A 461,373-nucleotide genomic window follows, 5' to 3' on the forward strand; every position below is an offset into this window, starting at 1 on the left:
TGCAACGCTCGATGTGATGGAGCAAGAGGGCATTGTCACACATGCTGATAACGTCGGTAACAGCGTTCTAGGGCCGCTCCTACTGAGCCTTCAAGAGTTGCACCCTATGATTGGTGATGTGCGCGGTAAAGGGATGTTCTGGGCGGTTGAGCTGGTGGAAGATCGTGAAAGTAAAACACCTTTAAGCAATGAAAAAATGGGGCAATTGAAAGCGCAATTGACCAAGCGAGGCCTGTTGACCTTCATTGTGAATAACCGCATTCACGTTGCGCCACCTTTGGTTATTCAGCCAAGCGATATAAAGAAAGGCGTTAAGATCATTGATGAAGTGTTGTTTGAACTCGCTTCTTAATTCTTCAAAATATAGCTGACACAGAAACACAGGCACTTTGGTAAAGAATTCCCCGTTCTTTTCAACGTGCCAAACCTAACCTTCAGAAACGACAAAAGAGCATCGATTGATGCTCTTTTTACGTTCTTTCACTAAATCAGTCTGGTCAAACTGCTCTTAAGTGATGCTAGATCTTCATCACCTCTGACAGCTCTTTGATACCGGGTGCGATCAGATCTTTGTCGATGGCGTGAAAGCCCAATCGAAAATAGGAATTGGGGTCATATTCTGACAATGCTTCACAGCCCGATTCCGTTTCGGTATTCGTCATAAAGTGTGAATAGCCTGTCTCAATCAATATGCCCTTTTGGGCGGCTCGTGAAGCTAAACGCTGGCTATTGATGTGGCTGGGCGTTTGTAGCCACAGAGAGTTGGCCTGCTCGCTTTGAGCCAGTCGCTTGCAGTCAGGTAAGTACTTCAAGACAGCATCGTTGATCAGCTTCCAGCGCTGGCGAGTGTTTTCCCTAAAGCGCCTCACAAAGCTGTCGTAGTAGCCTTGTTCAATAAAGTGAGCCACTTCCATCTGAACGCGGCTTGGTGCGTGTCGATACATCAAGCGACGCAGTATTCTAAGATCGTAGATCAACTCTTCAGGTGCCACGATGTAGCCTAATCTCAAGCCGGGTGCTAATAGCTTAGAGAAGCTGCTGACGTAGATGACACGTCCTTCTTTGTCACTGGCTTTTAGCGCGGGTTTAGGATTCCACTCCACGTTGCACTCGGCGTCATAGTCATCTTCGATAATTACCGCGTCATTGGCTTTGGCCATTTCAAGTAACTGAGTTCGACGCTCATCACTCATGGTGACGCCGGTTGGAGCTTGATGGCTAGGCGTGACATAGAAGTGATCACACAGTGAAGAGTGCTCATTGAATCTCAATCCTTGTTCATCCACTTGATGCGGGTGTAACTGCGCGCCAGAGAGATTGAAGATGTGATTCGCTTCTTTGTAGCCGGGGTTCTCGACTCCGACTCGACTCTGATGGTTCATGAGCAAAGTCGAAATCAAATACAGCGCATTCTGCGAACCTAAGGTTATGAGGATCTCATCACTTTGGGCATGAATACCGCGCTGTGGGAGCACCCTTGTGCGTATCTGTTCGACCAGCATGTCGACGTCTTTATCGACCTTGTCGCAAAGCCAGCGGTGATCATGTGGGTCTGAGGTGACCTTTCTTGTCGCTTCTCGCCATTGAGCTAATGGGAAGTCATTGATAGAGGGTTGGCCAAAAATAAATGGGTATTGGTAACAACTCCAATGCGAGGGTTTGACGATGCGTGGGTATTGGCCCAATTGCAGCTTAACGCGTTTGCTCCAATCCGGTGCATTGTCGCTGTCGGCTGATTCAAAATGATCCAAACTCGCGTCGATAGTATCACTCGGGTTTTCATACTTTTCTGAAAGGTAATAACCACTGCGAGGCTTACTGATGAGGTAGCCATCGTCGAGCAAACTGTCGTACACCAACGAGACAGTATTGCGTGAAACACCCAATTGGCTAGACAGCTTACGACAAGACGGAAGCGCTTGTTCAGCCGGAAAAATACCATTCAATATCGCCGTCACCAAATAGCTACGTACTTGTTCTTGCAGGCTTCTTTTGGAATCAAACTCGATGAAACAATTGTGATTTATCGCCATGAGATACAGTCCTTATTCTCAGTGAACCTCAGTCCAATTTGTATAAAAGAGCAAGAAATGCGCCAGAGTTCATATTGATGTTTTAAGAGTGTGTTTTGCTCTCTCTCAACCCCGAAAATTACGTTGTCCCAAACTAGAAAATCGTTCTGTCCCAACCTGAAAATTAAATTGGCTCTACGTCTCCGATGCATTCCGTTCATAAAGTAAAGGCAGGCAAATAATCTCGATAAGGAAAGCGTATGAAACAGGGAATGACGATGAAGGCATGGGTTTCAACAGCGGCAGCGACAGTTGTACTGGGTTGTTTTGGAGTCGCACAAGCATCGGAGCTTGCAGCCATCGAAAAGCAAGGCTTCATGAAAGTGGCGACAGAAGACAACTACTCTCCATTCAACTATATCGACCGCGGTAAGCCTGCGGGGATTAACAAAGATTTGCTTGATGAGTTACGTGAATATTCGAAGTTCGATATCGAACAAGAGATCTTACCTTGGACAGGACTACTCGCTTCGGTATCTGCGGGTCAATATGATGTGGCGTTAACTGGCGCGATCATTACCGATGCTCGCTTGAAGGCCTTTGATTTCACTCCACCTATCGCTTCAGCGCAGCATTACTTCTTAACCAGAGCTGACGCGGAAGATATTAATACGGTAGCCGATTTAGATGGAAAAACAGTGGGCTTACAAGCGGGCAGTGCTTTGCTAGAAAGGCTTCCAGAGCTCGAAGTGATGCTCGAAGCACAAGGCAAATCTTTGGGTAAAGTGGTGCAGTATCAATCCTACCCAGAAGCGTATTCCGACTTGGCAATCGGCCGAATAGACTATGTGATCAACAGTGTGGTTTCAGTTAACGAGGTAGTGAAGTCGAAGTCAAAGGTATTCAAAAAAGGCGAAGCAGTCTCTGGCCCAGGTTTCGTTAGCTGGCCAGTTCCTAAAGATAATCCTGAGCTTTTGGCTTACCTAACGGAATTCTTCCTACACCTTGAGCAAACAGGAAAAATGGCAGAGTTGCAGAAGAAGTGGTTCGGTGAATCGTTCGACCAACTCCCTTCAGAAGCCATCACTTCGGTTGAGCAGTATCACAAGCTAACAGCCGTTCAATAGATGAATAAGCATGCGCCGACACAAACAGTTAGCGGCTGTTTGTGTCCATGCCAATGGGTTCAAAGCGGTTTAACCCATGAGTCTTTGGCGCACAATCTATCGAAAGAAGTCGCTGATCAAAGAGGTCGTTTATGGATTATTACGCTTGGGAACAGTTACTACAGGGCGCGTGGGCAACGGCATGGATATCGGCAGTATCGATTGTATTAGGTGTCGTCATCGGCCTAATGATTGCCTTAGTTAGAATGATGAAAATCCCGTTTGTGGATCAAATGTTGGGTATCTATGTCAGCTGGGCACGAGCAACGCCTTTGGTGACACTGGCTCTGTTTATTTTCCTTTCTTTTCCGTCATTTGGCATCAATTTAGATAAACACGTTTCTGCTATTTTAGCTCTCACACTCAATACATCGGCATTCAATGCAGAGATTTGGCGCAATGCCTTTCTTAACTTTTCAAAAGGACAAATGGAAGCGGCAGAAGCCATTGGTATGAGACGTATCACTTATTTTCGCCGCATCATGTTCCCGCAAATGGTGATCATGAGCCTACCAGCGCTAGTCAATGAGATGTCGTTCTTAATCAAAGGCAGCCCAGCGATTGCGGTGATCGGCATCGTCGACCTAACTCGTGTCACCAATCGAATCTCTGCGGTTACCTATGAACCACTTGGGCCGATTCTATGTGCCGGTGCCATTTACATGTTGATTATTGGCGTGTTGGTGAAGTTGCAAGCGGTGGCTGAAAACCGAGCTACTTATCTGCAGTAGTAAGTGTGGCTATCAGAAATCTACCTCAGTCACAGCTATCAACAACAACCACAGTTTAGCCGTCATGGCTACTTGGTCAGAAACACCATTTACCTGCTTGTGATGCGTTATTGAGCGGGTAAGTTTAAGGAGTAAATATGGAAGAATGGAATATTATCTGGCAACAAAAAGAGCTGTTTGCTTCAGGGTTTGTGACCACATTTTATCTTTTTGTTTCGTCTTCAATCTTGAGTTTCATCATTGGCATCGGTTTGTTGTATTGCCTCGAAAACTCAAAACTTGGTGTGAAGTACACCATCAATAGTTTGATAGGCATGATGCGCACCTTGCCGTTTCTTATCTTAGCGTACCTGCTCTATTACGGGTTGCCGCAGGTTGGTATTCGACTCGATGCGATTACAGCGGGAATCATCGCGCTAAGTCTCTATCACGGTACCTATTTTTGTGAGATTTTCCGAGGTGTTCGTAAAGGATTAGAGCCAGGTTACATCGAAGCGGCGCACGCTTATGGCTTCTCTAAATTCAAAACATTTACCCGAGTTATTACCCCAAATGTGTTGTTTAAGTCGGTTCCACTGATCACGAACCAACTCATCATCTGCTTAAAAGACACTGCGTTTCTTAGCATCATCACCGTCGCAGAAATTACCGCGGCCGCCAACAGCATTCAATCAACGTACTTCATCCCATTGAATGCGTTCATCATTGCTATCGCGCTCTACTGGGCCGTGAGTATTGCACTTGAAACCATCACCAAACGAATCCAAACCAAAGTTGAACTTAGAGGACTTAGCCATGCTTAAACAATCAGAGATTATTGAAACGGAAGCACCGATTAACCCTTCTTTGGGCGTGAATTTGGAAGTGATTGAGTGCGAGCCACTATTGGAAGAACGAGAGACGATCATCAAGGTTGAAAACCTGTCGAAACAGTTTGATGGCATCGAAGTACTGCGAGACATCAACCTCAACATCAACAAAGGCGATGTGGTGAGTATTCTCGGCTCGTCAGGTTCGGGGAAATCGACGCTACTGCGTTGCATGAACTGGTTAGAGCAGCCAGAGCGCGGCACGATTTTTATGGGTGATGAGCGTATTGGTATCAACTCTGAAACGGGTAAGCCACTCAAATACAAAGAGTTGGCGAAACTTCGAGAGCGTCTTGGAATGGTTTTCCAAAGCTTCAACTTGTGGCCGCATTTAACCGTGTTGCAAAACGTTATGGAAGCGCTCGTTCACGTTAAGAAGATAGCGAAATCAGACGCCGAAGAGATGGCACGTAAGCAACTCGATAAGGTTGGGATGTCGCACAAACTAGAGAACTACCCAAGCATGTTATCGGGTGGGCAAAAGCAACGTGTCGCTATTGCCAGAGCTCTCGCGATGGAGCCGGATGTGTTGCTGTTTGATGAACCAACGTCAGCACTCGATCCTGAATTGGTCGAAGAGGTGTTGTTGGTGATGAAGAAACTGTCGCAAGAGGGCTACACCATGGTGGTTGTGACACATGAGATGGAGTTTGCGCGTCAGGTATCGGATCAGGTGGTGTTTCTTGAAAAAGGCATATTGATTGAAAAATCCAACCCAGAGAAGTTTTTCACTAACCCAGATTCATCAAGGGTAAGACAGTTCCTCAAGCTTGATTCATGAGTTAGATAGCTTGCACAGCTTCAAGGTTCGATCGTTAAAAAACTCCGTCAGAATTTGTCGGAGTTTTTGTATGTTAGCTTTTTCTTCCCAAACCTAAACTTAAGCCTAAAACTATACAAATGGCCATGTGGCGCTAACCAATACTATCAATATGAATCACCACAGAATCGGGTCGCCAGTATTCCAACTCGCAATCCATTAGTTCACCGTCCTGTTTGTAGTTCACCCGGCAGATCTTCAGCACCGGTTGACCCTCAGCCAAATTTAGCGCCTTAGCGACATAGGCTGGGGCTGAAGTGGGAATTACATCAAAACGCGAGCGTTGGGTCTCGTAGCCGTATTTTTCTCGGTAGATGCCTGTTAGTGACATGGTGAGGTTTTCCGACAAGACACCATCAAATAAGGGCGCTTTCAGTACATTTTCAACAAACAGCACTGCTCTACCATCAATAAAACGCAAGCGCTCAATCACGTGTATTGGCGTTATCTGCTCTATCTCTAATGCTTTGGCGTAATCGCCTGTCGCCATCTCTGTACGGGTGCTGAGCAGTCTGGTTTCTGCTATGCGGTGTTGTTCGCGAATCATTTGATGAAAGTGAGAACGTGACAATGGGTTATAGCGAACACGTTCGGGTGACACATACCAGCCACGGCGCTCTTCTCGGTATATCAAACCTTCGGTTTCCAGAGACACCAACGCATCTTTGAGCGTGATTCGTGTGGTGGAAAACAGTTCGCTAAGGTTTCTTTCTGATGGCAGTTTTTGCCCTTCAATGAAGATACCTGATTGAAGCTGCTCTCGAATACTCGCCTTAATTCTTCCTAACTGTGTCCCTGATTGCCCGGTGCCCAATGTTCTCATTACTGATCTAGTCCATAAGTTCGTGTGCTTAATAAGGTAAACCATGGAGTTAACAGGAATGTGACAGTAAACAATGGCTTATTGTCATATGAGTGAAATATAACTGCCACGTAAATGCACTCGAACTGTCAAATAACTTACGGCAAACCGTCACATTCCGGCTATAGCATACAAAACGAACTTACTGACCTAGTCCAGAAGGATAGAGACAATGAAAACTTTGCTTAGCCGTTCAACTGTATCGCCAGCTAAATTAATCGGTTCACCTGCAAAATTGATAGGCACAACCGCTAAATTGATTGGTGTAACAGGACTTACGGCAACACTTTCAATGCCAGCGATGGCGAAGGATGCTGATCTTGAGTCACTGATTGAAGCCGCTCAAAAAGAGGGTGCAGTTTACAGTGTGGGTATGCCAGACAGTTGGGCAAACTGGAAAGGCACATGGACTGACCTGAAAGCAAACTACGGTTTGAAGCATCAGGATACCGATATGAGCTCGGCGCAAGAGATCTCGAAATTTGAAGCAGAGAAGAAAAACGCAACCGCTGATATTGGTGATGTGGGTTTCGCATTCGCACGTGTGGCCGTAAAGAAAAACGTCACTCAGCCATACAAACCAACCACTTGGAATGACATTCCAGACTGGGCAAAAGACAAAGATGGTCACTGGGCTCTGGCTTACACAGGTACTATCTCGTTCATTTCAAACAACAACCTTGTTGAAGATGCGCCGAAAACTTGGAGTGACCTACTAGAAGGCGACTACAAAGTCACAGTGGGCGATGTCGGCGTAGCCGCGCAAGCAAACAACGCGATTTTAGCGGCAGCATTTGCTAATGGCGGTGACGAGTCGAACCTGAAACCAGCGATTAAATTCTTTGGTGAACTAGCGAAGCAAGGCCGTCTATCTTACACAGATCCAAGCATTGCGAACCTTGAAAAAGGCGAAGTGGAAGTAGCAATCATGTGGGACTTCAACGCATTGAACTACCGCGACAAGATCGACCGTGAGCGCTTTACGGTAAGCATTCCACAAGATGGCTCAGTGATTTCTGGTTACACCACCATCATTAACAAATACGCACAAAACCCGAACGCGGCGAAGTTGGCTCGTGAATACATCTTCAGCGACCAAGGCCAAATCAACCTAGCAGAAGGTTACGCACGCCCAATCCGCAGCAACATTACGCTACCTCAATCAGTACAAGACAAGCTGATCTCAAACGATGAATACAGCAATGTTCACCCAGTGACTGACTTCTCAGCATGGGAAAAATCAGCACGTCGCCTGCCACGTCAATGGCAAGAAAGCGTATTGATTCACCAGCAATAACCCCGCTTAACACACCACCTGTAACGGGTGGCTTATAGAAACAAGCAATAGAGATTAGACCATGAGCAATAAGGTTATCCTTGTTGTTCTAGATGGACTGAACTATCAGGTAGCCCGTGATTGCATGGGCTACCTGAACGGTCTTCTAGAACTAAGTGATATGCAGATAAAACAGGGCGATTCGCACAATAAACAGAGCACTTCGCAGAGCACGCAAAAAAACAAGCTGCGCGCCACGCTTTACCCTGTGCAATGTGAGCTGCCATCTATGTCACGCCCGCTGTATGAGTGCATTTTAACTGGGGTTCGCCCTGTCGAAAGTGGCATCGTTAACAACCAAATCGTGCGTTTATCGAATCACGAGTCGATCTTTAGCTTGGCTAAATCGCAGGGCAAAGTGACGGCTGCTGCGGCATATCATTGGGTGAGTGAGCTGTATAACCGAGCGCCGTTTGACGCTGTGCGTGACCGTTTTACCAACGATGAAAGCATGAACATTCAACACGGCTGTTTCTACCATTGGGACCACTACCCAGATGAAGCCTTGTTCTTGGATGCAGAGCACTTGCGCGTGACTCATCAGCCTGATTTTTTACTGATTCACCCAATGAACATTGACGACATGGGACACAAGCATGGGCTGGATTCTCGCCAGTACCGTAATAGTGCTCGTGGCGCGGATATTTACCTATCAAACTATCTTGAGAAATGGGTAGACGATGGTTATCAAGTGATCATCACCAGTGACCACGGCATGAACAATGACTTGTCTCACGGTGGCATTCTGCCTGAAGAGCGTGAAGTGCCATTCTTTGTGATTGGCGATAAGTTCACACACCAAGCCTGTTCAGTGAAACAGACCGATATCTGCGGCAGCGTCTGTCAGTTACTCAACCTTGAACACGATAAATCTTACACTCAGGAATTGTTGGCCTTATGAGCTGTTCTGTAATTACGCAGAGCGATGGCTCTGCGCTTCAACCCAAAACCAAATCTTTGTTTCAACGCTTCAAGCCCGCTTTGTGGCTTGCGCCTTTCGCGCTGTTTTTCTATCTGTTCCAACTGGCACCTATGGTTTGGGTGCTGATCAACAGCTTCTTCTACGACGATGAGCTCTCTCTCGAAAACTATTCTGAAATATTCGACTCTGCCTTCATGATGCAGGCCTTCGGTAACAGTTTATGGCTGTCGATTTGGTCGAGCATTGTTGGCTTAGCGATTGCGACTCTGCTCGTTTCTTCATTGCGCCGCGTTGATTCTAAAATCCGCGATGCGGTGATTGCGTTTACCAACATGAGCAGCAACTTCTCTGGTGTGCCTTTGTCGTTCGCCTTCATCATCATCTTGGGCACTAATGGTGCGATCACCTTATTGCTCAAGCAGTATGGATTGCTGGGTGATTTTGACTTGTACGGTAAGTGGGGTTTGCTAGCGATTTACATCTACTTCCAGATCCCGTTAGCGGTTTTATTGCTGTATCCAGCGTTTGATGCCTTGAGTGACAATTGGCAAGCAGCTTCGGCATTGCTTGGCGCGAAAACTTGGCAATACTGGACCAAAATAGCGCTGCCTGTGTTATCTCCGGCTTTGTTCGGCACCTTCATCATCTTGATTGCCAATGCGATTGGCGCCTATGCGAGCGTGTATGCCTTGACCTCGGGCAACTACAACGTGATTACGATTCGAATCGCGAGCTTGGTATCGGGCGACTTGTTCTTAGAACCAAACCTAGCCGCCGCAATTTCTGTGATTCTGATGGCGATGCTGGCCTTCATCACCGTGATTAACCAATGGCTGATCAGCAAAAGCTACGCAGGGAAGAGAAAGTAATGAATACCGTAAATACTCGCTTTCATAAAACGGTTGTCTATTCGATTGTCGGCATCATGGTGATCCCGATCTTAGCGACCTTTATCTACTCGATCTCTTCTCGATGGGGCGCGACGATCCTGCCGGATGGCTTCACGTTAGATTGGTATATCAACCTGCTGACCGATCCTCGCTTCTTACAAGCCTTTGGTCGTTCGCTATTTATCTGTGTGGCGGCGCTGTCATTGAGTGTGGTGTTGGTTCTGCCTGCGATTTTCGTGGTGTTTTACTATTTTCCGAAGCTCGACAAGGTGATGAATATCCTGATCTTATTGCCATTTGCTGTGCCACCTGTGGTGTCGTCGGTTGGCTTGCTTCAGTTGTATGCCGATAGCGAAATATCACTGATTGGCACACCGTGGATCTTGATTGGTACTTATTTCACCATCGCGCTGCCATTCATGTACCGCGCGATTGCCAACAGCTTTGAAGCGATCAACCTGCAAGACTTGATGGACGCGGCACACCTGCTCGGCGCGAGTACTACTAAAGCATTCTTGTTGATTATTCTGCCAAACCTTAAGAAAGGCTTAATGGCGTCACTGTTCTTGTCGTTCTCGTTCCTATTGGGCGAGTTCGTGTTTGCCAATATCTTGGTGGGTACACGTTACGAGACACTGCAAATCTACCTATACAACATGCGTCAAACCAGCGGCCACTTCACGTCAGCCCTTGTGATGACGTACTTCCTGTTTATTTTCTTACTGACTTGGTTGGCAAGTCGTTTCAGCCAGGGAACAAAATAATGAGCTATGTAAATGCAAAAAACCTCACCAAGAGCTTTGGTGACAACACGGTGTTTGAAGATATTGAATTTTCCATCGAGAAGGGCGAATTCATTACTCTGCTTGGCCCGAGTGGCTGTGGTAAGTCGACTCTTCTGCGTAGCTTGGCAGGCCTGAATCCTGTTGATGGTGGCGAGATCTGGGTCAACGGTGAAGAGATTACTCACCAAGTGCCACAACAGCGTGGCATCGGCATGGTGTTTCAATCTTATGCGCTGTTCCCAAACATGACGGTTGAAGGCAACATTGCGTTTGGCCTTAAGATGAAAAAGCTTGCTGCCGATGAAATTAAACACGAAGTCGCGAAAGTGATTGGGCTGGTGGACTTAACGGGCAAAGAGAAGTTCTACCCGCATCAGCTATCGGGCGGTCAACGCCAGCGTGTTGCCTTGGCAAGAGCTTTGGTGGTCAAGCCGCGTATTTTGTTGTTGGATGAGCCGCTTTCGGCGTTGGATGCGAAGATCCGAAAGCACCTGCGCCAACAGATCCGAGATATTCAAAAAGAGATGAATCTGACCACGATCTTCGTGACTCATGATCAGGAAGAAGCGATGATCATGTCTGACCGTATCTTCTTGATGAACAAAGGCGAGATCGTACAAGCGGGGACACCCGAAGAGATCTACACTCAACCTGCCAATGAATTTGTGGCTGGGTTCATGGGACACTACAATCTGGTGCAAGCGAACAAAGCCAAGCAACTTTTCAATATTGAAACAGAATGGAAAGTGGCGATTCGACCTGAATCTATCTACGTGAAAGAGCAAGGTCGACAATATGGCGAGCATATCTCCGCGCCGAAAACGGGCACCATTCGTAACCACCAGCTCTTGGGTAACGTGATTCGCTACCAAGTGGACGTTGATGAGTGTGAATTAACGGTCGACCTACTCAACCGCTCCTCTGAACGACTGTTGGCAAACGGCAGCCAACTTGAACTCCTGTTTAACCTTAACGAAATTCAACCTGTGAGAGCCTAAGATGTTCAAACCTTTGTATGTATTTGATATGGACGAAACGCTGATCAATGCCGATGCAGCGATGCTCTGGAATGAGTTCTTGGTTGAAAAGGGCATTGCCACAGCGCCCAACTTTATTGAAGAAGATAAGCGCTTAATGGGCTTGTATTCGGAAGGCAAATTGAACATGGAAGATTACCTCACGTTTTCCATGCAGCCTTTAGCCGATATGCCAACAGAGCAAGTCAGCGCTTTGGTGGAAGAGTGTGTCGAGCAGCATATTTTGCCTAAACAGTTCAAGCAGTCGAAACCTTTGATTGAACAGCTAGAAAATGACGACATCGATATGCTGATCATCTCTGCCAGCGTGACCTTCTTAGTGGAAGCTGTGGGGCGTAAGATTGGCATCGAGAATGCACTTGGTATCAATTTGATTGAAAACCAAGGCCGCTTTACGTCTCAGATCTCAGGTGTACCAAGCTACCGTGAAGGCAAAGTGACGCGTTTAAAAGAGTGGTTAGACAATCAAGAAACCAACTATTCAGATATCCACTTTTATACCGATTCAATCAACGACTTACCTTTGTGTGAACACGCCGATTTTGCTTATTTGGTGAACCCGTGTCCGCGTTTGAAAGCGTTAGCAGATCAACCGAATTGGTCGATTCTCAACTGGGATTAACGCTGATCCCATCTTTGAATTATGTTCGCTTTAGAACGAAAAAAGCCGCTGATGAAAGCGGCTTTTTGATTCGTATTATTCTATTTCTAGTTTGTAACCTATCCCGTAAATGGATTTGATGTAGTCACATTTTTCATTTATCGAGACCATTTTTTTGCGTAAGTTTTTGATATGGCTATCGATAGTGCGATCACTGACCACTCTTCTATCGTCGTAGATTTTATCAATCAATTGATCGCGACTATAAATGCGGCCAACATTTTGATAAAGAAGGTGCAAAAGCCGAAACTCAGCTGGCGTTAAACTTAGCTTAATACCACATAGGACGGCGGTCATACTCAATTCATCAATATCAATGGCGTTCGTTGCTGACGTGGCTTGGGGCTTGTTGGAACGGCGCAAAATATTTTTCACCCTCACAACCACTTCTCTCGGGCTGTACGGCTTACATATATAATCATCTGCACCCAGTTCAAGCCCAACGAGTCGATCAATCTCTTCGACCTTGGCTGTCGCCATAACCACTGGGATGTCACTGAACGTTCTCAGCTCTCGATAAATATCCAACCCGTCTCGATTGGGTAGCATGAGGTCGAGAATAATGAGTTTAGGCGATGCTTGCTTTACCCAGTCAATGACAAGGTTACCATCGATAATATGATGACTTTCAAGGCCAGAGTGCTCTAAGTACTCACACAGTACACTTGCTAATGCAGGCTCATCTTCGACGACTAAAATCACGATTTTATTTCCTTTGGTAACGCTATGATGATTCGTAGTCCACCCAATTCTGAGTGGTCGGCAGTAATGTGTCCTTGGTGCGCTTCAACGATATTTTTACAGATAGATAAGCCAAGCCCAGAACCGCCACTTGAGCGACTGCGCGATTTATCAACGCGGTAAAGCCTCTCAAACAAACGCGGAAGTGATGCATCAGGTACACCTGGATCACTGTCTTCAACGTTGATAATAATACTATCACTAATGTCGGTAACATCTATCGATACATGACCATTATCGCTAGTGTATCGTGCGCTATTTTCCAACAGATTCACAAACAGTTGTGTCAGTAATCTCTCATCACACGAGGTAAACAGTGGCGCCGAATGGTCATAGTGCTTTGTTAATGTGATGTTTTTTTGTTCTAAACGGATCGAGTTTTGAACGATCACAGAATCAATCAGTTTATGTATATCAACGTTGTTTTTAACATTGAGGTTAAATCCGATGTCATACAGGGAGAGTTGGTGAAGATCCTCAACGAGTTGACCCAGTGTGATGATTTGTTGATGTAACGAGTCGATGTATTTTGGTTCAGGTGATCGGATACCGTCTTGTAGCGCCTCTAGTTCACTTCTAAGCACGGTGATAGGCGTTCTAAGTTCATGTGAAATATCTGATAACCACTGTTCTCTAAGTGTTTTCTGTTTTCTTAGTGTCTCGACAACACCGTTGAATATTCCGATGAGATCGGACAATTCATCATTGCCGCTTTTTTTAATGTAGAAATCGAGATCGCCATTTTCGATAGATTTGGCACCTTTCGACAAAGCACGCAATGGTTTCAAAAATCGCCTAACAAGAAACAAAGAGATAAGGAATGAAAGCAACACGGTAATCGATGCGATAGTGCTTACATGCGTCGTTTGTTGTTTGAAAAAGCTTTCTGCTAAAGGCCCTGATATTTCATCCATCTGGACGATGGAGATATACCCAATAACTTGATCATCCAGTGTTATTTCGACTAGCGCTTGATGCTGACCATCTTCAAGGTGATGTAGGTTTTCAGGCGGTCCAATTATGGCTCGCCCGTCTTGATCTAAAATGTTGAGTCGTTGCCAAATAGGTTGAAGGCCTGGCGCTTCCGGCTCTCTTAATGGTGGTGGCGATGGGTGTCTGTCACGAGCATGTGGTCGTGAGGGGCCGCCAATGCTACTGGCGATTAAATGTGGTTCACGCTCTAGCCGCCTCCATTTTTCGGAAGGTGAGTAATATTGCTTTAAGTTATTGGCGAGTTCTTGAGCTAGGGCAATCTCATTATTATTTGTGAAATCTTGGAGCCCTCTTTGAAAACTGGAGTTAATAAAATAGGTCAGTACAAAGAGCATGGTCACGCACACCATTAGTATTGAAACAAACAGTTTGGTGAAAATTGATATGCGCACGTTCTCTCCAGAAATTAAAGTGAATTAAGACGATAGAGTGAGTTAAGACAATAAAATGAGATAAACCAATATTAGCCCTCGATCGTGTGGGAAATATGGACATTGATTTCTTTATTCATCTTAGGCCATGTATAAGCATCTTTTTGTTAGAAACGAATAGCGAGCTGACAGGGTGCTATACCCCATCAGCTCGCATTGAATTATCACTATTTTAGGATAACCCTCTAACCATTATTGACGTCTTGGTGGTGGTGGCGGAACTTCCTCTTCCGATAGACCACCGCTTCCATCTGCGTCTAGTTTATCAAAGTCATCGGCGAGTGGACCTCTGAGCTCTTCTAATTGTAATTCGCCATCACCGTTTGCATCCATTTCTTCAAAGCTTGGCATTTCTCTTGGGCCTTCACGGCTTTCAGCACACGCTTGAAGCGCGAATGTCGATGTCAGTAAAAGTAATGCTGTCGTGATTTTGTTCATAATTTAATTCCTATTCGTAACCAAATATAAGTGTATTTCTTTGACGCAAATAGGTTAGCGATCAAATTAGCAGAGAAAATGGATAAATCTAGGAGATGAAAGTTAGCGTTTAACTTTAATAGGGCATCAGTTCATCAGCCCATCAAGTCAGGTTGTTTAAACCTCCATTGTTTCTACATAGTTTCCACATTTTCTATTTTTATCCTAGTCCATTATTGAACTCATGAATTTAATGCCTTTAGCAATAAAGGCAGAAAGCTATCGTTGGTATTGAAATGGATTATTTTTTAGGAGCCGTAGAATGAAGGCAATGGTAAAAAAATCAGTCGTTGTCTCTTCTACGTTGTTGGTTGCTTCTTATAGTAACGCTGCGCTTTATAGGGTGGTTTTGGAGGAATCACCAGTAGAAACGGAATCGGTGTATGGGGTTGCAGTTGAACCAGAGCTTGGTACAACGGATTGCTTTAGTACCAGTTGTGGTGACACCGACTACGCATTCGCAGGGGAAGCTCAAAATGCAGAACCAGGTTTTTCCTTTAAAGAGGAGGTCCCCTTTGGTATCGATAACACGTTCTACTATTTGGATTATGACGATATCTATAGCTACTGCACAAGTGAACTTGGCTACGCGACTTGTGAAGCTTGGAGTTCTTTGTTGTGGTATGGCGATGAGGATGCAGGCATTGGAGGCTTGAGAAATGAGCGTGATGCATATTACGAGCTGAGCTATCAGACCAATTCCACGGCTTTCTATGACTCTTATTCGTTAAGTGATATCCCTGATGTTGGCAGTAATCCACCTGATGTGAGCAGTTATAGTTATTCCTTTGTTGATGGAACAGAGGAGAAGGTGATCACTAAAGTTGACGAGAATGGTTTTGTTCTTGGTAACACCAGCAGCGGTTATTACAGCTATAACAACCAATATATTCAGTTGTATAGGCAGCGTGGTTACTACGATACAGGCACTGAATTTACGGTTCTCCAACCTGAAGCCGATACCAGCATTACGATCAGCGATGCTGACGGCGAAGCGAATATAATCTCCCAAATGGGAAGAACGATGGCTTTTGATTCTTTCAGTTATGGAGGAGAAAGCTATGTGGTCGGAAGTGCGTCCGTTGCGACTTTTTATTACAGTGATGAGTATAAAGATTATGATTCTCCGTACACATCCGACAGTGATGCAGAGGATCTAGATAATTGTATCGATGAAGATATTGAGCCTGCTTTATATCCAGAGTGTCAGAACTTTGCTTTTGCTAATCGAGCTTTTGTCTGGAATATAACCGATGCGAATGGCCCCAATGATGATGGAAACCGTTTCTCAGTATCTGATTGGGAAACCAGTTCGACCTATTACTCTTACAACGATGATGAAGCTTCAGCACAGGCGAGTGTGAGGGCTGCAACGATTTCATCTAGAGGGACATATAGCTCTTATCCTGTTTTAGTTGGTTACAATACAGAGCTAGATGATTCTGATAACTTTCTTATGCAGGCTGCTGTGTTTAGGCCAAGCAGTACGTCAAATTTCAGCGTTTCGGAAAATGCTTGGACGACTACATTTATCGCTAATGCGACGGTAGAAGTGAGTGATTCATACATTCACAGTAATTCTGTCGCAACAGACATTAATGAAAACATGATGGTTATTGGTTATGCAAAACGAGATGGTGATTATCCGTCGGATCGTGTGTCTGACAATCGTATGTTTGTCGCTGATGCGAATGACACAACGCCAACAGCTACATTCTTCGCAAGTTTAGGTGAAGACATTTTCTTTGATAGTGCAGAAGGAAAAGCAAGTGAGATCAATAATTACAATGAAATTGTTGGCTATGTTGACGCAGAAACTCACTCTGAAGTAGACGGCCATGAAAGGAGGCATCGCGGCTTCATTTTCCCTTACAACGACATTGGTACCGATGCTGATAGACGTGCAAGATATAATGATCAAGCTTGGTGGTTAGACGACCTAACTAACGGTGGTGACTACAGTGATGCCAACAACCACTTTAGAATATTGGACGCAACCGACATTAATGATGCGGGTGTTATCTCAGGGACGGCAATACAATGTTTTGCGAGTGAAAGTAGCTCCTCTTCTATGGCTTATGATTCAACCGCGCACTTTGCATATTGTAATGATGGAGTAGGTGACGAGAGGGTGGTGGCTGTGAAACTTATCCCGATATCTGGAGCAACAAGTGAAGACATTGCTGAAAGAAGTGATGATAGCGCTGAAGATGTTGAACGTAGTGGTGCCGGTACCGGGTTATTGGTGCTTATCAGTTTGATGTCCGTGCTTTCAGTTCGCTTGAAAAAATCTCGTTCTGTGATTACCTAAATTGATGACGTGCTCACGAGAGAAACAACCTCTATTTGACCATCAACCATCAACCATCAATCATCAACCATTAAAGTAATGGGTTAGAGTTGATGGCTCACCCTATGAGAATACCATTGGGATATGAAGCTTTTTAAAAGAGCATCACCTGTTTTGTGATGCTCTTTTTACGTTCAACATACACTTATCTCTTTCTGCTTTAGCCCATAAAGCTCAAATGTAACAATTCAATAACATTCCTTCTTCTTCTGTAAATCAAACCACCCTCTTTCAATCCCTTGATAGCACTCATTTTCTTGTTGTGAGGTTTTGTGTGTAACAAATATTTTACAACTTGACGAGTTTTCAGCGTTACTGCCCATTTCCTTCCATCCATTCCAATCTTTCCGCTTGTGGGCCAAATTTAATCAAGGACAAAAATCACTTAACACAAAACCAGTAGGTACAAGGAGAAAGTTCATGGTGGAGTCATACAACCCGCTTGGCACAGATGGATTCGAGTTTGTTGAATACACGGCCGTTGACCACAAGGGAATAGAGCAACTTAAAGCGCTGTTTGTGTCACTTGGTTTTGCTGAGATAGCCAAGCACCGCTCAAAAGAAGCTTGGCTGTATCGACAAGGTGATATCAATTTTATCGTCAATGAACAGCCTCACAGCCAAGCGGAAGCGTTCGCTAAAGTCCACGGCCCATCGGTGTGTGGCATGGCGTTTCGTGTCAACGAAGCAACAGCTGCAATGGAGCAAGCGTTTAAGGGTGGCGGTGAAGAGTACAAGACAGAAATAGGGCCGATGGAGCTTAGCATTCCTGCCATTTACGGCATCGGTGAAAGCCTGCTCTATTTTGTGGATCGCTACGGCAAGCAGAGCATCTACGACGTCGATTTCCGATTCTATGATGACGCGCAAGAGCGCATGGCGAAAGCCGACGTAGGCCTTTATGAGATCGATCACCTCACGCACAACGTGAAACAAGGCAATATGGATCTGTGGTCTGGTTTTTATGAGCGTATCGGTAACTTTCGTGAGATTCGCTACTTCGACATTGAAGGTAAGCTGACAGGCCTTGTGAGCCGTGCCATGACCTCACCATGTGGCAAGATCCGTATTCCAATCAATGAGTCTTCAGATGACAAATCACAAATTGAAGAGTTCATTCGTGAATACAACGGCGAAGGTATCCAACACATCGCGCTTGCTACGGATGACATCTACAAAACGGTGAAAACCCTGCGTGATCGCGGCATGGACTTTATGCCAACCCCAGATACCTACTATGAGAAAGTTGACGATCGTGTAAAAGGCCACCGGGAAGATACCGATCTGTTGCGTGACCTACGCGTTCTGATTGATGGTGCGCCGACCAAAGACGGCATCTTGCTGCAAATTTTCACACAGACGGTAATCGGGCCTGTGTTCTTTGAAATCATTCAGCGTAAAGGCAACGAAGGTTTTGGCGAAGGCAACTTCAAGGCGCTGTTTGAATCGATTGAAGAGGACCAGATTCGTCGAGGAGTATTAGACGATGCATAAATGGATCTCGTTTCCTCATCGGGAGGGGGTGTGTTCTAAACAAGCGCATGCCGACTTCCCTGAAGAGGCAATCTATGAGCGAGAGGCGGGTCGAAGTGGTTTCTTCGGCCCTGCCGCTCACTTCCATCACCAACATGCCCCAACAGGTTGGTCGGAGTGGGAAGGTGATTTACGCCCTCGCGCTTTTGATTTTACGCTGGTGGAAAAAGCCAGCCAGATAACCCCTTGGGCGGTGCCTCATCTTTTGCACAACGCTGACTGCAAAATCCGAGTGTGGCGCATGGACGAGAAGATGGATTTCTTGGTGCGTAATTCCGATGGTGATGAGCTGTTGTTTATTCACCAAGGCAGTGCAAATCTCTATTGCGACTATGGTCATTTAGAAGTGAGTGAAGGGGATTACGTGATGATCCCGCGCTCAACCAACTGGCGCTTGGAGCCAAGCGAGCCGATGTTTATCTTGATGATTGAGAACACAGACGCCGCTTACTCATTGCCAGAGAAAGGCATGGTCGGCAATCACGCGGTGTTTGATCCTGCTGTGCTCGACATCCCTTCTATCAATGATCAATTTCGCGCTCAGTATTCAGAAAACCAGACTCAGGTTCAGGTAAAACGTCACGACAAAGTCAGCGTGATCACCTATCCGTTCAATCCATTGGATGCGATTGGCTGGCATGGCGACTTAGCGGTGGTGAAAGTGAATTGGCGCGATATCAGACCGCTGATGTCACATCGCTACCACTTGCCCCCTTCTGCGCACACCACCTTTGTGGGTGCAGGCTTTGTGGTGTGTACCTTTGTGCCGCGTCCGATTGAGAGCGACCCCGGTGCATTGAAAGTGCCTTTCTACCACAACAATGATGATTACGACGAAGTGTTGTTCTATCACGCTGGTGACTTTTTTAGCCGCGACAACATTGAAGCGGGCATGGTGACCTTTCACCCGGCGGGGTTTACGCACGGGCCTCATCCAAAGGCTTTTAAAACGGGTCAGGCGCATAAGAAGAAATTCACCGACGAAGTGGCGGTGATGATTGATACTCGCCACGCGCTGCAGTTCTCTGATGAACTCGATAACGTTGAGAACAAAGAATATGTCTACAGTTGGCAAGAGAAGTAAGGGGCAAGGATGAAATTAGCAACCAAGAAAAATGGCACTCGCGACGGTCTATTGATGGTCGTAAGTAAAGATCTTAAACAATGTGTAGCTGCCACCGAAATTTTCCATGCGATGCATCTAGCGCCAACCATGCAGGTAGCATTGGATAACTGGGACAGCGTTGCACCTCAGTTAGAAGAGTTATACACCTCGTTAAACAACGGACATGTCACAGGCAGTGAAGTGTTTGCACCTCAGTATTGTGAATCGCCTCTTCCACGCGCTTATCAATGGGCAGACGGCAGCGCTTATGTAAACCACGTTGAACTGGTGCGTAAGGCTCGTGGTGCTGAAATGCCAGAAAGCTTCTGGGTTGATCCACTCATGTACCAAGGCGGCTCAGATGCGTTTATCGGGCCGCGTGACAATATTGAGTTTGCCAGCGACGAATGGGGTATTGATTTCGAGGGTGAAGTTGCGGTTGTTACCGGAGATGTGCCAATGGGAGCCAGCGCCAAGCAAGCGCATGATTCGATTCGTTTACTGATGTTGGTGAACGATGTGTCACTGCGTGGCTTGATTCCAGCAGAGCTCGCGAAAGGCTTTGGCTTTTTCCAGTCTAAGCCTTCTTCGGCGTTCTCCCCGGTCGCAGTCACACCTGACGAGCTTGGCGAACAGTGGAAAGGCAGCAAGGTACATTTACCGCTGATATCGACCTACAACGACCAGCCTTTTGGTTGTCCGAATGCCGGTATAGATATGACTTTCAATTTTGCAGAGTTGGTTGTGCATGCAGCTAAAACTCGACCATTATCGGCGGGCGCGATCATAGGTTCAGGCACGGTTTCTAATAAACAAGGCACTGACCATGGCACCTCGATTTCTGAAGGTGGTGTGGGATATTCATGTATTGCTGAAGTACGCATGATAGAGACGATTCGTGATGGTAAACCGTCGACTCAATTCATGTCGTTTGGTGACTCGATCAAGCTTGAGATGCTTGATGCGGCGGGTGATTCCATTTTTGGCGCGATAGACCAAAAAGTGAGCCAGTATCGAGCGGTATAATCCACGTAATAGGGTTTCAGTATGAGCGAGAGCATCGTGAACAAGAACATTATACTTTACGGTTACTGGCGCTCTTCTGCTGCCTATCGGGTGCGTATTGGGTTGAACCTAAAACAGCTCAACTATGAGTCTAAATCGGTCCATTTGGTGCGTAATGGCGGCGAGCAGCATGATCCACAATATCGCGAACTCAATGCCAGTGAATTAGTGCCGGTGCTGGTGGATGGTGAAGTTAAACTCAATCAGTCGCTGACTATTTTGCAATACTTGGATGAAAGATATTTATGTGAGAGCAGCCCAGACTCCTTGTTGATTCCCGAGCAAACACCATTGCGCTATCAAGCGTTGGCAATGGCTCAGGATATTGCGATAGAAATTCACCCTCTGAACAACCTGCGCGTGTTGCAGTATTTGGAGCGGGAATTGTCGTGCGAGCAAGAGGCGAGAATGGACTGGCTTCATCATTGGATGAACCAAGGTTTCCGTGCTCTAGAAGAGAAACTGGCAAAGCACAGAAAAGCACACGGTGATTCGGTGTATAGCCTCACCGATTCACCATGCATTGTCGATATTTGCTTGGTGCCACAGGTGTATAATGCGCTGCGCTTTGGCGTTGATATGTCGCCTTATCCGCTGATTAACTCAATTGTCGAAGCGTGTAATCAGTTACCCGCTTTTATCGACGCGATGCCAGAGAACCAAGCGGATGCGAATGAGTCCATGTAGATTCACTGATGTAAATGCAAATACTCTTCCCTTGCGCTGCCAAAACCGCTTCTTGAAAGAAGCGGTTTCCAACATTAAATATATTAAATACAGTTAGTGTGTGAATATTTATCTCGTTTAGAACTAATATGGATTTAATAAAAAGCCTTGTTATTAATTAAAAGGCTTTACCCCAAGGTTTTATATTAGTGGTTTTTATCACTCGATAATATTAGTAATAAACAACACCTTCGCCTTTCGTTATCAGAGTGCCAGCTTCATTGGTGATTATTTTATCTAAATCAAATAATGAACCAATCGCCGCATTACCCAAGCCAGCTTCAACGAATTTACAAACGGCATCAATTTTTGGCCCCATAGAACCAGCAGGGAATGAAAACTCTGCTAAACCAGCAGGCGTTGCTTGCTTCATTTCTGCTTGGTCTTCTTTACCATAGTTACGGAAAATCGAACCATCGGTTAAGATAATAAACAAGTCGGCATGGATTTTTTCAGCCAGTAATTCAGCCGTAAGATCTTTGTCAATTACGCACTCTACGCCAGTACTCTTACCCTGTTCAATACTCACGGGAACGCCGCCGCCGCCACAAGCAATAACAAGGTTTTCTGTATCTAGAAGAGTTTCAATTTGCTGAATTTCAACAATGCTTTTTGGCATAGGAGAAGGCACAACGCGACGGTAGTACTCGCCATCAGCTTTAAATTGCATTGTGCTTTGAGCCATTAACTCTTTAGCTCGTTGCTCTGTATATACAGGGCCAACAAATTTAGTCGGGTTAGCAAACGCAGGGTCTTTTTTGCATACTTCAGTTTGCGTGACTAGCGTCGCTACGTCTAATTCAGGGTCAATGTTTCTTAGCTCTTGTTGTAACATGTAGCCCACCATGCCACAGGTTTGAGAGCCGAGTACATCCATTGGGTATGGGGTAGTCTCTGGCGAATATTCGCTATAAGCCGCGTTTTGTTCCATCAACAAACCTACTTGTGGGCCATTACCATGAACGATAACAATCTCATGCTCGCGTGCGATTGCAGCAATACTCGCCGCTGATTTGATTATATTTTCACGTTGGTTCTCAGCCGTTAATGCTTGGCCTCTTGCTAAAAGAGCGTTACCGCCTAAAGCTAATACTATGCGCATGATAATGTCTCCGATCATTTAATAATGATTTTATTTTACGTAGGGATTAACCGCTTGTTTCTAATTAAATTCAAGCTTATTAATAACAGTGACTAAGTTTTTAATTACTCTTAAGTAATTAACATGCCGAGATAGTATGGGAAAATAACCGTCCTAAATGTGATAGCTATCAAATTATTATTTAACTAGAAATGGAGCTGTGGAAACAGGAGTTATTGCAATTCGATTAAATATCCATAATCTTGGATACAATCTAGCGGTGGAGTCTTTTGGGGTATAAATGATTCGCGTTTAGTGAATATTATCTCTGGCTATAAAATGATTAATTTTCTATTTTTGTTTTAAATATGATGAGCAGATCGCATTAAGGACTTTAGAAAAGGTACGGGGCTAAACAGATGAGAGGGGTCATGAGTTCAAATAGTCGTTTAGATTCGGTTTTCAATCGGCTGCCTTTACTCCAGATGTTATCTGACAGCCAAATGAAAATCGGAGATAGTTAGCCACTTTCTAAGGCTCAACACTAAAGCGAAACAACACTCTTTATCTCTTCCAAAACCTCGGCGTTAGCGATAGCCCCGAGGTTTTCTACATTTTTGCCATTGATCACCTGTTTCACAGCCAACTCCACCAGTTTGCCAGAGCGTGTTTTTGGCACGTCGCTGATCGCAAATATCTGGCTTGGCACGTGTCTTGGCGAACAAGAGGATTTGAGTTTGCTTTTGATGGCTGTCAGTAACTTTTCATCTAAACTCACACCTTGCTGCAGCTGAACAAACAACCATACCTGTTCATTGCGGTCGATGTTTTTACCGACTGCTATCGAATCGATGATGCCGTCAATGGTGTTCACTTGCTGATAGATTTCGGCCGTACCAATTCGCACGCCACCGGGGTTGAGTGTGGTGTCGCCTCGCCCATAGAACAGATAGCCCCCATGAACGCTCTGTGCGACTTCATCACCGTGATGCCACACATTGTCGAATCTATCCCAATAGGTGCTGTGATAGCGCTCTCCGGTGTCATTCCAAAAGCCAGCGGGGAAGTTGGGTAGGGAGTTGGTGCATACTAATTCGCCACGTTCGTGATCGACCTTTTGACCAGACGAATTGAACACCTTGATGTCGACGCCGAGCCCGGCCTGTTGGCACTCACCGCGATACACAGGCGAGATTGGGTTACCCAAAACAAAGCAGCCACAAATATCCGTGCCGCCAGAAATCGACGCTAAATGCAGGTCTTGCTTGATGTGCTTGTAAACGTAATCGAACTGCTCTGGGTAAAGCACAGAACCCGTCGAGCACAGTGTTCTTAATTGAGGCAGAGAGTGGCTGTCGATTGGTGAGAGTTCGGCTTTCTCAATCGCTTCTATGTACTTGGCTGAGGTGCCAAATGTCGATACGTCAGCACGCTGCGCTAAATCCCATAGAACGTTAGGTTGCGGGTAAACCGGGCTACCATCAAAGATAACCAAACAAGCACCGCTGGCGAGCGCAGATACGTGCCAGTTCCACATCATCCAACCACAAGTGGTGTAGTAGAACACGCGATCTCTTGGTTTAATATCGCAATGAAGCTGATGCTCTTTTAGGTGGTTGATGGTAGTGCCACCGACAGAATGCACTATACATTTGGGTTTGCCTGTGGTGCCTGAAGAGTAGAGTACAAACAACGGTTCATTGAAGCCGACACGAGTAAATCGAAGAGGTTTTGTCTGATAGTGATTAATGATGCTGTGCCAGCTTAGAATCGACACATCATGTTCAACTTTTTTCTTCTCTAAATCGCTCTTCTCTAAGTCATTACTCGGTTTCAAATAACCGATCTCACACACCTGTTTTAATTCGTTTAAGTGTTCGATGATTTCACGGTTCTTGCCCGCCATATCGAACGTTTTGCCATTGAAGGTGTAACCGTCACAGGTGAACAGCACCTTAGGTTTCACCTGTCCGAATCGCTCAATCACACTCTCTACTCCAAAATCAGGCGAGGTCGATGTCCAAATCGCGCCTAAGCTGGTGGCGGCTAGCATGGCTATCACGGTTTGTGGCAGATAGGGAGTATACGCAGCAACTATATCACCTTGTTTCACTCCGCTATCGACAAGCCATTGCTGAACACTAGAGACAGCTTCACACAGGGTTTCCCATGTATAACTCTGTTGTTCGCCACGTTCATTCTCAAACCAAATCGCAAGCTCATCAGGCATGGTGTGTGCCAAACGCAGCAAGTTCTCGGCGTAGTTTACTTGTGCATTGGGAAACCAAACCGCATCACGGTTCGATTTAGGCTGCTGCCAGCGGCTCCCACCTTGAGCTTTGATGGTCTCGCTTTCTGCCTTGTTAATAGAGTCTTGTGAGCCGACTACTCCACAAAACTGCCATACGTTTTGCCAAAATGATTCCGGATGTTCCACAGACCATTGATGGAGTTCGGTGTAGCTTTTTACGTCCCTATCTAGGTTTAACCCAGACTGTTCAAGGCTATCGATAAATCGGGTTAAGTTGGCATCGGCGATACGCTGCTCGCTTGGCTGCCAAATGGGCTTATTGCTTTCGTGCATTCCTTTACCTTTAACAAAAAGTTAACGTTTTCAGTCTGGTATTTAGGTTTTACAAAGTCAAAAGTTCAGCAAAATAAGTGTCTGGCGGAATTGTGTAAATAAAATGTTACACGATCGCTTGTTTCGAAAAATCGCGCAAATTGGCGCTTATAAGGAGTGGAGATAGGCTTAAAGTGAGACATTCGAAAGGAGGTGTGTAATGACTCAATATCATTCTAAGCCCGTGAGCCAAGAGGGATGGGTTGAGTGGAGCCTCGAAGAAGACGCTATTTGGCACGACTTAGTGAAAAGGCAACTGGACGTGATTAATGACCGCGCATGCGATGCTTATTTGCACGGTTTGACCTTGCTGGATCTACCATTAGACAGAGTTCCCCAGCTGCCAGAGATAAATAAAGTGCTAATGGAAACAACCGGTTGGCAAGTTCAGCCTGTGCCTGCATTGATCGATTTCGACCGATTCTTTGATTTGCTCGCCAATAAGAAATTCCCAGTTGCGACATTTCTGAGAACGCGAGACGAGTTCGATTACTTACAAGAACCTGATTTCTTTCATGAAATTTTCGGCCATTGTGCCATGCTCACTAATGCCGATTTCGCGGCTTTCACTGAGCATTATGGAAAACTAGGCCAAGCCGCCACATCTAAACAGCGCGCTTATCTTGCCCGTTTGTATTGGTTTACGGTTGAGTTCGGTTTAGTAAAAGAAGGCCAACAACTGAAAATCTATGGCGGTGGCATTCTTTCGTCTCCAGCGGAAACTATGTATGCGTTGGGAGGGGATTTGGCCGTTCGCGAGCGGTTCGATCTGCAAACGGTTTTAAGAACGCCTTATCGTATCGACATCATGCAGCCGAAATATTACGTGATCGACGAGCTATCTGAGCTCTTTAAAATCAGTCAGGAAAACCTATTACAGCAAGCTGATCTCGCCATCGATGCGGGGTTACTACCACCACTTTTTGAACCCAAGGAACCAACACATGTTGAATGAACAAAAATGCGAAGCCTGCAGTATCGACGCGATTGCCCTAAGTGAAGATGAACAACAATCTTTACTGTTGGAGTTGTCAGACTGGCAGATCATCGAAAGAGACGGCATCCCGCAGCTTGAGAAGGTGTTCAAGTTTAAGAACTACAAGCAAGCATGGGCATTCAGCAACATAGTGTCAGAACTGGCAGAAGAAGAGTTCCACCATCCTTCGATCTTATTGGAGTGGGGCAAAGTCACCGTCACTTGGTGGAGCCACTCAATCAAAGGCCTGCACAAAAATGACTTCATCTGCGCCTCACGCTGCGATGTGTTCGCGGTGAGTGAATAGTTTTGTAGGTTAGGAGTTACTCTTGCAACCTCTGTGATGCGATTAACTCATTATTCGGCTCATAATGTGAGTTGAATAATTGCCTTAAACAGCTCATAGTATGAGTTGAATAAGTGATACTTTCGCATCATGGGGTGTAATATGTGGATTTGGCAGCAAGATAATTGGCCAAACTTTGTTTGGGATAATCAGAAAATAGGCGTGAGGTTAAGAGAAGTACGGCTTAATCAGGGCATTCTATTGGGCAAGATTACCTCACAGTCGGCAGATCAATCCCAAACCATGCTCGACACCTTATTAGCGAACATAGTCCATTCCAGTGCGATTGAGGGAGAAAAGCTTAATGCTTTCTCGGTCCGGTCTTCTTTAGCCAATAAACTCGGTGTCAGTGAAGATCGACCTTTTCCAACGACAGAACAAACCGATGGCCTAGCTGAAATTATGTTGGATGCGGTGCAGAACCTAACAGAGCCACTAGCGCTTGATAGGATCTTACATTGGCACGATAGACTGTTTCCTCAAGGCTACACCATGTTTAACCCTGTAGTTGGAGGTCAGCTACGAGGTGACGCTCCGATGCAAGTGGTATCAGGAAGAATTGACCGCCCAACCGTGCACTTTGAAGCGCCTAGCCGAGACATTCTTGATGCTGAGCTAGATACATTTATCAAATGGTTTAATGATTCACTTACCGACGCCACACTCGATCCTCTATTGCGAGCCGCAATCACTCACCTTTGGTTTATCACCTTACACCCGTTAGATGATGGTAATGGTCGTATTACTCGATTGTTGACCGACTTGGCATTAGCACAGGCCGAGCAGCAGTCGGTACGCTTCTATGCGATGTCGGTGGGAATTCTCGCTAACCGCAAGCATTACTACGAGATATTGGAGCGAACCCAGAAAGGGGGACTCGATATTAGCGAATGGTTGATGTGGTTCTTAGATACGTTAGACGAGACGTTTACAGGGGTTTTCGTTGAGGTCGACCAAACTGTATATAAGACCAACTATTGGCGCAGCATCGACCAAACCAAGCTTACAGCAGAGCAAGTAAAAGTGCTGAATAGGATGCTCGATGGTGATTTTTCAGAAGGTATCAATGCCAGCCAATATCAGAAAGTAGCAAAGGTGAGTAGTGCCACAGCAACACGTCATTTGAACGCTTTGATTGAGCATGGCTGCTTAGTTAAATCTGGTTCTGGTGGTAGAAGCACGCGCTATCTGTTGCCTGAGTAGGGTTTATACACCCATATTCATTTCTATACTTAAAAGCTGCTAACGTTCAGAGTGAATGTTGACAGCTTTTTAGGTTTCCAATTTCATAATTTTATACAGTGAGTCATAGAGGTAATTAGACTTAACCATTAACCCAATAGAGGTGATGTTTAACTAATTGATTTTATTTAACTTGCTTTGAATGTTTCATCAATCACTTTAATATGTAGGCTGTATTTTGATTTTATGTCTTACATCAGAGGTCACATGCTCTATAAGTTCTTACCCTATGACAGAGTAGATGTTATAAGCGATTTAAGAATCCGATTTTCGCCGTTAGACTCTCTAAATGATCCATATGAAGCATTACCATCAATCGATTTGTCTAGTTTGAGAGAGCAAGAAGTATTGAAGGTGAATGATCGTTTAGACTCATTATGGGAGCGGACTGCCGATGAAGAAAAAACTGAAGATAATTGGCAAATATTATCAAATGGTAGACAAGAATTAGTGGCGCATATTACGAATCGATTAGGTTCTTCAGAAGTAAGGACTGAGTTGATGGGCTTATTCGGAGACAAGTTTGGTATCTTGTCTTTGTCTCGCACTAAACAAAATCTTTTGATGTGGTCACATTATTCCAGTGCCATGACTGGTTACGTCATTGGTTTTGATGAAAGCCACGAATTTTTCCACAGGCCAACTTTATTTGGAGAGCCGACTAAGCCATCACCTGTAAAATACTCGGAATCTCGAATGCAATTTAATGTTCACAGTGGTGATAAACTTGACCTTCTATGCCATAAGCCATTGGATTGGGCGTATGAGCAGGAAGAAAGGTTGTTCCTTTCACTAATGGATGATGAGTTCAAGACAGAACATAAAGACAATTTTGGTAATAGCGTCTACCTCTACCCAATCCCCCCTGAGGCAATTCATAGCGTTTATATAGGAGCTAGAGCATCTTCCGAAATTAAGAGAAAAATTCAACTCGCAATCAGAACAAATAATTTAGATTGCAAAATTTATTTAGGTGATTTGTCTGAAACTGAATACAAAGTAGATTTTTCGGAAGTTGAGCTTAAAGATTTGATAAATTGATACAGTATTTAAAATGTTCCGGGGCTTACTGTGAGCCTTTTATTGGCAAATAACTCGCGGTAACACTTTTCCCAACTCCCCTTAGCTTGACCTGCATCAGTGACTTGCTTGGTTTCGGGTCTCATAAACCCTTTCTGTTACTCATAGTATTGGTTTTATGAGGCTGCTCTATGATATATTTCTCGGCCAAGTGTATTACAGACGAAGGCTAGCAATGTCTATCAACCTTTCACTCCTTCCACCCAGCGAGAAAAATAAAATCGAACTGGATAAGCAAGCATCGTTTCTTGTATGGAAACTGAAGCAAGCGAAATGTGGCCCTGAAGCCATTGTTGAAGAAGCAATGAAGCTAGGTGACCCAGATGAAAAGGTGTGGTTTGAACAGTCTGTAGAAAAATACAAACGGGTAATGGGTGTCGCATAAACGCAGACAAACCTTGCCCAGCAGTGCTGTAGAATTGAAATGACACAGTAATTTGCTAGAATTTGCACCGTTAATTGAATCAGAGAGAAGATCCCGATGGGAAGAAGTTTTGAAGTGCGCAAGGCCTCAATGGCGAAAACTGCAGGCGCAAAAATTAAAGTTTATTCTAAATACGGTAAAGAGATTTACGTACTGGCTAAGAACGGCAGCTCTGACCCAGACATGAACCTACCTCTTAAGCACCTGATTGCTAAAGCGAAGAAAGACCAAGTACCAGCACACGTTATCGAAAAAGCGATCGATAAAGCGAATGGCGGCGGCGGTGAAGACTTCCAACCAGCTCGTTACGAAGGTTTTGGCCCAGGTGGCACAAGTGTAATCGTTGACTGTCTAACTGATAACGGCAACCGTACTTTCCAAGACGTTCGTCAATGTTTCGTTAAGACTGGCGCGAAAATCGGTGTTGAAGGTACTGTGTCTCACATGTTCGCTCACCAAGCTGTATTCCAGTTCAAAGGCGAAGATGACGAGATCATCCTAGAAACGCTTATGATGGAAGACGTAGACGTGACTGACGTTGAGCTAGAAGACGGTGTAATCACTGTATTCGCTCCAACGACTGAGTTCTTCAAAACGAAGACTGCACTAAACACAGCGTTCCCAGAGCTAACGCTAGACGTTGAGGAAATCACTTTCGTTCCTCAAACGACTACACCAGTAGCTGAAGAAGATTCTGAGAAGTTCCAGAAGTTCTTAGACATGCTTGACGACTGTGATGACGTTCAGCAGGTTTACCACAACGCTGAGCTGTAATCTTTACAGTAACAACAGTTATTAAAAAACCGAGCCTAGTGCTCGGTTTTTTTATGAACGTTATACCTGATTTTCCTTGATCATCGTTCCATAATGTACGGCTGACAAAGCGTTCTCTGGTCGCGATTTATCGCTGAACTTCATTATATTGTTCGTCTTATCCCGACATGAATCTGATTTAAGTACTCCCTGAGTATCATCGGGGTGATCGCCAAGCGTATTTAGTGTACAAAGAAAGAAAATATCAGCCAAAGGCTTTGACCCTGCTTATTGATGCATTGATTGAGAGTGTTCGATCTTTTCATAGCGATGGTTTGGTCAAATAAAAGGAGAAAGAAATGAAAGTAAGTTTTATCGGGCTAGGCGTTATGGGTTTCCCAATGGCAGGCCATCTAGTCAAAGCCGGTTTTGAAGTAACGGTATTTAACCGCACTCACAGCAAAGCGCTAGGCTGGGCTGATAAACACCAAGGTAAAGCGGCTGAATCTGTGGCTGAGTGTGTAGCGGAAGCTGACGTGGTATTGGTTTGTGTGGGTAACGATGACGACGTACGCAGCATGACAACCAGCGAAACAGGCGCATTGGCAGCGATGAAGCCAAACGCGATTCTTGTCGATCACACTACAACGTCTGCAGTTCTGTCTGAAGAGCTTGAAGTGGCAGCGAAGCAAGCCGGTATTCGCTTTATGGATGCACCTGTATCTGGTGGCCAAGCGGGCGCAGAAAATGGCGTGCTAACCATCATGTGTGGTGGCGAACAAGCGCTTTTCAACGACCTTCAACCTGTGTTCGAAGCTTACGGTAAGTCGTCAGTTCTTATGGGTAAAGTCGGCCAAGGCCAACGCGCGAAAATGGTTAACCAGATCTGCATTGCAGGAGTGTTGAATGGCTTATCTGAAGGCTTAGTGCTTGCTGAAAAATCAGGTTTGGATATCCCAACTCTGGTTGATTGCCTTAAAAACGGCGCTGCTGGCTCATGGCAGATGGAAAACCGTGCTACCACAATGGCACAAGACAAGTTCGATTTTGGCTTTGCAATTGATTGGATGATCAAAGACTTAGGTTTCTGTCTAGATGAAGCTGAGCGCCAAGGCATCCAGCTTCCACTGACTGAAAAGACCAACAACGCCTACAAGGCACTGTCTGCCGAAGGACAAGGCCGCATGGATACATCAGTATTGATGAAAGCCGTGGTTGAAGAGACAAAGAAGTAGAAAGATCGAAGTAATAGGAACTTCGTTTAGATAACTAAAAATAGCCGCGGATTAGCGGCTATTTTTTTGGTTTGAGCTCTGCCGAGTGCGTTAATCCAAAATAAATCCCCTCCTAGCCTCCCCTTGATTCATATGTAGATCCCTTGCTGATCGTGGAGAGGGGAGGAATAGAACATCGATCGTTAAAAGTGTCGATATATGTTCAGTGCTAAAGAAAGTTCTCCCCCTCTGCTAAAGATCTAGAGATATTGATGAACCCAGATTGAGGGGGAGTTAGAGGGGGAGGTAACTATGGCTAATTATGCGAATAGTGTTCGTCTAGTTCCTATAAGGTTGAGACCCCACTCACACCGCCTCTCAACCATTCACTCCTTATAATTACCATTCGTCGCATTGGTAAAACTGCACGACAAATTCTAGTTAACCTTTCAACGTCAACATTTGAAAGGGATTAGAAATCATGACTACTTCACACTCATTTAATTCAGGCTCTACAACTTCTGTGCTTAAGCGTTCATTGCTGATTGCTCTTGTTTCGTTTGCACCGTCGTTAGCTTTAGCGAACCCGAGTTCAGACGTGCTCGATATCTACAACCAAGCGGCGCAAGGCAATGAAGACTTGGTTGAGGTGGCTTATGAACGCCTTAATGACACGCTGCAACAAGACGGCGCTACGCCACTGACTTTAGTTTATTTAGGAAGCACAGAAACCCTGATGGGGCGTGATGCGTTCTTACCTTGGAACAAGATGAAGTATGTGGAGAGAGGCTTATCAACCATTGATAAATCACTGGTGCTGCTGAAAGACGAAGACCAACCAATTCATGAACAACCCCGTGTTCAAGGGCTGCCAGATTCTTACCTAACTCGCGCAATGGCCGCCGTTACTTACACCTCTCTGCCAGACATGTTTAATCATTTCGATCGTGGTTATGACCTGTTCCTCTCGCTATTGGCTGAAGATGCTTTCCAGCAACAGCATTTCGCTGTGACATCGTGGATTTACCGTTATGCGATTGAGGCATCGATTCGTGCTGAAGACCTAACGCAAGCACAAGCGTGGCTAGAGCAAATGGAAACGGCCGATGCCGACAACATCGAAACGATGACTGCGAAGGCCCTAATAGCGAAAGCGAAATAAAGGGCATGGAAGCTAAACAGTTGGTTAGTAATCAGAGGAAAACGGGATGATTGAATTTAAAGATATCGGCAAAGCATATGTCACAGGCGGTCAACGTGTTGATGCATTAAACGGGGTCGATGGCCATATCCAGCGCGGTGAAATGGTGGCGTTGTGTGGCCCGTCGGGTTCTGGAAAAAGCACACTTTTGAATATTCTTGGTTTGTTGGATATGAGCTATCGAGGACAGATCAATATTGATGGCCAACCGTATCCGACAGAGCAAATCGCCGCTGCACGCTTTCGCCGTCAGTCGTTGGGTTTTGTATTTCAGCGCTTCAATCTGGTTCCAGTGATGACGGCACTTGAGAACGTGGCCTACCCATTGATGTTGAACCAATGTTCGAAACAAGAACAGCAGACCAGAGCACAAGAGATGTTGGAGCGTGTTGGGCTAGGCGAATATGTACATCATCGCCCAGACAATCTTTCAGGTGGCCAGCAACAACGTGTCGCGATAGCCAGAGCGCTGATCCACAACCCAAGCTTAGTGATTGCTGATGAGCCGACTGCAAGCCTAGACAGTCACACCGCCAACCTGGTGATCGACATTATGAAAGAGCTTGGCCACGAAATGGGCACGACTTTTATTGTCGCAACGCACGACCCAAGAATGGCGCAGCGTTGTGACCGAGTGATTGAACTTATCGATGGACAACTGGCGCCACAAGCTGCAACTACGGAGGCGATCTCATGGGCAAGTTAACACAAAGAATGAGCACTTTTTTGCTTCCTACCTCGGTGCGTTTGGCGTGGCTTAATTTATTGAGAAATGGTCGACGCAGTCTGCTCTCGGTATTGATCATCGCAATTGCCGTATTTGCGATGACCTCGGCCGGAGGTTATGGGCTTTACACCTATGAATCTTTGCGTGAATCGACCGCGCGCGATACTGGTCATCTTACTTTGAGTACGCCGGGATATTTTGAACAAGACGAAGACATGCCGCTGAGCAATGGTCTGGATAACGTTCAAGCGCTCACAAAGAGCATTATTGGCGACAGCGACGTGCGTGGTGTGCAGCCGCGAGTCTACTTTAGTGGCTTGGTGTCTAATGGCAGTAAGTCGACCATTTTTATGGGAACGGGCGTTAATGAGCGTGAGTTCGACATGAAAGGACCTTTCCTTGATGTGCGCAGTGGTCAAACCCTATCGGATGTGAAATCACCAAGATACGACAACCAAGAGCCACAAGTGATGCTGGGAACCGACCTTGCTCGTAACCTCAAAGTTGCGGTTGGTGATTGGGTTACACTGCTTGCGACTACTAGTGATGGCGCTTTGAATGCCTTTGATTTTAAGGTGCAGGGCATCTACTCGACAGGGGTGCCTGAGCTGGATAAGCGTCAGCTTTACGTACACATCACCACTGCTCAAGAGCTTTTGGCCTCAGACAAAGTGAGCACCTTGTCGGTATTCCTTTTTGAAACCAGCAAGACCTCGACCGTTCAACCGCGTATCCAAACTGCTTTAGATCGAAATAGCGCTAGCCAAAACGATCAAGGCACAGAGATCGAGATCACCCCATGGCAAGATCGCGCGTTTTTCTACACCAAGGTTAAAGAGCTTTACGACCGTATCTTCGGCATCATGGGTGCTGTGATGGCATTGGTGGTGTTCGTGTCGCTGTTTAACACCATGACCATGTCGGTGACCGAACGCACTCGTGAAATCGGCACCTTGTCAGCACTCGGCAGTTACCCCTCTGAAATCGTCGCGGGCTTCTTAAAAGAAGCGGGATTACTGGCGATGATTGGCAGTGCAATAGGCGCGTTAGTGAGTGGTTTGGTGTCGCTGTTATTGCTGGTGGTTGATATACAAATGCCGCCACCTCCGGGTCGAACCGAGGGCTACCCACTCAACATTTACTTCTCATTGGAATTGGTTGGTTACGCCACTTTGGGTGTGCTGACGATATGTTTGCTGGCTGCTTATTTCTCTGCTCGCAAAGGCGTAAATAAGCCAATCACGGAGGCGCTGGTTTATGTGTAAATTAACTCGTTCACTCACTGTTTTAGGTTCTGTATTGGTTTTGGTTCTAGCATCGACACCAAGCTGGGCAGTCGATTCACAACAAGTCACAGAGATGATCGCCAAGGCGGATAGCTATCGCTTGAACAGCGAACAGGCGTCTAAAGTGGTTTCTCTGGTGGCGCTATATCAAGACGAGCAACTAGACAAAACCCGCGAATACAACGTCTACACAAGACCAAACCGAGAGTCGCTGGTCGTGTTCAAGTCGGCGGTCGAGGCGGGTCAAAAGATGCTGATGATAGAGGACAACTATTGGTTACTGATGCCGAAATCGCGCCGACCTATCCGAATCACACCAATGCAGAAACTCTTGGGTGAAGCTTCGGTAGGGGACATTTCCACGCTCACTTGGAGCGAAGATTACCAAGGTAAGTGGGTTGCCGAGCAACAGGTTGAGAGGTCGACTGGCGAGACACTCGATACTTATCATCTAAAGCTAACGGCGAAAACCAAGGGTGCCAGCTATCAATCGATTGATCTGTGGTTAACGGCAGACCGAGCGTTTCCTGTTAAAGCGGATCTGTATCTGCGTTCAGGTAAGTTAGCCAAGCAAGCTTGGTTTACTGAAGGCGTGCGAGATGGCTTGCCAAGTGTAGTTTCGATGACTTTGCTCGATAAGATTCAACCAAGTAAGAAAACCGTGATTGAGTACCGCGGGGTAAGCGAACAAGCTTTAGCGGACAAATACTACAACCCTGCTTACTTATCACGTAATAGCGTGTCTGGGCTTTAGGTGGGTGCCATGAAAGCTTCTAGTCGTCGATTCCACATTAAGCCTTTAATCGCTAGCTTTCTTGCATTGTCTTGTGTGAGTAACACGACTCAAGCGGACGATCTGAGCCTAGCGTGGGACTGGCAACTGAGTGCTGAAGCCGTTGAATCGCGAGAGTCGCCATTTAGCCCTTTTGCATCTGATAATCGTCAGTCACTCAATGGTTTGTTGGATCTTGAAGTTGGATATGGCAATTGGCTTGGCCTGTTTGCCGTGAAAGCCAATGATATTTTGACTAATACTCCTCAAGACCAAGACGCGAGCTTTGAATCGGAATTCATTGCGCGCGAGCTGTTTTGGCAAGGTGGTGTTGAACTGTCTAATTCAGCGTTCGGTGATCACTACCTTGATGTGACACTCGGTAAGGTTCGCCTAGATTGGGGTGTTGGTTATGGCTACCGACCGTTAGACATTATCAAGCCTTACCGACAAAACCCTGTTGGCATTGTCGCAGAAGAGGGCGCCGGTGTGGCTTCAGCGTCACTGTTCGATATGACGGGCGAATGGACACTGCTTTACAGCGATTCGTCATGGACTTCCCAAGACGTAAATGAATTCGAAAAGCAGAATCAGCAACAAGGCTTTGGGATACGTCGTTACAATCTGGTTGGCGACCACGAATATCAGTGGGTCGCTTATTACGACGATGTACGCCATGGCTTACTTGGGGCGAGTTTAGTGTCGGTGTTGAATCTCGCTTGGGAGTTTCATGGCTCGGTGGTTTATCAGCGACAAAGCCTTGGCTACAGTCAGCCGGATTCAATGCTTAAACCGGTTTATCTTGAAGAGCAGGGCGAGGCTTATCAAGCGTTAGCAGGATTAACATGGGCCAATGACACGGGCCATAATGTGGTGCTGGAATACTGGTTTGATAGCCGTGCTTGGAGTCATTCTGAGTGGCAAAGCGCGATAGAAAGTGCAGAGTCTTTGTCGGTTAATCCGATGACATCTTCGTTGGTAGGTTCTTATGCTCAAGGTTATCAGCACGCCAATTTGGTTCAACACAACATCATGTTTCATTGGTCTCTGGATTCGACACATGGCTGGCTTGAAGATATCACGCCAACATTCGATGTCATGTTGTCTCCTCAAGATGGCGGTTTTATTGCGACTCAGTGGCTCAATTATCAGGCTTTAGATAATGGCAATTCATCGTTGGATTTGGAACTTGCTGCACGCTTTCTAGGTGGTAAAAGTGATTCTGCTTACGCCAGTTTACCCGATAGTCATATGATTCTCTTAAATATCAAAGGACGATTTTAATGGACACTTCTTCAAACAGTCGCTTTTCATGGATTAAAAGCTTCGCGTTCACTACGCTATTTTGCGTTCTTATTGCAATTACAACCAATACGATTTGGGGAGGCGGGTTTACGCTTAACTTGGCCATCAGCTTCGGCTTTGGCTACAGCGCAGTTGGCTCTTCGTTTGTGTTGGTTGAACTATTCAAAAGGAAATCAAAGGCATTTGATGTAGGGGTATCAATGGTGATTGCAATGACCCTTGGTACCTTGAATGCACACTATTGGTTGAACGGCTTTTTCGGCTCTAACCTTTCCGATCTTAAGTCTGTGATTCTGCTTGGTGTGATCTTTTGTTCGGTTTGCTATTACTATTTCTATACTCGGGAGCAGCAGTTACGTGCCGATAACGAATTGGAAGTGGCCAAGCGTCGTCAGGCCGACCAAGAAAAGGTGGTGGTGCTAAGCCAGCTTAAACAACTGCAAAGCCAAATTGAACCGCACTTCTTGTTCAACACGCTTGCGACCATCAATGTATTGATTGAGAGTGACAGCGCGAAAGCCAAGTTGATGCTCGAAAAACTGACTGACTTATTACGTGTAACTCTGAAAAACAGCCGCACCGAGCAATCGACCATCGCACAAGAGGTCGACTTGTTAGACGCTTATCTTAATATCCAAAAGATACGCTTGGGTGAGCGCTTAACGTTCTCGATTGAAATACACGAGATTAGCGATTTGCAGGTGATTCCACCGTTCTTGATTCAACCTTTGGTCGAGAACGCACTCACGCACGGCATCGAGCCCAAAGCCGCTGGTGGCCAAGTGAATATTCGTATTACTCAACAAGCACAGCAGCTAAAAATTGAAGTGGCTGATAATGGCGCTGGGTTGAAAACGCCTTCTGCGAATACGGGTCACGGTGTTGGGTTAAGCAATATTCGTCAAAGAATCGAAACCCTGTATGGTGATAAGGCGAGCCTAACGATTACTGAACACGCTGAAGGCGGGGTAGTCTCGACGATCTTGTTACCGTTGACTGAGGCAGCCGCCTAGAATTACAGATCAGAAAACACCGAACAGTGACGCAAAATAGACGATTTACAGTGTGAATTTAAAGGACTAACCATGAACAACCCAACAGTACAGCCGAGCGTAACGGCGATAATCGCAGACGATGAAGCACTGTTAAGGCACCACTTAGACAAGAGCCTTGCTGAGGTTTGGCCGGAGTTAGAAATCGTCAGTAAAGCACAAAACGGTTTGGAGGCGATGCAGAGTATTCAGCAGCTTAAGCCCGACGTGGCTTTTCTCGATATTCGTATGCCGGAACTGGATGGTATCTCTCTGGCGAAACAACTCAACAAGTTAGATTCACCGCCATTGATTGTGTTTATCACGGCTTATGACGAATACGCGGTCAAAGCTTTTGATCACAATGCGATGGACTACCTGCTTAAGCCAATCAATGAAGAGCGTTTACTGGCCACATGTCAGAAAGTGCAAGCGCGTCTGTCGAGCAATCAAACACAAACAGGTACCACGCCAGAACAGCCCTATATCACGGCGTTAATGGCTCAGCTTCAACAACTATCCCAGTCGACGTCACAGCAAACGCAGCCTCCTTATCTATCGCAGAAAAAGTATCTCACATGGCTCAAAGCCAGTGTAGGGGAAGACATTCACCTAATCGCCGTCGATGATGTCGCTTACTTCAAAGCAGAAGACAAGTACGTGTCTATATTTAAGAAGGGTCAAGGGGGATCGCTAGAGGAGTATATTCTTCGCGTGTCACTAAAAGAGTTGATAGCGCAACTCAATCCTGATGAGTTTTGGCAAATCCACCGTTCAGTGGTAGTGAAAGTTTCCGCCATTGATAAGGTGAAGAAAGGGCTCTCAGGTCAGATGTCGGCGTATGTGTCAGGGGAAAAGCTACCGATCAGCCGTGCCTCGCAAGCGTTGTTTAAGGGTATGTAGCGTACGAGCAAAAGGCGCGACATATCACCTTTATAATTGATTCATGTAATTTATAAATTAAACACTTTCATATTTATATCGAGTGACTCTAAAATTTTAGTCGTTTGATTTAATGGCGAATTATTACACTTTGGCGATCGGATATATTGAAGCAAAGCCCTTCAAAGAGATCGTTATGAAAGCATACTATTTAGTCGTCGTATTGAGCTCCACATTGCTAGGTTGCAGTTCTACTCCTCATCAACAAACGTTATTGAAATCCGATCCATATTGGGTCACAGGTGAATTAGATAACGGTTTAACCTACCACGTTTACCCTGACCGAGAACAACCAGTATCGGTACGCTTACTTGTGCATGCCGGCTCTTTTCAAGAGAGCGATCAACAAAAAGGTTATGCCCATTTTGTTGAGCACATGGCGTTTAATGGCAGCAACAATTTTTCAGGGAATGATGTAGTAGAGTTATTTGAGCAATCTGGTGCTAGCTTTGGCGCTGACTTAAATGCTTATACCTCTTATCAAGAAACCCTCTATAAGTTAGATCTACCCGACAACAAGAATCTAGATAAAGCGTTGGCATGGTTTAGAGATATTGGCGATGGTTTACTGCTGTCCGGCGCTGAGATCGAAAAAGAGAAAGGGGTGATATTAGGAGAATTTCGACACACACGAGTTGAAAATAAGCCTCTCTCATTTAAATTCTACGATCATATGGTTGAAGGCACGAATTACCAAACCAACGATCCCATTGGCAATAAAGAATCCGTTTCTAATGCGAATGTTCAAGAGTTAAATAACTATTACCAAACCTGGTATCAACCTCAGTTAGCCGAGGTGATTGTCTCTGGTGATATCACTCTGGCAGAAGTGATCCCTTTGATTGAAGAAACTTTCTCTGATTGGCAAAGAGGCACAACACCGGTTCCCGTGAAGAACACGTCAGCGGATTACAATACTCAAGATTTTGTGGCGTATGGAGCTGGGAGCGAGCCACCGAGCATCGGGATAGTGATTGAGCGTGGGCAAAGAGTGACACAGAGCCATGAGCAACAACATCAGCTTTGGCTAGATGATATTGCTCAACAACTCATCCAACAAAGGTTGAATTCAGATTTTGTTGACGCTGCATTGCCAGTGCAATGGGTTGCTTCGACTCCCTATTTCTTAGAGTACCAAAGGTATTCCATTACTACGGTTGGCTTTCCTATCGATAGTCGAGAGCAAAGCCAGCAGCAGTTTATTTCTACTCTCGCCTCATTGCGTGATTATGGTGTGAGCGAATATGAATTCACGAGTGTGATACAGCAATACCAAGCTAACCTTGATGACATTCAAGCTAACTGGGAGAGAATGGACGCAGTAGCTCATGCTGACGGTAAGTCGACGGCGCTGGTGATTAACCAAACGGTTCAATCACAGCTTGATTATAAGTCGAGCTTGAAAGAGTTTCTTTCGAGTACGGATCTAGAAGCCGTAAATGATAATTTAGATGATTTACTTTCTAGTCCATATATTTTGGGATTAGGTTTATCGTCTAAAGAAGACTTGCAGGCAATGAATAACGAGCTAAAAGATGTCAGAAAAGCCTATAAAAAGACAGGTAACAGACCATTGCTCGTTACTGCAAGCTCGGCGTTTAGTGTACCAGCGTCTCAAGGTGAAATTGTAAAACAAGTTCAGGTGAGTGACGATCCTAATTTGAAGCAATGGACACTAAGCAACGGCATTGAAGTTTTGTATCTCCGTAACTCTGAGGCTGGTAATAGTGTTGGGGTTTACTATGCAAGTGAGGGGGGGAAAGCGGCGCTGAGTCCTTCGCTGTTTCCTGCTGTAGAGATTGCTCTGCCAGCTTCGATTCGCAGTGGTGTTGGTAAATTTAGTGGTTCGGAGTTCACCGCTCACTTGAGACGCGAAGACATTGAAATCTACCCCTTTATCAACTTTACTCATCATGGTTTAGAAATAAGCGCCAAGAAAAAGACGCTTGCAGAGGGTTTAGCTGCGCTCCATACCATTGTAACCGAACCTAAAATAGACAGTGCCCAGCTTGAGGCTGTGAAGTCTGAATTTGCTCAAGATCGTACAGCATATTTAGAAACACCAGTTGGTCAGTTTATTCAGATGGTTAATCGCAATAGCTATCAAACAAGCAGCCGTCACATGATGCTTGAAAGTGACGATATTAAAGATGTCACGTCGCAAGATATACTAGACGTACAGCATCAACTCTTTCAAAAATTAAGAGACAATACATTGGTTATTGTTGCTGATATTAACCCCGCTGAAATTAAGCCTCTTGTGCGTCAATACGTTGCATCGTTGCCATTAGAAGCCGCTGTGTCTCCTGATTATCAGGTGGCTTATAGTCCTGATTCGAAAGAACGAATGGATATATCCGTCAATAATGAAGACAGCAGTCAGTATTTATTGCGTGTGATTTCCCAGCAAGCTCGGGATCAAACCGCAAAAGATGTGTTTATGGACGATATGCTTCAGCGCGTGTTGTCCAGCCGTTTAACGGCTTATGTTCGTGAAGAGTTAGGTTTGGATTATGCGCCTTATGTGTACTCGGTTGCACAAGACAGTGAGCCGAGTTATGACTGGTTAATCGGCTCTTTAACGGCTCCAGAAAACTCAGATAAAATTGAACAGGCGATTGATAAGGTCATTGCTGAAGCGGCAAAAGGGATTTCTGAAGATGAGACTCGGACGGCCGCTAAGCAGCTTGTAGCGGACCTTACTCCACTTAAATATAAGCCTACCGAACAAGCTTGGTTTATTTCTCGTTATTTGATTCATGACTATGGTTTTGAGGTGTTGTTCGACCTGCAGGGGACGGCAGACTCAATTTCTAGTCAAGACATGACAGAGTATGCGAAAGAAATTTTTGGTGATAACAGCTATCAGCTGAAGAATTTGTTAAGCCCACAAGGTTAGGTCTAGTTAGGTGAGTGGTTTTCTTGAAAGCCGCTTCTACTTTTTATATGTGGATTCACTTACAAGCCAAATGTTCAAGCATTTGGCTTTTTTTTATTGCACTGACAAGCGAGTCTAAAATCGATGTATTAGGCTCTTATCAAAACACCACTTTAAATGAGCACAGCGATCTTACATAACGATTGGTGATTTATAAAATAAAGATCCAGATCACAAAGATACTCATCAGGTTCAATATTAAATAATAATCGTTAGCTCAATCTGTATATTGTCGATGAATGACATTAAGAGGTTGTTATGAAAACATATTATTTAGCGACGGCTCTATGCCTCACCTTAGTTGGCTGTAGCTCAACATCAAAAACTACCGAAACGCCAATCCAGCCGGATCCTGCATGGACTTCAGGCCAACTAGAAAATGGCCTTACTTATCATGTTTATCCAGATCATGAAGAATCCGTATCTGTTCGTTTAGTCGTGCACGCCGGTTCGATTCAAGAGACTTCTCAACAAGAAGGCTACGCGCACTTCTTGGAACACATGGCATTCAATGGCAGTAAAAACTTCTCTCAGAACGATGTGATTCGTCTATTCGAAGACGCAGGCGCTAGCTTTGGTGCTGATATTAATGCCTACACTTCTTATGAAGAGACGGTCTACCAGTTAGATTTGCCAGATAACATCCAATTGCAGTCTGCTTTGACGTGGATGCGTGACATTGGTGATGGCCTGGATCTATCAAGTTCAGAAGTCGAAAAAGAAAAAGGCGTGGTTCTTGGTGAGTTCCGTATGGCTCGCCTCGATGATAAGTCATTCGGAGATATATATTATGATTACTTCGTTGAAGGCGGCCCGTACGAATCGCAAGATGCATTAGGGACTAAATCGTCGATCGTGAATGCTACTCCTCAAGGCATCACCAACTTTTATCAGACTTGGTATCAACCTCAAATAGTTGAGCTGGTCGTTTCTGGTGATGTGGACATCAAAACTGTGATTCCACTTATTGAAGAAAAGTTTTCTAGCTGGGAGCGTGGCGATACGCCGAGACCAGAGAAACAGAAAACGACCTCATTCAATGAAGATGATTATGTTGAGTACGCAGGAAGAGAAGCGCCAAGCATCACTCTGACGTTTAACCGCGGTTCAAATATAGTTGAAAATCATGCTCAGCAGAATCAACGCAGGTTAGATGAAACCGCTCAGCAATTGATTCAACGACGATTAGAAGCGGTGTTCAATGATGCCGCGTTCCCGACTCAATGGATTGCATCTGATAGTTATCGAATGGGCGCTTTTTACTATTCGTCAATAAGTGTTGGGTTTCCGGCTGGAGACCGTGAAGTTATCCAACAAGATCTGCTTTCTACATTGGCATCATTGCGTGATTTTGGTGTTTCGGAAACGGATATTGCTGGCGAACTGTACTACTACCAAGACTTGCTGGATAACATCGAGCATAACTGGGATAAAATGGACAGTGTTGAACACGCGAATTACAAAGTGAGTGCGTTAGTCAATGATCGAATAGTCCAATCACAGAAAGATTATCAAGCAAGCTTGGAAGCTTTCATCGCTAACTTGAGCCTTGAAGTGATTAACGACAACATCAAGAATCTACTTTCTGATGATTACTTTATTGTTATTGGGATGGATGACTCCGAAGACAGAACCGCGATCATCAACTCTCTCGATAGTTTAAAAGCCACGTATAGCGAGGCGGGAGTTGCGCCGCTTGCGATTGGAACAGCCAGCGCTTTTGCTGTACCTAGCTCGCAAGGCGAGGTTGTACTTGCTGAACAAATGTCTATTGACCCATACATCCAAAAGTGGACGTTAAGCAATGGCATCGACATGTGGTACCTGCGTGATTATGAGGCAGGTGATGATGTTGGGGTGATGTACATGAGCCTCGGCGGAAAAGCCGCTTTGGATCCGAGCTTGTACCCAGCTGTTGAGGTTGCGTTACCTACCTTCGCTCGAAGTGGTGTCGGTGAGTTTACGGGCTCTGAGCTTTTAGCGTACTTTGATCGTGAAAATATTAGCGCCGATTCTTTCATTGGTAATACTCGTCATGGTATTGAATTTAATATCAATAAAGACGGACTTAAAGATACGTTTGCTGCGCTTTATACCTTCATAACTGCGCCTAAAATTGTTCCCGAGCAGTTAGAGGCAGTGAAACAGGAGTTTGTACAAGGTCAAGAATCTTTCTTGAGCAGCCCTGTCGGTCAGTTTGAGCGCGCAAGAAACCAGAATATCTATCGTCAAGACAGTGGCCACCTCTTTGTTGATAAAGAACGTGTTGAAGCGGTTTCTGTGGAAGACGTCGCTAATCTTCATCAGCAATTGTTTGGTCAAATGAGGCATAACCAATTGGTGATCGTGGGTGACATCGACCCAAGTGAATTAAAGCCTTTGGTTGAGCAATACTTGGCTTCGATTCCATTAGAAAAAGCTGAGGTTCCTGAATTTAAGGTGGCTTACAAGCAGCCATCTGAATCACGCATTGATTTAGCGATCAACAATGTGAATAGTGCAGAGTACATCTTACGAGTCATCTCTGAACCTGAAGCCGAAACCGACCAAGGCGTAACGGCAAAAGATATCTTCACGGAAAACTTGCTAGAACGACTGCTGGCGGCTCGTTTAGATGCTTATATTCGTGAAGAGTTGAGCTTAGATTACTCGCCATATACGTATTCATCATCCGCAGATAGTGAGCTGAGTGGTGAGTGGGTTATCGGGGCGATGGTAGCGCCGGAGAACGTTGACCAAGTCGAAGTGGCGATCGATAAAGTGATTGCAGACCTTTTACAAGGAGTCTCTGAAAAGGAAATGCACGCAGTCGTGAAACAGTTTGAAGCGGACTTCACGCCTCTCGAGATGAGCTCTATTGACCAAGCATGGTACCTGTCTCGTTATTTACTTCATGGTTACGATATCGAAGCTTTGTCTCAAGTTGAGCGAGTGGCGAGGTCGATTACTGCGGAAGACATGAATCAACTTGTCCAACGCATCTTTGGTGAAGATAGCCGTAAGGTTAAGAACATCATGCGTCCTAAAGCCTAAAGCCTAAAGCCTAAAGCTTGAAACCAACAGAAAGAGACAACTCAAAGCCAAGCGAGCACCGTTTGGCTTTCTTGTTTTCCCACCATTCATAACGTCTATGCCTCACCTGTTGTTAAGCCGTTTTAGATCTATGTAAATCTAAATTGCGAGGGTGCTTAATCGGTTGCATCGAATCATTTTCTAAAAAAATGTTTTAAATCAAGACAGCGTTTCATTTGTATTGTAGATTGACGATCTACGAGAATGTTGTTTGGATATTAGATTGCTTAAACTGGGTACCCGATTAGTCTTAATGTTGTTTTTACTGAGCTTTGGCTTTGTGAATTCTAACGGCTATTCGTTGCCTTCTAAGCCATTTCAAATATACTCGGCTCAAGAGCAATCTTCACAAAATGATCTTTGTAAACAAGCTGATACAGATAATCCGTCGAGCTACTTAGAGTGCGATAAGGCTCAGTTTGGCACAGTACCTTCTGGTGACAGTTCCAACTATCACGACACCGAATCAAGCCTTCAAGCAGCAAACTTCAGACGTATGCTCAGTAATGAGCAAGAAAGCGTGGCCGATCTTGAGCCTGCTTATCACCTACTGATCGACTTCTCTCCCCCTTCATTACTGGCTTCTCTGCTTTTCAACACACCATTGTTGGATTCCAAGCAGCACTGGACCAGCATTGTGAGTTCTCCGTCCTCCCGGCTTGCTGGGTGGAAAGAGGGCAACATCCAATACTCGCATTTCCGAGAACTTCTTAGCTAATCGTTTGACCCTAAATTGGTCGTATCGATGGTCACTTGTGCCCGTTGAACTCGCCAGTTAATCAAAAAAAACATAGCGACATCAGCTTTAGCATCACTATCTTTCAATCAGCTTGTTCTGGTCGTGATTAGCCATCGCTCGTGTTCGCAAAATATTAGACATACCAATCGTAGTAAATAACTGGTCACCCTAGCTGGTTAAAATGCTCGATCACTGCTTTTTTCTGGTGCTATTTTTGAGCACGTATTTACGGTGATTGGTAGAAAGAAGAGATCTTGACTGTGAAAAAACGCATTCAAAGAAAACAAATTAACCACTACTCAAAGTGGAAATACGTGGTGCTTATCGCCACCATCATCATCATGGTTCTGAGTGCTTTACCTTCTTGGTATGGCGAAAATGCATCGGTTCAAATTAACAATCGTTCCGAACAGACCATCGATGCGAGTCAAATTACCCAATACCTTGCGAGCGAAGGCATCCAAGCTAAATCGGCATTTCAAAAAGACCAACGTTTAGTCGTGATCTTGGAAGACGCAGAACAACAAGCGAAGGCTAAAGAGGTGCTGAATGAGCGCCTATTGGATAACGCGACGGTTGCGCTAGCGATGGAGCCAGCAGCACCGAAATGGTTGACTGACATGGGCTTCGCACCGATTCAGCTAGGCCTTGACTTACGTGGTGGTGTGCAGTTCCTGTTAGAAGTGGACATGGAACCGGTTTACCACGCCCAAGCGCAATCTGTGGTCGATGAAATCACCAGCCAAGTGCGTTATGCACGCGGTAAAGTGGTGAATAACCAAGTTGAATTTAACTTCCGTACTGATGCCGATTTCGAGAAAGCACAAAAACTGATTCGTGAAGAGTTCCCACAATGGCAACGTGACCGTTCAGATAAATCGCTAACGTTAACTCAGTCTGAAGAAGAACAAAGAACGCTACGCAACCTAACGGTTCAACAAAACCTACAGATCATGCGCAGCCGTATTGAAGAGCTAGGCATCACTGAGGCATCGATTCAACGCCAAGGAGAAAGCCGTATCCGTATCGAATTACCGGGTGTACAAGACCCTGCAGCTGCGAAAGACGTGATTGGTGCTACGGCTTCATTAGCGTTCTACTCTGTGTACGACAACGCAACGCACAATACTCAAACTCTGAAAGATTCAGATGGTAATCGTGTCGTGGTTGCTCGCAAAGCAGTGCTGAGCGGTGAACACATTATCGATGCACGCAGTGGCATTGGTGAGATGGGCAGTGCAGAAGTAAACATTACGCTGGATTCTTCTGGTGGTAAGAAAATGTCTGAGTTTTCTCGCCATAACATCGGCAAGCCAATGGCGACCGTTTACAGCGAATACAGCCGTGATAGAGCCGGTAACAGCGAAAAAACCAGTGAAGTGATCAGTGTGGCGAACATCCAATCTCAACTGGGTAGCCGTTTCAGAATCACAGGTGCAGGCAGCATGGCAGAAGCACAAGAGCTTGCTCTACTGTTACGTGCAGGTTCATTAACAGCGCCTGTTACCATCATTGAAGAGCGCACCATTGGCCCATCTCTGGGGGCTGAAAACGTAACGAATGGCTTTGCTGCTTTGGCTCTTGGCCTTGGTCTTACTCTAACGTTTATGGCGCTATGGTACCGCCGCCTTGGTTGGGTCGCGAACTGTGCATTGGTGGTTAACATGACCACATTATTTGGTTTGATTGCGCTGCTACCGGGTGCGGTGTTAACTCTGCCGGGTATTGCGGGTCTAGTACTGACCGTTGGTATGGCGGTGGACACCAACGTGCTTATCTTCGAGCGTATTCGAGACAAGATGAAAGAAGGGCGCAGCTTTGCTAGCTCTATCGACCGTGGTTTCGATAGCGCATTCTCGTCAATTTTCGATGCTAACGTCACTACCATGATCGTTGCTGTGGCTCTATATACCATTGGTAATGGACCGATTCAGGGCTTCGCTCTGACACTGGGCTTAGGTCTTCTAACCAGTATGTTTACGGGCATTTTTGCTTCACGAGCGATCATCAATTTGGTTTGGGGGCGAGACCAACGCCACGATGTAAGGATTTAAGCATGAGTACTTCAAAAATGACTATTTCAGACCGCTATTTTTCAAATAGCTATATTTCGGATAAGAATATGACTCGCCTTCGTAAGGTGATGTCTGCGATATCTATTGTGCTGTTCATGAGCTCTGTGATGCTGGTGGCGGTGAAAGGTTTTAACTGGGGCTTGGACTTCACAGGTGGTGTGGTTGCCGAGGTTCAGCTCTCTGATCAAGTCACCAAAGATGCGTTAAAAACAAAACTTGATACAGCTTTCCAACAAGACGTGCAAGTGGTTGGTATGGCAGAACAGGATCGCTGGACAATCCGTTATAGCCAACTGACAGACGCTCCACAGCCAAACCTAGTGGATGCTTTGTCTTCTGTTAGCGACCAAGTAAAAGTGCTTAACAGCAGCGTGGTTGGCCCTCAAGTTGGTCAAGACATGGTTGACCAAGGTGGCTTAGCGGTATTGGTGTGTTTCCTAATGATCATGCTGTACCTGAGTGTACGTTTTGAATGGCGTTTAGCACTCGGCGCCCTAGCCGCAATCATCTATGACGTGACGCTTATCTTGGGTCTGTTCGCTTTTACTCAGTTCGAGTTCAACCTGACTGTGTTAGCGGCTGTGTTGGCGATTTTAGGTTATTCATTGAATGACTCGATCATCATTGCCGACCGTGTTCGTGAAATGCTGCGTGGTAATCCAAATGGTGACACTGATAACCTGCTTAACGAATCGGTTAAAGCGACCTTCTCACGCACCATGGTGACCTCAGGTACAACCCTAATCACCGTATCTGCGCTTTGGCTACTTGGTGGCGCTGCGCTGCAAGGTTTCGCGATTGCACTGGTTGTAGGTATTGTCAGCGGTACGTGGTCTTCAGTTTCAGTAGGTATCACACTGCCTAAGTTACTTGGTCTACAGCCTTGTCACTACCAAGTGAAAGCGCCGGTAGAAGTTGAGGGTGAGTACCCTTAGTCAAGCTAAGCTAGCTTATGCACGGTAGGCCGATTTACTTACGCTATTAACCGAAACCAATAATGAAAGCCCCTGAACTCACTTAGCCCCCTAAGTAAGCTCAGGGGCTTTATTTTTTTATAAGAGTCAACTGGTTAGAGAAAAGTGAGCCTATTTCAAAAAACGATGGATTGAGCAGGCAAGCCCTCATGATATGAAGTATGTTTAGATGACGTTAGTAGAAATGAGGCAAGGGAATGAAATATCGACATCAATGTCATGTAGGCGACCATGGTGATGCACTGAAGCATCCAGTATTGAGTGCACTTGTTCAGTCATTAATGCAGCAGCATTCACGCCTCAATGTTATCGACACGCACTCAGGTACAGGGTGTTATGACCTCACCACCGCACCAAGTAATCACGCCGGTGAGTTTGCTGAAGGGGTCGGGTACTTGTGGCGCAATAAGGCTTATCTTCCTCCGGCATTCGCTTCTTTTATGTCGGTACTGGAATACTACAATCCGAATCAACTTATCTCTTTGTATCCGGGTTCTGCCGCCATCACTTACCAACAAGGTCGCAGCCAAGATAGTTTCTATTTTTCAGACATTCAGCAAGATGAAGCTGATTTACTGCAAACCAATATTGAGAAGTTACAATGTAACCTAGATATTTCAAGCAAGCTTACGATTAGCGCAGGTGATGGGCTTAAAGCGTTACCTGATGACGTTGCTAAACATGACAACCACCATCTGATTGTTATCGACCCACCCTATGAAACCGATTCAGAATATCTCGCGGTGATTGATGCCTTGGTTAAGGCGTATCAGCAATCTGAGAAGGTATCTGCACTAATTTGGTACCCGCTCTACACGGATGACAAGAGCTCACTGATTTTGAACCATTGTGTGACCGCAGTGAAAGATGGTTTGCTGCCAAGTCCGATTAAGTCGGAGCTTCGCCTTCGAGATCCTAAGGGTGATGATCGCCTGATCGGTAGTGGTTTACTGTTGTTCAATCCTCCCCAAGGCATTGCGGGAACGGTCGCGGATACGCTTGATTATTTACACAGCCAACTCGCGACTAATGGTGAAGGGTATTGGCAAATGAGAAGTCTATAAATATGATTTCTATGGATTTTATGATGATTTTCTAGACGTCGTTCACTAAATCACTGTTATTTATGTGGTTTAAATTGACCAAACGCTAACTTTTATCGATTGATTAATTGCAGTGAATCATTTAAAAATAGAATATCAATGCGCACAAGTGCATAATGGCTCATAAGTTAAATAATTAATCTTAAGATTAAACTAGATTGTGGTTTACCCCCTAAACTGCATAAGGCTCGCACTAGTCATGCGAGCCTTTCTTTTGCCTGAAGGAAATGTTTCTAGTGGTTAGAAACCATCACCTCCTCCAAATTCACTACAACGCTGGATAATCGATGTAGCCTTTTTCGTTGCCGCCGAACAGAGTGGCGCCATCGAGATCGGATAGTTCGCTGCCGTTTTGTAGGCGTGAAACTAGATCTGGGTTAGCAACGAATGGGCGACCAAATGCGACGAGATCGGCGTAGCCTTTGCTTAGTACTTCTTCGGCGCGTTGTGGTGTGTAGCTGCCGGCAACGATGATGGTGTTGGAGAATTGCTCCCTTAGCTCTATTCGGAAGCTTTCAGGGATAACCGGTGCATCATCCCAGTCGGCTTCTGATAGGTGCAGGTAAGCGATGTCTCGATCTTGAAGTGCCTTCGATGCCTCTAAAATCGTTGGTACGATATCTGGGCAGTTCATGTCTTTGAAGGTGATGAATGGGGCTAAACGTACGCCCACTTTGTCAGCACCAATCGCTTCAATTACCGCATCCACGACTTCAATTAGAAAGCGAAGTCGGTTCTCACGACTGCCACCATAGTTGTCGGTGCGCTTATTTGAATTGGTTCTTAGGAATTGATCGATGAGGTAGCCATTACCACCGTGGATTTCCACTCCGTTGAACCCTGCCTCGACAGCTTTTTTCGCTGAGTTAGCAAAATCTTGAACAACACGATCGATGTCTGCTTGGGTCATCTCTCTTGGTTGGATGCAATCCACCATGTTGCCGTTACCATTCTCATCAGAGATCCAAACCTGCGTTTCTATTGGAGCTAATGCAGAAGGTGCAATCGGTAACTCGCCTTTTTGAAAGGTAGGGTGTGATACTCGGCCTACATGCCATAGCTGGCAGAATATCGCGGCACCTTGTGCTTTTGCTGCTGTTGTTACTGACTTCCAACCTTCGATTTGTGCATCGGTATAAACGCCGGGTGTGAATGAGTAACCTTGAGAGTCATCAGAGATCTGCGTTGCTTCCGTGATGATCAGCCCTGCACTTGCGCGTTGTTGGTAATAGGTTGCCATCATGTCGTTTGGCACGTTTCCAGGTTGGCTAGTACGAGCGCGTGTCATGGGTGCCATAACCACGCGGTTTTGTAGTGCTAGGCCTTTCAGTTCTGATGCTTCGAATAATTTGTTCATGGTTTCTACCTTGTTTTAATGCTGTGATCTTTCGTTTTTTATTGGGGCGATAAGTCGCGTTATTTGCTTTCTGCTGGGCTGAAAATAGAGTTGCTCTGTGGCTTTTCAGATCGGTTGGCTTTTGCAATAAGCAACAAACCAATCACTGGGACAACAACGGCTGCGAACGGAATCATTCCTGCGCCTAGTTGGCTGTCGAGTACCATGCCGCCAAGGAATCCACCAAAGGCATTGGCTAAGTTAAACGCTGAGATATTCGCAGTTGCTGCTAGCTCTTGCCCTTCGCCACCGTGGTTCATTACTCGAAGTTGCATGGCAGGGACGTTCGCAAATGATGCAATACCAAAGATAAATGCAGCTGCAACGAATAGGATTTTGTTGTCTACCACAAGGCCAACCACCACCAATGACACGATCATTGCGACAGCCCAAAACATTGAAGCTTTGCCTAGGTTTTTATCTGAAGAGCGTCCGCCCAAGGTGTTACCGATGATTAAGCCAACACCTACAATCACTAAGATCCAAGTCACTGATTCTTGACTGTAACCCGTGATGTGCATGGCGATTGGCGCAAGGTAACCGTAAAGCGTCATGAAGCCAGACCAAGCAAAAGCGGTGATTGCTAAGCTGATCAGTAACATTGGATTTTTGAACGCTAGAAGCTGAGTTTTGATGTCTTTCGCTTCACTGTGACCTGTCGATTTAATCGATATCAAAATGGCAAGCATCGCGATAGTGCCAAGTGCTGCCACGGTAAAGAAAGTAGTGTGCCAGCCGAATTGCAAGCTGACCCATGTACCAGCTGGAACGCCAAGAACGTTAGCGAGTGTTAAGCCTGCGAACATTTGGCCAACGGCACGACCTGCCATTTTTTCAGACACTAAGTTGGTTGCAACAACCGCACCGATACCATAAAAAGGGCCTTGCACTAAGCCTGCGATAACACGGCTGGCAAGTAGAAGTGGGTAGCTAGGAGCAAGGGCTGATAAGACATTACCGATGATGAACAGTGCCATTAAGCCAATCAGTACCATCTTCTTGTTAAAACGTGCGAGGTAGATGGTTAAGATCGGGCCACCAATAACGATAGCCAATGCGTAAGCACTGATTAGGTATCCGGCTTGACCTTCGGTGATCGAAAGGGATGTGGCAATTTGTGGAAGGATGCCTGCAATAACAAACTCAGCGGTGCCGATGGCAAAAGCTGCGAGTGTCAGTATCCAAACTTGGAATGGGATCTTTTCTTTATGGATCGCTTCTGATTTCATAGTGAAGTACCTGTGTTAATTCTTGTTTGTTAGGACGTGAGATACACGCCCTAACGATTGTTCTTTATGTCTTTGCTTCTTTGCTTCTTTGCGGAGTGTTAGCCGAGTAGAGCGCCGCCATCGATATCGATGATTGACCCTGTGACGTATGGGTTATTAATTACGAACAGGTAACCCATGGCTATCTCTGAAGGCTCGCCAACCTTGCCTGCGGGTAGGTTGTTTTTGGCGTTGTCGTACATGCTTGTACGAGCGGAATCGTCCATGTTTTTGTAGGCTTCCGTCATGGTTAAACCCGGGCTAACGGCATTGACTCGAATAGGTGATAGCTCTTTCGCCAGTATTTTGGTTACGCTTTCTAGTGCGGCGTTGATGGCGGTTTTTACGTAAGTACCAGCAACAACTTTGCGTGACAACATGCCAGTTGTGAACGTGATAGACCCGTTTGGTGTCATGTAACGAGCGGCATGTTTGGCTACGTTTAAGCTGCCCCAAAACTTAGTGTCAAAAGCTGTCTTGGCGTCTGCGGTTGCTACGTCTGTTACTTTTCCTGCGGGAGCGGATGAGCCAGCCGTTACGATTAAGTGGTCAAACACGCCAATCGATTCAAAGTATTCACAAATTGATTTTTCATTGCTGATATCAAGTCCTGTATGTCGGCTAGCGATGTGCACTGTGTTGTTTTCGTTTCTCAATTTCATCGCGAGTGCCTTGCCGATACCTGATGTGCCACCAATGATGACGAAAGTGTGTTTCTCTTGTTTAGTCGATTCGTTAGTCATGCTCTGAATTCCTGCGTTGTTCTGTTGATGTTTGCCATTATATTTATTCGACTAAATTTGATAATTGGTTAAAATATAAATTCATTATTCGGTTAACCTGAATAGTGTGACTGAGTATTCAAATCGAGCATTAAGATCGAGAAGTAAGACAAAGAGGTGGAAGCGAGAATCGTATGGATAAGTTTTCAGATATGGCGATGTTCGTCAGTATTGTTAAGCATCACGGGTTAGCGGCGGCGGGGCGAGAGTTAGGGCTTTCTCCTGCGACCATGACAGCAAGGCTGCAGGCGCTTGAAGAACGATATGGTGTGAAGTTGTTGAATCGAAGCACGCGTCATGTGTCTTTGACCGACTCAGGGGAGCTGTATCACAAGGCATGTTTGGAGATTTTAGACAACGTCAGTGAGGCCGAAAACCTGATTCAAAATGGCGTAAAAGAAGTCAAAGGCTCGCTAAAAATCGCCGCGCCGAAAGACATCGGAAAGCAGTACATTCTTCCGATTCTCTCTGAGTTCTGTCAGCAATATCCCGACGTGATCCCTTACCTCTACTTGAACGATAACCTCTCGAACATTGCTGAATCTGGCATGGATATCGTGGTCCGTTATGGTGAATTGGTCGACAGCAGTTTGATATCCAGACGCTTGTCACCAAGCCGACGTGTGCTGTGTGCTTCTCCTGAATATCTTGCCAAGCATGGAACACCGTTAACACCACAAGATTTGGTTGATCACGATTGTTTAGCCATGCTGCGCAGCAATGAAGAGCTCAAGATATGGCACTTCCAAGATCATGATATGAAGAAGGCTGTGACGGTTGTGCCAAAGCGATTTTCAGACGATGGCGAAGTTATTCGCTACTGGGCATTAAAAGGCGAGGGCATTGCTCTTAAATCGGTACTGGATGTGCAAGGCGACATCAATAACCAGCGCCTTGTGACGCTGCTTAATGGCTACATGAAGAACTTCAACACCGCGATGTCGGTGTCGAGTGCCGATTTGAATGTGGTGTACATCAGCAAGAAATATCAGCCCAAGCGTATCCGGTTGTTTCTTGATTTCTTGTTTGAGCGGTTTGGCGATTTGGTTGAAAAGTCTAGTTAGATTAGCCGAGAAGCAGCGCATGACAGATCTCTCGAACTCAACACCCGGGTACGGACAGAGAACATTGAACTGGTTATGATACGACCAACATAAGGATGTGATTGGAGAGAAAAATGAAAGTCGTCGGAGATACGGTTATCCAACCTTTTCACAAGGCAACCTGCCATTGCGGTGCGGTTGAACTAGAGCTCAGTTTACCTAACGGGATAGAAAAACCACGCCGCTGTGATTGCTCGATCTGTCGTCGCAGGGGAGCGATTGTGGGCTCTGTTGCGCTGGATGGCATCAAGATCCTTAAAGGTGCAGAGCATCTCAAGCTTTACCAATTCAATACCAATACCGCGAAGCATTACTTCTGCTCAAACTGCGGTATCTATACCCATCATCAGCGCCGTTCTAGCCCAAACGAATACGGTTTTAACATCGGCTGTTTGGAAGGGGTGAATCCTTTTGATATTGGTGATGTGGTGACCAACGATGGTGTCAATCATCCAGCTGATCGTTAATTTATTGAGCTTTAAAAAGGGAAGAAATTATGTCTGAATACGGAGCGATCATTCGCTGGAAAAAAGCAGAAGATGAAGTCTTTAGCGACAATCAATACAGTCGAGGTCATACGTGGGAGTTCGATGGTGGTGTCACTGTGCCTGCTTCGTCCTCTCCACATGTTGTGCCACTGCCGTTTTCGGTGGAAGCGAATGTTGATCCAGAAGAAGCGTTTATCGCGGCACTTTCTAGCTGCCATATGCTGACGTTTTTGGGCATTGCCGCAAAGCAGAAGTACGTGATCGACTCCTATGTCGATGATGCGATTGGTGTGCTGGAAGAAGATGAATCTGGCCGCTCATCGGTCACTAAGGTGACTCTGCGCCCTAAAATTGTGTTTTTAGGTACCAAAAAGCCCACCGCCAAGCAGCTCGACAAACTGCACCACTTGGCGCACAAAAACTGCTTTATCGCGAACTCGGTAAAAACGGACATTGTGGTAGAAACTAAAGCGTAAACCACACACGTTAACATCCAAAAACCGCGAGGTTGCTTAGTGCATCACTGGCGGTTTTTTTGTGTCTGTGTAATCCTACGTACGGTTTTAATTGAGTGACAGTTAGAAAGTTTTGAGAGATAGGTAGAGAGCTCTTGAATGGTAGGAATAGATTGATTAGCAGAGAGTTATGTTTAGCGTCCCATTGAATAGTTTTGTACATCGTGTGAGTGATAAAAGCCAAGTGATGGTGAATGCTGCGGAATGTGGATGTCAGTTGAAACGAGTTCGTCGTTCGCGTAATTGGCTGTTGGTCGCTCAAGAGTATCAACTCGTTGAATTTAAAACGATGTTAACCCATGAAAAAGACGGTTGGATAGCAATTGCAATCGACAAAGTGCTGCCTAAACCCGTGGTGTGTTTGGCATCTCTGTTGGCCGCTACACCTTCAATGACTGTGGCTCAGCTGGTGATGGAATCTGGATGTTCAATGGCCGAAGCAAGACGTGCTATTGATGAACATGAAGGTCTGTAGGCGTATTTAAATCGTGTGAAAAGAGAATTGCGAGCAGCAAAAAGCCCGTAACGATATTGCGCTGGAAAACGTCATATCGTTACGGGCTTTATCATCTGTGCTGCTGTTAAGCTAAGCCATGCGGCTGATGAAGCATTGAATCGATTAAGAGTTCGCTACTTTTACACGAATCGTGTTTTTGCCAAGCTTTGACAAGTTCAGCTTGTTTAGTGCCGCTTTAGCTTCTTCTTGCTCTGGCATTTCAACAAAAGCGAAGCCTTTTGAGTCGCCAGTTTCTTGGTCTAAAACTAGGCTGCACTCTTTTACTGAGCCAAACTCAGAAAATAGCACACGGATGTCTTGCTCAGAGGTAGAGCGCGATAGGTTACGAACTAGAAGTTTCATAATAAACCTTGAATATGAATTTACGCCGAGCATTGTCGCACACTTTCATGCTCACCCTCACAAATAATTACTCTAATCATTTCTTTGGTAATGTGTCGCTCTATTTACCGATTAAGCGAGCTGTTTACCTGCTAGCCGCGGTTTATCGTGATATCTGACACGAATCCATGCTCTGTGCTGGTCAACGCCTGTTGTAGCATCTGAGCGGCTTCTTGCGCGGTCATAAAGCTCGAGGTATCCATGCCTTTACCGCTTGTATTCCAAAACTCGGTCGCCATTCCTCCAGGGTAAACCGCCACGATTTTCATCGGGTGACCTTTTAGCTCTAACCTTACCGATTCGATAAAGCCTTTCACGGCCCATTTTGCCGCGCAGTAGGTGGACTCTTCCGCTTTAGCACCTTGTGCCGCCGTCGACATCACCACAGCGATGGTGACCGATTGATCTTTGTAGCGCTGTACAAGCTCGCGAATCAAAAAGATCGAAGACTCAATATTGTTCTTCAGCATGTCGCTGATGATGGTTGGATCTTGCTGTTCTATCTTACCGAAGTACCCACTGCCAGCGCTGTGGATCACCAGCTTCGGCATTTCAGGTAACGCATCCAATAACTCGCTCACTGAGTGCGGGTCACAGAGATCACACGCTTGGCTAATGGTATTCGCAGGTAGGCCTTGCGCCACTTCTGCTAAACGTTGTGCATTGCGACCTGTAATGGCTACGCGCTGAGCGTCGGCGTTAGCATATTGTTTCGCGAGAGCTGCGCCTAAACCGCTGCTTGATCCGGTAATTAAAATCATACTGTCTTCAATTTGTAGAGTTGATTCGAGATAGTAAGGGGCTAGGCTAAGATTTTCTGAGATCTATGGCTAAAGTTGATCGATAGCCTGGTTGATAGGTTGATAGGTTGATAGGTTGATAGCTTGGGTGATCGGTCGAGCGGTAAGGCTGAGCTAAGAAAGTGGGGGAAAGCCGTTAAGAATCGACGGGTTTAGCAAGAAATAACAGCGTTAAAAAACAACGAACTAACAAGTAAAAGCGCCGGCATAGAGCCAGCGCTTTTGAGTAATCATAAGTGATTATTCGTCGTCGAACTGTTTGATCGTGAACGCGTCTTCGATTCGGTTAAGCTCTTCTTGTTCTTTCACTCGCTTCTCTTCTTGCAGAGTCGCTCTCGTTTCGTTGAAACGTTTTTTCTCTGACTTAGTCAGGAATTTTACAGCTTTTTTGTTGGTCAGTGCGTAAGCAACTACGTCTTCACCTTTTTCTCTGCGGTCGTTTACGCGTTGTGAGAAACGTTCATTGTCGCGAGCTTTACGCTCCGCTGAGGTCAACTTGCTCATGCTTTAAAGCCTTTTCAATTATTCATGGTAGGGAATCTACGCTTAGCGAAACAAATGGGGACTGCTTAGTGTCAGTCTAGTCCATTTGTATGCTGGTGGCGCATCTTAGCACAATGGCTTGAGCATGCAGGTATGCTATTCGAGGGATCAAACAAAACAGCCCACAATTTTCGTTGTGGGCTGTTTTGTTACGTACTGGAGATGTAGTCATCGTTTTAAAACTAAGAATCAGAAACGGCAGTTACATCAAATCTTCTCGATGTATAAGATGACCTCTCCGACTTTAAAGCCAAACTTAGACATCTCAGTCTTGTTGAACAAGCGTTTATCGTCCATTAAGAACATCCAATCATCGAGCACCACTTCATAGGTGCTGCCGTCTACTTCAATCTCTAAGTCATATTTCCAATACAGCGCAGAACCTTGGGTTTCACCATAAGCGGTTCCAACGACATCGTTGGCAGTCCCAGAATAGGTGTTTTCGCCCGTTTTGATTAGATTCCAAACGCGAGTTGAGCGCTCGCCATCAGCAAAAGAGAACCACTCTTTTATTTTTCCGTTGTCACCGTCCCAAGTCGCGATCAGTTTGGCATCAAAGCGGCGCAGTAAGTTACCAGAGCGGTCTAGCACCATGCCGTAGGCCATTAGCTCGCCATTAAAAAAGGTTTCAAGCTTGAGCTCTGGCGTAGTGTCGACATGGTCTTCTAAACTTGCAGAGCCACAGCCCACTAGCCAAGTGAGTGAAAAAAATGCCAGAGCAAATTTTATTATTGTTGTTTTTGGATTCATTTGTTCAAACCTAAAAGTTGTTTACGAAGACCGGGTTCAGAGGTGTTTTCAGACAACCAAATCGCTAGAAAGGCTTCACCAAATTGCTTGTCTTGGATGGTGCCGATCGGTTGTTCATCGAAATAAAAACGACTTACGTTATCTTCAGCGACACGAATCGTGAGTGTGCTTCCTTCTTCCACGTTCGGCCACATCGCGTACAAGGGTTTCAACCAACGTTGAATGTTGCTGTCAGAGTAGCCAAGCTTGTTCCACTGATCTTCGGTAGCGTCTACGAGGTCTTTGCTATCGATAGAGCGGTAATACTCAAGCTTCAAAGCTCGTTCGGAGTTGGTTGGAGTCGCGTAGAATTCTGCCGAGTAGAGAGTCCAAAACAGGTAACTCATTTCACCCTCACCACGTTTGTTCAGATCATCGACAGCAGAGGCTCTAGCGTGTCCGGCAAATAACAGCGCAGCAAAGATTAACGGGAGAGTAATAAAGCTTAGAAGTGTGTTTTTTGCTTGCTGATGAGCGCGAACAATACCTCGCTCAGGTTTGAACGTTTGTGTCGGGTTGCGTGGATAAGCCATAAGTCACCTCGTTATTGCCATTTTAGGTTGTATTAAGTTGGAGTAGGCGGCCACCAGTAAGGGCAACAAAATCCCCCAACTTATTGCAAGGGCAGCAACTACCGATGCATCTGGCCAAGTAGTAAGAAGAGCACCTGCTTTGATGCCTCCCCAATAACTACTAGTACCTGCTACGAACCCTATGACAAACAAGATCACTTTCGAGCATTTTAAAAGCCAATTTAGGCTGTGGTTAAAACTGATTAAGAACATGATCCACAGGCAGACAAGCCACACCGGGAACCACGATTGATTCGCAATTTCAGAGTCGACGGCAAACACGCCGAAGTGGAGTAAGAGGCTATCAAGCAATAGCCCCAATGGTAATAAAATGAGTATCTTCAAATCGCTACTGCGAGTCGGTGATAGAAGGAAGTGAACCACTACAATCAGTGGTGTGACGAACGGGGCTTGCGCGGTAAAGAAAGCACTGCAAACCCAGGTCGCTTGAAACAGTACGAGATTAATAATCCAAAACCGCTTCATCTTTTGCTCCAAAGTAACGAGGTTTTCTTGCGACTACATGGTGAGTGCTGATCACGCGCTCTTTGAATGCGCCTTCACAGTAGCAGAAGTAGAAGGTCCATAAGCGTTTAAACTCTTCTGAATAGCCGAGAGACTCTAGCTCTTCCCAACTATTTTCAAAGGCGATGTTCCAATCATTCAGCGTTCGAGCGTAGTGCAGGCCAATGTCATCAATTTCTTGAACCACAAGGTCGGTGCTGGTCGCAAGGTGTTGGGTCATCACTGAAACAGAAGGTAGGCAACCGCCGGGGAAGATGTACTTCTGAATAAAGTCGACACCTTTGCGGTATTTGTCGTAACGGCTGTCAGCAATAGTAATTGCTTGAATCAGCATCTTGCCTGAGGGCTTAAGTAGCGAGGAACATTTTTCAAAGAAGGTTTGTAGATACTCATGTCCGACCGCCTCTATCATCTCGATCGAAACCAACTTGTCATACTCACCAGTGAGATTGCGATAATCCTCTTTGAGCAGGGTGATTTTGTCGGTTAAACCAAGCGCTTTTACTCTCTGTTCAGCTAGTGCATGTTGGGCATCTGAGATCGTGGTAGTGGTGACGTGGCAACCGTAGTGTTGCGCCATGAAGATGGCTAAGCCGCCCCACCCTGTGCCTATCTCGACCACGCTATCTTTCTCAGACAGTTCTAGTCGCTCACAGATGGTTTTCATTTTGTTTTGTTGAGCCTTCGACAAGGTTTCTGCGTCTTCGCTGTAGATTGCGGAAGAGTACTGCATCGAGCTATCTAAGAAGCGCTCATACAGTTCGTTGCCAATGTCGTAGTGGGCGAGAATATTTCGCTTAGAGCCTTGCTCGGTGTTGGCATTCTTACGGCGCAGCAATAGGTTTTTGATGCGAGAAATCCATTGTGTCTTGTCATCAAGCTCATCCAATTGGGCTTGGTTACGAGCCATGATTTGAATCACACGCGTTAGATTTGGGCTGGTCCATTTACCATCGATGTACGCTTCAGATGCGCCGATACTGCCGTTGATGACCACATCTCTAAAAAAGGTCGCATCATGAATCACGATTCGACCTTTCAAGTCTGCTTCTCGATCACCGAACACCGAATGCTGGTCGCGCTCAATGATCTCGAGCGTCGCGAATTGCAGGCTTTCTAACACCTTGAAGATTAAAGCTCGATATTTACAGTTGCTTGAAACAGCAACGGCTTTAGCTTGTTGTTCAATATTGTTGTTTTGTTTGGCAAGCTGTTCCATGTAAACCTCGCTGATAACTCATTCTAATATTTTGTGCCAACTAAGCTGAGTTCTGCTCCTTGATTGGAGCGAACCCAAGCTTCAATTGAGTTCTTTCATGTGCGCTTAAGACGTTGAGTCTGGATGCGCCACAAACGGTACTTTTTTCAGGAATAATTTGAGAGCCTGATAATAAATTCCCATCACGACTTTTATCGTCATCGCCGGAATCTTGAATACCGTTCGTCTAATGTTTGTCTTGGTTACTGACTGTTTCGTCAAGGCCAGTGTCGCATCGAAAAGCTTGTCGTCTCGGCGGCTTTCGATATGAACTAACGTGCGTTTCGCTGGTGGCTTAATCTTCCAAAAATAAGTCATATTCAAATCCATGAACGGCGAAACGTGAAACTCTTTCTTAACCTTTAATTCTTGGTGCATGTCGATCAGGTAGTAGTGTCTTTCTCGCCAAGGCGTGTTACTCACTTCAGCCAACATGTACTTACAATCCCCTGTTTCGTCGTAACAGAAGAAACAGTTGATTGGGCTGAAGTAGATGCCTAAACAGCGGCACTGAGCCAGCATCGTCACACGGTTTGAATCAGACCAAACCCCACCAAGTTGTTGCACTTTGGAAGCTATACGTTGCTTAAGTGATTTTGGTTCATCCGTGGTGACATTTTCTTTTTTTTCAGCGAGATAATCCGATTCGACAAAGCGAATCGGGTTGTACCAACGAGTTCCGAACAGCGCACTGCGCGCTGTGGTTTGGGGCAGCTCATCAAGATCTAACCCCATCATATACAGCTGATAGCTGAACTCATGAGTGATGTCGCCAAAGCGGCGATGTCTGACGTTACCCCAATAGATACCGCTGAGCTCTTCACTCTTTTCGGATGCGATCCCCATCTCGGGTGTCAGGGTTTGACTGTTCATAGCGCGGAACTCGTACTCAAATCTAAACCGAAGCGTTTGGTCACATCGAGTGCACTGTGGACACCGTCTTCATGGAAGCCGTTATACCAATAAGCGCCAGCAAAGTGCGTCTGGTTTTTGCCACAGATTTGCTCACGCTTGTGCTGAGCTTCGACCGTGTTCGAATTAAGTACCGGGTGATGATAAACAAAGCTGCGAATAATTTTTTCTGGGTCGATGGCTTCGCTTTGATTCAAGGTGACACAGAAGGTGTCTTGGCTTTCGATGCCTTGCAGAATGTTCATGTTGTACGTGACACAGGCAGGTCGTTTACTGTCGCCATCCAACATGTAGTTCCAGCTTGCCCAAGCCAGTTTTCTGTCTGGTAACAAGCGAGTATCGGTGTGCAGAACCACTTCATTGCGGCTGTATGGGATCTCGCCCAGTACCTGTTGCTCTTGTTCTGTTGCATCACCAAGCAAGCGTAAGGCTTGGTCTGAGTGGCAAGCAAAGATTACTTCGTCGAAACCTTGTGCGCTGCCATCTTCAAATTCAATCGTGACGCCTGTTTCTTGGCGAGTCACTTGTTTAATCGATGTATTCAGTGCAACAGTCTTACTTAGGCGTGAAAGGATGATTTCAACATAAGAACGCGATCCCTTTGGTATCACATACCACTGAGGACGGTTCGCGATATCGAGCAATCCATGGTTGTAGAAAAACTGAATGAAGAACTTGAGCTCAAACTCTTCCATTTCTTCCAAGCTTGTCGACCAAATCGCCGCGCCCATCGGTAAGATGTAGTGCTGGCTGAAAAAGTCGGAAAATTGATTATCTCGTAGGAAACTGCCAAGGGTAACGTCTGGTGTGAATTCATTGCTTTCAAACTGAGCCTTACACAGCTTGTTGAACTTGAGAATGTCAGACACTAAAGACCAGAACTGAGGTTTGAAGATGTTGCTCCTCTGCGCGAATAACGAATTAATGCTGTGGCCGTTGTATTCAAACTTGGTCGTCGTGTTGTGGACGCTGAAGCTCATCTCAGTCGGTTGCCTTTCGACATCGAGTTGTTCTAGAAGCTGATTGAAATTCGGGTAGGTTCGATCGTTGAATACGATGAAACCTGTATCTATCGAAAACGCCGAGCCTTGATGTTCAATATCAACGGTCGCGGTGTGCCCCCCAACGTAATCATTCTTTTCGAATACTGTTACGTCGTGGTGCTTATCTAATATATGCGCGCAAGTGAGTCCAGAGATACCTGAACCAATAATGGCGATTTTCTTCATTGTTATACCATCCTTGAAGCGAGTTTTTGCCAAACTGGAGTTGGAAGCATTCTTAGTAGCTTCATCAACATGATGAATCGTCTTGGGAAATCAATTTCACTCTTTCCTTGAGCGATACCATTTACGATTCGCTGAGTTGCGGCCTCACTACTAATAATCATAGGCATAGAGAACGTATTTCGCTCGGTTAATGGCGTTTCAGCAAAGCCAGGGTGCACAATTGAGACATGAATGTTGTGCGTTGCCAGATCAACCGAAAGTGTTCTGCCTAAGTAGGTGAGAGCTGCCTTTGAAGCGCCATAAGCCTCGGCTCTTGGCAAAGGTAAAAAGCTGGCGCTGGAGCTGACTAAAACCAAACGGCCGCCGGGCTTGATGTTTTTTAACCAAGCTTTAAGGGCGTAGCCAATTGAAATTAGGTTTATGTTGATGACGCGCTCGAATAGCTCGGCATCAAAGTTCACTGGGTCGTCGATGTACTCACAATCACCTGCATTTAAAATCAGCAGGTCGAGCGGCTTGTCTTGGTCGAGTTCTGGAAAGTTGTGGTAATCAGTCAGATCGAAACAGAGCGGTGTAATTGATGAATGCGCGATGTCTGTATCGTGAGAATCAACTAAGGCTTGCAGTTTGTCTGGATTGCGGCCACAAGCAATCACCTGATGCCCTTGCTGAGCGTAATCTTTAGCTAGGGATTGGCCGATACCTGAGGTCGCGCCTGTAATCATAATATGCATTATCGACTCGCTCTCTTTTTGATGGATTTGATCGCGCAGCCCAGTACTGGAATGTGTTCGTACAACATAGAGCCGACGTCGAGGTAGTCTCTGTGGTAGACCACTTGACCGTCGAGCATCTTAAGGTGGCTGTGCCCTTGTACTTCGATTGGCTTTTGCCCATTTAATTGCTTGTGAGCAAACTGCATCGTCCAGTAAACGGAAGCTTCGTCGTTCGCTTCGAAAGTGTGTTCGATATGAAAGTAACAGCTGGTTACTTGGGTGTAGAGGTTCTCGAAGTAGTGCGTAAGCGCCGAAATACCGCTGACATGATGCAGCGGATCTTGGAATTCAATATCAGGGTGATAAACAGTCTTAAGCACGTCGAAATTGTCGGTTCCGAGTTCTCGATACATGTTGAGAAAGTTATCAAGCCATAGAGAGTTATCCATAATATACACTCTAATTATTTGAAGAAGGCTAAGGCTCTCAATCGTGCTTCTTTATGCTCAACGATGGGTTGCCAGTATTCGCTGTCTATTCCATTTTTAGCGATAAAGTCATGTGGGAAATGTACATGCTTATCTGGGATATTTTGCAGCTCTGGTATGTACTTACGAATAAAAATTCCTTTTGGATCAAACTTTTCACTCTGAGTGATTGGATTGAAAATTCGGAAGTAAGGTTGAGCATCACAGCCAGTACTTGAAGCCCACTGCCAGCCACCATTGTTGGCACTAAAGTCTCCGTCGATAAGGTGCGACATAAAGAAACGCTCGCCCCAACGCCAGTCAATAAGCAGGTGCTTGGTTAGGAAGCTTGCCACCACCATTCTTAGTCTGTTGTGCATCCAGCCCGTTTCAACCAGTTGACGCATTGCGGCATCAACCAATGGATATCCTGTTTTTCCTTCGCACCAAGCTTTGAAGCTAGGATGATCGTGATACCAATCTAAACCATTGTATTTTTGCTGAAAGTTAGCACCTTTGACCAGTTTAGGGTGGTGGAACATCAAATGCTTATAAAAATCTCGCCAAATCAATTCATTGAGCCAACAAAAGGCCGGTAATTGCGTATCAAATAACAGATCGGGTTGCTGCTGAATCAATTGAATCGCTAACCAACGTGGGCTCACGGCGCCAATCGCTAAATAAGGTGATAGCCCCGATGTTCCTTTAACTGAGGGGATATCTCTCAGACGTGCGTAGTCGTTGACTTTATTGCCTAAGAAATTGGGGATCACATTGCCCAATACATCTTGGCTTAATGGCCAGCGACTCGAATCAACACGCGGAAAATCGAAATCATAGTCAGCAGAGATGGTTAAGGCTTGTAAGTCGTCAGGAAGCTGTGTTTGTGAACGTTCAGCTGACTCGACAGGAGCTGGACTGCAGATGATGCCTTTCACCTGAACTTCTTTTAACCAAGCGTTCTTAAAGGGCGTAAAGACTTTGAACATCTCGCCTTGTTTGTTGAGAACGCTACCGAGTGGCAGCATAACGTCACAATCGCTGATCTTCAGGTTTAGGCCGCTTGAAATCAGCTTTTTATCGCGAGCTTGTTCATCGACCTCTGGTTCAGAGTTAGCGTAGACGCACTTGGCATCAAGCTGCTGGCACAAATCGATGAGCTGTTTGGATTGGTCGTCAAAGTCGCTAGCTTTCAGGTGAAGCAACGTTATCCCGAATTCAGCGAGCTGGGAATCGAGTTGTTTTAGATGACGATAGATGAAATCAGCTTTGATCGGCGCAAGGTGGTGTTGCCGCCACGTTTGAGGCGTTGAAATGAAAACGGCGGTCGTTACGCCGTTTTCAACTGCCGCGACGAGCGCTGGGTTATCGTGAATCCGCAGGTCTCGTCGTATCCATAGTATGTCGCTCAATATCCGTATCTCAGTTTAAGTTCTTGAGGGTGCGGGTTTAGGTAAACCTGTGATTCTAGGTATTCGTTCGGGTATTCCATCAGGTAGTGATTGATCAGTGTCAGTGGCACTAGCAGTGGAACAACGCCCTCTCTGAATGATGCGATCTGGTTGGTCAGCTCTTGCTTGTGAGCGCTACTCAGTTGTTTTTTAAAGTAACCCTGCAAATGATGCAGCGTATTGGCGTGACTGCCTCGATTCGCGTGATGAGACAACGCCGTCATCAAGCCTTCGATGTATTGAGCCGCTAGTTCGTCGATATCTAAATCATTACCCGCTAGCAGTTTGCCTAAGCTTTTGTAACCCTCAACGTGGTGACACATGACTAGATATTTGTGGGCGCTGTGGAACTGAATCAGTTTGTGCTTGGTCACACCTTCATCCACAAGATCGAGCCATTTTTGGTAAGTGAACACTCGAGTCATGAAGTTTTCACGCAAAATGGGATCGTTAAGGCGGCCGTTTTCTTCAACGGGAAGTAACGGGTTGCCGTCCATAATTTGTTGGGTGAACATGCCTATGCCTGTCGATTCAGAGCCGCGACCATGGTGGTGGTACACCTTCACGCGCTCCATGCCGCAGGTTGGGCTTTTTTGACACACAATAAAGCCAGCAATGTGTTGGTTTTTCTTTGAGTAGTTTTGACCGAACTCGATCAGTTCGTTGGTCACATCACCTGAGCCATCAGGGCGAGAAACATGGATGATGTCATCTAGCATTCTTGTTTGACGAATGGTTGGACGAGGGGTTGGAAGACCAACAGCCATCTCTGGGCAAACAGGTTCCAATTCCACGTAGTCTGCTAGGTCGTCTGTACAAAAACGAGAGCGTTTATGACCTGTGTCGAAACGTACTTTATGTCCAGCAACACATGCACTGATACCGATTTTGATTTTCTTTTCCATTGGCCAACTCCTTTGCTCTTGCTCTGAGCTTTTTCTTATAGTTCAACATTGCTAATCGTATTTACAGAGCTGGGTGTGTTTTTACTTTGACACCGTAGTTGTTTTTATTCAGATGTATTGACGATATACAGGATAGCTTTATGCCATCCTGTATATTTATAGCCTGCAACTGGGTTAATAGATATATTTTCCAAGTGGATTGAATAGTTGGCTCACACCTTTTGTGAAGTAAAGCGCATCACTTGAAACGGTTAAACAGACACAACCTTCTTTTGTTGCCGGTTGATGAGTGTGATTGCCATCCAACCAGATGAAGTCACCTTTGTTGTAAACGCCCATTTCGTCTTCGAAACTGCCCTCTAGAAGAAGCGTGATCTCGAAGCCTTTGTGGGTGTGGCAAGGCACTTGTCCATCTTTGTCGATGTGCAACAAGCTGGTGTGGTGTGCTTCGTCAGCAAAATCGAGTCTTGCTCGTGAAATTTTGCCTAGGTTCATCCAGTCCTTTCTCGCTACTGAGTTTAGAGCGCGAGGGATTGTGAATGTCGTGTCAGCAACAGTTACTTTCTGAACCTCTGGAGTCACTTCAACAGACTGAGAAGTATCAGCTGTGATTTGCTCTATCGCGTCAAAATCAAAGTCCATGTCGTCCATTGAGAAGCTGTCTAGATCTTCATTTGAGAATACTGGCTCTGCGTCAAAAGCATTATTCGCTGCTACAGCTGTAAGCTGCTTGACTTGTTGTTGGCAGTGTTCACACAGCTCTACATGGCTAGAAACAATCAAAGAAACTGAATCAGCCAACGTGCCATCGACGAAGTCTTTCAAGATTGCCGCGTTTGGGTGATGTTTAATCATGGTCTTGTTCCCCCATGTGAACTTTTAATTTGGCTAAAGCGAGTCTCAGACGTGATTTCACTGTTCCAAGTGGGACGCCAAGTTGCTGAGCGAGTTGCTCTTGAGAGAGCTCTTGAAAGTAAACGCCTTTGACGATGGTTTTCTGAGCGAGAGGCAACTTTTCTATTTGAGTCATTACGTGTCGGCTCATCAAATGGTCACCGAATGGCAAATCTTCGCTTTGAGACTCGGCTACCATCGCATCGATTGGCCAGATATCGTCGGCTATCGTTTGTTCGGCTTTCGCTTTCACTTTGCGCAACATGTCGAATGCTGCATTACGCATTACCGTGTAGACCCAAGTGGTCGCAGCGCCTTTATCTACATTGTAGAGATGTGCTTTCTTCCAAACATTAGTCATCGTGTCTTGAACTAGCTCGTTTGCAGCAGCTTCGCCACCCAACTTACTGATACCAAAACGCTTGATCTTAGGAGCGAAGAACTTGAACAAACAGGTGAACGCCTGCTTGTCTCGGTCTGTACCAACCAACACCAGCCAGCTCGAGAGCTCTGTCGGTACTTTGTTGTCTGTAGGTACTTTGTTATCGGGAATAATGACATGCTCCTTGCCGTTCCCTGAACTTCTGCTTTCCACTTGCATAGTAACTAACCATCATGCGAATTTGATGGGCACTACGTGAAAGGAGAAAGTCGGGATCACTTTAATTTAAATTAATTTCTACTATACAAAATTATAGTGAAGAAAAGTGCTTATTGCCCCGTAATGATTTGATTCAAAAAAGGAACTAGAGACGGAAAACTGGCTGGCTCAGTAAATTCTGTTTTCTTTTCCAGTGGGATAGGCATCATTTCGAGCAATCGCGCACAGATCCATTGTGGGCTCTCAAAATCAGGAGTGGGATAGAGTGTTCTTATCGAATCGTGGTCGCGAAACAACTGAACCAAAAAAGCGGTAAACACGTTAGGCACTTTATATTCATCGGTAGGCCAGTGAGGCAACAAGCTGAACTTACTTTTAATCAGGTCATCATCGTCTCGAAACGACCCATGCAATTGCACCAACTTTTCGCCTTCGACATCAATTTCTAATATCTGGTCGTCCGACATATTGAAGTCGACGATGGTCACCTTTGTTCCCCAAGAGCTGAGATGATCAGAGTTAGATTTGTCTTGAGTGGCGATAATGAAACCATCGCCCTGCGCTGCGTGAGCGACCATCGCGAGATACTTTGGCTCAAAAATGCGCAGTCTTTGTCTGCCTCCCGGTAAAAGGAAGATGGGGAGGGGAAACACAGCGAGCTCCAGAGAAGACTCTACGGGTGTTTCTGGTTCGGCGTCTGTCCGCGTGGTCTTCCTAGGTGAATTCGGCACATAGTACTCCTTAGTTCAAATGTGATTTGAGAAGATATACGCGGGGAGGGTGGTGTTCGATCAATTCGCTTCGGCTTATGTTCGTAAAGGGGTAGGTATTTTGTTGCACCTGTTCATAAATTCACTGTTTTTACCTTTTTTCATACGCGTCATTATGTAATATATGTACAAATAGTAAGCGAATGGGTAGTCGCCAGACGATGCTTATATCTGACGTTCTTCTATACCTAACATCGCATCAAAGGAATGGTCATGATTGTTATTTATGGTATCAAAGAGTGCTTAAATCCAATTAAGTTGCAGCTCTCTAATGTGTTGCAGCAGTGCTTGAATAGTGAAATGGGTTTACCCGATGACAAGCGAGCACATCGATTTGTGCCATTGGAACGGGATGACTTCTTTTACCCAGAAGGAAGAACAGAAGCCTATACCGTCATTGAGATCAACATGATGGAAGGTCGAGCGGTAAACACCAAAAAGCGCTTAATTAAGAAGATATTTTCTGAGATAGAGAAGCAGTTAGCTATCTCTCCGATTGATATTGAAATCACCATTAAAGAGCAGCCTTCACATTGTTGGGGTTTTCGAGGGATGACGGGCGATGAAGCACAAGATCTGAAGTACAAAGTGAACGTCTAGGGTTTAAGCTCTTAACTCTTAACTCTTAACTCTTAACTCTTAACTCTTAACTCTTAACACGTAAGACTTAAGCCAATCTATCGAGTGACGGCTTTGGAATTTGATGCCAAAGCCGTTTTCCTAGTTCTCGACACTAACCTTTAAGCATCTAAGCATCGTCACTCTTTTTTAAATACTGATGCCAATTTTCATTGATCACGTCAAAGTGCTCAACGCAGAACTCTTTTCTGTCTTTCAAATAGTCGTTTTCCACTTCATCGAGCAAGTTCTTATAGGCATCGGGATCGCTGCCATACACCAAGCATAACGTGGAGAAGTAACGCTGCAGGTCGAAACTGTGCTCGTCGATGTATTCCCCCAAGTCGTAATACTCTGGGCGGTCTTCTGACTCGAAAGCGAACATGTCTGCAGCGCTGATAGCAGCGTCGGCCCCATGCTCTACGTAGTTAAGCAGTAGCATGGTTGCTAGGTTATCAACCGCATCTTCTTCTTTACCCAATATGGCAATGTTCTGATCTTCGATATACGCATGCCCAGTCTCGTGTAGCAGGGTGTGCAGCAAGGTATCAATAGCGCCGGTTTGCGCAGATTTCCCATACTCTTTTTCGTATTGGTTCTTCTCAAAGTAATTGAGTGACTCAGCGTAAAAACTGTAAGGGATCAGTACTTGATGGGTTTGTGGATCGTAGAGTGGTCCTTCTTCCCCGCCATATTGAATGGTTAATGGCTTCTCAAACATGAAGAGTTGGTTTGATAGGTCGACCACGGTGTCATTAACGCCACTGCTTTGAATCTCTCGTTTGAGCTGCTCTTCTTCGGTATTTTGCGGTGTAGAGTACTCGACGATTAGGTTACTTTGGGTGGCTTGTTCACTAGATGCATAAGTTGTGGCAAACATTGCACTCAGGGCTAGGCTGCAGGTCAATGTTCGTTTCAATAATGTCATCGGCTATCCTTGTGATTACGTTGCGATTCAGAGTCGTGCTGGGGGTAACAACTCCAAGCTGTGTACCCTGATTTAGTTATTGCGTTAGAGTATAAGTTTAGACGGAATTTTGATGCATCGAGGACTGCAATTTTTGAAGTAGGCGCTATCCTATCAATGAATAATCCGCTTAGAGATTCGCCACAAAGAATAAGTAAGCTGAATGAGCGGTGTCGATGTGATTCGTTTCTATTGGTAATTAACAGATAAATTTCGGTTCAACACAACCCTTGTGCTATACTCCGCGCCCCAATCCGAATTGGCTTGTTTAATCTTAGGAAATTATTATGAGTGTTAAAAACGAACTTCAACAAATTAACAACCGTCTAGACAAGTGTCGCCACAAGTTAGATGCTGCTAAAACTCGTAATGATCGTCCTGTTGTTCGTCAGTTCGAGGAAGAGATTAAGAAGCTAACTAAGAAAATTGCCCAGCTTAAACACAAAGAAAGCTATGATGTGAACCAAGAGCGTAAGTCTCTGGTTGATATGCCATTTAGCCGTGAGATCACTAAGGCTGAGCAAGCGGATATGGGTAAACTTAAAAAGTCTGTTAAAGGACTCGTAATTGTTCACCCAATGACGAAGATCGGTAAAGAACTTCGCATTGAGGTTATGACTGGTTACGCACCGAAAAAATTCTAATTACCAGCGATGGTGATGAAAGAGGAGCTAGAAATAGCTCCTTTTTGCTTTTTTAGGTATTAAGAAAGCAGAGTCAGCGGCATAGATACTCACGCCGTTTTCAACTTTTAGGAGGTGATTGTTGTCACAAATCCTTTTATCTCCTATAAAAGTTAACGTGCTACTAACATGGTACTAAGCGATCGCAGTAATGTGTTCGCTTTTCGAATCCACACTTTCTCTCCAGTTTGTATAAATATAGGTAGAGCAGCACAAATAATTACAGATAAAACTAGACTCATTAGGGAAGATGAGAACGTAAAAAAATAGAGGTTATATGAATCAATTAATTTCAATTGGACCACTAGAATCCTTCCTAATCGCGATTAGTGTTTTGTTTCTAGGTCATTTCGTCAATGCAAAGCTTCCGATTCTCAAAAAGTACAACATTCCAGAGCCCATTGTCGGCGGCTTGATTGTCGCTTTTGCTATTACAGCCCTGCACTTTAACGGCCTTGATCTTGAGTTTTCCTTGCCCCTGCAGAACACGTTTATGTTGATGTTCTTTGCAACGGTCGGTCTTGCGGCGAACTACACGCAGCTGATAAAAGGTGGTGCTAAGGTATTCCTATTCTTAGGGGTAGCGTCGGTTTACATCATTATCCAAAACGGTGTAGGCGTAACCTTAGCTACGGCACTAGGCCTTGAACCCTTGATGGGTTTGATTGCTGGCTCTATCACCCTTTCGGGCGGTCACGGCACAGGCGCGGCTTGGTCTCAAACTTTTGCAGACACGTTTGGCATTGCAAATACGCTAGAAATCGCGATGGCTTCAGCGACCTTTGGTTTGATCATCGGTGGTATTATCGGTAGCCCAGTGGCGCAAAAGCTGATTGATAAAAACCAGCTTGAATCTGAGTACGGCACTGGCACGCAAACACATGAACGCTTCCCTGAACTTGTTACTTACAACGAGTATGAAGAAGACAAAGTGACGGCGAAGAAGGTGATTGAAGTGTTGTTCATCCTTCTTATCTGTATCACGGGTGCGAAGTACCTAGAGCAGTGGGTGGCGACTTTTGAAATTTCTTGGTTGATGATTCCTGACTTCGTTTACGCGTTGTTTATCGGTGTGTTCATCACTAACGTGTTTGAAGTGACTAAGCTGCATAAGACTGACAGCGAAACGGTCGATATTCTTGGTACGGTGTCATTGTCACTGTTCCTAGCAATGGCGCTAATGAGCCTTAAGCTTTGGAACATATTTGACCTTGCGATTCCGTTCTTGGTTATCCTGGCGGTTCAGGCGGTTGTGTTAGGTATCTTCTCTTACTTTGTGACGTTCAAAGTAATGGGTTCTAACTACGACGCAGCGGTTATGGCAGGTGGTCACTGTGGTTTCGGCCTAGGTGCAACACCAACAGCGGTAATGAACATGGGCTCTTTGGTGAACCGTTTTGGTCCTTCACCACAGGCGTTCATGGTGGTGCCAATTGTTGGTGCCTTCTTTATCGATATCGTTAACCTGATTATCCTTCAGGGTTACATCTCGTTTATCGGTTAATGTTCGCCTTTACTTAAACGCAATGTGCTTATCGCACTAAGATGAATACAAGAAAGCCAGTCTGTTGACTGGCTTTTTTTGTTCTTGTTTATCGAGGTTTTCTTGCCTGATACCCCTGCGGTTAGGGCTCTGTCACATCAATAACTAGGGCGTGTTGATCTTTCGAGCTGATTTTTGCAGTGAGTTGCTGGGTATTTATACAAGACAGAGGCATCGATGTGTAGCTAGCCTACATGAGAAGCCGATAACGCAGTAGAAATGACCAGCAAACGCTGCCCGAAGGGTTCGAGCTGGGCGCCCCCGCAAAAAGCGTTTTACTCTTTGTTGAGGGAGGTTTGCTTAGAATGACTAGGCTACTTCTCCCTCACCGCGATTAAAACGCTTTTGACTAGGCGTCCCCATCCGAACAAAATTTAACCACGAAAGGTCAACACGCCCTAAAGTGTTGTAACGACTTCATCAAGAGTTAGGCGCGCTTTTGGTTTGCCGTAGTTGTAGTCTTCGCCGTCTTTGTGGTAGCCGATAGCTAGAGCTACATCAACAACGTGACCTTCTAGTTCGTCAGCAAACTCTTCGCTGATCATAGCTGCATCTACACCTTCCATAGGTGTTGAAGCGATACCTAGACGAGCTAGTGTGTGCAGTGTGTTACCTAGTGCGATGTAAACTTGAGACTTAGTCCAGTTACCGTTGAAACCTGTTTCGTCTGTGTTCATTTCTGCGAATGCGTAAGCACCTAAGAATTGCTCGTACATTTCAGCTGGTAAGTGACCAGAGCTTACTTCTGTATCAGCACGCTTCGCGAATTTCTCTTTAGTGTACTTAGGATCGTGAGCAAACAGGATCGTGTGTGACGCTTCTTTCGCATGTGGTTGGTTAAACTGGAACATGTTTTCGAAAGTATTGTGGAAGCGTTGTTTTGCTGCGTCACTCTCAATGATGATGAATTTCCAAGGCTGAGAGTTGATAGAAGAAGCTGACAAGCGAAGTGCTTCTTTGATTACTTCCATGTCTTCCGCAGAGATGCGCTTTTCTGCATCGTATTTTTTAGCTGTGTAACGAGTGTTTAGATCAGTAATGATTGGATGAGTCATGTTGAATCCTAATATCTATCAATAATAAATGTTGTAGGGTTTTATGTTCAGTTACGTCAACAATAAACGGATAACCAATTTAAACGAATCTCAATAGATTGAACGTCTAAATAGTTATCGAACATGCCCCAATAAATCGAGTATCTGCGGTAGCTCAAGTCGATGGGTGTAAGATAATAGAAGAATGACTCGGGAAAAATAGCGAACATATCAAATCACTATGGTTAATAATGTCCATAATGATTCAATAAGTGTGATCTTAATGGAGGTGGAATCTCTAGATTCAGTAGCTTAGTACGCTTTGATACCATATTGGCGCAATAATGGCGGAAGTACGCTGTCTAGGTTGGGGATATCTTCTGGCGTGATTTCGATTATACCAAAACCATGCTCTTCATAGATTTTTCTCGTAGCTTCACGTTTATTTTCGGCGATTGGCGCAGAATCAGTTCCCCAGAACTGGATGTATACTTTGCCACTTGGTAGATAAAAATCGCTGATCACTTCTTTTGATATCGGAAGCGGACGCTCGTACGCATGGACCACTCCTGCCATATAAAGCCAGTTATCAATGATCAGCTCTCCCTTTGATCGAACATAATGCCCGTCTAAGCTTCGGTGCTTCGCCTTAAATTTCTGACGAAAACTGGAGAATGACACATCGGTCGAGTGGCTTTCAGCATCATGCCCTAGGAATTCAACAACAGACTGCTTTAAACGTTTATTGCGAACCAATGAGTCGTGCCATACCACGAATAAGTTTTGAGTCGCTTTGTCTTCTCTTTGTTCACCTCCGGCTTTTAAGCCTGTAGAGGTGACATGCCAACCGTCTTCTTCTTTTGTTATCCAACCAAGCTCGTTGAGCAGTAAGTTGATTTTCTTTGCGCTGAGTTGAAAGGCACTGCCAAGCTGGGTGGCGGTGAGTGTTTTTCCTGAGAATGAGTCCAAATCGATAAGCAGTTTCTCTGGCCAGACAATAAAGACACCAAACTTCTTGTGTTCGACATATTCCCCACCAAAGCTTTCTCCCCGTTCTGTGAGAATCCAACGCTCTTGTGAACGCACTATATAGCCCGCTGTTTTTAGATCGCTAAATAAAGCTTTAGCTTCTATGCCTTTTTGTTTAGCGAGTGCGGATGTGGAAATTTTGTCTGACATAGTCTTTTCTCAAATAGCGGAGTGATCAGCTGATGGGTGTTGGATATATATATGATGCGATAGCGTTGGTAAATACCATATCACATCTATCAATGCTAACTGCAGTTCAGTGGTCTATGTTTTTAGTAGAGCGTTAGGTCTCGTTTTGTATGTTTAGCAAAATGTAGCTCAACCTGTAATTAAATTACAGGTATCGCGATTTTGCTCATCTGGGTGCATATTTTATATACGTGACACGATGTTCTTTTATACGGTTTATATAGATCTTAGATGCTATATTCTATTAAATGTGACTTTAATCACTATTTATTTTTAAGTATTACAAAATAAAATGTGATCTATATCGTGTGTTGATGATATCTATTCTCATTAATTTGGCTTTGTAATTTAAATTCATGGTGTTTTTGTGATCTAAGGTGTGCTTGTTAACCCGAAAGTGTTTTTTGTGTGTGATGGCTATCACGAAAGTTGGGCTAAGGTGCATTTTGGAAATGTTGTGATACATTTTAATCGACTTTTGAGTACACACTTTCGGTCATTTGACCAACCAATACATTACGGGGTTCTACCTATGTTATCACCAGAAGCAAAGATTAAGGTTCAAAACTTTGGTCGTTTCTTATCCAATATGGTAATGCCAAACATCGGCGCATTTATTGCGTGGGGTTTCATTACTGCACTATTCATCCCAACGGGTTGGTGGCCTAACGAAACGTTAGCATCAATGGTTGGTCCTATGATTACATACCTACTGCCACTATTGATTGGTTACACCGGTGGTAAAATGGTTGGTGGTGACCGCGGTGCGGTAGTGGGCGCTATCACAACAATGGGTGTTATCGTTGGTACTGATATCCCAATGTTCATGGGTGCAATGATTGTAGGTCCACTAGGTGGTATCGCAATTAAGAAATTCGATGAAGCTGTTCACGGTAAAGTGAAGAGTGGTTTCGAAATGCTAGTGAACAACTTCTCTGCGGGTATCATCGGCATGATCTGTGCGATCATCGCGTTCATCGTGATTGGTCCTGCGGTTAAGATTCTGTCTGGCGGACTTGCGGCTGGCGTAAACGCAATGGTAGAAGCGGGTGCACTACCTCTAGCATCTATCTTTGTTGAACCTGCGAAAATCCTATTCCTAAATAACGCAATCAACCACGGTATCTTCTCTCCACTAGGTATCCAGCAATCTGAAGAGATGGGTCGCTCTATCTTCTTCCTAATCGAAGCAAACCCAGGTCCTGGTTTTGGTCTTCTACTTGCTTACATGGTGTTTGGTAAAGGTAGCGCGAAGCAATCTGCTGCTGGTGCATCTATCATCCACTTCCTAGGGGGTATCCACGAAATTTACTTCCCTTACGTTCTAATGAACCCACGTCTAATTCTTGCGGTAATCGCAGGTGGTATGGCGGGTGTATTCACTAACGTAATGTTCGATTCTGGCCTTATCTCTCCAGCATCTCCAGGTTCTATCTTCGCAGTCTTACTGATGACGCCAAAAGGCTCTTACATCGGCGTGATTCTATCTGTTATCGCAGCAACGGCAGTATCGTTTGTTGTAGCGTCAATCCTTCTTAAAACATCAGCGCAAGATGATGAGGAAGATTCACTAGAGAAAGCTTCTGCACAAATGAAAGACATGAAAGCGTCTTCTAAAGGTGCAGCAGCAGAAGCAAACGTAAACCTAGCGGATGTAAAAGCAGTTTATGTAGCGTGTGATGCGGGTATGGGTTCAAGTGCAATGGGTGCAGGTCTACTACGTAAGAAAGTAGCAACAGCTGGCCTAGACATTGAAGTAACCAACTACGCAATCAACAACCTACCGGCTGATTCGCAAATCGTTATTACGCATAAAGACCTAACAGACCGTGCTCGTAGCACTGTGCCAGGTGCGATGCATATGTCTCTAAGCAACTTCCTAGACGGCGGCGTATACGACCAACTAGTTGCTGAGCTTGTCGATGCTCAAAGTGGTGAAGCGAAAGTAGAAGCTCCGGCACCTGCAGCAGCTCCAGCGCAAGAAAGCAACAAGCTTGCACTCACTGACGACAGCATCTTCCTTGGCCTTAAAGCGACTCAAAAAGAAGACGCAATTAAGTTTGCTGGCGAACAATTAGTAAAACTTGGCAACGTATCACCAGAATATGTAGATGGCATGTTTGCTCGTGAAGAGCTTGTGTCTACTTACCTAGGTGAGTCTATCGCAGTACCACACGGCACAATCGAAGCGAAACAGTACGTACAAAAAACCGGCATCGTTTTCTGTCAGTACCCTGAAGGTATTCAGTGGGGCGAAGATGAAGATGATATCGCGAAGATGGTTATCGGTATTGCCGCACAAGGCGATGAGCACAACATGGTGCTGATGGCGATTACCAATTCACTCGATGATGAAGAAGCTGTGGAATGCCTACAGAACACAACAAACCCTGCTGATGTTCTACGTATTCTCAACGGAAACTAAAAAGCTCTAGTCAAGCTCCTGAGTGAAGGAGGCCGGTATCCCCCTACTGGCCTCATTTTCGGTCTTAATCTTTCTAACAAGATTCAGTCTGAATAGCTTACTGCTTAATGCCTAGGGCACATCGTCAAGGCATGTTGTTGAGCAGTTAGCTATCTAGATTCAAATATTTATAAGGTCAAAATTATGAAAGCGTTACATTTTGGTGCAGGTAATATCGGTCGTGGTTTCATTGGTAAGCTTCTTTCTGATGCTGGTATGAAGGTTACGTTTGCTGACGTAAATGAAACGGTTGTAAATGCGTTAATTGAACGCCAAGAATACCCAGTTAAGATTGTTGGCGAAGAGTGTGTTGTCGAAGTTGTTAAGAACGTGACAGCAGTAAACTCAGCGACAAGCGCAGTAGTAGATTGCATTGCTGAGTCTGATCTTGTGACGACTGCAGTGGGCCCTACGGTTCTTAAAATCATCTCTAAGTCTATCGCTCAAGGCATTGAAAAGCGTGCAGCAGCAAACAACACTGCACCAATGAACATCATCGCGGCAGAGAACATGGTTCGCGGTACTAGCCAGTTAAAAGTAGCCGTGTTAGAGCACCTTTCTGATGAAATGAAAGCGTTCACTGAAGAGCACATTGGTTTTGTTGATTCTGCGGTTGACCGTATTGTTCCACCGGCAGAAGCGGGCGAAACAGATCCTCTAGCGGTAACGGTTGAAACGTTCAGCGAGTGGATCGTAGACCAAACACAATTCAAAGGTGAGATTCCAAACATCCCAGGTATGGAATGCACTGACAACCTAATGGCTTTCGTTGAGCGTAAACTGTTCACGCTAAACACAGGTCACTTGGTAACGGCATACCTTGGTGTCCTTGCAGGTCACGAGACAATCAAAGACTCTATCGAAGATGACGTAATCCGTGCTGAAGTAACGGCAACGATGGAAGAGAGTGGTGCAGTTCTGATTAAGCGTTACGGCTTTGATCCTGAAGCTCACGCTGCATACATCCAAAAAATCCTTGGTCGTTTTGCAAACCCATTCCTACGTGATGAAGTAGATCGTGTTGGTCGTCAACCAATTCGTAAGCTGAGCCCACAAGATCGCTTGGTTAAGCCACTGAACGGCACATTAGAATACGGCCTTCCAAACGCTCACCTAGTAAAAGCGATTGCGGCAGCGTTCCATTATAAGAACGAAGATGACCCTCAAGCGGTTGAACTTCAGGCAATGTTTGCAGAAAAAGGCTTTGCAGAGACATTAGCATATTATTCTGAGCTGAATAGTGACTCAGAAGTTGTTAAACTAGCGGAACAAGCTTATCTAGCATTGAAATGATAAACCACCAAAGTGCCACTCCTGTGGCACTTTCTTATTGCCGAGCCGTTATGCCAATACAAACTAATCATGAAACAGAATTACTCGAAGCACTTTCCGAGGCTGAGAGTGCTGGCGCTTGCCTGATGGCCGCTTATGATGCATTGGATGATACGGTAGATTCGGTTTTAAAAAATATTTTCAAGAAAGACGATACTGCGATTAAGTTCGTTGTAGAACCTCTTCTCAATAGTGGCGGGCCGCTAGGGGAAATAATGATACGTGGAAAGTTGCTTCTGGGGCTTGGCGTGATCAGTAAAGAGCTTTATGACGACTTAGAGATTTTCGTGACCTTAAAAGAATGGGCGAAAATACAGGGTGATGACACCAGTTTTACTGAAGTGGATATCATCTTTGAGCTAAACAAAGTACATGCTATTCAGCGTATTATGCCTATTGAATACGACCCTGAGATGGTGAAAACCATGTCTGGTCCAATGTTAGAAATGTTCTTGGGTCGACATAACCAGAAAGTGAAATCCACGATCGTTTTGGCTATTACAGACATCATTAACACCTTGTGCCGAGATAACGCGCTGAGTTCTTAGTTTTTGCTATTGAGTTCATAGCTTGAAGCTTTCGCTTGAGCTTACACCTAAAGTGCTTATTTAGCTTATTTAGCTTATCTAGCTTTAATTCGTTTTATCCATCTTAGAATATACCGTCATTGCGGTTTCTCTTGTTTGAGAAATCGCTTTTTTGTTTTTGTGCTTCTAAAAAATATCCGAAATATCTTCCCATTAAATACAAAAGCAGCAGGCACAAAAAAAGCCACATTCAGTGGCTTTTTCTATTCAAGACGCTCTCTTTATAAAAACGCCCTGCTATTCAAGACTATAGGAATTATAGGTCTTGGATGTTCTCAGCTTCTAGCTCTTGGAAGTAGCGTAGAGTCTTAACTTTTAGCTCTTGTTGAGCTGGCTCATCAGCAACGATGATAGCTTTACGGTGCATCTGTAGAGCTGTAACAGTCCACATGTGGTTTACAGAACCTTCGATAGCCATTTGAAGCGCTTGAGCTTTGTTGTGGCCTAGAGAAAGGATCATCACTTCTTCTGCATCTAGAAGAGTCGCAACACCGATAGTTAGTGCGTATTTAGGAACTTGGTTGATGTCGCCATCGAAGAAACGAGAGTTCGCGATACGAGTGTCTTCAGTCAACGTTTTGATACGAGTGCGTGAAGATAGAGAAGAACCTGGTTCGTTGAATGCGATGTGACCGTCGATGCCTACGCCGCCCATGAACAGGTTGATTTTGCCGTATGAACGGATTTTCTCTTCGTATGCTGCACAGTGAGCATCGATATCTTCAGCTTTGCCGTCTAGCAGGTTGATGTTTTCTGCTTGGATATCAACGTGGTTGAAGAAGTTCTCGTGCATGAATGTGCGGTAAGACTCTGGGTGGTTAGGGTCGATGCCAACGTACTCATCCATGTTGAATGTTACAACGTGCTTGAAGCTAACTTCGCCAGCTTTGTAAAGTTCAATTAGCTCAGCGTAAGTAGTTAGAGGTGTGCTACCAGTAGGAAGACCTAGTACAAATGGACGCTCAGCCGTTGGAGCGAACTTGTTGATTGAATCTGCGATATGACGAGCAGCCCATTTACCTACTTTAGCTTTGTTGCTTAATGGAATAAGTCTCATTGATTTTGCCCCTAGAAATAAAATTTTATAGTGTTCTGAAACATTAATTCGCATTATAAAATAAGTTATCCAGTTCCGCTATTGTTTTAGGTCAAGTTTTTGCTTTTTTCGTCGTAACTGTGACTGGAACTCTCAAAATTGCACAATTATTGTATGGATATTTGGTGGCGTTAAACAAGATTAATACGTTTGTCATATACAGCAATGTTGATCTAATTCAGCACCTGAAAGGGTTGGTGTGTTTCTATGCCTTGATACGATTATTGCAATAATGGCATCGCTCGAACCATTGACGAATTTTGGTGCATTAACGTGTTTCGAGTATAAACAAGCGTTGAGCGTATAGTTGAAACTAGAAAAATAATGATGGCAATGGAGCGCTATCGTGATAAAAGACAGGGGCAGGATGAAGAACGATGAATCTCAGTGGGATGAATACCCATAAGATTGAACGAGAGCTGTGTTTTAGTCACGCTATCGCTATGAATTGTATATAAATATTGGTAAAAATGGATAGGTTGGCTAAACTTACCAATTACAAAGAAGATGTGTGTTTGAAGGCAAAAAAAAGCCCAAAGTGATGAGGTATCACTTTGAGCGATTTTACTAATCTTCTAACACTAACTCACTTTCGTATTCTTCCCTAGATACGTCGCCGCGTTTGCAGCCGTTTAGGGTGTGAAAGCGACGGCGTCCACGAGCCAGTTGAATGTACTTCAACCAAACACGCTCTAACTTGGACTTTGCCTTATGAGGGTGAGACAACACTTTAATGAAGTGTTTTTCTTCTGCATTGATTGGTGCTAGTTCACCAGTTTCAAGTGCAAGCATAGTGTCACCAAACAAGGTTAGGATTTCCTCTTCTGAAAGAGTAAAATCACCCGACTTAGCGAACCCTCTCGGGAATTTAATGGTGTCATAAAAACGTTTTTTTCCGTGTCGGAATTCGGTCTCAGACATATCAGCCTCAGTAATGTGGTTAGATAGAAATTAGTGTTTATTGCTCACGCGAAAATATTGTTAAAAGGCTAAAATAGGAAACAAAATGTTTTTGCCTTTACGATAAACAATCCTAGATCGGCTAGTTAGCAGATTTATTACAGAGATGTATTTGATGGATGTGAAAGTATTTAGAACCTTTCTTGAGGTTGCAAGGGTGCGCCATTTTGGGCGTGCAGCTGAAAACTTGTATTTAACACAAGCGGCGGTGAGTGCGCGGATCAAACAGCTTGAAGGCTATTTTGATACTCAGCTCTTCATTCGTGACCGCAATAACATCAAACTCACATCTTCCGGTGAACGTTTGATTGGTTATGCCGAAGTGATGGTGTCCACCCTACAACAAGCCAAATTTGAGCTGTCGTTAGAGAGTGGTAAAGCCTTGCAGTTAACGCTGGGCGGCACGCCGAATATTTGGGATGCGTATCTGCAAAACTGTTTAAGTGTGGTAACCGACTCTTTTGGTGGTTACGGCTTTATGGCAGAGGTGATGGGGCGCGAGCAACTGAACCGTAATTTGTTAGAACGAACCTTAGATATGGCTTTCGCGTTCGATCAGATCAAAGCAGAAGAGCTGAACTGTAAAAAAGTCGCTGACTTGGTTTTGGTGTTGGTATCAACGCAGCAAGATGATCTGGAATCTGTATTTCAACATAAGTATGTTTATGTGGATTGGGGAACGCGCTTTGGTTCTGAACACGCAGAACGTCACCCTAAAGTGCCAGCACCGTACCTACGTACCTCTACAGCCCGTATCGCCCTCGATTTCATTTTAGAGAAAGGCGGCAGTGCGTATCTTCCGGTGTCTCTAGTCGAACCTTTTATCGATTCGGGTCAGCTGCACAAGGTGAAAGGGGTTGAAGACTGGTATCTCCCAATTTATCTGAGCTACCGTAAAAGCAGTACCTCGGTTGATGCGATCATGCAGGTTGAGAAGTTGGTTAATGAGATTGACCCATCGACGGCTTACACATTGCAGCAAGCCGCTGAACAAGCACCTGAGTAACGGCATTCGCGGTAAGCAGTAGCTTTGCTGATTAGATTCAATAAAAAATGGCTCCCAACTAATTGTATAGTTGGGAGCCATTTTTGTTTTAAACCAGAAATGTACTTCTTTTCGGAACTAGAGATCGTTTCTAATTCCATAAATATCGTTTAAGCCTGGTATGTGTAGCCTTTATTAAAAGCCCTATAGGTTCATTAGATTCTCAATAGACTCTTCAAGAGAGTGTGACATGTACGAATGGATTTGATTGCCATCCGTTGCGTCAATCTCGATCATAGAAATCCCGTTGTCCGCTTTGTCTTCAAGAAAGCTTAGAGACTGCTCGACTGATTGACTGGTGAGAACCTGTTGATTTGATAAAACAATACGACATGTGTGTAGAACCATAGCCTTTTCCTTTTTATATTCGATAGGTCTCTGCATCTTGGCGTGCTAAGTACCGATCGTTGACGTTGTGAGAAGAATGTCCTCTCTAGGTTAAATTTAGTCGAATTGAATAAAATTAAAACCCTTTTTTGTGATTTATCTGACCTTCGCTTCCGAAAGTGGCTAGCGACAATGGTGGTTCACGGTAAACTTTTAGGTATCGGATCAAACGCTATGGTAAGTGGGAAGAGTACGGCATGTCGAAAAAGATCAATCACAACAGCAGCTTAACCAGTGAGCAGTGCCATTTGGCTCGATATGCACGAGATGCTCGCTTTGATGGGATGTTTTTTACAGCGGTGAAAACGACAGGAATTTTTTGTCGCCCGATTTGCCCAGCCACACCACCCAAAGAAGAAAACGTCGAATATTTTTCCCATCAAGCTCAAGCATTGAAAGCGGGATATCGTCCTTGTTTACGTTGTCGACCAGACAGCGCACCTTTTTCGCCGGCTTGGAAGGGCGTCGAAACCACTTTCTTACGTGCGATGCAGTTGATTGATAATGGCGCTCTGAATTCAGGATCTATCGTCGACCTTGCAACGCGGTTAGGTATTTCAGATCGTTATTTACGAACCTTATTCGACAATTACATCGGCGTGTCACCCAAGCAATATAGTCTGTACAGTCAATTGATGTTTGCCAAGCAGTTGCTGCACACCAGTAGCATGAGCATTACTGATGTCGGCTTTGCTAGTGGCTTCAATAGTACGCGCCGTTTTAATGATGCCTTTCAAAAAGAGCTGCAGCTTTCGCCAAGCCAAATTAGGCGAGCGAAGCCAAGTGACACTCAGAGTAATCATATTCAGCTTGGTTTTCATGGACCCTTAGATTGGAACCACTTGTTGAGGTTTTATCGACGAAGAATGATTGAGGGCTTAGAAGGCGTTGGCGAAGATTATTATAAGCGCACGGTAAATGTGAACGGGTCAAAGGGTTGGTTCAAGGCGACTTTAGCCAAAGATAACCGCTTGGATATTGAATTTGAGTTGGATGATATAAGCCAATTAAGAAGCTTGATTGCGAATATCCGCCGTATGTTTGATCTTGATGTCGATATTGCCAAGGTTGAGACGTTCTTTACGACTATCGATCCTAACTTGGTGGCTAAGAGTGGTATCCGTATTCCTGGCGTGTGGAGTGCTTGGGAGGCAGGCGTGAGAGCGATTCTCGGGCAGCAAGTTTCGGTAACCGCGGCGATTGGTCAGCTTAACTTATTGGTCAAAGAGCTTTCTGATGAACATGAGAAAGCCAGCTTCCCAACACCAAAACAGATAGCGGACGCTGATGTTAGCTTCTTGAGAATGCCGGGAAGCCGCAAAGAGACCCTAAAGCGTTTTGCCGAATACATGGTCGACAATGAAGCTGAGCATCCTTCCAAATGGATTGAGCTAAAAGGGATTGGGCCTTGGACTATTCAATATGCACTGCTTCGCGGGTTAAGCGAACCTAATCATCTGTTGGTTGGTGACTTGGTGGTGAAGAAGTTTATTGAGCATCGCCCCGCCATCAACACGGAGAGTGTTTCGCCTTGGGGTAGTTACGCCACGTTCCACTGTTGGAATCAGTCTTAATCGGAATACTAAGCTAGGAGATATCATGGACAACCGTTTTACTTACTATGAGAGCCCATTGGGAACCGTGACGTTACAGGCGAACGATGAAGGCTTGCTCGGCCTTTGGTTCGAGACACATACCACCAAGCCGGAACCGTTGGGTGTTCAAGATGATAGCTTTCCGATCTTTGCATTGGCTATCGAGCAGCTTAATCGCTATTTCTCGGGCGAAGCTATTCAGTTTTCTGTGCCGATTGCAGCCAAGGGCACGCCATTTCAGCAGTCGGTTTGGCAGGCGCTGACGACCATTCCTTATGGAGAGACTTGGAGCTATGCACAACTGGCCGATGCGATAGGCAATCCGAAAGCCGTTCGTGCTGTGGGTTTGGCGAATGGCAAAAATCCGGTTTCAGTGATTGTGCCGTGTCACCGTGTGATTGGTAAAAACGGCAAACTGACGGGTTATGCAGGTGGCGTAGAACGTAAACAGCACTTATTGGTGATAGAGGGAAGAGAGCAAGACTAGCAAGCGATTTAGCCATGAGCCTGTCGAGATGCTGGCTGAATATCTCGTACTACTTAATGGTGAAGGCGAGTGGTTCTTAAAATATGACTTTGCATTAAAATCAACGCTTTCTGGGAAATATCGATTTGGTTGCATATCCTTTAACCATGTTCTCTAGGCAAGGATGCCCAAATGAATAGCCATCATTCACTTATACTCTGCTGCAGTAGCGCACTATTGCTGACGGGCTGTTTAACCGACACCAGTCGACCCTTCGAAGTACCACAACTTGCTCTGTTCAAAGGTATGTATGAGAACGCAGATAATGACAGTTATCTACTTTTTGAATCCGGGCAAGTGACTTATCAAACAACGGATAATTCCGTTACTCGAACCTATCGTGTTGATGATGACTTGATCACCATTGAGTTCAATTCTGGAAGCAGTCGAACTGACTCTAGACTAGTGATGCGCATTCAACAACAGGGCGAGATGCTAACTTGCAACCAATGCCCAGCGATACAATTGAGTAACGTCTGGACACTTATTGAGAAGCCTTTGAAAGACAGTTCGAATTAGAAAAGATCTCCATTCAGCCATAGGTGAGCGGCGATACTGACGGCATAGCCAATCATGATCACTGGCATCCATTTTAGGTGTCCAAAGAAGGTGTATTTTCCATGCGCCGCCCCCATCAATGCCACACCTGCTGCACTGCCTATAGATAGCAAGCTACCACCGACACCTGCGGTTAAGGTGATCAGTAGCCAGTTGCCCATCGACATTTGGGGTTCCATGGATAACACGGCAAACATCACCGGAATGTTATCGACAATAGCCGATAAGATCCCCACCATGACGTTGGCCCAAATTGGATCCCATTGGCTATACATCACGCCCGAGGCTAATTCCAAGTATCCAAGTAAACTCAAGCCACCGACACACATTACGACGCCGTAGAAGAACAGCAACGTGTCCCATTCGGCATGCGAAACTCTTCGAAATACATCGAATGGCACAACAGAACCGAGTCGTTTCAGGGCGCCTTCATCGTTATTGGCGATCGCCACCGCTTTTTTCTTCGCGAGTGAGTTGGGTAAAGTCTTACGTAAGTAATAACCAAAGAACTGCAGGTAGGCGAGTCCCATCATCATCCCCATCACAGGAGGGAAGTGGAGTACGGCATGGAAAGCAACCGCGGTCGCTATTGTCATGATGAACAAGAATACGATTCGTCTTGCACCACGTTTTAATTCAACGTGTTGATGAACCGTGTCGGGCTGAGTCGTAGGTACAAAATAAGACATGATCAACGCAGGGACGAGGTAATTCATCACCGAAGGGATAAACAAAGGAATGAACTCACTAAAACTCACATAACCAGCCTGCCACACCATTAGCGTTGTGATGTCACCGAATGGACTGAACGCGCCGCCAGCATTGGCGGCTATCACGATATTCACACAAGCGAGATTAACGAATTTAGGGTTAGAGCCTGCAACCTTGAGAACAACGGCACACATCAATAGAGCTGTCGTAAGGTTGTCGGCAATAGGCGAGATAAAGAAGGCCAGAATACCGGTTATCCAGAACAGAGAGCGGAAATTGAAGCCTTTGCCTACCATCCACGCTTGCAGCGCATCAAACAGTCTTCTCTCTTCCATGGCGCTAATGTATGTCATGGCGACGAGCAGAAAGAGTAATAGCTCGGCGTATTCCAGAAGGTTGTGTTCGAGCGCTTGTTTGGCGACTTCAACAAGGTTGTGTTCTTGGTAGGTAAAACCAATGATTATCCAGATCAGGCCCGCTGCAAGTAGAACCGGCTTGGATTTTCGGAGTTTTAGGTATTCTTCCATCATCACCACGATGTAGGCGACAACGAAAATAGTCAGCGATAGGTAGCCAGCAAATGAACTGGTTAGCTTAAGTGGCTCTCCCAACTGAGAAGTGGCAGCGCCTGCTACCGAAGAAAAGAGTAACAAAGAGAGAACAGCAGAAAGCTGGATACCTAACATGGATTACGCTCCGAAGTTAATAAGTTATTAACACGGGTAAAAGAGTAGACCTAAATAACCATGTGGGGTGTGATAGATATCTTAATAATTCAATAGATTATAGTGAAAAAGAAAGACGGTGGCGAAAGTATTAGCTTTGATGGATACTCCTGGCAACTCAGGCTTAGCATTGATTGCGTCGCTTCAAAGTACTGATGCTGGCGCGGGGCGATCGTTAACTTCTTCTCTTCAGGTACAGTACTGTTCACCCTTCCAGTTATGGATGGTTCTTTGGCGGTAACTTCGTCAATTGGCCTAGCGGTTGCTGTGATGTTTATCTTCAAGTTTGTTGGTGCAATACATGGGACGTATCATGGGACCAATTGGTATTGAAGGTCGCTATATTCCAGTGATGATCGCGATTTCGGTATTGAATGCCTTTGGTGCAATGTTCTTGATGAACATTATTTTGTAACGTGACTTTTAACGGTTAGCTACTATTAACGGTCAGCTACTAACAGCTTTTAGACGTTACAAAAAAGGAAACCCCGTTTGGCTTTCACCAAACGGGGTCTATTCTTTTCGTAGCCATCCTGCTACTGCGCGTTACTTATCTTTCAATAGGTAACTGGTGCTCCCTGCATCGTTCCTTGACGTGGCTAAATCCTTTAACCTATCCAATTCATCGCCTTCCTAGCGGTGTCCTTGCTAACTCATCATCCTGACAAGCGACTCTATCCTAGAGCAAAACTTCCTTGCTGATAACTCATCCTAAGTCATCAAATCTTCATCCTGAAGATACCTAATCCGTTAGGCTTTTTCCTGTTCCTGCCAACTCCCTGTCGACATGTGTATTAAACACTGCAGAGGCTTTACTCACAATCCACCTCAAGAAATAAATGTACTCACTAGCCGAAAGAAATATGCGTGGATTCATACAAAACAAGGGGTTGGGTTTGTATTTTAGGAATTTTCTGCGAAGCTTGATTGTGATCTCTTACGTTCGGTGTGAGAGATCTCTTACAAGTGCTCGGGCGTGATTATCATTTTATCTTGGCGGTTAATGTCGAAAAGATAGAAAAGAACACTGAGTTAAGACAAAACAATAGGGAAATATGATGGTTACAGCACTTTACGCAGCTCTGCTGACAGTCGTAATGATTTGGTTGGCGATTGAAGTTATTAAGCAAAGACGAATCAATCTTGTTGCTCATGCCGATGGCGGTGTTGAGTCGTTACAGATAGCACGTTCGGCACAAAGTAACGCGATGGATTACATCCCAATCACGGTGATTTTGATGGGGTTGCTAGAGATGAATGGGGCTGGTGTGTGGCTTATTCATGTCATTGGTGTGGCGTTTATTCTGGGGCGAGTGATTCACGCTAAAGGGATCTTAGCGAAGAATTTCAAAGGCAGAAAAGTGGGTATGGTGTTAACGCTTATCTGCATGATCTCCTTGATTGTCCTAAACTTAGCTTACCTACCTTTTGATAAAATGTTCTAGGGAGCATTATGGCATTGCGCCTTCCTCCTGCTTGGGCTATTGTCCTTGCAGGGCTAATACTCAACATCATGGCGATTGTCATGTCGAGCTTGGTGTTGGACAAAATTGAAGCGGAGAAATCGGAATACAACGATCGTAAATACGGCAATGTGTATTCTATACAACTGTCCTGGAATACGATCGAAACCTTAGAGCGTAAGCGTGAAGCGATTCTGATTCACCTTGATAAGCTATCCCCAGAAATCGCTCAACCTGCCACTGTTCTTGATGAAGCGCTTCGCGGACAACTTCGGAGTTGGGTGAGTGACGAGGTGCCGGCCATCTCGTTGGCTAATTTACCTAAGCTTATGATGCTGATAAACAATGCCCAAGAATCGCAACGATCACGAATTGATGACTACTATTTGGATAATCTGACCTTGGTTGAGTTAATCCAAAGGCTTGATGAGAAAATGGCTTTCTATAAGAACATCGCCCTGTTTCTTCAGGTGTTTGGTTTAGCGCTTATCTTAGCTCGCGACCTAGCAAGAAGACCTTAGTCTTTAACCTTATTGACCTATTTACTTGTACCGCTAACGAGACTCACTTGGCAGGTTGGGGTGCTGCTGGCCTTGGTATTTTGGTAGCTGTTCTTTCAGCCCCTTAAACGTGCTCAGCGCACTGCCTATCGATAACTTATTCATCAACCAATTGGGCAAAATACCCCCTGCGTTCGCATATGCGGTGTAGGTGATGTAAGTATTGCCATTAGTGAGCGGTTGCAGCGTCCAAAGTGCGTCCACATCGTAAATTCGAATATACCCCGACTCTTTCGCCAAATAGTTAGATGCATCTTTAATCGACAAGACAAACTGCCCATCCTCGATGCTGTACTTTGAGTAGGTCACCATATCGCGATCTCTAGCAGGCCAAGGCGCTTTGAATTGGGTATAGACGATGTTTTCTGCCTCAGATATCTGCATCAAGACACGGCTTTGCGACACATTGTCTATCCAGTTTGGCACGTTCTCGCTGTCTTCCAGCAACAGTAAAAAACCGGAGTAAGTGGTGGGCGTTTGCATTTGTGCTCGTATCTCTACTAAGCCTTCACTGTGAGGTCTCTTATCAATGATGATGCCGTCTTCACTTTTGACGAACTGCCATGGAGCTGCATAAGTCAGTGTTGATAAGGCGCAGAGCCCAAGTGCAAAAATCCTAGGTAATATCATTATTCTTCCATAAAAAGAAAAGCTTATCTTCTAGGAGTATAGAATAGAAATGGGTTTGATTCGTGCTAAAGGCTGACGGGTTTTCCTGATTTGAGCAACGCATCGCCATTTATTGTGGTGATACCAATAGCTGGAGGCTTATTAAGATTTGGAACGTCGAAATGAAAACGGAAGCGTTCGGTCGCTTCCGTTTTTATTAATGGGCAATGGATAAAGGTTAAAGTTACTAGGCTAAAACTTGTAGGTTAAAGCTTATAGACTAAAGCTTATAGGCTTCTACGGTTTTGATTGTCGTCCAGTTGCTGTTGGCGTCTTGGATGAACTCTTGCGTATCTTCCAACCATCGTTTTTGTACAGATTTGTCTAAGTTCAGATACAGCTTTCCATCTTCGACTTTCCATGCGTTAGGGTCGGTCTCAAATTTCTTACCCATAGCCACACCAAAGGCACAATAGCCACCGTATTTAGGCGCATAAGCTTCAGGATTGGTGCGGAACTGATCTCGGTTGTCACTGTTTGCGAACTGATAAATAGCGTTCTTATAAGTAGCAGTGAATTCTGATGAACCTTGAACGGCACCAGCATCAGTAAAGTAAGCCACTGGGTCATAGCCTTTGATCGCTATGTCATTGCTATCAACGCTCATGTCGATGTCTGCTGCCATCAGTGAAAAGCTGGTTCCTAGTAACGCGGCCAATAGAGTGATTTTTTGACTGGTCGATTTCATGTGTGACATATCAAGTTCCTTGTCAGTGTTGGTTATCTTGTTTGAAGTAATTTAGCCCACTTGTCCGGTCTATAGAGGGACAAAAGAACTTAAAAGTAAGCGAATCGTTCGGAGGATGCATGGATCTGCTTTCACAACTAATGGAACACTTCTCGATACGCACTGGCGTTTTCTATTCTGGAAACCTGTGTGGAGTATCGTCATTTAACGCGCAACAAGGTAAAGAGGGCCACCTTCATGTATTGAGCGCGGAGGAGTTGAGCTTGTCTAGCGCTCACACGGAACACAGGCATTTGTCGCAGCCTTGCATTGTTTATTTGCCGAAATGGCGTCACTGGCCGCGATGTCTCGCACTCAGTTTATTGAAGCATTCAAGCGCGAGGTGGGCGAAACTCCGGGTGATTATGTCCAAAAGTGGCGTGTGTCTGTGGCTCAGTCTTTGCTGTTACAAAACAAGCCATCAATTGGGTGGCGGACGAAGTGGGGTACAACAGTTATTCTGGATTCTCGCGTGCTTTTCAGCATGTCGCGGGAATGTCGCCACGTTTATGGCTAAAGCAAAATGCGTCGTGAAGCGCTGGCCATCCCTACCTGCAATATGGCTATTGGCATCAGGCTGGCCTATGTTTTAGCGGAAATTGAGCGTAGTTTGTTCATTTCTCGAATGACGGTGTAAAAAGGTGGACTTTATTAGCTCGTTGTAACATCCTGCCCGTCCTATTTTATCAGACATCAATGAGACGAAGTGCCTGCTGAGCATTATTCAGCCTCCCGTATCTCATTAAAGTATTAAGGAGTTCAACTTGAACCTATTTGTAAGAGACCTTACCGTTATCGATTCTTCATACATCTGTGAACACAGAGGGGTCGTAGGAGATAGTTGGATTTTAGATGTCACCATGTCTGGTGAACTTAATGAAATGAGCATGGTGCTGGATTTTAGCAAGGTCAAAAAGCAGATCAAACAGCTTGTCGATGAGCATGTTGATCACCGTTTGCTGCTGCCAATGCAGAGCGCTGCAATTGTTCTTCAAGCGAGCAAAGCGGGCTACTCTAAGGTTGATGTGTTGCGTGGTGACAAGAGTCTTCATCTACATTGCCCTGATGAAGCATATTGCCTCATTGATGCAGAAGCGATCACCATCGAGAGTGTGACCGCACACGTTTACAATATTCTTCGCGATAACCTACCAAGTAACGTCACAGGGTTAGAGATCACCCTACGTCATGAGAACATTAATGGCGCGTTCTACCACTACACCCATGGTTTAAAAAAGCATGATGGCAACTGCCAGCGCATCGCGCATGGTCACCGTTCTCCAGTTGAAATTTTGGTTGATGGTCAGCGTGACGGGCAACGTGAACAAGCATTTGCTCAGCGTTGGGAAGACATTTATTTAGGTTCTAAAGAAGACCAAGTTTCAGTTTCATCACTTAACCTGAGTGAAAACGCGAACAGTGTTAATGATGAAAGTCACTATGGCTTCCGCTACACCGCGCCACAAGGCGAATTTGAGCTAGCGATTGCTAAGAGTGAGACGGAAATTTTACCGACAGATACCACGGTGGAATTACTTGCTGGCTATATCGCGGATCAAGTTGAACCGAGCCTAGCAGAGAACCAATCACTACAAATCGTCGCTTATGAAGGTGTTGGCAAGGGCGCAATGGCGTTCCGATAACACTCCAGCGAGTGACACAGTCTCATTACTGACATGATGAAATAAAGGCAAGATAATCCGTTATCTTGCCTTTATTTTTTGTGACTCTTTAAAACTGATTTAGCTGATGATGTTAGGCACAAACACTAACGAAGCAGCACACGTCGCAGTGGTGTTTTTTCGATTCCAACAACCAACCCGAAGCTCAACAATACGGTGCCAAAAAATACCGTAACGTCTTTTGCCAATTCCGTAATGCCTAAAACTCCACAGACATTGAACAGCACGATAATGATCAGCAAATGGCAAACGTAGATGCCTAACATACGATTCGAGATCGCGCGAACCCACGCATAGTCGCCGATGTTTGGATTAGCCAAAAGCCACATAAATACGCCCATTCCCCATAGTGCCGTACCAAACAAGAAATCATTCATGTTGAATCCGACGTCGAACGTGGTGAGCCACGCCGCCTCAGCAAAGTGAATCAACATGCCTAACGCTAATAACGCCAGCGCTTTAGTGGATGACACCTTCCATTGATTCTGACGAATGAGGAAACCTAAGGTCACCATTAACGTGCTAAAGAACGGGCCGTTACGAGTAAAGAAAGGTGCGCAGAGTTCGGTCAAGTTCGCGTAGCTGCCCGCTAAAACACCATAGACGTAAAGTGCAATTGCCGTTGGTAATAGCAGTTTTTCGAGTTTCATTTCGACTATCAAAGCGATGATCAAAACGGCACAAACCAGAGCGGGAATAAACCATAAATGAACCAATCCACCCTCTAAGAAAGAGTTGAGCGGGGTGTTCATTAAAAAGCCCCAATAGTCTTGGCGTTCGCCTAAGTAACCGAACTCTTCCACCTTCGCGAGGTTGAATGGCATGACTAGGCAAATGATGCTCCAAACCACCCAAACCTTGAGGAGTGGTTTCGAGTAGTTGACCACGGTTGTCCAAGGTAAGGCAGTGAGCTTAGGTTGAATCAGATAACCTGAGATAAGGAAGAAAAGAGGCACAGCGAAGCGAGCGGCTTGGTTAAGCACATAGCCAATCCAAGGCACTTCATCGATTTGCCAATAAGTAAGTGCCACTTGGCCATGTAAGCCAATGATCGCCAAGATAGCAATCACTCGACCCAACTCAATACTGGCGATGTGTTGTGAAGGCGTATGTTGAACGGAAGACATATCAGATCTCTAAGAAAATTTTCGTAGAATCTAACAGCCTTTTTATTGAATCAGTTAGCGCTAAATCAAGGGTTGCGACCTTTGTTTTAAGGCTTGTATTGATTATTTGAAGCCTGTCGCAGCTATATTAAATCCATTGCAGTAAGTACAAAAATACCGAGAGTACAAGTGATAAGAGAAACAACAGTAGTAAGCGCGATGATGTTAGCCGCCAGTGTTGAGTTTCCTCCCATCGCACGAGCCATAACGTAGCTTGCCGCTGCTGTTGGTGCTGCGCTCATCAAGAAGATAAGCCCGAGATCGAGCCCTTCAAATCCTAAGTACCCAGCCGCCAGTGTAATCAGTAACGGTGAGGCAATTAACTTGTAGCTAGAGGCGAACCACGTCGATAACTTTTCTTGTTTGAGCGAGCTGATGTCCAGCGACCCACCGGTACACAGCAGTGCCAAAGGTAACGTCATGTTGGCAAAGTACTGACCAGCATCAGTGACCATTTTGGGGATAGGAATCGAAAGCGCATAGAAGACGACCGCTAAGAAAATAGCGATGATCAATGGGTTCTTGGTAATCGACTTAGCGATCACTTTAATCGCTTTCGCACCAGTGTCTTCGCCTTTGGGTGTCAGTGCAATCACGGCTTGAATGTTATACAACACGGTTAGAGATGCGACATAGATAGCCGCCAATGCCACGCCTTGGTTGCCATAGATATTAGCCACATAGGCGAGGCCGATGATCGCGGTATTAGCGCGGAATCCACCTTGGACAATCACACCTTGATCTTTCGAACCTTTGAATACCAACTTGGTTGAGAAAATCGTGAACAAGAAAAAGATAAAGTTAGCGATGACGCCAAACGCCACTAACGCGCTACTGGCTGAAAAGTTGTGATTTGATTGAACAATACTAAGAAATAGCATTGCTGGTAAGGTGACTTGAAATACGACCTTAGATGCGACATCAATGAAATTGTCATTGATCAAGCCGATTCGCTTGAGCATCACACCAAGAAACAGCATTAAACAGATAGGGCCTGTTACTGACGCCGAAAACGCAAACTGTTCCCAAAGTGTGTTCATTCTTTTTCCTTTGTTAGTCGATTTCAATTTCCTTTGAATACTGTCGCATTTTTCCACAATTCTTTGATAATACAAAATGAATACCAAGGGTTAAGTAAAAAACTTGAAAAAAAGTACGAACGTGCTAAAAATAAAGCATCAGATTTATTATTGGTGAATAATGAGCAAAGGAAAGATAACCAAAGAGTATATTTTGAGCCATGCATTCGCGCTTGCAAGTGAGAATGGGCTTGAGAGTTTGACGATTGGCGAGTTAGCCAAGCAGTGTGGCATGTCTAAGAGTGGCTTGTTTGCACACTTCAACTCTAAAGAAAACCTGCAACTCTCTGTACTCGAGTATTCCAACGCCATATTCACCGAAAGAGTCATCATTCCCGCAAGAGAGCTGGGAGATGGTGATATTGAAGCGAAATTGAAACAGCTGCTCGACAATTGGTTGGGCTGGAACCATTCATTCCAAGGCAGTTGCATGTTTATTGATGCATGGAAAGATGCGGGCAGTGAAACGTCTGTGATTCAGAAAGCACTGCAGAAAACCATTTCAGTGTGGATTGATTACTTGACGATTCAGGTAGCAAAAGCGGTTGAGAGCAAACAGTTCAGAGCCGATTTAGATCCTAAACAGGCAACCTTTGAGTTATACGGCCTCTACTTGAGTGCCAACTTGTTCTACTCGTTACGAGGCCAACAAGCGAGCCACACCCACTTTTGGAGTGGTGTACAGCGCTTAATCGCTAGCTGGAAAGAGGTTTAGCTCGCAAAGCATCTGAGTTTTGTTTAACTAAGGCTTATAAGAAATTTTAAGAGAAGTGGCGGCAAGCAGCCATAAAAAGCGCTATCGCCATTTTTTACACTAACAAATAGCACGGTCGTTCGATTTTTAGGGCCGAGCTCGATCCGCCAATGATGATGGCGATACAAGGAACGGTCATGAGTGACAAAATCTACTTTAATACATCGAACAAATTCAGCTTCAAGCGCAGCTTAATTGGCGCAACAACCAACCTGCATTACATTCTAGCGCCGAGTCATGCGAAGAAAACCGCACGTAAGCTGCTGCTCACGCCAATGCGTACCGAGCAAAAAAATGCCGATCCCCAAGGGCTTATCAAGAGTGAAATCAAAGGTCGTGATGGCGTTATAAAAACCTATTCTTTAGGTACCGGACCTGTTTGGGTGCTGACTCATGGTTGGTCTGGCACTGCGAGTCAGTTTTTCCCTCTGATGGAACATATTGCTGCTAAAGGTTTTACGGCTCTGGCTTACGATCATCCTGCTCATGGTGGCAGCGATGGTGTACATGGTCATATTCCTGCGTTTGTGAACGGTCTTGAAGCGATTCTAGATTCGGTAGGTGAGGTAGCTGGTTTGGTCGGCCACAGCATGGGTACGGCTTCTGCGTTGGAATGTAAGCACGTTAAATTGGAAAACAAGCCACTATTGCTGATTGCACCTGTACTGGATTATCTAGAAAACCTATTTGGCAGCGTCGCACGTTCTGGTTACTCAATGAAACTGTTTGAAGCGGTAGTCGGAGAAGTCGAAGAGCAGTTTAACTATCCAATTCAGTCTGTTGATCCCTATGGAAAGCTAGCGCTTCGTGAGTCTCAAACGATCATCGTTCATGATGAGCAAGACAAGTTTACTAAGTTTGATGTGTCTCAGCGTGCTGCTAATGAAATGGGTCGCGTTACTTTAATTGCGACTCAAGGACAGGGCCACGGGCGAGTAATGAAGTGCCCACAAGTGTTCGAGAGCTTTGATAACTTAATTGGCTAAGCACAACGAGCGCAAGTCAGTAGGACGCCAGTAAAAAGATCGTAAGCTCAAAGCTAAGAAAACAAACATTAAAAAGGCCAACCAGACATTATCTGGTTGGCCTTGCTTTTAGGTGCTTAGTTGGTGTTTAGCTCAACCCTATTTTTAGTTAACAGCTTGCAGGACCAATCTCTTTCCACACGCCCCATTGGCCTGTCGTTGTTGGATCTTCACCGGTTGTCCACCATTTCGCTTCCCAAACCTTACCGCCTTGAGTTACTTGGTCGCCGCCAGTGTAGACCGCACTTGAATCCCAAGCGTTAGTACACGTACCGCCGCCTGTGGTTTTCTTAAGAACGTTCACTGAAGTAGCCGCTACCGATGTATCAGTGCCATCGCTGACCGTTACAGAGAAGTTCAGCGTTGTATCTTGCGTGTATTCCGCCGCGACAAAGCTCACTGAAGAACCTTGAACCGTTGCATCAATACCAGCAGGTACATCCCATGTGAAGGTTAATGTGTCTTGGTCTGCATCGCTTGAAGCCGAAGCATCAACCACGACTACGTCACCCGCATTAACTTCAGCTGGAGCTGAAACAATCGCAACTGGTGCTGTGTTTACTGGGCCTGTATCTTTAGGGCTTACTGTTACAACAACGGTGTCAGTAGAAGTAGCACCTTCGTTGTCCGTTACCGTTAGGCTGAAGGTTAGTGTTTCTTGCTGAGCGACTTCAACAACATCGAAGCTCGCAACCGCAGCATTAGCGTTCGCCAGTGTTACTGCTGTACCGCCGACTTGAGACCAAGCGTAGCTCGCGATTGTACCGTCGCTGTCTTTTGAAGCGCTGCCATCTAGAGAAACAGAGGCTGGGCCTTCAACTGATTGGTCTGCGCCTGCAGCTGCCGTTGGTTTACGGTTTACAGGATCTGTTGTACCGCCAGCAAGGCCTTCATGCATTGCGTTGAGGATGTCGCCGTTGTCTGCATCAATTTCCCAAGAGAATAGACCCGCAAGGCCAAGGCTACGAACGTACGCGCCTTTTGCTTTTACTGAGCGGTCATCATCAAATGTGATGAGCTGGCCTGAAGTACGGTTCCAAACGTAAGGCGCTTCTGCCATTTCGTCGTAGCCATATTCGAAGCCGTTGATGCCTTGGTTATTCGCGCCAAGCATGTTTTCTTTAATGCCTTTGTAATCAATAACGCCATCTTCCCATATGCCTTGCGCAGAGCTACCTTTCAGTTTGCCGTTACCCACCCCTGTCATAGGGTCGCTAGGATCGGTGAGTGATGATGGTAATACGCCTTCCCAGCCACGACCGTACATCGCTGTACCAACCACAAGTTTGTTCACTGGAACGCCTTGTTCAAGTAGCAATTGGATGCCGTTGTCTGTGGTGTAAGCTGGGCCTGTGTACTGTTCGCCATTTTCATCAAGGCCTGTGCCATCACATTGACCAGGACGCATGAAGTTACCGCAGTTTAGTGCTGTTTGGTGACCTAACACGTTGTTCCAACCGCCGTAGAAGTCGTAAGTCATTGCGAAGATGTAATCCATGTATTGGATAGCATCGCCGTAGTTCACGTCTTCAATCTTATCGTGACCAACACCGATCGCAGAAGTGAGCTCGTAAGTACGACCGTTTTCCGCTTCTAGCTCATCTAGCATCACGCGAAGTTCTGCCATCAGTGCAATGTAAGCTGGGCCGTCATTTACAGGATCACCAAGGTCTGGAGCAGCACCGCCACCACCAGGGAATTCCCAATCGATATCCACACCGTCGTAGAATTTCCATGTGTTAAGGAATTTCTTAACAGACGCTACAAAGGTGTCACGGTTGGCTTTAGTTGTGAAATCAAAGAACGGGTCAGACAGCGTCCAGCCACCAATCGATGGGATGATCTTCAAATCAGGATTACGCTGTTTGAGCGCCATCATCATTGCGTAGTTACCCTTGATCGGTGAGCTGTATTCGTGTCCCGCTTGAGGGAAGCTTTTCTGGAAAGCCGCCCAAGGGTCATGAATCACCACTTCGTAATCGTTAACACCCTGACAAGCTGTCATGAGTGCGTTGTAGCTGTTACCGCCTACTGATTTAACTGATTCGTTCGGACCACAAATTGGGATGAAGCCATAAAGGATATGGGTTAAGTTGTCAGCGGGTAGGTTATCAACGGTGTAATCACGGCCGTAAATACCCCACTCTACAAAGTAAGTACCGACTACCGTATTTGGATCTGTGTTGTATGACTTGTTGTTCGGATCCACATTCATCGCAAGTGGCGCTAAGTGTGAGCCATCGGTATCAGCGATCGTGATTTGAGCAGGTGCGCTCTTGCTACAACCTGTTTCATCACACGCTTCGATTTCCATCTCAAATAAGCCGCCTTGGCCATATTCGAATGAAGCTGTGGTTTGGCTGCCAGTGATTGGGCCGGTGGCCACTTTAACGCCATCAAAGTAGATGTTGTACGTGTTTCCTGACGTTCCGCTCCATTGGTTGAACTTAACGTCGACCTTCGCTTGGTCGTGATATTTCACCATCTGGTTGTAGCCAGAGGTGGTTTCCATCGCGAGTTCAATTTTAGAAAATTGCAGGTTGTTGGAACCGTACATGTCGATGCTAGGTGCTGTTGGAGCAGCTAATGCTGTACCAGATAGCGCTAGAGCAATGCTTGCAGCACAGGTATTTATACGAATCATACTATTTCTCTCATTCCTTGAAGATTACGAGAACCCAATGGCCCCATAAACGGCTCCAATCAGTTTTGAAGGAGCTTCCCAGTCAGTATTCGAGGGAGTTTTAATTTCATAACTGAAAATAAATCCGTTTTCGATGGACAACTAAAAAATTGTATCTTGTTACAATTCTGTTGCTTAATGAATGAGAGGCTGAGTCCATGTTTTATAAAATAAAACATCCTTTAGTAGGAAAATCTCACAAGTGAAAATTCACGACATGAAGTTATGAAAAGGTGCGACAAACTATAAGAAAATACTGTGGATTGAAGCTGAATCACAAAGTGAAGTATGTTGAGCGAGCGGGGTCGATCGACGGGTAAACTTGAAGACGAATGCTTATGGCAGTATGGATAAGAGGGTTATCTTTTGAATTGCTCAGCTAAGGAAGCGCGTCGTTGTTGCATGACACTATGGGTATCACCAGTCGCAGTATCTTCGTAGCCTTCTTTAATAAATTGCTGAGATGGTACGCTTGGCTCTAATCGCTTTAAGCGAGGCGAATCGTAAGTACCACTGATGGTGTAAACGGTGGTTCCAGAGCCAGTGTTGATCGTGACGATCTTCCCGTCAAAATCGAATGAGGTAGTGATAAGACGATGATTCATCATCACACCGTTTTCTGAAAGTGTCAGGATGTCGGTGTTGTAAGGTGGCGCCGCAATCTCTATCCATGTGCCATAGACGTTGTTTGGGCTGACAGATTGCTGGTGGGCTTGGTAAGCAAAATAGCCGGCGGTGAGGGCAACCATAAAGCCAGCTAATAGGAAGCCGTAGAGTAACGAGTTGGCAAATAGAACTCTGCTTTTAGTCGGCTTTTTTGCCATTATCTCTTCATTTTTCGACTGATATTGTTTTAGATTCTATTAATTAAAACCTTAGTTTGCAAAAATTGTTCTAAGAGTTAGAAGCAGGATCGAATGTTCTAATAAATGTGGTTGCGTTAGTGGTTTTTAGCCTTGCTCCTCAGTATTTACGCTATCAATGAAAGCGAACTCCAGAAATGCTTAAGCTATGCGTATTTATTTCTTGTAGGAAAGTCTCGAATTGGTTAAAACAATTATCACCTAAATTTACGCATAGGCTTACTCGGTGAGCTCAATAATTGCAATTTGAAGATAATAAGGAAGTACAATGATTAAAGAAAACACATACTTTGAAGGTGGCGTTAAGTCGTTAGCGTTTAACCAGTCTGGTGCTGATGTGAGTGTTGGTGTAATGGCGGCTGGTGAGTACACGTTCGGTACTGCGGCTCCAGAAAAGATGACCGTTGTTAAAGGTGCTTTGATTGTAAAGCGTGTTGGTGATGATGACTGGACGACATACCAATCTGGTGAGTCTTTTGACGTTGCGGGTGACTCTTCATTCGACCTACAGGTAAAAGAAGCGACTGCTTACCTATGTGAGTATTTGTAATCAGGTCTAAATTTGTTCAATCAGGCATCGTTTGTCTCTGATTTAATAGAAAAAAACCACGCTCTAGGAGCGTGGTTAAATAAGTGATAGTAACCGGCAGTGGATAGTGTCACTTGTTTTTGTAGTCATCAAATGGATGACCAAATCGTTGTTCGTTGCAAAATCTCTTCAATCTTCAATCTTCAATCTTCAAAGCTCAAAGCTCAAAGCTCAAAGCCAAGACATCAGTAAGTCTCAAACACACCGTTGTTGTAGTCTTGAATTGTCTGTTCAATCTCTTCCATCGAGTTCATGACAAACGGACCATAGTGCACGACAGGTTCATTAATCGGCTGACCAGAAAAAATCAGTACACCTGAATCTTCTAGGCTTTCTAAAGACAACAATTCAGCTTTGGTGAGCAGGGCAAGTTGACTTTGGTTGATGACTTTGTCGCCGATCTTAATACTGCCTCGGTACACATAAGTCATGGCATTGTGATTAACATTAGTCCCTAACGTGACTTTTTGCCCAGAATGAGAGCGCCAATCCGCAACGCTTAATGGCACACCTGTTTTCTGTAATGGACCCTGCGCTCGTAAAGCCTCTGAATCCTTGTCAGTTTGGTTGTGCAGTTCAAACCCTCCGGCAATCACTCTTAACAAACCACTTTGTTCACTTTGATGCTCCGCGATGCTTTCACTTTGGAAATCGTGATACTGAGCTGGCTGCATTTTGTGTGTCGCAGGTTGGTTTATCCAAATCTGAAAACCATGCAGCGCACCTTCTTCCATCATTGGCATTTCGCTGTGAATGACACCACGGCCTGCGGCCATCCATTGAGCGCCACCGCTGCGTAGCTCTCCAACATTCCCCATATGGTCTTTGTGTTGGAAGTGACCTTGGAGCATGTAAGTGAGCGTTTCTATCCCACGGTGAGGATGTGGAGGAAAGCCGCCAACATAGTCTTTGCTTTCATCCGACTTCAGTTCATCAATCATTAAAAATGGAGAGAAACGTGCGTTATTAAAACCTGCGAGTCGTTGGATTTTGACGCCATCACCATCTGAGGTGGCATGTGCTGTAATCACATGATCTACTGCTCTTACATTCGTCATTTTGAAACCCTCATAAACTTGAATAGCTGTAGTTTATGTAATTTGATTTAAAAAGAAGATGGCACAGCGTTGAGTGACTTATTCGAAAATCTTGAACAGGTAACAATATGAAATTATGTCTATACTCAATAGAGAGTATATCGCCAAGGAGGCCGCTATGGCAGTTCAGCAAAAACATGGCGAAAGGCATGGTCGGATAGGTTTTGATAACGACTTTACAACGGAGCAAAGCCAGCGCTTTACAGAGGTTGCAAACAGCGCAGTTAAACGCCGCGTGAAAAAACGTGAGATAGAAGCGCCGTTTATTCAGTCAGCTAAGCAAGCCGCTTTTAAAACCGTGGTGAGGCGACCTAAAGGGAATAACCCAAACCGAACACGTCAAGTCATATGGATTATTATGATCGGGTTAGTGAGTCTTTGGCTTATGTACCTTGCAGGTTAGCAGCGCCGCTCCGTTATAGGAATGGCTAGCGTTGGCGCGTTTTTAATAGCGTAACATTGTTCCCTTCGATCTTCGCTTCAAAGCAATCTTCAAGTTCAGATGAATCCGGTGCTGAGCTAACAAGGCTCGTTGGTAGTTCTTCTATCAGGGTCGATACTGGGTTGTCGTGATAATAAGCATATCGGTTTTTTCCTGAATGCTTGGCAACATACATCGCTTTATCAGCACATCTCGTCAGCTCATGTAATTCTTGGGCATCTTGCGGATACAAAGCAACCCCAACACTTAACGTCAATTCCTTGATTCTCTCGTTTGTTTGGCAGCCGCTTTCGAACAGCCCGCAGATCCTATCTAGAATGCCGTCTAGATCTTTACGAGTTGGCACATCGTAGAGCATCAGAACAAACTCGTCTCCAGCAAAGCGCGCGATGGAATAATCGTATTCATGGCTTTTTCTGTCTCTGGTTCGAATGTTGTTGCTCAAGCGATTGGCAAAATGCTGTAAGACACTGTCTCCCACATCGTGCCCGTAGCTGTCGTTAATGCCTTTAAAGTCATCTATATCCAAAAAGACCAATGCCGTAAGTGATCGCTCACTATCCACGGTGGCTAGTTTTTCTGTCGCCCAGCGTTCAAAGCTCCAACGGTTTGCCAAGCCGGTTAACTGATCTCTGTAAGCGAGATCTTCAATGCCTTCTTTATACAGGCGTTGAATATAACTGACGGCTTTTGTGTAGTAATAGGCGGATGTGTGGCACACCAAGCTCATGGTAAACAGGCTAAGAATAAACCGATGTGTGCTGTTAAATGGCAGAGAAAAGTTATTGGGCATTGCCGTAATCAAGGTGCTGATAAACAAACAAAATGAGGTGCTAAAGATGATTCCAATTCTGAAGTCATTGATAAAAATCACCGCCGCCAGAATAGGGTAGAGCCAAAGAATTCGGTCAGGAATGGCGTGACTGTACAAAAATAGGATGACCCCTTGAACCAGTAAAACACCGCTCAGGATCAATTCTGAATACTCAGGGTTAATGACTTTTCTTACGTAAAATGCATTGGAGATAGCGATAAGTGCAAAACACAGTTCGAAAACCGACAGCGTGTAATGTTGGCCTTGGAAGTAAGCCCAAGTGTAGAAAATGAATAACGCAGCGGCAGTCAGTGAAAAGGAGTGAACAATTTTTTGCTTGCGGGTGGATCGTATGTCCGCCATTTCTTCTAGGTGCCTGCCGACGAGCCTTTTCATGTGATCTGTGCCAAAGTTTTTGATAATGGTGTTAATAGTAGATTAAATAACAAGCTATGCAGAGGCTTAGATGTCTATTTAGTGTGACTACTATCAAGGTTTCATATGAAAGGCTGTTCAATCAATTCCAAATAGTGATGTATATCACCGATGGTGCTGGTCATCTCTAGAAGATTAGATTTAAGCATCAAACTTGTAACCGTTGTTTGATGTTTATCTACTTGCTTTCCAGAGAGTTACTCCACATAGTTTGTAAACGACCAAAATTAAGAAAGGCTCATTATGTTAATTACCTTTAGTTGTAAAGCTCATGCTAGTGTCACGATGTTTGGTGAAGTCGGCCTCCAGTTCATCAAGATGCTTGGGCATAGCGGCTCCATCCCAGGTGCTATGGATGCTTCAGAGGTTCCTCAAGCTCTGGATAATCTACGTGCTGCTATTGCAGCAGAGCAGAGCAAGTCCGTAGAGCATGAAAATACTGATGACGACAATGAAGAAGAGGTGGTTGAAGCGCCTGTTAATATCGGTAGTCGAGCGTTCCCACTGGTTGAATTATTAAAAGCTGCCATCAAAGATGAATGTGAAGTAATGTGGGAAGACGGTAGCGGCAAGCGACTGTAGTACGATTCACGCGAAACGTAACAAGCCTATTGAATCTATTTTAATCAGAATGAATGCTGAACCAGTATCGGACACACCATGACCATGGAGTTTTATGGTGATGAACCGATACTGGTGTTTTTTTAGTGAAGTAATCCACTCGTTTCTGTTTATTTACAAGGTTCGTCAGCCCTGAAATGAGTGACTTTTGTTATCGTAATATCAATCCATAACAGACCGTAAACAAAGTGATGCTGTTCACGCTTTCTTGACTCCCAATTCTGAACTAAGAATTTTTCCTAGTTATTCTAAGACCCTCTCTCATGCGGTCGATTTTTAGACTCCTTATTATTTCACGGTCAACTAACAAACAATGTATGGCCGCAATTATGCCGTGCAGACCTCACAAAAAATAAGAGAGTTCACAATGTTAAAGTTCCTAGATCAGGTTCGAAAACCGACGCTGGATCTTCCGGTCGAAACTAGAAGAAAAATGTGGTTTAAACCATTCCTACAATCTTACCTCGTCGTGTTCATTGGTTATCTAACCATGTATTTGATCCGTAAGAACTTCAATGTCGCGCAAAACGACATGATTTCTACTTATGGATTATCGATGACGGATCTAGGTCTTATCGGTCTGGGTTTCTCTATCACTTACGGTATCGGTAAAACCGTCGTTTCCTATTATGCCGATGGTAAAAACACCAAGCAGTTCCTGCCATTCATGCTTGTCCTTTCTGGTATCGCTATGTTGGGCTTCAGCTTCAGTATGGGCGGTGGCAGTGCTAGCTTATTCTTGATGGTTGCCTTCTATGCGTTGAGTGGTTTCTTCCAAAGTACCGGCGGTCCTTCAAGCTACTCGACCATCACTAAATGGACGCCTCGTAACAAGCGTGGTTCTTATTTAGGCCTTTGGAATATGTCGCACAACGTGGGTGGCGCAGGTGCCGCTGGTGTTGCTCTGTTCGGTGCTAACTACCTTTTTGATGGCAACGTGATCGGTATGTTCGTGTTCCCATCAATCATTGCGATTGTGGTTGGCTTTATTGGTATGCGCTTTGGTAATGACTCTCCAGAAGCCTATGGTCTAGGTACGGTTGAAGAGTTGTTTGATGAAGAAGTCAGCGAAGAAGATACGGCTGCTGAAGAAAATCAAATGACTAAGAAAGAGATCTTTGTTGAATACATCCTGAAAAACAAAGTGATCTGGTTGCTCTGCTTCGCGAATATCTTCTTATACATTGTTCGTATCGGTATCGATCAATGGTCTACCGTTTATGCGTATCAAGAGCTAGGTCTATCAAAAGAAACCGCGATTTCAGGCTTCACTCTGTTTGAGGTTGGTGCACTGGTCGGTACGTTAATGTGGGGTTATCTGTCAGACCTTGCGAACGGACGCCGTGCTTTGGTTGCTTGTGTATCGCTTGGCCTGATTATCGTTTCGCTAGAGTTCTACCAGCATGCAACCAGTGAGTTCATGTACCTAGCATCACTGTTTGTGCTTGGTTTCCTAGTATTTGGTCCTCAGTTGCTGATTGGTGTTGCTGCAGTAGGTTTCGTGCCTAAGAAAGCAATCAGCGTTGCGGATGGCGTGAAAGGTACATTTGCTTACTTAATTGGTGACAGCTTTGCCAAACTTGGCCTAGGTATGATTGCAGACGGCACACCTATTTTTGGCTTAACGGGTTGGAAAGGCACGTTCGCAGCGCTTGATACGTCAGCTGCCATTTGTATCGTGTTACTGCTATTCGTTGCGGTTGCGGAAGAGAAGAAAATTCGTCACGCGAAGAAGATGCACCTAGCGGCTCAAAACGCGTAATTATTATCACGTGCTTTATTTGATTAAAGCACGTGAGATCATACCAATCGCTAGTTCGATTCAGTATCATCTCTATCAATAAACTTAATATTAAATAGCTCCTGTCGGGGCTATTTTTCTTTCTTACTCTTAATTCTGGTTAATATCATGATTAATGTTGCGCTTGTTGATGACCACGTCATTGTTCGTTCGGGCTTTGCTCAATTACTCAGTCTTGAAACTGATATTACGGTCGTGGGTGAATTTAACTCTGCGGCAGAAGCGCGCCTCGGATTGCCAAGTTGTCACCCTGATGTCGTTATCTTGGATATTTCAATGCAGGATGAAAGTGGCTTGAGCTTATTGGAAGAAATTCCATCAGGCATTGCCAGTATCATGCTGAGCGTACATGACTCTCCGGCGATGGTTGAGAAGTCATTAGAGTTAGGAGCCAAAGGTTATCTCAGCAAGCGCTGTAGCCCTGATGAGTTAATCCAAGCCGTACACACGAGCGCAAATGGTGGCTGTTATCTCACGCCCGATATCGCCATAAAGCTTGCGACGCCCATGAAGAATAAAGCCTCTTTAAATCAGCTCACCCGCAGAGAAAGCGAAGTGTGTCAGTTATTGGCGACAGGGCTCGATGTAAAATCTATTGCCGTAGAGCTAGGGGTTAGCCATAAAACGGTGCATGTACACCGTGCCAATGCGATGGACAAACTCAATGTTAAGAATAATGTCGAGTTAGCGAAACTGTTTACACAAGACCAGTACTAATGCGTTCTTACCTAGCCACCTCCCTGTGTGGGGTTTTTATGGCTGGCTGTGCATGGTTCTGTTTATGGGTTATTGCCTTCTATTTCATTAATGACCCTGAGTTAGCCATTCTGCTTTTCCCGTTTTCACTTCGACTGGGAATGACGCTGCACACTCGTACCCACTATTGGCCTGCCATCTATATTGCAGAGTGGGGACTTGCGATCGCTTTAGCTCTGCTGCTTGATGAACCCCAATGGCTGACGATACTCATCGCCAGTGGATTGAGTATTCCTGCCACGCTAATTGCCAAGCGTTATTATTCTGGTGACCAGAATCGTCACTTGTTAGTGATGGCGAGCTTAATCATGGTCACAGCATTTATTAATGTTGCCGTGGTGGGCTCTCATGTACCAGCCGTTTACATGGTGTGGTTAGCGAGTATCACGGGTGGACTGATGCTGGTGCCGATGTGTTATCTGGTCTGGAACTATCTATTCCAAAATAAGTGGGCGCCACTGAGCTCTTATTTAATCAACAATGTTGTTGAGTTCAAAATCCGTCATATTGCTTTATATAGCGTGTTGTTGGTCGCCAGTATTTTGATACAAACCAGTTTGCCTGATGAGCTAAGGCGCTTTGCCCCGTTCTGTATGGCGATCCCTATTATCTTGCTCGCCGTTCGTTACGGATGGCAAGGCGCTCTGCTTGCAACAATGCTAAATAGTGTCGCGTTGATTGCAGCCCACAGCGGAACATCCAAACTCGAAATTACCGACTTACTCTTGTCTCTATCTGCTCAAACCATCACAGGTATACTGCTTGGTTTAGCGGTTCAAAAGCAGAAAGATCTCAACTCGAAATTACGCAGTGAGCTCTCCAGAAATCAAAATCTTTCACGTCAGTTAGTTACCGCTGAAGAGTCGGTTCGTCGTGATATTGCGCGTGAACTGCATGATGAAATCGGCCAAAACATCACGGCAATTCGTACTCAGGCAAGCATTATTAAACGTGTCGACGCGGCTGAGATGAGCGTTCGCTGTGCGGGTACCATTGAATCATTATCTTTGAATGTTTATGACACCACCAAACGTCTACTTACAAAATTAAGACCTAAGATGCTGGACGATCTGGACCTAAAAGATTCCGTGGAACAGCTTATTCGAGAGATGGAGTTTTCGGATCACGGCGTTGATATTCAGTTAAATTGGCAAGGTGATTACTCGTGTTTGAGTGACACGCTTAAGGTCACTATCTTCAGGCTGTGCCAAGAATCTCTAAACAATGCCTCTAAATACGCCAACGCGAGCGAAATCAGAATTGAACTGCTTTTAGGTGACCAGGCTTATCTTCAGATATCAGATAATGGCATTGGTTTTACAGCGCAAGATCTTCTCAAAGGAATGGGTGTTCGCGGTATGCAAGAGCGTGTTCAGGCGCTCGGCGGCAAGATGACAATCAACGCTAATGGCTCATCTTCGGGTACCAATATCAGCGTTACATTACCTAAAGTGTGAGAACGAATATGTTTGGATTTCTGCGCTCAACAACGTCAGAGAGTGATGCTCTAACTGATGATGAGGTCAATCAGAGTTATCGCTATTGGCGCCTTCACATCATGATAGGAATGTATGTCGGCTATGCGGGTTTTTACTTCACTCGTAAAACCTTTAATTACGCCGCGCCTGCAATGATCACCGATCTAGGTTTGGACAAAGGCGATATCGGCTTAATTGGCACGCTCTTTTATCTTTCTTATGGCTTATCGAAATTTATCTCAGGCACGATATCGGATCGGTCGAACCCTCGTTACTTCATGGGGCTTGGCCTAATCGCGACTGGTCTGATAAACATCGCGTTTGGCTTTTCGAGTTCGTTAGCGGCTTTTATCTCGCTATGGGTACTGAATGCATGGTTCCAAGGTTGGGGCTGGCCATCGTGTTCCAAGTTATTGACGACTTGGTATTCTCGCTCCGAAAGAGGCTTTCGCTGGGCAATCTGGAATACAGCGCACAACGTTGGTGGAGCGCTTATCCCTATTCTTGTGGGTTATCTAACGCTGCAGTTCAGTTGGCGAGCTGGGTTTATCTGGCCTGGTGTGATTGGTGTTTTTATCGGTCTTATTGTCTGCTGGCGCTTACGTGACAAGCCCACCACCATGGGACTTCCGACGGTAGGGAAGTGGCGCAGTGATCACCTGGAATTAGCGCAAGAGAGCCATGGGCAAGGGTTAAGCTATCGAGAGATCCTGAAAACCTATGTGTTCAGCAATAAGTACATTTGGTTGCTCGCCTTTAGTTATGTGTTGGTTTACATCGTAAGAACGGCAGTTAACGACTGGGGCAATTTATACCTCACCGAAGAACACGATTACAGTTTGATCAACGCCAACGCTGCCTTGTCTCTGTTCGAGATTGGCGGTTTCGTTGGTTCACTTGTTGCTGGGTGGGGATCGGATAGGTTGTTTGGTGGCAACCGAGGCCCGATGAACATCTTGTTTGCGATTGGCATCTTCCTTTCGGTTTCGGCTTTATGGCTTATGCCTTTAACCAACTTTGTGTTTCAAGCGGCTGGGCTATTCTGCATTGGCTTTTTTGTTTTTGGCCCTCAAATGCTTATTGGCATGGCGGCGGCGGAATGTTCACATAAAGACTCTGCCGGGGCGGCGACAGGTTTTGTTGGCTTGTTTGCTTATATGGGAGCAGCACTTTCTGGTTACCCATTAGCGCTCGTTCTAGAAGCTTACGGCTGGAGTGGGTTCTTCATTACCATCTCGACTTGTGCGGCCGTTATTGGCTTGCTGTTACTGCCTTTCTTACAAGCTCAATCACCTCAGAAAAGTGCAGAAGCTCGCTCTAGCTTTTAAGGAACGATAACAAGATAGTCACTAGTGTTTGTATTCAGATGCTTGTATCGCTGCTGTAACCAGTGCGATACAAGCCGCTATCTTATTTTCGGCGCTTTCTATACGTGATATTCAAATGTGACTATTTTCACGCTTTTCATCGGTCTCACCTGTTTCTAAGAATTTTTCCTATTGCGTCTAAGACCTCATCTCATGTGGGTTCTAGCCGAGCTCTGTAGTCTTTCTAATTATTTACGTTATTAGAAATCAGCTCTCTGAATTGTGTTCAAAGGGCTCACTACGGAAAACGCCATGTCACTCAGCCACTTCTCAGAACACTCATTTTTCCCAATGGAAAACACCATCCAAAATTATGCATGGGGGAGCATTTCTTCGATACGTGAACTGTTTGGCTTTCAGAATGAGTCACAAGAGCCGCAAGCGGAAGTTTGGATGGGAGCGCATCCAAAAGGTTGCTCAATGGTTAAGCTTGACCAGCACTTGGTGCCTCTCTCTGAGCTGATTAACAAGAATAAACCGGCCTATCTATCAAGCGATATTGCGCAGGAGTTCGGTGAATTGCCGTTCTTGTTTAAGATCTTGGCAGCAGAAAAGGCACTATCGGTTCAGGTTCATCCAAACAAGCGTCAAGCCGAAATTGGCTTTGCGAGAGAAGAGCAAGCAAGCATTCCTCTGACCGCAGGACATCGTAATTACAAAGACTCTAACCACAAACCTGAATTGGTTTACGCGATCACTGAATATCAAGCAATGAATGGCTTTCGAGAATTCGATGAAATATTAGGGTTGTTCAGAAAGTTGAATTCGAGCGAGCTGGCTGGTTTAGTTGAAGAGTTTGGCAACCACCTTGATTCTCTAGGTTTAGAGGCGTTTTTCCGTGATTTATTAACGTTGAATGAACAACGTAAACATCAAGCATTAGAGCAACTTCTGACTTACGCGGCTGCTCATCAAGACCAAGCGGAGTTTGCTTTGGTTATTGAGCTTAGTCATCAGTATCCAAACGATATTGGTCTATTTTGTGTTCTGCTTCTTAACTTGATCACATTGAACCCGGGTGAAGCGATGTATTTGAATGCGAATACTCCGCATGCTTACATTAAGGGAACTGGGCTCGAGATCATGGCAAATTCAGACAACGTTTTGCGAGCAGGTTTAACGCCAAAGCACATTGATGTCGCCGAGTTGGTTGCCTGTACAGAGTTCAAACCGATCCCGTTTGAACGCTTGTTGTTAGCGCCCTCAAAACTGGGTCAATGTGATAGTTATGATATTCCTGTCAGTGATTTTGATTTCAATATCTTTCATCGCCCTCAGCAAGAAGAAGTGATCACAAGCGGTGCTGAAATTTTAATGGCGATAGATGATGATTTAACGTTAATGAGTCAGAAAGGTGAACACCTAACACTCACCAAAGGGCAATCGGTATTTATCCCAGCTTATATTGGTCATTATGTACTGAGCAGTAATGGGCGAGTGGCTAGGGCGTTTAATTAGAGATGGTGTTTGTGGTATAGATTGAGCTCCATCCCCACAAAATCATCATCTCCTTCATCAACAACGTGATAGCCAAGCGATTGATAAAAGTTAATAGCACGAGCATTACTTTTAAAACTCGATAGAGTGACTTGACTAAGTTGCTCTGCCATAGCTTTTTTATGTATGAGAGTCATGACTTGCTTGCCAAGCGAACGACCTTGGTACTGGGGGAAAATGATCAGCAAATGAATATGGTATGCGTTGTCATAAGGTTTAAAGCAGGCGAGCCCCACTCTTTTATTTTCGCGATATACCCAATGAAACCAAGATGGATGGTATTCGTTTAAAAGTCGTTGACGTTGAAAGTCGTCATCCCAGCCGAAAACGCTATCTACGTGTATGAAGATACCTTGTTTAACACACGCAAACAGTTCATCGAATTCAGAATTTGAAGCGAGTTGGAGTTGTATGTTCTCTTCTTTCATTGCCACTTTTACCGCTTCCTTATCAAACGCCTTTGAATAAGCAAACAGTAACATAATTGAAGAAGCCGAATTAGCTTAGATTTGCGAAGTGATGAAACCAAAAAGCCATGCGTAATGCATGGCTTAAAATCTGGCAGTAAGAACGTTGTGATTTAAACGATCTTAAGCGCGTGATGTCGAGTAAGTTGCTTATGTAGCGAGTCTTTTAATGCCATGCGTTCTACTTTGAGGTTGTGCATGCTGTCGTCATCGATTGGGCTGCCAGAGATTTCTAGTTGGCGGATGTCGTAGTCGAGTTGGTGGTATTTCTGCATGTCTGCTTTGAATTTTTCGTCGTCGTGGTTGAGCTGAACAATGTCTAATTTAAGATCTGGGAAATCTAAGATAAAGGCATGGTTTTCATTGAGCATTGGCACTTCCTCTCTAGTCGAATTATTAACAGTATAGAAGTAATTTTTCGAAAGAAATGTGGTTCAAAACACAAAGCCGTAAAGCGATCAAAAAAGGGCGTAAACTCGTAGAATTATCCTCGAAATTGCGCCCTTTTGTATGTATATAGCTAACTATTTATAGTTATATGTTTAGAACTATAAGAGTTTAAAGCAGAAAGTTTACTTTGCTTTCTTACCAGAGCGTTGCTGCTCTTTGTGTGCAAGCTTCTCTTTTTTGCGTTGCTCGATAAGGTGAGCAGCTTCGCCGCCTACGTGGGTTTCGCCACGAGCATTCGACAGTTGAACTTGCTTTTCACGTTCACGGAAACGGGCTTTCTGCTCGTCGCTGTGCTTATCAATACACTTAGGGCAGCTTACGCCTTTCTCGAAGTGTTTAGAGGCTTTGTCTTCGTCAGTGATTGGCAGGCGACACGCGTTACACACATCGTAACCGCTCTTTTCTAGCTGGTGGTTTACTGCAACTCGACCATCAAATACGTAGCAGTCGCCTTCCCACATACTCTCTTCTTCAGGTACCTCTTCTAGGTACTTAAGAATGCCGCCTTCAAGGTGATAAACCTCATCAAAGCCTTGCTCTTTCATGTAGGCTGTTGATTTTTCGCAACGAATACCGCCAGTACAGAACATCGCAACTTTCTTGTGCTTCTTAGGATCAAGGTTGTCTTCAACGTATTGAGGGAATTCACGGAAGGTTTCTGTGTTTGGGTTTACAGCATTTTTGAATGTACCGATATCGACTTCGTAGTCGTTGCGAGTATCAACCAGAATTACATCAGGATCAGAAATCAGAGCGTTCCATTCGTTTGGTTTCACGTAAGTGCCGACAACGTGGCGTGGGTCGATACCCTCAATGCCCATGGTTACGATCTCTTTCTTAAGCTTAACCTTGGTGCGGTTGAATGGTTGTTCTTCGTTGAACGACTCTTTGTAAACAACATCAGCCAAACGAGAATCTTGTTTGAACCATTGAAGAAGAGCGTCGATAGATTCGCGCTTACCTGCAACGGTGCCGTTGATACCTTCACTCGCAAGTAGCAAAGTACCGCGGATTTGGTTGGCTTCTAACACGTCAGTGAGTGGCTGGCGAATTTCTTGGTAATCATCAAGTGCTACGAATTTATACAGAGCACATACAACATATTGAGACATGGTTTTTCCTTTCTGCGAGCTGGAACGTAAATCCAGAGCGGTTGCCTTTTATGATACATACTGAGTTTGATTTACTCAGGTTTGCCCATATTGGCTTATTAAAATCCGCCGCAGTATAACCAAGCCAAGGAAGGACAAAAACCAACCAAAAGTAGGGCTATTTAGCATTGTTATTAGTGTGGCTTTTGGACTAAGAAATGCAATGAAACCGTTTTATCTGGTTCGAATTACAACACGTATTCCCAAACCAAAAAGGCCCTGCTGTAAAAATACATCAGGGCCTTGGTATTGAATCTGTCTGACTTAATCAGCGATTACGCTTGGTTAAGTACTTCCGCTAAGCGTTTCACCGCTTCTGTTAATTCTTCTGGGTTGGCGTTAGTGAAGTTTAAGCGCAGTGCGGCTTTTGCTTCATCGGCCTTTGGATAAAATACTGGGCTTGGTACAACCGCCACACCATTCGATAGCAAAGTCTTAGCTAATTCGAAGGTATCGCACTCTGGGATTTCTACCCAAATGAACATCCCGCCATCTACGGCTTTTAACACGCAATCTGCAGGCAGTTGTTTTTTTAGCTCTGAGAACAACACTTCATAACGAGACTTGTACAGTGTGCGAATGTTTTCCATGTGTACGTTGAAGTCTTCATGTTTTAGAAGACCAACAAGCAGTGCTTGCATAGGTACACTTGAGTGTAAATCCGCGCCTTGTTTGACTTTGATCAGTGGCTCAAGGTAGCTGCGTTTACCTGTTACCGCGCCAATGCGTAAGCCTGGCGATGCAATCTTAGAGAATGAACGAAGAACGATAGAGTTGTCAGGGCAGAACGAAGAAACCAATGGCAGTTCCGTACCTGTGAAACGTAGCTCACGGTATGGCGCATCTTCAATGAAGGCTACGTTGTACTTGATACACAGCTCAGCCACTTTTTGACGAGTTTCTGTTGCCCAACATACACCTGTTGGGTTGTGGAAATCAGGCACGGCATAGAACATCTTCGGTGATTGCTGTGCAAAGCACGTTTCCAGTTCGTCTAGGTTCGGGCCAAATTCAGTTTGAGACACGGTCGCAATGTTTGCTTGAACTAGGCCAAACACCTGCATCGCACCTAAGTAGCTTGGCGCTTCCATCACAACCACATCACCCGGGTCAACATACGCACGTGCAATCAAATCCAAACCTTGCTGAGAGCCAGTACAAATCATTGCCGTGTGTGATTCTGGCAATTGGTAGCTTTGTGTTAGGTGGTCAAGCAACGGGCCGTAACCGGCAGTAGAACCGTATTGGAAAACTTCAGGCATGTTCGCTAGGTTTTCTAGCGTTGGCTTCATTAAATCGATAGGGAATGTTTTCTCGTCCGGTAAACCACCGGCCAATGAGATGACATTTGGATCACTTGCGGCTGCGAGGATCTCTCGAATGTATGAAGATTGAATCTGTTGTAATGACTGTGCGATTTCCATGTGTTGTGTCTCGTCGTTTATCGTTTTTATTCTATCGCTTGATATTACACGGCAATTGTAAAAACAAGCGTGTCCGTTTATGCTCTTAAACATGTCCATTTATGCTATTTAAACGATGTCACGTCAACACATATCGCGAATCAATGATGTCCTGTTCCATATTCACCAAGACATCAGTCAGCCTTTGTCTGCCAAAGAGTTATCTGAGATAGCGGCCTATTCAGAACAGCACTTTCATCGCACCTTCAAAAGTGTGGTCGGGGAATCGTTGCATCAATACATCCGACGCACTCGAATGGAGTATGCAGCCAACCAATTGATGTTTGATACCAGTTCGTCTGTGGTTGAGATCGCCCATAAATGTGGCTTTAGTTCGGTGTCTTCGTTTAGTCGAGCATTTAAAGCGACCTTTAATATGTCGCCCGGAGAATGGCGTAAGCATGATTTACAAGTAGCAGAAAAGCCCTATTTGAAAGATCCTGAAGTGGCGGCGGGCTATTTGAATGTGGCGCAGCGAGTGTTGCCTGAACCTAAGATTATCGAAGTGCCTGAACGGATGGCGGCCTATGTTCGACATACGGGATATAACCGATCCATTCGCAATGCGTGGTTGATATTGAAAGCGTGGGCGAATTCAGAACAGCGTGATTTTTCAAGTCAATTTGGTTTGCATCACTCAAACCCTGCTTGGGTTGAGATGGATCAGTGCCGCTATGTGGCGTGTATCGCGATTGATGAGCCGATTAAGTATCGTAGCGTAGTTAATCAGATGGTGATTCCGGGCGGCTTACACGCTGTGTTTCGACTAAATGGCCGCTATGGAGAACTGCTACCACAGATCAGTATGGTGTTAGAAAAGTGGCTACCCACATCTGGTTTCAAACAGCGCTCGACTCCCGCGTATGTGCATTATCATCAGAATCATTTTCTCAACACCGATGAAGTGTTCGAACTCGATTTCTACCTTCCCGTGAGCTTTTACTGAGCCTTTACTAGGTTAACCATTGAGTTGGCTCAGTAATTGGTTTTGTTGTGTTTTGTCGAGCGTGATTTTACTCATTTGTTGTGGCTAATTTGCTCGCTCAATGACAGAAAGGCCTCTTATGTTGATGGTGCGATAGGAGAGAAGCTTGTTGATAAACGACTCTAAGTAAATGATGACAACGTACGGATTAAACGATAGCATCCCGCTCTAATTGCAAATAGTTCTTAATATCACCCGCTAGAATATATGACCATTACCCACAAAGATTATCTGAAAATTGCCTTCCCTTTCATCATCTCAACGGTGACACAGCCTCTACTAGGTGCTGTGGATACCGCTGTTATCGGCCAACTTGGTATTGCTGAACTGATTGGCGGCGTGGCGATCGGCACCATCATTATGAACACCATGTATTGGTTGTTTGGTTTTTTCCGTGTCAGTACCACGGGCCAAAGTGCGATGGCACTGGGTAAGGGAAACCGCACTGATTTGGCGGGTAGCTTGATGCGTCCGTTTGTGCTGTCTGGTTTAGTGGGTTTGATCTTTATCTTGATACAACCACTCATCTGGCAAGGCGCAATGTGGGTGATAGAGCCTGAAGCCAATGTAGCCGAGCACGCGCATATCTACTTCAGTATTTTGATTTATGGCGCGCCTTTCGTGTTGCTTAACTACACCATTATTGGTTGGTTAATGGGACAGGCGAAAGCCAAAGACGTTCTTTATACACAAGTGTTTGGTAATGTGTTGAACATTGTCTTGGATGCGGTGTTTGTACTTTATTTCGATTTGGGTGTCGCAGGTGTGGCTTACGCAAGTTTGATTGCACAAGTTACCACCTTTGCGATTGGTGTGACCTTGGTGATGAAGACCAGCAATATTTCGATCTCTGAGTTCTTGCAAGGCTCGAAGATGACCAAGAAAGACCTATCGACAATCATCTCTTCGAATACCGATCTATTGCTTCGCACCATTTGTATCTTGGTGTTCTTCAACATGATGGCGCGTACTGGCTCTAAACTGGGTACCGATGTTCTAGCGGCTAACGCGATCTTGATGCAGGTGACCTTCATTGTCAGCTATATGTTTGATGGTATTGCCAACGCATCGAGTGTGTTTGCAGGTAAGGCGGTAGGACAGAAGAACCCTTCAATGCTTGATCGTGTTTTAAGGCTTAACTTCCAATGGACGGCAGGTTTCATTGCCGCGCTGACGCTTTTAACTTTGATTTTTAAAGATATGATTGTTTTCTTGTTTACCGATATTCCAGCGCTGGTCACGCTGTACCAAGAGATGGCTCCGTGGTTAATTGTGTTCCCGCTAGTGGCTGGCTTTGGCTTAACGGTTTACGGCATCTTTACCGGAACGGGAACCACGCGTCCGGTTAGGGACTCTAGCATAGCTACTTTGTTGGTTTTCTTAGCGGTACAGGCATTATCAATCGATATGTGGGGCAATCATGGCTTGTGGTTGGCGTTTACCTTGTTTTATCTTGGACGTATTGCCTTCTTGTATCCGTTCATCGCACAAGTTAAGCAGAAGTGCCTTCCAACAGAAGGTGCATCCGCGGCGTGTCATTAGGTTAGAAACACAATCGTTATTGCCAGTACTTTTGAAAGCGCCTGACAGCATTATGCTAAGGGCGCTTTTTCTATCTAATGACCTAGTAAAAATGGTCAATCAAACAACAAATAAAATGCGATACGGTTCAATGTTCGCTTTTCATCATGTAGGCTTAATGATAGAGTTGTTATGTTATAACATCTATTTATGAGTATCTGCGTGAACGCCTCACTTCTGTCTGTTGACCAATTAACGATCAAAACCTCTTCGAGAACACTTTTTCAAGATATTCATTTCGATGTATATCGAGGTGAGCTGTTGGCGATCATGGGTCCATCAGGCATTGGTAAGTCGATGCTTTCACGTGCGATTGCGGGTTTTCTGCCAGAAACGGTCGAGGTTGAAGGTCATATTTCTCTGTCTGGTGAAGCGGTATGTGGTTTGCCTATGCTGCAAAGAACCGCAGCACAACGACCTGCGGTTATCTTCCAAGATGCCCTTCAAGCATTAAATCCTCTGGTTTCAATCGAAGGTCAACTTAGTTTGGCATTGACGGGGACTCGCACTAAGCTTAAATCAAAAGAAAAAATTCAAATTACCGAGTTGCTGAATCAACTTGGTTTTCCTAATCCAGAAACTATCTTGCCGTTGTACCCGAGCCAAATTTCGGGTGGGCAACGCCAACGTGTGTGTATTGCGATTGGCTTGCTGAGTAACGCCGATATTATCATCGCCGATGAACCAACCAGTGCGTTAGATCCCGTGACAGAGCAAGAGATACTTAAGCTGATTCGACACAATGTTAAACAGCGTCAAATTGGTGGTTTACTCATCACCCATGACCTGCATAGCGCGTTGACGTGTGACAAGTTGTTGGTCATCGATGATGGCGGTGTGGTGGCTTATGGTGCTCCGAAACATGCACTTGAGTCGAGCTCTCACGCTTTCTGCTGTTCATTGAGAGACTTAATCGAATGAGCTCGACCTTACCACTAAACTCAGAAGCCTCGTCATTAATGCCAGTGACTGATTCAGAAACACAAGCATCGACAGAGATTACGTTCGACAATGTGAGTGTTCACTACTATTCCGTACCAAGTTGGTTGGGTGGAAAGGCGTTTAAAGCGCTACAGAACATTGACCTTAAGGTTGAAGACAAAAGCTTAGCGATTGTTGGGCGTTCTGGTGCGGGGAAATCAACGTTGATTGAACTGCTATTTGGCCTTAAAGCGCCAACCGTTGGTCAAATAAACTTGTTCGGTTATTCGCTCCCAATTCGCGATAGCAAAGCGCAAGCAACGGTGTGTCGCTTGATTCAATTGGTGCCTCAAGAGCCCCACACTAGCCTCAACCCTTACTATACCGTTCGACAGATCTTAGCCGAACCTCTAAGTAACTTAGATGTTTCGGGTAATCATGAAGCCATCATTGAAGAGGCGCTTTCAGACGTTGGATTGCCTGCCACTTTGTTATCACTGAAACCGAATCAGCTTTCTACAGGTCAAGCTCAACGTGTGGCTATTGCTCGGGCTCTTGTCGTTAGACCCGCAGTGCTGGTGGCCGATGAACCTACTGCCAGCCTTGACCCAGTGAATCGCCAAAGGTTGTTGGACTTGGTTAATTCATTAAAAAAGAAGCGCGATATGCGCCTTATTTTGGTTACTCACGATTTAGGTGCCGCAAAAGCCCTTTGTGAAGAAATACTGGTACTCGACCATGGTGAAATGGTGGAGCACGGACCGACCGATCAAGTGATGAGTAAACCTGCTCATCCTGCGACTCAGATGCTGATCGAGTCTCAGCCTCTTTCGAAATCTACTTGTTAAACACAACCTTATTTATTAAAAAAATACAGCTACAGAGAAAAAATAATTATGCGTTTTAATTCAATCAAACTGGCTTGCACGCTTGCGTTGGCTCTGCCTTTGACGGGCTGTTTTGACTCTCAACCAGGGTCTAGCGATGCCGCAGTAAAATCTGAAATTCGAGTTGCGATGATGCAACCACCAAGAACGGGTTTATCGCCACTTTCTGATGACGCTTTTAAGTTATCTCGTTGGAGCACAGCAGAAACTCTGGTTAACCTGAGCCCAACCTCAGAAGCAGAACCTATGCTAGCAACGGATTGGAAACATCTTGATCCTCTGACTTGGCAGTTCACGATTCGCCAAGGCGTTAAATTCCATGACGGTTCGACATTAACGGCAAACTCTGTAGTGAACTCTCTACAAAAAGCGCTTGAAGCAGCACCTAAGCCGCGCATCCTAGATGGAGTAGAGCTAGAAGTGAAAGCGATGGACAACTACCGTGTAGAGATTAAAACCAGCTTTGATGACCCTCTTCTACCAAGCCGTTTATCAAGCCCTCAATTAGCGATCCTAGCAGCAAGTGCTTATCAAGAAGATGGTCGTGTTAGTCCAATTGGCGCAGGTACTGGCCCGTTTGAGCTGACTGAAATCAACGGCACAACCAGCGCGAAACTGAAACGTTTTGACGGCTATTGGGGTCAAAAAGCACAGGTTGAATCTGTGATTGCAGAATACGTTCCTAATGGTTTTGCTCGTGCTGCAGCACTGAGAACCGGCACGGCTGACGTCGTTGAAGCGGTACCCGTTTCACAAATCGCGACCATTGATCCGAACCTACTTTACGAAGTGGCAATGCCTCGTACTAATACGCTTTACCTGAACAACAAGTCAGGCGTATTTAGCGATATTGAACTGCGTAAGGTAGCGGCAGCTGCAGTAGACCGTGAGCAGATCGTGAATACTGTTTATGAAAACCACGCGGATATCGCGCAAGGCCTATTAGGTCCAGCACTTGCTTGGGCTGAACCAATTCGACCTGAAGGTCAGGCAGTTGACAAAACGCTAAAAGCGAACGGCGAAAGCATTGTTATTGGTACCTTTACCGACCGTGCAGAGCTTCCAGAAGTGGCAGCGCTACTGAAGCAACAACTTGAAGCGGCTGGTTTCAAGGTTGAGCTGGATATTCGTGAATATGCTCAGATCGAGAACGATGCGCTATCTGGTAAGTTTGACGCGTTTATCCTTTCTCGTGCAACGGTTCTAGATTCGGGTGACCCAGTGGCTTACATGATGAGCGACTTTGGTTGTAAGGGTTCATTCAACCTTGGCCAGTTCTGTTCTCAAGAGGTAGATAAAGCACTGAATCACGCTGACCTACAACCGCTAGGTGCGCTGCGTCACCAAGCGATCATCGAAGCTGAACAAAAAATCCTTAACGATTTTGCTGCGATTCCACTGCTTCACGAACGTGTGATTCAAGGTGAGAGCGAGCGTGTAAGCAATGTAGTTCGTGACCCAAGTGAACGTCGCTTGGTTGACCAAACTACACAGGTCAAAAAAGCGACACAAGTTAACCCGGCAACACAGGCTAACTAAATAAATGTTATCTGCTGAGACTCTGCGTCGAACTCTATTTATCTTGACGCCTTGGCTATCAAGAATCGCCTCACTGATTGTGGTGGTGATTCTTGTTGGTTTGATGCCTGACATTGCAGGCATCGATCCAAGCCAATCTATTCTGCGGGCTAGGGCGGGGCAACAACACCTGCTTACGCCTGAAGCTTTAGCGGCGGTACGCGCTGATCTTCAGCTTGACCGTTCAGCCATTGAGCGCCTGCTCGACTGGGTAGGAAGTGCTTTTTCAGGTGATCTAGGTGAATCATGGATTGATGGTTCCTCGGTTGCATTAAGCATTCAAAAAACAGCATCTACGTCTCTGTTCTTGATGTCTAGCGCACTTGTGATGACTTTCGTACTGTGTGGTGCAGGCTTACTTGCTACCTTACGCAGTTGGAAGAAGGGCAAACTAGGGCAGAGTTACAGCAGTTTAAGCACCGTATTAATATCGTTACCAGAGTATGTGGTGGCCTCGGTATTAATATTGGTGTTCTCTATCTGGTTAGGTTGGCTACCACCGTATGGTTGGCAAGGTTGGCAAGATATCTGGCTACCGAGTTTAGCGCTCGCACTGCCTGCAAGTGGCTTGTTTAGTCGTCTACTCAGAGACAGTTTACAACGCGTTCTCAATGAACCTTGGGTGATCACTTGGCTCAGTGCCAACGTTCATTCCAATCAAATTATTCGCTTTGCGCTGAAAAGAGCGCTGAGCAGTCTGATCCCGCAAATCGCGATGATCGTGATTGGCTTAACTGGTGGCGCAGTCGCGGTTGAGCTTATCTTCTCGATCCCTGGTATCGGGCGCATGATTCTTGGTGCAGCCAAGGCGCAAGACTTACCAACGCTGCAAGGCGGCTTATTGGTGTTGCTGCTATTTTCAATTGCCGTGAGCAGCATGAGCTTGTTTGTTCAGCAATTGATTCTTGGCCACAGCCTGAAAAGCGGCAAGCTCATCAGTAGCCACTCTTCGTTTCGTTTTACCCAGAACCGCGCAAAGCGTGTCACTGCTTTTGCGATCTTCTCTTTCCTAATTGCTATCGTTGTATGGGCTGCATTCCGAGACCCATACACTAGCCAATTCGCACGCTTGGCATCACCGAGTTGGCAAGCACCTTTGGGCGCAGATGGCATTGGTCGAGACCTACTGGCGAGAATTGGTTCTGGTATGATTGCGACCTTCCAAGCCGGCATATTGGCAACGTTCTTGAGCTTGGTGACGGGCATCATCATGGGTTTCAACACCCGCTTTAGCCAAGGCCTTATCGAGATCACTAAGGGTATCCCATACATCATTGCAGGCTTGCTTGTTGCAGGCTTAACGGGGATGAATCCGAACAGCGCATTAATCGCGATTGTATTGGTGTCGTGGGCGCCGCTAGCTGCACACTGCTCAAGCTTGATCGTAGAAGCCAAGGCTCAACCTTATACACACCTCGCGCCACTATGGGGCACCAGTAAGCTTAGAATCTTCCGTTTCTACTTGCTTCCGTATGTGTTGCCACCGTTGTTAAGACACGCGATGTTGAGGCTACCAGTCATCACTCTAAGTCTGACCTCGCTGAGCTTCATCGGATTAGGGGCAAAGCCACCAACACCTGAATGGGGTTTGATGATCGCAGAGAACCTTCCATACATTGAGCGCGCGCCATTAGCAGTCATGGGGCCAATTGTTGGGCTGATCCTGTTAGGTGCTGCAATTAACATGATGTTTGATGATTAGCGAAAAAGAACAGGCTGCTTAAGTTTTCGACGTGCTATTCGATTGAGTGTTCGATTTGGCATTTATGTTGTAACCTTGAGCCTGTTTTTTTGAATTGGCTTTCGGATCGGTTGTCGATCGGTTTTTAGCTTAGTTAAGTGTTCAGCGTTAAGGATTCAACATGTATCTCGTTTTGTATTGCCACAACATTGGTATGACTGATTTTTCTTTCTTTGAGACGGAAGGTTTCGACAAAGAAGATGGCTATATCGTGCGAGGAAAATGGCCGAATGAAAAAGCGTTTCGTGATTACTTGACCAAAGAATTTGGTGATATGAGCGACTTCCAAGTGATTGATCTGATCGCCAAAGGCGCAGAAGCAGAACACTACTCGCCAGAAGAGTTGATGAGCTTAGCTCCGTAACCGCTAGCTCAGCAATATCTAGCTCGGTAATACGGTTTAAATTGAACAAACAAATGGCAGCCTGATTGGGCTGCCATTTTTCGTTTCAAGCTAGAGCTCGTTGCTATGAACTTTGAATAAAGCTACTGCGCCACTTCGTCCACCAAGTACAAGATTGATTGATACGGAATGCCACTGTGGTGTGATAAACCGATCTCACAGGTTCGGCTGTTACTAAAGCCACGAGTGCAGTTGCTCGGCACTTGTTCCTTGAGTGGGTGTACCGCCGCCTCATTCAGCTCTGGTGTAGTGAAGCCTTTGTCACCTGCCCAACCACAACATTGAATATGCTCTGGAACAATCACCTCTTCGGTACACGCTTTAGCAAGGTTTAACATCGCGCCTTCTAAGCCCATTCGACGAGAGCTACACGTGACATGCAGCATCACGGTTTCTTGTAGCGGCTCAAGCGTCAGATGTTCAAGCAAATATTGATTCACAAACCCTGTTGGCTCTAACACCTCTAATGGCTTGGTGAACTGTTCAATACTGCGTTTAGCACATGGGCTGGTATCCATCAATATTGGGTATTCACCCTGACGACTGGCTTGCCATAGCACTTCTTCCAACTGCTGAGCCTTCGACTGTGCTAAGTCGGTCATTCCTTTGCTGTCGTAAGGCATGCCACAGCATTGGTCATCTAGCTTCTTCGGTAGAATTACCTCGAATCCTGCCTTGTTGAGCAAAGACATGGTCACTTCAGTAAGAGGACGTTGGTCGCCCGCATCACTTTGTTGCCCCATGGTTCGACTGGCACACGAAGGGAGGTAAACCACTTTCTTCGCGTTGTTCGATGTTTCGGCTGTCATTGGTGAAGCCGTGAGGGAGTGATTGTTGGATTGCGGCATCTCTGGCATCCAAATCGGTGTCGCGCCTTTGGTCACTGAGCGTAGGCCATTGGTAAGCTTGCCGACCGTGTTGGCGCCCAGAACCTTACTCGCCACTTGGTTGGTTTTGAGGCCAGCCTTGGTCAGCTTAGTGGTGGTCGAGAAATGATCCGCTGTCCACTTAGCGATTGGCGTAAATTTCTCGTACTTGGCAATACGAAGCTTTTTAATCAAATCACCGGTGTTGATTCCCACTGGACAACGTTCGGCACACAGGCCGGTTGCGGCGCAGGTATCAATGCCTTGGTATTCAAAGGTTTTCTCTAGTTCGCTTGCTTCTATCTCTTCACCCGCAGCTCGGCGGCGTTGTAACTCGCGGTACAGCACGATACGTTGGCGTGGCGATAGAGTTAAGGTACGAGACGGACAAACAGGCTCACAGAAGCCACACTCGATACAGCGGTCGACAAGGTCATCGGCAGCAGGCATTGGCTTCAAATTGGTGATGTGTGAATTCGGGTTGTCGTTGATGATAACGCCGGGGTTGAGCAGTCTTTCTGGATCAAACAGCGCTTTGATCTGTTGCATCAAGGCATAGCCGTCTTTGCCCCATTCCAATTCCACATAAGGCGCCATGTTACGACCAGTACCATGCTCTGCTTTTAGAGAACCTTGGTATTTCACCGCAACCAGCTCGGCAACATCGTCCATGAAACCGCCGTAGCGATCGATTTCTGTTTGACTGTCGAAGCCTTGAGTAAATACAAAGTGCAGGTTGCCTTCGAGGGCGTGACCAAAAATGATCGCTTCGTTGTAGTCGTATTTGTCGAACAGCTCTTGTAGCTCTCGAATACCGTTAGCGAGGTTTTCGACAGGGAAAGCCACGTCTTCGATGATAACGGTTGTGCCAACTTCACGAACGGCTCCAACTGCTGGGAACATGCCTTTTCGGATGCCCCACAGAGTCGCGACTGTCTTCGGATCGGACGTGAAAGGGACTGATTCAACAATTGTGTATTCAGTCAATGCATCCAAAATTGATTTACATTGTAAATCTAAGTCCTGCTGGGAGCTGGCGTGTGATTCAACCAAAATAGCCGCGGCTTCTAAATCCAAGCTAGGCATAAAGGCGGGCATACCCGGTTTATCAGCCACTGAACGCAGTGCTCTGCCATCCATCAATTCAACGGCAGCAACTGGTGTTTTTGATAGCGTAGTCACAGCTTTACTTGCTTGTTCGATGTCAGCAAACACCAACAGAGCCGAAGCTTTGTTCGGGTGTTCGATAACGGTGTTGTAGGTGATCTCTGCGATGAAGCCTAGCGTGCCTTCTGAGCCAATCATCAGGTGTTTTATGATCTCAATTGGGTCGTGGTAATCGACCAATGCATTGAGCGCGTAGCCGGTGGTGTTTTTAAGACGGTACTTGTGGCGGATTCTGTCTGCCAGTTCTTGATTTGAGCTAGTCTGTCTGTGTAAATCAATAATGCCTTCAAACAACGTTTTGTGTGATTGCTTGAAAGCTTCAACGCTGGCGTTATCTGCCGTATCAAGCAGGGAACCATCACTCAATACGATTTTCATGCTCTCAACGGTGCGATACGAGTTTTGCGCAGTACCACAACACATGCCGCTGGCGTTATTCGCCGCGATGCCACCGATTTTACAGGTATTGATTGAAGCTGGATCTGGGCCGATTTTACGTTGGAAAGGGGCGAGGTATTTGTTGGCATCAGCACCAATCACACCGGGCTGAAGAATGATCTGATTGCCGTTATCGACAATCTCATGGCCGCGCCAGTCGTCGGTTAGAGTGATGAGTACCGAGTCTGAAACCGCTTGTCCTGATAGGCTGGTACCCGCAGCGCGAAAGGTAAAATGAATGCCCAGTTCGCGACAGCTTTGAATGGTGAATATCACTTCATCTAAGTTTTTCAGCCTTAGAACCATTTTCGGTACCAAGCGATAGAAACTCGCATCGGTGCCGTAAGCCAAGCGCTTTGCCTCTTGCGTGACAATGCGTTCTGTTTCTATTCTTTGAGCCAGTATCGCTTCAAGCTGCTGATAAGCTTGTGCGTCTATTACTCGCTCATGGGATGTGTTTGTCTCCATCTTTGCTTCCTTGTGCTTCTTATTTGGCACTGTTCAGGGCGTGTTGAACTTTCGCGGTTAAATTTTGTTCGAGATAAAAGCGTTTTAATCGCGGCGAAGGGGAAGTAGCCTAGTCACTCTAAGCAAATCCCCCTCAACAAAGAGTAAAACGCTTTTTGCGGGGGCGCCCAGCTCGAACCCTTCGGGCAGCGTTTGCTGACCATTTCTACTACGTTATCGGCTTCTCATGTAGGCTAGCTACACATCGACGCCTCTGCCTTGTATAAATACCCAGCAACTCGCTGCAAAAATCAGCTCGAAAGATCAACACGCCCTAGCTTTTTATTTTATTTTCCAGTGCTTAAACGGTGTCACAACGGCAGTGGAATTGCTGTGACACCGATTGAACTTCGGTCTAAGTAGACCAAAGCATTACAGTGAATCAACGGACTTAATCTAGCCCCACCAAAGATTCATGGGTTAAGTCTTTGATTGTCTTGGCGCCAGTTAGAGTCATCGCAACGCGCATCTCTTTGTCGTACAGGTCGAGTAGGTTCTCAACACCTGCTTGTCCTTGCGCTGCTAACGCGTAAACGAAAGAGCGGCCAAGCAAGGTGCAGTCTGCGCCCATCGCCATCATGCGAACTACATCTAAGCCAGTACGAATACCAGAGTCGACCAGAATCTTGGTGTCGCCTTTTACCGCATCTGCAATCGCAGGCAGTGCTTTAGCACTTGATAGAACACCATCTAGCTGACGACCGCCGTGGTTTGAAACTACGATACCGTCTGCGCCAAATCTCACGGCGTCTTTTGCATCTTCTTCATCAAGAATGCCTTTGATAACCATTGGGCCATCCCAGAAGTCACGGATCCACTCTAGGTCTTTCCATGAAATAGACGGGTCGAAGTTATCACCTAACCAACCGATGTAGTCTTCCAGTTTGGTTGGAGAACCTCGGTAAGTAGATATATTGCCAAGGTCGTGCGGTTTACCAAGTAGGCCAACATCAACTGCCCAGCTAGGATGACGCATAGATTGGAATACACGACGTATTGCTGCATTTGGGCCACTCATTCCTGAGTGCATGTCACGGTAGCGAGCGCCAGGTACCGGCATGTCTACAGTAAATACCAGAGTAGTTACGCCAGCCGCTTTTGCACGCTCCAATACGTTCTTCATGAAGCCACGATCTTTTAGTACGTAAAGTTGGAACCACATTGGGCGTTCAATCTTAGGTGCGACCTCTTCTATTGGACATACCGACACCGTCGACATCGTAAAAGGAATACCTTTGTTGTCCGCGGCTTTTGCTGCTTGTACTTCACCGCGTCTTGCGTACATACCCGTTAAACCAACAGGCGCCAGTGCGATTGGCATCGCTAGCTTCTCGCCAAATAGTTCGGTTTCCAAATTTAGGTCCGACATGTCGTTGAGTACGCGTTGTTTTAGCGCAATCTCAGCTAGGTCAGCCGTGTTGCGACGTAGGGTATGTTCTCCGTAAGAGCCACCATCAATGTAGTGGAAAAGAAACGGTGGTAATTTCGCTTTTGCTGCGGCGCGGTAATCAGTCGATGCGGATATGATCATAATTTCAGTCCTAAATTCTTGGGATGTTGCTCTTCTTTGAGAGCTTGGTTTGGGCTGCTTTAATTCGGGAAAATGGCGTTAATACCCATGGGTGTTGATGTGCTCTAGTATCCATCCCGGAACTCATCAACTGTCTTATTAGACGGTGTCGCTGTCGGGGAATTGAGTATTAACGCCAAGTGCTTTTGAACGACTTATGGTTTACATAAGTGCGTCGGTCATTTTGAATCCGTAGATAACCACTAGGCCGATGATGCCTGTCATCACCAAGTAGTAGAACGTTGGAATGATTGTCTTACGTAGGGTTGCACCTTCGCGTCCTAGCAAGCCAACAGTTGCTGATGCCGCTACCACGTTGTGAATCGCAATCATGTTACCTGCTGCTGCACCAACGGCTTGTAGAGCAACAACCACCGCACTAGAGATAGTCAGAGTCTGCGCTACTTCGAATTGGAACTGGCTGAACATCATGTTTGAAACGGTGTTCGAACCTGCAATGAAGGCACCTAACGCACCAACCGTTGCACTCAATGCTGGGAATGCGCTACCAACGAGGTCAGCTGCAAAGTTTGCAGTGGTTACTGGCATACTTGCTAAATCTGCGCCGTTCACACCAGAGTTAATGAAGATACGAACCATTGGGATGGTGAACACCAACACAAAGCCTGCGCCAATCAGAGTCTTGCTCGATTCACCGAAGGCTTTAGCCAGTGGCGTTGCGCTGCGAGATTGCATGAGAACAGCAACCAGCGCGACGAAGACCAAGATACCGCCCGGTAGATACAGAGGCTGAATCGCAGTGCTCACACCGGTTTCACCAAGGATGTTGCTGAACGATAGGCTAACGCTCTTCAGTAGGCCTTTGAATTCAGGGTTCACGCGGCTCGCAACCAAGGTCACCGCTAGCAGCACGTATGGTGCCCATGCCATCGCCATGCTCATCTTCTTATGGCCTTGATTGTTGTCGTCAAGGTCGATTTTCAGAGAACCTAGCCATTCTGCAGGCCACTTGTCTTCGCTCTCAAAATCCCATTTTGATTTAGGTACTAGGAAGCCGCGTTTTGCTGCTGTTACAACAATCGCAAGGCCAACCAAACCACCAATCAGTGATGGGAACTCAGCACCTAGGAAAACACCCGTTAGTGCGTAAGGAATGGTGAAAGCAGCACCTGCGAACAGTGCGAATGGCAGGATATCAAGACCTTCAGTCCAGCTTTTGTTCTTACCGAAGAAGCGAGTCAGCATCATCGCCATCAATACAGGAATCATCACACCAACGCAGGCGTGGATGATCGCAACACTTGATGTGATCTGTTGTAGGTAAGCATCCCATGTTGAACCATTGGCAATCAGGCTTTCACCGATGTTGTGCGTATCCAAACCTTTGTTTACGCCAACAATGATAGGTGTACCAACCGCGCCGAATGATACTGGCGTAGATTGGATCATCATGCCCATCAGTACCGCAGCCAGCGCAGGGAAGCCGATAGCAACCAGCAGTGGTGCAGCGATGGCAGCTGGTGTGCCGAAGCCAGATGCGCCCTCAATGAATGAACCGAAACACCAAGCAATGATGATTGCTTGAACACGACGGTCAGCGGATATATCAGTGAATCCGTTGCGGATGGTGGTGATAGCTCCGGTGTGTTTCAAAGTGTTTAATAAGAAGATGGCGCCGAACACAATCCAGAGAACCGACACTGTAATGCCGAAGCCTTGGAATACAGAAGCCAGCACGCGAGTGCCAGACATGTCCCAAGCAAGTAGGGCGATAGCAACGGTTAAGGCAAATGCCACAGGCATCGCTTTTTTTGCAGGCCAGTTAAGGCCAACCAGCAGAATCGCTGCAACAACTATTGGTGAAAATGCCAATAGGGCTAGTAGAGTTTCACTCATGGGTACTTCCTCGTACTGTTTTCAAACGTTCATGTTTGAAGTAAAGATCACGTTATGGTTTGTCATTATTTGAATCGCTTTGGCCTCTAAACGGGAACCTTCTTTAGGCGAATCTTGTAATTGGAATGACTGTTTTTGTAATTGTTTTGTTAATTTGGCGTGAATTTACCCCTTTATTTTTTATTGATATAGGGAAATAATGAAAATAATTAATTCCAAAATTGGCATAATCAGATGCGAGCAGACGATTTGATCCTGTTTTCACAGGTGGTAGAACTAGGCAGCTTCAGTAAGGTGGCAGAGCAAAATAACCTTACAAATTCGGTAGTTAGTAAAAGAATTGCGCGTTTAGAGGAAGAGATTGGCGTGCAATTATTATATCGAACCACGCGTAAATTGACCTTGACTGAGGCGGGCAAGGCAATGTTACACGGGGCCAAAAATGTGAAGCAGGCAGCTCAAGAGGCTATGGACGCAGTTTCAGGCTTTGGTGAAAATGTCAGTGGTCATATCAAAATGTCAGTGCCTACTATCTCCGGAGATTTGATTCTCGCAGACGCTGTGGCCGAGTTTTGTAATATGCACCCAGGTTTAACGGTCGATATGTCTCTGAATAATCGCTTTGTCGACTTGGTTGAGGATGGTCTCGATTTGGTGATTCGAACCGGCTACTTGGAAGATTCAAGCCTCATTGCTCGTCATATATTGGATTCACAATGGGTGGTGTGCGCTTCGCCGTCTTATATTGCTAAGAACGGTAAGCCGATGCTGCCTAAAGATTTAGTGCAGCACAATTGCTTGCAATACGCCTATCAAACAACGGGTGCTAGCGAATGGCAGTTTCTGCATAGTAAAGATGGCTGTACCGACAATGACAAATATATCGTGCGTGTTGCGGGCTCTTTTTCGACTGACAATGCGACCGCGTTAAGAAAAGCGGCGCTGGGTGGGCATGGTGTGGCGTACGTACCACGTTGTCTGGTTTATCACGACATTCGCAATGGTCAGCTTGTGGATATCTTCCCTGATTTGGTAGGCAAAAAGTTGGGAATTTATGCGGTGTACCCTTTTACTCGCCAGCCACCAAACAAGATTAAGTTATTGATTGAACATATCAGAACGCGCTACTTGACGATTTCTCACTATTTTTAATAAGGATCACGATGAGCTATTTAAAAGAGTATCCATATCCAATCACCAATAAACAGATCGTCAGCGATGACTACTTTGGTCAGATAATCGAAGACCCATATCGTTGGCTAGAAGACGACAGAAGTGACGAGACCGCGAAGTGGGTGGCGAGTCAAAACGCAATCACGTTTGATTACCTCGCTCAAATCCCGTATCGCGCGGATCTGAGAGAGCGACTGGCAAAAGCACAAGACTACAAAAAGAGCTCGCAGCCGTTTGTGCGAGGTGAGTACACCTATTTCTATAAGAACGATGGCCTGCAGAATCACAGCATTCTCTATCGTCACAAAGAAGGGCAACAAGAAGAAATTTTCCTAGATCCGAATACTTTCTCGGAAGATGGCACTACATCACTGGGTGCGGTGTCGTTTTCTAAAGATTACAGCCTAGTGGCGTACAGTATTTCAGAGGGTGGTAGCGACTGGCGCAAGATCTTTGTGATTGATACCGAGACTAAACAGCAGCTTGAAGCCGAAATCACAGACGCTAAATTTACCGGTATTTCTTGGTTAGGTAATCGCGGCTTTTATTACTCTAGTTACGACAAGCCAGACGGCAGCCAGCTTTCTGCACGTACCGAACAGCACAAACTTTACTTCCATGAGTTGGGTACAGAGCAAGCTAGCGACAAAGTTATCTTTGGTGAGAACAACGCTGAGCAGCACCGCTATGTATCAGGCTATACCACCGAAGACGACCGTTACTTGATCATTCTAGGGCGAGAGTCGACATCGGGTAACAGACTGTTCTATATCGATTTAGGTTCAGAGGAACAATCGCTGAACACGCTGATTGATCATGTGGATAGCGACACTTATCTCATCGATAACCAAGATGAGACCTTCATTCTATACACCAATCTCGATGCGCCTAATGGCAAGGTGGTGAGCTTTGATACTAGCAGTCAACAGTGGCTCGATATCATTCCTGAAAAGCCACAGCCGTTAGATATCAGCACTGGTGGTGGTTACTTGTTTGCTCATTACATGGTGGATGTGGTGTCTAAGATTGAGCAGCTGGATTACCAAGGTAGCCTAGTTCGTGAAATTCATTTACCCGGGCTAGGAACGGCTAGTGGTTTGGGTGGTAAAAAAGAGCAAACCCAGCTTCATTACACCTTTACCAACTATGTAACGTCGCCAACGATTTTCTCTTTTGATGTTGAATCTGGAAGCTCTGAAATCTACCAACGCTCTGAGTCTCCGTTTGAGTCGGATCAATTTGAGTCTAAACAAGTCTTCTATACCTCGAAGGATGGCACCAAGGTTCCGATGCTTATCTCTTACAAGAAGGGATTAGTGTTAGACGGCAATAATCCAACCATGTTGTACGCCTATGGTGGCTTTAACGTTAGCCTAACGCCTTCTTTCTCGGGCACTGTGGGCAGTTGGCTAGAACTGGGTGGCGTATATGCGGTGCCAAACCTGCGTGGCGGTGGTGAGTATGGTAAGGCGTGGCACAAAGCGGGAACTCAGCAGAAAAAGCAGAATGTCTTTGACGACTTCATTGCTGCTGCCGAGTTCTTAATTGAAGAAAACTACACCAGTAGCGATAAGTTGGCGATTCGCGGCGGTTCTAACGGAGGCTTGCTGGTAGGAGCTTGTATGACACAAAAGCCTGAGCTGTTCCAAGTGGCTCTGCCTGCTGTTGGGGTGTTGGACATGTTGCGTTACCACACATTCACGTCTGGCGAAGGGTGGGCGTACGACTATGGCACATCCGCGCAGAACAGAGAGATGTTCGAATATCTGCTTGGCTATTCTCCGGTTCATAATGTGGTGCGTGGCACGGATTATCCAGCAACATTGGTGACGACCGCTGATCACGATGACCGCGTAGTGCCTGCTCACTCTTATAAGTTCATCTCAGAGCTGCAAGATAAGCATGAAGGTAGTGCGCCCGTGATGATTCGTATTGATGTTAATGCGGGCCATGGCGCCGGAATGCCGCTCAGCAAAGCGATCGATCTCACCGCCGATATCTACGCATTTACTCTGTTCAATATGGGGGTTGCGTCTCTAGATTCACTTTAACGAATGCTTGATTCTAGATAACTGGGTATTTTACTCAGACCAAGAAGCCTCAAAATCTACCTTAGATTTTGAGGCTTTTCATATATATGAAAACCAATCAAAACTGCGTCATATTTCCTTCACTTTCACACACTGTTTTCCGTGATAGCCGCCACCAATACTGATGAAATGAAAGCGATTTCAAGCTGATATCTCACGCAATATCAACCGTAACCTGTTGATCTTAAATCAGTAGTTTTCGTCATGGATATTCTAAAAGTTTCATGGCATTTAGGCTGATTTATCAGTGTGAACAGCAACCAACTTTTCAACGCTTTCATTGCTTAATATTTCCCTGCTCGATGAAAACTCAAAAAAATAATAGGGAATTACAATGCAAAAATTTAAGCTTTTGCCAATAACAGTCGCAGTGGCGGCCTCGCTTGCTTCACTCTCTTCTTTTGCTGCTGATACAGATATCGAAGCATTAGAAAAACGAATTCAAGAGTTAGAATCTAGGGTTCACTTCTCCGCCTTGTTTACTGCTAACGACCAAACCGCTTACGGGGCGATTAAGGCGCTACACGATCACGGTTATAAAGTGCCAGAAGATGTGTCATTGATTGGGTTTGATGACTTACCAACGTCGAAGTATTTCACACCCGCGTTAACAACATTAAGGCAGCCAATTGAAGAGATTGGTGAAGTGTGTGCTCAGTCGATCTTGAACTTGTTATCTGGCGAGCGACATGAAGCAAGGTTGCCTCCGATTGATTTAATTGTGAGAGAGTCGACCAAATCTTTGTATCGTTAATTTCAAGACAAGCATCAAGGTGGTGCGCCTGTGATGATTCGTACTGATGTCAATGCGAACCATGGTGCAGGAATACCGCTGAGTAAAGCTATCGATCTCACCGCTTATATTTGCGCGTTCATATTGTTCAATACGGGGCAGGTAAGCTAAAACACTTTTGCCCCAAAGTTTGCTACAACAATGGAAAAAGGACTGACGAGTCAGCCATCTTTAATGGTTCGTTTTGGGGCTGTTTTCCGAGGAGAGCTTTGTATGAATCACACACCTCAGGGTTTTAGAAACTTAACCAAGACTTATTCGCATGGAATGGGGTCACTGAATTTCGACTTATTAAATTTCCATTTAAGATTTTCGGTTCATATGGAACAGCTTCATCGCGTAGCTTTAGCGCTAACTTAACAGCATTCTGTGCCATGAGTTCAATCGGTAAGTCTATGGTCGTTAATTCTGGGGTTGAAAACTCACCAAAAGGATCATTATCTATACCAATAACAGATACTTGACTTGGAACGTGAACCCCTTCTTCTGACAAAGCTTTAATCGCTCCTAAAGCCATATTATCGTTAAATGCGAGAATCGCCGTAAACTTCACATTTAACTTCAAGAGGTTGGTACACAGATCATATCCACTTCTTATATGGTAATCACCGGATAACACTAAAGATGGATTATAAGGCAATCTAGATGATTCTAAAGCTCGCTTATAACCTTCGATACGAGCTTTTCCTGTTGGGTTGTCTATTGGACCAGTTATGCATGCGATGCTCTTATGACCGCATGAAATCAAATGTTCCATTGCGGTCACGATAAGACTAGATTGATCAATGGATACTGAATGGTAATTCCCTGCCATAGAGGCACGGTTTAACACAACAAAAGGCACGGACAGTTGTGATTCTAACGTTTGTATATGCTCATCAGATAGGGTTCGGCTATAAAGCAAAATGGCATCAAATTGCCCTTCTAGTTGTCTAATTACTTCATATTCATGTTGAGGGTCATTCTTACCATCGATTACTGTTAGTGTTTTGCCTTCTGATTGAAGTTGAATTGAGATTTGCTGTAATAGTACACCCCACCTAGTACTGTCATAGTTAGACAGTACCAATGCCACTGTATCAGTTTTATTTGTCGCTAAAGCTTGAGCGGTCCGGTTTGGACGGTAACCTAACTGTTCCATCGCGGCGAAGACACTATCTTTTGTCGATTGTTTAACCTGACCTGTGCCGTTGATCACACGCGAGACTGTTGCTTTGGAGACTCCAGCAAGTTTGCTGACATCAACAATGGTACTCATTCTATTCCTTTCATCACTTACCCACGTTACGTTTGGATATTATTATAAGTTATTGTTTATATGGACCAATTATCAAAAAATAAAGTTATCTTACTGTCTACTAGAACATAGTAACCCCTAAATTCGAACCCGATTTCTTACCTAATGTGATGCCCGTCATCAATTGTAGCATTGAGTAACGATATTTTATGACATTTCTCACACAAGTGAAACCGGTTTCTGTAACCGGTTTCTGTAACCGGTTACATTTTTCTCGTACTCTACAACGCTTACTAGATTAAGTGATAAATTAATAAGAAAAGGAACTAAATCATGATCAACATTTTATTGTGCTGTGCTGCTGGTATGTCTACTAGCATGGTCGTAAACAAAATGAAGCAATCTGCGGCAGCGAAAGGGATTGAAGCGCATATTGAAGCTGTGGGATTAGATGAATTCGAGTCGAACCTTCCAAACTTCGATTGCGTTTTACTAGGTCCACAAATTAAATACAAACTCAATGATTTCAAAGAGATTGCTGATGCTGCTAACAAACCAATTTCTGTAATGAATCAAATGGATTACGGCATGATGAAAGGCGAAAAAATCCTTAACGATGCAATCACAATGCTAAATCAATAAGAGGGATATCACGATGAAAGCATTATTCGATTTTCTAGAAAACACCTTAACACCGATAGCAGGCCGACTGGCAACTCAAAAGCACGTGTGTGCAATTCGTGACGGCTTCATTGGCGCAATGCCCTTCATGATCGTGGGTTCTTTCTTGCTTGTGTTTGCTTTTCCTCCTTTTTCGGAAGATACCGCGTTTGCCTTAGGTCAATGGTGGATTTCAATGTCATCCACCTATTTTGATGAAATCATGACCCCTTTTAATATGAGTATGGGGATTATGTCATGTTATATCTCTGCTTGTATCGCGTATAACCTAGCAAATAGCTACAAGTTAGATGCCCTACCAACGGCAATGCTTTCATTGATGTCATTTCTTTTGATAGCAGCACCGATGAAAGATGGTGCTCTGTCTGCAACGTACCTTGGTGGCACTGGTATCTTTACTGCAATCATTGTTGCGATCTTTGTTACTGAACTGACTCGTTTCTTAAAAGTTCATAATATTGGCATTAAAATGCCGGAGCAGGTGCCTGATAAAATTCGTCAGTCATTTAACCTGCTGATCCCAACAATGATCGTGATAGTTACGATTTATCCACTAAACCTTCTAATTCAAAACAATTTCGATATGCTAATTCCAGGTGCAATTATGGCTCTATTCCAGCCATTGGTATCAGCATCTGACACATTGCCGGCGATTTTACTTGCTGTACTTGTTGCACATACTCTATGGTTTGCTGGTATTCATGGTTCAGCAATCGTTTCTGGCATCATGGCACCCTTCTGGCTTTACAACCTAGGTGTAAACCAAGAAGCTCTTGCTGCAGGAATGGAACTGCCTCAAGTGTTTATTGAACCATTCTGGTCGTTCTTTATTGTATTAGGCGGCTCTGGTGCAACATTCTCATTAGTTCTACTTTACCTGAGAAGTAAATCTGCTCACCTTAAAACAATCGGTCGTCTTGGTGTAGTTCCTGCAATGTTCAACATCAATGAACCTGTAATCTTTGGTTCACCAATCGTTATGAACCCTATTATGTTCATTCCATTTGTCGGCGCTCCAATGATCAACGCTATCATCGCTTACTTCGCGACGAGTATGGACTGGATTGGCAAAATGGTTTCACTGGTTCCTTGGACGGCACCAGCACCAATAGGTGCAGCTTGGGGAGCTGGATGGCAGCTAAACAATGCTGTATTGGTGTTCATTCTAATTGGTGTAAATCTGGTTGTTTACTACCCATTCTTCAAAATTTACGAAAAACAGTTGCTTGCAGAAGAGCAGCCTCAAGACACAAATTCTACTCAAGATAACAAATCTAGTGAACAAAGCTTCGCGTAACATTCATCCAACTCAATAGAGTGGGTACTACCACTCTATTCATCAAAAATATTGAGGATATCCACATGGAACTAGAATCAACCGTAATGGAATTGATCATCAATGCTGGCGAGTCAAAAAGCCTAGCAATGCAAGCGCTACAGAATGCAAAGAAAGGTGAATGGGCAGAAGTTGACTCATTACTAACACAATCTACTGAGGCATCAAAGCGTGCTCACAAGGTTCAAACTGAGCTCATTGGAATGGATGAAGGTGAAGGAAAAGTGCCAGTGAACCTAATCATGGTTCACGCTCAAGACCACATTATGACTGCAATGCTTGCTCGTGAGTTGATTGAAGAGCTAATCAACCTACACCGTAAAATTCAATAAAATAACAACAGATTAAAATAAAGAGATAAACATGAAACCTAAGAATCTAACTCCTTTCCCTACCGATTTCTTTTGGGGCGCGTCAACCTCAGCTTACCAAGTTGAAGGCGCTTGGAACGAAGACGGTAAAGGACCATCAGTTATCGATATGGCTCCAATTGTCGAGGGTACAACAGATTTTAAAGTTACCAGTGACCACTACCACCACTACAAAGAAGACGTAACACTATTTGCAGAGCTAGGCTTGAAAGCATACCGCTTCTCTGTGGCTTGGACGCGTATCTTCCCTAATGGTGACGGTGAAATTAACCAGAAAGGCGTGGAGTTTTACAGCAACTTAATCGACGAACTGATCAAGCACAATATTGAGCCTATCCTAACGATTTATCACTTTGATTTACCATACGCTTTACAACAAAAAGGCGGGTGGTCAAATCGTGACACTGTTGATGCGTTTGCACTGTACTCTAAAACACTATTCGAGCTGTACGGTGACCGTGTTAAGTACTGGCTAACAATTAATGAACAAAATATGATGATCTTGCACGGTGATGCCATTGGTACCAAGAGTGTTAGCGGTGAGAACCCGGTGAAAGATCTATACCAACAAAACCACCACATGTTGCTAGCACAAGCCAAAGCAATGGTACTTTGTCACGATATGCTTCCTCAAGCTAAAATTGGTCCTGCGCCAAATATTTCAACGATTTACCCTGCATCTTCAAAACCAGAAGATGTTCTTGCAGCGAACACGTTCTCGGCAATTCGTAACTGGCTATACCTAGATATGGCAGTTTATGGTCGCTACAACCCAACAGCGATGCGATTCTTAAAAGAACGTGATGCAACACCAGAGATTGCAGACGGCGATATGGACATTATGGCTCAAGCTAAGCCTGACTTTATCGCCTTTAACTACTACAACTCGCAAACCGTTGCTGAAAGTACTGGTGATGAGAGCGACATCAACTCAACTGGCGACCAACAAATCACGATTGGTGAAGTCGGTGCTTACCGTGGTACTGAGAACCCGAACCTAGTGAAAAACGAGTTTGGTTGGGAGATTGACCCTGTTGGTTTCCGTACCACAATGCGTGAAATTTACGAGCGTTATGCTCTACCTCTTATTGTGACTGAGAACGGTCTAGGTGCTTTTGATACCGTCGAAGCTGACGGTTCAATTGATGATAGCTACCGCATCGAATATCTACAGCAACATATTGACCAAGTTCAGCTTGCTATCACTGATGGTGTTGAGGTCTTCGGTTACAGTCCTTGGTCTGCAATTGACCTAGTCAGTACTCACCAAGGTTGTGCTAAACGTTATGGTTTTATTCATGTTGACCGTGAAGAGTTTGACCTAAAAGAGATGAAACGTTCTAAAAAGGCAAGCTTCCATTGGTACAACGCTCTTATCTCTAAACACACTGCATAACCAGTCTGAATGCTTGGAGCCTACGCTCCAAGCATTCAATTAAACTAGGAAAAGACTATGAAATTCTCCAACAGTTTTCTGTTTGGCGCAGCCACTGCCGCTTATCAAATAGAAGGCGCAATCGATAAAGACGGTAAGGGCCCGAGTAACTGGGATGAATTCGTTAAAATCTCAGGCAAAACCTTTGAAAATACAACGGGTGAATTAGCTGTAGATCACTACCACCGTTATAAAGAAGACATTAGACTCATGGCAGAAATGGGGCTAGAGTCATACCGTTTTTCTATCGCTTGGCCTCGAATTATTCCTAACGGTACTGGTGAGGTGAATCAAAAAGGCATCGATTTCTACAACAACATTATTGATGAATGCTTACATTACGGCATTGTACCATTTGTGACTTTATACCATTGGGATTTACCATTGGAGCTAGAGAAACAAGGCGGCTGGACGAATAAAGCAACCATTGATGCGTTTGTTAACTATGCCAAAGTTTGTTTTGAAGCATTTGGGGACCGTGTTAAACACTTCATAACCTTCAATGAAACCGTTGTTTTCTGTGGTCATGGTTACCTTGCTGGCGCCCATCCACCAGGTATTAAGGATGAGCCTAAGCTCTACTTTCAAGCCACTCATAATGTATTTTCAGCACATGCGAAAGCAGTACTCGCATACAAAGAGCTAAATCAATATGGTGATATCGGCTTAAGCCACGTATTCTCTCCTGCTTTTTCAGTGGACGATAGCATCGACAACAAATGGGCAGAGCGTCACGCAAATCAATTCGGCATCAACTGGTACTATGACCCTATCTTGAAAGGTCACTACCCTGACTATGTTTTGAAGATTCTTGAAGAGCGTGGCTGGATGCCTGAAATACTTGAGGAAGAAAGACTCGCATTAACCCAAGCTGCTCCACTCAACGATTTTATTGGTTTGAACTACTATCAACCCGTACGAGTAGTAAGAATTCTAGGCCAAGCAGAACACGTTGAGCATTCACGAGAAAATGCCACAGGTGCTCCTGGCAACCCAAGCTTTGATGGTGAATACCGCAGCGTATCAATGAAAGATAAGCGTTACACCAAGTGGGGTTGGGAGATTTCACCGGAAGGCTTTGTTGATGGTTTGAGACTACTCAAAGACTATTATGGTGATGTCACTATATACATCACTGAAAATGGCCTCGGTGATGAAGACCCAATCATTGAGGGAGAGATATGCGACATTCCTCGAATTAACTTCATTAATGACCATTTAGTGGCTGTAAAAAAAGCCATTGATGAAGGTGTGAACATTCAAGGTTATTATGCATGGTCTGCAATTGACTTACTCAGTTGGCTGAATGGCTATAAAAAGCAATATGGCTTCATTTATGTAGACCATCAAAACAACCTAGACAGAAAGAAAAAAGCTTCTTTCCATTGGTATAAGGACATTATAGCGAGTCGAGGGGAAAGCCTTAAATACCCCGCTTAAAATCAAGCGAGCTATTGCAAAAAATGTCAATAGCTCGTTTTTGACCAAAAAGTAAAATCATTAATATTATGACTTCGAGCGCTTTCATAAAAGCAAAGAATAAAAAAAGACTGAACGTAAGAAAGTGTTGGCCGGTGAACTCTATAACCCGGTAGATGATGAGTTAAGTAAAAAGACGTCGTAGGTGCAGAAAAATAGAACGTCAACTTAACAACACAATGATAGGTGCTCCAGAGTAGAGGAATTCAATTGATGAACTTAGTCATCTTTGTGGCTTTTTAGCTAACTTATTGATTGCTAGGTTAACAATGTTACTAAAACACTTCTGTCCAAAAACGAGTTGAACGAAGCCGCTCTGCGACCCGACTACCAGTTAACCCTGTTTAAAGTCCGTTAATTTTAGTAAACCTTCATAATCACTGAGTTGATTTTTCATATACGTCAGAAACGAAAAATGCCGCATCCATGCGACATTTTTCTTTTGGCGGCCAAACCAGTTTTGCTATATCCATTCTAGATTTCAATCCATTAGGAGATTATTCAGAATGTACTTATAAGACGCTGTTAATCTTGATTAGTTCCCTTTACGCGGCATTTTTTTTCGATTTATTTTCTAAGTCGAATGACGCTGCGATTAATTTCTTGGTGTAGTCATTTTTCGGTGCATTGAAAATCTCTTCTGCAGACCCTTCTTCCATCACTTCACCTTTCTGCATCACCAATACACGATCCGATAAGGCTTTGACTACCGAAAGGTCGTGGCTGATGAATAGGAAGCCGATATTGTGCTTGGCTTGAATGTCTTTTAGCAGGTCAATCACCGTCAGTTGTACAGAGCGATCGAGTGCTGAAGTCGGTTCATCCAATAGAATGAAAGATGGTTCAAGAATCAACGCGCGAGCAATCGCAATACGTTGTCTTTGTCCGCCCGAGAACTCATGTGGATAGCGGTTAATTGAATTTGGTTCTAAGCGAACCTCAATCAATGCTTTGCGAGCTCGTTCTAATCTTTCTTTCTTGGATAGATGAGGTTGATGTACCGTTAAACCTTCAGTGATGATTTCCCCAACGGTCATGCGTGGTGATAAAGAACCATAAGGGTCTTGGAATACCATCTGGACATCTTTCTTGAGCTTGTGACGTTCTTTATCGGTTAACAAACTCACATCTTGGCCTTTGTAAACAATACGTCCGGTACTCGGCAGCAAGCCGATTAATGCACGTCCAAGGGTCGATTTACCTGACCCTGATTCACCCACAATGCCTAGCGTTTCGCCTTGTTTAAGATTCAACGAAATGCCTTTTACGGCTTCGAAATACTGACTTTTACTCTTGATGAAATGTGATTTAACCAAGAATTGAACTCGGATATCGTCAGCACATAATAGTTCTGGAGCTGACGCCTCAACAGGAACCTTAGCGCCTTTAGGAATCGAGTTAATCAGCATGCGTGTGTAATCGTGTCTTGGATTCTCGAATAAGGCTTGAGTCATCCCTTCTTCAACTAGCTCACCTTTGCACATCACCAGAACACGGTCGGCAAAATGTTTTACTACGCCAAGGTCATGGGTGATGAACAAAATTGCCATGCCCATTTTGTTTTGGATTTCTTTGATAAGAGAAAGCACTTCCGCTTGTACGGTCACATCCAATGCGGTGGTGGGTTCGTCGGCAATCAAAATATCGGGCTCGTTGATTAAAGCCATCGCAATCATGATGCGCTGCAACTGACCGCCTGAAAACTCATGCGGATACTTGTTGTAAGCCTGCTCTGGCATTGGTAAATGCACAAGATTGAAGAGCTCTAGCACACGCTGTTTTGCTTTTGATTTCGATACATTGCGGTGACACATAATGGCTTCAGCCACTTGTGTGCCCACGCGCAGGTATGGGTTGAGAGAGGTCATCGGTTCCTGAAAGATCATGCCGATTCTATCGCCACGAATCGACTGCATTTCTCGTTCAGTCTTGCCAAGTATTGATTGCCCCTCAAATTCTATTTCAGATTGAGCATCAATGATGGCGTTATCAGGAAGCAAACGCATAAGCGCGTTGGAAGAGACGGATTTACCTGAACCTGATTCACCAACAATGGCCAAGGTTTCGCTTGAGTTAAGGGTAAAGTTAACCTTTTTGACCGCATCAATGATTCCATCATTGGTTGTGAAGCTAACGGAGAGGTTATTGACTTTAAGTATGGCCCGGTCCGACATGATATATCCTTATCAATTTAAGACATTAGGTGAAGATTTCACTTCTGACGTGGTTTTAAGTTGCCCAAAATGGTGATGAGCACGTTGAATTTGTTCTAGTTCGAGCATCCAATACGAACTGCGCTGAGCGCTGCAAAAAGCGATCAGGTGATTGAGCAAACCTTCGCTCTGCTTTTCCAATAATCCAAAGGTACGTTGAATCAGCTCAGTGTTCTCCAGAGATATAAATTGCATCAGAGCGTAAGATTGATTCAAGGTATCGAAGGCTTGTTGGTGCTGACCTAATCGGTTGAGTATCTCTGATTGAGCGACGCTCGCGTCTCTTAACCCGGCAAGCAAGCAGGCAAATTGGCAAGGCTTGATATCGCTTTGGTATGCTGCATCTTGGATGTGGTGAGGAAGTGAGGTTAGAACATCACCATATAGGCGCTGTGCTTCAGGCCAGTGACCTTGTTCCATTAACTGTTCAGCTTTTAGGTAGTGCATCCAGCATCGTTCAATTTCCATATCCACATCCTCAATTTATAATATCAGAAAATGTTAATGATATTTATTATCAATTGCAAATTAAAATCATTCACATGTTAAGTTGGTGAATTAAATGACGAGCTATTCCTAAAAATGGCTTAAATTGTGTGTTATTTGTTCAGTTGAACAGCTGTGTAGCGTAAGTCACTAAATTTGTAGGAAATTACATCTACACTGATTTTATCTACACCCAAGTAATGAAGGACTAAGGAGGCGGCGATGGCGATGCAAAGACTCAATACAGAACAGCTGTATCAGGTAGCGGATTTAGATAAGCTACCATGTAAGTCGACCAAAGAACTGGCTCCAATTGACGAAATCGTCGGGCAGGAACGGGCACAAAAAGCCGTTGAGTTCGCGATGTCAATCAAGGAAAAGGGTTACAACATTTATGCGATAGGGCGAAATGGTCTGGGTAAACGCACCATGATCTTGCGCTATCTGAACCGTCACCCTCAAGAAGTGCAGGAGCTTTTTGATTGGTGTTATATCGCGAATTTCGAAGATATTCGTACACCTAAGGTACTGAAATTGCCTCGTGGCGTTGGCAGCAGCTTAAAGCAAGATATTGAAAAATTGATGCGTAAACTGCTGAAAGGTATGCCTCTAGCATTTGATAACGAGATGTACTTTAGCCGTGCTGACAGGCTTAAAAACCAATTAGCAGCTAAGCAACAAGCCGCGTTAGAAAGCATTAGCCAAGAAGCGAAAGACAAGGGCATTAACCTGACGATCACCACTCAGGGTGATTACCAGTTTGTGGCCATGAATGGTGATGATCTTCATACCGAAGAGAGCTTTGATCTGCTTTCGTCGGAAGAGCAAGACCAGTTCGATAAAACCATTGATGGATTGGAAGTCGGTCTGCGAACCATTTCTCGTGAGTTGACGGAACTTGAAGAAACGTACACTGAGAAAATTCAAAAGCTGAATGATGATACGGCGCGAGACGTGATCACGCACTTCATCAAGCAATTGAAGAAGGATTACAGCCAATATCCAGACATCAAAAAGTACCTAACGGCACTGCGTAAAGACATTGTCGACAACGCTGACATCTTCTTAGAAGAGAGCACGGAGCAAGCAGAAGTTGCAACGGCCTCTTTGGATAAGAAAATGCCGCGTCGCTACAAGGTTAATGTGATTGTGAGCCAAAAGGAGGAGACTCTGCCGATCGTGGTGGAAGAGAATCCAAATTATCACTCTCTGTTTGGCTATGTAGAAACGGCGACGTTCAAGGGTACTGTCTTTACTGACTTCTCATTGATTCGCGCAGGTAGCTTACACAGAGCCAACGGTGGCGTATTACTGATGGATGCGGTGAAGGTACTTGAGCAGCCGTACGTTTGGGAAGGCTTGAAACGAGCACTGCGTTCACGTCAATTGAGCTTCACTTCATTAGAAAAAGAGGTGACCTTAACGGGGGCGGTATCGCTTGATCCAGAACCGATTCCATTGGATGTTAAGATCATCCTGTTTGGCGATTACCGAACTTACCAACTGCTGCAACACTACGATGCAGAGTTTGGTGAACTGTTCCGTGTAACGGCCGATTTTGAAGATGAGATGAAGCGTACTCCCGATTCTGAAATGCATTACGCGCGCTTTATTTCGAGCATCGTGCACGACAACAACATGCTGCATTGTGACCGTAAAGCGATCGCTCGCATCATTGAGCACAGCTCTCGTCAGGCCGGTGACCAAGGTAAATTGTCTCTGCACTCTGCTCACATTGCTAATCTGCTTCGTGAATCAAACTACGTGGCGAGAGGTTCAAAGTCGAACCTGATTCGAGCAACACACGTCGACCAAGCGTTATCTAACCAACAGATGCGTGTCGGACGACTGCAAGACAGTGTGATGGAGACGTTTACCAACGGCACAACACTGATCCATGTTGATGGTCAGGCGGTTGGGCAAGTGAATGCTCTGTCTGTATTAAGCACCACCGATCACATGTTCGGTGCGCCAAACCGAATTACTGCCACCACGGCTTACGGCGATGGTGAAGTGATTGATATCGAAAGAAACGTAGACTTAGGTGGCAGCATTCACTCAAAAGGCGTGATGATCTTGTCGGCTTACCTTTCTTCCGTATTTGGCAAGACAGCCAAAGTCCCGCTCACCACTAACATCACCTTCGAGCAATCGTATGGTGGCGTCGATGGTGACAGTGCGAGTATGGCTGAGTTCTGTGCGGTGGTGTCAGCGTTTTCTAAGCAGCCAAACCGTCAAGACATCGCGATTACAGGCTCGATGAACCAGTTTGGTGAGTCTCAGCCTATTGGTGGTGTGAACGAGAAAATTGAAGGTTTCTTTGATGTGTGTGAAATCAAAGGGCGTTCAAACGAACAAGGGGTGATCATCCCGCGTTCAAATGTTCACAACCTGATGCTACGCAGCGATATCGTGAAAGCGGTTGAAAAGGGTGAGTTTAATATCTGGGCGATTGACCATGTAACAGAAGCGATTGAACTGTTCACAGGCAAAGCCGCAGGTGAGGCGAGTGATGAGGGTAGTTATCCAATTGATACTATCTTTGGTATCGCCCAAGCTAAACTGAACGCACTGCGCAAATAGTTTGAATATCTAGATAGCTAAACAAATAAACAAACAGCCAAAACGCAAAAGCCATCGATTCTAGAGTCGATGGCTTTTTTGTTGGTTGAGGTTTAGTTTGCCAGTGAACTAATTGTAGTTGGTCAGCTTGCTGTATTCGGTGAAAGTCGCGTGTTAAAAGGCGTTACCCATTTCGTAAGCAAAGCTTGGTGCCATCGAACTTCAGTTTTGCCAACAAGTGTTTGGCGTTAGCTCGGCCAATATCATCAAATTCGACACCGTATCGAGCGTAGTGTGTCGATTTCTGTAGATTGCAGACGATGCCTCGCAATGGCGGAATCAGTGGTCCGTTGTAGTTCTCAGGGGTTATCTCAATAGACACGCGATCGGCAATCTGAATCGCACGAGAGGTTGGTGAGGTAACGAAACGACAACCACTTTTCGATAAATCTCGTATCTCACAGTTTGCTCGCTGGTCGTTGAAGATGATTCTTGAAGCCAGATTCACTTCATAGCGTGTTTCTTTACGTAGCTGTGTCACTTGCATCGTGCTTGGTGTAGACAGCACTAGAATAGGGAAGGGTTCACCAATCTTATGGTGAATTTGGCTTCTAAAGTGGATAAGCGCGCCTTCACCTCGTAGAGAATACGCACGAGCGGTCATCCAAAAACCTTCTTGAAAGAAAAAGTTCAGATCTTCATTGGATACCTCGGGAACCTCAACCACAATACAGTTATCACTGTGCGTTCCGATAAACCTGGTGGTGGCGAGAAACTTCGTGCCAACGGGAGTCGAGACATTTAATGTCAGCTCACTGCCGTGCTCAATCATGGCCAGTGCATCAGTGCTATTGATAGTGGAAACGGTGCGATTACGAGGGTCTTGAAGTGCCTGATTATGCTCCAAAGGCTTCTTCAGGGGTGCGTTCATTATATGTTCTCCATGCGCCAACATGCGTCTGTTAGTTATACTGGTAACTTGCTAACAAGGGGTTATTACGTGCTAGATTTAGTGGACGTACTCACATAGATTTATAGAGTGCCTTTTATCATTTCTGATTTTATATTAAGCCGATTGCACTGAATTATTTGCTGTGTTTGTAAGTACTTAGTTTTATTTATATGCACTTGCGCTAGTCTATTACAAGGAACTCATACTTCAAACTTTTATTGTTTGTCGTATCAATTATTTGCAGGAGTTGAGAATGCAGGCAGTAAAATGGGATCAAGAAGTGAACCAGATCACGGTAGAGTTAGAACCCAACCAGTTCGCGGTCGTTAAGTATCAAAAGGACGGAGATGTACTACATATCACGTCGACACGCATTCCTGATGAACTGCAAGGTAAGGGCTTTGGGAAGGTGATGATGGAGTCGGTATTACCTGAAATTGAACAGGCGGGCTTCAAAATTGTGCCGGTTTGTAGCTATGTGGTTCACTACATGAATAGGCAGCCACAGTGGTCACATCTTCTATCCGAAAAAGCATAGCAACGAGTTATATGTCTCAATCAATACCGTCAAACAATCTTGCTCAATCACAAGTGAGTACGAGTCCAAACCAACCTGAGCTTTATCAACAAGAGTTTTATCAAAATGAGCTTTATCAAAAAATAGCGACCTCGCTGGGTTGTCATGAAGGGTTTGATGTCCAAGTGATTCAACGCCTATGGGGTGGATATGGCGAGTTAGTTCGCTTAGTCTTTTCTCAAGAAAGCAGTGCGGAACTCAAGAGTGTGATTGTTAAACATGTCGCGTTGCCAGATAAAGCTGAACACCCAAAGGGTTGGAATACCAAACTCTCTCACCAACGAAAGGTACACTCTTACCAAGTGGAAACAGCTTGGTATCAGTCATTCACCCAACAATGGGATGAGCGTTGCCCTGTGCCTGTTGGGCTGCAATGTGAACTAGAAGAGAATGAGTGGCTGATTGTGATGCAAGACTTAGCGGATATAGGTTTTCCGTTAACCTCTCATTTTGATGTTCTTGCTGCTTCTGACTATCAGGCACCTAGTTACACACGAGAAGAGCAAAAACAACGCGATGCTTGCCTTAAATGGCTCGCTAACTTTCACGCAAAGCATATCAATATCAATCAAGAGCAGTTGTCATCATTGTGGCAAGTCGGTACTTATTGGCATCTAGATACACGTCCTGATGAGCTCAATGCCTTGGCTGATTTACCATTGAAGAACCAAGCCAAGCACATCGACCGTTTACTAAAAGAATGTCCATATCAAACCTTGGTACATGGCGATGCCAAGCTCGCCAATTTTTGTTTTGATTCTGAAAGCGAGCGAGCAGCTGCGGTCGATTTCCAATATGTGGGTTACGGCTGTGCGATGAAAGACGTCGCCTTGTTCATGAGCAGCGCGATTAGGCCACAAGATTGCGCAGAGCTTGAATCAGAAGTACTAGATGCTTACTTCCACTACTTGAAAGAGGCATTGGCGTACTATCAGCCACACCTTTCATTTGATGAGGTAGAAGCAGCATGGCGACCAATGTTTTACGTGGCGTGGGCCGATTTCCAACGTTTCGTAAAAGGCTGGAGCCCAGAGCATTGGAAGATTAACCCTTATACTGAGCAGTTGACCTTACGAGTGCTCACTCAATTAGACGAACAGGAGTCCGTCAATGTTCGATAGAACCGCGAGCTGGAAAACGCCGCAAAACTTTTTATTACTGATTTCGATTGTTGTACCGATCGCGTTTTCGAGCTGGATGGCTTTACTTAATAACTTCGTGATTGAGAAGGCGAACTTTGATGGTGCGGATATTGGCTTGCTGCAAAGTGTGCGTGAGATCCCGGGTTTCTTAGCGTTTACCGTAGTGTTTGTGTTGGCATTCATTCGTGAGCAACGCTTCATGTTGATATCGCTGGCGATGCTCACTGTAGGCACCGCGATTACGGGTCTGTTCCCCTCACTCACTGGATTGTTGCTGACTACCATTTTAATGTCGACGGGCTTTCACTATTTTGAAACGCTGAAGCAGTCTTTGTCACTGCAATGGTTGAGTAAAGAAGAAGCGCCAGAGATGCTAGGTAAGATGATCTCCGTTGGCGCGTTGGCATCTTTAATCACTTATGGCTCTATTTGGGTGATGTTAGAGCAACTCAAACTCGACTTTGCTTGGGTGTATGGCATCACTGGCGGAATTGGTTTTGTTTTAGTTTTGGTGATGACCTTTGGCTTCCCTGAGTTTCAAACCAAGACGCCACAGAATAAGAAGTTGGTACTGCGGAAGCGTTACTGGCTCTACTACGCGCTAACGTTTATGAGCGGTGCGAGAAGACAAATCTTCACTGTGTTTGCAGGCTTCTTGATGGTAGAGAAGTTTGGTTACTCGGCTGCCGACGTCACATTGTTGTTCTTGGTTAATTACCTATTTAACTTCTTGTTTGCGAAGCGCATTGGTCGATTTATCGGTGTGGTTGGCGAGCGTAAAGCGTTGATCTTCGAGTATGTTGGCTTGATTGGTGTGTTTGTCGGTTATGGTTTGGTGCAAAGCGCGGAATGGGCGGCGGCACTTTACGTGATCGATCACCTGTTCTTTGCATTGGCGCTGGCGATCAAAACTTACTTCCAGAAAATCGCAGACCCGGCAGACATGGCATCAACTGCTGGTGTCTCTTTCACCATCAATCATATTGCAGCGGTCGTTATTCCAGTGGTGTTTGGTGTGATTTGGTTGTCTTCTCCTGCAACGGTTTTCTATATTGGTGCTGCGATGGCGGCGGTTTCTTTGGCGTTGTCTTTAAACATTCCTAAGACACCTGAAGAAGGTAATGAAGTGCGAATGTTTAGCTGGCGTTAATGTTGGTCTCGATATTATGAAATAAGCAAAAAGCTCCAATAGTGATATTGGAGCTTTTTGTTTATGTGGGATATGTATATCTAATCCGCAAAATAGGTTTCACGCGGATCAGTTTCTTACGGTTTTTAATTCGGTACGCAGCTTGAAGATTCCCTTTGGTGCTTTGGTTAGCAGGATGCCGCAAAGTAGAGGAATCATCATTACAAGTGACTGTTCAGATAGAACCTCACCATTGATGTAACAAGAGATCAGTAGTGCAACCACAGGGAAAATTAGGAAGCAGATAGATGCTTGGAAAGGTGTCGAAACCTGACCTAATTTAAAGTAAGCAACAATGCCGCCAACACTCGCCACAAAGCCTAGGTAAACCACAGCAGAGATTGAATCCCAAGTGAAAGATTCAATATTCACGTTTTCACCTATAGCTGAAACAGCGAACAAGAATAGAGCTGCAATTAGGCTCGGTACGGCGTTGTAGGTTAGTACTTCAATGCCTTTGCAGTGCTTTTGAACCAGCACATACATCACTGCGTGAATCGCAACAGCAAGGCCTAAGCAAACCGTGCCAATTAGGTAGTCATCGCCACCCATCTGCATTTCATTACCAAGGATTAGACATAGGCTCACAACAGCAGCGATCAACCCGAATATCTGGTGCTTCGCTAGTCGTAGACCTAAGAATAAGCCAGACATCAACATCACAGCCACAGGCATGTTGGCGAAGATGATCGACGCTAAACCTGAAGAGATGTATTGCTCGCCATAGATCATCAACGTAAACGGAATCGCGAAATACATCAACGCAACAATAAGCAGCCATTGGCGCTTACCTTTAGGGAACAGCAGTGGTTGGTTGAAGACTTTCGCCAATACTGCAAGCAGAGGTGCTGCAAGTAAAAAGCGCAACGCAGTAGCAAAAATAGGTGGGATAGAATGCAATGCTACTTCCATAGCGAACCAAGTGGTTCCCCAAATTAAGCAAACAGAGACAAACAGCAAAATAGTTAGCGACTTCGAATTCATGGTGACTACTCATTAATAATTATTTTAAATCATAGGCTTGTAGCGCCTTAATGACGTGGCACAGTATAGAAAGGTAGTCGGAGAAAAGTTTTGTCTTTTTATCTCTAATTTGAGTTTTTTGTGGAAATTAAATCTCTAGTATGATTATTTTATAGAAAATAAATTCGCTTTAGATAGTTAAAGTAAAGTCATTGTTCTTTGTGAGGTTTAATTTAACTTAAGGAATGGTCAACTCAACGAGTATGGCTGTTGGGTTATTGCTGTTAGCGTAGCAACAAAAAACGCGCCCTCAATGAGGCGCGTTTTTGAACAATACGTTTAAGAGGCTGCGTCTACTGCGTAACAGGCTTGACTTGTTTGGATTGTCTTACCGCAAGGATAAGTTGTGGTAGCAGTGACATCACTATCATGCCGGTCATTAGTGAGTATTGTACTGCAGTGAATGATTCACCCATCAACACCATACCGGTCACGATGCCAGCTACTGGGTTTGCGATGCCACCGAAGGTGAAATCAACCACCGACATACGTTGTAGCAACCACACATACATGCCGTAACCCAGCGCTGTGTTTAGGCCAATCACCCACACGAGTCCCATAGCATTACGAGTATCGAAATGAGTCACGGCATTAACATAAGGCTGCGGGTCGATGAATGCATGAACGCCAGACGCGACAGACAAAATCGTACCACCCAGAATCAACTGCCACGTTAATACCTTCCACCAGTGCATGCGGTTACCCAGTGACTTGGTAATGCTGCTGCCGATGACAATACACATTATTGCGGCGAACATTGCGCCTAAACCGATTGGGTTCAGAGCAATTTGGCTTGGGTTAAACAGTATCCACGCTAAGGTGATCAAGCCAATACCCGAAAGGGCCTGAATCAGATGCGGGCGCTGTTTTTTCACTACCCAGTGGAAGATCATCGCGAACACTGGCACAGAGATCATACCCACGCCAGAGATTGCCGAAGGCAGCGTTAGCGCCATCACGAAGATCAAGCCAAAGAAGGTCGCGATATTGATAAGGCCCAGTGTGAAAATGATTTGCCACTCGCCTTTTTTAGGCAGTGTTGGTTTTACTGCTAGCAATAACAAACCAGCAGGTAACGCACGCAAAGCACCCAATAATAATGGTGGCCACTCCTGTAGCGTAAATTGCGTCACTGCATAGGTTGTTCCCCAAAAGAACGCGGGGATCATTGCTAATAATATGTTCATTTAAAATATCTTTACGTTAAGATAACTATTGTGTGAACTGTATACTGAGAACTAGTGGTTGTAAAGTATCTTTATGTTAAACTAGTTTGAAGTAATCAGACTAACAACGGAGCGAGATTGCAAATGGATGCTATCGACCGCGTAGTAGAGCAATGGGCAAAGGAAAAGCCCGAACTAGATACTGAGCCTATGGCAATGATGGGTCGGATTATGCGTATTGCCAAGTATATGGAGACGCAAGTTGCCGAGCTTCATAAAAAATACGACATGAAGCTGGGTGAGTTTGATGTGCTGGCGACGTTGCGACGTTCTGGGAAGCCTTACCGACTGACGCCATCTGAACTGATTGGATCCATGATGCTGACATCTGGCGCGATGACCAATCGCCTTGATAAGCTAGAAGCCAAAGGGCTGATCAGTCGTGAACACAGCAAAGAAGACAGACGCAGCGTGAGTGTCCAGTTAACTAAAGATGGTCTTATTCTGATTGACCAAATGATGACTGAACATGTCGAAATGCAGAAAAAACTGGTTAAATCATTGTCTGCGAGTCAGAAGAAGAACACCAACCAACTTCTGAAAACATGGTTGAGCGCGTACGAGTAGTTTTTCTGATCTTCCTTTAGATTCAATAAAAAACCGAAGCCTAATCGCTTCGGTTTTTTTGTTCCTGTCTAAGAATTTCAAGTACAGAGAGTTAGCGAGTTAAGCTTGCAGCATCTCATCACTGAACAGTTCTGCGCAGCCAATACCATTAATGGCGCAGCTTTCATCAATGTCTGAAATGTCACCGCTCACGCCGATAGCACCCAATACCGTTTTATCCTTGTCTCGAATCAGTAGCCCCCCAGGAACTGGCACCATGTTTCCGTGTGCGAGCACGTTTACGGCGGAGATAAATGCTGGTCGGTTGTCAGCATCTTGGGCGAGTTTTCTAGAGGAACAACCCAATGCGAGTGCCCCCCACGCTTTAGCAATCGCGATGTCTGGTCGCATCATGCTAGAGCCGTCTTGACGTTGCAGAGAAATCAGTTTGCCACCGCTGTCTAAAACGGCGACCGTCAAAGGTTCTGTGTGGATCTTGTTTCCTGCTTGTAAGGTACCATCAATAATGGTTAACGCTTGTTGTAGAGTCAAACTTCCCATGTTATCTCCTAGTTTTTCAAGGGGCCGTGTACCAAGCTAAGTCAGCCAATCATTACTCTTGTTATGAATATCATCGACTGATTCAGCTCGGTACAAGAGTCCTAACTGGACTCTTGTAACAGCCCATAGCTGGGTAAAGTTAGGAAGGCAGCGAACTCATCGGCTGTAGAAAGTTGATAGAAAAGCTCGGCTGTTTCTTCAAATCGACCTGCTGCATAGCGCGAGTCTCCGACTTCATGTTTTATTGTGTCTAGCTCTTGGTAAAGCCAAGAGTGGAATAGTGATTTGGTAAAGGTTTGGCCATCATCGAGTGTTACCCCGTGTTGGATCCATTGCCAGATATTGGCTCTCGAGATCTCAGCGGTGGCGGCATCTTCCATTAGTCCGTAGATAGGCACACAACCGTAGCCTTGAATCCAAGCTTCGATGTAATACAGCGCGATGCGTATATTCTTACGTACTCCTACTTCGTCGCGACTGCCCTCACAAGGCTTTAGCAACGAGTCTGCATTGATCACATGCTCTGGGCTTTGGAAATCCATTTGGTTTACTTTGCCATCTAAGTGCTTATCAAAGATCGACATTGCCAAATCAACCAGTGCAGGGTGTGCGACCCATGTGCCATCATGTCCGTTCTGAGATTCTCTTTGTTTATCTTCGATAACCTTGGCGGTTACACGTGCCATTTCTTGCGGGTCTTTTGCTGGAATAAAGGCTGACATCCCACCCATTGCTAATGCGCCACGAGCGTGACAAGTGCGCACCAACAGTTGGCTATAGGCGTTGAGGAATTCTTGATCCATGCCGATCCCGTGGCGGTCTGGCAAGATGCGGTCTTTATGGTTTTTCAGCGTTTTGATGTAGCTGAAGATGTAATCCCAACGGCCACAGTTCATCGCTACGATATGATCACGCATGGCGTATAAGATCTCTTCCATTTGGAATACGGCTGGCAGAGTTTCAATCAACACGGTCGCACGAATAGTGCCTTTGGGTACGTGGAAATAGTTTTCGGTGAAGCTGAAAATATCGTCCCACCACTGTGCTTCTTCCATGCTCTCAAGCTTGGGAATGTAGTAGTAAACACCTAAGCCTTGTTTTGCACGTGACTGATAGTTATGGAAAAAGTACAAAGCGAAGTCCATCAAGCAACCGCCGATAGGCTGATTGTTGAATTGAATGGACTGCTCTGGCAAGTGAATGCCTCGTGGGCGGGCAATCAGCAGTGCAGGATCGTTGTTTAACTGGTAACTCTTCTGCTTTTTCTCATCGAAGTAACTAATGGTTCCAAGGTTGGCATCTCTTAGGTTGATTTGCCCTTCGACCATATTGGCCCAAGTCGGGGAAGACGCATCCTCAAAGCAACACATGAAGACTTTCGCGCCTGAGTTTAGCGCGTTGATCACCATCTTTCTTTCGATAGGGCCGGTGATCTCTACGCGGCGATCGAGTAGCTCTGTTGGAGGTGTTGCCACTTTCCACTCTTTATTCTGACGAATGGAAATGGTGTCTTTTCTGAAATTGGGTAGCTCACCCTCGTCATATTGAGCTTGTTTTATGTCGCGGTCATTTAGCAGGGTATGACGGCGATCTCCAAACTTATTAACAAGGGCTTCTAAGAACTTTAATGCATCTTTAGACAAGATCTCTTTGTACTCGGAGTTGTCCATATTCCCGAGTACCTGCATACACTGTACTTCTTCTCTCTCTTTTACGTCATTCATCATTGTTGTCTCCTTTGAACAATACGATGTAACTTTGTATACAAAATGCTCTTTTTAAGGATATTTATATTGTAGAAATTGTAAACAAGCAAACGGTATTTAACATTTATTTATCATTTGGTCTTTTTGTAATTTATTTTTACGTAAAGATATTTTATGTAAAGCAATGAATTGTAAGCTTTTCAGGATGAGTGCGTACTTAATGTGATGGGTTGATGTAACAAAATTGTTTCATTTTGGGGTTGATAAATAGCGAGGATGGTTCATAGTACACAAAAGTTAGTTTAATTGTATACAATCTGAACTGGAGGTTCGAATGGCAATTATGAAAGCGATTGAAGCAGCGGTAGAAGTGCTTAAACGTGAAGGTGTAGACATCGCATTTGGTGTTCCCGGCGCAGCAATAAACCCTATGTATGCGGCTATGAAAAAGCTCGGAGGAATCGACCACGTCTTAGCTCGTCACGTAGAGGGTGCATCCCATATGGCTGAAGGGTACACACGTACCAATCAAGGCAATATAGGTGTGTGTATTGGTACTTCTGGTCCTGCGGGAACGGACATGATCACGGGTCTTTATTCTGCGTCTGCTGATTCGATTCCAATTCTATGTATCACAGGCCAAGCGCCCCGTGCTCGTCTTCATAAAGAAGATTTCCAAGCGGTCGATATTGAATCTATCGCTAAACCAGTCACTAAATGGGCAACCACGGTGCTGGAACCTGCACAAGTGCCACGCGCATTTCAAAAAGCCTTTCATTTGATGCGTTCGGGTCGCCCGGGGCCAATCCTGATAGATCTACCGATTGATGTTCAGCTGGCTGAGATTGAGTTTGATATCGATACCTATGAACCGCTAGAACCTTACAAACCGCAAGCAACTCGCGCGCAGGTTGAGAAAGCATTAACCATGATGTCTCAATCGGAGAAACCGCTGATTGTATCGGGCGGTGGCGTGATTAATGCTGGTGCGTCTGAATTGTTGCAACAGTTTGCCGAGATCACTGGAGTTCCTGTGATTCCAACCTTGATGGGTTGGGGCTCGATCCCAGATGATCATGAATTAATGGCAGGCATGGTAGGGCTACAAACGTCTCACCGTTACGGCAACGAAACCATGCTCAACTCTGACTTTGTGTTTGGTGTCGGTAACCGATGGGCAAACCGTCATACCGGCTCTGTCGATGTTTACACTGAAGGCCGAAAGTTTGTTCACGTTGATATTGAACCAACCCAAATCGGCCGCGTGTTCTGCCCAGATTTAGGCATAGTCTCTGATGCCAAGGCAGCGCTAGAGCTAATGGTTGAAGTGGCACAAGAGTGGCGTGACGCTGGCAAACTGCTGAACCGAAATGCATGGGCAAGTGAGTGTCAGGAACGCAAGTCGACCATGCTGCGTAAAACCAATTTCGATGAAGCGCCAATGAAACCGATGCGTGTTTATGAAGAGATGAACAAGGCATTTGGTCGTGACACTTGTTATGTGAGCACCATTGGTTTGTCGCAAATTGCTGCCGCTCAGTTCCTACATGTTTATAAGCCGCGTAATTGGATCAACTGTGGTCAAGCTGGCCCATTGGGTTGGACAACACCAGCCGCATTGGGTGTACGAGCGGCCGATCCAAATCGCGACATTGTCGCTATCTCTGGTGACTATGATTTCCAATTCATGATTGAAGAACTGGCCGTCGGCGCGCAATTCAATCTGCCATACATTCATGTGTTGGTGAACAACTCGTATCTAGGTTTGATTCGCCAAGCACAGCGCCAATTTGATATCGACTATTGTGTACAACTGGCGTTCGATAACCAGAATGCACCAGAGCTTGAAGGCTACGGTGTTGACCATGTTGCCGTTGTTGAAGGCCTAGGTTGTAAGGCAATTCGAGTTCGTGAACCAGAGCAAATTGCGGCAGCGTTTGAGCAAGCCAAAGAGCTGATGAACAAGCACAAGGTGCCAGTGGTCGTTGAGCTGATTCTTGAGCGAGTAACCAACATTGCGATGGGCGTAGAGATCAATGCCATCAACGAATTTGAGCCACTTGCCGAAAGCCGCGGCGATGCCCCAACAGCGTTAGCGTACAAGTAATCATTAAGTCATGTGTATACGTAGAGCTGAGGTTTAGCTCTACGGAAAGTCTCCAAGAAATCGGAGCCTTACTAAGCAACCGTAGCTCCATCAAATAACCGTTGCTTCACTAAACAGTCATAGTTTCACCAAATAAAGAATAAGGACAGAGTCATGGCAAAATTTGCAGCAAACTTGTCAATGTTATTCACGGAAGTTGATTTTATGGATCGCTTTGAAGCTGCCGCAGAAGCGGGCTTTCAAGGTGTCGAATACCTTTTCCCATATGCCTTTGATGCGGATGAGATTAAACAAAAGCTCGAGGCTAACAACCTAGAGCAAGTGCTATTTAACTTGCCTGCGGGTGATTGGGACGCTGGCGACCGCGGTATCGCGGTAGACCCAGCAAGAGTTGAAGAGTTTCAAGCGGGTGTACCTAAAGCCATCGCTTACGCAAAATCGCTCGGCTGTGCTCAAGTGAATTGCTTGGCCGGGATTGTTCCACAAGGTGTGACCCAACAAGACGCGCAATCAGCGTTTGTGATTAACCTGCATTACGCGGCGAACGCGCTAGCAGCAGAAGGCATCAGCTTAGTGATAGAAGCGATCAATACCCGCGATATTCCGGGCTTCTTCTTGAATACCACAGAGCAAGCTAAAGCGATCATCAAAGAGGTAGGGAGCGATAACCTTTCTATCCAATACGATATTTATCATATGCAAATTATGGAAGGCGATCTTACGCCGACCATGCAACAGAACATTGGTCAAATTGCACACGTGCAACTGGCGGATAACCCAGGCCGACACGAACCGGGTACTGGCGAAATCAACTACCCATTCGTGCTCAACTATCTTGATGAGCTTGGTTATCAAGGCTGGGTGGGCTGCGAATATAAACCTAAAACGACAACGACAGAAGGCCTTGGTTGGCTGCACCAGTACCGTTAATTGCGTCTGGTAACCCTCAAACGTTAAGGAGAACAACATGTCTAAAATTGCATTTATCGGAACTGGCATCATGGGTAAACCTATGGCGAGTAACCTTCAAAAAGCAGGTCACGATTTGATTCTGTCTGATCACTTTAATGCAGCACCTGCTGATCTTGTGGCAGCGGGCGCAACGGTCTGTCATTCACCCGCGGAAGCGGCTGAAGCAGCAGATATCATTATCTTAATGGTGCCGAATACCCCTCAAGTAGAAGACGTCCTGTTTGGTGACAATGGCGTCGAGCAAGGCCTTACCGCCGGTGGCGCTGCTGGAAAACTGGTTATCGATATGAGCTCCATCTCGCCTATCGCCACCAAAGCAATTGCAGCGCGAATCAATGAAGGTGGTGCTTCATACCTTGATGCACCGGTATCAGGTGGCGAAGTAGGCGCTATTAATGCAGCGCTGACTATCATGGTGGGCGGTGAGCAAGACGCCTTTGACAAAGCACGTCCGCTATTTGAAATCATGGGTAAGAATATTACGCTGGTGGGCGACAACGGTGCGGGTCAAACCTGTAAGGTGGCGAACCAGATCATTGTTGCTCTGAATATCGAAGCCGTGTCTGAAGCGTTAGTTTTTGCTTCAAAAGCCGGTGCCGATCCAGCACGCGTACGTCAGGCTTTATTGGGCGGCTTTGCTAACTCTAAGATCTTGGAAGTACACGGCGAGCGCATGGTTGAAGGCACCTTTGACCCTGGCTTTAGAATCTCACTTCACCAGAAAGACTTGAATCTGGCGCTAACGGGCGCACAAGAGTTGGGTGTCGCACTGCCGAATACGGCTAATGCTCAGGAGTTGTTTGGCGAGTGTGCCGAAATGGGCGGTGAAGGTTGGGACCATTCTGCGCTTATCCAAGCGATTGAGAAACGTTCTGACCACTCGATTCGTTAATCTAGATAACGGTTTGTCCGTTTAGTGGTTAATCAATCAACCGATTATCCGTTAATTAATTAGGGCTGCTATCGATTCGTAGCTCAATAGTTTGTTTATAAATCGCGTAGTTTCGTCTCCTTTTATACGCGTTCCTGATACGAGGCCGAGGTTGAAGTTGTTCCTTTCCAACTTGATCTTAGCAGGCACCCTTTGGCTTTGTATCGGGGTTCTTTTTTTCTCCGTCAACTAAGGAGTGGCTGATGGATATTGATGCTAAGCAGTTTCTACAAACCCTTTTCTCAAGTGCTGTTAATCAGGCGCTACCTAAAAATCACATCGAACCTTTTCTTCCTAAAGACATTTTTTATCGCTCTGCTAATCAAGCCGGGCGTACTGTGGTGATAGGAGCAGGAAAAGCAGCCGCGTCGATGGCCGTAGAGCTTGAAGCGGTTTGGCAGGCAAAGAAACAACAAGATCTCGCACTGCGTGATCTTGAAGGCTTAGTCGTGACCCGCTACGAACACACCGCACCTTGCGAACACATTGAGGTGATTGAAGCAGCGCACCCCGTGCCAGATGCGATGGGCTTAGAAGTGAGCCAACGTATGCTGCAATTGGTGAGTGGCTTGAGCGCTGACGACACGGTTATTTGCCTACTGTCGGGTGGCGGTTCCGCTTTGCTAAGTCTGCCCGGTGGCGACATCAGCTTGGCAGAGAAGCAACAAATCAATAAGGCGCTGCTTAAATCAGGCGCCGCCATTGATGAGATGAATTGTGTTCGCAAACATCTATCTTCGATAAAAGGCGGTCGACTCGCCAAAGCGGCGTATCCTGCAAGGGTTGTGTCACTGGCGATTTCTGATGTGCCGGGCGATGACATTAGTGTGATTGCATCGGGCCCAACTGTACCCGACACCACCACGCGTTTTGATGCGATGGCAATTTTAGAACGTTACCAAATAGAAACACCATGCTCGGCATTTGAATGGCTAAATAATCCAGAGTCAGAGACGGTGAAACCAGATGACGTATGTTGGAAGAACGCGGAGCACCATATTATCGCGACACCAATGTCGGCATTGGAATCCGCTGCTGCAGAAGCTGAAGGCTTGGGTATTCCCGCTTATGTGTTGAGTGATTGCATAGAGGGAGAAGCGCGAGATGTCGCTAAGGTGCATGCTGCGCTAGCCAAACAAGTCGCTAATAACAAGCACCCATTTGAGACGCCTTGCGTGATACTTTCCGGCGGTGAAACCACGGTAACCGTTAAAGGCAATGGTCGCGGTGGGCGTAACTGTGAGTTCTTGTTGAGCTTGTATAACGAGCTTAAGGGACAAGACAACATATTTGCATTAGCTGCCGATACCGACGGGATTGATGGTGTTGAAGACAATGCGGGCGCATGGATAACCCCTCAAACATGGCAACAAGGTTCGAGCCTGTCGCTTAAAGCGCAAGACTACCTCGATGCCAACAATAGCTACGACTTTTTCAAGCAAGTCGATGTGCTTCTTACCACGGGACCAACGCTGACCAATGTGAATGACTTCAGAGCAATATTGATTCTTTAACTTGAACAGTTCAAAAACATGGTATGGAATGGTCGTTTCTTAACAAATAGAGCGGCCATTTTATTGTTATCAATGCGGTGACCTTGAGTTCTGAGATTATCTTCTGGACTAATGAAGCACGTTGATTACTATGATTTTAGTAACGAGCTGTAAAGGATGCAATATGTCTAGGATCAGACAAAAGAATCAAGATTTAATCATTGAGGTCGCGTGTGAACAATTCGCTACTCATGGTTATGCCGCAACAAAAATGGCCGATATCGCGAAAGCGGCCGACATTCCCAAACCCAACGTCTTCTACTATTTCAGCTCTAAAGATAAGCTCTACAATGCTGTGCTTGAAACCGTCACTCAACCATTACTTGAAGCGTCTCGTCCGATTGAAGAGCTCAGCGATCCTGTTGAAGCCTTGTCTCAATATATTCAAACCAAGCTGATCATTTCTCGCGATCATCCGCACGCCTCTAAGGTATTTGCTAACGAAGTGATGTCTGGCGCTAAAGTATTGCCGAAAGAGATTGGTGACGAACTGTATAAGCAATCCCAGATGATCCTCGATAAGTTCTCAACTTGGTCGGCACAAGGTCTAATGGACGATGTTCCTGCACATCATTTAATGTTTACCATTTGGGCGGCGACTCAAACTTACGCCGATTTTGGCTGGCAGATTTGCAGCGTGATGCAGAAAGATAAGCTCGATGACAAAGACTATGAAGATGCCGCTGAATTTATCACCCAGCTAGTGATTAAAGGATGTGGTGTGAAAAGCTAACGTTATTTGAATGTTTTTTTTGGTCTGCGATTGCAGGCCTTTTTTGTTTGTGCATGTGAGTGAGCATATGTGCAAAGCTACTTTTGTGACTTGTTGTGCAATAACTCATTTATCTTGAATTCGGTTCGATTAGGTATGCCATTTTATTTAAATGACAGGTTATAGTATCGCGAAAATTGGCGGCACTTACTCTTCTGAAAAGCGAAAAGCGAAAAGCGAAAAGCGAAAAGCGAAAAGCGAAAAGCTGGAAACTTATAGATGAAGCCGCTAACAATATTACACGCACAACATTAAGGTTTAGCAATGACGCTTAAAAGTTTGGCATGCACCATCAGCGCAGTTCTACTGGCAGGTTGCGGTTCAACGGTCGCGACGCAAACATACAACGCTGATCTGATCATCACCAACGGACAGGTTCTCACCATCAACTCTGAAATGGATGTGATTGAAGATGGTGTGGTAGTGGTGAAAGACGACCAGATTATCGCAGTTGGTAACGAGGATTTGATCACTCAATATCGCGCTGAAAAGGTGATTGACGCCCAAGACGGGATAGTTATGCCGGGTATGGTGAATGCACACAACCATTTACCGATGATTGCGTTTCGTGGCTTAGGGGAAGAGGGCATCTCGAACCGCTTGTTCGCTTACTTCTTCCCTCTAGAAGCCGAAAAGCTAAGCCGTGAACTGATTTACAACGCAACCAAGCTTGGTTCTATCGAATTGGCACAGAGCGGTGTAACCACTTATGCCGATATGTATTACCACATGGATGAAATGGCAAAAGCGACCAAAGAAGTCGGCTTACGCGCCGTGCTCGGCGAAACCGTGATTAAGTTCCCGGTGGTCGATGCTAAAGAACCTTACGGTGGGATTGAGTATGCCAAAGGCTTTATTGAGCAGTACAAAAACGACGAGTTAATCACACCTGCTTATGCACCACACGCGGTGTACACCGTGAGTAAAGATAAGCTGCAAGAAATCAACAAGCTGTCTGCTCAATACGATGTGCCGGTGCTGATTCACGTTGCTGAATTCCCGAATGAAGAAAAGCGCATCAAAGACGAAACCAAAGCGACATCGCCAGTTGAATACATGGATGAAATCGGTGTGCTTGATGAGCGTGTAGTGATTGCTCACGGCATCCACCTTTCAGAAAATGACCAAAAGCTTCTCAAGCAAGCTGACGTGGGTATCTCATACAACCCAATGGCGAATGCCAAAGGCGCGACAGGCATTGCACCTGCTTGGGAGATGTATCGTGCCGACATGCGCATTGGCTTAGGAACAGACGGCCCAATGAGCTCCAATCAAGTCGATATCATGCGCACCCTAAGTTACGCAGCTAATATGCAGCGCTTAAAGCATTCTGACCGCACTATCATGATTCCTGAACAAGTCATTGAAATGGCAACATTAGGTGGTGCAAAAGCCCTACACATGGAAGATCAAATTGGTTCTCTTGAAGTGGGTAAGAAGGCGGATGTCGTGATTGTAGAGACACAATCGGCGAACATGATGCCTAATTACGACCCATACGCGACTTTGGTTTACCAAGCGAACCCAAGCAATATCGACACGACCATCGTTAACGGCCAAATCGTAATGGAAAACCGAGTGATGCAGACGGTTCAACTGGACGAAATCCGCCAAAGCGTCGATGAGTTTGAAACTGACATCAAAGCGTTTGCCAAAGAGCTTTCTAAGAAGGCGATTAAGTCGAAGAGCTTGATGGATTAAGATGTAAATCGGTTTCTAAAAATCGAACTGAATGAACAAGGCCGACATCACGTCGGCCTTTTTTCGCTTTTCTAGTTAGAGAGTATTTAATTATTCATCGCCAGTTTACCTAGCTTCATTGCAGCTGCATGGTGGCGGTGCATTAGTTGTTCCATGTCTACGCCAATCACAGCGCCATCGTTCACTCGCCACTTACCTGCAACCATCACTTTATCTGCTTGTTGAGCGCCGCAGAGTAGTAGTGCTGCAAGTGGATCGTGGCTGCCAGAGAAGCGAATGTCATCAAGTTTGAACATCGCGATGTCGGCTTGTTTGCCGACCTCTAGCGTACCAATGTCGGTTCTGCCCATTGCTGCTGCAGAGCCGGATGTTGCCCAGCGCAATGCATCAAAGTGTGAAACATTTGCAGAGCCATATTGCAGGCGCTGTAGATACATCGCCATGCGCACTTCGGCAATCATATTAGAGCCGTCGTTTGAGGCCGAACCATCCACACCTAGCCCGACTTTTACGCCTGCTGCTTCTAGATCGTTGTTTTTACAAATACCGGAAGCCAACATCATATTGGAAGTTGGGCAGTGACTGATACCAATGCCTGCTTTACCCAAACGTTTGATCTCTTCTGGATTGAAGTGAATACCATGAGCGAGCCAAGTGCGCTCGTTCAGCCAACCCACATCTTCTAGGTAATCAACTGGGCGCAAGCCAAACTTCTCTATACAGAAGTCTTCTTCATCGAGCGTTTCGCATAGGTGCGTGTGCATCATGACGTTTTCACGCTCACTGATCTTGGCGGTCTCTTTCATCAGGTCGGTAGTGACTGAGAACGGCGAACAAGGCGCGAGTGCGATTTGAATCATCGCGCCTTCATCACGCTGGTGGTAATCGCGAATCAAGCGTTGGCTGTCATCTATAATGGTTTGTTCGGTTTGAATGGTGTGTCGTGGAGGTAGCCCACCTTCATCTTCCCCAAGGCTCATGGAACCTCGGGTAAATATCGCTCTAACGCCCAGTTTCTCTGCGGCCTCGACTTGCAAATCAATAGCGTGCTCAAGCCCGTCTGGTAGCAAGTAATGGTGATCGGAAGCAGTGGTACAGCCCGACATCATCAGCTCAACCAGAGCAAGCTCTGTTGCGAGGCTCATCATCTCCGAATCGAGGTTGGCCCAAACTGGGTAGAGGCTTTGTAGCCAATGGAAGAGTTCTTTATTCAGTGCGCCGGGGTAGGCTCGCGTTAGGGTTTGATAGAAGTGGTGGTGCGCATTGATAAGCCCAGGAGTCACAACATGACGAGAGGCGTCGACGCTGTAATCTACGGGTAAGGTCGGCTCTTTGTGTTTGCCAACCAGTTCAATGATTTTATTACCTTTTATGACGATTCCGCCTTCTGCATCAGCCTGCGAGCCAGTGTAGATTGCGAGAGGATTCTTAATCCAGATGGTTTCCATTCATAGTAGTCCTTAGCCATCTCAGCCTTTTCAGGGAAGAGGGTCTTTATTTGGTATTTGTTGTTGAAAGATAAATTCAAATCAAGGGCGATGAGACATTCACTGTTATCGTTACGCCCGTGATTCTACGGAAATCGGTTTTACGCTCGTTAGCGATTTATCTAGTTCGTTTTTGGCTCAGGGTTATCTGATGCCGTTTGAACTTCAGTTTCTGTTGTTGCTTGTTGAATTTCTAATTGCTCGTTTGAGTGTAGTTCTTCTTCTGCTTGTTCTTTCATTTCTAGCTCAACTTGCGCTTGGCTTTCGGCTAACGCTTCTTGTTCTTCTGCGCGTGAAGATTTCGGCAACACAAGGTTAAGAACAACCGTCATGATGGTGCCAGTCGTAATGCCAGAGTGAAGGAAATTGGCCAAATCGTGTGGCAAATGTTGAAGCAATCTTGGTTCGAAGGTGACGGCTAAGCCAGACGCTAAACCTACACAGATTACTAAGGCATTTCGCTTGGTGTCTGCGGCCTTGATCAACATGCGGATACCCGCGTAAGCAATCATCCCGAACATCACAAAGCCCACACCACCCAAAACAGGTTTCGGAATCGTGACGGCAATAGCGGCTAATTTCGGGAATAAACCGCCTAAAATTAGCAAACCACCGGTTGCAGCCACTACATAACGACTTGCTACACCTGTGATACCCACAATACCGACGTTTTGACTGAATGACGCCAATGGCATTGCCGTTAAAATCGAAGATAAGGTACTACCAAGGCCATCGCCTAGCAGTCCACGTTTTAGATCTTTACCACTGACTTGGGTTTGGCAGTTGTTGCCTAGTGCCATGAAGTCACCCGTTGCTTCGGCGATAACCACGATGTACACCAAACTCATACTGATGATGGCACTCGCAGAAAAGGTAAAGCCATACTTGAAAGGTTCAGGACCACCGACCCAAGCCGCAGAGCTGATTTGCTCAAGGTCGACCATGCCGAGAGATAGCGCCACAATATAGCCGCCCGCTAAACCAATCACGATGGCCGAAGCGGCAACCGCGCCTTTACAGTAAACAGATACGCCAACCACAATCCCCAAAGAGACCAGTGCTAGAAACAGCTTTGGTAGTGTAGCGAATTGTTCCGTATTGGCAGGGGAGTCTCCGACCCAATTCATGGCAACCGGTAAAATGGTTAAGCCGATTAGGGTAACCACAACACCACTTACCACGGTTGGGAACAGCTTCCTAACCTTGTCCATGTAGAAGCTGGCACCAATTACCACAAACGAGCCGATAAGTGCAGAGCCCATGATAGCGGCGACGCCACCTTCGTTACCGATTGAGATAGCGACACCTAAAAAGGCAAAGCTCGAACCCATAACCACGGGCAGTCGAATGCCAACAGGGCCAAAGCCGAGACATTGAGCGACGGTTACAATACCTGACGCTAGTAATGCAGCATTGATCAGTGAGACGATCTCTGTGTTAGGTAGGCCGATAGAAGCACCAACAATAAGGGGTACAGCAACAATGCCACCAATCGAGGCGAGCATGTGTTGCAATGCGAGTAGGAAGGTTAAGCCGTGAGGCGGTCTTTCATTTAGGGTGTACAGAAGTTTCATTTGATATTCCTCTGCCTGCGTTTCCGTTTCCGTTTCCGTTTCCAGGCGATTGGCGGTCAAATAATGACTTCTACAAACTGCGTAGGGTCATAAAAAAGTGCACTGAATCGGTAGGGTTTCTGCTCTCTCGTCATCAATGCAATTAGCTTTCTTAAAAATCATGTTGTTGCTTGGCTTGCGAACCAGCCAAGCAACGTTGTGAGCAATCAAGAAATGACTGCTCAGGAGCTTTAGGGTTAACCGATGAACACTAGCTTGGCGATGAAGATAGCCGCTAGGAAGTACATCGAGATAGACACATCTTTGGTTTTACCTGTCGCCAACTTAAGCACTGTGTAGGTAATGAAACCCAATGCGATACCGTTCGCGATAGAGAAGGTCAGTGGCATCATTAGTGCGGTAATCGCGGCTGGAGCACCGTTAGTGAAGTCTTTCCAATCGACGTGCTGCATGCTGCTCATCATCACGAATGCGACGTAAATAAGAGCACCAGACGTTGCGTAAGCGGGGATCATGCCTGCAAGCGGTGATAGGAAAATTGCCGCTAAGAACAACACACCAACCACGATTGCTGAAAGACCTGTACGTGCGCCTGCTGCAACACCGGCTGCACTCTCTACATAACTGGTTACTGGCGGACAGCCTACACACGCACCTGCCACGCTTGAAATACTGTCGGCTTTCAGTGCTTTGCTTAGGCCTTCAATCTTGCCCGTTTCAGGGTTGGTCAGGTTTGCACGCTCAGCTACGCCCATCAAGGTACCCGCGGTATCGAACATGTTTACAAAAAGGAAAGCCAAGATAACGCTGATCATTGAAACATCGAGAGCGCCCATAATGTCCATTTTTAGGAACGTAGGCGCTAAGCTTGGTGGTGCAGCGAAGAAGCCATCGTAGTGAACTAAGCCAAGCATCATGCCGACCAGAGTGACACTCAAAATACCGATAAGTACCGCACCAAACACTTTACGTTCACTCAGAACCGCAATGATCAAGAATGCAATCGCAGCAAGTAGAGCTTCTGGTTTGGTGAAGTCACCCAATGAAACCAAAGTTGCTGGGTTTTCGACGACGATACCCGCTGTTTTTAAGCCAATTAGACCTAAGAACAAACCAACACCTGCAGTCATTGAATAGCGCAAGCTCTCTGGAATACTCTCGATGATCCATTGGCGGACTTTGTAAAAACTCATCCCGACAAACAAGATACCGGAGATAAACACCGCACCCAGTGCCACCTCCCAGCTGTAACCCATTTCGCTCACAACCGTGAAAGAGAAGAAGGCGTTCAAGCCCATGCCCGGTGCAAGGCCGACAGGCCAGTTCGCGAATAAGCCCATTAACAAACAACCAATCGCGGCACCAATACAGGTAGCGACAAATACAGCCCCTGCATCCATACCTGAAGCGGCCATGATTTGTGGGTTAACGAAGATGATATAAGCCATGGTTGCGAAGGTGGTGACACCGCCGACTAACTCATTTTTTACGCTGCTTCCGTGTGCCTTAATCTTAAAGAGTTTCTCTAAAATTCCGTTGTTCGCATCTTGGTTGAGTATTTCTGTTTTACTCTCACTCATGTCTGCAAGTCCTTTTATGTTGTGATCCATTTATTGAATACAGCGAGATTTCAATATTAAGTTTTAAGGTTTTTCCTAGCTCTAACTCGTTATGAATAAGCTTTTCGTGGCTCATTTTTTAACTGTTAACGTTGTTAGTATTTTTATGTGAGCGTGTTGAGGGTCTGTTGACCTTTCGCGGTTAAATTTTGTTCGAGATAGAATCGTTTTAGGCGCGGCAAGGAGTATGTAGCCTAGCCACTCTAAGTAAATACTTCTTAACAAAGCATAAAACGATTCTAGCCGAACCCTTCGGGCAGCCTTTGTGGTTCATTTCTACTGCGTTATCGGCTTCTCATGTAGGCTAGCTACACATCAAAGCCTCTGCCTTGTAGAAATTTTCCACAAAGCGCTGCAAAAATCAGCTCGAAAGGTCAACAGACCCTACTGAGCGCGCATCTTTTTAAATGCACGCATGAATCTGTTTATTATTGGGTGATAGAGCCTAGTTAGAAGTTCTAGGTCACGAGACTAACTGCCCCGATAGGTTGAGAAACTGTAAGGGGAGACGAGAAGAGGAACGTGATAATGCGCTTCTGGGTCATCTAAGCCGAAACGAATAACCACATCGTCTAGGAAAGGCACGCTATCCAATTCCACGCCTTTACTTCTGTAGTAATCGGCTACGTAAAACACCAATTGATATTTCCCCGGTCGGAAATCATTCCCTGCCAGAATTGGCGCATCGGTTCGGCCATCGGAGTTAGTGATTACCGTCGCCAACTTTTCTGTTGAGTCTTCATTGACCTTATAAAGCTCTACCTTGATCTCTGCACCCGGTAAGCCGTGAGTCGTGTCTAATACGTGTGTTGTTAATCTTCCCATAGTCCTTTAATAGCGCTTTTGGCGCTCCTCTGTTCCGTGGTTTATCTGTCTATTTCGACCTTGCAAAGAATGCAACTGGTCACTTTGTTATCACTAACTATGTACGAACTGTACACAATTAGTAAAGCTAATTGTTGGGAAAATGTTAACTATTGTGTCGTTTTTTCTGACTTTATAGATCTTGATTATCGTTTTTTGGTGAGTTTTTGTTTTATTAAGTTGTTGTTTTTAATTGGTAATAGTGCGTAAATTTAACTTGAATAACAAAATCTTTACATTGAGATAAATAATTGTATACAATAAATGTACAGGGGTAAGGTTGCTCTGTTTATCGAGAATCCATTTGGTTGAATCATTTGGTGACTCACTTAAAGAGCGGCTAAGCCAACCACTTATGTTAGGAGTACTTGGATGAATAAGGATTATTCAAGAAATTTGATCGGTTACGGAGCTAACCCTCCAAACCCTCAATGGCCAGGTAATGCGCGCGTCGCGGTTTCTTTTGTATTGAACTATGAAGAGGGCGGTGAGCGTTGTTTGTTACATGGAGATGACGAATCTGAAGCCTTTCTTTCAGAGATCCCGTCAGCACAGCCGATCAAAGGCGAACGTCACATGAGCATGGAGTCCATCTATGAATATGGTAGCCGTGCGGGTGTATGGCGTGTTCTTCGCTTGTTCGATGAATATGAAATCCCACTGACCGTCTTTGCGGTTGCAATGGCGATTGAGCGTCACCCAGACGTTGCCAAAGCCATGGTCGAAGCGGGTCACGAAATCTGTAGCCACGGTTACCGCTGGATAGACTATCAATACATTGATGAATCTGAAGAGCGCGACCATATGACCAAAGCGATCGAGATCATCCAACAAGTGACGGGTCAACGCCCACAAGGTTGGTACACAGGTCGAACAGGTCCAAATACGCGTCGCTTAGTCGCAGAAGAAGGCGGCTTTCTTTACGACTCAGATGCCTATGATGATGACCTGCCTTATTGGCACACCGAGACTGGTCATCCTCAGCTAGTGATCCCTTATACACTCGATGTGAACGACATGCGTTTTTCAACGGCGCAAGGCTTTAACTCTGGTGAGCAGTTGTTCCAATATCTGAAAGACACGTTTGACACCCTTTATATGGAAGGCGAAACCGCACCGAAAATGATGTCGGTTGGGCTGCATTGTCGTCTGATTGGTCGCCCCGGTCGTATTGCTGCATTAAGACGTTTCTTAGATTACGTAAAACAGCACGACAGCGTGTGGTTATGTCGTCGAATCGATATCGCCAACCACTGGCACCAACATCATCCATATCAACCAAATAACGCTAATCATCAACAGCAAAAGTAACAGTGAAGCAAGGAGGCTTAACGTGACTGAATTTCGATCATGCCAACCAACAACCATGGACCGCGATACCTTTGTAGCTCACTTCGCTGATGTTTACGAGCACAGCCCATGGGTTGCGGAAGTGGTGTATGACCAAGGTTTGAATGCCGAAGATGACCATATCGAGAATCTTCACCTGAAAATGGCATCGACCTTGTTAAGTGCAGACCAAGGCAAACAGTTGGCTTTGATCAACGCTCACCCGGATTTAGCCGGTCGAGCAGCAGTAAACGGCGAACTCACCGAGTCGTCGACCAAAGAACAAGCGGGGGCGGGCATCGACCAGTGCAACGCCGAAGAATTTGAAAAATTCACTTCTTACAACAACAGCTACAAAAGTCGCTTCAATTTCCCTTTTATCATGGCGGTGAAGGGAGCCAATCGTTACCAAATTCTTGAGTCGTTCGAGATGCGATTAGGAAATGATAGTGAAACTGAGTTTGCTACGGCGATTCAAGAGATCAACAAGATCGCGATGTTTCGTCTCTGGGATATGTAAGTTAACGGAGTTAACAGCTATCTCAGCCCAGTCTTAGTGCGCTAAGAGCACGCTTTATAAGCGAATAAGCCACTAAGTTCTCATTTTATTATTACTTGATTAATTGGATAGGATTACACGGACATGACCCAAACATTTGAACAATACATAAACCTTGCAGACGAAAAACTCGGCGCAGAAGCTATCTTCGCAACAGACGATTTTTTCGCGGATAAAAGCCGTCTACTCAGCCATGCAGCGCCAGAGTGGAAAGACGACTTATACGACGATAACGGCAAGTGGATGGACGGCTGGGAAAGCAGACGCAAACGCGGCGAAGGTTACGACTACTGTGTCGTTCGCCTTGGCCTAGCTGGCACTATTGCTGGCGTTGATATTGATACCTCATTCTTCACAGGTAACTTCCCACCTTCGGCATCAATTGACGCGTGTTATTCACCACAAGGTGAGCCAACAGACGCAACAGAGTGGCAAGAAATTCTGCCTTCAATGGCACTACAAGGTGATCATCATCATCTTGAAGCGATTGAAAGCGACCAAGTATTTACTCATCTACGTTTGAACATCTACCCAGATGGCGGTGTAGCGCGCTTACGTGTTTATGGCCGACCAAGTGTGGATTGGGAAGCAATTGATTCTCAGCAACAGGTCGACCTAGCATCGGTTGAACACGGTGGTCGAGCATTGGCATGTAGCGATGAGCACTACGGCAACAAAGCCAACATCTTAGGTCCTGGCCGCGGTGAAAACATGGGTGATGGCTGGGAAACAGCACGTCGTCGTACACCGGGTAATGACTGGGTTATAGTGGCACTAGGTCATCCAGGTAACATCGAACGTATCGTTGTTGATACGGCTCATTTCAAAGGTAACTACCCAGACAGCTGCTCAATTCAAGCCGCTTACGTGAAAGGTGGTACCGACGACCAAGTAGAAACACAAAGCCTATTCTGGCGTGAACTGTTGCCTGCACAAAAGCTGCAAGCGCACGAGATTCACGAATTCATTTCTGAGGTAAACGACCTTGGTGCGATTACCCACGTACGTGCAAACATATTCCCAGATGGTGGTATCAGCCGTTTGCGTCTATTTGGTACGAAGGCGAAATAGGTAAGGAAATCAGATATGAGTAATGGAATACGTCGTTTATCCATCGAACCGTTAACCAAGCAGGCTTTTGCAGAGTTTGGCGATGTTATCGAGTCCGATAATAGTGATTTCTTCATGATCAACAGTGGATCAACACGTCGCTACCACAAGCTAGCGACAACGGATGTGCAAGACCAAGACGGAGAAGCGATCATTAGCATCTTCCAAGCCACACCGTTGAGCTACCCACTGACCATCAAAATGTTAGAGCGTCATCCACTTGGCTCTCAGGCATTCATTCCATTACTTGGTCAACCCTATTTAATTGTTGTTGCGCCAAAAGGCGATGATCCAACATTAGCCAAGAGCCGAGCTTTCTTGAGCAACGGCCGTCAAGGAGTGAACTATCACAAAGGGGTGTGGCATCACCCAGTTCTCGCGCTTACTGATCAAGACCAGTTCTTGATCGTCGATAGAGGCGGCGAAGGGCACAACTGTGATGAAGTTTATTTCGACAGCGACCGAGTGGCATTGCATTTGGACGACTTGCCAACGGACGACAATAAGGAAGAGCAACGCTTAGCTAAAGCGTTGTGATACAGGAGTTTATTATGGATCCGCATATTACAGAATGGTTGAATTTAGCAATACGCTGGGCTCACATGATTGTTGGTGTTGCGTGGATAGGCGCATCATTTTACTTTGTTTGGTTAGAGAACAACCTTAACCGAGTAAACCCAAAAACGGGCCTTTCAGGCGACTTATGGGCGATTCACGGTGGTGGTATTTATCACCTAGAGAAGTACAAACTTGCGCCACCAGAGATGCCAGAGCACCTGCACTGGTTCAAATGGGAAGCTTATTTCACGTGGATCACCGGTGTGTGTTTACTGGGTGTGGTTTACTACCTCAACGCTGAAATCTACCTGATTGCACCAGGCTCTGGCCTTGATTCAACAACGGCAATCGCGATTGGTATTGGTTCATTCGTTGCCGGTTGGTTTATCTACGACTTACTGTGTGACTCGCCATTAGGTAAAACCCCCGTGTTGCTTGGCGTTGTGCTGTTTGTACTACTAGTCGCTGCAACATATGGCCTAACTCAAGTGTTCAGTGGCCGTGGTGCTTACATCCACGTAGGGGCGATTATTGGTACCATTATGGTGGGTAACGTATTCCGCGTTATCATGCCTGCACAGCGCAACTTGGTGAAAGCGATTGAAGAGAAGCGCGAACCGGATCCTGCATTGCCAGCGAAAGGTCTACTGCGTTCTCGTCACAACAACTACATGACCCTGCCAGTGCTGTTCATCATGATCAGTAACCACTTCCCAAGCACTTACGGCTCGGAATACAACTGGTTGATCCTTGCTGGTTTAGCGATCTTCAGTATCTTGGTGCGTCACTACTTCAACACCCGTCATGGCAGTCAGAAGTTTGCATGGACAATACCAGTAGCAGCATTGGGTATGATCACGCTTGCGTTTGTTACCTCACCTTACGCGAAAAAACAGATGACTCCGGTTGTGCAAGCACCAGTGGTTCAAGAAGTGCAAGTCAGCGCGACTGAATCAGCGACAGAAGAGGCTGCTTCGAACGCCACCGCTTCAACGACGGCCAGTTCTCAAGCTGTTCCTGCAGACCACGCAATGCAAACGGCTAGCGCAGGTGTAAGCTTTGAAACCATCAACAAAGTCATTCAAGAGCGCTGTTCTGTGTGTCACTCATCAACCCCGAGCCACGCCGCTTTTGCTGCTGCGCCAGGTGGTGTGATGTTTGATACGCCAGAAGAGATCAAAGCCAACGTCCCAAGGATTGTTGCTCAAACCGTAACAACCAAGGTGATGCCGCTCGGCAACATGACTCAAATGACCGATGCAGAACGTGCACTCATCGGCACTTGGGTAGAGCAAGGCGCTACGCTTCAATAATGATGTGAATCCTTTACCTAAGAGCATGAGTCTTAGGTGAGGCTTGGGGAGAGTTTGGTTTCGGGCACGCACCAAACTCATCCCACCCTGTTTCCCCGGTTCCTATAACCGGGGCTTTTTGTTTTTGGACAAAGGTAATGCAGAAATACTATTTAGTTAATGGCATATGTGTATATATGTCACTTAGAGTGTTTTCAGTGTTTGAGTAATAATATGCCAAGCTATATTATATGCAGTTAATTGCTTTTTTAAGGTGTGTTTTCAATGAGAAAACCAAGAATATTTATAGCGTCTTCAGTAGAAAGTTTGGATGTGGCAGAAGCTATTAATGTCAATCTAGATCATGAGTTTGAGGTTACTATTTGGAAAAATGGAACTTTTAAGCTTTCTTCCACTAGTGTTGATGACTTGGTTGCAAAGTCATCTTCTGTTGATTTCGCGTTGTTTATTTTTGCTCCAGATGACATTGCTATGATAAGAAGCCGAGAGCAACATGTCGTGCGAGATAATGTGCTTTTTGAGATGGGGTTATTTGTAGGAGCTATCGGGAAAGAGCGTACATTTTTTATTAAACCTCGAAATCAAGAAATGCACTTACCCACAGATCTTCTTGGCTTAATGCCAGCAGATTATGAAGCTAATCGAAGTGATGGTGATCTTGTTTCTGCAACAAATAGAGCTTGCTCATTAGTTAAGGCTGAAGTTAAAAGGTTAGGTTTATTGAATAGAGAATCTTTGAAAGCTAACACGGTGTTGGAAGTTAACTCTAAAAATTATCCTATTTCTACAGTAGATCTAAAGTTCTTATCGGTTGTTCTTTCATCACACACATCTCGCCCTGATGGCTTGGATTTTTTTCAAATTTGTAATGATGTTCACGAGTCAGATAGTTTAATCAGTTTGGCTGCAATTAAATTGGAACGTCTTGGTTATATTGAAAAAACCATCGAGCATGATAGTTGGGGGAACGGCGTGTATCAGTACTCAATCAATGAAGCAGGGATTGATTTGTTATTGGGTTCAGATTTAGCGTCATGATGTTTTAGTTAAGTCATCGTATAAAACACCCAATATAACCGCTTTGAAGGGGATTTTACCGTTATAGGCATAGTAAATAAATTTGATATGAATCTCTACCCATGGCATTTTTAGTCCAAATTGACTTTACTTAGGACAAAAAATGGAAGACTTGATAGTCGCGTATTTTAGGGCATTGAGCTCATTCTTTAGGTATCTGTTTCAGTCGATCTTGATTGAGTTCATTGGTTACGGAGCTGGCTGGATAGTCTGTAAAGTATTCACACTAGGGCGCTTTCCCCCATTGATTCCAACTGAAAAAGAGCGAACCAGAATTTCTTATGTCGGGGCGATTAGCATCGTATTGTTTCTGTTAGCAATTGGTGTGTTCAATAGTTTTTAGGCGACGGAATAGAGTGTGGCCATGGATAGTATTCAAAATAATACGGACAAAAAAGACATGCTTGAGAAAGTTCAGAATATTGCTTCGATTAACGGGTTGGAATATGAAGTGAGCGGAAATGTCCTTAACCTTAAGCTAGGCAGAGCTGGTGGAAAGGTAAAAATTAAATACGACTACGCGACGAATTCATACGTCTACAACTGTAATGAATATGCTATTGGTTTTTCCAGTCTCATCTTCTTCGTTCTTTCGTTCAATACTCTGTATCAAGTTACTCACCAAGCATGGTCTGGCTACGTCGCGGGTTTGATGTTTGCGGTGGCAGTATTTAATTTGATCCAATTAATATTGTCTCACGTCCAAATGCTAGACATTAAAGCACAGCTAAGAGAAGTCGGTATTTATCTCAAGTCTGGCGCGTGAGAACCTTTAGCATCTTGTCTATCGTGAACAACTGAGCATTCGCTGAGTAATGAGTGGTTGAGCCTTGCCATCGGTAGCTATACGCTCAAATAAACAGCACTAACGCCAATTCTTAATGCTGTTTTTACTTTCCTCTTACACTCTTTTCAAATATCGAACCTAGTATCAAATTTCTCTTTGTTATACAGGCAAGTCTCTCATTATGAAGAACTTCTTTGATAGCGAACTCATGCTCTCTAGCTCTTTGAATTTCGTTTTGCTATCGCTTGGGCTAACGCTCCTTTTTCATCTTCCGATTTGGTGTGGGTTCAACTTGAGCCGACGAAAGTGGAAGCTCATGGATTATTTATGGCCGTTTCTAGCGGGTATCGGGATGCTGGGTGCAGTGTCTGAGATTCGTGCGAAAGTAGCGGGTGATTGGGTTGAAACAGAACAAACCAGAGCGGTGGCGATTTTAGAATCGGTTCAGCAGTTTTCTTTGGATAAGCTGAGAAGTGATACCTGCACCGGTCAACCATCTTTAGATAATCACGCTCAGCACCATGAAGCGTGTTTGTGGTATTTGAATACGGCGATCACGTTCAAAGATGTCGATTTCACCTTGTTACCCAACGCATCGGATTTTACGGTTCCTGCGCCTAACGTATCGCTGGTGGAAAGTGATGCCGTGTGGGTGGATGGTATGCTGAGTCAGTATGAGATGCAGAAAAACCAATACATAAAAACCAGAGAAGCGCAGGTGAAGCAGCCATTAGAAAGCCTCTTCTGGTATGTGAGTCCTTACTTAGTCTGTTTCGCTATTGCTCTGCGCCTTACTAAAGTGACGGCAGAGCTTAAACTGGATAAGTGCGTAAACAATTAACTCGACATAGACAGCGCGAACGACAGTAAAATAGGCAAGGTAACCACACTTAGGAAGTTGCCGAACAACACCATAGACGCGACTTTAGGCGGCTCGACATTGAACCTTTCTGCGAACAGGTAGTTCATCACGGCGGGTGGCAGCATGGTGAACAGCACCATCATCTGAAGATGCAGCGTAGGCAGCGGGATAAAGAAATAGATGATGGCAAAGGCGATGGCTCCTGTGAATAGCGATTGAGCCGTACACAGCAAGCCAACTTTGAGTCCGCTTAGCTTCAAGTTCACCATTTGCGAACCCAACGACAACAGCATGATGGACACGGCTGCTTGGCCGAGTAGCGATGTTGCTTCGTAGATTGGATTCCATACTGCAATTCCAGACAGGTTGAGCGTCATCGCTAATGCTGCGGCTAAGAATATCGGCATCTTGAGGATCTGTTTGATCGGATTACCTTCACTCAACAGCGCCAAGCCAACACTAATGTGCACGCAAGCCGACACCACAAACAGCAGTACTGCAGGGGCTAATGCGCTCTCACCAAAGGTATACGTGAACAGAGGAATCGCGAGGTTGCCACTGTTGCGGAACATGTGTGGCGGCGCCCAAGCTTTGAAGTTGAGCTTAAAGATCTTACAGATTGGTATCATCAATAAAGCGGGCACCAACACCGCGACCAAAGAAGCGGTGATGAGTGGCAGTTGTTCGGTGTCGAGAGGCATGGTGGTCAGCGAGGCAAACACTAGCGCAGGAATACACACATCCATGTTGATGCGATTGATCGGTTTGAAATCGGGCTTGAGCCAACGACCGACCGCAAAGCCAGCACTGGCTAAAGCAAAAACGGGAAACAGAATGCTGACGACCTGTTCGAACATAGAATTCCTTTCTAGATTTAGTGCTTCCATTTAGCTGAGAAACGAATGTTTTAGAGAGACGCTAAAGTGAAGTATGAAGTCGAAATGTATAAACATTAACCTATCAATATAATGACTTGGCGTCACCGAAGATCGTTGTCTGTGAGCGGTTAATTTATATTTCTTTGAATGAAGCACAAAAAAGACCAGTGGCATCAGCAACTGGTCTTTCAAGGCTAGATAAATCTGGACGGATTTTTAATTAACGACGGCTGTCGCTGTCTAGCGATTGTTACTCGGTTTTCAGTCTAGCTAACGAGCTTTTGATAATCTTTGAAATTCACATCGTAGGCTTTCTCGCCGTAGATGTAAGTCTCGCTGACGGTTCTGTCGTCACCCAGGCTCATCAATACAAATAGCTTCTCTTCAAGCTTGGTCGCTTGTTCCATTCTAAAGCGCATCAATTGTGTGGCGTGTAAGTCCAACACCACGAAATCGGCTTCTTTTCCTACTTCCAAGTTGCCAATCTTGTCTTCTAAATGCAGTGAACGTGCACCACCTAATGTGGCTAAGAATAGCGACTTAGCTGGGTGCAATTTCTTATGTTGAAGCTGCATGATCTTATAGGCTTCACTCATGGTTTGTAGGATTGAGAAGCTAGTGCCTGCGCCGACATCAGTCCCCATACCAACACGAATGCCGTGCTCTTCCATTTCTGGTAATCGGAATAAACCTGAGCCTAAGAACAGGTTAGAGGTCGGGCAGAAAGCAATGGCAGATTCCGTGTCGGCTAGGCGCTTACATTCGCAATCAGACAAGTGAATGCCATGGGCGAAAACCGAACGTTTGTGCAGTAGGCCATAGTGGTCATACACATCCAAATAGCTGTCGCGCTCTGGGAACAGTTCTTTTACCCATTCAATCTCTTTCTCGTTTTCAGAAAGGTGCGTGTGCATATACACATCTGGGTACTCTTCTAGCAATTTACCAACGGTAGCCAATTGTTCTGGTGTACTGGTTGGCGCGAAACGAGGTGTCACGGCATAAAGCAAACGGCTGCGGTTGTGCCATTTCTCAATCAGTTCTTTGGAGTCGGTGTAGCCAGATTCTGGCGTGTCGGTGAGGTAATCAGGCGCATTGCGATCCATCAAAACCTTACCCGCAATCATACGTAGGTTGCGCTTCTCAGCTTCTTCAAAGAAAACGTTAACCGACTCTTTGTGTACCGTGCCGAACACGAGTGCCGTGGTTGTGCCGTTGCTTGCTAGTTCGTCTAGGAATAGCTTCGCCACTTTGTGTGCGTAGACTGGGTTTTTGAAGCGCTTTTCTTCTGGGAAGGTGTAGTTCTCTAACCAATCAAGAAGTTGCTCACCGTAAGACGCGATCATCCCTGTTTGAGGGTAGTGGATGTGCGTATCAATAAAGCCAGAGGTGATCAGCTTGTCTTTGTATTCTTTGACTTCGAGTGTTTTAGGTTGGCGAGCCAATACCTCGTCGACATGGCCCAAGTCGACGACATGGCCGTTCTCAACCACTAAAACACCGTCTTCAAAATAGTCGTAAGACTCATCGATGCCGACGTCTTTTGGGTCGGCGACGCTGTGTAAAATACTGGCGCGATAAGCTTTGCGTTGCGTTGTCATGTTTACTTCCTTTTAATGACTTCAGCGACGTTATGGCCACTGAAGCTTTGCGACTTGTGTTAGGCGATCTTCTCTTCCAATGGTGGTTCGCCTACGTCGCTTGGTTGACTGTGTTGATCGGTCAAACCTTGATTTCGATATTGTTTGGTTGGGCGCTTTTGTTCAAGCGCTTGGCCTTGATAGTGTGCGATCAGTTCACCCGCAACCGATACCGCAATTTCGGCAGGATGTTTGCCATTCACGGCGCTAATGCCAATCGGGCAAAGCATGGTTTCGATTTGTTCTTGGCTGTAGCCGCGCTGCTCTAAGCGGAAGTCGAACTTCTTACGCTTGGTAAGCGAGCCGATCATGCCAAAGTAACGGCTGTCTTCACGGTCAATAATGGCTTTGGTTAGGTCAAAATCGAGCTGGTGGTTGTGGGTCATCACAAGGTAATAACTGTTTGGTTGCATGTGTTTCACTTCACCGACTGGGTCGTCTGAGACAAGCTTTTTAACACCGTGTGGCAGCGTTTCAGGGAACACTTCTTCACGTTCATCAATCCAGGTCACACGGAAGGGCAGAGTCGCGACAATGTGCAGCAGCGCTTTGGCAACGTGCCCAGCGCCAAACAGCACAAGGTGATTCTGCTGAGTGCCAATCGGTTCAAAGCTTAATGTTGCCATTCCGCCACAACACTGGCCCAAACGAGCGCCTAGGTTAAAACGTTCCACTTTGAGCGACTTTTCACTGGCAATCAGCATCTCTCGAGCCATTTTAGTGGCCACATGTTCAAGGTGACCACCACCAATCGTAGCGATGATTCGGTCACGAGTGACAAGCATCTTGGTGCCCGCATCACGTGGCACTGAGCCTCTGTCTTCAAGCACTGTCACCATGACACATGGTTCGTAGCTCTCTTCCAGCTTTGCCAGTTCGTGAATCCAATTATCCTTAAACATATGTCCTCCTAAATCCCTTCTGTGCTTCCTAAGCTGTTTATTACGCCCTATGCCATATCTGTCAGCTCTAAGCCGTTTCTGATTGAGCATCGACCGAAGTCGGGGCTGTTTCAGAGACTTCCTGAATCGCCATCAAAATACGCTCTGGCGTTGCTGGTGTGTTGAGCTTAGGAATCGCTCCATCAACGGCCACGTAGCTAATCGCATCTTTCAATGCACTCCATACCGACATACCCAACATGAAAGGTGGCTCACCCACGGCTTTCGAGTTGAATACTGTGTCTTCTGGGTTGCTGCGGTTTTCCAAAAGGTGCGTTCTGAAATCAATTGGCATATCAGCAATCGCAGGGATTTTGTAGCTTGCAGGGCCGTTGGTCATTAAGCGGCCTTGCTGGTTCCACACCAACTCTTCCGTTGTTAACCAACCGACACCTTGTACAAAGCCACCTTCGACTTGGCCGATATCAATCGCCGGGTTCAATGAAGCGCCTACGTCATGCAGAATATCGACACGCAGAATCTTGTTTTCACCGGTTAACGTATCGACGATAACCTCTGAGCAAGAGGCACCATACGCGTAGTAGTAGAACGGGCGACCGCGTGCTTTCTCGTGATCGTAATAGATCTTCGGAGTGCGGTAGAAACCAGTGCTCGATAGCGATATTTGGTTAAACCAAGCCAGTTCAACAAACGAGTTGAAGGTCATGATCTCGTCGCGGATCTGCACCATGCCGTTCTTAAATATCACCTCTTCAGGCCACACTTTGAAGTGCGAAGAAGCGAAGTCAATCAGGCGCTGCTTAATGGTCATTGCGGCGTTTTGCGCGGCCTTACCGTTGAGGTCGGTGCCCGATGAGGCTGCGGTTGGTGATGTGTTCGGAACTTTGTCTGTGTTTGTAGCGGTGATCTGGATACGTTCGACATCGACTTGGAACTCCTGTGCAACGATTTGTGCCACTTTGATGTTCAAGCCTTGCCCCATTTCCGTACCACCGTGATTCAAATGAATACTGCCATCGGTGTAGATATGGATGAGCGCACCTGCTTGGTTCAAGAAAGTCGCAGTAAACGAGATGCCGAATTTCACGGGTGTGATCGCTAGGCCTTTTTTCAAGATTGGGCTTTGCTTGTTGAACTCGGCAATGTCTTTACGACGTGCGTGATAGTCACTGCTGCGTTCAAGCTGTTCGGTTATCTCAGGTAAAAAGTTGTCTTCAACGGTTTGGTAGTAATGAGTCACGTTACGGCCTTCTTCGCCGTAGTAGTTCGCCTTACGTACTTCCAAAGGATCTTTTTTCAGGTAACGCGCAATCTCATCCATGATGTGTTCAATGGTCATCATGCCTTGCGGGCCACCAAAGCCACGATATGCGGTGTTCGATGCTGTATTGGTTTTGCATCGGTGACCGACTACAGTTGCATCACCTAGATAATAGGCGTTGTCTGAGTGGAACATTGCGCGGTCGACAATAGAACTTGATAAGTCTGGTGAATAGCCACAGTTACCTGCAACGGTAATATCGGCACCTTGAATCACACCATTGTCGTCAAAACCGACCGTGTATTGATTGTAGAACGGGTGGCGCTTACCAGTTTGCTGCATGTCTTCATTACGCAGCAGACGCATTTTGGTCGGTCGGCCTGTAAGGTGGGCAATCACCGCAGCCATACAGGCTGGAGAGGCTGCTTGAGTCTCTTTACCACCGAAACCACCACCCATACGACGCATATCAATCACGACTTTGTGCATCGGCACGCCAATCACTTCCGCAACCAGCTTTTGAACTTCGGTCGGGTTCTGTGTAGAGGTGTAGACGATCATGCCGCCGTCTTCGGTTGGCATTACACTACTGATTTGAGTTTCTAGATAGAAGTGCTCTTGGCCACCGATCTCTAGGTCACCAGAGATCACGTGTTTCGCTTTTTTCAGTGCTGCTTTTGAGTCACCACGCTGTTGAGTGTGGCTTTCTGTTACGAAGTGCTCTTTTGCCAGCGCTTCTTTCACATCAAGAATGGCTGGTAGCTCTTCGTATTCAATAACGGCTGCGTGCGCGGCTTTGCGTGCGGTTTCTAGATCGTTAGCTGCCACAGCAATCACAGGTTGGCCGTAGTATTCTACTTTGCCATCGGCAAGCAGTGGGTCGCCCGGTAGGATTGCACCAATGTCCAATTCACCTGGTACGTCTTTGGCTTGAATGGCAATCGCCACGCCTTCAAATTCGTAACACGGTGATAAATTTATATTGGTAATGTTCGCGTGTGCTTGAGTGCTCAGGCGTGCGTAGACGTGCAGCTGATTTGGGAACTCTAGGCGGTCGTCAATGTATACCGCTTCGCCCGTGACTTGCTTGGCTGCACTGTCGTGTTTTACGCTTTTACCTACGCCAGTTTTTAGGTCTTGTTTTGCAATGGTAACCATCTCTTCGTGGGTCATCGCATTGCTCTTGTGAACAGAGGAATTTGATTTAGACATAAGACGTTACCCTTGTTTCGATTTGGTTGTTTTTGTTCTGCTGTTCAATGAAGTAACGACGCAACATATTGGCTGCCGACAATGAACGGTATTCTTGGCTGGCACGGAAATCAGATAGCGGCTCAAAGTCGTTATACAGTTCCTGCATCGCTAACTTAATATTAGCGTCTGTCCATGGTTTGCCTAATAACGTATTTTCACAACGCGCCGCGCGCTTAGGTGTTGCAGCCATACCGCCGAAAGCGATACGAGCGTAAGAAACCTTGCCGTCTTCGATTTGAATATCAAACGCACCACACACCGCAGAAATGTCGTCGTCTAAACGTTTAGACAGTTTGTAAGCTCGGAAGCTGTCGTTAGTTGGCTTAGGAATGATGATCTGTTCAATGAACTCACTCTCTTTTTGCGCCGTCACTTTGTAGCTGATGAAGTAATCTTCAATCGGCATGGTGCGTGACTCGTCACCGCAACGAAGTTTGATCTTTGCGTTAAGGGCAATCAGCAGAGGAGGGGTGTCACCGATAGGCGAAGCATTCGCTACATTACCGCCGATGGTGCCTTGGTTACGCACTTGCAGTGAAGCAAAGCGATGCAGCAGTTCACCAAAATCTGGGTAGTGTTTTTTCAATAGTGAGTAAGAATCACTGATAGGCAGGTTGGCACCAATGATTAGATCGGTGTCGGTCTCTTCACATACCTTCATGTCTTCAACAAGGTTCACGCTGATCAGTGTTTCAATCTCACGATGGAATTGCGTCACTTCCAGCGCTAAATCCGTACCGCCAGCAACCAGCTTAGCGTTCGGGTGGGCTTGAAAAAGCTTGGCCAACTCATCGGTGCTTTTTGGGGAAAAAGCGGTGAGGTGACCAAGGCGTAAGTTGGCCTCAGTGTCTTGAATGCTTTCTAGCTTCTTGATGGTGTTGCGTTCAAGTTCAGCAAATTGGTCGATCAAAGGCTGGTCTGTTGAAAGCGACATTGCAGCATCAACAATTGGACGGTAGCCAGTACAGCGACATAGGTTACCCGCCAATGATTCCATGACGTCTTCTTTGCTCGCATCGGGTTTGTTTTTGCCTAGCGCAAACATCGACATGATGAAGCCCGGCGTGCAGTAACCACACTGTGAACCGTGAAAATCAACCACCGCTTTTTGCACTGGGTGCAATGAGCGATCTCGATTTTGCAGATCTTCTACTGTGATCAGTTGCTTGCCATGCAGCGCTGAAACGAACGTAAGGCAAGAGTTCACCGAGCGGTATTGCAGTTGTCCATCAACCACTTCACCCAGAACTACCGTACATGCGCCACAGTCGCCCGACCCACAACCTTCTTTTGTACCCGTCTTATTTATCTTGGTACGAAGGTAGTTGAGCACAGTCATATTTGGCGACAGATTATCTTCGCGTCTTATTTCCTGATTGAGCAAAAAAGTAATCAAGAGACCTCCTTGTAAATCGACATATTTCCATGTGTATTCTTTTTGACTTCTAGGTCAATAATTATCCATCCTGACCCTGTGGTCAACTATTTATTTACAAAAATGTAACAAAGATGACTTGTCGTGAATTGTATACAATTTAATTTTGGTCATAGTCGTCTGTTTTATAAGGGTTTGGATTGAGATTGAACAGTTTTATGGTGTGAATGAATGGATAGCTATGTATACAAGATAAAGACAAGATTTATGGCACTGTTGGGAGTGATTCTGTAGAGGCTAAGATCGTTGTTGAGGCTAGAATAGACAGTGTTTTAGATGGATGTGAGCCGATCGTCGTCTTTATTTTTAGGTGAGAGGGCATAAAAAAGAGAAGCAAACGCAGGGGCTTACTTCTCTCCAGTTTTGTTAACAAAAAGCTGTTAACAAAAAGTTGTTAACAAAAAGTTGTTAACAGATGGTTATCAATCGTTTGTTGAATCGTCTATGACTTACTCTTAAGCAGATCTGAGAACACGACATGCAGATCACTAGAAGCTGTGCTGCTGTCTAGGTTGAGCTTCGAACGAATATGGCTTAGGTGTTCTTGCATCAACTCTACGGCTTGTTGTTCATTGCCTGACTCTATCGCATCCAGTAAGCCTGAGTGTTCGTCTAGAGAACAGTTCGAGTGGTTGCCCGTTTCGTACTGAGCGATCAGCAGTGAGGTTTGTGACACTAAGCTGCGTTGGAAAGCGAGTAGCGGTGCGTTTTCAGCCATTTCGGCCAGTTTGATGTGGAACTCACCAGACAAGCGCAAGCCGGAACCGTAGTCACCTTGGTCAAAGGCGCAGTTCTCTTTTGCGACTAATTTTCTGCATTCTTCTATTTGAGCTTTGGTTGCGTTTTTTACCGCCAGCTCAGTGATAGCAATTTCCATCACTTCACGTGCTTTAAAGATCTGTTTGGCTTCGTCAACCGTTGGGGCTGCAATCACAGCTCCTCGGTTAGGACGGATCACCACAACTTGTTCTAAAGAGAGACGCAGTAAGGCACGGCGGATAATGGTGCGGCTAACGCTAAAGATTTCTGCTAAGGCTTCTTCGCTTAATTTGGTGGCTGGTGGCAGCCTTTGTTCTAGTATCGCGTCGAAGATATGGCAGTAAACAACATCGTCTTGAGTCTGGCCTGTTACTTTCGTTTTTACACCTTTGGAGACAGAGTTTTTGAGAGCTGTCATAGAGATAAGGGCCCTTGTTTAGTCGAGTTGGGTAAGTCGAGAATAATTCATGAGAGTTACTCTATATTGTATACATTTATCTATACAATGCCACCGGATGAAAGTGCGATGCACGCTTATTTGTTAATGACTTATAACATTTAGTTTGCAGTGAACTGTGTGCAATCTAAAGCTTTAAGTCATTCTTCTCAAAACTAGACGCGATTATCACCGCAGCTGTACGCAACAATCTGGCTGATTTCGCTCAGGCTACGACCTGACTGTTGCTGCCATTCGTTGAAGGCTTTACTCGCTGCCAGTTGTGCTCGCTTGGTGTTACGACCGCTATCAACCACGTCTGTGCTGCGTAGGTGTGCTTCAACATCTGATGACAAGATGAAGGTATCTTTACCCATTTGGCGCAGAGTGTAGGCTCCAGTATTACCACCTAATCGCTTGCCGTGTTTTTTCAGGTAATCCCACAGCTCGGTGATACGTTCTGATGGCCAGTCGGCAACCATTTGCGAGAAGGAATCCGCTTCACGCTTGGCATTGTGGATCATCATGGCGTTGGCAGGGATGGTCATTACCTTGGTGAGGTGGCGAATAATGCGCGGGTCTTGCGCTTTCTGTTCCCACATCTCATTCGGCAGCATCAGCATCTTTTCAATATCGAACTCAAAGAATACTTCTTCAAATTGTGGCCACTTCTTTCTCACCACATTCCACGAAATACCACACTGGAAGACCTTTTCGGTAAAAGCGGCCAGCCAACGGTCATCAGTGATTTGTGATAACTCGGCTTGTGAAAGGGGCGCACGGACAATCTTTTCGAGTTCTGCTGCGCCACCTTTACGGTGAGCCGCACGTTGATAAATGGTGTCGAATTTTTCTTGGGTCATTGAAGGTTCCAAACTAAAGCGATTCTTTATGATATGGGGACTAATTTCTATATGAAAAGGAGCTTAAGCTTCTGTCGCCAATTGAGCGAGAAAACCACGCATGTAGTCGGTGCGCTTGTTGGCTTCTAATTTGGCAGATTCTGTATTCATTGTTTCAGCCAGCTTGAATAGCTTCACGTAAAAGTGGTCGACACTGTAATGTTTGTCATCCAAGTCACGTTGCTTCGCAAACGGGTCTTGGTGGTTATAGAGTTCTGCGTTAAAGCTCTGGCCCACATACAGGCAGCGAGCAATACCAATCGCACCGAGAGAATCTAGTCGATCGGCATCTTGGACGATCTGAGCTTCTAAGGTTTCAGGTGTGATGTTGGCACTGTAGCTGTGCGTGACAATGGCATGATGGATCTCATCAAGATAGGACGCGGGGTAGTCGATAGATTTGAGGAAAGAGATCGCCTTATCTGCTGCCATTTGCGAGCTTTTGGCTCTGTCTGGGTGATTCTTGGGAAAGGTGAAACAATCATGAAGGTAAGCAGCAGGCAGAACGACCTCAAGCTTAGCTTTTTCTTGAGTACATAAAGCCTTAGCAGTTTTGACTACTCGCTTGATGTGGCTGATATCATGCGCCGCATCTTGTATCATTTCTTGTTGTGCAAAATCAAGCAGTTGGTCTTCAAACTTTTCCTTCACGCGTCTCTTTCTCCCTATGTAGACGTTAGCAATCTTGTTGATCACCTAGCATTTATTTCACATCGACTTTAACAGTTTCAAGCGCGAGTTTTTATCTTTTATAAAAGGAATACCCACAAAAAAACCGACTCTGTGAGTCTAATGCCGTTCACTTAAGAGTGAACGGCATTTTTGTTCTTAGCATACCGTTGTGGTCTGGGTTTAACTCTTCTAGGGAATGTCCTTTCCCTTCGCCCTTCAAGTATTAAGCTTTCAGCCATGTTGTGGAACCCCTTTAGCTGACGAGGTATTGCGCCTGGTGTTGAATAAGGTAAGCCTACAAGTAACGCTGATACATGAGCTAACGTGCCGTTAAAACTCAGTTGATAAGGAAGGTAATTTCCCTTTAAATTGAAGCAGAGCTCGACCATCTGATATCGGATTAAATTGTAAGTAAGCAAGATGCCCCATAACTCCTGCTTGACCAGCTCTGGTAAACGACTTCGCAGCGTAAGACGGTTTCCAAGCATGTATTGTTTTTGCTCTCGGTAGCCCAGCTCTATTTCCCAACGATGCTCATAAAGGCCTGCAATATCTTTTGATGGGTAACGCAGGGAGTCCGTCATGGAGGTTAATATTTGGTAGTCTTTTCCTTTAATTTTACGAGTGACAAGTCGAGCGGTTATCGACTTTGGTAAATCAGGCCATAGCTTTCTAGCTCTTGGATTACTGTGTAATTGAACAAGTTTGTCATTTCGCCCTAAAGATTGAACAATGTCATATTGTGTATTTTTCTTGAGGGGGATAAGCCAATGGCGCTCTGAGCCAGAGTCTTGCCATTTATGTAATAAACCTAAAGAATAGAACCCCTTATCGAACATTGTTACGCTATGGTTTGGTGTTGTTTCTATCAGTTTTTCAGCTAATATCATTTCGTTTGTATTGTAATTATCAAATGCACTGGCCGTAATAATGTGACTGCTTAGTTCCATTTGGCAGACCATTCTCACTTGCGGATATTGCGTCCCTTTTTGTCGAGAAAATGCTTTTTCATTTTGCGGGTTATCGGGCGTTCGCCAAACAACGCCATCGACGCCAAGCAGCGTTAATCCATTCCATTGGGGTAACTTTGCACTGTTTAACCATGACGTAGTCATTCGCTCAAAGACCGCTTTAATTGCGTCTTCACCCAACGTCTTTCGACGTTGAGTTAACGCACTCGGTGCGACAAAAGCTTTACCTGTACGGTCGACAATATCAAGTTGGTTCACTAAATCTTTCATGGATTTACTGTTATAGATAGCCATTCCAACAAGCAGCCACACCATGGATTCTAAAGTTAATTTCCTCTTTCTCATCGTGACAGTATCAGTAAGAGAATAGGCTTCGTCGATGAGTTCAATTGGAAGCAAGTCAGACAAAGTCTCAACGCTGCTAGGTTTCCAATCATTAATTATGTTTAGAGCTTGAGAAACATCCATAAAAAAATCCAAGTGCATTAAATACACTTGGATTTTGACAGCTCTGAAGGATCCTTCAACCGATCGCTTTGGCTTTAACTGATCGGCATTAACTCTGTGAGTCGGCTTAATATTGGTCTTTATTTGTTGTATTGGCTTTTAAGCTGCGGCTTGTTGCAGCTGCGCCAATACATGATGCAGCGATGGGCTGATCGTGTGGCCAAGCGCTTTTACTTCTTCGCAAGGCTCAACCAAATCTGGAATTTGGAAGCTGATCATGTTGGCTGCCATTGATGCGCGAATACCGTTGTTTGAATCTTCAAACGCTAAGCAAGTTTCAGGTGCAACCCCTAGGCGTTCTGCCGCCAATAAGTAGATCTCTGGGTGAGGTTTGCCATGAGTCACTTCGCAGCCTGTGCTTAGTGAGGTGAAGTACGAATCTAGGCCAGCCAGCTCGAGCTTCTTCTTTGCGATATCAAGCTGAGTGGAGGTCGCTACCGCGATTGGAATGTCATTCGATTTTAGCCATTCAAGAAGCTCAATCACGCCGTCTTTTACAGGGATCGCTTGGTTCTTAACAATCGCACTGTAACGAGTTCGCCATTCGTTGTTTAACGCAGGATAATCTAAGCCTTCACCGTAACCATTTCTAAAGATCTGTTCGATAGTTTTTGCGTTACAGCCAATAATGCCTAGGTAGACATCTTGCAAAAACGGAACACCTTGCGCGTGACATGCTTCTTCAAAAACCTGCATACAAAGTCGCTCGGTGTCGAGCAGTAGTCCATCCATATCAAAAATAGCAGCTTGAAAATTCATATCCGTGGTTCTTTATCTATTGTCGTCGTGAGAATGAGTATTTTGACATAGTGTCTAAGGATAGGCGAGTCAGCGTTGAGTTAGAATCGGAAGTATTGGGTGTGCAATATGCTTCTGAATGACTTGAAATCTCATTAATTCAAGCTGAAATAATATCGTTCAGTTATGAGCCTAATCTTTTATAGGTCATCGAGATCTAACAGATACAATTATGACTGTTATACATAACAAATCGAGGTCGGGTGTTTGTTTTACTATTACATTTCATAAACTTACAGGCTTGTTAGCGTGACCATAATCTTATAAAAAACAATTTGCGGTAGCCTTTAATGATAGTGTGACCAAGCAATAAGTAAATGGCTGAGCTTAGAGACAAAATATCATTAGTCCATATTTTTAGCAGGGTTGCTTATGTTGTATTTTGAGTTTCTATTTTTATTAGTCGTACTTTATATCGGGTCTCGGTATGGTGGTATTGGCTTAGGTGTTGTTTCTGGTATTGGTTTGGTTATCGAGGTGTTTGTCTTCAAGATGCCACCAACCTCTCCACCTGTCACTGTCATGTTGATCATCCTCGCTGTTGTGACTTGTGCTTCGATTTTAGAAGCGGCGGGAGGCTTGAAATACATGCTGCAAGTTGCGGAAAGGGTACTGAGAAAGAACCCGAAACGCGTCACCTTGATAGCACCGTTCGTGACTTACTCGATGACTTTCTTATTGGGTACTGGCCACGCGGTTTACTCAATCATGCCAATCATCGGCGATGTGGCATTGAAGAACGGTATTCGTCCTGAGCGTCCAATGGCAGCTGCGTCGGTGGCATCTCAGTTGGCGATTACGGCATCACCAATCTCTGCTGCTGTAGTGTATTACCTCGCACAACTTTCTGATATTCAACACTCTATTACTCTGCTTTCTATTTTGATGGTGACGGTTCCTGCAACGCTGTTTGGTACGTTTTTGCTTTCTTTGTACAGCCTGAAACGCGGCAAAGAACTGAACGACGATCCTGAATACCAAGCTCGTCTAAAAGATCCTGAGTGGAAAAAGCGTATCGAAAGCACTACTGCGACGTCTTTGGATGAAGTGCTGCCAACCTCGGCTCGTAATGCGGTTTTGATTTTCCTATTGTCGATTGTGGTGATTGTTATCGTGGCGATGGTGCCTGAGATCAGAACCATCGTTGACGGCGACAAGCCAATCAAGATGTCGGTGATCATCCAAATGATGATGCTCTGCTTCGGCGGTATCATTTTGCTGGCGACTAAAACTGACCCGCGAGATGTGCCAAACGGTGTGGTATTCAAATCGGGAATGGTGGCGGCGATTGCGATCTTCGGTATCGCTTGGATGTCGGATACCTACTTCCAATACGCAATGCCTCAGTTCAAGTCTGGCATCGTGGAAATGGTGACTAACTACCCATGGACGTTCGCACTAGCGCTATTCATCGTATCGGTTGTGGTGAACTCTCAAGCAGCAACTGCACGTATGATGCTGCCTGTTGGGCTTGGATTAGGACTAGACCCAGCCCTGCTTATCGGCTTGATGCCAGCGGTTTACGGCTACTTCTTCATCCCGAACTACCCATCAGATATCGCAACAGTAAACTTCGATGTGTCTGGCACCACCAAGATTGGTAAGTGGTACTTCAACCACTCATTTATGTCGGTTGGTTTGATCGGTGTAGTAGGCGCATGTTGCTTAGGCTACGCACTGGCTCAGATTTTTATCGCTTAATGTATTAGCTAAATAACAAACAAAAACAGCGCCTGAATTGGCGCTGTTTTTGTTTAATCTGTCTTGGGAATTAGTTTTGATACGAGCTCTTAAGCAGTATTAGCGAGCCTCAAAAGCCAAAGACTGAATCGCTTCTTCGATAGTTAGGAAGTGGATCTTCATTAGGCACACTTCTGCCTTCTGGAACTCGTGATTTCGAATCAGCTTGGTCACGCTTTCAACCGAATAGCGTTCAGGTCGTTTCGCTAGAGACAGTTGATTTGATATCGATTGAAGTGCGTAGCTGTTACCCTCTGAATCAATGAGGTAATCATCTTCACCCAGGATCATGTCTGAGCATTCTGCTTGAAATTCGTGTTCGGATGCGACGTAAATAAGCTCATCATCACCGTCGAGTTTTACCAAAGATGGCCAACTGATCATTACTGCCCTTTCTCTGTGCTGCTTACTGCTTTTAATAGTGGTGACGACAAGCAATTATATAAAAGTTATCGTCATCTGCTTTATACACTAATCGATTCTTGTCATCGATTCGTCTTGACCAAAAGCCAGACAGGTTGCCGACTAGTGGCTCCGGCTTTCCAATCCCTTCAAAGGGCGTTCTTTTAGCGGCTTCAATCAACTTATTTAGTTTCTTGAGCGTTTTCTTGTCTTGGGTTTGCCAGTATAGGTAATCTTCCCAAGCATTATCTGTAAATACAATCTTTCGATCATTCGTCATTATTCAATTCTCGAACGGTTGTATTTCCGGCTTCGAGTTGAGCAATAGATTCAGCCAATCTTTCAGCGTTTTTAGGCGAGCTCATTAGGTACAAGGTTTCTTGCATTGAATTAAAATGATCAAGAGACATGACCACTGCATCTTCTGAATCTCGTCTGGTTATTACCGTAACATCAGAATCGTCTACCACTCTATCGAGCACAGACTTAAGGCTATTTCTGGCCTCAGTAAAAGAAACAATATTCATCACTTATTTACCCTGTTGTTTTTGGATATGTTTAATCTTTCTATATACACAGAATAGTTAATCATTCATGAATTAACTATTCTACATGTTCCGCTTGTTGTACATGTTATATCAGAGGTTACACATGATCAACTTATGGTACATGTCATTCATTGTAAATATGCAGAGAGTTACTGACTCAAAATGCTATTTACTCAAAGATCGGCCTAATGGTGCGAAGTAACCTTGCAGGGCTTGGTATATCTGTTCTCGGTGCGCCATATCAGGATACACGGGGTACATATCAGGCTTGGTTGTGCCATCCACTAGATAAGCGTTCTTGATATCGGAACACGATTCAATCACGGATTCAAAAGCGCGCGCCATCATCTCTGTGGGTAGTGAGAAGTAACGGGCAGACATCGCTTTGTCGGCAATCACACTGCGAGCCACATAATCGTGTTTGTCCAAGTTATTGTCGCTAAGCAGTGTGGCATCAAACAGAGACATCAAACTTTCGTTTAATGGATGAGGTCGCACCGTTCTATCGTGCAACCAACAGTCGCTGGCGAACAGGATCTGCTTGCGAGGGCCAGAGGTATCGCCGATTTCAAACGCTTTCTCAGCGATATAGTGGTCAAATGCATGCCAAAACTCGTGAGCGAGCGCGCCAGCTCCGGCATTCTTCGCGAGGGCTAATTCTCGTTGGTTCGGGGCATAGTGTGCTTGTACGCCTTTTCTGCCGCCACTGCCGAACGCTAAGCCTAATGTGCCGCGAAGGCCAATCGCTTCTGGTGGCAAAGCCAAGATGTAAGCCAAGTCGGCTAGCGAATCGAATATCAGATTTGCGGCCAACTCTTTTTCTTCTTTCGTCACCCAAGCACCCACACGAATGCTGCCCATACCGAAGGTTTGTTTGATGTCCATGAATGACACCTGATCGCCATGTCGGTAGTCTGGGCCTTCGCGCGTTTTGTATTTAAAGTGAGTTAACTTCAAAAGGGTCCTTGGAAACAGACGTAAGAACGAATAGTGTGCTTAGTGAGATGCGCCTGTGTGAGATGCATCTCTTGGAATTAAAGGACGTTAGCACTTTTGATAGCAAATTGCCGAACAAAATTAGTTTAGATTGAGTTCGAAAGCTTCCCATGAAGTTGGGTTACCTTCACGAGTGAGTGGAAAGAGTGGCTGTTGTGGTTTTGCATAGCTTAATCGGTGCAGTCTTTGAGTTACGTGGTAGCTATCAAGCCCTGATACCGTGACCAAATCCAACGCTTCTAAATCAAGGTAGCCATCCGGCATCACGGCGCGTTTGGGTGCGTGAATCGTTATAACTTCACCGATCAACATTTGCGTTTGATTGCTTTCGATTGTTATCTGTTCTTTGAACGCTAACCCTATCTTTAAACTGCTCTCCAAGACGAAGGGAGCGGGGAATGTGTCGTTATAATAGGCCGTTAAGCCGACCGCGTTGAATTCTGAGACTGGTTTAGGGTAGCGAGCCGAGGTTTGATGGGCCTTTTTAACAAAGTCAGCACCAATGCTGTTAACGGTGAAGTACTTAGTTTCTAGGATGTTTTCTAGCGTATGACGTCGGCTTTTATCTGGGCGAACAATAAAACCAAGCAGCGCGGGATCAGACCCTAGGTGAATGACAGAGCTCACTATCGCAAGGTTTTCAAGCCCCTGTTTATCACAAGTACCAATTAGGTTGGCGCTTTTAAATCCAGATAGGGAGTTAACCAAACGAATGCGGTGGCGCGGGTCCATTGTTTGGATCTCTTGTTTAGAAAGGGTCATGTCCTTCATATCTTCTCTTCTTCTCATTTATTGTTATCTTCGAGCATGCTCACTAACGGACTTATATGTACGAAGAATCCGCTTTTATCGATCAAAGAGCGCTTATTGGCCGTGGGCAGTTTGTCTCTTTTATCTCTGCTACAGCACAATGAACGAGATCCTTTGCATAGATTTACGTACGTTGACGTCCCTTTACATCACAGGAGCTAAAGTAATGATGTCGTCTTTATGAGTGTTAACAAATGAAAACAGTCCGCAATATCATTTGGGCAATGATTGCCACAATGTCAGCCTTTTGGTTTGCGATGGAACCGCAATTATTCGCTTCAAGCGATGTCTTTGAATGGCGCTCAGCCATGATTCAGTACTCAGGTATTTTGTCTCTGGTGTTAATGTCCATCACAATGATCTTGGCGATGCGTTTGCCTATGGTTGAGAATTGGCTGAAAGGTATGGATAAAGCATATCGAGTCCATAAATGGCTCGGTATCGGTGGTGTTGCACTGGGTGTGAAACACTGGTTGTGGTACCAAATACCTAAGTCATTGGTGGTGTCTGGTGTGTTAGATAAGCCTGTTCGACACGATGGTTCAGGGCCGCAAGCTGTTTTGACTGGATGGGAGTTATGGGTCAATGAATTACGCGGTATTGCTCAGAGTATTGGCGAGTGGGGCTTCTACTTGTTGCTCATTTTACTGGTGGTGTCACTATGGGCGGCAGTGAAGTACAAACCGTTTAAATTGTCGCACCGTCTGATGTCGGTTGCGTACCTGTTTATCGCTTTCCACTCAGTAATCCTGCTTAAACGAGCGTATTGGGGAGAACCTATTTATTATCTAACTGTGGCATTTGCTTTGGCTGGGTCTATCGCAGCGATTTACAGTTTGTTGGGCTTGGTTGGGCGTCGTAATCGTCACTCAGCGACGATTATCTCGACTCGCTATTTTCCACAAGCTGAAGTGATGGAGCTGGTGTTAAAACCGGAGGCATCTTGGCAAGGTCACAAAGCTGGGCAGTTTGCGTACTTGCGTTTCGGTAATGAAGACCCGCATCCGTTTACCATTGTTTCTGGCAGTGATGATCCAGAGCTGCGCTTTTTGATCAAAGAGCTGGGTGATTTTACTAATGGCCTATATGAACGAGTGAAAGCGGGCGATGCGGTTACGGTTGAAGGACCCTATGGTCGACTTTATTTTGACCTAAGCAAGCCACAAATTTGGATTGCTGGTGGTGTCGGGATAGCGTCGTTTTTTGCAACACTTGAAGCGCTCAAAACAGAACGAGATCATCCTCGTATTCAACTGTTTTATTGTACTCGCGGTGTTGATAAGCAATTAATCGATGAGTTGTGGCACCTAGCACACGCGGTTGGTGTGAAGTTGACCGTGATAGATACCTTGCACTCACCGCGGCTAAACGCCGGAAGAATTGTCAATCAATGTGGCGACCTCAACGAGTACGAGATGTATTTCTGCGGGCCGGAGTTGTTCTCTACATCACTGAAAAAAGAATTAGACACCTATCAATTTGATATTGAAAAGCACTACCACGAAGAGCTGTTTGTGATGCGTTAAAGCCAACTATTGGAGCTGTGATTGTTAAATTAGTCAATCGGCACAGTGTAAAAAGGCGTAAAGTCACTCAATTTGTTATTGCAGCGGTTTGCTATTGAGCGATACCATATAGGGCTGTTTCTTTGGTAAAGATGTAATTATGTCAGATGAAAAACTCGCACTCGAATGGATGCGCCAACAAGCTCATAAAGTTGACCCATACGTTATCGATCCATCGTTTGATGAATGCGTTGAGTTGCTTGATCCTGCCTTCAAGAAAGGCAAGAGTGTTGCTCAACTCAAGTATCTGTTATCAGAAGCAGATCGCCGAGCGGGCGCGGCAGAACGTAAGCATGCGGCTTTAAAATACGCCAAAGAGAAAAGCCCAAATGCTGGTCAAATCTTGCGACTGCAAAGCAAGCTTCAACAAGTTCAGTTGGCTCTCAAGCTTGCCACTGGCGATAACAATATGACCATATCTCAGTTCTGTGCGGAGTACGATGTCTCTAAGCGTGACGGCAATACGGCATGGAATGAAAAGCTGGTGGAGCAAGGGAAGAGAAAGTAGTCATTAAAAAGCCTGAAAATTGATTTCAGGCTTGGTGGTCAATCCGCTTATTCAGATCCAATACCCACGCTAAGGTCGAATGTTATTGAAGCTGACCTTCTGCGTTCCATCTCCAAGTTTCTCCAACTTAACTACGTCTCCTTGATAGTAATACGGTTCCATTGGCATATTGCTGTTGGTCGGTCTTGCGTAGTGCAATACAGCCAGTTTAGCGTCAACTTGCTGAGCATATACATAGCCAATCAGCGCATGTTCAAATTGGTGATAGCCATTACCCCAATGGAAAGCTTTGGTGCGTTTTGGCTCAAGCCCGACACCGCCGTATTTATGGTCGACCCATACATCATGAAAAGTGGGTAGGGTGTATTGCAGGACGTCTTTCATTGAATCATCGACAAGTGAAACCGTCATTGCTGCTTGATCAAGCTCCGCCCATTCCCATGATGAAGCCCAATTTGTGTTTGGTCTGCTTTGCCAGCCAGTTATCTCTTGTCCTTTCCACGCTTTCTGAAGTTCTTCGCCATAATATTGGGATACACTCACGAAATTTTTCTGATATTGCGCATGAACGAGAGTGTGTTTCATCCCTTTGATGCCAAACTCTTTCCATTCAGAGTTATTCAATGTTTGGCCTGTAAGGTAAGTCATCCAATACGCTTTGATGGTGTGCCCAAAATCGTTGTGATTAGCATTCGGCATCTTGGCGGCTTTGCTGTGAATGGCCCCGTAGAAGCGTTGTTCATCTTCAGAGTGGTAGTGCTCGACCATGGTTTGTGTCAGCCAACTTAGATCATCAAGCCATCTTGTCTTGGTGGGCTCTTTTAGCAGGGGAGCGACTAACAGCATGTAACCGTTAATCTGATCAAGTTGCGCGACCAGTTCACGCTGTGTGGCTTTGCCATCTTCACCATCCGCAAGTACCCAAGCAAGACCGCTGTTGTCGCTAAGTCGATATTTATCAAAGATAAAAGCTTGTTGTGCGATGAGTGCTTCTTCTACCTTTTTGTCTTGAGTCAGGTAGTAGTACATGGCAAGGCCAACTAATGCATACGCTTGATCTTGAGAAGTACGCTGCTGCCAATTTTGGCCTACTTTTCCCTCTTTTGTGTAGCCGATAAAGCCGCCGTTTTGCTTATCTTCTAGCTGATCAATGATGTAGTAGGCTCCTTGCTTGGCAAGCGCTAAAGCCTGCTTATCGCCACTAAGGTGGTAGAGCACGCCATAGGCATAAGTTTGACGTGACTTCATCCGCGTAAACTCTTTGCCAAAGTGTGGCGTGATCCAGCCTTTGTTTAGTTCATGGCACACATCAGAAACATCGAGCAAGGTACCGTCATCACAGCGGAAAGTAGGGAAGTTTCCTACCGGTTCTCCTTGAGCGCTAGGCATTAACCAATAAGGTGCAAGCCCTTCAGTCGCATGGTTGAGCCACTCTTCTCCAGAAGGAAGATGGGCGTTGGCAGATACGGCGAAGCTAGTAATACTGAGTAATGCGATCGTTGCTCGTAACATGATGTTTATCTTAACTATTTGAATTTCTTTGAATATAAACAATCACATCTGCACATTGTGATTAGGCGATCACAATCGACCAAATTAATAAGGTTTAGATAAAAGCTCACAGACTAGTGAGCTTTGGAAGGGTGTCTTGTATTTTATACTGGCTTGCCCGCCTCATCTTCTTCAACCACATCGGTTTCTAAGCTTGCCTCTGCCAGCCATTTTTGTATTGATGGACTGTTAAGCACACGTTGTTGATACTGCGATGCCTTTTCGGAAAGTTGTATTCCATAGGTTTCTACGCGCAATGCGACGGGTGCAAACATCGCATCGGCAATCGACCATTCACCAAATAACCATCCCTCTGGGTATTGTTCCATTTGTGCAGACCATATTGCATCAATACGAGCGATGTCTTTCAGTGCGTCTTCACTCAGTGTGAGCTTTCGTTGTGCGCGGCAGTTCATCGGCATTTCATTTCTGACGGCAAAGAACCCAGAGTGCATCTCGGCGGAAATTGCTCGGGCATGGGCGCGTTCTTTCACTGAGCTAGGCCACGCTGCACCGTCCAAATAGGCATCGTTAACGTATTCGAGAATCGCCAATGAATCCCACACCGCAACATTACCATCAACTAGGGTTGGAACCTTGGCCGTTGGCGTCACTTTCGCCAGAGTGTCGTAAAAATCAGAGGTGAACAGCTTGAGCTTGATGACTTCTGCATTCAGGTTGTAGTTGTCGAATATTAGCCATGCGCGCAGTGACCAAGTTGAGTAGTTCTGGTTTCCAATATAAAGCTGCATCGTTGCTTCCTTGCGTTTGGTGGGCATGCATTTGAGATTAGGGGATTGTATTGCGGCGCACTAACGGATAATTTTGATGCAATACATTAACAAAAACGATGGGTGGTGATTTCAATATGGATATTGATGCTTTGCGAGGCTTTCTCGCGTTTGTAGAAACCAGTAGTTTCACTCGTGCAGCGAAACAGATAAATCGCACCCAATCGGCATTCAGTGCTCAGATGCGTAAGTTGGAAGAAGAACTCAACGTCACTCTTTTCCAGAAAGAAGGACGTAATTTAATACTGACTGAAGCTGGCTTAGCGCTGCGATCTCATGCCGAACAGTTGGTCGCCCTTCACAATACCGCACTTAAGCAAGTAAAGCGTTACGAAGACAAACAACCTCTGCGACTCGGCTGCCCTGAAGACTACAATGACACCATTCTGCCGAAAGTGATTCGCCTGTTGCAGAAAGCAGAACCCACCTGTTCAATCCAAATATTCAGCCTGCCCAGCATTACGCTGAGAGAGTGGTTGGATGACGGCAGGCTTGATGCGGCGATTGTCACCCGAGCGCCCGATAGTGAAGAGGGTTACTGGCTCACTCATGATATCGGAGTATGGATAAGCAGCCCTGATTATGTGTTCGATGAGTCTAAACCAGTGCCATTAGCCTTGTTTCAGACCGATTGTAAGTACCACGCCGCGGCAGTGAATGGCTTAACCAAGCAGGGCACGCCTTATCAGTTATTGGCGTGTAGCAATACTGCTTCAGCGCAGCGAGCGATCGTTAAAGCTGGATTAGCCATTGGCGCGATGGGTAAGCTGAGCGTGACTTCAGATTTGAGAATCCTCGATGATATGCCACCGTTGCCTTCGGTCGATATTGTGCTGATCCTAGCGACCAAGCATCACCCGGTATTGGATAAAGAAGTGCTCAATCAACTTGTGGAGCTGGGTTCTGAGTAGCTTAGGTTCATCTTCCTATTGGAGGATTCCCAAGCTTTTCAATTTTCGATAAATGGTATTGCGGCTGATACCGAGTATTCGAGATGTCTTGCTGATGTTGCCTTGGTTCGCTTGATACGTTTGCAACAAGGTATCTTCAACGGTACTTCTTAGATCGTTATTCGTTGCACCTTTGATGGCATTAGGAGTCGTCAGTTGATGCTGATTATCTTGCGCTAACGACGTGAGATGTTGAGCAAGGTGGCTGGGCACATGCTCGAGTGTGAGTTGGGGTTCATCACTTGCTAATAGAGCAGCAACCTTAAGTAAGTTGTCTAATTCGCGGATATTACCCGGCCAAGAATAGGCGCACAGTAAGCTCATCAAGTGCGGGCAGATTGTCTGTTCGTCTTCGGCGTATTTACGATGAATGTGCTCGATTAAAGCGTGCTTGTCTTGTCGGTGTTGTAGGCTTGGCAAGGTGAAGGCTAAGCCATTGAGTCTGTAATACAGGTCTTGCCTAAACTCACCTGTTGCGACTAACTGCTCGAGGTTTTTGTGAGTTGCAGCGATGATCTGACAATCGACTTGATAGCTTTGATTGGAACCAACTGGCACCACGGATTTGTCTTGCAGAACATGCAGTAGTCGGCACTGAGCTTCTAAAGGCATGTCGGCGATCTCATCTAGAAATAGAATCCCTTTATCTGCTTGACGGATCTTACCTTGGAAGCCCTTGTGGCTTGCTCCCGTAAAGGTGCCCGGCGCGTAACCAAACAGTTCAGATTCGATAAGGTCTTTAGGCAGCGCGCCACAATTTACCGCTACCAAGGGCGAAGACTTACGCTGGCTTTGCTTGTGCAGCGCTTTAACAAACTCGCCTTTGCCAACTCCTGTTTCTCCTAAGATCAACAAACTGATCCCTTTATCGATTACCTTGTTGGCTTGCTGCCAAGCGTGTTCGATTTGTTGCTCGCCATGGTGCAAATCACACGATGCTGAAATGGAGCGCGTGCGTTTGGTGGTTATAAGAAATCCGGCATCGGCCGTGAGACACATAAGATGATGCTCGATCACTACCAAAACACTAAGAACCTATTAATTAGCTACGATACTAATCCGTTAGGCTTTTTCTAAAATAGATAGGTTCTAGAACAGTCTAATTAGGAAGTCACTAGCAACGAGATGGCTTAAACAATATAAGTAAAATGAAAAGCAAAACGCCAAGTTCTTATGAGCTTGGCGTTTTTATGTTTGAATCGCTTTAGTTTTTCGAAAAGAAGATCTCTGGCTTATGGTTCGGGCCATAGTTGCCTTCTAGTTGGGTAAGTTCTAATCCTTGTTTGCCTATCAAAGAGCCGACCAATTGGCGGTTAAACGGGTAGCTGTCGGGGTTGTTAATATATTCTTCTACATCTATCCATTTAGCTTCTGCAATTTCATCAGTGTCTTGAATCGCAATTTCTTGAGTTTGAGCGATAAGGTGACAAATAAAGTAGAGGTTTGATTTACCGAATTGATACGGGTGTCTTGTCGCCATGCCAACCACAGAAACGAACGTTGCCTCGATACCGGTTTCTTCCAAGGTTTCACGAACCACCGATTCTTCAATGCCTTCACCCAACTCAATATGACCGCCCGGTAATTTGTAACCCGTCATGCCGTGCTCTTTGATCATCAGAACTTGATTGTGTTCGTTAGTGATTAACGCGCCAGCACCCAAGGTGTGGGTCGGAATGAAAGGCACAAACTCTACAATCTCGGATTTGTGGATCAGCGTAATCTCGTCTTCTAAGCAGTTGTGAAACACAAAGCCAAGCTCAGTCGCCACCGGAATAAGGTGCGAGAGTGAAATAGGTAAGCTAATCCAAATGATGCCTTTGTTATTCTGCTTTGAAAATTCGGTGATCTCGCTGAGTTCGGCATTGAATGAGTCAACATCGTGAGGGGCTGTTGCTGGGTCAATGATGATGCCGTTAAATTTGTCGAGCGTAAATTCCACGGGTGATCCTTTATTATTTTGATTTATTGGGCGTCGAGCATGGTCTGAGCTTATCGTATCTAAAGAGCTTATAACACCTTGAGAGCAAGGGCAGCAGTGAATCAAAAGTAGGCAATGCAGTTTATGTCGAACGGGTCGGGATAAGTGGAGGGTGTTGCTAGAAACAAAAACTGCGCTTGGAAGCCAAAGCGCAGTTTTAAAATGAGGTTTATTGCAGTTCGATTTTAACGAATATAGTTCGCGTTAATACTCACGTACCAGTGTTGAAGCTTGCCATCAGATTTCTTGATCCACAAATCGTTGGTGTAGCTATCAATCTTGCCGTTAACCGTAAGGTTGAATGTGTTCTCGTCGAATTCGCCAAGCTTCACGAACTGGTCCGTGGTAATCAGGAATGGGTCCATGTCGTCTACACCAACCACATCTGAAATCACATAGTAGTGGTAAGTCAGCGGCTTGCTCGCATCATTCGGGTTGCTGCGATACGCAACAAGCTTGAATGGTTCCGTTAATGGAACGTCGAGCGTTTGCTTGTCCATGGTCGCTGGAATTGGAATAAACAGCCAAGCGGTAAACAGACCGCTCAATAAAACCATCAGGAAGAAAAGAGTCTTAATTGCTTTCATAGCAACCTTCAAAATATGGGGGATGTTAATGGGGCTATGGTAACTAGGGAGAGTAAAGATGCAAGCTCTGTTATTACCCTATCTTATCTCAGCTTAATCTAGCGCAAAGAAAGCGGTTCGGTTAACTCGAAATGTAAACACGAGTGCTTAACTCTTGATTATGGCTTAAGAGAATTCGTTATTTGAACCAATCTTGGTTTTTAACCAGTCTCTCGAAACAAGGCGAAGAACTGTCGCGAAATGACCTATATAGATAAAATTCAGTACGATAAGAATAGCGCATGAATATTTTTTGAGCGTTTTCTTATGCATTTAAATCCACGGTTAAGTGGCGAATACCATTCTTATGTCGATCACTCATTTCGTATCGATTGTTCACTTGGCTCCAATCCATTTGGCGCACCAGAAATTCCTGAACATGTGATCAAAGATATTATCTACGGTATTGATAAGTACTATTGCCACAGGGAGCTTTCGGAGCTGACTTATCTGACTCGCCAGTTTATTGGGATTGAAGATTGTCGTATTACGTACACCACGGGCTCTCTTGGGGCGCTAGAACTTATCTTCAATAAACTTATCGATCACAACAATCGCACCATGATAGGCATTGGCCCTCAGTTTGTTGAAGCAGTATCAGAGTTCACTTTGGTGGGCGGGAAGTACCAGTCCATCAACATGTTTGATTATCAAAACGAGTCGGATCTGTTCGGTGTGTTGGCATCAAAAATAAGCAGTCAAAATCCTGCCTTGGTGTATATCGATAATCCCAACAACCCAACGGGTCGAATCTACGACAGAGCTTATCTGGTCGAGATAGCGAGAGTATGTGAGCGTTCTGGCGCTATTTTGATTGTCGACGAGGCATATGGTGAATACCTGACCCCTGAGCAGTCTATGCTCGATCAGACCTTAGTCTTGGACAACTTAATAGTTTTACGAACCTTTTCTAAAGGTTTAGGGCTCGCTGGGATTCGACTCGGTTACTTAGCCAGCAGTGAAAACCTGACTTCTGCAATCGAAGCTGCGGTGAGTGTGTTTACGCCGACTTACCCCTCAATAAAAATCGCATCGGCGACCTTACCCAATGCAAAACACTTCTTAGAAATGAACCGCAGCAAAACTGAATACTTTAAGCAGCAAATGATCGGCTTGTTGTCTGAGAACAATATTGAGGTGGTTGGCACGTCAATATCGACGCCCATTATGTTGTTGAAAAAGAGAGGAACTCACCTTTCAAAGCTATTTGAGAGTATCGGTATTAAGACATGTTCGGGTGTCGATTTTGCTATTACGTGCGACGCGATGACTGAAGAGTATGTTCGATTACGAATTGTTGGCAATGATATAGATTTAGAAGCGTTAAAGCAGCGTATTAAGCAGTTATAAAAGCAACCGTTATAAAATCAGTAGGCATAAAAAAGCCCGCACCTTGCGTTTACAAAGTGCGGGCTAAATTCATCTGGCTACTTGTTTAAGTAAGCAGCGTGGAACTCAATGTGTTCATCAATAAAGCTAGAGATGAAGTAGTAGCTGTGGTCGTAACCAGGCTGCATACGTAGATCTAAATCGGCATTGGTTACCTTAGCGGCTTCGACTAATTGCTCAGGTTTAAGCTGTTCAATCAGGAAGTTATCGGCTTCACCTTGGTCGACCAACATTGGCAGTTTAGTGCCTTTGGTTTTTAGAAGCTCAGAGGCATCGTAGTGTTTCCACTCTTCAATATCCAAGCCTAGGTATTGGTTGAAGGCTTTTTGTCCCCAAGGGCATTGCATTGGGTTGGTGATTGGGCTGAATGCAGAGATAGAACGGTAGCTATCTTCGTTTTTAATGCCAATCGTTAGGGCACCATGTCCGCCCATGCTGTGACCAGAAATCGATTTTACGGATGTAACAGGGAAGAACGACTCAATTAATGCAGGGAGCTCTGTTACCACGTAATCGTACATGTGGTAATGGCTGTCCCATGGCGCTTGAGTGGCATTCACATAGAAGCCTGCACCTTGGCCGAGATCGTAATTTTCATCGTCGGCAACACCTTCGCCACGTGGGCTAGTGTCTGGTGCAACAATCGCGATGCCTTGCTCAGCCGCGGCTTTGAAAGCGCCGGCTTTTTGCATGAAGTTTTCATCGGTACAGGTTAAGCCTGATAACCAATACAAAACAGGAACTGGGTTTTCTTTGCTTGCGTTAGGTGGCAAGAAAATCGCAAAACGCATGTTGCAGTCAAGCGTTGCAGAAAAGTGGGTGTATTGTTTGTGCCAACCACCAGCAACCTTTGCTTGGCTAATGTTTTCGATTGTCATCTATTGTGCTCCGTTAGGTTGATGGTTTGGGAGTAAATTTGTCTGTATTACTTAAAGTTTCACCACCCACCGGGCAGGAGGTGGTGAAGACAGTTTCGCTCTGATGTTTAAGTCAGAACTGTGGTCTCGACACCTAAGTATCGAGACCAAGGGGTATTATTTATCCATGTGTAGAACAGTACGGATAGATTCACCTTTGTGCATTAGGTCGAATGCTTCGTTAACATCTTGCAGACCCATAGTGTGAGTGATGAACTCTTGAAGACCAAACTCACCCGCCATGTAACGGTTAACGATTTCTGGAAGCTCAGAGCGACCTTTAACACCACCGAAAGCAGAACCACGCCATACACGACCAGTCACTAGTTGGAATGGACGAGTTGCGATCTCTTGGCCTGCACCCGCAACACCAATGATTACCGATTCGCCCCAACCTTTGTGACAACATTCAAGTGCTTGACGCATCACGTTTACGTTACCGATACACTCGAAAGAGTACTCAACACCACCGTCTGTCATCTCAACGATAACGTCTTGGATTGGCTTGTCGAACTTAGTTGGGTTGATGCAGTCAGTCGCGCCAAGCTGTTTTGCTAGCTCGAATTTGCTCTCGTTGATATCAACACCGATGATGCGGTTAGCACCAGCCATGCGAGCACCAATGATTGCAGAAAGACCGATACCGCCTAGGCCGAATACGGCAACGTTGTCGCCTTTTTCAACTTTAGCTGTGTTAAGTACCGCGCCCATACCTGTTGTTACACCACAACCTAGAAGACAAACTTCTTCAAGTGGTGCTTCTTTGCTTACTTTCGCTAGAGAGATTTCTGGAAGTACTGTGTACTCAGAGAAAGTCGAGCAGCCCATGTAATGGAAAATCGTTTCGCCATTAATAGAGAAGCGGCTTGTACCGTCTGGCATTAGGCCTTTACCTTGCGTTTCACGAACGGCTTGGCATAGGTTAGTTTTACCCGATTTACAGAACTTACATTCGCCACATTCAGCTGTGTAAAGTGGAATCACGTGGTCGCCAATCTCAACACTTGTAACGCCTTCGCCGATCATCTCAACGATACCGCCACCTTCGTGACCAAGAATTGAAGGGAAGATACCTTCTGGATCGTCACCTGATAATGTGAATGCGTCAGTGTGACAAACACCAGTAGCAACGATGCGAACTAGAACCTCACCAGCTTTAGGAAGTTGTACATCAACTTCTTCCATTTTTAGTGGCTCGCCAGCTGCCCATGCAACCATTGCTTTTGATTTGATATGAGTTTGACCAGGTTTAATTTCGATTGTCATTGGATGTTTCCTATATATGTCAGTACAGCGGATAACCGTGCAATTAGCTTCAACCCGTTAAGCGTAGTTGAGCTTAATTGTTTCCGCTCTCTCGTTTTGTTGGAGCTAGTATAGGTGTGAGTACTGGTTTTGATAATGCCCTCAAATAGAAAATGATTATTACTTATTTGTAATAATAGAGCATTTAGGTTCCTCGTGTTAACCGAAAGTCACACTTAAGAATTTTTAAGGTACGTCATAATAATTGCTTACTGAAAATCACATGAATTGGAAATAAAACTACAATATTCTGAGCGCCGTATTTAATGTTGTGGACTCATACATGCTTTTATCTCTTCCGCCTCCAGTGATGCTGTCACTTGCCATCGTGCTTGAAGTTGTCGCGACTTCTTTATTGCCTAAAACGCAGCAATTTACTTCCCTTCCTGCTACCGCCGCAGTACTCGTCGGTTATGGCTTTGCTTTTTATCTGTTGTCTCTCACGGTTCAAACTATGTCTCTGGGTGTCGCCTATGCGATTTGGTGTGGGGCAGGGATTGTGTTAGTCGCGGCGTTATCTTGGTTGGTCTACGGGCAAAAGCTAGACATCTACGCGATCATTGGCATCGCTTTGATTCTGTCTGGTGTGGTGATCATTAACCTGTTTTCAACGTCGGTGAGTCACTAAGAGTCTATTTCCTACTTCTGAAGGAACAAACTAATTGGAATCTAGAGTAGTTAGCCTTCAACTTAAGGTATTGAATATAATATAGTAATTCCAATAAATGCATTTTGTACATGTATTTTATGAAAACAGCTCACTTTACTCATAGATTGGTCGGTTTAGTATAGCCAGCAGAAACCAATGATTATAAATAATCATAGATATTATCTTTTTATCAATAACTTAGGGGGTCATTATGACTATTCCGACAACCGATATGATGGAAGCTTGGACGGGATTTCAAGCTGGCGACTGGCAAACATCCGTTAATGCACGTGATTTTATTCAGCGAAACTACACCCCTTATGAAGGCGATGAGTCTTTTCTTGCGGACGTGTCGGAGTCGACGACACAGCTATGGGAGTCGGTGCTAGAAGGTATTAAAGAAGAAAGCCGCACTCATGCCCCTGTCGATTTTGATACTGATATCGTTTCCACTATCACCTCACACGATGCCGGTTACATTGTAAAAAACCTCGAAAAAATCGTGGGTCTACAAACCGATAAACCACTGAAACGCGGCATCATCGCCAATGGTGGTATTCGAATGGTGAAAACGTCGTGCGAAGTGTACGGTCGTGAATTAGAGCCACAAATCGAAAAGATCTTCACTGAGTACCGCAAAACGCATAACCAAGTAGCGTTCGATCTTTATACCGACGAAATTAAAGCATGTCGCCGCTCTGGTATTATTACTGGTCTGCCGGATGCTTATGGTCGTGGACGCATTATCGGCGACTACCGTCGTCTTGCTTTGTACGGTATCGACTTCCTAAAATTAGACAAAAATGAGCAATTCAAATCGACTCAGAAGATGCTTGAAACGGGTGGTGATTTAGATAAGACATTGCGTCTACGTGAAGAGCTTACTGATCAAATTCGTGCCCTTGATGAAATGCGAGAAATGGGTTTGAAGTACGGCATTGATATGTCTTCTCCTGCTCGTACTGCGCAAGAGGCAATCCAGTTTACCTATTTTGGCTACTTAGCTGCGGTTAAGTCTCAAAATGGTGCTGCGATGTCGCTAGGCCGCACATCAACCTTCCTAGATGTTTACATCGAACGTGACCTTAAACTTGGTCTGATTGATGAAAAACAAGCGCAAGAGTTGATTGACCATTTCATCATGAAGCTTCGTATGGTTCGTTTCCTTCGCACTCCTGAATACGATTCATTGTTCTCTGGCGACCCAATTTGGGCAACAGAAGCAATGGCTGGTATGGGCGTTGATGGTCGTACTCTTGTTAGCAAAACGACTTTCCGCTACTTGCACACATTGCACACGATGGGCCCAGCACCAGAGCCGAACATGACGGTTCTATGGTCTGAACAACTGCCTATCGCGTTTAAACAATACGCGGCTAAAGTGTCTATCGAAACCTCATCACTTCAGTATGAGAACGATGATCTAATGCGTGCGGATTTTGATAACGATGATTACGCGATTGCGTGTTGTGTAAGCCCGCAGGTGGTTGGCCAACATATGCAGTTCTTTGGTGCTCGTGCAAACCTTGCTAAAGCGTTGCTTTACACCATTAACGGTGGTGTTGATGAAAAATCTAACATGCAGGTTGGCCCCCAAGTTGCTCGTATCGAAGATGAAGTTCTCGATTTTGACCGCTTAATGCCTCGCTTTGATGACATGATGGATTGGCTTGCAACGCAATACGTCACTGCGCTGAACGTGATCCATTACTCGCATGACCGTTATAGCTATGAAGCATCGTTAATGGCGTTAATGGATCGCGATGTTCATCGCACAATGGCTTGTGGTATTGCAGGGCTGTCGGTTGTTGCTGACTCGCTTGCGGCTATCAAATACGCGAAGGTAACACCAGTACGTAACGAAGGTGGCATCGCTGTCGATTTTGAGATTGAAGGCGAATATCCGAAATTTGGCAACAACGATTCACGTGTCGATGATATTGCTTGTGATTTGGTTGAACGTTTTATGAAGAAAATTCAGAAAATGAACACCTACCGTGAAGCGGTTCCAACTCAATCTATCCTTACGATTACTTCAAACGTTGTATATGGTAAAAAAACTGGTAACACACCAGATGGTCGCCGCGCAGGTATGCCATTTGGCCCGGGCGCAAACCCAATGCACGGTCGTGACGAGAAAGGTGCGGTTGCTTCACTTTCTTCAGTTGCCAAACTGCCGTTTGAATTCGCTAAAGATGGTATTTCTTACACCTTCTCAATCGTACCAAATGCACTAGGTAAAGATGACTTAAGCCAAAAAGTGAACCTAGCAGCACTAATGGATGGTTACTTCCACCACGAGGAAAATGCAGGTTCGATTCGTGTTGAGGGTGGACAGCACCTTAACGTGAACGTGCTTAACCGTGACATGTTGTTGGATGCCGTCGAACATCCAGAAAAATACCCACAGTTAACCATCCGAGTGTCGGGTTACGCTGTGAGGTTCAACTCGTTAACACGTGAGCAGCAACAGGATGTAATTAGCCGTACGTTTACTGCTAAGATTTAACCGTAAACTTCAAGATATACGGTTCTAAAAAAGCGCGAGAATGACATCCGTTTCTCGCGCTTTTTTGTGCGCGGAGTATGGCGCTAATGATGTCGTTGGGCGTCGCGTTGTCTTGGCTAGTATATGGGCAAAACCGATATTTACGCGGTGATTGGAATTACTTTGATGCTTTTTTTGGGGGGATTCGCTTGTTTTTTATGTCAGAGATCACTAGGAGCTCTAACTTATTTTTGCCCCATTGTGCGTTTTGACAGGTTGACCACTGATGCAATCAGAAAGATAATTGATTTAATTTTTTCAAAACATGTAACCTGTCGTTAGGTTACATAATATCAGTCACTTAGGGATAGTCATGACAGCGTACAAAGGAATCTCCGAACTCACTTCAATCAAGATTCTTTCATGGTTTTTTGGGGTGACGATTTTTATAGTTACGATTTTGATATCGACTTCAGTTATACCTAATTACTCGCTTTCCCTTACTCCAAAAGGGTTCGAAAATTTCATTACACTCTTCAATGCGCCAATTAAGTTAGCCGCAGCTTACGCTGCAATTGTGGGCTTAATTTCATTAAATCACAGATCAATACAAACTAAAGAGCAACTCGATAGAGCAAGTACACAGATAGCGCAGATTCAAGCTCAGAACCTTTTTGCAAATTACTATAAACATCGAGAAGAGTTCGTAAAGTACAGTGACAAAATCGCTGGAGCGTTAGAGTGTCAACCTATAGATGTAGCTGGATTGGTACATATCAACTTATTCCCTAATGCTAAAGGCGGTGATTATGCTCCTTATGAAATTACAAACACCGATTTTTTTGAGCGTTTAGCTAAGATAATTAACGAGTGTCAGATCTGTATCGATGAAGGGAAGTACAACAGAGTAAAAAGCTCGTCGTTCCAATTTCCACTAAGTAAAGCATTTAATGATCTTGAAATCCTCACTGGTACAAGAAGAAGCAAAAATTGGAATTTTGACAACACTATCTCACCATACAATTTTGCAAATAGTGTTCACTCTATGGCATCAATTTTCTTCTTACTTCTAAGTGACTACTGGGTAATGGCTCGATTCGAAAAGGACATTCAAACTGCCGAGACCCGTAAAGTTATGTGGGCTTTGGGCGACTTTAAAGATAACTTCAAGTGTAATGTTGAGTTAGAGATTAATACGCAAATAAAGCCATATCTAGAAAATATAACAAGGGCTATTTCCAACCTGTAAGTCGCTTTGACCAATCGATGAGAGGTTTTCAACACCTCAGATTATCTGTTAAATGTTAATTTAATAAAAGATGTAACTCGCTTCTGTCCAGAACCTTCATAAGCTGAATTTTTACCCGTGGTACTTCCTAGTTCGAAAGTCCCTCTTTCCAACTTAGAACCGATCTCAATATGAGTTGTCGGGAGATTTTCATTTACCCTCCCGACATCAAACGGATACATAGCTGATCTTCCTAGCGACTTACAACGTAAGAGGTTAGCTAAAAGGGAGAAAACAATATGTCCACCGTCTATGTCAGCATCGGAAGCAACATTAACCGCGAACATCACATCACAGAATCTCTCAAAGCATTGAATAGTCACTTTGCACCTCTGAACATTTCTAATTTCTACGATTGTGAGCCTGTTGGTTTTGAAGGGGACAACTTCCTAAACCTAGTCGCAGGGTTTGAATGTGACCTTTCTATCGCTGGACTGGCTAAGGTTCTGCATCAAATCGAATTAGAGAATGACCGCAAGCGTGAAACTAAAGAATACGCTTCGCGCACGATGGATATCGATATCCTTCTTTACGGTAACGAAGTGGGCACTATCGATGGAGTAGAGCTGCCGCGAGGTGAAATCACCGAGTACGCTTTTGTGCTTCGACCGTTAGTTGATGTTGCCGCGCAAGAACTTCATCCCACTCTAGATATCTCTTTTCAGCATCTCTGGAACAACTTCGATCAGCTGAGTCAGAAAACCGAACTTATACCGTTCGAGGTCAGCTTCACTTAGTCCCTGTAACTGCTTTAAACAGAACGCTTGAGCTTTATTGATCTTTTCCTCTAACAGGCACGTAACTCACTCTACCTTCTAAGGATCGGAAACTGTTATGAATCACAATGCGATTATCACCATCACAAATCTCAGATTAAGAACCTTCATCGGCTTCAACGAAGAAGAAAAAACTAAGCAGCAAGACATTGTTATAAATGCGGAGATCCATTACCCCGCAAACAACCTTTGCCTCTCTGATGATGTGGAGAACGCACTTAACTACAAAAATATCTGCAAAAAAATTATTGAACATGTTGAATCTGGACGGTTTCTGCTTTTAGAAAAGTTAACCAGCGACGTACTCGGTATTTGTATCGACCATTCATGGGTTCGATACGCTCAGGTGAGAATTGACAAGCCTCATGCTCTACGTTTCGCCGATTCCGTCTCGCTCACCCTGAGCTATGAAGCAGAACTTGAAGATTAACTCATAAGGAGCGACTCAATGCTAACCACAGAAGCTGAAAAAGTAAGAGAAGCTTTGCTCGAAAAGGGGCTTGAAACCCCGATGACATCGAGCGAAATGAACCCCGACCAGAAGTACAACCGCATCAAAGGGCTTTTGACGGAAGTTGTCAGTACGCTCGGGCTGGATTTAACCGATGACAGTCTCGCTGAAACACCTCATCGCATTGCAAAGATGTACGTTCACGAGATATTTTCAGGGCTCGACTACAATAACTTCCCCAAAATTAGTGTTATCGACAACAAAATGTCAGTTGATGAAATGGTTAAGGTATCGGATATAGATTTAACTTCGACGTGCGAACATCACTTCATCACCATCGATGGTTTAGCACAAGTGGCTTATATCCCAGAATCCAAGATTCTTGGGCTATCTAAAATAAACCGTATTGTTCGATTCTTTGCTCAGCGTCCGCAGGTTCAAGAACGCCTTACACAGCAAATCCTGGTCGCGATACAGACTCTAGTCGAAACAGAAAATGTGGCTGTGACGATTAAAGCAACTCACTACTGCGTTAAATCGAGAGGCGTTATGGACGCTAACTCTGAAACCACCACAACCGCGCTTGGTGGCAGTTTCAAAACTAACCCTCAAACTAGAGCTGAGTTTTTACGATGAGTGAAACGATTCTAATAACTGGAGTGGGGAAGCGTTTAGGATTCGCTCTGGCGCAGCAACTTATATCTGACGGATACAAAGTCGTTGGCACTTACCGAAGCGACTATCCCCAGCTGAAAATACTGCGCGACAGTGGAGCCGACTTGCAACAGGTAGATTTTTATCAACAAAGTAGCTTAGAGGGTTTTTTGCATTATGTTGGTCAAGAATATAAGGCGATTCGAGCCATCATCCATAACGCTTCCGACTGGCAACCGGAGAACAAAAAAAATCCCAGTGAAAACGCATTACAAATCATGAACCAGATGATGACGGTTCACGCTACCGTGCCTTATCTGGTTAACTTAACGCTCAAAGACCAATTAATGTCTGGCGATAAAACGTCGGACATCATCCACATCAGTGATTACGTTGCGGAAAAAGGCAGTAAAAAACACATCGCTTACGCGGCCAGTAAAGCTGCACTCAACAACCTGACGCTGTCGTTCTCAGCGATGCTGGCTCCCAAGGTGAAAGTCAATACTGTCTCTCCTGCCATGATAAAATTCAATGAACATGATGACGAGGCGTACAAAACCAAAGCTCTGAAAAAAGCACTGATTCCCGCAGAGGCAGGCTTTGAAGAAGTGATAGATGGCATTAAGTTTGTTTTGGCTAGTCACTATATGACAGGAAGGACTTTGCACCTTGATGGCGGCAGGCACTTGAAGTGAAGTTCATGCGTTGTGATCTTGAGGCAGGATAGTCAACTAATCTATTCGTCTTTCATATCGTCTAACTACATTTTTTTAAGTTGTCCCTCGACACTTTTTGGGTTTTAGACATTAGAACGTGTTTGCATGGGCGACTCACCAAACAACTGCTTGTAGCTTTGGCAAAAATATCCCAGATGAAAAAAACCAAAGTCAAAGGCGATTTCATTGATGCACCGTTGTTCGCTCGGATTTTGCAGAATGCGCCGTACCTGGTTGAGACGTACATTTTGTATAAATTGTTTTGGTGATATGTCACAACAGGACTCAAAGGTGTATTGCAGCGTACGGCGACTGACATAAACCGCATCGCACAGTTCAGACACGGTGACGGGTTTACGGTACTGCGAGTTATCTAGGTACTGCCTAATTCGACGCATTGTGTTCTCACGCTGTGAGGCATTGGTTTTTTGCATATTTTGATTAGACGATTGAGCGAACAATTCGACCAACATATCTTGAACAATGGATTGATGAGTTTGAAAAGACCAGCGAGATTGACTCGGGGAGAGTAGTAAGCTCAAGTAAGCTTTTATTTGTTGGGTGTAGTGTTGAGAGCAACCAAGAAAGTGGCTCTTGCTGTTTAATGATTCAATCTCTAGCTGTTGCTGAATCATTTCAACCAGTGAAGGGCTTATGACTAACCCATAAATAGAAAAGGTTTCTGGCGTAAGTAGCTCAAAATCCGCCCCAGCCTCACGGATCAAAATACTATCAGGATTACCTTGTGCGTAATTGATGTGTAAAGGTCTATCGTTAGCACTGATCCCTAACCAAATCCCTTCATTAATACGACATTGCTGCTTGAGTTTTCGGTTGCTGTCTTCTCGAAATAGGTGCACGTGAGAAAATTTTCGTTCACGGATCTGACCTAGAAAACTTCCTTGACTCAGTTGGTCATATTCTTGCTGCCAGTTAAAGAGGCTGGCTGCCTGCTGATTTGCATCAAATGTGTTGAATGTGCACAAATTAGGTGCATAACGCATCAATTCTTCATCCTTTCTCATCATTCCATGACCTACCCATGTGACCCATATTAGTACAGTGTGTCTTTAAGTTTATGTTTATTAGTGCTTTTTTATGTTTGCCGATTCTTGATATTCATTCGGTTCAAAAATCGCTTAATTACTCATATATACAAAAGGTTATTGAGCAAGAACTGAACCAGTTTATGAAGAGGGAATTTATGACAGCAGCTTATCGCCGACAACAAGGGCACCTGGTTTTTAACTTTGAGTCGTTAGCAGATCTGATGGCAAAGGCTACGCCAGAGCGTTCAGGGGATGTTTTGGCTGGTGTATCTGCGACTTCTGCTGCAGAGCGTGTTGTAGCTCAGATGACACTGGCAGACTTGCCCCTAAAGACGTTTTTAAATGAAGCGGTGATCCCTTATGAAAGTGATGAAGTTACTCGTTTAATCATTGATAGCCATGATAGAGAGGCGTTTAAAGCGATTGATCACCTTACAGTGGGAGACTTTCGGAACTGGCTGCTAAGTGATGAAGCCGATAGTCTCACGCTTGCAAAGCTGCGTCCTGGTTTAACTCCAGAAATGGTGGCTGCAGTGAGTAAGATCATGCGTAATCAGGATTTGATCCAAGTCGCCAAAAAATGTCGGGTAGTGACTGCGTTTCGTAACACCATTGGCTTGCCTAGTCGTTTATCCACCCGTTTACAGCCCAATCATCCAACCGATTCTCTCAATGGCATTGCCGCCAGTATTTTTGATGGTTTGATGTATGGCAATGGTGATGCTGTGATCGGCATTAATCCCGCAACAGATAATGTACCACAGGCAATTAAGTTGATGAATCTGATGGAAGAGGTCATTCAACACTACCAGATCCCGACCCAATCTTGCGTATTAACCCATGTTACAAACACGATTGAAGCGATTGAGATGGGCGCTCCGGTGGATCTCGTCTTTCAATCTATTGGTGGCACTCAAGGTACGAACGACACCTTTGGTATTAACCTTTCGATCCTTAAAGAAGCAAACGAAGCGGCGCTTTCGCTGAACCGAGGCACAGTTGGAAGTAACGTCATGTACTTTGAGACAGGGCAAGGAACATCTCTCTCTGCCAATGCTTTTCATGGTGTGGACCAACAAACTTGTGAGACACGGGCTTATGCCGTAGCGCGTCATTTTAATCCATTGTTGGTTAATACCGTGGTCGGCTTTATCGGCCCTGAATATCTCTTTGATGGAAAACAGATTATTCGAGCAGGGCTTGAGGACCATTTTTGTGGCAAATTGCTTGGCCTGCCGATGGGGTGTGATATCTGCTATACCAACCATGCCTATGCCGATCAAAATGATATGGATAACTTACTGACATTGCTCGGTGTCGCTGAGTGCTCGTTCATTATGGGGATTCCGGGTTCCGATGACATCATGCTCAATTATCAAACAACCTCGTTTCATGATGCACTTTATGCACGCAAGGTGTTGGGTTTAAAACCTGCGCCGGAGTTTGAGGAGTGGCTAACTCAGATGCAGATTTTTGATGATGTAAAAGATGTGCGCCTAAATGAACGACTCTCCGGCTCATTTGCTGGCGCTCTAGCACAACTTAATGGAGGCCCCGCACATGGGTAAGGTGGTCTCTATGGCAAAACATTCTGCTTCTAAGTTGGTAACTCAAAACCCTTGGCACGAGCTTAAAGGTTTTACATCGGCACGTATTGCACTGGGTCGAAGTGGAAATAGCGTTCCAACTAAAGAGTTGCTTTCATTTCAACTCGACCATGCACAGGCGATGGATGCCGTTCATTGTGCTTTAGATGTGGATTCATTGGTTGAGCTCATCGCTCAATCAAACTCGGTCATTCAACACACTTCTCAGGCACCAATTAAGGCGCACAGCAAAGCGACAGACAGATTCATGTATTTGCAAAGGCCGGATCTTGGTCGTGAGCTTGATGACGTCTGTTGGAATCAGTTGCAAGCCGTTCTTCATTCAGAGTCTCCCCCGTTTGATCTCGCGATAGTAGTGGCTGATGGCTTGTCTTCAATTGCCATTCAAAATCATGCAAATCCAGTCATTGAGCATCTGCTTTCTTTATTAGGGGAAGACGAAGTGCCGTGGCATGTTGCTCCTATTACTGTTGTGAGGCAGGGCCGAGTGGCAATAGGAGATGATGTTTGCGAGTGCTTACAAGCCAAGATGGTGGTGGTTTTGATTGGTGAACGCCCGGGACTGACCTCTCCAGATAGCATGGGTATGTACCTGACTTGGCAGGCAAGAAGAGGAGCAAAAGACTCTGATAGGAACTGCATTTCTAATATTCGCCCACAGGGGTTGGCTTATGAAGATGCGTGTAAGCGAGCGGTATACCTATTGAAGGAAGCTCGTCGGCTAGAGCTTTCTGGGGTCAACCTTAAAGACCGTTCGAGTATCGAGGAAGAAGGTGGTGAGCAGTTAGAAGACAAGCACACAGGCAATTTTTTAATTGGATAAAAGACAAAAATAGAGGGATTTACAATGTCAGAACATCAGGAATATTTGGCGCAAAGACAACTTAAAAGGGGCACTGCTGGGTGGATTTTGCTAGCAGGGTTAGGCGTTTCATACGTGATCTCTGGTGACTTTGCAGGCTGGAACTTTGGTATCGGTCAAGCTGGTTGGGGAGGCTTTCTTATTGCTGCAATTGCTATGGCGGTGATGTACTTTACCCTTGTCCTTTCTTTGGCGGAGATGTCTGCGGCTATTCCCGCTGCAGGAGGTGGCTATAGTTTTGCTCGACAAGCCATGGGACCAACGGGGGGATTTTTTACCGGCTTATCCGTCTTAATTGAGTATGCCCTTGCACCTGCCGCGATTGTCATTTTTATTGGCTCAGCGGTGAATGAACTAATGGGTATCGATGGTCCTCTTGTTTACGCGATCTTTTATGCCATCTTTATCGGTATTCATATGGCAGGGGTAGGAGAAGCTCTGAAAGTCATGATGGTCATCAGTGGGTTAGCCGTACTAGCAATTCTTATGACAGCAGGCGTATTGGTTAGTGAGTTTGATGCTAATAATCTGTTTGATATCGCTCCGGCAACCGCACAAGCCACAGAACTACTTCCTTTTGGTTGGTATGGTGTATGGGCGGCACTACCGTTTGCAATGTGGCTTTTTCTTGCGGTAGAAGGGGTTCCATTGGCTGCTGAAGAGGCGAAAAACCCGGCCAAGGATGTACCCAAAGGCATTATCGGCGCAATGCTATTCTTACTGGTCACCGCTACCTTAGTCGTTCTGCTGCTTGCGGGCGCTGTGGGTTCTGAAGCGATTGCGAATAGCGCCGTTCCTCTAGTCGATGCATTGAAGTTGACCGGTAATCCAACCGTTGCAACGGCTGTTAATATACTAGGACTTGCAGGACTTATTGCTTCATTCTTCTCGATTATCTACGGTTATAGCCGCTTGGTGTTTGCATTGTCTCGTGCGGGTTACTTGCCTCAAAGCTTGTCGCTTACAAACCAAAACAAAGTGCCTGCTCGTGCTTTAGTGGTGCCGGGTGTGTTTGGTTTTGCTGTGTCATTGACCGGAGAAGGCGACCTGATCTTGGCGATGGCGGTAGTGGGGGCGACAGTGTCTTATGCATTAATGTCGCTTAGTCATATATTGTTGCGTATCAAGCAACCAGAGCTTCACCGTCCATACAAAACACCGGGTGGCATGCTGACTTCCGGCACTTCACTAGTGCTGTCGCTTATTGCAATGACGGGTGTTTATGCTTTTGACCCATCTGCATTCTTTATGACTATGGGACTCTTTGTGATTGGTGGTGCTTATTATGGCCTATATAGCCGTAATAAATTGGTCGCATCGACCGCTGAGGAAGAGTTTGAGATGCTGTCGGTTGCAGAGAAAGAGCTTGAGGCTACTAATTAGATTCAATTTCTAATGGTATTTAAGGCTCTAGTGCTTTGCTGGAGCCTTTATTACACTACTTGTAGTAACTTGCGTGTAAACCCCAATCGTCATCACCTCTAACGATAAATATTAATTTAGAAATAGTGCTGTTTTAGGATCATTTTCTTGGAACGTTTTTGTCCAGACACTTGTCATGATTTTTTATAACGAGTTAGATTCATAGCGACGAGCCCCGAAGTTCATTGATAGTGAAGTTTTCATCGCGCTAATCATGTCGATTGCCTTTCTCTAAAGATAAGTTGAAATGATGCAAAGGAAGAATTCGGCATAGATTATGAATGGGATTGATTCAGTAGACGGAATATATGATTCACTAGTAATTAGGATGAATTACTGTTCGCATGTGTATATGTAGCCTACTCCAGACTAACTTCCCTCACACCCCAACACAGCCACAAACGCATCCAAATATTGCTCGATAGTTAAATCCGCAGAAACGGGCGGCAGTTCTACGGTAATACACGGTAAGTTTCTTTCTTGGCACCATGTACCGAATGAGCCTGGGGTTTCGTAATCCACGTCTTCCACGAGTGGTAGGTTGAACTGCTTGCCTAGCCAAGTGGCGAGTTCCGATTGGGTTGGGTCGTCGACCATAGCGAGTGGTTCGTGGAAAGAGATGACGAACTTGGGTTGGCGTTGCTCAATGAGGTTAATGAGCGACTGCACTTCCGGTTCAAGCAGATCGGCTTGTCCCGTTTTTACTTTTACATCTCTGACTGGTGTGTGAGAACTCCAGCGATAGACGGTCCCGTTTTCTGTCCAGTTCTGAGTCGGAAAGGCGCGGTTTAGATCGACTTGGTTAGCGTTGGCACGAGTACCCAATTGATTGCCGTCCGGGTTCATCGACAGGATTACATCGTGTCGTAAGTTGGCGGCAGGCAAACATCTTAGCGCGCAAGATAAACCTGCGATAGAAGCCGTTTCATCACCGTGTGTGCCTGCTAAAATCAGCCCGCGAGACTCGCTTTCTACTTGCGCGGGGAAATAGAGCAAGGGTGCGCCCAATACCGAATTTCCATATGACAGCGGCTTTATTGAAAATGCAACTCTTTCCGTTCTTGGAATTAAACTCACCTTTATCTCCTGATTGATCAAGTACTATCAAGTATTAACGATTACACAAACTTACTTAAATAAACTAAAGCGTTAAAACTCGTCAACAGTCGCATTGTTAATTTTATTACTTGCTTCAAAGATAGGCTAGGAGAGCAAAAACATATGGATTTTAAGAAACATTCAACGGCTTTACTCATTTCATCTCTATTGACCCCTTTTATCTCAGTAACTGCCGTTGCTGACACATTGCCTGCGGGAACTTCTCTGGCGAAAGAACAACATTTAGTTCGTGCTAACGATGCAGAAGCGGCGACGCTTGACCCTGCGAAAGCAGAAGGCCTGCCAGAAATGCACATTCTACGTGACCTATTTGAAGGTTTAGTGATTCAAGATCGCGATGGCAATATCACCCCAGGTGTTGCACAGTCTTGGGAAACCGAAGACAACCAGACGTTTGTATTCCATCTGCGTAAAGACGCGCAGTGGTCGAATGGCGATCCGGTGACGGCCGATGATTTCGTGTATGCGATAAGACGCGCGGTAGACCCTAAAACGGCATCGCCAAATGTGTGGTACCTAAAGCTTACTCAAATCAACAATATTGCTGATGTGGCAGAAGGTAAGAAGCCGATTGAAGAACTAGGCGTGTCGGCTATTGATAAGCACACCGTCCGTTTTGAACTCGACAGCCAAGTACCTTACTTTGTGGCAATGACGGGCCACACATCTATGATGCCAGTGCATCAATCAGCCCTAGAAAGTAGCGACAAGCCGTGGAGCGACCCTAAGCAATTTGTTGGTAATGGAGCATTTGTGCTAGACGAGTGGGTGGTGAACGAGCGCATTGAGCTGAAGAAGAACCCGAAATATTGGGACAGTTCAGATACGCATTTAACCGAAGTGACTTACATTCCGTTTGAGAACCAGAATGCCTCGATTAACCGTTATGCGGTGGGCGAGGTCGATATTACTTCGGACGTGCCTACACACATGGCGCAGCAGCTTAAAAGCAAATATCAAGATGCGTTTACCACAGTGCCTCTGTTGTGTACTTACTACTACGCATTCAATACTACGCGACCACCTTTTGATGATGCGCGAGTCCGTAAGGCTGTCTCTTATTCCATGATGCGTGACGTTATCACCAATGGTGTTACTCAGGTCGGCAACTTACCGGCTTATACCTTTGCTCATGAGTACACGGCTGGTTTTGATGCGACACAACCTGAATACAGTACTTGGACTCAGAAGGAGCGTGATCAAAAAGCAAAAGAGCTACTGAAAGAAGCGGGCTACGATGCGTCTAATCCGTTGGACTTCAAACTGCTTTACAACACCAGTGAATCGAACAAGTCCATAGCAGTGGCGATTGCATCAATGCTGAAAGGCAACTTAGGTGCACAAGTTGAGCTTGAAAACCAAGAGTGGAAGTCTTACTTGGTGTCACGTCGCCAAGGTGATTTCGATGTAATGCGCGCCTCTTGGTGTGGTGACTATAACGAAGCATCAACCTTCTTGAGCCTATTGCGTTCTGGCTCTTCAGGTAACTTTGCTCGTTACAATAACGACAAGTACGACGCAGCAATGGACAGCGCCTTAGCTGCAACCAGTGAACAAGATCGCCAAGGTTTCTATGATCAAGCAGAACAGTTGTTGGCAGAAGATATGCCGATCGCACCAATTTACTACTACATGCAGGCTCGTCTAGTACGACCAAGTGTTGGTGGTTTTGCGAAGAACAATGTAGAAGGGCGTATCTATTCTAAGGATCTCTACATCAAAGAGTAATTGCGTTTGATTCACGCGGCGACACACCGCTAAGAACATGAAATAAAGAAAAGGGACGTTGATCATAAATATCTGATCAACGTCCCTTCGTCATTAATCTGTAACGGTAAGCGCAAAAAACTGAAACCTGATTGAAGTATTTTTCACTTTTATTTCAATCAGGTGAAGCCATGTTACCCCCTCTACGTGCTCTTGTTGCGTTCGAAGCTGTTGCTCGCCTCGGTTCTATTGGCGCTGCTGCGCGCGAGCTTTGTGTCACGCAAGCGGCGGTTAGCCAACAGCTCAAAAGTTTAGAAACCTTCCTCGATACCACCTTGTTTGAACGCAGCTCTAAAGGCGCAAAGCTGACGTCAGCTGCTCAGCATTATCAACCGATTGTTGCGGGTTCATTAGCACACCTGAAATTACAGACTCAGATCTTGTTCGGTGAAAAAGAAACCGACGTGTTGAGCCTGCGCGTAAACCACACCTTTTGTCATAACTGGCTGTTACCTCGACTGCCAGCCTTCTATAAGAAATACCCTTTTATCAGGCTCGATATTCAGCTGGTGGACTGGCCATCAACCAACCCTTGCCAGAATGTCGATATCGAACTGACTAACGGCAAGGTCGAAAGCGAAGACACCCATTGTGAGCGACTGTTTCAAGAACACTGGCAGTTGGTGTGTAGCCCAGACTTTAAAAACCAATATCAAGATTCCTTGGTTGAGCATGATTTTTCTGCTCTGCCGACCGTGCAAGTAAAAGGCTACCGAGAGAACTGGCTGCAATGGTTGAGTCACAACCAATTCGAGATGACCCTACCGAAGGTGTTATTGGAGGTGAGTAATTCTTTGCACGCCTTAGAAGCGGTCAAACATGGCATTGGCGTGTTGTTGGTGCGTTCGCTTGCGGTGTCTGAGCTGTTAGAGAAAAACGATCTGGTTCTGGCGACAGAGTCCTCAATGCCTGCTGAATCTGCCCACTATTTGATTACTAAACACCGACGCAGTGCCAAGGTGAATTTCTTTTGTGATTGGCTTTATCACCAGATGGAAGACGGTGAACTGGAAGAAAGATTTTCTAATGGGTAGCCATAAAAAAAATGAAGGGCGCTCTTACTAACCTGTCACACAAACCCCTTAATTTAACCGCATACAAATAAGGACGAGGTCACCATGAGTGCTTTCTCAGAACCAATGAAAAACCGCTTAAAGGTACTGCTATTTACTGCACCGTTGTTGGTGCCACTGTTTACTTTTTGGCTCGTACCATTTGGTTATTCGATTTACATCAGCTTCACCGACTGGGATTACATCTCGCCAGATTATTCGTTCATCGGTTTAGAAAATTACGAGTACATGGTTGAGGATTACGAGTTCATCCAAGCGATGCTCAATACGTTTTGGTTCTCTGTGGGTGTGGTGATTCCCACCATTATTCTTGGGCTTGTGTTTGCGATGTTGTTGCACAAAAACTTCAAGGGCAGCCAGTTCTATCGTGCGGTGATCTTCTCTCCTTGGATCACGCCAACGGTCGCGGTGTCGATTGTGTGGTCTTGGGTGTTCGAGACGAAGTCAGGCTTGGCCAACCACTTATTAGAGTCGGCAGGGTTTAGCGCAATTCCATGGTTAGAGAACGGAAACACAGCCTTGATTGCGGTGATTATCGTGACGGTTTGGCAGGCGATTGGTTGGACGATGCTGTTTTACATCAGTGCGCTCAACAAAATTCCAGAGTCCCTGTATGAGGCCTCTTTGATCGATGGTTGCAGCAGCTTAACGCGATTTTTGAAGATAACGTTGCCGCTGATTTCACCAACCACATTCTTCTTAGTAGTGGTCAACATTATCACGGCAATGCAGGCGTTCGATCAGTTCCAGATCCTAACGCAAGGCGGGCCGGGCGGTGAGACTCGTACCTTGTTGTACTTGTTCTACCAACAAGCGTTTGAGCGTTACGAAATGGGACCTGCGGCCGCAACATCGTTAGTGATATTCCTGATTACTGGATTGTTGGCACTTATTAATACTTACATCGGCAAGCGCTGGGTGTACTACTAGTCGATTTTTGAAAGGACAGAATTATGACCACGCAAGTATTGGATGCCAATCAAGTCTTAAATCAAAGAGCGGCTGAATCTAAAGTCACAACCCAAACGAAAGCGGCCAAATCAGAGATTGCGTCAAAGAGAAGCTCAGTGGATCGCCGTTCGTTTATCGCACTGGCTAAGCACCTGTTCTTGGCAACCTGCGGAACCATTATGGTGTTCCCGTTCTTATGGATGTTGTCTGGTTCTCTGAAAACCAATGATGAGATCTTTGCTAACCCACTGGACTTGATTCCAGAGCAGTTTCGCTGGGAAACCTTTGTCGAAACCTTCCACAGCGCGCCGTTTGGCTTGTACATCTTCAACAGCTTTAGCGTGGCTTTGTTCACGACTCTGTTGGTGATTGTGAATTCCGCGATGTTTGCATACGCGCTGACTCAGCTGAAGTTTCGCTCGAAGACCGTGCTCTATTTCATCGTGATGGGCTGTTACATGCTGCCGGGTGCAGTGACTTACATTCCGTCTTACATCACTTTGGCAAAACTGGGTTTGTTGGATTCACACATGGGCTTAGTTGCGTCGAACGCGGCGTCGGTTTTCGGTGTGTTTTATCTACGCCAAGTGTTTATCAAGGTGCATCCGTCGCTGATTGAAGCGGCACGAATTGATGGTGCAGGTGAGCTCAAGATCTTATGGGCAATCATCTTACCGCAATGCCGAGCAGCAGTCGCAACACTGTTCCTCATCACTTTTATTACCAATTACAACAGCTACATGTGGCCAAGCCTGGTGATTACGACTCAGGATTTAAATCTGATCGCTACTGGTATTCGTCACTACTTTATTGCCGAAGGTAACTATGGGTTGAACTGGTCGCAAATTATGGCGGCGAGCACCATTGCAGTATTGCCTTTGTTAATTCTATTCGTCATTTGTCAAAAGACGATTCTTTCAGGTATCGCCGATAACGGCGTAAAAGAGTAAACGGAAATGAAACTAAAAACTCTCGCACTAGTGTGTGCTGGCGCAGCAAGCGCGTCTATGTTCTCTAGCAGTGTTCTTGCGGCAACCGAAGTTAACTTTTGGTATTCCGGTGGTACTAAGCCACAGCAAATGATGACTAAGCTCATCGAAGAGTTCAACGCGAGCCAAGATGAGTATGTGGTGAAGCCTGCATTGCAAGGTAACTACACGGAAACCTACCAGAAGCTGCAAGCTGGTTTAGCGTCGAAAACGGCACCTGAACTTGTGCTATTAGATTCAGGTCGTGCGGAAGCGATGCACGGGCGTGGTCTGAGCCGTGACCTAACGCCGTTCATGGATGAAGAGTTCAACTTCTCTGATTTCATTGGCGCGTTTAAAGACCAAGTGACGGCAGACGACGGCACCATCATCGGCTTACCTGCTTACGGTACGACTCAAGTGTTTTACTACAACAAGCAGGTATTGGCAGATAACGGCTTTACCGAGCAAGACCTAAACACATGGCAAGGCGTGGCTAAAGTCGCGGAGAAAGTTACTCAACGTGATGACAAAGGCAACGTGACCTTTTACGGCTGGGAGCCGATGTGGGGCCAAGACAACATGATTGACGCGGCTTTCTCTAACGGTGCGAAGATCATCAGTGATGATGGCAAAACAGTGCTAATCGATTCAGCTGAATGGGTTGAGGTGTGGGACAGTTTCCGTAAGTGGATCCACGACGATCAAATCATGCGTATTCACTACGGCGGTCAAGGCTGGGAATACTGGTACAAAACCATTGATGACGTGATGAAAGACAACGCATTGGGCTATACCGGTTCATCAGGTGACCAAGGTGACTTGGACTTCACTAAGCTTTCAGCAACTACACAGCCGGGTTGGGGTTCAAACCCTTCTGCGCCACAAGCGGGTGCGCTGGTTTACGTAATGCCAAAAGGCACAGATGACGCAGCGGCGAAAGGTGCATTTGAGTTTGTTGAGTTCTACACCAACGCGAAAAACACGGCAGCATGGTCGATGTTTACGGGCTACATCCCTGTGCGCAACAGTGTTTCTGAAGTTCCAGAATACCAAGCGTTCACCAAAGACAACCCACAAGCTCTGATTCCGTTGAAGCAAGCAAACACGGCGACCAAAGATTTCCTTGACCCTACCAACGGTAAGATTATGGATGCGCTGAAGGTGGCTGCAGACCAGATTCAAATCCAAAACGTGCCTGCTGACAAAGCGCTAAAACAAGCGGCTAAGAAAGCGCAACGTGCACTAGACCGAGCGAATCGTTCTTAATCTGCAAAGTGGATTAACACTATCTTTGCATGCATAAAGGCCCATCTACTCGGGTGGGCCTCTTTTTGACCCAGTCCTTCAATTAGGACGAATTTGGTGAAGACAATGACCCAATTTCAAGGTGAACTGCCGTTTGGCAGAGTACGTATCCCCTTTGATGTACCAGCAGGTTCTCACTGCGTAACCATTACTGGTACGACGGTGAAAAAAGGATTCTTATACGCTGCGGCATACGATGCCAACCAAGCATTTCGTGGCAAGGTGTTGTTTGAAAAGGCGCACAAGTCACTCACTATCCAACCGGAAAACTCTGGCTTAGGCGCGATTGATGGTGTGACCCCGCCGGGCGAGTGGTTCTTAGAACTTTATAACCTTGAAGGTGAGTTTCGCACTGAGCGCGCGATGCAGTATCAAGTGGATGTTCTTTGCTCTGATGAGTTAGTGAATAACGATATTGAGCTAGAACTGAACCCAACGGTGACAAGTGAACATGATATCGAGTTCGATTACAGCCACATGCTGAGTTCTGATTCTCGCTGGTATCGTGGCGACTTACACGCTCACACTCAGCTTTCTGATGGTCACAATACCTTGGCTGCGGCTAAAGATATTGTTGAATCTCAAGGGCTCGATTTTTTCTTCTTCACTGAGCACAACATTTGCCAGCCTAAGCTGCCCGTTTCAACACAGTGTTTGTTTCTACCAGCGTTAGAAGTCACGACCGATCTCGGGCATTTTAATGTGCATGGCCCGGTTAAGTCTTTAGACCTTAGAGACGTTGAGCACAGCAGCCAAGCGACGATGGAAGCAGGATTGAACTTAGCCAAAAGTGGACACAGTTCCCTTGGCATTAATCACCCGATGATGAAGCCGTGGCATTGGCATTACGATCAAGTGGATCTTAGCCAAGTGTCTACGTTTGAAGTGTGTTGTGACCCAACGTGGTCGACCTCGCCAAAAGCGACCGAAGAGGCGTTATTGGTTCTCAATGAAATGTGGAATTGTGGCCAACGCATTACGGCGATTGGCGGCAGTGATTCACACCTTGAACCCCATGAACGCAATCCAAAATCGGATGAACCTTCTATCTACGGTGACCCATCAACTTTCGTTTACAGCCATGGTTTGAGCGGCGAAGGCATCTTGTCTGGTTTGCGTAATGGGCAGGTTTACCTAGAGCGCCGCTGTGGCCTGAAGTTTGACATCAACTTAGGTGATTTGCTGCCGGGCAACGACTCTCAAGGGCAGGCTCTCACTTATCGTATCGCTGTCACTGATTCAGAAAACCTTTACTACGCTGAGTGCGTGGTGGATGGCGAGATTGTTGAACGAATCGCTCTGAATGATGAGCTGCAAAGTATCCATATTGATGAAGGCTACCGTTGGTGCCGAGTGGATATCCGTCGTGGAGAACTTTCTTCTGCATTAATCAACAGCACTCAATCTGCATGTGACGAACGTGAGTTTGAAGGCTGCATCAATGCCGTATTCGACGGCAAACAACCAGAATTTAACCAACCCCTAGTGCGTACTTGGGGAGAACTAATGGAGCGAATGAGCCGTGATGAAGTTTAAGGCGATGTTATTTGATAAAGACGGCACATTGATAGAGTTCCACAAGATGTGGCTTAACGTTTCTCGTGGTGCTTGTGAGCGTGTGAAATCTTACAGTGACCAGCATCAGGGTAATCAAACTGTCACACCTGCTGAGTTACTCTTGGCTATCGGTGTTGAAGGTGATGTGGTTGATAACTATGGACTATTAGCCTCAAATCCAGTGGAAGATACCGCAACAGCGTGGTTCAACATGCTGCAACCGAATGTCTCGCTCACTGAATTCACTAAGGTGACCAAAGCCGCTTTCAATGATGAAGTGGAAGAGAACCCAAGCTGGATTGAAGCCCTGCCGGGTGTGGCTGAAAAGCTTGACCTGTTTAAGCAGCAAGGCATGATTTTAGGTATCGCGACCGCAGACACCAAAGACTCGACCATCTACACACTGGAGCAATCGGGTTTGAGCGAGATGTTCGATTATGTTGGTTATTCTGATGGCGATATCGAACCTAAACCAGCGCCAGCACTGCTCAATGCCTTCTGTGAACAGTGTGGCATCGAGCCACATGAAGTGATCATGTTTGGTGACACGGTTTCAGATATGGAATTTGGCCGCAATGCAGGCGCAAGCAGTGTCGGTGTTCTGACGGGGACTGCACAACACAGCGAGTTAGAGCCAGTGGCGGATCTGGTTATCGCATCAGTCGCCCATTTTGAGCTCAACCAACTGTAAGAACGTGGCTAAAACGTCCGCGACAGATTGCAAAGATAGTATTTAACGAATTGATTTAAGGACAGGTTATGGCTGAAGTCACACTGAGAGGGGTAGAAAAAACCTACCCAAATGGTTTTAAGGCTGTGCACGGTGTCGATCTGAATATTCGCGAAGGTGAGTTCATGGTGTTTGTTGGGCCGTCTGGCTGCGCAAAATCCACGACACTTCGCATGATCGCAGGCCTTGAAGATATCTCAGAAGGCGATGTCTACATTGGCGATAAGCGTGTAAACGAATTGCCACCTAAAGATCGTGGTATCTCGATGGTGTTTCAGAACTACGCGCTTTATCCGCACATGTCGGTGTACGAAAACATGGCTTTTGGCCTGAAGCAACAGAAGCTGCCAAAGCATGAAATCAATGAGCGAATTGAAGATGCAGCCAAGACTCTCGATATCGAACACCTGCTAAATAATAAGCCGGGTGAAATGTCGGGTGGTCAAAGGCAGCGTGTGGCGCTTGGCCGTGCGATGGTGCGTAAGCCAGATGTGTTTTTGTTTGACGAGCCCTTGTCTAACTTGGATGCCAAGCTGCGTGTTTCGACTCGTGTCAGCATTGCACAGCTGCACAATAACCTGAAGCAAGAAGGGCAGAACGCCACCATGATCTATGTGACACACGATCAGGTGGAAGCCATGACCCTTGGCGATCGCATCTGTGTGTTGAATCAAGGTGAGATTATGCAAGTCGATACGCCAATGAACCTTTATCAGTACCCAGCAAACAAGTTTGTCGCAGGCTTTATTGGTTCGCCAGCGATGAATCTTCTCAAGGTGAGATTGGATGAGATTGATGGCGTGATGAACGTGGTCTCTGAAAGTGGGACTCGTTGGACACTGCCACAAGACAAGCAGATTATCGCTCGTGAAAAGATGGGTGAGTGGGTATGGTTTGGTGTTCGTCCAGAGCACATTCAACTGGCTAATCACGATGCGCCGCTGGCGGAAGTGAATAATCAAACGCACAGGCTTGATGTGGTTGAGTCGATGGGTAATGAGCTGTATCTCTACTTTAAACTCGGTGCAGATAAGCTGGTGGCTCGCGTGCCTTTTGATGCGGATCGCACGGCAAACAGTGGTGAAGAAACGGTGCTGCATTTCAACACCAGCCAATGTCACTTATTCGATTTAGAAACCGAAGAAGCATTGACTGAATAAACGAGTTGAAAAAGGCCTCCTAATCGAGGCCTTTTTCTATATCAACATTTGCTTGATTTAATTATATCTTTAAGGTCTGCTGGAGATATGTAACCGTTCTCTTTTCCACGCTTGTATTTTACCAATAGGCCCATACTGACAAGTTTGTCTAGATAGCCCCGTGCAGCGGTGTGAGAGACGTTAAAGTCAGTTTGGATCTCTTTGACCGTAAAAGTTCTTCCTGGATTCTTAAGTGCCTTTTTCAAAACGGTTAAGTGCTGAAGTTGTAGTCCTTTCTTCAGTGGGGAGTTGTCCAGTATCTCAAGAACTTCTCTTGTTTCATCCAACTTGTCATTTATGTAAGCGCTGAACCTCTCAAGAGCCTTCAATATCACTGTCAATTGGTAGTCAACAAAGTGGGTTAGATCATTTTCATCTGTTTCTGTGCAGACATAGCTTTTAACGTAAGCTTTTGGGGCGTCCTTAAGTAGTGATGAAATAGAAATGTATTTGAAGTTTTCGTAACCATTTTTAAGCATGAACCAATAGAATAGAGCCCTTGCTGTTCTTCCATTACCGTCCATGAACGGGTGTATATAACCTATCATGAAGTGCAAAATACAAGCTTTTACTATTGGATGAACGAAATCCGAACCTGTCTCGTGCTTTGCATTTGCATAGTAGCAAAGCATGTCTATCATTTTTTGGACATCTTCAGGTTTTGGTGCTTCGTGAATTATTTCGTTAGTCGCAACATTTCTCACCATTACATCGTCATTCCTGAACTCACCGGCAATATGATCGTTTTCAATAGCTCCGTCAGTTGCTATCTGATTGAATGTTCTAATCAGCTCTGGAGATAGCTCGATATCTCTAAATTCGTCAGCCATCTCTATCAGACGCCAGTTGTTAACTATCATGCGCTCTGATATATCTTTAGGCTCTCTCTGAGTCTCTAGTAGTTCTTTTGCTACCTTACGAGTAGTAGCGGCGCCTTCAAGTTGGGCGCTGCTTATAGCCTCTTCCATGATAACGCCTTTCACAAGGTGAAAGTTTCTATCTTGAGCTGATAGCTGAAGATGCTCCAGCGTTGCCTCTTTGTCAATCTTGAAGAGTTTTGCGCTTAAGCTCATGCTACTAATGTTAAATAGAACTTTGTTTTCATCCCAGAGTGGTATTGGTGAAATACTTCTTTGAAGTTTCAGAGCGTGCCAGGCCAGTTCTTTATCTTGTCCTTTAAACTCTTTGGAACGAAATTGAAAGTCATGCCAGTGTAGGTAGTTTCCTTTACTATCGAATCCGTGTGTAGCGTGGTGCACTTGCCCATATAGGTTGAACACATCATTCATATTGTCAGGTTTTTTGGGTGGAATGCTTATCCCTTGTATCTTATTTGGCATAACGTGAAACTTTTTTAAAATGTTTAATGAACTCAGTATTGCACACTCCGAATCATAGTCAACAGACTTATCACTTTACTATGTAGTGCCATTCTAGCCACTTAGCGTCATGCATGCTTTCATATCATTACCTGTTTAGTTCTAGTGGTACTTTTGCCTGTATGTCGTGGGTGCTTAGTAGTACTTGCATTATGGTGGCACGCGTGCCTTTCGATGCAGATCGAACGGCAAACAGTGGTGAAGAAACGGTGCTTCATTTCAACACCAGCCAATGTCACTTATTCGATTTAGAAACCGAAGAGACGCTTGATCCTAAGAGCTGATTCTATTGCTCCTACGAGTTATTCTGTAAAAAGAAATCCCCATTCGTTGACTAGACGAATGGGGATTTTAGTTACTAGGGGGTAGTAATTTTATCTTTTAACTTGTTTCAGGTTTTAAATGGCTTTGTTGCGTAATTCAATGGAACTAAATCAAGAACCTACGATCTGATCAGCTACCACCACTCTCTCTCGTAGCCTTATGCCTAAACCTTGTTACAAAACAACCAACTGGAAGCAATACAACCAATCGCTCATTAACCGTGGTTCTCTGACCTTCTGGATCGATGAAGAAGCAATAAGTGGGTGGGCGCAAAGCAAACAGAATAAGCGCGGGAGGCCACGTCGGTTCAGTGATTTAGCTATTACGACAGCACTCATGGTGAAACGAGTTTTTTCTATGCCACTGAGAGCGCTGCAAGGATTTATCGACTCGATATTTAGGTTAGCCCATGTGCCGTTAAGTTGTCCGCATTACACCTACATCAGTCGTAGAGCCAAGCAAGTTGAGGTCTCATTTAAGACTAAAGCGAGAGGAGCGATACAACACCTAGCCATTGATGCAACTGGCCTTAAGGTTTATGGCGAAGGTGAATGGAAAGTCAAAAAACACGGGACGGATGGCAAGCGGAGAGTCTGGCGAAAGCTGCATATTGCAGTTGATACAAGCACTCATGAGATCATTGCCGCTGAGCTAAGTTTATCAACGGTTACAGATGGTGAAGTACTCCCGAACCTACTGAAACAAACACGTCGAAGCATCCTTGAGGTGTCTGGTGATGGCGCTTACGACACGAGAGCGTGTCGCGCTGCTATTAAGATGAAGCGAGCCGTTGCGCTTATTCCCCCAAGAGAAGGGGCAGCCTTCTGGGAGCGTGGTCATCCTCGAAATCTCGCCGTGGGTTGCCAGAAATTATACGGCTCAAATAAGTATTGGAAAGAGCGGTATGGATACCACAAACGTTCATTGTCAGAAACAGCGATGTATCGAGTTAAACAGTTGCTAGGAGGACGATTGAGCTTAAGAAATTACAATGCCCAGGTGGGTGAAACTTACGCGATGATAAAAGCGTTGAACAAGCTTACTGGGTTAGGTATGCCTGAAACTTGTCGTATTGATTAAGAAATACGCGAAACGGGGTTGTTCTATCTTTAAATTTAATTACGCAACAAAGCCGGTTGGATGTTTAGAACGTTCACCAGTACAACCAGTGATTATTTCCGCGGGGGCGGTAACATGCTTTGGTGGATGGTTGGCGCGACTGCGTTTATGACACAGTTCAGTGCTTGGACCTTCACTGGCGCAGCGGGTAAAGCGTATGCCGATGGTATGGCTGTCGCGGTTATCTTCTTAGCGAACGCATTTGGTTACCTGATGAACTACCTGTACTTCGCTCCGAAATTCCGTCAACTGCGTGTGGTAACGCCAATTGACGCGATTCGTATGCGTTTTGGTAGCTTCAACGAACAAGTATTTACTTGGTCTGGCATGCCGAACAGTATTGTTTCTGCAGGTATCTGGCTGAACGGTTTGGCGATCATCGCATCGGGCATCTTTGGCTTCGACATGACGACAACCATCGTTCTGACTGGTCTTGTTGTACTTGTTATGTCGGTGACAGGCGGCTCTTGGGCGGTTATCGCGTCTGACTTCATGCAGATGGTTATTATCATGGCGGTAACCGTAACGTGTGCTGCAGTGGCTATCGTACAAGGTGGTGGCGTTACTGAAATCATCAACGATTTCCCTGTAGCAGAAGGCGCATCATTCGTTTCTGGTAACAATCTGAACTACGTAAGCATCTTCGGAATTTGGGCATTCTTCATCTTCTTCAAACAGTTCAGTATCACCAACAACATGTTGAACTCTTACCGTTACCTAGCGGCAAAAGACTCAAAGAACGCGAAGAAAGCGGCACTGTTGGCATGTATTCTGATGACCATCGGTCCAATCATTTGGTTCATGCCACCTTGGTTCGTTGCAGGACAAGGCGTTGACCTTGCAGCACATTACCCAGACGCAGGCTCTAAAGCAGGCGACTTCGCTTACCTTTACTTCGTAGAGCAATACATGCCAGCGGGTATGGTGGGGCTTCTAATCGCAGCGATGTTTGCGGCAACTATGTCTTCTATGGACTCAGGCTTAAACCGTAACTCTGGAATCTTTGTAATCAACTTCTATCAACCGATTCTTCGTCCAAACGCGACAGAGAAAGAGCTGATGATTGTGTCTAAGTTGATGTCTACCTTCTTCGGTCTAGCTATCATCCTTATCGCGCTGTTTATCAATTCGCTAAAAGGCTTGAGCTTGTTCGACACCATGATGTACGTGGGTGCACTTATTGGCTTCCCAATGACCATTCCAGCATTCTGTGGCTTCTTCCTTAAGAAGACTCCGGACTGGGCAGGTTGGGGTACGCTAGTGGTCGGTGCGATTGTGTCTTACATCGTTGGTTTCGTGATTACCGCTGAAATGCTACAAAACTTGTTCAACCTAGAGCCTCTAACAGGCCGCGAATGGTCTGACTTGAAAGTTGCAGTAGGTCTGATTGCGCACCTAGTGTTTACTGGCGGCTTCTTTGTTCTTTCGACATTGTTCTACAAACCACTAGAAGCGTCTCGTCAGAAAGATGTTGATACCTTCTTCAACAACCTTGCGACACCATTGGTTTCTGAATCAACAGCACAGAAGAAACTGGACAACAAACAACGTCACATGCTGGGCTCACTGATCGCAGTGTCTGGTGTGGCAGTGATGGCGATGTTTGCTCTACCGAACCCATTCTGGGGAAGAATGATGTTCGTACTGTGTGGCGGTATCGTATTCGTAGTTGGTTTGCTGTTGGTGAAAGCTGTAGACGACTCGGTTGAGGATGCGAAACAAGCGAAAAAAACAGCTTAAGTTAGCTAACCAGTTAAACAAGTAATTAAACATAAAACGGCTGAGCTCTAATGCTCAGCCGTTTTTTATTGTATGAGAAAATGAGCTTATAACGATTGGATAGGTGTCACAACGGGGGATTAATGGATGCTTTGAGTTTGACCAGAAGAGATGAATTAGATAAGGCGTGACGAGATGTACATCAACAAGGCTTGTAGGTCGACACTGCTTCGAGTCTTTTGCAGACGTTCATTGACCTGATCGTGAAGCAGGTTTCGAGTTAGGTTGGTCGCCGCGACAATGTGCTCACGCTGTGGCTTGGTTGGCAGAACAAGAGCAATGGCCACATGCACTTCGCCGATACGTGATGCCCAGTCAATTGGGTCGTCACTGACGATAACCGCAATCGAGAGATCTTGAGTCGATTCAAACATTACATGCGGCAGTGCAATACCCGGTGACACGCAGGTTGAAGAGCGTTCTTCTCGCTTAATAAATGCCAGAATCAATTCATCTGGGTCTTCTGGGTAAACAAGGTGAGCGAGCCCTTTCAAGCACTCAAATTTGGTCAGTTGGGTTTGCGCCTTAGCGTGGTGCCATTTGATATCACAAGGTGGGCATATTTGTGGCATTCGCTGAATTAGATCGCTAGAGAACTCATGGCTCACCTGTGAGCCAACCATGTCGTAATGCTCTGCAATTATGTCTTTGAGAACGAAACAGGCAAGCTCCGCATCAATACCGACCGCGGTTATCTGACACAAATCACCACGAAGTAAACCTACTTGCAGCATCGCAACGGATTTGGAGAGATCAGCCGTTCGATTTTGAGTGATGTTGATAATGCGGATGTTGCTTTTGAACTTCTTCGCTAATCGAGTAAGGGGCTGCGCGACATGTGAGTTCGCGGAAGGATCGTTAACGAAGAAGGTGATCTGGTATTCGTTCATGAAAAGTTTAAGTTCGACAATGCTTAATAAAGACTTTATCGACACTCAACAACACCTCTTCCATGGGAATGAATACGGTTTTAGCTGGGTCGAACCGGCTTGGTTGTTCAATATCGATATCAGAGACGATCAACACTTTGTCTGCGAGGGTAATATCTTGGGCGGTCAGTAAGTTTTCAATACCCATAGCGCCTTGCGTCTCAACCTTGATTGAAACGTTGAACTTAGGGGCTGTTTTATTTAGAGCATCAGCTGCCATATAGGTGTGCGCAATGCCTGTAGGGCACGCAGTTACCGCTACAATTCTCATTATTATTCTCGGCTTAATCTCGTCCCTGTTACGTTACAAAAGCTACCTTTCAGAAGCTACCTTTCAGAAGCTACCTTGCAAAAGCTATCTTGTATGGGAACTTCAGTATAGAAAGCTCGCATGGCGGAGGGACGATATTGTTATGGGTTCTGTGGATTTTATGGATTGGCGTTTTTTATTCCAAGGTGAAAGTCACACTCTGAGTTCTTGGTTACAATAATCCAGTTAATGCACCTTTCGTCCTATATATTGAGTGCCTTCACACCGTTAATCTTTTCATCTTATTAACCTTATCACTTACGTAATTACTTCAGTCTGAAATCAGGCGAGGCAGAGCAGCATATGGATATCACCAACATTATCGAGCCCGAGATCATCTGCTTAGATTTACAAGCAGACTCAAAATCGGCGGTATTTGAAGAGCTTGTTGAACTGCTCGACCGTGCCGGTAAGCTCTCCAATAAACGTGAATTCCTTGACGACATTTGGAAGCGTGAAGCCATCGGTAATACGGGCTTTGATGATGGTATTGCGATTCCACATGCGAAAAGTACTGCCGTCGCTAAACCTGCTGTCGCAGTAGGCATTAGCCGAACGGGCATTGATTATGGTGCTGATGGCGGTGAACTCTCCGATGTGTTCTTTATGCTCGCTTCACCAGACAACAACGACGACCATCATATCGAGGTACTGGCTCAGATCTCGACCAAACTGATCGAAGATGGCTTTGTTACAAAATTAAAGGCAGTCGAGTCGGTCGAAGAGGCTCAAGAGCTGTTTCTCGAAGCCAATTCAGATTCCTTCGACAGCTACGCTTCTAGCCATCATGAAGTGTATGTCGAGCCGCTCAGTCCTTGGGCACAATCTCTCAATAGACTCAAAGAACACCTGTTATATGGCACTTCGCACATGATCCCATTCGTGGTTGCGGGCGGTGTGCTTTTGTCTTTGTCGGTAATGATGTCGGGTCATGGCGCAGTGCCTGAGAGCGGCGTTCTGGCTGACATTGCACAGATGGGCATCGCGGGGTTAACCCTGTTTACTGCCGTGCTCGGTGGTTACATCGCGTATTCAATGGCCGACAAACCGGGTTTAGCGCCCGGAATGATTGGTTCTTGGGTCGCGGTCAACCAATACAATACCGGCTTCCTCGGCGCGATTGTGGTCGGCTTCTTCGCGGGCTTTGTGGTTAATCTACTCAAGAAGATCAAACTGCCAGATAGCATGATCTCGCTGAGCTCGATCTTCATCTATCCACTAGTCGGCACCTTTGTTACCTGTGGTGCGGTGATGTGGGTGATTGGTTCTCCGATAGCTCAAGTAATGCTTGAGATGAACCAAATGCTCACGGGCATGGCAGGCTCCGGAAAAATGGTATTGGGCAGTATTTTAGGTGCAATGACGGCCTTTGATATGGGCGGCCCGATCAATAAAGTAGCAACGCTGTTTGCCCAAACTCAGGTGAATACTCAACCATGGTTGATGGGCGGTGTCGGGATAGCGATTTGTACGCCACCGCTAGGTATGGCATTAGCGACTTTCTTATCGCCAAAGAAATTCAAAAGAGACGAACGTGAAGCAGGTAAAGCGGCGGGTATCATGGGTATGATTGGCATCAGTGAAGGCGCGATTCCTTTTGCTGCCGCCGATCCTGCGCGCGTTCTGCCTGCGGTTGTTGCTGGTGGCATTGTCGGTAACGTGGTTGGCTTTATGTTCCATGTAGTGAACCATGCACCATGGGGTGGATGGATAGTGTTGCCAGTGGTTGATGGCAAGATTGGCTATATCGTTGGCACACTAGCGGGGGCTCTAACGACAGCCCTGATCGTGATTCTTCTGAAGAAGAACGTGGTCGAAGGTGAAGTGAATTCTAATCAGTTGACCTGTGGTTCGGTAACGGAAGAAGGGCAAGCAGATGTATTGGCGATCACTTCTTGTCCATCTGGTGTTGCCCACACTTTCTTAGCGGCGAAGTCTTTAGAAAAGGCGGCGCATCATCTTGGGGTTCGGATTAAAGTCGAAACTCAAGGTGCCAACGGAATAGGTAATCGCATTACCCAGAAAGACATTGAAAGGGCGAGGTTGGTGATCTTTGCTCACGATGTGGCGATTAAAGAAGTTGAACGCTTTGCGAACGTGAAAACCTTAGATGTCAGTACTAAGGAAGCAATGCTTAATGCTCAGGCGTTGATCATGAGAAAGGTGTAACTCTTTAAACCGCAAAGTTTATCATCTATAAAGTTAACTAGATCAAAACTAAAAAGACTCCGCTCAGACCTGTTAAGGCGAAAGTGGAGTCTTTTTGTATTGTGCCCAATCAGTCAGGTCAAACGCTAAAAAGGGTGGTACTTAAATACGTCTTCAACCATTGAGTTGAGTAAATCGATATCGTCACAGGTTTTGGCGTAGGTACGCAGGCCTGCGATTTGAACCTGAACATGACGAGCAAGCTGAGTCGGTTCACGCTCTTTGCTTATCTCACCCAATTCTTGTGATTCTGCGATCAGCTTAGCGAACTCACCTTCCATGATTTTGAGTGATTTCTTTGCTTCTTCTAATAATTCGGCGTGTTCATCAGTCAGTTCTGCTACCGTTTTTGCCAGCATACACATGCCATTTGGCGAACTTTGTTTTGATTCGACCACAGCACGTTTGACGAAGCTTTCGAGCGCTTTGATTGGAGAGTCTGTTTCACTGCGGAAGCGGTTCAGATTCAGGATGCCAAGTTCGGTATAGCGAGCAAGCGTCTCTTTAAACAAACCTTCTTTGCTGCCGAACGTCGCGTAGATGCTGCCCGGACGCATATCAATCACGTCTTGCAGGTTGCGCATAGAAGTCGCATGAAAGCCCTTTTCCCAATACAGGTTCGTTGCTTTATCTACTACGTCTTGTCTATCGAACTTAGCGGTCTTAGCCATAACATCTACTTCATTAATCTGAACATATGTTCAATATTTTATGCTGAACGCCCGTTCTAGTAAAGGTGTGTTTAGCTGCTTTGCGCAGGCTTAGAACATCAAAGAGTTAATAAAACATCCAGATCATCAGGAAATAATCTTAATCATCAATAACTTCTACGGTCTTGTGCTGAGCGCCGTAGTAGGTGCCTTCATCGATGGTGTACATCAATGTTGCTTCGCACTCTGGACAATCGAATTCCTCATTGGGTTCAATAGCCGCTTCTTCTACCCATTCCCAACCGATATGTTCTTCGCAAGCGGGACAATCCATACAATATCTCTCAGTTGTTGTCGCATATTTATTGCGAATCTCTACTTTGATAATTCGGCATTATACATATTTAGTTAACGAGGAATAGACAGTTAATCAGCGCAGAATAGGGAGTTGATTAGTTGTGAATCAATCGCTGGTGAGCGTTGAATCTATAGTTAGTTCTGAATATATCGTTTTCTCTGAGCACATAATTGGTGCAGGCCTACCCCTTTTGGGTAGTTAAAGTGTGTCAGATTTCAGTCGCTTACGTCAATAAAATGTTGTCGCATGTGTTTTGGGTATCGTTAGGTCGCTTAGCTAACAGTTTTATCGGTAAATCAATGAATTTTGTAAGGTTAAATGTTACCTTCATCGCATCGCGATCTGTGTAGCACGGTAATTGATGCACATTGATCAAGTTGAATAATTATACAGTCACAATTGAGGCGCATCTTATTAAGGGTGTGCGAGTTAGATGACTGAAAAGATTTGTTAGCTGCTAGGGAAATGATAATGAAATTAACCGATATGTCTTTTAAGCAAAAAATCATCGCTTTGCTTATTTTACCGATCTTGGGATTTCTATGGCTTAGCGTTTCTGCGATTTCAAAAGGCGTAGAAACCACCAGTGAATTGTCTTCATTAAACCAACTTACCCGTTTGTCGGTTGTATACAGTGAATTAGTGCACGAGTTACAGAAAGAGCGTGGAATGACTGCCGGTTTTATCGGCTCACAGGGTACTCAGTTTGTCAGTGAACTACGTTCACAAAGAGCAAGTGCGGATACTCGACGTGACCAGAGATGCGAATATTGGCAGTCGGCTGATATCGATTTACCGCAAATCACAAAGTTGAATACAGAAATCAGCCGAAGCCTCAATCAGATCACTTCTATTCGTAATCGGGTCGATTCTCAATCGATTCCGCTGTCTGAGGCTTTGGGTTATTACACCCAACTTAATGCAAAGCTGCTGAGCGTATCGGCGTTAATTGCTGAGCTTAGCTCTGATGCTGCCATCACCACTGAAACCATCGCTTACTACAACTTTTTACAAGGTAAAGAGCGAGCGGGTATCGAGCGTGCTGTCCTAAATAATACCTTCTCTAAAAATGAATTTGGCCCAGGCATGTTGGTTAAATTCATCTCTTTGGTGACTGAGCAAAATACCTATTTCTCAAACTTTGAGGTATTGAGTAACCCAGCTAACGTTCGTTTCTTTGAACAGCAATTGAATGATCGTTCGGTGGCAGAAGTAGAAAAGCTTCGTGGTTTGGCTGAATCTAAGATGAGCGGTTTTGATGTTGATCCTGTGTACTGGTTCTCGCAATCTACCGCTCGTATTGTTCAGCTAAAGAAAACAGAAAACCGCCTAGCAGAGTCGCTTATCGCACTGACAGAGAAAAAAATGTCAGAGGCGCAGTCTGCGATGATGATGAGTATTGGTCTGTTTGCTTTGATAACCTTGTTCGCGACCTTCGTGAGCTATAAGGCGATCAGCGACCTGACGATGAGAGTAAAAGATCTTACAGTGATGTTGTCTAAGGTTCGTAATGACAACGACTTAACAGTTCGTGCTAAGTTCGTTGGCAACAGCGAGCTTGGACAGATCTCTTCGGCACTCAACGAAACGCTAGAGAAGTTTTCAAACGTTATCGACAACCTGTCTCAGTCGAGTCTGACCTTAGCTTCAGCCGCTGAAGAAACCTCACAAACCTGTCACTACAATTCGAACACGCTAGTGCAACAACAAGACCAAATTGGCTTGGTTGCGACGGCGACAGAAGAGTTATCAGCAACGGTAAATGAGGTGGCGGCTAAAACTCAGCAGACAGCAAGTTCCGCTAAACTGGTCGATGAGCAGTCTCAAGAAGGTTTGAGTACGGTTCAAAACTCTTACCACTCTATCGAAAAACTGGCATCTGAAATTAATGATCTAGCGGAAAAGATCACGCACTTACACGAGAGCAGTAATAACATCAACAGTGTGATTGATGTGATTAAGTCCGTCGCTGAACAGACTAACTTGTTAGCATTGAACGCGGCAATTGAAGCGGCAAGAGCGGGTGAGCAAGGTCGTGGATTTGCGGTAGTGGCTGATGAAGTTCGCACGTTAGCACAGCGTACTCAGCAGTCGACAGCTGAAATTGAAGGTTTCATCAGCTCGTTACAGTCTGATGTGCAAACCGCGTTTAATGTGATTGATAACAGTCAGAAGATGTCGTCTAAAGCGGTTGAGGATTCAAAAGAGGTGGAACACACCTTACAAGGTATCTCAGCATCGGTGAGCGAGATCTTTAGCATGACTGAGCAGATCGCAACCGCTACCGAAGAGCAAGCGGTAGTGACTCAAGATATTGCTCAAAACGTCATGGCAGTAGAGCAGAAGTCGACAGAATCTACGACAGGTGCAACGCAAATAGCTGCAACAGCCAAAGAACAAGCTCAGTTAGCAGCTTCATTGAAAGATATTGCGAGTACGTTTAAGAGCTAACTAGCAAGCACTCCAATAAGAAGTAAAATGCCCGTTAGTCTCTACTTTTAATAGCAGGACTAACGGGCTATTTGTATCTGCTGTCTTCTAAATGGCAACAGATAGTCCATTCAATGGGGATCTACCCCATAAACCAAGACACGAAAATCAACGCACCAAAACCAAATGTCGCCATTAATGCCGTGTCGCCACCGGCTGCTGTGTAGCTGCCTTCGGTTTGTAGGTGAGGGAAGTCAGGTCTGCGAACCTTAACTACCATTGCGAGTGGGCCCCAGATAGCTAGGAACACCAGGACCATGCCTGCATAGTCCAGCATGCTTACAAACTGGCTAGCGAACAGCTCAGCTAATACCAAAGGTAAGATGAAGGTTAGCGCATAAGCCAACGCTTTGTTGTTGGTCACCGCATCTTTGTTTTGGTCGTAAAGCGCCATCGACACGCCGAGGAAAGAAGTCACCAAGGCCAGAGCAGAGAACAGAGCGATCACCACTTTCAACCAAGCAGATTGGCCGCTGAACGCAGAGATCAACTCAGAGATATTGTGGAACTGGCTTATCGCGTCTGTGCCAAGGTTGCCGATAATCGCGAATAACCAAGTTAGGTAGCAAATTAATGGAATCACTGAGCCTAGCAGAATCATATTGCGGATCTGCTTTTGAGTTGCTTCACGGTTGTAGATAACCAGTGACGGGATCACCACCATAGAGGCAAAGCTAGTAAAGATAACTGCGCTGTATTGCACCACGTCGTTGGCCGTGTATTGGCTGGTTTGAGTTAGGTAATCAAGGCGAATGTTGCTAAATAATGACGCGATAACGATAAACAGCATCACGACCATCAAGATGAATAGCCCGCGATTCAGTTTGTCGATATAAGACTTGCCCGAGACGACGATAGCACCCATCAATAGGCTGAAAATGGTATACGCAACGGATGCTGATACATCGACACCAACGTCGAGCAGTAGCTTATGAATGATGTCACCGACACCCAAGATATAAGCGATCAACATGCATACTAGCAACAGGTAAAAGAGTGCATTGATAAAGTGTTTACCTTTGCTGCCCAGAGTGAGGTAAGCAACACTGCTCATGCCACTGTTGTCTTTAGTTTTAGTGCATGCTTCTGCCAGGAGGAGTGCAGAGTATGTGGTGCCGATAAAGATAAGTAGCATCAGCACTGAGCTGATCATGAAGCCAAATTGGGCCAACACCATGGGAATAGCGAGCATGCCAGCCCCTAATGCAGTTCCTGACAGAATCAAAGAACTGCCGAATAATTTCATATTCAAGAAAAACAACCTCAAGCGATCCAATTAAATTTTGTTTGGATTGTAAATAATTGTTTCCAAGACTAACAAAATACTCAGTAAAGTTAGGGGTTAATTTCTAATAAATTTTGAATTTTTCTAAAAAATTTAAGCAGGAATTTCTGGTGTATATGTGTGGTTGATTTAAGTATTCACTCGGTGAGTTTATTTATCGTTTAGTTAACGTTCGTCCATTGTTGAATAATTTAGAAGTTAGCAAAATTCGGTTAGAAAGAAGTATGTTTATGAGCCAATTGTTTTCAATTCATCAAGTTTAATCCTCTCCTTTTCCTGAATCCCGTTCAGGCAATGTCGATGACTAACCGTTCTATGGGTAAAAGACACGCTCAGATCGCTTTATCAATTTGAAGGTAAATAGGTAAAGAACGAGAAAAGTGTCGAAAATTCTGTTGACCTGACTACAACTTCATAGTTTATCTTTACTACTGAAATGAGGGAGAAGTGGATGTATCGCATATCTGAATTAGCGGAGCTCGTTGGCCTGAGCCGTTCAACGCTTTTGTACTATGGAAAGTTGGGTTTGATAGAAGCTCAACGCACCAATAATGGTTATCGAAGTTATTCCGAACGCGACTTGCAGCGTGTGAAATTGTTGCAGCAGTTACAAGCGGGTGGACTGACGTTGAAAGAGTGTCAGGCGTGTTTGGATGCCAAGGTTGACCGCTCCTTGTTACAAAACCGACTCGAACAATTGGACGAAGAGATCGCTCAGAAACAGCGTTCGAGAGATCTTTTATCGGCCTTGTTAGGCGAGAGTGGTTTGCAAGATTGGCATGAATCGATGGACAAGGTGGCGCCTGATGCGCATCTCGATTGGCTCATTAAGCAAGGCTTTGATGAGAAGCAAGCACTGCGACTGAAATGGCTTTCAAAAGACATGAACGATCATGACCAGTACATGGCGGATTTTGAGGTGATCTTTGAGGGTTTACAGCGTTTAGGGCCAGGAACAGCGGAAGATACTTTAGCGGCGTTGGTACACGTTTCGGTTTCTCCTAAACGTGTGCTTGAGATCGGTTGTGGTAAAGGTATTGCCACCTCTGTGTTAGCGAAAGCCTTAGTAGAACATCAAGTGGATGTGCAAATAACGGCGGTAGATAATGATCAACCGAGTTTAGATGTTCTGACTCAGCAAGCACAGGTTCTTGGCTTAGAAAGCAACGTCAAAACCGTATGCGCGAGCATGATGGATCTGCCGTTTGAAGCTAAGTCGTTTGACCTAATTTGGTCGGAAGGCAGCGCTTACATCATGGGTGTTGAAAAGGCGCTAAAGCAGTGGCGAAATTTACTCAGTGATGACGGCATATTGGTCGTTAATGATTTGGTGTGGAATACCGAACAACCTAACGAATCGAGCAAAGCGTTCTGGCAGAAAGAGTACCCGGACATGACGACGGTTTCCGAGCGTATTAAACAGGCAAAAGCAGCGGGTTATGAAGTTTTGGATCACTTTGCAATGAGTGACGCTGGTTGGCTTGCGTATTACCAGCCCTTTCAAAAGCGAATAGAAGCGCTTAAAGCAACGATGCCGAACTCAAAAGCGCTCGTCGATTGCGACAATGAAGTTAAACAATTTTTCGATAGCAGCACATCAAAGAACGGTTTGGGTCAAGAGCCTTCGAAAGGTTCTGAACAACGTGATTTTGATTATCAGTTCTTTGTGCTCAAGAAATTAAAGTAAATGAGTAACACCATGAAATTTAGGCAATATAATTCAAATGAAATCGAAACGATCACTCAAGTTTTCACTCAAACCTTTACGGATTCAGAAGGTGAGAACGAAGGTAAAACTTTGGGTGAGCTTGCCAACGATCTTTTAACGACCACAGCTCCGACAGAGCTATTTTGCTTTGTTGTTGAAGATGATTCTAGTGAGTCGGATGCGGATAGTACGATTGTAGGCTCGATTATCTTTACGTCGCTTTCATTTGACGATGAAACCAAGGCATATTTGCTTTCGCCAGTCGCGGTGAGCACTCAGGTGCAAAAGCGTGGTATTGGTCAGCGCCTGATTAACTCCGGTTTGCAGCTCCTAAAAGAGCAGGGTATTGAGCTTGCAGTGACGTACGGTGATCCTAACTACTATTCAAAAGTGGGCTTTGAGCAAATTACCGTTGAGCAAGTCCCTGCGCCCTTTGAATTGAGTTTCTCTCACGGTTGGTTGGCTCAATCGTTGACTGGTGGTGAAATTAAAGTAACAAGTGGCAAGTCGAGCTGTGTTAAAGGCTTGGCCCACGCAGAATATTGGTAGCCGCTTGCAAAAAAATTGAGAAAAAGAGAAAGCCCATCAGGTGTTTGCCTGTTGGGCTTTCTTGTTATGAACGAAGACATTCTTCTGGCTTCAATGTATAAATTGAACAACTGTTCAAAATAACACTTGAACGATCGTTCTTGTTTGATCTATATTGTTTTTACACCAACGGAGAACATTCATTAATTGCTCCGTGATTGAATAACTTTAGAACCGAAAATTGATAGGGATAGAGCAATGAGCAACTTCAAAATTCACTCAGTAGAATCCGCGCCAGAGCAAAGCCAACCTATTCTTGAGGGCGCTAAAAAGCAGATGGGCAGAGTGCCGGGCTTGTTTGGTGTGTTGGCTGAATCTCCAAACACACTTAAGGCTTACACTCAGCTTCATCAGGCGTTTAGTGACTCATCTTTCGATGCTGAAGAGCTAACGGTTGTTTGGCAAACCATCAACGTTGAACACGAATGCCACTACTGCGTTCCTGCACACACTGGCATTGCACATTCAATGAAGGTCGATCCTGCAATCACCGAAGCACTGCGTAATCGCACAGATTTACCCACTGAAAAGCTGCAAGCCCTGCATGATTTTACGCTGAGCATGGTACGTAACCGCGGCAATGTGCCTGAAAGTGAAATGGCAGCATTTTTCGAAGCGGGCTACGGTCAGCAACAAGTGCTAGAAGTGATTCTTGGCCTGTCTCAGAAAGTGATCAGTAATTACGTAAACTACGTTGCTAAAACGCCAGTCGACAAAGTTTTTGAACAGTTCGCTTGGCAAGGGTAATCGTATTTAACTAACCATCGTATTTAAGCAACTCAAGATATGATAATGATGAAAGCCCCACTCAGTTGAATGGGGCTTTGTTGTTTTGGTCTAAATGGTAATTAGAAAGGTAACCTAACGCACGTGCTTAGCGATTATTTTCGCTAGTGTTACAACCCCTTCTTTCCACTCTTTGCTCTCTTCAATATTGGCGACAGTGAAGCGCAGGCAATGTTTATATTGGTCGTTGGTGCCAAATACTGTTCCGGGTAAGATCCCGAGCTTATGCTTTAAACAGTCTTGATAGACTGCGTAGCTATCGACCGATTCAGGCAGTGTTATCCAGTTTAAAAAAGAGCCTTCCGGTTTTGATAGGTGGTATTGCCCGACAAGGTGTGGGTAGCTATCTAGTGCTTGTATTAACAGGCTTTGGAATTGCTTTTGATTGGTTTGGTAGAGCCGCTTCATCTTAGACAAATGACTGCGATATTTGCCGGTCGTGAGGAATTGCCCCACCGCCGATTGCATTAGGTTTGAGCTGCCCATGTTGTCGCATAAAAGGTACTTTTCGACCAAAGGTTGGTAGCGCCCAGACAGTAACCAACCGATTCGCAAGCGTGAGTCTAATGTTTTAGACAGTGAGTTGACGTAGATGACTCTATCTTGATCATCAAGCTCTTTGAGGCTAGCGATTGGTGTATCGAATGCCAAGCTACCGAACACATCGTCTTCGATAATTGGCAAAGATCCGGTGATCTCCAGTAATGCTTTTCGATTCGCCAATGGCATCCGTGAACCGGTTGGATTAGTAAAGTTTGGCGTTAGCAGTAAGGTTTTCACTTCCCATTTGTCCAACGCACTCTGTAGGGATGGTATATCAATACCGTGGCTAACGCTGCTTGGGATTTCTAAAGCTTGCAATCCAAGTGATTCAAGTAAAAGTAGATTACCGAAATAACAGGGCGACTCGACCGCCACGATGTCGCCGGGCTTGGTGAGCGCACGCAAAGCTAGACTGATCGCCTGTTGAGCACCATGAGTAATTGCAATCTCTTTCGAGCCCGCAGGCACACCAAGATCATGAGTGATCTTTAACAATTGCTTTACTAATTGCTCGTCGCCGGGGGGTAGTTGGTAATAACCGGGAAGCTGAGTTTGTAATCGACTGTGACGGCCAATCTCGGCATACAAGCTACGAATCGCAGGATTGTTGATGTTCGGGTGCGCGGAGCCTGCCAACAGTTTCAGGCGACCTTTTGGACGAGAGAGTACCGATTTGGTGACAGACAACAGATCGACTTTTTGAGGTTGGCTTGATGCATCCCAGCTGGTGGTGTTCGGTGCTTTCACGCGATAGCCAGATTTAGGTACTGAATAAACCCAGCCTGTGGCTTCCAGTTCTTGATAGGCGCGAATTACGGTATTTTTGCTTACGCCAAGCTGTTCGCTTAACTGGCGGATCGAGGTAAGGCGATCGTCTGGATGAAAGAGCCCCTTATCGATCTGAGCCTTAATATGTTGTTCGGTAGCAAGGTATTTATTGCCGCTGAGTTCTGCTTCCACGTGTTTCTCCCTCGTTGCACACTCTCAATCTGTAACCATTTAAAGTGTTATATCTGTATCTTTATTAGTTATCTGTACCCAACTAAGGTAACAGCATTGATGAAGAGTTGACCAGAGGTTTGTAATGCTGATTAAAATGATTCCGTTTGTGTTTGTAATATTGTGGTCGTCAGGTTTTGTCGGCGCACGTCTTGGTGTTGAATATGCCGAACCCGCAACATTACTTTCATTGAGGATGGTAGCCAACGTGGCGCTGTTCTTGGTTTTGATTGCAATCCTTAAGCGTCGTATTCCTCGTGGTCGAGCATTCTTCCACGCAAGTGTGGTTGGCATCTTGATTCATGGTTTCTACCTTGGTGGCACCTATCTGGCGATTGATATAGGTATGCCCGCCGGGTTGAGTTCTCTACTTGTTGGCTTACAACCGATTCTTACCGCATTGATTATGATCAGCTGTACTTCGCAGCGTTTTAATTTTGCACAGTGGTTGGGGTTAGCGCTTGGTTTTGCGGGTATTAGTTTGGTGTTGATGGGCAATATTGAATGGCAGTCAGACGACCAAAAAGGCTTGGCAACGTTATTGTGTTTGGTTTCTTTGGTGGGTATTACCTGCGGCACTTTGTATCAGAAGCGCTTCTGTCAGGGGACAGATATGGTCGGCGGTGCGATGGTGCAATATTTGGCTTCTGCCGCGTTGTTTCTGCCGTTCGCAATGCGTTACGAAACTATGCAAGTAAACTGGACGATAGAATTCACGTTGACTCTAATTTGGCTGGTGGTCGTTCTGTCTTGTGTTGCCATCCTATTGTTGCTTTACATGGTAGAGCACGGTGCATCTTCAAGTGTGGCTTCGGTCTTTTACTTGGTGCCACCGACGACAGCAATCCAAGCGTGGCTTATTTTCGGTGAGTCGTTCGACATGTATGGCGCGATGGGCTTTGCTTTGTCTGCTGCGGCGGTTTATTTGGTGGTGAAAAAGCCTGAGTTAATTAAGGCTCGTAGGCGAACAGTGTTAGAGCGGTAGTTTGTATACCAAACTCATCCTACTAAAAATCGATGACTAGAAACAAAAAAGAGCCTGAATATTCAGGCTCTTTCTATATAAAATATTGGCTAGCGACTTTTGATTAGCGCTTCATCAAGCAAGCGTAAGCCGTTGTAAACGGTGCTTCTTGGTATTGCTTAAGGCCAGTTTCTTTGAACTTCATCATAAGAGGGTTGCGCTTAAGGCTCTCCTTGATGTCAGCAGGTGATACAACGGTTACGTCTAGGCCGTCGATCAACTGAATTGCTGCTTCTAGTTTGAAGCCGAAGCCACCGCCAGCAAATTTGCCTTTAGTCTGACGTTGGCGAATTACAACTTTTTCTACTTGGTAATCTTCCATTAACTTTGCAAAAGAGAATTGAAAGTCTTTCATATTCTGTGTGTCGTTTGCGTCGCTAATCGCAACCTTAGAAACTCGGCAATCAGGAATGTTAAATACGCCGTCTGACAGAGAAAGAAGACAGATGACTGCATCGTTACCTTTGATTTCAACACCACAAATTTTCATGTTCTTACCTACTTATTTTAGAGCCCTACATTATGGTGTTATTTCTAACACTTCTCCAGTATTTGCGCGTATCAGCAGCAAATAAGTCTAAATCAGAGAGTATTTTAGTCGCCGAAAGTTAACCTTTGATTGAAAAAGCATCACACGAATTTACGGTATCGTTTGCTATGAGATGAAGCTCACAAAAGCTTAGCGGGATTTTATATGTGTGCTGTATATTGCGCGCGCATCCCTATTTGAAGTGTGGTTATTAATCCCAATGAATATCAATAATCTTTCGATTAAGAGTAAAATCGCGATCCCGCTGTTGGTGATTGTGATTGTTTTTTCTACCGTTACTGTGCTTAATGTCATTAGATCTAATGCTCAGGCTGCGATTAATAACGAGCTCAATAATGTGGTTCAGCCAGTGCTAGATAACCTAGAAGATGGCTACCGAGATATCTACCAAATTATCGCTTCGGCACAAGGTCTGTTGCTTGCGAAAGACCAAGCGGCGGTCGAGTACCAAAAGTTTGAATTTAAAGACAACGCTTACAAAGCGGTTCCTCGTTTTCAAAGTGTCGAAACCTTGTATCAAGCGGGCGTGTTGGACCCATCTTCACGTGGCGAGTTAGCAAAGCTTGTTAACGCGATGAGCAAGTGGGTGGCACTGCACGAGCCAATGTTCGCTGATCCAGCAAACGCAGACCAATACAATATTGATTACTCGCCAGCGCTTGACGCAGAGTTTGCGATCATTCGTACTCAACTGCGCGATATCCGAACTCTGATCGAATTGAAACAGAAAGAGCTTCGCCAGCAAGCCGATGACTCTATTGAATCGAGTAAGTTGATCATTGAAGTGGGTATGGCCGTTGCTGTTTTCGCTGCACTTTTCGCTATGTGGTTATCCAATCGCTTTATCGTTCAGCCAATCCAGAACGTAGAGAAAGCGATGAATGAGATCGCATCGGGTGACGGTAACTTGTCTCAACGTATGAAGGTCGAAGGTAATGATGAGATCGCTCGTTTAAGTTCTGCTTTCAACCAGTTTGTTGGCAAGATCCATGTCACCGTCGAACAAGTTATTTTTACATCGAATGCGGTACGCGCTGAGATGGAAAACATTAAATCGTTAACGCAAAGTGTTGCTGAATTTTCATCGAACCAACAGCGTGAAAGTGAAGTAGTCGCGGCGGCGGTTCATGAGATGCAAGCAACCAGTGAAGTGGTGATTGGTAATGCATTAGATGCGGCAACCGCCAGTAATGTTGCCAATCATGAAGTGGAATCGGCAGACACCACGCTTGGCTTGACCGTGACTTCGATTGAACGCCTTGCGCAAGATATCGAGAACGCGGGCGGTGTTGTTCAAGAGCTGGACACAGACGTGAAGAACATTGCCTCTATTTTGGGAGTTATCAAAGGCATTGCAGAGCAAACCAACCTACTTGCTTTGAATGCGGCAATTGAAGCGGCACGAGCGGGTGAACAAGGTCGTGGCTTTGCGGTTGTGGCTGATGAAGTTCGAGCGCTTGCGAGTAAAACTCAAGACAGCACTGGCGAAATCCAATCAATGATTGAACGCTTAGAAGTGGGTGCTAAACACGCGGTTGGTGTGATGACTGAAAGCAAAGTGAGTGGCGAGAAAACCATTGTTCAAGCAGGAACTGCAGCATCTTCATTGAGTGAGATTCGTAACTCAATTGGCAAGATGAATGACATGAACACACAAATTGCTACGGCGGCTTCGCAACAGTCTCAAGTGTCTGAAGAAGTGAATAAGAATGTTCAACGCATCGCTGAAAGCACCATGCAAATGGTTGAGATGGCAAGCAGCGCAGAAAATGCATGTATGGCATTGGCTGAACAGTGTGAAGCGCTAGATAGCCTTGTGTCTCAGTTTGAAGTGTAATTTTCAAAATTAGACAGACGAATATGAGCTGATAATGGTTGCTCGTATTGAGTCCCATTAATCAGCGGTGAACGACAAAAAAGCCCGCACTCTATGAGTGCGGGCTTTCTTTTTGACTAGGTGATCAGTCTTTTGACTAGGTGATCAGTTTTTAGACCTGATCAATCATTCGGTGTTAGCTGCTGCGACCGTCTTTGTATGTGTAACGGTAGTCAACTTTTACGTTCGCTTGGTAATGAATGTCACCGCTCATGTTAGTGATTTTCTTCACTTCCATATTCGCGTCATCAATCTTGAACGAATCGTATTTGGTTGTCTGTTGGAACTGTGGCAGTTCTCTTGAAAGCTCAAAAGGTGTTTTTGCGCTTAACTCATCCATAAGGTTGGTGCCTGCATCGTATGCTTCCGCTTCAGTAACAAATGTATCAGATTTTAGCGTTGTTTCTTGAATTGTTGTTTTAGTTGCTGCAAACGCAGTGGTGCTGAGTACAAGAGTTGATACAAGTATGATTAACTTCTTCAAAGGGATACCTTACTTTGTTGTACCAGTGTTTTAGAGATTCTCACCCTAGCAATAGGGGATGAGGTTAATGTTAGGACAAAAATATGGTTCTGTAAGGGAATGACTATAGGTGCCGAAGATTAATGCACAGCGCATATCAAGCAAGGTGACACTGATATCTAACTTCAATACACTGTATGGGTAACCAAAGTTCAGCATAAGGTAAAGGCATGGCCAATTGGGAAGGGGTAAGTGAGTTTGTTGCAGTGGCAGAGCGTGAAAGCTTTACTGGTGCGGCGCAGAAGCTCGCTACGTCGGTGGCTCAAATCAGTCGTAGAGTAGCAAACCTCGAAGAACGACTCGCAGTGAAACTGCTCAATCGAACGACTCGAAAGGTGTCTCTTACAGAGGCTGGGCAACTCTATTACCAACAATGTAAGTTGTTGGTCGAAGGTTTAGAAATTGCTGAGCTTGCGGTCACGCAGATGCAATCCACACCCAAAGGCTTACTGAAAGTCACCGCGCCTGTGACTTATGGTGAGCGCCAACTCGCCCCAATACTGCATCAATTCTTAAAGCTTCACCCGCAAGTAGAGCTTGAGCTGATGCTGACCAATCAAAAGCTCGATCTTATCGATTCGGGTGTTGATGTTGCGATTCGTCTTGGCCGCTTGGAAGATTCAAGCCTTGTGGCAAAGAGGCTGTCTCAACGCCAACTTTATGTATGTGCAAGCCCTGAATATATTGAACGTTATGGCGAGCCGCATACATTATCAGAATTAAATAATCACCAATGTTTAGTCGGTGGATTTGAACATTGGCGTTTCAAAGAAAATAGACGCCCTCGCTCAGTTCGTGTTAATGGGCGAATTAGGTGTAACAGTGGACTAGCCTTATTAGACGCAGCTAAGCAGAGCATTGGCTTGGTGCAGTTGCCTGAATACTATGTGAGTGAAGACCTTGATTCTGGTGAGTTGGTTGAGGTGCTGTCCGATTATCGAGATGACAAAGAAGGGATCTGGGCGCTTTATCCTCAGAACCGCAACTTATCTTCAAAGGTTCGCCTGCTGGTGGACTTCCTTTCTGAGCAATTGGATTAGTGTATGGCTTAAAACCTCCACCGATAAAAACGGGCTTCAGAATAGAGATTCTGAAGCCCGACGTGTTTTAGGATTAATTATCGTTTGATTACGGCTTACTAGACCGAAAATGTATTAGACGGTGAAGCGATCCACCAAGTGATACAGCTCATTTGCACGACTGTTGAGGTTTTGGCTACCTGTACGGTTTTGATTCGCGAGTTCTGCCGATTGTGAGCTTTGGTCAGAAATCACCACGATGCGTTGAGATATTTCTTGTCCTACAATATTTTGCTGTTCAGTGGCTGTCGCAATAAGCGAGTTCATGTCCATGATGGTATCAATCGACGCTTGGATCTTCGCCAGTGCTTTGGCTGCGGCATTCGCTTCTTCCACGGTTTGCGCACTTCGGTTTTGACTTGAATCCATCGCTTTCACAGCAGCATCTGAGGCAGCTTTAAGTTGCTCAATCATCTTGTGAATGTCGCCAGTGCTTTCTTGAGTACGGCTTGCCAGTTTACGAACCTCATCGGCAACCACAGCAAACCCACGACCTTGTTCGCCTGCACGTGCAGCTTCAATCGCGGCATTCAACGCGAGTAGGTTAGTTTGCTCGGCAATGTCTTGGATGACCGCCAACGAAGAGGAGATATTCTGCACATCACCTTCTAAACGAGACACGACAGTGTTGGCTTCTGATACTTCGCTCGCTAGGCCTGCCACCGAATCTGCAGCGGCGTTTACTATCTGTTGCGCTTCTTTGGCATTGCCCTCTGCAAGTTTAGCGGAATCCGCCGCTTGGCTAGCGTTGCTCGAGATCTCTTGCGCCGTTGTGGTCATTTCAGTCATCGCCGTTGCAACTTGTTCAGTCTCTTCACGTTGCCCAGTAGCAATCTCGTCGACCTGCGCAGCACGAGAAGACATGTTAGATGTCTCGGCTACGACTTGCTGACCGACATCACTTACGCTGCGAATGATGGTTTGCAGGCTTGCCACAAAGGCATTGAAGTTCTCGCTGAGTTTTGTGAACTCGGGCGCTTTGAAGGTTTCCATTCGAGCGGTTAAGTCAGCTTCGCCACTCGCGAATGCGCTGATTGAACGATCAAACTGCTCGAGTGGTTGCATGATGGTACGGTTGACGGCAACGGCAAACACAGCAACTACTAGGGCAATCAAACCACAGAATATAGCGATGGCCGTCAATGAGCTTTGTAACGCAGCATTTGAGCTCTCTTTCATCTCTGCGATGACCGCATCGATGTCGTCAGTATAGAAGCCTGTACCTAGCATCAAGTCCCACTGGGGAACGAATATCGAGTAGCTCAGTTTCGGTAGGGCTTCGGATTGACCAAGTTTTGGAAAGTAGTAGGTGGTGAATTCACCAAGCTTTGAGTTCTTGATCAAGTCACGAATCAGGTAGTTGCCTTTTTTGTCTTGCAGGTCGTAGTAGTTGTTACCAATACCATCGTTGTTTTGTCCAACAACCACTCGAACGCCTTTAGAGTCATAGCCAAAGATGTAGCCAGATTCGCCATATTCGAGTGTTCTTAATGTTGGTAAGGCTTCTTCTAATGTTGCACCTCTATCCAAAAATGGGCTGATCGAAGAGTAGGCCATTTGTAGATACGCTTTGAGTTCCTTTTCTTTCATCGCCATCATATTGCTACGCGTCGATTCAACTTGCTGTGCGGTTAGCTCGGTGCTCTTCATATACGTCACGCTCATCATGCCAATTGCCATTAGTAGCAACGGAATGAAAGAGAGAATATAAAGGCGGTTTTTGATGGTTAGGGTCATGTCACGCTTCCTGTGTGATTATCTCATGCAATTTTCAACACATTATTAATGTGGTTTTAAAATGTAAATGGACTTGTTGTTGAATTGTTATCCAGAAATGTTTTTGTTTTATAAACATGATGGCGGTTAGGTTTTTGACGTTAGAAGCCTTGCAACTAGGGGCTTAATGATAAAAAGAGCGGTTTGTTACGATGCTTTTGAATTTGGCGCTGCTTTGGTAGAATGCGACGCTTTGTAGCACCCTGCTATGTCTATTCGTTAAGTGAGAAAGATTCATGAACAAAAGCCATGTGACTATTGGTTTAACTAACCCAAAGAGCCCGACAAACGTTGGTGCTGTTATGCGCGCGGCTGGTTGTTACCAAGTCGACGAAGTTAAATACACAGGGCAACGCTACGAAAAAGCCGCTAAATTTCATACCGATACCAAGAGTGCTGCGCGTACTATCCCACTAACGGGTGTCGAGTCGTTTTTGGATAACCTTGATCCAGAAACTAAGATCGTTTGCGTAGAACTCGCAGAAGGTGCAACACCACTACCGCGTTTTAAACACCCAGAAAATGCCATTTATATCTTTGGCCCTGAAGACGGCTCTATTTCTCAAGATGTCGCCGACAGAGCCGATCATGTTGTGTACGTACCAACAGTTGGCTGCATGAACTTGGCAGCGACAGTGAATGTGCTGCTTTACGATCGTCTTGCTAAATCTGATGAAATGGATGAGAGCAACGAACTGATTAAGAAAAGCCGTGATAACCGTAACCATCTGCTAATCAAAGAAAAGTAATTCTCTGCTTCTAGTGTTATCTATCCCGTACGCAATCGGATATTATCTTGAGTTCATCATCAGATAATTGAAGGGTTAGATAACACCATGGAAGACAAGCAATTACTTGCCGCGCTACAGCAACACTCTGTCCTCGATCTCTATCAGTTATTCCAAGAAGTTGGTCAAAACCGCTCTTTGTATGCATTACTAGAGAGGTTATCTTCCCTTAAAGAACATCATCAACTGAGTACTCGTCTTAGCCCTTTTAAGCCTCATATCGAAGGATTGCTAGCTCAATTTGATAGCGCCACGCCAGATAGCGAGATCCTCAAGGCAGTCGCTCTTCAGTCTGAGATTCAACAACGAGGCCACAGCATGAGCCGTTACATCATGACATCAGATAACCATCGCCATTTTTCCCCAAGTGCAGATCTAGTCATGTTTGGTGATTCGATCACCGAATGGGCCCCGTGGGCGGATATCTTTCGCGATGTTTCGATGGTCAACCGTGGCTTAGCGGGTGACACCACAACTGGCATGTTGCGCCGTATTGATACCACGTTGAATGTGAAGCCAAAGCTGGTGTGTTTTATGGCAGGGATAAACGATTTAGCTCAGGGTTATGATGTCGACCATATCTACCAGAACTACATTGATATGCTTAAGGTGTGGCAAGAAAATGAGATTCGCATATTGGTGCAATCAACGCTTTATGTTGGCTCTAAACTGCAAGGTTTAAATCCGTCGGTTGAACTGCTCAATAGCAAGCTAAGCGAGTACTGTACACAGCAAGGCATTGCGTTCTTAGATGTGAATTCAGTATTGTCGCCTAATAAGCTGTTGTCGAACAAGTACTCGTGTGATGATCTGCATTTGAATGCGAAGGCTTATCAAACTTGGGCTGAGATACTTCAACCTACGATAGCTGAGCTACTAAAATAGACTCACGCAAATAAATAGAAAAATAGACAGCTAATTAAACAGATAGACCGTTAACCAGCTTAGCTAATACAAGAAAAGCCAAACCCTAGATTTGTTTCGCGAACCATAAGGACATCAATGTGAACCTAAGACAATTGGAAGTCTTTTACGCCATTATGCAGACCGGAACCGTATCTGGAGCCGCTCGCAGCTTGCATGTGTCGCAACCAAACGTGACCCGTATTTTGGCGCACACGGAGCAACAACTTGGGTTTGGCTTATTCGAACGAGTTAAAGGGCGCTTAGTACCAACGGTTGAAGCGAAAACCTTGCTGCCAGAAGCGGAAAAGGTCTATCAGCAACTGGGTCAATTTCGTTCTTTGACCAACAAAGTCAAGCAAGGACATCAACATTTACGCATTGGTGCGCCACCGATTCTAGCCACTAAATTGCTGACACCAGTGATCGCCAAAATGTATTGTGAGCAATATTCCAGTAAACAAGAGATTTCTTTTGAGTTACTGACAGCAAACCGTGATGAGTTGTGTGAAGGTTTACTCAAGCATGAACTAGATATTGCTATTGCTTTTGGCGATGAAGCACCGCCTGCGATATTAAGTGAAACGCTATTAACCGAATCACTAAAGGTTTTGGTTCCTTCCAATACGGTTGATCATTTCCCCGCGGAATTAACGTTAGATGATCTGATCAATTATCCGCTGCCAATCATCGGGCTCGATAGCCGCGATCCATTAGGCCTCCTGTTACATCAAAGCCTTATTGCACGCGATGAGCATTATCACCACCCGATATCTGTACGTGGGTATAGCGCGGCGGCGGAACTGGTCAAGCACCAAGCGGGGTTTGCGATTGTTGATCCGTGGACGGCAGAGCAATATCAAAATGACGATGCGGTCTGTGTGTTGCCGCTTCAACCAGACATCCAATTTTCGGTATCGATGCTTTGCGCAGAGCACACCCCTCAGTCGATTTCCGTTAAGCAATTTATCGCTTCATTGAAAATCCATACTCACCCTATAACTTAAGGTTATAGGCTCGCCATAAATAGGCATTCGGCAGCTTCGAAGTTCTTAATTAAAGTAAACCCATACAAGGGCTTATTAATTAGGAATACTCATGTCGATCGCTCAACCTTACCTTCTTTTTCTTGGGGATGTTACTGACCCACTCGCTGCAAAAACAGCTCGCGGTATTCATCAATGGCGACCAGAAATCTGCCTAGGTCAACTGCGTTTAACGGGTGATACCGTTTCACTGGGCTTAACGGATATGACCCTGCAAGAGGCGCAAGCGCAGGGCGCGAAGACGCTAGTGATTGGTACCGCAAATCCGGGTGGTGTTATTCCTGATTCTTGGCAGTCAACCATTATGGCCGCTGCAGAAATGGGATATGAGATTGCATCTGGCATGCACCAACGATTGAGTGAATTTTCACCGCTTGCTGACATGCAGCAACAAGGATTGACTAAGCTTCATGATGTACGCCATTTTGACGGTGTTCTTAATGTTGGTAACGGTAAGCTTCGTCAAGGTAAGCGCCTGCTTACTGTCGGAACTGATTGCTCAGTAGGCAAAATGTTCTCGGCATTAGCGATTGAAAAGTCGCTTAAACAAGCGGGAACATCCGCTCAGTTTAAAGCGACAGGGCAGACAGGTATTTTGATTGAAGGCAGCGGTATTTCGATTGATGCGGTGGTTGCGGATTTTATTTCTGGCGCAGTTGAAGCGATTAGCCCTGATTTTACCGACCACGATTGGGACATCATTGAAGGGCAAGGCTCTTTGTTCAACCCTTCGTTTGCAGGCGTGAGTTTGGGTCTTTTACATGGCGCACAAGCTGATGCCTTAGTGCTGTGTCATGAAGTTGGGCGACCACATATTCGTAACCTTCCTCATGCTAAATTACCAAGCATAGAACAGACGATTGAAGCCAACTTGCAAGCGGCGCGACTGACTAATCCAGACGCGAAGCTGGTGGGTATCTGCTTGAACACGTCGGCGATTAGCATTGAAGAGGCTGAGACATTGTGCCAAGAATGGACCACACTCTATCAAGTGCCAGTGACGGACCCAGTGCGCTTTGGTGTACAACACATTACTGATCATTTGCGACATTCACTTTAACGACTTCATCATTTCTACGTTTCCATTTGTTAAAGTGAACATCAACCGAGTGAAATTATGAAGATTACAGCTGAACCCATTATTATCGCGATGCAAACGCCTTTTCGCATCTCTCGTGGCAGTCGAACTGAGTGTCACGTTGTTCGTGTTTACATTGAACATGGTGGCAAACGAGCTCAGGGCGAATGCACGCCTTACCCACGATACGGCGAGTCATCGGAGTCTGTGTTAGCGCAAATCCAACAAGCGTCTAGCGCACTTGAAGCTATGTTTGAACGAGGCGTTACTGATCCGGCAGAGCTAAGAGATCATCTTCAGTCTTTATTGACCGGAGGGGCAGCGCGAAATGCGGTCGATTGTGCGCTTTGGGAGCTTGAAGCCAAACAACATGACCAGGTCTTCCCAAATAGCCTGTTTGAGTTACCGAATCAAATCGTGACAGCCATGACCGTCTCGATTGGCACGCCAGAAGCGATGGCGATTCAGGCTCGAGACTATGTCGCAAATGGAGCGAAACTCTTAAAAGTGAAGCTTGATGGAGAGCAAGTGGTAGAGCGTGTTCGCGCGGTACGAGAAGCTGCGGCAGATGTTCAGATTGTACTGGATGCCAATGAAGCGTGGACAGGGCTGAATCTCGAAGAGTTGTTTAATCAACTAACAGAGTTTGATATTGCGATGATCGAACAACCTCTTCCACAGCAGCACGATGCGTCACTGGCACACATCAATCACCCGATCCCACTGTGTGCGGATGAAAGCTGTCATACTACTTCACAGCTCTCATCGCTGTTGGGTAAGTATGAAATGGTCAACATCAAACTCGATAAAACGGGCGGTTTGACTGAAGCATTGGTTCTTGCAGAAGAAGCCAAAAGGCTAGGATTTACGCTGATGTCTGGTTGTATGCTTGGTACATCATTAGCGATGCGTGCAGCTCTGCCTATCGCCGTTCAATCTGAAATCGTCGACCTCGATGGCCCAGTCTTACTTGGTCAAGATGTAACACCAGCACTGACTTATCGAGATGGGATGATTGTTCTTTAAGTTCCTAACAAATTAGCTAGGAATCTCTCCATACAAAAATCGCATAAGCGTTAACTTATGCGATTTTTTGTTTGTACCGTTTTACAGAGATAAGTAAACCATACTGCAACTACTCACTTGCTTCATTGAGTGGGGTGTACTGAACTGCTAAATACAACCCACCTAGAAAATGCAGTGCTTGGCAAAATCGCCCGCTTCATTAGCCGTCCAGTCACCTTTAGGCTTTTCTTTCATATCCGCACACCAAGCTTCACTGCCAACCTCGGTACAAGCCATTAATTGAGTAGCAAGGAAAAGTATCAACGCGATTTTCTTCATAATAAACATTCCGTTGTGGTCTAAATTTCTGCTTATAACTGTATCAAATCCCACAAGTGATTGTTATAGCTGCTAAGAACTTAAGGGCGTTAATAATGATGTGGGGTTGAGCTGAATTCGAGGGACGGTAAAGAAGCGAAGGTTTGCTTGGCTTTAAGATCGAAAAAGCCAGCAACGTATGCTGGCTTTGAAATTCTTAATAAGTTTCTATTCTTTATTTCGCTTTAACTACTTATCGATTTATACCAATTTCATCTCTTGGATGATGTCCGAAGCAATCTCTGGCTTCGTGCTTGTTGGTTTCTCGTGTAGGTCGGCTTTCAATTGTCCCTTACGGTTACTTAGGCCCGCTTCAAGTTTCTTAAGTGCTGCAGCGATAGCTGGGTACATAACATCGTCTGTCGATTTTGCTGTTACTCGTACACCTTCGTAGTTGGTGAATACTTCAACCTGATGTTGACCGTGTTCTTTAGTAATGATGATGTCGCAACTGATCAGTGATGGGAAATGGTTAGATATCTTCTCGAATTTACCTTCGATGTCTTTGCGTGACTCGTCGTTAATTGATACATGATGTGTTTGAACATTTATTTTCATAAATCATACCTTTCCAATGACTGTGTCATTTAAACGTAGCAAACATCGCATAGATTAACCAACTGAGAATTAGCACATGTGTGATTGACTTCAGTGTTATCAAATATTCTCTTGTTACTCCCTTGAAAGTCCGATGAACTGATCGCATATTATGTTTCGTGTTTTAAAGACATGTTCAAAAAAACTCCATCCTTGATAATTTGCGCTAACCTACAGAGAATTCCCAGTGAATCTCTCTTTATCGGTTTTATAATTCCGAACTTGTCACTCCATTGATTTTCTTTCCAGCTCACTCACTTTTTCTTCTTTGATTAAAAAATCAGCTTAAGTTACTAATTTATAGACACTCAACTGCCCACTCCATATTGAAGTGAAACTCTCCTGCTGTGAGTTGAGACTCGGGTATGGTAATGCGTGCTCGAATATCGACTTCTTTATTGGATGCCAGTTGATCGACAGGAAATTCGACGCCCTGACGCCAATAATTAATGTCACCTTCATAGCGAACCGGCGTTTCGACTTTGAATCGCACAAGTTCTGAAATGCGAGACTCATCAATTGAGCCTAGATCAATATGTTGCAGTTTGAGCAACAATCGAGAATCTTTGCGATTGGACTCAAGCTTAAGCGTTATCGCTCGGCCATCGTATTCTCGGCCACTGAATTTAAGCCGTTTAAGCGTATTAAAACCATCAAAGCCATTAAGATTGATGCAGAAATGCTGGAGCTGTTAGGCAGTGAAGATGGCAACACGGCGATGATCAAAGTGAGCTGGGATGAGAAGGGAATGAAGGTCTATAAGGATGGCTACTTAGCGGATTATGAGTACGGGATTGCCCCTCATGAGATGCAAGAAAACTACGAATTAGCACCTAAGTAACTCGATTCGATTGCAGAAAAGCGCCTTACTTATTAGTGGGCGCTTTTCTTTTGCTCACCAAAGCATGACGAAACTCACACTTTTCTGACAATTAATGACTCGTTGTGCTAGTATGCGCCGCTTGTCTTTGTAATTGATAAAAAACGCATTACCAAAACAGACTTTTCTGTTTACCTGCTTGTAATGACCTCATTCAGTTTGGCCTGACTTGGCTGAACATCTGCATTTTGCTCGGACGCAAAGAGAGTAGTTTTCACTACTTCACTATGTACATTTGAGAGCACCATCTATCAAAGGCCTTTTAGAAACAGCCTAGTTAGCGTGAACTATGTTCTGCGTGAAGGGTTTCGTTTTTCCAAAATCCCCCTGGCGCCAAGTATTGCTTGGTTGCTGACAAGTAAGGAGTCTATATGATGTCTACGGTATCTACATCCGTACCTACATCTCCAGCTGGTAATACAGCTTCGACAGAGAAAGAAGTAAACCATCCATTTCTTTCTTTGGTCATCATGGTAATCGTTGCAGCAATCGCAACCTATTTTATCCCTGCAGGCGAGTTTGAACGAGTGGTCATGAATGGCCGCACGGTTATCGACCCAGACAGCTACACACAATTGACCAGCAACCCAACAACATTAGCCTCTTTTTTCGAATCATTTTTTAAAGGCTTCAAATCCGCTTCTGGCGTGATGGGCGTTGTGGTATTTGTGGGTGGTGCTTTTGGCATTATCAAACACATGGGCTTGTTAGACGCATCCGTTGTTGCACTAACCACTAAGCTAAAGAAGCAAGGCTTGTACGTAATTGCGCCTGTGATCATGACGGCGATTTTCTTCAACGTCACCTTCACCGGTATGCGTGAACTTGATGTCATCTTTATCTCTTTGATGATCCCGATCTGTATCAAGCTTGGCTATGACGCGATTACGGCACTTGGCGTTGTTTTACTGGCAAGTTGTGCCGGTTTCGCAGCCGCTTTGGCTAACCCATTCTTTACGGGTATCGCACACACTATCGCTGAACTGCCTATGTATTCAGGCATGTGGTATCGCTTTATTGTTGGCATGTTCATGTTGCTAACAGGTGCTTGGTATGTACTTAACTACGCGCGCAAAGTTAAGCAAGACCCGACCAAAGGTTTGTTGCACGGTACGGGTTACCACTACGAATCAAACGTTGAAGCTAAGTCTCTGACGGTTCGTGAGAAGCTAGCAGGTATCGCATTCTTAGGCGTGTTCGCATACATGATCTTCGGTACTCTGACGATGGGCTTTGGCTTTACTGAGATCGCAGGTGCGTTTGTGGCAATGGCGATCATTCCTGGCTTGGTGGCAGGATTGTCTCCTAACAAGATTTGTGAATATTGGACTAAAGGTGTCAGCGATGTATTAGTTGCTGTGTTGATCATCTTCTTTGCGCGTTCGGTGTTGACCATCATGGAAGACGCGAAGATTGTCGATTCGATTATCTACTATCTTGCGCAGATCATTTCTGGCAGCTCTAAGCTTGTTGCGGCGGCAGGTATCTACTTCTCACAAGCTGCGATCAACCTGTTTATCCCGTCGGGCAGTGGTCAAGCGGTGATTACTATGCCAATTATCATTCCACTGGCAGATATTGGTGAAGTGACTCGTCAAGTTGCTGCGTTGGCGTCTCAATTGGGTGATGGTATCTCGAATTACATTTATCCAACCAACGGTGGCTTGCTGGCGGTACTGGCGATTGCGAAAGTCCCTTATGGTAAGTGGGTGCGTTTCTTCTTACCACTGTTCTTGTTCTGGTCGGTAGGCGCTTTGGTTTCTGTTGTGATTGCTCAAATGATTGAGTTAGGGCCTTTCTAAGGTTTCTGTTTAATCGAATACATGGACAGTTAAGGCTTAACTGAAGCTGTGTGAGTAAATAAGAAGGCAGCGAATTCGCTGCCTTTTTTCGTTTAAAGAAAAGCTATTCCAACGTTAAAGGTTACTCTTCAAATTGGTAAGAAGAGGGCACCACAATCACGCCTTGTTTTGATATGTGGAAGCGTTTCGCATCGGCAAGGCTATCAAGACCGATCTGGGTTCCGTCAGGCACCTTAACGTTCTTGTCGATGATGCAGTTTTGAATGTGGCAATTTTTTCCAATCTCAACATCTTCAAACAAGATACTATCAATCACGATTGCCGCGTTGTTCACTTTTACCTTCGGGAAAAAGATAGAGTTTTGCGCTGAGCCACCTTCAATCACTACGCCATTCGCGATCATCGAGTTGATGAAAATCCCTTGATTTCCCTCTACCGAAGCAATGGTTCGTGCGGGTGGCAGCTGCGGTTCGTAAGTACGAATTGCCCAATCTGGCTGATACAAATCGATTGGCGAAGTTGGCTTTAACAAATCCATGTTCGATTGATAATAAGAGTCGATCGTACCCACATCTCTCCAGTAAGCATCTTGGGTTACGCGACCTTCTTCGTCACCAAACTTATACGCGTAAACACTGTTGTTGCCGACTAACTTGGGAATGATGTCTTTACCGAAATCGTGGCTTGAGTCTGGATCTTCGGCGTCCGCCAGTAGCGCTTGTGTTAGTACTTCTTTATCAAAGACGTAAATACCCATTGAAGCCATGCTTCGAGTTGGCCTACCAGGTACACATGCAGGGTAACGTGGCTTTTCGGTAAAGTTATTGATCTCTAGAGATTCATCTATCTCCATCACACCAAACTCTTTGGCTTCGTCAATCGAAACCTCCATGCACGCCACAGTTAGGTCGGCCTCGTTCTTTTTGTGCTGCTTGAGCATTGGTGCGTAATCCATGCGATAGATATGGTCACCGGATAACACCACCACATGCTTGGCTTCACTGCGTGAAAGTAGATACAAGTTTTGATAAATCGCATCGGCAGTACCGCTGTACCAGCTATCACCGGTTCGCATTTGTGGAGGAACATTGGTGATGTATTCGCCGAGCTCAGGGTTAAGCACCGACCAACCATCTCTTAAATGTTTTTGCAAAGAGTGAGATTTGTACTGAGTCAGCACCAAAATTTGGCGTAGCCCAGAGTGTAAGCAGTTCGCGAGAGTGAAATCGATGATTCGATATTTGCCACCAAAGGGTACCGCAGGTTTTGCACGGTTATCAGTGAGAGGGGAAAGCCGAGAGCCAACACCGCCGGCCAGAACGATTGTTAGAGTGTCTTGCATGATCAGAACCTCAATGTATTTATGATTATGAACATAGACTTGCAAGCACTAAGCCAAATGTAACTCATTGAATATTATACGCGGCAAGATTGATTCTTGTAGAGCTGCACCAAAATGATGCGTGCGAGATATTGGCTTGCTCTATTTTGATCCAAAGAGAGCTGAGCAAAGTGAAGGGATTGGATTAACAAAATGACGCACGGAAAAGTTGCATTACAAAACTGTCAATAAAATGAAGAGATAAAGTGATCGGGTCGATATAAATTTACATAAATAATCACAACTTTTCACAAATTGATTTCCATCAATAAAGTAGGGTTATTCTATGATACCTTGCACGCAAAATAAGAAATGATTACTCATTCACCAACAAAGATTAAGCCCCCAAAAGGAAATTATAATGAAAAAAACAGTATGTGGTATTGCGGTTATTGCGGCTCTTATGTCAACCAACGTTCTTGCTCATAAAGAAGGTGATTTCATCATCCGTGCAGGTGCAGCAACAGTATCTCCAAACGACAGCAGCGGCGCTGTACTTAATAACCCTGACCTGGAATTCTCAGTTGATTCTGATACTCAGCTTGGCCTGACTTTCGGTTACATGTTCACTGACAACATCAGCTTTGAAGTATTGGCAGCGAGCCCTTTTTCTCACAGTATCTCTGTTAATGGTCTAGGCAAAATTGCCGACACGAAACACCTCCCGCCAACGTTCATGGTTCAATACTACTTTGGTGAAGCGAACAGCGACTTCCGTCCTTACGTAGGTGCGGGTATAAACTACACGGTATTTTTCGATGAAAGTTTGAATGGTACGGGTAAAGCTGCAGGCTTAAGTGACTTATCTCTTGATGATTCTTGGGGCTTGGCTGCCAACATCGGTATTGATTACATGATCAATGAAGACTGGTTCCTGAATGCGTCAGTTTGGTATGCAGACATCGGTACGACAGCTAAGTACAAGCAAACAGTAGGTGGAACTACAACACAATACTCTACAGACGTTGATATCGACCCATGGGTATTCATGATCGGTGGTGGTTACAACTTCTAACCTACGATTCAGTTTACTAAGGCGCTCAAGCACCAGCCAGCTTGGGCGCTTTTTTTTGCTTGCTCGTTAATTAAACGCTCAATCTAACCTAGTGTTGTTATGGGTAAAGCGAACTGATTGTCGTCATTTATTGTTAATAAAAGAGAAAGATAACTGTCATAACAGCCCTCTATGATCGCGGTTCTAATTATGGAGGATATATGAATCGTAAATTTAATAAGCTGACTTTATTACTGCCTATCGCGGTAAGTTCTGCTCTGGTTGGGTGCTCTCAGTCAACTTCAACGACTGCAGGATCATCTCAAACATCACTTGATGCTTTTAGCCTTCAATGCCAATCCATTCAACAACCGAACAAGACAGATGCCACTGTTACCGGGATTAGTCTGGTTGGTCGTGCTATTGCTGACGCCCCGTTTGATACTTCTGCAGCCGAAATCGTCAGCTACGATTCATGTACCGACAAGCTTTATGTGGTTAACGCTCAAGCACAGAAAGTTGATGTGTTATCGATGGACTCTGATAGTGCACCCACATCTGAAGGCTCTATCGATCTTCAATCAGCAGCCGCAGCTTCTGGCATTAATATCGGTGCTGCAAACAGTGTATCGACTCATCAGGGCTTAGTTGCGGTTGCAATTGAGAACGCCGACAAGCAACAAAACGGCATCATTGCACTTTATCGTTCAGACACGTTAGAGCTGATCACTACTTATACGGCTGGTGCATTACCGGACATGGTGAGCTTCTCGAAAGATGGTCGCTATATTGCCTCTGCAAATGAAGGTGAGCCGAATGCGGATTACAGCATTGATCCTGAAGGTTCAGTAACGCTGGTGGATCTAACCGGTGGTCCTCTGCAAGCGACAGTCACTCAGATTGATTTCAAGGCATTCAACCAAGGTCAGCCTCGGCATGCAGAGCTGACCGACAAGGTTCGAATCTCTGCGCCGAATGCAACCGTAGCTCAAGACCTTGAACCGGAATACCTAACGTTTGCGGATAACGGAAAACTCTACGTTGCCCTGCAAGAGAACAACGCTTTGGCCGCGATTGATGTGGCGAGTGTACAAGTGGATGCGATTCTTGGACTAGGCGGCAAGCCTTGGGACAGCGCTAAGCTAGATGCGTCAAACAAAGACAAAAACATCGGTAATCTACAAAGCTACGCAATGTTAGAAGGCCTTTACATGCCAGATAGCATCACCAGCTACAGTGTTGATGGTAACACCTACATTGTGACTGCGAACGAAGGTGATGGTCGTGAATATGGCATCAAAACGACGCAAAAAGTGTGTGACGAGAAAGGTTTTGAGTGGGATGGCGATGACTATAAAGGCACCGAAAACTACACCACAGAAAAAGATTTTTGTATCGCTTATGTCGATGAAGTGCGTGGCAAGAAGTTAGACGTTGACGCTAACCACCCATTAGCGGGCGCATTGAAAGACAACAAGCAACTTGCACGTCTTAAAGTGATTAAGCCACAAGGGATACTCGCTGCTGACCAAAAGGTTCAAGCATTTGGTAGTCGTTCTTTCTCTATCTGGGATGAGTCGGGCGAGCTAGTGTTTGATAGCGGCGATGATTTTGCTCGAATCGTACTTGAGCAAGATCCTGCAAATTTTAACAGCACCAATGATAACAACCAAAGTGGTGACGATCGCAGTGATGATAAAGGGATTGAACCTGAAGCCATCGAAGTGGCTGAGATCAACGGAAAGCAGTATGCCTTTATTGGACTTGAGCGCCAAGGTGGCATCATGGTTTACGATGTAACGCAGCCCAAGAGCGCAAGTTTCATCAGCTACTTGAACAACCGCGACTTTACTCAGCCAGTGTGCACCAAGGTTGATGAAGACGGTGATTGCGACAACGATACTTACAACTCGAAAGCGGGTGACTTAGGTCCAGAATCAATCAAGTATTTCACTCGCTCTGGTAACCACTTTATCGCGGTCGGCAATGAAGTGAGTGGTAGCACGTCAGTTTACCGCGTTGAGTTCTAATCTCGCTTATTGCTAACAATTAAATTGAATCAAAACAAAAGCGCCACGACTTGTTAAGTCGTGGCGTTTTTTTAGTTCATAGCTTATTTCATCGCTGATTTAGTCGCGATAGCAAAGGCCTATGGCTGTTGCTTAGTTGGTGCTAGAGCAATCTCACGGATACATACGTTTTGCGGTTGTTGGTAAGCGAATGATACTGCGCGAGCAATATCGTCAGCTGCCAATACGCCGCCCATGTCTTCTTTCCAAGAATCGTAACCGTCTTTGATCTCTTGAGATGTTGTGTGAGACAGAAGCTCAGTCTCTACAGCACCCGGTGCGATAGTGGTAACACGAACATTTGAAGCAGCAACTTCTTCACGAACGTTCTCAGAAATCGCGTGTACTGCGAATTTAGTACCACAGTAAGCAGCATGGCTTGGGAAAGTTTTCTTACCCGCGATAGAGCTGATGTTGATGATAGTACCAGTGTTGCGTTCCATCATAGGCGCAAGTACAGATTGCATGCCGTTTAGAAGACCAATTACGTTCACGTCGAACATTGTCTTCCACTCTTGAGCGTCTTGAGTATCGATTTGACCAAGAAGCATTGCACCAGCGTTGTTGATAAGCGCGTCTACAGGGCCAAATTTCTCTTCACCTTGTGCGATTGCTGCATCAAAAGACGCTTTGTCTGTTACGTCTACTTTTACTGATAGTGAGTTTGGTAGGTTCAACGCTTCAAGGCGGTCAACACGACGAGCTAAAAGTAGAAGAGGGTGACCTTCATCGCTTAGACGACGAGCGATTGCTTCACCAATACCAGAGCTTGCACCTGTAATTACGATTAGTTTTTTCATTTTATTTCCTCTGTACTTTTTTGCGTCGGTTGGCTACGACGTATTGTTTAAGTGCATTCGAATCAAGTGCTTGCTGCCTTGCTTCGTTGCGATGGAGGTATATTAAGGAAAATAGCATTGTTGATATATAGCGCTTTACTTGAAACACTGTTGCTGTGGTGCAACAATAAGTGCGTTCATTTTATTACTTCATGCTTTTTAAATTTCACAAGTAAGCTGGCGGCCATGCTCAATCAAATTAACCTGTCTGATATTCGTTCTTTCGTGCTTATCGCTCGTTTAGGTAACTTCACCAAAGCGGCGGAGGAGCTGGATGTGTCACGCTCTCACGTATCACGCCAAGTGAGTAGCCTAGAAAAGCAAATGGGAGTGACTCTGTTTATCCGCACTACTCGAACCTTAAGGCTGACTCACGCTGGGCAAGATCTGTACGCGAGATGTGAACAAGCCTTAGATAATATAGACCAAGCTCTGATTGCTGCTGTGGATGATGTCGAAGAAGTACGTGGCGACATAAAAGTAAACTGTGTTGGCGGTTATTTGGGTGAAGTGATCATCGCGGATTTGGTCAATGAGTTTATGCAGCTCTACCCAGACATCAGCATCAGCCTTGATTTCAGTAGTAACCGAGTCGATTTGATTGAAGACGCCTTTGATATCGCTTTTCGTATGGGGAGCTTAGAAGACGCGGGCTTTATCGCAAGAAAGCTATTGGATATTGAAATGGGAACACTCGCGAGCCCTGAGTATTTCACTCGCAAAGGGAAGCCAAGCCATCCTAAAGATCTGATCCGCCATGATTGCTTAACGGGATCGGTGCGTAAGTGGAGCTTTCAAGCACTGGACGATACTAAGAAAACAGTCGATGTGCATGTGACGGGCAGGTTGCAATGTAAGAATGGACGAGTGTTGGTACAGGGCGCGAAGTCGGGCAACGGAATTATTCGTGTTCCAACTATCTATTGCTTACAAGAACTCAACGACGGGCAACTGCTGCAAGTGTTTGATGAGTGGATAGTACCTAAAGTGGACTTTTCAGCGATCTACCATCGAGACCGCTATCAACCAAGTCGAATTCGAACCTTCATTGATTTTGTAAAAGGTCGCTTTGAGCAAATGCCAGTGAGCTAAGTGCTGCTTGTTGCCTTCCTTTTTCTGTCTGCTGTTTTTGGCAATAGTTGGACTAGCTCAAACTTACATCTCGTCGATTTCGTTTTGTAGGTTTTCCAGCTGGTCTAGAATCAACAAGAACTTTTCGCCGAACGGCGTCACTTGGTATTCAACTCTTGGTGGTAGTTCGTTGAACATTTGCTTGTCTAAAATTCCAAATTCTACATTTCGCTTCAAACATTCATTCAATACCTTGGTCTATAGCCCTTCTACTGAGCGCACCATTTCACCGGGGCGATTAATGCCATTTGCCAATAATTGGTAAACCGTTAGCGACCATTTACAGCCATAGATGGTTTCTACCATGCGAGCTGAGCGCTCTGGTGCTGATTTTCTTGAAAAAAAGTTTTCCTGATTTTTCATAAAGATGTACCAATAAGTACCTACCTAACCGATTTGTACTTACTATTCATAGTGTTAGTTCAAAGCCTAAGATTACCACGTTCACATGACTTAGGAGATAACAAAATGAACTTCACTAAAAATGGTATTGCAGTCGTAATCGGTGGCACAAGTGGTATGGGCTTTGAAACCGCGAAGCAGTTAGTCGCTCAAAACATCCATGTGTTGGTTGTCGGCAATAACCCAACTAAGTTAGATAAAGCGGTGTCAGAGCTGCAATCGTTAGGTCACGCTTCAGGTTGGCAAAAGCTGGCTTGCACGCTTTAACACAGCACATGGCGATGGAGCTTGCGGACTACAACATTCGCGTGAATGCGGTTTCTCCTGCTGTTGTTAAAACGCCGATTTACGAATCTTTCATCAAACCTGAAGAAGTGGATCAAGCGCTAGAAGGCTTCAACGCGTTCCATCCTATTGGTCGAGTAGGTTTGCCGAAAGACATCGCTAATAGCATCTCTTTCCTACTGTCAGACAGTGCAGATTGGGTAACGGGTGCAATCTGGGATGTTGATGGCGGAGTGATTGCTGGCCGCAATTAATTAGGATTCTTTTTAGGTGGCTATCGCGCAGGCAAAATAGCAGCGAGATAGCCTCCTTGATCAGTATTCGCGTAGAATAGAAACGAGAAAGACAACAATAATAATTAAAACGATAACAAGAGTAAGGTCGCCATTATGTTCAATATGGACTTTTCAAAGAGACTGGTTATAGAAACCGAGACATTAGATTGGGTCGCAAGCCCTGCTAAAGGGGTTTGGCGTAAGCCACTTGAAAGAGAAGAGAAAGAATCGGGCCACACGACCAGCGTGGTGAAGTACGATCCTGACTCTTCGTTTTCTGAGCACCCACATCCGCAAGGTGAAGAGATCTTCGTATTAGAGGGTGTGTTCTCTGATGAAACCGGAGATTTCCCAGCGGGCACTTATATCCGTAATCCGCCGGGCAGCGCGCATTCCCCATCCAGCAAAAATGGCTGTACGATCTTGGTTAAGCTCAACCAGTTTGACGCGAGAGACTTAACTCAAGTTCGTATTAATACTTTGGAAACAGAATGGCTTCAGGGTATTGGCGGCTTACAAGTGATGCCACTGCATGAGTTCGAACACGAGCATGTCGCGTTAGTGAAGTGGCCGGTTGGCGAACGTTTTCAGCCGCATCGCCACTTTGGCGATGAAGAGATATTTGTACTTTCTGGCACCTTTAAAGACGAACATGGTGAGTATCCAAAACACACATGGATGCGCAGCCCACACATGAGTGAGCATTTTCCTTATGTGGAAGAAGAGACGGTTATCCTAGTGAAAACAGGGCATCTGCCATTGGATTAAAGGAATGCTTAGTAAAAGATGAGAAAGCCGCATTGTTTTGAACAAGCGGCTTTTTTTAGTTTTTATATATGAGCTGACTAGTACGCAACACCAATACGTTGGCGTGGGAATTTGCCAGCTTCGAGTTCATCAATCATCGCAATAGCTGACTGAAATTTTGCTGTTACCATCTTCGTCGGTGAGAAGTTGATCGCCACCAGTGCGGTAGGTCGATAGTTTCTCGCCCGGGAATATTTCTGCGGCAGGGCTAACGAACGTCCAGTTAACTTCGCTATTAGATTGCTTGAACACTTCAAGAGCTTCGCCCTGTGCTAGCGCTTCGTTTTTGTAATCCGCAGGGAAGTCAGGAACAGTCACTAGCGGTACGTTTGGCGCTACTTCTAATGAGCCAGCTCCGCCAACCCAAAGTAGGCGATCGATACCGATGCTCGGTAATGTTGCCAGCAATTTAGTCGCAGTGTTTTTTACGATGTCGTGATTACCCAGAGCACGTCCGCCAATCGAAGTAATGACTGCATCAACGCCGGATAGTGCGTTTGCTAGACTTGCCGCTTCATCTTGTAAATCAAATGAACGAACCTCAACATCGCTAATCTCTACACGGCTTGCATCTCTTACAACAGCAACGACTTCGTGTCCGCGATCTTGAGCTTCTTGAGCGATGTGACTACCAATTCAACCTGATGCACCTAATACTGCAATTTTCATAATGTCTCTCCAATTATCTAATTTATTGAGTCTGTTTCTCGACAGCCATTGCAGTCTAATAGCTCACTAGGTTGCAATAAATATCATAAAATGATGTAAATTGTATCTATGTAGCTAGCTAATAGGTTTTATTCAGTGGATAAGGGAAAGTGTGATGGATAGGTTGACGGCAATGCGTAGCTTTGTCGAAGTTGCGAATTGTGCCAGCTTCACCCAAGCAGCTGAGCATTTGGACATGAGTAGGTTGCAGGTTTCACGTCATGTTCAAGAGATAGAAGGGTGGCTGAAGCAGAGGCTATTACATAGGACGACTCGAAAGGTGAGCTTGACGGCGGCAGGGGAAATCGCTCTGCAGCGCTGTGAGAAAATCCTCCATGAGACCGCTGAGTTAGAAATTACGTCACTCAATCAAACCGATGATCTTTCTGGAACCATTCGAATTGCAGCCCCCATCGGGTTAACTCAGCATATGTTGTTGGATGTGGTCGAGCAGTTTACCGAGCGCCACCCTAATATCACGGTCGAACTGTTTGCCTCAGACCGCTTTACTCAGCTAGTGGATGAGAGGATCGATATTGCACTTCGTTATACCGATCAACCTGATGATAGTTTGATTGCACGAAAGCTAATGGTCATTGATTCAGTGGTGTGTGCCTCGCAAGCCTACTTGGACAAACATGGTGAACCTGAAACTGTCGAAGCGCTTCGACAGCATAATTGCTTTCGGCATTTGAATGTTTCTAAGTGGGATTTTGTTAAGGACAATCAACACTATTCGGTTGAGGTGTCTGGCACTATCAAGGCTAATGATGTTGGAGTGCTAACTCGCGCCGCACAGCACGGGAAAGGGGTAGTTCGTTTACCTTGTGACTTAGCCAACCCACTGATTGCGAATGGCAAATTGATACGAATATTGGATGAGTTTGTTTCGCCAAGCAGCGTGCTTTGGGCGGTGTATCTGTCTCGCAGCTATCAGCTGCCGGTTGTTCGTCAGTTTATTGATTTTGCGGCACAAGCTTGGGCTAGCGATATCAGGTCTAATGATGTTAGAAACTTCATAGGCAATGATACATAGCGACAAAAATTAAAAGCCCATAAATACAAAAATCCGATATCAATGGTGATATCGGATTTGAACTCAATAATTCAGAGTTCCAGCACGCTCTCCTCTCACGAAGTCTTTACATGTAATGATGTACGGATAATCGGGTATTTATTACCTTTTCGTTTACGTCTGGTAAAGGCTGATACAAGCTTCTCGTAATGTCGGATAATACTTGGTCGTAAACTTGCGACACGACGCTAGAGATATCACTGGTTAATTCGTACATGCTATCTGCCGGTTGGGTCGCTTCAGTGCTTGATGCGATCTCGGTGAGTGCATGCATCGCACGCGTACAAACCGGTGACCCACTACTAAGAGGGCAGATAATCGATAACTGATTGAGTTTTCTGTGTGTCTGAGAGGCGTAGAATTTGAATCTCAAATACTCCTCAGGCTTCTCCATATCAGGGATACACATTCGTAATTTGGTCAGGATCTCCATGCAATCTAAGATCTGTTGCCAATTCATGTGGTACTCACGGCTCATGTCTTCACGCTCAGACTGAATTAGCCAGATGATCATTACTTCATCCATCAAGAACATGCTATGGCGAATTGTTTTGCCATGAATCGATTGGTTACGCACCAAGCTACGGTTTTGCCAGTCGCTGTGCATAGCGATGAGCTTGAGGTGATAGATGCGATACATAGGGCGGCTGTCAAACGACACATGGGATTGAAGCAGCTCAGATACCTCAAGTATGTTGTCGTAAATCTCGTTCACTTTACGAATCGAGTCGCTAGACAATTTATACGCCAGAGCGTAATGCGTTGCCGCGCGGTGTTTGCGTGATAACAACAATAACTCTCTAAGCAGAACTAAGGTTTCAAACCTGTGTGATAGCGCTGTTTGTCTCTTTTTTGAAAAGTGAAACAGTGCAGCAAGCACTGCAATCGATAAACCCACTGAAATAACTACAAACATATTCAACTCCTAATATTTGCATACCTACTTAGTGGTAGTGCAGACACCGTGCCAAAATAAATAAATCTTATATTTCAATTGCTTATGTTTTATCGGTAATTATGGGTGATCAATATTGGTGCATAAGGTCACCAATTGAGTGAAAACGTTTCAGTTATTGCGGTAATTTTTGAGAGGTTAAACTTATTGATTTGGTGTGTTTTAATACAAGGCTTTGTCATTAATCACACTCAATGCGCAGCATGTTTTAGGACAAGATACAGAAACGAAAAGGCCTCACTCTTTATATGCTTTTAACTAGAAATAGCAATAAGTAGTGAGGCCTTTCAATATTCATTCTGACGTTTGTATCTATTTTGATGATTGCTGACCGTCAGTATTGAGAGTTAACGATTAAACGTTATGCAAGCTTAAGGTCGAACTCGGTGCGGTACATCACCATATCTTCAATGGTCAGTACTGGCATGTTGTGCATTTTACCGAAAGCAACGATCTCTGGCGCTTTTGCCATCGTGCCGTCTGGATTGGTTACTTCACACAGCACGCCTGCTGATTGAAGACCTGCCATTTGCATAAGATCCACAGTGCCCTCTGTGTGACCGCGGCGTGCAAGTACGCCACCTTTACGAGCACGTAATGGGAATACGTGGCCAGGGCGAGCAAGGTCAGTAGGCTTAGCTGTTGGGTTTGCAGCTGTCTTGATCGTTGTTACACGGTCAGCGGCAGAAACACCTGTTGTTACGCCAACTTTTGCTTCGATAGTGACGGTGAACGCAGTTTGGTTTGCGCTGTTGTTATCAACAACCATAGGTGGAAGTTCAAGTTGGTTTGCTTGCTCGTCGGTTAGACATAGGCACACAATTCCACTGCATTCGCGGATCATAAGCGCCATTTGAGCATTGGTTAGGTGTTCTACTGAGTAGATGATGTCGCCTTCGTTCTCACGATCTTCATCGTCAAGTAGAAGTACGCCACGACCTTCGCGCAGAGCTTGCAGTGCGTTTTCAACGCGAGTGATTGGTTCGCCAAATTCGGCAAGTAGTGAAGACTGATTCATGGTTAAACTCCTAAAATATCACCAGAATCAGGGCTGTATGAGGGATCTCAACCGAGCACAACAAAGCCTACTCATTACAAGTAACTTGTACCAATCGTAGTAAACAACTGGTCATTCTAGCTAGTTAAAACCCTTGATAACGGCGTTAGAATTTTTGACTGTAGAATAACTACTTATCGAAAAATTTTGCCTTGTTCTCAAGCGTTTTTCCTGCGCTATCTCTGATCATTTATTTACTGTGATTGGTATTAGCTCATTATGGTTTTATCCAAAACGAAATGCACCCGCCTAAGTTGGAGGTACGAACCCAACTCACGCGGGTACGCTTTTCCAACTTAAACGAGTGTGTTTTCATTCTCTCTCATCCGGACTATAACCGTCGGCTCTGGCATCTCACCAGATCTGCTGACCTCGACGAATCGAGCGCTCGCGGGCTTATCTTTAGATTTTGCTAAGGACATACCGCCGGTGGGGAATTTCGCCCCGCCCTGAGAATAAAAATTAATAATTTGTTTTGCTTTGAAAGCAGACCAGATGGTAATCCTTTCGATAGTGGATTTAAAGGACTGACAGCAAAGTTTTTCAGATTCTGGCCTTATAATCCGGTAAGTGTTCACTTTATCGGCAGACCTTAGCGTGTGGTGTATAGCGGTGCGCAGGCTATGTTTAGTGGGTTTTGATGTCTATATGTACACAAGTGGATGGTCTGGATTATTGGTGATGGCGTGACAGTTCATCAGCTCAATACTTAAGAGGCCCTTTAATCGATTATTGTTACACCATGACGGCTTACTGACCGTTTTGACATAAAATTGATATTGGCGATGCTAAGCTGCGATAGCATCCGAGCACTTTATCTCAAAGATCTTAGCCATGACTTCTCTGTTCTCTAACAAATCCAAAGGCTTATTACTGCTCGTTTTAAGCTTGTATTCTCTAGTGCCTTTTTTGATCTTTGGATCTGACTTCGACCTTGGAAGCGCGGTTCTGCCTTTCTACGGTGCTTTTATGACGTTCGTGACTTACTCGGCGGGTAATCAAGGGTTCTTGGTCACGCTCGCTGTTTTGTCTTTAGTCCTGCTCACGATGAAGTTTTCCAAAGCTAAGTTAGTCAGTCTTTGTCTGCAGCTCGGCTTGTTGTTGGTGCTTAGCTTTGCAGCGAAAACCTTCTTAAAGTATTCCACTGAGAGCCCTCGTCCTTATTCTGAGTATTTGGTAACGCAGGAAGTCGTTGAAATGCCAGAGCTGTTTTACGAGCTGCCTTTGGTAGAAAAAAATGCCGCGATTGAATCTGTGCAAGATAAGGTCAGCGAGTGGCGAACTCGTCATTGGCATGGAGAAACGGATTACTCTTTCCCATCTGGACATATGATTTTCGTCGGTGTGTGTTTGGCGTTCTTTGGTGGTCTTCTCCTAGAGGCGAAACGCTTTTATCTAGTCGGCGGTTTACTGGTTTGGGCTGGTGGTGTCGCCTATAGCCGTGTTTGGCTTGGCATGCATCGACCAGAAGACTTAGCCGGATCTATTGCCTTTGCGGGTTTGATCTATTTATTGGTGCCGCTTATCTCAGAGCAAAAAATAGAACGCTATTTACCTGCATTTTTGAAACAGACTTCTTAGGGATCCGTCCTCACTGCAAAAGAAGGGCTCAGATTAGCAGTACGTAATAAACGCTACTGATTGAGCCCTAGCTCTGCTTGCTTCTTTTTGGTTAGACCTAAGGACACAATTCGGTGTGACTCAATGAGATAGTATCTCAGCTCCTCATCCCTTTGTGGCGTGCTTTCAAACAGCTGAATCCATTTCATACCGCGTGAAGCAAAGTAGGGTGCGGGTTTATAGCCCGGCTCTTCTTTGAGAAAGTCGAAATTCTGATCGGACGCCTTGAAGATAAACGCAGGCTCATCTTTCGGTCCCCAACCACCAATCGCAAACACCTTGCCACCCACTTTCCAAACGTGCGAGTTATTCCACTGCATCACATAACTGGTTGCAGGCAGTGACTCGCAGAATGTATTGAATTCATCGTAAGTCATAGTACGTCCTTTTATCTATTGGGTGTTTGATCTGTGGTTTTTAAGATGTCTTTCTACTTCACGTCTTTAATTCGCCAAGCACTAGCCAGCTAAACCCTGCCAGATTGCCGTAAAGCCACTGATAGAACATAGCAGCAATGAACCAATGCGTATCTTCTCTTTAGGGATGCTTTGTGTCGTCATCAATGCCACTTTATAACCCAACCAAGCCGCAGGCAGCAAAGGGATGGTAATGATCAAATGGTGCATGGTGAAGAAGCCAATCGGGATCTGAACAATCAACGATATGATCGAACTAAACACGAAAAACGCAGAAAGGTTACCACGAAGCTGATTGGCATCTTGGTGTTGTAATAGTAGTGCCATCGGCGGACCACCAATACCCGAGCTGGTGCCAAAGAACCCAGAAAAGAACCCCGCAATACCCATCTTAGTTGGGGTTGGTTCGAGTCTAAAGGGCAATAGGCTAACAATCACGGCAAATACTACCAATAAGCCCAACCATAGTGATAACACGCTCGTTGAAACCATCACCAACAAAGCACCACCTGCCAGTGACCCAGGAATACGGCCCAGCAATGCGATTTTTAATCCGCCAATAGAGATATTTGCTCGATGTTTAAAAGCGTTGAATAACGAGATAAACAGACCGATTAAACAGATAGGTGCAGGTACATAATCAGGAGAGACCAAAAACAGCAGTGGAGCTGCAACAATGGCCAAACCAAAGCCGATTGCGGTTTGCACAAATGAGCCGACAAAAATAAGTGCCATTGCGATAAGGACAGTCTGATCCATGTATTCCATAAGCCTGCGGATTAGTTTTAAAGGAGCGGGTGGATACTATAAATGAAAACCAAGAGAATAGTCTTATTATTCAGTGAGCTTTATGCCAGTTTCGCTAGTTATAGTTTCTATTATCGCGACCAACAAAAAAGCGAGTGAGTATCTCAGGATGCTTCCTTTCAATACTCACTCGCTTTATTGGAACGACTTGTTGTTTACGCTAGTGGGGGAGTCAGCATAAAACGTTAAGCCATTGCCAATTTCACTCGCTCAATCGGCTTGTCATTGATTGGTAAATGGATAAGTGCTGCTGCAAATGCCAGTACCACCGTTGACCACCAGATTGGCTCGTAAGAACCGTAGTAATCGTATATACGACCACCCACCCAAGCGCCTAAGAAGCTACCCACTTGGTGAGTAAAGAAGACCAAACCGTACAACGTTGATAGGTAACGGGCACCGAAGATCTGACGTACTAAGCCAGACGTTAGCGGAACCGTACCCAACCAACAGAATCCAATTGCCGCACCGAAGATAGCCGCGGTTGATTCAGTCACAGGCAGAGTAACAAACGCACCGATAACCACAGTACGCACTAAGTACAGTGCAGACATAACGTGGCGTTTGCTGAACTTGTCGCCCATTACACCCCAGAAGTAAGACCCGAAGATGTTGAAGATGCCAACGTAAGCCAGTGCCATTGCAGCGCTGCTCGCGGGTAGGTCTTTATCTGCTAAATAGCTCGGTAAGTGCGTTGCGATAAACATTACGTGGAAACCGCACACGAAGAAGCCCGCGTGAATCAACCAGTAACCTTTGTGAGCAAACGCTTCAGACAACGCTTCTTTGAGTGTTTGGTTCTCTTCAGCTTGCGCTTGTTTGTTTGAGGCTGCTTTAGGCGCTCGCATGAACAGCGCAAAAGAGATCATCAAACAACACAGTACGCCAAACACTTGCATCGCACTCTGCCAGTCAAATTCATTCAGCATGTATTGTGCGCCCGGAATTACCGCGAACATACCAAATGAACCTGCAGCCGTGGTTAAGCCAAACGCCTTAGCTGCGTGCTCTGCTGGTACAACTTTCGCTACTGCGCCAAGCACGATCACGTAACTTGTCGCACTCAAGCCAAGACCAACCAGTGCGCCTAACGAAACGTAAAGCATGCTCGATTCGGTAGAAATTGAGGTAAGAAGTAAACCCAAACCGTAAGCACATGCGCCAGCAATAATGATGCGTCTTGCTCCCCATTTGTCAGCGGCCATACCAACAAAAGGTTGGAACACACCGAACAATAAGTTTTGTAGAGCAATTGAGAAGCTGAAAAACTCTCGACCCGTGCCGAAATGCTCTGAAATTGGCATCATGAAAATGCCGAATGATTGTCTGATCCCTAGACTGATAATAAGTGTGCCTATCCCTAGCCATACCAGTAAAGGAAAACGGAAAATGCTCATTCTAATACTCTTAAATTAATGGTGGTGATGTGAGTGGTCTTGCGCTGACATGTGTTGGTCAGTCATCTCATGGTGATGTTCGTGCCCAGAATGATCATGCCCTGACTGCTGGTGGCAACCACTGCTTACGGCATGCTGAGCCAAGAGATCAATCAATGGCTGACTGTGATGCACAATAACCAAACTAATGACGAGGAATAACGTCATTCTGGCAAGTTGGGCAAAAAGAGATTGTGAAAACATACGGTGTTGACATGCGCTCAATGTTGTAAGAAGTCGCGCATCATAGTGATGAGTCGGGTATGTATCAAATGACCATTTGTGATGTAGTCTATGCGTTTTATGCATAGATTGTCGCTTGATTGGAATTGGTATAAAACGCGCTCAATAAATAAGAAAACTTGAAGCTCGTTAGTTAATAGAAACAAGTATCTAATTAAGAATGAAAGTCTAAATTAAGGCTTATAACTAGCTGTTTAATTTAAAGTTTCACAAAGCTGTAAAAACTAATATACAAACTAATCACTAAGCAACATTGCTCGTTCACTCGACTTATCTGTCAAACATCGTAAATTTGGGCATAAATCGTTTCAAGACTACTGAAACGCGATGTTAAAAGATTCAGGGAGAGTCATTCACATGGATAAAGATCATAATCTTCGCGAAAACTTACTGGCACTGATCTTAGGTAGCGCATTGGTTTCACTCGGCGTTATCTTTTTCAACCAAGTCGGTTTGCTCACCGGGGGCACGGCTGGTCTAGCGATCTTCATTACCAAAGTAACAGATTTGAGCTTTGGCCAAGTATTCTTCGCACTTAACTTACCTTTCTATATTTTGTCGGTTGCTCGTATGGGCTGGCGCTTCACAATCAATACGTTTATCGCGGTTTCGATTGTTTCGTTCGCCGTGGATCACTTGTATCACGTGATTCAAATTGCCGAAATTCATGCATTGTATGCAGCTTTACTTGGTGGTGGCTTGATTGGTACCGGCATGCTGGTGATTTTCCGTCACAAGATGAGCTTAGGTGGCTTCAACATTCTGGCGTTGTTCTTACAAGAACGTTTTGGAATTCGAGCAGGTAAGGTTCAGATGGCATTAGACTGCACGATTGTTGTGCTTTCTCTGTTCATTGTTGATGTGTCATTGGTTCTTCTGTCTGTGCTTGGTGCGATAGTCACCAACTTGATTCTAGCAATGAATCATAAACCGGGGCGCTATCAACCTGTGGTAAAAGCGGAAGCAGCATAGTTCGGTTCGCTCAAGCTCTAGATTTGCTTAAGTAAAGAGTGATTTGCAGATTATGAAAACAACAAAGCCAGCATTAATTGCTGGCTTTGTTCTATTGAAATAACGGATTCGATGTAACGATTAACACTTGCCGCAGCTGGCGTTCGGCTTAAGCTCGCAATCAATCACATTGCCTTGTTGATCAAGGGACAAGTTACAACACTCTTCAAACAGGTTCTTAAGATCAGCACGGCTTTTTTGCACGCGGGATTTAACCGTTGAGTAACTGACGTTCTGCGCTTCTGCGATCTCTTTTTGGCTTTGGCCTTTGATGTCGACCGCAAGCAGTAGCGATGAACTTTGTTCTGGCAATGCCTGAATAAAAGGTTCAATACACAATGAAAGTTTCTGCTTAAATTCAGAGTCGTGGTCTAAATCGGTAAACCACAGATCTTCAGCATCAATTTGGCTATCACGTTGTTGGCGTGCATGCTTACGGTAGAAGTCGATAATGGTGTTGTTGGCTAACTGGAACAGCCAAGCCTTAACACTGCTAGCATCTTGTACCTTATCTAAGTTCTGATAGGTCTTAATCAAGATATCTTGGAGCAAGTCGTCTACATCCGCAGAGTTGTTGACCTTTGAGTGCAGGAATGACTTTAATGCTTGCTGATACTCGGCCCAGACTTGTTCGAGCTTCAAAGGTGCATTAGTTGCACTGTTCATTTACGCAACATTCGTCTTGTAAGAAATCAATCACACCTTCTAGGCACTCATACTCCGCCACGCAGAATAGAGTTCTTCCTTCTCGTCTTTGGCTGATTAGGCCCGCAGACGCCAAGCTTGATATGTGGTGAGACAAGGTAGAACCGGGAATGCCTAGCTCTTCTTGTAGGCCGCCAACTGCAATGCCTTGGTAGCCAGCTTTAACGACACTCTTATAAATGGTTAGGCGAATAGGGTGCCCCAACTCTTTAAGTGCTTTCGCAACGACTTCTAAGTTCATATTAACTCCTCAAGATTTAATTTCGATGTTAGTCGAAATGTATGTCGAATTCAAATTTAAAAACGGTGTCTGTGTAAGTTATTGAAAAACTGTGTTTTCGAAAATCATTTCGATTTTTATCGAAATAATGCTTGTTCTGGAGCTGTTTATTTCTATAATTCGAGAATATTCGAAATTAAGGGTTGGTTACTTTTCTCATAGAGCCCGACCTTCAATCCAGTTTGGAGTTAATTATGAGCAATGAAATGTTAACAATGCTGAAAGACGCACTTGATATGTTCGCTTTCTTAGCAGTAGAGCTAATTATCCTTTTCTTAGCGATCAGCTACATTGTTGGGATTCTTCAAGAGTTCCTTACACCAGAAAAGATTCAATCTATCCTGAGCTCACGTAATGGTAAGGGTTATGTAGTAGCAGCACTACTGGGTGCAATTACACCTTTCTGTTCATGTTCGACCATTCCTTTCTTAAAAGGATTGCTGCGTGCAAGAGCGGGTTTCGGTCCAATGATGGTGTTCCTATTTGGTAGCCCACTATTGAACCCAGTGATCATTGGTTTGTTTGTGATTACCTTCGGTTGGCAAGTTGCTGTGTTCTACTTCCTTGTAGCAATGACGGTGTCTGTAGTGGCTGGTTACGCACTTGAGAAGCTTGGCTTTGAGCGTTACGTAAAACCTGAAGCGTATGAATCAACAGGTTCAGCTTCAAGCTGTGGCACTAGCTGTGGTGATTCTGATCCTAAGAAAGCAGCACCGGTTAAAGCGGAATCTTCATGTGGTACAAGTGCATGTGGCGAACCTTCACCAGTAATGGCAAAAGAGACATCTTGCTGCGATTCTAAAAAAGAAGAGCCACAAGTAACGGTTTCATGCTGTTCAGCGGATGGAAGCGCAACAGCTGAAATCGTAGAGAAGAAAGAACCTAGTCGTTGGATGAGAATTTGGTTCTCAACTTGGAAAGACTTCAAACAAGTTTTCCCTTACCTAATGATGGGTATCGCGATTGGTTCATTCATCTACGGCTTCATTCCTACAGACCTAATTGCACAGTACGCTGGTGAAGGTATGTGGTATGCGATTCCAGTAGCTGCCGTGATTGGTATTCCACTGTACATTCGTGCTGAAGCGGTAATCCCATTAAGTGCAGCTCTAGTACAGAAAGGTATGGCGTTGGGTTCAGTAATGGCATTGATCATTGGTAGTGCAGGTGCAAGTTTGACGGAAGTTATCCTGCTTAAATCAATCTTCAATAACCAAATGATTGCAGCATTCCTATTCGTTATCCTAAGCATGGCGATGGGTGCAGGCTTCCTATACAGCTTCATCTTTGGTTAATCAGGTCTGATTTCGAGATAACACCATTGATACAAAGAGATAGATAATAAAAAAGAGCTCACATAGTTGAGCTCTTTTTTGTTTAGCTTATCAGTCCGGAGGCTAGAAACCGCGAATATCCAGCTCATTATTGATCAATACAACGCACTGAGAAGCAAACAGCATGTTCGGGCCTAAGCTGATTTTTTCTGTCCCTAAGCGCTTTAAGCTGTTGTAGCTTTTCTTCGGCATAGGGATGTGATCAGTAAGAAGGAAACATGGGTTTTCAGCAATCTCTGCATCACGGATAAAGTCACCTTTCTTATCCATCATGTATAGCTGGTGGTCTTCAGCCAGTTCTTTGACTAGTTTTTCAAAGCTCATAGTGCGAACGACGATTCCCGGTTCAACCTGACGAGTCTGCTCTTTGGTCATACCTTGAGAAGCATCAACCGCTCTTACTACCGCTGATAACAATGCCGATTCATGAAAGCCACCAATGTTGGTGATCTCATTTGAATCGAAAGTGATCGTACGTGAAAAGTCTTTAGTACTTTCTAATACAAGGTGTACGGTGACATTCTCACGGTGAGATTGAGCAACGAAGATCGTGTTCATCAGAGTATGAGCCAGAATCTCAGTATGAGCATCTTGCCCAACACCTTCTAAGATAAGTTTGCTCTCTGTAGGGGCTGCGCGAGCGCGTAATACAAATGAACGCATGGAATGTACCTTGTCAGTATGTGATAAAGCGAAACGGGCTTTATCAACATGAATTGATGAATAACCAAAATTGTGGCGGTATGTAACTCTTTTCTATTAATGAAGTCAAATAGAGTTGCGTATAGCGCCAACCAGAAGAACTCTGCGTATTAAATAGAGAATGACCACATTACAAGATGGTAAGGGTTGAAGCGACCCAATGTTTACGTAGATAGTATGCGCAAATTATTAGGTGACTTACATAAGGAAGTAGTCGATGAAGTTACAGAAGATCAATAAAGAAGAATATAGAAAGAAGATGAACCTGCTGTTGGTTTCGTTGGTTGGGTCACTCGCAGTGTTCGCCATTGTATTCGGAACCATACTGATCGAGCTATTCGGTTCAGGGCAATCAATCGCAGGCGAATCGACAGGTAATTTCCACTTGAACGTATTAGGTGTGATCTTATCTGTTGCATTGAATGCAATTATCGCGAATCGTGTGAAAGGGCATGATTACTTCAAAGAAGCGCTTTATGTATGGAACCTTAAACAAATCCATAATCAAATTTATCGTAAGCTCAAGCGTATTCAACCCAAAGCTGAACAAGGCGACAGAGACGCGCTGACCATCCTTTATTTCTATTACACCACGCAAAAACAGGTATACGACCTAGACAACAACACATTGACGATAAAAACAGTTCAGCAATCGCTAGATAACATCCTAGAAGTGAGTGAGAAATGGAGCATTGAGCTAGATATAGAGGCTTTTTCGAAAGATCTAATCGCAAAGTTTTAAGTAATACACCCATTATTGTATGAGCTTTGAGCTACGAAAGAGCCTTTTGACGTAAAAGTAGCCACTTAAGCAAGTTTTTTGAATTTTTATCAAAAAAGGGGTTGCCATGTTTTCGATGATCTCTATAATGCCGCCTCACTGACACGGCAGATGCCATAAGGCTTCAGCGGTAATCAGTAAGACGGAAAGTTCGAAAGAAATTAATTTTAAAAAGTGTTTGACACTTAAGATTAAATCGCTAGAGTTCACGTCCGCTTTCAAGGGTTTCTTTGTAAAAAGAAAGTTTCGACAAGCAAAGCTCTTTAACAATTTAAACCTATCAATCTGTGTGGGCACTCGTTGATGAATATCAAAACGTCATTCTCAGGAATGGCAGTTACTTCGGTAACAAATTGATTTCAATGAACAGAGTGACCAATCAAGTCTTAAGACTTGGCACAGTCAATTCATTACCATTCTGTTCCTATTTATTTAAGAAGAGAGGGGTAATAGCTTTAAAATTACATGTTTACTTCGGTAAATATTAGTTTTGAAGTCAGTATTCGTTGAGTCACACCTATTAATTTAGGTAATCAAAACTTTAAATTGAAGAGTTTGATCATGGCTCAGATTGAACGCTGGCGGCAGGCCTAACACATGCAAGTCGAGCGGAAACGACTTAACTGAACCTTCGGGGAACGTTAAGGGCGTCGAGCGGCGGACGGGTGAGTAATGCCTAGGAAATTGCCTTGATGTGGGGGATAACCATTGGAAACGATGGCTAATACCGCATAATGCCTACGGGCCAAAGAGGGGGACCTTCGGGCCTCTCGCGTCAAGATATGCCTAGGTGGGATTAGCTAGTTGGTGAGGTAATGGCTCACCAAGGCGACGATCCCTAGCTGGTCTGAGAGGATGATCAGCCACACTGGAACTGAGACACGGTCCAGACTCCTACGGGAGGCAGCAGTGGGGAATATTGCACAATGGGCGAAAGCCTGATGCAGCCATGCCGCGTGTATGAAGAAGGCCTTCGGGTTGTAAAGTACTTTCAGTTGTGAGGAAGGGGATAGTGTTAATAGCGCTATCTCTTGACGTTAGCAACAGAAGAAGCACCGGCTAACTCCGTGCCAGCAGCCGCGGTAATACGGAGGGTGCGAGCGTTAATCGGAATTACTGGGCGTAAAGCGCATGCAGGTGGTTCATTAAGTCAGATGTGAAAGCCCGGGGCTCAACCTCGGAACTGCATTTGAAACTGGTGAACTAGAGTACTGTAGAGGGGGGTAGAATTTCAGGTGTAGCGGTGAAATGCGTAGAGATCTGAAGGAATACCAGTGGCGAAGGCGGCCCCCTGGACAGATACTGACACTCAGATGCGAAAGCGTGGGGAGCAAACAGGATTAGATACCCTGGTAGTCCACGCCGTAAACGATGTCTACTTGGAGGTTGTGGCCTTGAGCCGTGGCTTTCGGAGCTAACGCGTTAAGTAGACCGCCTGGGGAGTACGGTCGCAAGATTAAAACTCAAATGAATTGACGGGGGCCCGCACAAGCGGTGGAGCATGTGGTTTAATTCGATGCAACGCGAAGAACCTTACCTACTCTTGACATCCAGAGAATCCAGCGGAGACGCAGGAGTGCCTTCGGGAGCTCTGAGACAGGTGCTGCATGGCTGTCGTCAGCTCGTGTTGTGAAATGTTGGGTTAAGTCCCGCAACGAGCGCAACCCTTATCCTTGTTTGCCAGCGAGTAATGTCGGGAACTCCAGGGAGACTGCCGGTGATAAACCGGAGGAAGGTGGGGACGACGTCAAGTCATCATGGCCCTTACGAGTAGGGCTACACACGTGCTACAATGGCGCATACAGAGGGCAGCAAGCTAGCGATAGTGAGCGAATCCCAAAAAGTGCGTCGTAGTCCGGATTGGAGTCTGCAACTCGACTCCATGAAGTCGGAATCGCTAGTAATCGTGAATCAGAATGTCACGGTGAATACGTTCCCGGGCCTTGTACACACCGCCCGTCACACCATGGGAGTGGGCTGCAAAAGAAGTGGGTAGTTTAACCTTTCGGGGAGGACGCTCACCACTTTGTGGTTCATGACTGGGGTGAAGTCGTAACAAGGTAGCCCTAGGGGAACCTGGGGCTGGATCACCTCCTTATACGAAGATACTCACGATAAGTGTCCACACAGATTGATTAGGTTTAAAAAGAAAAAGAGATGAAGAACTCCCAAGGTTCTTCAAAGTTTGTTTCTGCTTTTAAAGTAGAGATAAATTGCAGTGTCCCGTTCGTCTAGAGGCCTAGGACACCGCCCTTTCACGGCGGTAACAGGGGTTCGACTCCCCTACGGGATACCACTTCCTTCAAGAAGTAAAAAGGGTCGTTAGCTCAGTTGGTAGAGCAGTTGACTTTTAATCAATTGGTCGCAGGTTCGAATCCTGCACGACCCACCATTTCCTCCCAAGGAAATAAAATTTGGGGCGATTAGCTCAGTTGGGAGAGCACCTGCCTTACAAGCAGGGGGTCACTGGTTCGAGCCCGGTATCGCCCACCATTTCCTCCCAAGGAAATAAAAATATGGGGCTATAGCTCAGCTGGGAGAGCGCCTGCCTTGCACGCAGGAGGTCTGCGGTTCGATCCCGCATAGCTCCACCATTCTTTCTCCATGAGGGAATCAAAACTATCATGGGCGATTAGCTCAGTTGGGAGAGCACCTGCCTTACAAGCAGGGGGTCACTGGTTCGAGCCCGGTATCGCCCACCATCTTTAAGCACATTTTTCTTAGTAATAGAAAGCTGAGTGTATTTAAAAATGGTTTTGAAAGTTTAATGCTTTAAAAACTCTTGCTCTTTAACAATTTGGAAAGCTGACTGATTGATTACTTACGAGTAATTCAATCAAATTTAAAAGTTCTCAATGTTTATCTGCTCTTATTTAATAAGAACGGTATAAACACAACAAACACATTCAAGTGTCTTGTATTCGATTCAAACTTGTTTGAATCACAATTGAGTCCGGCAAACAGTCATTGAGAATTAACCCTTCTTAATGACAACCAAAAACCTTGGTTGCTTTTTGTCTTCACTTTTTAAAAGTGAAAGCAAATTTGTATCATACACAAGACCCTTTCGGGTTGTATGGTTAAGTGACTAAGCGTACACGGTGGATGCCTTGGCAGTCAGAGGCGATGAAAGGCGTAATAACTTGCGATAAGCCCAGATTAGGTAGTAATAACCTTTTGAGTCTGGGATTCCTGAATGGGGAAACCCACTTACATAAGTAAGTATCCTGTTGTGAATACATAGCAACAGGAGGCAAACCGGGGGAACTGAAACATCTAAGTACCCCGAGGAAGAGAAATCAACCGAGATTCCGAAAGTAGCGGCGAGCGAAATTGGATTAGCCCTTAAGCTTTTAATGATGCAGGTGAAGAGTCTGGAAAGTCTCGCAGTAAAGGGTGATAGCCCCGTAACCGACACATCATAATCAGTGAAAACGAGTAGGGCGGGACACGTGATATCCTGTCTGAATATGGGGGGACCATCCTCCAAGGCTAAATACTACTGACTGACCGATAGTGAACCAGTACCGTGAGGGAAAGGCGAAAAGAACCCCTGTGAGGGGAGTGAAATAGAACCTGAAACCGTGTACGTACAAGCAGTAGGAGCACCTTCGTGGTGTGACTGCGTACCTTTTGTATAATGGGTCAGCGACTTAATTTTAGTAGCAAGGTTAACCGTTTAGGGGAGCCGTAGGGAAACCGAGTCTTAACTGGGCGTACAGTTGCTAGGATTAGACCCGAAACCAGGTGATCTAGCCATGGGCAGGTTGAAGGTTGAGTAACATCAACTGGAGGACCGAACCGACTAATGTTGAAAAATTAGCGGATGACTTGTGGCTAGGGGTGAAAGGCCAATCAAACCTGGAGATAGCTGGTTCTCCCCGAAAGCTATTTAGGTAGCGCCTCGGACGAATACTACTGGGGGTAGAGCACTGTTAAGGCTAGGGGGTCATCCCGACTTACCAACCCTTTGCAAACTCCGAATACCAGTAAGTACTATCCGGGAGACACACGGCGGGTGCTAACGTCCGTCGTGGAGAGGGAAACAACCCAGACCGCCAGCTAAGGTCCCAAAGTATAGCTAAGTGGGAAACGATGTGGGAAGGCTCAGACAGCCAGGATGTTGGCTTAGAAGCAGCCATCATTTAAAGAAAGCGTAATAGCTCACTGGTCGAGTCGGCCTGCGCGGAAGATGTAACGGGGCTAAGCTATACACCGAAGCTGCGGCTACGTACCTTAGGGTATGTGGGGTAGGGGAGCGTTCTGTAAGCCGTTGAAGGTGGTCTGTAAGGGCTGCTGGAGGTATCAGAAGTGCGAATGCTGACATGAGTAACGATAAAGGGAGTGAAAAACTCCCTCGCCGGAAGACCAAGGGTTCCTGTCCAACGTTAATCGGGGCAGGGTAAGTCGACTCCTAAGGCGAGGCCGAAAGGCGTAGTCGATGGGAAACGGGTTAATATTCCCGTACTTCTTACAATTGCGATGGGGGGACGGAGAAGGCTAGGTGGGCCTGGCGACGGTTGTCCAGGTTCAAGTACGTAGGCGGGTGGTTTAGGTAAATCCGGACCGCTACTAACGCTGAGATACGATGTCGAGCTACTACGGTAGTGAAGTCATTGATGCCATGCTTCCAGGAAAAGCCTCTAAGCTTCAGATTGTAAGGAATCGTACCCCAAACCGACACAGGTGGTCGGGTAGAGAATACCAAGGCGCTTGAGAGAACTCGGGTGAAGGAACTAGGCAAAATGGTACCGTAACTTCGGGAGAAGGTACGCTCTTATCAGTGAAGTCCCTTGCGGATGGAGCAGACGAGAGTCGCAGATACCAGGTGGCTGCAACTGTTTATTAAAAACACAGCACTGTGCAAAATCGTAAGATGACGTATACGGTGTGACGCCTGCCCGGTGCCGGAAGGTTAATTGATGGGGTTAGACTTCGGTCGAAGCTCTTGATCGAAGCCCCGGTAAACGGCGGCCGTAACTATAACGGTCCTAAGGTAGCGAAATTCCTTGTCGGGTAAGTTCCGACCTGCACGAATGGCGTAATGATGGCCACGCTGTCTCCACCCGAGACTCAGTGAAATTGAAATCGCTGTGAAGATGCAGTGTACCCGCGGCTAGACGGAAAGACCCCGTGAACCTTTACTACAGCTTGGCACTGAACATTGAACCTACATGTGTAGGATAGGTGGGAGACTATGAAACCGCGTCGCTAGATGTGGTGGAGTCGTCCTTGAAATACCACCCTTGTAGTTTTGATGTTCTAACGTTGGTCCCTGAATCGGGATTACGGACAGTGCCTGGTGGGTAGTTTGACTGGGGCGGTCTCCTCCCAAAGAGTAACGGAGGAGCACGAAGGTGGGCTAAACACGGTTGGACATCGTGTGGTTAGTGCAATGGCATAAGCCCGCTTGACTGCGAGAATGACAATTCGAGCAGGTGCGAAAGCAGGTCATAGTGATCCGGTGGTTCTGAATGGAAGGGCCATCGCTCAACGGATAAAAGGTACTCCGGGGATAACAGGCTGATACCGCCCAAGAGTTCATATCGACGGCGGTGTTTGGCACCTCGATGTCGGCTCATCACATCCTGGGGCTGAAGTCGGTCCCAAGGGTATGGCTGTTCGCCATTTAAAGTGGTACGCGAGCTGGGTTTAGAACGTCGTGAGACAGTTCGGTCCCTATCTGCCGTGGGCGTTGGAAAATTGAAAGGGGCTGCTCCTAGTACGAGAGGACCGGAGTGGACGAACCTCTGGTGTTCGGGTTGTCATGCCAATGGCATTGCCCGGTAGCTAAGTTCGGAATCGATAACCGCTGAAAGCATCTAAGCGGGAAGCGAGCCTTGAGATGAGTTTTCCCTGGCGCTATAAGCGTCCTAAAGGGTTGTCGTAGACTACGACGTTGATAGGCAGGGTGTGTAAGTGCTGCGAGGCATTGAGCTAACCTGTACTAATTGCCCGTGAGGCTTAACCATACAACACCCAAGGGGTTTTGTGGACTCAAAGAAAGACCAGACCTTGAATGAGTTTGAAGAGATAGACTTTTAAATCAGTTTTCCAGATTATTTTGCCTTCAGTTTTTAAAAAAGCTGAAAGTAAAAGCAAAATTTGCTTGGCGACCATAGCATTGTGGACCCACCTGATTCCATGCCGAACTCAGAAGTGAAACACAATAGCGCCGATGGTAGTGTGGGGCTTCCCCATGTGAGAGTAGGACATCGCCAGGCTCCAAATTTATTTTCACTTTTTTGAAAGCTGAAGACAAAAGGTATCGTTACTTGCATTAGCAAATAACAACCTCAACAGTGTACTAATCTGTTGATGACAATTTGTTGGAGGGATGGCTGAGTGGTCGAAAGCACCGGTCTTGAAAACCGGCAACCGTTAATAGCGGTTCTAGGGTTCAAATCCCTATCCCTCCACCACTCTTAAAGATTAAATCGCTGTTTTTACAGCGGTTTTTTCGTATCTAAAGCCTCGAAAATCATCTCGCACAGAAAGGTAGCACAGATGTACTTATTGAGACTTCCAAATAGCGTATACTACACACGCATCGCCACCCCACTTTCACTGCGTAGCAGCGGTTATCCCAAAGAGTTTAAATTCTCTCTTCTAATACCAATCCGGAAAATTAACTGATCAGGTCAATCCAATCTCTTGTACACACTTTTGTGACGCGATCTTTGCACTCAAGAAATCCATTCCAAGCGCTACAGACCTTCGAAACAATATCGTTATAATCAATGAAGTTTTGGTTTGCTAGATAGTGTTGCCTTAACCAACTCCACACTTGCTCTATAGGGTTAAGCTCTGGTGAGTATGGCGGCAATTTGATAATACTGACATTATCAAATGGGTTAGCAATATCATCGGTATGCCATCCTGCGCCATCCATTATTACCACTGAATGACGGTCTTTTTCTGTGACTTTAGATATCTGCTCTCGATGGGCACACTGAGCCAAACAAATAAGCGTATTCAAATTGCTGCTGTTTTACTACGCGAGGTCTCGTTCCACGAGTAGCCCAAAGACGTGTTGTTGTGTTCTGCTGACCAAACCTAGCTTCGTCTTGAAACCAGACATCAACACTCTCTAGCCCAATATGGCCGGGGATCTTAAGGATCGTTTCGATTTGGAATTTTTTTAAAATCGTCTTGTATTTGCTGTGATTGTTTAGGGTGTTTGGAACGAGAAGTTATCCAAGAAAAACCCATGTGGTCGAGGAGATAATAGATGGAATTAGGGTGGTAGTGCTTGTCAAAGTGTTTAACGATGTAGTCATGTATATCGCTTCCAACAAGGCGGCCACCAGAAGGTGATTCAGCTTCTTTTTTTATGAAGGCACTGAGTTGAGCCCGCTGCTCATCGGTGAGGTATGCAGGCCTACCAGTCCGAGGTTTTTCTTGAAGTCCTTCTAGGCCTTCTTCAAAAAAAATCCGAACCCATTTATTGACACTGGTTCGACTGACTTTGAGAGATTTTGCAATTTGTGTACGAGAGAGGCCGTCTTTAAAGTGTGCGAGCGCAAGTAAACGCATCTTCATCTGAATGGTTTTTTGCTGGCTCGCAAGCTTTTTGAAGTCAGTGTTATTAAGGCTATCCATGGCTAAATTTCACAATAATTCATCAATCTTAATTAGATCACATTTTTACTTTAATTGGTATAACTTCCTTTTAAAATGGTCCCGAATGAAACTGAAGTACTGCAGTTTTAGGCTGGTGAAGTACTTTGATACAATGGAATGATTAACTCATTTATGTTGATGCAGGGCCTGAACTGCTTGATTGTTTTCGTTGGCAACCGCTGCTTAAGGCGTACCGCCATACTCGATTGCGTTTGGCAACTGCGTCCTCGGTTTGATGCTCCTAGCTATGCCGAGCGATTAGAAAGCTTTGAATGGTGGCATTGGGATGATGAAACACTAGCAGAAATATTGCCACCATTCCAAAAAGATTGCGGTGAGTTTTTGGCTTACTTTGAGCAAGTCTAACCCCAATATATTTTAAGTCTGAAACTAAAAAAGCAGCCTAAGTGGCTGCTTTTTCGTTTAATAACTTTATAGCGGTTTAGCTGGCAAGCCGTTTAGTTCGCTAACTGATTAATTAGAAAGCTTAGCCTCGACTTGCCCAAGTGCGCGTTGGTACATAAACCAAGCACATGTACCGGCAAGCACATTACCCACCATGGCACCCCAGAACAGGCCTTCAATACCAGCAAGCTGCGAACCAATCCACAAGCAAGGCAAGAAGAAGGCGAACAGGCGCAGTGCTGATATCGTTAAGGCAGTATAAGACTTACCAAGCGCATTCGAGATAGAAACCATCAGCATACAGATACCCAACGGCCCTAAACTGATAGGAACGATAAGTAAGTGGTAGTTCAAAATGGTCGAGACTTCGTCTTCGCTGGTCATGAGATTTGCCAACCCGCCAGAGAACACCCAAGTTACCAGTGCGATCACCAATTGGAATCCTAATACAAACATCACGGCAATCTTCACAAGACTACGTATGTTCCCTAGGTTCTTTTCTCCCAACATTCGGCCAATCATAGGTGGCATCGACATAGTCAGAGCAAGCACTGCAACAATCGAAAAGAACTCAAAACGTGAACCTAGCGCCCAAGCTGCAACGGCTGCTGTGCCGTAGCCTGCAAGCAGTTTGGTGGCGAGCATCGAAGAGACTGGTGGCAGTAGCTGACTGATCATCGCAGGCCCCATGATGTTTCCTATAGAACGAATACTCTTGCCGATATCAAGATCGTGCCAGTCGAATGTCATCCAATGCTTCTTAGTTACCTTAGGAGCAACGATAAAGATACCCGCACCGAACGCCAAGATGGTCGCAATCGCGGCTCCGTTGATGCCCATGTCGAGCGTGAATATGAAAATCGGGTCCAATATCAAGTTGATGATGCTGGTCGCGATCATCATCGAACCGGGCAGCATGGTATTACCATTGGCACGACACACACTGTAGAAAAAGTAGAGCAGTGCGCCTGTCCAAGAGCTTACCAGCCAATAGATCCAGTAATAATCAATGATCGGCAGTACCGTCGGTGGTGCATCGAGGAGTTGTAAAATAGGACCACGCAACAGATAGATGATGACCGAGAACAGCGCGACACTCACACTGCCCATCGCAACGACTAATCCGCCGAGCTGTTTGGCATAGCGTATCTCGTTAGCCCCAATAGCTCTCGCGATCACAGCCGTTGTCGCGATGCCTAGTCCGACTTGAATCCCGATAATGATCATTTGAATTGGTAGCGTGAAGCCTTGAACCGCGAGCGGCAGTACGCCTAACTGGCCAATAAAAGCACTGTCTACAAGTTGGAAGCTCATCAGGGAGAGCACCCCAAACAGCATTGGCCATGTCATTGTATAGAGTTGTCGGCCAAGAGAAGGCGAGGGAGTTGCGGTCGTAGAATTCATAACACTCTTATCAGTCTTGAAGGTAGGTTTGTCGTAGTGATAATCCACTCAATGAAGAATTGCGTAAAGGATAACGTAACGTTAGCTCGATACCAATAAATGTCATTAAATCTATCGATATTACCTTTGCACAGTTTCATCGGTATGTGAGCATTGTGCAATGCAACTTTATGCGTTCGCTTATTGAAATTTAAGGTGTCGTATCTTGTTTCTGAGTTTTATATTAGCGGATTGGGTCTAAAGGTTTTCCATTCGACTATTTCTAATGTTTCGCTTTATCCCGATAACTTGGTGGCGTGACTCCAACCCAACCTTTGAATGCACGATTGAAATTACTCAAGTCGCTGTAACCCACTTGCCAACTGATGTCTTGAACAGAAAGGTTGGTCTCTTCAAGTAGCTGTTTTGCTTTAGCTTCCCGAACTTGTTCTTTGGCTTGTTTAAAGAGAATGTTTTTGCTCTTCAGGTTTCTCTGCAGCGTTCGTTTTGTCATGCCGAGCATGGTCGCAAACCACTCAATATTGAACCAAGGTAGAGTCGCATAGGTGTCTATTAATATCTCGACAGCGTGATGCCAATCTTGGGTACTATTTCGTTCTGAAATGGCACGATAATCATCGGGCAGCGGAATCGAGAACGCACCGTATTGCTCTTCAAACTGAATATCAGAATCAAAGAAATGCTTAGGTAATTTACGTGCGCTGTTGTGCTTAGAGACCAACTTGGCGTGTGATGGTTGCCAGCGACTGTCAATGAACTTACGGCATAGGCTAATCACGGTCAGGGCGCGAAACCATTCTGCTTGTTCAAAACCTGAGGTCGATGGGTGATAGCAACTTCGATGACACAGCCACCACAATCCATCGCTTTTTTCCGTCCATATGGTGACGTGATTACTTAAGGTCGATATTTCAGTAATCAAGCAGCGTACCGCTTGCTCGAGAGAAGTGCATTGTTCAATTTTTCGGTCTAGCTCAGGTGACAATTGCTCTAGAGAGGCCTTACGTCCAACCTCAATCCCTATCGAATAGCCAAACTTACGCTCAAGGCCATGAATGAAGCGAATCACGTCTTGTGTAGGAAGCCATTGATTGGATTGTGTCAGTTCAATGGGTAGACCGCACGCAACGGCGACGGTGCGCCAATCCAGTCTATGTTTGTCACAATACTGAATATATGGAGCAATGTTACTGGTCGAAGTGAGCAGTATGCTGGTGGTGTTCGATGATGCTTTCATTGTTTTGTGCCTACCATTAAATGTCATCAAGTGACCTAATTAAGTGTAGCGCATCTCCCTATACTTTTCCTAACCCAAACAGGAGAACAATTATGAAACTTAAACACATTGCCGTTCTAGTATCGTTAGCGACCCCATCATCATTTGCTCTTGCAGCAAACCCAGTTGAAGAAGCTCTGAAAGTTGAAGGTGCTCAAGTTACCTTGACCGTGAAAGAGGCGAGCACAGCATTTACCCCAAGTTTTACTGACTCAGCTCGTGAGTTATTCAATAACTTTCATTGGCAGATGGGCGGCGACCACAGCGTTTACTACAACATGCACATGAGTGAGTTTCTACCAACGGCACTGGCGGCTCCAAACGAAGAGTACAAGCCTTTAGTCAAAAATATCGACCCACGACTCGCTGCACTGAAAGTTGATACTGAAAGCAAAGGTCAGTTGACAATGGATGAGTACTTGGCGGATGAACAGTTCCGTACCCAAGGCTTTATGTTGATTCACAAAGGGGAGATCGTTTACGAAGCTTACCCAGGTATGAAGCCGACAGATACGCACGTTTGGGCATCTACAGCAAAAACGACGGTTGGCACAGTGATCGCAATGTTAGTGGAAGAGGGCAAAGTCGACCCTGAAAAAGAGATCGCTGAGTATGTTTCTGAATTGAAAGGAACGAACTGGGATGGCATCACAGTACACCAAGTTCTGAACATGTCGACCGCGCTAGACAATGAAGAGACATTAGAGTCTATCTTGAACCCAGACTCTGATGTGGTGCGTTTCTTTGCGGCATCGTTTAACTCACCTCGTGCAAAAACGGGTGAAATGGAAACTTGGATGGAAGTGGCTCAAGGTGCACAGAAACTGGAAGGTGAAAAAGCCGGTGACCATTTCCGTTACGCATCTATCAACACCATGGTGCTGACTAAGTTAGTTGAAAACGTTGAGAACAAAACTTGGACTCAAGTATTCGAAGATCGTGTTTGGTCAAAAGTGCACGCACGTCAACCAATGCAATTCAACTTGACGCCAGATGGCATGGCGATCGCGGTTGGCTTGGTTTCATCAACGGTAGAAGACATGGCTCGCTGGGGAACACTATTTACACCTAGCTGGAAAGCGGTGGCTGATGAGCCAGTGGTGTCACAAGCTGTGATTGATCGTATCCGCAACGGCGGTGATCCAAAAGCATTCGTAGGTACTAGCAAAGAGAGCAGTTCACTGCACGCATACAACGAAAAAGCAGACTACAACGCATACCAATTTGATTTCATTTTCAATGACGGTGCAATGTCGAAAAGTGGCAACCTAGGCCAATTTATTTACATCGATCCTGCACGTGACTTTGTGGGTGTGATGTTCTCAACCAACCCATACCACTCAGGTTTTGGTGAGAATAAAGGCCCAGCACTAATGCGTTCAGCGGCAAAACTACTTGCTGACAAGTAATCTATTTATTACCTAACAGGATGTTCCAGGCTTCAAGGAGGAAGCAAACGACTTTCGAGAGATATAATGAAAAAATTTGCTCTATTAATCCCGTTGAGTTTAGGTCTAGCCCTTCCTGCATATGCCGATTCAGATTCCGAACGTGTTATCGATCCTGCTGATGTCACTAAAGTTTATACTCAAGCAGCATTGATGTTGAATGGTAGTTCAGATATCCAGTTTCAAGGGCAAGTTTCTGGCGGTTTAGAAAACGGTCAACAGTTTGCCCTACTGGCCGAAGGGACGTTTGTCGATGAAAGCAACACAGCGCTTCGCGATCCAGACAAATTCGGTACAGAGTATAGCAACTCTAGAATCCAGTACTTCCACGTCTTTGAAACGGGGACGAAAGCTACGCCTAAAGTGGGTCTTTCATTAGATTATATTAATACGCGCAACAGTATTAAAAATGACTTATTGTCGGTTGGCGGTGTTGTTGCGATTAACCCAGCTTATACCGGTGGATTCCTTGTGTTTCCAAGAGCAGGACTGATGACAGGTAGCATGGAGATCCCGGGTGTCACTTCATCTAAAGATGATTTAACGGGATACTCGCTTGGTTTGATTACTGCGAAGCATCTTGGTGATTCTGGCGCTTATGTGTCTTTAGTTCCTGAGTGGCAGGATCTTTCTGGTGATGATATCGACATGCAAAACTTCTCATTTAAAACATCGTTAAATGTGCCGATGAACACTGCAAGAACTTGGTGGTTGAATACGCGCTATGACATTACCAAAGCGGATGTTGATGTGAAAGGTGTGTCAATGCCGAATGGTTGGCAAACCGAGGCTTGGGTTGGTGTGAGATACTACTTCTAGCGCTCTAGCCAGCTAATTTGCAAAGAACCTAAAAAAGCCAGTCAACGTGACTGGCTTTTGTCGTTTAGGTACCGCGTGAAGCGTTACTTATTCGTAACGTTACCTAGCTTCAACCACGTGTCGATAACCGTATCTGGGTTTAGTGAAACAGAGCTGATGCCTTGTTCCATTAACCACTCGGCTAGGTCGTCATGGTCTGATGGGCCTTGGCCACAAATACCGACGTACTTACCCGCTTTCGCCGCTGCATCGATAGCCATTTTCAGCATCGCTTTAACTGCAGGATTACGCTCGTCAAATAAGTGCGCAACATCGCCTGAATCTCGGTCTAGGCCAAGTGTCAGCTGTGTCATGTCGTTTGAACCGATAGAGAAGCCATCGAAGTACTTCAAGAACTCATCAGCCAATATCGCATTCGATGGAAGCTCACACATCATGATGACTTTCAGACCTTGGTCGCCACGACGTAGGTTAAACTTAGCCAGAATATCGATAACCGATGCCGCTTCGCTCGGAGTACGAACGAATGGGATCATGATTTCAACGTTCTTCAGTCCCATCTCGTTACGAACACGTTTTAGCGCTTGAGTTTCAAGCTCGAAACAGTCTTCAAATACTGGAGAGATGTAACGAGATGCACCACGGAAGCCCAGCATTGGGTTCTCTTCATGTGGTTCAAACGTTTTACCTCCAACAAGGTTGCTGTACTCGTTCGACTTGAAGTCAGACATACGTACGATCACACGCTTAGGCCAGAATGCAGAAGCGATAGTCGCGATGCCTTCTGTTAGCTTGCTTACGTAAAAATCGATTGGATCTTTGTAGCCACGAATGCGTTGGTTGATTTCTGCTTTGATCTCATCCGTTTGCTCATCGAAGTTCAGCAGAGCTTTAGGGTGAATACCGATCATCTTGTTGATGATGAATTCAAGGCGAGCCAGGCCAACACCTTCGTTCGGGATTTGAGCAAAGTCGAAGGCACGATCTGGGTTACCCACGTTCATCATTACTTTGGTTGGCAGCATTGGTAGCTCATCAACCTCAGAACGTTTGATTTCAAAGTCGAGTTCGCCATTGTAAACGTAGCCCGTTTCACCTTCTGAACATGACACTGTCACGGTGTCGCCATCATTTAGGCTGCTTGTCGCAGTACCACAACCAACAATCGCAGGAATGCCTAGCTCACGAGCAATGATTGCTGCGTGACAAGTACGGCCACCACGGTTAGTCACAATCGCGGACGCTTTCTTCATCACAGGTTCCCAGTCTGGGTCTGTCATGTCTGTTACTAGTACGTCGCCTTCTTGAACCAGTGACATCTGGTCTAGAGAATCAACCAAGCGAACAGGGCCAGAACCGATACGTTGACCGATAGCACGGCCTTCAACCAAGACATCAGCCTTGTTGTTTAGCTCGTAACGCTCGATAACGTTTTGGTCGCTTTGAGAACATACGGTTTCTGGGCGAGCCTGAACGATGTAAAGCTTGCCGTCGATGCCATCTTTCGCCCACTCAATGTCCATCGGACGTTGGTAGTGCTTCTCGATGATCATCGCTTGTTTCGCTAGTTCTTTGATCTCTTCATCGTTCAATGAGAACTCGTTACGCTCTTGAGTGTCGGTGTCGATGATATCGACTTGCTTGCCGATTTCTTGATTGGTCGAGTAGATCATCTTGATCAACTTAGAACCAAACGTCTTTTTAACGATTGGGTAGTGACCCGCTTCTAACATTGGCTTGTGAACGTAGAACTCGTCTGGGTTCACTGCGCCCTGTACAACCATTTCACCCAAGCCCCAAGAAGAGGTGATGAATACCACTTGGTCGAAGCCAGACTCAGTATCAAGCGTGAACATCACACCTGAAGAGGCTTTGTCTGAGCGAACCATGCGCTGGATACCCGCAGACAATGAAATGCCACGGTGGTCAAAGCCTTGGTGTACACGGTAAGAGATAGCGCGGTCGTTAAAGAGTGACGCGTAAACGTGCTTGGTTGCTTCGAGTACCGCGTCGATGCCTTTCACGTTAAGGAAGGTTTCTTGCTGGCCTGCGAATGAAGCATCTGGAAGGTCTTCTGCGGTTGCAGATGAACGCACAGCTACAGACAATTCTTCGTTGTCTTCGATTAGCTCGCGGTAGTTATCACGGATGTCTTGCTCTAGTGATTCTGGGAAGGGTGCGTCTAGAACCCATTGTCGAATCGTTGCACCTGTCTTACGCAGTGCGTCAACGTCTTCAACATCAAGTTCATCAAGTAGTTGGTGGATGCGCTCATCAAGACCTTTGTAGTCAAGAAAGTCGTTAAACGCATAAGAGGTGGTAGCAAAACCATTAGGTACAGAAACACCAGCATTGGACAGGTTAGAAACCATCTCGCCCAGTGAGGCGTTCTTACCGCCGACTTTGTCGACATCTTCCATGGATAGGCCATTGAACCATAGGGTATTATTTTGCATTTATTTCTCCAGAAACATAGCAAGCATTGTAGGGATTTAAAGGCAAACGATTACGTGTCAGTTTAAAAAAATGTAAATTATTTTCTAAAGCTGTGGGGGACGTAATAGTCAGCAGGGTTTTATTATCTATATTATGGTTACCATCCTACTCAAAATAATTTTAAACATTAAATAAAAAATGCAAATTGATATTCAAAGTCGTGATGTATTCTATGTTTCTGATGGAACGGCCATAACATGTGAGACTTTAGGGCATGTTGTTCTAGGTCAATTCCCTTTTAAAGCCAATGAAAAAACCTTTCCGTTTGTGGAAAGTGAGGACAAACTTTCTGATTTATTAAAAGAGATTGAAATTTCGTATCGTGATACCGGATTAGAACCGCTAGTGTTCTTTTCGATTGTGATACCTGATATCAAAACCAAATTGCTAGAAGCGCCCGCGCACTGTTATGACGTGTTAGAGAGCATCGTGCAGAAAGTACAGGATGACATTCAGATGGCGCCTGTTCCTAAGTTGCAGCGCTCACGCAGTGTAAACAAGGACTCGGTGAAGTATTTCGACCGTATTGCTGCGATTGAGTACACGCTCGCGCATGATGATGGCATCACGCTAAAAGGGCTGGAAGAAGCCGACATCATCTTGTTGGGTGTTTCTCGAAGTGGCAAAACACCAACAAGTTTGTATATGGCGATGCAGTTTGGCTTACGCGTAGCAAACTACCCATTTATCCACGATGACTTGGCACGCTTAAAGCTGTTGCCAGAGTTTGAGATTTACCGACATAAGCTGTTTGGTTTGACCATTGATGCAGAAAGGCTCACTGAAATTCGTGAGAACCGCTTAGCAGGCAGCGAATACGCCAGTGACTCACAATGTTTGTATGAATTGCAAACGGTAGAGGCGATGTTCCGTCGAGAAGCGATACCTTACATCAACACCTCTTCACTATCGGTTGAAGAAATTTCGACACGAATCTTGGAGCGAACAGGTTTGAGAAGGCGTCTGCTGTAAGACAAAGCCTTAGAGAAATAGAATGGCCAGATAAAAGAAAATCGAAGCTCGCAGTTTACACCTGAGAGCTTCGATTTTTTGTTTGTGCTCGTTGTAGTCGCTTGCGAGTCAGAGCTTGTTTTCTTAATCAGAGCTTGCTTTCTTAATCGAGATAGCTTTCTAGCGAAGTAAAGACAGCTTTAGCGTTTCACTTTTCTTTTCTAACCAGCGTTCAAGTGCTGGTGGCCATGTGATGCTTGGTTCTACGCAAAAGCCACGAAGCATCGAGAAATACACCGCTTGATCGACTAGAGGCAGTGATGACTCACCATTCTCTAGATCCAGTAAGAGTTCGGCATCTTTCAGTAATGGGTTAATCAGTTGAACGAACTGAGGCGTCTTTTCTAACAGTTCTTCAAAGTTAAAACCTTCGGTCTCTTTACTGGCACGCCAAGCTTCTTTGGCTCCAGCAGAGCGATATTCAGCCAAGTCGAGGTTCCACCAACGTGGGCGTCCAATCTGTTGAGTAAGAGGGAATGCGCGAGTTTGGAACACAGTCACTTGCTCAGATGGCACACGCTGCTCATCGCTTGATTTCAAGTCCATGAAGTACGCGATGATATCTAGGCTCTCTGCCATGATAGAGCCATCGTCTTTTTGGAAGACGGGTACCATCTTTTTACCGATCAGATCGATAAGGGTTTGGGCATCATCATAATCGACAGAAACAAGCTCAATGTTCAAGCCTAGCGATTGAGCAATGTAGGAGACTCTTGCACAGAAAGGGCAGTGATCGTAAATGTAAAGCTTCATAGCTTCCCTCATTCGGGTCATTCTTAGTATAAGATGATGCTAATGTACCAGAAACTTTCGCAGACAATAAGCCTTTGTTAACAAGAACTATTCACTGCGATTAAGTGCACGGGAATATCAAGAGAACGATGAGAATAAGCACCTAGTGTAGAAACTCGTTGCCTAATTCTATTGTCAGTTGAGTGCGGTTTTATTGTAACGAGTAAGCTAATTAGAAAGCTGGTGGGTAAATGACGGGCATAAAAAAGGCTCTGGCTGCTTACTCTAATGCAGAAGAGTGAAGTCAGCCAAAGCCTCAATTTTGTTACCTTTAGTAGAGTGACTACTAAAAGGGCAGAGTGGTTAAACTATGCTTTTTTAAGATCTTGCGCTGGGTAAGTAAGCGTCATTGCGCCTTCTACCGTTGTAACGTGAACGTAGCCGCCACCAGCACTTAGGCCAGTTACTACCATTTCACCTAGTTCAACACCTTTTGTTGCTACAACGCGATCATCAACTGAAAACACTTTACACACCTTCAATAAATTAAATAAATACGATAGATATCGAACGCGGATTTAAACAGATGGGACCTCAATCAACTAATCCGGTTATTTGTCGTAAAGATTAAATTCAGTTATGTATAAATAATTATGTATTAAAAATCAGTTTGTTAACTTACGCTGTGACGTTATTTATCCGCTGGATACACTACACCAACTTGTTGGCGCATCTCTGTAATTAACTTCGCAACCGTTAAAGCGCGCAGTTGGGCCTGCGCTTGTGTTGCGTTGTCGCCAGCAATGCAGCTAGCAAAGGCCTGCGCTTCGTAACTCATGGAGTTTTCGCTTTGTGCTTGAGTAAGGTTTTCTACCGTGCCATCGCGGTAGCGGATCTTAACGTCAGTACATTCAGCGATGTGATCGATGATGATCGCCCCTAATTCACCTTGGATCTCGCTTGGCGCGTAAGAGTCGCTGACTTTGGAGTGCGCAAGGGTCACATCAAACTCAGGGTATTGGAAGATCGCACAGCCATGAGCATCGACACCTGAATCAAGTAGCTTTGCAGAAGCCTGTGCGTTTTCAGGTTTGCCAAATAGCGCGACTGTCGCGGCAACACAGTAAAAGCCAATATCGACCAATGAGCCGTTAGAAAAAGCTGGGTTGAAGGTATTTGGGTTCTCGCCGTTTAGGTATTTTTGGTAGCGCGATGAATACTGGCAGTAGTTGATGTGTGCTTTATGTACCTTGCCAATCTTTTCTAACCCAAGTTGAACTTGCTTAAAGTTCGGTAGGAATTGAGATTTATACGCCTCAAACAGCACCACACCGTTTTTCTCAGCGACTTCGAACATGCGTGTTGCTTCATCAATATTTGATGCAACCGGCTTTTCACAGATAACATGCTTGCCGTGTTCCATCATGAAGATAGATTGCTCGCAATGCAGTGAGTTAGGGGAAGCGATGTACACGGCTTCTACAGTGTTGTCATTGGCCAATGCGTCGAGTGAGTCATACGTGGTTTCAACGTCAAATTCTTGGGCGAACTGTGCCGCGCTGTCTAGATTTCGAGAGTAAACCGCAGCAAGTTGCATCGATTGAGATTCGTGCGCAGCTTGAACAAACTTTTGTGTAATCCAATTGGTTCCAATTACAGCAAACTTAATCATATAGGTATCCAGTCGTTAGTCGTCGTTAGTATATTGATTCTGCAGAGATAGTAGCACTCAACGGCTGGTAATGTGCCTGAGATTTACGGAACAATTTCCCTAAACATAGTGCCTAATATTAATGTTCAGCCTTCACAGAGCGTCTGAGTTGACCAGTGTAACGGTGCACAACTAAGCCATTTTTGCTAAGGTGTTATTGAATTTAAACAAGGTGATGATATGCAAATCCGGACGGCCAAGGTAACTGATATTAACGCGATCTTAGCGCTCTCTGAGCAGATAAACCGTCAACATCATCTTGGTGCGCCTATGGTATTTGCACCAGCGTCACAAGGCTTGGCCGACAGTGAAGAGTATTGGTTAGGTTTGATGCTTGACCCACTTGGCGCTTTCTTGGTTGCAGTAGACGACAAGCAAGTCGTTGGCTTTTTAGCGGGTAAGGTAACGCAGAACAAAGGCGTCAGTTTTATTCAGCCGCACAAGGTGGCAAGGGTCAATACGATTGTGGTGAACGATCAGGTTCAGAGCCAAGGTGCTGGTCGAGCGTTAATGAAGTCTTTTAATCAATGGGCGCAGGCGAGAGGAGCGATTGAACTTAGGTTGGAGGTAATGGAGTTTAACCAACAAGCTCAGGGTTTCTATGAGTCGTTAGGAATGGAAACTCAGTCACGAACCATGTCCATGCGTTTTGAGGAGATCTAAAGGTGCGTCTGTTTCTGCCTTTATCACTGTGTTTACTGTTTGTGGCTTCGAACGCGAATGCTGAGCAAGTCGTGGTCGAGAAAATAGTCTCTGACGCGACCGCTATCGAAACCATCGTATTCGAGTCTGCACCGGCTCATTCTCAACGTGTCTCAACGTCTTCATCTAACTCAACCTCTTCCACGAGCTCAAACTCCGAGCATGTGATTATTGTGGATGATGTTCTTAACAGTAGCCCTGATGAAAAGGTAGCTCAGTTTTCTCAAGGGTCATCGAAACGTCCACCTCAAAGTTCCTCTCGACAGTTTTACAACGTACCGGATAGCGCATCTGAGATAGATTCGCTGTCGCAAGTGGTTACGTTAGTTAAAGTCGATAAATCGAAACGTAGGATGTATCTGCTAAAAGGTGAAGAGGTGATTCAGGAGTTTCGTATTGCGCTAGGCAAACAACCGAAAGGGCATAAACGCTTTGAAGGGGACAACCGAACGCCGGAAGGGGAATACCAGCTCGATTATGTGATGGAAGAGTCGGACTTTTATCGCTCAGTACATATTAACTATCCGCAACCTTCGGATATGCAATGGGCAGAGCAAAATGATGTAGATCCTGGAGGAAACATCAAAATCCATGGCATCAAAAACGGCGAGCGTCGTTCGCCGAGCTTTATTCAAAGTTTTGATTGGACGGATGGCTGTATCGCGTTAACCAATCAAGATATGGATGAGTTTCTCCAACTTGTAAAAATGGGTACCCCTATCCATATCGAATGGTAGTCATTGGTACCCAGTTTTCTTAATCACTTTCCGCAGTCAATTAGCGCAATCAATTCGCGAAACCAATTCGTAAAAGCAACGTCCAAAATTAAACGCTAAAGCCGTTACAGTAAGACTCGACCTGCACTGAATATTGCAATCACAATCAGCAATGCAATGGTGACTGGCTTAAACTTCGCTCCACCAAATCTTTCGAACAGTTTAGAACCCACATAACCGCCAAACATGCTGCTTGGTAGAAGCGCGAGAGTCAGCCAAACTACATCGCGGTCGACTAACCCAGCGATAGATGCCGAAACAAACGCAGTGGAATCAGCCAATACAAAGAAGGCTATCAGGCCTGCTCTGGCAATGTGCGGACCGACTGGGCTTGCTAATGCATGAGTGCCAATTGGAGGCCCTGACATCGAAGCCGCGCCGTTCATTACACCCGCAAGGCTTCCTAGAATATAGGGAGTAAATCTAGGTTCGCTTTTGTACTGGAAACCTTTGTAGATCATAAGTGCAGACGCAAAAATGAAGGCACTGATGATCAAGATGATCGTGTCTTGGCTAACGGATTTAAGCAGAAGTAGGCCGACTGGTGTGAAGGCAAAACAAGGGATAAACACCTTTAAAACCCAGCGCCAGTTAACGTGCTTTCGAACTTTAGGCAGTAATTGAACATTGCCTAGGAGATCGATCAACATGAAGACAGGAACCAGTTCGATAACAGGCACGAATAACGCACTTAATGGCAATGCCACTAAGGTGAAACCGAAACCTGAGAAGCCACGAACAATAGCGGCGAAAATGAAGATTGCACCCAAAATTGGGAAGGTTGGACTAAAAATGAGATCCATAAATTAAGTAACCAATGAAGCTGTCTGTATAGAGCGAGCTAATGAAACCAAGTGAGTAGCGGAATGTACTCCTACTCACTTGTGTTTGCTACCTAATTTTAAGGTTTCCCGAGAGTTAATTTTAAAGTCTCTCGGGGTTGTTTTTGCGGTATTTGTTTGGTCAATTTATAGAGGTAAATTGATTCGGAAAATCAGTGAATACGGCATCTACTTTTGAGATGAATTTGAAGTGAGACGGATCGTTTACTGTGTAGCACCATGTTTGGATGTTTGCTTCACTGAGTGTATCAAGATCGCTCTGATTCACATGCTCGTAGTTCATGTGACAGCTGAACGCTTTAACCTCGTCAATCAACATCAAGTCGGCTTGAGTCAGTTGCTCTGTGATCAGACCTACGCGGTATCTCGGCAGGTGACGAGCCATTTCAGAAACGACTTGATGGCTGAAACTTGAAAGCAGAACTCTGTCGGTGTCTAGATTTGAACGAATCAACTCGGTATGCAGCAAATCAACGACATGAGGCGCTTGATGTCGACTGTCGACTTTGATCTCTAAATTCATGCTGAGATCATGCTGTTCAGCAAGCGCGAGCAACTCTTCCAACGTTAATATTCTTTCACCTGCGAACTGCTCAGACTTCCAACTGCCAAAATCAAGCTGACGCAGTTCTGCAAGGGTGTGTTCGTCGACACGCCCCTTGCCATCGCTGCAGCGCTCAAGGGTGTGGTCGTGACAAACCACAAGTTGATCATCCTGAGTTGGCTGAATATCTACTTCAATCCATTTCAAGCCGAGTTTAGCGGCTTGTTCAATGCTTGCTTTGGTATTTTCTGGGTGAGTACCTGCTACACCCCGATGACCTACGATGATAGACGACATAATTAATCCTTCTTAAAGACGCACCGTAAAAACGCATTAAATATCAGTGTACTCGATTAAGCGAGGGCCGTCGTTATGCTTGTCGTCTCTTCGCGTGACTCTTGTGAAGTAAAGTTATTCGGCTGAATACGCTTTCCACGACTGTCAAAAATATGCAGGTTAGATTTATCAATGCTTAATCCGAGCGGCAGTACTTGGCATAGTGTCGTTTCTGGCGTGACGGCGATAAAGGGTTGGTCGTTCACCAGGCCATGAACCAATTGATTCGGCCCCAATGGCTCAACCACACTGATACGCAGTTCGAGAGGCAAGGTGTTCATTTTTAATTCGGAACAAACCTCAGAGTGTTCAGGGCGAATGCCAAGCGTGATAGTCGCGTTCTTAACGTGCGCGTACTCTGGCAGGTACATTTGTTGATCACCGATTTCAAGATAGCCATCATCGAGCGTGGCAGTAAGGAAGTTCATCGCGGGGCTGCCAATAAAGCTTGCCACAAAGATACTGGCAGGCTGGTGGTAAACTTCTCTTGGTGTGCCGACTTGTTCTATCTGACCTTTGTTGAGAACCACGATTCTATCTGCCAGTGTCATGGCTTCGACTTGGTCATGAGTCACGTAAACACTGGTTACGCCTAGCTCGCGTTGTAGCTTTTTGATTTCTAACCTCATGTGAGCGCGCAATGAGGCATCTAGGTTAGACAAAGGCTCGTCAAACAGGAACAGTTGAGGGTCGCGTACAATCGCTCGTCCCATAGCAACGCGCTGGCGCTGACCACCCGAAAGCTTGGCTGGCTTGCGATCTAGGTATTCTTCGATCTTTAGTGTCTTGGCGACTTTCTCAATCTTCTCTTCAATTACGTGTTGGCTGACACCTCGGTTCTTTAAACCATAAGCGAGGTTTTTGTATACCGTCATGTGAGGGTAGAGTGCGTAATTTTGAAAGACAATTGCGATATCTCGTTGAGCTGGCTTTTCGTTATCAACACGGCGGCCACTTAAGTGAATCTCTCCGCCAGAGATACTTTCCAGCCCCGCTATTGAACGTAGGATAGAAGACTTGCCGCAACCCGATGGGCCAACCAACACAAGAAATTCACCCTTTTCGATATCAAGCGAGACATCTTTCACTGCACGATGACCGTTCTCATAAGTCTTTACTAAGTTTTTGATGCCTAACATGGTAGGTGCTTTGTGCGTATGGTTGTGAGTGGCTTGGGTGTGCGCTAACGTTTGTTTTAACTTTGGCATCGGGGTGTCCTCTGTATTTTTGTGGATAGCTTGGTGAGAATGCAGGTGAGACATCTTGTACTCAGCGAGTGATTGAATGCGGTTATCGTTCATTTGATTTTTGTCGTTATTATTTTTCACTTTCTACTAGCCCTTTTACAAACCAACGCTGAAATACAACCACCACTAAAACGGGTGGCAACATCGCTAAAATCACCATGGCAAAAACATAGTCGTAGCGCGGTAAACTGGTTTCATTGATGTTGTTGAGTACTTGTTTGATGCCCATCACGATGGTGTTGTAGCCTTCGTCCGTGGTCATCATGATTGGCCACAGATATTGGTTCCAACCCACCACAAACATGATGATGAAGATTGCGGCGATCATGGTTTTAGATAGAGGCAGCAAGATATCGACAAAGAATCGAAATGGACCTGCGTTATCTAACTGTGCGGCTTCTAACAATTCATCGGGGATGGTTTTGAAGAACTGCCTAAAAAAGAACGTCGCGGTGGCTGAGGCGATCAAAGGCAGAATTAAACCTGTGTAGCTATTAAGCAGCCCAAGCCCTGCGACAACTTCATAGGAAGGGATAATGCGCACTTCTAATGGCAGCAAAAGCGTCACGAAGATCAACCAGAACCAAGCTGTAGCATAAGGCAGTCTGAAGTAGACCAAAGCATACGCCGCCATCATCGAAATGATGATCTTACCGATCGCAAAACCTAGCCCCATGATCATTGAGTTGGCGATCATTTTACTGGCGGTGACTTCGCCACTGAAGCCCATACTTTTGTTCCAAGCTTCGCTATAAATAGCCGTAAAGTTATCGCCCGGTAGCCATTGCAGGCCTTCGCTGACAATGGTGTTCGGATTATGCGTCGAGCTGGCAAAGATTAGCCAGATAGGGACCAACATAAACAGCATCCCTGCAATTAAAATTAGGTGGTCTGAGACCTTATTACTTTTCATAAATAACTCCTGTCGCGTTAAATCCTAGCGGTGAGAGGCTAGTAATGGACGCGCTTTTCTACAACGCGAAACTGGATAAATGTAAGAGTGAGGACCAGCAGTAACAGCACAACAGATTGTGCGGAGCTGCCGCCTAAATCTGCGCCAACAAAACCATCTCGATACACCTTGTACACCAACGACGTTGTGCCGCCCCCCGGGCCTCCATTGGTCATGGTGTCGATTACGCCAAAGGTTTCAAAGAAGGAGTAGGTGAGGTTGATGACCAGTAGGAAAAATCCAGTTGGCGCGAGTAGTGGGAAAGTGATGGTCCAGAAACGTTTCGAGTCACTGATACAATCCAGCATCGCTGCTTCTTTTACGGCGTAAGAGATCGATTGAAGCCCAGCCAGAAAGTAGATGAAATTCACCGAAACCTGTTTCCAAACCGAAACCAAAATCAGAGCAAACGTGGCATCTAAAGGGTCGGTTTGGAAGCTAAAGTCCCAGCCTATAACCGCAAATATCTCGGTAAACACGCCAATGTGTGGGTTAAACAAGAAAGCACCGATTACGCCTGCAATCGCAGGAGCAACCGCGTAAACCCAAGTAAGAGTGACCTTGTAAGCGCCTTGTCCGTGAATGATGTTGTCGGCTTTAACCGCGAGCAGCAGCGCTAAGGCAAGCGATAAGAAAGAGACCACGATTGCGAACATTAATGTGAAGCCAATCGAGTTCAGATACTCGCTCGATTCGAATAGCATCTGATAGTTTTCGAACCACACGAAGATGGAAGAGGTGCCCCAAGGGTCTTCTAGCATGAAGGACAGGTAAACTGCCTTTGCTGCTGGGTAGATAAAGAAAACTGCAATGATGAGTATCTGAGGCGCCAAAAATAGGTAAGGCAGCGGAGAGTGAAAGAATTGCTGACGTCGTTCCACAGGGTAATCCCCAAAAATTAGTGACTGTTATCACTGTTAGTTACGGTGAGCACTAGCGCTATAGCAAAGGAATGCATCCAGTTGAGTTGTAGTTTTTGGAGCAAGAAATGGCGCTAGTGAAGAATCTCCTCACTCCTTGCCATTACGTTTTTAACGACGCAGTGACAAGTGGTGAGGAGCAATGAACGGCTTTGGTTTGTTAAGCCTTTAGCTCAGTAATCTACTTTGGTTAAAAAGCCAAATTAGTTCATCGTACGAGCGAAGCGTTTCAGCAGTTTGCTGCTCTCATCTTCGACTTTATCTAGGCTGTTCTCGACGCTAGAGCGGTCGGCGAAGATATTGTCGAATTCACGATGCATCACTTCACGAATTTGAGGGTAGTAACCTAAGCGGTAACCTTTAGTCCATTCGCCCGATTTTAGGCTTAGCTGCTTAACGCCCACTTCTGCATCTGGTTGTTCGTTGTAGTAGCCAGACTCTTTCGCTAGCTCATAGGCAGCCGTTGTTACAGGTACATAACCAGTGGTTTTGTGCCAGTAGACTTGAGTTTCAGGCTTCGTCAGGTAATCAAAGAACGCTGCTACACCTTTGTCTTGCTGTTGGTCATGGCCATTGAGTGCAAACAGAGCAGCACCGCCAATGAAGGTTAAGCCTGCGTCTGGGTTAACCGATTTCCAGTATGGAAGGTATGTGGTGCCGAGTTCGAAAGGTACGCGATTACGTAAGCCACCGAATGAGCCTGAAGAACCCATCCACATCGCCACTTCTTGGCGCTCGAAAGGGGTTTGGTTTGCATCCCAGTCGCTGCCGTAATACTTGTAGTAACCTAGATCTGACCACTCTTTCATCTTGCTAACGTGCATCATCATGTCTTTGGTGTTGAACATGATCTTAGTGGACAAGCCATCGTAGCCGTTGTTTTGATCTGCGACTGGCAGGTTGTGGCGAGACTTAAAGTTCTCGAACATGATCCACGGCGTCAGAGATTGAGAAAACGCGATGTGTCCTTCAGCCTTCAGTTTCTTAGCGACCACTTCTAGTTCTTCATAAGTTTTAGGCGCGTCTGCACCCACTTCCGCGAGAAGATCTTTGTTGTAGTAAAGAACCGGTGTCGAACTGTTGAAAGGCATACCAACCATCTTGCCTTGGTTGTCGGCATAGAAGTTACGAACGCCCGCTAGGTAGTCGTTTGAATTAAAGTTGTAACCCGACTCAACCAGAATATCCTGTACCGGTTTCGCGACGTCTTTCGCGTTCATGATGGTTGCTGCGCCTGCATCGAAGACTTGCAGAATATTGGGTGCTTCACCTGCTCGGTATGCCGCGATACCGGCTGTTAAGGTCTCTGTGTATGAACCTTTGTAGATTGGCGTGATCTCGTAATCATCTTGTGACGCATTAAAGTCGGTCGCAATTTTGTTTACTGTTTCTCCAAGCTGGCCGCCCATTGCGTGCCACCAAGTGACTTGAGTCGTTGCGAACGCTGGCATTGCCGCTGTTGCGGAAAGAACGCCTGCCAAAATTAGCTTATTCATCTTCGTTTCCTTTTGGATGAAATCGATATCGAGGTATTGGATTAGAGTGTTAACGAGACGGTAGGGGTGTCGTTTGAAGCTATCTTGAACAGGCAATATTTCACTTACGTGGCTAAACCGTTTCACTGATATGAAAGATTCGTTTCGATTTTATTTAAGAGAAAAGTTATTGATGGTTTTGATGTTGAACATGTTCGGTTTTTAAGACGTTTTATTGGACAACTGTTGTTCAATAAAAAAGCCTCTCGATGGAGAGGCTTAGAAGAAGGTTCGATGTGGATACAGTTTTAGTGCGCGATGTCCAATTGGTTGTCTTTCACGCCGTTAATACGGAACCAACCTGCAATACTGAATCGCTCTGTGTTTGTCGGCAGTACCTCGTGTGGAACTGTTCAGATAAGAACACAAATAAGCGGCCTGACTTTGGTGGAATGGTCGCGATGTGGTTGTCTTTTAGGTCGTAAACCACAAGTTCACCAGCGTCTTCTTCTGTCCACTCATCATTCATATAGAACACAGTGGTCAGGCGGCGGTTTTCATTGCCCTTGAAACAGTCTAAGTGCTTCTGGTAGAAGTCGCCTTTTTCGTATTTAGCAAAGTGCGCTTCGTACTCGAACAGACCCAAAAAGAACGCTTGGTTTGCCGCTAAACGAATTTGTTCCATTTTGTCTAGGAACAGAGATGCTGGCTGACCCATATCGCGGCGCACCCATTGAATCTTGTCACTACGAATGGTCGACTCTCGCGTTACTTCATCGTTACGGCCAATCCTAGCCTTTTTCCAGTTCTCTGGAATGCAATCCCTCAATGCCACCACTTCTTCTTGAGTTAAGAAGTCATCCCGTACGAAATAACCTTGGGTAGAAAGAGCATCGATTAGTTGGTTCATGTATAGCACTCAGACAATAAATTAGAGGCGCATATATAGTCCTAATAACTTAGGTCAACAAATCACGTATTTTGTCGTCACGATAAAAGAGCAGAAGAGCATGGTACTTTGATGTGATTTTATAGTTAACAAATTTGTTACAAATAAATGTGAGTTTGCTATGGTGTAGGTCTGACCAGTTGAATTATCACAAGGAGTGGGTTTGCAGCTGCATACCATTAAAGGTTACATCCAAGACATGTATCTCGTAGAGTACCCAGATAGGTTGCTGTTACTTGATGGTGCGTGCCGTGCGGATATTCCTCATCTTAGGGCTTTCATTGAAGATGAGCTTGGCCGTGAATTTAGCGACCTACATACTGTGGTTGTTACACACATGCATCCGGACCATGCAGGGGCAGCGCACAAGCTCAGAAAGCTCACGAGCTGTAACTTGGTGGCAGCAAACCGAGATAAAGATTGGTATCACGGCATCGATGGCATTTTGATGCACCTGACCGACTTAGCGCTTGCTAGGTGGATGGCGAACCGCTTAGGCAAGCCTAAAGCAAACCTATGGTATTCAAGAAAGTTAAAGCCGGACTACAAGCTGTCTGATGGGGATAGTATTCCAGGGTTTGATGATTGGTTGGTTCTTGAAACACCGGGCCATACCGACCGTGATCTCTCGGTCTATTGCCCATCACACAGCGTGGCTTATGTGGCCGATTTAATGGTCGAGGTTAAGAAGAAGCTGATTCCGCCGTTTCCTATCTTTCACCCTAATAAGTATCGAGCGTCTGTATCGCGCATTTATGACATGCAGCTCGATACCTTGCTGGTGGCACATGGTGGGCAAGTCGATTTCAGTCAGAAGGCTTTTGAACACCTGTTGATGAGTGCCCCAAGAAGGCCTGTTACACATTGGCGAGTGACGAAAATCAAAACCAAGAAATTACTTTTATCGATTGGGCGATTTGGTTTTCAATCTCATGGTAAATCGAAGAAATAGATCAGAAGCTTGAATGCAAAGTCGTGTATTCAGAGCTGAAAGTAGAAATAGAAAAATAGATAGCAATAAGGCCAGTCATGAGACTGGCCTTATATCGTTGTGAGTAGCTTTAGTTATAACCTGTGGAGCGGTTACGATGACTCGGATTAGTGAGTCAGCAGGAATTCACCCGCAGGGTCAACAATCACTTTGTCACTCATGCCTTGACGTCCAAGCAACATCATGTAAGTCATGTCTTGACGGTTGCTTAGCGTGATATCGATAGGCCATTCCTGACCACCGATTCTTAGCATGGTTTCAATCACGCAACGGTGTTCAACTTCGCCGTTAGATGATTTAATTTTCTTACTTGTTTTCAGTTTCGCCTTGCAGCGCACCGTCTCTTCTAGGTGATAAACGTCTGGGTGAAGGTCGAACTCTACGAATTTCTCACCATTTGATTTAACACATAGTAGATTGTCTACGTGTAGAGAAGAGGTTTTAGCCCCTGTATCAACACGTGTATGTAGTCCAGTTATCCCTAACTCTGGTAAGCAAAGTGCTTCGGTATTCCCTATGATCATTTTATTGTTCATTTTCTTTCCAATCATGAGTTATCGGTATTCAATCAGCCCTTGCCACGAGTACGGTTAGCGTTTGGTTTTGCATTCTTCTCGATGAATTCGAAAATCATGTCTGCTACATCTTTACCCGTTGCTTTCTCGATGCCTTCTAGGCCTGGAGAAGAGTTTACTTCCATTACTACTGGGCCGTTCTTAGATTGTAGGATATCTACACCACATAGGTTTAATCCCATGATTTTCGCTGCATTGATTGCTGTTGCGCGCTCTTCTTTGGTTAGTTTAACCAGCTGAGCAGTGCCGCCACGGTGCAGGTTAGAGCGGAATTCACCTTCACCAGCTTGACGCTTCATTGCAGCAATTACTTTGTTGCCAACAACAAAACAACGGATGTCTGCGCCATTTGCTTCTTCAATGAACTCTTGAACCAAGATGTTCGCTTTTAGGCCCATGAACGCTTCGATAACGCTTTCTGCTGCTTTGTTTGTTTCTGCTAGTACAACGCCGATACCTTGAGTGCCTTCAAGAAGCTTGATCACAAGTGGCGCGCCGCCTACGTTTTTGATCAGGTCTTGAATCTTGTCTGGGCGGCTAGCGAAACCTGTTTTTGGTAAGCCAATACCTTTACGAGACAACAGTTGTAGTGAGCGCAGTTTGTCGCGAGAGCGACTGATTGCTACTGACTCATTGATACAAAAAGTGCCCATCATTTCAAATTGGCGAACAACCGCAGTTCCGTAAAAGGTAATGGAAGCGCCAATACGTGGAATAACAGCATCGTATTGAGGTAGCTCTTCACCCATGTAGCGAATCTTCGGATTGTTACTCGCGATATCTATATCACAGTGCAACGTGTCGATAACATCGACCTGATGACCACGTGCTTCTCCAGCCTGCTTTAGACGAGCGGTAGAGTATAGATTTTCGTTGCGAGAAAGAATTGCGATACGCATGGCGTTTCCTTAGTTAATACCTGATTGGTAACTGCAAATAAATTAGTTGTTAGCTGAGCTTTCAGTTTTTTCTGAGGCTCCTTGCTTGCTTCGGGGCGAACCTTAAGGCTTTTCGTTCAACTAAGAAAACGAATTAAATTTGTCGAGTCGACAACGGAAATTTATCGATTGTGTGAGCTATTGGTACAGCAGGCTTGAGAGGGGAATTGGAATGGAAAAGCGAGTTGAGACCTAACTCATATTGGGGGTAGGAGCATATTAGGTTGTACCCAACTCGCGTTTACTCGGTGCTAAAAAGTGTACTAATAACGCCAGTTACATAGATCTAAAAGTGTTCGTAGTGCTTCTCTTTCGAGCTTACTGCAGGTGCTTTTTAGCTTGTTAAGATAGTATTTTCTCATGGTCATTACTCTCTCTGGTTAGGCTTTATTTACAACCTATGGTTTGTTGCTGACCCGTTCATTATGGATAATTAAGAGGAACTAAAAAACAGATGGTATTTTTATTGGTTGTTCCTGTTTTGGTCGCATTACACTACTTTTTGATGAATATGTTTTATAATGAGCTTAATTAGGAAGAGCTATCTTTAAAAGGTTCACTATTTGTCTGATCTAAACATGATGCGTTACTACACGCGGCTAGAATCGTTCGAGCCAAACATTTCTCATTCAGTCACCCTAGCCGAAGTAGCGGATATGCTGTTTACTAGTTTGCGCCATGCACGAACCTTGTTAGGCAAGATGCATCAGGCTGAGTGGGTAGTGTGGGAGCCTAAAGTGGGACGGAATCAACGTTCTAACCTGACATTACGTTTTAGTAATCAAGAAATGACTCAACATGTTGCCAGTAAATTGATAGAGCAGGGCAAGTACGAAAAAGCACTTTCCATATTGGATAATGACCGCGCTGTGTTTGGTTCTTTACTGCAAGAAACTTCCGGCGCGACCATGCGTGAAGGGCTGCTGCACGTTCAATTAACCTATAAGCGTAAGTTTGAGGATTTGTTTCCGCACCATATACACCGCAGTAGCGAACGATTTTTGATAAGACAGGTTTTTAGCTGCCTAGTGACGTGTAATGGTAAAGGTGAGTTAAAGCCTGAATTAGCTCACCATTGGGAATATGACACAGAGCAACTGGTTTGGACTTTCTATCTGCGCCCCGGTCTGACTTTTCATGATGGTCAGCCAGTTGATGCCAAGCAGCTGGTTGCTTTGTTTACTGCTTTACAAGCTCTGCCTTTCTATCAAGCTGAGTTAGATCATGTTTCTTCCATCTACAGTGAACAGCCATTGAGGATCAGCTTTCAACTCACCAAAGCAGACACCGGGTTCGCGGGCTTATTGGCTGGCGTTAAGTATTCGATTCAACCTGCTGCGCAAGTCACACGAGAGCCATCGCCATTAAATTCGGTCTCTCATGCTGTGATTGGAACCGGCCCCTTCAAAGTGGTTGAGACCAATAATGAACGAATCAAGCTCGCCGCATTTGAGCATTATTATGGTTGTCGCTCGTTAACCGATGAGGTGACCATCTGGCAGTTTGAGGAATCAATGACGGGCACTGCTCGTTTCGATGATAGCCAAATGCACGTATCGCCTTATGAAGATTCTTCTTGCTTCCATCAATTAGGGAAAAGCGATGCGGACCTTGTTTCAGCAGACACAGACGGCCTTCGTAGCCGAGTCGAGGATGGATGCTTGTTTATCCTGTTCAATCAGAACTCAGCGGCTAGCCCACTAAATAATGAGCAGCGCAAATACCTTTCACAACTGACCAACCCACAAGCGATTTTGTCTCAGCTGGAACACAACAAGGGTTTGTTTAGTGTCTCTTTAGCTCAAAATATACTGCCAAGTTGGCAGAAATTGTATCGAACGCCTTCGAAAGAGGCACAACTGCCGAAAAAGATGAGTATAGCGGTTTACGATTATTATGCGTTGTATCGATGTGCGATTTGCGTATCTGACATACTCAAACGACATGGAGTGGAAGTTGAAGTGAACACCTATAGCTTTCGAGAGTTGGCGCTGCTTTCTCAGCGGGGCGATTTAAAAGAAGATTTGGTATTGTGTAACCTGAATCTCGATGATAATGCGCCATCTTCGCTGTTCTCGTGGTTGATGAATGACCCTGTATTGCATTCCGCGCTCGGAGAGATGAACAGTGATTGGCTTAAACAGCGCTTAGATCATCACAAAGCCTCAGTTGAACTGCCGAATTACTTGGCAGAGTTGGAGCCTGTTGCATCGACGTTGATTTCTGATTATTGGCTAGTGCCTATGTTCCATCACCTACAAACCGTGCGTTTTCAAGGCATTTTGAAAAACGTGGCCATTACCAACTGGGGATGGCCAGATTTCAAGAATGTATGGTCTGCTGATTAACCTTTCTTACTAGCTAAATAACTAAGTTAACTCGTTGCCAAAATTGGTTTTTCCAAAATCGACTTTGACACGCTTACGTCTAGATAAATTAAAAATTACACTCGATGGTTTACTTTTTGGTTTTGGCATATAAACTAGTCGGTGTAGTTTATGTGTTGGGTCTATCCCAACGGTTAAAGAGATACCAATGAAAAAATATCTATTACCGATTTTAGGAGTACTTGCCGTGGTCGCTATCGTAAGCACAGGTTCACAATCAAACGACAATCTAGATAAGCTTCCAAAGAAGTTTGCTAACAGTGAGTTGGAATACAAATCGGGTATGTCTGATATTTTTCAATCTTGAAAGCATACGTGACTGTGGAAAGAAACGAGCCAGTGCCGCGCGCTGCATTGCCTTTGATTCCAATGACAGCTGAGCAATTGATCGAAGAACAAGACGACGTTGCTTACCGCTTAGGTCACTCAAGCGTGATGATGAAGCTGGATGGCAAGTTAGTGATGACTGACCCTGTGTTCAGTGATCGAGCATCACCAGTGCAATGGATGGGGCCAAAGCGCTTTCACCCAACCCCAATCTCACTGCAAGATCTACCTGACATCGATGTGGTAGTGATCAGCCATGATCACTACGACCATTTAGACAAAGGTGCCGTGAAGGTATTAGCCGACAAAGTAGGGACGTTCTTAGTGCCATTAAGAGTGGGCGCACTGTTGGAAAAGTGGGGCGTGGATAAAGAGAAGATCATCGAATTGAACTGGTGGGAATCGGCAACGGCCTCAGACATTGAGTTCACGTTGACACCGACACAGCATTTCTCTGGTCGTGGCTTGCTTGATCGTGACCAAACACTGTGGGGCAGTTGGGTTATTAACGCTTCAGACAAGAAAGTCTTCTTTAGCGGTGATTCTGGTTACTTCAATGGCTTTAAAGAGATTGGCGACCGTTTTGGGCCGTTTGATTTAACCATGGTTGAAACGGGTGCGTATAACTCACTTTGGGCGGATATTCATATGTTCCCAGAACAGAGTGTTCAGGCACACATTGATCTGCAAGGTAAGGTGATGATGCCAATCCACAACAGTACCTTCGACCTTTCTATGCATGATTGGCAAGACCCAATGGAACAAGCACTGGCGATAAGCAAAGAGCGAGATGTACAAATGGTAAGCCCGGTGATGGGTGAACGTTTGGTGATCTCAGAGCCTGTACCTGTTCAGGCATGGTGGAAACTAGCATCGAATTAGAGCTGTCATCCAAATAGACATAGCTAAACCACTAAGCTGTACAACCCAACTTATACACGAAACGCCACCGATCTTACGATTCGGTGGCGTTTTTTCGTTTTATTTTTAAGATCAGCTTTCTAAGTTCTGCGCCATTTTCTTCGCAATTTTTCTGAATTGTTCTAACTCGTCTTCGGCCATGCCTTTGGTCATTCTCTTCAGCATGTCTCGATCGATATCCGAGACCTTACTCATGATCTCTTGACCCTTATCAGTCAGAACCAATAACTGGCTGCGCTTGTCTTCCGGGTTCGGAGACTTCTTCACAAGTTCCTGATTGATCAAGGCATTAATGAGCCGAGTGACCTGTGCTTTATCACGATCTAGGAAGTGTGCAATATCGATAGCGGTACATGGAGACTTCTTAGTAATGATCTTCATGACACGAATGTTCATAGGTGCGATCTCTGAGTCTAAGCTCTCAATCTGTTCGCTCATTTGACGTTTCAAAGAGTGCACTAGACGAAAGATTGATTCTAGCGATGTGTTATCAGACATAAACTATCCTTAGAAATATAGTTGACATTATCAACTACTGTATTTATAGTTGACATTATCAACTTAATTGTTCGTAAATTCAAGACAGGAAATAGATATGACGATTCAAGCAACTCTAACGCCAACTCTTCCTGAGCAAAAAGGCACACCGGTTTTATACAAAGTTTTGGTCATGATGAGCTTAATGCTGACGATTGGCGGCAGTTTAACGGCTGTGATGACTTACATGAATGTTGGATTCGGCGAGGAATTTATTGGCAACTGGCTTTCTTCGTTAGCCCTTGTTGTCGTGATCATGATGCCAATAGGCACGGTGATGATGGCTTTAGTCACCAAAGCCGTTGCTAGAGTGTTCACAACTTATAGCGAGAAAGTTCGCAACCTGATCGTAGGACTGATCATGGCATTCATAATGGAGTCCATGATGGCATTTGTAACAGCGGCAAATAACATTGGATTTTCGGATACATCGGCGTTTACCAGTGGATGGTTTAATGGATTTATTGCCGCACTTCCCATTGGCCTTGCGATCATGGTCGTGATGTCGATGACGGTTAAACCTAAGCTCGAACGATTCATGAAGAGCTAACCAAAACACTTTTTAAGCATTTTAGGAGGTCCACATGAAAGCATTCACAGGCAAACACAATAACTACCGTATCACTATCGAAGAAGTGAACATCAAAGAAGATCGTGAACTTCAAACCATGCAGTTTGAAATTGAAGACAGAGAAGATATGTTCGCGATTGTTGAGAAGATCAAACATGACAGCGGCTTAGACGAGCAATCAGCAGCGCGACTAGGAGTGAGCATTCGCTTGTTAGGCCCATTGATGATGCAAGATAGAAAACACCCTCTGTTTGTTGATTTCATGCCTCACTTCAGAAACTTCATGCAGAATTTGAAGAAGACGTTGAAAGGGCAGTAAAGCCTGAACATCAGTAATACATCGAAAAGTCAGTAATCAAATTACTGGCTTTTTTACATTTAAATCAAAATAGTTTCAGTTGTTTGCGTCTAGAATATGCGAAAATTGATGGCTGAATTTTCGGTGTAGCACCGTTGTTGAATTGTCTATTCAAGCTTTAAGAAATCCGATATTATACTGGTCATAAAACTAAAGGTGGTATTATATGACAAATGTATTTAAACAAGCAGCTGAAGAACTGTTGAGTCGTCGTGTTGCTGGCACCAAAGCACCAAGATTGGACGAACAGTACCGTCCGAATAACTTGGAAGATGCGCTAAAGATCCAATCTTCAATGATCGATTTGAAAAGCGATAAAGTCGGCGGTTGGAAGTGCTTACTTCCTCTGGCTGAAGACAAGTTTGTTGTTGCGCCAATCTTCTCGGGCAGCGTTCAACAAGGCGAAGTTTGTGAACTGTTTGCTGACAACGGCGTAGTACGCGTTGAGCCTGAAATCGCATTTACGCTTGCTAAGAGCCTGCCTGCAAGCCAAGAAGGCTACAGCGAAGAGCAAATCAACGAAGCGATTGGTTCTTGCCACATGGCACTTGAGTTAATGCAGTCTCGTTTTGCGGATGACAGCGGCGCTGAGTTCTATGAAAAGCTGGCCGATGGCCTAGTAAACCAAGGTCTATTTATTGGCCCAGAGATTGACCGTGAAAAAGCATTCACTTCTTCTGAGATCAATATCGAAGTAACTCAAGGCGAACAAGTTCAAGCGTTCGCAGGCAAGCACCCAAATACATTACCACCAAGCCCTATCTACTGGCTGATTAACTACATGACTCGTCGTGGCGTTGATTTCCAAGCGGGTGAAGCGATCATCACGGGCTCATACTGCGGTATCGTGGAGCTCGGCTTCGATAAGCCGACGACTTTCCACTACGAAGGCATTGGTGAATACCAAGTGACGTTCAAGCAGAAACGCTAACTTCTAGCGGCGCACTATCTGTTATCGAAAGGCTGTTTACTGATGAGTAAATAGCCTTTTTTATTACGTGATGCTCAATAGGGTTCTTATTACTTTGCATTAAATTAGGCGTTTAGACGTCTAGACGTTGACAAGTTCTAAGTGTGACATTAGTCTGCTCACCTTCCTGTTCTATTGTGTTGTCGTTCCATGTCCAATTCAAAAAATTCTAACGCGGTAATTGCCCCTTCTGCAGTGGCGCTTATCCCTCTGATCGTTTTCCTTGCGCTGTTTATTGGCGTGGGTACATACCTGTCGCTACAAGGCGTCGATTTTGCTTTCTATCAACTTCCAGCTCCGATTGCGGCTCTGCCTGCTGTGATGTTAGCGTTGCTATTGAGCAAAGATAAATTGAACCGTGCGATTGAGCAGTTCTTAGGTGGCGTGGGTCACAAAGACATTATCGCAATGTGTATGATCTACCTATTGGCGGGTGCTTTTGCTGCTGTGGCTAAAGCTTCTGGTGGCGTGGACGCGACGGTAAACCTTGGTCTATCGGCTATCCCAACGAGCATGATCCTACCGGGCATCTTCCTTATTTCGGCGTTCATTGCGACAGCAATGGGCACCTCTATGGGTACTATCGCTGCGGTTGCTCCTGTTGCACTAGGCATTGCTGACTCAGCTGGTATGAGTATTCCTCTAACCGCTGGCGTAGTGCTAAGTGGCGCTATGTTTGGTGACAACCTTTCTATCATCTCAGATACCACGATTGCCGCGACTCGCTCGCAAGGCTGTGAGATGAGAGACAAGTTTAAAGAGAACATCCGTATAGCACTTCCTGCTGCACTTATCGCGATTGTTATCTTTGCTTTCAACAGCACAGCAACTCAAGTTCCTGAAACAGGCCCAATTGAATGGCTGAAAGTCCTTCCGTACATCACTATTTTGATTCTTGCTGTATCGGGTATGAATGTATTCGTTGTGCTGACGATTGGTATCTTGCTGGCGGGTGGCGTGAGCCTAGGTTCTGTTGAGAACTACGGTATGACGGATTACGCTCAAGATATCTACGCAGGCTTCGGCAACATGCAGGAGATCTTCTTACTGTCGATGCTGATTGGTGGTTTGAGTGAGCTAATGCGTCGCCAAGGTGGATTGGCGTTCCTGACTAGCTTGGTAAGTGGTGTGATTCGTGCGTTTGGCTCTTCACACTCTAAGCAAGCGAATGGCCGTGCGAGTGAGTTGGGTATTGCGGGCTTGGTATCTATGGTGAACATATGTACTGCAAACAACACGGTAGCGATTATTGTGTCTGGTAGTGTGGCTCGCCAATTAGCTGAAGAAAATAACGTTTCTCCACGTCGCTCTGCCAGCTTATTGGATATCTTCTCTTGTGTGATTCAAGGCGTATTGCCTTACGGTGCACAGGTATTGCTATTAGGTTCGGTATTTAACTTATCGCCTTTGGATATCGTGGCTAATTCTTACTACTGTTTCGCGCTTGCAGTCGTTGCTGTGGTAGCTGTGTTTATTAAACACCCAGCACGTCAAGTGGCTCAAGCTTAGTAACAATTGACCAAACTGAGTGCTCACTGGCTCTGATAAGAAGGCTCCTTAATAGGAGCTTTTTTGTGCGTGAAACTCATGGCTTGAAAATTCAATGTACGTCTTCAAATACAAGAAAACCGCCTATGTAGACGGTTTCTAATTTCGTTATAGCGGTTTTCAAGTTTATTGTAGTGTGAATGACAATTAGGCTTGAGAGCTTTAATTCAGCTTATTAGTCACGAACTCTTTGTTTCTGACCATTAGCCACATCAGGCCGCCTAGCGTACCGATGGATAATTGGATAAAGCCTAGGTTTTCAATCAGTGACTCTGGGCGGATTGAAACTAATACCATGCCAAGCGAGCCACAAATCATGCTGAAGAACTGTATCAGTGCGACGGCAGAGCCCGTGTCATGATCTTGTTGATTCAACATCAAGTTGGTCCCCGGTACTCGCATGATGATCGCCATTAATGTCGCTGGTGCAGCGATGAACATGAAGAACCAAGGGGACAGGTCGCCAATGGTTAGGGTGAAGATTCCCGCAAGCGCTAATAAAGCAAAACATCCTGAGATGACCTTTTGAACCGGCATTCGGTAGGACAACTTCATGTAAATTGTTGGACCAAATGAGGCGCACAGTGCATTGAATGCGAACGCGTAACTAAACTGTTGTTCGGTCAATCCAAAGTGATCTATGTAGATATAAGAACCCGCCGCAAGAAAGCCCATCAACGCCATCGGTATGATAGAGAAAATGACCAGCAGCTTGACGAACGAGCGGTTTTTCATGACCACGCCCATTCTTCCCCATGATCGGAATATAGAACCTTGGTATTTGTTTTCGAGTGTTTCTCGGTAGCAGCAAGCTAATACTGACGCAAATGCACCAAAAATGGCGAGCGTGACAAACATCATTCGCCAAGAAGCAATTTTCAGTAGAAAGGCACCAAATACAGGCGCAACCATTGGCGCGATGATCACCAGTGACATGATAGTCGCCATGATCTTTTCACGTTCTCGGCCGTCATAAAGATCTTTGACAATGGCGGTAGCGATAACGGTGATAGCACTGCCAGCAAAGGCTTGGAATACACGAGCACTAATCAACTGTTCGATGCTATTGGTCATCGCGCACAATATGCTCGCGACCATATAGCTCGCTAATCCAATTAATAGGATCGGCTTACGACCAAATTTTTCGCTGAGCGGCCCCCAGAACAAAAGACCGATGGCGTAAGTAACGAAGTAGCTGCTCAGGGTTAGGTTGACCATTGATCGGTCAGTATTAAACACCTCGACCATCTGCGGAAGCGCAGGTAAGTAAAGGTCGATGGTCAATGGAGGGAAAGCACTTATTATGACGAGAAAAAATAGCATACCGGTCTTTCCCAGTACTGGTTGTGGTCTCTTCAAGGTCGCTCTCCGTTGTCCAAGGTAGGTTTCTAATTGATGTGATATTGATATACAGAAGGTTAAGGCACGTCAGACAAGAAGGATAGAGTTGTTCAAGAATATGGTGAAAGTATCGATGAACTTATCTCTATGAGTCCGAATCTACGAAGTCGGTCTGTATACTGAATTGTATTACAAAACATTATTACTTTTATAGCTAACGAGTTCAATCAGTTAGTAGCAGGGTAGCTTGTGATCGCCAACGACACATTGTAATGATTATCGACTTGGCTTGTTATCTTTTCTTTGGGCGTTTTTCGACTAAACCGTTACGCTCTAAACCACGTCGAACGCTGCTGCATAGTTTACCAAAGCGGCGCAGTTCTTCGAAGTTAGGGCCTTGGCCAATGGAAATACTGTGCTCCCAATACATTAACTCGCTGTCGACCATCTCTAGTAGTTTCTTAGAGCAACCCGAGCAATTTCCTTTTGGACCACAGATAAACGTCTCTGACTCGTAAAGTGGGAGTTCGTTTTTAACTTCTTCAATTAAGTTAAGCATTGCCGAGTTTAAGTCTGGCTTTTTGGATGTAAGTGGCTTCAAGCTCGGTGCTTGAGTCGCAATTAATGGGGAAGTCAGTTTGTTAGGTTGTAAATTCAAAGCAGCTGATGACATATCAAAGGCCTCAAGGAGAGAAGAAGGTGGGCATGCTACTCTTCACAACAAAGTGAATCTTGATGTAGTGCAATAAGCGTGGATATATACCCAAAAGAGGTAGGAGCCACAAGCGGTTGTGACTCCTTATCAAAGCTCGCTACTAATGAGAGATTTTAGAATTCAGCGTCGAACTGGAATTCCATCCACTCTTTGGTGACTGGGTGGTGCAGCGCAAGTCTTTCTGCGTGTAAGTGCAATCGGTCGGCTTTATTGCCATACAAGCCGTCACCGACGATAGGCATGTTAAGGCCTTCTTGGTGTGAACAGTGAACACGCAACTGGTGTGTACGCCCTGTTTTAGGATGCAGGTAAACCTTAGTGGTTTGCCCGTTTCGCTCAATCACTTCCCATTTGGTTTCTGCTGGCTTGCCGTGTTCGAAGCAGACAATTTGACGAGGGCGGTCATACAAATCACCACGTAATGGTAGTCGAACATAGCCTTCATTTTCTGTTAGAACGCCTTCAATCATTGCCACGTAACGCTTTTCGACTTCACGAGTAATGAACTGCTTCTGTAAGCTCTTGTTCGCACGTCGTGTGAGAGCGAAGATTAGAATGCCAGAGGTCGCCATGTCTAAGCGATGAATCACAAATGGGCCTTCAACATCGGGATGCATTTCTTGAACACGTGTGTAGGCGGAATCTTTGATGGTTTTACCCGGCACGGATAGAAAACCTGCTGGCTTGTGTACTACCACGATGTGCTCATCTTGGAACAGAATATCCAGCTCTTTGCCTTCTGCTGGGTTCTCTAGCAATGGGTTTGGATCGACTTCTAGGCCTTTCATCATATGGCCTAAAATCGGCACACATTTACTCTGACAAGAAGCGTAGTATTTCTTGTGCTTGCGGATTTCCGACTTTGGAGAGCGGCCCCACCAAAATTCAGCCAATGCCAGTGGCGTGTAACCATGTAAGTACGCGTATTGCAGCAATTTAGGCGCAGCGCATTCACCAGAGCCAGCTGGTGGTATCTTGTTTGGCGTGTTTTCAAAGATTTGGTTAAGGTCTTCAACGTTTCCTTCCGCATTTTGGAAAGCGTATTGTGAAAACAGCTTGTGTTGAAGCTGATGAGAAATGTGTGCTCTTTGCTCTTTTAGCTCAGCCAGTTGAGTGTTGAACACATCAACTTTAGCTTGCAACACTTGCAGGGTCTGTTCCCAGTTAAGTTTTAGGTACTTCTGCTGGTTCTTGTCGGCAACACTGGCTTTGTTTAGCTCATTATTTAGCTGTTCGAAAGCTTGCTCATCAAGGTTTTCTTTACCTTGTTCACGTTGTTCTTTACGCGTTTTTCGGCCTTCAATAATCAATAGACGTTGAGCTTCAATCTCTTGCTCGGCTTGCGCTTTTTGCTGTGCCAGTTGCTCGCACAATTCAAGGTATTCAGTATTTGCTTGCAGCGCTTTAAACTCAGCGTTGACAGCCATCATGTCGGCTGTGTCTTGATGGAAAAAGCTGTCGCTGCTGAGCATGTCGAACACGGGCGGTACAAAGTGAGGCAGTAGGTTTTGGTCGGCGATTTTCCCTGAAAAAGCAGAGAAGTACCCCAATTCACCTTCAGGGCTTTTCACCAATAACACACCAAACATTTTGCCGCGACCAGCGTCAGTATCAAGTCCGAAGTCATGCTGCCAGTCGGTTTGAGTTTCTAGATATTGTTGAAGCTGATGAGAAGCGATTTCACACAATGGGTGCGGTTCGTAGTAGAACGGGAATGTGAAACGCTCAGGCAACGAATATGACTCGATCGGCTGTTGAAAACGAGTGAAGCAATGCTCAGGTGTGTGGCTGTTTTCTGAGTCGTGCGTTGGTTTTGATGAGTGCATAGTCGTATTAATACTTATATCGTGGTGATAAATGGTTGTGAGTCTACTGTGTATGTTCAGAGACGTTAAACACAGTACAAGGCGGCGATTCTACTCTTTATCGAAAAGCGCCTCAAATAAGAAATAGTTCTATTACTGGATAGCCAAGCGACGAGCCTATGAGTTATGGCTTGAACGCCATTAATTGATGAGTAACTTCTCGTTTTTAATCATAGAAGACAATTTAACAAACCAAGGGTGGTAGCCTTGCCGCCCTCTTATTAAAACTAAGGTAACGTTATGATTCCACTCAATACTTCGATTGTTTCCGGTGTCGCTATTTCAGAGAGCGACGGACAAATGAAAATGCTATTAATGAAGCGTGTTAAAGGTGAGTTTTGGTGTCACGTCGCAGGCTCGATTGAAGCGGGTGAAACAGGCTGGCAGGCTATCGTGCGCGAGTTTGAAGAAGAGACCCAAATTAAAGTGGAAGCTTTGTATAACGCGCAGTTTCTGGAGCAGTTTTATGAGGCGCACGTGAATGTGATTCAGCTAATCCCTGTGTTTGCGGTGCTATGCCCACCCAACCAAGCGATTGAACTGAATGACGAACACACCGAGTACCGCTGGTGTAATTTAGAAGAAGCAAAAGCGTTAGCGCCGTTCCCCAACCAACATGCCGTCTACGATCATATTTGGTCGTATTTTGTCGATAAGCCAGTCAATCCGCTTTACCGAGTGAAATTGAACTAATACTGGCTGTTTAAGATCTAGGACTTACCAAGGTAAGGGGTTAAAAAGGCGCTCACTTGCGCTTGGCATAACCCCACATCCACCTTCACGCCGTGCGATTCAAGGATGGCAACTCCACGACCATTATTACGAGGGTCTGGGTCTAGCATCGCCACGACTACGTGTTTTACACCTGCTTTAACCAATGTATTGGCGCAAGCGGGTGTTCTGCCGACAAACGAACATGGCTCTAAAGTTACGTAAGCGGTAACCCCTTCCATTGTTCCGTCCGTTTTGTCGTTATAGTTATTGAGTGCTTCAACCTCGGCGTGGTTTCCGCCGACTTTTTGCGTGTATCCAACAGACACCACCTTATCGTCTTTCACCAAAACACACCCTACTGGCGGGTTTGGTTGGCAATCAGGTAAGGCTTGGCGCGAAGCTTCGAGTGCTTGCAGCATGTATTGTTGGTTCATGGTCGTTACTCAGTATGACGAGAGAGCGTAGCAGCTAGTCGCCACGCGTGGTTGATGAGTTGGTTAATTACTAACTTAATAAGCTAATAAGTGGGGCATGTTCGATCTGATTGGACTTTTAGTCAATGGTTTTAGCGTTTGAATTCGACTGCTAGTTAACTGTGACTCATCGTTAACTTGGGCCACTGGGTTAGCCAACCTTTGGATTGCACTCTTTGATCAAAGATATCTCGGCTACGCTTTGGATTGGGTGTGATTTGCAAATCAAACAAACTCTCTAAGCCAAAGGCAGAAATACACTCGATGTTTCCATGGAGGCTTTGTTTCACGGCGACGGCGGTTTCTTTCTCTGGCCAATAACTCATCGCATCCAATGAGCCTTGGTAACGTTCATCCCCATTTCTAGTGTGCATGTAGGCTTGATTGCGAACTTGCCAATTCAGTTCGGGTAACCGTTGTTTAAGCTGAGCCTCGTATCTAAGATCCGATTCGTAAGAGGTATCAATGGGATCAAAGTAGATCACATCAATATCATTGAATGGAGTCGGGGAGGCATAACCATGCTGGTGATCCCAAACGAGGTTTCTCACAAAGCCCGCAGCGACATAACACTGCGGCAAATCCAACTGAGCGACACAGTCTAAAAGCTTCATTCGTAAGGGATCTTGTTTGATCAACGTGACGATGCGTTTGGCTAGCGGATGTATCATTATGATGTCGGAACATCAGTGACTTGGTAATGGCGTGTCACGTTCTGGGAGATTTCACCCCATTCAGAGGCTTTTACTCGCTGTTGGTGCATTTCGAATGCTTCTCGGCTAGTGAATTCTTCATACACTTCAAAGCGATTAGGTTGAAGCGTGCTTTGACTGACTCGAAACACAATACAACCAGGTTCTTCTAGTGTCAGTTCTTTGTGCACAACCAAGGCATGTGTCACTGCTTCTAGGTCGTTGTCTGGCACTAGAATATGCCCTTGCAGAATTACTTTACTCATAATTACGTCCATTTAATTACGTCTATTTAATTTGGTCCATTACGGCTTTTTTCTATCAAAAGCTCTATCCGTTACAAACATAATCCCATTTTGATGTTGTAACGTATAGGCTAATGTGGCGATTATTAGTTCACATTGAATGTATTTTTTAGTTACACTGTAACTTTAAAGGTGATGTAATCAACAAATGATAAGACACTGGAACTAAATCAGCGTTGGTCCGGTCTATTAAATTAGTATCATTGAACTGTATTGATACTGAAATGAATTTGTCATCTGAGAGAACTAACCTTAATTTTGAACAGCGGCTCATAGGATTGATTTGAGCCATAGTTGATATCTAGGTCGTACTTTGATGTAAATGGTACTCAAAACTCTATATATTTTGTGATTTGTATCATTGATCTGGGCATCAAACACCGTTAGATTCGAATAGTTGGCAATAAAAATAGCTCCTGAAGAGCAGTTAAAGAAAAGGAAATATCCCTTATGAAAAAAATGAGAAGAGCACAGCTTCATCGCGTTCGTATCCAATACTGGAAAGACACGTCAAAAGAAGCATCAAAGAAATAAGCTTTAATCGTAGAGCTTTAAAAGCTGAAAAGCTTAATCAAATGTAAAACGCAACAAACTGATTTCATTAGCACTCTCAAGGACCTTCATCTGGTCGGCGACTAACGAAATCATCCCCAAAGAGCTGGCAGGCATTAACAACAATGCAATTCAATGTCAGCTCATTAATACCTCCTCTAAGTTTATCTTCGTTTGTTAAACCTGTTACCCCAAACTAAAGCTTGTTCCTTGTTCCTTGTTATCGCATCCCTGTACTCGTTAACGTCTTGATAATAAAAAAGCTCCCGATTTCTCAGAAGCTTTGATTTAGATTTTGATATCTGATGTGACTGCCCGATAAAGGCTCGTGCTTAGGATAGACTCTAACGTTGGAACAGCGTCTTTAAGCTCACATCGTCCGTTCTATTTAGCTTTAGGCTCAGTAGATAGCCACCAACACCGATCAGTGCGTAAATACCTAAAGATAAAATCGGCGCTTCTGCAATCGCACTTAATGGGTTGCTTGCTATGAGTACATTCATTGGTAATGACGCGATGAGAGATAGGAAGTCATTGATGCCATAGAACCCAAACACTGCGACAGAGAGGAACTTAATCGCATAGCTTGAGATGAAAATGACAAGCAATGGAGAGTTTACCAGCTGCGAAATCGCTAGAGTGACGGTTGCCAGTGGCAATAAAACCAGTGCAACTAACATCATTCGTCCAAAAAACACGACCCAGTTGCTCAGCACATAAAACAGAGATTGTTGTTCAACCAATAGCGCCAGTTGTTGTTCACTTGAGACGTTCAATATCCAGAATAGAAAATCTGCGAACAGTACTAACAATGCACAGATAGCCGGAATCACCACTAAACCGAAGCCGAGTTTCACACCGTGAGTCATTGCGTTAGATACCGGCATACTTCTCCAAAACATCGAACTGCCTTCTTGGCGCTCTTTACGCAGCGTTTTAGGGATGTAAAGCGTTGATAGGATCAGTGAAATAAGGCCCGCGCCAAAGTAGATCACTGAGTTGAGGTCTTGTGCGAACTCTCTGTGGATGTCGCTCACGTCACCGTTCACTTGCATTTCAAAGAAAAACTCATGCTGCGCTGCGCCATTGAAGAACAGACTAACGAACAGTAAGAAACCACATAACGCGACAAACAGAGGCAATCGAGTGTTAATTTTGTGCTCGATGAGTTCTTTTTCTAGCATGTAAAAACTTGGATGCATTATGCCTTCTCCGTCTGTGTTGCAAGGAATAGATCTGCGAGACCAACGTTATAGATGTTACCCAGTGATTCAACCTGCGCTTTGTATTGACCTTCCAATAACCACTTAGTGGTGCCCAGGCCTGATTGCGAGGTCAGTGGGTTGAGTTTCTGTATCTCGCTTGAATGGTTATTTGCGACTTCGATAATGAAATAGTCATTTTCGATGTCTTCCATGCTCTTTTGCAGCACACAATGGCCTTGTTTTAAAATCAGAACATCCGTTAATAAATGTTCAATCTCTGAAACCTCATGGCTTGCAATGATCATGGCGCGTTCGCCGTCGTGGAACCATTCTAGTAGGTGGCGATAAAAAGTATCGCGATACAGCAAATCTAAGCCCAGTGTAGGCTCATCTAAGATCAACACTTGAGTGTCAGTCGCGATGATGATCGCAAGGTGAAGTTGTACTTTCATCCCTTTAGAAAGCTGCTTGATAGTAGAAGACAACTTAATGTTGGTGCTGCTTAATGTCTGTTCTGCTTTTTGCTTGTTGAAGCTAGGGTGCACACCTTGTGTGTATCGAAGTAGTTGTTTAACCGTCATCCACTCTGGTAACACGTTAACATCTGAGATGTACGACAAGTGCTGCATGAGCTCTGCGTGCTGGTGGATAGGGTGGTAGCCGTTTACTTCAATCTCACCTTGATAGTTGTGTCCACCAAGCAGTGATTTGATCAGAGTCGATTTACCTGCGCCATTGTGGCCCAGCAGTCCAAGCACTTGCCCCGGTTTTAACTCAAAGCTGATGTTCTCGACACCCACTTGATTTGAATAGGTTTTGGTTACGTTTTTCACGGAAAGTAAAGTACTCATGACTTGTCCTTTATATGTTGTGCTAGCTGTTTCACGAGTTCTTCGACACTCATATCAATGATGCTTAGCGTCTCAGCGATGGCTGGGATCTGTGTGTTGATGAATGATTGGTGTGCGGACTCTTTCAATTTTTGAAGTGCCCCTTCGGCCACATACATGCCTTGGCCGCGTTTTTTCTCTACCAAGCCTTCATCCACCAGTAACTGGTAGCTTTTCATGACAGTAAGGTGGTTGATCTTGAGATCGGCGGCAACCGCACGCACAGAGGGCAATGCTTGTAGCTCTAGCCAAACACCCTGAAGAATTTGGTCACTGATCTTGGCGGCAAGCTGCCTAAAGATCGGCTGGTCGTCTTTCCATTCGGTCATAATTAAAACTGCATGGTGATATACATGTGTATAACACTAACCTATTTATTCGAGTTGGCAAGGATTTTATGAAAGTGCATCGGGTATTTTTATGTTTAGATAAAGCACGTTTGGTGGGGAGGGCACTTGAAGCCTACATCCTTGTGGGCTCTCAAGCAGCTGTATAAGCGATGATTATTTGAATAGGGAATGGTTGCTGATCAAGATTTCTATTAGGCCGGCTATACAGGTAACCTTGATGTAAAACTGACACAAGATATATTGCTGCCTACGCGTCTCGACACCTTCATAAATCATTGTGATATTTGATAGGCGTCCAATCTCCGAGATATTGAGCAATACACCCTGATGATGCTCTCCTGACTCGATATCCTTAACAAAGCAACGATCCAGTTTTAGATAGGCCGGAGAGATAACATTGATGATTTCGATGTTGTTATTGCCCGTACCAAAGTCATCCAGAGCGATAGTGATACCAAGCTTTTTGATATCCTTAATGTTATCGATAACCTCACACCCATAGCCAATGTTCGAATATTCAGTAATCTCTACGACAAACTCATTCGCTTCCATCGCGGCTAAATGCTCTCTGAGCCTTGCGAAGTTCGACCCTACCAAAGCACTCGGACACACGTTGACACCATAGATCTCATGGCTGTTGTTTAACTTCGCTTTTCTGACTGTCTCGATGAGTAAAATAGTATGAAAGGTGAGTAAATTGGTGCGTCTCATGGTGTTGATGAAGCTTAAAACGCCAACGTTACGCACACGAGATAACAACTCGTAGTAGAGAACGCAGTTGTCTTCGGTGTTGATGATCGGCTCTTCTTCAAAGGAGATGTGTTTCCAACGAAACAGGTAGATCACGAAACCCAGAATATAGGAGCGATAAAGCAGGGTGGCGAGTATCAGAGAAAGCGCAATCCATAGTGCAACAATGTCGTCACTGTAGAAGGTGATGGTTGCACCCGTTGGTAGGGAGGTTTGATAGATAGATTTACTCTCTTCGCCAAGGTTTAAGATGTGGTAACCATTCTTCTGGATGGAAATCGAATCGACTAATAGAGGCAATGTGAGTTCTTGTATCGAGCTTCGATAGATCGTTTAGATATTCGAGCAACCATCTCAATGTCGTGCTCGGTATCCATGAAGCGTGAATAGGCAAAGTCAGCACTATCGTAGAAGTCGTCTAATTGATTGAGCTCTATCATCTTAGAACGTGTTTTAGAGATATAGCAGGAGTCATAAGGTGTGGTCATGACGACAGAATCAAGGTTGAGCGAGTGCCTTAGCGAGTGCACAGCCCCGTGGCTATCGCAACCGTAGTCCATGACTTCTGCGGCAATGTGTTTGGTGTTCTCACTGTATTCATTCGCAATCTTCGTCGTATAAAGGATTTGGGAAAAGTAGACAACGAATAGGAAAAAGGAAGAGATGGTGAACACGGCTATCAGAGCCTTAATCAGCTCTCGATGATAGGTGTTGAACATCAGTTTCAACATCTCGAACTGGCTGGGCTTGAACTGGTTGATGTCGTACTTAGGTGCGATACGGTTGGTTGAGCTTTTATCGAGATCGATAAAGTAACCTACCTTATAAAGGTTAGAGATAAGTTCGCTATTATTATCTACCTTCGCTTTCTTACATAAGCTTCGATATTTCTTTCTTATAGAAGCAATAATATTTTTTAACGCGTATAAGCTAAACTCTTCGTCAAAGTGTAATTTAAAAGATTCTTCAACATCTCGTGCAGATTGAGGGTTTGATATTGACGAGTGTTCAATAAGGTATTTGAAAACAAAACTCTCTTTACTATTAAGAGTTTCCTCTGATATCTTATTACTGTCTCTTTTTATGTATATTTTTTCTTCATTGTAGATTAGTTGCAAGCTCTCATTATTGTTATTTATATTGAAAGAACAGTGCATAGCTTAACTCCTAAGCGATAGTTATTATATTTGTGTGATGGATATGTGATGGCTGGGATTTTCATTCAACACAAGAGTTCGATCTAAATAATATAACCAAAATGTCACCATTTTATCTCAAGATGTTGATACTAATCGCAGAATTTGGGCTTTAATGAAAGGTTATGGAGATGTTCACCCAAAAGTTGAATTTATAAATGAAAGCCAATGATTTACAAGAGGTAAGGGGGATTTATCCATTTGTTTTGGTATTTATCCATTTCACAGCTTCTACGCGGTAGGTTTAGCGACTGGATTTAGAGGTTTCTAATGTAGCTTCTGATGGTATTCATTCGGTTTATCGATGTGTGAGATTTATCAGAATTTTTCATGATAAAATTAAATTATGTCATTTTATGTGATATTAATATAATTTATGTGGCGTATTGTTTTGGTGATTTAATTAAAGTAATCAATGATAGAATTAATTATATTTGTTGAATGATTGACTTTAATTTATTCTGTTACGAAATTTAAATAATTAAACTTTAAGGTGGGATATTTAAAATAGGGAAAGGATGATTTTTATCATGATGTGTTGATTAAAGAATTTTAATGGAATTATTATTGACATATGTATCAAATATGTGTCTATGTAAATATTAATCGGCTAGTGATGAAAGTAAGATATGAATGAGGTTGGTGTTATACCATGAGCACTGCCTAAAGTATAAGCAGCAACAAGTTAGAACAATTAGTGTTATTTTTGAGCAAATGTTAGCGTAACCACATGATATTCAAAGATCTGTTGCGGTGGCTTTGTGTTAACTATGGAAGCGTGCAATCGTTGAGTATTTAACATGCACCATCAAGCACCACGATCTGTGGTTCTTTTTCTGGCTGATAAAGCACCTGACAAAAGTCTCCTTCTGGCGAATAGGTGTAGTTTTCGGTGTCGAAAGAGATGGCGGCTACTCTTTCTGCATTGCTGCCAGAGTCTACTTCTTTGTTGATGACATGAAGCTCTGTTGCGTCGATATTGAGCAGTCTTCTTAGTGAGTCAACATAGGCGATTGGGTAACCATGACAAACGTAGTAGGTCTCAATCTCCGTCTTTTCAACATAGTTGCACTCATCCTCAACGCCAGCAATCGCTGACTTCGCGTAGATCATATCGATACCCGTGCGAAGGTTACCAGCCACATCATGTATTTTACTCGCCCGAGCACTTCCTTGAACGTCTAAGAACTTGACCATAGCTGTCGCCGAAACGATCGCTAAAATTAATACAGAGATGATGAGTTCTAAAAGAGTGAAGCCGTTTTGTCTGTTCATGGTTACCGATTATTTGCTCTGCTAAAGGGACGGAATGAGGGTAATCTAAATACCAAAGTCATTACAGTTAGTGGGTATAATGGTTTGGTGTTTTATTGTGTGAATTTCTAAGTAATTTTCTTTATAAACAATAGCTTAATTATTTCCTCTTACTGTTAAACGCTATGTAAGCATATGTAAGCATACGTAAGCGTACACACCCACAGCAGCCGATTGTTTAGGAAGCATTCAAACGACTTAATTTATTGATAAATAAGTCTTTAATTGTAGGATTGTCGACCATTCAAAAACTGACTTTCGACTTCATTTGAGGGAATTGGTTTACTAAATAAAAATCCCTGAAGATACTGGTATCCACAATCGATTAAGAACGCTTTTTGCGTTTCGGTTTCGACACCTTCAGCAACCACTTTTAGCCCCAATTTTTCACAGATAGCATGGGTGGCTTGGACAATCGCTTTGCTCCCTTTGTGTGAACCGTGGACGAAGCTTTTATCGAGTTTCACGGTGCTAATCGGTAAGTCATGCAACATCGACAGTGACGAGTAGCCTGTGCCAAAGTCATCAAGGTGAAGCTCTACGCCCAATTTAGAAATATCGCTTAACGCTTGCCTGACTTCACCATGCTTGAAGATCATGGAAGATTCGGTGATCTCAAGGGCGATGCTTTGAGGTTGGATATTGTAGAAGTTCAACATTGCTAATAGCTGCTCGGCAAAGGTCGCGTGCATCTGAATACTCGAAATATTGATACTCATCATCAACTCACTATCAAACTCACGTTGCCATATCGATAGCTGTTTGAGTGCAGAGTTCAGAACCCATTTCCCGAGCGGTACAATCTGCCCCGTCTCCTCCGCTAAGCTAATAAACTCATCAGGGCCTATGTTACCTAGCTCTTTGTCTGACCATCGAAGCAAGGCTTCAAACCCTTTCACCTTGTCGCTGTTGGTGTTCATGATCGGTTGATAGTGAAGGTTGAGATCGTCGTTTTCTATGGCGCGTGCCAGTCGATGGCGGATCTCTACTTTGCGATGCAGGGTTTGTGCTAAGTCTGGGGTAAACGTTTGGAAGCGGTTTCGACCATTCGCTTTTGCAAGATGCATCGCCATACCCGCTTGCTTTAGCAATGTTTCTTGGTCAACCGCGTTATCAGGGAAATGCGCGGTACCTATGCTGCAACCGACAGATAAACTGCCGATGCCTCTGATATGGAAACTTCGGTTTAAGGCATCAATGATGCGAGGGCAAAGTAGTGGGATATTTTGATTTCGGCAGGTGTGGGCAATCACAATGAATTCGTCGCCACCAAATCGCCCTATCATGCATTTCTCATCAACCAACTGTTTAAGGCGTTCACCAACCTGTTTGAGTAGTTGGTCTCCGACAGTGTGCCCATAAGTGTCATTAACTAATTTGAAGCCATCAAGGTCGACAAACATCAATTCAAACGGTGAGCGATAGGCAATGCTGGTTTCTAGAAGGTTGCTGATCCCACGGCGATTATAAAGCTCCGTTAAACAGTCGTGTTCTGCGTTGTATCTGGCTTTTATCAGCTTCTCTTTTTGCTTTGTTGTACAGGTTAGGTTTAGCAGCAGTTCGCTTTTATCAAAGAGCCACTTTCCTTGCACATCAAAATGGTGTGCTCTGAAGGAGGAAACCTTGATAAACCAAGGCGCACCGGTTGTTGGTTCTCTATTCTGTAAACGTGTATGTACAAAAGTGATTACTATGTTTTGCGTACGGTAAATGTAGGGCTCTGATTCCAATATTGATGATCTATGACCAGTATATATACTGCCTTCGCTTTTAATAAATACTGGTGATAGGAATGTCGAAAACCAAAGTGCTCATTGTTGAAGATGACCAAGAGATAGCTCGTCTAACGACGCTTTACCTCGAAGCTGAAGGTTACAATGTTAGCGTTGTTCATGAAGGGAACTTGGCACTTGAAGCGATCCGTAGTATTGAACCTGATTTAGTGCTGTTGGACTTGATGCTTCCAGGGATTAGCGGCGCGCAAATTTGCCGTCAAGCCCGTGAGTTTTACAATGGAATGATTTTAGTGCTAACGGCTTCCGCCGATGAAATGAGCGAGGTCAGCTTGTTTAAATTTGGTGCGGACGATTACGTTGCCAAACCGATTCGTGGCCATGCCTTGTTAGCGCGAATTGAAGCGTTATTGCGTCGAGCGACTCCCGTAAAAACTGCGCAAGAAACTACGGCTGAAAAACAGTGCGATATTGTAATCAACAGCTCTGCTCAAAGTGCCACGCTCTACGGCCAAAACCTCAAGCTTACTTCTGCTGAATTTGAAATCTTAAACCTTCTCGTTAATAACATCTGTCAGGTCGTGACTCGAGACCAGTGCTGTCAGTTATTTAGAGGGATAGATTACGCGTTCAACGACCGCTCGATTGATATGCGCGTGTCTGGGTTACGCCGAAAGCTGCGCATTCACGCAAAAGACAAACAGTTGATTCGTACGGTTCGCAACAAGGGGTACATGCTGGTTGCGTAAGTTCATTGCTACGAAGCTTCGCTCGGTTTCGATGTTTGCTCGCTTATACCTTGGGATTGTGACTGGGATGTCGGCAACGATATTTTTGTTCTTGAACCTTGGTGAGGGGTACATGCGACGCACCGAGATCGAAACCTTCCTCAATGATGGCATCTACTTTGCGGAGCAGTATGTTCGTCAACACAATCAAGAAAACTCACTCTATAAAGAGCTCGATAGAACAGGCTACCAACAATTTTATATCTTCAATTTACGCCTGTTGGAGAATTGGTCGGGCGAGGCGCCTTGCCAACAATGTGAGTTATACACAACCTTAAACGGTGTGCCGATATATCTAAGTGATGACAACCTCTATTCGACCGTGTTTCAGCTACCAAACTCTAAATTCAGTTTTGGGTTCAGTGAGGTAGGGGACTTTTTTTCTCCTGACATTGAATGGTACGAAGACTCAGAACGACACTTTTTGTTAGGGCTGTTGTTGGCTGTGATTGTGGCGATTGGAGCAAGTGTTTACTTACCTGTGAGGCGTTTTCAAGAAAGAATAGAGTTGCTCGTCGAGAAGCAGAAACAGTTTGGTAAGGGCAAGCTTAGTACTCGATCTGACATGGACGACATCCATCCTGTTTCTGATTTGGCCAGCAGTTTTAACTTCATGGCTGAAGAGATCGAAAGCAAAGTAAAACAAAGTCATATTTTCGCTCAAGCTATCCCACACGAAGTACGAACTCCGCTAAGTCGTATTCAACTGGCGACCGATATCCTAAGAAGGGGAGCCCCCGATAATCATCAGGTTCTTTTCGATGACATTGATACCTACATTGAGGATATCAACGAGCTCACGTCAGAAATCATCATGCTGTCGAAGTTGAATGTCATGGATAACTCTTTCTTTGAGCTCGTTAAAGTGACCTCCGATCTTCGTGAGTATTGCCTAGACCGAATTCGTTACTCGAAACTAGACAATGCCACCTTTGAATCTAAGGTACAGCTAGAGTGCAAGATTAAGTGTGATTGCTCAATGGCACGCTTGGTGTTCGATAACGTTCTCAAGAATGCGGGTAATTACACACAAGACAAAGTGTGGATGACGCTGGATGAGAACTCAGAAAACTGGCTGGTGGTGATTGAAGACAATGGTTCTGGAATACCAGAGAATAGGCGTGATGAGGTATTCCTTCCGTTCTCTCGACTAGACTCAAGCAGAACGTCGACCAACGGTGGATTGGGGGTGGGCCTCGCGATTGCTCTATCGGCGGCTAAAAAACTTTCTTGGGATATCAAAATCGACGACAGCAACCATGGTGGTGCCAAGTTCAGTATCGTGATTCCTAAGATCGCATAAACTGTAGCTTTAAGAACTCTTCAGGCTCGTCAAATAACAAAGCCACGGACTAATACCGTGGCTTTTTCATATTCCGATTTACAAGCGAGTGACTTCTTAGTACTACTGCTTAGAGCTTAGAGCTTAGAGCTTAGAGCTTAGAGCTTAGAGCTTAGAGCTTAGAGCGATGAAGTCCATAAATAGCGTGGTCTACGATGCGGCCATTCAAGTTCTCGTTACGAGTTATAATACCTTCTAACGTGAAATGTAAGCGCTCACAAACCTTGCGGCTGCTTTGGTTACCGGTTGCGGCTGATATCTCTACCTTTTCCATATCTAACTCATTGAAAGCAACATCAATCAGCTTCTGGACAACGCGCGTCACAATCCCCTTTCCTTGGTATGTCTCAGATAACCAATAACCTATGGTCACCTTTTGCTTATCATGATCAATGGTATTGAAACTGCAGTTACCGACGACCTTGTCTTGATACACGATTGCACAAGTCATGCTTTTCCCTTCGGCATAATCGTGTAGCGAGCGTTGGATGAAGATCCTAAAGTCTTGCTCGGTTTTACAATGTGGCGGCCACACGAGCCATTGACTTAGGTACTCATTCTGGCTTTGTGAGATTTCCGCGTAGTGAGAAGCGAAGCTCTCTTCAACCAATGCGATGGAGAGTTCGTTGTCGATAACCGTTTTAAACATGTCTTTCCTTTTCTTATGGCTGCTTATTTAAGCGAATCTTAGTCGGCAGGCTATAATGTCGCATGATTTTTAATATGCAACCATTTGTAGCACGGATTTTTCGTGATACGTTGGTTCTATCACGAAACTCATTAAACCTTACAATAGTTGTGTATATAATCATTAGCTATGCATTAGTATTAACGGCCTAAATATATAAAAAATATAAAAATGCTAGGCTTAAATAATGAATCAACATTGCCAGGACGTGACCGTGGACCTAAGGAAGGCTCTATTCGGTATTGCTAAGGCGCTTGATAACGTCGGTTTCGAAAGTAAAAATCATGGACAGAGAGTGGGCTATATCGCGTATCGATGTGCTCTGAGTGTGGGGTGGGAAGAAGAGCAAGCGCAGCTCGCGTTTTCGTTAGGCTTGATTCACGACTGTGGTGTCTCGCAAATTGATGAACAGCTCAGTTTAACGTCTGGGTTTGTACCTGACTCAAGCTATCACCATTGTCAAAAGGGCTACCAAATCTTAAAAGAGTGCCCAGTTCTTTCTATATTTGCTAAGCCGGTTCTTTATCACCATACTCCGTGGTCTGAGCTAAGGGCTATTCATATCAGCGAGTTAGAAAGAGAACTAGCTGCCATCGTGATGCTTGCCGATAGAGTCGATTATCTATACGGCATAACCTCTTCTGATCGTTATGGAAACCTAACACCAGATGGCAAAGCGAGCATCATTGAACGTTTGACTGAACAAGCGGATGAGATGTTCGAAACCAACCTTGTGCAACACATGTGCGAGTTGGTTGATTTGGATGACTTCTGGTTTTCTATGGAGATTCCATACATCGAGAACATGAGGGATAACTTTGAACCTGTGCCATTTTTCTCCCAGCAAATGTCGCTGGATGAGACGGTGGCCTTTGCCGAGTTTATCGCCAATGTTGTTGATACCAAAAGTTCGTTTACCTTTAAGCACTCTTTAAAGGTTGGGCAGCTTTCAGAATACCTCGCCAAACAGCTGGGTTATTCCTACACCACTCAGCGCAAACTCTATCTGGCTGGGTTAGTCCATGATATCGGTAAACTGCAAACCCCTAATGACATTCTGCATAAGCCGGATTTACTCACTGAAGAAGAGTATTGCTGTATTAAACGCCATGCAACGGACACTCGATTCGCATTGCAGGAGTTGTTCAGTTCACCTCAGGTTTGTCAGTGGGCATCTAATCACCATGAAAGGTTAGATGGTTCGGGTTACCCAATGGGAAAAACGGCGGAAGAGTTGGATCAACCCAGTCGAATTGTTGCTGTGGTGGATGTGTTTCAAGCGCTAACTCAGTCTCGACCTTATCGTGGAGGCATGACGTTAGAAGAGACTCTCGCTATTTTGAGGGACCACGTTGATAACTTTAAGTTGGATCGAGAAGTGTTTGAGTGCCTTAATAAACACGCGCAATATTGCTTTGAATTATCGACAGACAAACGAATGTACGCGTTTTAACGCCACTGAATGCTTTCGAGGTGTGACGCCTAAACTCATACTCGGTCGAAATGACTAAACACCAGAAACAGAAAAGCGATAGCCGAGGCTATCGCTTTTTTTAATGGGGGCTTATCAGGATTTTTAGATCGAGATTAGTATCGCTTTAAGATCTCGATGATCGCTTGCTCAGTTTCCGCTGCGATGATGGCATCAATGTCATTATCATTTTGGAACAACTCTGATAGCGCCATAATCGTGTGGATGTGGCTGTCTGAGTCCATTGCCGCCAGAGTAATTGAAAGATAAACGTCACCGTTGTCTTCCGACTCTAAATCAACACCCTTCTTGAATACTGTCACTTGCAGTGATGCTTCGTTCACACCATCCTCAGGACGAGCATGAGGCATCGCAATTTTTGGTGCTAGAACATAGTACGCGCCGATGTCCTTGTGCTTTTGCTTGATAGCTTGATAGCTTGATAGCTTGATAGCTTGATAGCTTGATAGCTTGAACATAATCTGTTCATTTCATAACGTTCCGTTACAAACCCTTGTTATTGACTGATGACTCAATAAATTTAACCCGATGTGTGAGCGAATTTACATAAATAACAATTATGTAAAATATTGATTTTATGAATGTTTACTCATTAAGTCGATTTTTGTTAGAACAGCCTATTCAAAACAATAAGATAGGTAAATCTATGAAAAAACTCGTCAGTTTACTGCTCGCTGCAGTATCGTTAGGGCTTTCTGGTTGTGCAACGGTATTAACAGCAGAACAAAGTGCGCCTCAACTCAATGAAGTTCCACAGGAAAAAGCGTTGACCGTCGCTGTAATCGATAAGAGACCATACGTTCTCGATCATGATAAAGAGCCAAAATTTGAGGGAATTATTCGCAGTTCGTTAGGTATTCCTTATACCTACAACACGGCGACACAGCAGCCAATGTCTCAATTTTTGACTGACAGATTGGTCGCAGGCTTGAAAAAACAGCAAGTAGCTGTTGAGTCGGTTGAGACGACGCCTGAAGAGGATATCACCAAGGTTGCTGAGCAGATGAAAGCATTCGACAACAAATCGATGATGTTTGTCTTGAATGAGTGGAAGTATGACTTCCACGCATTTACGGATAACTCTTGGTACAACGTTAATGTGATTATCTATGATGAAGCTGGTAATAAGCTACTCAGCAAAAATTTCCAAGGCGAGAATGATGTACCTGATGGTGGTGCAATCATCAATGAGATGCAACTGATCTACAAACAGCGTTTTGAAGAGATATTCCGAGATGCTGAAGTGAAAAGTGCCCTGCTAAACTAGTTATTCCCACTTTGATCTCATATTTTGAAAAAGCCACACTCTGTGGCTTTTTGTTTTAATGATGGTTTTTTTTGCATTATTTCTTGCTGGGGAAATGAATTATTGCGAGAAGTAGTTCGATTTGTACGCTTTATGACCGCGCGATCGTTTGCGTCAAAAAATGTGATGAAAGTCTCACTTAACTGTTTATACTTCTTTTCCGGTTTTAAGCCGGTGCTTAGCCAATACAAGCCGTCACATGGATATGTGAATGACCCCACGGACCGGACCAGCTACGTTCCACTGCTTGTATAAGGTGATTTTTTACATGAACAACTCGTTGTTACATTCGCTAACCCTGTTAGCTCCTTCATCGCGTAGCGTTTTGCTTGCGGTTCTTTGTCCTGTTCCTTTGATGTCATTTGCTTGGCTCATGTTCACTCTTTAAGGATTACTAGGACACATTATGAATATTCTATTTGGTTTTGTCGGTGTTCTTGCACTGATTGCTTGCGCGTACCTGTTATCTGAAAGTCGTTCTTCAATTAACTGGAAAACGGTCTCTCGTGCACTATTACTTCAAATCGGTTTTGCAGCCTTAGTCTTGTATTTCCCATGGGGACAACTGGCGTTAACAAGCCTAAGCAATGGCGTTTCGAGTTTGCTTGGTTTTGCAGACGTTGGTATCGCTTTCCTATTTGGTGATCTGGCTACTGAAGGTTTCATTTTCGCGATTCGCGTACTTCCAATCATTATCTTCTTCAGTGCTTTGATCTCTGCGCTCTATTATTTAGGCGTTATGCAGAAAGTGATTCAAATCTTGGGCGGAGCGGTGCAAAAACTGCTGGGTACAAGTAAAGCTGAATCTCTGGTTGCTACAGGTAATATCTTCCTTTCTCAGGGTGAGTCTCCTCTTCTTATTCGTCCCTTTTTAAAGTCTATGACTCGTTCGGAACTGTTTGCTGTAATGGCAGGTGGTATGGCGTCGGTAGCGGGTAGTGTACTTGGTGGTTATGCTGGCCTTGGTGTTGAGCTTAAATACCTTATCGCTGCAAGCTTTATGGCGGCTCCGGGCAGTCTGTTAATGGCGAAGATCATTGTTCCTGAGCGCAGCACACCAAGTGATTACGACCATATCGAACTAGATAAAGCTGACCAAAGCAACGTGATTGATGCATTGGCAAGCGGCGCGATGAACGGTATGAAGGTTGCGGTAGCGGTTGGTACTATGTTGGTTGCCTTCGTGAGTGTGATTGCGATGGTCAACACTGGCCTAGAAAGCCTAGGTGAAACGTTCGGTTTTGCGGGTATTACGCTACAAGCTATTTTTGGTTACCTGTTCTCGCCTCTTGCATGGCTGATCGGTATCCCAAGTGACGAAGTATTGATGGCGGGTTCTTACATCGGTCAGAAGATCGTTATGAACGAGTTTGTTGCTTTCATCGACTTCGTTGAGAACAAAGCTCTGTTATCTGAACACAGCCAAGTGATCGTGACTTTTGCTCTATGTGGCTTTGCTAACATTGGTTCTATCGCGATTCAGTTAGGTTCAATCGGTGTTATGGCACCAGAGCGCCGTGCTGAAGTTGCAAACTTAGGTTTGAAAGCTGTAGCTGCTGGTACGCTAGCAAACCTAATGAGTGCATGCTTAGCGGGTATTTTCATCCTGCTTTAAGCTAGATTCAGTTAAAGCGGACACTTTGCTTACGGAGTTAACGTAAGGAGGGTGTCCGCTTTTTTGTGCCTGTTAATCAGGCGAAATCAGGTTTTGGCCGTCGACTGTGATTTGTCTATCGTGAGTAAAAGCTCACTCGGAAGAGTAATAGAGCCAGTTCCTTTTATCCGATATACTTGAATATCATCAGGTTGCGATTAATAACATTCGGCTTCGATTAAGAACATTCGATTTCGATTGAGAACATTCGGTTCCGACTAAGCATATCCGCTTTCGATTAGGAACAATGGCAACCAAGCTAAATTAATCAAGGGTCTCTCCATGAACATTCGCGTTCTCATCGGTCTTATTGTTACCTTCATTGGCTTGTTTGCGATGGTTTACCTAATTGCTGGCGGCGCTCAGTTTCCTATCTACCAGTGGCCAAAAGAGGCTTATCTCGGTTTGGTGTTCAGCGTGGTGTGGGGGGCTGGTGTCGCAGCGTCTGTAGCGTATTTCTTCTCGGCATTGGTGTTTGTTACTGTCGCCGTGGTTTGCTATGCGATCGGTTATAAAATCGGTGGGCTCTTTTCTTCAAGTTCTAAAGCTTAATCTTATCAAGGTGTGCTGATGTTCATTGAAGTAGGGCTGATTTGAATGCACTGGCTCGATCGTTGGAAGGTGTATCGCTATCATCGGAAACAAACTAACCGCTCGAATGGCGACAAGGCTAAAGCTTTAGGTTGGACTAGCGAAGAGAGTCAATTGTGTCGCTTTGAAGTAATCGCTCGTGCGGCGGACTTCGAAAAGAAGAGTGTTTTAGATTTGGGTTGCGGCTATGGCGAGCTGTTTGAACTGCTCGACAGCATCTATCGTATTCAATCTTATACCGGCGTTGACCAACACGCAGGCTTTCTTAAGAAGGCGAAGCAAAACTACACAGAAGATCGTTGTCAGTTTTTGGCGGGTGATATGAGCAAAATGAACCTTGAGGCGCACGACATTGTCATCGCTAGTGGTTCACTGAACTACATCTCTCGTGATTCTGATTATCTGACAAACATGATTACTCGCATGTATGAACTGGCGAATCAGACGGTGATTTTTAATCTTCTCAACTCAAGCCAGTATCCTTCGCGTAATACCTTGATGAGTTATCACCCTCAAGGTGTCTATCGTTTCTGTAAAACGCTCTGCGATGATGTCTCTTTAACGGAGGGCTACGCAGAAGGGGATTTTACGATAGTGATGAACAAAGCCGTGTCAGGAGCTTGATGTCGTCTTTGTTTTTATCTTTACGCAGGTTTTGATATTAACAACTTTTGATACGAGTACTGACGTAGTAAACAGCAAAAAGCCGCAGCCTTGAAAGGTATGAGGCTTTTTGGGTTCTATGATGAACCTAGGCTAGGTATGTTGCTAGTTCTTCGGTGGTTGGTTTTTAATGAGTCCGTAAGGGATGTTAGTAAACACCTTAGGGTTGCCTTCATAAGTCGGCGCTTCATTCACTTGCTGCCAATCGAGTAGCATGATTGCTAACACGTTGCGGTGTTCACCGTACTCAAGATCAAAATCACCAGTGATAGAAGGGATCATGCCTTGTTTCTCATCGATTGAAGCTTGAATCGCGAGTCGAGTTTTCTCTAGAACTGGGTCATCTTCTAAACCTGCCAACAAGAAGGTTAATCCAACCTCAGCAATGACATCTTCTTTCGCACGCAGCAGAATCGTATCGATGTTTTCTCTAAAGTAATCGTAGATCCATTGATGGTCTTGTTCGCTTACTTGATGTTGGTAATATTCTGAGTCGCCGAAGATGACGTGTGTCATACCATAGATCTTATTGCCGAATTGCTGGCTTGAGAGTTTTTTGTCTTTATCGTCTGGATACGCTTTTTTGAAGGTATCGACAAACTCATCAACGACATCCTGCTCGCCCAGTTGGCGCAACCAGTAAACCTGATTCGCTAATTGAGCGGCCCACGCTTTCACCATGTCTTCATTGGTCACGTATCGTGAGAAGTCATAGCGACGAATGATTTCGCGTAGCTTGGCATCGTTCTTGTGTTCTAAACCGTATTCGTTAGCACGAGCCATAGAGCCTAGAAGGTCAACACCAAGGTAAAGGTATTCAGGCATGTGCTTGGTGATGTTGTAGCGTCGAATACTGCGCTCATCGTTATCACCAATATAAGATGCAACTCGCTTCTCTGAGTAGAGTACGATTTGTTCCATGGTTTGAACGTCATTCGACAGGGTGCTGAGCTTGCTTGCCACTCGAGCCATGTCGCTCCACACCGCAGCAGAATACTTATCGTCTAATGTTTGGCGATACATGCGCAGCCCGTAATGACCTTCTTTGAATGCAGGCAGAGTGTAAAGCTGGCTTTCGTAGGTGGTGCGAATTAGGTCTGCAGATTGCTTGAAAGATTGTTCTTGAGAATTGAGCGAATCTGCTTGGGATTGAACGTTCACTGCGGTTGGCGCTTGAACGTTTTCTTGTGCGTGAACGGCAACCGAGGCTGATAGCAATGTACACAGTGTGATAGTTTTTAACTTCATGTCGTGAGGTACCAAGCTGATTATTAGTCTATGTAAAATAACATTGATGAATCCTTTAATGTAAGCGTTGAGTCAATACAATGTAAGCTTTATAAGGTTCACTAACCCTTTTTGATTAAACCATTCGTTTAGTAAAGAAGTTTGAAGTGATGGATCACCCAATATTTGATAGATAGTCGACGTTAGTATGGATTTTTAATGACTTAGCGGCATACTGGAGCAATAAGCCAGAAATGAGCCGTTATAAGGCAGTATATAGAACAATAGTGTTAGAGGTTCGTAAATGCCAAGTGGTTCTAGCAAGCAGTGGTCTGCCAGAGTAGTAGCTTTTCTTTTTTTCCTTGCGATAGTAAGCGCAATTGAGTTCTTTCATGCCAAGCAATTAACTTTTCTTAAAAACGAATCGTATTCACAGGCAAAAAAGCAACTATCCATTATTCGTTCTCGGATTGAAGCCGCGATCGTGTCAGATATGTATATCCTCAATAATTTCTCGACCTTAGTGACCATCAACCCCGATGGTGAGGTGAAAAATTGGGATAAGATTGCTGAGAATATCATTCAAGATGGCTTCCATATTCGACTTATCGGACTCGCCAAAGACGACATTCTAAATTTTGTTTACCCGCTGGAAGGTAATGAGCAGATTCTCGGTATTAATTATCGTGATCACCCAAATCAATGGGAGTCTGTTGAGATAGCCCGTAATCTTGGCAACACCTTTATTGCTGGTCCCTTTGAGTTGTTTCAAGGTGGGCAAGCCCTCATTACGCGTACTCCGATCTTCCGAGATCCGCCTTTTAATCAAGATTATTGGGGTGTCTCCAGTGCTGTTATCGGTTTAGATGAGCTGTTTGAAGATGTTGGAATCGGCAAGATCGAGAAAAAGTATGAATTAGCAATTCGTGGTGCAAACAGTTCAGGGAAAGATGGCGCTGTCTTTTATGGTACTCAGGATGTGTTTGATAATGCGTTTGCCACTGAACAGGTGAGTTTTCCATACGGGGGTTGGTACCTTGCTCTCTCCGGTAACGAACATGTATTGATGGATGAGCCTTGGTATCGCATCCAAGCGGTAAGGCTGGTGGGCTACTCCATAATATTAGTGCTGGCGTTTGCTTTCTTTACTATTTATCGCCTTTACCGCATTGCAGATAGCCGCTCTATGCATGATGAGTTAACGATGTTACCGAATCGTCGATACTTCATGTATAGCCTCAAGCAGGCCTTCAAAACCACTCAAAAACAGAGAGCGAGAACCTTTGCCGTTGTAAATATCGACCTCGATGGGTTTAAAGCAATCAACGACACTTATGGTCACGCGGCAGGCGATCAGGTATTGATTGAGTGTGCTAACCGCATCAGAAGTGAGCTGCGTGTTTCAGATATCGTCGCAAGGATAGGCGGTGATGAGTTCTTGGTCTTGTTGCCACGCATTATCGATGATCAACACGTATCGTCGATCGTGACTAAACTACGAAAGGCGATATGCTCGGCACCAGTTGTGTACGACGCGCACTCTATTTATCTCAGAATCAGTGTGGGTTGGGTTATTCACAATAACAACTACAATGATGTCGATGCGCTCTTAAAAGCCGCTGATGAAAAAATGTACGAACAGAAGCGACAAGTTATCTAGGTTGAATTTTAGCTGCGATTAGAATTTAGTTGCTGAATGGGGGGAAAAGCCTCAGAATACCGCGCTTTGCTCCGTATCAATGTATTTGATGAGCAAAAGCTGAAGCAACGCACTTTTTAACGTGTTGCTCATACTAAATGTTATTCAACTGAGAAAATAATCTATGAGTTTTACCTCCCTTGGCCTTTCTGAACCGATCCTTAAAGCTATTGAAGCACAAGGTTACGATAAGCCATCACCAATACAAGAGAAAGCCGTGCCAGCTGTCCTAACGGGCAAAGATGTTATGGCCGCTGCTCAAACAGGTACAGGTAAAACTGCAGGCTTCACGCTACCTATTCTTGAAATGTTATCGAAAGGTACTCGCGTACGTCAGAACCAAGTTCGTGCGCTCGTGCTAACGCCAACTCGTGAGCTTGCTGCGCAAGTGAATGGCAGCGTAGTGAAGTACGGTATTAACTTACCGCTGACTTCGACGGTCGTGTTTGGTGGTGTGAAGATTAACCCTCAGATGCAAAAACTGCGTAAAGGCAGTGACGTGTTGGTGGCAACACCTGGTCGTCTCCTTGACCTATACAACCAAAATGCAGTGCGTTTCGACCAACTAGAAATCCTAGTGTTAGATGAAGCAGACCGTATGCTAGATATGGGTTTCATCCGCGATATCCGTAAGATCTTGGCTTTCTTGCCTAAGAAGCGTCAGAACCTACTGTTCTCAGCGACGTTCTCTGATGATATCCGCAGCTTAGCGAAAGGCTTAGTGAACAATCCTGTTGAAATTTCAGTAAGCCCTGCAAACTCGACGGCAAAAACGGTTGAGCAAAGCATCTACCCAGTAGACAAAAAGAAAAAAAGCGCAATGCTAGCGAAGCTAATCAAAGATAACGATTGGCGACAAGTGTTGGTGTTCAGCAAGACGAAACACGGTGCTAATAAGCTTGCTCGCTTCCTTGAAGAGCAAGACATCACTGCTGCACCTATTCATGGCAACAAGAGCCAAGGTGCACGTACTAAAGCCTTAGAGAACTTCAAAACAGGTAAGGTACGAGTACTTGTTGCAACTGATATCGCTGCTCGTGGTATCGATATCCCACAACTGCCTCAAGTAGTTAACTTCGATCTTCCTCATGTATCAGAAGACTATGTACACCGTATCGGTCGTACTGGCCGTGCTGGTGAAGTAGGTAAAGCGATTTCATTGGTTTGTGCGGATGAAGTGGGTGAGCTGTTCGGTATTGAACGCCTTATTCAACAAGTGCTAGAGCGTCGTGAACTGGAAGGTTTCTCTCCAGTAAACAAGTTACCTGAGTCTCGCTTGGATTCACGTCCAATCAAGCCTAAGAAACAGAAGAAAGCAAAACAGCCACGTGAGCATGCTGATGGTCAACGCTCTGGTGATAACGCTCGCGGGCACAAGCCAGCAGGTAAGAACAAGCGTCATGTAGCTGGCAATGGTTCGGCGCCAAAGCGTAAACCAACATCTGGAAAGAAACCGGCTGAAAACAATTCAGCTGCGACAGGTGAAGATAAGTCAGTAAGAAACAACGGCAGCAACTTTAAGCGCGGTAGTGCGGGCAATAAACCTGCTGCAAATAACGCGGGTGCTCAGAACACTCTAAGCAAACCAAGCGGTGCGGGTAAATCTAACGGTACTGGTAAGCCAAATAACGCGGGTAAACCTGCAGGCAAGCCTAAGAAGTCTGGTTACGGCGGTAGCTACGGCCCAAGCAAGTCGTCAAATAAGCCAACAGGCAACAAACCTTCACCGTCGAGAAGCCGCTCTAAGCCAGCTCCTCAGAAGTAATCTTTTCTGAGATATTGAAAGAGCAACGAACATGAGTCGCTTTATAAAAAGGCGTCTCGTGGGTTAAGTTCTTTCTGTCATAGAAATCGAATAAGCGCGAATATTGAATCTCAATGTTCGCGTTTTTTTATGGGTGTTGTTTATGTTGAGTAACCGTATAGCTTGAGTAAGCTAGGGGAGGTTTATTGCTGTTTAAAGTGATTGAATCTAAGGGAAATATGATATTTTTGGGAAGGGTAATGAATCTTTAATTATTCATTAATAATAACATAATCACTAGCGTTTTTGTTGAATTTTGCAATTTGCAATTCCAGTTTGCAAAACAAGCAAGGATATCCGGCCAATACGTGTCCAGATGCGTAGTAAATACGTGTTTTAAAAGTTGGCACGCATGCTGCATTAGTAATGGTGACCCTTCTTAAGCCGAGGGTCACCTAGCCAACTGACGTTGTTAGTGAACCTTTTTTGTTCACACAAAATATATGACCAATCACCCTTATTGTGATTGGTTTTTTTTTGCCTGAAATTTAGGTTCTATTTTTTGTTATTACTTTTTTACTCACCACACTTAGAGTAACAGCTTGGTTGGCGTGGGCATTCTCCACCTCTGGAGCAGATAAGCCTCGCCTCTGTCTCAATCCCACGTTCAATCCAATTTATATTTAGAATCTTGGCTATTGTCGTGAGATCTTTTTTGATGTTACGCGGAATTGCCACAGAGCCACCATTGTTAACGCATGACGCTTTAAGCTGCTCTGCTATGTCTCTTGAATTACCGCCTTGAGCATCAATCGCAGGGTTGAGATCTATACCAGCACACAACACACGATTGTTACCCGCAGGATCCGTCATATTGATGGATTCACAGCAGTAGATTCTTGGCTCATCACCCACGTTCAAAATGGAGATTTGAGCCGAGCTTCCCGCTCGAGGTTCTGATAATCGACGGAACACAGCCCAATGTTGACATGGGTCAGCGACCGTTCTCATATTTCCCCAAGGTAGCGGAATCCCGTTCCCGCGATATACCGCCTTGAGTTTCCCCGGCCCATAAGCATCAAAGTAGTGCCAGTGAGGGTAGGGCGATACTACAGTCATTCGACGCATCGCAACAGAGGGGGAAACCCCTGCTCTTTTGTGAACGTCGATTTCGTAACCAGTGCGGTCAAGTAGCTGCCTAAACGGGACTTTCGGGCACAGAAGTGCGCCAGCAAAGAAGCTGGATTCAAAGTCTCGCCATGCTTGAAGAATATCTTGGGAGTTGAGCTGTGAAGATCCCGATATCTGGTTGTCGTCCCACGTGTTGTTGTTACCGACCGACAACACACTCTTTAGGCCCTCTTTGCTGTGCAGAATGCAATGACCGATATAAACCGAAAGGTCGTATTTCAGACGGGTTGGGTACTCTTTAAGGATCTCGTTTAAGAAGATAGTACCGGGAGGCTCAAAGAAGGATGTCACCAACTGCTTAGCGTTAATTCCGAGCTCATCGACTACGTCTTGCGGCGTTCGCGTTACCCAGCGGATGTTGATTCCTAGGCTTCTAGCGATGTCTATCAGGTCTTCTACGCTGAGGTTAAGACGTTTTAAGCCTACTTCTTCCGCAGCGCGCTCAAGGTCAGGGAAGTGGTTCTGGTTGCTCTCTTGGTGTGCTCGAATCAAGAGGTGCGCAAACTGGCGGCCTGAAATGCCCGTTTGTGACAGCATCTCAGGAATCGCAATTTGCAGGATATCGTTTGAGAATAGGAAGCTCGGCTCGAGCGCCATGCCACTTATCCCACCACGATTCCCCTTATCAGGAGCAATGGCTTGTTGTTCAGATTCGTCGTCGAGGAACCACGTCGGATTCTTCTGAAAGACCTGTGCAATCACTTCCAGCATATCGATGCTCGGAACCCGCTTTCCACGTTCAATCATTGAAAGGTAAGAAACGGAAGGAGCACATTCTGGGTCGATTCTAATACAACGCGCAGACAGGTCTTCCATCGTTAAATGGTTACGTTTTCTTAGGTTACGTATTTTCGTACCTAGGAAATGTGACTGACGAACTAAACTTTTTGACAAGGCCATATTTGTAAAATTCACATTGTAAAATTTTTGTTGTGAAATTGTATGTAAAAAAGCGCTAATCTACAAACTAAGCAATTCACAAAATGACAAATAAATTAAACGTTAGTTTGGAATAATTGCTCTAGGACACATTTTTGCTGTAGAAATCGGTGGTTATCACCGGACTGGTCAAGAGGGAAAGACTATGAATATGCTTACATTCGATAAAACAGAAATCCAAAAACAATCAAAGCCATTTATCGCTGAAGCTGTCTTTGCCGTGGAGACAATCAATGCTAATCAGCAAACTGAAAAGCAAGTGAAAGCAAAGCAGCTGCTTGATCGACTATTCCCACTAGAGAATGGCTCACATCAAGACGTAACCAGCTACGTAGTCGATTACCGCCATATTATGGCTTACTTTAAAGACGGTCAGCACAGCGGTCTGAAGCACCCTAAGCAGTTTGTAGCGTACATGGGTGAGAAGAACGACCCAGACTCTATCTTGTTTCGAGATGGCAGTGGCAGCCACCTAGAGGTGATGTTTGGTTGCCACAAAGGGACAGGTTGTATTGAGCTAGTAGAAATTGATGATATTCAGTTGGAATCATGCACCACGTTTGGCCAATCACCAATGGAAGCAACAACCACAATGCGTGAAGAGACCATTGCAGCGATGCGCCACTGGATCAGTTTGATTCAAGGTGACGCAAAGGGTAAACCAAAGGCATGCAGTGAAGATAAAGAGTTCAGAGCAAAGAGTGGTGAAGACTACTGCTTGAATTATTGCTTCCAGATCTAACGGTGAATCCTAGTTAGCTAAAGTAATTTATACAACTAAAGAAAAAAAGCCCCGAAGATAATGAACTTTGGGGCTTTCTAGTCTCAATACGAGCCGACTAATATGTCGATAAGAGCATTGTTGGTGTGTTTTACAAAGGCATGACTCGGTTACGGCCAAGTGATTTCGCTTCATAAAGTAGCTTATCAGCACGTTCAATCAGCGATTGAGCTGATTCGCCGGGTTCAAGTTCAGCGACACCAAACGATGCAGTGATACTGCCGACTTGTTGACCACTGCGGCGATCTTTAATCGACAGCTTTTCTAGAGAGCGACGATTGGTATCAGCGAGTTGACGAGCAATACGCAAAGACTTGTTAGGCACAATCAGCGCGAACTCTTCACCACCAAATCGATAGGCAGAAATACCTTCACGGCAACTTAACTTCAGCTTGCGAGCGATCGCTTTAAGCACCATATCGCCAAACAAGTGGCCATAGGTGTCGTTGAAATTTTTAAAGTGGTCGATATCGAGAAGAATCAGACACAAAGATTGTTGTGCTTCACACAGGGTTTCTATGTCACGGTCGAAAGAGCGACGGTTATAGAGTGTGGTTGTACTATCGAAAAGCGCATCTTTCTGAACTTCTACTAACTGGGTTTTTAGCTTGGTGATCTCTGAGGTTGCAGAGTTTAGCTGAGAGTTTAAAAACTGAGTAGAGTGACGAATATGACGGGATTCAGACACCAGCTGTCGAACTAAGGACATGACTTCATCAATAGATAGGCTTTCATTATCAACACGAGCCAAGTCCTCGAAGCTTTTATCGATCATGTCAGAAAAAGCGGAGGTGTCGGTCAGGGTGTCATTCATTGAATTGGAAACTTCAGAAACTAACAGTTCCAAATTAGCGCGAAGGTCATTGATATTGGTTTCGGATTTGCTGGCAACATAATTGTTGTATAGCTGCTCACCAACGGCAGGAGGACAAATACCGTAGTGTTCTAAAACACCATCCATGTCTTGAGTTAGCTGGGGAATAGCGTTATCGACATAGGTGTACCAAAGTGCGTAATTTGCAGGTGTCGTTGACACCCTGTTCTTCATCATAAGAGGCACCGCTTTTTTTAGATTTGCGGTGGATTTCTGAAATTCGTCTTTGTTCATTATTTTTACTGCAGATACCAAAACAACTAAGCCACTTGCGAACAAGGTTAGCGGATTTCGAAGGTCTTTGCTTTAAAAATTATATAATTAGTGGATGAGGATTGGATAAATAACTCATTTTTATTATGAATATCGATTGCGTATTCATAAGTACAATCTAATGGATTGTTCTTTAACCATATTTGGGCTTATCAAACTTTCGGCGTAGCGTGAGTTAGTATCAAAAGATTGCTGAGAAATGAGTGTTGTTGTCTCTGGAAGTGCATACAAAAAGTGAAGTTATTTGGGCGTCGAGCTTTAACTGAGAGTGGTTAGATTGGGAGGCTTGGCTGGTGATTTGTATTTGTTCAGAGTTAACGGGTGAAGCTTGCATCAAGAGGGGAAATGTTTATGAGCAGGCATAAAAAAGCGCCGATAAAAATCAGCGCTTTAAAATTCTTTTTAGCTATAAGAGCTAATTATTGAGCAACAACGTTTGCTGCTTGTAGGCCTTTTTGACCGTTTTCAACTTCGAAAGAAACCTTTTGGCCTTCTTTCAGAGTTTTGAAGCCTTCAGAAACGATTGCACGGAAGTGTACGAATACGTCAGCGCCGCCGTTGTCTTGAGAAATGAAGCCGAAACCTTTCTCTTCGTTAAACCATTTTACAGTGCCAGTATTTGTGTTAGACATAATTTGTCCCTTATTCATAAATTTTCTAAGTTGTTGATTGCATTTAATGCAATGCGCTGATAATTGAATTATTTAATATTGCTAAGAAATAAGGAAAAACTACTTACAAAAACGGGTAACGATTTTACATGTCAATTTTTTACTATTCATCTAACTTAAATAACTCCGGCTAACAGAGCGAGAGCATGTTAACACAGTCTTTTGAGATGTACACGCATTGCTTAAGAAATTTGTGCTTTTTTTGTCATACCGTGCGAATGTACAAGATTTACACTGATTTAGTGATAGTTTTGTCGCTTCGTCCAACACAACAAAAGGAAGCATCTCAGCTTCCTTTTGATCATTAGTATAGACGATATTAACGCTTAAAGTTGATATCTTCAGTTTGATCTAAATTTATTTTTGTTTTCGCTGGTTGAGTCTCTGCAATCACCTTACCGTGGCGTATTGAGTACTGCACTGGTACTTGGCGGCGTACTGCATCAAAGCCATTGTCAGCAGGAAGAATCAGCAAGCTACCTGGCTTACCTTCTTCGATACCGAAGTTGTCTTGAATGTTCAATGTGCGAGCAGAGTTCTTGCTGATCAAATCAAGTGAGTTGTTGATTTGGTCGTAGCCCATAACCTGTGTTACATGCAGTCCCATGTGCAGAACTTGAAGCATGTTCGCTGTGCCCAGTGGGTACCATGGGTCAAACACATCATCGTGGCCAAAACAAACGTTGATGTCTGCAGCTAGCATCTCTTTAACGCGCGTTACACCGCGGCGTTTCGGGTAATCGTCGAAACGGCCCTGTAAGTGAATGTTCACTAGCGGGTTTGCCACGAAGTTGATACCTGACATCTTCAATAGACGGAACAGGCGAGATGTGTAAGCACTGTTGTACGAACCCATTGCAGTGGTGTGGCTAGCAGTTACTTTCTCGCCCATTTCAAACTTATGAGCAAGGGCTGCTAATGTTTCCACAAAGCGAGACTGTTCGTCGTCGATTTCATCACAGTGAACGTCGATCAGACAGTCGTACTTGCGTGCAAGCTCGAACACATAATGCAAAGATTCAACCCCGTATTCACGAGTGAATTCGAAGTGAGGGATAGCACCGATAACGTCAGCGCCGATCTTCACTGCTTCTTCAAGCAACTCTTTGCCGTTAGGGTATGAAAGAATACCTTCTTGAGGGAATGCAACGATCTGGATGTCGACCCACTCTTTCATCTCTTCACGAACTTCAACCATCGCTCTTAACGCAACGAGTGTTGGGTCAGACACATCAACGTGTGTACGAACGTGTTGAACACCGTTAGCTATCTGCCATTTCAGTGTTTGCTTGGCACGAGACTTTACGTCTTCGATTGATAGCAGTTCTTTGCGCTCAGCCCAACGCTCAATACCTTCAAACAAAGTGCCAGAGATGTTCCAGTTAGGCTCACCAGCAGTTTGAGTAGTATCTAGGTGGATGTGCGGTTCACAGAAAGGAGTAACTGCAATGCCACCTTCAGCATCAAGGATGTCGCCTTGATGATTGATTTGCGCGCCATTATCGAGAATGCGAGAAAATTGACCATTTTCAATCAGAATCTGTTTCAAGCCTTCTTGGTCTTGAAGTTTCGCGTTCTTGATTAATAAGGTTGTCATAGTGTGTCCTTAAGCGGCCTGAGATTTCAGAGCTTTTTTGTTCAATAGAGGATTAAGCACGAGGTAACTGATTGCACCACCTAACACTGCGTTCAAAGGAACAACGCCAGGTAGGAAGTGACCAGCGGCTACGCCTGTTGCTACCGCGATAATGCCAGCCCAGTTAACGGTTTGGAACTCTGCATTTGCAAAATCTTTGTAACGTTTACGGTTCGCGAAGAAGTCGGCGATGATTACGCCACCAATTGGTGGAATCGCCAGCGAAAGGAAGGTTAACCAACCAACGAAGTTGTTGTATAACCAAAGTGCGAAAATCGTACCGATAATGCCGTTAATGATTGACATTGTAGTACTTGAGCGACCAGTGATGTTAGATAAACCCAAACCGGATGCATAAAGTGCATTTTCATTGGTTGTCCAGATATTCAAGCCAAGCACGATGATGGCTGGAAGCAGCAGACCTTGCGCGATCATCACATCTGAAATATCAGCCTGACCGGTTGCTGCTGCTCCTGCTGCGCCGAAGATAAACATCAGCGAGTTACCGATGAAGAACGCAACCATAGTAATTAATACTGCGCTTGCTGGCTTTTTACCAAAGCGAACGAAATCGGCCGTTAACGTACCCGCACTTACGAACGAACCTACAACCATTGCAAGAGCCATTGAAAAGTCCATTGGCGTCTCTGGTTTAATAAGTTGCAATTGCTCTAGTCCACCAACACTGTCTACCGCAGTCAGTACTGAGTAACCACCCAGAATCGCAATAGCAGGCACTGCAATCGCTGAAAGCACCATTAGCGCTTGAATGCCGAAGTACACTGTACCCGTCATCAATAAGCCAGATACGATAATCAAGGTGTTGGTATCAATGCCCGTTGCTTTTTGTACTGGAATAGCAAACATCGCAACACCCACACCAAACCAACCGACTTGTGTACCACCAAGTAAAGCAGAAGGAAGCCATGAGCCTTTAGTACCGAAAGAGAAACGAGCAAGGAGGTGGGTAGAGAGGCCAGTAGATGAGCCGATGTAGCCAAGAAAAGAAGTGTAAATACCGAGGATTAGGTTACCGATGAGAACGGCGAGGAAGAAATCGTTGAATGAAAGACCTGTCCCGAGTGAACCACCTGTCCACATACTTGCAGAGAAGAAAGTGAGTCCAAGCATTACCATGGTGAGTGAAGCGACTCCTTTCCTAGCCGATGTAGGAACCGGCCCTAGACTGTAGTTATTATCAGCAGCCATTTTTTACCTCCGCAAATGATCAAAATTAAAATTAACGGTCGCCGTATTGCAGGAAAACTTGCGCATTATGGTGATATAAATCACATAGTCAATGCTAATTTTGTCAATAATTGCCCATAAAAACCAGTTATTGCGGTAATTATCTTGTAAAACATAGGGTTATTTTCTGTCTTTATTTAAAAAAAACAAATAGAAAACGTTTTCTATAATGCGTTGGTTATCTGCTGTTCTTGGTTGGCTATGAATGCTTATTATTATACGTCTGAATGGGTGTCTGTATCGAAAAAGAGGGCGGTTGGCCAAACTGCAGGCAAAAAAATAGCCAATCGCAATAATCGCAATTGGCCTATATATTTTGTGAACAAGAATAGGTTCACTAACAACGTCAGTTGGCTAGGTGACCCTCGGCTTAAGAAGGGTCAATATATACATTGCAGTTAGTGTGCCAACTTTTAAAACCACGTAAAACGGCAGTTTTATAGCAATCTGGTGCGTATTTGAGCGTTTAATTTGCGTTTTTGAAATACCCAATTGCAAAATGCAATTGCGATTTGCAACTTTAGAGTGTTTATTCGTTTTTCGGGTTTGTGTTCTTTCTGGCGACGAATGGTGAAATAAACAAAAAGCCCGTGCGATCTAAGAGCGCACGGGCTTGGGTATTGTTTCACCAATAGGAAGTATTAGATGGAGTAGAAGAAGTACAGTTGAGACTTCATTCTAATGATGATCCCGCGTATTACGTCTAGGAACGCCATAAAGCTGATAGGCTTCTCACCGCTTACCCACGCTAATCCGACAGAGCCAACAGGAATATCGTAACCCTCTGCCTCATCAATTTTTAAACGAACAAAGTGGTGCTTGTTCTGAAGGTTTTTGCCTGTGGTAACACGAACCTGCTCATCGATACCCAGCAAACTTGCTTGCGCTTCACCAGTGGCTTCTACAATGCCTTCTACGGTTGCAGAGAACACTTTTCCTGGGTATACCGCTGTCGCAAATTCCGCAGGTTGACCGACCTTAATATTACGAATCGCTTGGTGGTTAACTCGCATCAGCACGTACTTCTCTTCGGTATACATCTGGATACGAGGCATCATTGAAACACGCTGACCTTCACGAAGAATAAAGTTCGTTACAAAGCCGTCAGTCGGTGCCGTGACTTTGGTGCTGTTCAAGTCCCATTGTGCTTGTGCCAGTGTTGCCTTTGCTGAATCGACCTCAGTTTGCTTCTTGCTCACATTGGTTTCAGCTTTGTGGATGTTCAACTTCGCATTCTCGGCATCGACTTCTTTCTTGCTAAGCTGGGATTCCAATGTCGTAACGTTATACGTCGCTAAGTCTACCTTTGCTGTTTGTTGGTCGATGTCAGTTTCAGTGATCGTATGTTCTACCACTTTGTTTTGCTTCTGGTAACGATCAAGCGTCTTTGACTGCAGTACTAAGTCTGTTTTAGCCGAATCTATTTGTGCGACTGAAGCTTTGATGTCTTCAAGCGCCGATTGATAGCTGACTTTTGCAATGCTCACTTCTTGACGAGCTGTGTCTAAAGCGACCTCTGCAGACTCAAGTTGAACGCTGGCTTTGTCTCTTGCGATGACATATTTAGTGTCATCAATTTCGTAAATTAGCTGTCCTTCAGTCACATCCTGGTTTGGGTCGATGTGGACTTTGGAAGTTTTTCCCGACACATTAGTTGAATCGGGACGCAGCTGAATATGTGGAGACTGAACCACTGAGCCTCCCGATAGATCCATCGGAGTAAAATTGAGTAGGCCAACCCATACAAACAGCAACCAAGATGTACCCCCTAGGTACGCAAACGCCTTGGTGCCTTTGTTCCAAGGCATACCAACAAGTCTGAGTAAGTAAATGAACAGTGCCCAAATTGCCAAGCCTTCTAACATGTTTGGCTCTCCTCATCTTGCTTGTCGGAAGTTGTTTGCTCCTTGGTTGTGGTCGGTGACTTCCATGTGTCTCTTAGATTGATGATGGCTTTTTCCATATCAACGAAGGCCAAAATTACTGCTAGTACCCATACCCAGTGCCATACAAAACCAATCCATGTTAATGCGGTGATCAAACCGAGTTGTTGATGCTCTTTACTGTGAGCCTTGTTGATTGGTAATTCATGCACACGCCAGAAGCCGTAACATGCAGCAGCGATGGTTGCGACTAACACTACGCCTGCAACTACGTGTAGTGCGGTATCTGCGCCGGTTCCGACAAATGGGACACTAACTAAACTCATTGATATACCCTAGGTTAAATTGAGCACCGAGTGTTATTGATATCAGATTTAGAAGTTGATAATTTACCAATTACTTTAATAATGATGTCATTATGATTTGATCTGTAATAGTGACTTCTAAGTATGGTGGCTAATGAACAATTGTAACTTCTTAAGAGCATTGGGTATTTGGGGTATTTACCAATACGCAACGACTAATAAGGCTGTGAATACTGAGCAATTAGGTATTCCTAAATCGGTGTTTAATAACCCGATGAACCTTATCCCCGTAAGTGAAGTGGACAAATGGTATGGCTTACTTGAACAACAAACCGGTGATTCCGATATTATCTTGAAGCTGGCTGATAGAGTGGATATTGAAAGGCTAGGTCCTCTCTCTAACTGGTTTTTCTCGGGGCACGATCTGGCGTCGTCTATACGCCGAGTTAACATCGGGTTGCACTGTTTGCAGTCCGGGGCTTTTCTATATGGCGCTCAAGTCGGTAATTTCATCAAATGGTGCTACGACAATCCTGCTTATACTGAGGTGGGTAAAGTTCATGACTCAATTCGAGTTGCCATCTTTATGATGAAGATATTAAGGCGTTACTTGGGAGACGACTTTACTCCCGCAGCCGTCTCTATCGCAGGTTATCGCGAGAACACTCAACTCTATCAAGAGTATTTTGGGTGCAATATTCAGTGGGGCCAGCCACGAACTGAAATCTGGATACCAAGCCAGTCGAGGTTATCGAGCAATCAAGCCCCTTCTAGCGGCAAGATGAGCTTGGCAATGAACTTTCATGACTTAGATAATTACCTCAACATGCCTGATGCCGCGGATGAGCATAAGGTGACCTATGAGATGATCAATTACAGTCGCCATTTCGGCCTGCCAACACTGCATAAAGTGTCGAGTTTGCTTGGGTTATCTGAACAGCAATTTCAACGTCGATTGCATAACTTAGGCATCAACTTTTCTACCATTATGGGCTATGCGTTAAGTAATGTGGCGGTGGAGTTGTTGATGTATTCAGTGCCAATAGATAAAGTCGCGACGAGGCTCGGCTATACCAATGTCGCGAGCTTTAATCGGATGTTTAAGAAACATCGAGGTTTGACACCCAAGCAATATGTTGAGCGCCTAAAAACTGGCCTGTAACTATTCAGAGCTAACTTATGGTTCGTTTATGGATCAGGCTGGACAAGTAAACCATCCCCCAAGTACTCAAAATGAAAGGGGCGGTGAGTGGTAACAGTGACAGTTCATGAAAACCAAGTGTGATGAGACAGCTTAACAGCATGCCTAATAGGATTAACGGCCAACGGATTCGCGGATAGGGCACAAGTGCTAAAGTGGCAAGAATGGCGTTGTACCCGTAAAGACCTTGGGCTACCAGTTCGTTAGAAGCGCCAATCAACCCGCTAAATACGGTGCTAATTATTACTGCGAGCATAACCCAAATGGCATGCTTGATATTGTTGAGTGCGATGGCGACTAAGATAACGAGCCCCGACAACGCATTTTCGATGAAGCTGACTTGGCTTATCCCTTTTAACAACGGGATCACCACTGTCGGCAGGTTGAACCACGAGTTAGCCTCAATACTGATGAGTGGCATCAGTGCGGAATCAGGTGCAGAAAACGCTGACAGCTCAAAGGTTGATTGGATAATATAAATCAGCCAAGTGGTGAGGATAAAGGCGCTAGTGTAACCGCGATATTTCTCAAAACTGAATACGATGTGGGCAATCGGCACCGTGAGTAATGCACCTAACGCAGTCACTAAAGCCAATAATGGTGTCACACCAAAAAAGTTACCGATAAATAAACCAATCAAAGCGCCATTTAGCGCGTACATTCCACTATCAATGTCGTCAACTGACTTGTTGGTGTTGGTGTTGGTGTTGGTGTTGGTGTTGGTGTACATATAGCCATAGAAAGCTAATGCATAGCTGCAACTGGCGCCAAGTAAGGTAAGAAAAGCCAGCGTCAGTGACTCAATAGAAATGGCAAGCAACAGCAAAGTCGACGTCATGATAGACGGTGTGAAATAGACTTGCCCAATGCCATTGAGCAAGCCTTGAAACGGCAGAATATCCTTGTTCGTTTTCATCGTCTGATTACATTATTGAGTCATGTTAAATTTTTGTAATTCAGATTGTATACAATTTTATCAAGTTCACCATCTTCGAGTGTTAATTCTGATACCAGCGTTCACCATAAGCTTGTTGGTAATCTGGTGTTTCAATGATGCCTTCTTGTTCTGGAACGGTTTCTAACGGCCCAACAACAGTTCTATAGGGTAATACGCCAGCCCAAACTGGAATGTCCATATCGGCTTTATCATCATTCACTCCATGTTTACCAATCTTCACGGAAGCTTCTGTTAAAGGTATCGCCAACAACTCGGTCGCAGTGAGTTCTTTTTCATTACTGAGCCTCACTTCATCGGTTCTGCCCGGTGCGATTTGCTCAATAAATATATTCAACAAGCGATCCTTTTCTTGATTGTCATCGATGACTGAAAATGACCCCAATACCACAGCAGAACGATAATGCGCACTATGATGAAATGCCGAACGAGCCAGCACCCAACCATCGAACAAGGTGAACGTTAAACAGGTTGGTTCTCCCTTTTTTAGTCCTTTTAGTAGGCGACTGTTTTTAGCTCCATGAATGTAGACTATATCACCCACTCGCCACGCGAGCATCGGGATGACCATTGGTCCTTGTTCGCCCTGCAATGCAATGTGTGCGATTAAGCTCTCATCAATAATTTGGTGCAGTTTCTCTTGTTCAAATACGGCTTTGTGAGCCCCTTTTTTAATCGTGGTTCTTTTCGTGTTAGATAACATAATCGCTCCTTAATCATTGCCTTTTGATTAATGTAGCGATTAACTGGTCTATTAAATAGAGCCACTTTTAAACACTATTTGGATCCAGTTATGCAGCCTATCGATGTCGGTGATCTACAGTTAGACGAACAACACGGCACGCGTCAAACCGCCTTGTTCCACGCGATAAGAGAGAAGATCGTTCAAGATTTATGGAGCAAGGGCAGTAAGTTACCTTCAACACGTAAGTTGGCTGTCGAGTTATCGGTGAGTCGAAATACGGTGATTTATGCGTACGAACAACTGGTTACTGAAGGCTATATCGAGAGTAAGCAAGGCTCAGGGTTTTATGTCTCGGTTGAACAACCAGAACACTTTCTAAGTTTGTCTAAGCCAAACAGTGTTCAGGATCTGAAGGTCAAACAAACAGTCAGTAAACCGAGTACAAACATAGCGACACCTAACGACAATAACCGCAGCTTTGCCCCAGGAGTTCCTGACTTAGATGCGTTCCCTTTTGCGAAATGGCAGAGGTTGCTGCAACGTCACTCTACACGTCAGAACATTGCGGGCAATCAAGAGGTTCAGGGAAGCTCAGCCTTGAGGGAAGCGTTGAGTGGGTATCTTGCAAGCAGTCGTTCCGTTCATTGTAATGCCGACAGAATCATCATCACCGCAGGTGCGCAGCAAGCCATCTCAATCGGATTAATGGCAACGTTAGCGATGGGCGACAAAATCCTCGTGGAGGAACCCGGTTATCGACAAGTACATAAAATTATCGATCTGTTGAGACTAGAGTTAGAAGGTGTAAGTGTGCGTGAAAAGGTGGGGTTGGATATTGAGAAAGTGTTGGCCAGTAATGCTAAGGCTCTGTATGTCACACCGAGTAACCAATACCCAATGGGCACGACTTTAAATACTGAGCAGCGCCTTAAACTGATCGATTGGGCCAATCAACATCAGTCATGGATCATTGAAGATGACTATGACAGTGAGTTCCAGTTTGCTCATCGCCCTTATACCTGCATGCAAGGGTTGGCGGGAAAGTTGGGGTTCGATGATCGCATCATCTATGTCGGCTCTCTGAGTAAGGTTATGTTCAATGGCCTTCGATTAGGGTACTTAGTGGTACCAGAAAGTCTGGTGGCGAAGTGTCTTGAGATCAAAGACGCGCTTACTGGAGACACGGCGTCCCACACACAGGAAGCTTTGGCGGATTTTGTTCGAGAAGGCGACTTGCTGCGTCATATTAGAAAGATGCGTCGGTCATACAAACTCAAGTATGAAGCCATGATAGAAGCGATTGAAAGCGAGTTTAACGGTGATCTTGAAGTGATCAGTCAGGCAGCAGGGCTACATGTGACCGTGAAGTGGTATCAAGGTATATCTGAGACTGAATGGAGTCATAGAGCTGAGCTTGAAAATATCATCATTCGTCCGTTTGATTTTTATGAATATGGATCAAGTGATGCTCGTGATTGGAGTGGGGTGGTGTTGGGGTTTGGAAATATCCGATTGGCTGACATAAAGCCGAAGATCAAACAGATCGCTCGGCTTTTTTATCAGTAATATTGGTAGGGCTTGTTTACCATTTTCTGATTCATCACGAATCGAGTTACAACTTGTCGATAGAGACGGTGGGTTTACCTTTACCTAACCACTTCCGCCAAGGGAGTGACAATGTCACAAAAACAGTCACAGCATAGAGCATCGACCAACTTAAACAGATAAACACCAAGGTACAGATGACCAATGAAAGCATGGCAGTGTATCTAGATGCGCCTGTTAGTAATCGGCAAGCGGCTAACATTGCGAGCAGATAAACCAGAACAAAAATACCGTTGGCGAGCTTGAGAAAGAACTCAAGGTCTAAATTAGACAGCTCACCAATCACACACGAAATAAGCACGACAAAGCCAATTGCTAACGTTGGGTAGAGCGGTACGCCGCGGCTGTTCAGTTGAGCCATTCGACTTGCAGGGCTGTGTTGGCGGGCCTGAGCCCAGATCATCCGAGACAGGCTTTGTGTGTAAAGGTTTAGGCTGGCAAAGCAAGCAAAGAACCCCAGCACGCTGATGACGGTTTTGAAGCCATTACCAAACAGTTGTTCTGTTACCCAAGGGATGGATGCGGCATCGAATTCAGATGAACCGAAAGCACCCAGCTTAAGAATCACTACTGAACAAGCCCAGTACACTAGCCCCGCAACAAAACAGCCTGCAATGATGGCGATTGGGAAGTCACGTTGTGGATTTTTGAATTCCTCTCCCATGTGAGCAAAAGCTTCTATTCCGACAAAGCACCAAAACATGACAGCTAAAGCAGCGCCGATAGACCACATTGAATTGGATGAGATGGCAGGAAGAGCAACATCGGTTGCCGTGATGTCGGCTTTCCAAACAAAAGCGCTGACTAAGGCAAAAATCGACAATGCGATCACGGTTTGCAGTCGGCCAGAAGATTTACTGCCCATCAAATTGACGGCAATAAGCAGGGCGACGGTAAAGGATTGAGCACCAAGTGGTGTATCGAGAGGTGCGGGTAACAATTGTTGAGCAAAACCACCAGCCAGTGCAATGGCCGCTGGAATACCGACAGGAATAACACTCACAAACAACCACGCCACGCTTGTTTCTAATCGCTCGCTAAACGCCTGGCGCACAAAATAGGCAGTACCACCTGCATTCGGGTAGCGTTTTCCTAATGATGCGAAGGTCAGTGCAATCGGGCAAATAGCGATAAACAGGATTAACCAAGCGAGAAGAGACAACTGTCCTGCAATGCCTGCTGCGATCGCAGGGATCATAAATAATCCAGTGCCTAGCAAGGTCGTCGAGAGTTGTCCGATTCCTGAAATAAGCGTGATTTCTTGTTTGAGTTGTGTCATTCGCTCTCCTAGCTATTTGATTCTGGTCACGGTCTTCCAGTAACTTTCTTCTGGTGTGTGAGAAGTTATGATTGAGAGCATACATTGTTGACATCAATAATACAGCTAGCGAAATGTCGTAAGACACCGTCATTTTAACGGTATTAATCCGATTCAGTGTGAAAGTGTCGGCTGTCAGAATGGCTGTTATAAGTAGGAAAGTTGTGTCAAATTAGGCGTTATAAATAGAACAATAAATGAAAAGAATCAGAAGCATGGATAAATTTGATCGCCAGATTTTGGATATTCTCAAAACCAATGCACGATGCTCAGTGAGCGATATCGCCCGAGATGTCAGCCTCTCGCGCTCAGCGGTGAACGCCAGAATCAAGAAACTGGAAAGCGACAAAGTGATTACGGGCTACTGCGCTCAAGTGGCAGAACCCAACCAAACGAAGAATGTGTGCGCTTATATCTTGTTGAAGTTCGACATGTCGAGTAGTGACCATAGTTGTGAGTCTTACGCGAAACAAATCCAGAGTATTGATGAGGTGCAATGGTGCCACTCTATTAGCGGTGAGACAGATATGATGTTGTACGTGGAAGTGGAAAGCATGGAGAGCTTGAACCGAGTTCGCGATCAGCTGCAAAGTTACCCGGATCTTCGCCACTTAATGACTCATACGGTTTTGACCGAGTTTTTCAACAAACAGAATGCGACGGTGCATTCATGTTAGGCAATATCAACTTAAACCTACTGCGTTCACTGCATGTACTTCTTGAAGAGTGTCATGTGAGCCGTGCCGCCCAACGTTTGCATATCACACAATCCGCGGTGAGCCGTCAGCTCAGCCAGTTACGTGATTTGTGTGGCGACCCTTTGCTGGTCCGTGACGGCAACAAACTGGTGCCGACCAACCGTGCATTGCTACTCAAAGGTAAACTCGACGACCTGCTTGGCGAGTTTGACCACCTGTTAGATGATAAACCCTTCGAGCCGCAAGACTGGCAGGGTGAATTGGTGTTGTCTTCGAGTGATTATGTCGCTCAGTATATTCTTCCTGTGATTGTGGCAGAGGTGTCTGCTGAAGCGCCGAACATTAATTTGGCTTATCGATTGTGGCAGCCAAACTACCTTGAAGCACTGAACGAGTCTGGGATTCATTTGGCTTCCAGTATGTTTCCCACAAAGCCAGAACATGTCTCAAGTATCAAACTTGGTGAAGATAAGTCGGTGTGTTTGATGCGAAAGTCGCACCCGCTGGCTCAACAAGCGGTTTTGAGTGCAGAAGATATTGTTCACTACTCTCACATCAAAGTGACGGGTGGTGGAGATAAAGACAGTTACGCGGACATAGCATTGAATAAGCAAGGGCTGAAGCGAAGAGTGGCTTTACAGGTTCCGTTCTTTTCATCTGCTGGTACTGTGTTATTGCAAGACGACTATCTGATGATCGTGCCAGAACATATCGCCTATAACCTAGGTCGACACCTCGATACTACCTACTTTTCGTTGCCATTTGATACGGAAATGCATACCTATTGGTTAATGTGGCATCCTAAATATGACAACGACTCTGCCCACAAATGGGCGCGAGAAAAAGCATTCCAAGCCATGCAAAAGTCGAGTTACAATATCAGTATGACTTGAAATCATAGGTGTGATGATAATCTTTGATTTCAAATAATACCTCCTGCGAATTATGGTAAGTGCCAAGTATTGAGTATTAAGCGTAGAGCGTTCAGCTGGAACGCTTTATTTTATTAGGAATGGAATGATGACAGTAACAATTTGGTTTTCTTTATTAGCGATTTGCTTGTTGGGTGCAATGTCTCCGGGCCCAAGCTTGGCGATGATCGCTAAACACAGTTTGGCTGGTGGCCGTATGAACGGGCTTATCGCAGCTTGGTCACACGCTGCTGGTATCGGTATTTATGCGTTCGCAACCATTGTTGGTTTAGCCGTTGTGCTTGAGCAATCCCCAATGTTATTTAAAGGTATTAGCTTAGCGGGGGCTGCTTATCTGCTTTATCTTGGTGTTAATGCGTTACGTTCGAAAGGTGGTGTTGCCGCGAAATTAGAAGCGGGTGAAAAGATGAGTTACATGCAGTCTGCTCGTGAGGCTTTCTTGATCTCTATCTTGAGCCCAAAGATCGCATTGTTCTTCATCGCTCTGTTTAGCCAATTTGTAGCGCTAGGTAATGAACTGACCAATCAAGTGATTATTGTCTCAACGCCGCTGATTGTCGACGGCCTTTGGTACACCTTTATCACCTTGGTACTGTCTAGCCCGTTGATTGTTGAACGTATTCGCTCGAAAGCTCAGTTGATTGATCGACTATCTGGCGTGGTGCTGATCCTGCTTGCTGTTCGCGTGGTGTGGACGATATAGCAGTAAACGATAAGAATAAGTAACTAGGGTCTGTTAACTTTTAGTGGTTAAATTTTGTTCGAGATAGAATCGTTTTAGGCGCGGCAAGGAGTATGTAGCCTAGTCATTCTAAGTTAATACTTCTTAACAAAGCATAAAACGATTCTAGCCGAACCCTTCGGGCAGCCTTTGTGGTTCATTTCTACTGCGTTATCGGCTTCTCATGTAGGCTAGCTACACTTCAAAGCCTCTGCCTTGTAGAAATTTCCCACAAAGTGCTGCAAAAATCAGCTCTAAAGGTCAACAGACCCTAGACGTTCACCAGAAACGACACTCATTAAAAAAGGCTCACTAGACGTTATCTAGTGAGCCTTTTTGATTTCTCTGGATTAGCTTTTGGAAGACTTGAGCTTATTAGCCTTCAGAGTTCAGTACGGCATCTAGCTTCGCCATCGAGTCTGAGAAGTAGGGGTTGTAGGTCAAACGCGCATGGTTCTTCCCTTCTTCACGATAGCCCCAAGCTGAGTACCAAACCTCACTGGTTGCATTGCATTGTTCTTCAAACCCTTCTGCCTGACCATTGGAGCAAATCTTCTCGCTACCATTGATTCCGTAATAAGGGTTGTTTGGTGAGAACAGTAAGCCCATGTGAGAGCCGTTCGAGATGCGTTGCTCTGGGATCTTCATGCTGTACTGAACAGCGCGAGGATCCTCGAGAGTCGTCTCTCCTTGCCAAACCAACACATTGTTTGGATTCGGCATAGATTCAGTAAAGGCTTGCTGAACGTAGTTGGTGTCAATCACGCTGTCGCCTTCACTCATCATAATAAAAACTGGTTTATCGAAGTGTTTATCTTGTAAGTCACCACGTACGACTTCTGATGTCTCGTAGTAAACCGATGCACCATTCATTGGCAACGAGTTGTAACGCAACACATTGTCTTCAGGATCTTGATCCGCCCAAGTGACAAAGTAGCTTGCTAGTCCCGCGTATTGAACGGCAGACGAGCTCGGTTGAAACGCAGGTGAGAACAGCAGTAACCCAGAGATCTTTGGATCGTTCATCGCCTGTGAAGTCACGAGGTTCGCGCCGGTTGAATAGCCGCCTAGCCAAACAGAATCATACTCTTGCTCAAGTAACTTCGTATGATGAGCCACCACACCTTGCCAATCTTCTAGGCTCGGCTGCATTAAATCACCCACGCGACTGCCGTGACCCGGAAGTAATACGGTTCTCACTAAGTAACCTTGCTCTGCCAAATGGGTAGCGATGTCTTTAAATGAGTAAGGTGAGTCGCCTAATCCATGAACCAATAATACCGCCTTGCCGTTTGGCGAGGTTGGTTGATACTCGGTTGGTGAATTGAGTTGGATCTCGAGTTGCTTGTCTTCCGTCATGAACACGCGGTTTTTCAATAACCAATCTTGTGTGTCATTGACGTAGGCATCAAAGCTGTCTTGCTGATAGCTAGGCAAGTCTGGAGATGTTTCGTAAGCGGGTATCGGTGTCTCGTTGGAACAACCAACGAGACTTAAAGTCGTTAAGGCCAGCAGTGCTAGGAGGGGCTTTCTTTGCATTATGTAATCTTGTCTCTGTTGTGCTTTCACTATGTCTGAAACTAAAGTTTAGGTTACTTTTTGCTTGAAAGGTCTTCGTATTCACCTTCAATAACACCGGCATCATTGGTTGATGACTGACGAGTGTTCATATGAGCTGCGAAACCTTGTTTCTTCATTTGATTCTGAATGCGCTTGCCAGTAATTAAAGCTGCAATAGCTAAAGGAATAGCAAGGATCAAGCTTGTGAATAACGCCAAAAGGCCAGTAAACAATGCAACAATCGTAACTAATATATTTTTCATATTCATTCCTCTTTTTCTATGTTGTTACTTTATCGCTTCTATTCTGAACGAAACATGAACGCCGTTAATAAATCTCTGAGAGTCACTATGACACGGATGTGTGCTGTTAGGGAGTTTATATGTAGTCATAATCACGCACTAAAAACATGGAATAAAACTAAGTTTAATAAAATCAATATGTTAAAAGTTGGCACGCTTGATGCTCTATAGGGGTTGGAATAAGTCACTGTAAGCAAAGTACTTACAGTTAATAAAAATTACTGGAGCCCTTATATGTTCTGTATTCAATGTGAACAAACAATTCAAACCCCAACCGTAAAAGGCTGTTCTTTCGCACAAGGTATGTGTGGTAAAACTTCGGAAGTATCCGACCTTCAAGACGTGTTGGTGCATTCTCTTCAAGGTGTTTCTTTTTGGGCCAATTTGGGCCGTGCGTGTGATGTTATTGATACTGAAATCGACGAGTGGGCGCCAAAAGCGTTTTTCGCAACACTAACCAACGTTAACTTCGACCCTGCTCGTATCATCGAATTCGCACAACAGTCCCATGAATTCAAGCAGCGTTTAGAGCAACAGGTTCGCGCGGCAGCGACATTGATTGGTTTTGAGATCCCAGCGCTTTCTGCTGCTGCTCAATTCGACCTTCCAACGGACTCTTCAGAGCTATTGGCGCTTGCCCCTCAAGCGGCGGTAAACCGTGGTCACGACTCTCAACACGAAGATGTGATTGGTCTTCGCCTTCTTTGCCTATACGGTCTAAAAGGTGCAGCAGCTTACATGGAGCACGCACGTGTTCTTGGTCAAACTGATAATGCTATTTTCGCTGAATACCATGAAATCATGGCGTTCCTAGGTACAGATCCATCAGACCTAAAACAACTGTTAGATACGTCTATGCAGATCGGCTTAATGAACTACAAGGTCATGGAAATGTTGGATAAAGGCGAGACAGATACCTTCGGTCACCCTCAACCAACAACCGTGAATGTGAAGACGAAGCGAGGTCACTGTATCCTTGTTTCTGGTCACGACCTGCATGATCTAGAAAAGATCCTTCAACAAACGGAAGGCAAGGGCATTAACGTTTACACCAACGGTGAGATGCTACCTGCACACGGCTACCCTGAACTAAACAAGTACCCACACCTTGCGGGTAACTACGGCAGCGCTTGGCAGAACCAGCAAAAAGAATTTGCGAACTTCCCAGGTGCGATCGTAATGACATCTAACTGTCTGCTTAACCCAGATGTGGGCTCGTACGCTGACCGCCTATTTACGCGTAGCATCGTAGGCTGGCCGGGTGTTGCTCACCTTGAAGGTGACGATTTCAGTGCAGTGATCGATTGTGCTCTTGCGCAAGAAGGCTTTAAGCATGACGAGATCGAGCAAATGATCACTGTCGGTTTTGGTCGTAACGCCTTGATGGAAGCAGCGCCTGCGGTTGTTGAACAAGTGAAAGAAGGCAACATCAAACACTTCTTCCTAGTGGGTGGTTGTGACGGCGACAAATCTGAACGTAGCTACTACACAGATTTCACAGCTCAAGCGCCAGAAGATTCAGTAATCCTGACATTGGCATGTGGTAAATTCCGTTTCAACAAAAACCAATTCGGCGACATTAACGGTATTCCACGTCTGCTCGATGTTGGCCAATGTAACGATGCATACTCAGCGATTCAGCTTGCTCTTGCGCTGTCTCAAGAGTTTGATTGTGGCATCAACGAACTACCACTAACACTTGTTCTTTCTTGGTTCGAGCAAAAAGCGATCGTTATCCTGCTTACTCTGTTCGCACTGGGTGTGAAAGGTATCTACACAAGCCCAACAGCGCCTGCATTCCTAACTGAAAACCTACTAAAGATTATTCAAGACGAGTTCGATATGCGTTCTATCTCAACGCCAGAGCAAGATCTTAAAACAATCTTAGCGGCTTAATCTAAGCCCACTCCCAAGCCCCGTTGTTGCTGTTCTCTAGGAACGTGCAGCGGCGGGGCTTTTTAGATTTAATTCTTTAGTATCAGTGAGGTGTGTGAACTATGTATGCATGGTCGGATAGCGATTCAATCAATTTAGTGTGTTTAAAGAAATGGCACGAGACGCCAGATACGGTCAGCTTTGAGCTTGGCAGTGTTCCACAAGATTTACATTTCAATTTTAAGCCCGGTCAGTTCATCACCTTGGGTTTAGATATGCCGACGAAAACGGATTACCGTGCTTATTCCGTGGCTTCTTGCCCCGAAGATAACCGCCTGAAGTTGACGGTCAAGCGTGTGGAAGGTGGCTTGGTTTCGAACTTTATTGTTGATGAGCTTGATGAAGGTGACGAGGTTTCTGTGTTGAAGCCGGCAGGCGCGTTTAACTGTATTGATTGCATGCCAACGGCAACAAAGAAAGTAACGCTAGTGAGTGCGGGCTGTGGCATTACACCCGTAATGGCGATGGTAAAATATTGGCTGTCTCAAGACAGTGACAGTGACATTGAGATTGATTTCGTCCACATGGCACGCAACAAGCTTGAGACTATCTACTTTCAAGAACTTCATCAGCTCGATGAATCACATGCGAATTTCAACTTAAAACTGCTGTTAAAAGACAACGAAGGAACAACCGCCCCTCAAGGTCGTTTAGATAAAAACTGGTTGGTGAAACTGAGCCCAGATATCTTAGATAGAACGGTTTACCTGTGTGGGCCTGTCGGCTTCATGCAAGATATTGAGAGTTATCTGAAAGAGCTTGAGTTCAACATGGATAACTTCTATCAAGAAAGCTTTACTCCTGCTACTCAGGATGCTCAATCAGAAGCGTCAAACGCCGAAATTGCTGACGATACGAATAGTGCTGTTAAGGTATTTGTGCCTGCGTTCGGCGCTGAAGTTGAAGCGGAAACTGGCACACCATTGGCGGATTCATTAGAAAAAGCAGGCGTTCCAATTATTATCGCTTGTCGTAGTGGGATTTGTGGTTCGTGTAAATGCAAAGTGACCAAAGGATCTGTGGAATCAAGCAGCCAAGAAACATTGACGCCAGAGCAGATTGAACAGGGCTACGTGCTTGCATGTTCAAGCTCGATTCAGTCAGATGTTGAGGTTGAGTTATAACAGACGTAAAGCTGTGCAAGAGTGATGAAGACAAGATCTTATTATAGCGATAAAAGTTAGGGCGCTAGATGTAAAAAGGCCACCTAGATCAGTTAGAGAGAGCAGATCTAAGTGGCAACCCTCTTGTTTATACGGGGGAGTAAAACAAAAGGGGTTGCGAAGTCCATACAGACTTCGCAGATATAGTTATTATGTTGTGGAGCTTGTTGCGATGGACGTATCTACAAGAGCGAAGTTAATTAAACTTCTGGGTATGTCTTGTAGCGTACACCCATCATCTGTTCCATACAGTGAACAACTTGGCAGCTGTAGCCAAACTCGTTATCGTACCAAATGTACAGCACGGCACGGTTGTCTTGTGCGATAGTCGCCACACCGTCAACCACACCTGGGTGACGAGAGCCAACCAAGTCGGTAGATACAATCTCAGTCGAGTCTGTGTAATCAATTTGTGCAGACAAAGCAGAAGACAGCGCCATTTCACGCAGGTACTCGTTCAACTCTTCTTTGTTTGTGCCTTTCTCAAGGTTTAGGTTCGCAACTGCCATTGAAACGTTTGGCGTAGGAACGCGAATCGCATTACCTGTTAGCTTACCTTCCATTTCCGGCATCGCTTTTGATACTGCTTTAGCAGCGCCAGTCGATGTCAGTACCATGTTCAATGATGCAGCACGACCACGACGATCACCCGAGTGGAAGTTATCGATTAGGTTTTGATCATTGGTAAATGAGTGCACCGTTTCGATGTGACCAGACAGCACGCCAAACTTGTCGTGAACCGCTTTCAATACTGGCGTGATTGCGTTAGTAGTACAGCTTGCTGCAGAGATGATGGTGTCTTCTGGCTGAATAACATTTTCATTCACACCAAATACCACGTTCTTGATGTCGCCTTTACCAGGTGCAGTCAGTAGCACTTTCTTCGCACCGTTACACGCAACGTGTTGGCTCAGGCCTTCCGCGTCACGCCATACGCCTGTGTTATCAACCACAAGTGCATTTTCAACACCGTAAGCCGTGTAATCCACTTCTTCTGGTTTGTTTGCGTAGATAACTTGGATGAAGTTACCGTTAACGATGATCGCTTTGCGTTCTTGGTCTACAACAATGCTGCCGTTGAATTGGCCGTGTACAGAGTCACGACGAAGCAGGCTTGCACGTTTTTCTAGGTCGCCATCTTTGCCGCCGCGTACAACGATTGCACGTAAACGCAGTGGGTACCCCGGGCCACTTTTCTCGATCAACAGACGAGTTAGCAGTCGGCCAATACGACCAAAACCGTACAATACAACGTCACGAGGTTCTGTCATTGCATCGCCTTCAAGCGATTCGATAAGTGCAGTTTGTAGGAAATCATCCAACCCATGTGTGTCTTCGCGATCTTGCCAGAATGAATGCGCAAGGCGACCAACATCAATACGACATGGAGATAAGTCCATAGAGAGAAGGTGTTGAATAATAGGTTGAGTCTGTTCTGCTGTAAGAGGAGAACCAGTGTAACGTTTTGCGATGCGGTGAGCTTTGATGATGTCGATAGTTGTCGCGTTAACTAAGGTCTTACCAAAGAGGATAACTTCTACGCCTTTTTGACGGTATAACTGACCTAAAGTTGGAGCGATGGATTCAGCAATGGTTTGACTAGTTTGCCAATCTAGGAGGTGCTTTTCGGGACTCATCTTTACTCGGGACCTTTCACGTTAAGTTTCTGCATTCATGGCGGTTGTAGGGAAGCCAATCAGCATAGGGGATTTGAGGCATCAGTCTGTGGTCTTTATTGCCACTTAAATGTGCTGATATACCTTGTGTGTAACTTGTAATTTTTATGTGGCAGGATTGTAAGGTACGACGGGTTATTCTGCTAGGAAAAATAAATGCAGACAAAATATCTGCAAATTGGCTTTATATTAGCCATAAATCAAGATTTGAACGTCGATAAAGACTATTGACTTTAATAATCTGTAGCACTTATTTTTCGTCAAAAAATACTCAATTCAAAGGATAATATGTAATACAGGTCATATTGAACATTAAAGGTGTGATCGCTAACTCAAGTTACACGTAAACAGTAAACGATAAATAAGGGAATTAACGAGTATTGATGTTTGACCTTTGAATAAGCCTAGCTTGAGTGTGAAAAGTGCATCACGCAAACGATTGGATGTCACAATTTTAACCTAACTATCCACTTTGTTAGCACGCAGAGTCATTATTCACAGTCTAGTTGAGCCGCAGAATGTGGATGTGTACTTGTTATGCCGGTGATAATAACTGGAGAAAACGTCTTTTGTTTACATTTTGCTCACTAAAACCTCGCTTGCTTACATCTCATTTGTAGAAACCTCCTCGAGTAGACCTCTCTCACGTAACGTTCACTTGTCTAAAATCGGCTTGTCTCAATCTCACTTAGTAAAGCAGACTCCTCCGCTTTAAAGCCCTGTTTTGGATGCCTGTTGATTCTAATTTTTCGTTCTGGGCTCAGAGTATCATTTGTTCATATCCAATTTGATCAATAACCCCCTGTTAATGTCCTATTCTTAATTTGGGCTAGGTAAATTACTTTCGGGAAGGGAGTCGTTATAAAAATGATAAATATGTCAATTAGATGGCGTCTTATTTTTCTTTCCACGGTTTCTGTACTCATTATGTTCGGGTTTACAGTGAATGAAGTGCTTAAGAACGATGAGAAGATGAATCACCTTGAAACAACGCGTATTAAGGTCGAAGCGCTTCAATTTTTTAATACGGTTTCAAGTGATGCTTATCGATGGTTGGTGCTGTCTAATGATTCCCCTGAGAAAGGTCAGTTGCTTTTAACACTGCAATCAGAACTGGATAGACTGACTCAGTATGGAATGCGACTTCAACGGTTCGACAGCAATTGGAGTATTGACCCTCAGTTAGCTGAATTGAAAAAGTTGTTGATGATCCTAGCTAGTACACCTGAAACGACAGACAGCAGAAAATTGACAGAGCGCGCTTTCGACTTGTTAAAAGACGTGCTGATGGAGCTGTCCGAATATCGCATGGCTTTAGTCGATGAAAATATCGGTCAAGCTGAAGCGATGTTTATCAATCTTACGCATTATGTGTTTTGGACTCAGAGAGAAGCGTGGTTAAGCTTCAGTTTGAATCGCTCCCCAGAGTTTAAAAACCAATACTTGCTTAGCTATGTCGCTGCTCTAGAGAGGCAGCAACAGCTATTAGATACATTTTTCCGTTCGGATACGCGTTCTCCAAACATTAGACAGTTGCTAAACGCTGTCGCCAAAGATGAATTCCAAGACAAATTTACATCTCGAATCCTCAAAGGGGACTTTTCATCACCCGAAATATATCAACACTTGAAAAGCTTAGAGGTTAAAAAACGGGCTATTTCAAACGCGATTGGCGCTTACACCAATCAAATACAGTTTGAACTGACCAAGAATATCGCGTTGCAGAAAAGGCAAACCTTGGTCATGACGTTGCTTATACTCATCGCTTCTGGTGTTTTGATGTGGCTTGGGGTTGCGACATCTCTGCGCTTAAACAGAAACCTGTCGATTATCTTGAAAGGTGTGTCGGAATGCGCTGATAGCTACGGCCAGCCAAAGGTGATTCGTATCCAAGGGAACGATGAGCTTGCCGAGTTCACTGAAACCCTAAATCGAGTGATGGAACGCAACTATCTGCACAACAAAGAGTTGATAACAGCAAAAGAAGACGCGATTTCGGCTAACAAAGCCAAAAGCGCATTCTTAGCAAATATGTCACATGAAATACGCACGCCACTTAACGGGATCATTGGCATGGCTGAGATCTTATCTCAAAGCCAACTGAGCCCAAATCAACAAGAAGTACTGGGGGATATCGAATCGTCCTCTCACTCTTTACTGGTGCTGCTGAATGACATACTCGACCTGTCTAAAATCGAGTCGGGTAACTTGATGTTGTCACCACACAATGCTGATTTGCGAGAAGCGGTTTATGACTCTGTGAGTGTGATTCAGTCGAAAGCGATAAGTAAGGATATTGAGCTCGACATCAATATCGATTATCAAACGCCGTCACAACTGTTTTTCGATGAGTACCGCGTGAGACAGGTGCTGACCAATCTGCTTTCTAATGCCATCAAATTTACGTCTAAGGGCACAATTACAACTGACATTGCTTATACACCTATGTCTATGGGCAGGGGCAAGCTTGAATGCAGCGTGTCTGATACCGGGATTGGGATTGAGCCCGAGAAGTTAGAGTCCATATTTGAACCTTTCACTCAAGAAGATGGCAGCATTACCCGTCAATTTGGCGGTACGGGGTTAGGGCTTGCGATTTGTCGACAGCTTGTTGATTTGATGGGTGGTTACATTACCGCGCGTTCAGTGAAAGGAGAGGGCTCTACATTCACTTTTTGTTTGTATGTCGATGTTGTAGAAGCGCCTGTTCAAACTTTCGATAACCTGAGCCGAGCGACCATCATCTCGAACTCTTTCAATTACCTCGATCAGCTCGTTAAAGAGTGTGAGCGTTTGAATGTTCGAGCCAATGTGGTGTCATCCATTGCTGCTCTTAGTGAAAGTGTAAAAGAAAGTGACTTCATACTTTATTGTCATACCTTGCACCACTCTATGGAAAAAGATCTTGCGACGTTGAAGGTGATATATCCTCTTGCTCGCGTCATCGTTTGTCAGCATCACCTATTTAAAACCAACCTAATCAGAGAAACGGTCCACTCGACTCATACCTTGCCATTCTTGGGCCGACGTTTCTTAACCAGCTTACAATCTCTCGATGTGGGCGAAGAGCAAACGCCTCAAGTGGAAGCAAAAGATGAAGAAGTTCGCTCTCTGAATCGACGCATTTTGATCGTTGAAGACAATCTGATGAATCAAAAAATAGCGAGCTTCTTCCTTGAGCAAGCGGGTTATGAATATTTGATTGCCAGTAATGGCCAAGAAGCGGTGGATGTCATCACCCAGGGTGCTCAGTTTGATGCAGTCTTAATGGACTGCATGATGCCTGTTATGGATGGCATAACGGCGACTCGTGCGATACGTCAGTGGGAAGCCGATCAACAAGTCACACCATTACCCATCATAGCTTTAACCGCCAGTGTTCTAGAAGAAGACATCAAAGATTGTTTTGAAGCCGGTATGAACGCCTACTTACCTAAACCCTATAAATCTCACCAGCTGTACGATCTTTTCAGTAGCCTTGATATTGTCTAGGGCTCCCGTATCAAGGCTAGCGCGGCGCTACTTAACGAACTTCCAATCCAAGGTTGTATTGTGCAAGGCAACGACCGACATAGCTGATGTTCAGCAAGGCTGCGACTAAGATGGTGCTGATGTGGGCGACGATTTGAATTGGCAGTGAGAAGTGATCGGCCATTGGATAAGCAACAATAATACTGAGAAGCATAAGCAAGGTTGTGATAGCTAGACTGAAGTTTGAAACAGAAAGCAGAGTTTGAAAGCGTTGAGTCATCGTCTTCATATTGAATTCCTAATTGCTATTAATAATTATGATACTTGTTATTAATATTAATTAGCGTTCCAGTTTTAATTTACATTTAAAATCATAATCTTATGTAATTTCGCTTGTTTTTAGAGTCTAAGTGACACGTGCGAATTGCAGGTCTTTATGACTTGATCGTGTTTCTTTACCATTGTCTAAACCCACAAGTATCGATGTGGAATCGAACACCTGAATATAAACCAAGCCCAACATTATTTTTTTGCCCGAATTCCGAATGAATCTTTTTAAGTTTCACGTGTAGATCTTCGCGAGTAATGTCATTTGCAGGCACTAGGTCTAAGGCACAAAACTCTAAGTGCTTACTTCGCAGTGCACCACCAGCTTGTTGATTGTAGATATCGGTTCGCTCTCCAGATACTGGTATAACAACACCGATTTCAGGCTCAATATATTGTTGTATGTACTTCAGGGTATTGATCATGTTTGGCACATGTTTCTTATTTGGGAGGGTAAACAAGGTTGTATTACTCATTGCCCAATCCGTCCCTTGCAATAGAACGAGATGCAGAGGCATGCTCTGAGTAACGCCATTGTCCTTGAGTTGTTGTCCGATTGCTCTCACTTGGTCTTGAGCGTGATTGAGGAGCATCCAACCTCGAAATGCTGATCGGGTCGGAACCTTGTAGCCATGAACATCGACCACGAGATCGTCATAAGTGATTTCGGTTTCTTCGGTATAAAGTTTCTCAAATTTTTCAGGGTAAGGTTGTGTCGTTGATAACGCCAAGGTAATCAGAATACTTCCGTACATAAAGTCTCTCCATCGCTAGTGTACACTCGTTATTTAGTTTGATACTGCTGTTGAGTTTCATTCATTTTGCTTAGGTACGCTTAGGCCTAGACGGTTAGGTTTAGATGCTTAAGTATAGACGCTGGAGTTTAGGTAAAAAAAACCCACTACTAAGAGTGGGTTACTAACATTGTTACAAGTAAATTAGCGAGGTTAGATTACTTCTTACCTTGGATTTGCTTGTCTTCTTCTGTCAGTTCACGAATGCGACGGCTGATGTCACGGCGAGCTTTAGAAATCTCAGCGCTCTTGATGATGTGGTCATCAACACGGTCTTCGTAGTCAGCTTTCATATTTTTGATAATGCCTAGGATCTCGTCGTGGGTCATCTCTGGCTTGATGTAATCAAGTAGGTTATCAAGAAGGTCGACACGCTTACGGTTGTCACGAACTTTCTTTTCGTTGTCTAAAAGTTCACGCTTAAGTTTGTTCTTACGTCGTGCTTGGTTAACAATTTCAAATACGCTGCTCATAGATTCCTTTTCCTATTCGTCAAATACGTTGTCTGCTTCTGATTAAAGCACATCAATTGATGATGTAACAGTCTTTAGATCAAAGCAAAAGTAAGGTTGTTTAATTATTCATCACTCTCGCTGATGTGTGATTGTTTTTATCTTACCGTTCAAGTTAGTATCCCATGTAGATACTGCATTGATACGAAATGTGAAATGAATCAACAACAATTGGAAAACGAAGAATTGGACGACAATGTCACTGAATCTTCAGCAGAACAAAACAAGCTTCGTGATGCGTATGTACAAGAGCGTACTTATTTGGAAGTCGTGGAAATAGAGCTAAACCGTTCTAAGATCATAATGATTGATGAACAGGGCAGAAAGAAACGAGTACCAATTTTGTCTGAACACTAGTTACTGCATTGTTAGGTGTTGAGATGGAATTATCAAAATAATAAAAAGGAAAAACGATGAACACAGTACTTTCCCCAATTGAAGCGAGAATTATCGGTTGTTTGATCGAGAAAGAAGTCACTACTCCCGATCATTACCCACTGACACTGAACAGTTTAACCACGGCATGCAATCAAAAGAGTAACCGTGAACCTGTTCTCTCTCTTTCTGAGTCAGATGTTTTAGATGCAGTTGATGGTTTAATCGGACGTCGCATGGTGAGTGATGAGAGCAGCTTCAATAGCCGTGTTAATAAGTATCAGCATCGTTTCTGCAACACTGAGTTCGGCGATCTGCAATTTACAGAGCAAGAGCGTGCAATCATCTGCTGTATGTTACTGCGCGGTGCGCAAACACCCGGTGAACTTCGTACTCGAACGGGTCGCCTTGCAAACTTTAGTGATGTGAAAGAAGTAGAAGCAACATTAGACAAACTCGCTGCAAGAGAAGCAGGAGCCTTGGTTGTGAAGCTGCCACGCGAAGCGGGTAAACGTGAATCACGCTACCAGCATTTGTTGAGCGGTGAAGTGGACGTTGAAGCGTTTGCGATGGCATCAGTAAGCGCGGCTGCCCCCTCTGCAACGAGTGAAAAGTTTGAAGAGCTTGAGTCTGAAGTTGCAAGCCTACGAGCAGAAGTGGCAGAGCTTAAGGCTCTGGTTGAATCACTGCTTTAAATGTCAGATGCTGATAAAAATGCGGATTGGGTCGTGTACTTGATCCGCAATCGTCACAATGCCCTTTATTGTGGCGTGACGAACAATCTAGAACGTCGATTTGAACAACATCAAACCGGTAAAGGCGCCAAAGCTTTAAAAGGTAAAGGCCCACTTAAGCTGGTTTGGAGCTTTGGTGTTGGCTCAAAAAGTGAGGCGTTGAAAACCGAATACGCGATCAAGCAGTTGCCCAAATCCCGCAAAGAAAAACTGGTATCACTCAAACTGATTATTGAGTGGCAAAAAGACAAAATTCAATATATCGAAGTCTCATAATTCATAGCTAAAATGTTTGTTATTGATTAAATCTTAATAGTGTAAGGAGCTATATCGGCTCTAGCTAAGCTTATGAATTTAAATGGTAATTACTCTTACCGTGAATGGGCTGAAATCATAATTTAACTCGTTGTTCTTAATCTCCATTCCAAATTAACATATTGCTCATTTAGAATGTCGTTCTAATTAGTGTTAGACGCTATCATTTATCATCGTTGTCCTACATAATATCCATTAGCCATACAAAGAGATGGTGTCATGCTAGGTTAAAAAATGAGCCAAAGTAGCTCATATAAAACGAGAAAAATATGAAACGTTTACTGATGTTGTTTGGACTTGCCGTATTTTCTGCGTCCGCTCTTTCCCATGGTACTCATGTCCTCAATAGGTACTGGGAATACCAAGATTATCTTTCCACTTTTCCAGAACAAAGAGCATTGACCGATAAAATGGTCGAGGCTGTACAAAATCACCCTGTGCCACTGAGAAGAATCCAAGACGAACCAATTACGATTTCCGTGGTGTATCCGGGCCAACAGATCTCGGATTACTGGGTTCGTAATATTCAAGCTTTTGAGAAGCGTCTCGATAGGCTGAAGATCCGCTACCAAATAAATCAAGTATTTACCCGTATTAATGCCGATCTCGCGCAGCAGAGTATTTCGTTGCAAGAAGCGATTGAAAACAAGACGGATTATTTGATTTTCACGCTAGATACCACGCGCCACCGCAAGTTTATCGAGCACGTGTTGACCTCTACAGACACCAAACTGATTCTTCAAAATATCACGACGCCAGTGCGAGCTTGGGCAGATAGACAGCCATTTATGTATGTGGGTTTTGACCATGCGACAGGCAGCTTAAAACTGGCGGACTATTTTAAACAAGTAAGTCCGCCAGACAGTAAGTATTCTGTTTTGTATTACTCACAAGGCTATATCAGTGATGCGCGTGGAGATACTTTTATCCATGAAGTGAATACGGTTACCAACTTTACCCTTAAGTCTTCGTTTTACACAAAATCAAACAAAGACAGTGGCTACCAAGCGGCTAAAATCAGCATAGAGAACGATAAGGATCTAGACTTTATCTATGCATGTTCAACGGATGTCGCTCTCGGTGCAATGGAAGCGATTCGTGAATCGGGCCAAGACATCTTAGTGAATGGTTGGGGAGGCGGCTCTGCTGAACTTGAAGCCATTGCAAGGGGCGACCTAGATGTTACTGTCATGCGTATGAACGACGATACAGGCATTGCAATGGCAGAGGCGATCAAGTGGGATCTAGCTGGTTTGGAAGTGCCTACCGTTTACTCTGGTGAATTTGAAATTGTCACCAAGGAAGATTCCCCAGAACGTATTTCAGAACTTAAACAGCGAGCATTTAGGTACTCAGGTCACTAATGAAGAAAAGTTACGCCAGTACACCTAGAAACACTTTAGCTAGACTCATTACGCGTATCGTTATTTTGGTGATAGGCGTGATGGCACTTGGCGTGCTTATTCATAATTATGAAACCAGCAGTAATATCGTACAGCAAGAGACGAATCGAACGGTACAGCAAACCTCAAGCCTGATCCAAAACATGTTTGATTATCGTTTGTCGGTGCTGCAAATCCATCAAGACAGTAGCTCACACAGTGAAACTCTCAGAGAGTACATTGATACGGGTAATGACGAGACTCTGAGCTACTTTTTCTTTGGTGTTGACCAACGTGAACCGGATCATGCACCAGATTTACGCTTTGTCTCAACCCACGATGGTTTGGCTTGGGAAGACGGCAACAGTCAATTTTATGGTTTGGATGAGTCCAACTTAAAGCATATTTCTGATGAGGTTTCGTTCAGCAGTAATTGGCATTTTATTAAACTGAGGACAGATATAGGTAAGCGTCACTTGTTGGCTCGCCGTACCCCTATTGTTGATAACGCTACTGGGGAAGTCCTTGGTCAACTCTATATCGCCATTGTGCTTGACAACAACTTCTCTTTGGCTGAGTCAATCCAACAGGGCAGTAATAGCGAAAATATCGTGATTGAAGCGCACGGTACACCGGTGACATCGACATTCAGTGGTGATGAAAGCTACACCATTACTGACATCCTCAATTACCAAATGTACGAACAGTTGCCGCGTCATTTCGTTACCATCGCAACCATTAAGATTAATGCTGTTGAAACTCCTTTAATCATTCGAGCTGTTCAAAAAAATAATAATTTCATTGCGTTAGAAGAGAATTATCAGCGTGCGATCATCGTGGTGATTGTGGTGATCATATTGATGTCTTTTTTTGCTCGAACTTGGATTCAAAAGAGAGTCTCAGCCGAGCTTGATAAGCTAATGGACTTTACTCGTTCGGCAAGTGCTAGCGAAGAGTACAACAAGTTCGATGGCTCTAACATTTTCGAATTTCATCATATTGGTTGTACTCTTGAAGACACCTTTGAGCGCTTATCTGAACAGAATCAAAAATTCCAAGATCTCTTTAACTTTGCTCATTCGCCTATCTTAGTTTGGTCTGAAAAAGGCGATTTGATTCAGATGAACCCCGCCGCTCGCATGGCGTTGTTCGATGCTGATGACAATTATGGTCCAATTGCCCAAGAGTTTGAGCAGCGAATGCTGCCTAATATTCAAATGGTGGTTCAGGGTTCTAAACTGACGGGTATTAACGTACCCATTGGTGAAAAGGTGTTTCGTTGGAACATGTCTGCTATTCGCGTGGAACACGGCATCACAGGAGTGGTGGTACAAGGGCAAGATATTACTAAGCTAATCGAGGCGGAAAGACAGGCTGATCGAGCAAGAGAAGAAGCTGAGCATCTTGCGAATGTGCGAGCAGACTTCTTAGCTAAGATGAGTCATGAGATTCGCACGCCGCTCAACGGTATTCTCGGTGTGTCTCAGCTGCTCAAGCGCTCTATGCACAATGAAGATAATCGCGAGCAGGTGGATGTACTGTGTAATAGTGCGGAACATTTACTGGCGGTACTTAACGATATCTTGGACTTCTCAAAGATTGAGCAAGGGCAGTTTAATATTCAAAAGAAAGACTTCCGTTTAGGGGAGTTAGTTAATACCTTAGACAGCATCTATCGACCGCTGTGTGAAGATAAATCCGTCGAATTTACCATTGTGAATCACTTGGTTGATGACATTGAAATCAATACCGACCAAGTACGCCTCAATCAGATCATGTTTAATCTGTTGAGTAATGCTTTTAAATTCACTCATCAAGGCGGTATCTCCGTCAGCTTTGAGCTCGAGAGTATCTTTAACTCCGATCACGCCAGCTTGATCGTTCGAGTGAAAGATTCTGGCATTGGTATTGATGAAAGCAAAATTGATGCTGTTTTTGAACCCTTTGTTCAAGCCGAAGAGACCACCACTCGTGAATATGGTGGCACTGGTTTAGGACTTACAATTGTAAAAAATCTGGTCGATATGCTGGAAGGGGACATTCAAGTCCGCAGCGTGATAGGTCAAGGCTCAGAGTTCACGATAGAAATTCCTGTAGTCGTACACGCCAAGCCGCTATTAGTCGATGCTAAGCAACAAGCTGAGGTTGAGCCAGAGGCGTTGTTTAGTCGACCTTTGAATGTGTTGCTGGTGGAAGACAATCACACCAACGCCTTTATTGCTCAGGCTTTCTGTAAGAAATATGGCATGGTCGTCACCTGGGTAAAAGATGGCTTAGAAGCGATTGAGATGGCTAAGACGATTACCTATGACTTGATCTTGATGGATAACCAACTCCCTAATCTCGGTGGTGTTGAAACCACTCAGCAGCTAAGAGGTGAGATTGGTGTGTCAGCCCCTATTTATGCGTGTACCGCTGATGCTCAAGAGTCAACTAGAGACAGCTTTATGGCCGCAGGGGCGAATTACGTGATTGTAAAGCCGATTAAAGAAGAGTCGCTCCACCAAGCGTTTGTTCATTTCAAAAACTCATACTGGAATGACACAGAGCACTAGGCTTTAACTTAGTGCTCTTTAATGGAGTCTGTTGAAGAGAAGTAACTAATTTTCTGCCTTTATATCGAGCCAGCGACAAAGGCTTGTTCCAATAGCAGCGTTTTCAACTCATCACTCATATCTAGGTGTTCAGGGAATTGGATACCTAGCAGCCAGCCTTGTCTTTGCCTTTTCTTACTTACCACCTTGTAGACAAGATCGTCATCTAAGTACTCATTTAAGTCAGAATTAACTTTTATCTTCCAGCCGACATCAATATCTGATTGCTGGGTAAGATAGATACCGCACCCTGACGCTGAAAAGTCGACTAGTGTGGCATCCAGCGACAAGGTATCAAAAGTGACTTCACAGCTGAGACGTACTTTATACCTTTCGTGTTCACGAATAGGCTTGGTTGCAAAGTTTGAGGGTGGGCGAAGGAAGATTAGATGTGCTGGAGAGGTGATATGAGCCAGTACATTGGTTTTGAACGCGACAATGTGCCCAAGTTCGGTGTCGGTAATCGCACGAACAATAATATCAACGTTTGTGAGCTTTCTCAGCGTCAGTGCTTCTGTCGCTTTTTGCGTAAGCTCTAGGATGAGGTACTGATCTTCTTTGTGTCCGATATAAAGTGTACTGATCTGGATTGAGTCGTCTGGGCCAAATTCCAATACACCTGCTGTTTTTGTACCTGGCTTTAGGTATCTGAACAGTTCTAAGTTTTTATCTTTATGCATATTCGTTACTGAACAATGTTAATCGTTTGATAAAATAATATAACGCCCTGATAAAACTATGTCATTAGTTTCATTGAAGTCATTAGCAGCGTACAACAAAAAAGTGAATCGCTATCTCAAGTAAACAACGGCTTACTCTTGTCGTAAAACAAGATACACTGCTGACAGATATATACTTGATGGAGAAATAGTAAATGGAACTGGAAACCTTATTGAATACTCTGGCTGAAACCCCAGAGGCCGTGCAATTTGAAGATACAATGCAAGTGATCGAAGCTCACTATGATTTTTCTGAGCGCGAATTTCGCAATGGTGAGGTAGTGAACGCTGCAGGGCAGAATAATGGTTCGTGTAAGATTTTTGCTTTTGGTTTAGAGCAAGGCCTATCAGCAGAGCAAACACTTGCTTGTTTTGGTCAATTTTATCGTAACGACGTGCTAGGTTTTCCTGAGCACAGCGACCATCAAAATATTCGTAACTTTATGGTTCATGGCTGGAATGGTATCCAGTTTTCTCAGCCTGCGCTGGTTGCAAAAGTGAAGTAGACACTAACCAGGTAACGATTAGGTCGAAATTTAATCTCAGTATTTTGAAGCGAGAAAACAACCTCTCGCTTTTTTTGTCTATGTTGAACTGGCTAGTAACTTGCTATCCAGTAACTTACTAAATGGGCTCTAAACTACTGAACGGGCAGGGCAGACAAGCACTTACGACACATACAAACTCCAGCCTTTGGAATATCGCTAGTATCTCGTTTTTCTAACTCAAAACACCAACACGTCTCTTTGCCCGCACTGATATCGCATTGAGCTGGCTCATTACACTGTGGACATTGGTGAGTCGAACTCGCGCCACTAAGATTATCCATAACCGACGTTTGCTCTTCTTCAGATAAGCCTTTCCAACCTATAATTTCATCCATTGTTCGAAAGCAGCCACTACACATTCCGCCATTATTTTTACAAGCCGCTCGGCAAGGTGTTTTCATTTCTCTAACCTGTGATTCATTTGGGCTGAAATGTAGCATATTTGTTTCTTCTTGAAGAGCCGTTAAGCTAAGAAATTACTCAGTTAAATTTAGAAATGACCTCGTAATTTTTAGGCTTTTCATGTAGCATCTCGCCCCTTTTGTTGAGTGGGGGGATATTATGTTTATTGGATTTGATTATGGAACAGCGAACTGTTCTGTCGCGGCGATGGTTAATGGAGAGCCAAGCCTGTTACCGCTAGAAGGTAACAACCACTATATTCCCTCAACCGTGTTTGCGCCTACTCGTGAGAGTGTTTCTGAACATCTATTCCGCCACTTGAATATCAAGCCGAGTGATGCGATCGGTGAGCAAGTACTACGACGTGCGATTGCGCTGAACAGAGAAGAGAGTATCGACTTAGTGCCAGAAGACATGGCATTTGGTCAGGCTGCGTTGGACTTATATTTAGAAGACCCTCGCGATGTTTATTATGTTAAGTCCCCTAAATCTTTCCTTGGCGCGAGTGGACTGCATGATGTGCAGGTGAGCTTTTTCGAAGATTTAGTGTGCGCCATGATGGCAAATATCAAGAATCAAGCCGAACTCACGACTCAAGAGCAGATCAAGCAAGCTGTTATCGGCCGACCAATTAACTTCCACGGTCGAGGTGGTGAAGAGGCGAACAGACAAGCTGAAGACATACTGTCTCGCGCAGCTAAGCGTGCCGGTTTCCTTGATATCGCTTTTCAATTTGAGCCCGTAGCCGCAGGCCTTGATTACGAAAGCACATTAACTGAAAACCAAACAGTATTGGTTGTTGATATTGGCGGTGGTACCACCGATTGCTCATTATTAGAAATGGGACCAACGTGGTCTGGTAAAGCGGATCGTACCCAGAGCTTGTTGGCACACAGTGGGCAAAGGGTAGGGGGGAATGACCTCGATATCTATCTTGCATTCAAACAACTGATGTCACCTTTTGGTATGGGCAGCAAAGGCATTTCGGGTATTGATATGCCACTGACTCAATTCTGGAACCCAATTGCGATTAATAATGTTGAAGCTCAAAAGAACTTCTATTCAAGAGAAAACCTAGCGGCATTAAAATTACTTCGTAAAGAAGCGTCAGAGCCTCAAAAGCTAGAACGTTTGATGAAGGTTTATCACGACACTTTGGGTTACGGTATTGTGCGTAGAGCGGAAGAGGCCAAGATTGCGCTGGCAGAATCCCCTCAATATCGTGCTGCGATTAATGTTGCCTCTGAACTGGTCGAGGTAGATATCTCAGTCGAACAGATGGTTGAAGCGATTGAAACACCAAAGTCTAAGATGATTGAGTTGGTTAAAGAAGCGATTCAACAAGGCCAGAAAAAGCCAGACGTAATCTACATGACGGGTGGTTCCGCTCGTTCACCGATACTTCGTGAAGCCGTACAACAAGCTGTGCCGAATGTACCGATTGTGAGTGGTAATTACTTCGGTTCAGTAACTGCAGGTTTAGCTCGTTGGGCTGAGGTTTGCTTCAAATAAGAGTTCAATGATGAGTTATGAAGGGCAACCAGTCGCTGATTAGTTGCCATTTTTTGTTTTTCTCTAATGAACTTTCTATTGAACGATTTTTCCTAGCTCATATTGGGATTTGTTTCACAAAGCTAAATATTTCAGCTGAGCTCTACGTGTTACAAAATGTTTCAAAGGCAAAGGCGAGCCTCTCGATGGTCTGATGAGTTACCTTGGGTTTAGATTTTTAATGCTTTTTTAGTGATTATAAAATCAAAAATAATCAAAGTAATTATCTCAAAGAATGAAAAGAGCTCCCAGTGATTACTGTGTTATTTATTTGTTTTAGAAGGGATTTTTGTTTTTTATAGTGCGATTTTTTTTATTTTATATATTTTAATGCAACTTTATTATCATTCGTATATTAGGGTTTGGCTACTTGTTAAATACAGGTAACAACTTCTCCGTAAGCACGAGGTTGTTAGTGAATAACTCACCCAGTTACATAATGGATATGACAATGAATAAGAAACTTTTAGCGCTAGCAATTTCTGGTGCAGTATTTGGTACACAGGCAGTTGCAGTAGAACTTTACAACGAAGACGGCACAACATTCTCAGTTGGCGGCCACGTTTCAGTAAATGTGAATGGTTCAGAGAAAGGCGACACTGACGTTGGTACAAACTCTCCACGTATCAACTTCAATGCTACTCAAGACCTAGGTAACGGCTTCACAGCTGACGCTAAAGGTGAATGGGCTCTTAACTACCTTGATGGTGGTGACGATACATTTACAACTCGTCTTGGCTACGTAGGTCTTACTCATGAAGAGTTAGGTCGTGCAGTAGCCGGTACACAGTGGTCTCCGTACTACGATGTAGCTGCAGCAACAGATATGCCAATCGCTTTTGCGAATGACTTCCTATACGACAACCACGGTGCACTTGGTACTGGTCGTGCAGACAAAATGGTAAGCTACCGCAATGCTTTTGATTTTGGTGAAGCTGGTGAATTTAGTTTTGGTCTAGGTTGGCAGGGTGATAACGATGTTACTACTGAAACAGAAACGGTTGGTAACAACGGTTTAGTTATTACAACGCGTTCAACTGCATCTTACGGTGATCGTGTTCAAGCAACGCTTGGTTACTCTATTGCAGGTGTTAAACTAGGCTATGCATTTAACACTGGCGACTTCACTGAAGGCGGTGTCTCTAAGACTGCTGAATCTCACCTAGTATCTGCAGCATACGGTTCATACGGTTCTGGTTTATACCTAGCTGGTATCTACGGCTTTAATGAGAATATGAACGCTGGTCTTGTAAGTGGTACAACTCTTGAAGAGAGCAATGCTTACGAACTACTAGCAGCTTACGCACTTGCGAACAGCTTGAACCTAAGTGTGAACTACGAAGTTGTTGAAGGCGAAGTTCTTAAAGGTGGAACAACTACTACAGCTCGTGAAGAGTTAGCTCTACAAGCTGAATACAACTTCACTAGCAACTTTGTTGGCTACACTGGTTACCAATTCGATCTAAACGACGAAACTGGTTACAAGTCTGACGACAAGTGGACTCTTGGTGCTCGTTACTACCTATAAGTCGCAGACTTATTTAGCATAGTGTTTACTTCTTAAGTTTACCTTTTAGGATACTGTCCTAGACACCATGCTAAGCCCTCTCAAGCCTTTTGGTTTGAGAGGGCTTCTTTCGTTTTAATGCTCTTCAAATTTAACTGCCTACTTTAGTTTCATTTTCTCTAATTGATGTAAGCCGATGACTCTATTTCTGGAGGGTAGGTCGAGATATACACCGATATTTACCTAAAAGTATTCAAATCAATGAATTGAGCTCAAGATCAGAATTTAGAGATCGGTAATCATCTTGTCGAAGACTCTCATTTTATGATGCGCTAAACTCTGCTCTCTAAAAATAGTTCAGGGATAAACTATGAGCAGCGTTGTAGATCAGAAACAATTGATGAATTCGAAACGAACAGCAACCCCAACAAAAGTACTGTGTGTTGGGCGTAACTATGTCGATCACATTGAAGAACTTAACAATGCGATCCCTGACTCTATGGTGGTTTTCAATAAGCCAAGCACCAGCGTGACTTCCTCTCTTTCTTCGTTTCATCAAGAAGCACTGCACTATGAAGCTGAAATCTGCTTTATCGTTGAAAATGGCCAATACTCAGCCGTGGGCTTAGGGTTAGACCTCACCAAGCGTGAGTTGCAAAGTAGCTTAAAAGCGAAAGGCTTACCTTGGGAACGCGCCAAAGCTTTTGATGGCTCAGCCGTATTTAGTCGCTTTGTTCCAATTGATAACTTAGACCTTGCAGACTTAAACCTAGAGTTGTTTATTAACTGTGTTCGTGTTCAGAAAGGACATGTTGAGCAGATGCTTTACTCTCCAAAAACTATCCTAGAAGAGCTGTCTTCTTATACCACCTTACTAGACGGCGATGTTGTGATGACAGGTACGCCAAAAGGTGTTGGGGCCGTACATCGAGGCGATATCTTCCTTGGTCGCCTAAAGTGTGGCGATACGACATTGATTGAGATCGAATGGGTAGCAAGTTAATTAGTCTTTTCTATTTAGTTAATAAATTGGCTTTGTCGCTTAATGTTGGTTTTTAATTCGATTAAATAAACGTCGAACAACTGATTGCATCTGGAAGGGTGTTGGTAATTGATATAAAATCCGCCTCCGTTTTTATCAATGCTGACCCTCATGATCGACTTAACCATTTTACCTGTCTACCTGACTGCCGTTGTTGCACTTCTTCTTTTACCTGGCCCTGATATGTTACTGATTGCGAGTTCAAGCATGAGCTATGGCCGTAAGGTCGGCGTGTTTGCAAGCCTAGGTAATGCGACTTCTGGAATCATTCTGACAGTATTAGCGGCTATGGGTGTATCAGCGTTGATCGCAATGAGCCCAATAGCGCTTAAAGCTCTACATTTGTTAGGCGGCGCGTACTTGTTGAAGATGGGATGGGACTGCCTGCGAACAGAGCAGGGTAACGCGCCTGAGTTAAGCGATAACTTTGCAGCAAAAGCCTACTATCAAAGAGCGCTAATCAGTAACCTGCTTAATCCTAAAGCCTTGGTTTTCTTTGTGATGTTTCTGCCTCAGTTTGTGTCGACGAATATTGAAGCGACTTCCGGTCAGCAGATGCTTGTTCTGGGTTTATTACTGAATGTTCTCGGCTTAACGTTTAACTTTTTGCTGGTGGCGTTAGTGGGTACGATTGGTAAATCTCTCGTAGAAAACGCGAAGTTTCGTACCTATCAACAGAAAGTCATGGGCGGAGTTTTCATCGTGTTAGCTATCTGGATGTTGTCTTCTTTCTTTACTTCGTAGACGAATCAAATCAGACATCTTCTCGTGGTTAGCCGCTGAGACAAAAATGGACGCTACGAGCGTCCATTTTTTATATTTAACCGTTACATGTTGAACGCGCTAAATCGCTATGAATTCAACTCTTGTTGGTGTTGTTCAATCAGTTTCTCCATGTACTTCTCACCGCGCAGGCGAGTGTCTTCGTAGGTTTCTGTCCCTTCAAATTTTGTCACCGTCTCATAGTAGATCTTAACTTTTGGCTCAGTACCGGAAGGTCTTACGATAATGCGTGAACCATCTTCGAGATGATAGATGAGTACGTCACTTGCAGGCAGGTTAATGGCTTCAGTATTGCCTCCAATGACGAAGCGTAAAGAAGACTGCAAATCTTCAATTACAGAGATAGCGACACCGTTGATTGCTTTAGGCTGTGCCGAGCGGAGCTTAGAACCAATCGATGGTGAATCTGGGTCTAGTGCAATACTTCGCTGAGCGTTGGTATGAACCCCATGTTCAAATGAAATTTGAGCGAGAAGATCCCAAACTGTTCGACCTTGAGATTTTAACTCCTCAACCAATTGAGCAAACACGACAATAGCAGACAGCCCATCTTTGTCTCGTACTTGAGTACCAATTGTGTAGCCTAATGCTTCTTCATAGGCGAACAAGAAGGCGTTCTGATCATTTTCCAATTGCATGCCAATATTCGCTAACCATTTAAAACCTGTCAGCGTTTGGAAATAAGTCGCCCCGTGGGATTGAGCTACTTTTTCAAGCAATGTTGAAGATACGATACTGTTACCAACTAATTGGTTTTTGGTATGTGGCTTTGAGAGTAGATAATGAGCGAATAGCACGCCGACTTGGTCACCTGTTAGCATTTTGTATGAGCCATCATCTGTTCTCACTGCAACCGCAAATCGGTCTGCATCTGGATCGTTGGCACAAGCAATGTCGGCATCGACACTTTTTGCTAAGTTAACCACCAGATCCATCGCGCCTTTTTCTTCCGGATTCGGGAAGTTGACGGTCGGGAAGTTACCATCGGGCTCTCTTTGCTCGGCGACGCTGAACACCTTATGGAAACCAGAATCGTGAAGTAGATCCTCGGCCATTTGTGCGCCGACACCATGCATTGCGGTATAGGTGATGGTGGTGTTCGCCGATTCGATCTCGTCACTCACGTATGGGCTCTGATTGATCGCAGCGCGGTACGTTTGATAATAGCCTTCAGTTAACCACACCAACTTACCTTGCGTCTCAGCGTCACTTAGGCTCATTAAAGGGAGCGGCTTGGTCGATGCGATATCGATTTCAGCGGCAATACCCGCATCGTGAGGAGGAATGATTTGAGCGCCATTCTCCCAGTACACTTTGAAACCATTGTATTCCGGTGGGTTGTGGCTGGCCGTCACCACAACGGCAGCTGCGGCGTTGAAGTGCTCAATACCAAAGGCAACGATAGGGGTCGCCGCGACGTTCGAGGTTAGATAAACCTTAATGCCTAAAGCCGTGAGTACGGAAGCGGTATCAATCGCGAACTGCTTTGAATCTAAACGGCCGTCATAACCGACGACCACACCGCGAATGGTCGCATTAGCGACATGTTCGATTAAGTAGTGGCCGAGCCCGGTTGCTGTTTCCTGTATGACTAAACGGTTCATTCGATTTGGGCCGCATCCAACTTTGCCTCTAAGTCCTGCCGTTCCGAACTCTAATCGTTGAGTAAAGCGGTCTTCAAGTTCGTCGTGCATTCCCTCATCGATGAGGTGTTGAAGTTCTTCACGAGTTCTTGGGTCTGGGTCTCTCGCTAACCAATTCATAGCATCTTGCATAATCACTAAACCTATTAATGTCTGTATGACTTACTGTTGATTTAATTTAAGTGATATTGATTATCATTTCCATGAAAGCAATCGTAAAACTCGATATAAAATAAATTCCAACGGCAAGAGGGCACGTAGATTAAGCCACTTCAAATAATTGACTGTTTAGTAAGTAAACTTACCTTGAACAATTGGATATCACTAACTAGCCTCTTACATAAATATAACAAAATTTAACAAATTCGCCGTTTTTGAATCTTTCATGGAAACCTCCAACGCTTTTGAACCGTATTAGTTCTTAGGTTATATGAGGTCAGTAGCCCGTTCACAGGCTAGTTCCATGTGAGTTGTAGATTGAGATTCAGCCTTTTCATGTGTAGCCGGAATAACAATGAATGTTGTCCAGCTCGCAACGACATTTAGGTCGCAAGTATCCAATTAGGAAGGATAAGGAGAGATCTTTTGAAGAGATTACTGGTTAGGCTAGCGTGGCTTTTGAAGAGTTTTGTTGTGCTTTTAGTATCGCCTTTAGTGCACGCAAGCAGTGATTACAACATGACTCAAGGCGTCACTGAGATCAGTGGTAAGGTGTATGAACTTCATATGCTGATCTTCTACATCTGTTGTGCGATTGCCTTTGTTGTTTTTGGTGTGATGTTTTATTCGATTTTGAGGCACAGGAAATCGAAGGGCGCAGTTGCTGCCCATTTTCATGAAAGCACGAAAGTCGAAATTCTTTGGACCATCATCCCTATCATCATCCTCATCGCTATGGCGATACCTGCCACCAAAACCTTGATCGCGATGGAAGATACCTCCCAATCAGATCTGACCGTTAAAATCACTGGTTCACAATGGAAATGGCATTACAGCTATTTTGGTGAAGACGTCGAATTTTTCAGCCTTCTAGCGACCAGTGACAAAGAGATTGAAGGCCTCGAAGTGAAAGGCGCGCATTACTTGCTAGAAGTTGATAAGCCACTTGTACTGCCTGTTGATCGTAAAGTCCGTTTCTTGATGACTTCCGACGATGTGATTCACTCATGGTGGGTGCCAGCATTCGCCGTTAAGAAAGATACCATTCCGGGCTTTATCAATGAGGCTTGGACAAAGATAGATGAGCCCGGTGTTTATCGAGGTCAGTGTGCTGAGTTATGTGGTCGCGCTCATGGCTTCATGCCGATAGTGGTTCAGGCTATGGAGGAAAACGAGTTTGATGCATGGTTAGCGGACCAGAAAGAATTGGTGATAGCCGCACAACAAGCCGCGCAAGATGCATTAGATGCGTCACTTTCCTTGGCGGAGTTGAATACCATCGGTGAAGAGGTTTACAAAACTCGATGTGCGGTTTGTCACCAAGCAAACGGTGAGGGCATTCCTGGAGCATTCCCTGCCATCAAAGGAAGTCCTATTGCCCTTGGTGATGTGGATGTTCATATCGACACAATTGTTTATGGTCGTGGCGGTACGGCGATGCAAGCATTCGATAATCAGTTAACCGAGAAAGAGATCGCAGCGGTAGTAACTTATCAACGAAACGCTTGGGGTAATGACACCGGCGATATTGTTCAAGCTTCAGATGTGAACGCTTATAAGGCCAAGCAGGAAGGCAGTTCTGAAAGCTCAACGGATGATGCACAAAATGATGCTAAGGATCAGTTATGAGTTCACCAATCAATAAGCCGGTGAAATCGGCTCCAGCAGAAGACCAAGTACTGAGCCATTCTGCGGAAGGCACTTTGGGCAATAATGATTTGCCTGTTGATGATCACGACTCACATGCGGCACCTAAAGGTTGGGCTCGTTGGCTTTATTCAACTAATCATAAAGACATTGGTACACTTTATTTGTGGTTCAGCTTTGCAATGTTCTTAACGGGCGGCGCAATGGCGATGGTGATCCGTGCGGAGCTGTTCCAACCGGGTTTGCAACTCGTTGAGCCAGATTTCTTCAATCAGATGACTACAGTCCATGGTTTAATCATGGTATTCGGTGCCGTAATGCCTGCATTTACGGGTTTGGCTAACTGGATGATTCCGATGATGATCGGTGCACCAGATATGGCGCTGCCGAGAATGAACAACCTCAGTTTCTGGATCTTGCCTTTTGCGTTTCTAATCTTAATCGGATCTTTGTTTACAGAGGGTGGTGGCCCGAGCTTTGGTTGGACCTTCTACGCGCCACTCTCGACAACTTATGGCCCAGACAGTACCGCGCTATTCGTATTCTCAGTTCATATTATGGGGATCAGTTCGATCATGGGGGCGATTAACGTCATCGTAACCATAGTGAACATGCGCGCTCCGGGTATGACTTGGTTCAAGCTACCGATGTTCGTATGGACATGGTTAATTACCGCTTTCTTGCTGATAGCCGTGATGCCCGTTCTCGCGGGGGCTGTGACTATGGTACTGACTGACAAGTATTTTGGGACTAGCTTCTTTGATGCCGCTGGTGGTGGGGACCCGGTGATGTTCCAGCACATATTCTGGTTCTTTGGGCACCCCGAAGTGTACATCATGATCTTGCCATCTTTTGGTATTGTCTCAGCCATCATCCCTGCATTCAGTGGTAAGCGCCTGTTTGGTTATCACTCGATGGTTTATGCGACCTGTAGTATCGCACTGTTGTCATTCTTGGTTTGGGCACACCACATGTTCACCACGGGTATGCCAGTATTTGCCGAACTGTTCTTCATGTATTGCACCATGTTGATAGCGGTGCCGACCGGTGTGAAAGTCTTCAACTGGGTAGCGACCATGTGGCGGGGTGCTTTGACCTTTGAAACACCAATGCTGTTTGCGATTGCCTTCATTGTTTTGTTTACGATTGGCGGGTTATCTGGATTGATGCTCGCTATCGTGCCAGCTGATTTCCAATACCACGATACTTATTTTGTTGTGGCTCACTTCCATTATGTTCTGGTAACCGGTGCCGTGTTCTCGATTATGGCTGCTGCCTATTATTGGCTGCCTAAGTGGACCGGACATATGTACGACCACAAGCTCAGCCTGTGGCATTTCTGGACGTCGGTGATTTCAGTTAATGTACTGTTTTTCCCGATGCACTTTTTAGGACTAGCGGGCATGCCGCGTCGTATTCCTGATTATGCGATTCAGTTTGCTGACGTTAACCAAGTCGTGTCGATTGGTGGTTTTGCGTTTGGGTTGTCTCAGCTAATTTTCTTATGGCTAGCGATTAAGTGCGTAAGAGGGGGAGAGCCTGCGCCAAGTAAGCCTTGGGATAGAGCTGAAGGTCTTGAATGGACAGTACCAAGCCCTGCGCCTCACCACACCTTTACCCATCCGCCGAAAGTGGATTAGAGGGCAGAACCATGAGTGATAAGCAAAGCGATCCCAATCAAGATAAAAAACAACCTAAGCGCCTGTCTAATAAGCGATCGACCAAAAAGCTGACGGGCTACTTGGTGTTGAGCGTGGTTGCGATGTTTGGCTTCGGTTTCGCTTTGGTGCCGCTCTACGATGTCATGTGTGAGGCCTTAGGCATCAATGGCAAAACTAATACTGTTTCAGCGGTGCAACCTCAGGGAATGCAGCCAGACTACTCTCGTACGGTTCGAGTCGAATTCATGTCCCACATCAAGCCAGATATGCCATGGCAGTTTTCGCCTGAAGTTCGAGTGTTAGAGGTTCATCCTGGTGAGGTGGTTCAGACTAACTACATTGCCAAAAACCTTTCTGGAGCCTCATTGGTTGGCCAAGCCGTACCGTCGGTTTCTCCAGGTATGGGGGCAACCTACTTCAATAAGATGGAATGCTTTTGCTTTAATCAGCAGCCATTGGACGGGCACAAGAGCGCAGAAATGGGTTTGATATTTTACATTGAGCCAGATATTCCAGAATCGATACATACGCTGACGCTCTCTTACACATTATTCAATATCACGAATGAGGTGGGTGCTGCGGCCAATAAATCTGAGCCTAACGTACTCGCAAGTAACTAGGAATTTACAGAACCAGTATCAACATAAGGAGTTGAGCGATGAGTTCTAAAAAGGAAGTTTATTTCGTTCCACATCAAAGCCACTGGCCATTGGTGGGTGCTGTAGCACTGTTTTTGGTCGCGGTTGGCGCTGGCTTGACGGTGCAAAACATGGGTACCGACGCTGCTGGCGGCGTGTTTGGCAAAGCGGTGTTGTTAGTCGGGTTTGCTGTGCTGCTTTACATGCTCGCAGGTTGGTTTAGCAATGTGATCACAGAATCATTGAGTGGTCTCTATTCTGAGCAGATTTCTCGTTCTTTTAGACAAGGAATGAGTTGGTTCATCTTTTCCGAAATCATGTTCTTTGGCGCTTTCTTTGGCGCGCTTTTCTATGCTCGAATGATTTCTGTGCCTTGGATTGGTGGTGCGGGCAATAATGAAATGACCCATGAAGTATTGTGGCCGATGTTCCAATCAATTTGGCCACTAACGACGACCCCTGATGGCGTAACGACACAAGCCATGCCTTGGCAAGGTATCCCGCTTAAGAACACCATTATTCTGCTGCTTTCCTCTGTGACGCTGCACATGGCACATATCAGTCTTGAACAAAATAAGCGTATGGCTTTGATCGTGTGGTTGGAGATAACCATTGTTCTGGCTGGCTTCTTCCTGTTCTTCCAAGTTGAAGAGTATCTTCACGCTTATCAAGAGATGGGGCTGACACTTCAGTCTGGCATCTACGGTAATACCTTCTTTTTGCTTACTGGGTTTCATGGCTTACATGTCTGTTTAGGGACGATCTTTTTGATTGTGTTGCTGGTAAGGGTTGCGAAAGACCACTTCACTCCGAAAGACCACTTTGCGTTCCAAGCGGGCAGTTGGTATTGGCACTTTGTTGATGTGGTTTGGTTAGGCCTGTTTGTATTTGTCTATGTGCTTTAACTGCTGAGCCTATCGGGGATTAATAGGGGCGAGGGTTAGGAGTTATCACTCCTGATCCCAAAGCAAGTAATAAAAGTAGCACGACAACGGCTGACCACATGACACGACGCCCCAAGAAGTGACTGAGCCTTTTTCCATTGTGTTTACCTGAGGCGATTTGGATTAGACCTTTCATCAAATTGAAAGCGATAAAAAACAGCAAAGCGACCAATACGACTTTAAATAACAGAACAAAGGTAGATGACGCCATAGTGATAACTCCAAACCGATTGATTGATGATGAACACAAGTTCCGCAGTAAAGGTTTTTGGATAGCGGTTGTTTTAACTGTGGTTTCAGTCGGCGCTTTAATCAAGTTAGGTTTATGGCAACTCGATCGTGGTAACGAGAAATTACGTTATGAACAGCAACTATCAGAAAGAGCGCAGCAATCGTTTAGGTCATTGGACACGGTTATCTCTGAATGGAAGGGCTCGCGTACACAAGCCCAAGGTACATCTGAACAGCAGTTTTTAAATGGTTTGAAGGTTGATGTTGAATTGGAAACACCAAGTGGTTTGGTGGTCTTGTTAGACAATCAGATTAACCAAGGAACGGTGGGGTATGTGATTTACATGTTGGGTGAGGTTCAATCTAAAGAGCAAGGCAACCAGCTTTTACACGAAAAGCAGTTATTGATCGATCTTGGGTTTGTTCCGGCAAGTAATGACAGAAGAGAACTACCGCAATTAGGAAGTATCACTGTACCAACCAAAATGTCAGGGCGCTTGTATACACGCTCAATTAATCCTTTAAGTCATGAGTTGGGTTTAGAAAATACGACACCGAATAGAATCCAAAACCTAAACATAGCAGCGTTATCACAGTATACAGGACAAGAAGTGCTGCCCTTTGTCTTCCAACCTCAGAGTTTAGATTCATGGCCCTATGAAATGTTATGGCGTCCAACGGCGATGAGGTCTGAGAAGCATTTTGGTTACTCATTTCAATGGTTTGTTATGGCTGCGGTACTTTTGTTTTTGATGTTGTTGATTGGCTATCGGTACCTAAAAGCAACACCTATCACGAGGAATAAGGATGGATAAATCTCAAGCACAAGTGAACAGGGAAATTACCGAGGCAAACATGGCTGAGCTCAGAAGCCGTCGTACTAAAGGACGCTTGGTATTAATCGGACTCGTTTTAATTTTCGCTTTGCCAGCCATTATCGCCAAAACTGTGTTGGATCAGAATTGGTATACGTCAGGTGTCACTAACTCAGGCGAATTGGTAGAACCAAGAATTACACTAGCGGATTTTGGCGTAACGGTACCCATGGCAGGAGAGGGTTGGGTTGTGGGGTATATCGCACCGATGGAGTGCGAAAGCTTGTGTGAACAACAGCTTCATTATTTGAATCAAAGCTACTTAGCGTTAGGGAAAAACAAAGAGCGAGTGACCGCCGTTGTTTTCGTCTCAGAAGGTAACTCGTTGTCGGGTTCGCTCAACAAGCCTGATTTATCTTTGTTAGCTGGTGGTGATCAGTTAAGCACCGAGTTTTCGCCGGCTTCCATTGTCATTATTGACCCGCTAGGACAGTTGGTTATGGAGTACAAAAGCGTGTCGGAACCGTCGCAGTTAGTCGGGCAATCCAAAGGTATGATTCATGATTTAAGAAAGCTACTTAAGCTGTCACGAGTTGGGTAGTTGATGGCGCAAATGCTTGAGCTTAAGCAGCGAAAGGGAATAAGTATAGGGAGATAAGTGATGCAGAATAAAGCCCCTGATTTACTGATGCTTGTGATGAGATTAACTATCTTGTTAACCCTTACCGTGATTGTTCTCGGAGCTTATACACGCCTGTCTGATGCTGGCCTTGGCTGTCCTGACTGGCCGGGTTGTTACGGTAAGATCACCGTTCCGTCTGATGCCCAAGCGGTGAGTCAAGCCAATCTGCAATTTCCAGAGCGAGCTCTTGAAGCAGACAAAGCGTGGATAGAGATGATCCATCGCTACTTTGCAGGAACATTAGGGTTGCTTATCTTTGTCGTTGTAGCTTGGTGTATTAAAAAGAACATCACACCAGTTGGTCTTCCATTACTTATCTCTGCCACTGTGATTTTTCAGGCTTTGCTTGGAATGTGGACGGTGACTCTTAAGTTGATGCCCGTTGTGGTTATGGCGCATTTGATGGGGGGCTTCACGTTGCTGTCACTGTTGTGTCTGCTCTACTGCCGTTTGTCTCAATTCCAAAGCCGTTTTGGCGAGGCTTCTTATTCTCCAACACTTAAATTTTGGGCGTTTTTTGGGTTACTCATTGTGGTTGGGCAGATACTGCTTGGTGGTTGGACATCGTCAAACTATGCCGCTTTGGTGTGTACCCAATTGCCTATTTGTGAAGGTAACTGGATGAGCTACCTCGATTTCAAAAATGCGTTCGATTTTGCTCAACACGGACACGATAACTATGAGTTTGGTGTGTTGGAGTATCCCGCGAGGCTTACCATACATGTCATGCACAGGTTCGGGGCTATTGTGGCGACATTAACGGTGCTGATGGTCGTGTACCAGTTATGGAAGTTTGGCCAAGTGCCTCACCAAAAGCTGAGCATGATTGTCGCAATAGTGTTGTTTACTCAAATCAGCCTTGGGATCAGTAATGTATGGTTTCACCTGCCAATCTCAGTTGCGGTTTTGCATAACCTAGTCGCAGTAATGTTGCTCATCAGCATGGTTGTAACCAATTTTGTGGTGTGGCAACGCAAACCGAGTGAGAGCTTGGTGAAGAACAGTGTATTACAAGGAGGTAATCATGGTCAGTAGAACGTCAACACAGTATGAAGTGGTGGCTCAAGACGCAGCCTTAACTCATAAGATAACAGCCAATAATGACATAACTTTAAGTAACGAAAAGGCTGAAAAAAACAAAGCCACTTGGAAAGTTTATTTAACGCTGACTAAGCCTAAAGTGGTGGCTTTGATGTTGCTGACAGCATTGGTTGGGATGTGTTTGGCCGTGCCGAATGGATTGCCTTTGCAACAAACTTTGTTCGGAATGATTGGGATAGGGTTAATGGCAGGTTCAGCGGCTGCGTTTAACCATTTGATCGATAAAAAGATCGACGGCCAGATGACTCGAACAAATCGACGCCCTTTACCATCCGGTGAGCTGAGTAGTGTGCGTGTGTTTAGCTTTGCAGCAGGTATCGGCTTATTTGGGTTCGCTACGTTAGTGGTGTGGGTCAATCAACTCACGGCTTGGCTAACCTTTGCAAGTTTATTGGGCTATGCGGTCATCTATACCATGTACTTGAAGCGAGCGACGCCACAGAACATCGTAATTGCAGGGATAGCTGGCGCAATGCCACCGTTATTGGGCTGGACGGCAGTCACCAACGAGCTGCATTCAAATGCTTGGTTGTTGGTGATGATCATCTTTATTTGGACGCCTCCTCATTTCTGGGCGTTGGCAATTCATCGTCGTGATGAGTATGCCAAAGTGAACATCCCCATGTTGCCTGTGACTCACGGAATCGAATACACCAAGACGTCTATTCTTCTGTATACCTTTTTGCTTAGCATCGTGTGTATATTGCCTGTATTGGTTGGCATGAGCAGCTGGATATATCTGAGCGCTTCATTGGTGCTCAACGGCGGGTTTGTTTATCACGCTTGGGTACTGAAATATCGTGATGAACCCAATATGGCCATGAAGACCTTTAAGTTCTCCATCTATCATCTCATGATCTTGTTTGTGGCTCTGTTGGCAGACCACTATCTACTTTGACAACTGGCGTTTCTACTTTTAATGAACAAGAAAACGGATGCTTTGGGCATCCGTTTTTGTTTGGTTGATGACTAAAACTCACCCAATACAAAGTAAGTATCTAGCGAGTACTTAGTCCACTTTGTTCCAAGCACTTTGCCAGTGTGAACCGACACCTGGTTCGTACTGAGTTGCTGTTGGAGCCCATTGAACACAGTAGCCAGAGTATGGGAACTCTTTACACTGATAAACGCCACCATCGCTGCTTAGAACCTTTGTTCCTGCTGTGTAAGACTCAATGCTTTCTGGGAACACGAAGTCGTAGTCGCCTGCTGGTGGCGGTGTTTGCTCGTCCATTAGGTGGAAATCAAGCGTGTTCTGATCCACTAAGTTACCTTGGTCATCTTTCGTCACAACCACAAGCATGTGGTGGCCAGCTTCAGACTTAGAAAGAGTCAGTTGAACATCTTCAACTTGTCCGTCTGTTAGATCCGATTTCTGAGATGCAAGTGCTTCACGGTGATGGTTGTACACGGTAAGCTCAGCTTGGATATCGCCTGTTGCCGCTAACGTAAGATCAAGCTGAGTAGGTTGGCTCTCATCGATAATGTACTCTGATTCTAAGCCCGAGACTTCAAGATCATGCTCGGGTTCTGGAGTATCAATCTTGTAGCCGATTTCGACACTGTTAAAGCCAGAGCCTGCTTTTAGATAAACAGGATTCGTGCCGTAAACGGGTGCGAAATCGCCTTGGTCATTCAATTGACCTGCTTTGATTTGCGTCTGCTCTTGGTTGATCTTAGAAGCAAGCGCGTAAGACCAGTTATTGGCTTTGCCTTGTTCAGAAGTTTCAATCACAAGCTCAGTGCTGTATGAAGCGTTCTCACCAGACTGGTCGAATACACGCGTATAAACAGCGTCACCAACATTCAGGTCTTGTGTCGGGTTGATTTGACCACCTTGACCCCAATCAGGAATGATAGGGCCGTCACCATCAAATTTCACGTCGATAACGTTGTAGAAAGCCGCTGCAGTGTCACCTACATCCCATACCGCAAGGATCACTTGATAACCTTCACGCTCTGGCACATTACACAAGTGACTGACTTGCATCGGTGGCTGTTCCATATTGCCTTCAACAACACAGAATGGCGTTAAGTCAAAAGAGCTGCGAGCCAACGGCTGGTTTGGATTCCAGTCGGGTTGAGTAATGTAATATTTCCAATCGCGAGTCTTGTGGTTAGCTGTGAATGTCCACTCGAAGTATTGAGAACCAGACTTGATAGGGCGTTTAACCCAGCGGTCTGCCTTTTGCTCGTCTAGTGCTGCTGCTAAAGAAGATTGCGCACTGGCGATTCTCCCATCAGCAGGGCCAACTTCTGGGAAGCCTTCAGGGCCTTCTACACTTTGTGGTTCGTATTGGATACCACCACAGTTGGTGTTTTTCTCTTGCGTATCACTCGCAGGGAACTTACATAGGGCAACACGGCTCTCAGCTACGCCATTGTTGTATGCCGAGACATAACCGTGACCGAAGCTTGCACCGCTCACGCTAAGAAGCGATAGCGCGATGAGTGATTTTTTTTGGAGTTGTTTCATTATTTGCCCTTACTGTATTTGGCCGACAAAAAAGAGAACACCCCGGCATGCATTTACACTTAAATTCTATTAAGTGGCGGCCCCGCTATCATAGACAGAATATTTGTCGACAGACCGGTGGCTTTGCGTCTTATTCTTTCAAATAGTTTGCCAGAAGTGCGTTTGAGCAATCGAAATGTAGCCAACCAGTTTTATAAATGCGAATCAATCGATTGAAATGTGGAATGCCAATCTCGAACTTTTAATTCTTGATACAAATTAACTTGCTATATGTTTAGTTCGTTAACGTATAAATTATTGATATAAATAAAGAAAGCATTTGCTCTAATCGTTTTAGTGAATGACTTTGGGTTGTTTCGCTTCGCTCTGTACAACAATTGTGCACATATCAAAACCAAACCTTTGGTTTCCACTAACCGAACCCTGACACGCCATGTATGAAAAACCGGACAATTGATTGGTATGAATTATATAAAGGAGCCGGTATGGAATTCACAGAACTAGACAGAGACGCGTTGTATCAAACGTGGATGTCACAAAAATCGAGAATGCGAATTACGCAGATGGAGTTTTCAAAAAAGCTAGGCATGAACCAGCTTGATTTCTCAAGAGTGCTAAGAGGGGAGACGCCATTAACCATGTCTTTCATTAGTCATTTTTGTCGTTTACTTCATTTGGAACCAAGGAATGTATTCCCCTCGCTAAAAGAGGGCAATGAATCGGGGCCTAAAGTGGTCTACCTGAAAAGTAGAATGAGTGTTGATGGTGAGATCCAAAATGCTTATATTGAAGGAAATCAGGTAATTGTAGAGTACGCACACACTGTTCAACATGATTAATTTTAGAGTTAGCTCTGATTTTTAACCCCCTTTTTCTACAACCTTTTCACATAGGGTATGTCATACTTAATTAGATTCCTTAATTTTGACTAAGTGCGTTATGAACCCTTTAAAAGTCCTTTTGCTTGTTGCAACCAGCATTTTCTTGCTTGGTTGTGCAGGCGGCCCAATTAGAACCGCTACTAAATTTACCAGCTACGAAGATTTTCAGGCTGGGCCTGACGGAGGCGTCGACTTGGTTTGGGCAAGGGTTGGGCTACGTGACGCGCAGCGTTTGAAATCCAAGTTAGATGACTACGATTCTGTAGTGATCGACCGTGAAGCGGGTAATAAAGACTTTTCAACCATGATTGACTCGCTTGATGATGCCAAAGATGCGATCAACTATTGGGTTGAACGTTTAGGTGATACTCTACAGAATATCGATGACGCTTAGAAAGAGCCTGTAATGCTAGAGAAAGAGAACCTGATTAAGTTGGCTCGAATGCAGATGCCATTTGGAAAGTACGCGGGTCGTACACTGATTGACTTACCTGAAGAATATTTGCTGTGGTTTGATAAAAAGGGATTCCCGTCTGGTGAACTCGGCGATTTATTGAAACTGTGCCTTGCTCTGAAAATTGAAGGGCTTGATAGTGTCGTCAAGCCATTGAAAAGAATGTAATTAAATAAAAGCTCACGCTGATCACGTGAGCTTTTTTGTTTTTGAGTTCGACACAATTTTACATGCATGATGTAGCTTGAAGAATGGCTCTTCTTACCTTGCTATAAAATACGCAATCGATAGCGTGTAAATAATGGTATACAGGGTGTTTTAAATATAAAACACAAAAAAAATTGCGTTTATTTTTAATTAGTGATTGAAACTAGAGTTTTTACTAGTTAAGTTACAGGGAACAAGAAGATTAGTGCTGATAGAAAGTGACGTGAGACAACGTACATTCAGCTCAAGGATAGAAAAAAGGAAGAAGTAAGCAATGTTCCAGACTGATGATGTAAGAATTAACAAAGTAAAAGAGTTATTACCCCCTGTTGCTGTTTTAGAAAAGTTTCCAGCGACAGAAGTTGCTTCTTCTACAACCTTTGAAAGCCGCAAAGCGATCCACAATATTTTAGAAGAGAGCGATGATCGCTTGCTTGTTATTGTCGGCCCATGTTCTATTCATGACACAGAAGCTGCTCTTGAGTACGGTAAACGTTTGAAAGTGTTGCGCGACGAACTTGGTGATAACCTTGAAATCGTAATGCGTGTTTACTTTGAAAAACCACGTACAACTGTTGGTTGGAAAGGTCTAATAAATGACCCGTACATGAACGATACGTTCAAGCTAAATGATGGCCTTCGTCTAGGACGTAAGCTACTGCTGGACCTAACTGACATGGGCATGCCAACGGCAAGCGAATTCCTAGACATGATCACGCCTCAATACGTTGCTGACCTAATCAGCTGGGGTGCAATCGGCGCACGTACTACAGAATCTCAAGTTCACCGCGAACTGGCTTCTGGCTTATCTTGCCCAGTTGGATTTAAGAATGGTACTGATGGCAACATCAAGATTGCAACAGATGCTATTCGCTCTGCTAGCGCTTCTCACCACTTCTTATCAGTAACTAAGTACGGTCACTCAGCTATCGTTGAAACAGCAGGTAACCCTGATTGTCATATCATCCTACGTGGTGGCAAAGAGCCAAATTACAGCGCAGAACACGTTGGTAAGATTAAAGAAGAGCTAGCAGCTTCTGGTCTTCCACAAAAAGTGATGATCGATTTCAGCCACGCAAACAGCTCTAAGCAGTTTAAGCGTCAAATGAACGTATCTGACGACGTAAGCGCACAAATTTCTGGTGGCGACAAAGCTATCTTTGGTGTGATGATTGAATCTCATCTTGTTGAAGGTCGCCAAGACCTGGTTGAGGGCAAAGCTGCAACGTACGGCCAATCTGTTACTGATGCGTGTATTGGTTGGGAAGACACTGAAACAGTACTTCGCCAGCTGGCAGACGCTGTTGAAGCTCGTCGTAACAAATAGACTAATTACAGTCAGCGATTAAGCTACTGAAAATTCAAAGCCCTTAGTTAGCAACAGCTAATAAGGGCTTTTTTGTGGATCTTAGTTGAAAACTGGAAGTGTCTGTATTCTTAAATGAGAAAAGACAGTAACTCGTCGACTTTAAGTGACAGTAAAGCTTTATCTTGTTTGGTTTCAACGTTAAGGCGTATTAATGGCTCGGTATTGGACTTTCTTAAGTTGAAGCGCCATGAGCCCATATTCATGCTGATTCCGTCTGTGTGATCGATCTCAACGGCATTATCTTGGTAGTGCGATAACACGCAAGCCATGACCTGCTCTGGGTCTGAGACTCTTCGATTGATCTCCCCGGAAGAGGGGAATCTATCTATACTAGTACTCGTTAATTGGTGAAGAGATTGTTGAGTTTTCGACATCAGCTCGATAACCAATAGCCAAGGAATCATGCCTGAATCGCAATATCCAAAATCACGAAAATAATGGTGTGCGCTCATTTCGCCCCCATAGACGGCATTCGTTTCACGCATCTTCTCTTTGATCAGTGCGTGTCCTGCTTTAATTCCAATCGCTTTTCCACCATGCGTTTTTGCGATTTCAATTGTGTTCCAGGTCATGCGCATATCGTGCAATACAGTCGTGTTAGGCTGTTTGACCAAGAATGCTTCAGCAAGCAACCCTACAATGTAATAACCCTCGATGTAATTGCCTTGCTCATCAAAGAAAAAGCATCGGTCGAAGTCTCCATCCCAAGCAATTCCAAGGTTGGCAGAATGCTCTAAAACGGCATCTCGAGTGGCTGCTTGGTTCTCTCTAATCAAAGGGTTTGGAATACCATTTGGGAAGTTTCCATCAGGGTTATGATGAACTTTGATGAAGGTGATAGGGACACCGAGTTCGTTAAATTTATTATCTAAAGCATCAATGATATGTCCTGCAACACCGTTCCCAGCATTAACCACAATCTTCATCGGTGACAGCTTTGATGGGGTTATGTACGAGAGTAGGTGCTCAACGTACGGAGCAAGAATACTGTTCGATCTACTAGAGTTACTTGGTTGTGCATGAACGAACGGTAAATTGCAGTTCAGCTCTTGATGAAGTTCTTCAATGCGTCGTTTGATTTCATCTAAACCACTGTTTTTACTGATAGGGCTAGCGTCTACACCGACCATTTTCATGCCGTTGTAATTGATTGGGTTGTGGCTGGCTGTGATTTGTATTCCGCCAATCGCTTTTAGGTAACGAGTCGCAAAGTAGACCTCTTCAGTGCCAGTCATACCTAGATCAATGACGGTAATCCCTGACTCGATTAAGCCTTTGGTCATGGCTTCTTGTAATGACAGGGAGGTTTTGCGGTTATCACGACCAATCACTACCTGCGCCAAACCATCGAGTGAGGTTTCAGGCTTAGCGGATAGGACGTATTCGCCAAATGCCTTACCGAGCAGGTAGGCGAGTGGCTCATTGATTTGTTTACCAATGACGCCGCGGATATCGTTGTTCTTAAAGCAGTTTAGGTCTAATGTTGGTTTCATCGATTTGTCGCTGCTTTATTTCGTTTGGTTGTGCTTTGATGAGTGGACTTGTTGCTTGCGCACGTCTCGCCCATAACTGTCTTGATATCGAATGATGTCGCCTTCACTTAAATGACTGCCTGTTTGTACTTCAATCATCTCGAGTGGAAGATCCCCTGGGTTCTCTAGGCTGTGAATATGACCTAAAGGGATGTAAGTGGATTGATCTTCTTCAACCAGATAGGTTTTCTCATTGTTGGTCACTTTCGCAGTACCCGCCACGACTACCCAATGTTCCGCTCTATGGTGGTGCATTTGTAACGACAACTTGTGACCGGGTTTAACGGTGATACGTTTAACTTTGTCGCGCTTGCCTAGGTCGATAACATCGTATTTACCCCAAGGTCTAAACACCTCACGATGATGCACATGTTCTGTGCGACCCGCTTGATTTAGTTGACTGACAATCGATTTAACACCCTGAACCTTGTCTTTATTTGCAACCAATATAGCGTCTTTGGTTTCGACAATAATCAGGTTGTCGACACCTACCGTCGCAACCAGCTTATTTTCAGCATGGATGTAGTTGTGTTGAGAGTCGACGGTTAACACATCACCTTCAATGACGTTATTGTGCTGATCTTTTTCGCTTACATCCCAGATCGCGGACCATGAGCCAATATCGTTCCAGCCGACATCCATCGGGATCACCGCGGCGTGCGAGGTCTTTTCCATCACGGCGTAATCGATTGAATCACTTGGACTGCTTTTGAATGCTTCAGCGTCTATACGGATAAAGTCGAGGTCGGTATTTTGCGTTGCAAGAGCGAGTTTACAAGCCGCTACTATCTCAGGGTGGTGTTCGGCGAGTTCTTCAACATAGCGTGATGCCTTAAACATGAACATGCCACTGTTCCATAAGTATTGTTCTGAGCGGATGTACTCTTCTGCTGTTGCTGTGTCTGGCTTTTCTACAAAGCATTCTATGGCGAAGGCGTGATTGATTGGCTGCTCTGTTCCATTAGTATCAGTTTGAGCACTGGAGGAAAGAGGCTCTCCCTGCTTGATATAGCCATAGCCAGTCTCTGGGGAGCTAGGTGTTATACCGAATGTCACCAGCTTGCCTTGTTTTGCATAATCAACACCACGACTAATCGCTTGTTGGAATTCAGAGGTTTTCGCGATGTGATGATCAGCAGCCAGCACTAACAAGATAGGGTCGGATGCGCTTTGTTCATTAAGCGGTGGTTTACTTAAAGCCTTTAGGGCGGCAAGCGCAATGGCTGGGGCTGTATTTCTACCGACTGGCTCTAGCAGAATACCACTATGTTGAATGTTAGCTGATCGAGCTTGTTCAGCGGCAATAAAGCGATGCTCTTCATTACAGATAATGAATGGGGCATCGCATTTACTATCCATCAAGTGCTCTTCAAGGCCTTGCAGGCGTTGAAGTGTGTGCTGAAGCATTGACTGGTCGCCGGCAATATTGAGAAATTGCTTAGGGTAAAGCTCGCGAGACAGTGGCCAGAGACGACTTCCGGAGCCGCCGGCTAGAATGACAGGTAAAATCATAGCGTGGTAATTAGGTGCATTAGAATACTGCCAGCATATTACCACGCTTCACGCTTATTACTTATCGATAACCAAGAAGGATATGACTATCGATGACCTTCCGTAGGGGAGTTCAACATGTCTTTGGGATCGCTAATATTCTGATTATCACCTAGGCTTTGAACGCTGTTATGATCTTGAACATTAGAAAAGTCTTGAGGGTCAATCTTGAGTGTCTGTGTTGGGAACGCGATGTCTGCATTGTGTTTATGAATAATCGCCAGAACCTGTAACAGAACGTCTTGCTTCACTTTGTGGTACCTGATCCAGTTGACTGTTTTTGTGAAGGTATAGATAAAGAAGTTGAGCGTTGATGGCCCAAATTTGTCAAAGTTAACGATCAACGTCTGTTTGGCATCAATATCAGGGTGGGTCTCGAGCATGGTTCTTACATCATCAACAATGAGCGCCAATTTGTCTGCATCTTGATAACGAAGACCAAAGGTTTCATTGATTCTACGATTCAACATTCTCGATGGATTCTCTACCACAATACTACTGAACACCGAATTTGGCACGTACAAAGGACGCTTATCAAAAGTGCGGATGATCGTCATGCGCCAACCAATGCGTTCGACAGTGCCTTCGATTTGACGATCGGGAGAACGTATCCAATCACCGACTTTAAAAGGGCGGTCGAAGTAAATCATCATGCCACCGAAGAAATTCGACAGTAAGTCCTTAGCCGCTAAACCGACGATCAAGCCACCAACACCACCAAAGGTGAGTAAGCCTGATAGGCTGAGTCCAAACGCTTGCATGATTGTCAGGCCGCCCATGACCATAAAGAACAGACGAGCTACTTTTGCAATCGCCTGTACAGTTGTCTCATCCCTGTTTTTTTGCTCTAAGACGTATGCTTCAGCATTGGTGATCATTCGTAAGGTGAACCAAACGAAGGTACATATGATCAATATGTGCTTGAGAGTTTTTAACCAGTTGATTTCATTGCCAAACTGATCTTGAAGAATCAACCCGATAGATACGGTCGCTGGCCAACACCAAAGTAACGTACTGACAGGGGTTTTCAGTGCCTCTAGTAGTAGGTCATCCCAGTGAAAGTGGGTTCTCTGTACCAGAACTTCCAAGCGATTATGGATAATTCGCCAAGCTACCCAAGCGAGAAAACTCGCAATAGTGATGCATAGGACGCTGTTTGCCCAATCACTATGGCTCTGGTTGATGTAGGTTTGTACTTGGGTTATGAATTCATTCATTGTGTGTGCTGCCGCAGAAATTATGAATTGGAAATTAGCAGAAACTCGAGTTGTTCTCTACCTTTATAAATCAAGCGATTATGACAATAGTATAACCTTATTCTTGCAGAACTAACTTTTTTTGAGATAGAAACTAATGTAGGTTTGGCTATCCCGTGTAATTAAAATTTCTAAACAGGATTTCAAATGAGCGACAAACAATATGCAGTTATCGGTTTAGGGCGATTTGGTCTGTCTGTTTGCAAAGAGCTACAAAGTTCAGGGGCACAGGTACTGGCCGTCGATATTGATGAAGAGCGAGTGAAAGAAGCAGCGGCTTTTGTTTCACAAGCGATTGTTGCGAACTGCACGAGCGAAGAGACGGTGAAAGAGTTAAGACTCGATGATTACGATATGGTGATGGTGTCGATAGGCTCTGACGTTAACTCAAGCATTCTAACGACTTTGGTGGTGAAAGAATCTGGAGCAAAAGCAGTCTGGGTTAAGGCGAACGATAAGTTTCACGGCAAGATTCTCTCTAAGATTGGTGCTGACCATATCATCATGCCTGAACGAGATATGGGCATTCGTGTTGCGCGTAAAATGTTGGATAGACGCGTTCTTGAGTTTATCGATCTTGGCAGCGGTTTAGCGATGACGGAGATTGTTATTGGTTCTAATTTGTTGGGTAAGAAACTTGGCGACCTTAAGCTGTGTAAAGAAAATGGTGTTGAAGTACTTGGCTTCAAGCGAGGACCGAACCTAACTAAAGCTCCAGAACTGGATGTGAGTTTAGAAATTGGGGATGTGGTGATCATCGCTGGGCCGAAAGAGACCTTATCTAGAAAGCTACGCAATTGGTAATTGGCAATAAGGTAACAGTATGAATTCGTTAAAACGAAAAGGTACTTTCTACACGCTTAAGAGTGATAAAAAGCCACGTAAAGGCTCTGAACCTAAGATTATCCTTACGAGCTTCTTAGGCGTACTTATCCCCTCTGCAATATTGTTGACGATGCCTGTATTCTCTGTGACAGGCCTAAGTTTTACGGATGCACTGTTTACAGCAACCTCGGCGATCAGTGTGACAGGATTAGGTGTTGTCGATACCGGTGAGCATTTCACCTTGGCGGGTAAAATCTTACTGATGTTCTTGATGCAAGTCGGCGGGTTAGGGCAGATGACTCTATCTGCGGTACTGCTTTACATGTTCGGTGTTAGGTTAAGCCTTAAACAACAAGCACTCGCGAAAGAAGCGCTTGGCCAAGATCGTAAGATTAACCTTCGTAAATTGGTTAAGAAGATCATCATCTTTGCATTAGTGGCTGAATTTATCGGTTTTGTATTGCTCTGCTTCCGCTGGGTACCTGAGATGGGATGGTCAACGGGCAGTTTTTATGCTCTATTTCATGCGATATCTGCATTCAATAACGCAGGTTTTGCACTGTTTTCAGACAGTATGATGAGTTTTGTTGATGATCCGCTGGTGATCTTCACCTTAGCTGGCTTGTTCATTTTCGGCGGATTAGGCTTCACAGTCGTCGGCGACCTATCGAGTAACTGGCGTAAAGGTTTTCGACATCTTCATTTACACACCAAGATTATGCTAACCGCCACTCCGACTCTATTGTTGGTAGGTACGGTATTGTTCTGGCTGCTAGAAAGAAATAACTCAGCAACCATGGAAGGGTTATCGACTCAAGGACAGTGGCTAGCCGCATTTTTTCAGTCGGCAAGTGCTCGTACTGCTGGCTTTAATAGTGTGGATTTGTCTCAGTACACACAGCCTGCGTTGCTGGTAATGATTGTACTGATGTTGATTGGTGCAGGTTCTACCTCAACAGGTGGTGGTATTAAGGTTTCGACCTTTGCAGTAGCCTTTGTCGCAACGTGGACCTTCCTCCGTCAGAAAAAGCACGTGGTGATGTTTAAGCGCACTGTGACTTGGCAAGCGGTAACAAAGTCATTGGCCATTATTGTGGTAAGTGGGGCGTTATTAACCACCGCGATGTTTTTGTTAATGCTTACTGAAAAGGCAGCGTTTGATCGAGTCATGTTTGAGGTGATTTCTGCCTTTGCAACGGTTGGTTTAACAGCTGGCTTAACCGCAAACCTGACTGAGCCAGGTAAATACATCATGATTGTGGTTATGGTGATTGGACGTATCGGCCCCCTGACCTTGGCTTATATGCTAGCTCGTCCAGAACCTTCCTTGTTGAAATACCCTGAAGACACGGTGTTAACGGGTTAATTAGGTCCACGGGCTGATAAATAAAGCTCTGTAAATAAAAACAAAGCTAGCGATATGCTGGCTTTGTTGTCATAGGCTGATCGTTAATTGCTGAATGCCTATCCCTCAAACATCTCAACGTATTCCTCATAGCCTTCTTCTGCTAATTTATCCGCAGGGATAAAGCGCATTGCGGCTGAGTTCATGCAGTAACGTAACCCTGTTGGTTTTGGACCATCTTTGAATACATGCCCCAGGTGGGAATCGCCAAACTTACTGCGAACCTCTGTTCTTGGGTAAAGCAGTTTGTAGTCAGTAGTTGTGACGACATAAGCCTCGCTGATTGGCTGTGTAAAGCTCGGCCAGCCTGTGCCTGACTTGTATTTGTCTTTTGAAGAGAACAATGGCTCCCCAGTTACGATATCAACGTAAATACCTTCTTGCTTGTTATCCCAGTATTTGTTGTCAAATGGGCGCTCAGTAGCGTCTTCTTGCGTTACATCGTATTGAAGTGCCGTTAGCTTCGCTTTGATCTCCGCGTCAGACGGCTTAACGTAGGTTTTAGCATTGGCTGTCGCATTCTTACTGTCGATGATCTGACGTAGTGTTTTAGGGTTGTCCTTTCTATCATCACCGAAGATTTTATCTAGGTACTGATCGCGGCCAGAAGCATAGCGGTAGTAGTTATAACGAACTTTACTCTTCTTGTAATAGTCTTGGTGATAGTCTTCCGCTGGCCAGAATTTTTCAAACTTAATCAGTTCTGTTTTTAGTGGTTCACCAAAGATCTGAGCTTTGTCTATCTCCATCATGAAGTTTTGAGCGACGTCTTTCTGTTCTTGGTTATGATAGAAAATAGCAGGTCGATATTGTGGACCTCTATCTACGAAAGAGCCTTTGTCGTCGGTTGGGTCGATGTGTTGGAAGAATTGGTCAAGCACCTGTTCATAGCTGACCACATCAGGGTTATAGGTCACATTGATTACTTCGATGTGGCCAGATTTACCCGATGAAACTTGTTTGTAGGTTGGGTTTTCTAATTTACCACCAGAATACCCAGAGATAACGTCTGTCACGCCTGTCAGTTTTTCTAGATCGGATTCTGTACACCAAAAACAACCACCAGCCAGTGTCGCGATTTCAGTTTTACCTGAACTAGCCGTTTTATCCATTGTATTGGCAGTGCCAGTCTGGCTTACAAACAGCGAAATCAGTGGTAGTGTAACCACGAGTGATACCAATATTTTAGATAATTTATTCATAGATACCTCATCTTGACGTTTTTCTCATTCGATTTTGAATGTACGAATAGAGACAGGTTTTAGATGGAAAAAATTACACTATTCATGAAAAAAATATCTCAAATAGAAAATCTTGCTCATAAATGCTGCCAGTAGTAGGGTGTAGGCATTGATATAAAATACCAAATAATGATGACGTTTTCGTACATCTAAGGATCAACATGCAAGCAGAAGTTAAATGGGTCGAAGGCTTTAAATTCCTAGGTCAATCTCAATCAGGTCACTCTGTCGTTATGGATGGAAGTGGTGGTGCTACTGCGCCAAGCCCGATGGAAATGGTGCTAATGGCCGCTGGTGGTTGTAGCTCTGTTGATGTGGTAGATGGATTGAAATCTGCTGGTCAAAGCATTACAGGCTGTAACGCGAAACTTGAAACTACACGTCGTGAAACCGCGCCAAAAATCTTTACTGCGATTAACATTCACTTTGAAGTTTCAGGTGACAACCTTGATCCTAAGTTGGTTGCAAAAGTATGCGCTGATTCATTGGAAAAGTACTGTTCAGTGTGCCTAATGCTAGGTGCAGGCGTAGAAATGACGCACAGCTGGGAAATCGTCTAGTCTTCTGGCTGTATAGCTTGGCTTTGAGTCGTTACTTTTCGGCTTATGAGCAAACATAGATAAAGAAAGGGAGGAGCACTTAGCAGTGCTCCTCCCTTGTTATTAAGGAAGTCGTTATTACGTTAGAATACGATTATTCCACTGTTTCAATGATAACTTCTTCAACTTGAACATCTTCTTGGTACTCGAAGCTTGGGATTGTTGCTTCCACACGACGGTTTTGAGCACGACCTTCAGCCGTATCGTTTGATGCGATTGGGTTTTCTTCCCCTTCACCAGAAGCGGTAATGCGATCAGCTTCAATACCTTGCTCTTCGATGTATGCTGCTACTGCTGCCGCACGTTTCTTAGAGATCATCATGTTGTACTCAGCTGCACCTGTTGAATCTGTGTGACCAACAATGTTAACGGTAGACTGAGGGTATGTTTGTAAGACTTCCACAATTGGCTGTATAGCGGCTTTACCTTCGTCTGAAAGTTCTGTGCTGTTAGTCGCAAATGTACCTTGAGAGAAACTCTCAGTTTGCGCTTTGGTAACCACTACCTCCGCTTCCTCTTCAACGACCACAGCTTCTGGCTCTGTGATTGGTTCAGAAGGTGCTTGAGTTACAGCCGCCGCAGAAGCTGCAGCCGCTGATGCGGTTGTATTACCCGTGCCGAAATTGTAGCTAAGACCTACTGTGACAAGGTTGGAGTTTAGGTCTTGGATGATCTTATCGTCAAAATCATCGAAGTATTGGTATTCCACTCTCAGCGCCCAATCGTCTGAAAGCTGTTTCTCGGCACCGATACCTAAGGCTAAAACAACGTCGTCTTCGTCATCGTGCATGATGTAAGCAGGACCTGCTTTAAAGAAGATATCAAACTCTTGTTTAATCGCTAGTCGATACATTGGGCTTAAAGAAATGGCTACGATAGAATCGCTGTATCTTTGAGTCGCTCCGTTGTTGTTAAAGCTGGTGTCATAATCACCTAAGTAATCTGCATTCAATTCTAGAGCAATGTTATCGGTAAAGTTGTAACCACCGTAAATACCGCCCGCCACTGAATCATCTTCACAATCAATGTTGTCGACACAAGCGCTATCTAGCCAACCCATGCCAACTTTTGCGCCTACGTATGTCGTTGCGGCAATTGATGGAGCAGCAGCGAAACCTGAAGCAGCTATCACAGCACACATGATTTTTGACAATTTTTTCATAATCTTATCCTTGGATTAACTCTTATTGTTATCTGAATGAGCCTTTAAAGCGACGACTTACTGATTGGGACACTGCAACAGTAGATCGTTCAAGGCGTAGATTCAGGTCGAACCTATCTTGGAATTGTTATTACATTGTTAGTACAGTTGCTTATTATGGTCAATGAAATTGTTAAAAATTATATATTTAAGGTGCTATTTACAGAGGTTTTTGTCAATTAATTGCTGTCTCAAATGTTGGAAACGAAGAAACCTCGTATCATTTTTAGGCGATACGAGGTTTCATTTTCATGTGTACGGAATGTTTGGTTGGGTAATCTAGGTGATTACCGTTATGGGCGCTCACCAGCTAACAAACGTTTTTCAATATCTGCAATGACACCTGGTAGGTCTGCAATGGTATCGATTAGGTAGTGTGGGTTTGATTTGTTTAGCTTAACGCTTGCTTTTTCACGTGCAGCTGCAAGTGTTGTCTCGTCTGCATCTAAATATTCTTGATACGTTAAGCCTGCTTCGTTCCCCGATAATACAAGTCCAACTGTCCACATGCCTGCGTTGTGACCCTCATCGATCCCCGGTGCTGCGTCGTCTACTTTTACACACGCAGCAACGCTAGTTACACCTAGATCGATTACGTTTTTCAGTGCCATAAATGGAGCAGGGCGACCACCTTGAGGTAAGTCATCGGTCGCTACCACGTTATCTGGTCGGTAACCGTAATCTGCAGCAGCAGGAATTAAAACATCCATCACTTCACGTGGGTAACCTGAACAAGACCCGATCTTCACGTTCTTCTCTTTTAGGTTATTGACCACTTCTATCGCATTCAAAATAGGTGCTGCGTGATCGGCTACTTTCGCTTTTTGAAGAGGCATGAATGCCGCGTAGATCGCGTCAACGTCTTCACTTGTCATGGAGCGTCCGAACTGAGCCTTCCAACGAGCGTCAACAGCTGGAATTCGACCCACTGCTTGGATGTGGTCCCATTTGCCGATCCCCATAGGTTCACGCGCTTCAGCTAAGTCGATGTCAAAGTCGAAACCTTGTTTGAATGCTTCAACGAAGATGCTAGTTGGAGCAAACGACCCAAAATCAACGATAGTGCCGGCCCAGTCAAAGATAACCGCTTGGATAGGTGATGTCGTGTTCATAATAGTGTCCTATTTTTGTGTCACTCCCAGTTCAAAGTTCTGGGAAACAAATGGTTGTTTAAGGTTATTGGTTTAAATGTTGATTTCGAGAATTAAAGGTATTCAAAATCTTTGCAGACTTTGGCTATCGCTTTTTCGAATACAGACAGAGCGACTTCTAGCTCGCTACGGCTGATGATCAATGGTGGGCTCAATTGAATCACGTTACCTTGTGAAACCTTAAAGCTCAGGCCATCGTTCAGACATTGGTAAAGTACTGCTTCTGCTTCATCGAACGCTCGGTTTTTGGTGATATGGTCAGTGACCAATTCCACTCCCCAAAGCAGACCGATGCCGCGAACGTCACCAATGACTGGGTATTTCTCTTTCATTTGAAGCAGTTGTTCACGCACGAATGCGCTGTCCGCTTGTACTTTTTCAAGTAGATTTTCTTGCTCAATCACTTCCATCGTAGCCAGTGCCGCTGCGCAGCCAATAGGACTTTTCTCGTGGGTGTAGTGACCAAGTGATACTTGCGCTGCCGTGTTGTATTTGTCTTTAGTGACCATGGCTGCAATTGGAACCAAGCCCCCGCCAAAACCTTTACCGATACAAAGAATGTCAGGTTCGATATCAAACGCTTGGTGTGTAAACCATTCGCCGCTACGACCCATGCCATTTGGGATGTCGTCAATGATCAATATGACGTTGTGTTTGTCACAGATCTCACGAATGCGCTTCCAATAAGCCTTACTTGGCACTTGAACGTCTGTGTTACGAACCGCTTCTGCAATGAAGGCTCCAATACCGCCTTCTTTTTCAATCACGTACTCTAGGTAATCCGCATAACGCACATCACATGTGGTCTCGTTCGCATCGCCGGAGTTTTGCCCGCGAAGCGATAAAGAGTCATTAAGCGGGAAAGCACCACGATAAGAGACCGCTGGTGGAATGCGCTCTACGCCAGCCATTAATGGCCCCATGCCTTCGCGGAAACACGCTTCGCCACCTACTGAAATTGCATCGAGTGACGCGCCATGGAATGAGTCCCACAAAGACACTACTTTGAAATTGTTGGTGACATGTCGAGCAAGTTTTAGCGCCATGCCGATCACTGATGTGCCACCGGGAGCAAACAACACGCGATTCAAATCACCACCGCAGATCTGTGTGAGTTTCTCAGCACACTGAACGGCCGTCTCATTGGTAAAGCGACGCGGTGAAAACGGCAATGACGCCATTTGCTGAGTCACTTTATTGATGATGTGTGGGTGACCATAACCTAGCTGGTGAACATTATTGCCGTGAAAGTCCATGTACTTCTTGCCCGTCGCATCTTGAATGTAGATGCCTTCGGCTGCTTCAAGTGTGTCTAGGCAAGGCGTTGACATGGCTTGATGAAGAAACACGTCAGCATCACGCTTTAACATTACTTGAGTCGCATCATCGTTTAGCGACTCGTTCCATTTTTCGCGTGCTGGCGTGGTGTTCACATCGCCTTCGCTTCGAAAGTGTGTCGCCTTTAGAACTGGCTCTGGATTGGTCGTCGTCATTATTTGATGTCCCAGTACATAGCGTTTTTCACTGCGCTAATGAGAGCTTCAATGTCTGACGGATACACTTCACCAATGTTACCGATTCGGAAGCAGTCTGCGTTTGAAACCTTGCCCGGGTAAATCACAAACCCTTGCTCTTTCAAACGGTCATAGAATTCCTTGAATTGGTAATCGCTATGAGTTGGAGAATAGAAAGAGGTGATGATAGGTGAATGAAGGTCATCATTAAGCAGTGGTTCAAAACCAAGAGAACGCATACCTGCAACCAATGTGGTTTGGTTGGTTTGGTAGCGATTATGACGAGCTTCGATGCCGCCTTCTTGTTCCAATTCAAGTAGAGCTTGGTAGAAAGCGCGCACTGTATGAGTCGGAGAGGTGAAGCGCCATTTACCATGGTTGCTTTCCATGCAGTGCCACTGGTCAAACAGGTCAAGGCTTAATGAGCGAGCTTGGCCTTTGCATTTTTCCAGTTCCGATTGCTTCGCAATAACAAAGCCGAATCCAGGTACACCTTGAATACACTTGTTTGCCGAGCTGATCATGTAATCAATACCTAAGTCAGCAATATCCATAGGGATGCCACCAAAGCTCGACATCGCATCAAGAATGACGGTTTTGTTGTGCTGTTTTGCCAATTTGGCAATCTCTTCGATTGGATTCAACATACCTGTAGTGGTCTCACAGTGCACAATCGCAACGTGAGTAATATCTGAATCCATAGCCAATGCCGTTTCCATTTTGTTCAAGTCAGGCTGTGATGTTTCACCTGGGGAAACGACATGGCATGGAATGTTTAAATATTCTGCGATTTGAGCAATACGAGCACCATACGCACCGTTATCGACCACAAGAAGCTTATCGCTGTTAGAGATAACGCTACCGATTGTTGCTTCAACTGAAGCAGTGCCGCTGCCTTGCATTAATACACTTGTATATCCCGCCTGCTTAGTCGCCAAAGTAACAAGCTTGCTACGAATCACTTCAACAACGTCTTTGTTGTATTCATCATCCCAAGTACACCAGTCTTTTAGCATCGCTTGGCGAACGGTTTCAGAAGTAGATAAAGGGCCCGGTGTAAGCAGTAAGTATTCGTTTCTCATGTTCAATTCTCGCGATTTGTATTTTGGACTATACCAATGTTTGCGATTACTTTAACAACCAATTTAAACGGTCGTAAATAGCCCAAACGTTATTTTCACAAAAGCTTCATATTCAAATTTGTCACTTTTGTTGAGAAATTTTCCGATCTTTAAATTGCCATTTTTTGTTCATTTAATCGTCATAAAAGCCAGTTAGCTTAATACTCGAAATCTGGTACATACCAATGCAAAGGTGTGTGTTAACAACCTAAATGAATTTATGGATATAGAAGCCTCTAGATGGAGCTTCTAGCCTTAACAACTTTAACCTTGGCAATTCCTAACCTTGTCATCGGGCCTGACTGGAGAAAATGATGAAAAACCGTTTTATGAAAGGATCACTTGCAGCTTTAGTTACTCTATTGGCTGGTAATGCTTATGCAGCACAGGAAGTGACGGTTTACACCGCTTTTGAAACTGACATTTTAGCGAAGTACAAAAACGCATTTGAAAGTGAAAACCCAGACATCAACATCAAGTGGGTACGTGATTCAACTGGGATCATGACGGCAAAATTATTGGCCGAAAAAAACAACCCGCGTGCAGAGGTAGTTTGGGGACTTGCTGGTTCTTCAATGGCACTGCTTAAAGAAGAGGGCATCCTGAAACCTTATATGCCTCAAGGTGTAGAAGCATTACGCGCTAACCTTAACGACCCACAGTCTACTCAAGCTTGGTACGGTAATGATGCATTCTTCAATGCAGTTTGTTTCAACGAAGTGGTGGCTAAGCAACTTAACTTACCTGCACCTAAATCTTGGGATGACCTAACGAAGCCTATCTATAAAGGCCACATTGCTATGCCAAACCCAGCATCTTCTGGTACGGGCTACATGCAGGTTTCGGCTTGGTTACAAAACATGGGTGAAGACCAAGGTTGGAACTACATGCAGAAGCTAGACCAAAATATTGCTCACTACACGCACTCAGGTTCTAAGCCATGTGTTCAAGCGGGCATGGGTGAAGTCGCTATCGGTATTTCTATGGCGAGCCGTGGCGCTAAGCTGAAAACTCAAGGCGCTCCACTTTCAGTGATTACACCTGAAGGCATCGGCTGGGAATCTGAAGCGGTAGGCCTTGTTAAGCCTTCTGATGCTGCGCAACGCGTGGTTGATTGGTCTATCTCTAAAGCAGCAAACGAGCTTTACATCGAAATGTACCCAGTTGTTGGTCACCAAGATGTGACGGCAACAATTGAAAACTTCCCTAACGTCGAAAAGAACATGGCAAAAATGGACTTTGCACGTATGGGCAGCGAGCGAGCAGACGTATTGAAAACATGGTCTGAGAAGTTTGACGCTAAATCAGAGCCAAAATCTTAATCTATCGAGCTACTCAGTTAATTAACTATTTAGCTATTTAACTGTTTAGTTCATTGGAAGTTAGAAATCAGTAAAGGAAGGCTTCGGTCTTCCTTTTTTAGTTTTACGCCTTTAGGTTTTAAGTAAGGTACAACAAATGACAAAGCACTACTCATATTGGTTCAAGCAAGCGTTGGAACAAGAGTTTGGCAACATCCATGCGGGGCTAGATTCGGCTAAGCCGCTCCAAAAAGACGTCAACTGTGATATCGCCATTGTTGGCGGTGGCTATACGGGTTTATGGACGGCGATTTTAATCAAACAACAGCAACCAGAAAAGCATGTTGTCGTGATTGAAAAAGGTCTATGTGGTAGCGGTGCTTCTGGTGCGAACGGCGGTTGCATGCTGACGTGGTCAACTAAGTATCCGACGCTGAAAAAGCTCTACGGAAAAGAACAAGCGAAATGGTTGGTTAAGGAATCGGAAAAGGTTATATACGAGATTGAAGCCTTCTGTAACGAACACAAGATTGACGCGCATCTATATCGAAGCGGTACTTACTACACGGCGACCAATGAAGCGCAAAAGGGTGGAATGGAGCCTGTTGTTAATGAGCTGGTTAAGCAGGGTATCAATAGCTGGAAGAAGTGCGACAATTCTTTGGCTGATAAAGCGGGATTTGAACGCCACATTGAGGGTTACTACTCAGAAGCTGCGGGTAGTGTGCAGCCAGCGTTATTGGCGAGAGGCTTACGCCGCGTTGCGATCGAATTGGGTGTCGAAATTCACGAAAACACAGAAATGACATCACTCGACTATGGCTCTCCCGCTCGAATTCAAACCAAAGGCGGGTCAGTATTTGCGGATAAAGTGATTTTGGCACTCAATGCGTGGATGCTCGATCACTTCAAAGAGTTCAAACGCAGCATTGTGGTTGTCTCTTCAGATATGGTGGTGACCAAGCCCATTCCGGAAAAGCTCAAGCAATTTGGCCCAGAGAAAGGGGCGGCGGTGGTAGATTCGCGTATCTTTGTCCACTACTACCGAGATACCCAGGACGGACGACTCATGTTGGGCAAAGGCGGCAATAAATTCTCGTTTGCGAATCAGGTTGAAAGCATGTTCAACCAAACGACTAACTACCTACCGATTCTCAATCAATCGTTCCAAAAATTGTTCCCTAAATTGGAACAAAGTGAATTCGATTACAACTGGTCTGGCGGCTCAGATCGTTCGGTCACCGGATTGCCATTTTTCGGTAATCTAAAAGGCCAAAGCAACATCTATTATGGGCTTGGTTACTCTGGAAATGGCGTTGCTCAAACCCGTATGGGCGGGAAGATTTTGTCAGCAATGGTACTCGATATCGACAATGCTTGGACGCGAAGCGGTTTAACTAAAGGCCCATTAGGACACTTCCCGCCAGAGCCATTCCGTTGGGTAGGTGCGATGATAGTGCGTGATGCGGTACGAAGAAAAGAGAACGCGGAAGATTCGGGTAGCACGCCATTGTGGCTAGATAAACAGTTATCCAAACTCGCAGGTGCGGCGGGCAAAGCCGACAAGGTTGAATCATAGATTAATCTAGCGTTTAAATTAGAAGTTTACATTGAGGCTCTCAGTGATTTATGGGCAAGTCACTGAGGGCTTTCAACGTTGAACTAACTTTCAATGTTGAACAAATAGCAATTTTTAATGCTTATTATATCTGCAATATAACTGTCATTTAGCTTCTATAAATTTGTCACTCAACTGCAATATTCTCAGTATAAATTTGGTATATACCATATAGAGAGTGCTGTAGTATGAGCAACCAAACTTATTTGAATATTGAAAACGTTGTAAAGCAATTTGGCCAATTTACAGCGTTAAAAGACATCTCCCTATCGATAGATAAAGGCGAGTTCGTCTGCTTCCTTGGCCCATCTGGCTGTGGAAAAACCACCTTATTACGTGCGATTGCAGGCCTAGACTTACCAACGTCAGGTTCTATTGAGCAGAACGGTAATGATACGACCTTCTTGCCACCAGAAAAGCGCGACTTTGGCATCGTGTTCCAATCTTACGCTTTGTTTCCAAATCTCACTGTGGAAGAAAACATTGCGATTGGTCTGAAAAACCAAGGCATGTCGACCAAAGAAGCCCTTGAGACGGTTGAGTCTTGGTTAGAGACCATTGGCTTACCAACGTCTGGTCAGAAATTTCCAAATCAGCTATCTGGTGGACAGCAGCAGCGTGTTGCTCTGGCTCGCGCATTAGCCTTGTCTCCAGGCTTGTTGCTACTCGATGAACCGCTTTCTGCGTTGGATGCGAAGGTAAGAACACACCTACGTGATGAGATCTGCCAACTGCAACGCAAATTGGGTATCACCACTATTATGGTGACGCACGACCAAGATGAAGCGTTAACGATGGCAGACCGTATTGTCGTGATGAATCATGGTGTTATCGAGCAGGTCGGTGCTCCTCAAGAGATCTACCAAAAACCTGTCAGTCGTTTTGTGGCTGAGTTTGTTGGTAGCATGAACTTCATTCAAGCTTCTGTCGCAGCGCAAGGCAAGATACGTATTGCTGAGTCGATGCTACCGTTGCCGCGTTTAGATAACCTCACTCCAAAACTTGGTGATGTTTTCGATATTGCCGTTCGTCCAGAGCAAATCCAGTTTGTGGATCGTTTTAGTGAATCCTTGCCAGTGAGAATCGTTTCAAGCGAATTCTTAGGGGCGTTTTATCGTGTTGAGTGTCAATTGCAACATGACTCAACGGCGAAAGAGATCATCGTTGATGTATCAGTCAAAGAGTTCAACCGATTGAAGCTGCGTCGCAGTGATATTCGTTACGTGGCGTTTGATCAAGATGGCCTTAGAGCTTACCCATCGAAAAGCCTGCAAGTGATGAAAGACGAGGCGGCGTAAATAATCATGGAATCGACTCAAATGATGCAATCTAAGCTGCTAATTCAACGACGAGTACAACCTTTTCTGGCTCGATTAAGTAAAGACAACGTAATCCTATTTGGGCTGTTGGCTTTTTTGTCTGTGTTCATGACGCTGTTTATCCTGATGCCACTGTGGGCAATGTTGAAAAAAAGCGTTCAGAATGCAGACGGAGAATTTGTAGGATTACAGAATTTCGCAACGTATTTTGCTTCTCAAAGCCTGTGGCAGTCGGTAGGTAATACGTTCACGCTTGGGTTGTTAGTGACCGTTGTCGTGGGGGTACTAGCGTTTGGTTATGCCTATGCTTTGACTCGTTCATGCATGCCTTTTAAGGGGCTTTTTCAAGTGCTAGGTTCAGCGCCAATTCTTGCTCCTTCATTGCTTCCTGCTATCAGTTTGATCTTCTTATTTGGTAATCAAGGTATCGCAAAAGAAGTCTTGGGTGGCAACTCGGTTTATGGCTTGATTGGTATCTCACTGGGCTTGATATTCTGGACGTTTCCACATGCCTTGATGATTCTGACCACTTCGTTAAGAACGTCTGACGCTCGTCTGTATGAGGCGGCACGTGCACTCAATACTTCATCGCTAAAAACCTTCTTCATGGTGACGTTACCAGCGGCAAAGTATGGTTTGATCAGTACTCTGATCGTTGTATTTACGCTGGTGGTTTGTGATTTTGGTGTGCCAAAAGTGATCGGTGGTAGCTACAACGTTCTGTCTACCGATATCTTTAAGCAGGTAGTAGGGCAACAGAATTTCTCTATGGGCGCGGTGACTAGCATCCTATTGCTATTGCCTGCGTTGCTTGCGTTTACCGTTGACCGCTGGGTTCAAAAGAAACAAAAGAGCTTGTTTGATACTCGCTCCGTCGCTTACCAACCAGAGCCAAACACTCTACGTGATGGCGTGTGTTTACTCTATTGCACCGTAATTTCAGTGGCTGTTGTTATCGTGCTAGGCATGGCGATATACGGATCTATGGTCACCTTCTGGCCTTGGAACAAAGCGCTGACGCTAAACAACTACAACTTCGCAGAAATGAGTACTTATGGTTGGGCGCCATTCTTCAACTCCTTAACGCTTGGTGCTTGGACTGCGGTTATTGGTACTGTTCTGATTTTCTTAGGTGCATACTGCATTGAGAAAGGTCGCGCCTTCGGTCCTGTTCGTCAAGCGATGCAAATGCTCAGCGTTGTTCCGATGGCCGTTCCGGGTATGGTGCTGGGTTTGGGTTATATCTTCTACTTCAATGATTTGAGTAATCCACTCAACTTCTTGTATGGCACGATGGCGTTCTTGGTGATTAATACAGTGGTTCACTACTACACAGTCGGTCACATGACGGCGCTGACTGCATTAAAACAACTACCTGATGAAATTGAAGCGACCGCAGCCTCGGTGAACTTACCGCAATACAAGCTGTTCTTTAAGGTGACGGTGCCTGTTTGTCTGCCTGCGATTTTAGATATTGCGACATACCTGTTTATTAATGCACTTACCACGACATCTGCGGTAGTATTCTTGTATTCTATCGATACGATACCTGCGTCAGTTTCAGTACTGAATATGGACGACGCGGGGCAAACGGGTGCAGCAGCTGCCATGGCGGTGATGATTATGATATCGGCAGCGAGCGCGAAGTTGATTCATATGTTAATCAATAAGTTATTCGAGAAGCGCACCCAAGCTTGGCGTAAACGCTAGCAAACCATTTTATATTGCAGTTGGCCAAGGAGTGGCTGACGACAAGAACAAGAATAAAAGGAAATGAAGTGCAGTACGTAAAAATCAAAGATGTCATCGTAGAGCAGATAGAGTCGGGGATGTTAACGCCGCGACAGAAACTGCCTGCTGAGCGTAAACTGGCTGAATCGTTCGATACCACACGTGTTACGTTACGCGAAGCCTTGTCTTCACTTGAAGCGGAAGGGCGCATTTATCGAGAAGACCGACGTGGTTGGTTTATCTCTCCCGAGCCGCTTCGTTACGATCCAACACAAACGCTGAACTTCACCAATATGGCTCTATCGCAGAATCGACAGCCGAAAACTGAGTTGGTGGCGGCGAAAGGAATGTTAGCAACCAAGGAGGCGACTCGGCTTCTTGAGTTACAACCTTTCTCGGACGTTTATCGAGTAGACAGAGTTCGTTATCTTGAAGATAGGCCGGTTGTGTATGTGACCAACTACATTCGACCAGAGTTGTTCCCTAACTTGCTTGATTATGACTTGTCTAAATCGTTGACGGACATCTACCGCGAACACTTTGGTGTGGTGTATCAGAAGATCCGTTACCGAGTGAGCACAACGTCTTTACTTGGCGAGACAGCGCAAGCCCTGCGTGCGACTTCTGGCTCACCTGCAATGGTTGTTGAGCGTGTTAACTACAATCAAAACGGCGATCTGATTGACTGTGATATTGAGTATTGGCGTCATGACGCGATCAGTATTGAGTCAATCGCGCAGCTAGAGCGCTAGTCATACGTTAGAACGTTAGCATATCTGCAATTATGCAGGATTGCCCAATTGAAAAGTTCAAAGGTCTCTTATTCGGAGGCCTTTTTATCACCTGTTGTCAGCCGTTGTGCTAATTCATCTATAATTTAGGAATGAAATGGAATTCTCTGCCATCGTCATCGTGACTATTTCGGCTTTGCTTCACGCGGGTTGGAACGTTCTAGGTAAATCGAATCAAGGATCGGGCTCGTCTTTCTTCTTAGCCTCTGGCTTTGCCGCTGCTGCGATATTGACTCCCTATTTGATTTGGTTCATTTACAGTGTCGGCTTTGTGGATATCACGCTTTTATTCTGGAAGCTACTTCTTTTAAGTGGTATTTGCCAAATCATCTATTTAATCGGCTTAGGTGTAGCCTACAAGCAGGCCGATATTGGGGTGATTTACCCGATGGCACGAGCGCTGCCCGTGTTGATGGTGGGTTTAGGCACGGTGTTGATAGGCTATGAGCTGTCACCTAATCAATGGTTTGGCTTCACCTTGATTACCTTGGGTTGTTTGTTTGTACCACTTAAGAAGTTTTCAGATCTTAGGTTAAAAGCGTATCTCAACCTTGGCGTACTGTGGGCGTTAATCGCGGCCATTGGTACCACGGGCTATTCCATCATTGATAAAGAAGCGCTTCTGTTACTCGATCCTTTGAGCACACCAGTTATAACTAACAAGCACACCGCGATTTTCTACCTAGGTATCCAGTTCTGGGCAATTGTGATTCCGTTGAGTGTTTGGTTATTCGTAACCAACCAAAGAATCGAGTTTACTAATGCTTGGATACTGCGAAAGAAAGCCACGCTTGCAGGCATTATGATGGCTTCGACCTATGGCTTAGTGCTGTTTGCGATGACCATGACTGAAAATGTCAGCTTGGTTGTTGCTCTTAGGCAAGTGAGTATCATTTTCGGCGTAGTGATGGGGATCTACTTTTTAAAGGAAAAGTGGCACGCGACTCGCGGTGTAGGCGTATCTCTAATTATTGCTGGCTTAGTTATCTCATTGACTTAAAAGATCGCCTGAGTGATTGGGGATTTGTGAATAGGTATCTCTATTAAGTTAAATGAAAAAACGCCCTTAGCGAAACAAACTTCGTTAAGGGCGTTTTCTCTTTATCTAGTAAGAAGCTGTAGGTAGTAAAGACTTACCCCGCTAAATCTTGAGCATCTTGCTGTTTCAACACTTTGTGGCCATCTTCAGTGACACCACGTTTCCAGTAGCTGCTGATGTAGATGTTCTCTTTCGCGACTTCTTTTTCGTTGCGGAAGTATTGTCTTAGCTCACGCATGCTTTCAAATTCACACGCTGTCCATATTGAAACCTGACCTTCTAACCATTCTGTGTTGCGCACGGTTTGTGAAAGTGACTCTGAGGTTTCATCTTCAATCAACCAGGTTACTTTGATACCTTGAGGAGTCTCAAGTACCTGCTTATCTGCTGCTGAGTTGATCTGAATGATAGCGTGACCAGTTGCTGTTTCTGGGAGCGTTTTTACTTTTGCAGAAAGCGCAGGTAGGGACGTCATGTCTGCAACTAAGAAGAACCAGTCTGACTCTAGGTTAAGCCCCTGAATTAAACCAGGACCAGCCACTGAAATAGTTTCACCCACTTTCGCGTTCATTGCCCACCTTGCAGCAAAGCCACACTGCAAATCTTTAGTGATGTGACGAACGAAATCGACTTCAATCCACTGCTCTACAGGATTGTACTGACGAATGGTGTAGGTACGCATGGTTGGGCGCTCACCTTCGTTTAGCTGGCTTAAATCAGTCGTGCCAAGTGGCGAGAATAAAAGCTTGATGTAGCCGCCGGCACATTCTGTTGGGTATTTACTTAATCCCTCACCGTTAAGCGTTATGCGCTGCATGTTTGGAGTAATTGTTGAGGTTTGAGTAACGGTTAATGTGATAGGGCTAGGCTTGCTCATATAAGGCTCTCTTAGATTTGGATTTCCACATCATAATCCTGAACTAAAAAACACTCAATACTAATAGTTATCATTTACTTTTATTTACACATGTACTACCTAACTTATACGACAGATCCTATTGAGAAACGGATCCTACAAAAAAGAGCCCTTTAGAAAACTAAAGGGCTCTTAGGATTGGTTTGACTCAGCGAACAGAGTTAGCTGTTTGCTTGCTCTAGTTCAATCGTTTCTTCAGCGGCTTTCGCAGCTTCTAGCATCTTACGAATAATGAACGATGCTGCCATTGCGATACCTACCATCACGACGGCAAGAACAGTCAGCATTTGGAAGTAATCACCGTAAACCGTTTGCACGATCTCTTGTGTGATCTCTTGACCTTTCTCTAGTGCAATAGACGTTGAGAATACCGCGCCAACAATGCCTGATAGTGCGATAGCAACAGAGAACAAGCTTACTGAGAAGTTTTCAATGTGCTTAGGTGCAACAGACAGGATGAAGGCTACAACCATTGAACCTACAATCACTTCACCGAATGCTAGGAAGAAGTGAATCGCTAGGAAGACTTCTGGGCGGATCAGAACATCGTCACCAACTGTCGTTACTGCCATCGTAAGGATACCGAAAGCGATAGCCGTAAGGATGAAAGAGAAACCGACTTTGGTTGCAGTTGAGAAGTTAATGTTTTTCTTTTCTAGGCTAGAGAAGATACCCGCGATGATAGGACCAGCAACCATACACCATAGTGGGTTCATTGCCATTGAAGCTTCAGGTGCAACAGGGATAAAACCAAATAGATCGCCACGCATTGTGTTGATCGCTACCATTGTCATCGAAGTCATCATCTGACCGTAGTACACGAAGAAACATGTCGTCAGGAATGTGATGATTAAAATAGTGCCCATTTTCAGCATGTCTGATTTCTTCGATTTCAACATCAAAGAAACAAAGTAGACGATTGCTGCACCGCCAATTGCGTATACGATGTTTTGGCCAATATCCATGTTCGAGAACATGAAGAATACCAAGCCAATCATAGCGGCAGAAAGACCAAGGAACGCTGCCCAGTTTTTAGTGCTTACTGGTTTTTGGTCGATTTCAGCACTTGCTTCAACAAGGCCTTTGCGAACAAAGATCATCATCAGAAGCGCAGCACCGGCTAGAACCGCTGAAAGAAGGAAACCACCGTGGAAACCAACAACAAGTACTAGCATTGGGAACAGGTATTGGCCTAACAGAGCACCAATATTGTTTACTGAGTAGTTGATTGGGTAGCAGTTCTCAAAATCTTCTTGAGTTTTGAACGTGCGTTTGTAAAGACTTGGGTAAGAAGGGGACATCAAACCACGTGCATAACTTGCTAACGCAATACCACATAATGCCATCGGAACATTGGTTGCTGCTGCACCAAGTACCAGTAGAACGTAACCACTTGCGAACCCTAGGAAGGCAATGGTTAAAGATCGGTAAGCGCCTAAAAACTTGTCGGCGATAAAGCCACCTGCGATAGCAAATAGCGGTCCGATTGCAGAGAAAGCACCAACAACCATCATGGTGTCGGCTTCATTGTAGTTCAGATCTTCAAGGAAGAAACGAGTCAAGATCACCATGACGCCATAGAACGAAAGTCCGAACATCATTTGGCAGAACATCATTGATTTGTTTAATCTATTCCACATTATTTTATTCTCACGTTTGTATTAATATGTAGTGTAATTACCCGATTATAATATCATTAGTAGTAATACATAAACTGAAACATCTGTCCCAAACAGAACTATACTCGATATATCTTTTCTTATGAGTGCATTCATATTTCTCATGAATGAGATTTGCAACGTTAGATTTTGCAAGTGGATGCATGGCGGAATGAAATTTAGCCATCATCATTTGTGGCTAAGTAATGAACTAATAAAGGGAAAGTTAGTGGTAGTCATTCTGTAAGTTATTTTGAGTGAGTATCACTTTCAATTAGCTGTTGGGCTTTAGCCAATAAAAAAGCCAGCTTGGTGGCTGGCTTTGTTGAGATATTGAAAACTAAGTTTACAAGAATGCTGTCTCTATAGAGGCTTTCTCCACTCGTGTTCCTGTCTTTTATTCACAAGGTGGTGCCATGTGGATCACGGCTAGGCCGCCTAGAGAAGTTTCACGGTACTTCTTGTTCATGTCTTTACCTGTTTGATACATGGTCTCGATAACCTTGTCTAACGAGATAAGACACTTGCTGGTACGTTTCAACGCCATGCGCGATGCATTGATGGCTTTCATTGCACCCATTGCGTTACGTTCGATACATGGCACCTGAACAAGGCCACCGATCGGATCGCATGTCATGCCCAGTGAGTGTTCCATCGCGATCTCAGCGGCAATACAAATCTGTTCGTTGCTACCACCACGTAGGGCAGTTAGGCCTGCTGCGGCCATTGATGAAGAAACGCCGACTTCACCCTGACAACCTACCTCTGCGCCAGAAATCGAAGCGTTGGTTTTGTATAAGATGCCGATTGCGCCAGAGACTGCCAAGAAGTCTTTAAGCTGCTTGGTGTCTAGCTCCTTGATGAAACGATGGTAGTACATCAATACCGCAGGAATAACCCCAGCCGCACCGTTGGTCGGTGATGTCACGACCTGACCGCCCGCTGCATTCTCTTCACTCACGGCAAAGGCAAATAGGTTAATCCAATCCATGATCTCCATTGGATCGTTTTCAATCGAGGCATTCGCTTCAAGCTTTTTAAGCAGAGCAGGTGCTCGACGAGTGACTTCTAGGCCGCCATCAAGGATGCCTTCCGTGTCAAAGCCACGCTGCATACACAGAGACATCACCTTCCAAATTTGGTCGGCTTTCTGGTCAATCACATCCATACCTTGGAATGAAACTTCGTTACATAGAATTAAGCCACCAAGGCTCAGTCCTTGTTGTTCGGATAGTTCAAGCAACTGATCAGCAGAAGAGAAAGGGAACTCAACTTGAGTTTCTGCTTCCTGTTTGCCGTTTTGTAGCTCATCAGCGGTTGCGATAAAGCCACCACCAATCGAGTAGTAGGTTTCCATATCCAGAAGGCTGCCGCTTTCGTCAAAGGCAGAGATAGTCATGCCATTTTCATGCAACGGAAGGTTAGTTTTGTGGAAGAGCAGATCGCTTTCTACATCGAAATAAATTTCATGGTTACCGCTAACCAATAGAGATTTATCTTCAATCGCCTTACGCATTGCTTGGTTAGCACTGGTGATTTTAATGGTGTCGGGGCGGTTACCTAGCAAACCTAACAAGGTCGCTCTGTCTGTGTGGTGACCAATACCCGTCAATGATAACGAGCCGTATAAGTCGATTTGAATACGCTTCACTTGCTTAAGCTGAGCATCAATTTTTTGGGTAAAGTTAAACCCAGCGATCATTGGTCCATTTGTGTGGGAGCTGGATGGTCCAACCCCAATTTTGTAGATATCAAAAATAGACAGCATAGTAACTTCCTGTGAAGACGGTTCGATGGATGAACTCTGTGTAAAATTTGTATTTGGTTAGTTGCACTTCTTTGAGTGAACCTGTTCTGTGGGTGAAACAGTTATGCGATAGAGCGTATTCATTGATTGAAAGGGCTCTTTTATCGACTAGTGCTAACAAGCATAGAGCGATGAAATACAAGAGCGTGCTATGTTTGCTGTAAAGCGACACGTTTATTCTTGTATTACCTAAGATGTCGCTATCAATAGTGAGCATTATTGCGAGCAACATATAAGAATTTCAAAATACTTTTGTTAACAAGTATTGTATACATAATTCACTCCATCTAATCCCCAAAACGAGACTTGAACATAAAATGAGCATTAATCACCTCCTTATTGTGCTGGGTAAGCGACTTAATGAGAATAAATTGACTGATGAAGGAATCAGTCGAGTTGATGCTCTGGTTGAATATCTTGCTGAGCTTTTGGTAGAAGAGTCGAATCAGCAAACTGCGGTTGCATTTTGTGGTGGAGTGACAAAGGGCCAGACAATCTCCGAAGCTGATGCAATGCACGCGTATTTTCGAAATCTGGAAAGTCAATGTGAAGTTCCGTTTATGCTGAGTGCAGTTTTACTAGAACAGCTTTCGACAAATACAGTAGAGAATATTCAAAACCTAGCTTCGGAAATGATTGACAGTGGATTGTTTACTCGTGGGCAGAGTGTACGGGTAACATTCATTTCTAATGACTATCACTTGCAACGTATTTTTGACATCCAGATGTTGATGGACGAGCAAGGTTTGCTTAAGGTTCTAGTCGAGAAGTGTTCTGCACTTGGGGTAGAGCTGCAAATAGATCGTCAGCTAGAGGCTCATGTTGCGGTGCCATATCCTCATCAAAGTACTCAAGGGCAATTGTTTCTATTGATGGATGTACTGACGACCTACCGAGTCTATCTTGAAGGTGTCTCTGCGGGCGCATTTGAGAGAGACTTGGAGTCCGTAAGGCGTGAGCCTGAAAGGTTGTCCTTGGAAGCACTGATAGCCGCAAAGGAACTCGTTGGGCGTTCATCTCACTTTGAAATTGTGGACAGTTTACTCCCAATATTGGAGCGCTGTATCCAGCAAACTCCTGTCGATACTGACATAAAAAAAGTCAGGGAATATCTAGCACTGCTAGATACTAACCTGACTTTATTGAACCGTTATTTAGATCCGGAATCGGATCTCACACATCGCTGGTGGCGATAGGTGATTATTTCTTTCTCGTGATGCCAATAACGGCCTTTAAACTCGCAAAGGCAATCAGACAGTAAGCTCGAAGCTTTGTGCCTTCTTCTGCTCACGCGAACGTAATCACCGCCCGTCACATTGGCCAAAAGGCTCATGTGTTGTATTACAGTGATTAACTTTGGGTTTCTGAATCTTGCTCGTGGTGGTTGCGGTAGTATTCCCACTGCTCAATGCGTTCACCGTCTTCGAATACACAGTAAGTTGTACGTTGATCGTTTTCAGTGACAGTATCTAACTCACCATTCTGTTGAACACAGTAAACCGCAGCAGGGTTAGCCACTGATACACGTTGGCCTTCGCTATATTCTGCATAATCGTTCGCACAACCGCCCAATACAACGGCAAATACAGCCATCAAACCAATTTTCTTCATGTTCATCTCCTACGTGATAAATCTAAAAGTGAATACGTTAAGTTCTACAGAACCAGTTTAGAAGCTCTATGAAATGAGTATATTTTAGATTTCAGAAAAGGTTGTCCTAATTTGGTCAAGATATTGAAATAGGTTGATATTTCTTTATGTTTAATAACTTTTTGAGTGCTTGATCAAGCTAACTTGAGTGAAGTGACTATTGAGCTACTTTCGGCTGGTTAGTGGTGTACGCTGGTTATTGCGAATCGAGAGCCATGAATTCACCAAGGCAACATGGAGAAAGCAGGTGTACTTGTGTGGGGATGTGAGCCTCGAATCTATTGATGATTATGATATGATGCCGCCAAATTCAGTAAAGCAGTCAGAATCATGAGACACCTAAAAACAACCATCCATCCTGATATCGATCATCTAGACAATAAAACGGTCTATAAGCGCAACGCTGCCCGTGCCATTGTGTTAGATGGCGAAGACATTCTGATGCTTTATACAGAGCGTTATCACGACTACACCATCCCTGGTGGTGGCTTGGACGAAGGTGAAGATGTCATTGCTGGTATGGTTCGTGAATTGGAAGAAGAGACTGGCGCTAAGAATATCCATAGCATCAAGCCGTTCGGCATTTTTGAAGAATTTCGTCCTTGGTACAAAGATGATGCGGACATAGTGCACATGATTTCTTACTGCTACTCATGCAAGATCGATAGTGAGCTTGGTGAAACGGCTTACGAAGATTATGAAGTGAAAAACGGGATGAAACCGGTTTGGATGAATATCCATGAAGCGATCGCTCACAACGAGAAGACCATGGCCGAGAGCCCTAAAAAGGGTATGAGTATTGAACGTGAAACCTTTTTGCTGCATTTGATTGCCAAAGAGATGCTTTAGCCTTTATCAATACAAGCCTGTTAAGCTTTTTACTTGCCGCCACTTTTGGCGGCAAACTTGTTTCTAGCGATGCTAAAATGTAATAGCGAAAACTAATTATTAAATATGGTTGATATTGTCAACTATGTGTTTTTGATGTACCTTTACCTCAGCGATGAACCTATCTAGCTTAACTGCCCGGTTATATCGTTAAATCTCGCTGTGAGCCTGCCCTAAACAAAGAATACTATGAATAAAAGACAGTTTATTGCCCATTATCTGCGCATGAATCGCACCTCGTACTTATTGGCGATTGTGTTCATCTTTCTCGTCAACTGGTTACAAGTAGAGATCCCTCGTTATATCCAATTGGCGATAGATTTGATTGATGATGCCTCTTCAACTGGCCACCAACAGCTTCAAACCTATGTTTGGATTGTGGTCGGGATGTCGGTTGCCATGGTGGTGGTGAGAATTCTGTCTCGTATCTATGCGCTTAATCCGGGGCGAATTACAGAGGCCGCACTTAAAAGTACACTTCTACAAAAGTTGAATCGCTTACCGAGCAGCTTTCACGAACGCTTTGCTTCGGGTCGACTGATCTCGATTATCAACAATGACCTTAGTGGCATTCGACTGCTGTTTGGTGTCGGCTTCTTGCAGTTCTTCAATGCCTTGCTTGCGTTGTCGTTGACGCCTCTTTACATGTGGCGCATATCGCCAGAACTCACACTGTATTCGATCATTCCTATTTCAATCGCTTTTGTGATTTTCCGTGTGGGCTTCAAGCGTATGAAAACGCTGCATTTAGAGCACATGAAGCGTCTACAAAACCTGTCTGCTCAACTAATGAGTTACCTGTCTGGGATTGACTTGATTAAGAGCCAGCAGATGTCACCTTGGGTGAAAGCTGAAACTGAAAAACTGAACCAGTTATTGCTTGAATGCCGCCTTAAAATTACACGCATTCAAGTCTTCTTTATGCCGGTACTCGACTACGCCAATGACCTGATGAAAATCATCATTCTTGGGCTTGGTGGCTACATGTTAATGAGACAGGAACTCACACTTGGTGAGATTACCGCCTTTCTGACTTACTCAGTTTTGCTCGCTATGCCATTGATGCAACTTGGCAGAATCGCGACCATTTATCAGCGAGGCATGGTCGGTATCCAAAGTGCACAAACCATTCTTAATGCCAAAGTCCCAGAGCTAGATGAAGATAAGCTTACTGAATTAGATGTTGAATCGCTGAAGGGAAAAACGTTTTCCGTTCGCAATCTCAGCTTCAGCTATTCAGGTGAAGAACGCGTGATTCTCGATGACATCAGCTTTGATATTCCAACAGGTAAGAAAGTGGGTGTGTTAGGCGGGATCGGATCGGGTAAAACGACATTAGTGAACTGCTTAAACCACCACTTGGATGTACCACAAGGTTCTGTTTTCCTTGGTGAAAGAGATGTCACTAGCTTCTCACGCAGTGACTTACGCCGTTACGTGAAAACCGTGACTCAAGACCCTTACCTGTTTTCAGCAACCGTCGAAGACAATATCCGCTTTGGTAGCCTAGATACCGATTTGGCAAAGAGTCAGGTTGATGAAGTGCTAGAGCTCAGCCAGTTGGCTAGTGATGTGACACGTTTTGAACACGGCGATCAAACCTTAGTCGGTGAGAAAGGGATCATGTTGTCAGGTGGTCAGAAGCAGCGCTTAAGTATTGCGCGTGCTTTATTGCAACCCACCGACCTGATCATCATGGATAACGTTCTATCGGCTGTCGACTATGAAACAGAACGTAAGATCTTGGAAGGTTTGTTTAAACGTTTGGAAAATCAATCGGTTCTTGTGGTTTCACACCGCGTTAATGCCCTTGAATATATGGATGAAGTCATCGTGTTGAACGAAGGTAAAGTGATCGCGAAGGGCGACCACGCCACGTTATTGAAAACCTGTGATTACTATTACGATACATGGCAACTACAGCAGAATGAAACGGAGGCAGCAGCATGCTAAAACGTGTTGATCTCAAGTACCTCAAGCACTTTTTTAAGTTTGCTAAGAAATACAAAGGCTCTGCGATTCTGGGCATCGCTATGCTTCCTCTTTCTGTCATCACGAGCTTGTTGTTCCCTTGGCTGATCATTCAAGTGATCGATGTTCACCTGAGTCACGGGGATATGGATGGTCTGCTCGAATACGTCTTCTATCTCGTTGCCGTGCTGGTGGCGAGTTATGTGGTGGATACCACCTATTCGTACAATCTGCGTAAAACTGGTCAATACACGATAACTGACATGCGCTCAGTATTGTTTGCTCGCGTGCTCAAACTACCGCGCAGCTATTTTGATAACACACCGATTGGGGTAACGCTTTCACGATTAACCAGTGACTTGGAAACCATCGGCGAGACGTTTGTTCAGTCGGTTGTAGGGCTAGTTAAAGACAGCATCAATACCATTGCTCTGTTGGTGATGATGTTCTTCATTGATTGGCAGTTAACGATGATTGTATTGATCATTATGCCGCCAGTGATGTATTTGACGGTGTATGTGAGAAACCGACTTCGTGCTCTCTATAAGGTGACTCGTTCTTCTCTCGCTCGCGGTATTGGCTTTTTACAAGAAGTCTTATTTGGCATGAAAACCGTTCAGATGTACCGAGCGGAAGAGCAAGTCGAGCAACGCTACCAAGGCTATACCGATGAGTTTTTAAGAGCGCAGAAGAAGATCAATAAATACGATGCGATTTTGTTCTCGTTTATCTCTGGCATCACCTCCATCACTATCGCGATTATGATCTGGTATGGCTCTGAGCAAGTGTTAGAAGGGGCGCTCACCTTGGGTGTGCTGATTGCGTTCATCAACACCTTAGAGAAAGTGTTTGTTCCGATTCGTGACTTTACTTCGCAGATCGCTTCGATTCAGAGTTCATTTGCAGCGTTTGACCATATTGAAGAGCTGTTTGTTGAGCCGACTGAAGAAGAAGGGCGCAACCTGTTGTCATCTAACAAGGTTGAGAAGCAGCTTGAACAGTTTGTGAGCCTAGAGTTTAAGAACGTAAGCTTCCGCTACAAAGACGACTCTCCCTACGTTCTAAAGAATGTCTCGTTTGTATTGGAGAAAGGGCATCAAATCGCGCTTGTGGGTTCGACGGGCTCGGGCAAGTCGACGATTCTGCGTCTGATCTCTAAAGCCTACCAAGATTATGAAGGCAGCATTTTGTTGAATGGAATAGAGCTGTCACAGATCTCAAGTGAAGACTCTGCTCATTTGTTCTCAATGATGATGCAAGACGTGCACTTATTTGAAGAGACCATCCAATTCAATATCGCGCTGGGCAAAACGCATCTATCTAGAACTGAGGTTGAACAGGCGGCGCGCTATGTTTATGCCGATAAGTTTATTGAACAATTGCCACAAGGTTATGACTTCCACTTGGAAAAGAACGGCTCTAACTTGTCTGTAGGGCAAACGCAGCTTATCTCGTTCGCTCGAGCGGTTGCACAGGGTGGTCAATTGATGATGCTTGATGAGGCGACCAGTTCGGTAGATTCAATCACTGAAGACCTGATTCAAAAAGCAATGCAGCGCCTTTTCAAGGAAAAAACCGTGATTGCGATTGCACACCGTTTGAGTACCGTTCGTCACTCAGATACGATTTTGGTGTTGGAAAAGGGTGAAATTGTTGAGCAAGGTAATCATCAACAGCTGGTGGCACACAATGGTATTTATGCTGGCTTGTTACAAGAATCGATTGTAGAAACGGGCGATTCTCAAGTAACGGTTGCCTGATCACCTCAAATCAGGTTTACCGTTATCGATACTATGAATTGGTGTTGCTTATGTTTCACCAATTTCTATTCTTTTCTAGTATTCCCAGTAGCTTAGGGAAAATAAAACATATTTTACGATTATTAATATGTTATGATCTCCCTACTACTAAAGGGGTGTCTTAGGGCATCGGGATGTATGCAAGCAAAAAGAACCGGCTTGTGTCAGTCACTTTCTGGCGAATATGGAATCGAAAATGTTGTTGGAAGAAGTTGTAGAAATTATCGAATTAACCGACTCAGACCATTTATCTCAAGCAATGGAACTGTTTAACGAGCATGGTTTTGTTGATGCTGAGTCTTTACCTTTTATGAATGTTGTTTTTGAAACAGCACCAGATCAACTTGCGAAGAAGCTGTCGCAGATTGGTTTTAAAGGTTTAGTGCAAGTCGAAAAGAATGAAGATGCATCAGGCTTCACCATTATTGATGCTGACCGTGTTCTGCTAAAAGATTCTGCTTAGTCGAAAGGCTCTGCTTAGCTGCAAGATTCTTCTTAATGACAAGAATAAGATTCAGCTTAGTGAAAAGACTCTATCCAGTTCAGTAACACCCGTTATGATTATTTGAGGTTAACACAGTGACAACAGCAACCGTTTCATCAACAGAACAACACATTTCCAATGAACATGCGCTTTTAGGTGCATCGTTATTAGCGTCTCAAAAAGTTGAGTTGGCTCTGTTCAGTGTGATCTCTAAATTAGCTAAAGCCCTATCAAAAGAGCAGCAACAGTCATTAGGTTTGGATTTGGATACCTTTTTAAGGGAGAAGCCAAGTGAACAAGCCTCGACTCTGAGCCGCTACGAAAATACGTTTGGTGAACAACTTCCTTTGAAGGCTAATGAACTCAACGATTTTATTTATCATCGAAACTTGGTCACTCGTGGCTTTTGGCGTGTGACTGGTGCTGATGTTAAAGGCGGTGAGAAACTTGCTAACCCAGAGCTTTATTTAAAAGAGTTCTTGGCTAAATGTGAATACTGGCAAGTGATGATTGATACTCAAACCAAGTAATCAAATTGAAATAAGAAAGCCATAGCGAACATGCTATGGCTTTTTTGTTGTTTGTGCAAATTGTCTTGAATTCTTTGAATCTAGAGCATCATCTTCAATACATAGTTCCTAGAGACAAAGTGATGTTTAAGTGCGGCACTGATATGCAGCACAATTAAACAGGCTAGGGCAATACAACTGGCACGATGTAAATAGAAAAAGAAGCCGTTGATTGCAGAGTCGGTAATTAGATTATTTACGCTCACTAACCAAAATAAAGAGTACGGTTCTTTTAGCATTAAGTAGCCGGTGCTGAAAACCATAAACATCACAAGATACATCAAAGAGTGTGCAAGCTTGGCAACGCATTTTTGCCCTTCAGGCACAGAGGTTGGCATGCTTGGCGACGAGCGAAAGTGGCTCCAGATATAACGAACCACAAGCAGTGGCGTCGCAACGGTCGCCAATGACATGTTGAGCACTGACAGAAAAGAAAACAGCTCTGGATGACTGGTGACATAGTGCATCACATACCCTGCGATCGTTGCATAGATGATTACAGAAGCCATTACCCAGTGCAGTACACGGCTTACTAAATCGTATCGTGGATTATTCAAATTAACCTCGTTCTGATCGTTATTAATATAAGATTCATCTCGATGCAATAAACCATTTTTCGGTATATTCGCATCGCGAATTAATCATATAGAACAGTATTACGCGGTATTTTTATAATTTAGAAATTAATGATGTTGCTTCAGGTGTTTTATAATTATCAATGATGTTTTAGAGTGTTAATTCCAATATGGACATAGCAAACTTGTCGACTTCCTAGCTTGTATGCCTATTACGAGATACAGTTAGTCTAAATATAAACATATAAGGAATGTATAATGCTTCGAATCTTATTGGTTGCAGTTATCTCGGTGTTCAGCACGATGAGTTTTGCAAGCGCAGAGGTTAAGTACTCGGAACAAGAGTATTTGGATAGACCGCTGATGGAACGCTATATCTTGGATGAGTTGAAGCAGCTTCGAATGGAACAGCAGGATCTTGAAAGACGCTTGACCATTCAGATGACTGACCGGGAACTGACTGTGGCAGACAAGTCTCTGAATTACGCCAATGTAACCGTAACCTACTTCTTCTACATTATTGCTGGTGTGGCCTCTCTTATCGCGCTGGTGGGTTGGCAATCCATCAAAGAGCTTAAACACACAACTCAAGACATGGCTGATAAGCGACTTAATTCTATCGCTCAAGACTATGAGAAGAAGTTTAATGTTCTTGAACGGGATCTTAAGCGCAAGACCAGAATCATTTCCGACAACAACCGCGAAATTGAAATTATCAATGAGATTCATAACCTATGGTTGAGAGCACAGAACGCACAAACGGCAGAGCAAAAAATTGAAATCTACGATGAAATACTGAAGGTTCGTCCTGGAGATTTAGAAGCACTTACTGCCAAAGCTGACGCTGCTATGGATATACAGGAATACCACTGGGCAATGAGTCTTTGTAACCGTGTATTAGAAGTCGATGACCAAAATGCTCATGCCTTGTATCAACGTGCTTGCGCCTATGCTCGATTAGGGGCAGAAGGTCAAGCTATCGATGACTTAGAGCGCGCTATTGAAGCCAGTGGGTCCATGAGAGAGCTGCTAACTGAAGAGCCGGACTTTGAGATGCTGCGAGGCTTAGAACGCTTCGAAGTACTTCGTGAAGAGTAATATGAGGTAAAGATCCGTGTTAACTAAGGTGGTGGGCTTTGCATGCTCACCATACTTTCACACCTATCGCGCTATGGTTTCTTACATTTCATTTATTTTTTTGATTTAATTGTTATGTTATAACACTTTCTAAGTTCCTCGTTATAACCGCTAAGTATTTTATGAAGTTCCTCCGTATTGGTCTGATCGTTACTGCGATCAGCGCATTTTCCCTTGCTGCTTTGCTCTCTTTTCACTCCAAACCAGCACCAGAAATCTCTATCAAAATAACACCTTACCAAGGTTCTCAACCTAATGATAAGGAAGTCATCGACTCGCAAGCGACTCCCAACTCTTTGGTTAAGGTCCATTATTTTGTGAAAGTTGGCGATACGCTAAGCAACATCTTTTCGTCATGGCAACTGCCATATGGAACCGTTCAAAAGGTGATGGAAGCGGATCTGGAGTCTTTGAAACTCGACACAATAAAACCTGGTGACCATCTAGAGTTGCTTTTGGATAGTGACTCAAAACAGCTTGTGGAGCTGATTTATCACGAGAGTTTGGTTGAGCAAGCAGCCTTTACTCGAAACGATAATGGTAGCTTCACCTATAAATTCCACGAGATCCCAGGCGAATGGAAAGAAAAACTCTATGCGGGTAGTGTTCACGGTAGCTTTTCAACGTCAGCCTACAAAGCGGGGTTAACTACTAACCAGATAGCCAATATCACCCGCACACTAAAAGACAAAGTCAACTTCGCTCGAGAGCTGAGAGCTGGTGATAGCTTCAATGTATTGGTCAAAGAGCAGTACACGGATGATCACCTAACGGGTAAAACAGAAATTCAAGGTATCTCAATTCAATTAAGAAACCGAGAAGTCGCAGCTTTTCTAGCACCAGATGGTCTTTTTTATGACAGAGAGGGAAATAGTCTAGAGCAAGCCTTTGATAGATACCCAGTCGACAGAAAATTCCGAAGAATCACTTCTTCGTTCAATCCGACACGAAGACACCCAGTAACTGGGCGAATCTCACCGCACAATGGTACCGACTTTGCGACACCTGTTGGTTCACCTATCTACTCAACTGGTGATGGTCGAGTGGTGGCACTTCGTGACCACCCGTATGCTGGTAAATATTTGGTGATTGAACACAACAGCGTATATACGACGCGTTATCTTCACTTGAGCCGCTTCTTAGTTAAGAAAGGTCAGCAAATTAAGCGAGGTCAGAAAATTGCGCTATCGGGTGCTACTGGTCGTATTACTGGCCCGCACTTGCACTTTGAGGTATTGGTTCGTGGTCGCGCCGTCGATGCGATGAAGGCGAACTTACCAATGGCAAGCTCAATTATGCCTAAAGATAGAAAAGAGTTTTTGGCTCGAATTGCCTCTTTTGATGCCATGCTCTCTGAGCCCGCAGATCGCGCGAGTTAGAGATATTCATATCTAACTTGGCAACGCATACAATCACGCCCCTTAGTTAGCGATTTAGCTAAGGGGCGTTTTTTTAAAGAATCACACGATTAAGCGACTGAATCCGTTATTCGATGGATAGAGCTATTGAGCGATAGGTTTGCCACTGATTAAGCAACCACCACTGCCGTGCCACTAGCAGAGACCATCAACATGCCATTACCTGTTCCCAAGACTTCGTAATCAATATCTACGCCTACCACCGCGTTGGCACCCGCTTCAATCGCTTTCTGTTCTAACTCTTTGAACGCGTAGTTACGTGCTTTTTCCAGTTCTTTCTCGTAGGTGCCAGAACGTCCACCCACAAAGTCACGAATTCCTGAAAACATATCTTTGAAAACGTTCACCCCTAGAATGGCTTCTCCGGCAATAACCCCTTTGTAATCGACAATGCGCTTGCCTTCGACTGATTGTGTGGTGGTAATAATCATAATGGCCTCTTGTAAGCTTGCTGAGCTGTCACTCGCTTATTGATTGATAGTTTGGTCTTGCTCTTGAATGTCATCGTTCAGTGCTGTCTCTGAGCGTGTGAATTCATGTCTTAACCATGTTCTCAGTTTTAGCACACTTTCTTGTTTTAATTTGTTTTTTGGGCAAACAAAGTAAAAATCTTGGTGCGGGTTAGCAACCGGTTTACCCAGTTCGACAAGCATCCCGTGGCTGATGTCATCCTTCACAAACAAGCGATGTGTAACCAATACGCCTAGTGAACGAATCGCAGCTTGTACTGCTTGAATGGAGACATCGAACGTCAGGTTGCTATGGAATGTGGGCATTGGGATTTGGTAATTGTCGCACCACACTTGCCAGTCGTGTTGTCGCCTGAGGTTAAAAACGCCAATGGTCGGGTTTTGTTTGACGAGTTGTTCGACGCTCAATCCGGTCTGGTTTTTTAATATCGTAGGGCTACACACCAAGATTAGGTCATCGTCGCCCAGTTTCTCGCTGTAATATTGTTCCCACTCGTTGGGTTTGCCATGTACAAGCGCAACATCGACCCCTTCCTGCTCGATATCGAAAGGGCCAGTTAGCGTCGAAATGCGGATATCAAGTGAGGGAGCGAAGGCTTGGAAGTCGGGAACTCGTGGGATCCACCAGTGCATCGCTAGCGAATTGACCATGTTGAGGGTAATGCGGTGGTCGTTAGGCGTTCTGGCAAGCTCTTCGGTCGCCTCTATCACTTGCTCAAGTGCGGGAGCAACTTTGCGGTAATATCGCTTACCTGCGGCATTAAGAACAACACGACGACCGACTCGTTGAAACAGAGGCTTGTTGACCAGTTGTTCTAACGACTTTATCGCTTGGCTTACCGCAGAGTGACTGACGTACAATACCCGCGCGGCGTCGGTCATGCTGCCAGTCTCAGCAACAGCAATGAAAGCATAAACGGATTTAAGCGGAACAAGTTTTTTCATTGGTAAGTTTTCCTTACAGTTATAGTTAATATTACTCGCTATTTTTCATTACGTCACGCCTCTAAAATAGATGTCATAGGAGGTGATAATTATGTCTGATATTACCAAGGCAACGACTTTCATGTTGTTGTCGACGTTCAGTTTGTCTTTAAGTGGCTTGATGGCCAAGTATCTATCTGAAGTGATGCCCACTTCGTTACTCAGTTTTGTGCGTTTTTTGTTACCCAGTCTGTTTTTATTTCTTTTCCTGACCTTTTACAAAATCAGCAAGCCGACACGAGAAATGTGGAAACCTTTGGTGATGCGGGCGATCTTTATGGTGGCGTGTCAGTGGTGTTTCCTTACTTCACTGCAAACCTTAACGCTTGTTGAAGGGGTTGTGTTGTTCAGTACGGGGCCTCTGTTTATTCCATTGTTAGAAAAGTTAATATTTAGAACCAAGATTCATACAACGACGATAGTGTGTTTAGCTGTCACCTTTGTTGGCGTAGTGATGATGGCGGGGGATTGGTCGCAGTTTGAGTTGGGTTCGGAGTTCTTTAGACCTGCGCTTCTGCTTGGGCTTCTCGCGGGGGTATTTAATTCTGGCTCGCAAGTGAGTTTGTACCGAGCGTCTAAAACCAGCCTGACTCCGGCAGAGCTTAACGCGTGGACCTTTTTAGTTGCGGCAATTATTGTGATACCAATGGTTGTGTTTACTTCAGTGTCTGCGGTTCCTGATGTACTTGAAAGTGCAGAGAAAGGAACCTTGTCGGCGTTGCTGTCTTTTGACGATTTACGCTGGATTGTTCTCGGAGCACTTGGTCTTGCAATGTTTACCATCAATACCCAAATCTTCCGTTCCAAGGCGTATAAGCTTGCAGACAGTGGCTCCCAGTTGGCACCTCTGATTTTTACTAACATGCTGTTTAGCGCGCTTTGGCAGGGCTTGTTCTTTGATGATGTGTTTTCTACACAGCAGATGATTGGCATTAACCTGATTGTCGTGGCGAGCATCACCAATACATTGCTGGCAAAAAGACACAGCAAGGCGAAAGCCAAACAAAAACCGCACACCACAGTGGCTGTAGCGACTGTAGTGGACGTTGCGGTATTGGACTCGGCAGCTAAAAGCTAACCATTGAGTTATGGCTTATCCTCTGAATGGTTAATTTAAAACTTAGAACAATGAGCGTATGTATTCTTTTACTCGGTCGATGTGTTCGTGCGGGTCAATCTCGCAGCGTTGGTTCATTTCTAGGAATCGCTCAGCGTATTTATCGTAGATTTTGTTTTCCAAAAACAGTAAATACAACTTGGGATCGATATGACCGCTGGTGGCCATGTCGGTCATGATGTTGAGTGATTCGCTTAAGAGTTTACCTTTCTTATAAGGGCGATCACTAGAGGTGAGCGCTTCAAAGACATCAGCAATTGCCATTGCTCTCGACGGCAGAGGTAACTGGTCTTCGTTTAAGCCTCTTGGGTATCCCTTACCGTCGATACGTTCGTGGTGTCCGCTGGCGATATCCGGAATGTTTTGAAGGTAAGGCGGGTAAGGCAACTTGTTGAGCATGGTGAAGGTTTGGATAATATGATCGTTGATCATGAAACGTTCTTCATCGTTTAGCGTACCACGGCGTACTTTCAAATTGTGCAGTTCACCTTGGTTGTATTTAGCTTCTCCGGGCTTAAGTACAAACGCTTCTTGCCATACATCGGCAGGGTTAAAGCCATTGTCCCAAGGTATTTTATGCTCCGGTTTGTCGGCAAGCAGAGGCTCCATGACAGGCAAACCCTTTTCCTGACTTGTTGGCTCAGTTCTCTCTTTCTCAACCGACTCTTTTTGGGTGTTAAATCTCTCTTTTTCAGACCAAGACAAACCCAATTGATCATCCAGTGTACGTTTCCATTGGCGTTTGGCTATTTGATCTAAGCGTTCTAGCTGCTCTTCCGTCATAGATTCGCCGCCAAGATTACACTCAGCAACGAAGGCAAACTCCTCATCCAGTTCAGACAGGCTTTGTTCGAGTATTTTGAGTTGTTCTTCTTGTAGTGCACCGTTCGCCATCGCTTTCCAGTAATCGGTTTCCGCTTGCTGTTTCAACAACTCAAAACGCATTCGCACTTCGTGGATTCGGTCGTAAATGGTTTCCAGTTTTGTTGCCTTATCTACCACATATTCAGGCGTGGTCACCTTGCCGCAGTCATGAAGCCAAGCGGCGAGCATCAACTCTTCCCACTGTTTACTGTCCAATGAGAATTGCGGGTAATAGCGGTCATCATCTATGGTTGCTTGAGTTAGCCATTTGGTGAGCTCAGGCACTCGTTGGCAATGCCCGCCCGTATAAGGTGACTTGGTATCAATCGCCGATGCAATCAGCTCAATAAAGGCATTAAGCATGTCTTTTTGTTGCTGCATTTGGTCGATGTTGTCTTTCGCTATTTCCGCAAAGCTGAGCAACTCTCTTAAAAAGGCGTGCTTGTCTGCCTGCATCTTGGTAATTGGTCTCTCATAGCCAATTGCCACAATCCCTACCAACAGTTTCTCTCGGTTTAATAGTGGAAATAGGTACAGGTCTGAATTGAAGATCGAATCTTGGTAATAGTTGAGAACATTGTCTTCTCTGTTTAAATGGATCGTCTCACCAGATTTAAGCTGACACAGCAACCAAGGCGTGTGTTTGATGAAGTCATTGATGTCGGCCTTAAAAGGAAGAATGGCAAGGTTGGCTGCCGTATCAAACACGTCTTTCTCTTTGGATTGAGTGAAAAGGACAATGGTTTCTGCTTTGGTAATTAAATAGCTTTGATGAGCAATGTTCTTGGCTAAGATCGAAAACTCCTGATTCCCGGCGGTGTCTCGAAGTAGGGTAATCAGATCATGAAGCGTGTGTTCCATTAGCTCAATCGAATGGGCGAGGTTAGCCACTTCTTGAATCATGCTTTTGGGATAATGAGTACGCCTGAAGTCGAACCGAGCGATGTTGTCGGTGAGTTGCATCAGCGTATTGAGCGGCTGAGACAGTCGATTAGCAACAAACCATACGATAGCGAAGCAGATGAACAACATCCCAATCGCGACCGCAACTTGCTTGTCTCGCATCGAGATAAGATCAGCGAGCAGCTCATTGTGTGGCGTCGCTTCTGCCAAGTATAAGGTGACATTTTGAGTCAGTTGAACCGGCGTTAGCGTTAGTGCCCAAGTGTTTAAGTTGTACTCAACGTTTTTTAGATTGAGGTTAAACTTCTCTTCATCAGAGATAAGCGGCGCAATAACGGACGCTTTCAATGCTTCCATCTGTTCACGTTTGGGCACATTAAAGAAGCTTTGGTCTTGCTCACTGCCAGAGAGATTCCCCGTCGTTTGGTTGTTCGTTTGCTCAGTTTTACTTGTGTCATCAGATTGGGAGTCAGGCTTGGGCACTGATAGCTCAAGTTGATGCTGACCGAGAAGATTAAAATGTTGATCGAACAAGGCGAGTCGGGTTTGCGGAGAATAAGCTAATTCACTGATCTGAGAAGAGAGGGAACTCAACGTAAAGTCGGCACCAACCACATGCTTGCCATCGGCAGAACGCCTAGAGAGTGTAATGCCATTGGTTTGCAGGAAATAGAATAGATAGGGCTCAGAGAGTTGTATTGAGCCATCAGGCTTTGCGTTACGAAACCAAGGACGAGTGGTGGGGTTGAACTTACTCTCTGCTTGTCGAGTACTGATCACTTGATGTGCGCCATCAAGATAGGTAATAAAGTTTTCACCGTCTAGATTGGTGCTGCTGACCATCATGGTCGCTTTAGCGGGCGCGCTGTTTTCGGCTCTCTGTTTATTGGTGCTTAATGGACGAAAGATTCTGAAGTCACCATCTTCAGAACCATAAAATAGAGCGACCAAATTGGTGTTTTGCTTGAAGATGATATCGACCGAAGCAAGCCAAGAGTCTTTTTCGACAGCGGAAGCTTGATGAGCAACAAACGGGCTCACCGCCATCACATTTAAGGTTGTGATAACAGGGGCAATGGCTTGTTTAAATACTGATTCCAGTTTGTCGCGGTGCTCATTACTGATCTCGCGCACTGTGCCTAGCAGCAGCTCTTGGGAGTGCCGATAACTAATCGAAATCAATACCGCACCGACAAGTGTTGTCAAAATTAGGAAAAGGCTAGTGATGTGGATACTCAGCGGATATCGTCTTCTTCTCATCTAACACTCCAGTTTGTAGGCTGGTTTAAGTATTGACGAACTTGGGTAGGTTGCAAAAAATTGGCGCAATTACCGAGTGTGTGCGGTTCGACTTAGATAAGACCAAGCGCTGGCTGGCTCTGGTTAGCCACGTATTCCCGTGTCGTGTAAATGAACCAGTAATAAACCTTTATGTTTGGGTGCTAATTGTCACTTTCAGCTGATAAACTGGCCGAATTGTTGCCATTAGGCATTCATTTTCTGAAGTATTCTTTTCCTGAAAGAGATTCAGAGTTACTTTCTGAAAAACGTATTTTGACCGAGCGAAGAGGGCATTGATTCATGGAACTCAAAGTAGATACTCACACCCACACATACGCAAGTGGTCATGCTTACAGCACATTGATCGAAAACGCCAAGTCGGCAAAGCAAAATGGTTTAGCCATGTTTTGTACTACTGATCATTCAGAATCAATGCCGGGCGCGCCACACTATTGGTTCTTCAGCAATCAGCGTGTGCTCCCTCGTTTTATTGAAGATGTCGCAATTATTCGAGGTGTTGAGTCAAACATCATGAACACACAGGGTGAAATCGACATTCATCCGAGTGTGGATAAGAACTTGGATTGGGTGATCGCGAGTTTTCATGAGCCAGTATTTCGCCCATCGGATGTCGCTACCCATACAGAAGCATTGTTGAATGTGATTAAGGGCGGTCGAATTGATGCGCTTGGTCACTTAGGCAATCCTAATTTTGATTTCGATTTCGAAGCCGTTATTCAATGTGCGGTTGAGAACAACGTGGCGATTGAGATCAACAACACCACACTCAAAGGCAATAGCCGAGTTGGCAGTGTTGACCGCTGCTATGAGATTGCAAGAATAGCGAAAGCGAAGGGTGCATTTATTACAACAGGCAGCGATGCGCATTTCTGTTTAGATGTCGGTGGCTTAGACTTAGTCGCAGCATTGTTAGATGAAGTGGGCGTAGATTCGAGTAAAGTGATTACCCATTCGCCAAAGCAGTTCCTAGCCTTTTTGGCCTTGCGCGGTCGTAATGAAATCCCAGAATATTCAGATCTTGTTTAAGAGAATGTCGGCGGGTTTGCATTTCGACACAATCAATTTTTGTGCCTGAAAGATTTTTGTATACACTAGCCGAAAATAATAAAGTCGAAGTGCCACAGTAATGACGGCTCTAACTTCAAAGACACCGCTTCACTTGGAGAAACAATGAAAACTCGCTCAATCCTTTTATCTGGCTTAATCGCTGCTGCGTTATTGTCTGGCAACGCATTTGCTAATGTCGATCTTAAGAAAAATATGCAAGAAATGAAGCTTGCATTCAAACAAGCGGCTGAAGCTCAAAGCATCGAAGAGATGCAAAAGCCTATAGTACGTATCGACACGTTAGTTGCTGAGCTGAAAACGGGTGTTTACCCAATTGAAAAAGAAGAACACTTCATGGAAGGCTTCAAAAAAATTAGTGTATCAATTGATAGCATTGAGCAGAAGCTAGACCAAGGTGACTTTGAATCTGCACAGCAAGAACTTCGTACTCTTGACGGCCTTCGTGAAGAGTATCACGAGAAGCGTAATCCGAGTATTTGGAGCAAGATCTTCGGTTAAACAAACCAAGACTAAAACAAGTAACGTATATAGCGCCGACTTACATCTCCTTCTTGAGAGGACGAAGTAAGGCGGCGTTTTTTATTGCCTATTTTCCCGAAGGCTTACTGCAAAGAAATACGCAATACTTTCTTAGCTCTGATGCTGTAACCGGTTTATAACGAAAAAGAGTGTGCGTTAGCTTCAATTTTTTAACCTGATGTTAATCTTTACGTGTACCTATATTCCAAGTGCCTCATAATAAGGGAAATTTATAAAAATTTGGAATGATGCGCCGAACCTCGTTCAACTTCTCTATGTTACTTGCAACAGCACTAAGCTGGGCATTGGTAACATTAATGCCTGTTATCAATGCTCATGGTAATAGTGCGGGAGTATGGGCGTCGTTATGTACGGTTAATGGCTTTGAACTGGTTCAAATTGAAGAAGGTGAACCAAACACACATAAAGGTAAACCGTGTCCGTTTAGCCATTTTTCCACGTTTCACCAAGATGAACTTCCAACTACACTACTGACAACTCGACTGAGTTCTATTGTCTCTGACAGCTACGCTTTTTTGGCTCTAAGCGAACGCTATACGAGGCAAGCCCCGCGCGGCCCTCCCTTTGATATTTCTTAAACCTAACCCACTAAAATAATTAAAAAATAAAGTATTAAGTAAAGTTAAACATGCTCAGATTACTTTCTGATTTTTCAGAAGGTATGTTTGCATGTGTCAAAGGAAATAATAATGTTGAGAAATGAATCTCAAAGCTCTGCGAAAGCACAAGCGACTTCGCAGTCTACAAGCAGTGCAACAACCGGTTCGAGAACCAATATAAAAAACAAAGACCGCAATAAAACTCTCTACTTCCTCACTTGGCGCTGGCACTTCTATGCCGGGCTATTCGTTATCCCATTCATGTTGATGTTGAGTATTACTGGTTTGGTGATGTTGTTTGATGATGAAATTGAACTCGCTTTCCATCAAGACGCGATTGAAATTGTTGCATCGGGCGAACCGATCAAGGTGTCGCAACAATTAGCTGCCGTACAGCATCAATACCCACAAGGTACGGTGACACAGTTTGTTCCGAGTAAAGTCCCTGATCTTGCGAACCGATTTTCTGTATCGCTTGAAGATGGCACTTCCGTTTTCGCCACGGTGAATCAATACACTGGTGAAGTGGTAGGAGAAATCCCGCGCAGCGATAGCCTGTACCAACTGGCGAATGACATTCACGGCACTTTGTTGATTGGTGATTGGGGTGATTACCTAATTGAAGTCGCAATAAGCTTGTCTATTCTGTTACTCATCAGTGGCATTTACTTATGGCTTCCTCGAGATAACGCTAGCCGCGCTGGTTTTCTGAAGCTTAGATTTGGTTCAGGAACGCGTGTTTTAATGCGTGATTTGCATGCGAACATCGGTGGAACACTGTCATTCATTCTTCTGTTGTTTATTCTATCGGGGTTATCATGGACAGGTTTTTGGGGCGGTAAGCTAGTGCAAGCATGGAGTACTTTTCCTGCTCAGATGTGGGACGACATTCCCTTGTCTAACGAAACGCATGCTTCTTTAAATCACGGTTCTGAAGAGGAAATGCCTTGGAACCTAGAGCAAACGCCATTGCCTTTATCTCAAGATAAGCCAGCCGAACATGTACATCACGCAGAAGAGGCGACTGAACCTCATGATCACTCCAAGATGGGTGAGGATCATTCTCAGCATGTGTTATCCGCCAGTAATTTCTCTATTGATGGTGTGATAGCAAAAGCTCAATCACTTGGTTTTACGCAGTATAAAGTCAATTTCCCACGTTCAGAGTCGGGTGTTTACACCGTGGCCGCGAATACTATGGGAGGCGACATCATCGATCCAACCCAAGATCGCACAACTCACCTCGACCAATATTCTGGACGCATTCTAGGAGAGGTGACGTGGCAAGATTACAATTTCTTCGCCAAAACTTTAGCCGTTGGTATTCCTCTGCACCAAGGTGACATCAGCATCATCAACAAGCTTCTAAACGCGTTGTTCTGTTTGGCATTCATTTTGGTGTCAGTGACTGGTGGAGTAATGTGGTGGATGCGCAGACCTTCAGGCCAAAGAAAGTTGGGAACGCCACCGAAGTTTGGCGATGCGGGCTTATGGAAAGCAGGCTTAGTGACTGTGGTTGTTATTTCGGTACTGTTTCCACTCGCGGGTGCAACGATTGTGGCTGCAATGCTATTGGATTGGTTACTGTTTTCACGCGTTGAGAGATTTAAGACGGCATTGAGTTAATTGATATAAAAACTGACCTTCTTTCTGAGGAGGTCAGTTTCATTAATCAGATGGGTGATTCCTTTGTGAGGAATACTTTAGACTTGATTCAGCTCTAGATTTGATAAAGCTTTAGATCTGATAAAGCTCTAGCGGCAGGCCGTCTGGGTCGGCGAAAAACGTAAATGATTTCCCCGTAAACTCATCCACTCTAATCGGTTCAACTTCAATGCCTTGTCTTTCCAAATAGCTTTTGATTTGCTGAACGTCATCAACACAAAAGGCTAAATGTCTCAACCCTTGAGCTTCTGGAAAGCTTGGTCTTTCAGGTGCGTTAGGGAAGCTGAATAATTCTATTTGAGCGCCATTAGGTAGCGCTAAGTCGAGTTTGTACGATTGGCGTGCTTCACGGTAATTCTCTGCAATAATTTCCAGCTTTAAAATCTCAGTGTAAAAGCGTTTTGAGGCTTGGTAGTCTGAGCAAATAATGGCGGCGTGGTGTATTCCTTTTAGCATCAGTTTATTTCTCCGGCCAGCTTATCGCTCAAGTGTTCCATTGCGTAATCGATGAACACACGCAATCGAGCAGGCATGTATTTGGTTTGAGCAAACTGCATCGCGATTGCGCCATGGTAGTTACTCTTGATGGTCCAATCTTCTAGCACTTGCACAACAGAACCTTCAGTCAGCGCATCTTGGATTACAAAATCATGGAAAATACCTACACCAAGTCCTTCTTTAACGCCTTTAAGTCGCATCTGTGAGTGGTTTACAGCGTAACGCCCACTGACGGGTACTGTGTGAAATTCATCATCTTTAAGAAAGTCCCAAATGTGGTCTTTGTCTGTTTCGGCAAGATACAAACAATCGTGCTCTGAAAGCTCTGTCGGGTGGTAAGGAGTTCCTTTCGCTTCAAGGTAGTCAGGGCTCGCACACAGTACGAGGTTAGTTTTCCCTAACTCCTTCAAAACCAGGCTCTCGTCGGGTTTATCGGTAAGACGAAACGCGATGTCGATACCTTGACGTAAGATATCGATGTCGCCATCAGCGGCTCTTAACTTAAGTTGAATCTCAGGATATTGATTTAAGAAAGGAACGACAAAGGGTTGTAATACCGAATTCAAGAAGGCTTCCGGCGCTGCTACCGTTATTGAGCCTGCAGGATCTGTATGATCGGACGTCGACAGTTCAACAGCCTGTTGGGCGGCATTTATCATAACGACACTTTGATCGTAAACCAGTTGCCCAGCTTGCGTGATGATCAAAGTACGAGTCGTGCGTTCAAACAGCTTCACTGAGAGCGCTTTTTCTAAACGTGTGATTAATTTACTCAACGCTGAGGGTGTCACGCCTAGCTGCTTTGCTGCAGCAGTAAAGCTCCCTTCATTCACCACTAAAATGAACGAGGCAAGATCAGGAAGTAGAGCAATGAGCTTAGGATTAATCATAAATATCCAGTTAAACAAGTTTCAACAATTAGCATAACGACAATTGTGAGTGATTACGTGTGATTTGTGAATCAATTTCATTAATTGCATTAATTACGTAGTCTGATCGGCCTGATCGTTTTATGTGTTTCGATCTCATCTGTATAGCGTCACAGAGGCTATACATTCTGAGGTAAGCGGAGAATCATCACTATATCGTATTGAGATGAAAAATTGAGATTTGATATGAAAGCGAAATTAGACGGAAATTATAGCTAATTTGGCGTTTAAAAAAGCAGGTGAAGGGCGTTAATGTGCCCTATGTCACTGGGATGAACTATTATTAGTGCCTGTGATTCATTAATGTTTTTCCAACTAAAGGGATAATCGGAACGGGGATGTTCAACTAGAATATAGGCATAAGTTTTACAGTGTAAATGATCGTGTTGAGATCGTTTACATCCCTACATAAAGCGGCGCGCGATGCTGCTAAATTATAACTAGGAAGGAATGAGACAATGTCTTCTGCATTTTACCAACAGATTCAAACTCAAATCGAAGAAGTTAAAGAAGAAGGTCTTTACAAGTCTGAGCGCATTATTACTTCTGCACAAAAAGCAGCGGTTTCTATCTCGACTGGTGAAGAAGTACTAAACTTCTGTGCAAACAACTACTTAGGTCTTGCTAACCACCCAGCTCTTATCGAAGCAGCTAAAGATGGTATGGATCAGCACGGTTTTGGTATGGCTTCAGTACGTTTCATCTGTGGTACTCAAGATTCTCACAAAGAACTAGAGCAAAAGCTTTCTACGTTCCTAGGTAAAGAAGACACTATCCTTTACACATCTTGTTTTGATGCAAACGCTGGCCTATTCGAAACAATTCTAGGTAAAGAAGACGCAATCATCTCTGATGCTCTAAACCACGCATCTATCATCGATGGCGTTCGTCTGTGTAAAGCAATGCGTTTCCGTTACTCGAACAACAACATGGAAGAGCTAGAGCAGCAACTTATCGCTGCTAAAGAAGCTGGCGCTCGTCACACACTAATCGTAACTGACGGTGTGTTCTCAATGGACGGCGTAGTGGCTAACCTTCCTGCTATCTGTGACCTTGCAGACAAGTACGATGCACTAGTAATGGTTGATGACTCTCACGCAGTGGGCTTCATGGGCGAAAACGGCGCGGGTACTCACGAGTTCCACAACGTTGTAGACCGTATCGATATCATCACTGGTACTCTTGGTAAAGCAATGGGTGGCGCTTCAGGCGGTTACACTTCTGGTAAGAAAGAAGTGATCGACTGGCTACGTCAGCGTTCTCGTCCATACCTATTCTCTAACTCTGTTGCTCCTGCAATCGTATCTGCGTCTATCCGCGTTCTAGATCTTCTTGCGGAATCTGGCGACCTACGTACTCAACTATGGGAAAACTCTGCTCACTTCCGTACTCGCATGGAAGAAGCTGGCTTCACTATGGGCGGTGCTGACCATGCAATCATCCCAATCATGCTTGGTGATGCAAAAGTAGCGGCTGAGTTCGCAGAGCGCGCACTAGAGAAAGGCATCTACGTTGTAGGTTTCTCTTTCCCTGTAGTACCAAAAGGTCAAGCTCGTATCCGTACGCAAATGTCTGCTGCACACTCTCGTGAGCAACTAGACCGCGCAATCGATGCGTTCATTCAAGTTGGTAAAGACATGGGTATCATCTAATTTTAAAGGGATGCCACGAGCATCCTTTAATTAGATAGAGCAACACCCAGTAGAATATATAGATTTTTGATTCTCGCCTTACAGTTAGGCGAGATGAACTAGGTAACATTATGAAAATTAAAGCACTTTCTAAGCTAAAGCCTGAAGAAGGCATTTGGATGACCGAGGTTGAAAAACCTGAAATGGGTCATAATGATCTTCTTATTCGTATTAAGAAAACCGCAATTTGTGGTACTGACGTACATATCTACAACTGGGATGAGTGGTCACAAAACACAATCCCAGTACCTATGGTAGTAGGTCACGAATACGTGGGTGAAGTTGTTGGCATTGGCCAAGAAGTTCGTGGTTTTGAAATCGGCGACCGTGTATCTGGCGAAGGTCACATCACATGTGGTCACTGTCGTAACTGTCGTGGCGGCCGTACTCACCTTTGTCGTAACACAACAGGTGTTGGTGTTAACCGCACTGGTGCGTTCTCTGAGTTCCTTGTGATTCCTGCGTTCAACGCATTTAAGATCCCTGCAGAAATCTCTGACGATCTAGCTTCAATCTTTGACCCGTTTGGTAACGCAGTACACACAGCACTTTCTTTCGACCTAGTTGGCGAAGACGTGCTAATTACTGGTGCTGGCCCAATCGGTATCATGGCTGCAGCTGTTGCTAAGCACGTTGGTGCTCGTCACGTTGTAATCACTGATGTAAACGAGTACCGCCTAGATCTTGCTAAGAAAATGGGTGTGACTCGCGCAGTAAACGTGATGGAAGAGAAGCTTGAAGACGTAATGTCTGATCTTGGCATGACTGAAGGCTTCGATGTAGGCCTAGAAATGTCTGGTAACCCATCTGCGTTCAACAGCATGCTGACTAACATGAACCACGGCGGTAAGATCTCTCTACTAGGTATTCCACCATCAGACATGGCAGTAGACTGGAACCAAGTCATCTTTAAAGGCTTGGTTATCAAAGGTATCTACGGTCGTGAGATGTTCGAAACTTGGTACAAGATGGCTTCTTTGATTCAATCTGGCCTAGATCTAACACCAATTATTACTCACCACTACAAAGTGGACGACTTCCAGAAAGGCTTCGACATGATGCGATCTGGTATGTCTGGTAAGGTAATTTTAGACTGGGAGTAGGATACTACCGGTTTTGAATATCAGAAGGCAACAGGTAAAACTGTTGCCTTTTTTGTCGCCATTCTTAATTGATAATTAATTTAAACTATTGATATTTAGTGGTTATTTTTGTTTTTTCATATAGTGGCAAGTTTGATTCAATCAGGGTTAGACCTATCACCAATCATTACTCATCACTTTAAAATTGATGATTTCCAAACTGGCTTCGATGCTATGCGTAGTGGGCTTTCTGGCAAGGTTATCCTTGATTGGGAATAGAAAAAATTAGGCTCTAAATAGCAAAAGGCGACAGTGAAAATGTCGCCTTTTTTACGAATAAAACCGCTAAATAACGGTCGATTACAGTGTCTGCCGCCACTTTGTCGCCATTAATTCTCTAATGGATTGAGGTGTACAGCTTGTATCAAATGTTCTGGAGCAAAATGAGAATACGCCATTGTCTGCTCAATCTTAGTATGCCCAAGAATACGCTGTAACACCAAGATATCCCCTTTGTTCATCATAAAATGCGAAGCAAAGGTATGCCGTAGAACATGCGTCGCTTGCCCACTCGGAACGTGCTCTGGTAAAGCTTTTTTAATGTAGCGCCAGGCGTCCTTGTAACTCGTGTTAAAAATTTCATGGTCGCTCACGGCGATATCTAAGATCTCTTGATATAAAGCTGGTGAGATGGGCACACTTCGATTCCTCTTACCTTTTGTCTCGGTGTAAGTCAGTTTAAATTCAGCTACCTGTGAACGGGTAAGAGTTAGAGCTTCACTTATACGGGCACCGGTGGCTAAGCAAATCTTAGAAATTACAATGAGCTGCGGAATCGAGACTGTAATGACTCGGTTGAAATTTTTCAGGTTAACTAAGAACTCTTCAATTTGTGGCTTGGTTAGATATGCTAGGTTCTTCTCACTTGTTTTGATTGTTTCGATAGCTTCAAGTGGATTGGGGTATTTCCATTGATTGTACTTAATCAGTTTCTTGAACATTCCCTTTAGATAAATCAATTCCGTGTTATGTGTTGTTGGTGAAATCTTAATAGATTTATTTTTGCCACGGTAGGGTATTCGCGCTGCACGATAGTCTAAGTAGTCTCGTTCTTTAAGGTGGGAGGCAATTGGATTCCCTAATTCTTCAATTGTCTTGGCTATTAGCTCCCGAGCTTGTTTACCCGATTTCAACGTATGACCGTGTATGGTCCACCAAGTGTCTAACAGTTCGCTCATTCTACGGTGATCGGTTTTACTTCCCATCCATGGCTTATCGTCAATCTCCTTCATCGTGTGAAGCTCAAAAGCCTTTGCTTCTCCCTTAGTCGTAAACTTTTTACGAACACGTTTCCCCGTTCGCCCATTCGGGTAACATTCGCAGAGCCAAGGTTTGGTAGAACCATCTTTTAAATTGCGGATAGACATAATAAAGCCTAAAATCACTGTATGTAAAAACAGCATAATTAGAGCTGAAACGTAGAACAATGTTTTATATCGGACAAAAAGCACAGGTTAGGCTCCTATCTCAAAGTGCTAAGAAAGCTAATAGGTTATTGCTGTGTATCAATCAATTCATGTGACTGCTGGCTACAGTCATTTCAAAATCAACAGTGATGGTCCAATTGGAGTAAGTAAGAAGAACCAAGGGGTGATTGATGCGGTTTTGAAACTAGGTAATCGCTTTACGGCACCATTTGGTGGGTTTATAGAAGCTGAAAACGTGATCGGTTTGAAGTGGGTGAAGCTGGTCGATATTAAATATCTGTGTACTGATGAAGAAGCCGAAACTATCGAGTACGTGATACAAAAAGACCACTATGTAGTGGGGACGTATCAAGACCGGAAGTTGTATATTTTATTGTTTGGTGGAGAACCAAAGCACCATCAGATCAAATGCCTTGAACAAGATGGGAAAAATAATGTGTTTGGGTTGTTTTAATGTAGAGGTGATAATTTATAAATCAGTTAGGCCAGAAACTTACAGTCCGTATTGTCGGCTCGATCTTCTAAATTAGCAGGTTGGCTAGCTCATTTTTGCCCCATTCCTTCTCAGCGCGAAAATTCACTCACAATCTGTGATAATACGTTTGCCTTACCTGTAGTTATCCGAAGGAGTCTCGAATTAAGCTTTTTAAAAATTATGCGCCATTTTGTAATCTAATACCTAACACTTCTCATTAACCTATTGATTATGAATTGAAATGTGATTGGAAAGGCTGCATGATAGGAATATAAAAAGCGGCTAAAAGCCGTATAAAAAGCGTTATGAGCTTCCAAGAATTAGAAGGAAAATATGGCAGTTTTAGAAATCCTGACTGCACCTGATCCAAGGCTTAAGGTCAAAGCGGAAAAGGTGCGAGATATTACGACGGTACAAACATTAATAGACGATATGTTGGAAACGCTCTATGCGACTGACAATGGTATCGGTTTGGCGTCGATTCAAGTCGGTCGTAAAGAGGCAGTTGTTATTATCGACCTTTCAGAAAGTCGAGATGAACCGCTAATTTTGGTTAACCCAGAAGTGATTAGTGGCTCGGATAAAGCATTGGGTCAAGAGGGTTGTTTATCCGTTCCTGATTACTATGCAGACGTAGAGCGTTTTACTTCAGTTGTTGTATCTGCTTTAGATCGCGAAGGTAAGCCAATTACCATCGAAAGTGATGAGTTTCTAGCCATCGTAATGCAGCACGAAATAGACCATTTGTCGGGTAATCTGTTTATTGACTATCTTTCGCCACTTAAGCGTCAAATGGCTATGAAAAAGGTTAAAAAGTACGTTAAAGCGCACTCTTAACCCCGCATATAACAAACGTTTAAGGTTTAAAGATACTTTTTCTTATGCGAGCTAATGTATCTAAGTTATTTAAGCTAAGAAGCTTTTGTCCAGAACCGTCACAGGCTTAATTCTTACCCGTAGCACCTCCTAGCTCGAAAGAGTGTCCAAATGTTTGATAAAAATAGGTTTCGACTCTTCAGATCATTTATTAGCAAAGTACTCTCGGTAGGTCTTTTAACTTTGTCGTGTATTGTGGTGATAAAAAATTGCGCTTCATAGCCCAGTCATGTGTAGTTCCCTGAGCGGCTAGGAATATCGAATCTCGCCCCAACTTGTTATTGAGTTTATCTATGGCTTGCATCAATGCTGGGTTGTCAGGTTCGGAAAATAAGTCCTGTTGACGCTGCCGATCGGATACTAGGTTCATCGCACCTACGCCAATCTTGTAATAGCTGACACCTGGCTTAAACAACCTAGTTGCCATCAACGTCACTGCTTTAGTCAACTTACTTGTATCATTAGTTGGAAATTCAAATGTGCAGGTTTTTTTGAAGTTTTGTGGTATGTCATCGAAAGGTGATGTGTTGGCAAAAGCCATGAGAGTAGCGCATGAGCTCTTTTGATTACGTGCTTTTCTTGCCACTGTGGCAGCGTGAAAGGCGAGGGCTTGTTTTAGCTCTTCAAGTGATGTTATTCGGTTGCCGACACTGCGAGTGCTAAATATCTGTTGTTTGTCCGCTCTGCATTCGTCCCAAACTTTGCAAGGGTGGCCATTTAACTCACGAACGGTGCGTTCAATTTCTACATTGAAAGAGCACCTTGCTTGTTCAGGACTTAAATTCGCAAGATCTAGAGCTGTTTCAATCCCCATCAACTTCATACGTTGTGTCAATCGCCTTCCAACGCCCCACAAACTTCAGATACAGGTTGTGATGTCAAATATTGTTGGCGTTTGTCTTCAGAATCAATGATGCAGACACCATTCAACTTTTTATCAACTTTGGCTACTCTGTTTGCCATTTTTGATAGTGTCAAAGTATCACCCGCACCAAAGCAAACGGGCAGTCGACATTCTTTCCAGACCGTTTGACGAATTCGTTGACCGAAAGAGGTTAAGTCTGACTCAACATGTGAAAAACGGCTTATATCTAAAAAGCATTCATCTATTGAGTAAATATGGCTCCTTGGTGAGAACGTCGTAATTGTTGCCATCATTTTTGCAGACAGATCAGCATATAAAGCATAGTTTGATGAAAAAACGTTCACACCACGCTTTTCAATGAGTGTTTTTTGCTTGAAATAGGGCTCAAACTTTTTGACTCCAGCTTCTTTTGCCAACCGATTTGCTGCTACAACTGCACCATCATTGTTTGATAAGACAATACAGGGTAGGTGTCGTAAATCAGGCCGAAATACTTGTTCACAAGCGACATACATAGCGTTGCAATCTATAAGAGCAAACATTACATGAACTCAGGCAACGGTTTATGTAGACGAATAGAACGTATCACAACCCCTTCAATAGCAAAGGCATCTTCTGGATGGATCTCAATAGGTAAGTGATGAGGATTTGCTGACAGCAAAAGCCTGTTATGCAGATCAAGGATTTTGCACATAAATGCACCATTTAAGCTGACGATAACGGTATCAAAATGCTGAGCTTGTGGCTTTCTGTCGATGACTAACAAGTCGCCATTGAAGATGCCAATTCTTTCCATGGAATCTCCGTTAGCATAAGCAAGATATGTAGCATTGGGGTTATTTACCAAGACAGAATCCAGTGAAACACCAAGCTCAACATACTCAGCTGCTGGTGATTCCCAGGAGGTAAGAGAGCAAGAAATACTGGATGGAGAAAGCGGTAGAATGTGCATGTTTACGACCTAAGAACCTATACTGTATAAATATACAGTATAGGTTCTAGGGCCGTCAATGTTTGTAAAACTAAGTGCGGTTTAATTAACCTTTTGTTCGAATTAACAAAGCGTACGTTTAAAAGTTGAGCTTGTTCGAACCCATTAGGTATGCGAGCGACTGCATCGTGATTTTCTTCACATGATGGCAGTCTATTCCAATACTTTAACTGTGAGTGTTTTTATTATTCTGTACGTATGAATACTAAATCAATTTTTCTAGAGTATATCCATCGCGCAAATGCTCATTGCGATAGCTGTTTAAACCAGTTGTTTGTATTGATGACTCAAGCTGTGATGAAGGTCGATTCTGACGATATAGCTTTGCATTTGATGAACGATGTATCGGAGCCCGATTTGTTGTTGCTGATCGTTTTAACCGATATTGATTTAACTACTCAGTATGACGAACTCATACTTGCGATTGCTGTCACTCACGTAATGAACTTTGAAAGTCATCCACTTCACTAGATCTGTAGCTTGGTGTTCAAAAATGCAGTCGCCTGGACAGTTCATTAGTACAATCATCCATATAACTTGTTAGTTCTATCACTGGATTGCTAATTTGAAATGGTCTAAATGTATAGGGTCACTTTCACCCTAATATTATATATAGAGTAAAAGTGACCCCCATGAAAACATCCCAAAGCTACGCTTTGAAAGACCTCTATTAGTTCATGAGCGTAGCTCATGGTTGTTCCTAAGGTAATTTCATAGACAGAACCTTAAGCACTAAGCTCAGCGTAAATTCCGTCTAACGTAATGTTTTCTTTAGACTTCCTCTGCGCGGACTTTTGAGCGTTCCTTGATATATAACTGGTAGCCCATTCGATTTTATTGCTGACTTCTGACCATGCGCCGTGACTGATACATTCAAATATTGGTAACAGCCAGACATCCACATTTTTTGCCGCTTTAAACAATGAGACCGATGGCATTATCTGAAGCGCAATACTACGCCTAATGATCAGCGCAAGTAAACTGGCCCAGATGAGCCCATCAACGATGGCCTTTTGTGCGGTGACAAATCGTTGCCAGTTGGTGTGAGACTTTAACTCTTTAAAAAGCAGTTCCACCTGCCATCGACAGCGGTAGATCGCCATGATGTCATCGGCAGTAAAGGTGTCTGAAGGTAAGTTAGTTATCCAAATGCAGAATCGTTTTTCTTCAGCAAACCATCGTCGCACGACTCTAAACTCTTGTTTACCTCGACGGACTTTTAGGTCAAGGACCTGCGAACGGTTGGTACCTCGAGTAATGTCTTTCAGCTTCTTCCCTTCTAGCTTAGGCAGCAGTCGCCCCTTGCCGTTCCTTGCCTCAATAATCATAGGGTTCAGAGACTTAGCACCTCGGACAATATAGAATCCGCCATGCTGTTCAAGCTCTCGAAAGAAGTGGAAATCAGGATACCCTGCGTCAGCTAACAGCAATTTGTTGTTCATCGTTTTGGGCTCAGGTAAAAAATCTCTTTCTGATGCCGTATCAGCGCTGATGTTCATCGCGACTGGAGAAAAGCTTTTCAACGACATTGTCATATGACATTCAACCGCTGCAGGGTTACGTTTAAATCGACTCGGATAAACATCCGCCAGGTCACGATGGATGTGGAAAGAGCTGCCATCTTGAAGCAGTACATCATCAAAGGTGTCGAGCTTATTTGGTAGACCGACATTCTGCTGGCGAGCAAATTGAGCTATTGCACGCATAACAAGTTGCCGCATGAAATTAGGAAACTCATTTTTCCTCAACTGGTTATGGTAAGGCTTGTATGCCACGGCACCTTCAGGGCTCAAGCACATCCCATTGAATTGTCGCAGTAAATCCGCAATGGAAGTGCAGTTTCCTTTGCTTAACGCGGCCACTAAGCTAATGACTAGCTGCTCGGGTAATATCGCCCGACACCGTTTCATCAGGCCTGTACTTTTCGCCATTTTTTGGAGGGTGTCAGCATTAAAGAATTGCTTAAATTGCTTCTGTAAGGAGATAATCGTCATCGGCTTCACTATTGATGTAGGTAGTTTGTTTGGCGACGATTATCTGATCATAAATGAAGCCTTTTTTCTATCTAAATAAACAAGTTAGCTCTTAAGATCCTGTCTATGAAGGTAATTTAAGTAACTCAATCCTATGAAGAGCTACTTGTTGTAGTGGATTAAATCGCTTAATTACTGATTCGTAGTTACACAGCATGTTGGAAGTCGGATAGTTAAATGGAAGCGCGGCATAGCTACAACTTCGAGCATGTTCTGAGCTGAGCAATTCGAGCCCAAACAACCTTAGTGTTCAACAACCTAAACGTTCCAATATTTCATTACTATCAGCTAAACCACTTGGCAGGGTATATGGAACGATTGATCTCAACTCTGATACTGCCAGCTTTCTAGTGCAGTAATTTGTATCTCTGGTTGTGTGTTGGTTCATGAAAAAGGCTACAGAATTTCCTTTCTCGTCGTACACAATTTTGTAGTAATCCGAGGGTATTGCATGAGGCTCATCAGCTTTTGGTAAAGTATCCATTTCGTTACGGTAGAGAGTCCCCGTAATAACGTACAGGTTCTCTCGAAACCCAACGGCATCCCTAACTGCTTCTTCCAAGTTTTTCCATGCGCCTTGGTTTAAGTCTTTTGCTTGGGGAGTGATATTCGACAAATAGTTAAGAGTAGGCCAATAGCGGCTGCCGACAAAACTGGCTAAGGGAGCCTGATGCCCACGGTCAACATTGAGCTTACTTGAAGCCCCAGTATAATCACCTTTCTCTAATCGCTCAGCTTCAACAAGTAGAGGGTTATTTTTCCAAGTTCGATTAGTTGTTGTTCCGAAGTTAAGAATATCGACTTCATATGCGACCCAATCTGCAAATTGTGTTTTCTTGTTTTGAGAGAGCGTGTATAAACGCTCAAAGATGACAACATTACCGTCAATTTCTAGGCTAGGGCAGCCAATTGGGCAGTTTGGCGTCCGAAATTCAGCAGCACTCAAAATACCTGAGGCTAGCACCGTAATTGCTATCCATGCTTTCATTGTCATTCCTTTAGATGAGCTTCGCCTCAAATTTAGCATAACTATCAAAACGGTAGAAGTAGAGTGGGTTAACGTTTCTGAAACGGGAAGACCCCATTTGGTTTCCTCGTGAGCTTCCTTATTCTGACGTTTTTCACAATTTCGGTCTTCGAGTTGAGGATTAACTGTGTACAGAAGTGGTTTAGTGCCACAAGAAAAAGGCTCTTCACTTGTTGCCCAATTCGTCTGAGTAACTTTTGCCCGAAATGGGTTTCGTTCGATTTACATAACGAGTTACGGTATGAGATTTGACCTAAGTTTTCTTATACATGTATTGCCTCTAAAGTTCAGGCTTTACCACCTAAGCTAGACATCAAGATTTCCGCTTATTTAGTGAACTTAACTTTGGTCTTGATAAATTGGTTGAATACGAAAACACTCGGCATATACCAAGTGCTTTTTGTTTGTGCTTATCCGAACTGAATAACCGTTTAAACTTGCTTACGAACCTGCAACACGCTCAGTACCGATAGTGAAAGGAAAAACGCAGGATCAGTCCAACCAAAGCCAACAAAGATACCAGTGAAAGCCGCATACAGTGTGATGATCGCCCCAAGCATATTGGTTACAACCAAACCTAGGATGAGCTTTTTGGCGCTGAGCCCCGCTTCAATATCTCGTAATAACCAAGTTATCGCTGCGATGCCGCCAAGAAAGATACTGGTGTGCTGAGAGAGAAAATACGCGTATTTATCATTGATCTCTACACCGTACATTGGCCACATGACAGTGGGTAAGAAAAACAGCGCTAAGGCAAACCCTGCGTATATGATGCCGTGTAGGCTTAAAAACATTTTATTGTTCATTTGGTCTATCTCTATTTCGTGTCTTTTGCTATTTCTTCTTTCATTTCACTATTTTTATTTTCACTCAGGAGTGAACGGTTGAACTAGCCGTTGATTGGGCCTTTATTAATGGTAGTTAATGGTTGGTTCACGTCAAAAATCACGCCGCGAACTTTATCCACGCCCATCTCTTTTAAGCGTGCGCTATGCATTGCTAGGTAAGTCTCTGCACTGAGTTGGTCTTCAAAAAGGTAGACTCCACCACCCAGTTTTTTGGCTTGGTTTTCAGTCCAGATTTTCCAGATCAGCCCCGATTCATTGTTGATAGACTTTGCTAGGCCAACGAGTGCGTTCGACATCTCTTCACCAAATGGGCCGTTAAATTCAAAATCGACTTGTAATAATTTCATGGTTATTTCTCCAAACAGATACTTGGTATTGCGCTGAGACTCCTGTCATATCGCAAACATAGGAGGCTTTATTGTCTGTTTAGATATTACCTTTAAAAAATGGACTGGAAAGTTCATAATATTGCCATTAAATGTCAGGATTTTAGACCAATGAGATTAAAGACCACCCTCGACCAATGGCAAACACTCCATGAGATAGATCGTGCTGGTAGCATTCAGGCAGCGGCATTGCAACTCAATAAGAGCCATACCACGCTGATCTATGCGTTGAGAAAACTGGAAAGTCAACTAGGCGTGTCGTTGGTTCAGGTTGAAGGTCGAAGAACGGTGTTATCTGAAGACGGTAAAGCGTTATTGCGCAGGGCTAGCAGCATGCTGGAACAAGCGCGAGAACTAGAGCTGATCAGTGAGCAGTTAGCAAAGGGGGTTGAGTCAGAAATAGTAGTCGCAGTTGATCATTTGTGCTGTCTTGAGCATCTTTATAAGCCGATGGCTAATTTTATGGCAGAGAACAACAGTACATCGATACAAGTGGTAGAAACATCACTGTCGAAGACCACTGAAATGGTCATTCAAGAACTGGCTGATGTTGCCATCATTAATCTACCCATAATCAATTACCCTGCAGAAGCCTTTGGTTTTACCAAGATGGAGCCTGTTGTGGCGAGTTCGCATCCGATAACTAGGGGGACGTCTATATCGCTCAACCAGCTCTCGTCGCTGCCACAAATTGTGGTGAGAGATTTAGGCTCGATTGAAAAACTGGGCGAGAAAAAAGATGTGGGCTGGTTAAAGTCGAGTCAGCGCATTACGGTTGATAATTTCGACCATGCCTTTGGTGCAGTAGAGCAGGGGGTGGGCTATTGCAGGCTGCCTAAGCATATTGTTGATAGCCGAGGTAGTGAGAAACTAACGGTACTGAATGTGGAAAATGGCAGTGGCTATCATGTTCCATTGCATCTGACTTTACCTAAAGGGATAAAAACGGGGCCTGCGACAAAACGTTTTTATGAGTTGCTTCTTGAGTCAGCCTCACCCTTACCTTCTATCTCCTGAGCAACTTCCAAATCAAGTTCGATTTGAAACTAGCGAGGCGGGAGACCGTTCAAGAATAGCACGCCACATTCACCAGTGTAGGGAAGCCTTTCTTCCTCCAACTCGTTGCTATCGTGTTCGAAGAGTTTCAAAGTTATTCTTGTGTAATGTTTAACGAGATTTGGTCTCCAGATTAGTAGTATTGCAATACCTTAGATAATCCATTGTTCTCTAATTTAGTAATGTAACTAGCTCATTTTTGTCCAAAAATGTTTCAGGACTACTTAGAGATTGCACAACGACCAACACTGACCCAAAGACTGCCATAAGGCAGTCTTTGTCTTTGCAAGTGCCACTCCCCACGAGGGAGGGTGATAAGAGGCTCGTTAAGTATCGGTGACGCTATTAATCAAATTAGCTGCAGGGCTCTCAAACAGATGAGTGTAACAGTTAACGCTTTTCTATCACTAACGCGACTCTACCTACAACCCTTACTTCATCTTCTTCGAGGGTTAGAATCGAACCGTTAAAGCTGATGGCTAGCTTTTTGCCTGGTAAGCGCTGGATGTCGTTTAGCGAGAGTAGGCCGTCCATATCAACTAGGTATGTACCGCTTACTGCATGGTGAGATTCTTTATTTATAAGGAACGTAGTAGTTCCATCTTTGATTGCTATTACATTACTCACACCTAACTCGTCTAGAAGAGCTTTATCGAATGCAAGTATCCCTTTCCCAACCAATTTACCGTCGTCAATAGAGAAACAGTCGATATCGAAAAGAGTTTTCGATTCGTTCTTCTTATTAATATGCTTTTGGGTTGGTGTTTTAGGGTACGGTTCGCCTTTATCTAGAAGTAACCATTCAAGTGAGACTCCAGTGCTCAAATGAGTCCTTACTGCAATTTCAAAGGGA

Annotated in this window: 409 protein-coding genes, 6 tRNA genes, 3 rRNA genes, 15 pseudogenes and 2 riboswitches (2 of these 435 only partly in view); of the genes and pseudogenes, 245 read left to right on the plus strand and 188 right to left on the minus strand. The window is 44.8% G+C overall.

The window, feature by feature from the left end:
• Window positions 1-352: the end of an aspartate aminotransferase family protein gene (locus BCU07_RS14970; protein WP_017066353.1), read on the plus strand. Its footprint begins 965 nt before the window's first position; the window shows 352 of its 1,317 coding nt (coding positions 966-1,317); the start codon falls outside the window, past its left edge; its stop codon occupies window positions 350-352.
• A 166-nt stretch (window positions 353-518) separates the two neighbouring features.
• Here BCU07_RS14970 and BCU07_RS14975 read toward each other — a convergent pair whose 3' ends face one another.
• Window positions 519-2,033, minus strand: a complete 1,515-nt coding sequence (locus BCU07_RS14975) for a PLP-dependent aminotransferase family protein (protein ID WP_102428100.1) — start codon at window positions 2,031-2,033, stop codon at window positions 519-521.
• Between the two features lie 239 nt (window positions 2,034-2,272).
• Here BCU07_RS14975 and BCU07_RS14980 point away from each other — a divergent pair, with 239 nt between their 5' ends.
• The 4 genes from BCU07_RS14980 to BCU07_RS14995 all read left to right on the plus strand — a co-directional run bounded on the left by BCU07_RS14980 (window position 2,273) and on the right by BCU07_RS14995 (window position 5,559).
• On the plus strand, window positions 2,273-3,139 hold the full coding sequence (locus BCU07_RS14980; RefSeq protein ID WP_065584482.1) for a transporter substrate-binding domain-containing protein: 867 nt from the start codon (window positions 2,273-2,275) through the stop codon (window positions 3,137-3,139).
• 131 nt (window positions 3,140-3,270) lie between these two features.
• The gene (locus BCU07_RS14985; RefSeq protein WP_017061227.1) at window positions 3,271-3,909 is read left to right on the plus strand and encodes an amino acid ABC transporter permease; all 639 of its coding nucleotides are present in this window, start codon (window positions 3,271-3,273) and stop codon (window positions 3,907-3,909) included.
• Between the two features lie 137 nt (window positions 3,910-4,046).
• Entirely contained in the window at window positions 4,047-4,712 is a 666-nt protein-coding gene (locus tag BCU07_RS14990; RefSeq protein ID WP_017061228.1) for an amino acid ABC transporter permease, read from the plus strand.
• Window positions 4,705-5,559 (plus strand): amino acid ABC transporter ATP-binding protein, encoded by an 855-nt coding sequence (locus BCU07_RS14995; RefSeq protein WP_102428101.1) that lies wholly within the window; start codon window positions 4,705-4,707, stop codon window positions 5,557-5,559. The genes BCU07_RS14990 and BCU07_RS14995 overlap by 8 nt, the downstream gene beginning before the upstream one ends.
• Before the next feature lie 133 nt (window positions 5,560-5,692).
• On the opposite strand, the gene BCU07_RS15000 is transcribed toward BCU07_RS14995, so the two are convergent.
• Window positions 5,693-6,421 carry a UTRA domain-containing protein gene (locus BCU07_RS15000; RefSeq protein WP_102428102.1) on the minus strand — a complete coding sequence of 243 codons (729 nt, stop codon included), beginning with the start codon at window positions 6,419-6,421 and terminating at the stop codon, window positions 5,693-5,695.
• 211 nt (window positions 6,422-6,632) lie between these two features.
• On the opposite strand from BCU07_RS15000, the gene BCU07_RS15005 reads away from it, so the two are divergent.
• From BCU07_RS15005 to BCU07_RS15030, 6 genes are all read left to right on the plus strand, one after another.
• Complete coding sequence (locus tag BCU07_RS15005) at window positions 6,633-7,757, plus strand: ABC transporter substrate-binding protein (protein ID WP_102428103.1); 1,125 nt, start codon at window positions 6,633-6,635, stop codon at window positions 7,755-7,757.
• Window positions 7,758-7,818: 61 nt separating this feature from the next.
• A complete protein-coding gene (locus BCU07_RS15010; RefSeq protein WP_102428104.1) occupies window positions 7,819-8,697 on the plus strand; it encodes an alkaline phosphatase family protein in 879 nt (292 codons plus the stop codon).
• A complete protein-coding gene (locus tag BCU07_RS15015; protein ID WP_102428105.1) occupies window positions 8,694-9,587 on the plus strand; it encodes an ABC transporter permease in 894 nt (297 codons plus the stop codon). Before BCU07_RS15010 ends, BCU07_RS15015 begins: the two co-directional genes overlap by 4 nt.
• Window positions 9,587-10,372 carry an ABC transporter permease gene (locus BCU07_RS15020; protein WP_017070181.1) on the plus strand — a complete coding sequence of 262 codons (786 nt, stop codon included), beginning with the start codon at window positions 9,587-9,589 and terminating at the stop codon, window positions 10,370-10,372. Before BCU07_RS15015 ends, BCU07_RS15020 begins: the two co-directional genes overlap by 1 nt.
• The gene (locus tag BCU07_RS15025) at window positions 10,372-11,391 is read left to right on the plus strand and encodes an ABC transporter ATP-binding protein (RefSeq protein ID WP_017065126.1); all 1,020 of its coding nucleotides are present in this window, start codon (window positions 10,372-10,374) and stop codon (window positions 11,389-11,391) included. Before BCU07_RS15020 ends, BCU07_RS15025 begins: the two co-directional genes overlap by 1 nt.
• A gap of 1 nt (window position 11,392) precedes the next feature.
• Entirely contained in the window at window positions 11,393-12,052 is a 660-nt protein-coding gene (locus BCU07_RS15030) for an HAD family hydrolase (RefSeq protein WP_102428106.1), read from the plus strand.
• 75 nt (window positions 12,053-12,127) lie between these two features.
• On the opposite strand, the gene BCU07_RS15035 is transcribed toward BCU07_RS15030, so the two are convergent.
• The 3 genes from BCU07_RS15035 to BCU07_RS15045 form a co-directional block, all read right to left on the minus strand.
• Window positions 12,128-12,793, minus strand: coding sequence for a response regulator (locus BCU07_RS15035; RefSeq protein WP_010432275.1), 666 nt, complete (start codon window positions 12,791-12,793; stop codon window positions 12,128-12,130).
• Window positions 12,790-14,160 carry an ATP-binding protein gene (locus tag BCU07_RS15040; RefSeq protein ID WP_102428107.1) on the minus strand — a complete coding sequence of 457 codons (1,371 nt, stop codon included), beginning with the start codon at window positions 14,158-14,160 and terminating at the stop codon, window positions 12,790-12,792. The genes BCU07_RS15035 and BCU07_RS15040 overlap by 4 nt, the downstream gene beginning before the upstream one ends.
• Before the next feature lie 288 nt (window positions 14,161-14,448).
• Window positions 14,449-14,694: a hypothetical protein gene (locus tag BCU07_RS15045; protein WP_017072318.1), complete on the minus strand. Its 246-nt coding sequence runs from the start codon at window positions 14,692-14,694 to the stop codon at window positions 14,449-14,451.
• A 301-nt stretch (window positions 14,695-14,995) separates the two neighbouring features.
• On the opposite strand from BCU07_RS15045, the gene BCU07_RS15050 reads away from it, so the two are divergent.
• From BCU07_RS15050 to maiA, 5 genes are all read left to right on the plus strand, one after another.
• A complete protein-coding gene (locus BCU07_RS15050; protein WP_016787470.1) occupies window positions 14,996-17,044 on the plus strand; it encodes a DUF3466 family protein in 2,049 nt (682 codons plus the stop codon).
• Window positions 17,045-17,503: 459 nt separating this feature from the next.
• Entirely contained in the window at window positions 17,504-18,577 is a 1,074-nt protein-coding gene (hppD, locus tag BCU07_RS15055) for a 4-hydroxyphenylpyruvate dioxygenase (protein ID WP_016785453.1), read from the plus strand.
• Window positions 18,570-19,700 (plus strand): homogentisate 1,2-dioxygenase, encoded by a 1,131-nt coding sequence (locus BCU07_RS15060; protein ID WP_102428108.1) that lies wholly within the window; start codon window positions 18,570-18,572, stop codon window positions 19,698-19,700. The genes hppD and BCU07_RS15060 overlap by 8 nt, the downstream gene beginning before the upstream one ends.
• 9 nt (window positions 19,701-19,709) lie before the next feature.
• Window positions 19,710-20,747 (plus strand): fumarylacetoacetate hydrolase family protein, encoded by a 1,038-nt coding sequence (locus tag BCU07_RS15065; protein WP_102428109.1) that lies wholly within the window; start codon window positions 19,710-19,712, stop codon window positions 20,745-20,747.
• Window positions 20,748-20,768: 21 nt separating this feature from the next.
• Entirely contained in the window at window positions 20,769-21,473 is a 705-nt protein-coding gene (gene maiA / locus BCU07_RS15070) for a maleylacetoacetate isomerase (protein ID WP_102332321.1), read from the plus strand.
• A gap of 211 nt (window positions 21,474-21,684) precedes the next feature.
• On the opposite strand, the gene BCU07_RS15075 is transcribed toward maiA, so the two are convergent.
• Together BCU07_RS15075 and BCU07_RS15080 are read right to left on the minus strand one after the other, a co-directional pair.
• On the minus strand, window positions 21,685-22,614 hold the full coding sequence (locus BCU07_RS15075; protein ID WP_102332320.1) for a carbamate kinase: 930 nt from the start codon (window positions 22,612-22,614) through the stop codon (window positions 21,685-21,687).
• Between the two features lie 523 nt (window positions 22,615-23,137).
• A complete protein-coding gene (locus BCU07_RS15080) occupies window positions 23,138-25,177 on the minus strand; it encodes an acetoacetate--CoA ligase (protein ID WP_102428110.1) in 2,040 nt (679 codons plus the stop codon).
• Between the two features lie 199 nt (window positions 25,178-25,376).
• Between BCU07_RS15080 and phhA the strand changes: the two genes are divergently transcribed.
• The 21 genes and pseudogenes from phhA to rlmJ all read left to right on the plus strand — a co-directional run bounded on the left by phhA (window position 25,377) and on the right by rlmJ (window position 49,377).
• Window positions 25,377-26,171, plus strand: coding sequence for a phenylalanine 4-monooxygenase (gene phhA, locus BCU07_RS15085; protein ID WP_017065113.1), 795 nt, complete (start codon window positions 25,377-25,379; stop codon window positions 26,169-26,171).
• Window positions 26,161-26,499, plus strand: a complete 339-nt coding sequence (locus BCU07_RS15090) for a 4a-hydroxytetrahydrobiopterin dehydratase (RefSeq protein ID WP_017065112.1) — start codon at window positions 26,161-26,163, stop codon at window positions 26,497-26,499. Before phhA ends, BCU07_RS15090 begins: the two co-directional genes overlap by 11 nt.
• Before the next feature lie 141 nt (window positions 26,500-26,640).
• Window positions 26,641-27,741, plus strand: a complete 1,101-nt coding sequence (locus BCU07_RS15095) for a Fic family protein (protein WP_102428111.1) — start codon at window positions 26,641-26,643, stop codon at window positions 27,739-27,741.
• A 246-nt stretch (window positions 27,742-27,987) separates the two neighbouring features.
• Window positions 27,988-28,821: a DUF2971 domain-containing protein gene (locus tag BCU07_RS15100; RefSeq protein ID WP_050620226.1), complete on the plus strand. Its 834-nt coding sequence runs from the start codon at window positions 27,988-27,990 to the stop codon at window positions 28,819-28,821.
• Window positions 28,822-29,035: 214 nt separating this feature from the next.
• A complete protein-coding gene (locus BCU07_RS15105) occupies window positions 29,036-29,245 on the plus strand; it encodes a DUF3283 family protein (RefSeq protein ID WP_008216860.1) in 210 nt (69 codons plus the stop codon).
• 96 nt (window positions 29,246-29,341) lie between these two features.
• Window positions 29,342-30,058, plus strand: coding sequence for a YebC/PmpR family DNA-binding transcriptional regulator (locus BCU07_RS15110; protein ID WP_010432326.1), 717 nt, complete (start codon window positions 29,342-29,344; stop codon window positions 30,056-30,058).
• Between the two features lie 161 nt (window positions 30,059-30,219).
• A pseudogene (locus BCU07_RS15115) lies at window positions 30,220-30,384 on the plus strand (LysR family transcriptional regulator); the annotation flags it as partial.
• Between the two features lie 12 nt (window positions 30,385-30,396).
• Window positions 30,397-31,272: an NAD(P)-dependent oxidoreductase gene (locus tag BCU07_RS15120; RefSeq protein ID WP_102428112.1), complete on the plus strand. Its 876-nt coding sequence runs from the start codon at window positions 30,397-30,399 to the stop codon at window positions 31,270-31,272.
• A 460-nt stretch (window positions 31,273-31,732) separates the two neighbouring features.
• Entirely contained in the window at window positions 31,733-32,413 is a 681-nt protein-coding gene (locus tag BCU07_RS15125; protein ID WP_017065104.1) for a hypothetical protein, read from the plus strand.
• A 46-nt stretch (window positions 32,414-32,459) separates the two neighbouring features.
• Window positions 32,460-33,158 (plus strand): ABC transporter ATP-binding protein, encoded by a 699-nt coding sequence (locus tag BCU07_RS15130; protein ID WP_102428113.1) that lies wholly within the window; start codon window positions 32,460-32,462, stop codon window positions 33,156-33,158.
• Window positions 33,146-34,444, plus strand: a complete 1,299-nt coding sequence (locus BCU07_RS15135; protein WP_102428114.1) for an ABC transporter permease — start codon at window positions 33,146-33,148, stop codon at window positions 34,442-34,444. Before BCU07_RS15130 ends, BCU07_RS15135 begins: the two co-directional genes overlap by 13 nt.
• Window positions 34,437-35,219 (plus strand): outer membrane lipoprotein-sorting protein, encoded by a 783-nt coding sequence (locus BCU07_RS15140; protein ID WP_102428115.1) that lies wholly within the window; start codon window positions 34,437-34,439, stop codon window positions 35,217-35,219. The genes BCU07_RS15135 and BCU07_RS15140 overlap by 8 nt, the downstream gene beginning before the upstream one ends.
• A gap of 9 nt (window positions 35,220-35,228) precedes the next feature.
• Window positions 35,229-36,521, plus strand: a complete 1,293-nt coding sequence (locus BCU07_RS15145; RefSeq protein WP_017066909.1) for a hypothetical protein — start codon at window positions 35,229-35,231, stop codon at window positions 36,519-36,521.
• The gene (locus BCU07_RS15150; protein WP_102428116.1) at window positions 36,521-37,555 is read left to right on the plus strand and encodes a sensor histidine kinase; all 1,035 of its coding nucleotides are present in this window, start codon (window positions 36,521-36,523) and stop codon (window positions 37,553-37,555) included. Before BCU07_RS15145 ends, BCU07_RS15150 begins: the two co-directional genes overlap by 1 nt.
• Window positions 37,556-37,627: 72 nt before the next feature.
• Window positions 37,628-38,476 carry a LytR/AlgR family response regulator transcription factor gene (locus BCU07_RS15155; RefSeq protein WP_102428117.1) on the plus strand — a complete coding sequence of 283 codons (849 nt, stop codon included), beginning with the start codon at window positions 37,628-37,630 and terminating at the stop codon, window positions 38,474-38,476.
• A 175-nt stretch (window positions 38,477-38,651) separates the two neighbouring features.
• Complete coding sequence (locus tag BCU07_RS15160; RefSeq protein ID WP_102428174.1) at window positions 38,652-41,414, plus strand: M16 family metallopeptidase; 2,763 nt, start codon at window positions 38,652-38,654, stop codon at window positions 41,412-41,414.
• 297 nt (window positions 41,415-41,711) lie between these two features.
• Window positions 41,712-44,486, plus strand: a complete 2,775-nt coding sequence (locus BCU07_RS15165) for a M16 family metallopeptidase (RefSeq protein WP_102428118.1) — start codon at window positions 41,712-41,714, stop codon at window positions 44,484-44,486.
• 292 nt (window positions 44,487-44,778) lie between these two features.
• On the plus strand, window positions 44,779-45,243 hold the full coding sequence (locus tag BCU07_RS15170; protein ID WP_102428119.1) for a hypothetical protein: 465 nt from the start codon (window positions 44,779-44,781) through the stop codon (window positions 45,241-45,243).
• Between the two features lie 275 nt (window positions 45,244-45,518).
• Complete coding sequence (secD, locus tag BCU07_RS15175; protein WP_102428120.1) at window positions 45,519-47,318, plus strand: protein translocase subunit SecD; 1,800 nt, start codon at window positions 45,519-45,521, stop codon at window positions 47,316-47,318.
• 2 nt (window positions 47,319-47,320) lie between these two features.
• Entirely contained in the window at window positions 47,321-48,274 is a 954-nt protein-coding gene (gene secF / locus BCU07_RS15180; protein WP_017061264.1) for a protein translocase subunit SecF, read from the plus strand.
• A 236-nt stretch (window positions 48,275-48,510) separates the two neighbouring features.
• Window positions 48,511-49,377 (plus strand): 23S rRNA (adenine(2030)-N(6))-methyltransferase RlmJ, encoded by an 867-nt coding sequence (rlmJ, locus tag BCU07_RS15185; RefSeq protein WP_102428121.1) that lies wholly within the window; start codon window positions 48,511-48,513, stop codon window positions 49,375-49,377.
• A 307-nt stretch (window positions 49,378-49,684) separates the two neighbouring features.
• Here rlmJ and BCU07_RS15190 read toward each other — a convergent pair whose 3' ends face one another.
• From BCU07_RS15190 to BCU07_RS15200, 3 genes are all read right to left on the minus strand, one after another.
• Complete coding sequence (locus BCU07_RS15190) at window positions 49,685-50,773, minus strand: alkene reductase (RefSeq protein ID WP_102428122.1); 1,089 nt, start codon at window positions 50,771-50,773, stop codon at window positions 49,685-49,687.
• Window positions 50,774-50,832: 59 nt separating this feature from the next.
• The gene (locus BCU07_RS15195) at window positions 50,833-52,041 is read right to left on the minus strand and encodes an MFS transporter (protein ID WP_102428123.1); all 1,209 of its coding nucleotides are present in this window, start codon (window positions 52,039-52,041) and stop codon (window positions 50,833-50,835) included.
• Between the two features lie 98 nt (window positions 52,042-52,139).
• Window positions 52,140-52,823 (minus strand): SDR family oxidoreductase, encoded by a 684-nt coding sequence (locus BCU07_RS15200; RefSeq protein ID WP_102332307.1) that lies wholly within the window; start codon window positions 52,821-52,823, stop codon window positions 52,140-52,142.
• A gap of 173 nt (window positions 52,824-52,996) precedes the next feature.
• On the opposite strand from BCU07_RS15200, the gene BCU07_RS15205 reads away from it, so the two are divergent.
• The 4 genes from BCU07_RS15205 (at window position 52,997) to BCU07_RS15220 (ending at window position 55,443) form a co-directional block, all read left to right on the plus strand.
• Window positions 52,997-53,926 (plus strand): LysR family transcriptional regulator, encoded by a 930-nt coding sequence (locus BCU07_RS15205; protein ID WP_102428124.1) that lies wholly within the window; start codon window positions 52,997-52,999, stop codon window positions 53,924-53,926.
• Between the two features lie 113 nt (window positions 53,927-54,039).
• Window positions 54,040-54,432, plus strand: a complete 393-nt coding sequence (locus BCU07_RS15210; RefSeq protein WP_017057647.1) for a GFA family protein — start codon at window positions 54,040-54,042, stop codon at window positions 54,430-54,432.
• Window positions 54,433-54,461: 29 nt separating this feature from the next.
• Window positions 54,462-54,929 (plus strand): OsmC family protein, encoded by a 468-nt coding sequence (locus BCU07_RS15215; RefSeq protein WP_017065091.1) that lies wholly within the window; start codon window positions 54,462-54,464, stop codon window positions 54,927-54,929.
• A 169-nt stretch (window positions 54,930-55,098) separates the two neighbouring features.
• Window positions 55,099-55,443, plus strand: coding sequence for a ribosome recycling factor family protein (locus BCU07_RS15220; protein ID WP_017061272.1), 345 nt, complete (start codon window positions 55,099-55,101; stop codon window positions 55,441-55,443).
• A 144-nt stretch (window positions 55,444-55,587) separates the two neighbouring features.
• On the opposite strand, the gene BCU07_RS15225 is transcribed toward BCU07_RS15220, so the two are convergent.
• The 16 genes from BCU07_RS15225 to BCU07_RS15300 form a co-directional block, all read right to left on the minus strand.
• The gene (locus BCU07_RS15225) at window positions 55,588-55,827 is read right to left on the minus strand and encodes an RNA recognition motif domain-containing protein (RefSeq protein WP_017061273.1); all 240 of its coding nucleotides are present in this window, start codon (window positions 55,825-55,827) and stop codon (window positions 55,588-55,590) included.
• Between the two features lie 131 nt (window positions 55,828-55,958).
• Window positions 55,959-56,627 carry an SDR family NAD(P)-dependent oxidoreductase gene (locus BCU07_RS15230; RefSeq protein WP_017065090.1) on the minus strand — a complete coding sequence of 223 codons (669 nt, stop codon included), beginning with the start codon at window positions 56,625-56,627 and terminating at the stop codon, window positions 55,959-55,961.
• Between the two features lie 279 nt (window positions 56,628-56,906).
• Window positions 56,907-57,170 carry a hypothetical protein gene (locus BCU07_RS15235; RefSeq protein ID WP_017061275.1) on the minus strand — a complete coding sequence of 88 codons (264 nt, stop codon included), beginning with the start codon at window positions 57,168-57,170 and terminating at the stop codon, window positions 56,907-56,909.
• 246 nt (window positions 57,171-57,416) lie between these two features.
• On the minus strand, window positions 57,417-57,959 hold the full coding sequence (locus BCU07_RS15240; protein ID WP_065583946.1) for a DUF3833 domain-containing protein: 543 nt from the start codon (window positions 57,957-57,959) through the stop codon (window positions 57,417-57,419).
• Window positions 57,956-58,531 (minus strand): chalcone isomerase family protein, encoded by a 576-nt coding sequence (locus BCU07_RS15245; protein WP_017061277.1) that lies wholly within the window; start codon window positions 58,529-58,531, stop codon window positions 57,956-57,958. Before BCU07_RS15245 ends, BCU07_RS15240 begins: the two co-directional genes overlap by 4 nt.
• Before the next feature lie 3 nt (window positions 58,532-58,534).
• The gene (locus BCU07_RS15250) at window positions 58,535-59,056 is read right to left on the minus strand and encodes a DUF2878 domain-containing protein (protein WP_017061278.1); all 522 of its coding nucleotides are present in this window, start codon (window positions 59,054-59,056) and stop codon (window positions 58,535-58,537) included.
• Window positions 59,034-60,314: an SAM-dependent methyltransferase gene (locus tag BCU07_RS15255; protein ID WP_102428125.1), complete on the minus strand. Its 1,281-nt coding sequence runs from the start codon at window positions 60,312-60,314 to the stop codon at window positions 59,034-59,036. Before BCU07_RS15255 ends, BCU07_RS15250 begins: the two co-directional genes overlap by 23 nt.
• Window positions 60,315-60,419: 105 nt before the next feature.
• Window positions 60,420-61,226, minus strand: coding sequence for a DUF1365 domain-containing protein (locus tag BCU07_RS15260; RefSeq protein ID WP_017061280.1), 807 nt, complete (start codon window positions 61,224-61,226; stop codon window positions 60,420-60,422).
• Entirely contained in the window at window positions 61,223-62,494 is a 1,272-nt protein-coding gene (locus BCU07_RS15265) for an NAD(P)/FAD-dependent oxidoreductase (RefSeq protein WP_102428126.1), read from the minus strand. The genes BCU07_RS15260 and BCU07_RS15265 overlap by 4 nt, the downstream gene beginning before the upstream one ends.
• Window positions 62,495-62,496: 2 nt before the next feature.
• A complete protein-coding gene (locus tag BCU07_RS15270) occupies window positions 62,497-63,228 on the minus strand; it encodes an SDR family NAD(P)-dependent oxidoreductase (protein ID WP_102428127.1) in 732 nt (243 codons plus the stop codon).
• A complete protein-coding gene (locus BCU07_RS15275; protein WP_017061283.1) occupies window positions 63,228-63,659 on the minus strand; it encodes a nuclear transport factor 2 family protein in 432 nt (143 codons plus the stop codon). Before BCU07_RS15275 ends, BCU07_RS15270 begins: the two co-directional genes overlap by 1 nt.
• A 14-nt stretch (window positions 63,660-63,673) precedes the next feature.
• A complete protein-coding gene (phrB, locus tag BCU07_RS15280) occupies window positions 63,674-65,089 on the minus strand; it encodes a deoxyribodipyrimidine photo-lyase (protein WP_065583940.1) in 1,416 nt (471 codons plus the stop codon).
• Window positions 65,086-66,033: a YbgA family protein gene (locus BCU07_RS15285; RefSeq protein WP_017060965.1), complete on the minus strand. Its 948-nt coding sequence runs from the start codon at window positions 66,031-66,033 to the stop codon at window positions 65,086-65,088. Before BCU07_RS15285 ends, phrB begins: the two co-directional genes overlap by 4 nt.
• A 174-nt stretch (window positions 66,034-66,207) precedes the next feature.
• On the minus strand, window positions 66,208-66,888 hold the full coding sequence (locus tag BCU07_RS15290) for a ChrR family anti-sigma-E factor (protein ID WP_017060966.1): 681 nt from the start codon (window positions 66,886-66,888) through the stop codon (window positions 66,208-66,210).
• Window positions 66,881-67,528 carry a sigma-70 family RNA polymerase sigma factor gene (locus BCU07_RS15295; protein WP_017060967.1) on the minus strand — a complete coding sequence of 216 codons (648 nt, stop codon included), beginning with the start codon at window positions 67,526-67,528 and terminating at the stop codon, window positions 66,881-66,883. The genes BCU07_RS15290 and BCU07_RS15295 overlap by 8 nt, the downstream gene beginning before the upstream one ends.
• Window positions 67,529-67,638: 110 nt before the next feature.
• Window positions 67,639-68,259 (minus strand): LON peptidase substrate-binding domain-containing protein, encoded by a 621-nt coding sequence (locus BCU07_RS15300; RefSeq protein WP_017065084.1) that lies wholly within the window; start codon window positions 68,257-68,259, stop codon window positions 67,639-67,641.
• Between the two features lie 252 nt (window positions 68,260-68,511).
• Here BCU07_RS15300 and BCU07_RS15305 point away from each other — a divergent pair, with 252 nt between their 5' ends.
• A complete protein-coding gene (locus tag BCU07_RS15305; protein ID WP_102320407.1) occupies window positions 68,512-68,898 on the plus strand; it encodes a tautomerase family protein in 387 nt (128 codons plus the stop codon).
• Between the two features lie 148 nt (window positions 68,899-69,046).
• On the opposite strand, the gene BCU07_RS15310 is transcribed toward BCU07_RS15305, so the two are convergent.
• Complete coding sequence (locus BCU07_RS15310) at window positions 69,047-69,844, minus strand: DUF4344 domain-containing metallopeptidase (RefSeq protein ID WP_102428128.1); 798 nt, start codon at window positions 69,842-69,844, stop codon at window positions 69,047-69,049.
• 326 nt (window positions 69,845-70,170) lie between these two features.
• On the opposite strand from BCU07_RS15310, the gene BCU07_RS15315 reads away from it, so the two are divergent.
• Both BCU07_RS15315 and gltS read left to right on the plus strand, forming a co-directional pair.
• Window positions 70,171-70,527 (plus strand): YibL family ribosome-associated protein, encoded by a 357-nt coding sequence (locus tag BCU07_RS15315; RefSeq protein WP_017060971.1) that lies wholly within the window; start codon window positions 70,171-70,173, stop codon window positions 70,525-70,527.
• A 316-nt stretch (window positions 70,528-70,843) separates the two neighbouring features.
• On the plus strand, window positions 70,844-72,070 hold the full coding sequence (gltS, locus tag BCU07_RS15320) for a sodium/glutamate symporter (protein WP_017060972.1): 1,227 nt from the start codon (window positions 70,844-70,846) through the stop codon (window positions 72,068-72,070).
• 437 nt (window positions 72,071-72,507) lie between these two features.
• Here the strand turns inward: gltS and BCU07_RS15325 are convergent, their stop codons facing one another.
• Window positions 72,508-73,164 carry an NAD(P)H-dependent oxidoreductase gene (locus BCU07_RS15325; RefSeq protein WP_102428129.1) on the minus strand — a complete coding sequence of 219 codons (657 nt, stop codon included), beginning with the start codon at window positions 73,162-73,164 and terminating at the stop codon, window positions 72,508-72,510.
• Window positions 73,165-73,455: 291 nt separating this feature from the next.
• Window positions 73,456-74,322 carry a glycerol kinase gene (locus BCU07_RS15330; protein ID WP_102428130.1) on the minus strand — a complete coding sequence of 289 codons (867 nt, stop codon included), beginning with the start codon at window positions 74,320-74,322 and terminating at the stop codon, window positions 73,456-73,458.
• Between the two features lie 571 nt (window positions 74,323-74,893).
• Here BCU07_RS15330 and BCU07_RS15335 point away from each other — a divergent pair.
• The 3 genes from BCU07_RS15335 (at window position 74,894) to BCU07_RS15345 (ending at window position 78,705) form a co-directional block, all read left to right on the plus strand.
• On the plus strand, window positions 74,894-76,786 hold the full coding sequence (locus BCU07_RS15335) for a PTS mannitol transporter subunit IICBA (protein WP_102428131.1): 1,893 nt from the start codon (window positions 74,894-74,896) through the stop codon (window positions 76,784-76,786).
• 183 nt (window positions 76,787-76,969) lie between these two features.
• The gene (locus BCU07_RS15340) at window positions 76,970-78,118 is read left to right on the plus strand and encodes a mannitol-1-phosphate 5-dehydrogenase (RefSeq protein ID WP_102428132.1); all 1,149 of its coding nucleotides are present in this window, start codon (window positions 76,970-76,972) and stop codon (window positions 78,116-78,118) included.
• A gap of 50 nt (window positions 78,119-78,168) precedes the next feature.
• Window positions 78,169-78,705, plus strand: coding sequence for an MltR family transcriptional regulator (locus tag BCU07_RS15345; protein WP_022571110.1), 537 nt, complete (start codon window positions 78,169-78,171; stop codon window positions 78,703-78,705).
• Window positions 78,706-79,000: 295 nt separating this feature from the next.
• Here BCU07_RS15345 and nagB read toward each other — a convergent pair whose 3' ends face one another.
• Window positions 79,001-79,801 (minus strand): glucosamine-6-phosphate deaminase, encoded by an 801-nt coding sequence (nagB, locus tag BCU07_RS15350; RefSeq protein ID WP_017057618.1) that lies wholly within the window; start codon window positions 79,799-79,801, stop codon window positions 79,001-79,003.
• A 606-nt stretch (window positions 79,802-80,407) separates the two neighbouring features.
• Window positions 80,408-80,761, minus strand: coding sequence for a DUF413 domain-containing protein (locus tag BCU07_RS15355; RefSeq protein ID WP_017061517.1), 354 nt, complete (start codon window positions 80,759-80,761; stop codon window positions 80,408-80,410).
• Between the two features lie 154 nt (window positions 80,762-80,915).
• Between BCU07_RS15355 and BCU07_RS15360 the strand changes: the two genes are divergently transcribed.
• Complete coding sequence (locus tag BCU07_RS15360) at window positions 80,916-81,806, plus strand: LysR family transcriptional regulator (protein WP_017061518.1); 891 nt, start codon at window positions 80,916-80,918, stop codon at window positions 81,804-81,806.
• Between the two features lie 183 nt (window positions 81,807-81,989).
• Here BCU07_RS15360 and BCU07_RS15365 read toward each other — a convergent pair whose 3' ends face one another.
• Window positions 81,990-82,193 carry a hypothetical protein gene (locus BCU07_RS15365; protein ID WP_017061519.1) on the minus strand — a complete coding sequence of 68 codons (204 nt, stop codon included), beginning with the start codon at window positions 82,191-82,193 and terminating at the stop codon, window positions 81,990-81,992.
• Between the two features lie 236 nt (window positions 82,194-82,429).
• Here BCU07_RS15365 and BCU07_RS15370 point away from each other — a divergent pair, with 236 nt between their 5' ends.
• The 3 genes from BCU07_RS15370 to BCU07_RS15380 all read left to right on the plus strand — a co-directional run bounded on the left by BCU07_RS15370 (window position 82,430) and on the right by BCU07_RS15380 (window position 84,872).
• Window positions 82,430-83,806 carry an AlkA N-terminal domain-containing protein gene (locus BCU07_RS15370; protein ID WP_017061520.1) on the plus strand — a complete coding sequence of 459 codons (1,377 nt, stop codon included), beginning with the start codon at window positions 82,430-82,432 and terminating at the stop codon, window positions 83,804-83,806.
• Between the two features lie 25 nt (window positions 83,807-83,831).
• On the plus strand, window positions 83,832-84,314 hold the full coding sequence (locus BCU07_RS15375; protein WP_017061521.1) for a methylated-DNA--[protein]-cysteine S-methyltransferase: 483 nt from the start codon (window positions 83,832-83,834) through the stop codon (window positions 84,312-84,314).
• A 171-nt stretch (window positions 84,315-84,485) separates the two neighbouring features.
• On the plus strand, window positions 84,486-84,872 hold the full coding sequence (locus BCU07_RS15380) for a hypothetical protein (protein ID WP_102332295.1): 387 nt from the start codon (window positions 84,486-84,488) through the stop codon (window positions 84,870-84,872).
• Here the strand turns inward: BCU07_RS15380 and nhaD are convergent.
• Window positions 84,869-86,308 carry a sodium:proton antiporter NhaD gene (gene nhaD / locus BCU07_RS15385; protein WP_102428133.1) on the minus strand — a complete coding sequence of 480 codons (1,440 nt, stop codon included), beginning with the start codon at window positions 86,306-86,308 and terminating at the stop codon, window positions 84,869-84,871. The genes BCU07_RS15380 and nhaD overlap by 4 nt on opposite strands.
• A gap of 109 nt (window positions 86,309-86,417) precedes the next feature.
• On the opposite strand from nhaD, the pseudogene BCU07_RS15390 reads away from it, so the two are divergent.
• From BCU07_RS15390 to BCU07_RS15400, 3 genes and pseudogenes are all read left to right on the plus strand, one after another.
• Window positions 86,418-86,644 (plus strand): annotated as a pseudogene (locus tag BCU07_RS15390) (YjiH family protein); the annotation flags it as partial.
• A 761-nt stretch (window positions 86,645-87,405) separates the two neighbouring features.
• Window positions 87,406-87,792, plus strand: coding sequence for an MAPEG family protein (locus BCU07_RS15395; protein WP_004732742.1), 387 nt, complete (start codon window positions 87,406-87,408; stop codon window positions 87,790-87,792).
• A gap of 8 nt (window positions 87,793-87,800) precedes the next feature.
• Window positions 87,801-88,331 (plus strand): hypothetical protein, encoded by a 531-nt coding sequence (locus BCU07_RS15400; protein WP_017094217.1) that lies wholly within the window; start codon window positions 87,801-87,803, stop codon window positions 88,329-88,331.
• A 33-nt stretch (window positions 88,332-88,364) separates the two neighbouring features.
• Here BCU07_RS15400 and BCU07_RS15405 read toward each other — a convergent pair whose 3' ends face one another.
• Both BCU07_RS15405 and BCU07_RS15410 read right to left on the minus strand, forming a co-directional pair.
• On the minus strand, window positions 88,365-89,000 hold the full coding sequence (locus BCU07_RS15405) for an START domain-containing protein (protein WP_017081298.1): 636 nt from the start codon (window positions 88,998-89,000) through the stop codon (window positions 88,365-88,367).
• A gap of 259 nt (window positions 89,001-89,259) precedes the next feature.
• Window positions 89,260-89,736, minus strand: coding sequence for a YHS domain-containing (seleno)protein (locus tag BCU07_RS15410; RefSeq protein WP_102428134.1), 477 nt, complete (start codon window positions 89,734-89,736; stop codon window positions 89,260-89,262).
• Between the two features lie 110 nt (window positions 89,737-89,846).
• Here BCU07_RS15410 and BCU07_RS15415 point away from each other — a divergent pair.
• A pseudogene (locus tag BCU07_RS15415) lies at window positions 89,847-90,300 on the plus strand (helix-turn-helix domain-containing protein).
• A 230-nt stretch (window positions 90,301-90,530) separates the two neighbouring features.
• Window positions 90,531-91,409 (plus strand): 6-pyruvoyl trahydropterin synthase family protein, encoded by an 879-nt coding sequence (locus BCU07_RS15420; RefSeq protein ID WP_017065070.1) that lies wholly within the window; start codon window positions 90,531-90,533, stop codon window positions 91,407-91,409.
• Between the two features lie 125 nt (window positions 91,410-91,534).
• On the opposite strand, the gene BCU07_RS15425 is transcribed toward BCU07_RS15420, so the two are convergent.
• Window positions 91,535-92,575: an acyltransferase gene (locus tag BCU07_RS15425; RefSeq protein ID WP_102428135.1), complete on the minus strand. Its 1,041-nt coding sequence runs from the start codon at window positions 92,573-92,575 to the stop codon at window positions 91,535-91,537.
• 122 nt (window positions 92,576-92,697) lie between these two features.
• Entirely contained in the window at window positions 92,698-93,654 is a 957-nt protein-coding gene (locus BCU07_RS15430) for an AEC family transporter (RefSeq protein WP_017072390.1), read from the minus strand.
• A 160-nt stretch (window positions 93,655-93,814) separates the two neighbouring features.
• Between BCU07_RS15430 and BCU07_RS15435 the strand changes: the two genes are divergently transcribed.
• Both BCU07_RS15435 and BCU07_RS15440 read left to right on the plus strand, forming a co-directional pair.
• Complete coding sequence (locus BCU07_RS15435) at window positions 93,815-94,408, plus strand: TetR/AcrR family transcriptional regulator (RefSeq protein WP_017072389.1); 594 nt, start codon at window positions 93,815-93,817, stop codon at window positions 94,406-94,408.
• Window positions 94,409-94,584: 176 nt separating this feature from the next.
• The gene (locus BCU07_RS15440) at window positions 94,585-95,433 is read left to right on the plus strand and encodes an alpha/beta hydrolase (protein WP_017061536.1); all 849 of its coding nucleotides are present in this window, start codon (window positions 94,585-94,587) and stop codon (window positions 95,431-95,433) included.
• A 148-nt stretch (window positions 95,434-95,581) separates the two neighbouring features.
• Here BCU07_RS15440 and BCU07_RS15445 read toward each other — a convergent pair whose 3' ends face one another.
• Window positions 95,582-98,116, minus strand: a complete 2,535-nt coding sequence (locus BCU07_RS15445; protein WP_102428136.1) for a glycosyl hydrolase family 18 protein — start codon at window positions 98,114-98,116, stop codon at window positions 95,582-95,584.
• Window positions 98,117-98,514: 398 nt separating this feature from the next.
• Window positions 98,515-98,979 (minus strand): DUF2850 domain-containing protein, encoded by a 465-nt coding sequence (locus BCU07_RS15450; RefSeq protein ID WP_102428137.1) that lies wholly within the window; start codon window positions 98,977-98,979, stop codon window positions 98,515-98,517.
• A gap of 307 nt (window positions 98,980-99,286) precedes the next feature.
• Here BCU07_RS15450 and BCU07_RS15455 point away from each other — a divergent pair, with 307 nt between their 5' ends.
• Window positions 99,287-99,568 carry a pyrimidine/purine nucleoside phosphorylase gene (locus BCU07_RS15455; RefSeq protein WP_017057600.1) on the plus strand — a complete coding sequence of 94 codons (282 nt, stop codon included), beginning with the start codon at window positions 99,287-99,289 and terminating at the stop codon, window positions 99,566-99,568.
• A 224-nt stretch (window positions 99,569-99,792) separates the two neighbouring features.
• Here the strand turns inward: BCU07_RS15455 and BCU07_RS15460 are convergent, their stop codons facing one another.
• Complete coding sequence (locus tag BCU07_RS15460) at window positions 99,793-100,665, minus strand: pirin family protein (RefSeq protein WP_017069674.1); 873 nt, start codon at window positions 100,663-100,665, stop codon at window positions 99,793-99,795.
• A gap of 157 nt (window positions 100,666-100,822) precedes the next feature.
• Here BCU07_RS15460 and BCU07_RS15465 point away from each other — a divergent pair, with 157 nt between their 5' ends.
• Complete coding sequence (locus BCU07_RS15465; RefSeq protein ID WP_017061541.1) at window positions 100,823-101,107, plus strand: hypothetical protein; 285 nt, start codon at window positions 100,823-100,825, stop codon at window positions 101,105-101,107.
• A gap of 25 nt (window positions 101,108-101,132) precedes the next feature.
• On the opposite strand, the gene BCU07_RS15470 is transcribed toward BCU07_RS15465, so the two are convergent.
• Window positions 101,133-102,323: a GGDEF domain-containing protein gene (locus tag BCU07_RS15470; protein ID WP_102428138.1), complete on the minus strand. Its 1,191-nt coding sequence runs from the start codon at window positions 102,321-102,323 to the stop codon at window positions 101,133-101,135.
• Window positions 102,324-102,638: 315 nt separating this feature from the next.
• Between BCU07_RS15470 and BCU07_RS15475 the strand changes: the two genes are divergently transcribed.
• The 6 genes from BCU07_RS15475 (at window position 102,639) to manA (ending at window position 109,876) form a co-directional block, all read left to right on the plus strand.
• Complete coding sequence (locus tag BCU07_RS15475; RefSeq protein ID WP_017061543.1) at window positions 102,639-102,977, plus strand: DUF1840 domain-containing protein; 339 nt, start codon at window positions 102,639-102,641, stop codon at window positions 102,975-102,977.
• 406 nt (window positions 102,978-103,383) lie between these two features.
• A complete protein-coding gene (uhpT, locus tag BCU07_RS15480) occupies window positions 103,384-104,778 on the plus strand; it encodes a hexose-6-phosphate:phosphate antiporter (RefSeq protein ID WP_102398465.1) in 1,395 nt (464 codons plus the stop codon).
• Between the two features lie 147 nt (window positions 104,779-104,925).
• Window positions 104,926-105,534, plus strand: a complete 609-nt coding sequence (gene uhpA, locus BCU07_RS15485) for a transcriptional regulator UhpA (RefSeq protein ID WP_004732761.1) — start codon at window positions 104,926-104,928, stop codon at window positions 105,532-105,534.
• Window positions 105,534-107,030, plus strand: coding sequence for a signal transduction histidine-protein kinase/phosphatase UhpB (gene uhpB, locus BCU07_RS15490; RefSeq protein WP_032549449.1), 1,497 nt, complete (start codon window positions 105,534-105,536; stop codon window positions 107,028-107,030). The genes uhpA and uhpB overlap by 1 nt, the downstream gene beginning before the upstream one ends.
• An 8-nt stretch (window positions 107,031-107,038) precedes the next feature.
• On the plus strand, window positions 107,039-108,379 hold the full coding sequence (locus BCU07_RS15495) for an MFS transporter (protein WP_102428139.1): 1,341 nt from the start codon (window positions 107,039-107,041) through the stop codon (window positions 108,377-108,379).
• A gap of 291 nt (window positions 108,380-108,670) precedes the next feature.
• Window positions 108,671-109,876: a mannose-6-phosphate isomerase, class I gene (gene manA, locus BCU07_RS15500; protein ID WP_102428140.1), complete on the plus strand. Its 1,206-nt coding sequence runs from the start codon at window positions 108,671-108,673 to the stop codon at window positions 109,874-109,876.
• Here manA and BCU07_RS15505 read toward each other — a convergent pair.
• The 4 genes from BCU07_RS15505 to BCU07_RS15520 all read right to left on the minus strand — a co-directional run bounded on the left by BCU07_RS15505 (window position 109,873) and on the right by BCU07_RS15520 (window position 113,407).
• On the minus strand, window positions 109,873-110,397 hold the full coding sequence (locus BCU07_RS15505) for a GNAT family N-acetyltransferase (RefSeq protein WP_065583568.1): 525 nt from the start codon (window positions 110,395-110,397) through the stop codon (window positions 109,873-109,875). The genes manA and BCU07_RS15505 overlap by 4 nt on opposite strands.
• A 98-nt stretch (window positions 110,398-110,495) precedes the next feature.
• Window positions 110,496-110,753, minus strand: coding sequence for a YdcH family protein (locus BCU07_RS15510; RefSeq protein WP_010432560.1), 258 nt, complete (start codon window positions 110,751-110,753; stop codon window positions 110,496-110,498).
• A gap of 201 nt (window positions 110,754-110,954) precedes the next feature.
• A complete protein-coding gene (locus BCU07_RS15515) occupies window positions 110,955-111,944 on the minus strand; it encodes a rhodanese-related sulfurtransferase (protein WP_017067892.1) in 990 nt (329 codons plus the stop codon).
• A gap of 314 nt (window positions 111,945-112,258) precedes the next feature.
• Window positions 112,259-113,407 (minus strand): PLP-dependent aminotransferase family protein, encoded by a 1,149-nt coding sequence (locus BCU07_RS15520; RefSeq protein ID WP_102428141.1) that lies wholly within the window; start codon window positions 113,405-113,407, stop codon window positions 112,259-112,261.
• A gap of 115 nt (window positions 113,408-113,522) precedes the next feature.
• On the opposite strand from BCU07_RS15520, the gene BCU07_RS15525 reads away from it, so the two are divergent.
• The 7 genes from BCU07_RS15525 (at window position 113,523) to BCU07_RS15555 (ending at window position 121,503) form a co-directional block, all read left to right on the plus strand.
• Window positions 113,523-114,392, plus strand: a complete 870-nt coding sequence (locus BCU07_RS15525) for an AraC family transcriptional regulator (protein ID WP_017077027.1) — start codon at window positions 113,523-113,525, stop codon at window positions 114,390-114,392.
• 246 nt (window positions 114,393-114,638) lie between these two features.
• Entirely contained in the window at window positions 114,639-115,973 is a 1,335-nt protein-coding gene (locus tag BCU07_RS15530) for an MATE family efflux transporter (RefSeq protein WP_102428142.1), read from the plus strand.
• Between the two features lie 201 nt (window positions 115,974-116,174).
• Entirely contained in the window at window positions 116,175-116,933 is a 759-nt protein-coding gene (locus BCU07_RS15535) for an ATP-binding cassette domain-containing protein (RefSeq protein WP_102428143.1), read from the plus strand.
• The gene (locus tag BCU07_RS15540) at window positions 116,930-117,781 is read left to right on the plus strand and encodes an ABC transporter ATP-binding protein (protein WP_102428144.1); all 852 of its coding nucleotides are present in this window, start codon (window positions 116,930-116,932) and stop codon (window positions 117,779-117,781) included. The genes BCU07_RS15535 and BCU07_RS15540 overlap by 4 nt, the downstream gene beginning before the upstream one ends.
• A 48-nt stretch (window positions 117,782-117,829) precedes the next feature.
• The gene (locus BCU07_RS15545) at window positions 117,830-119,359 is read left to right on the plus strand and encodes an ABC transporter substrate-binding protein (RefSeq protein ID WP_102428145.1); all 1,530 of its coding nucleotides are present in this window, start codon (window positions 117,830-117,832) and stop codon (window positions 119,357-119,359) included.
• A 4-nt stretch (window positions 119,360-119,363) separates the two neighbouring features.
• Window positions 119,364-121,100, plus strand: coding sequence for an ABC transporter permease subunit (locus tag BCU07_RS15550; protein ID WP_050653167.1), 1,737 nt, complete (start codon window positions 119,364-119,366; stop codon window positions 121,098-121,100).
• A gap of 160 nt (window positions 121,101-121,260) precedes the next feature.
• Window positions 121,261-121,503 carry a hypothetical protein gene (locus BCU07_RS15555; RefSeq protein ID WP_102428146.1) on the plus strand — a complete coding sequence of 81 codons (243 nt, stop codon included), beginning with the start codon at window positions 121,261-121,263 and terminating at the stop codon, window positions 121,501-121,503.
• Window positions 121,504-121,625: 122 nt separating this feature from the next.
• Here the strand turns inward: BCU07_RS15555 and BCU07_RS15560 are convergent, their stop codons facing one another.
• From BCU07_RS15560 to BCU07_RS15570, 3 genes are all read right to left on the minus strand, one after another.
• Entirely contained in the window at window positions 121,626-124,481 is a 2,856-nt protein-coding gene (locus BCU07_RS15560; protein ID WP_102428147.1) for an FAD-binding and (Fe-S)-binding domain-containing protein, read from the minus strand.
• A 430-nt stretch (window positions 124,482-124,911) separates the two neighbouring features.
• Entirely contained in the window at window positions 124,912-126,051 is a 1,140-nt protein-coding gene (lldD, locus tag BCU07_RS15565) for an FMN-dependent L-lactate dehydrogenase LldD (RefSeq protein ID WP_102428148.1), read from the minus strand.
• 201 nt (window positions 126,052-126,252) lie between these two features.
• Window positions 126,253-127,947 (minus strand): L-lactate permease, encoded by a 1,695-nt coding sequence (locus BCU07_RS15570; protein WP_102428149.1) that lies wholly within the window; start codon window positions 127,945-127,947, stop codon window positions 126,253-126,255.
• A gap of 234 nt (window positions 127,948-128,181) precedes the next feature.
• On the opposite strand from BCU07_RS15570, the gene BCU07_RS15575 reads away from it, so the two are divergent.
• The 3 genes from BCU07_RS15575 (at window position 128,182) to BCU07_RS15585 (ending at window position 131,964) form a co-directional block, all read left to right on the plus strand.
• The gene (locus BCU07_RS15575) at window positions 128,182-129,099 is read left to right on the plus strand and encodes a LysR family transcriptional regulator (RefSeq protein ID WP_017068571.1); all 918 of its coding nucleotides are present in this window, start codon (window positions 128,182-128,184) and stop codon (window positions 129,097-129,099) included.
• Window positions 129,100-129,110: 11 nt separating this feature from the next.
• Window positions 129,111-131,171, plus strand: a complete 2,061-nt coding sequence (locus BCU07_RS15580; protein ID WP_102428150.1) for a prolyl oligopeptidase family serine peptidase — start codon at window positions 129,111-129,113, stop codon at window positions 131,169-131,171.
• Window positions 131,172-131,544: 373 nt separating this feature from the next.
• A complete protein-coding gene (locus BCU07_RS15585; protein WP_102428151.1) occupies window positions 131,545-131,964 on the plus strand; it encodes a substrate-binding domain-containing protein in 420 nt (139 codons plus the stop codon).
• A 274-nt stretch (window positions 131,965-132,238) separates the two neighbouring features.
• On the opposite strand, the gene BCU07_RS15590 is transcribed toward BCU07_RS15585, so the two are convergent.
• On the minus strand, window positions 132,239-133,261 hold the full coding sequence (locus BCU07_RS15590; protein ID WP_102332276.1) for a LacI family DNA-binding transcriptional regulator: 1,023 nt from the start codon (window positions 133,259-133,261) through the stop codon (window positions 132,239-132,241).
• 312 nt (window positions 133,262-133,573) lie between these two features.
• Here BCU07_RS15590 and BCU07_RS15595 point away from each other — a divergent pair, with 312 nt between their 5' ends.
• The 5 genes from BCU07_RS15595 to BCU07_RS15615 all read left to right on the plus strand — a co-directional run bounded on the left by BCU07_RS15595 (window position 133,574) and on the right by BCU07_RS15615 (window position 138,503).
• Window positions 133,574-133,882, plus strand: a complete 309-nt coding sequence (locus BCU07_RS15595) for a PTS sugar transporter subunit IIB (protein ID WP_102332275.1) — start codon at window positions 133,574-133,576, stop codon at window positions 133,880-133,882.
• Window positions 133,883-133,895: 13 nt separating this feature from the next.
• Window positions 133,896-135,218 carry a PTS sugar transporter subunit IIC gene (locus tag BCU07_RS15600; RefSeq protein WP_102332274.1) on the plus strand — a complete coding sequence of 441 codons (1,323 nt, stop codon included), beginning with the start codon at window positions 133,896-133,898 and terminating at the stop codon, window positions 135,216-135,218.
• Window positions 135,219-135,283: 65 nt separating this feature from the next.
• Window positions 135,284-135,589 (plus strand): PTS lactose/cellobiose transporter subunit IIA, encoded by a 306-nt coding sequence (locus tag BCU07_RS15605; protein WP_102332273.1) that lies wholly within the window; start codon window positions 135,284-135,286, stop codon window positions 135,587-135,589.
• Between the two features lie 31 nt (window positions 135,590-135,620).
• Window positions 135,621-137,024 carry a glycoside hydrolase family 1 protein gene (locus BCU07_RS15610; protein ID WP_102428152.1) on the plus strand — a complete coding sequence of 468 codons (1,404 nt, stop codon included), beginning with the start codon at window positions 135,621-135,623 and terminating at the stop codon, window positions 137,022-137,024.
• A 57-nt stretch (window positions 137,025-137,081) separates the two neighbouring features.
• The gene (locus BCU07_RS15615; RefSeq protein WP_102428153.1) at window positions 137,082-138,503 is read left to right on the plus strand and encodes a glycoside hydrolase family 1 protein; all 1,422 of its coding nucleotides are present in this window, start codon (window positions 137,082-137,084) and stop codon (window positions 138,501-138,503) included.
• A 584-nt stretch (window positions 138,504-139,087) separates the two neighbouring features.
• Here BCU07_RS15615 and BCU07_RS15620 read toward each other — a convergent pair.
• Both BCU07_RS15620 and BCU07_RS15625 read right to left on the minus strand, forming a co-directional pair.
• Window positions 139,088-140,716, minus strand: coding sequence for an ABC transporter ATP-binding protein (locus BCU07_RS15620; RefSeq protein ID WP_102428154.1), 1,629 nt, complete (start codon window positions 140,714-140,716; stop codon window positions 139,088-139,090).
• 12 nt (window positions 140,717-140,728) lie between these two features.
• Window positions 140,729-141,223, minus strand: a complete 495-nt coding sequence (locus BCU07_RS15625; protein WP_102320288.1) for a hypothetical protein — start codon at window positions 141,221-141,223, stop codon at window positions 140,729-140,731.
• Between the two features lie 240 nt (window positions 141,224-141,463).
• Here BCU07_RS15625 and BCU07_RS15630 point away from each other — a divergent pair, with 240 nt between their 5' ends.
• Complete coding sequence (locus BCU07_RS15630) at window positions 141,464-143,824, plus strand: Lon protease family protein (protein WP_102428155.1); 2,361 nt, start codon at window positions 141,464-141,466, stop codon at window positions 143,822-143,824.
• 163 nt (window positions 143,825-143,987) lie between these two features.
• Here BCU07_RS15630 and BCU07_RS15635 read toward each other — a convergent pair whose 3' ends face one another.
• The gene (locus tag BCU07_RS15635; RefSeq protein ID WP_017067648.1) at window positions 143,988-144,734 is read right to left on the minus strand and encodes a flagellar brake protein; all 747 of its coding nucleotides are present in this window, start codon (window positions 144,732-144,734) and stop codon (window positions 143,988-143,990) included.
• Between the two features lie 274 nt (window positions 144,735-145,008).
• On the opposite strand from BCU07_RS15635, the gene BCU07_RS15640 reads away from it, so the two are divergent.
• The 3 genes from BCU07_RS15640 to BCU07_RS15650 are packed head-to-tail and all read left to right on the plus strand — an operon-like array spanning window position 145,009 to window position 147,624.
• Entirely contained in the window at window positions 145,009-145,293 is a 285-nt protein-coding gene (locus tag BCU07_RS15640) for a GNAT family N-acetyltransferase (protein WP_102397885.1), read from the plus strand.
• A gap of 11 nt (window positions 145,294-145,304) precedes the next feature.
• Window positions 145,305-146,453, plus strand: a complete 1,149-nt coding sequence (locus BCU07_RS15645) for a phosphotransferase (protein ID WP_102428156.1) — start codon at window positions 145,305-145,307, stop codon at window positions 146,451-146,453.
• Window positions 146,443-147,624: an MFS transporter gene (locus tag BCU07_RS15650; RefSeq protein ID WP_017067651.1), complete on the plus strand. Its 1,182-nt coding sequence runs from the start codon at window positions 146,443-146,445 to the stop codon at window positions 147,622-147,624. Before BCU07_RS15645 ends, BCU07_RS15650 begins: the two co-directional genes overlap by 11 nt.
• A gap of 108 nt (window positions 147,625-147,732) precedes the next feature.
• Here BCU07_RS15650 and BCU07_RS15655 read toward each other — a convergent pair whose 3' ends face one another.
• Together BCU07_RS15655 and BCU07_RS15660 are read right to left on the minus strand one after the other, a co-directional pair.
• The gene (locus BCU07_RS15655) at window positions 147,733-148,647 is read right to left on the minus strand and encodes a DMT family transporter (RefSeq protein ID WP_017061581.1); all 915 of its coding nucleotides are present in this window, start codon (window positions 148,645-148,647) and stop codon (window positions 147,733-147,735) included.
• A gap of 332 nt (window positions 148,648-148,979) precedes the next feature.
• Window positions 148,980-149,873, minus strand: coding sequence for a DMT family transporter (locus BCU07_RS15660; RefSeq protein ID WP_017071977.1), 894 nt, complete (start codon window positions 149,871-149,873; stop codon window positions 148,980-148,982).
• A gap of 123 nt (window positions 149,874-149,996) precedes the next feature.
• Between BCU07_RS15660 and BCU07_RS15665 the strand changes: the two genes are divergently transcribed.
• A complete protein-coding gene (locus BCU07_RS15665; RefSeq protein ID WP_017061583.1) occupies window positions 149,997-150,479 on the plus strand; it encodes a MarR family winged helix-turn-helix transcriptional regulator in 483 nt (160 codons plus the stop codon).
• A 99-nt stretch (window positions 150,480-150,578) separates the two neighbouring features.
• Here the strand turns inward: BCU07_RS15665 and BCU07_RS15670 are convergent, their stop codons facing one another.
• Entirely contained in the window at window positions 150,579-151,019 is a 441-nt protein-coding gene (locus tag BCU07_RS15670; RefSeq protein WP_004732837.1) for a GlcG/HbpS family heme-binding protein, read from the minus strand.
• 101 nt (window positions 151,020-151,120) lie between these two features.
• The gene (gene aceB, locus BCU07_RS15675) at window positions 151,121-152,746 is read right to left on the minus strand and encodes a malate synthase A (RefSeq protein WP_102428157.1); all 1,626 of its coding nucleotides are present in this window, start codon (window positions 152,744-152,746) and stop codon (window positions 151,121-151,123) included.
• Window positions 152,747-153,059: 313 nt separating this feature from the next.
• On the opposite strand from aceB, the gene gcl reads away from it, so the two are divergent.
• The 6 genes from gcl (at window position 153,060) to BCU07_RS15705 (ending at window position 160,761) form a co-directional block, all read left to right on the plus strand.
• Window positions 153,060-154,832: a glyoxylate carboligase gene (gcl, locus tag BCU07_RS15680; RefSeq protein WP_102428158.1), complete on the plus strand. Its 1,773-nt coding sequence runs from the start codon at window positions 153,060-153,062 to the stop codon at window positions 154,830-154,832.
• 153 nt (window positions 154,833-154,985) lie between these two features.
• Entirely contained in the window at window positions 154,986-155,762 is a 777-nt protein-coding gene (gene hyi, locus BCU07_RS15685; protein ID WP_017065018.1) for a hydroxypyruvate isomerase, read from the plus strand.
• A gap of 37 nt (window positions 155,763-155,799) precedes the next feature.
• Window positions 155,800-156,696: a 2-hydroxy-3-oxopropionate reductase gene (locus BCU07_RS15690; RefSeq protein ID WP_017105663.1), complete on the plus strand. Its 897-nt coding sequence runs from the start codon at window positions 155,800-155,802 to the stop codon at window positions 156,694-156,696.
• Between the two features lie 242 nt (window positions 156,697-156,938).
• The gene (locus tag BCU07_RS15695; protein WP_102428159.1) at window positions 156,939-158,249 is read left to right on the plus strand and encodes a glycerate kinase; all 1,311 of its coding nucleotides are present in this window, start codon (window positions 156,939-156,941) and stop codon (window positions 158,247-158,249) included.
• A 163-nt stretch (window positions 158,250-158,412) separates the two neighbouring features.
• Window positions 158,413-159,021, plus strand: a complete 609-nt coding sequence (locus BCU07_RS15700; protein ID WP_017076969.1) for a TetR/AcrR family transcriptional regulator — start codon at window positions 158,413-158,415, stop codon at window positions 159,019-159,021.
• Between the two features lie 303 nt (window positions 159,022-159,324).
• Window positions 159,325-160,761: an amidohydrolase gene (locus BCU07_RS15705; protein WP_102428160.1), complete on the plus strand. Its 1,437-nt coding sequence runs from the start codon at window positions 159,325-159,327 to the stop codon at window positions 160,759-160,761.
• A gap of 86 nt (window positions 160,762-160,847) precedes the next feature.
• Here BCU07_RS15705 and BCU07_RS15710 read toward each other — a convergent pair whose 3' ends face one another.
• The 4 genes from BCU07_RS15710 to uraH all read right to left on the minus strand — a co-directional run bounded on the left by BCU07_RS15710 (window position 160,848) and on the right by uraH (window position 166,266).
• A complete protein-coding gene (locus BCU07_RS15710; protein ID WP_017067339.1) occupies window positions 160,848-162,209 on the minus strand; it encodes an 8-oxoguanine deaminase in 1,362 nt (453 codons plus the stop codon).
• 161 nt (window positions 162,210-162,370) lie between these two features.
• Window positions 162,371-163,822 (minus strand): nucleobase:cation symporter-2 family protein, encoded by a 1,452-nt coding sequence (locus BCU07_RS15715; protein WP_102428161.1) that lies wholly within the window; start codon window positions 163,820-163,822, stop codon window positions 162,371-162,373.
• A gap of 236 nt (window positions 163,823-164,058) precedes the next feature.
• Window positions 164,059-165,402: an NCS2 family permease gene (locus tag BCU07_RS15720; RefSeq protein ID WP_102428162.1), complete on the minus strand. Its 1,344-nt coding sequence runs from the start codon at window positions 165,400-165,402 to the stop codon at window positions 164,059-164,061.
• 510 nt (window positions 165,403-165,912) lie between these two features.
• A complete protein-coding gene (uraH, locus tag BCU07_RS15725; protein WP_102428163.1) occupies window positions 165,913-166,266 on the minus strand; it encodes a hydroxyisourate hydrolase in 354 nt (117 codons plus the stop codon).
• A gap of 411 nt (window positions 166,267-166,677) precedes the next feature.
• Here uraH and puuE point away from each other — a divergent pair, with 411 nt between their 5' ends.
• The 9 genes from puuE (at window position 166,678) to BCU07_RS15770 (ending at window position 173,879) form a co-directional block, all read left to right on the plus strand.
• Entirely contained in the window at window positions 166,678-167,616 is a 939-nt protein-coding gene (puuE, locus tag BCU07_RS15730; protein WP_102428164.1) for an allantoinase PuuE, read from the plus strand.
• A 22-nt stretch (window positions 167,617-167,638) separates the two neighbouring features.
• Entirely contained in the window at window positions 167,639-168,154 is a 516-nt protein-coding gene (uraD, locus tag BCU07_RS15735) for a 2-oxo-4-hydroxy-4-carboxy-5-ureidoimidazoline decarboxylase (protein ID WP_017067791.1), read from the plus strand.
• A gap of 123 nt (window positions 168,155-168,277) precedes the next feature.
• Window positions 168,278-169,264, plus strand: coding sequence for an allantoicase (gene alc / locus BCU07_RS15740; protein WP_017086623.1), 987 nt, complete (start codon window positions 168,278-168,280; stop codon window positions 169,262-169,264).
• A gap of 15 nt (window positions 169,265-169,279) precedes the next feature.
• A complete protein-coding gene (locus BCU07_RS15745) occupies window positions 169,280-169,840 on the plus strand; it encodes an ureidoglycolate lyase (protein WP_102428165.1) in 561 nt (186 codons plus the stop codon).
• A 14-nt stretch (window positions 169,841-169,854) separates the two neighbouring features.
• Window positions 169,855-171,174: a urate hydroxylase PuuD gene (locus BCU07_RS15750; RefSeq protein WP_102428166.1), complete on the plus strand. Its 1,320-nt coding sequence runs from the start codon at window positions 169,855-169,857 to the stop codon at window positions 171,172-171,174.
• 264 nt (window positions 171,175-171,438) lie between these two features.
• Window positions 171,439-172,212, plus strand: a complete 774-nt coding sequence (locus tag BCU07_RS15755) for a TIR domain-containing protein (protein WP_017061600.1) — start codon at window positions 171,439-171,441, stop codon at window positions 172,210-172,212.
• A gap of 142 nt (window positions 172,213-172,354) precedes the next feature.
• A complete protein-coding gene (locus BCU07_RS15760; RefSeq protein ID WP_102428167.1) occupies window positions 172,355-172,594 on the plus strand; it encodes a hypothetical protein in 240 nt (79 codons plus the stop codon).
• Window positions 172,595-172,615: 21 nt separating this feature from the next.
• Complete coding sequence (locus BCU07_RS15765) at window positions 172,616-173,017, plus strand: hypothetical protein (RefSeq protein ID WP_017067014.1); 402 nt, start codon at window positions 172,616-172,618, stop codon at window positions 173,015-173,017.
• Window positions 173,018-173,354: 337 nt separating this feature from the next.
• The gene (locus BCU07_RS15770; protein WP_102428168.1) at window positions 173,355-173,879 is read left to right on the plus strand and encodes a hypothetical protein; all 525 of its coding nucleotides are present in this window, start codon (window positions 173,355-173,357) and stop codon (window positions 173,877-173,879) included.
• Here the strand turns inward: BCU07_RS15770 and BCU07_RS15775 are convergent.
• The 10 genes from BCU07_RS15775 to BCU07_RS15820 all read right to left on the minus strand — a co-directional run bounded on the left by BCU07_RS15775 (window position 173,876) and on the right by BCU07_RS15820 (window position 186,276).
• The gene (locus BCU07_RS15775) at window positions 173,876-174,757 is read right to left on the minus strand and encodes an AEC family transporter (protein WP_102428169.1); all 882 of its coding nucleotides are present in this window, start codon (window positions 174,755-174,757) and stop codon (window positions 173,876-173,878) included. The two genes, BCU07_RS15770 and BCU07_RS15775, sit on opposite strands and share 4 nt — an antisense overlap.
• 287 nt (window positions 174,758-175,044) lie before the next feature.
• Entirely contained in the window at window positions 175,045-176,379 is a 1,335-nt protein-coding gene (gene guaD / locus BCU07_RS15780; RefSeq protein WP_102428170.1) for a guanine deaminase, read from the minus strand.
• A gap of 59 nt (window positions 176,380-176,438) precedes the next feature.
• A complete protein-coding gene (gene xdhC, locus BCU07_RS15785; RefSeq protein WP_102428171.1) occupies window positions 176,439-177,320 on the minus strand; it encodes a xanthine dehydrogenase accessory protein XdhC in 882 nt (293 codons plus the stop codon).
• A 67-nt stretch (window positions 177,321-177,387) separates the two neighbouring features.
• Complete coding sequence (gene xdhB / locus BCU07_RS15790) at window positions 177,388-179,793, minus strand: xanthine dehydrogenase molybdopterin binding subunit (protein ID WP_102428172.1); 2,406 nt, start codon at window positions 179,791-179,793, stop codon at window positions 177,388-177,390.
• Window positions 179,786-181,231 (minus strand): xanthine dehydrogenase small subunit, encoded by a 1,446-nt coding sequence (gene xdhA / locus BCU07_RS15795; RefSeq protein WP_032549154.1) that lies wholly within the window; start codon window positions 181,229-181,231, stop codon window positions 179,786-179,788. Before xdhA ends, xdhB begins: the two co-directional genes overlap by 8 nt.
• Before the next feature lie 481 nt (window positions 181,232-181,712).
• Window positions 181,713-182,447 carry a GntR family transcriptional regulator gene (locus tag BCU07_RS15800; RefSeq protein ID WP_017071662.1) on the minus strand — a complete coding sequence of 245 codons (735 nt, stop codon included), beginning with the start codon at window positions 182,445-182,447 and terminating at the stop codon, window positions 181,713-181,715.
• A gap of 194 nt (window positions 182,448-182,641) precedes the next feature.
• Entirely contained in the window at window positions 182,642-183,328 is a 687-nt protein-coding gene (locus BCU07_RS15805; RefSeq protein WP_016766965.1) for a DNA-3-methyladenine glycosylase I, read from the minus strand.
• A 63-nt stretch (window positions 183,329-183,391) separates the two neighbouring features.
• Complete coding sequence (locus tag BCU07_RS15810) at window positions 183,392-184,018, minus strand: HD domain-containing protein (RefSeq protein ID WP_102428173.1); 627 nt, start codon at window positions 184,016-184,018, stop codon at window positions 183,392-183,394.
• 152 nt (window positions 184,019-184,170) lie between these two features.
• Window positions 184,171-185,478 (minus strand): IS4 family transposase, encoded by a 1,308-nt coding sequence (locus BCU07_RS15815; protein ID WP_413286086.1) that lies wholly within the window; start codon window positions 185,476-185,478, stop codon window positions 184,171-184,173.
• A 138-nt stretch (window positions 185,479-185,616) separates the two neighbouring features.
• Window positions 185,617-186,276, minus strand: a complete 660-nt coding sequence (locus BCU07_RS15820) for an HAD family hydrolase (RefSeq protein ID WP_010432777.1) — start codon at window positions 186,274-186,276, stop codon at window positions 185,617-185,619.
• Between the two features lie 411 nt (window positions 186,277-186,687).
• On the opposite strand from BCU07_RS15820, the gene BCU07_RS15825 reads away from it, so the two are divergent.
• Window positions 186,688-188,016, plus strand: a complete 1,329-nt coding sequence (locus tag BCU07_RS15825) for an anaerobic C4-dicarboxylate transporter (RefSeq protein ID WP_010432780.1) — start codon at window positions 186,688-186,690, stop codon at window positions 188,014-188,016.
• Between the two features lie 99 nt (window positions 188,017-188,115).
• Here the strand turns inward: BCU07_RS15825 and BCU07_RS15830 are convergent, their stop codons facing one another.
• From BCU07_RS15830 to BCU07_RS15850, 5 genes are all read right to left on the minus strand, one after another.
• A complete protein-coding gene (locus tag BCU07_RS15830) occupies window positions 188,116-188,439 on the minus strand; it encodes a DUF4144 domain-containing protein (protein WP_102428690.1) in 324 nt (107 codons plus the stop codon).
• Between the two features lie 31 nt (window positions 188,440-188,470).
• On the minus strand, window positions 188,471-188,737 hold the full coding sequence (locus BCU07_RS15835; protein ID WP_017069754.1) for a Txe/YoeB family addiction module toxin: 267 nt from the start codon (window positions 188,735-188,737) through the stop codon (window positions 188,471-188,473).
• Window positions 188,727-188,984 carry a type II toxin-antitoxin system Phd/YefM family antitoxin gene (locus BCU07_RS15840; protein ID WP_017061616.1) on the minus strand — a complete coding sequence of 86 codons (258 nt, stop codon included), beginning with the start codon at window positions 188,982-188,984 and terminating at the stop codon, window positions 188,727-188,729. Before BCU07_RS15840 ends, BCU07_RS15835 begins: the two co-directional genes overlap by 11 nt.
• A gap of 186 nt (window positions 188,985-189,170) precedes the next feature.
• Window positions 189,171-189,962 (minus strand): CLCA_X family protein, encoded by a 792-nt coding sequence (locus BCU07_RS15845; RefSeq protein WP_017061617.1) that lies wholly within the window; start codon window positions 189,960-189,962, stop codon window positions 189,171-189,173.
• Between the two features lie 120 nt (window positions 189,963-190,082).
• Window positions 190,083-190,772 carry a flavin reductase family protein gene (locus BCU07_RS15850; RefSeq protein ID WP_102428691.1) on the minus strand — a complete coding sequence of 230 codons (690 nt, stop codon included), beginning with the start codon at window positions 190,770-190,772 and terminating at the stop codon, window positions 190,083-190,085.
• A gap of 233 nt (window positions 190,773-191,005) precedes the next feature.
• Here BCU07_RS15850 and BCU07_RS15855 point away from each other — a divergent pair, with 233 nt between their 5' ends.
• Together BCU07_RS15855 and BCU07_RS15860 are read left to right on the plus strand one after the other, a co-directional pair.
• The gene (locus BCU07_RS15855; RefSeq protein ID WP_102428692.1) at window positions 191,006-192,337 is read left to right on the plus strand and encodes a ferric reductase-like transmembrane domain-containing protein; all 1,332 of its coding nucleotides are present in this window, start codon (window positions 191,006-191,008) and stop codon (window positions 192,335-192,337) included.
• A 139-nt stretch (window positions 192,338-192,476) separates the two neighbouring features.
• Window positions 192,477-192,884 (plus strand): hypothetical protein, encoded by a 408-nt coding sequence (locus BCU07_RS15860; protein ID WP_017054885.1) that lies wholly within the window; start codon window positions 192,477-192,479, stop codon window positions 192,882-192,884.
• 69 nt (window positions 192,885-192,953) lie between these two features.
• On the opposite strand, the gene BCU07_RS15865 is transcribed toward BCU07_RS15860, so the two are convergent.
• Together BCU07_RS15865 and BCU07_RS15870 are read right to left on the minus strand one after the other, a co-directional pair.
• Window positions 192,954-194,396, minus strand: a complete 1,443-nt coding sequence (locus BCU07_RS15865) for an N-acylglucosamine 2-epimerase (RefSeq protein ID WP_102428693.1) — start codon at window positions 194,394-194,396, stop codon at window positions 192,954-192,956.
• Between the two features lie 143 nt (window positions 194,397-194,539).
• Entirely contained in the window at window positions 194,540-195,187 is a 648-nt protein-coding gene (locus tag BCU07_RS15870) for a glutathione S-transferase family protein (RefSeq protein ID WP_017069761.1), read from the minus strand.
• Between the two features lie 98 nt (window positions 195,188-195,285).
• Here BCU07_RS15870 and BCU07_RS15875 point away from each other — a divergent pair, with 98 nt between their 5' ends.
• The gene (locus BCU07_RS15875) at window positions 195,286-196,137 is read left to right on the plus strand and encodes a LysR family transcriptional regulator (protein WP_102428694.1); all 852 of its coding nucleotides are present in this window, start codon (window positions 195,286-195,288) and stop codon (window positions 196,135-196,137) included.
• A 15-nt stretch (window positions 196,138-196,152) separates the two neighbouring features.
• Here BCU07_RS15875 and BCU07_RS15880 read toward each other — a convergent pair.
• The 3 genes and pseudogenes from BCU07_RS15880 to BCU07_RS15890 all read right to left on the minus strand — a co-directional run.
• Window positions 196,153-197,142 (minus strand): annotated as a pseudogene (locus tag BCU07_RS15880) (sigma-54-dependent Fis family transcriptional regulator); the annotation flags it as partial.
• Window positions 197,143-197,380: 238 nt separating this feature from the next.
• On the minus strand, window positions 197,381-198,118 hold the full coding sequence (locus BCU07_RS15885; protein WP_017061630.1) for an NUDIX domain-containing protein: 738 nt from the start codon (window positions 198,116-198,118) through the stop codon (window positions 197,381-197,383).
• 224 nt (window positions 198,119-198,342) lie between these two features.
• Window positions 198,343-198,744 (minus strand): hypothetical protein, encoded by a 402-nt coding sequence (locus BCU07_RS15890; RefSeq protein ID WP_017061631.1) that lies wholly within the window; start codon window positions 198,742-198,744, stop codon window positions 198,343-198,345.
• A 306-nt stretch (window positions 198,745-199,050) separates the two neighbouring features.
• On the opposite strand from BCU07_RS15890, the gene BCU07_RS15895 reads away from it, so the two are divergent.
• On the plus strand, window positions 199,051-200,133 hold the full coding sequence (locus BCU07_RS15895) for an aminotransferase class I/II-fold pyridoxal phosphate-dependent enzyme (protein ID WP_017061632.1): 1,083 nt from the start codon (window positions 199,051-199,053) through the stop codon (window positions 200,131-200,133).
• 77 nt (window positions 200,134-200,210) lie between these two features.
• On the opposite strand, the gene fghA is transcribed toward BCU07_RS15895, so the two are convergent.
• Together fghA and BCU07_RS15905 are read right to left on the minus strand one after the other, a co-directional pair.
• Window positions 200,211-201,050 carry an S-formylglutathione hydrolase gene (gene fghA, locus BCU07_RS15900; RefSeq protein ID WP_017061633.1) on the minus strand — a complete coding sequence of 280 codons (840 nt, stop codon included), beginning with the start codon at window positions 201,048-201,050 and terminating at the stop codon, window positions 200,211-200,213.
• A gap of 156 nt (window positions 201,051-201,206) precedes the next feature.
• Window positions 201,207-202,355, minus strand: a complete 1,149-nt coding sequence (locus tag BCU07_RS15905) for an S-(hydroxymethyl)glutathione dehydrogenase/class III alcohol dehydrogenase (RefSeq protein WP_017076927.1) — start codon at window positions 202,353-202,355, stop codon at window positions 201,207-201,209.
• A gap of 322 nt (window positions 202,356-202,677) precedes the next feature.
• Here BCU07_RS15905 and BCU07_RS15910 point away from each other — a divergent pair, with 322 nt between their 5' ends.
• The 7 genes from BCU07_RS15910 to folM all read left to right on the plus strand — a co-directional run bounded on the left by BCU07_RS15910 (window position 202,678) and on the right by folM (window position 209,395).
• A complete protein-coding gene (locus tag BCU07_RS15910) occupies window positions 202,678-203,022 on the plus strand; it encodes a DMT family transporter (RefSeq protein ID WP_017069768.1) in 345 nt (114 codons plus the stop codon).
• Window positions 203,023-203,254: 232 nt separating this feature from the next.
• Window positions 203,255-205,552 (plus strand): formate C-acetyltransferase, encoded by a 2,298-nt coding sequence (gene pflB / locus BCU07_RS15915; RefSeq protein ID WP_102428695.1) that lies wholly within the window; start codon window positions 203,255-203,257, stop codon window positions 205,550-205,552.
• Window positions 205,553-205,904: 352 nt separating this feature from the next.
• The gene (locus BCU07_RS15920) at window positions 205,905-206,780 is read left to right on the plus strand and encodes a hypothetical protein (RefSeq protein WP_102428696.1); all 876 of its coding nucleotides are present in this window, start codon (window positions 205,905-205,907) and stop codon (window positions 206,778-206,780) included.
• A 278-nt stretch (window positions 206,781-207,058) separates the two neighbouring features.
• The gene (folK, locus tag BCU07_RS15925) at window positions 207,059-207,556 is read left to right on the plus strand and encodes a 2-amino-4-hydroxy-6-hydroxymethyldihydropteridine diphosphokinase (protein WP_102428698.1); all 498 of its coding nucleotides are present in this window, start codon (window positions 207,059-207,061) and stop codon (window positions 207,554-207,556) included.
• 97 nt (window positions 207,557-207,653) lie between these two features.
• Entirely contained in the window at window positions 207,654-208,025 is a 372-nt protein-coding gene (gene folX, locus BCU07_RS15930) for a dihydroneopterin triphosphate 2'-epimerase (protein WP_017067658.1), read from the plus strand.
• Between the two features lie 18 nt (window positions 208,026-208,043).
• Window positions 208,044-208,682: a GTP cyclohydrolase I FolE gene (gene folE, locus BCU07_RS15935; RefSeq protein ID WP_102398130.1), complete on the plus strand. Its 639-nt coding sequence runs from the start codon at window positions 208,044-208,046 to the stop codon at window positions 208,680-208,682.
• Window positions 208,679-209,395 carry a dihydromonapterin reductase gene (gene folM / locus BCU07_RS15940; RefSeq protein ID WP_017061643.1) on the plus strand — a complete coding sequence of 239 codons (717 nt, stop codon included), beginning with the start codon at window positions 208,679-208,681 and terminating at the stop codon, window positions 209,393-209,395. The genes folE and folM overlap by 4 nt, the downstream gene beginning before the upstream one ends.
• A gap of 104 nt (window positions 209,396-209,499) precedes the next feature.
• On the opposite strand, the gene BCU07_RS15945 is transcribed toward folM, so the two are convergent.
• Complete coding sequence (locus BCU07_RS15945) at window positions 209,500-210,420, minus strand: helix-turn-helix domain-containing protein (RefSeq protein WP_017067657.1); 921 nt, start codon at window positions 210,418-210,420, stop codon at window positions 209,500-209,502.
• Window positions 210,421-210,620: 200 nt separating this feature from the next.
• Between BCU07_RS15945 and BCU07_RS15950 the strand changes: the two genes are divergently transcribed.
• Genes BCU07_RS15950 through eat form a run of 3 tightly spaced genes read left to right on the plus strand, consistent with a single transcriptional unit; the run spans window position 210,621 to window position 214,317 of the window.
• A complete protein-coding gene (locus tag BCU07_RS15950; RefSeq protein WP_017061645.1) occupies window positions 210,621-212,033 on the plus strand; it encodes an ethanolamine ammonia-lyase subunit EutB in 1,413 nt (470 codons plus the stop codon).
• Window positions 212,026-212,895: an ethanolamine ammonia-lyase subunit EutC gene (gene eutC / locus BCU07_RS15955; protein WP_017067008.1), complete on the plus strand. Its 870-nt coding sequence runs from the start codon at window positions 212,026-212,028 to the stop codon at window positions 212,893-212,895. Before BCU07_RS15950 ends, eutC begins: the two co-directional genes overlap by 8 nt.
• A 24-nt stretch (window positions 212,896-212,919) precedes the next feature.
• The gene (gene eat / locus BCU07_RS15960) at window positions 212,920-214,317 is read left to right on the plus strand and encodes an ethanolamine permease (RefSeq protein WP_102320877.1); all 1,398 of its coding nucleotides are present in this window, start codon (window positions 212,920-212,922) and stop codon (window positions 214,315-214,317) included.
• A gap of 408 nt (window positions 214,318-214,725) precedes the next feature.
• Here the strand turns inward: eat and mpaA are convergent, their stop codons facing one another.
• Complete coding sequence (mpaA, locus tag BCU07_RS15965) at window positions 214,726-215,433, minus strand: murein tripeptide amidase MpaA (protein WP_102428699.1); 708 nt, start codon at window positions 215,431-215,433, stop codon at window positions 214,726-214,728.
• Between the two features lie 144 nt (window positions 215,434-215,577).
• Between mpaA and BCU07_RS15970 the strand changes: the two genes are divergently transcribed.
• From BCU07_RS15970 to BCU07_RS16005, 8 genes are all read left to right on the plus strand, one after another.
• Window positions 215,578-217,203, plus strand: a complete 1,626-nt coding sequence (locus BCU07_RS15970; protein WP_102428700.1) for an ABC transporter substrate-binding protein — start codon at window positions 215,578-215,580, stop codon at window positions 217,201-217,203.
• A gap of 170 nt (window positions 217,204-217,373) precedes the next feature.
• Entirely contained in the window at window positions 217,374-218,276 is a 903-nt protein-coding gene (locus BCU07_RS15975) for a LysR substrate-binding domain-containing protein (protein WP_102428701.1), read from the plus strand.
• Between the two features lie 84 nt (window positions 218,277-218,360).
• On the plus strand, window positions 218,361-219,245 hold the full coding sequence (locus tag BCU07_RS15980) for a carbohydrate ABC transporter permease (protein ID WP_017064953.1): 885 nt from the start codon (window positions 218,361-218,363) through the stop codon (window positions 219,243-219,245).
• 23 nt (window positions 219,246-219,268) lie between these two features.
• On the plus strand, window positions 219,269-220,216 hold the full coding sequence (locus BCU07_RS15985) for a carbohydrate ABC transporter permease (RefSeq protein ID WP_102428702.1): 948 nt from the start codon (window positions 219,269-219,271) through the stop codon (window positions 220,214-220,216).
• A gap of 6 nt (window positions 220,217-220,222) precedes the next feature.
• Window positions 220,223-221,503, plus strand: a complete 1,281-nt coding sequence (locus BCU07_RS15990; RefSeq protein ID WP_065584077.1) for an extracellular solute-binding protein — start codon at window positions 220,223-220,225, stop codon at window positions 221,501-221,503.
• 105 nt (window positions 221,504-221,608) lie between these two features.
• On the plus strand, window positions 221,609-223,078 hold the full coding sequence (locus BCU07_RS15995; RefSeq protein WP_102428703.1) for a CehA/McbA family metallohydrolase: 1,470 nt from the start codon (window positions 221,609-221,611) through the stop codon (window positions 223,076-223,078).
• A complete protein-coding gene (locus BCU07_RS16000; RefSeq protein ID WP_102428704.1) occupies window positions 223,068-223,790 on the plus strand; it encodes an HAD family hydrolase in 723 nt (240 codons plus the stop codon). Before BCU07_RS15995 ends, BCU07_RS16000 begins: the two co-directional genes overlap by 11 nt.
• A gap of 68 nt (window positions 223,791-223,858) precedes the next feature.
• Window positions 223,859-224,989, plus strand: a complete 1,131-nt coding sequence (locus tag BCU07_RS16005) for an ABC transporter ATP-binding protein (protein WP_102428705.1) — start codon at window positions 223,859-223,861, stop codon at window positions 224,987-224,989.
• Window positions 224,990-225,030: 41 nt separating this feature from the next.
• On the opposite strand, the gene BCU07_RS16010 is transcribed toward BCU07_RS16005, so the two are convergent.
• Window positions 225,031-226,368: a Fic family protein gene (locus BCU07_RS16010; RefSeq protein ID WP_102428706.1), complete on the minus strand. Its 1,338-nt coding sequence runs from the start codon at window positions 226,366-226,368 to the stop codon at window positions 225,031-225,033.
• A 191-nt stretch (window positions 226,369-226,559) separates the two neighbouring features.
• Between BCU07_RS16010 and BCU07_RS16015 the strand changes: the two are divergent.
• From BCU07_RS16015 to BCU07_RS16025, 3 genes and pseudogenes are all read left to right on the plus strand, one after another.
• A pseudogene (locus BCU07_RS16015) lies at window positions 226,560-226,691 on the plus strand (sugar ABC transporter ATP-binding protein); the annotation flags it as partial.
• Between the two features lie 199 nt (window positions 226,692-226,890).
• Window positions 226,891-227,811, plus strand: a complete 921-nt coding sequence (locus BCU07_RS16020; protein WP_413286172.1) for an IS5 family transposase — start codon at window positions 226,891-226,893, stop codon at window positions 227,809-227,811.
• 60 nt (window positions 227,812-227,871) lie between these two features.
• On the plus strand, window positions 227,872-229,590 hold the full coding sequence (locus BCU07_RS16025; RefSeq protein WP_017061656.1) for a sodium:solute symporter family transporter: 1,719 nt from the start codon (window positions 227,872-227,874) through the stop codon (window positions 229,588-229,590).
• A gap of 155 nt (window positions 229,591-229,745) precedes the next feature.
• Here the strand turns inward: BCU07_RS16025 and BCU07_RS16030 are convergent, their stop codons facing one another.
• Both BCU07_RS16030 and BCU07_RS16035 read right to left on the minus strand, forming a co-directional pair.
• The gene (locus BCU07_RS16030; protein WP_102429243.1) at window positions 229,746-230,519 is read right to left on the minus strand and encodes a PTS sugar transporter subunit IIA; all 774 of its coding nucleotides are present in this window, start codon (window positions 230,517-230,519) and stop codon (window positions 229,746-229,748) included.
• 7 nt (window positions 230,520-230,526) lie between these two features.
• Complete coding sequence (locus tag BCU07_RS16035) at window positions 230,527-230,829, minus strand: PTS fructose transporter subunit IIB (RefSeq protein WP_004732927.1); 303 nt, start codon at window positions 230,827-230,829, stop codon at window positions 230,527-230,529.
• 342 nt (window positions 230,830-231,171) lie between these two features.
• Between BCU07_RS16035 and BCU07_RS16040 the strand changes: the two genes are divergently transcribed.
• Entirely contained in the window at window positions 231,172-233,037 is a 1,866-nt protein-coding gene (locus tag BCU07_RS16040; RefSeq protein ID WP_102429242.1) for a fructose-specific PTS transporter subunit EIIC, read from the plus strand.
• Window positions 233,038-233,162: 125 nt separating this feature from the next.
• Here BCU07_RS16040 and BCU07_RS16045 read toward each other — a convergent pair whose 3' ends face one another.
• Both BCU07_RS16045 and BCU07_RS16050 read right to left on the minus strand, forming a co-directional pair.
• Window positions 233,163-233,747: a TetR/AcrR family transcriptional regulator gene (locus tag BCU07_RS16045; protein ID WP_017064940.1), complete on the minus strand. Its 585-nt coding sequence runs from the start codon at window positions 233,745-233,747 to the stop codon at window positions 233,163-233,165.
• Window positions 233,748-233,886: 139 nt separating this feature from the next.
• Window positions 233,887-234,060 carry a hypothetical protein gene (locus tag BCU07_RS16050; RefSeq protein WP_017061661.1) on the minus strand — a complete coding sequence of 58 codons (174 nt, stop codon included), beginning with the start codon at window positions 234,058-234,060 and terminating at the stop codon, window positions 233,887-233,889.
• A gap of 495 nt (window positions 234,061-234,555) precedes the next feature.
• On the opposite strand from BCU07_RS16050, the gene BCU07_RS16055 reads away from it, so the two are divergent.
• Window positions 234,556-236,535, plus strand: coding sequence for a methyl-accepting chemotaxis protein (locus BCU07_RS16055; RefSeq protein WP_102429241.1), 1,980 nt, complete (start codon window positions 234,556-234,558; stop codon window positions 236,533-236,535).
• A gap of 121 nt (window positions 236,536-236,656) precedes the next feature.
• On the opposite strand, the gene BCU07_RS16060 is transcribed toward BCU07_RS16055, so the two are convergent.
• Window positions 236,657-237,820 (minus strand): amino acid permease, encoded by a 1,164-nt coding sequence (locus tag BCU07_RS16060; protein WP_017061663.1) that lies wholly within the window; start codon window positions 237,818-237,820, stop codon window positions 236,657-236,659.
• Window positions 237,821-238,310: 490 nt separating this feature from the next.
• Here BCU07_RS16060 and BCU07_RS16065 point away from each other — a divergent pair, with 490 nt between their 5' ends.
• The 3 genes from BCU07_RS16065 (at window position 238,311) to BCU07_RS16075 (ending at window position 240,902) form a co-directional block, all read left to right on the plus strand.
• Window positions 238,311-239,546 carry a MerR family transcriptional regulator gene (locus BCU07_RS16065; RefSeq protein WP_017069793.1) on the plus strand — a complete coding sequence of 412 codons (1,236 nt, stop codon included), beginning with the start codon at window positions 238,311-238,313 and terminating at the stop codon, window positions 239,544-239,546.
• Window positions 239,547-240,116, plus strand: a complete 570-nt coding sequence (locus BCU07_RS16070; RefSeq protein WP_017064937.1) for a GNAT family N-acetyltransferase — start codon at window positions 239,547-239,549, stop codon at window positions 240,114-240,116.
• 237 nt (window positions 240,117-240,353) lie between these two features.
• Window positions 240,354-240,902, plus strand: a complete 549-nt coding sequence (locus tag BCU07_RS16075; protein WP_102429240.1) for a carboxymuconolactone decarboxylase family protein — start codon at window positions 240,354-240,356, stop codon at window positions 240,900-240,902.
• 114 nt (window positions 240,903-241,016) lie between these two features.
• Here the strand turns inward: BCU07_RS16075 and BCU07_RS16080 are convergent, their stop codons facing one another.
• Complete coding sequence (locus BCU07_RS16080) at window positions 241,017-242,444, minus strand: PLP-dependent aminotransferase family protein (RefSeq protein WP_102429239.1); 1,428 nt, start codon at window positions 242,442-242,444, stop codon at window positions 241,017-241,019.
• A 124-nt stretch (window positions 242,445-242,568) separates the two neighbouring features.
• Here BCU07_RS16080 and BCU07_RS16085 point away from each other — a divergent pair, with 124 nt between their 5' ends.
• Window positions 242,569-243,468: a DMT family transporter gene (locus tag BCU07_RS16085; RefSeq protein ID WP_102429238.1), complete on the plus strand. Its 900-nt coding sequence runs from the start codon at window positions 242,569-242,571 to the stop codon at window positions 243,466-243,468.
• Between the two features lie 103 nt (window positions 243,469-243,571).
• Here the strand turns inward: BCU07_RS16085 and BCU07_RS16090 are convergent, their stop codons facing one another.
• Window positions 243,572-243,997 carry a DUF3010 family protein gene (locus BCU07_RS16090; RefSeq protein WP_017071370.1) on the minus strand — a complete coding sequence of 142 codons (426 nt, stop codon included), beginning with the start codon at window positions 243,995-243,997 and terminating at the stop codon, window positions 243,572-243,574.
• Between the two features lie 259 nt (window positions 243,998-244,256).
• On the opposite strand from BCU07_RS16090, the gene BCU07_RS16095 reads away from it, so the two are divergent.
• Window positions 244,257-245,894 (plus strand): methyl-accepting chemotaxis protein, encoded by a 1,638-nt coding sequence (locus BCU07_RS16095; protein ID WP_102429244.1) that lies wholly within the window; start codon window positions 244,257-244,259, stop codon window positions 245,892-245,894.
• A gap of 175 nt (window positions 245,895-246,069) precedes the next feature.
• Here BCU07_RS16095 and BCU07_RS16100 read toward each other — a convergent pair whose 3' ends face one another.
• On the minus strand, window positions 246,070-246,417 hold the full coding sequence (locus BCU07_RS16100; protein WP_102429237.1) for a DUF3316 domain-containing protein: 348 nt from the start codon (window positions 246,415-246,417) through the stop codon (window positions 246,070-246,072).
• Window positions 246,418-246,626: 209 nt separating this feature from the next.
• Between BCU07_RS16100 and BCU07_RS16105 the strand changes: the two genes are divergently transcribed.
• Window positions 246,627-247,496 (plus strand): LysR family transcriptional regulator, encoded by an 870-nt coding sequence (locus tag BCU07_RS16105; protein WP_102429236.1) that lies wholly within the window; start codon window positions 246,627-246,629, stop codon window positions 247,494-247,496.
• 114 nt (window positions 247,497-247,610) lie between these two features.
• Here BCU07_RS16105 and BCU07_RS16110 read toward each other — a convergent pair whose 3' ends face one another.
• Window positions 247,611-249,272, minus strand: coding sequence for a methyl-accepting chemotaxis protein (locus tag BCU07_RS16110; RefSeq protein ID WP_102429235.1), 1,662 nt, complete (start codon window positions 249,270-249,272; stop codon window positions 247,611-247,613).
• A 275-nt stretch (window positions 249,273-249,547) separates the two neighbouring features.
• On the opposite strand from BCU07_RS16110, the gene BCU07_RS16115 reads away from it, so the two are divergent.
• The 5 genes from BCU07_RS16115 (at window position 249,548) to dgcA (ending at window position 254,152) form a co-directional block, all read left to right on the plus strand.
• A complete protein-coding gene (locus tag BCU07_RS16115) occupies window positions 249,548-250,060 on the plus strand; it encodes an RNA methyltransferase (RefSeq protein ID WP_017061674.1) in 513 nt (170 codons plus the stop codon).
• A gap of 87 nt (window positions 250,061-250,147) precedes the next feature.
• Entirely contained in the window at window positions 250,148-250,984 is an 837-nt protein-coding gene (locus BCU07_RS16120) for an SGNH/GDSL hydrolase family protein (protein ID WP_017061675.1), read from the plus strand.
• A 119-nt stretch (window positions 250,985-251,103) separates the two neighbouring features.
• Window positions 251,104-252,009, plus strand: a complete 906-nt coding sequence (locus BCU07_RS16125) for a LysR family transcriptional regulator (protein WP_102429234.1) — start codon at window positions 251,104-251,106, stop codon at window positions 252,007-252,009.
• Between the two features lie 91 nt (window positions 252,010-252,100).
• Window positions 252,101-253,108 (plus strand): N-acetyltransferase DgcN, encoded by a 1,008-nt coding sequence (gene dgcN / locus BCU07_RS16130; RefSeq protein ID WP_017061677.1) that lies wholly within the window; start codon window positions 252,101-252,103, stop codon window positions 253,106-253,108.
• A 57-nt stretch (window positions 253,109-253,165) separates the two neighbouring features.
• The gene (dgcA, locus tag BCU07_RS16135; protein WP_102429233.1) at window positions 253,166-254,152 is read left to right on the plus strand and encodes an N-acetyl-D-Glu racemase DgcA; all 987 of its coding nucleotides are present in this window, start codon (window positions 253,166-253,168) and stop codon (window positions 254,150-254,152) included.
• Window positions 254,153-254,314: 162 nt separating this feature from the next.
• Here dgcA and BCU07_RS16140 read toward each other — a convergent pair whose 3' ends face one another.
• From BCU07_RS16140 to BCU07_RS16150, 3 genes are all read right to left on the minus strand, one after another.
• Complete coding sequence (locus BCU07_RS16140; RefSeq protein ID WP_017061679.1) at window positions 254,315-254,470, minus strand: DUF3012 domain-containing protein; 156 nt, start codon at window positions 254,468-254,470, stop codon at window positions 254,315-254,317.
• Between the two features lie 240 nt (window positions 254,471-254,710).
• On the minus strand, window positions 254,711-255,067 hold the full coding sequence (hpf, locus tag BCU07_RS16145) for a ribosome hibernation-promoting factor, HPF/YfiA family (RefSeq protein WP_017061680.1): 357 nt from the start codon (window positions 255,065-255,067) through the stop codon (window positions 254,711-254,713).
• A gap of 337 nt (window positions 255,068-255,404) precedes the next feature.
• Entirely contained in the window at window positions 255,405-255,659 is a 255-nt protein-coding gene (locus BCU07_RS16150; protein WP_017066890.1) for a hypothetical protein, read from the minus strand.
• Window positions 255,660-255,719: 60 nt separating this feature from the next.
• On the opposite strand from BCU07_RS16150, the pseudogene BCU07_RS16155 reads away from it, so the two are divergent.
• Window positions 255,720-255,947, plus strand: a pseudogene (locus tag BCU07_RS16155) (hypothetical protein); the annotation flags it as partial.
• Between the two features lie 410 nt (window positions 255,948-256,357).
• Entirely contained in the window at window positions 256,358-257,788 is a 1,431-nt protein-coding gene (locus tag BCU07_RS16160) for a YfcC family protein (protein WP_102429232.1), read from the plus strand.
• 121 nt (window positions 257,789-257,909) lie between these two features.
• Here the strand turns inward: BCU07_RS16160 and glgC are convergent, their stop codons facing one another.
• On the minus strand, window positions 257,910-259,130 hold the full coding sequence (gene glgC, locus BCU07_RS16165) for a glucose-1-phosphate adenylyltransferase (protein WP_102429231.1): 1,221 nt from the start codon (window positions 259,128-259,130) through the stop codon (window positions 257,910-257,912).
• Between the two features lie 400 nt (window positions 259,131-259,530).
• On the opposite strand from glgC, the gene ompW reads away from it, so the two are divergent.
• Together ompW and BCU07_RS16175 are read left to right on the plus strand one after the other, a co-directional pair.
• Entirely contained in the window at window positions 259,531-260,184 is a 654-nt protein-coding gene (ompW, locus tag BCU07_RS16170; protein WP_017061685.1) for an outer membrane protein OmpW, read from the plus strand.
• Between the two features lie 200 nt (window positions 260,185-260,384).
• Window positions 260,385-262,193, plus strand: a complete 1,809-nt coding sequence (locus BCU07_RS16175) for a choice-of-anchor I family protein (protein WP_102429230.1) — start codon at window positions 260,385-260,387, stop codon at window positions 262,191-262,193.
• Between the two features lie 119 nt (window positions 262,194-262,312).
• Here BCU07_RS16175 and BCU07_RS16180 read toward each other — a convergent pair whose 3' ends face one another.
• Window positions 262,313-263,032 carry an SDR family oxidoreductase gene (locus BCU07_RS16180; protein ID WP_004733012.1) on the minus strand — a complete coding sequence of 240 codons (720 nt, stop codon included), beginning with the start codon at window positions 263,030-263,032 and terminating at the stop codon, window positions 262,313-262,315.
• A gap of 225 nt (window positions 263,033-263,257) precedes the next feature.
• On the opposite strand from BCU07_RS16180, the gene BCU07_RS16185 reads away from it, so the two are divergent.
• Complete coding sequence (locus tag BCU07_RS16185; RefSeq protein ID WP_102429229.1) at window positions 263,258-264,163, plus strand: LysR family transcriptional regulator; 906 nt, start codon at window positions 263,258-263,260, stop codon at window positions 264,161-264,163.
• A gap of 63 nt (window positions 264,164-264,226) precedes the next feature.
• On the opposite strand, the pseudogene BCU07_RS16190 reads toward BCU07_RS16185, so the two are convergent.
• A pseudogene (locus tag BCU07_RS16190) lies at window positions 264,227-264,565 on the minus strand (winged helix-turn-helix transcriptional regulator).
• Between the two features lie 105 nt (window positions 264,566-264,670).
• On the opposite strand from BCU07_RS16190, the pseudogene BCU07_RS16195 reads away from it, so the two are divergent.
• Together BCU07_RS16195 and BCU07_RS16200 are read left to right on the plus strand one after the other, a co-directional pair.
• Window positions 264,671-265,143: pseudogene (locus BCU07_RS16195) on the plus strand (SDR family NAD(P)-dependent oxidoreductase).
• 135 nt (window positions 265,144-265,278) lie between these two features.
• On the plus strand, window positions 265,279-265,932 hold the full coding sequence (locus tag BCU07_RS16200) for a cupin domain-containing protein (protein ID WP_102429228.1): 654 nt from the start codon (window positions 265,279-265,281) through the stop codon (window positions 265,930-265,932).
• Between the two features lie 77 nt (window positions 265,933-266,009).
• Here the strand turns inward: BCU07_RS16200 and BCU07_RS16205 are convergent.
• A pseudogene (locus BCU07_RS16205) lies at window positions 266,010-266,607 on the minus strand (NAD(P)-dependent oxidoreductase).
• A 187-nt stretch (window positions 266,608-266,794) separates the two neighbouring features.
• On the opposite strand from BCU07_RS16205, the gene BCU07_RS16210 reads away from it, so the two are divergent.
• Window positions 266,795-267,715, plus strand: a complete 921-nt coding sequence (locus tag BCU07_RS16210; RefSeq protein WP_102429227.1) for a LysR family transcriptional regulator — start codon at window positions 266,795-266,797, stop codon at window positions 267,713-267,715.
• Window positions 267,716-267,821: 106 nt separating this feature from the next.
• On the opposite strand, the gene BCU07_RS16215 is transcribed toward BCU07_RS16210, so the two are convergent.
• Both BCU07_RS16215 and ribB read right to left on the minus strand, forming a co-directional pair.
• Window positions 267,822-268,670 carry a hypothetical protein gene (locus BCU07_RS16215; protein ID WP_102429226.1) on the minus strand — a complete coding sequence of 283 codons (849 nt, stop codon included), beginning with the start codon at window positions 268,668-268,670 and terminating at the stop codon, window positions 267,822-267,824.
• A 400-nt stretch (window positions 268,671-269,070) separates the two neighbouring features.
• Entirely contained in the window at window positions 269,071-269,727 is a 657-nt protein-coding gene (gene ribB / locus BCU07_RS16220; protein ID WP_004733029.1) for a 3,4-dihydroxy-2-butanone-4-phosphate synthase, read from the minus strand.
• 349 nt (window positions 269,728-270,076) lie between these two features.
• A riboswitch (FMN riboswitch) is annotated at window positions 270,077-270,227 on the minus strand.
• 373 nt (window positions 270,228-270,600) lie between these two features.
• Here ribB and BCU07_RS16225 point away from each other — a divergent pair.
• Entirely contained in the window at window positions 270,601-271,347 is a 747-nt protein-coding gene (locus BCU07_RS16225) for a phosphatase PAP2 family protein (RefSeq protein ID WP_102429225.1), read from the plus strand.
• Between the two features lie 53 nt (window positions 271,348-271,400).
• Here BCU07_RS16225 and BCU07_RS16230 read toward each other — a convergent pair whose 3' ends face one another.
• The 3 genes from BCU07_RS16230 to BCU07_RS16240 all read right to left on the minus strand — a co-directional run bounded on the left by BCU07_RS16230 (window position 271,401) and on the right by BCU07_RS16240 (window position 274,006).
• A complete protein-coding gene (locus tag BCU07_RS16230) occupies window positions 271,401-271,763 on the minus strand; it encodes an MmcQ/YjbR family DNA-binding protein (RefSeq protein WP_102429224.1) in 363 nt (120 codons plus the stop codon).
• Between the two features lie 81 nt (window positions 271,764-271,844).
• Window positions 271,845-272,570, minus strand: a complete 726-nt coding sequence (locus BCU07_RS16235) for a sulfite exporter TauE/SafE family protein (RefSeq protein WP_198599072.1) — start codon at window positions 272,568-272,570, stop codon at window positions 271,845-271,847.
• Between the two features lie 224 nt (window positions 272,571-272,794).
• Window positions 272,795-274,006 (minus strand): MFS transporter, encoded by a 1,212-nt coding sequence (locus BCU07_RS16240; protein WP_102429223.1) that lies wholly within the window; start codon window positions 274,004-274,006, stop codon window positions 272,795-272,797.
• A gap of 29 nt (window positions 274,007-274,035) precedes the next feature.
• Here BCU07_RS16240 and BCU07_RS16245 point away from each other — a divergent pair, with 29 nt between their 5' ends.
• Both BCU07_RS16245 and BCU07_RS16250 read left to right on the plus strand, forming a co-directional pair.
• Window positions 274,036-274,185: a hypothetical protein gene (locus BCU07_RS16245; RefSeq protein ID WP_017061698.1), complete on the plus strand. Its 150-nt coding sequence runs from the start codon at window positions 274,036-274,038 to the stop codon at window positions 274,183-274,185.
• 460 nt (window positions 274,186-274,645) lie between these two features.
• Window positions 274,646-275,260 (plus strand): YitT family protein, encoded by a 615-nt coding sequence (locus BCU07_RS16250; RefSeq protein ID WP_017065874.1) that lies wholly within the window; start codon window positions 274,646-274,648, stop codon window positions 275,258-275,260.
• 120 nt (window positions 275,261-275,380) lie between these two features.
• Here the strand turns inward: BCU07_RS16250 and sigZ are convergent, their stop codons facing one another.
• Together sigZ and BCU07_RS16260 are read right to left on the minus strand one after the other, a co-directional pair.
• Window positions 275,381-275,965, minus strand: a complete 585-nt coding sequence (sigZ, locus tag BCU07_RS16255) for an RNA polymerase sigma factor SigZ (protein WP_017061700.1) — start codon at window positions 275,963-275,965, stop codon at window positions 275,381-275,383.
• The gene (locus BCU07_RS16260) at window positions 275,949-276,245 is read right to left on the minus strand and encodes an ArsR/SmtB family transcription factor (protein ID WP_004733042.1); all 297 of its coding nucleotides are present in this window, start codon (window positions 276,243-276,245) and stop codon (window positions 275,949-275,951) included. The genes sigZ and BCU07_RS16260 overlap by 17 nt, the downstream gene beginning before the upstream one ends.
• Before the next feature lie 233 nt (window positions 276,246-276,478).
• On the opposite strand from BCU07_RS16260, the gene BCU07_RS16265 reads away from it, so the two are divergent.
• The gene (locus BCU07_RS16265; RefSeq protein ID WP_102429222.1) at window positions 276,479-277,579 is read left to right on the plus strand and encodes a permease; all 1,101 of its coding nucleotides are present in this window, start codon (window positions 276,479-276,481) and stop codon (window positions 277,577-277,579) included.
• 102 nt (window positions 277,580-277,681) lie between these two features.
• Here the strand turns inward: BCU07_RS16265 and trmY are convergent, their stop codons facing one another.
• Window positions 277,682-278,281 carry a tRNA (pseudouridine(54)-N(1))-methyltransferase TrmY gene (gene trmY / locus BCU07_RS16270; RefSeq protein ID WP_017061702.1) on the minus strand — a complete coding sequence of 200 codons (600 nt, stop codon included), beginning with the start codon at window positions 278,279-278,281 and terminating at the stop codon, window positions 277,682-277,684.
• 256 nt (window positions 278,282-278,537) lie between these two features.
• Between trmY and BCU07_RS16275 the strand changes: the two genes are divergently transcribed.
• From BCU07_RS16275 to BCU07_RS16320, 10 genes are all read left to right on the plus strand, one after another.
• Window positions 278,538-279,062: a DUF3087 family protein gene (locus BCU07_RS16275; RefSeq protein ID WP_102429221.1), complete on the plus strand. Its 525-nt coding sequence runs from the start codon at window positions 278,538-278,540 to the stop codon at window positions 279,060-279,062.
• 582 nt (window positions 279,063-279,644) lie between these two features.
• A 16S ribosomal RNA gene (locus BCU07_RS16280) occupies window positions 279,645-281,199 on the plus strand.
• 122 nt (window positions 281,200-281,321) lie between these two features.
• A tRNA-Glu gene (locus BCU07_RS16285) sits at window positions 281,322-281,397 on the plus strand.
• Between the two features lie 20 nt (window positions 281,398-281,417).
• Window positions 281,418-281,493, plus strand: a tRNA-Lys gene (locus tag BCU07_RS16290).
• Window positions 281,494-281,518: 25 nt separating this feature from the next.
• A tRNA-Val gene (locus BCU07_RS16295) sits at window positions 281,519-281,594 on the plus strand.
• 25 nt (window positions 281,595-281,619) lie between these two features.
• A tRNA-Ala gene (locus BCU07_RS16300) sits at window positions 281,620-281,695 on the plus strand.
• Window positions 281,696-281,727: 32 nt separating this feature from the next.
• Window positions 281,728-281,803: transfer RNA gene (locus tag BCU07_RS16305), tRNA-Val, on the plus strand.
• 376 nt (window positions 281,804-282,179) lie between these two features.
• Window positions 282,180-285,073 (plus strand): 23S ribosomal RNA (locus tag BCU07_RS16310).
• 136 nt (window positions 285,074-285,209) lie between these two features.
• A 5S ribosomal RNA gene (gene rrf / locus BCU07_RS16315) occupies window positions 285,210-285,325 on the plus strand.
• The 16S, 23S and 5S rRNA genes sit together here with 6 tRNA genes alongside, the layout of an rRNA operon.
• A gap of 107 nt (window positions 285,326-285,432) precedes the next feature.
• Window positions 285,433-285,523, plus strand: a tRNA-Ser gene (locus tag BCU07_RS16320).
• A 206-nt stretch (window positions 285,524-285,729) separates the two neighbouring features.
• Here BCU07_RS16320 and BCU07_RS16325 read toward each other — a convergent pair.
• Window positions 285,730-286,703 (minus strand): annotated as a pseudogene (locus tag BCU07_RS16325) (IS630 family transposase).
• 153 nt (window positions 286,704-286,856) lie between these two features.
• On the opposite strand from BCU07_RS16325, the gene BCU07_RS16330 reads away from it, so the two are divergent.
• The gene (locus tag BCU07_RS16330; RefSeq protein ID WP_010428389.1) at window positions 286,857-287,090 is read left to right on the plus strand and encodes a phosphonate metabolism protein; all 234 of its coding nucleotides are present in this window, start codon (window positions 286,857-286,859) and stop codon (window positions 287,088-287,090) included.
• Window positions 287,091-287,198: 108 nt separating this feature from the next.
• Here the strand turns inward: BCU07_RS16330 and BCU07_RS16335 are convergent, their stop codons facing one another.
• Window positions 287,199-288,533: an MATE family efflux transporter gene (locus BCU07_RS16335; protein WP_102321071.1), complete on the minus strand. Its 1,335-nt coding sequence runs from the start codon at window positions 288,531-288,533 to the stop codon at window positions 287,199-287,201.
• Between the two features lie 262 nt (window positions 288,534-288,795).
• The gene (locus BCU07_RS16340) at window positions 288,796-289,770 is read right to left on the minus strand and encodes a helix-turn-helix domain-containing protein (RefSeq protein ID WP_017064911.1); all 975 of its coding nucleotides are present in this window, start codon (window positions 289,768-289,770) and stop codon (window positions 288,796-288,798) included.
• Between the two features lie 92 nt (window positions 289,771-289,862).
• On the opposite strand from BCU07_RS16340, the gene BCU07_RS16345 reads away from it, so the two are divergent.
• Together BCU07_RS16345 and BCU07_RS16350 are read left to right on the plus strand one after the other, a co-directional pair.
• Window positions 289,863-291,218, plus strand: coding sequence for a serine hydrolase domain-containing protein (locus BCU07_RS16345; protein ID WP_017060556.1), 1,356 nt, complete (start codon window positions 289,863-289,865; stop codon window positions 291,216-291,218).
• 66 nt (window positions 291,219-291,284) lie between these two features.
• Complete coding sequence (locus tag BCU07_RS16350) at window positions 291,285-292,076, plus strand: hypothetical protein (RefSeq protein ID WP_017079564.1); 792 nt, start codon at window positions 291,285-291,287, stop codon at window positions 292,074-292,076.
• Window positions 292,077-292,159: 83 nt separating this feature from the next.
• Here the strand turns inward: BCU07_RS16350 and ppsA are convergent, their stop codons facing one another.
• On the minus strand, window positions 292,160-294,532 hold the full coding sequence (ppsA, locus tag BCU07_RS16355; protein WP_102428759.1) for a phosphoenolpyruvate synthase: 2,373 nt from the start codon (window positions 294,530-294,532) through the stop codon (window positions 292,160-292,162).
• A gap of 178 nt (window positions 294,533-294,710) precedes the next feature.
• Between ppsA and BCU07_RS16360 the strand changes: the two genes are divergently transcribed.
• Entirely contained in the window at window positions 294,711-295,544 is an 834-nt protein-coding gene (locus BCU07_RS16360) for a pyruvate, water dikinase regulatory protein (protein WP_017060559.1), read from the plus strand.
• A 159-nt stretch (window positions 295,545-295,703) separates the two neighbouring features.
• Here BCU07_RS16360 and grxB read toward each other — a convergent pair whose 3' ends face one another.
• The 3 genes from grxB to BCU07_RS16375 all read right to left on the minus strand — a co-directional run bounded on the left by grxB (window position 295,704) and on the right by BCU07_RS16375 (window position 297,987).
• The gene (grxB, locus tag BCU07_RS16365; protein WP_102428760.1) at window positions 295,704-296,336 is read right to left on the minus strand and encodes a glutaredoxin 2; all 633 of its coding nucleotides are present in this window, start codon (window positions 296,334-296,336) and stop codon (window positions 295,704-295,706) included.
• Between the two features lie 347 nt (window positions 296,337-296,683).
• A complete protein-coding gene (locus BCU07_RS16370; protein WP_004733064.1) occupies window positions 296,684-296,842 on the minus strand; it encodes a hypothetical protein in 159 nt (52 codons plus the stop codon).
• 164 nt (window positions 296,843-297,006) lie between these two features.
• A complete protein-coding gene (locus BCU07_RS16375; RefSeq protein WP_017060561.1) occupies window positions 297,007-297,987 on the minus strand; it encodes a Gfo/Idh/MocA family protein in 981 nt (326 codons plus the stop codon).
• Between the two features lie 219 nt (window positions 297,988-298,206).
• On the opposite strand from BCU07_RS16375, the gene BCU07_RS16380 reads away from it, so the two are divergent.
• Both BCU07_RS16380 and BCU07_RS16385 read left to right on the plus strand, forming a co-directional pair.
• Window positions 298,207-298,689, plus strand: coding sequence for a GNAT family N-acetyltransferase (locus tag BCU07_RS16380; RefSeq protein ID WP_065584882.1), 483 nt, complete (start codon window positions 298,207-298,209; stop codon window positions 298,687-298,689).
• Between the two features lie 2 nt (window positions 298,690-298,691).
• Window positions 298,692-299,465, plus strand: coding sequence for a L,D-transpeptidase family protein (locus tag BCU07_RS16385; RefSeq protein WP_017064906.1), 774 nt, complete (start codon window positions 298,692-298,694; stop codon window positions 299,463-299,465).
• A 104-nt stretch (window positions 299,466-299,569) separates the two neighbouring features.
• Here BCU07_RS16385 and BCU07_RS16390 read toward each other — a convergent pair whose 3' ends face one another.
• From BCU07_RS16390 to BCU07_RS16420, 7 genes and pseudogenes are all read right to left on the minus strand, one after another.
• Complete coding sequence (locus BCU07_RS16390; protein ID WP_102321065.1) at window positions 299,570-300,307, minus strand: sulfite exporter TauE/SafE family protein; 738 nt, start codon at window positions 300,305-300,307, stop codon at window positions 299,570-299,572.
• Window positions 300,308-300,467: 160 nt separating this feature from the next.
• Complete coding sequence (locus tag BCU07_RS16395; protein WP_102428761.1) at window positions 300,468-301,187, minus strand: glycerophosphodiester phosphodiesterase family protein; 720 nt, start codon at window positions 301,185-301,187, stop codon at window positions 300,468-300,470.
• 56 nt (window positions 301,188-301,243) lie between these two features.
• The gene (gene ugpC / locus BCU07_RS16400; protein ID WP_102428762.1) at window positions 301,244-302,554 is read right to left on the minus strand and encodes a sn-glycerol-3-phosphate ABC transporter ATP-binding protein UgpC; all 1,311 of its coding nucleotides are present in this window, start codon (window positions 302,552-302,554) and stop codon (window positions 301,244-301,246) included.
• Window positions 302,544-303,386: a sn-glycerol-3-phosphate ABC transporter permease UgpE gene (gene ugpE / locus BCU07_RS16405; protein ID WP_017060566.1), complete on the minus strand. Its 843-nt coding sequence runs from the start codon at window positions 303,384-303,386 to the stop codon at window positions 302,544-302,546. The genes ugpC and ugpE overlap by 11 nt, the downstream gene beginning before the upstream one ends.
• Window positions 303,387-303,424: 38 nt before the next feature.
• A complete protein-coding gene (locus tag BCU07_RS16410) occupies window positions 303,425-304,306 on the minus strand; it encodes an ABC transporter permease subunit (protein ID WP_102321062.1) in 882 nt (293 codons plus the stop codon).
• A 242-nt stretch (window positions 304,307-304,548) separates the two neighbouring features.
• On the minus strand, window positions 304,549-305,841 hold the full coding sequence (locus BCU07_RS16415) for an extracellular solute-binding protein (protein WP_017064900.1): 1,293 nt from the start codon (window positions 305,839-305,841) through the stop codon (window positions 304,549-304,551).
• 287 nt (window positions 305,842-306,128) lie between these two features.
• A pseudogene (locus BCU07_RS16420) lies at window positions 306,129-306,730 on the minus strand (2OG-Fe(II) oxygenase).
• A 202-nt stretch (window positions 306,731-306,932) separates the two neighbouring features.
• Between BCU07_RS16420 and BCU07_RS16425 the strand changes: the two are divergent.
• Window positions 306,933-307,721, plus strand: a complete 789-nt coding sequence (locus tag BCU07_RS16425) for an MBL fold metallo-hydrolase (RefSeq protein WP_017060570.1) — start codon at window positions 306,933-306,935, stop codon at window positions 307,719-307,721.
• A gap of 146 nt (window positions 307,722-307,867) precedes the next feature.
• Here BCU07_RS16425 and BCU07_RS16430 read toward each other — a convergent pair whose 3' ends face one another.
• Together BCU07_RS16430 and rimK are read right to left on the minus strand one after the other, a co-directional pair.
• Complete coding sequence (locus BCU07_RS16430) at window positions 307,868-308,296, minus strand: ATP-dependent zinc protease (RefSeq protein ID WP_017069208.1); 429 nt, start codon at window positions 308,294-308,296, stop codon at window positions 307,868-307,870.
• Between the two features lie 32 nt (window positions 308,297-308,328).
• On the minus strand, window positions 308,329-309,234 hold the full coding sequence (rimK, locus tag BCU07_RS16435; RefSeq protein ID WP_004740040.1) for a 30S ribosomal protein S6--L-glutamate ligase: 906 nt from the start codon (window positions 309,232-309,234) through the stop codon (window positions 308,329-308,331).
• A 602-nt stretch (window positions 309,235-309,836) separates the two neighbouring features.
• On the opposite strand from rimK, the gene BCU07_RS16440 reads away from it, so the two are divergent.
• Together BCU07_RS16440 and BCU07_RS16445 are read left to right on the plus strand one after the other, a co-directional pair.
• Window positions 309,837-311,621, plus strand: coding sequence for an SgrR family transcriptional regulator (locus tag BCU07_RS16440; RefSeq protein WP_102428764.1), 1,785 nt, complete (start codon window positions 309,837-309,839; stop codon window positions 311,619-311,621).
• 187 nt (window positions 311,622-311,808) lie between these two features.
• Window positions 311,809-312,869, plus strand: a pseudogene (locus BCU07_RS16445) (MBL fold metallo-hydrolase).
• Window positions 312,870-312,980: 111 nt separating this feature from the next.
• Here BCU07_RS16445 and BCU07_RS16450 read toward each other — a convergent pair.
• Window positions 312,981-313,406, minus strand: coding sequence for a MarR family winged helix-turn-helix transcriptional regulator (locus tag BCU07_RS16450; protein ID WP_017060573.1), 426 nt, complete (start codon window positions 313,404-313,406; stop codon window positions 312,981-312,983).
• A gap of 97 nt (window positions 313,407-313,503) precedes the next feature.
• Between BCU07_RS16450 and BCU07_RS16455 the strand changes: the two genes are divergently transcribed.
• The 4 genes from BCU07_RS16455 (at window position 313,504) to BCU07_RS16470 (ending at window position 316,853) form a co-directional block, all read left to right on the plus strand.
• Entirely contained in the window at window positions 313,504-313,995 is a 492-nt protein-coding gene (locus BCU07_RS16455; RefSeq protein ID WP_102428765.1) for a DUF2798 domain-containing protein, read from the plus strand.
• A 34-nt stretch (window positions 313,996-314,029) separates the two neighbouring features.
• Entirely contained in the window at window positions 314,030-314,335 is a 306-nt protein-coding gene (locus BCU07_RS16460) for a DUF3861 domain-containing protein (RefSeq protein ID WP_017060575.1), read from the plus strand.
• A 205-nt stretch (window positions 314,336-314,540) separates the two neighbouring features.
• Window positions 314,541-315,305, plus strand: coding sequence for a hydratase (locus BCU07_RS16465; protein ID WP_102428766.1), 765 nt, complete (start codon window positions 314,541-314,543; stop codon window positions 315,303-315,305).
• Window positions 315,306-315,494: 189 nt separating this feature from the next.
• Complete coding sequence (locus tag BCU07_RS16470; RefSeq protein WP_102428767.1) at window positions 315,495-316,853, plus strand: Na+/H+ antiporter NhaC family protein; 1,359 nt, start codon at window positions 315,495-315,497, stop codon at window positions 316,851-316,853.
• A gap of 201 nt (window positions 316,854-317,054) precedes the next feature.
• Here BCU07_RS16470 and BCU07_RS16475 read toward each other — a convergent pair whose 3' ends face one another.
• The 3 genes from BCU07_RS16475 to BCU07_RS16485 form a co-directional block, all read right to left on the minus strand.
• The gene (locus BCU07_RS16475) at window positions 317,055-318,215 is read right to left on the minus strand and encodes a multidrug effflux MFS transporter (protein WP_102428768.1); all 1,161 of its coding nucleotides are present in this window, start codon (window positions 318,213-318,215) and stop codon (window positions 317,055-317,057) included.
• A gap of 310 nt (window positions 318,216-318,525) precedes the next feature.
• Window positions 318,526-318,906, minus strand: a complete 381-nt coding sequence (locus tag BCU07_RS16480; RefSeq protein ID WP_017064884.1) for a hypothetical protein — start codon at window positions 318,904-318,906, stop codon at window positions 318,526-318,528.
• A gap of 155 nt (window positions 318,907-319,061) precedes the next feature.
• Window positions 319,062-320,774 carry an RluA family pseudouridine synthase gene (locus BCU07_RS16485; RefSeq protein WP_017060580.1) on the minus strand — a complete coding sequence of 571 codons (1,713 nt, stop codon included), beginning with the start codon at window positions 320,772-320,774 and terminating at the stop codon, window positions 319,062-319,064.
• A gap of 279 nt (window positions 320,775-321,053) precedes the next feature.
• Between BCU07_RS16485 and BCU07_RS16490 the strand changes: the two genes are divergently transcribed.
• Window positions 321,054-321,506, plus strand: a complete 453-nt coding sequence (locus BCU07_RS16490; RefSeq protein WP_017060581.1) for an NUDIX hydrolase — start codon at window positions 321,054-321,056, stop codon at window positions 321,504-321,506.
• Window positions 321,507-321,523: 17 nt separating this feature from the next.
• Here the strand turns inward: BCU07_RS16490 and BCU07_RS16495 are convergent, their stop codons facing one another.
• The 9 genes and pseudogenes from BCU07_RS16495 to BCU07_RS16535 all read right to left on the minus strand — a co-directional run.
• Entirely contained in the window at window positions 321,524-321,961 is a 438-nt protein-coding gene (locus BCU07_RS16495; RefSeq protein WP_102428769.1) for a bifunctional diaminohydroxyphosphoribosylaminopyrimidine deaminase/5-amino-6-(5-phosphoribosylamino)uracil reductase RibD, read from the minus strand.
• Between the two features lie 155 nt (window positions 321,962-322,116).
• Window positions 322,117-322,671, minus strand: a complete 555-nt coding sequence (locus tag BCU07_RS16500; RefSeq protein ID WP_102428770.1) for a nucleotidyltransferase family protein — start codon at window positions 322,669-322,671, stop codon at window positions 322,117-322,119.
• Window positions 322,671-322,958 carry a putative quinol monooxygenase gene (locus tag BCU07_RS16505; RefSeq protein ID WP_017060584.1) on the minus strand — a complete coding sequence of 96 codons (288 nt, stop codon included), beginning with the start codon at window positions 322,956-322,958 and terminating at the stop codon, window positions 322,671-322,673. Before BCU07_RS16505 ends, BCU07_RS16500 begins: the two co-directional genes overlap by 1 nt.
• Window positions 322,959-323,893: 935 nt before the next feature.
• The gene (locus tag BCU07_RS16510) at window positions 323,894-324,751 is read right to left on the minus strand and encodes a hypothetical protein (protein ID WP_017060585.1); all 858 of its coding nucleotides are present in this window, start codon (window positions 324,749-324,751) and stop codon (window positions 323,894-323,896) included.
• Complete coding sequence (locus tag BCU07_RS16515) at window positions 324,751-325,605, minus strand: ABC transporter ATP-binding protein (RefSeq protein WP_102321049.1); 855 nt, start codon at window positions 325,603-325,605, stop codon at window positions 324,751-324,753. Before BCU07_RS16515 ends, BCU07_RS16510 begins: the two co-directional genes overlap by 1 nt.
• Window positions 325,602-325,973: a GntR family transcriptional regulator gene (locus BCU07_RS16520; protein WP_017060587.1), complete on the minus strand. Its 372-nt coding sequence runs from the start codon at window positions 325,971-325,973 to the stop codon at window positions 325,602-325,604. Before BCU07_RS16520 ends, BCU07_RS16515 begins: the two co-directional genes overlap by 4 nt.
• A gap of 151 nt (window positions 325,974-326,124) precedes the next feature.
• Window positions 326,125-327,901 (minus strand): annotated as a pseudogene (locus tag BCU07_RS16525) (EAL domain-containing protein).
• An 834-nt stretch (window positions 327,902-328,735) separates the two neighbouring features.
• Window positions 328,736-329,215 carry a type II secretion system protein gene (locus tag BCU07_RS16530; RefSeq protein ID WP_017060589.1) on the minus strand — a complete coding sequence of 160 codons (480 nt, stop codon included), beginning with the start codon at window positions 329,213-329,215 and terminating at the stop codon, window positions 328,736-328,738.
• A 260-nt stretch (window positions 329,216-329,475) separates the two neighbouring features.
• Window positions 329,476-330,864 (minus strand): annotated as a pseudogene (locus BCU07_RS16535) (putative bifunctional diguanylate cyclase/phosphodiesterase); the annotation flags it as partial.
• 182 nt (window positions 330,865-331,046) lie between these two features.
• Between BCU07_RS16535 and BCU07_RS16540 the strand changes: the two are divergent.
• Both BCU07_RS16540 and BCU07_RS16545 read left to right on the plus strand, forming a co-directional pair.
• Window positions 331,047-331,736, plus strand: coding sequence for a response regulator transcription factor (locus BCU07_RS16540; RefSeq protein WP_102428771.1), 690 nt, complete (start codon window positions 331,047-331,049; stop codon window positions 331,734-331,736).
• The gene (locus BCU07_RS16545; RefSeq protein ID WP_102428772.1) at window positions 331,729-333,078 is read left to right on the plus strand and encodes a sensor histidine kinase; all 1,350 of its coding nucleotides are present in this window, start codon (window positions 331,729-331,731) and stop codon (window positions 333,076-333,078) included. The genes BCU07_RS16540 and BCU07_RS16545 overlap by 8 nt, the downstream gene beginning before the upstream one ends.
• A gap of 151 nt (window positions 333,079-333,229) precedes the next feature.
• Here BCU07_RS16545 and BCU07_RS16550 read toward each other — a convergent pair whose 3' ends face one another.
• The gene (locus BCU07_RS16550) at window positions 333,230-333,766 is read right to left on the minus strand and encodes a GNAT family N-acetyltransferase (protein WP_017069226.1); all 537 of its coding nucleotides are present in this window, start codon (window positions 333,764-333,766) and stop codon (window positions 333,230-333,232) included.
• A gap of 226 nt (window positions 333,767-333,992) precedes the next feature.
• On the opposite strand from BCU07_RS16550, the gene BCU07_RS16555 reads away from it, so the two are divergent.
• Complete coding sequence (locus BCU07_RS16555; RefSeq protein ID WP_029235617.1) at window positions 333,993-335,258, plus strand: HD-GYP domain-containing protein; 1,266 nt, start codon at window positions 333,993-333,995, stop codon at window positions 335,256-335,258.
• A 134-nt stretch (window positions 335,259-335,392) separates the two neighbouring features.
• Here the strand turns inward: BCU07_RS16555 and BCU07_RS16560 are convergent, their stop codons facing one another.
• Window positions 335,393-335,755, minus strand: a complete 363-nt coding sequence (locus tag BCU07_RS16560) for a PTS sugar transporter subunit IIA (protein ID WP_277871501.1) — start codon at window positions 335,753-335,755, stop codon at window positions 335,393-335,395.
• Window positions 335,756-335,943: 188 nt separating this feature from the next.
• On the opposite strand from BCU07_RS16560, the gene BCU07_RS16565 reads away from it, so the two are divergent.
• The 4 genes from BCU07_RS16565 to BCU07_RS16580 all read left to right on the plus strand — a co-directional run bounded on the left by BCU07_RS16565 (window position 335,944) and on the right by BCU07_RS16580 (window position 339,472).
• Window positions 335,944-336,564, plus strand: a complete 621-nt coding sequence (locus tag BCU07_RS16565; RefSeq protein ID WP_017060596.1) for a hypothetical protein — start codon at window positions 335,944-335,946, stop codon at window positions 336,562-336,564.
• 445 nt (window positions 336,565-337,009) lie between these two features.
• Complete coding sequence (locus tag BCU07_RS16570) at window positions 337,010-338,218, plus strand: NupC/NupG family nucleoside CNT transporter (protein ID WP_102320600.1); 1,209 nt, start codon at window positions 337,010-337,012, stop codon at window positions 338,216-338,218.
• A 321-nt stretch (window positions 338,219-338,539) separates the two neighbouring features.
• Window positions 338,540-338,809: a hypothetical protein gene (locus tag BCU07_RS16575; protein WP_017064869.1), complete on the plus strand. Its 270-nt coding sequence runs from the start codon at window positions 338,540-338,542 to the stop codon at window positions 338,807-338,809.
• Between the two features lie 45 nt (window positions 338,810-338,854).
• Complete coding sequence (locus BCU07_RS16580) at window positions 338,855-339,472, plus strand: class I SAM-dependent methyltransferase (protein ID WP_017064868.1); 618 nt, start codon at window positions 338,855-338,857, stop codon at window positions 339,470-339,472.
• 144 nt (window positions 339,473-339,616) lie between these two features.
• Here the strand turns inward: BCU07_RS16580 and BCU07_RS16585 are convergent, their stop codons facing one another.
• Entirely contained in the window at window positions 339,617-340,759 is a 1,143-nt protein-coding gene (locus BCU07_RS16585; protein ID WP_017060606.1) for a DUF3541 domain-containing protein, read from the minus strand.
• Between the two features lie 283 nt (window positions 340,760-341,042).
• Between BCU07_RS16585 and BCU07_RS16590 the strand changes: the two genes are divergently transcribed.
• Window positions 341,043-342,398, plus strand: coding sequence for a diguanylate cyclase (locus BCU07_RS16590; protein ID WP_102428773.1), 1,356 nt, complete (start codon window positions 341,043-341,045; stop codon window positions 342,396-342,398).
• 163 nt (window positions 342,399-342,561) lie between these two features.
• Window positions 342,562-344,202, plus strand: coding sequence for a DEAD/DEAH box helicase (locus BCU07_RS16595; protein ID WP_102428774.1), 1,641 nt, complete (start codon window positions 342,562-342,564; stop codon window positions 344,200-344,202).
• Between the two features lie 555 nt (window positions 344,203-344,757).
• Here BCU07_RS16595 and BCU07_RS16600 read toward each other — a convergent pair.
• On the minus strand, window positions 344,758-346,287 hold the full coding sequence (locus BCU07_RS16600) for a DUF3612 domain-containing protein (RefSeq protein WP_082153947.1): 1,530 nt from the start codon (window positions 346,285-346,287) through the stop codon (window positions 344,758-344,760).
• A 169-nt stretch (window positions 346,288-346,456) separates the two neighbouring features.
• Between BCU07_RS16600 and BCU07_RS16605 the strand changes: the two genes are divergently transcribed.
• Window positions 346,457-347,053: a malate synthase gene (locus tag BCU07_RS16605; protein WP_017060610.1), complete on the plus strand. Its 597-nt coding sequence runs from the start codon at window positions 346,457-346,459 to the stop codon at window positions 347,051-347,053.
• Window positions 347,054-347,183: 130 nt separating this feature from the next.
• Here BCU07_RS16605 and BCU07_RS16610 read toward each other — a convergent pair whose 3' ends face one another.
• From BCU07_RS16610 to BCU07_RS16635, 6 genes are all read right to left on the minus strand, one after another.
• A complete protein-coding gene (locus BCU07_RS16610) occupies window positions 347,184-348,200 on the minus strand; it encodes a GGDEF domain-containing protein (RefSeq protein ID WP_017060611.1) in 1,017 nt (338 codons plus the stop codon).
• Window positions 348,201-348,658: 458 nt separating this feature from the next.
• Window positions 348,659-348,871, minus strand: a complete 213-nt coding sequence (locus BCU07_RS16615) for a cold-shock protein (RefSeq protein ID WP_004740083.1) — start codon at window positions 348,869-348,871, stop codon at window positions 348,659-348,661.
• Between the two features lie 358 nt (window positions 348,872-349,229).
• A complete protein-coding gene (locus BCU07_RS16620; RefSeq protein WP_102332003.1) occupies window positions 349,230-350,507 on the minus strand; it encodes a cytosine deaminase in 1,278 nt (425 codons plus the stop codon).
• Window positions 350,508-350,516: 9 nt separating this feature from the next.
• Window positions 350,517-351,755 carry a cytosine permease gene (gene codB / locus BCU07_RS16625; RefSeq protein WP_032545811.1) on the minus strand — a complete coding sequence of 413 codons (1,239 nt, stop codon included), beginning with the start codon at window positions 351,753-351,755 and terminating at the stop codon, window positions 350,517-350,519.
• Window positions 351,756-352,435: 680 nt separating this feature from the next.
• Complete coding sequence (locus BCU07_RS16630) at window positions 352,436-353,659, minus strand: HlyD family secretion protein (protein ID WP_017066494.1); 1,224 nt, start codon at window positions 353,657-353,659, stop codon at window positions 352,436-352,438.
• The gene (locus BCU07_RS16635; RefSeq protein ID WP_017066493.1) at window positions 353,653-354,003 is read right to left on the minus strand and encodes an MFS transporter; all 351 of its coding nucleotides are present in this window, start codon (window positions 354,001-354,003) and stop codon (window positions 353,653-353,655) included. The genes BCU07_RS16630 and BCU07_RS16635 overlap by 7 nt, the downstream gene beginning before the upstream one ends.
• A gap of 133 nt (window positions 354,004-354,136) precedes the next feature.
• Here BCU07_RS16635 and BCU07_RS16640 point away from each other — a divergent pair, with 133 nt between their 5' ends.
• On the plus strand, window positions 354,137-355,144 hold the full coding sequence (locus BCU07_RS16640; RefSeq protein ID WP_102428775.1) for an AraC family transcriptional regulator: 1,008 nt from the start codon (window positions 354,137-354,139) through the stop codon (window positions 355,142-355,144).
• A 10-nt stretch (window positions 355,145-355,154) separates the two neighbouring features.
• Here the strand turns inward: BCU07_RS16640 and BCU07_RS16645 are convergent, their stop codons facing one another.
• The gene (locus BCU07_RS16645) at window positions 355,155-356,099 is read right to left on the minus strand and encodes an urea transporter (RefSeq protein ID WP_102428776.1); all 945 of its coding nucleotides are present in this window, start codon (window positions 356,097-356,099) and stop codon (window positions 355,155-355,157) included.
• 82 nt (window positions 356,100-356,181) lie between these two features.
• Window positions 356,182-356,841: a pyridoxamine 5'-phosphate oxidase family protein gene (locus BCU07_RS16650; protein ID WP_017061784.1), complete on the minus strand. Its 660-nt coding sequence runs from the start codon at window positions 356,839-356,841 to the stop codon at window positions 356,182-356,184.
• A 90-nt stretch (window positions 356,842-356,931) separates the two neighbouring features.
• On the opposite strand from BCU07_RS16650, the gene BCU07_RS16655 reads away from it, so the two are divergent.
• Window positions 356,932-358,389: a PLP-dependent aminotransferase family protein gene (locus BCU07_RS16655; RefSeq protein WP_102428777.1), complete on the plus strand. Its 1,458-nt coding sequence runs from the start codon at window positions 356,932-356,934 to the stop codon at window positions 358,387-358,389.
• A gap of 46 nt (window positions 358,390-358,435) precedes the next feature.
• On the opposite strand, the gene yjeH is transcribed toward BCU07_RS16655, so the two are convergent.
• Complete coding sequence (yjeH, locus tag BCU07_RS16660; protein ID WP_017066490.1) at window positions 358,436-359,707, minus strand: L-methionine/branched-chain amino acid transporter; 1,272 nt, start codon at window positions 359,705-359,707, stop codon at window positions 358,436-358,438.
• A gap of 254 nt (window positions 359,708-359,961) precedes the next feature.
• On the opposite strand from yjeH, the gene BCU07_RS16665 reads away from it, so the two are divergent.
• The 3 genes from BCU07_RS16665 (at window position 359,962) to BCU07_RS16675 (ending at window position 362,079) form a co-directional block, all read left to right on the plus strand.
• Window positions 359,962-360,423, plus strand: coding sequence for an Lrp/AsnC family transcriptional regulator (locus BCU07_RS16665; RefSeq protein ID WP_017061781.1), 462 nt, complete (start codon window positions 359,962-359,964; stop codon window positions 360,421-360,423).
• Window positions 360,417-361,337 carry a LysR family transcriptional regulator gene (locus BCU07_RS16670; protein ID WP_102428778.1) on the plus strand — a complete coding sequence of 307 codons (921 nt, stop codon included), beginning with the start codon at window positions 360,417-360,419 and terminating at the stop codon, window positions 361,335-361,337. Before BCU07_RS16665 ends, BCU07_RS16670 begins: the two co-directional genes overlap by 7 nt.
• A 127-nt stretch (window positions 361,338-361,464) precedes the next feature.
• On the plus strand, window positions 361,465-362,079 hold the full coding sequence (locus BCU07_RS16675; protein WP_017061779.1) for a LysE family translocator: 615 nt from the start codon (window positions 361,465-361,467) through the stop codon (window positions 362,077-362,079).
• A gap of 393 nt (window positions 362,080-362,472) precedes the next feature.
• On the opposite strand, the gene BCU07_RS16680 is transcribed toward BCU07_RS16675, so the two are convergent.
• Window positions 362,473-363,636, minus strand: a complete 1,164-nt coding sequence (locus tag BCU07_RS16680) for an alpha/beta hydrolase (RefSeq protein ID WP_017061778.1) — start codon at window positions 363,634-363,636, stop codon at window positions 362,473-362,475.
• 53 nt (window positions 363,637-363,689) lie between these two features.
• The gene (locus BCU07_RS16685; RefSeq protein ID WP_017061777.1) at window positions 363,690-363,920 is read right to left on the minus strand and encodes a hypothetical protein; all 231 of its coding nucleotides are present in this window, start codon (window positions 363,918-363,920) and stop codon (window positions 363,690-363,692) included.
• Between the two features lie 273 nt (window positions 363,921-364,193).
• Between BCU07_RS16685 and hcp the strand changes: the two genes are divergently transcribed.
• Both hcp and BCU07_RS16695 read left to right on the plus strand, forming a co-directional pair.
• A complete protein-coding gene (gene hcp / locus BCU07_RS16690; protein ID WP_102428779.1) occupies window positions 364,194-365,855 on the plus strand; it encodes a hydroxylamine reductase in 1,662 nt (553 codons plus the stop codon).
• A gap of 101 nt (window positions 365,856-365,956) precedes the next feature.
• On the plus strand, window positions 365,957-367,018 hold the full coding sequence (locus BCU07_RS16695) for a hybrid-cluster NAD(P)-dependent oxidoreductase (RefSeq protein WP_102332008.1): 1,062 nt from the start codon (window positions 365,957-365,959) through the stop codon (window positions 367,016-367,018).
• A gap of 239 nt (window positions 367,019-367,257) precedes the next feature.
• On the opposite strand, the gene BCU07_RS16700 is transcribed toward BCU07_RS16695, so the two are convergent.
• The gene (locus BCU07_RS16700; RefSeq protein ID WP_017068649.1) at window positions 367,258-368,694 is read right to left on the minus strand and encodes a glyceraldehyde-3-phosphate dehydrogenase; all 1,437 of its coding nucleotides are present in this window, start codon (window positions 368,692-368,694) and stop codon (window positions 367,258-367,260) included.
• 966 nt (window positions 368,695-369,660) lie between these two features.
• Between BCU07_RS16700 and BCU07_RS16705 the strand changes: the two genes are divergently transcribed.
• On the plus strand, window positions 369,661-372,225 hold the full coding sequence (locus tag BCU07_RS16705; RefSeq protein ID WP_102332009.1) for an ATP-binding protein: 2,565 nt from the start codon (window positions 369,661-369,663) through the stop codon (window positions 372,223-372,225).
• A 31-nt stretch (window positions 372,226-372,256) separates the two neighbouring features.
• On the opposite strand, the gene BCU07_RS16710 is transcribed toward BCU07_RS16705, so the two are convergent.
• The 3 genes from BCU07_RS16710 to BCU07_RS16720 all read right to left on the minus strand — a co-directional run bounded on the left by BCU07_RS16710 (window position 372,257) and on the right by BCU07_RS16720 (window position 373,798).
• A complete protein-coding gene (locus tag BCU07_RS16710) occupies window positions 372,257-372,493 on the minus strand; it encodes a hypothetical protein (protein WP_017061772.1) in 237 nt (78 codons plus the stop codon).
• Window positions 372,494-372,659: 166 nt separating this feature from the next.
• On the minus strand, window positions 372,660-373,286 hold the full coding sequence (locus BCU07_RS16715) for a D-Ala-D-Ala carboxypeptidase family metallohydrolase (protein ID WP_017066096.1): 627 nt from the start codon (window positions 373,284-373,286) through the stop codon (window positions 372,660-372,662).
• A 197-nt stretch (window positions 373,287-373,483) separates the two neighbouring features.
• Window positions 373,484-373,798: a DUF496 family protein gene (locus tag BCU07_RS16720; RefSeq protein ID WP_004742367.1), complete on the minus strand. Its 315-nt coding sequence runs from the start codon at window positions 373,796-373,798 to the stop codon at window positions 373,484-373,486.
• Window positions 373,799-373,993: 195 nt separating this feature from the next.
• Here BCU07_RS16720 and BCU07_RS16725 point away from each other — a divergent pair, with 195 nt between their 5' ends.
• The 5 genes from BCU07_RS16725 to luxQ all read left to right on the plus strand — a co-directional run bounded on the left by BCU07_RS16725 (window position 373,994) and on the right by luxQ (window position 379,198).
• Window positions 373,994-374,194, plus strand: coding sequence for a hypothetical protein (locus BCU07_RS16725; protein ID WP_017068647.1), 201 nt, complete (start codon window positions 373,994-373,996; stop codon window positions 374,192-374,194).
• A gap of 56 nt (window positions 374,195-374,250) precedes the next feature.
• Window positions 374,251-374,907: a YceH family protein gene (locus BCU07_RS16730; protein ID WP_017061769.1), complete on the plus strand. Its 657-nt coding sequence runs from the start codon at window positions 374,251-374,253 to the stop codon at window positions 374,905-374,907.
• A complete protein-coding gene (locus tag BCU07_RS16735) occupies window positions 374,908-375,222 on the plus strand; it encodes a GIY-YIG nuclease family protein (RefSeq protein WP_017061768.1) in 315 nt (104 codons plus the stop codon).
• Between the two features lie 308 nt (window positions 375,223-375,530).
• The gene (locus BCU07_RS16740; protein ID WP_029235787.1) at window positions 375,531-376,625 is read left to right on the plus strand and encodes an autoinducer 2-binding periplasmic protein LuxP; all 1,095 of its coding nucleotides are present in this window, start codon (window positions 375,531-375,533) and stop codon (window positions 376,623-376,625) included.
• Window positions 376,625-379,198 carry a quorum-sensing autoinducer 2 sensor kinase/phosphatase LuxQ gene (luxQ, locus tag BCU07_RS16745; protein ID WP_102428780.1) on the plus strand — a complete coding sequence of 858 codons (2,574 nt, stop codon included), beginning with the start codon at window positions 376,625-376,627 and terminating at the stop codon, window positions 379,196-379,198. The genes BCU07_RS16740 and luxQ overlap by 1 nt, the downstream gene beginning before the upstream one ends.
• A 59-nt stretch (window positions 379,199-379,257) precedes the next feature.
• On the opposite strand, the gene BCU07_RS16750 is transcribed toward luxQ, so the two are convergent.
• A complete protein-coding gene (locus BCU07_RS16750; protein WP_017066093.1) occupies window positions 379,258-379,917 on the minus strand; it encodes a PilZ domain-containing protein in 660 nt (219 codons plus the stop codon).
• A 194-nt stretch (window positions 379,918-380,111) separates the two neighbouring features.
• Between BCU07_RS16750 and BCU07_RS16755 the strand changes: the two genes are divergently transcribed.
• Complete coding sequence (locus BCU07_RS16755) at window positions 380,112-380,462, plus strand: HopJ type III effector protein (protein WP_102428781.1); 351 nt, start codon at window positions 380,112-380,114, stop codon at window positions 380,460-380,462.
• Window positions 380,463-380,596: 134 nt separating this feature from the next.
• On the opposite strand, the gene BCU07_RS16760 is transcribed toward BCU07_RS16755, so the two are convergent.
• The gene (locus tag BCU07_RS16760; RefSeq protein WP_080582242.1) at window positions 380,597-380,905 is read right to left on the minus strand and encodes a DUF1289 domain-containing protein; all 309 of its coding nucleotides are present in this window, start codon (window positions 380,903-380,905) and stop codon (window positions 380,597-380,599) included.
• A gap of 160 nt (window positions 380,906-381,065) precedes the next feature.
• Here BCU07_RS16760 and yegD point away from each other — a divergent pair, with 160 nt between their 5' ends.
• The 4 genes from yegD to BCU07_RS16780 all read left to right on the plus strand — a co-directional run bounded on the left by yegD (window position 381,066) and on the right by BCU07_RS16780 (window position 385,750).
• Window positions 381,066-382,418 carry a molecular chaperone gene (yegD, locus tag BCU07_RS16765; protein WP_017064846.1) on the plus strand — a complete coding sequence of 451 codons (1,353 nt, stop codon included), beginning with the start codon at window positions 381,066-381,068 and terminating at the stop codon, window positions 382,416-382,418.
• A gap of 490 nt (window positions 382,419-382,908) precedes the next feature.
• On the plus strand, window positions 382,909-383,985 hold the full coding sequence (locus BCU07_RS16770; RefSeq protein ID WP_102428782.1) for a porin: 1,077 nt from the start codon (window positions 382,909-382,911) through the stop codon (window positions 383,983-383,985).
• A 349-nt stretch (window positions 383,986-384,334) separates the two neighbouring features.
• Complete coding sequence (locus BCU07_RS16775) at window positions 384,335-384,967, plus strand: fumarylacetoacetate hydrolase family protein (RefSeq protein WP_102428783.1); 633 nt, start codon at window positions 384,335-384,337, stop codon at window positions 384,965-384,967.
• A gap of 150 nt (window positions 384,968-385,117) precedes the next feature.
• On the plus strand, window positions 385,118-385,750 hold the full coding sequence (locus tag BCU07_RS16780; RefSeq protein ID WP_017068640.1) for a LysE family translocator: 633 nt from the start codon (window positions 385,118-385,120) through the stop codon (window positions 385,748-385,750).
• Window positions 385,751-385,857: 107 nt separating this feature from the next.
• Here BCU07_RS16780 and BCU07_RS16785 read toward each other — a convergent pair whose 3' ends face one another.
• Window positions 385,858-387,564 (minus strand): phospho-sugar mutase, encoded by a 1,707-nt coding sequence (locus BCU07_RS16785; protein WP_102428784.1) that lies wholly within the window; start codon window positions 387,562-387,564, stop codon window positions 385,858-385,860.
• 453 nt (window positions 387,565-388,017) lie between these two features.
• Here BCU07_RS16785 and coxB point away from each other — a divergent pair, with 453 nt between their 5' ends.
• The 4 genes from coxB to BCU07_RS16805 are packed head-to-tail and all read left to right on the plus strand — an operon-like array spanning window position 388,018 to window position 392,442.
• Window positions 388,018-389,220 (plus strand): cytochrome c oxidase subunit II, encoded by a 1,203-nt coding sequence (gene coxB, locus BCU07_RS16790; RefSeq protein WP_102428785.1) that lies wholly within the window; start codon window positions 388,018-388,020, stop codon window positions 389,218-389,220.
• A complete protein-coding gene (gene ctaD / locus BCU07_RS16795; RefSeq protein ID WP_017061756.1) occupies window positions 389,217-390,878 on the plus strand; it encodes a cytochrome c oxidase subunit I in 1,662 nt (553 codons plus the stop codon). Before coxB ends, ctaD begins: the two co-directional genes overlap by 4 nt.
• Before the next feature lie 11 nt (window positions 390,879-390,889).
• Window positions 390,890-391,519 carry a cytochrome c oxidase assembly protein gene (locus BCU07_RS16800; protein ID WP_102428786.1) on the plus strand — a complete coding sequence of 210 codons (630 nt, stop codon included), beginning with the start codon at window positions 390,890-390,892 and terminating at the stop codon, window positions 391,517-391,519.
• A gap of 38 nt (window positions 391,520-391,557) precedes the next feature.
• Window positions 391,558-392,442: a cytochrome c oxidase subunit 3 gene (locus BCU07_RS16805; protein ID WP_102428787.1), complete on the plus strand. Its 885-nt coding sequence runs from the start codon at window positions 391,558-391,560 to the stop codon at window positions 392,440-392,442.
• A 19-nt stretch (window positions 392,443-392,461) separates the two neighbouring features.
• Here the strand turns inward: BCU07_RS16805 and BCU07_RS16810 are convergent, their stop codons facing one another.
• Entirely contained in the window at window positions 392,462-392,692 is a 231-nt protein-coding gene (locus BCU07_RS16810; protein WP_017064837.1) for a DUF2909 family protein, read from the minus strand.
• Here BCU07_RS16810 and BCU07_RS16815 point away from each other — a divergent pair.
• From BCU07_RS16815 to cyoE, 4 genes are read left to right on the plus strand one after another with little or no spacing between them, the layout of a single operon-like run.
• Complete coding sequence (locus tag BCU07_RS16815; protein WP_102428788.1) at window positions 392,580-393,527, plus strand: SURF1 family protein; 948 nt, start codon at window positions 392,580-392,582, stop codon at window positions 393,525-393,527. The two genes, BCU07_RS16810 and BCU07_RS16815, sit on opposite strands and share 113 nt — an antisense overlap.
• Window positions 393,520-394,128: a hypothetical protein gene (locus BCU07_RS16820; protein WP_017061753.1), complete on the plus strand. Its 609-nt coding sequence runs from the start codon at window positions 393,520-393,522 to the stop codon at window positions 394,126-394,128. Before BCU07_RS16815 ends, BCU07_RS16820 begins: the two co-directional genes overlap by 8 nt.
• Window positions 394,129-394,188: 60 nt before the next feature.
• Window positions 394,189-395,244 carry a COX15/CtaA family protein gene (locus tag BCU07_RS16825; RefSeq protein ID WP_102428789.1) on the plus strand — a complete coding sequence of 352 codons (1,056 nt, stop codon included), beginning with the start codon at window positions 394,189-394,191 and terminating at the stop codon, window positions 395,242-395,244.
• Entirely contained in the window at window positions 395,234-396,208 is a 975-nt protein-coding gene (cyoE, locus tag BCU07_RS16830; RefSeq protein ID WP_017066082.1) for a heme o synthase, read from the plus strand. The genes BCU07_RS16825 and cyoE overlap by 11 nt, the downstream gene beginning before the upstream one ends.
• A gap of 111 nt (window positions 396,209-396,319) precedes the next feature.
• On the opposite strand, the gene gbpA is transcribed toward cyoE, so the two are convergent.
• Window positions 396,320-397,786, minus strand: a complete 1,467-nt coding sequence (gene gbpA, locus BCU07_RS16835; RefSeq protein WP_102428790.1) for an N-acetylglucosamine-binding protein GbpA — start codon at window positions 397,784-397,786, stop codon at window positions 396,320-396,322.
• 72 nt (window positions 397,787-397,858) lie between these two features.
• Window positions 397,859-397,948: riboswitch (cyclic di-GMP riboswitch) on the minus strand.
• Window positions 397,949-398,271: 323 nt separating this feature from the next.
• On the opposite strand from gbpA, the gene BCU07_RS16840 reads away from it, so the two are divergent.
• The 4 genes from BCU07_RS16840 (at window position 398,272) to aroG (ending at window position 400,655) form a co-directional block, all read left to right on the plus strand.
• Window positions 398,272-398,625, plus strand: coding sequence for a hypothetical protein (locus BCU07_RS16840; protein ID WP_017061749.1), 354 nt, complete (start codon window positions 398,272-398,274; stop codon window positions 398,623-398,625).
• A 100-nt stretch (window positions 398,626-398,725) separates the two neighbouring features.
• Window positions 398,726-399,061: a hypothetical protein gene (locus BCU07_RS16845; RefSeq protein WP_102428791.1), complete on the plus strand. Its 336-nt coding sequence runs from the start codon at window positions 398,726-398,728 to the stop codon at window positions 399,059-399,061.
• A gap of 12 nt (window positions 399,062-399,073) precedes the next feature.
• Complete coding sequence (locus tag BCU07_RS16850; protein ID WP_004730103.1) at window positions 399,074-399,289, plus strand: DUF3820 family protein; 216 nt, start codon at window positions 399,074-399,076, stop codon at window positions 399,287-399,289.
• 313 nt (window positions 399,290-399,602) lie between these two features.
• Window positions 399,603-400,655 (plus strand): 3-deoxy-7-phosphoheptulonate synthase AroG, encoded by a 1,053-nt coding sequence (gene aroG / locus BCU07_RS16855; protein ID WP_017061746.1) that lies wholly within the window; start codon window positions 399,603-399,605, stop codon window positions 400,653-400,655.
• 110 nt (window positions 400,656-400,765) lie between these two features.
• Here aroG and BCU07_RS16860 read toward each other — a convergent pair whose 3' ends face one another.
• From BCU07_RS16860 to BCU07_RS16870, 3 genes are all read right to left on the minus strand, one after another.
• Window positions 400,766-402,190 carry a phosphomannomutase CpsG gene (locus BCU07_RS16860; RefSeq protein WP_102428792.1) on the minus strand — a complete coding sequence of 475 codons (1,425 nt, stop codon included), beginning with the start codon at window positions 402,188-402,190 and terminating at the stop codon, window positions 400,766-400,768.
• A gap of 15 nt (window positions 402,191-402,205) precedes the next feature.
• Window positions 402,206-403,741, minus strand: a complete 1,536-nt coding sequence (locus BCU07_RS16865; RefSeq protein WP_065675871.1) for a mannose-1-phosphate guanylyltransferase/mannose-6-phosphate isomerase — start codon at window positions 403,739-403,741, stop codon at window positions 402,206-402,208.
• Between the two features lie 86 nt (window positions 403,742-403,827).
• Window positions 403,828-404,997 carry a mechanosensitive ion channel family protein gene (locus BCU07_RS16870; RefSeq protein ID WP_065585022.1) on the minus strand — a complete coding sequence of 390 codons (1,170 nt, stop codon included), beginning with the start codon at window positions 404,995-404,997 and terminating at the stop codon, window positions 403,828-403,830.
• 186 nt (window positions 404,998-405,183) lie between these two features.
• Between BCU07_RS16870 and BCU07_RS16875 the strand changes: the two genes are divergently transcribed.
• Complete coding sequence (locus BCU07_RS16875) at window positions 405,184-405,840, plus strand: potassium channel family protein (protein WP_017065605.1); 657 nt, start codon at window positions 405,184-405,186, stop codon at window positions 405,838-405,840.
• Between the two features lie 19 nt (window positions 405,841-405,859).
• Window positions 405,860-407,227, plus strand: a complete 1,368-nt coding sequence (locus tag BCU07_RS16880; RefSeq protein ID WP_017065604.1) for a TrkH family potassium uptake protein — start codon at window positions 405,860-405,862, stop codon at window positions 407,225-407,227.
• A 98-nt stretch (window positions 407,228-407,325) separates the two neighbouring features.
• Here the strand turns inward: BCU07_RS16880 and msrB are convergent, their stop codons facing one another.
• Entirely contained in the window at window positions 407,326-408,468 is a 1,143-nt protein-coding gene (msrB, locus tag BCU07_RS16885) for a peptide-methionine (R)-S-oxide reductase MsrB (protein WP_102428793.1), read from the minus strand.
• A 200-nt stretch (window positions 408,469-408,668) separates the two neighbouring features.
• Here msrB and BCU07_RS16890 point away from each other — a divergent pair, with 200 nt between their 5' ends.
• Window positions 408,669-409,067, plus strand: a complete 399-nt coding sequence (locus tag BCU07_RS16890) for an OsmC family protein (RefSeq protein ID WP_102428794.1) — start codon at window positions 408,669-408,671, stop codon at window positions 409,065-409,067.
• 133 nt (window positions 409,068-409,200) lie between these two features.
• On the opposite strand, the gene BCU07_RS16895 is transcribed toward BCU07_RS16890, so the two are convergent.
• The 4 genes from BCU07_RS16895 to phnW all read right to left on the minus strand — a co-directional run bounded on the left by BCU07_RS16895 (window position 409,201) and on the right by phnW (window position 414,054).
• On the minus strand, window positions 409,201-410,268 hold the full coding sequence (locus tag BCU07_RS16895; protein ID WP_102428795.1) for an OmpA family protein: 1,068 nt from the start codon (window positions 410,266-410,268) through the stop codon (window positions 409,201-409,203).
• Window positions 410,269-410,600: 332 nt separating this feature from the next.
• Window positions 410,601-411,419, minus strand: a complete 819-nt coding sequence (gene phnX / locus BCU07_RS16900) for a phosphonoacetaldehyde hydrolase (RefSeq protein ID WP_050649212.1) — start codon at window positions 411,417-411,419, stop codon at window positions 410,601-410,603.
• Between the two features lie 92 nt (window positions 411,420-411,511).
• Window positions 411,512-412,951 carry an aspartate aminotransferase family protein gene (locus BCU07_RS16905; RefSeq protein WP_102428796.1) on the minus strand — a complete coding sequence of 480 codons (1,440 nt, stop codon included), beginning with the start codon at window positions 412,949-412,951 and terminating at the stop codon, window positions 411,512-411,514.
• Window positions 412,951-414,054, minus strand: a complete 1,104-nt coding sequence (gene phnW / locus BCU07_RS16910; RefSeq protein WP_102428797.1) for a 2-aminoethylphosphonate--pyruvate transaminase — start codon at window positions 414,052-414,054, stop codon at window positions 412,951-412,953. The genes BCU07_RS16905 and phnW overlap by 1 nt, the downstream gene beginning before the upstream one ends.
• 350 nt (window positions 414,055-414,404) lie before the next feature.
• On the opposite strand from phnW, the gene BCU07_RS16915 reads away from it, so the two are divergent.
• The 6 genes from BCU07_RS16915 to BCU07_RS16940 all read left to right on the plus strand — a co-directional run bounded on the left by BCU07_RS16915 (window position 414,405) and on the right by BCU07_RS16940 (window position 421,853).
• Window positions 414,405-415,415: a putative 2-aminoethylphosphonate ABC transporter substrate-binding protein gene (locus BCU07_RS16915; protein ID WP_102428798.1), complete on the plus strand. Its 1,011-nt coding sequence runs from the start codon at window positions 414,405-414,407 to the stop codon at window positions 415,413-415,415.
• 136 nt (window positions 415,416-415,551) lie between these two features.
• Complete coding sequence (locus BCU07_RS16920; protein ID WP_102428799.1) at window positions 415,552-416,973, plus strand: FAD-dependent oxidoreductase; 1,422 nt, start codon at window positions 415,552-415,554, stop codon at window positions 416,971-416,973.
• Between the two features lie 227 nt (window positions 416,974-417,200).
• The gene (locus BCU07_RS16925; protein ID WP_102428800.1) at window positions 417,201-418,310 is read left to right on the plus strand and encodes a putative 2-aminoethylphosphonate ABC transporter ATP-binding protein; all 1,110 of its coding nucleotides are present in this window, start codon (window positions 417,201-417,203) and stop codon (window positions 418,308-418,310) included.
• A gap of 21 nt (window positions 418,311-418,331) precedes the next feature.
• Entirely contained in the window at window positions 418,332-420,041 is a 1,710-nt protein-coding gene (locus BCU07_RS16930; RefSeq protein WP_372123056.1) for a putative 2-aminoethylphosphonate ABC transporter permease subunit, read from the plus strand.
• 68 nt (window positions 420,042-420,109) lie between these two features.
• Window positions 420,110-420,814: a phosphonate utilization transcriptional regulator PhnR gene (gene phnR, locus BCU07_RS16935; protein ID WP_029235340.1), complete on the plus strand. Its 705-nt coding sequence runs from the start codon at window positions 420,110-420,112 to the stop codon at window positions 420,812-420,814.
• Window positions 420,815-420,950: 136 nt separating this feature from the next.
• Entirely contained in the window at window positions 420,951-421,853 is a 903-nt protein-coding gene (locus tag BCU07_RS16940; RefSeq protein WP_017059509.1) for a multidrug transporter, read from the plus strand.
• A gap of 133 nt (window positions 421,854-421,986) precedes the next feature.
• Here BCU07_RS16940 and BCU07_RS16945 read toward each other — a convergent pair whose 3' ends face one another.
• From BCU07_RS16945 to BCU07_RS16955, 3 genes are all read right to left on the minus strand, one after another.
• A complete protein-coding gene (locus tag BCU07_RS16945) occupies window positions 421,987-422,769 on the minus strand; it encodes a siderophore-interacting protein (RefSeq protein WP_102428802.1) in 783 nt (260 codons plus the stop codon).
• A gap of 200 nt (window positions 422,770-422,969) precedes the next feature.
• Window positions 422,970-424,448: an MFS transporter gene (locus BCU07_RS16950; protein WP_069601584.1), complete on the minus strand. Its 1,479-nt coding sequence runs from the start codon at window positions 424,446-424,448 to the stop codon at window positions 422,970-422,972.
• Window positions 424,449-424,863: 415 nt separating this feature from the next.
• Window positions 424,864-426,234, minus strand: coding sequence for an L-serine ammonia-lyase (locus BCU07_RS16955; protein ID WP_102428803.1), 1,371 nt, complete (start codon window positions 426,232-426,234; stop codon window positions 424,864-424,866).
• Window positions 426,235-426,590: 356 nt separating this feature from the next.
• Between BCU07_RS16955 and BCU07_RS16960 the strand changes: the two genes are divergently transcribed.
• Complete coding sequence (locus BCU07_RS16960; RefSeq protein ID WP_102428804.1) at window positions 426,591-427,469, plus strand: YdcF family protein; 879 nt, start codon at window positions 426,591-426,593, stop codon at window positions 427,467-427,469.
• Between the two features lie 154 nt (window positions 427,470-427,623).
• On the opposite strand, the gene BCU07_RS16965 is transcribed toward BCU07_RS16960, so the two are convergent.
• Window positions 427,624-427,884 carry a DUF333 domain-containing protein gene (locus tag BCU07_RS16965; RefSeq protein WP_016769158.1) on the minus strand — a complete coding sequence of 87 codons (261 nt, stop codon included), beginning with the start codon at window positions 427,882-427,884 and terminating at the stop codon, window positions 427,624-427,626.
• Window positions 427,885-428,253: 369 nt separating this feature from the next.
• On the opposite strand from BCU07_RS16965, the gene BCU07_RS16970 reads away from it, so the two are divergent.
• From BCU07_RS16970 to BCU07_RS16990, 5 genes are all read left to right on the plus strand, one after another.
• Window positions 428,254-428,772 carry an NUDIX hydrolase gene (locus BCU07_RS16970; RefSeq protein ID WP_010428812.1) on the plus strand — a complete coding sequence of 173 codons (519 nt, stop codon included), beginning with the start codon at window positions 428,254-428,256 and terminating at the stop codon, window positions 428,770-428,772.
• A gap of 228 nt (window positions 428,773-429,000) precedes the next feature.
• A complete protein-coding gene (locus BCU07_RS16975; protein WP_102428805.1) occupies window positions 429,001-430,764 on the plus strand; it encodes an ABC transporter ATP-binding protein in 1,764 nt (587 codons plus the stop codon).
• Window positions 430,758-432,542, plus strand: a complete 1,785-nt coding sequence (locus BCU07_RS16980) for an ABC transporter ATP-binding protein (RefSeq protein ID WP_017059524.1) — start codon at window positions 430,758-430,760, stop codon at window positions 432,540-432,542. Before BCU07_RS16975 ends, BCU07_RS16980 begins: the two co-directional genes overlap by 7 nt.
• A 235-nt stretch (window positions 432,543-432,777) precedes the next feature.
• Entirely contained in the window at window positions 432,778-433,044 is a 267-nt protein-coding gene (locus BCU07_RS16985; RefSeq protein ID WP_017059525.1) for a hypothetical protein, read from the plus strand.
• Between the two features lie 116 nt (window positions 433,045-433,160).
• Window positions 433,161-433,595 carry a hypothetical protein gene (locus BCU07_RS16990; RefSeq protein WP_017064806.1) on the plus strand — a complete coding sequence of 145 codons (435 nt, stop codon included), beginning with the start codon at window positions 433,161-433,163 and terminating at the stop codon, window positions 433,593-433,595.
• 80 nt (window positions 433,596-433,675) lie between these two features.
• On the opposite strand, the gene BCU07_RS16995 is transcribed toward BCU07_RS16990, so the two are convergent.
• Window positions 433,676-434,191 carry a cytochrome b gene (locus BCU07_RS16995; RefSeq protein WP_082151303.1) on the minus strand — a complete coding sequence of 172 codons (516 nt, stop codon included), beginning with the start codon at window positions 434,189-434,191 and terminating at the stop codon, window positions 433,676-433,678.
• Window positions 434,192-434,467: 276 nt separating this feature from the next.
• Here BCU07_RS16995 and BCU07_RS17000 point away from each other — a divergent pair, with 276 nt between their 5' ends.
• Window positions 434,468-435,307, plus strand: coding sequence for a tetratricopeptide repeat protein (locus BCU07_RS17000; RefSeq protein ID WP_102428806.1), 840 nt, complete (start codon window positions 434,468-434,470; stop codon window positions 435,305-435,307).
• A 161-nt stretch (window positions 435,308-435,468) separates the two neighbouring features.
• Window positions 435,469-436,725, plus strand: coding sequence for a peptidoglycan DD-metalloendopeptidase family protein (locus BCU07_RS17005; RefSeq protein WP_102428807.1), 1,257 nt, complete (start codon window positions 435,469-435,471; stop codon window positions 436,723-436,725).
• Window positions 436,726-436,874: 149 nt separating this feature from the next.
• Here BCU07_RS17005 and BCU07_RS17010 read toward each other — a convergent pair whose 3' ends face one another.
• Together BCU07_RS17010 and BCU07_RS17015 are read right to left on the minus strand one after the other, a co-directional pair.
• Window positions 436,875-437,195, minus strand: a complete 321-nt coding sequence (locus BCU07_RS17010; RefSeq protein ID WP_004730185.1) for a heavy metal-binding domain-containing protein — start codon at window positions 437,193-437,195, stop codon at window positions 436,875-436,877.
• A 36-nt stretch (window positions 437,196-437,231) separates the two neighbouring features.
• A complete protein-coding gene (locus BCU07_RS17015) occupies window positions 437,232-438,179 on the minus strand; it encodes a LysR substrate-binding domain-containing protein (protein WP_102428808.1) in 948 nt (315 codons plus the stop codon).
• Window positions 438,180-438,270: 91 nt separating this feature from the next.
• Between BCU07_RS17015 and BCU07_RS17020 the strand changes: the two genes are divergently transcribed.
• On the plus strand, window positions 438,271-439,296 hold the full coding sequence (locus tag BCU07_RS17020) for a DMT family transporter (RefSeq protein ID WP_102428809.1): 1,026 nt from the start codon (window positions 438,271-438,273) through the stop codon (window positions 439,294-439,296).
• Between the two features lie 42 nt (window positions 439,297-439,338).
• Here BCU07_RS17020 and BCU07_RS17025 read toward each other — a convergent pair whose 3' ends face one another.
• Window positions 439,339-442,362, minus strand: a complete 3,024-nt coding sequence (locus BCU07_RS17025) for an HD domain-containing phosphohydrolase (RefSeq protein ID WP_102428810.1) — start codon at window positions 442,360-442,362, stop codon at window positions 439,339-439,341.
• A gap of 321 nt (window positions 442,363-442,683) precedes the next feature.
• Here BCU07_RS17025 and BCU07_RS17030 point away from each other — a divergent pair, with 321 nt between their 5' ends.
• The 4 genes from BCU07_RS17030 (at window position 442,684) to BCU07_RS17045 (ending at window position 446,237) form a co-directional block, all read left to right on the plus strand.
• Window positions 442,684-443,430, plus strand: a complete 747-nt coding sequence (locus tag BCU07_RS17030) for a phosphatase (protein ID WP_017059533.1) — start codon at window positions 442,684-442,686, stop codon at window positions 443,428-443,430.
• A 144-nt stretch (window positions 443,431-443,574) separates the two neighbouring features.
• Entirely contained in the window at window positions 443,575-443,970 is a 396-nt protein-coding gene (locus tag BCU07_RS17035) for a cytochrome b562 (RefSeq protein ID WP_102428811.1), read from the plus strand.
• 269 nt (window positions 443,971-444,239) lie between these two features.
• Complete coding sequence (locus BCU07_RS17040; RefSeq protein ID WP_016769165.1) at window positions 444,240-444,590, plus strand: hypothetical protein; 351 nt, start codon at window positions 444,240-444,242, stop codon at window positions 444,588-444,590.
• Between the two features lie 111 nt (window positions 444,591-444,701).
• Entirely contained in the window at window positions 444,702-446,237 is a 1,536-nt protein-coding gene (locus tag BCU07_RS17045; RefSeq protein ID WP_102428812.1) for a PepSY-associated TM helix domain-containing protein, read from the plus strand.
• Window positions 446,238-446,348: 111 nt separating this feature from the next.
• On the opposite strand, the gene BCU07_RS17050 is transcribed toward BCU07_RS17045, so the two are convergent.
• Complete coding sequence (locus BCU07_RS17050) at window positions 446,349-446,732, minus strand: VOC family protein (RefSeq protein WP_102428813.1); 384 nt, start codon at window positions 446,730-446,732, stop codon at window positions 446,349-446,351.
• A complete protein-coding gene (locus BCU07_RS17055; protein ID WP_010428874.1) occupies window positions 446,732-447,664 on the minus strand; it encodes a LysR family transcriptional regulator in 933 nt (310 codons plus the stop codon). Before BCU07_RS17055 ends, BCU07_RS17050 begins: the two co-directional genes overlap by 1 nt.
• Window positions 447,665-448,161: 497 nt before the next feature.
• On the opposite strand from BCU07_RS17055, the gene BCU07_RS17060 reads away from it, so the two are divergent.
• The 3 genes from BCU07_RS17060 (at window position 448,162) to BCU07_RS17070 (ending at window position 450,755) form a co-directional block, all read left to right on the plus strand.
• Complete coding sequence (locus tag BCU07_RS17060) at window positions 448,162-449,355, plus strand: glycine C-acetyltransferase (protein ID WP_017064793.1); 1,194 nt, start codon at window positions 448,162-448,164, stop codon at window positions 449,353-449,355.
• Between the two features lie 110 nt (window positions 449,356-449,465).
• A complete protein-coding gene (gene tdh / locus BCU07_RS17065) occupies window positions 449,466-450,497 on the plus strand; it encodes an L-threonine 3-dehydrogenase (protein ID WP_017059546.1) in 1,032 nt (343 codons plus the stop codon).
• A gap of 108 nt (window positions 450,498-450,605) precedes the next feature.
• A complete protein-coding gene (locus BCU07_RS17070; RefSeq protein WP_371958531.1) occupies window positions 450,606-450,755 on the plus strand; it encodes an L-threonine 3-dehydrogenase in 150 nt (49 codons plus the stop codon).
• Window positions 450,756-450,865: 110 nt separating this feature from the next.
• Here the strand turns inward: BCU07_RS17070 and BCU07_RS17075 are convergent, their stop codons facing one another.
• On the minus strand, window positions 450,866-451,903 hold the full coding sequence (locus BCU07_RS17075) for a tyrosine-type recombinase/integrase (RefSeq protein WP_029203706.1): 1,038 nt from the start codon (window positions 451,901-451,903) through the stop codon (window positions 450,866-450,868).
• A 133-nt stretch (window positions 451,904-452,036) separates the two neighbouring features.
• Here BCU07_RS17075 and BCU07_RS17080 point away from each other — a divergent pair, with 133 nt between their 5' ends.
• Together BCU07_RS17080 and def are read left to right on the plus strand one after the other, a co-directional pair.
• Entirely contained in the window at window positions 452,037-452,417 is a 381-nt protein-coding gene (locus BCU07_RS17080) for a hypothetical protein (RefSeq protein ID WP_016800220.1), read from the plus strand.
• 354 nt (window positions 452,418-452,771) lie between these two features.
• Complete coding sequence (gene def / locus BCU07_RS17085; RefSeq protein WP_102428814.1) at window positions 452,772-453,275, plus strand: peptide deformylase; 504 nt, start codon at window positions 452,772-452,774, stop codon at window positions 453,273-453,275.
• Between the two features lie 190 nt (window positions 453,276-453,465).
• Here def and BCU07_RS17090 read toward each other — a convergent pair.
• Both BCU07_RS17090 and BCU07_RS17095 read right to left on the minus strand, forming a co-directional pair.
• Window positions 453,466-454,721 (minus strand): annotated as a pseudogene (locus tag BCU07_RS17090) (Y-family DNA polymerase).
• Window positions 454,721-455,131, minus strand: coding sequence for a LexA family protein (locus tag BCU07_RS17095; protein WP_029203707.1), 411 nt, complete (start codon window positions 455,129-455,131; stop codon window positions 454,721-454,723). The pseudogene BCU07_RS17090 and the gene BCU07_RS17095 overlap by 1 nt, the downstream one beginning before the upstream one ends.
• A 237-nt stretch (window positions 455,132-455,368) precedes the next feature.
• On the opposite strand from BCU07_RS17095, the gene BCU07_RS17100 reads away from it, so the two are divergent.
• Window positions 455,369-455,641 carry a hypothetical protein gene (locus BCU07_RS17100; RefSeq protein ID WP_016800232.1) on the plus strand — a complete coding sequence of 91 codons (273 nt, stop codon included), beginning with the start codon at window positions 455,369-455,371 and terminating at the stop codon, window positions 455,639-455,641.
• A gap of 254 nt (window positions 455,642-455,895) precedes the next feature.
• Here BCU07_RS17100 and BCU07_RS17105 read toward each other — a convergent pair whose 3' ends face one another.
• From BCU07_RS17105 to BCU07_RS17120, 4 genes are all read right to left on the minus strand, one after another.
• The gene (locus BCU07_RS17105) at window positions 455,896-457,164 is read right to left on the minus strand and encodes an IS4 family transposase (protein ID WP_413286173.1); all 1,269 of its coding nucleotides are present in this window, start codon (window positions 457,162-457,164) and stop codon (window positions 455,896-455,898) included.
• A gap of 289 nt (window positions 457,165-457,453) precedes the next feature.
• On the minus strand, window positions 457,454-458,191 hold the full coding sequence (locus BCU07_RS17110) for a DNA/RNA non-specific endonuclease (RefSeq protein WP_016800233.1): 738 nt from the start codon (window positions 458,189-458,191) through the stop codon (window positions 457,454-457,456).
• 470 nt (window positions 458,192-458,661) lie between these two features.
• Window positions 458,662-459,036: a hypothetical protein gene (locus BCU07_RS17115; RefSeq protein ID WP_016800234.1), complete on the minus strand. Its 375-nt coding sequence runs from the start codon at window positions 459,034-459,036 to the stop codon at window positions 458,662-458,664.
• 83 nt (window positions 459,037-459,119) lie between these two features.
• The gene (locus tag BCU07_RS17120; RefSeq protein ID WP_017059571.1) at window positions 459,120-459,425 is read right to left on the minus strand and encodes a monooxygenase; all 306 of its coding nucleotides are present in this window, start codon (window positions 459,423-459,425) and stop codon (window positions 459,120-459,122) included.
• 150 nt (window positions 459,426-459,575) lie between these two features.
• Here BCU07_RS17120 and BCU07_RS17125 point away from each other — a divergent pair, with 150 nt between their 5' ends.
• Entirely contained in the window at window positions 459,576-460,481 is a 906-nt protein-coding gene (locus BCU07_RS17125) for a LysR family transcriptional regulator (RefSeq protein ID WP_029203681.1), read from the plus strand.
• A gap of 429 nt (window positions 460,482-460,910) precedes the next feature.
• On the opposite strand, the gene BCU07_RS17130 is transcribed toward BCU07_RS17125, so the two are convergent.
• Window positions 460,911-461,373 carry the 3' portion of a phage repressor protein CI gene (locus BCU07_RS17130; RefSeq protein ID WP_016799972.1) on the minus strand. It continues 164 nt past the right edge of the window, so 463 of the gene's 627 nt are visible here — the last part of the coding sequence; its start codon lies beyond the right edge, outside the window; its stop codon occupies window positions 460,911-460,913.

It is taken from the genome of Vibrio sp. 10N.261.54.E10 (genome assembly GCF_002877735.2).
GTDB lineage: Bacteria > Pseudomonadota > Gammaproteobacteria > Enterobacterales > Vibrionaceae > Vibrio > Vibrio crassostreae_C.

Bases quoted from the DNA above. Each gene is read 5' to 3' on its own strand.
- BCU07_RS14975 (WP_102428100.1), bottom strand. From the start codon at position 2,033: ATGGCGATAAATCACAATTGTTTCATCGAGTTTGATTCCAAAAGAAGC.
- BCU07_RS14980 (WP_065584482.1), top strand. From the start codon at position 2,273: ATGAAACAGGGAATGACGATGAAGGCATGGGTTTCAACAGCGGCAGCG.
- BCU07_RS14985 (WP_017061227.1), top strand. From the start codon at position 3,271: ATGGATTATTACGCTTGGGAACAGTTACTACAGGGCGCGTGGGCAACG.
- BCU07_RS14990 (WP_017061228.1), top strand. From the start codon at position 4,047: ATGGAAGAATGGAATATTATCTGGCAACAAAAAGAGCTGTTTGCTTCA.
- BCU07_RS14995 (WP_102428101.1), top strand. From the start codon at position 4,705: ATGCTTAAACAATCAGAGATTATTGAAACGGAAGCACCGATTAACCCT.
- BCU07_RS15000 (WP_102428102.1), bottom strand. From the start codon at position 6,421: ATGAGAACATTGGGCACCGGGCAATCAGGGACACAGTTAGGAAGAATT.
- BCU07_RS15005 (WP_102428103.1), top strand. From the start codon at position 6,633: ATGAAAACTTTGCTTAGCCGTTCAACTGTATCGCCAGCTAAATTAATC.
- BCU07_RS15010 (WP_102428104.1), top strand. From the start codon at position 7,819: ATGAGCAATAAGGTTATCCTTGTTGTTCTAGATGGACTGAACTATCAG.
- BCU07_RS15015 (WP_102428105.1), top strand. From the start codon at position 8,694: ATGAGCTGTTCTGTAATTACGCAGAGCGATGGCTCTGCGCTTCAACCC.
- BCU07_RS15020 (WP_017070181.1), top strand. From the start codon at position 9,587: ATGAATACCGTAAATACTCGCTTTCATAAAACGGTTGTCTATTCGATT.
- BCU07_RS15025 (WP_017065126.1), top strand. From the start codon at position 10,372: ATGAGCTATGTAAATGCAAAAAACCTCACCAAGAGCTTTGGTGACAAC.
- BCU07_RS15030 (WP_102428106.1), top strand. From the start codon at position 11,393: ATGTTCAAACCTTTGTATGTATTTGATATGGACGAAACGCTGATCAAT.
- BCU07_RS15040 (WP_102428107.1), bottom strand. From the start codon at position 14,160: ATGCTCTTTGTACTGACCTATTTTATTAACTCCAGTTTTCAAAGAGGG.
- BCU07_RS15045 (WP_017072318.1), bottom strand. From the start codon at position 14,694: ATGAACAAAATCACGACAGCATTACTTTTACTGACATCGACATTCGCG.
- BCU07_RS15050 (WP_016787470.1), top strand. From the start codon at position 14,996: ATGAAGGCAATGGTAAAAAAATCAGTCGTTGTCTCTTCTACGTTGTTG.
- hppD (WP_016785453.1), top strand. From the start codon at position 17,504: ATGGTGGAGTCATACAACCCGCTTGGCACAGATGGATTCGAGTTTGTT.
- BCU07_RS15060 (WP_102428108.1), top strand. From the start codon at position 18,570: ATGCATAAATGGATCTCGTTTCCTCATCGGGAGGGGGTGTGTTCTAAA.
- BCU07_RS15065 (WP_102428109.1), top strand. From the start codon at position 19,710: ATGAAATTAGCAACCAAGAAAAATGGCACTCGCGACGGTCTATTGATG.
- maiA (WP_102332321.1), top strand. From the start codon at position 20,769: ATGAGCGAGAGCATCGTGAACAAGAACATTATACTTTACGGTTACTGG.
- BCU07_RS15075 (WP_102332320.1), bottom strand. From the start codon at position 22,614: ATGCGCATAGTATTAGCTTTAGGCGGTAACGCTCTTTTAGCAAGAGGC.
- BCU07_RS15080 (WP_102428110.1), bottom strand. From the start codon at position 25,177: ATGCACGAAAGCAATAAGCCCATTTGGCAGCCAAGCGAGCAGCGTATC.
- phhA (WP_017065113.1), top strand. From the start codon at position 25,377: ATGACTCAATATCATTCTAAGCCCGTGAGCCAAGAGGGATGGGTTGAG.
- BCU07_RS15090 (WP_017065112.1), top strand. From the start codon at position 26,161: ATGTTGAATGAACAAAAATGCGAAGCCTGCAGTATCGACGCGATTGCC.
- BCU07_RS15095 (WP_102428111.1), top strand. From the start codon at position 26,641: ATGTGGATTTGGCAGCAAGATAATTGGCCAAACTTTGTTTGGGATAAT.
- BCU07_RS15100 (WP_050620226.1), top strand. From the start codon at position 27,988: ATGCTCTATAAGTTCTTACCCTATGACAGAGTAGATGTTATAAGCGAT.
- BCU07_RS15105 (WP_008216860.1), top strand. From the start codon at position 29,036: ATGTCTATCAACCTTTCACTCCTTCCACCCAGCGAGAAAAATAAAATC.
- BCU07_RS15110 (WP_010432326.1), top strand. From the start codon at position 29,342: ATGGGAAGAAGTTTTGAAGTGCGCAAGGCCTCAATGGCGAAAACTGCA.
- BCU07_RS15120 (WP_102428112.1), top strand. From the start codon at position 30,397: ATGAAAGTAAGTTTTATCGGGCTAGGCGTTATGGGTTTCCCAATGGCA.
- BCU07_RS15125 (WP_017065104.1), top strand. From the start codon at position 31,733: ATGACTACTTCACACTCATTTAATTCAGGCTCTACAACTTCTGTGCTT.
- BCU07_RS15130 (WP_102428113.1), top strand. From the start codon at position 32,460: ATGATTGAATTTAAAGATATCGGCAAAGCATATGTCACAGGCGGTCAA.
- BCU07_RS15135 (WP_102428114.1), top strand. From the start codon at position 33,146: ATGGGCAAGTTAACACAAAGAATGAGCACTTTTTTGCTTCCTACCTCG.
- BCU07_RS15140 (WP_102428115.1), top strand. From the start codon at position 34,437: ATGTGTAAATTAACTCGTTCACTCACTGTTTTAGGTTCTGTATTGGTT.
- BCU07_RS15145 (WP_017066909.1), top strand. From the start codon at position 35,229: ATGAAAGCTTCTAGTCGTCGATTCCACATTAAGCCTTTAATCGCTAGC.
- BCU07_RS15150 (WP_102428116.1), top strand. From the start codon at position 36,521: ATGGACACTTCTTCAAACAGTCGCTTTTCATGGATTAAAAGCTTCGCG.
- BCU07_RS15155 (WP_102428117.1), top strand. From the start codon at position 37,628: ATGAACAACCCAACAGTACAGCCGAGCGTAACGGCGATAATCGCAGAC.
- BCU07_RS15160 (WP_102428174.1), top strand. From the start codon at position 38,652: ATGAAAGCATACTATTTAGTCGTCGTATTGAGCTCCACATTGCTAGGT.
- BCU07_RS15165 (WP_102428118.1), top strand. From the start codon at position 41,712: ATGAAAACATATTATTTAGCGACGGCTCTATGCCTCACCTTAGTTGGC.
- BCU07_RS15170 (WP_102428119.1), top strand. From the start codon at position 44,779: ATGTTGTTTTTACTGAGCTTTGGCTTTGTGAATTCTAACGGCTATTCG.
- secF (WP_017061264.1), top strand. From the start codon at position 47,321: ATGAGTACTTCAAAAATGACTATTTCAGACCGCTATTTTTCAAATAGC.
- rlmJ (WP_102428121.1), top strand. From the start codon at position 48,511: ATGAAATATCGACATCAATGTCATGTAGGCGACCATGGTGATGCACTG.
- BCU07_RS15190 (WP_102428122.1), bottom strand. From the start codon at position 50,773: ATGAACAAATTATTCGAAGCATCAGAACTGAAAGGCCTAGCACTACAA.
- BCU07_RS15195 (WP_102428123.1), bottom strand. From the start codon at position 52,041: ATGAAATCAGAAGCGATCCATAAAGAAAAGATCCCATTCCAAGTTTGG.
- BCU07_RS15200 (WP_102332307.1), bottom strand. From the start codon at position 52,823: ATGACTAACGAATCGACTAAACAAGAGAAACACACTTTCGTCATCATT.
- BCU07_RS15205 (WP_102428124.1), top strand. From the start codon at position 52,997: ATGGATAAGTTTTCAGATATGGCGATGTTCGTCAGTATTGTTAAGCAT.
- BCU07_RS15210 (WP_017057647.1), top strand. From the start codon at position 54,040: ATGAAAGTCGTCGGAGATACGGTTATCCAACCTTTTCACAAGGCAACC.
- BCU07_RS15215 (WP_017065091.1), top strand. From the start codon at position 54,462: ATGTCTGAATACGGAGCGATCATTCGCTGGAAAAAAGCAGAAGATGAA.
- BCU07_RS15220 (WP_017061272.1), top strand. From the start codon at position 55,099: ATGTTTAGCGTCCCATTGAATAGTTTTGTACATCGTGTGAGTGATAAA.
- BCU07_RS15225 (WP_017061273.1), bottom strand. From the start codon at position 55,827: ATGAAACTTCTAGTTCGTAACCTATCGCGCTCTACCTCTGAGCAAGAC.
- BCU07_RS15230 (WP_017065090.1), bottom strand. From the start codon at position 56,627: ATGATTTTAATTACCGGATCAAGCAGCGGTTTAGGCGCAGCTCTCGCG.
- BCU07_RS15235 (WP_017061275.1), bottom strand. From the start codon at position 57,170: ATGAGCAAGTTGACCTCAGCGGAGCGTAAAGCTCGCGACAATGAACGT.
- BCU07_RS15240 (WP_065583946.1), bottom strand. From the start codon at position 57,959: ATGAATCCAAAAACAACAATAATAAAATTTGCTCTGGCATTTTTTTCA.
- BCU07_RS15245 (WP_017061277.1), bottom strand. From the start codon at position 58,531: ATGGCTTATCCACGCAACCCGACACAAACGTTCAAACCTGAGCGAGGT.
- BCU07_RS15250 (WP_017061278.1), bottom strand. From the start codon at position 59,056: ATGAAGCGGTTTTGGATTATTAATCTCGTACTGTTTCAAGCGACCTGG.
- BCU07_RS15255 (WP_102428125.1), bottom strand. From the start codon at position 60,314: ATGGAACAGCTTGCCAAACAAAACAACAATATTGAACAACAAGCTAAA.
- BCU07_RS15260 (WP_017061280.1), bottom strand. From the start codon at position 61,226: ATGAACAGTCAAACCCTGACACCCGAGATGGGGATCGCATCCGAAAAG.
- BCU07_RS15265 (WP_102428126.1), bottom strand. From the start codon at position 62,494: ATGAAGAAAATCGCCATTATTGGTTCAGGTATCTCTGGACTCACTTGC.
- BCU07_RS15270 (WP_102428127.1), bottom strand. From the start codon at position 63,228: ATGCATATTATGATTACAGGCGCGACCTCAGGTATCGGCCAATCCCTA.
- BCU07_RS15275 (WP_017061283.1), bottom strand. From the start codon at position 63,659: ATGGATAACTCTCTATGGCTTGATAACTTTCTCAACATGTATCGAGAA.
- BCU07_RS15285 (WP_017060965.1), bottom strand. From the start codon at position 66,033: ATGGAAAAGAAAATCAAAATCGGTATCAGTGCATGTGTTGCTGGACAT.
- BCU07_RS15290 (WP_017060966.1), bottom strand. From the start codon at position 66,888: ATGATTAAACATCACCCAAACGCGGCAATCTTGAAAGACTTCGTCGAT.
- BCU07_RS15295 (WP_017060967.1), bottom strand. From the start codon at position 67,528: ATGCAAGTGGAAAGCAGAAGTTCAGGGAACGGCAAGGAGCATGTCATT.
- BCU07_RS15305 (WP_102320407.1), top strand. From the start codon at position 68,512: ATGATTGTTATTTATGGTATCAAAGAGTGCTTAAATCCAATTAAGTTG.
- BCU07_RS15310 (WP_102428128.1), bottom strand. From the start codon at position 69,844: ATGACATTATTGAAACGAACATTGACCTGCAGCCTAGCCCTGAGTGCA.
- BCU07_RS15315 (WP_017060971.1), top strand. From the start codon at position 70,171: ATGAGTGTTAAAAACGAACTTCAACAAATTAACAACCGTCTAGACAAG.
- gltS (WP_017060972.1), top strand. From the start codon at position 70,844: ATGAATCAATTAATTTCAATTGGACCACTAGAATCCTTCCTAATCGCG.
- BCU07_RS15325 (WP_102428129.1), bottom strand. From the start codon at position 73,164: ATGACTCATCCAATCATTACTGATCTAAACACTCGTTACACAGCTAAA.
- BCU07_RS15330 (WP_102428130.1), bottom strand. From the start codon at position 74,322: ATGTCAGACAAAATTTCCACATCCGCACTCGCTAAACAAAAAGGCATA.
- BCU07_RS15335 (WP_102428131.1), top strand. From the start codon at position 74,894: ATGTTATCACCAGAAGCAAAGATTAAGGTTCAAAACTTTGGTCGTTTC.
- BCU07_RS15340 (WP_102428132.1), top strand. From the start codon at position 76,970: ATGAAAGCGTTACATTTTGGTGCAGGTAATATCGGTCGTGGTTTCATT.
- BCU07_RS15345 (WP_022571110.1), top strand. From the start codon at position 78,169: ATGCCAATACAAACTAATCATGAAACAGAATTACTCGAAGCACTTTCC.
- nagB (WP_017057618.1), bottom strand. From the start codon at position 79,801: ATGAGACTTATTCCATTAAGCAACAAAGCTAAAGTAGGTAAATGGGCT.
- BCU07_RS15355 (WP_017061517.1), bottom strand. From the start codon at position 80,761: ATGTCTGAGACCGAATTCCGACACGGAAAAAAACGTTTTTATGACACC.
- BCU07_RS15360 (WP_017061518.1), top strand. From the start codon at position 80,916: ATGGATGTGAAAGTATTTAGAACCTTTCTTGAGGTTGCAAGGGTGCGC.
- BCU07_RS15365 (WP_017061519.1), bottom strand. From the start codon at position 82,193: ATGGTTCTACACACATGTCGTATTGTTTTATCAAATCAACAGGTTCTC.
- BCU07_RS15370 (WP_017061520.1), top strand. From the start codon at position 82,430: ATGTCGAAAAAGATCAATCACAACAGCAGCTTAACCAGTGAGCAGTGC.
- BCU07_RS15375 (WP_017061521.1), top strand. From the start codon at position 83,832: ATGGACAACCGTTTTACTTACTATGAGAGCCCATTGGGAACCGTGACG.
- BCU07_RS15380 (WP_102332295.1), top strand. From the start codon at position 84,486: ATGAATAGCCATCATTCACTTATACTCTGCTGCAGTAGCGCACTATTG.
- nhaD (WP_102428133.1), bottom strand. From the start codon at position 86,308: ATGTTAGGTATCCAGCTTTCTGCTGTTCTCTCTTTGTTACTCTTTTCT.
- BCU07_RS15395 (WP_004732742.1), top strand. From the start codon at position 87,406: ATGGTTACAGCACTTTACGCAGCTCTGCTGACAGTCGTAATGATTTGG.
- BCU07_RS15400 (WP_017094217.1), top strand. From the start codon at position 87,801: ATGGCATTGCGCCTTCCTCCTGCTTGGGCTATTGTCCTTGCAGGGCTA.
- BCU07_RS15405 (WP_017081298.1), bottom strand. From the start codon at position 89,000: ATGATATTACCTAGGATTTTTGCACTTGGGCTCTGCGCCTTATCAACA.
- BCU07_RS15410 (WP_102428134.1), bottom strand. From the start codon at position 89,736: ATGTCACACATGAAATCGACCAGTCAAAAAATCACTCTATTGGCCGCG.
- BCU07_RS15425 (WP_102428135.1), bottom strand. From the start codon at position 92,575: ATGTCTTCCGTTCAACATACGCCTTCACAACACATCGCCAGTATTGAG.
- BCU07_RS15430 (WP_017072390.1), bottom strand. From the start codon at position 93,654: ATGAACACACTTTGGGAACAGTTTGCGTTTTCGGCGTCAGTAACAGGC.
- BCU07_RS15435 (WP_017072389.1), top strand. From the start codon at position 93,815: ATGAGCAAAGGAAAGATAACCAAAGAGTATATTTTGAGCCATGCATTC.
- BCU07_RS15440 (WP_017061536.1), top strand. From the start codon at position 94,585: ATGAGTGACAAAATCTACTTTAATACATCGAACAAATTCAGCTTCAAG.
- BCU07_RS15445 (WP_102428136.1), bottom strand. From the start codon at position 98,116: ATGATTCGTATAAATACCTGTGCTGCAAGCATTGCTCTAGCGCTATCT.
- BCU07_RS15450 (WP_102428137.1), bottom strand. From the start codon at position 98,979: ATGGCAAAAAAGCCGACTAAAAGCAGAGTTCTATTTGCCAACTCGTTA.
- BCU07_RS15455 (WP_017057600.1), top strand. From the start codon at position 99,287: ATGATTAAAGAAAACACATACTTTGAAGGTGGCGTTAAGTCGTTAGCG.
- BCU07_RS15460 (WP_017069674.1), bottom strand. From the start codon at position 100,665: ATGACGAATGTAAGAGCAGTAGATCATGTGATTACAGCACATGCCACC.
- BCU07_RS15465 (WP_017061541.1), top strand. From the start codon at position 100,823: ATGGCAGTTCAGCAAAAACATGGCGAAAGGCATGGTCGGATAGGTTTT.
- BCU07_RS15470 (WP_102428138.1), bottom strand. From the start codon at position 102,323: ATGGCGGACATACGATCCACCCGCAAGCAAAAAATTGTTCACTCCTTT.
- BCU07_RS15475 (WP_017061543.1), top strand. From the start codon at position 102,639: ATGTTAATTACCTTTAGTTGTAAAGCTCATGCTAGTGTCACGATGTTT.
- uhpT (WP_102398465.1), top strand. From the start codon at position 103,384: ATGTTAAAGTTCCTAGATCAGGTTCGAAAACCGACGCTGGATCTTCCG.
- uhpA (WP_004732761.1), top strand. From the start codon at position 104,926: ATGATTAATGTTGCGCTTGTTGATGACCACGTCATTGTTCGTTCGGGC.
- uhpB (WP_032549449.1), top strand. From the start codon at position 105,534: ATGCGTTCTTACCTAGCCACCTCCCTGTGTGGGGTTTTTATGGCTGGC.
- BCU07_RS15495 (WP_102428139.1), top strand. From the start codon at position 107,039: ATGTTTGGATTTCTGCGCTCAACAACGTCAGAGAGTGATGCTCTAACT.
- manA (WP_102428140.1), top strand. From the start codon at position 108,671: ATGTCACTCAGCCACTTCTCAGAACACTCATTTTTCCCAATGGAAAAC.
- BCU07_RS15505 (WP_065583568.1), bottom strand. From the start codon at position 110,397: ATGTTACTGTTTGCTTATTCAAAGGCGTTTGATAAGGAAGCGGTAAAA.
- BCU07_RS15510 (WP_010432560.1), bottom strand. From the start codon at position 110,753: ATGCTCAATGAAAACCATGCCTTTATCTTAGATTTCCCAGATCTTAAA.
- BCU07_RS15515 (WP_017067892.1), bottom strand. From the start codon at position 111,944: ATGTCTCAATATGTTGTATGTGCTCTGTATAAATTCGTAGCACTTGAT.
- BCU07_RS15520 (WP_102428141.1), bottom strand. From the start codon at position 113,407: ATGGAAATCGCACAGTCATTACAACAGATTCAATCTTCATACATTCGA.
- BCU07_RS15525 (WP_017077027.1), top strand. From the start codon at position 113,523: ATGTCACGTCAACACATATCGCGAATCAATGATGTCCTGTTCCATATT.
- BCU07_RS15530 (WP_102428142.1), top strand. From the start codon at position 114,639: ATGACCATTACCCACAAAGATTATCTGAAAATTGCCTTCCCTTTCATC.
- BCU07_RS15540 (WP_102428144.1), top strand. From the start codon at position 116,930: ATGAGCTCGACCTTACCACTAAACTCAGAAGCCTCGTCATTAATGCCA.
- BCU07_RS15545 (WP_102428145.1), top strand. From the start codon at position 117,830: ATGCGTTTTAATTCAATCAAACTGGCTTGCACGCTTGCGTTGGCTCTG.
- BCU07_RS15550 (WP_050653167.1), top strand. From the start codon at position 119,364: ATGTTATCTGCTGAGACTCTGCGTCGAACTCTATTTATCTTGACGCCT.
- BCU07_RS15555 (WP_102428146.1), top strand. From the start codon at position 121,261: ATGTATCTCGTTTTGTATTGCCACAACATTGGTATGACTGATTTTTCT.
- BCU07_RS15560 (WP_102428147.1), bottom strand. From the start codon at position 124,481: ATGGAGACAAACACATCCCATGAGCGAGTAATAGACGCACAAGCTTAT.
- lldD (WP_102428148.1), bottom strand. From the start codon at position 126,051: ATGATCATATCCGCATCGACTGATTACCGCGCCGCAGCAAAAGCGAAA.
- BCU07_RS15570 (WP_102428149.1), bottom strand. From the start codon at position 127,947: ATGAGTGAAACTCTACTAGCCCTATTGGCATTTTCACCAATAGTTGTT.
- BCU07_RS15575 (WP_017068571.1), top strand. From the start codon at position 128,182: ATGCGAGCAGACGATTTGATCCTGTTTTCACAGGTGGTAGAACTAGGC.
- BCU07_RS15580 (WP_102428150.1), top strand. From the start codon at position 129,111: ATGAGCTATTTAAAAGAGTATCCATATCCAATCACCAATAAACAGATC.
- BCU07_RS15585 (WP_102428151.1), top strand. From the start codon at position 131,545: ATGCAAAAATTTAAGCTTTTGCCAATAACAGTCGCAGTGGCGGCCTCG.
- BCU07_RS15590 (WP_102332276.1), bottom strand. From the start codon at position 133,261: ATGAGTACCATTGTTGATGTCAGCAAACTTGCTGGAGTCTCCAAAGCA.
- BCU07_RS15595 (WP_102332275.1), top strand. From the start codon at position 133,574: ATGATCAACATTTTATTGTGCTGTGCTGCTGGTATGTCTACTAGCATG.
- BCU07_RS15600 (WP_102332274.1), top strand. From the start codon at position 133,896: ATGAAAGCATTATTCGATTTTCTAGAAAACACCTTAACACCGATAGCA.
- BCU07_RS15605 (WP_102332273.1), top strand. From the start codon at position 135,284: ATGGAACTAGAATCAACCGTAATGGAATTGATCATCAATGCTGGCGAG.
- BCU07_RS15610 (WP_102428152.1), top strand. From the start codon at position 135,621: ATGAAACCTAAGAATCTAACTCCTTTCCCTACCGATTTCTTTTGGGGC.
- BCU07_RS15615 (WP_102428153.1), top strand. From the start codon at position 137,082: ATGAAATTCTCCAACAGTTTTCTGTTTGGCGCAGCCACTGCCGCTTAT.
- BCU07_RS15620 (WP_102428154.1), bottom strand. From the start codon at position 140,716: ATGTCGGACCGGGCCATACTTAAAGTCAATAACCTCTCCGTTAGCTTC.
- BCU07_RS15625 (WP_102320288.1), bottom strand. From the start codon at position 141,223: ATGGAAATTGAACGATGCTGGATGCACTACCTAAAAGCTGAACAGTTA.
- BCU07_RS15630 (WP_102428155.1), top strand. From the start codon at position 141,464: ATGGCGATGCAAAGACTCAATACAGAACAGCTGTATCAGGTAGCGGAT.
- BCU07_RS15635 (WP_017067648.1), bottom strand. From the start codon at position 144,734: ATGAACGCACCCCTGAAGAAGCCTTTGGAGCATAATCAGGCACTTCAA.
- BCU07_RS15640 (WP_102397885.1), top strand. From the start codon at position 145,009: ATGCAGGCAGTAAAATGGGATCAAGAAGTGAACCAGATCACGGTAGAG.
- BCU07_RS15645 (WP_102428156.1), top strand. From the start codon at position 145,305: ATGTCTCAATCAATACCGTCAAACAATCTTGCTCAATCACAAGTGAGT.
- BCU07_RS15650 (WP_017067651.1), top strand. From the start codon at position 146,443: ATGTTCGATAGAACCGCGAGCTGGAAAACGCCGCAAAACTTTTTATTA.
- BCU07_RS15655 (WP_017061581.1), bottom strand. From the start codon at position 148,647: ATGAATTCGAAGTCGCTAACTATTTTGCTGTTTGTCTCTGTTTGCTTA.
- BCU07_RS15660 (WP_017071977.1), bottom strand. From the start codon at position 149,873: ATGAACATATTATTAGCAATGATCCCCGCGTTCTTTTGGGGAACAACC.
- BCU07_RS15665 (WP_017061583.1), top strand. From the start codon at position 149,997: ATGGATGCTATCGACCGCGTAGTAGAGCAATGGGCAAAGGAAAAGCCC.
- BCU07_RS15670 (WP_004732837.1), bottom strand. From the start codon at position 151,019: ATGGGAAGTTTGACTCTACAACAAGCGTTAACCATTATTGATGGTACC.
- aceB (WP_102428157.1), bottom strand. From the start codon at position 152,746: ATGATGAATGACGTAAAAGAGAGAGAAGAAGTACAGTGTATGCAGGTA.
- gcl (WP_102428158.1), top strand. From the start codon at position 153,060: ATGGCAATTATGAAAGCGATTGAAGCAGCGGTAGAAGTGCTTAAACGT.
- hyi (WP_017065018.1), top strand. From the start codon at position 154,986: ATGGCAAAATTTGCAGCAAACTTGTCAATGTTATTCACGGAAGTTGAT.
- BCU07_RS15690 (WP_017105663.1), top strand. From the start codon at position 155,800: ATGTCTAAAATTGCATTTATCGGAACTGGCATCATGGGTAAACCTATG.
- BCU07_RS15695 (WP_102428159.1), top strand. From the start codon at position 156,939: ATGGATATTGATGCTAAGCAGTTTCTACAAACCCTTTTCTCAAGTGCT.
- BCU07_RS15700 (WP_017076969.1), top strand. From the start codon at position 158,413: ATGTCTAGGATCAGACAAAAGAATCAAGATTTAATCATTGAGGTCGCG.
- BCU07_RS15705 (WP_102428160.1), top strand. From the start codon at position 159,325: ATGACGCTTAAAAGTTTGGCATGCACCATCAGCGCAGTTCTACTGGCA.
- BCU07_RS15710 (WP_017067339.1), bottom strand. From the start codon at position 162,209: ATGGAAACCATCTGGATTAAGAATCCTCTCGCAATCTACACTGGCTCG.
- BCU07_RS15715 (WP_102428161.1), bottom strand. From the start codon at position 163,822: ATGAAACTTCTGTACACCCTAAATGAAAGACCGCCTCACGGCTTAACC.
- BCU07_RS15720 (WP_102428162.1), bottom strand. From the start codon at position 165,402: ATGAGTGAGAGTAAAACAGAAATACTCAACCAAGATGCGAACAACGGA.
- uraH (WP_102428163.1), bottom strand. From the start codon at position 166,266: ATGGGAAGATTAACAACACACGTATTAGACACGACTCACGGCTTACCG.
- puuE (WP_102428164.1), top strand. From the start codon at position 166,678: ATGAATAAGGATTATTCAAGAAATTTGATCGGTTACGGAGCTAACCCT.
- alc (WP_017086623.1), top strand. From the start codon at position 168,278: ATGACCCAAACATTTGAACAATACATAAACCTTGCAGACGAAAAACTC.
- BCU07_RS15745 (WP_102428165.1), top strand. From the start codon at position 169,280: ATGAGTAATGGAATACGTCGTTTATCCATCGAACCGTTAACCAAGCAG.
- BCU07_RS15750 (WP_102428166.1), top strand. From the start codon at position 169,855: ATGGATCCGCATATTACAGAATGGTTGAATTTAGCAATACGCTGGGCT.
- BCU07_RS15755 (WP_017061600.1), top strand. From the start codon at position 171,439: ATGAGAAAACCAAGAATATTTATAGCGTCTTCAGTAGAAAGTTTGGAT.
- BCU07_RS15760 (WP_102428167.1), top strand. From the start codon at position 172,355: ATGGAAGACTTGATAGTCGCGTATTTTAGGGCATTGAGCTCATTCTTT.
- BCU07_RS15765 (WP_017067014.1), top strand. From the start codon at position 172,616: ATGGATAGTATTCAAAATAATACGGACAAAAAAGACATGCTTGAGAAA.
- BCU07_RS15770 (WP_102428168.1), top strand. From the start codon at position 173,355: ATGGATTATTTATGGCCGTTTCTAGCGGGTATCGGGATGCTGGGTGCA.
- BCU07_RS15775 (WP_102428169.1), bottom strand. From the start codon at position 174,757: ATGTTCGAACAGGTCGTCAGCATTCTGTTTCCCGTTTTTGCTTTAGCC.
- guaD (WP_102428170.1), bottom strand. From the start codon at position 176,379: ATGACAACGCAACGCAAAGCTTATCGCGCCAGTATTTTACACAGCGTC.
- xdhC (WP_102428171.1), bottom strand. From the start codon at position 177,320: ATGTTTAAGGATAATTGGATTCACGAACTGGCAAAGCTGGAAGAGAGC.
- xdhB (WP_102428172.1), bottom strand. From the start codon at position 179,793: ATGTCTAAATCAAATTCCTCTGTTCACAAGAGCAATGCGATGACCCAC.
- BCU07_RS15800 (WP_017071662.1), bottom strand. From the start codon at position 182,447: ATGACAGCTCTCAAAAACTCTGTCTCCAAAGGTGTAAAAACGAAAGTA.
- BCU07_RS15805 (WP_016766965.1), bottom strand. From the start codon at position 183,328: ATGACCCAAGAAAAATTCGACACCATTTATCAACGTGCGGCTCACCGT.
- BCU07_RS15815 (WP_413286086.1), bottom strand. From the start codon at position 185,478: ATGGATGTTTCTCAAGCTCTAAACATAATTAATGATTGGAAACCTAGC.
- BCU07_RS15820 (WP_010432777.1), bottom strand. From the start codon at position 186,276: ATGAATTTTCAAGCTGCTATTTTTGATATGGATGGACTACTGCTCGAC.
- BCU07_RS15825 (WP_010432780.1), top strand. From the start codon at position 186,688: ATGTTGTATTTTGAGTTTCTATTTTTATTAGTCGTACTTTATATCGGG.
- BCU07_RS15830 (WP_102428690.1), bottom strand. From the start codon at position 188,439: ATGATCAGTTGGCCATCTTTGGTAAAACTCGACGGTGATGATGAGCTT.
- BCU07_RS15835 (WP_017069754.1), bottom strand. From the start codon at position 188,737: ATGACGAATGATCGAAAGATTGTATTTACAGATAATGCTTGGGAAGAT.
- BCU07_RS15840 (WP_017061616.1), bottom strand. From the start codon at position 188,984: ATGAATATTGTTTCTTTTACTGAGGCCAGAAATAGCCTTAAGTCTGTG.
- BCU07_RS15850 (WP_102428691.1), bottom strand. From the start codon at position 190,772: ATGAAGGACATGACCCTTTCTAAACAAGAGATCCAAACAATGGACCCG.
- BCU07_RS15855 (WP_102428692.1), top strand. From the start codon at position 191,006: ATGAAAACAGTCCGCAATATCATTTGGGCAATGATTGCCACAATGTCA.
- BCU07_RS15860 (WP_017054885.1), top strand. From the start codon at position 192,477: ATGTCAGATGAAAAACTCGCACTCGAATGGATGCGCCAACAAGCTCAT.
- BCU07_RS15865 (WP_102428693.1), bottom strand. From the start codon at position 194,396: ATGTTACGAGCAACGATCGCATTACTCAGTATTACTAGCTTCGCCGTA.
- BCU07_RS15870 (WP_017069761.1), bottom strand. From the start codon at position 195,187: ATGCAGCTTTATATTGGAAACCAGAACTACTCAACTTGGTCACTGCGC.
- BCU07_RS15875 (WP_102428694.1), top strand. From the start codon at position 195,286: ATGGGTGGTGATTTCAATATGGATATTGATGCTTTGCGAGGCTTTCTC.
- BCU07_RS15890 (WP_017061631.1), bottom strand. From the start codon at position 198,744: ATGAAAGCAATTAAGACTCTTTTCTTCCTGATGGTTTTATTGAGCGGT.
- BCU07_RS15895 (WP_017061632.1), top strand. From the start codon at position 199,051: ATGCATTTAAATCCACGGTTAAGTGGCGAATACCATTCTTATGTCGAT.
- fghA (WP_017061633.1), bottom strand. From the start codon at position 201,050: ATGACAATCGAAAACATTAGCCAAGCAAAGGTTGCTGGTGGTTGGCAC.
- BCU07_RS15905 (WP_017076927.1), bottom strand. From the start codon at position 202,355: ATGACAATCGAAATTAAACCTGGTCAAACTCATATCAAATCAAAAGCA.
- BCU07_RS15910 (WP_017069768.1), top strand. From the start codon at position 202,678: ATGCTTTTATCTCTTCCGCCTCCAGTGATGCTGTCACTTGCCATCGTG.
- pflB (WP_102428695.1), top strand. From the start codon at position 203,255: ATGACTATTCCGACAACCGATATGATGGAAGCTTGGACGGGATTTCAA.
- BCU07_RS15920 (WP_102428696.1), top strand. From the start codon at position 205,905: ATGACAGCGTACAAAGGAATCTCCGAACTCACTTCAATCAAGATTCTT.
- folK (WP_102428698.1), top strand. From the start codon at position 207,059: ATGTCCACCGTCTATGTCAGCATCGGAAGCAACATTAACCGCGAACAT.
- folX (WP_017067658.1), top strand. From the start codon at position 207,654: ATGAATCACAATGCGATTATCACCATCACAAATCTCAGATTAAGAACC.
- folE (WP_102398130.1), top strand. From the start codon at position 208,044: ATGCTAACCACAGAAGCTGAAAAAGTAAGAGAAGCTTTGCTCGAAAAG.
- folM (WP_017061643.1), top strand. From the start codon at position 208,679: ATGAGTGAAACGATTCTAATAACTGGAGTGGGGAAGCGTTTAGGATTC.
- BCU07_RS15945 (WP_017067657.1), bottom strand. From the start codon at position 210,420: ATGCGTTATGCACCTAATTTGTGCACATTCAACACATTTGATGCAAAT.
- BCU07_RS15950 (WP_017061645.1), top strand. From the start codon at position 210,621: ATGACAGCAGCTTATCGCCGACAACAAGGGCACCTGGTTTTTAACTTT.
- eutC (WP_017067008.1), top strand. From the start codon at position 212,026: ATGGGTAAGGTGGTCTCTATGGCAAAACATTCTGCTTCTAAGTTGGTA.
- eat (WP_102320877.1), top strand. From the start codon at position 212,920: ATGTCAGAACATCAGGAATATTTGGCGCAAAGACAACTTAAAAGGGGC.
- BCU07_RS15970 (WP_102428700.1), top strand. From the start codon at position 215,578: ATGGATTTTAAGAAACATTCAACGGCTTTACTCATTTCATCTCTATTG.
- BCU07_RS15975 (WP_102428701.1), top strand. From the start codon at position 217,374: ATGTTACCCCCTCTACGTGCTCTTGTTGCGTTCGAAGCTGTTGCTCGC.
- BCU07_RS15980 (WP_017064953.1), top strand. From the start codon at position 218,361: ATGAGTGCTTTCTCAGAACCAATGAAAAACCGCTTAAAGGTACTGCTA.
- BCU07_RS15985 (WP_102428702.1), top strand. From the start codon at position 219,269: ATGACCACGCAAGTATTGGATGCCAATCAAGTCTTAAATCAAAGAGCG.
- BCU07_RS15990 (WP_065584077.1), top strand. From the start codon at position 220,223: ATGAAACTAAAAACTCTCGCACTAGTGTGTGCTGGCGCAGCAAGCGCG.
- BCU07_RS15995 (WP_102428703.1), top strand. From the start codon at position 221,609: ATGACCCAATTTCAAGGTGAACTGCCGTTTGGCAGAGTACGTATCCCC.
- BCU07_RS16000 (WP_102428704.1), top strand. From the start codon at position 223,068: ATGAAGTTTAAGGCGATGTTATTTGATAAAGACGGCACATTGATAGAG.
- BCU07_RS16005 (WP_102428705.1), top strand. From the start codon at position 223,859: ATGGCTGAAGTCACACTGAGAGGGGTAGAAAAAACCTACCCAAATGGT.
- BCU07_RS16010 (WP_102428706.1), bottom strand. From the start codon at position 226,368: ATGCCAAATAAGATACAAGGGATAAGCATTCCACCCAAAAAACCTGAC.
- BCU07_RS16020 (WP_413286172.1), top strand. From the start codon at position 226,891: ATGCCTAAACCTTGTTACAAAACAACCAACTGGAAGCAATACAACCAA.
- BCU07_RS16025 (WP_017061656.1), top strand. From the start codon at position 227,872: ATGTTTAGAACGTTCACCAGTACAACCAGTGATTATTTCCGCGGGGGC.
- BCU07_RS16030 (WP_102429243.1), bottom strand. From the start codon at position 230,519: ATGAACGAATACCAGATCACCTTCTTCGTTAACGATCCTTCCGCGAAC.
- BCU07_RS16035 (WP_004732927.1), bottom strand. From the start codon at position 230,829: ATGAGAATTGTAGCGGTAACTGCGTGCCCTACAGGCATTGCGCACACC.
- BCU07_RS16040 (WP_102429242.1), top strand. From the start codon at position 231,172: ATGGATATCACCAACATTATCGAGCCCGAGATCATCTGCTTAGATTTA.
- BCU07_RS16045 (WP_017064940.1), bottom strand. From the start codon at position 233,747: ATGGCTAAGACCGCTAAGTTCGATAGACAAGACGTAGTAGATAAAGCA.
- BCU07_RS16050 (WP_017061661.1), bottom strand. From the start codon at position 234,060: ATGGATTGTCCCGCTTGCGAAGAACATATCGGTTGGGAATGGGTAGAA.
- BCU07_RS16055 (WP_102429241.1), top strand. From the start codon at position 234,556: ATGAAATTAACCGATATGTCTTTTAAGCAAAAAATCATCGCTTTGCTT.
- BCU07_RS16060 (WP_017061663.1), bottom strand. From the start codon at position 237,820: ATGAAATTATTCGGCAGTTCTTTGATTCTGTCAGGAACTGCATTAGGG.
- BCU07_RS16065 (WP_017069793.1), top strand. From the start codon at position 238,311: ATGTATCGCATATCTGAATTAGCGGAGCTCGTTGGCCTGAGCCGTTCA.
- BCU07_RS16070 (WP_017064937.1), top strand. From the start codon at position 239,547: ATGAGTAACACCATGAAATTTAGGCAATATAATTCAAATGAAATCGAA.
- BCU07_RS16075 (WP_102429240.1), top strand. From the start codon at position 240,354: ATGAGCAACTTCAAAATTCACTCAGTAGAATCCGCGCCAGAGCAAAGC.
- BCU07_RS16085 (WP_102429238.1), top strand. From the start codon at position 242,569: ATGCTGATTAAAATGATTCCGTTTGTGTTTGTAATATTGTGGTCGTCA.
- BCU07_RS16090 (WP_017071370.1), bottom strand. From the start codon at position 243,997: ATGAAAATTTGTGGTGTTGAAATCAAAGGTAACGATGCAGTCATCTGT.
- BCU07_RS16095 (WP_102429244.1), top strand. From the start codon at position 244,257: ATGAATATCAATAATCTTTCGATTAAGAGTAAAATCGCGATCCCGCTG.
- BCU07_RS16105 (WP_102429236.1), top strand. From the start codon at position 246,627: ATGGCCAATTGGGAAGGGGTAAGTGAGTTTGTTGCAGTGGCAGAGCGT.
- BCU07_RS16110 (WP_102429235.1), bottom strand. From the start codon at position 249,272: ATGACCCTAACCATCAAAAACCGCCTTTATATTCTCTCTTTCATTCCG.
- BCU07_RS16115 (WP_017061674.1), top strand. From the start codon at position 249,548: ATGAACAAAAGCCATGTGACTATTGGTTTAACTAACCCAAAGAGCCCG.
- BCU07_RS16120 (WP_017061675.1), top strand. From the start codon at position 250,148: ATGGAAGACAAGCAATTACTTGCCGCGCTACAGCAACACTCTGTCCTC.
- dgcN (WP_017061677.1), top strand. From the start codon at position 252,101: ATGTCGATCGCTCAACCTTACCTTCTTTTTCTTGGGGATGTTACTGAC.
- dgcA (WP_102429233.1), top strand. From the start codon at position 253,166: ATGAAGATTACAGCTGAACCCATTATTATCGCGATGCAAACGCCTTTT.
- BCU07_RS16140 (WP_017061679.1), bottom strand. From the start codon at position 254,470: ATGAAGAAAATCGCGTTGATACTTTTCCTTGCTACTCAATTAATGGCT.
- hpf (WP_017061680.1), bottom strand. From the start codon at position 255,067: ATGAAAATAAATGTTCAAACACATCATGTATCAATTAACGACGAGTCA.
- BCU07_RS16160 (WP_102429232.1), top strand. From the start codon at position 256,358: ATGATGTCTACGGTATCTACATCCGTACCTACATCTCCAGCTGGTAAT.
- glgC (WP_102429231.1), bottom strand. From the start codon at position 259,130: ATGCAAGACACTCTAACAATCGTTCTGGCCGGCGGTGTTGGCTCTCGG.
- ompW (WP_017061685.1), top strand. From the start codon at position 259,531: ATGAAAAAAACAGTATGTGGTATTGCGGTTATTGCGGCTCTTATGTCA.
- BCU07_RS16175 (WP_102429230.1), top strand. From the start codon at position 260,385: ATGAATCGTAAATTTAATAAGCTGACTTTATTACTGCCTATCGCGGTA.
- BCU07_RS16180 (WP_004733012.1), bottom strand. From the start codon at position 263,032: ATGAAAAAACTAATCGTAATTACAGGTGCAAGCTCTGGTATTGGTGAA.
- BCU07_RS16185 (WP_102429229.1), top strand. From the start codon at position 263,258: ATGCTCAATCAAATTAACCTGTCTGATATTCGTTCTTTCGTGCTTATC.
- BCU07_RS16200 (WP_102429228.1), top strand. From the start codon at position 265,279: ATGTTCAATATGGACTTTTCAAAGAGACTGGTTATAGAAACCGAGACA.
- BCU07_RS16210 (WP_102429227.1), top strand. From the start codon at position 266,795: ATGGATAGGTTGACGGCAATGCGTAGCTTTGTCGAAGTTGCGAATTGT.
- BCU07_RS16215 (WP_102429226.1), bottom strand. From the start codon at position 268,670: ATGTTTGTAGTTATTTCAGTGGGTTTATCGATTGCAGTGCTTGCTGCA.
- ribB (WP_004733029.1), bottom strand. From the start codon at position 269,727: ATGAATCAGTCTTCACTACTTGCCGAATTTGGCGAACCAATCACTCGC.
- BCU07_RS16225 (WP_102429225.1), top strand. From the start codon at position 270,601: ATGACTTCTCTGTTCTCTAACAAATCCAAAGGCTTATTACTGCTCGTT.
- BCU07_RS16230 (WP_102429224.1), bottom strand. From the start codon at position 271,763: ATGACTTACGATGAATTCAATACATTCTGCGAGTCACTGCCTGCAACC.
- BCU07_RS16235 (WP_198599072.1), bottom strand. From the start codon at position 272,570: ATGGAATACATGGATCAGACTGTCCTTATCGCAATGGCACTTATTTTT.
- BCU07_RS16240 (WP_102429223.1), bottom strand. From the start codon at position 274,006: ATGAGCATTTTCCGTTTTCCTTTACTGGTATGGCTAGGGATAGGCACA.
- BCU07_RS16250 (WP_017065874.1), top strand. From the start codon at position 274,646: ATGGATAAAGATCATAATCTTCGCGAAAACTTACTGGCACTGATCTTA.
- sigZ (WP_017061700.1), bottom strand. From the start codon at position 275,965: ATGAACAGTGCAACTAATGCACCTTTGAAGCTCGAACAAGTCTGGGCC.
- BCU07_RS16260 (WP_004733042.1), bottom strand. From the start codon at position 276,245: ATGAACTTAGAAGTCGTTGCGAAAGCACTTAAAGAGTTGGGGCACCCT.
- BCU07_RS16265 (WP_102429222.1), top strand. From the start codon at position 276,479: ATGAGCAATGAAATGTTAACAATGCTGAAAGACGCACTTGATATGTTC.
- trmY (WP_017061702.1), bottom strand. From the start codon at position 278,281: ATGCGTTCATTTGTATTACGCGCTCGCGCAGCCCCTACAGAGAGCAAA.
- BCU07_RS16275 (WP_102429221.1), top strand. From the start codon at position 278,538: ATGAAGTTACAGAAGATCAATAAAGAAGAATATAGAAAGAAGATGAAC.
- BCU07_RS16330 (WP_010428389.1), top strand. From the start codon at position 286,857: ATGTTGATGCAGGGCCTGAACTGCTTGATTGTTTTCGTTGGCAACCGC.
- BCU07_RS16335 (WP_102321071.1), bottom strand. From the start codon at position 288,533: ATGAATTCTACGACCGCAACTCCCTCGCCTTCTCTTGGCCGACAACTC.
- BCU07_RS16340 (WP_017064911.1), bottom strand. From the start codon at position 289,770: ATGAAAGCATCATCGAACACCACCAGCATACTGCTCACTTCGACCAGT.
- BCU07_RS16345 (WP_017060556.1), top strand. From the start codon at position 289,863: ATGAAACTTAAACACATTGCCGTTCTAGTATCGTTAGCGACCCCATCA.
- BCU07_RS16350 (WP_017079564.1), top strand. From the start codon at position 291,285: ATGAAAAAATTTGCTCTATTAATCCCGTTGAGTTTAGGTCTAGCCCTT.
- ppsA (WP_102428759.1), bottom strand. From the start codon at position 294,532: ATGCAAAATAATACCCTATGGTTCAATGGCCTATCCATGGAAGATGTC.
- BCU07_RS16360 (WP_017060559.1), top strand. From the start codon at position 294,711: ATGCAAATTGATATTCAAAGTCGTGATGTATTCTATGTTTCTGATGGA.
- grxB (WP_102428760.1), bottom strand. From the start codon at position 296,336: ATGAAGCTTTACATTTACGATCACTGCCCTTTCTGTGCAAGAGTCTCC.
- BCU07_RS16375 (WP_017060561.1), bottom strand. From the start codon at position 297,987: ATGATTAAGTTTGCTGTAATTGGAACCAATTGGATTACACAAAAGTTT.
- BCU07_RS16380 (WP_065584882.1), top strand. From the start codon at position 298,207: ATGCAAATCCGGACGGCCAAGGTAACTGATATTAACGCGATCTTAGCG.
- BCU07_RS16390 (WP_102321065.1), bottom strand. From the start codon at position 300,307: ATGGATCTCATTTTTAGTCCAACCTTCCCAATTTTGGGTGCAATCTTC.
- BCU07_RS16395 (WP_102428761.1), bottom strand. From the start codon at position 301,187: ATGTCGTCTATCATCGTAGGTCATCGGGGTGTAGCAGGTACTCACCCA.
- ugpE (WP_017060566.1), bottom strand. From the start codon at position 303,386: ATGAAAAGTAATAAGGTCTCAGACCACCTAATTTTAATTGCAGGGATG.
- BCU07_RS16415 (WP_017064900.1), bottom strand. From the start codon at position 305,841: ATGAATAAGCTAATTTTGGCAGGCGTTCTTTCCGCAACAGCGGCAATG.
- BCU07_RS16430 (WP_017069208.1), bottom strand. From the start codon at position 308,296: ATGAACAATAAAATGATCATAGGGAATACCGAAGCACTTTGCTTACCA.
- rimK (WP_004740040.1), bottom strand. From the start codon at position 309,234: ATGCGTATCGCAATTCTTTCTCGCAACGAAAATCTATACTCTACCGCT.
- BCU07_RS16450 (WP_017060573.1), bottom strand. From the start codon at position 313,406: ATGTCTGATAACACATCGCTAGAATCAATCTTTCGTCTAGTGCACTCT.
- BCU07_RS16455 (WP_102428765.1), top strand. From the start codon at position 313,504: ATGACGATTCAAGCAACTCTAACGCCAACTCTTCCTGAGCAAAAAGGC.
- BCU07_RS16460 (WP_017060575.1), top strand. From the start codon at position 314,030: ATGAAAGCATTCACAGGCAAACACAATAACTACCGTATCACTATCGAA.
- BCU07_RS16465 (WP_102428766.1), top strand. From the start codon at position 314,541: ATGACAAATGTATTTAAACAAGCAGCTGAAGAACTGTTGAGTCGTCGT.
- BCU07_RS16470 (WP_102428767.1), top strand. From the start codon at position 315,495: ATGTCCAATTCAAAAAATTCTAACGCGGTAATTGCCCCTTCTGCAGTG.
- BCU07_RS16475 (WP_102428768.1), bottom strand. From the start codon at position 318,215: ATGCTATTTTTTCTCGTCATAATAAGTGCTTTCCCTCCATTGACCATC.
- BCU07_RS16480 (WP_017064884.1), bottom strand. From the start codon at position 318,906: ATGTCATCAGCTGCTTTGAATTTACAACCTAACAAACTGACTTCCCCA.
- BCU07_RS16485 (WP_017060580.1), bottom strand. From the start codon at position 320,774: ATGCACTCATCAAAACCAACGCACGACTCAGAAAACAGCCACACACCT.
- BCU07_RS16490 (WP_017060581.1), top strand. From the start codon at position 321,054: ATGATTCCACTCAATACTTCGATTGTTTCCGGTGTCGCTATTTCAGAG.
- BCU07_RS16495 (WP_102428769.1), bottom strand. From the start codon at position 321,961: ATGAACCAACAATACATGCTGCAAGCACTCGAAGCTTCGCGCCAAGCC.
- BCU07_RS16500 (WP_102428770.1), bottom strand. From the start codon at position 322,671: ATGATACATCCGCTAGCCAAACGCATCGTCACGTTGATCAAACAAGAT.
- BCU07_RS16505 (WP_017060584.1), bottom strand. From the start codon at position 322,958: ATGAGTAAAGTAATTCTGCAAGGGCATATTCTAGTGCCAGACAACGAC.
- BCU07_RS16510 (WP_017060585.1), bottom strand. From the start codon at position 324,751: ATGCATCCAAGTTTTTACATGCTAGAAAAAGAACTCATCGAGCACAAA.
- BCU07_RS16515 (WP_102321049.1), bottom strand. From the start codon at position 325,605: ATGAGTACTTTACTTTCCGTGAAAAACGTAACCAAAACCTATTCAAAT.
- BCU07_RS16520 (WP_017060587.1), bottom strand. From the start codon at position 325,973: ATGACCGAATGGAAAGACGACCAGCCGATCTTTAGGCAGCTTGCCGCC.
- BCU07_RS16530 (WP_017060589.1), bottom strand. From the start codon at position 329,215: ATGAACAGACAAAACGGCTTCACTCTTTTAGAACTCATCATCTCTGTA.
- BCU07_RS16540 (WP_102428771.1), top strand. From the start codon at position 331,047: ATGTCGAAAACCAAAGTGCTCATTGTTGAAGATGACCAAGAGATAGCT.
- BCU07_RS16550 (WP_017069226.1), bottom strand. From the start codon at position 333,766: ATGTTTAAAACGGTTATCGACAACGAACTCTCCATCGCATTGGTTGAA.
- BCU07_RS16555 (WP_029235617.1), top strand. From the start codon at position 333,993: ATGAATCAACATTGCCAGGACGTGACCGTGGACCTAAGGAAGGCTCTA.
- BCU07_RS16560 (WP_277871501.1), bottom strand. From the start codon at position 335,755: ATGTTCAAGCTATCAAGCTATCAAGCTATCAAGCTATCAAGCTATCAA.
- BCU07_RS16565 (WP_017060596.1), top strand. From the start codon at position 335,944: ATGAAAAAACTCGTCAGTTTACTGCTCGCTGCAGTATCGTTAGGGCTT.
- BCU07_RS16570 (WP_102320600.1), top strand. From the start codon at position 337,010: ATGAATATTCTATTTGGTTTTGTCGGTGTTCTTGCACTGATTGCTTGC.
- BCU07_RS16575 (WP_017064869.1), top strand. From the start codon at position 338,540: ATGAACATTCGCGTTCTCATCGGTCTTATTGTTACCTTCATTGGCTTG.
- BCU07_RS16580 (WP_017064868.1), top strand. From the start codon at position 338,855: ATGCACTGGCTCGATCGTTGGAAGGTGTATCGCTATCATCGGAAACAA.
- BCU07_RS16585 (WP_017060606.1), bottom strand. From the start codon at position 340,759: ATGAAGTTAAAAACTATCACACTGTGTACATTGCTATCAGCCTCGGTT.
- BCU07_RS16590 (WP_102428773.1), top strand. From the start codon at position 341,043: ATGCCAAGTGGTTCTAGCAAGCAGTGGTCTGCCAGAGTAGTAGCTTTT.
- BCU07_RS16595 (WP_102428774.1), top strand. From the start codon at position 342,562: ATGAGTTTTACCTCCCTTGGCCTTTCTGAACCGATCCTTAAAGCTATT.
- BCU07_RS16605 (WP_017060610.1), top strand. From the start codon at position 346,457: ATGAATATGCTTACATTCGATAAAACAGAAATCCAAAAACAATCAAAG.
- BCU07_RS16610 (WP_017060611.1), bottom strand. From the start codon at position 348,200: ATGAACAAAGACGAATTTCAGAAATCCACCGCAAATCTAAAAAAAGCG.
- BCU07_RS16615 (WP_004740083.1), bottom strand. From the start codon at position 348,871: ATGTCTAACACAAATACTGGCACTGTAAAATGGTTTAACGAAGAGAAA.
- BCU07_RS16620 (WP_102332003.1), bottom strand. From the start codon at position 350,507: ATGACAACCTTATTAATCAAGAACGCGAAACTTCAAGACCAAGAAGGC.
- codB (WP_032545811.1), bottom strand. From the start codon at position 351,755: ATGGCTGCTGATAATAACTACAGTCTAGGGCCGGTTCCTACATCGGCT.
- BCU07_RS16630 (WP_017066494.1), bottom strand. From the start codon at position 353,659: ATGTTAGAAGGCTTGGCAATTTGGGCACTGTTCATTTACTTACTCAGA.
- BCU07_RS16635 (WP_017066493.1), bottom strand. From the start codon at position 354,003: ATGAGTTTAGTTAGTGTCCCATTTGTCGGAACCGGCGCAGATACCGCA.
- BCU07_RS16640 (WP_102428775.1), top strand. From the start codon at position 354,137: ATGAACAATTGTAACTTCTTAAGAGCATTGGGTATTTGGGGTATTTAC.
- BCU07_RS16645 (WP_102428776.1), bottom strand. From the start codon at position 356,099: ATGAAAACGAACAAGGATATTCTGCCGTTTCAAGGCTTGCTCAATGGC.
- BCU07_RS16650 (WP_017061784.1), bottom strand. From the start codon at position 356,841: ATGTTATCTAACACGAAAAGAACCACGATTAAAAAAGGGGCTCACAAA.
- BCU07_RS16655 (WP_102428777.1), top strand. From the start codon at position 356,932: ATGCAGCCTATCGATGTCGGTGATCTACAGTTAGACGAACAACACGGC.
- yjeH (WP_017066490.1), bottom strand. From the start codon at position 359,707: ATGACACAACTCAAACAAGAAATCACGCTTATTTCAGGAATCGGACAA.
- BCU07_RS16665 (WP_017061781.1), top strand. From the start codon at position 359,962: ATGGATAAATTTGATCGCCAGATTTTGGATATTCTCAAAACCAATGCA.
- BCU07_RS16670 (WP_102428778.1), top strand. From the start codon at position 360,417: ATGTTAGGCAATATCAACTTAAACCTACTGCGTTCACTGCATGTACTT.
- BCU07_RS16675 (WP_017061779.1), top strand. From the start codon at position 361,465: ATGACAGTAACAATTTGGTTTTCTTTATTAGCGATTTGCTTGTTGGGT.
- BCU07_RS16680 (WP_017061778.1), bottom strand. From the start codon at position 363,636: ATGCAAAGAAAGCCCCTCCTAGCACTGCTGGCCTTAACGACTTTAAGT.
- BCU07_RS16685 (WP_017061777.1), bottom strand. From the start codon at position 363,920: ATGAAAAATATATTAGTTACGATTGTTGCATTGTTTACTGGCCTTTTG.
- hcp (WP_102428779.1), top strand. From the start codon at position 364,194: ATGTTCTGTATTCAATGTGAACAAACAATTCAAACCCCAACCGTAAAA.
- BCU07_RS16695 (WP_102332008.1), top strand. From the start codon at position 365,957: ATGTATGCATGGTCGGATAGCGATTCAATCAATTTAGTGTGTTTAAAG.
- BCU07_RS16700 (WP_017068649.1), bottom strand. From the start codon at position 368,694: ATGAGTCCCGAAAAGCACCTCCTAGATTGGCAAACTAGTCAAACCATT.
- BCU07_RS16705 (WP_102332009.1), top strand. From the start codon at position 369,661: ATGTTCGGGTTTACAGTGAATGAAGTGCTTAAGAACGATGAGAAGATG.
- BCU07_RS16710 (WP_017061772.1), bottom strand. From the start codon at position 372,493: ATGAAGACGATGACTCAACGCTTTCAAACTCTGCTTTCTGTTTCAAAC.
- BCU07_RS16715 (WP_017066096.1), bottom strand. From the start codon at position 373,286: ATGTACGGAAGTATTCTGATTACCTTGGCGTTATCAACGACACAACCT.
- BCU07_RS16720 (WP_004742367.1), bottom strand. From the start codon at position 373,798: ATGAGCAGCGTATTTGAAATTGTTAACCAAGCACGACGTAAGAACAAA.
- BCU07_RS16725 (WP_017068647.1), top strand. From the start codon at position 373,994: ATGAATCAACAACAATTGGAAAACGAAGAATTGGACGACAATGTCACT.
- BCU07_RS16730 (WP_017061769.1), top strand. From the start codon at position 374,251: ATGAACACAGTACTTTCCCCAATTGAAGCGAGAATTATCGGTTGTTTG.
- BCU07_RS16735 (WP_017061768.1), top strand. From the start codon at position 374,908: ATGTCAGATGCTGATAAAAATGCGGATTGGGTCGTGTACTTGATCCGC.
- BCU07_RS16740 (WP_029235787.1), top strand. From the start codon at position 375,531: ATGAAACGTTTACTGATGTTGTTTGGACTTGCCGTATTTTCTGCGTCC.
- luxQ (WP_102428780.1), top strand. From the start codon at position 376,625: ATGAAGAAAAGTTACGCCAGTACACCTAGAAACACTTTAGCTAGACTC.
- BCU07_RS16750 (WP_017066093.1), bottom strand. From the start codon at position 379,917: ATGCATAAAGATAAAAACTTAGAACTGTTCAGATACCTAAAGCCAGGT.
- BCU07_RS16755 (WP_102428781.1), top strand. From the start codon at position 380,112: ATGGAACTGGAAACCTTATTGAATACTCTGGCTGAAACCCCAGAGGCC.
- BCU07_RS16760 (WP_080582242.1), bottom strand. From the start codon at position 380,905: ATGAAAACACCTTGCCGAGCGGCTTGTAAAAATAATGGCGGAATGTGT.
- yegD (WP_017064846.1), top strand. From the start codon at position 381,066: ATGTTTATTGGATTTGATTATGGAACAGCGAACTGTTCTGTCGCGGCG.
- BCU07_RS16770 (WP_102428782.1), top strand. From the start codon at position 382,909: ATGAATAAGAAACTTTTAGCGCTAGCAATTTCTGGTGCAGTATTTGGT.
- BCU07_RS16775 (WP_102428783.1), top strand. From the start codon at position 384,335: ATGAGCAGCGTTGTAGATCAGAAACAATTGATGAATTCGAAACGAACA.
- BCU07_RS16780 (WP_017068640.1), top strand. From the start codon at position 385,118: ATGATCGACTTAACCATTTTACCTGTCTACCTGACTGCCGTTGTTGCA.
- BCU07_RS16785 (WP_102428784.1), bottom strand. From the start codon at position 387,564: ATGCAAGATGCTATGAATTGGTTAGCGAGAGACCCAGACCCAAGAACT.
- ctaD (WP_017061756.1), top strand. From the start codon at position 389,217: ATGAGTTCACCAATCAATAAGCCGGTGAAATCGGCTCCAGCAGAAGAC.
- BCU07_RS16800 (WP_102428786.1), top strand. From the start codon at position 390,890: ATGAGTGATAAGCAAAGCGATCCCAATCAAGATAAAAAACAACCTAAG.
- BCU07_RS16805 (WP_102428787.1), top strand. From the start codon at position 391,558: ATGAGTTCTAAAAAGGAAGTTTATTTCGTTCCACATCAAAGCCACTGG.
- BCU07_RS16810 (WP_017064837.1), bottom strand. From the start codon at position 392,692: ATGGCGTCATCTACCTTTGTTCTGTTATTTAAAGTCGTATTGGTCGCT.
- BCU07_RS16820 (WP_017061753.1), top strand. From the start codon at position 393,520: ATGGATAAATCTCAAGCACAAGTGAACAGGGAAATTACCGAGGCAAAC.
- BCU07_RS16825 (WP_102428789.1), top strand. From the start codon at position 394,189: ATGCAGAATAAAGCCCCTGATTTACTGATGCTTGTGATGAGATTAACT.
- cyoE (WP_017066082.1), top strand. From the start codon at position 395,234: ATGGTCAGTAGAACGTCAACACAGTATGAAGTGGTGGCTCAAGACGCA.
- gbpA (WP_102428790.1), bottom strand. From the start codon at position 397,786: ATGAAACAACTCCAAAAAAAATCACTCATCGCGCTATCGCTTCTTAGC.
- BCU07_RS16840 (WP_017061749.1), top strand. From the start codon at position 398,272: ATGGAATTCACAGAACTAGACAGAGACGCGTTGTATCAAACGTGGATG.
- BCU07_RS16845 (WP_102428791.1), top strand. From the start codon at position 398,726: ATGAACCCTTTAAAAGTCCTTTTGCTTGTTGCAACCAGCATTTTCTTG.
- BCU07_RS16850 (WP_004730103.1), top strand. From the start codon at position 399,074: ATGCTAGAGAAAGAGAACCTGATTAAGTTGGCTCGAATGCAGATGCCA.
- aroG (WP_017061746.1), top strand. From the start codon at position 399,603: ATGTTCCAGACTGATGATGTAAGAATTAACAAAGTAAAAGAGTTATTA.
- BCU07_RS16860 (WP_102428792.1), bottom strand. From the start codon at position 402,190: ATGAAACCAACATTAGACCTAAACTGCTTTAAGAACAACGATATCCGC.
- BCU07_RS16865 (WP_065675871.1), bottom strand. From the start codon at position 403,741: ATGATTTTACCTGTCATTCTAGCCGGCGGCTCCGGAAGTCGTCTCTGG.
- BCU07_RS16870 (WP_065585022.1), bottom strand. From the start codon at position 404,997: ATGAATGAATTCATAACCCAAGTACAAACCTACATCAACCAGAGCCAT.
- BCU07_RS16875 (WP_017065605.1), top strand. From the start codon at position 405,184: ATGAGCGACAAACAATATGCAGTTATCGGTTTAGGGCGATTTGGTCTG.
- BCU07_RS16880 (WP_017065604.1), top strand. From the start codon at position 405,860: ATGAATTCGTTAAAACGAAAAGGTACTTTCTACACGCTTAAGAGTGAT.
- msrB (WP_102428793.1), bottom strand. From the start codon at position 408,468: ATGAATAAATTATCTAAAATATTGGTATCACTCGTGGTTACACTACCA.
- BCU07_RS16890 (WP_102428794.1), top strand. From the start codon at position 408,669: ATGCAAGCAGAAGTTAAATGGGTCGAAGGCTTTAAATTCCTAGGTCAA.
- BCU07_RS16895 (WP_102428795.1), bottom strand. From the start codon at position 410,268: ATGAAAAAATTGTCAAAAATCATGTGTGCTGTGATAGCTGCTTCAGGT.
- phnX (WP_050649212.1), bottom strand. From the start codon at position 411,419: ATGAACACGACATCACCTATCCAAGCGGTTATCTTTGACTGGGCCGGC.
- BCU07_RS16905 (WP_102428796.1), bottom strand. From the start codon at position 412,951: ATGACGACGACCAATCCAGAGCCAGTTCTAAAGGCGACACACTTTCGA.
- phnW (WP_102428797.1), bottom strand. From the start codon at position 414,054: ATGAGAAACGAATACTTACTGCTTACACCGGGCCCTTTATCTACTTCT.
- BCU07_RS16915 (WP_102428798.1), top strand. From the start codon at position 414,405: ATGATGAAAAACCGTTTTATGAAAGGATCACTTGCAGCTTTAGTTACT.
- BCU07_RS16920 (WP_102428799.1), top strand. From the start codon at position 415,552: ATGACAAAGCACTACTCATATTGGTTCAAGCAAGCGTTGGAACAAGAG.
- BCU07_RS16925 (WP_102428800.1), top strand. From the start codon at position 417,201: ATGAGCAACCAAACTTATTTGAATATTGAAAACGTTGTAAAGCAATTT.
- BCU07_RS16930 (WP_372123056.1), top strand. From the start codon at position 418,332: ATGATGCAATCTAAGCTGCTAATTCAACGACGAGTACAACCTTTTCTG.
- BCU07_RS16940 (WP_017059509.1), top strand. From the start codon at position 420,951: ATGGAATTCTCTGCCATCGTCATCGTGACTATTTCGGCTTTGCTTCAC.
- BCU07_RS16945 (WP_102428802.1), bottom strand. From the start codon at position 422,769: ATGAGCAAGCCTAGCCCTATCACATTAACCGTTACTCAAACCTCAACA.
- BCU07_RS16950 (WP_069601584.1), bottom strand. From the start codon at position 424,448: ATGTGGAATAGATTAAACAAATCAATGATGTTCTGCCAAATGATGTTC.
- BCU07_RS16955 (WP_102428803.1), bottom strand. From the start codon at position 426,234: ATGCTGTCTATTTTTGATATCTACAAAATTGGGGTTGGACCATCCAGC.
- BCU07_RS16960 (WP_102428804.1), top strand. From the start codon at position 426,591: ATGAGCATTAATCACCTCCTTATTGTGCTGGGTAAGCGACTTAATGAG.
- BCU07_RS16965 (WP_016769158.1), bottom strand. From the start codon at position 427,884: ATGAAGAAAATTGGTTTGATGGCTGTATTTGCCGTTGTATTGGGCGGT.
- BCU07_RS16970 (WP_010428812.1), top strand. From the start codon at position 428,254: ATGAGACACCTAAAAACAACCATCCATCCTGATATCGATCATCTAGAC.
- BCU07_RS16975 (WP_102428805.1), top strand. From the start codon at position 429,001: ATGAATAAAAGACAGTTTATTGCCCATTATCTGCGCATGAATCGCACC.
- BCU07_RS16980 (WP_017059524.1), top strand. From the start codon at position 430,758: ATGCTAAAACGTGTTGATCTCAAGTACCTCAAGCACTTTTTTAAGTTT.
- BCU07_RS16985 (WP_017059525.1), top strand. From the start codon at position 432,778: ATGTTGTTGGAAGAAGTTGTAGAAATTATCGAATTAACCGACTCAGAC.
- BCU07_RS17000 (WP_102428806.1), top strand. From the start codon at position 434,468: ATGCTTCGAATCTTATTGGTTGCAGTTATCTCGGTGTTCAGCACGATG.
- BCU07_RS17005 (WP_102428807.1), top strand. From the start codon at position 435,469: ATGAAGTTCCTCCGTATTGGTCTGATCGTTACTGCGATCAGCGCATTT.
- BCU07_RS17010 (WP_004730185.1), bottom strand. From the start codon at position 437,195: ATGATTATTACCACCACACAATCAGTCGAAGGCAAGCGCATTGTCGAT.
- BCU07_RS17015 (WP_102428808.1), bottom strand. From the start codon at position 438,179: ATGAAAAAACTTGTTCCGCTTAAATCCGTTTATGCTTTCATTGCTGTT.
- BCU07_RS17020 (WP_102428809.1), top strand. From the start codon at position 438,271: ATGTCTGATATTACCAAGGCAACGACTTTCATGTTGTTGTCGACGTTC.
- BCU07_RS17025 (WP_102428810.1), bottom strand. From the start codon at position 442,362: ATGAGAAGAAGACGATATCCGCTGAGTATCCACATCACTAGCCTTTTC.
- BCU07_RS17030 (WP_017059533.1), top strand. From the start codon at position 442,684: ATGGAACTCAAAGTAGATACTCACACCCACACATACGCAAGTGGTCAT.
- BCU07_RS17035 (WP_102428811.1), top strand. From the start codon at position 443,575: ATGAAAACTCGCTCAATCCTTTTATCTGGCTTAATCGCTGCTGCGTTA.
- BCU07_RS17040 (WP_016769165.1), top strand. From the start codon at position 444,240: ATGCGCCGAACCTCGTTCAACTTCTCTATGTTACTTGCAACAGCACTA.
- BCU07_RS17045 (WP_102428812.1), top strand. From the start codon at position 444,702: ATGTTGAGAAATGAATCTCAAAGCTCTGCGAAAGCACAAGCGACTTCG.
- BCU07_RS17050 (WP_102428813.1), bottom strand. From the start codon at position 446,732: ATGCTAAAAGGAATACACCACGCCGCCATTATTTGCTCAGACTACCAA.
- BCU07_RS17055 (WP_010428874.1), bottom strand. From the start codon at position 447,664: ATGATTAATCCTAAGCTCATTGCTCTACTTCCTGATCTTGCCTCGTTC.
- BCU07_RS17060 (WP_017064793.1), top strand. From the start codon at position 448,162: ATGTCTTCTGCATTTTACCAACAGATTCAAACTCAAATCGAAGAAGTT.
- tdh (WP_017059546.1), top strand. From the start codon at position 449,466: ATGAAAATTAAAGCACTTTCTAAGCTAAAGCCTGAAGAAGGCATTTGG.
- BCU07_RS17075 (WP_029203706.1), bottom strand. From the start codon at position 451,903: ATGTCTATCCGCAATTTAAAAGATGGTTCTACCAAACCTTGGCTCTGC.
- def (WP_102428814.1), top strand. From the start codon at position 452,772: ATGGCAGTTTTAGAAATCCTGACTGCACCTGATCCAAGGCTTAAGGTC.
- BCU07_RS17095 (WP_029203707.1), bottom strand. From the start codon at position 455,131: ATGCACATTCTACCGCTTTCTCCATCCAGTATTTCTTGCTCTCTTACC.
- BCU07_RS17100 (WP_016800232.1), top strand. From the start codon at position 455,369: ATGAATACTAAATCAATTTTTCTAGAGTATATCCATCGCGCAAATGCT.
- BCU07_RS17105 (WP_413286173.1), bottom strand. From the start codon at position 457,164: ATGACGATTATCTCCTTACAGAAGCAATTTAAGCAATTCTTTAATGCT.
- BCU07_RS17110 (WP_016800233.1), bottom strand. From the start codon at position 458,191: ATGAAAGCATGGATAGCAATTACGGTGCTAGCCTCAGGTATTTTGAGT.
- BCU07_RS17115 (WP_016800234.1), bottom strand. From the start codon at position 459,036: ATGAACAATAAAATGTTTTTAAGCCTACACGGCATCATATACGCAGGG.
- BCU07_RS17120 (WP_017059571.1), bottom strand. From the start codon at position 459,425: ATGAAATTATTACAAGTCGATTTTGAATTTAACGGCCCATTTGGTGAA.
- BCU07_RS17125 (WP_029203681.1), top strand. From the start codon at position 459,576: ATGAGATTAAAGACCACCCTCGACCAATGGCAAACACTCCATGAGATA.